General features: G+C 67.4%; 369 protein-coding genes, 5 tRNA genes, 2 rRNA genes and 1 riboswitch (1 of these 377 cut by a window edge). Of the genes, 221 read left to right on the top strand and 155 right to left on the bottom strand.

Annotation, left to right across the window (positions count from 1 at the left end; translation table 11 throughout):
* From FZ938_RS05935 to FZ938_RS05920, 4 genes are all read left to right on the top strand, one after another.
* A 23S ribosomal RNA gene (locus tag FZ938_RS05935) occupies positions 1–130 on the top strand; the annotation flags it as partial.
* Positions 131–263: 133 nt separating this feature from the next.
* Positions 264–379, top strand: a 5S ribosomal RNA gene (gene rrf, locus FZ938_RS05930).
* Positions 380–456: 77 nt separating this feature from the next.
* Positions 457–533, top strand: a tRNA-Met gene (locus tag FZ938_RS05925).
* Between the two features lie 194 nt (positions 534–727).
* On the top strand, positions 728–1,678 hold the full coding sequence (locus tag FZ938_RS05920) for an MBL fold metallo-hydrolase (protein WP_149197628.1): 951 nt from the start codon (positions 728–730) through the stop codon (positions 1,676–1,678).
* A 15-nt stretch (positions 1,679–1,693) separates the two neighbouring features.
* Here the strand turns inward: FZ938_RS05920 and tyrS are convergent, their stop codons facing one another.
* From tyrS to FZ938_RS05880, 8 genes are all read right to left on the bottom strand, one after another.
* Positions 1,694–2,941: a tyrosine--tRNA ligase gene (gene tyrS / locus FZ938_RS05915; protein WP_149197627.1), complete on the bottom strand. Its 1,248-nt coding sequence runs from the start codon at positions 2,939–2,941 to the stop codon at positions 1,694–1,696.
* A 207-nt stretch (positions 2,942–3,148) separates the two neighbouring features.
* Complete coding sequence (locus FZ938_RS05910) at positions 3,149–3,808, bottom strand: YcbK family protein (protein WP_149197626.1); 660 nt, start codon at positions 3,806–3,808, stop codon at positions 3,149–3,151.
* A 132-nt stretch (positions 3,809–3,940) separates the two neighbouring features.
* On the bottom strand, positions 3,941–4,786 hold the full coding sequence (gene radC, locus FZ938_RS05905) for a RadC family protein (RefSeq protein ID WP_343075089.1): 846 nt from the start codon (positions 4,784–4,786) through the stop codon (positions 3,941–3,943).
* 237 nt (positions 4,787–5,023) lie between these two features.
* Positions 5,024–5,584, bottom strand: a complete 561-nt coding sequence (locus tag FZ938_RS05900; protein WP_149197624.1) for a cytochrome b — start codon at positions 5,582–5,584, stop codon at positions 5,024–5,026.
* Between the two features lie 43 nt (positions 5,585–5,627).
* Positions 5,628–5,846: a hypothetical protein gene (locus FZ938_RS05895; protein ID WP_149197623.1), complete on the bottom strand. Its 219-nt coding sequence runs from the start codon at positions 5,844–5,846 to the stop codon at positions 5,628–5,630.
* Positions 5,847–5,965: 119 nt separating this feature from the next.
* On the bottom strand, positions 5,966–7,405 hold the full coding sequence (locus FZ938_RS05890; protein WP_149197622.1) for a sensor histidine kinase: 1,440 nt from the start codon (positions 7,403–7,405) through the stop codon (positions 5,966–5,968).
* Entirely contained in the window at positions 7,402–8,118 is a 717-nt protein-coding gene (locus tag FZ938_RS05885; RefSeq protein WP_149197621.1) for a response regulator transcription factor, read from the bottom strand. The genes FZ938_RS05890 and FZ938_RS05885 overlap by 4 nt, the downstream gene beginning before the upstream one ends.
* A 103-nt stretch (positions 8,119–8,221) precedes the next feature.
* Entirely contained in the window at positions 8,222–9,190 is a 969-nt protein-coding gene (locus FZ938_RS05880; RefSeq protein WP_149197620.1) for a tripartite tricarboxylate transporter substrate binding protein, read from the bottom strand.
* Positions 9,191–9,864: 674 nt separating this feature from the next.
* Between FZ938_RS05880 and ykgO the strand changes: the two genes are divergently transcribed.
* The 9 genes from ykgO (at position 9,865) to FZ938_RS05835 (ending at position 21,302) form a co-directional block, all read left to right on the top strand.
* Positions 9,865–9,990, top strand: a complete 126-nt coding sequence (gene ykgO / locus FZ938_RS05875) for a type B 50S ribosomal protein L36 (RefSeq protein WP_012973122.1) — start codon at positions 9,865–9,867, stop codon at positions 9,988–9,990.
* A 222-nt stretch (positions 9,991–10,212) separates the two neighbouring features.
* Complete coding sequence (locus tag FZ938_RS05870; protein ID WP_149197619.1) at positions 10,213–11,700, top strand: FAD-linked oxidase C-terminal domain-containing protein; 1,488 nt, start codon at positions 10,213–10,215, stop codon at positions 11,698–11,700.
* A 16-nt stretch (positions 11,701–11,716) separates the two neighbouring features.
* Complete coding sequence (gene glcE / locus FZ938_RS05865) at positions 11,717–12,898, top strand: glycolate oxidase subunit GlcE (protein WP_149197618.1); 1,182 nt, start codon at positions 11,717–11,719, stop codon at positions 12,896–12,898.
* 17 nt (positions 12,899–12,915) lie between these two features.
* Positions 12,916–14,241: a glycolate oxidase subunit GlcF gene (gene glcF / locus FZ938_RS05860; protein WP_149197617.1), complete on the top strand. Its 1,326-nt coding sequence runs from the start codon at positions 12,916–12,918 to the stop codon at positions 14,239–14,241.
* Between the two features lie 218 nt (positions 14,242–14,459).
* Positions 14,460–15,167, top strand: a complete 708-nt coding sequence (gene pcsA, locus FZ938_RS05855) for a phosphatidylcholine synthase (protein WP_149197616.1) — start codon at positions 14,460–14,462, stop codon at positions 15,165–15,167.
* A gap of 93 nt (positions 15,168–15,260) precedes the next feature.
* Entirely contained in the window at positions 15,261–16,238 is a 978-nt protein-coding gene (locus FZ938_RS05850) for a cation diffusion facilitator family transporter (protein ID WP_149197615.1), read from the top strand.
* Entirely contained in the window at positions 16,238–16,993 is a 756-nt protein-coding gene (locus tag FZ938_RS05845) for a DUF72 domain-containing protein (protein WP_149197614.1), read from the top strand. Before FZ938_RS05850 ends, FZ938_RS05845 begins: the two co-directional genes overlap by 1 nt.
* 132 nt (positions 16,994–17,125) lie before the next feature.
* Positions 17,126–19,903: a DUF2339 domain-containing protein gene (locus FZ938_RS05840; RefSeq protein WP_149197613.1), complete on the top strand. Its 2,778-nt coding sequence runs from the start codon at positions 17,126–17,128 to the stop codon at positions 19,901–19,903.
* Positions 19,904–19,985: 82 nt separating this feature from the next.
* On the top strand, positions 19,986–21,302 hold the full coding sequence (locus tag FZ938_RS05835; protein ID WP_149197612.1) for a hydroxyacid-oxoacid transhydrogenase: 1,317 nt from the start codon (positions 19,986–19,988) through the stop codon (positions 21,300–21,302).
* A 9-nt stretch (positions 21,303–21,311) separates the two neighbouring features.
* Here the strand turns inward: FZ938_RS05835 and FZ938_RS05830 are convergent, their stop codons facing one another.
* Together FZ938_RS05830 and FZ938_RS05825 are read right to left on the bottom strand one after the other, a co-directional pair.
* Complete coding sequence (locus tag FZ938_RS05830; protein ID WP_149197611.1) at positions 21,312–21,746, bottom strand: GFA family protein; 435 nt, start codon at positions 21,744–21,746, stop codon at positions 21,312–21,314.
* A 214-nt stretch (positions 21,747–21,960) separates the two neighbouring features.
* Positions 21,961–23,757, bottom strand: coding sequence for an acyl-CoA dehydrogenase (locus tag FZ938_RS05825; protein WP_149197610.1), 1,797 nt, complete (start codon positions 23,755–23,757; stop codon positions 21,961–21,963).
* Positions 23,758–23,962: 205 nt separating this feature from the next.
* Between FZ938_RS05825 and FZ938_RS05820 the strand changes: the two genes are divergently transcribed.
* Together FZ938_RS05820 and cobT are read left to right on the top strand one after the other, a co-directional pair.
* Positions 23,963–25,009, top strand: a complete 1,047-nt coding sequence (locus FZ938_RS05820; RefSeq protein ID WP_149197609.1) for a lysozyme family protein — start codon at positions 23,963–23,965, stop codon at positions 25,007–25,009.
* A gap of 125 nt (positions 25,010–25,134) precedes the next feature.
* Entirely contained in the window at positions 25,135–26,160 is a 1,026-nt protein-coding gene (gene cobT / locus FZ938_RS05815; protein ID WP_149197608.1) for a nicotinate-nucleotide--dimethylbenzimidazole phosphoribosyltransferase, read from the top strand.
* Between the two features lie 51 nt (positions 26,161–26,211).
* On the opposite strand, the gene FZ938_RS05810 is transcribed toward cobT, so the two are convergent.
* The 4 genes from FZ938_RS05810 to FZ938_RS05795 all read right to left on the bottom strand — a co-directional run bounded on the left by FZ938_RS05810 (position 26,212) and on the right by FZ938_RS05795 (position 29,830).
* Entirely contained in the window at positions 26,212–26,781 is a 570-nt protein-coding gene (locus FZ938_RS05810; protein ID WP_149197607.1) for a hypothetical protein, read from the bottom strand.
* Between the two features lie 22 nt (positions 26,782–26,803).
* Positions 26,804–27,952, bottom strand: a complete 1,149-nt coding sequence (dapE, locus tag FZ938_RS05805) for a succinyl-diaminopimelate desuccinylase (RefSeq protein ID WP_149197606.1) — start codon at positions 27,950–27,952, stop codon at positions 26,804–26,806.
* Between the two features lie 183 nt (positions 27,953–28,135).
* Positions 28,136–28,978, bottom strand: coding sequence for a 2,3,4,5-tetrahydropyridine-2,6-dicarboxylate N-succinyltransferase (dapD, locus tag FZ938_RS05800; protein ID WP_149197711.1), 843 nt, complete (start codon positions 28,976–28,978; stop codon positions 28,136–28,138).
* 108 nt (positions 28,979–29,086) lie between these two features.
* Entirely contained in the window at positions 29,087–29,830 is a 744-nt protein-coding gene (locus FZ938_RS05795; protein ID WP_149197605.1) for a pyrimidine 5'-nucleotidase, read from the bottom strand.
* Between the two features lie 237 nt (positions 29,831–30,067).
* On the opposite strand from FZ938_RS05795, the gene FZ938_RS05790 reads away from it, so the two are divergent.
* The 4 genes from FZ938_RS05790 (at position 30,068) to FZ938_RS05775 (ending at position 34,542) form a co-directional block, all read left to right on the top strand.
* Positions 30,068–31,789 carry a sensor domain-containing diguanylate cyclase gene (locus tag FZ938_RS05790; RefSeq protein ID WP_149197604.1) on the top strand — a complete coding sequence of 574 codons (1,722 nt, stop codon included), beginning with the start codon at positions 30,068–30,070 and terminating at the stop codon, positions 31,787–31,789.
* Positions 31,786–33,114 carry a DUF2336 domain-containing protein gene (locus FZ938_RS05785; RefSeq protein ID WP_149197603.1) on the top strand — a complete coding sequence of 443 codons (1,329 nt, stop codon included), beginning with the start codon at positions 31,786–31,788 and terminating at the stop codon, positions 33,112–33,114. Before FZ938_RS05790 ends, FZ938_RS05785 begins: the two co-directional genes overlap by 4 nt.
* Before the next feature lie 31 nt (positions 33,115–33,145).
* Positions 33,146–33,778 carry a hypothetical protein gene (locus tag FZ938_RS05780; protein ID WP_149197602.1) on the top strand — a complete coding sequence of 211 codons (633 nt, stop codon included), beginning with the start codon at positions 33,146–33,148 and terminating at the stop codon, positions 33,776–33,778.
* Between the two features lie 242 nt (positions 33,779–34,020).
* A complete protein-coding gene (locus FZ938_RS05775) occupies positions 34,021–34,542 on the top strand; it encodes a hypothetical protein (RefSeq protein WP_246457540.1) in 522 nt (173 codons plus the stop codon).
* A 33-nt stretch (positions 34,543–34,575) separates the two neighbouring features.
* On the opposite strand, the gene FZ938_RS05770 is transcribed toward FZ938_RS05775, so the two are convergent.
* Positions 34,576–35,928 (bottom strand): pentapeptide repeat-containing protein, encoded by a 1,353-nt coding sequence (locus FZ938_RS05770; protein WP_149197601.1) that lies wholly within the window; start codon positions 35,926–35,928, stop codon positions 34,576–34,578.
* A gap of 333 nt (positions 35,929–36,261) precedes the next feature.
* Here FZ938_RS05770 and ffh point away from each other — a divergent pair, with 333 nt between their 5' ends.
* The 15 genes from ffh to thiC all read left to right on the top strand — a co-directional run bounded on the left by ffh (position 36,262) and on the right by thiC (position 49,160).
* The gene (gene ffh / locus FZ938_RS05765; protein WP_149197600.1) at positions 36,262–37,647 is read left to right on the top strand and encodes a signal recognition particle protein; all 1,386 of its coding nucleotides are present in this window, start codon (positions 36,262–36,264) and stop codon (positions 37,645–37,647) included.
* 61 nt (positions 37,648–37,708) lie between these two features.
* Entirely contained in the window at positions 37,709–38,065 is a 357-nt protein-coding gene (rpsP, locus tag FZ938_RS05760; RefSeq protein WP_149197599.1) for a 30S ribosomal protein S16, read from the top strand.
* A 42-nt stretch (positions 38,066–38,107) separates the two neighbouring features.
* Positions 38,108–38,689 carry a ribosome maturation factor RimM gene (rimM, locus tag FZ938_RS05755; protein WP_149197598.1) on the top strand — a complete coding sequence of 194 codons (582 nt, stop codon included), beginning with the start codon at positions 38,108–38,110 and terminating at the stop codon, positions 38,687–38,689.
* Positions 38,690–38,748: 59 nt separating this feature from the next.
* Positions 38,749–39,495 (top strand): tRNA (guanosine(37)-N1)-methyltransferase TrmD, encoded by a 747-nt coding sequence (gene trmD, locus FZ938_RS05750; RefSeq protein WP_246457893.1) that lies wholly within the window; start codon positions 38,749–38,751, stop codon positions 39,493–39,495.
* A 41-nt stretch (positions 39,496–39,536) separates the two neighbouring features.
* A complete protein-coding gene (gene rplS / locus FZ938_RS05745) occupies positions 39,537–39,932 on the top strand; it encodes a 50S ribosomal protein L19 (RefSeq protein ID WP_012973145.1) in 396 nt (131 codons plus the stop codon).
* A gap of 101 nt (positions 39,933–40,033) precedes the next feature.
* Positions 40,034–40,168, top strand: a complete 135-nt coding sequence (rpmH, locus tag FZ938_RS05740; RefSeq protein WP_012973146.1) for a 50S ribosomal protein L34 — start codon at positions 40,034–40,036, stop codon at positions 40,166–40,168.
* Positions 40,169–40,176: 8 nt separating this feature from the next.
* Complete coding sequence (rnpA, locus tag FZ938_RS05735) at positions 40,177–40,563, top strand: ribonuclease P protein component (RefSeq protein WP_149197596.1); 387 nt, start codon at positions 40,177–40,179, stop codon at positions 40,561–40,563.
* 15 nt (positions 40,564–40,578) lie between these two features.
* On the top strand, positions 40,579–40,908 hold the full coding sequence (yidD, locus tag FZ938_RS05730) for a membrane protein insertion efficiency factor YidD (protein ID WP_149197595.1): 330 nt from the start codon (positions 40,579–40,581) through the stop codon (positions 40,906–40,908).
* Positions 40,909–40,963: 55 nt separating this feature from the next.
* Positions 40,964–42,691 carry a membrane protein insertase YidC gene (gene yidC, locus FZ938_RS05725; RefSeq protein ID WP_149197594.1) on the top strand — a complete coding sequence of 576 codons (1,728 nt, stop codon included), beginning with the start codon at positions 40,964–40,966 and terminating at the stop codon, positions 42,689–42,691.
* A 111-nt stretch (positions 42,692–42,802) separates the two neighbouring features.
* Positions 42,803–43,486: a ribosome biogenesis GTP-binding protein YihA/YsxC gene (gene yihA, locus FZ938_RS05720; RefSeq protein ID WP_149197593.1), complete on the top strand. Its 684-nt coding sequence runs from the start codon at positions 42,803–42,805 to the stop codon at positions 43,484–43,486.
* Positions 43,487–43,499: 13 nt separating this feature from the next.
* Positions 43,500–44,786: a cation:proton antiporter domain-containing protein gene (locus FZ938_RS05715; RefSeq protein ID WP_149197592.1), complete on the top strand. Its 1,287-nt coding sequence runs from the start codon at positions 43,500–43,502 to the stop codon at positions 44,784–44,786.
* A gap of 82 nt (positions 44,787–44,868) precedes the next feature.
* Positions 44,869–45,768, top strand: coding sequence for an acetylglutamate kinase (gene argB / locus FZ938_RS05710; protein ID WP_149197591.1), 900 nt, complete (start codon positions 44,869–44,871; stop codon positions 45,766–45,768).
* Between the two features lie 19 nt (positions 45,769–45,787).
* Complete coding sequence (locus FZ938_RS05705; RefSeq protein ID WP_149197590.1) at positions 45,788–46,084, top strand: hypothetical protein; 297 nt, start codon at positions 45,788–45,790, stop codon at positions 46,082–46,084.
* A 31-nt stretch (positions 46,085–46,115) separates the two neighbouring features.
* The gene (locus FZ938_RS05700; protein WP_149197589.1) at positions 46,116–47,102 is read left to right on the top strand and encodes a CorA family divalent cation transporter; all 987 of its coding nucleotides are present in this window, start codon (positions 46,116–46,118) and stop codon (positions 47,100–47,102) included.
* Positions 47,103–47,178: 76 nt separating this feature from the next.
* Positions 47,179–47,312: riboswitch (TPP riboswitch) on the top strand.
* A 120-nt stretch (positions 47,313–47,432) separates the two neighbouring features.
* Positions 47,433–49,160: a phosphomethylpyrimidine synthase ThiC gene (gene thiC, locus FZ938_RS05695; RefSeq protein WP_149197588.1), complete on the top strand. Its 1,728-nt coding sequence runs from the start codon at positions 47,433–47,435 to the stop codon at positions 49,158–49,160.
* A 33-nt stretch (positions 49,161–49,193) separates the two neighbouring features.
* Here thiC and greB read toward each other — a convergent pair whose 3' ends face one another.
* Entirely contained in the window at positions 49,194–49,745 is a 552-nt protein-coding gene (greB, locus tag FZ938_RS05690; protein WP_149197587.1) for a transcription elongation factor GreB, read from the bottom strand.
* Between the two features lie 102 nt (positions 49,746–49,847).
* A complete protein-coding gene (locus tag FZ938_RS05685; protein WP_149197586.1) occupies positions 49,848–52,901 on the bottom strand; it encodes an Rne/Rng family ribonuclease in 3,054 nt (1,017 codons plus the stop codon).
* A 678-nt stretch (positions 52,902–53,579) separates the two neighbouring features.
* On the opposite strand from FZ938_RS05685, the gene FZ938_RS05680 reads away from it, so the two are divergent.
* Together FZ938_RS05680 and FZ938_RS05675 are read left to right on the top strand one after the other, a co-directional pair.
* Positions 53,580–55,064: an N-acetylmuramoyl-L-alanine amidase gene (locus tag FZ938_RS05680; protein WP_149197585.1), complete on the top strand. Its 1,485-nt coding sequence runs from the start codon at positions 53,580–53,582 to the stop codon at positions 55,062–55,064.
* A gap of 212 nt (positions 55,065–55,276) precedes the next feature.
* Positions 55,277–57,817, top strand: a complete 2,541-nt coding sequence (locus FZ938_RS05675) for a penicillin-binding protein 1A (protein ID WP_149197584.1) — start codon at positions 55,277–55,279, stop codon at positions 57,815–57,817.
* Positions 57,818–57,886: 69 nt separating this feature from the next.
* Here the strand turns inward: FZ938_RS05675 and FZ938_RS05670 are convergent, their stop codons facing one another.
* Positions 57,887–58,939, bottom strand: coding sequence for an SGNH/GDSL hydrolase family protein (locus FZ938_RS05670; protein ID WP_149197583.1), 1,053 nt, complete (start codon positions 58,937–58,939; stop codon positions 57,887–57,889).
* Between the two features lie 19 nt (positions 58,940–58,958).
* Positions 58,959–60,395, bottom strand: coding sequence for an MBOAT family O-acyltransferase (locus tag FZ938_RS05665; RefSeq protein ID WP_149197709.1), 1,437 nt, complete (start codon positions 60,393–60,395; stop codon positions 58,959–58,961).
* A 360-nt stretch (positions 60,396–60,755) separates the two neighbouring features.
* Between FZ938_RS05665 and prfB the strand changes: the two genes are divergently transcribed.
* Positions 60,756–61,887, top strand: a protein-coding gene (prfB, locus tag FZ938_RS05660; protein WP_108546617.1) for a peptide chain release factor 2 whose coding sequence is annotated in 2 segments (ribosomal slippage) — positions 60,756–60,824 and positions 60,826–61,887 — 1,131 coding nt in all. Because the reading frame shifts where the segments join, the coding sequence is not laid out codon by codon here.
* A 127-nt stretch (positions 61,888–62,014) separates the two neighbouring features.
* Positions 62,015–62,326 carry a peptidoglycan-binding domain-containing protein gene (locus FZ938_RS05655; protein WP_149197582.1) on the top strand — a complete coding sequence of 104 codons (312 nt, stop codon included), beginning with the start codon at positions 62,015–62,017 and terminating at the stop codon, positions 62,324–62,326.
* A gap of 15 nt (positions 62,327–62,341) precedes the next feature.
* Here FZ938_RS05655 and FZ938_RS05650 read toward each other — a convergent pair whose 3' ends face one another.
* The 4 genes from FZ938_RS05650 to FZ938_RS05635 form a co-directional block, all read right to left on the bottom strand.
* Complete coding sequence (locus FZ938_RS05650) at positions 62,342–62,602, bottom strand: hypothetical protein (protein WP_149197581.1); 261 nt, start codon at positions 62,600–62,602, stop codon at positions 62,342–62,344.
* Between the two features lie 89 nt (positions 62,603–62,691).
* Entirely contained in the window at positions 62,692–63,480 is a 789-nt protein-coding gene (gene otsB, locus FZ938_RS05645) for a trehalose-phosphatase (RefSeq protein WP_149197580.1), read from the bottom strand.
* Positions 63,481–64,351: 871 nt separating this feature from the next.
* The gene (locus FZ938_RS05640; protein WP_246457537.1) at positions 64,352–64,645 is read right to left on the bottom strand and encodes a hypothetical protein; all 294 of its coding nucleotides are present in this window, start codon (positions 64,643–64,645) and stop codon (positions 64,352–64,354) included.
* Positions 64,646–64,769: 124 nt separating this feature from the next.
* Positions 64,770–65,672, bottom strand: coding sequence for an ROK family protein (locus FZ938_RS05635; protein ID WP_149197578.1), 903 nt, complete (start codon positions 65,670–65,672; stop codon positions 64,770–64,772).
* A gap of 218 nt (positions 65,673–65,890) precedes the next feature.
* Here FZ938_RS05635 and FZ938_RS05630 point away from each other — a divergent pair, with 218 nt between their 5' ends.
* Entirely contained in the window at positions 65,891–68,365 is a 2,475-nt protein-coding gene (locus FZ938_RS05630; RefSeq protein WP_149197577.1) for an ankyrin repeat domain-containing protein, read from the top strand.
* Positions 68,366–68,400: 35 nt separating this feature from the next.
* Here FZ938_RS05630 and FZ938_RS05625 read toward each other — a convergent pair whose 3' ends face one another.
* Positions 68,401–70,101: a caspase family protein gene (locus FZ938_RS05625; protein ID WP_149197708.1), complete on the bottom strand. Its 1,701-nt coding sequence runs from the start codon at positions 70,099–70,101 to the stop codon at positions 68,401–68,403.
* Positions 70,102–70,394: 293 nt separating this feature from the next.
* On the opposite strand from FZ938_RS05625, the gene FZ938_RS05620 reads away from it, so the two are divergent.
* Positions 70,395–70,658: a DUF3126 family protein gene (locus FZ938_RS05620; protein WP_085088058.1), complete on the top strand. Its 264-nt coding sequence runs from the start codon at positions 70,395–70,397 to the stop codon at positions 70,656–70,658.
* A gap of 25 nt (positions 70,659–70,683) precedes the next feature.
* Here the strand turns inward: FZ938_RS05620 and FZ938_RS05615 are convergent, their stop codons facing one another.
* Entirely contained in the window at positions 70,684–71,313 is a 630-nt protein-coding gene (locus FZ938_RS05615; RefSeq protein ID WP_149197576.1) for a hypothetical protein, read from the bottom strand.
* 653 nt (positions 71,314–71,966) lie between these two features.
* Here FZ938_RS05615 and FZ938_RS05610 point away from each other — a divergent pair.
* The 7 genes from FZ938_RS05610 to FZ938_RS05580 all read left to right on the top strand — a co-directional run bounded on the left by FZ938_RS05610 (position 71,967) and on the right by FZ938_RS05580 (position 78,013).
* The gene (locus FZ938_RS05610) at positions 71,967–72,764 is read left to right on the top strand and encodes an ABC transporter ATP-binding protein (RefSeq protein WP_149197707.1); all 798 of its coding nucleotides are present in this window, start codon (positions 71,967–71,969) and stop codon (positions 72,762–72,764) included.
* Positions 72,757–73,620, top strand: coding sequence for an ABC transporter permease (locus FZ938_RS05605; protein WP_149197575.1), 864 nt, complete (start codon positions 72,757–72,759; stop codon positions 73,618–73,620). The genes FZ938_RS05610 and FZ938_RS05605 overlap by 8 nt, the downstream gene beginning before the upstream one ends.
* Positions 73,621–73,628: 8 nt before the next feature.
* Positions 73,629–74,765: an ABC transporter permease gene (locus FZ938_RS05600; protein ID WP_246457535.1), complete on the top strand. Its 1,137-nt coding sequence runs from the start codon at positions 73,629–73,631 to the stop codon at positions 74,763–74,765.
* Between the two features lie 60 nt (positions 74,766–74,825).
* Positions 74,826–75,158: a hypothetical protein gene (locus FZ938_RS05595; RefSeq protein ID WP_149197573.1), complete on the top strand. Its 333-nt coding sequence runs from the start codon at positions 74,826–74,828 to the stop codon at positions 75,156–75,158.
* Between the two features lie 175 nt (positions 75,159–75,333).
* Entirely contained in the window at positions 75,334–76,107 is a 774-nt protein-coding gene (locus FZ938_RS05590; protein WP_136705154.1) for an ABC transporter ATP-binding protein, read from the top strand.
* Positions 76,100–76,924, top strand: a complete 825-nt coding sequence (locus FZ938_RS05585; RefSeq protein WP_149197572.1) for an ABC transporter permease — start codon at positions 76,100–76,102, stop codon at positions 76,922–76,924. Before FZ938_RS05590 ends, FZ938_RS05585 begins: the two co-directional genes overlap by 8 nt.
* 51 nt (positions 76,925–76,975) lie before the next feature.
* On the top strand, positions 76,976–78,013 hold the full coding sequence (locus tag FZ938_RS05580) for an ABC transporter substrate-binding protein (protein ID WP_149197571.1): 1,038 nt from the start codon (positions 76,976–76,978) through the stop codon (positions 78,011–78,013).
* Positions 78,014–78,035: 22 nt separating this feature from the next.
* Here the strand turns inward: FZ938_RS05580 and FZ938_RS05575 are convergent, their stop codons facing one another.
* The 6 genes from FZ938_RS05575 to FZ938_RS30450 all read right to left on the bottom strand — a co-directional run bounded on the left by FZ938_RS05575 (position 78,036) and on the right by FZ938_RS30450 (position 83,913).
* The gene (locus FZ938_RS05575; protein WP_149197570.1) at positions 78,036–78,749 is read right to left on the bottom strand and encodes an ABC transporter ATP-binding protein; all 714 of its coding nucleotides are present in this window, start codon (positions 78,747–78,749) and stop codon (positions 78,036–78,038) included.
* Positions 78,746–79,489 (bottom strand): ABC transporter ATP-binding protein, encoded by a 744-nt coding sequence (locus tag FZ938_RS05570; RefSeq protein WP_149197569.1) that lies wholly within the window; start codon positions 79,487–79,489, stop codon positions 78,746–78,748. Before FZ938_RS05570 ends, FZ938_RS05575 begins: the two co-directional genes overlap by 4 nt.
* Complete coding sequence (locus tag FZ938_RS05565; RefSeq protein WP_149197568.1) at positions 79,486–81,333, bottom strand: ABC transporter permease; 1,848 nt, start codon at positions 81,331–81,333, stop codon at positions 79,486–79,488. Before FZ938_RS05565 ends, FZ938_RS05570 begins: the two co-directional genes overlap by 4 nt.
* A gap of 148 nt (positions 81,334–81,481) precedes the next feature.
* Positions 81,482–82,765 carry an ABC transporter substrate-binding protein gene (locus tag FZ938_RS05560; protein WP_149197567.1) on the bottom strand — a complete coding sequence of 428 codons (1,284 nt, stop codon included), beginning with the start codon at positions 82,763–82,765 and terminating at the stop codon, positions 81,482–81,484.
* A gap of 165 nt (positions 82,766–82,930) precedes the next feature.
* Complete coding sequence (locus FZ938_RS05555) at positions 82,931–83,371, bottom strand: MarR family winged helix-turn-helix transcriptional regulator (RefSeq protein ID WP_149197566.1); 441 nt, start codon at positions 83,369–83,371, stop codon at positions 82,931–82,933.
* A 368-nt stretch (positions 83,372–83,739) separates the two neighbouring features.
* Positions 83,740–83,913: a hypothetical protein gene (locus tag FZ938_RS30450; RefSeq protein WP_174757338.1), complete on the bottom strand. Its 174-nt coding sequence runs from the start codon at positions 83,911–83,913 to the stop codon at positions 83,740–83,742.
* Positions 83,914–84,330: 417 nt separating this feature from the next.
* Here FZ938_RS30450 and FZ938_RS05550 point away from each other — a divergent pair, with 417 nt between their 5' ends.
* Both FZ938_RS05550 and FZ938_RS05545 read left to right on the top strand, forming a co-directional pair.
* Positions 84,331–85,599 carry an outer membrane beta-barrel protein gene (locus tag FZ938_RS05550; RefSeq protein ID WP_149197565.1) on the top strand — a complete coding sequence of 423 codons (1,269 nt, stop codon included), beginning with the start codon at positions 84,331–84,333 and terminating at the stop codon, positions 85,597–85,599.
* Positions 85,600–85,973: 374 nt separating this feature from the next.
* Entirely contained in the window at positions 85,974–86,555 is a 582-nt protein-coding gene (locus FZ938_RS05545) for a polysaccharide biosynthesis/export family protein (protein WP_149197564.1), read from the top strand.
* Positions 86,556–86,660: 105 nt separating this feature from the next.
* On the opposite strand, the gene FZ938_RS05540 is transcribed toward FZ938_RS05545, so the two are convergent.
* The 3 genes from FZ938_RS05540 to rlmB all read right to left on the bottom strand — a co-directional run bounded on the left by FZ938_RS05540 (position 86,661) and on the right by rlmB (position 88,201).
* Complete coding sequence (locus FZ938_RS05540; RefSeq protein WP_211101034.1) at positions 86,661–86,924, bottom strand: hypothetical protein; 264 nt, start codon at positions 86,922–86,924, stop codon at positions 86,661–86,663.
* A 182-nt stretch (positions 86,925–87,106) separates the two neighbouring features.
* Positions 87,107–87,182 (bottom strand) — tRNA-Thr (locus FZ938_RS05535).
* Positions 87,183–87,265: 83 nt separating this feature from the next.
* The gene (rlmB, locus tag FZ938_RS05530) at positions 87,266–88,201 is read right to left on the bottom strand and encodes a 23S rRNA (guanosine(2251)-2'-O)-methyltransferase RlmB (RefSeq protein ID WP_425492011.1); all 936 of its coding nucleotides are present in this window, start codon (positions 88,199–88,201) and stop codon (positions 87,266–87,268) included.
* Positions 88,202–88,333: 132 nt separating this feature from the next.
* On the opposite strand from rlmB, the gene FZ938_RS05525 reads away from it, so the two are divergent.
* The 39 genes from FZ938_RS05525 (at position 88,334) to FZ938_RS05335 (ending at position 118,749) form a co-directional block, all read left to right on the top strand.
* Positions 88,334–88,419: transfer RNA gene (locus tag FZ938_RS05525), tRNA-Tyr, on the top strand.
* 65 nt (positions 88,420–88,484) lie between these two features.
* Positions 88,485–88,558 (top strand) — tRNA-Gly (locus FZ938_RS05520).
* An 80-nt stretch (positions 88,559–88,638) separates the two neighbouring features.
* Positions 88,639–89,829: an elongation factor Tu gene (gene tuf / locus FZ938_RS05515; protein WP_136705163.1), complete on the top strand. Its 1,191-nt coding sequence runs from the start codon at positions 88,639–88,641 to the stop codon at positions 89,827–89,829.
* 192 nt (positions 89,830–90,021) lie between these two features.
* A tRNA-Trp gene (locus tag FZ938_RS05510) sits at positions 90,022–90,097 on the top strand.
* Between the two features lie 71 nt (positions 90,098–90,168).
* Positions 90,169–90,366 (top strand): preprotein translocase subunit SecE, encoded by a 198-nt coding sequence (gene secE / locus FZ938_RS05505; RefSeq protein WP_014246876.1) that lies wholly within the window; start codon positions 90,169–90,171, stop codon positions 90,364–90,366.
* 3 nt (positions 90,367–90,369) lie between these two features.
* Entirely contained in the window at positions 90,370–90,900 is a 531-nt protein-coding gene (nusG, locus tag FZ938_RS05500) for a transcription termination/antitermination protein NusG (protein ID WP_014246877.1), read from the top strand.
* A 160-nt stretch (positions 90,901–91,060) separates the two neighbouring features.
* Positions 91,061–91,495: a 50S ribosomal protein L11 gene (rplK, locus tag FZ938_RS05495; RefSeq protein WP_149197561.1), complete on the top strand. Its 435-nt coding sequence runs from the start codon at positions 91,061–91,063 to the stop codon at positions 91,493–91,495.
* Positions 91,496–91,499: 4 nt separating this feature from the next.
* Positions 91,500–92,213, top strand: a complete 714-nt coding sequence (rplA, locus tag FZ938_RS05490) for a 50S ribosomal protein L1 (RefSeq protein ID WP_149197560.1) — start codon at positions 91,500–91,502, stop codon at positions 92,211–92,213.
* A 306-nt stretch (positions 92,214–92,519) separates the two neighbouring features.
* Positions 92,520–93,041, top strand: coding sequence for a 50S ribosomal protein L10 (gene rplJ, locus FZ938_RS05485; RefSeq protein ID WP_012973195.1), 522 nt, complete (start codon positions 92,520–92,522; stop codon positions 93,039–93,041).
* 73 nt (positions 93,042–93,114) lie between these two features.
* Positions 93,115–93,492, top strand: a complete 378-nt coding sequence (gene rplL, locus FZ938_RS05480; RefSeq protein ID WP_014246882.1) for a 50S ribosomal protein L7/L12 — start codon at positions 93,115–93,117, stop codon at positions 93,490–93,492.
* Between the two features lie 248 nt (positions 93,493–93,740).
* On the top strand, positions 93,741–97,934 hold the full coding sequence (rpoB, locus tag FZ938_RS05475) for a DNA-directed RNA polymerase subunit beta (protein WP_149197559.1): 4,194 nt from the start codon (positions 93,741–93,743) through the stop codon (positions 97,932–97,934).
* A gap of 100 nt (positions 97,935–98,034) precedes the next feature.
* On the top strand, positions 98,035–102,207 hold the full coding sequence (gene rpoC, locus FZ938_RS05470) for a DNA-directed RNA polymerase subunit beta' (protein WP_149197558.1): 4,173 nt from the start codon (positions 98,035–98,037) through the stop codon (positions 102,205–102,207).
* A 322-nt stretch (positions 102,208–102,529) separates the two neighbouring features.
* A complete protein-coding gene (gene rpsL / locus FZ938_RS05465; protein ID WP_012973201.1) occupies positions 102,530–102,901 on the top strand; it encodes a 30S ribosomal protein S12 in 372 nt (123 codons plus the stop codon).
* A gap of 12 nt (positions 102,902–102,913) precedes the next feature.
* Entirely contained in the window at positions 102,914–103,384 is a 471-nt protein-coding gene (gene rpsG, locus FZ938_RS05460) for a 30S ribosomal protein S7 (protein ID WP_012973202.1), read from the top strand.
* Positions 103,385–103,411: 27 nt separating this feature from the next.
* Entirely contained in the window at positions 103,412–105,484 is a 2,073-nt protein-coding gene (gene fusA / locus FZ938_RS05455) for an elongation factor G (protein WP_149197557.1), read from the top strand.
* Between the two features lie 38 nt (positions 105,485–105,522).
* Positions 105,523–106,713 (top strand): elongation factor Tu, encoded by a 1,191-nt coding sequence (gene tuf / locus FZ938_RS05450; protein WP_136705163.1) that lies wholly within the window; start codon positions 105,523–105,525, stop codon positions 106,711–106,713.
* 536 nt (positions 106,714–107,249) lie between these two features.
* Complete coding sequence (rpsJ, locus tag FZ938_RS05445) at positions 107,250–107,558, top strand: 30S ribosomal protein S10 (RefSeq protein ID WP_012973204.1); 309 nt, start codon at positions 107,250–107,252, stop codon at positions 107,556–107,558.
* A 60-nt stretch (positions 107,559–107,618) separates the two neighbouring features.
* Positions 107,619–108,329 (top strand): 50S ribosomal protein L3, encoded by a 711-nt coding sequence (rplC, locus tag FZ938_RS05440; protein ID WP_063633867.1) that lies wholly within the window; start codon positions 107,619–107,621, stop codon positions 108,327–108,329.
* Positions 108,330–108,334: 5 nt separating this feature from the next.
* Complete coding sequence (gene rplD, locus FZ938_RS05435) at positions 108,335–108,955, top strand: 50S ribosomal protein L4 (protein ID WP_044549482.1); 621 nt, start codon at positions 108,335–108,337, stop codon at positions 108,953–108,955.
* The gene (locus FZ938_RS05430; protein WP_012973207.1) at positions 108,952–109,269 is read left to right on the top strand and encodes a 50S ribosomal protein L23; all 318 of its coding nucleotides are present in this window, start codon (positions 108,952–108,954) and stop codon (positions 109,267–109,269) included. The genes rplD and FZ938_RS05430 overlap by 4 nt, the downstream gene beginning before the upstream one ends.
* A gap of 16 nt (positions 109,270–109,285) precedes the next feature.
* Positions 109,286–110,113, top strand: a complete 828-nt coding sequence (gene rplB, locus FZ938_RS05425; protein WP_012973208.1) for a 50S ribosomal protein L2 — start codon at positions 109,286–109,288, stop codon at positions 110,111–110,113.
* Between the two features lie 12 nt (positions 110,114–110,125).
* Entirely contained in the window at positions 110,126–110,404 is a 279-nt protein-coding gene (gene rpsS, locus FZ938_RS05420) for a 30S ribosomal protein S19 (protein WP_012973209.1), read from the top strand.
* Between the two features lie 3 nt (positions 110,405–110,407).
* The gene (gene rplV / locus FZ938_RS05415) at positions 110,408–110,803 is read left to right on the top strand and encodes a 50S ribosomal protein L22 (protein ID WP_014246892.1); all 396 of its coding nucleotides are present in this window, start codon (positions 110,408–110,410) and stop codon (positions 110,801–110,803) included.
* Positions 110,803–111,552, top strand: a complete 750-nt coding sequence (rpsC, locus tag FZ938_RS05410) for a 30S ribosomal protein S3 (RefSeq protein WP_085088119.1) — start codon at positions 110,803–110,805, stop codon at positions 111,550–111,552. Before rplV ends, rpsC begins: the two co-directional genes overlap by 1 nt.
* Before the next feature lie 12 nt (positions 111,553–111,564).
* On the top strand, positions 111,565–111,996 hold the full coding sequence (gene rplP, locus FZ938_RS05405) for a 50S ribosomal protein L16 (protein WP_014246894.1): 432 nt from the start codon (positions 111,565–111,567) through the stop codon (positions 111,994–111,996).
* Complete coding sequence (gene rpmC / locus FZ938_RS05400; RefSeq protein WP_012973213.1) at positions 111,993–112,199, top strand: 50S ribosomal protein L29; 207 nt, start codon at positions 111,993–111,995, stop codon at positions 112,197–112,199. The genes rplP and rpmC overlap by 4 nt, the downstream gene beginning before the upstream one ends.
* A gap of 12 nt (positions 112,200–112,211) precedes the next feature.
* Positions 112,212–112,466 carry a 30S ribosomal protein S17 gene (gene rpsQ, locus FZ938_RS05395; RefSeq protein WP_014246895.1) on the top strand — a complete coding sequence of 85 codons (255 nt, stop codon included), beginning with the start codon at positions 112,212–112,214 and terminating at the stop codon, positions 112,464–112,466.
* Positions 112,467–112,485: 19 nt separating this feature from the next.
* A complete protein-coding gene (gene rplN / locus FZ938_RS05390) occupies positions 112,486–112,854 on the top strand; it encodes a 50S ribosomal protein L14 (RefSeq protein WP_012973215.1) in 369 nt (122 codons plus the stop codon).
* On the top strand, positions 112,854–113,171 hold the full coding sequence (gene rplX, locus FZ938_RS05385; RefSeq protein ID WP_014246896.1) for a 50S ribosomal protein L24: 318 nt from the start codon (positions 112,854–112,856) through the stop codon (positions 113,169–113,171). The genes rplN and rplX overlap by 1 nt, the downstream gene beginning before the upstream one ends.
* A 10-nt stretch (positions 113,172–113,181) precedes the next feature.
* Positions 113,182–113,724 carry a 50S ribosomal protein L5 gene (rplE, locus tag FZ938_RS05380; protein WP_012973217.1) on the top strand — a complete coding sequence of 181 codons (543 nt, stop codon included), beginning with the start codon at positions 113,182–113,184 and terminating at the stop codon, positions 113,722–113,724.
* A gap of 15 nt (positions 113,725–113,739) precedes the next feature.
* The gene (gene rpsN, locus FZ938_RS05375; RefSeq protein WP_149197556.1) at positions 113,740–114,045 is read left to right on the top strand and encodes a 30S ribosomal protein S14; all 306 of its coding nucleotides are present in this window, start codon (positions 113,740–113,742) and stop codon (positions 114,043–114,045) included.
* Between the two features lie 13 nt (positions 114,046–114,058).
* Positions 114,059–114,457: a 30S ribosomal protein S8 gene (rpsH, locus tag FZ938_RS05370; protein WP_085088120.1), complete on the top strand. Its 399-nt coding sequence runs from the start codon at positions 114,059–114,061 to the stop codon at positions 114,455–114,457.
* A gap of 13 nt (positions 114,458–114,470) precedes the next feature.
* Positions 114,471–115,004 (top strand): 50S ribosomal protein L6, encoded by a 534-nt coding sequence (gene rplF / locus FZ938_RS05365; protein WP_149197555.1) that lies wholly within the window; start codon positions 114,471–114,473, stop codon positions 115,002–115,004.
* A 5-nt stretch (positions 115,005–115,009) separates the two neighbouring features.
* Complete coding sequence (gene rplR / locus FZ938_RS05360) at positions 115,010–115,372, top strand: 50S ribosomal protein L18 (RefSeq protein ID WP_014246901.1); 363 nt, start codon at positions 115,010–115,012, stop codon at positions 115,370–115,372.
* A 12-nt stretch (positions 115,373–115,384) separates the two neighbouring features.
* The gene (rpsE, locus tag FZ938_RS05355) at positions 115,385–115,954 is read left to right on the top strand and encodes a 30S ribosomal protein S5 (protein WP_014246902.1); all 570 of its coding nucleotides are present in this window, start codon (positions 115,385–115,387) and stop codon (positions 115,952–115,954) included.
* A gap of 2 nt (positions 115,955–115,956) precedes the next feature.
* Positions 115,957–116,148 carry a 50S ribosomal protein L30 gene (rpmD, locus tag FZ938_RS05350; RefSeq protein ID WP_014246903.1) on the top strand — a complete coding sequence of 64 codons (192 nt, stop codon included), beginning with the start codon at positions 115,957–115,959 and terminating at the stop codon, positions 116,146–116,148.
* 4 nt (positions 116,149–116,152) lie between these two features.
* Complete coding sequence (rplO, locus tag FZ938_RS05345) at positions 116,153–116,638, top strand: 50S ribosomal protein L15 (RefSeq protein ID WP_149197554.1); 486 nt, start codon at positions 116,153–116,155, stop codon at positions 116,636–116,638.
* 123 nt (positions 116,639–116,761) lie between these two features.
* A complete protein-coding gene (gene secY, locus FZ938_RS05340) occupies positions 116,762–118,102 on the top strand; it encodes a preprotein translocase subunit SecY (RefSeq protein WP_136705169.1) in 1,341 nt (446 codons plus the stop codon).
* Positions 118,102–118,749 (top strand): adenylate kinase, encoded by a 648-nt coding sequence (locus FZ938_RS05335; protein ID WP_149197553.1) that lies wholly within the window; start codon positions 118,102–118,104, stop codon positions 118,747–118,749. Before secY ends, FZ938_RS05335 begins: the two co-directional genes overlap by 1 nt.
* An 86-nt stretch (positions 118,750–118,835) precedes the next feature.
* On the opposite strand, the gene FZ938_RS05330 is transcribed toward FZ938_RS05335, so the two are convergent.
* The 3 genes from FZ938_RS05330 to FZ938_RS05320 form a co-directional block, all read right to left on the bottom strand.
* Positions 118,836–119,603 carry a FadR/GntR family transcriptional regulator gene (locus FZ938_RS05330; protein ID WP_149197552.1) on the bottom strand — a complete coding sequence of 256 codons (768 nt, stop codon included), beginning with the start codon at positions 119,601–119,603 and terminating at the stop codon, positions 118,836–118,838.
* 151 nt (positions 119,604–119,754) lie between these two features.
* Entirely contained in the window at positions 119,755–120,672 is a 918-nt protein-coding gene (locus FZ938_RS05325) for a DMT family transporter (protein ID WP_149197551.1), read from the bottom strand.
* Between the two features lie 129 nt (positions 120,673–120,801).
* Positions 120,802–121,491 (bottom strand): MBT domain-containing protein, encoded by a 690-nt coding sequence (locus FZ938_RS05320; protein ID WP_149197550.1) that lies wholly within the window; start codon positions 121,489–121,491, stop codon positions 120,802–120,804.
* A gap of 194 nt (positions 121,492–121,685) precedes the next feature.
* Between FZ938_RS05320 and FZ938_RS05315 the strand changes: the two genes are divergently transcribed.
* The 7 genes from FZ938_RS05315 (at position 121,686) to FZ938_RS05285 (ending at position 129,226) form a co-directional block, all read left to right on the top strand.
* Entirely contained in the window at positions 121,686–122,468 is a 783-nt protein-coding gene (locus FZ938_RS05315) for an N-formylglutamate amidohydrolase (protein ID WP_246457533.1), read from the top strand.
* A gap of 25 nt (positions 122,469–122,493) precedes the next feature.
* On the top strand, positions 122,494–123,642 hold the full coding sequence (locus FZ938_RS05310; protein ID WP_149197548.1) for a carboxylate-amine ligase: 1,149 nt from the start codon (positions 122,494–122,496) through the stop codon (positions 123,640–123,642).
* A 197-nt stretch (positions 123,643–123,839) separates the two neighbouring features.
* A complete protein-coding gene (locus tag FZ938_RS05305; protein ID WP_149197547.1) occupies positions 123,840–125,162 on the top strand; it encodes an O-acetylhomoserine aminocarboxypropyltransferase in 1,323 nt (440 codons plus the stop codon).
* Positions 125,163–125,172: 10 nt separating this feature from the next.
* Positions 125,173–126,000, top strand: a complete 828-nt coding sequence (locus FZ938_RS05300; RefSeq protein ID WP_149197546.1) for an alpha/beta fold hydrolase — start codon at positions 125,173–125,175, stop codon at positions 125,998–126,000.
* A gap of 145 nt (positions 126,001–126,145) precedes the next feature.
* Positions 126,146–128,068: a sensor histidine kinase gene (locus FZ938_RS05295; RefSeq protein WP_246457532.1), complete on the top strand. Its 1,923-nt coding sequence runs from the start codon at positions 126,146–126,148 to the stop codon at positions 128,066–128,068.
* Between the two features lie 85 nt (positions 128,069–128,153).
* Complete coding sequence (gene queC, locus FZ938_RS05290; RefSeq protein ID WP_149197545.1) at positions 128,154–128,882, top strand: 7-cyano-7-deazaguanine synthase QueC; 729 nt, start codon at positions 128,154–128,156, stop codon at positions 128,880–128,882.
* 110 nt (positions 128,883–128,992) lie between these two features.
* On the top strand, positions 128,993–129,226 hold the full coding sequence (locus tag FZ938_RS05285) for a hypothetical protein (protein ID WP_149197544.1): 234 nt from the start codon (positions 128,993–128,995) through the stop codon (positions 129,224–129,226).
* Positions 129,227–129,249: 23 nt separating this feature from the next.
* On the opposite strand, the gene FZ938_RS05280 is transcribed toward FZ938_RS05285, so the two are convergent.
* Positions 129,250–129,600: a cupin domain-containing protein gene (locus FZ938_RS05280; RefSeq protein WP_149197543.1), complete on the bottom strand. Its 351-nt coding sequence runs from the start codon at positions 129,598–129,600 to the stop codon at positions 129,250–129,252.
* A 12-nt stretch (positions 129,601–129,612) separates the two neighbouring features.
* Positions 129,613–130,326 carry an HAD family hydrolase gene (locus FZ938_RS05275; RefSeq protein WP_149197542.1) on the bottom strand — a complete coding sequence of 238 codons (714 nt, stop codon included), beginning with the start codon at positions 130,324–130,326 and terminating at the stop codon, positions 129,613–129,615.
* Positions 130,327–130,639: 313 nt separating this feature from the next.
* Between FZ938_RS05275 and FZ938_RS05270 the strand changes: the two genes are divergently transcribed.
* On the top strand, positions 130,640–130,852 hold the full coding sequence (locus FZ938_RS05270; protein WP_136705180.1) for a DUF1127 domain-containing protein: 213 nt from the start codon (positions 130,640–130,642) through the stop codon (positions 130,850–130,852).
* A gap of 215 nt (positions 130,853–131,067) precedes the next feature.
* Here the strand turns inward: FZ938_RS05270 and FZ938_RS05265 are convergent, their stop codons facing one another.
* Positions 131,068–132,204 carry a type III PLP-dependent enzyme gene (locus FZ938_RS05265; protein WP_109076327.1) on the bottom strand — a complete coding sequence of 379 codons (1,137 nt, stop codon included), beginning with the start codon at positions 132,202–132,204 and terminating at the stop codon, positions 131,068–131,070.
* Between the two features lie 438 nt (positions 132,205–132,642).
* Here FZ938_RS05265 and FZ938_RS05260 point away from each other — a divergent pair, with 438 nt between their 5' ends.
* On the top strand, positions 132,643–133,215 hold the full coding sequence (locus tag FZ938_RS05260; protein ID WP_149197541.1) for an MgtC/SapB family protein: 573 nt from the start codon (positions 132,643–132,645) through the stop codon (positions 133,213–133,215).
* On the opposite strand, the gene FZ938_RS05255 is transcribed toward FZ938_RS05260, so the two are convergent.
* From FZ938_RS05255 to FZ938_RS05240, 5 genes are all read right to left on the bottom strand, one after another.
* Positions 133,181–134,383, bottom strand: a complete 1,203-nt coding sequence (locus FZ938_RS05255) for a multidrug effflux MFS transporter (protein ID WP_149197540.1) — start codon at positions 134,381–134,383, stop codon at positions 133,181–133,183. The genes FZ938_RS05260 and FZ938_RS05255 overlap by 35 nt on opposite strands.
* Positions 134,384–134,468: 85 nt before the next feature.
* A complete protein-coding gene (locus FZ938_RS30445) occupies positions 134,469–134,645 on the bottom strand; it encodes a hypothetical protein (RefSeq protein WP_174757336.1) in 177 nt (58 codons plus the stop codon).
* Between the two features lie 14 nt (positions 134,646–134,659).
* A complete protein-coding gene (locus tag FZ938_RS05250; protein WP_149197539.1) occupies positions 134,660–135,601 on the bottom strand; it encodes a bifunctional riboflavin kinase/FAD synthetase in 942 nt (313 codons plus the stop codon).
* 158 nt (positions 135,602–135,759) lie between these two features.
* Entirely contained in the window at positions 135,760–136,209 is a 450-nt protein-coding gene (locus FZ938_RS05245) for a MaoC family dehydratase (protein WP_109076331.1), read from the bottom strand.
* A 465-nt stretch (positions 136,210–136,674) separates the two neighbouring features.
* Positions 136,675–137,250 carry a septal ring lytic transglycosylase RlpA family protein gene (locus tag FZ938_RS05240; protein WP_149197538.1) on the bottom strand — a complete coding sequence of 192 codons (576 nt, stop codon included), beginning with the start codon at positions 137,248–137,250 and terminating at the stop codon, positions 136,675–136,677.
* Between the two features lie 169 nt (positions 137,251–137,419).
* Here FZ938_RS05240 and FZ938_RS05235 point away from each other — a divergent pair, with 169 nt between their 5' ends.
* Both FZ938_RS05235 and FZ938_RS05230 read left to right on the top strand, forming a co-directional pair.
* The gene (locus FZ938_RS05235; protein WP_246457530.1) at positions 137,420–138,454 is read left to right on the top strand and encodes an alpha/beta hydrolase; all 1,035 of its coding nucleotides are present in this window, start codon (positions 137,420–137,422) and stop codon (positions 138,452–138,454) included.
* Between the two features lie 30 nt (positions 138,455–138,484).
* The gene (locus tag FZ938_RS05230; RefSeq protein WP_149197537.1) at positions 138,485–139,498 is read left to right on the top strand and encodes a DUF6352 family protein; all 1,014 of its coding nucleotides are present in this window, start codon (positions 138,485–138,487) and stop codon (positions 139,496–139,498) included.
* Positions 139,499–139,515: 17 nt separating this feature from the next.
* Here the strand turns inward: FZ938_RS05230 and FZ938_RS05225 are convergent, their stop codons facing one another.
* The gene (locus tag FZ938_RS05225; RefSeq protein WP_149197536.1) at positions 139,516–140,661 is read right to left on the bottom strand and encodes an AI-2E family transporter; all 1,146 of its coding nucleotides are present in this window, start codon (positions 140,659–140,661) and stop codon (positions 139,516–139,518) included.
* A 124-nt stretch (positions 140,662–140,785) separates the two neighbouring features.
* On the opposite strand from FZ938_RS05225, the gene FZ938_RS05220 reads away from it, so the two are divergent.
* On the top strand, positions 140,786–141,310 hold the full coding sequence (locus tag FZ938_RS05220) for a CreA family protein (protein ID WP_149197535.1): 525 nt from the start codon (positions 140,786–140,788) through the stop codon (positions 141,308–141,310).
* A 49-nt stretch (positions 141,311–141,359) separates the two neighbouring features.
* On the opposite strand, the gene FZ938_RS05215 is transcribed toward FZ938_RS05220, so the two are convergent.
* Complete coding sequence (locus FZ938_RS05215) at positions 141,360–142,313, bottom strand: M14 family metallopeptidase (protein WP_149197534.1); 954 nt, start codon at positions 142,311–142,313, stop codon at positions 141,360–141,362.
* A 283-nt stretch (positions 142,314–142,596) separates the two neighbouring features.
* On the opposite strand from FZ938_RS05215, the gene FZ938_RS05210 reads away from it, so the two are divergent.
* Entirely contained in the window at positions 142,597–143,463 is an 867-nt protein-coding gene (locus FZ938_RS05210) for an N-formylglutamate amidohydrolase (protein ID WP_149197533.1), read from the top strand.
* A 65-nt stretch (positions 143,464–143,528) separates the two neighbouring features.
* Here the strand turns inward: FZ938_RS05210 and FZ938_RS05205 are convergent, their stop codons facing one another.
* Entirely contained in the window at positions 143,529–143,849 is a 321-nt protein-coding gene (locus FZ938_RS05205) for a DUF1476 domain-containing protein (RefSeq protein WP_149197532.1), read from the bottom strand.
* Positions 143,850–144,009: 160 nt separating this feature from the next.
* Here FZ938_RS05205 and FZ938_RS05200 point away from each other — a divergent pair, with 160 nt between their 5' ends.
* The 4 genes from FZ938_RS05200 to FZ938_RS05185 all read left to right on the top strand — a co-directional run bounded on the left by FZ938_RS05200 (position 144,010) and on the right by FZ938_RS05185 (position 146,660).
* Entirely contained in the window at positions 144,010–144,783 is a 774-nt protein-coding gene (locus tag FZ938_RS05200) for an NRDE family protein (RefSeq protein WP_149197531.1), read from the top strand.
* A gap of 133 nt (positions 144,784–144,916) precedes the next feature.
* Complete coding sequence (gene purC, locus FZ938_RS05195) at positions 144,917–145,681, top strand: phosphoribosylaminoimidazolesuccinocarboxamide synthase (protein ID WP_042697247.1); 765 nt, start codon at positions 144,917–144,919, stop codon at positions 145,679–145,681.
* A gap of 55 nt (positions 145,682–145,736) precedes the next feature.
* Positions 145,737–145,979 (top strand): phosphoribosylformylglycinamidine synthase subunit PurS, encoded by a 243-nt coding sequence (purS, locus tag FZ938_RS05190; protein ID WP_014246942.1) that lies wholly within the window; start codon positions 145,737–145,739, stop codon positions 145,977–145,979.
* 48 nt (positions 145,980–146,027) lie between these two features.
* Positions 146,028–146,660 carry a DNA-3-methyladenine glycosylase family protein gene (locus tag FZ938_RS05185; RefSeq protein WP_149197530.1) on the top strand — a complete coding sequence of 211 codons (633 nt, stop codon included), beginning with the start codon at positions 146,028–146,030 and terminating at the stop codon, positions 146,658–146,660.
* Positions 146,661–146,667: 7 nt separating this feature from the next.
* Here FZ938_RS05185 and FZ938_RS05180 read toward each other — a convergent pair whose 3' ends face one another.
* Positions 146,668–147,651: a diacylglycerol/lipid kinase family protein gene (locus tag FZ938_RS05180; RefSeq protein WP_149197529.1), complete on the bottom strand. Its 984-nt coding sequence runs from the start codon at positions 147,649–147,651 to the stop codon at positions 146,668–146,670.
* A gap of 220 nt (positions 147,652–147,871) precedes the next feature.
* Between FZ938_RS05180 and FZ938_RS05175 the strand changes: the two genes are divergently transcribed.
* The 7 genes from FZ938_RS05175 (at position 147,872) to FZ938_RS05145 (ending at position 154,413) form a co-directional block, all read left to right on the top strand.
* Positions 147,872–148,693 (top strand): UDP-2,3-diacylglucosamine diphosphatase, encoded by an 822-nt coding sequence (locus FZ938_RS05175; RefSeq protein ID WP_149197528.1) that lies wholly within the window; start codon positions 147,872–147,874, stop codon positions 148,691–148,693.
* Positions 148,690–149,688, top strand: a complete 999-nt coding sequence (locus FZ938_RS05170) for a glycosyltransferase family 4 protein (protein WP_149197527.1) — start codon at positions 148,690–148,692, stop codon at positions 149,686–149,688. Before FZ938_RS05175 ends, FZ938_RS05170 begins: the two co-directional genes overlap by 4 nt.
* Positions 149,689–149,773: 85 nt before the next feature.
* The gene (locus tag FZ938_RS05165; RefSeq protein ID WP_149197526.1) at positions 149,774–150,397 is read left to right on the top strand and encodes a LysE family translocator; all 624 of its coding nucleotides are present in this window, start codon (positions 149,774–149,776) and stop codon (positions 150,395–150,397) included.
* Positions 150,398–150,535: 138 nt separating this feature from the next.
* Complete coding sequence (locus FZ938_RS05160) at positions 150,536–151,822, top strand: 3-deoxy-D-manno-octulosonic acid transferase (RefSeq protein WP_149197525.1); 1,287 nt, start codon at positions 150,536–150,538, stop codon at positions 151,820–151,822.
* A 14-nt stretch (positions 151,823–151,836) separates the two neighbouring features.
* A complete protein-coding gene (gene lpxK, locus FZ938_RS05155; protein ID WP_149197524.1) occupies positions 151,837–152,835 on the top strand; it encodes a tetraacyldisaccharide 4'-kinase in 999 nt (332 codons plus the stop codon).
* Positions 152,819–153,715 (top strand): LpxL/LpxP family acyltransferase, encoded by an 897-nt coding sequence (locus FZ938_RS05150; RefSeq protein ID WP_149197523.1) that lies wholly within the window; start codon positions 152,819–152,821, stop codon positions 153,713–153,715. The genes lpxK and FZ938_RS05150 overlap by 17 nt, the downstream gene beginning before the upstream one ends.
* Positions 153,682–154,413: a LysE family translocator gene (locus FZ938_RS05145; protein ID WP_246457526.1), complete on the top strand. Its 732-nt coding sequence runs from the start codon at positions 153,682–153,684 to the stop codon at positions 154,411–154,413. Before FZ938_RS05150 ends, FZ938_RS05145 begins: the two co-directional genes overlap by 34 nt.
* Before the next feature lie 24 nt (positions 154,414–154,437).
* On the opposite strand, the gene FZ938_RS05140 is transcribed toward FZ938_RS05145, so the two are convergent.
* A complete protein-coding gene (locus FZ938_RS05140; protein WP_149197522.1) occupies positions 154,438–155,283 on the bottom strand; it encodes a BglII/BstYI family type II restriction endonuclease in 846 nt (281 codons plus the stop codon).
* Positions 155,284–155,472: 189 nt separating this feature from the next.
* Between FZ938_RS05140 and FZ938_RS05135 the strand changes: the two genes are divergently transcribed.
* The 5 genes from FZ938_RS05135 to FZ938_RS05115 all read left to right on the top strand — a co-directional run bounded on the left by FZ938_RS05135 (position 155,473) and on the right by FZ938_RS05115 (position 162,380).
* Complete coding sequence (locus tag FZ938_RS05135) at positions 155,473–158,553, top strand: hybrid sensor histidine kinase/response regulator (RefSeq protein WP_149197521.1); 3,081 nt, start codon at positions 155,473–155,475, stop codon at positions 158,551–158,553.
* A 250-nt stretch (positions 158,554–158,803) separates the two neighbouring features.
* Positions 158,804–159,655 carry an electron transfer flavoprotein subunit beta/FixA family protein gene (locus FZ938_RS05130; protein WP_149197520.1) on the top strand — a complete coding sequence of 284 codons (852 nt, stop codon included), beginning with the start codon at positions 158,804–158,806 and terminating at the stop codon, positions 159,653–159,655.
* A 25-nt stretch (positions 159,656–159,680) separates the two neighbouring features.
* On the top strand, positions 159,681–160,760 hold the full coding sequence (locus FZ938_RS05125) for an electron transfer flavoprotein subunit alpha/FixB family protein (protein WP_149197519.1): 1,080 nt from the start codon (positions 159,681–159,683) through the stop codon (positions 160,758–160,760).
* A 28-nt stretch (positions 160,761–160,788) separates the two neighbouring features.
* A complete protein-coding gene (locus FZ938_RS05120; RefSeq protein ID WP_149197518.1) occupies positions 160,789–162,090 on the top strand; it encodes an FAD-dependent monooxygenase in 1,302 nt (433 codons plus the stop codon).
* Positions 162,087–162,380 carry a ferredoxin family protein gene (locus FZ938_RS05115; protein WP_149197517.1) on the top strand — a complete coding sequence of 98 codons (294 nt, stop codon included), beginning with the start codon at positions 162,087–162,089 and terminating at the stop codon, positions 162,378–162,380. Before FZ938_RS05120 ends, FZ938_RS05115 begins: the two co-directional genes overlap by 4 nt.
* An 84-nt stretch (positions 162,381–162,464) precedes the next feature.
* Here the strand turns inward: FZ938_RS05115 and FZ938_RS05110 are convergent, their stop codons facing one another.
* Positions 162,465–162,869, bottom strand: coding sequence for a response regulator (locus FZ938_RS05110; protein ID WP_149197516.1), 405 nt, complete (start codon positions 162,867–162,869; stop codon positions 162,465–162,467).
* Positions 162,870–163,141: 272 nt separating this feature from the next.
* Here FZ938_RS05110 and FZ938_RS05105 point away from each other — a divergent pair, with 272 nt between their 5' ends.
* Positions 163,142–163,444 carry a hypothetical protein gene (locus FZ938_RS05105; protein WP_149197515.1) on the top strand — a complete coding sequence of 101 codons (303 nt, stop codon included), beginning with the start codon at positions 163,142–163,144 and terminating at the stop codon, positions 163,442–163,444.
* A gap of 54 nt (positions 163,445–163,498) precedes the next feature.
* Here the strand turns inward: FZ938_RS05105 and nifW are convergent, their stop codons facing one another.
* The 6 genes from nifW to FZ938_RS05075 all read right to left on the bottom strand — a co-directional run bounded on the left by nifW (position 163,499) and on the right by FZ938_RS05075 (position 168,561).
* Complete coding sequence (nifW, locus tag FZ938_RS05100) at positions 163,499–163,834, bottom strand: nitrogenase-stabilizing/protective protein NifW (RefSeq protein ID WP_085088230.1); 336 nt, start codon at positions 163,832–163,834, stop codon at positions 163,499–163,501.
* 13 nt (positions 163,835–163,847) lie between these two features.
* Positions 163,848–164,699: a serine O-acetyltransferase gene (gene cysE / locus FZ938_RS05095; protein ID WP_149197514.1), complete on the bottom strand. Its 852-nt coding sequence runs from the start codon at positions 164,697–164,699 to the stop codon at positions 163,848–163,850.
* The gene (nifV, locus tag FZ938_RS05090; RefSeq protein WP_149197513.1) at positions 164,696–165,817 is read right to left on the bottom strand and encodes a homocitrate synthase; all 1,122 of its coding nucleotides are present in this window, start codon (positions 165,815–165,817) and stop codon (positions 164,696–164,698) included. The genes cysE and nifV overlap by 4 nt, the downstream gene beginning before the upstream one ends.
* A 133-nt stretch (positions 165,818–165,950) precedes the next feature.
* A complete protein-coding gene (nifS, locus tag FZ938_RS05085; RefSeq protein ID WP_149197512.1) occupies positions 165,951–167,156 on the bottom strand; it encodes a cysteine desulfurase NifS in 1,206 nt (401 codons plus the stop codon).
* Between the two features lie 15 nt (positions 167,157–167,171).
* The gene (gene nifU, locus FZ938_RS05080) at positions 167,172–168,095 is read right to left on the bottom strand and encodes a Fe-S cluster assembly protein NifU (RefSeq protein ID WP_149197511.1); all 924 of its coding nucleotides are present in this window, start codon (positions 168,093–168,095) and stop codon (positions 167,172–167,174) included.
* 70 nt (positions 168,096–168,165) lie between these two features.
* Positions 168,166–168,561, bottom strand: a complete 396-nt coding sequence (locus FZ938_RS05075) for a HesB/IscA family protein (RefSeq protein ID WP_149197510.1) — start codon at positions 168,559–168,561, stop codon at positions 168,166–168,168.
* Between the two features lie 311 nt (positions 168,562–168,872).
* Between FZ938_RS05075 and FZ938_RS05070 the strand changes: the two genes are divergently transcribed.
* Positions 168,873–169,397: a hypothetical protein gene (locus tag FZ938_RS05070; protein ID WP_149197509.1), complete on the top strand. Its 525-nt coding sequence runs from the start codon at positions 168,873–168,875 to the stop codon at positions 169,395–169,397.
* Between the two features lie 160 nt (positions 169,398–169,557).
* Here FZ938_RS05070 and FZ938_RS05065 read toward each other — a convergent pair whose 3' ends face one another.
* Positions 169,558–170,673 (bottom strand): alkene reductase, encoded by a 1,116-nt coding sequence (locus tag FZ938_RS05065; protein WP_149197508.1) that lies wholly within the window; start codon positions 170,671–170,673, stop codon positions 169,558–169,560.
* 146 nt (positions 170,674–170,819) lie between these two features.
* Between FZ938_RS05065 and FZ938_RS05060 the strand changes: the two genes are divergently transcribed.
* Positions 170,820–171,482 (top strand): TetR/AcrR family transcriptional regulator, encoded by a 663-nt coding sequence (locus tag FZ938_RS05060; RefSeq protein ID WP_149197507.1) that lies wholly within the window; start codon positions 170,820–170,822, stop codon positions 171,480–171,482.
* Positions 171,483–171,489: 7 nt separating this feature from the next.
* Here FZ938_RS05060 and rarD read toward each other — a convergent pair whose 3' ends face one another.
* The 4 genes from rarD to purB all read right to left on the bottom strand — a co-directional run bounded on the left by rarD (position 171,490) and on the right by purB (position 174,656).
* Entirely contained in the window at positions 171,490–172,416 is a 927-nt protein-coding gene (rarD, locus tag FZ938_RS05055) for an EamA family transporter RarD (RefSeq protein WP_149197506.1), read from the bottom strand.
* 160 nt (positions 172,417–172,576) lie between these two features.
* The gene (gene grxD, locus FZ938_RS05050; RefSeq protein ID WP_085088255.1) at positions 172,577–172,912 is read right to left on the bottom strand and encodes a Grx4 family monothiol glutaredoxin; all 336 of its coding nucleotides are present in this window, start codon (positions 172,910–172,912) and stop codon (positions 172,577–172,579) included.
* Between the two features lie 62 nt (positions 172,913–172,974).
* Entirely contained in the window at positions 172,975–173,214 is a 240-nt protein-coding gene (locus FZ938_RS05045; RefSeq protein WP_012973287.1) for a BolA family protein, read from the bottom strand.
* Between the two features lie 146 nt (positions 173,215–173,360).
* A complete protein-coding gene (gene purB / locus FZ938_RS05040; protein WP_149197505.1) occupies positions 173,361–174,656 on the bottom strand; it encodes an adenylosuccinate lyase in 1,296 nt (431 codons plus the stop codon).
* Between the two features lie 450 nt (positions 174,657–175,106).
* On the opposite strand from purB, the gene FZ938_RS05035 reads away from it, so the two are divergent.
* Complete coding sequence (locus FZ938_RS05035) at positions 175,107–178,379, top strand: bifunctional diguanylate cyclase/phosphodiesterase (protein WP_149197504.1); 3,273 nt, start codon at positions 175,107–175,109, stop codon at positions 178,377–178,379.
* A gap of 25 nt (positions 178,380–178,404) precedes the next feature.
* Here the strand turns inward: FZ938_RS05035 and FZ938_RS05030 are convergent, their stop codons facing one another.
* A complete protein-coding gene (locus tag FZ938_RS05030; RefSeq protein ID WP_149197503.1) occupies positions 178,405–179,163 on the bottom strand; it encodes a M48 family metallopeptidase in 759 nt (252 codons plus the stop codon).
* A gap of 291 nt (positions 179,164–179,454) precedes the next feature.
* Here FZ938_RS05030 and FZ938_RS05025 point away from each other — a divergent pair, with 291 nt between their 5' ends.
* The 5 genes from FZ938_RS05025 (at position 179,455) to FZ938_RS05005 (ending at position 185,629) form a co-directional block, all read left to right on the top strand.
* The gene (locus FZ938_RS05025) at positions 179,455–181,077 is read left to right on the top strand and encodes a hybrid sensor histidine kinase/response regulator (protein ID WP_246798995.1); all 1,623 of its coding nucleotides are present in this window, start codon (positions 179,455–179,457) and stop codon (positions 181,075–181,077) included.
* 297 nt (positions 181,078–181,374) lie between these two features.
* A complete protein-coding gene (gene ugpB / locus FZ938_RS05020) occupies positions 181,375–182,730 on the top strand; it encodes a sn-glycerol-3-phosphate ABC transporter substrate-binding protein UgpB (protein ID WP_149197501.1) in 1,356 nt (451 codons plus the stop codon).
* Positions 182,731–182,809: 79 nt separating this feature from the next.
* Entirely contained in the window at positions 182,810–183,694 is an 885-nt protein-coding gene (gene ugpA / locus FZ938_RS05015) for a sn-glycerol-3-phosphate ABC transporter permease UgpA (protein WP_149197500.1), read from the top strand.
* Positions 183,691–184,539 carry a sn-glycerol-3-phosphate ABC transporter permease UgpE gene (ugpE, locus tag FZ938_RS05010; protein WP_149197499.1) on the top strand — a complete coding sequence of 283 codons (849 nt, stop codon included), beginning with the start codon at positions 183,691–183,693 and terminating at the stop codon, positions 184,537–184,539. The genes ugpA and ugpE overlap by 4 nt, the downstream gene beginning before the upstream one ends.
* A gap of 25 nt (positions 184,540–184,564) precedes the next feature.
* Positions 184,565–185,629: a sn-glycerol-3-phosphate import ATP-binding protein UgpC gene (locus FZ938_RS05005; RefSeq protein WP_149197498.1), complete on the top strand. Its 1,065-nt coding sequence runs from the start codon at positions 184,565–184,567 to the stop codon at positions 185,627–185,629.
* A 21-nt stretch (positions 185,630–185,650) separates the two neighbouring features.
* Here FZ938_RS05005 and FZ938_RS05000 read toward each other — a convergent pair whose 3' ends face one another.
* Positions 185,651–185,830: a DUF1674 domain-containing protein gene (locus tag FZ938_RS05000; protein ID WP_425529362.1), complete on the bottom strand. Its 180-nt coding sequence runs from the start codon at positions 185,828–185,830 to the stop codon at positions 185,651–185,653.
* Positions 185,831–185,932: 102 nt separating this feature from the next.
* On the opposite strand from FZ938_RS05000, the gene htpX reads away from it, so the two are divergent.
* From htpX to FZ938_RS04985, 3 genes are all read left to right on the top strand, one after another.
* Positions 185,933–186,964: a zinc metalloprotease HtpX gene (gene htpX / locus FZ938_RS04995; RefSeq protein WP_149197496.1), complete on the top strand. Its 1,032-nt coding sequence runs from the start codon at positions 185,933–185,935 to the stop codon at positions 186,962–186,964.
* 111 nt (positions 186,965–187,075) lie between these two features.
* Positions 187,076–188,008: a DHH family phosphoesterase gene (locus FZ938_RS04990; protein WP_149197495.1), complete on the top strand. Its 933-nt coding sequence runs from the start codon at positions 187,076–187,078 to the stop codon at positions 188,006–188,008.
* A 26-nt stretch (positions 188,009–188,034) separates the two neighbouring features.
* Complete coding sequence (locus FZ938_RS04985) at positions 188,035–188,757, top strand: hypothetical protein (RefSeq protein WP_149197494.1); 723 nt, start codon at positions 188,035–188,037, stop codon at positions 188,755–188,757.
* An 8-nt stretch (positions 188,758–188,765) separates the two neighbouring features.
* On the opposite strand, the gene FZ938_RS04980 is transcribed toward FZ938_RS04985, so the two are convergent.
* Both FZ938_RS04980 and FZ938_RS04975 read right to left on the bottom strand, forming a co-directional pair.
* The gene (locus tag FZ938_RS04980; protein ID WP_149197493.1) at positions 188,766–189,749 is read right to left on the bottom strand and encodes a CobD/CbiB family cobalamin biosynthesis protein; all 984 of its coding nucleotides are present in this window, start codon (positions 189,747–189,749) and stop codon (positions 188,766–188,768) included.
* 42 nt (positions 189,750–189,791) lie between these two features.
* The gene (locus FZ938_RS04975; RefSeq protein WP_149197492.1) at positions 189,792–190,355 is read right to left on the bottom strand and encodes an ankyrin repeat domain-containing protein; all 564 of its coding nucleotides are present in this window, start codon (positions 190,353–190,355) and stop codon (positions 189,792–189,794) included.
* Between the two features lie 110 nt (positions 190,356–190,465).
* On the opposite strand from FZ938_RS04975, the gene FZ938_RS30440 reads away from it, so the two are divergent.
* A complete protein-coding gene (locus tag FZ938_RS30440) occupies positions 190,466–190,624 on the top strand; it encodes a hypothetical protein (protein ID WP_174757334.1) in 159 nt (52 codons plus the stop codon).
* A 72-nt stretch (positions 190,625–190,696) separates the two neighbouring features.
* Complete coding sequence (locus FZ938_RS04970; RefSeq protein WP_149197491.1) at positions 190,697–191,323, top strand: general stress protein; 627 nt, start codon at positions 190,697–190,699, stop codon at positions 191,321–191,323.
* 30 nt (positions 191,324–191,353) lie between these two features.
* On the opposite strand, the gene FZ938_RS04965 is transcribed toward FZ938_RS04970, so the two are convergent.
* From FZ938_RS04965 to FZ938_RS04955, 3 genes are read right to left on the bottom strand one after another with little or no spacing between them, the layout of a single operon-like run.
* On the bottom strand, positions 191,354–192,751 hold the full coding sequence (locus FZ938_RS04965; RefSeq protein ID WP_149197490.1) for a DUF1329 domain-containing protein: 1,398 nt from the start codon (positions 192,749–192,751) through the stop codon (positions 191,354–191,356).
* A complete protein-coding gene (locus FZ938_RS31315) occupies positions 192,748–195,498 on the bottom strand; it encodes an ATP-binding protein (protein ID WP_149197489.1) in 2,751 nt (916 codons plus the stop codon). Before FZ938_RS31315 ends, FZ938_RS04965 begins: the two co-directional genes overlap by 4 nt.
* The gene (locus tag FZ938_RS04955) at positions 195,495–197,909 is read right to left on the bottom strand and encodes an ATP-binding protein (RefSeq protein ID WP_149197488.1); all 2,415 of its coding nucleotides are present in this window, start codon (positions 197,907–197,909) and stop codon (positions 195,495–195,497) included. The genes FZ938_RS31315 and FZ938_RS04955 overlap by 4 nt, the downstream gene beginning before the upstream one ends.
* Before the next feature lie 355 nt (positions 197,910–198,264).
* On the opposite strand from FZ938_RS04955, the gene FZ938_RS04950 reads away from it, so the two are divergent.
* From FZ938_RS04950 to FZ938_RS04940, 3 genes are all read left to right on the top strand, one after another.
* Positions 198,265–198,579 carry an STAS domain-containing protein gene (locus tag FZ938_RS04950; protein ID WP_149197487.1) on the top strand — a complete coding sequence of 105 codons (315 nt, stop codon included), beginning with the start codon at positions 198,265–198,267 and terminating at the stop codon, positions 198,577–198,579.
* A gap of 78 nt (positions 198,580–198,657) precedes the next feature.
* Positions 198,658–199,485, top strand: a complete 828-nt coding sequence (locus FZ938_RS04945) for an ATP-binding protein (RefSeq protein WP_149197486.1) — start codon at positions 198,658–198,660, stop codon at positions 199,483–199,485.
* 10 nt (positions 199,486–199,495) lie between these two features.
* On the top strand, positions 199,496–200,683 hold the full coding sequence (locus tag FZ938_RS04940; protein ID WP_149197485.1) for a PP2C family protein-serine/threonine phosphatase: 1,188 nt from the start codon (positions 199,496–199,498) through the stop codon (positions 200,681–200,683).
* Positions 200,684–200,715: 32 nt separating this feature from the next.
* Here the strand turns inward: FZ938_RS04940 and FZ938_RS04935 are convergent, their stop codons facing one another.
* The 5 genes from FZ938_RS04935 to FZ938_RS04915 form a co-directional block, all read right to left on the bottom strand.
* Positions 200,716–201,579 (bottom strand): NAD kinase, encoded by an 864-nt coding sequence (locus FZ938_RS04935; RefSeq protein ID WP_425492009.1) that lies wholly within the window; start codon positions 201,577–201,579, stop codon positions 200,716–200,718.
* A 146-nt stretch (positions 201,580–201,725) separates the two neighbouring features.
* On the bottom strand, positions 201,726–204,041 hold the full coding sequence (gene clpA / locus FZ938_RS04930; protein WP_109075459.1) for an ATP-dependent Clp protease ATP-binding subunit ClpA: 2,316 nt from the start codon (positions 204,039–204,041) through the stop codon (positions 201,726–201,728).
* A gap of 8 nt (positions 204,042–204,049) precedes the next feature.
* A complete protein-coding gene (gene clpS, locus FZ938_RS04925; RefSeq protein WP_063633957.1) occupies positions 204,050–204,376 on the bottom strand; it encodes an ATP-dependent Clp protease adapter ClpS in 327 nt (108 codons plus the stop codon).
* A gap of 371 nt (positions 204,377–204,747) precedes the next feature.
* On the bottom strand, positions 204,748–205,227 hold the full coding sequence (locus FZ938_RS04920; protein ID WP_149197484.1) for a phasin family protein: 480 nt from the start codon (positions 205,225–205,227) through the stop codon (positions 204,748–204,750).
* Between the two features lie 315 nt (positions 205,228–205,542).
* Positions 205,543–206,055 carry a phasin family protein gene (locus tag FZ938_RS04915; protein WP_149197483.1) on the bottom strand — a complete coding sequence of 171 codons (513 nt, stop codon included), beginning with the start codon at positions 206,053–206,055 and terminating at the stop codon, positions 205,543–205,545.
* A gap of 497 nt (positions 206,056–206,552) precedes the next feature.
* Between FZ938_RS04915 and FZ938_RS04910 the strand changes: the two genes are divergently transcribed.
* Positions 206,553–207,314, top strand: coding sequence for a proteasome-type protease (locus tag FZ938_RS04910; protein ID WP_149197482.1), 762 nt, complete (start codon positions 206,553–206,555; stop codon positions 207,312–207,314).
* A gap of 22 nt (positions 207,315–207,336) precedes the next feature.
* Here FZ938_RS04910 and FZ938_RS04905 read toward each other — a convergent pair whose 3' ends face one another.
* Positions 207,337–208,044, bottom strand: a complete 708-nt coding sequence (locus FZ938_RS04905) for a hypothetical protein (RefSeq protein WP_149197481.1) — start codon at positions 208,042–208,044, stop codon at positions 207,337–207,339.
* Positions 208,045–208,511: 467 nt separating this feature from the next.
* On the opposite strand from FZ938_RS04905, the gene FZ938_RS04900 reads away from it, so the two are divergent.
* Positions 208,512–209,762, top strand: coding sequence for a D-alanyl-D-alanine carboxypeptidase family protein (locus tag FZ938_RS04900; protein WP_149197480.1), 1,251 nt, complete (start codon positions 208,512–208,514; stop codon positions 209,760–209,762).
* Between the two features lie 25 nt (positions 209,763–209,787).
* Here the strand turns inward: FZ938_RS04900 and FZ938_RS04895 are convergent, their stop codons facing one another.
* The 3 genes from FZ938_RS04895 to FZ938_RS04885 all read right to left on the bottom strand — a co-directional run bounded on the left by FZ938_RS04895 (position 209,788) and on the right by FZ938_RS04885 (position 212,992).
* Positions 209,788–210,606, bottom strand: coding sequence for a response regulator (locus tag FZ938_RS04895; protein ID WP_246798993.1), 819 nt, complete (start codon positions 210,604–210,606; stop codon positions 209,788–209,790).
* Positions 210,607–210,732: 126 nt separating this feature from the next.
* Positions 210,733–211,224 (bottom strand): MmcB family DNA repair protein, encoded by a 492-nt coding sequence (locus tag FZ938_RS04890; RefSeq protein WP_149197479.1) that lies wholly within the window; start codon positions 211,222–211,224, stop codon positions 210,733–210,735.
* A 157-nt stretch (positions 211,225–211,381) separates the two neighbouring features.
* On the bottom strand, positions 211,382–212,992 hold the full coding sequence (locus tag FZ938_RS04885; protein WP_246457523.1) for a PAS domain-containing sensor histidine kinase: 1,611 nt from the start codon (positions 212,990–212,992) through the stop codon (positions 211,382–211,384).
* Positions 212,993–213,252: 260 nt separating this feature from the next.
* Here FZ938_RS04885 and FZ938_RS04880 point away from each other — a divergent pair, with 260 nt between their 5' ends.
* The 5 genes from FZ938_RS04880 to FZ938_RS04860 all read left to right on the top strand — a co-directional run bounded on the left by FZ938_RS04880 (position 213,253) and on the right by FZ938_RS04860 (position 221,538).
* Positions 213,253–214,695 carry a hybrid sensor histidine kinase/response regulator gene (locus FZ938_RS04880; protein ID WP_149197478.1) on the top strand — a complete coding sequence of 481 codons (1,443 nt, stop codon included), beginning with the start codon at positions 213,253–213,255 and terminating at the stop codon, positions 214,693–214,695.
* Between the two features lie 304 nt (positions 214,696–214,999).
* Positions 215,000–217,258, top strand: a complete 2,259-nt coding sequence (locus FZ938_RS04875) for an ATP-binding protein (protein WP_149197477.1) — start codon at positions 215,000–215,002, stop codon at positions 217,256–217,258.
* A gap of 574 nt (positions 217,259–217,832) precedes the next feature.
* A complete protein-coding gene (locus tag FZ938_RS04870; RefSeq protein WP_149197700.1) occupies positions 217,833–219,221 on the top strand; it encodes a bifunctional enoyl-CoA hydratase/phosphate acetyltransferase in 1,389 nt (462 codons plus the stop codon).
* Between the two features lie 14 nt (positions 219,222–219,235).
* Complete coding sequence (locus tag FZ938_RS04865) at positions 219,236–220,420, top strand: acetate/propionate family kinase (RefSeq protein ID WP_149197476.1); 1,185 nt, start codon at positions 219,236–219,238, stop codon at positions 220,418–220,420.
* 227 nt (positions 220,421–220,647) lie between these two features.
* Positions 220,648–221,538, top strand: a complete 891-nt coding sequence (locus FZ938_RS04860; protein ID WP_149197475.1) for a LysR family transcriptional regulator — start codon at positions 220,648–220,650, stop codon at positions 221,536–221,538.
* Positions 221,539–221,598: 60 nt separating this feature from the next.
* Here FZ938_RS04860 and FZ938_RS04855 read toward each other — a convergent pair whose 3' ends face one another.
* The 3 genes from FZ938_RS04855 to pgi all read right to left on the bottom strand — a co-directional run bounded on the left by FZ938_RS04855 (position 221,599) and on the right by pgi (position 224,728).
* Complete coding sequence (locus FZ938_RS04855; RefSeq protein WP_149197474.1) at positions 221,599–222,417, bottom strand: hypothetical protein; 819 nt, start codon at positions 222,415–222,417, stop codon at positions 221,599–221,601.
* Positions 222,418–222,669: 252 nt separating this feature from the next.
* Positions 222,670–222,924: a hypothetical protein gene (locus tag FZ938_RS04850; protein WP_149197473.1), complete on the bottom strand. Its 255-nt coding sequence runs from the start codon at positions 222,922–222,924 to the stop codon at positions 222,670–222,672.
* A gap of 151 nt (positions 222,925–223,075) precedes the next feature.
* Complete coding sequence (gene pgi / locus FZ938_RS04845; RefSeq protein ID WP_149197472.1) at positions 223,076–224,728, bottom strand: glucose-6-phosphate isomerase; 1,653 nt, start codon at positions 224,726–224,728, stop codon at positions 223,076–223,078.
* A gap of 204 nt (positions 224,729–224,932) precedes the next feature.
* On the opposite strand from pgi, the gene FZ938_RS30435 reads away from it, so the two are divergent.
* A complete protein-coding gene (locus FZ938_RS30435; protein ID WP_174757332.1) occupies positions 224,933–225,100 on the top strand; it encodes a hypothetical protein in 168 nt (55 codons plus the stop codon).
* Between the two features lie 79 nt (positions 225,101–225,179).
* Here FZ938_RS30435 and FZ938_RS04840 read toward each other — a convergent pair whose 3' ends face one another.
* From FZ938_RS04840 to ileS, 5 genes are all read right to left on the bottom strand, one after another.
* Positions 225,180–226,547, bottom strand: a complete 1,368-nt coding sequence (locus tag FZ938_RS04840) for a M16 family metallopeptidase (protein WP_149197471.1) — start codon at positions 226,545–226,547, stop codon at positions 225,180–225,182.
* A 2-nt stretch (positions 226,548–226,549) separates the two neighbouring features.
* Entirely contained in the window at positions 226,550–227,947 is a 1,398-nt protein-coding gene (locus tag FZ938_RS04835; RefSeq protein ID WP_149197470.1) for a M16 family metallopeptidase, read from the bottom strand.
* Between the two features lie 123 nt (positions 227,948–228,070).
* Complete coding sequence (locus tag FZ938_RS04830) at positions 228,071–228,676, bottom strand: DUF3035 domain-containing protein (RefSeq protein WP_149197469.1); 606 nt, start codon at positions 228,674–228,676, stop codon at positions 228,071–228,073.
* A 106-nt stretch (positions 228,677–228,782) separates the two neighbouring features.
* Positions 228,783–229,286, bottom strand: a complete 504-nt coding sequence (lspA, locus tag FZ938_RS04825) for a signal peptidase II (RefSeq protein ID WP_149197468.1) — start codon at positions 229,284–229,286, stop codon at positions 228,783–228,785.
* 208 nt (positions 229,287–229,494) lie between these two features.
* Positions 229,495–232,326: an isoleucine--tRNA ligase gene (gene ileS, locus FZ938_RS04815; RefSeq protein ID WP_149197467.1), complete on the bottom strand. Its 2,832-nt coding sequence runs from the start codon at positions 232,324–232,326 to the stop codon at positions 229,495–229,497.
* Positions 232,327–232,700: 374 nt separating this feature from the next.
* On the opposite strand from ileS, the gene FZ938_RS04810 reads away from it, so the two are divergent.
* The 5 genes from FZ938_RS04810 to FZ938_RS04790 all read left to right on the top strand — a co-directional run bounded on the left by FZ938_RS04810 (position 232,701) and on the right by FZ938_RS04790 (position 239,104).
* Positions 232,701–233,678 carry a glycosyltransferase family 10 domain-containing protein gene (locus tag FZ938_RS04810; protein WP_149197466.1) on the top strand — a complete coding sequence of 326 codons (978 nt, stop codon included), beginning with the start codon at positions 232,701–232,703 and terminating at the stop codon, positions 233,676–233,678.
* Between the two features lie 18 nt (positions 233,679–233,696).
* Positions 233,697–234,419, top strand: a complete 723-nt coding sequence (locus tag FZ938_RS04805) for a hypothetical protein (protein ID WP_149197465.1) — start codon at positions 233,697–233,699, stop codon at positions 234,417–234,419.
* 8 nt (positions 234,420–234,427) lie between these two features.
* The gene (locus FZ938_RS04800; RefSeq protein WP_149197464.1) at positions 234,428–237,070 is read left to right on the top strand and encodes a tetratricopeptide repeat protein; all 2,643 of its coding nucleotides are present in this window, start codon (positions 234,428–234,430) and stop codon (positions 237,068–237,070) included.
* On the top strand, positions 237,063–237,866 hold the full coding sequence (locus FZ938_RS04795; RefSeq protein WP_246457522.1) for a galactosyltransferase-related protein: 804 nt from the start codon (positions 237,063–237,065) through the stop codon (positions 237,864–237,866). Before FZ938_RS04800 ends, FZ938_RS04795 begins: the two co-directional genes overlap by 8 nt.
* A gap of 134 nt (positions 237,867–238,000) precedes the next feature.
* Positions 238,001–239,104 (top strand): FkbM family methyltransferase, encoded by a 1,104-nt coding sequence (locus FZ938_RS04790; RefSeq protein WP_149197463.1) that lies wholly within the window; start codon positions 238,001–238,003, stop codon positions 239,102–239,104.
* Positions 239,105–239,147: 43 nt separating this feature from the next.
* Here the strand turns inward: FZ938_RS04790 and FZ938_RS04785 are convergent, their stop codons facing one another.
* From FZ938_RS04785 to FZ938_RS04775, 3 genes are all read right to left on the bottom strand, one after another.
* On the bottom strand, positions 239,148–239,831 hold the full coding sequence (locus tag FZ938_RS04785) for an orotate phosphoribosyltransferase (RefSeq protein WP_014247028.1): 684 nt from the start codon (positions 239,829–239,831) through the stop codon (positions 239,148–239,150).
* Positions 239,832–239,942: 111 nt separating this feature from the next.
* Entirely contained in the window at positions 239,943–240,476 is a 534-nt protein-coding gene (locus FZ938_RS04780) for a bacteriohemerythrin (protein ID WP_149197462.1), read from the bottom strand.
* Positions 240,477–240,650: 174 nt separating this feature from the next.
* Entirely contained in the window at positions 240,651–242,357 is a 1,707-nt protein-coding gene (locus tag FZ938_RS04775; RefSeq protein WP_149197461.1) for a methyl-accepting chemotaxis protein, read from the bottom strand.
* Positions 242,358–242,603: 246 nt separating this feature from the next.
* On the opposite strand from FZ938_RS04775, the gene FZ938_RS04770 reads away from it, so the two are divergent.
* The gene (locus tag FZ938_RS04770) at positions 242,604–244,241 is read left to right on the top strand and encodes a S10 family peptidase (protein WP_149197460.1); all 1,638 of its coding nucleotides are present in this window, start codon (positions 242,604–242,606) and stop codon (positions 244,239–244,241) included.
* Positions 244,242–244,331: 90 nt separating this feature from the next.
* Here FZ938_RS04770 and FZ938_RS04765 read toward each other — a convergent pair whose 3' ends face one another.
* Positions 244,332–246,194 (bottom strand): flagellin N-terminal helical domain-containing protein, encoded by a 1,863-nt coding sequence (locus FZ938_RS04765; protein ID WP_149197459.1) that lies wholly within the window; start codon positions 246,192–246,194, stop codon positions 244,332–244,334.
* A 366-nt stretch (positions 246,195–246,560) separates the two neighbouring features.
* On the opposite strand from FZ938_RS04765, the gene FZ938_RS04760 reads away from it, so the two are divergent.
* Positions 246,561–247,028: a RidA family protein gene (locus FZ938_RS04760; RefSeq protein WP_085088381.1), complete on the top strand. Its 468-nt coding sequence runs from the start codon at positions 246,561–246,563 to the stop codon at positions 247,026–247,028.
* 94 nt (positions 247,029–247,122) lie between these two features.
* On the top strand, positions 247,123–248,286 hold the full coding sequence (locus FZ938_RS04755; RefSeq protein WP_149197458.1) for a GNAT family N-acetyltransferase: 1,164 nt from the start codon (positions 247,123–247,125) through the stop codon (positions 248,284–248,286).
* Positions 248,287–248,289: 3 nt separating this feature from the next.
* On the opposite strand, the gene FZ938_RS04750 is transcribed toward FZ938_RS04755, so the two are convergent.
* The 5 genes from FZ938_RS04750 to FZ938_RS04730 all read right to left on the bottom strand — a co-directional run bounded on the left by FZ938_RS04750 (position 248,290) and on the right by FZ938_RS04730 (position 254,529).
* On the bottom strand, positions 248,290–249,402 hold the full coding sequence (locus tag FZ938_RS04750) for a CaiB/BaiF CoA transferase family protein (protein ID WP_149197457.1): 1,113 nt from the start codon (positions 249,400–249,402) through the stop codon (positions 248,290–248,292).
* A 54-nt stretch (positions 249,403–249,456) separates the two neighbouring features.
* Positions 249,457–250,497, bottom strand: a complete 1,041-nt coding sequence (gene moaA / locus FZ938_RS04745; RefSeq protein ID WP_149197456.1) for a GTP 3',8-cyclase MoaA — start codon at positions 250,495–250,497, stop codon at positions 249,457–249,459.
* Between the two features lie 133 nt (positions 250,498–250,630).
* Positions 250,631–252,685: a 4Fe-4S dicluster domain-containing protein gene (locus FZ938_RS04740; protein ID WP_149197455.1), complete on the bottom strand. Its 2,055-nt coding sequence runs from the start codon at positions 252,683–252,685 to the stop codon at positions 250,631–250,633.
* 172 nt (positions 252,686–252,857) lie between these two features.
* Entirely contained in the window at positions 252,858–253,706 is an 849-nt protein-coding gene (locus FZ938_RS04735) for an ABC transporter substrate-binding protein (RefSeq protein ID WP_149197454.1), read from the bottom strand.
* Between the two features lie 121 nt (positions 253,707–253,827).
* Positions 253,828–254,529: an ABC transporter permease gene (locus tag FZ938_RS04730; protein WP_149197453.1), complete on the bottom strand. Its 702-nt coding sequence runs from the start codon at positions 254,527–254,529 to the stop codon at positions 253,828–253,830.
* A gap of 86 nt (positions 254,530–254,615) precedes the next feature.
* Here FZ938_RS04730 and fdhD point away from each other — a divergent pair, with 86 nt between their 5' ends.
* From fdhD to FZ938_RS04675, 11 genes are all read left to right on the top strand, one after another.
* A complete protein-coding gene (fdhD, locus tag FZ938_RS04725) occupies positions 254,616–255,497 on the top strand; it encodes a formate dehydrogenase accessory sulfurtransferase FdhD (RefSeq protein ID WP_149197452.1) in 882 nt (293 codons plus the stop codon).
* Positions 255,487–256,125, top strand: coding sequence for a molybdenum cofactor guanylyltransferase MobA (gene mobA, locus FZ938_RS04720; RefSeq protein ID WP_149197451.1), 639 nt, complete (start codon positions 255,487–255,489; stop codon positions 256,123–256,125). Before fdhD ends, mobA begins: the two co-directional genes overlap by 11 nt.
* Positions 256,122–256,643 (top strand): DUF3305 domain-containing protein, encoded by a 522-nt coding sequence (locus tag FZ938_RS04715; RefSeq protein WP_149197450.1) that lies wholly within the window; start codon positions 256,122–256,124, stop codon positions 256,641–256,643. The genes mobA and FZ938_RS04715 overlap by 4 nt, the downstream gene beginning before the upstream one ends.
* A complete protein-coding gene (locus tag FZ938_RS04710; protein ID WP_149197449.1) occupies positions 256,640–257,158 on the top strand; it encodes a DUF3306 domain-containing protein in 519 nt (172 codons plus the stop codon). The genes FZ938_RS04715 and FZ938_RS04710 overlap by 4 nt, the downstream gene beginning before the upstream one ends.
* Before the next feature lie 371 nt (positions 257,159–257,529).
* Positions 257,530–258,156: a TorD/DmsD family molecular chaperone gene (locus FZ938_RS04705; RefSeq protein ID WP_149197448.1), complete on the top strand. Its 627-nt coding sequence runs from the start codon at positions 257,530–257,532 to the stop codon at positions 258,154–258,156.
* Between the two features lie 17 nt (positions 258,157–258,173).
* Positions 258,174–258,440, top strand: a complete 267-nt coding sequence (locus tag FZ938_RS04700) for a hypothetical protein (protein WP_246457521.1) — start codon at positions 258,174–258,176, stop codon at positions 258,438–258,440.
* 13 nt (positions 258,441–258,453) lie between these two features.
* Entirely contained in the window at positions 258,454–261,354 is a 2,901-nt protein-coding gene (locus FZ938_RS04695; RefSeq protein ID WP_149197447.1) for a formate dehydrogenase subunit alpha, read from the top strand.
* A gap of 18 nt (positions 261,355–261,372) precedes the next feature.
* Positions 261,373–262,050 carry a formate dehydrogenase FDH3 subunit beta gene (gene fdh3B / locus FZ938_RS04690; RefSeq protein WP_149197446.1) on the top strand — a complete coding sequence of 226 codons (678 nt, stop codon included), beginning with the start codon at positions 261,373–261,375 and terminating at the stop codon, positions 262,048–262,050.
* A 2-nt stretch (positions 262,051–262,052) separates the two neighbouring features.
* On the top strand, positions 262,053–262,235 hold the full coding sequence (locus FZ938_RS04685; RefSeq protein WP_143266735.1) for a hypothetical protein: 183 nt from the start codon (positions 262,053–262,055) through the stop codon (positions 262,233–262,235).
* Between the two features lie 25 nt (positions 262,236–262,260).
* Positions 262,261–263,304 (top strand): formate dehydrogenase subunit gamma, encoded by a 1,044-nt coding sequence (locus FZ938_RS04680; RefSeq protein ID WP_149197445.1) that lies wholly within the window; start codon positions 262,261–262,263, stop codon positions 263,302–263,304.
* Positions 263,305–263,396: 92 nt separating this feature from the next.
* Positions 263,397–264,086 carry a class II aldolase/adducin family protein gene (locus FZ938_RS04675; RefSeq protein WP_149197444.1) on the top strand — a complete coding sequence of 230 codons (690 nt, stop codon included), beginning with the start codon at positions 263,397–263,399 and terminating at the stop codon, positions 264,084–264,086.
* Positions 264,087–264,099: 13 nt separating this feature from the next.
* Here FZ938_RS04675 and FZ938_RS04670 read toward each other — a convergent pair whose 3' ends face one another.
* The 10 genes from FZ938_RS04670 to FZ938_RS04625 form a co-directional block, all read right to left on the bottom strand.
* Positions 264,100–266,103, bottom strand: coding sequence for a sensor histidine kinase (locus tag FZ938_RS04670; protein WP_246457519.1), 2,004 nt, complete (start codon positions 266,101–266,103; stop codon positions 264,100–264,102).
* Between the two features lie 199 nt (positions 266,104–266,302).
* Positions 266,303–267,112, bottom strand: a complete 810-nt coding sequence (locus FZ938_RS04665; RefSeq protein WP_149197442.1) for a DODA-type extradiol aromatic ring-opening family dioxygenase — start codon at positions 267,110–267,112, stop codon at positions 266,303–266,305.
* Between the two features lie 169 nt (positions 267,113–267,281).
* Positions 267,282–267,761, bottom strand: a complete 480-nt coding sequence (locus FZ938_RS04660; protein WP_149197441.1) for a F0F1 ATP synthase subunit B family protein — start codon at positions 267,759–267,761, stop codon at positions 267,282–267,284.
* Positions 267,758–268,408 (bottom strand): F0F1 ATP synthase subunit B family protein, encoded by a 651-nt coding sequence (locus FZ938_RS04655; RefSeq protein WP_109156034.1) that lies wholly within the window; start codon positions 268,406–268,408, stop codon positions 267,758–267,760. The genes FZ938_RS04660 and FZ938_RS04655 overlap by 4 nt, the downstream gene beginning before the upstream one ends.
* 94 nt (positions 268,409–268,502) lie before the next feature.
* Positions 268,503–268,727, bottom strand: a complete 225-nt coding sequence (locus tag FZ938_RS04650; RefSeq protein ID WP_012973363.1) for an ATP synthase subunit C family protein — start codon at positions 268,725–268,727, stop codon at positions 268,503–268,505.
* A 78-nt stretch (positions 268,728–268,805) separates the two neighbouring features.
* On the bottom strand, positions 268,806–269,549 hold the full coding sequence (locus FZ938_RS04645; RefSeq protein ID WP_109154072.1) for a F0F1 ATP synthase subunit A: 744 nt from the start codon (positions 269,547–269,549) through the stop codon (positions 268,806–268,808).
* A 12-nt stretch (positions 269,550–269,561) separates the two neighbouring features.
* A complete protein-coding gene (locus FZ938_RS04640) occupies positions 269,562–269,930 on the bottom strand; it encodes an AtpZ/AtpI family protein (RefSeq protein ID WP_109154071.1) in 369 nt (122 codons plus the stop codon).
* Between the two features lie 252 nt (positions 269,931–270,182).
* A complete protein-coding gene (locus FZ938_RS04635; RefSeq protein ID WP_149197440.1) occupies positions 270,183–270,797 on the bottom strand; it encodes an SCO family protein in 615 nt (204 codons plus the stop codon).
* An 86-nt stretch (positions 270,798–270,883) separates the two neighbouring features.
* Positions 270,884–273,097, bottom strand: a complete 2,214-nt coding sequence (locus FZ938_RS04630; protein WP_149197439.1) for a bacteriohemerythrin — start codon at positions 273,095–273,097, stop codon at positions 270,884–270,886.
* Between the two features lie 228 nt (positions 273,098–273,325).
* Entirely contained in the window at positions 273,326–274,081 is a 756-nt protein-coding gene (locus FZ938_RS04625) for a PhoH family protein (RefSeq protein WP_149197438.1), read from the bottom strand.
* A gap of 765 nt (positions 274,082–274,846) precedes the next feature.
* On the opposite strand from FZ938_RS04625, the gene minC reads away from it, so the two are divergent.
* From minC to dgcA, 8 genes are all read left to right on the top strand, one after another.
* Positions 274,847–275,626, top strand: a complete 780-nt coding sequence (gene minC / locus FZ938_RS04620) for a septum site-determining protein MinC (RefSeq protein ID WP_149197437.1) — start codon at positions 274,847–274,849, stop codon at positions 275,624–275,626.
* Between the two features lie 94 nt (positions 275,627–275,720).
* Positions 275,721–276,536, top strand: coding sequence for a septum site-determining protein MinD (gene minD, locus FZ938_RS04615; RefSeq protein ID WP_085088446.1), 816 nt, complete (start codon positions 275,721–275,723; stop codon positions 276,534–276,536).
* Positions 276,533–276,892 (top strand): cell division topological specificity factor MinE, encoded by a 360-nt coding sequence (minE, locus tag FZ938_RS04610; protein WP_149197436.1) that lies wholly within the window; start codon positions 276,533–276,535, stop codon positions 276,890–276,892. The genes minD and minE overlap by 4 nt, the downstream gene beginning before the upstream one ends.
* A gap of 268 nt (positions 276,893–277,160) precedes the next feature.
* The gene (locus FZ938_RS04605; RefSeq protein WP_149197435.1) at positions 277,161–278,546 is read left to right on the top strand and encodes a CRTAC1 family protein; all 1,386 of its coding nucleotides are present in this window, start codon (positions 277,161–277,163) and stop codon (positions 278,544–278,546) included.
* 232 nt (positions 278,547–278,778) lie between these two features.
* Positions 278,779–279,303 carry a PAS domain-containing protein gene (locus FZ938_RS04600; protein WP_149197434.1) on the top strand — a complete coding sequence of 175 codons (525 nt, stop codon included), beginning with the start codon at positions 278,779–278,781 and terminating at the stop codon, positions 279,301–279,303.
* On the top strand, positions 279,278–280,621 hold the full coding sequence (locus tag FZ938_RS31310; protein ID WP_149197433.1) for a methyl-accepting chemotaxis protein: 1,344 nt from the start codon (positions 279,278–279,280) through the stop codon (positions 280,619–280,621). The genes FZ938_RS04600 and FZ938_RS31310 overlap by 26 nt, the downstream gene beginning before the upstream one ends.
* Positions 280,622–281,012: 391 nt before the next feature.
* Positions 281,013–282,059 (top strand): methyl-accepting chemotaxis protein, encoded by a 1,047-nt coding sequence (locus tag FZ938_RS04590; RefSeq protein WP_149197432.1) that lies wholly within the window; start codon positions 281,013–281,015, stop codon positions 282,057–282,059.
* 79 nt (positions 282,060–282,138) lie between these two features.
* The gene (gene dgcA / locus FZ938_RS04585) at positions 282,139–283,131 is read left to right on the top strand and encodes an N-acetyl-D-Glu racemase DgcA (protein ID WP_149197431.1); all 993 of its coding nucleotides are present in this window, start codon (positions 282,139–282,141) and stop codon (positions 283,129–283,131) included.
* Positions 283,132–283,151: 20 nt separating this feature from the next.
* Here dgcA and FZ938_RS04580 read toward each other — a convergent pair whose 3' ends face one another.
* On the bottom strand, positions 283,152–283,562 hold the full coding sequence (locus tag FZ938_RS04580; protein WP_149197430.1) for a 4a-hydroxytetrahydrobiopterin dehydratase: 411 nt from the start codon (positions 283,560–283,562) through the stop codon (positions 283,152–283,154).
* A gap of 150 nt (positions 283,563–283,712) precedes the next feature.
* On the opposite strand from FZ938_RS04580, the gene FZ938_RS04575 reads away from it, so the two are divergent.
* Entirely contained in the window at positions 283,713–284,318 is a 606-nt protein-coding gene (locus FZ938_RS04575) for a uracil-DNA glycosylase (RefSeq protein WP_149197429.1), read from the top strand.
* On the opposite strand, the gene FZ938_RS04570 is transcribed toward FZ938_RS04575, so the two are convergent.
* Positions 284,308–284,967 (bottom strand): class I SAM-dependent methyltransferase, encoded by a 660-nt coding sequence (locus FZ938_RS04570; protein ID WP_149197428.1) that lies wholly within the window; start codon positions 284,965–284,967, stop codon positions 284,308–284,310. The genes FZ938_RS04575 and FZ938_RS04570 overlap by 11 nt on opposite strands.
* A 241-nt stretch (positions 284,968–285,208) precedes the next feature.
* Between FZ938_RS04570 and FZ938_RS04565 the strand changes: the two genes are divergently transcribed.
* Positions 285,209–285,958, top strand: a complete 750-nt coding sequence (locus tag FZ938_RS04565; protein WP_246457517.1) for a CHAP domain-containing protein — start codon at positions 285,209–285,211, stop codon at positions 285,956–285,958.
* A gap of 116 nt (positions 285,959–286,074) precedes the next feature.
* Here FZ938_RS04565 and ubiA read toward each other — a convergent pair whose 3' ends face one another.
* A complete protein-coding gene (gene ubiA, locus FZ938_RS04560) occupies positions 286,075–287,022 on the bottom strand; it encodes a 4-hydroxybenzoate octaprenyltransferase (protein ID WP_149197426.1) in 948 nt (315 codons plus the stop codon).
* A 243-nt stretch (positions 287,023–287,265) separates the two neighbouring features.
* Between ubiA and FZ938_RS04555 the strand changes: the two genes are divergently transcribed.
* The 3 genes from FZ938_RS04555 (at position 287,266) to FZ938_RS04545 (ending at position 289,950) form a co-directional block, all read left to right on the top strand.
* Entirely contained in the window at positions 287,266–287,649 is a 384-nt protein-coding gene (locus FZ938_RS04555) for a response regulator (protein WP_246457516.1), read from the top strand.
* A gap of 108 nt (positions 287,650–287,757) precedes the next feature.
* On the top strand, positions 287,758–288,537 hold the full coding sequence (locus FZ938_RS04550; protein ID WP_149197424.1) for a 16S rRNA (uracil(1498)-N(3))-methyltransferase: 780 nt from the start codon (positions 287,758–287,760) through the stop codon (positions 288,535–288,537).
* A 48-nt stretch (positions 288,538–288,585) separates the two neighbouring features.
* The gene (locus tag FZ938_RS04545; protein WP_149197423.1) at positions 288,586–289,950 is read left to right on the top strand and encodes a glutamate--cysteine ligase; all 1,365 of its coding nucleotides are present in this window, start codon (positions 288,586–288,588) and stop codon (positions 289,948–289,950) included.
* A gap of 152 nt (positions 289,951–290,102) precedes the next feature.
* Here the strand turns inward: FZ938_RS04545 and fdxB are convergent, their stop codons facing one another.
* The 6 genes from fdxB to nifE are packed head-to-tail and all read right to left on the bottom strand — an operon-like array spanning position 290,103 to position 294,402.
* On the bottom strand, positions 290,103–290,396 hold the full coding sequence (gene fdxB / locus FZ938_RS04540; RefSeq protein ID WP_109050545.1) for a ferredoxin III, nif-specific: 294 nt from the start codon (positions 290,394–290,396) through the stop codon (positions 290,103–290,105).
* A 57-nt stretch (positions 290,397–290,453) separates the two neighbouring features.
* On the bottom strand, positions 290,454–290,654 hold the full coding sequence (locus FZ938_RS04535; protein ID WP_149197422.1) for a CCE_0567 family metalloprotein: 201 nt from the start codon (positions 290,652–290,654) through the stop codon (positions 290,454–290,456).
* A gap of 43 nt (positions 290,655–290,697) precedes the next feature.
* The gene (locus tag FZ938_RS04530) at positions 290,698–291,165 is read right to left on the bottom strand and encodes a NifX-associated nitrogen fixation protein (RefSeq protein ID WP_149197421.1); all 468 of its coding nucleotides are present in this window, start codon (positions 291,163–291,165) and stop codon (positions 290,698–290,700) included.
* A gap of 2 nt (positions 291,166–291,167) precedes the next feature.
* The gene (nifX, locus tag FZ938_RS04525; protein ID WP_149197420.1) at positions 291,168–291,566 is read right to left on the bottom strand and encodes a nitrogen fixation protein NifX; all 399 of its coding nucleotides are present in this window, start codon (positions 291,564–291,566) and stop codon (positions 291,168–291,170) included.
* Positions 291,567–291,616: 50 nt separating this feature from the next.
* Entirely contained in the window at positions 291,617–292,990 is a 1,374-nt protein-coding gene (nifN, locus tag FZ938_RS04520) for a nitrogenase iron-molybdenum cofactor biosynthesis protein NifN (RefSeq protein ID WP_149197419.1), read from the bottom strand.
* Positions 292,991–292,995: 5 nt separating this feature from the next.
* The gene (nifE, locus tag FZ938_RS04515; protein WP_149197418.1) at positions 292,996–294,402 is read right to left on the bottom strand and encodes a nitrogenase iron-molybdenum cofactor biosynthesis protein NifE; all 1,407 of its coding nucleotides are present in this window, start codon (positions 294,400–294,402) and stop codon (positions 292,996–292,998) included.
* Between the two features lie 237 nt (positions 294,403–294,639).
* On the opposite strand from nifE, the gene FZ938_RS04510 reads away from it, so the two are divergent.
* Positions 294,640–295,179, top strand: a complete 540-nt coding sequence (locus FZ938_RS04510; protein ID WP_149197417.1) for a hypothetical protein — start codon at positions 294,640–294,642, stop codon at positions 295,177–295,179.
* Positions 295,180–295,209: 30 nt separating this feature from the next.
* Here FZ938_RS04510 and FZ938_RS04505 read toward each other — a convergent pair whose 3' ends face one another.
* From FZ938_RS04505 to FZ938_RS04485, 5 genes are all read right to left on the bottom strand, one after another.
* Positions 295,210–296,700 carry a methyl-accepting chemotaxis protein gene (locus FZ938_RS04505; RefSeq protein ID WP_149197416.1) on the bottom strand — a complete coding sequence of 497 codons (1,491 nt, stop codon included), beginning with the start codon at positions 296,698–296,700 and terminating at the stop codon, positions 295,210–295,212.
* Between the two features lie 481 nt (positions 296,701–297,181).
* Positions 297,182–298,741 (bottom strand): nitrogenase molybdenum-iron protein subunit beta, encoded by a 1,560-nt coding sequence (gene nifK / locus FZ938_RS04500; protein ID WP_149197415.1) that lies wholly within the window; start codon positions 298,739–298,741, stop codon positions 297,182–297,184.
* 31 nt (positions 298,742–298,772) lie between these two features.
* Positions 298,773–300,212, bottom strand: a complete 1,440-nt coding sequence (gene nifD, locus FZ938_RS04495) for a nitrogenase molybdenum-iron protein alpha chain (protein ID WP_149197414.1) — start codon at positions 300,210–300,212, stop codon at positions 298,773–298,775.
* A 201-nt stretch (positions 300,213–300,413) separates the two neighbouring features.
* Positions 300,414–301,310 carry a nitrogenase iron protein gene (gene nifH, locus FZ938_RS04490; RefSeq protein WP_098740339.1) on the bottom strand — a complete coding sequence of 299 codons (897 nt, stop codon included), beginning with the start codon at positions 301,308–301,310 and terminating at the stop codon, positions 300,414–300,416.
* A 260-nt stretch (positions 301,311–301,570) separates the two neighbouring features.
* Positions 301,571–302,881: a hypothetical protein gene (locus tag FZ938_RS04485; protein WP_149197413.1), complete on the bottom strand. Its 1,311-nt coding sequence runs from the start codon at positions 302,879–302,881 to the stop codon at positions 301,571–301,573.
* Positions 302,882–303,084: 203 nt separating this feature from the next.
* Between FZ938_RS04485 and FZ938_RS04480 the strand changes: the two genes are divergently transcribed.
* The 5 genes from FZ938_RS04480 (at position 303,085) to FZ938_RS04460 (ending at position 307,029) form a co-directional block, all read left to right on the top strand.
* Positions 303,085–303,957 (top strand): NAD(+)--dinitrogen-reductase ADP-D-ribosyltransferase, encoded by an 873-nt coding sequence (locus tag FZ938_RS04480; RefSeq protein WP_246457515.1) that lies wholly within the window; start codon positions 303,085–303,087, stop codon positions 303,955–303,957.
* Positions 303,958–304,062: 105 nt separating this feature from the next.
* Positions 304,063–304,956 carry an ADP-ribosyl-[dinitrogen reductase] hydrolase gene (gene draG, locus FZ938_RS04475; RefSeq protein WP_425492021.1) on the top strand — a complete coding sequence of 298 codons (894 nt, stop codon included), beginning with the start codon at positions 304,063–304,065 and terminating at the stop codon, positions 304,954–304,956.
* Between the two features lie 2 nt (positions 304,957–304,958).
* A complete protein-coding gene (locus FZ938_RS04470; protein ID WP_149197410.1) occupies positions 304,959–305,378 on the top strand; it encodes an ArsC/Spx/MgsR family protein in 420 nt (139 codons plus the stop codon).
* Between the two features lie 110 nt (positions 305,379–305,488).
* Positions 305,489–306,259 (top strand): class II glutamine amidotransferase, encoded by a 771-nt coding sequence (locus tag FZ938_RS04465; protein WP_149197409.1) that lies wholly within the window; start codon positions 305,489–305,491, stop codon positions 306,257–306,259.
* A gap of 146 nt (positions 306,260–306,405) precedes the next feature.
* The gene (locus FZ938_RS04460) at positions 306,406–307,029 is read left to right on the top strand and encodes an FMN-dependent NADH-azoreductase (RefSeq protein WP_149197408.1); all 624 of its coding nucleotides are present in this window, start codon (positions 306,406–306,408) and stop codon (positions 307,027–307,029) included.
* A gap of 37 nt (positions 307,030–307,066) precedes the next feature.
* Here the strand turns inward: FZ938_RS04460 and FZ938_RS04455 are convergent, their stop codons facing one another.
* The 4 genes from FZ938_RS04455 to dapF all read right to left on the bottom strand — a co-directional run bounded on the left by FZ938_RS04455 (position 307,067) and on the right by dapF (position 312,133).
* Positions 307,067–308,575 carry an AMP nucleosidase gene (locus tag FZ938_RS04455; protein WP_149197407.1) on the bottom strand — a complete coding sequence of 503 codons (1,509 nt, stop codon included), beginning with the start codon at positions 308,573–308,575 and terminating at the stop codon, positions 307,067–307,069.
* Positions 308,576–308,674: 99 nt separating this feature from the next.
* Entirely contained in the window at positions 308,675–309,991 is a 1,317-nt protein-coding gene (gene ftsY, locus FZ938_RS04450) for a signal recognition particle-docking protein FtsY (protein WP_149197406.1), read from the bottom strand.
* Between the two features lie 22 nt (positions 309,992–310,013).
* A complete protein-coding gene (gene mtaB, locus FZ938_RS04445; RefSeq protein WP_149197405.1) occupies positions 310,014–311,285 on the bottom strand; it encodes a tRNA (N(6)-L-threonylcarbamoyladenosine(37)-C(2))-methylthiotransferase MtaB in 1,272 nt (423 codons plus the stop codon).
* Positions 311,282–312,133 (bottom strand): diaminopimelate epimerase, encoded by an 852-nt coding sequence (gene dapF / locus FZ938_RS04440; RefSeq protein ID WP_149197404.1) that lies wholly within the window; start codon positions 312,131–312,133, stop codon positions 311,282–311,284. The genes mtaB and dapF overlap by 4 nt, the downstream gene beginning before the upstream one ends.
* Before the next feature lie 117 nt (positions 312,134–312,250).
* Here dapF and FZ938_RS04435 point away from each other — a divergent pair, with 117 nt between their 5' ends.
* Entirely contained in the window at positions 312,251–312,853 is a 603-nt protein-coding gene (locus tag FZ938_RS04435) for a hypothetical protein (protein ID WP_149197403.1), read from the top strand.
* 15 nt (positions 312,854–312,868) lie between these two features.
* Positions 312,869–313,072 carry a hypothetical protein gene (locus tag FZ938_RS04430; RefSeq protein ID WP_149197402.1) on the top strand — a complete coding sequence of 68 codons (204 nt, stop codon included), beginning with the start codon at positions 312,869–312,871 and terminating at the stop codon, positions 313,070–313,072.
* A gap of 52 nt (positions 313,073–313,124) precedes the next feature.
* Here the strand turns inward: FZ938_RS04430 and FZ938_RS04425 are convergent, their stop codons facing one another.
* The 3 genes from FZ938_RS04425 to FZ938_RS04415 form a co-directional block, all read right to left on the bottom strand.
* The gene (locus tag FZ938_RS04425; protein ID WP_149197401.1) at positions 313,125–313,553 is read right to left on the bottom strand and encodes a GtrA family protein; all 429 of its coding nucleotides are present in this window, start codon (positions 313,551–313,553) and stop codon (positions 313,125–313,127) included.
* A complete protein-coding gene (locus FZ938_RS04420; RefSeq protein WP_246457513.1) occupies positions 313,553–314,611 on the bottom strand; it encodes a glycosyltransferase family 2 protein in 1,059 nt (352 codons plus the stop codon). The genes FZ938_RS04425 and FZ938_RS04420 overlap by 1 nt, the downstream gene beginning before the upstream one ends.
* A 70-nt stretch (positions 314,612–314,681) precedes the next feature.
* The gene (locus FZ938_RS04415) at positions 314,682–316,352 is read right to left on the bottom strand and encodes a hypothetical protein (protein WP_246457512.1); all 1,671 of its coding nucleotides are present in this window, start codon (positions 316,350–316,352) and stop codon (positions 314,682–314,684) included.
* A gap of 295 nt (positions 316,353–316,647) precedes the next feature.
* Between FZ938_RS04415 and leuD the strand changes: the two genes are divergently transcribed.
* Positions 316,648–317,259, top strand: coding sequence for a 3-isopropylmalate dehydratase small subunit (gene leuD / locus FZ938_RS04410; protein WP_109075248.1), 612 nt, complete (start codon positions 316,648–316,650; stop codon positions 317,257–317,259).
* Between the two features lie 71 nt (positions 317,260–317,330).
* Entirely contained in the window at positions 317,331–318,446 is a 1,116-nt protein-coding gene (gene leuB / locus FZ938_RS04405) for a 3-isopropylmalate dehydrogenase (RefSeq protein ID WP_149197400.1), read from the top strand.
* Between the two features lie 105 nt (positions 318,447–318,551).
* Here leuB and FZ938_RS04400 read toward each other — a convergent pair whose 3' ends face one another.
* Complete coding sequence (locus FZ938_RS04400) at positions 318,552–318,842, bottom strand: con-10 family general stress protein (protein ID WP_085088553.1); 291 nt, start codon at positions 318,840–318,842, stop codon at positions 318,552–318,554.
* Between the two features lie 152 nt (positions 318,843–318,994).
* Positions 318,995–319,876, bottom strand: coding sequence for an HpcH/HpaI aldolase/citrate lyase family protein (locus FZ938_RS04395; protein WP_149197399.1), 882 nt, complete (start codon positions 319,874–319,876; stop codon positions 318,995–318,997).
* A gap of 203 nt (positions 319,877–320,079) precedes the next feature.
* Here FZ938_RS04395 and pdxY point away from each other — a divergent pair, with 203 nt between their 5' ends.
* Positions 320,080–320,940, top strand: coding sequence for a pyridoxal kinase PdxY (pdxY, locus tag FZ938_RS04390; RefSeq protein WP_149197398.1), 861 nt, complete (start codon positions 320,080–320,082; stop codon positions 320,938–320,940).
* A 56-nt stretch (positions 320,941–320,996) separates the two neighbouring features.
* On the opposite strand, the gene FZ938_RS04385 is transcribed toward pdxY, so the two are convergent.
* Positions 320,997–323,204: an ATP-binding protein gene (locus FZ938_RS04385; RefSeq protein ID WP_149197397.1), complete on the bottom strand. Its 2,208-nt coding sequence runs from the start codon at positions 323,202–323,204 to the stop codon at positions 320,997–320,999.
* A gap of 279 nt (positions 323,205–323,483) precedes the next feature.
* Here FZ938_RS04385 and zapE point away from each other — a divergent pair, with 279 nt between their 5' ends.
* The 10 genes from zapE (at position 323,484) to FZ938_RS04335 (ending at position 337,107) form a co-directional block, all read left to right on the top strand.
* Entirely contained in the window at positions 323,484–324,656 is a 1,173-nt protein-coding gene (gene zapE, locus FZ938_RS04380) for a cell division protein ZapE (RefSeq protein WP_149197396.1), read from the top strand.
* Between the two features lie 194 nt (positions 324,657–324,850).
* Positions 324,851–328,396, top strand: a complete 3,546-nt coding sequence (gene hsdR, locus FZ938_RS04375; RefSeq protein ID WP_149197695.1) for a type I restriction-modification system endonuclease — start codon at positions 324,851–324,853, stop codon at positions 328,394–328,396.
* A gap of 17 nt (positions 328,397–328,413) precedes the next feature.
* On the top strand, positions 328,414–329,415 hold the full coding sequence (locus FZ938_RS04370) for a hypothetical protein (protein WP_149197395.1): 1,002 nt from the start codon (positions 328,414–328,416) through the stop codon (positions 329,413–329,415).
* A complete protein-coding gene (locus tag FZ938_RS04365; protein ID WP_149197394.1) occupies positions 329,412–330,863 on the top strand; it encodes a class I SAM-dependent DNA methyltransferase in 1,452 nt (483 codons plus the stop codon). Before FZ938_RS04370 ends, FZ938_RS04365 begins: the two co-directional genes overlap by 4 nt.
* Positions 330,860–332,359, top strand: a complete 1,500-nt coding sequence (locus tag FZ938_RS04360; RefSeq protein WP_149197393.1) for a restriction endonuclease subunit S — start codon at positions 330,860–330,862, stop codon at positions 332,357–332,359. The genes FZ938_RS04365 and FZ938_RS04360 overlap by 4 nt, the downstream gene beginning before the upstream one ends.
* 57 nt (positions 332,360–332,416) lie before the next feature.
* Positions 332,417–333,466 carry a restriction endonuclease gene (locus FZ938_RS04355; protein WP_211101033.1) on the top strand — a complete coding sequence of 350 codons (1,050 nt, stop codon included), beginning with the start codon at positions 332,417–332,419 and terminating at the stop codon, positions 333,464–333,466.
* 114 nt (positions 333,467–333,580) lie between these two features.
* On the top strand, positions 333,581–334,288 hold the full coding sequence (locus tag FZ938_RS04350) for a hypothetical protein (RefSeq protein ID WP_149197392.1): 708 nt from the start codon (positions 333,581–333,583) through the stop codon (positions 334,286–334,288).
* Positions 334,289–334,397: 109 nt separating this feature from the next.
* On the top strand, positions 334,398–334,610 hold the full coding sequence (locus tag FZ938_RS04345; protein WP_149197391.1) for a helix-turn-helix transcriptional regulator: 213 nt from the start codon (positions 334,398–334,400) through the stop codon (positions 334,608–334,610).
* Positions 334,610–334,879 carry a hypothetical protein gene (locus FZ938_RS04340; RefSeq protein ID WP_149197390.1) on the top strand — a complete coding sequence of 90 codons (270 nt, stop codon included), beginning with the start codon at positions 334,610–334,612 and terminating at the stop codon, positions 334,877–334,879. Before FZ938_RS04345 ends, FZ938_RS04340 begins: the two co-directional genes overlap by 1 nt.
* Positions 334,876–337,107 (top strand): AAA family ATPase, encoded by a 2,232-nt coding sequence (locus FZ938_RS04335; RefSeq protein WP_149197389.1) that lies wholly within the window; start codon positions 334,876–334,878, stop codon positions 337,105–337,107. The genes FZ938_RS04340 and FZ938_RS04335 overlap by 4 nt, the downstream gene beginning before the upstream one ends.
* A 357-nt stretch (positions 337,108–337,464) precedes the next feature.
* Here FZ938_RS04335 and FZ938_RS04330 read toward each other — a convergent pair whose 3' ends face one another.
* Positions 337,465–338,802, bottom strand: a complete 1,338-nt coding sequence (locus tag FZ938_RS04330) for a tyrosine-type recombinase/integrase (RefSeq protein WP_174757324.1) — start codon at positions 338,800–338,802, stop codon at positions 337,465–337,467.
* Positions 338,803–339,293: 491 nt separating this feature from the next.
* Between FZ938_RS04330 and FZ938_RS04325 the strand changes: the two genes are divergently transcribed.
* Positions 339,294–339,752 carry a hypothetical protein gene (locus FZ938_RS04325; RefSeq protein WP_149197387.1) on the top strand — a complete coding sequence of 153 codons (459 nt, stop codon included), beginning with the start codon at positions 339,294–339,296 and terminating at the stop codon, positions 339,750–339,752.
* 42 nt (positions 339,753–339,794) lie between these two features.
* Here the strand turns inward: FZ938_RS04325 and lipA are convergent, their stop codons facing one another.
* The 7 genes from lipA to FZ938_RS04285 form a co-directional block, all read right to left on the bottom strand.
* Positions 339,795–340,715, bottom strand: a complete 921-nt coding sequence (gene lipA, locus FZ938_RS04320; RefSeq protein ID WP_149197386.1) for a lipoyl synthase — start codon at positions 340,713–340,715, stop codon at positions 339,795–339,797.
* Entirely contained in the window at positions 340,715–341,827 is a 1,113-nt protein-coding gene (locus FZ938_RS04315) for a 2,3-butanediol dehydrogenase (protein ID WP_246457509.1), read from the bottom strand. Before FZ938_RS04315 ends, lipA begins: the two co-directional genes overlap by 1 nt.
* Positions 341,828–341,874: 47 nt before the next feature.
* Positions 341,875–342,660 (bottom strand): glucose 1-dehydrogenase, encoded by a 786-nt coding sequence (locus tag FZ938_RS04310; RefSeq protein WP_149197385.1) that lies wholly within the window; start codon positions 342,658–342,660, stop codon positions 341,875–341,877.
* Between the two features lie 98 nt (positions 342,661–342,758).
* A complete protein-coding gene (locus FZ938_RS04305) occupies positions 342,759–343,883 on the bottom strand; it encodes an acetoin dehydrogenase dihydrolipoyllysine-residue acetyltransferase subunit (RefSeq protein ID WP_174757322.1) in 1,125 nt (374 codons plus the stop codon).
* Between the two features lie 162 nt (positions 343,884–344,045).
* The gene (locus tag FZ938_RS04295) at positions 344,046–345,077 is read right to left on the bottom strand and encodes an alpha-ketoacid dehydrogenase subunit beta (RefSeq protein ID WP_149197384.1); all 1,032 of its coding nucleotides are present in this window, start codon (positions 345,075–345,077) and stop codon (positions 344,046–344,048) included.
* Between the two features lie 35 nt (positions 345,078–345,112).
* Positions 345,113–346,096, bottom strand: coding sequence for a thiamine pyrophosphate-dependent dehydrogenase E1 component subunit alpha (locus FZ938_RS04290; protein ID WP_149197383.1), 984 nt, complete (start codon positions 346,094–346,096; stop codon positions 345,113–345,115).
* Between the two features lie 37 nt (positions 346,097–346,133).
* Positions 346,134–347,198: an ATP-NAD kinase family protein gene (locus FZ938_RS04285; protein ID WP_149197382.1), complete on the bottom strand. Its 1,065-nt coding sequence runs from the start codon at positions 347,196–347,198 to the stop codon at positions 346,134–346,136.
* 345 nt (positions 347,199–347,543) lie between these two features.
* On the opposite strand from FZ938_RS04285, the gene FZ938_RS04280 reads away from it, so the two are divergent.
* Positions 347,544–348,947 carry an FAD-binding oxidoreductase gene (locus tag FZ938_RS04280; protein ID WP_149197381.1) on the top strand — a complete coding sequence of 468 codons (1,404 nt, stop codon included), beginning with the start codon at positions 347,544–347,546 and terminating at the stop codon, positions 348,945–348,947.
* 155 nt (positions 348,948–349,102) lie between these two features.
* Complete coding sequence (locus FZ938_RS04275) at positions 349,103–349,375, top strand: hypothetical protein (protein ID WP_149197380.1); 273 nt, start codon at positions 349,103–349,105, stop codon at positions 349,373–349,375.
* A gap of 145 nt (positions 349,376–349,520) precedes the next feature.
* Here FZ938_RS04275 and FZ938_RS04270 read toward each other — a convergent pair whose 3' ends face one another.
* On the bottom strand, positions 349,521–349,811 hold the full coding sequence (locus FZ938_RS04270) for a hypothetical protein (protein WP_149197379.1): 291 nt from the start codon (positions 349,809–349,811) through the stop codon (positions 349,521–349,523).
* Between the two features lie 90 nt (positions 349,812–349,901).
* On the bottom strand, positions 349,902–350,381 hold the full coding sequence (locus tag FZ938_RS04265) for a YaiI/YqxD family protein (protein ID WP_149197378.1): 480 nt from the start codon (positions 350,379–350,381) through the stop codon (positions 349,902–349,904).
* A gap of 176 nt (positions 350,382–350,557) precedes the next feature.
* On the opposite strand from FZ938_RS04265, the gene ettA reads away from it, so the two are divergent.
* On the top strand, positions 350,558–352,234 hold the full coding sequence (gene ettA, locus FZ938_RS04260) for an energy-dependent translational throttle protein EttA (RefSeq protein WP_149197377.1): 1,677 nt from the start codon (positions 350,558–350,560) through the stop codon (positions 352,232–352,234).
* 92 nt (positions 352,235–352,326) lie between these two features.
* Here the strand turns inward: ettA and FZ938_RS04255 are convergent, their stop codons facing one another.
* The 6 genes from FZ938_RS04255 to FZ938_RS04235 all read right to left on the bottom strand — a co-directional run bounded on the left by FZ938_RS04255 (position 352,327) and on the right by FZ938_RS04235 (position 357,518).
* Positions 352,327–353,457, bottom strand: coding sequence for a YsnF/AvaK domain-containing protein (locus FZ938_RS04255; RefSeq protein ID WP_149197376.1), 1,131 nt, complete (start codon positions 353,455–353,457; stop codon positions 352,327–352,329).
* A gap of 5 nt (positions 353,458–353,462) precedes the next feature.
* Positions 353,463–353,915: a YsnF/AvaK domain-containing protein gene (locus FZ938_RS04250; RefSeq protein ID WP_149197375.1), complete on the bottom strand. Its 453-nt coding sequence runs from the start codon at positions 353,913–353,915 to the stop codon at positions 353,463–353,465.
* A 19-nt stretch (positions 353,916–353,934) separates the two neighbouring features.
* Positions 353,935–354,072: a hypothetical protein gene (locus FZ938_RS30430; RefSeq protein WP_174757320.1), complete on the bottom strand. Its 138-nt coding sequence runs from the start codon at positions 354,070–354,072 to the stop codon at positions 353,935–353,937.
* 159 nt (positions 354,073–354,231) lie between these two features.
* The gene (locus FZ938_RS04245; RefSeq protein WP_149197374.1) at positions 354,232–355,734 is read right to left on the bottom strand and encodes a pentapeptide repeat-containing protein; all 1,503 of its coding nucleotides are present in this window, start codon (positions 355,732–355,734) and stop codon (positions 354,232–354,234) included.
* 194 nt (positions 355,735–355,928) lie between these two features.
* Entirely contained in the window at positions 355,929–356,513 is a 585-nt protein-coding gene (locus tag FZ938_RS04240) for an MlaC/ttg2D family ABC transporter substrate-binding protein (RefSeq protein ID WP_246457508.1), read from the bottom strand.
* Between the two features lie 216 nt (positions 356,514–356,729).
* On the bottom strand, positions 356,730–357,518 hold the full coding sequence (locus tag FZ938_RS04235; protein ID WP_149197372.1) for an MlaA family lipoprotein: 789 nt from the start codon (positions 357,516–357,518) through the stop codon (positions 356,730–356,732).
* A 468-nt stretch (positions 357,519–357,986) separates the two neighbouring features.
* Here FZ938_RS04235 and FZ938_RS04230 point away from each other — a divergent pair, with 468 nt between their 5' ends.
* From FZ938_RS04230 to FZ938_RS04185, 10 genes are all read left to right on the top strand, one after another.
* Entirely contained in the window at positions 357,987–358,982 is a 996-nt protein-coding gene (locus FZ938_RS04230; protein WP_149197371.1) for an ArsR/SmtB family transcription factor, read from the top strand.
* Entirely contained in the window at positions 358,979–359,884 is a 906-nt protein-coding gene (gene metF, locus FZ938_RS04225) for a methylenetetrahydrofolate reductase [NAD(P)H] (protein WP_149197370.1), read from the top strand. Before FZ938_RS04230 ends, metF begins: the two co-directional genes overlap by 4 nt.
* A 60-nt stretch (positions 359,885–359,944) precedes the next feature.
* Positions 359,945–360,418: a DUF29 domain-containing protein gene (locus tag FZ938_RS04220; RefSeq protein ID WP_149197369.1), complete on the top strand. Its 474-nt coding sequence runs from the start codon at positions 359,945–359,947 to the stop codon at positions 360,416–360,418.
* A gap of 4 nt (positions 360,419–360,422) precedes the next feature.
* Positions 360,423–360,896, top strand: a complete 474-nt coding sequence (locus FZ938_RS04215; protein ID WP_246457506.1) for a DUF29 domain-containing protein — start codon at positions 360,423–360,425, stop codon at positions 360,894–360,896.
* Positions 360,897–360,947: 51 nt separating this feature from the next.
* Positions 360,948–364,439, top strand: coding sequence for a methionine synthase (gene metH, locus FZ938_RS04210; protein WP_149197367.1), 3,492 nt, complete (start codon positions 360,948–360,950; stop codon positions 364,437–364,439).
* 67 nt (positions 364,440–364,506) lie between these two features.
* Positions 364,507–364,839: a nucleotidyltransferase domain-containing protein gene (locus FZ938_RS04205; protein WP_149197366.1), complete on the top strand. Its 333-nt coding sequence runs from the start codon at positions 364,507–364,509 to the stop codon at positions 364,837–364,839.
* Entirely contained in the window at positions 364,811–365,245 is a 435-nt protein-coding gene (locus tag FZ938_RS31495; protein ID WP_149197365.1) for a HEPN domain-containing protein, read from the top strand. Before FZ938_RS04205 ends, FZ938_RS31495 begins: the two co-directional genes overlap by 29 nt.
* Positions 365,242–365,727: a thioesterase family protein gene (locus FZ938_RS04195; RefSeq protein ID WP_149197364.1), complete on the top strand. Its 486-nt coding sequence runs from the start codon at positions 365,242–365,244 to the stop codon at positions 365,725–365,727. Before FZ938_RS31495 ends, FZ938_RS04195 begins: the two co-directional genes overlap by 4 nt.
* A 58-nt stretch (positions 365,728–365,785) precedes the next feature.
* Complete coding sequence (locus tag FZ938_RS04190) at positions 365,786–366,322, top strand: pentapeptide repeat-containing protein (protein ID WP_174757317.1); 537 nt, start codon at positions 365,786–365,788, stop codon at positions 366,320–366,322.
* A gap of 120 nt (positions 366,323–366,442) precedes the next feature.
* Entirely contained in the window at positions 366,443–367,471 is a 1,029-nt protein-coding gene (locus FZ938_RS04185) for a GGDEF domain-containing protein (RefSeq protein ID WP_149197363.1), read from the top strand.
* A gap of 21 nt (positions 367,472–367,492) precedes the next feature.
* On the opposite strand, the gene FZ938_RS04180 is transcribed toward FZ938_RS04185, so the two are convergent.
* The 3 genes from FZ938_RS04180 to FZ938_RS04170 all read right to left on the bottom strand — a co-directional run bounded on the left by FZ938_RS04180 (position 367,493) and on the right by FZ938_RS04170 (position 371,313).
* A complete protein-coding gene (locus FZ938_RS04180) occupies positions 367,493–368,584 on the bottom strand; it encodes an NAD(P)H-dependent flavin oxidoreductase (RefSeq protein ID WP_149197362.1) in 1,092 nt (363 codons plus the stop codon).
* 112 nt (positions 368,585–368,696) lie between these two features.
* Positions 368,697–370,319 (bottom strand): ABC-F family ATP-binding cassette domain-containing protein, encoded by a 1,623-nt coding sequence (locus FZ938_RS04175; protein WP_149197361.1) that lies wholly within the window; start codon positions 370,317–370,319, stop codon positions 368,697–368,699.
* Between the two features lie 106 nt (positions 370,320–370,425).
* Positions 370,426–371,313, bottom strand: a complete 888-nt coding sequence (locus FZ938_RS04170; protein ID WP_149197360.1) for a LysR family transcriptional regulator — start codon at positions 371,311–371,313, stop codon at positions 370,426–370,428.
* 119 nt (positions 371,314–371,432) lie between these two features.
* On the opposite strand from FZ938_RS04170, the gene FZ938_RS04165 reads away from it, so the two are divergent.
* Positions 371,433–372,662 carry an MFS transporter gene (locus tag FZ938_RS04165; protein WP_149197359.1) on the top strand — a complete coding sequence of 410 codons (1,230 nt, stop codon included), beginning with the start codon at positions 371,433–371,435 and terminating at the stop codon, positions 372,660–372,662.
* 58 nt (positions 372,663–372,720) lie between these two features.
* Here the strand turns inward: FZ938_RS04165 and cysC are convergent, their stop codons facing one another.
* The 3 genes from cysC to FZ938_RS04150 are packed head-to-tail and all read right to left on the bottom strand — an operon-like array spanning position 372,721 to position 376,092.
* Entirely contained in the window at positions 372,721–374,589 is a 1,869-nt protein-coding gene (gene cysC, locus FZ938_RS04160) for an adenylyl-sulfate kinase (protein ID WP_149197358.1), read from the bottom strand.
* A gap of 1 nt (position 374,590) precedes the next feature.
* Positions 374,591–375,388, bottom strand: a complete 798-nt coding sequence (cysD, locus tag FZ938_RS04155; protein ID WP_098740286.1) for a sulfate adenylyltransferase subunit CysD — start codon at positions 375,386–375,388, stop codon at positions 374,591–374,593.
* Positions 375,385–376,092, bottom strand: coding sequence for a phosphoadenylyl-sulfate reductase (locus tag FZ938_RS04150; protein WP_149197690.1), 708 nt, complete (start codon positions 376,090–376,092; stop codon positions 375,385–375,387). Before FZ938_RS04150 ends, cysD begins: the two co-directional genes overlap by 4 nt.
* A 263-nt stretch (positions 376,093–376,355) precedes the next feature.
* On the opposite strand from FZ938_RS04150, the gene FZ938_RS04145 reads away from it, so the two are divergent.
* The 5 genes from FZ938_RS04145 to FZ938_RS04125 all read left to right on the top strand — a co-directional run bounded on the left by FZ938_RS04145 (position 376,356) and on the right by FZ938_RS04125 (position 380,513).
* Positions 376,356–376,913, top strand: a complete 558-nt coding sequence (locus FZ938_RS04145; RefSeq protein WP_149197357.1) for a precorrin-2 dehydrogenase/sirohydrochlorin ferrochelatase family protein — start codon at positions 376,356–376,358, stop codon at positions 376,911–376,913.
* A gap of 123 nt (positions 376,914–377,036) precedes the next feature.
* Complete coding sequence (locus FZ938_RS04140; protein WP_174757315.1) at positions 377,037–377,339, top strand: DUF2849 domain-containing protein; 303 nt, start codon at positions 377,037–377,039, stop codon at positions 377,337–377,339.
* 57 nt (positions 377,340–377,396) lie between these two features.
* Positions 377,397–379,088, top strand: a complete 1,692-nt coding sequence (locus tag FZ938_RS04135) for a nitrite/sulfite reductase (RefSeq protein WP_149197355.1) — start codon at positions 377,397–377,399, stop codon at positions 379,086–379,088.
* On the top strand, positions 379,075–379,575 hold the full coding sequence (locus FZ938_RS04130) for a DUF934 domain-containing protein (RefSeq protein ID WP_149197354.1): 501 nt from the start codon (positions 379,075–379,077) through the stop codon (positions 379,573–379,575). The genes FZ938_RS04135 and FZ938_RS04130 overlap by 14 nt, the downstream gene beginning before the upstream one ends.
* A 236-nt stretch (positions 379,576–379,811) precedes the next feature.
* Positions 379,812–380,513, top strand: coding sequence for an endonuclease/exonuclease/phosphatase family protein (locus FZ938_RS04125; protein ID WP_149197353.1), 702 nt, complete (start codon positions 379,812–379,814; stop codon positions 380,511–380,513).
* An 82-nt stretch (positions 380,514–380,595) separates the two neighbouring features.
* Here the strand turns inward: FZ938_RS04125 and mepK are convergent, their stop codons facing one another.
* Positions 380,596–381,228 carry a peptidoglycan L,D-endopeptidase MepK gene (gene mepK, locus FZ938_RS04120; protein WP_149197689.1) on the bottom strand — a complete coding sequence of 211 codons (633 nt, stop codon included), beginning with the start codon at positions 381,226–381,228 and terminating at the stop codon, positions 380,596–380,598.
* Between the two features lie 594 nt (positions 381,229–381,822).
* Here mepK and FZ938_RS04115 point away from each other — a divergent pair.
* Entirely contained in the window at positions 381,823–383,097 is a 1,275-nt protein-coding gene (locus tag FZ938_RS04115) for a pentapeptide repeat-containing protein (RefSeq protein ID WP_246798992.1), read from the top strand.
* Between the two features lie 41 nt (positions 383,098–383,138).
* Here the strand turns inward: FZ938_RS04115 and FZ938_RS04110 are convergent, their stop codons facing one another.
* From FZ938_RS04110 to FZ938_RS04100, 3 genes are all read right to left on the bottom strand, one after another.
* The gene (locus tag FZ938_RS04110; protein WP_246798991.1) at positions 383,139–384,845 is read right to left on the bottom strand and encodes a sensor histidine kinase; all 1,707 of its coding nucleotides are present in this window, start codon (positions 384,843–384,845) and stop codon (positions 383,139–383,141) included.
* A gap of 163 nt (positions 384,846–385,008) precedes the next feature.
* Entirely contained in the window at positions 385,009–385,605 is a 597-nt protein-coding gene (locus FZ938_RS04105; RefSeq protein WP_149197350.1) for a response regulator transcription factor, read from the bottom strand.
* Positions 385,602–387,782 (bottom strand): PAS domain S-box protein, encoded by a 2,181-nt coding sequence (locus FZ938_RS04100; protein WP_149197349.1) that lies wholly within the window; start codon positions 387,780–387,782, stop codon positions 385,602–385,604. The genes FZ938_RS04105 and FZ938_RS04100 overlap by 4 nt, the downstream gene beginning before the upstream one ends.
* A 177-nt stretch (positions 387,783–387,959) precedes the next feature.
* On the opposite strand from FZ938_RS04100, the gene FZ938_RS04095 reads away from it, so the two are divergent.
* The 5 genes from FZ938_RS04095 to recJ form a co-directional block, all read left to right on the top strand.
* The gene (locus FZ938_RS04095; protein ID WP_149197348.1) at positions 387,960–388,982 is read left to right on the top strand and encodes a TRAP transporter substrate-binding protein; all 1,023 of its coding nucleotides are present in this window, start codon (positions 387,960–387,962) and stop codon (positions 388,980–388,982) included.
* A 247-nt stretch (positions 388,983–389,229) separates the two neighbouring features.
* A complete protein-coding gene (locus tag FZ938_RS04085; RefSeq protein WP_211101032.1) occupies positions 389,230–389,799 on the top strand; it encodes a TRAP transporter small permease in 570 nt (189 codons plus the stop codon).
* Positions 389,796–391,094, top strand: a complete 1,299-nt coding sequence (locus FZ938_RS04080) for a TRAP transporter large permease (protein ID WP_012973571.1) — start codon at positions 389,796–389,798, stop codon at positions 391,092–391,094. The genes FZ938_RS04085 and FZ938_RS04080 overlap by 4 nt, the downstream gene beginning before the upstream one ends.
* A 190-nt stretch (positions 391,095–391,284) precedes the next feature.
* A complete protein-coding gene (locus FZ938_RS04075) occupies positions 391,285–393,336 on the top strand; it encodes a molybdopterin oxidoreductase family protein (protein ID WP_149197346.1) in 2,052 nt (683 codons plus the stop codon).
* 299 nt (positions 393,337–393,635) lie between these two features.
* Positions 393,636–394,796, top strand: the 5' portion of a protein-coding gene (gene recJ, locus FZ938_RS04065) for a single-stranded-DNA-specific exonuclease RecJ (protein ID WP_149197345.1). Its footprint extends 636 nt past the window's final position; the window shows 1,161 of its 1,797 coding nt (coding positions 1–1,161); the start codon lies at positions 393,636–393,638; its stop codon lies beyond the right edge, outside the window.

The following is a 394,796-nucleotide window of genomic DNA, read 5'->3' as shown; positions in this document are numbered from 1 at the left end:
AGCGGGAAACCCACCTCTAAACCAGAGCTCCCTTGAGAGCCGTGACAGACCATCACGTCGATAGGAGGCATGTGGACCGGCAGCAATGCCTGAAGCTAAGCCTTACTAATCGCTCGATCGGCTTGATCTCACCCCCACAAACCGCGCCATGCGCAGCAGCAAGCCTGCTTGACGCATAAGCCGCAGTTCGATACATCCTCATCCTCACTTGCACTGAACAAGCTTAGCGCTTCGGAAAAAGCGTCGGTCTTGAGCCTGGGTGACCTGGTGGTCATGGCGAGGTGTCAAACACCCGATCCCATCCCGAACTCGGCCGTGAAAAGCCTCCGCGCCAATGGTACTGCGTCTTAAGACGTGGGAGAGTAGGTCGCCGCCAGGTCACTCAGACTCAAGAGACCCTCAATCCAAAGCACAAGCTTGCATCTTCACCCTCCATCACCCCATATCAAGGACATCCGCGGGGTGGAGCAGCCCGGTAGCTCGTCAGGCTCATAACCTGAAGGCCGCAGGTTCAAATCCTGCCCCCGCAACCAAATCAGAAAAAGTCCGCCTCCATCCGGAGTGCGGGCTTTTTGCTGTTCCGAGATCCTTGTCTACCCGACCGCGACGTCCGGCCGCAAACGCATTGCATGGTTTCAAGTGAAACGATATGGTTGGCCCAACCGATCAATGACGGCCGCGCCACCTTGAGGGTTGGGGGCGCCGGCCGCGCCTGTGGAGAAACCGGATGTCCAAGAACTTCGCTTCGCACGCCGACCTGGACGAGAAGACCGTCAGCTTCGACAAGCTGTCGGACAACGCCTACGCCTACACCGCGGAGGGCGATCCCAACACCGGCATCGTCATCGGCGACGATGCGGTGATGGTGATCGACACCCAGGCGACGCCGGTGATGGCGCAGGATGTCATCCGCCGCATCCGCGAGGTCACCGACAAGCCGATCCGCCATGTCGTGCTGTCGCATTACCATGCGGTGCGCGTTCTGGGCGCGTCGGGCTACGCGCCGGAGCAGATCATCGCCAGCGAGGACACCCGCGACCTGATCGTCGAGCGCGGCGAGGCCGACATGGCGAGCGAGATCGGCCGCTTCCCGCGCCTGTTCCGCGCCGTCGAATCGGTCCCCGGCCTCACCTGGCCGACCATCACCTTCAGCGGCAAGATGACGATGTGGCTGGGGTCGCTGGAGGTGCAGTTGCTGCAACTCGGCCGTGGCCACAGCAAGGGTGACACCGTGGTGTGGCTGCCGCAGCAGAAGATCCTGTTCTCCGGCGACCTCGTCGAATATGGCGCCACCCCCTATTGCGGCGACGCCTATTTCACCAACTGGCCGGCGACGCTCGACGCCATCGCCGCGCTGAAGCCGGAGAAGCTGGTGCCCGGCCGCGGCGCCGCCCTGACCACGGCTGAGCAGGTGCAGGAGGGGCTGCGCGGCACCCGCGCCTTCACCAGCGAATTGTTCGAGCTGGTCAAGCAGGGTGTCGCGGCGGGGAAGGACCTGCGGGCGATCTACAAGGACACCTACGCCGCGCTGAAGCCGAAGTTCAGCCATTGGGTGATCTTCGACCATTGCATGCCGTTCAACGTCACCCGCGCCTATGACGAGGCGACCGGCCACGTCGATCCCCGCATCTGGACCGCCGAGCGCGACATGGAGATGTGGCGCCAGCTGGAGGGCTGACGCCACCGCTCCCGATCAGGCGGTAACGATTAGGCGGACATGGCGCTTGCGGCCGGCCGACAGCGTGGCCGGTGCGGTGAGCGTCGCCGCCTCGTCCGTCACCGGCTGGCCGTCCAGGCGGGCGCCGCCTTCGCGGATCAGGCGTCGCGCCGCCCCCTTGGAGGGCGACAGGCCGGCCGCCACCAGCGCATCGACCAGCGGCACGCCATCGGTCCCCTCTGCAAGCCGCAGCGTGACCTCCGGCAGACCGTCGCCGTCGGAGGCGAAGGGGCTGCCAGCGGCGGATGCCGCCCGTTCGGCCTCGGCAGATCCATGGCACAGGCGGGTGGCCTCCGTCGCCAGGATGATTTTCGCCTCGTTGATCTCGGCGCCTTCCAGCCGCTCCAGCCGGGCGATCTCCTCCAGCGGCAGTTCGGTGAACAAGCGCAGGAAGCGGCCGACATCGGCATCCTCGGTGTTGCGCCAGAACTGCCAGAAATCGAAGGGGCGCAGCGCATCCGCGTTCAACCACACCGCACCGCCGGCGGTTTTGCCCATCTTGGTGCCCGACGCGGTGGTCAGCAGCGGCGTGGTCAGGCCGAACAGCTCGCGCCGGTCGACCCGGCGGGCCAGCTCGATGCCGTTGACGATGTTGCCCCACTGGTCCGATCCGCCCATCTGCAACAGGCAACCGTGACGGCGCGACAGCTCCAGGAAATCATAGGCCTGGAGGATCATGTAGTTGAATTCCAGGAAGGTCAGCGGCTGTTCGCGCTCCATCCGCTGGCGCACCGACTCGAAGCTCAGCATGCGGTTGATGGTGAAATGGCGGCCGACGTCGCGCAGGAAGGGCACGTAATCCAGCCCGTCCAGCCAGTCGGCGTTGTCCACCATGACGGCGTCATTGGGGCCGTCCCCGAAAGTCAGGTACTGGCCGAAGACGCCGCGCAGGCCGGCGGCATTGGCGGCGATCTGCGCGTCGTCCAGCATCGGGCGCGTGGTGTCGCGGAAGCTGGGATCGCCGATCCTGGTGGTGCCGCCGCCGATCAGGACGATGGGGCGGTTGCCGGTGCGCTGAAGCCAGCGCAGTGCCATGATCGACAGCAGGTGCCCGACATGCAGGCTGGCCGCCGTGGCGTCGAAGCCGACATAGGCGGTCAACACCCCGCCCGGCACCGCGGCGGCGAGGCCCGACAGGTCGTCGGCCGGGTCGCTGCATTGATGGAGGAAACCGCGCTCGCGCAGGATGCGCAGGAAGTCGGCGCCACTGGAGTTGGTCGGCATCAGGACGTCTCTACGGTTGGCCGGGCCGTCCGGAGACTGTCTCTATATGGGGAGAGAACCATGGCCGCCGGACTTGCGACGGCATGGTTTCGGGTATGACCGATCGACGCCGCGCTATGTGAGCGGCAGATAATACATCGGGGAGGTGAGGGCGATGCGGTCGGTCATGGCGCTTTCCCTACACCGGTATGCCGGTAAGGTCCAGTCTCACTTCCGTCCCAGCAGTTGGCGGCGGGCGAGCGCGCGGTGCAGTTGCATGCGCTGGGACACGGTGCGCAGGCGGGTGCTGCGGGCACCGGGGGCGAACAGCCCGTCCAAATTCTGGCCGAACATTTCCCAGCTGCGCAGCGGGCCGGTGTCGATGTGCAGGAAATGCGAGCGCGGATACCAGCCGACGCCGCCGCGCTTGAGGTCCAGGGCGCTGCGGTGCGCGTCGGGCAGTCGCGACGACAGGGTGACGTCCAGGGCGCGGCCCAGCAGATGCTGGCTGTGCTCCGCCACGCCCAGGCTGCGGGCGGCCAGCATCGCGTTGGTTTCCGGCGTGCGGAAGGCGGACAGAACGGTGGCCTTGGACTGGCCCACCGCCTCCAGGATGTCGGCCAGGAAGTCGAGCGTCCCGACGTCGACCGGTCCTTCCTTGTTGGCGCGGTGGTCGCGCAGGAACTTGGCGAGGTCGGCCATCGCGTCCGGCAGCGGACCGTCGGCGTCGCGATAGGGGCCGTCGAAGGTCTCGCCGGTGTTCTGGTTCCTCAGGCTGAGACGGCGCGGCGCGGCGGGGGCGGCCAGCGCGCGGTCGGACATCAGAACCAGCGCTCCGCACCCGATCAACAGGCTGCGGCGCTTCAGGGATAAGGGCGAGGAGGACATGCGGTCGGTCGATTCCTTCGGCGGGGCACCGTCAGGTCAACAAAATGGCGACCGATTCGCAAATGCAAAGTGGCGGCGCATGGCGCGGCTGCATGGGAAGCGGGAGAAGGGGGAAGCGGGAGAGCCGGGCTTTCACAGCAGGCGTTGCGCCTTGAAGCTGGTATGACGGCCGCCCTTGCCGATCACCAGATGGTCGTGGACGACGAGGCCGATGGCGTTGCCGGCGCGGACGATCTCCTTGGTCATCTCGATATCGGCGCGGCTGGGGGTGGGATCGCCGGAGGGGTGGTTGTGCACCAGGATCACGGCGGCGGCCGACAGCTCCAGCGCCCGCTTCACCACCTCGCGCGGGTAGACGGGAGTGTGGTCGATGGTGCCGCGCTGCTGCACCTCGTCGGCGATCAGCTTGTTCTTGCGGTCGAGGAACAGCAGGCGGAACTGCTCCGTCGGTTCATGCGCCATGGCGGCGGCGCAATAGTCGATCAGAGCCTGCCAGGAGGCGAGCACAGGCCGATCGATCACCCGCTGCTGCAGGGCGCGCAGGGCCGCCGCCCCGACGATGCGCACGGTGGCGACGGCGTTGTCGGTGCCGAGCGACACGCCCTCCGCCTTCAGGCCGCGCAGTCGTTCGGGCGGGGCGTTGACCACCCCCCACAGGTCGCCGAAGGTCTGGATCAGCAGCTTGGCCAGCGGTTTGACGTCGCGCCGCGGGCTGGCGGCGAACAGCACCATCTCCAGCAGTTCGTAATCCTCCAACGCGTCGGCGCCGCGGTCGAGGAAGCGTCGGCGCAGGCGGTTGCGGTGGTCGAGATAATGGGGATCGCCATCCTCCGCCCCGTCCTCCGTCCCGCCGTCCGGAGCGGGGGGCAGGGAGCCGGCAGTGGCGGTATCGGTGGCGGTATCGGCGGCGGCATCGATCTGGGACGACAGCAGGTCCGGAAGGGGCAGGAGGCCGGCGGTCAGGCCGCCATCGTCCATCTGCGCGCCGCCGTCCCTGCCCGCCGTTCCGCGGGTACTCCGGCCGCGTCCCCCCGAAGCTTGTCCTGCCGTCCTGCGTCCTGCCATCGGTCATCGCCATGCATATGTATGGGGACGACTATAGCGTCTGATCGCGCGAGCGCACAGGGGTCGTGCTCGCGCGGGTGGAGAAAGCCGTCGAGCGCCCCAGGTTCAGTCGGCCCTGGCTCAGTCGGCCCCGGTTCAGTCGGCCCCGATTCAGTCGGCGAGGCCCGGCTGTTCGTTGCCCCGACCGGGCAGCATGCGGGCCAGGACGCCGTCGCGGCGGACGAAGTGGTGCCACAACGCCGCCGCCGCATGGACCGCGGCGAGCGCCAGGATCAGGTTGGCGCCAAGCTCGTGGATCTCCTTCACAGAGCGGCCCAGCGTGCGGTCGGCCTCGACCGGGGAAGGGATGGTGAACAGGCCGAAGAAGGACAGCGTGTCGCCGCGCAGCCAAGTCAACACCACCCCGACCAGCGGGATGCCCAGCATCAGGAGATAGAGCCCGAGATGGACGGCCTGGGAGGCGCCGCGTTCGACCGGCGTCATCTCCGGCGGCAAGGCGGGCGTGCCGCGGGTGAAGCGCAGCCCGATCCGCGCCAGCACCAGCCCCAGCAGCAACAGGCCGAAGGAGATGTGCAGCCACCAGATCGTGGCGCGCATCGGATGCCCGCGTTCATAGAAATCCTCGCCGAAGGTCAGCAGATAGACGCCGACGATCAGAAGGGCGATCAGCCAGTGCAGGGTTTTCTGGGTTGCGCTGTAGGTGTTGGGCATCGGACGGACTCCGGTGGAAAGGCGGCGGCGGTCGCGCCTCCGTTCAAGCGGTGATGTTCAGGGTGCGGCCACGGTTGGGGTCGGCCGGCAGGCTGGGGGCGGAACCGCGCGACTCGGCAGCCTTGGCGGCGGCGCTCTCGGTCGTGTCGTTGTCCCGGTCGCCGTCGCTGTCGATCCCGGCGGGAGCCGGCATAGACGCCGGGCGGCTCTGCAGCGGCGACGGCATCGACGGCAGGGAGGCGGAGGACGTGGCGGACAGCATCGGCGGTCATCCTGGCAAGAGTGGTGGGGTAAGTGCGGTGAGTGCCGGCGCCGGTCGCGCCGGCGCGGCTCAGGGAGAGACATTCCCCACCGGTCTATCCTGCCAAGCTTACATGTGGCTTACGGGGCGCCGGAGACAGCGGGGATCGGGCGTCCTGCGTCGGTTCGCCGCTGCATAGGCGGAAAGTGCAGGGTGAAGCTGGCGCCGCCGCCGGGAGTGTCCTTGACCGAGACGCTGCCGCCATGCGCCGCCATCGTGCGGGCGACGATGGACAGGCCCAATCCGGCACCTTTGGAGCCGTCGGCGCGGTCGCGGCCGCCCTGCCAGAAGCGTTCGAAAACATGGGTGCGCATGTCAGGCGGAATGCCGGGGCCGCGGTCGATCACCCGCAGCACCGGCGCACCCGTGGCCGATACCGCCAGCTCCACGCTGACCGTGCTGCCGGCGGGAGCGTGGCAGACGGCGTTCTCCACCAGATTGCGCAGGGCGCGGAACAGCGGATCATGGGCGCCGCGCACCGGCAGCGGCCGGTCGTCGCCGACCACCTCGATCAGGCGCCCCTGCCCGAGCGCCAGCGGGGCAAGATGGGCCGAGACCTCCACCGCCAGCCGGGCCAGATCGACCGTCTCGTCGGGGGCGATGCGCAGGGCGTCCAGCCGGGCCAGGTCGAGCAGCTGGTCCACCAGCCGGGCCATGCCGGCGACATCCTCGCGAATCGGGGCGCCGGGTGTGCCGATCAGCGCCAGATGGGCGTCCAGCACCGCCAGCGGCGTGCGCAGCTCGTGCGCGGCGTCGGCGATGAAGCCGCGCTGCGCCTCGTATCCGGCCTCCAGCCGGTCCAGCGCCTGATTGACGGCGCGGACCAGCGGCAGGACCTCGCGCGGCATGTCCTGTTCCGGCAGCCGTTCCGACACGCTGTCCGGTCCGATCTCGGCGGCGCGGGCCGAGGCGCGGCGCAGGGGGCGCAGGCCGCGATGGATGATGACGAGGTTGACCAGGATCAGCACCAGGGCGAAGGGCAGCCAGATCCAGCCGAAATGCTCGACGAACTCCTCCAGCAGCCATTCGATGTGCAGCTCCTCCTCGCCGGAGGCCACCTGGATCCAATAGGGCTGGCCGCCGACGGTGATGCGGTGGCTGAGCCCGTAGAGCGGCGGTTCTCCATTTTGCGCCGGCATGCGGAAGACGTTGTGCGGCCGGTCGGTGGCGTTGGGGTCGAGCGGGCCGTCCACCCCGTCGGAGCCGAGCAGCAGCCGGCCGTCCCCGTCGACCACGGCGAAGGAGGCGGCATTCACCCGCAGCATCGCGCGGACCGACTCGGGCAGGTCGGTGTTCAGCCGGCCATCCTTCTTCTGGTCGTCGGGGCCGCGGACCGCCTTCTCGATCACGCGGGCGACGCCGGACAGGGTCCGCTGGCGCATGCGGTCGTGGGTGCCCTTGAACTCGACATAGAGCAGCAGCGCCGTGGTGGCGACCGCCAGCAGCGTGACCAGCACCAGCCAGCGGGCGATGGCCGCCAGCAGGGACGGCGGGCGGCCTGCCTTCGCGCTGGCGCTCATTTCCCGGTCTCCCCGCCCCCGTTCTGCCCATCAGCCTCCGCCGGGGTTTCGGTCAGGATATAGCCGATGCCGCGCAGGGTCTGGACGCCGGCCGTCGCACCGGCGGCCTGCAGCCGCTTGCGCAGCCGGTGGATCAGCACCTCGACCGCGTTCGACCCGACCTCGTCGCCGAAGCCGTAGAGGCCGTTTTCCAGCGCCGCCTTCGACACCACCCGGCCGGCGCGGCGCAGGAGCAGTTCCAGCGCGTCCAGCTCGCGCCGGCTGAGGTCCAGCGGCCGGCCGGCGACGGTCGCCAGCCGGGCGGCCGAATCGAAGGCGACATTGCCCTGCTGCAGCACCATGCCCAGCGCCGCCCCCGGCCGGCGCAGCAGGGCGCGGATGCGGGCCACCAGCTCCTCCAGCGCGAAGGGCTTCAGCAGATAGTCGTCGGCACCCAGGTTCAGGCCCCTGACCCGGTCGTCCACCCCATCGCGGGCGGTCAGGATCAGCACCGGGGTGTTGTCGGCCCGCGCCCGCAGCGCCGACAGCAGGGTCAACCCGTCGGCATCGGGCAGGCCGAGGTCGAGCAGGACCGCATCGAAACCGGCGACCGCCAGGGCGGCCGACGCATCCTCCGCGCTATGGACGAGGTCGACGGCGAATCCGGCCTTGCGCAGCCCCTCGGCGGTCAGGGACGCCAGCCGGCGGTTGTCTTCGATCAGCAGCAGCCGCAAGGGGAGGTTCCGGAGCCGTGGGCGGGATGCGGTGGCCGCGACTCTCCGCCTTTTGCCCGGCGACTGCAAGCGAGGCAGGGCGAGGGCTGGTCCGGGGCGGCGCTCACCTCAGCCAGGGTGCGGTGGCCCACAGTTCGCGCAGGGCCTTGGTCGATTTGGTCAGTTCGGCGGCGTACTGGTCGGGAGGCAGCAGCCGAAGCTGCTGATACAGCTCCTTCATCCTGGCCTGGAAGTCCGGATCCTTGGCGGCGCCGGCCAGCGCATCGATCAGCTTTGTCCGCACGTCGGGCGGCAGGCCCCGCGGGGCGGCGATGCCGCGCATCGACGACATCAGCGTGGGGAAGCCCTGCTCCGCGAAGGTGGGAATGTCCGGCACCTGCTCCTGCCGCCGCTCGGTCATCACGCCCAGGATGCGGATCCGATCCTTCTTCTTGTACTCCATCGCCTCGCCGACATTCACGGCGCTCAGTATGATCTTCTTGTTGGCCAGCGCCACCTCGTTGGCGGCGGAGCCCTGGAAGGGCACATGGGTGAAGGTCACGCCGGCCTGACGCTGGAACATCAGCATCGCGAGATGGTCGTCTGACCCGATGCCGGTGGTGCCGACCGTCACGCTGTCGGGGTTGTGCCTGGCGAAGGCGGCGACGTCGGCCAGCGAGCGGAACGGGCTGTCCTGATGGACGGCGAAGGCGCCGGGATCGTCCACCAGATTGTAGAGCGGGTCGAGCCGGTCCAGCGAATAGCGGGCCTGGCGTTCGATCGGGATGGCGTTGACGTTGGGCGAGTTGATGGCGCCGATGGTGTAGCCGTCGGGAGCAGCGTCGGCGATGGCGGCGAAGCCGATCTCGCCGCCGGCGCCGGGCTTGTTCACCACCTCGATCCGGGCGCCGTTGCCCAGATGCCGTTCGAGAAAGGGCACCAGCGCACGGACCAGCAGGTCGGTGCCGCCGCCCGTGCCGAATGCGACGATCATCGTGACCGGCCTCTCCGGATAGGCCGCCCGGGCATGCGTCGCCGACAGGAACAGAGCGCCGGCCACGGATGCCAGGGTCAGAGCTTTCCAGAACGTCATGGTCCCCCCTTCGACGATGCGCTGCGCTGGCGGGCCGGAGGCGGCTTACCGGGCGGCAAGGAGCGGCATCCGGGCCGATTCGGCACAAAACGGCAGCCATTCCGGCGGGTTCGCTGTAATCGCGCATGGCGACCGTCCGGCTGCCGCGGAATATCTGGGATTGTTCCTAATTCAGCAAGAACAATCCTTCAATGCTGAAGCATATGGTTTCGCATCATCGCGTCAATACACCGCAGAAATTCGGGTATGATTGATGACAGGGACGGGATTGCCCAAATATGTACTGTAGATATCCCGCGCAAGTCAGAAGACTTTGCTTTGCCGTTCCTGGCGGCGGGAAGTCCAGAATCATCGGCGGACAGTCGTCTTCCACCGCCCGGCCGCCGACGACCCTTAACGCAGAGTTGCAGGCACCCGATATGCTTTGGCGCCTTGCGGCCGGAGTTTTCCCTTTATTCGGGAGGGCGATGAAATCTTTATCGGCCTGTGATGTGCGGCGCATTCATCGGTACTCGCGGTCGTCGCGCTGGATGGGCGGGCGGCGGCGGAACGGGCGGCGGCAGGCCGATGGAAAAGGACGGCATTTCGGGCCGTTCCCGGGCGTTGACAGTTGGTGGGCACCGCACTATGGTGCGCGCCTTCAATCGAGCCGCCGAGCGTTCAGGAACAGCATCATGAAAATCGTCAACTCCCTGAAGTCGATGAAGACGCGCCATAAGGCCTGCCGCGTGATCCGCCGCAAGGGCCGCGTCTACGTCATTAACAAGCAGAACCCCCGCTTCAAGGCCCGCCAGGGCTGATCGATCCGCAAGGGTCGATCGACTGCGAGGCCGGGCATCGCGCCCAGCCTCTCCGTCATCGGGTGTTTACGCAAGAGCCGCGCCTTCGGGTGCGGCTCTTGCGTTTTGGGGCTTCGGAATCGGGGCCTCCGGAATCGGGAACGGCATCGTCTTGTATTAGGATCGCGGCGGATGGTACGTGTGGCGGACGAGTTCGCCGCAACGGGATAAGGACCGCCCGCCATGAAGATGCCGGTGCCGGACAGCGGGATCATCGCCCGCCGCCGGGAGATCGTGGAGGCGCTGCGCGCCATCGTTCCCGGCGAAGGCGTGATCGTCGACGAGAACGAGCTGCGCGCCTATGAATGCGACGGCCTGACCGCCTTTCGCCAGTTGCCGATGGTCGCCGTTCTGCCCAGCACGGTGGAGCAGGTGTCGCAGGTCCTGAAGGCCTGCAAGGCGATGGGGGTGAAGGTGGTGCCGCGCGGCGCCGGCACCTCGCTGTCCGGCGGCGCCCTGCCGCTGGCCGACGGCGTGCTGCTGGGGATGGGCAAGTTCAAGCGCATCCTCGACATCGACTATGCCAACCGCTGCGTCACCGTGCAGCCGGGGGTGACCAATCTCGGCATATCCAACGCGGTCGCGCATGAGGGCTTCTATTATGCCCCCGATCCGTCCAGCCAGATCGCCTGCACCATCGGCGGCAACATCGCCGAGAATTCCGGCGGCGTTCACTGCCTGAAATACGGGCTGACCACCAACAATGTGCTGGGACTGGAGATGGTGCTGATCGATGGCACGATCATCCGGCTGGGCGGCAAGCATCTGGACGCCGGCGGCTATGACCTGATGGGAATCATCACCGGGTCGGAAGGGCTGCTGGGCGTGGTGACCGAGGTCACGGTGCGCATCCTGAAGAAGCCGGCGACCGCCCGCGCGGTTCTGCTGGGCTTCCCCAGCAGCGAGCAGGGCGGCGACTGCGTGGCCGCCATCATCGCCGCCGGCATCATCCCCGGCGGCATGGAGATGATGGACCGCCCCGCCATCCACGCGGCGGAGGCCTTCGTCCATGCCGGCTATCCGCTGGATGTCGAGGCGCTGCTGATCGTCGAGCTGGACGGCCCGGCGGCGGAGGTCGACCACCTGATCGACCGGGTGGAGGCCATCGCCCGTGACAAGGGCGCCTGCTACGCCCGCGTGTCCAAGAGCGAGGAGGAGCGGCTGGCCTTCTGGGCCGGGCGCAAGGCGGCCTTCCCGGCGGTGGGGCGGATCAGCCCCGACTATTACTGCATGGACGGCACCATCCCGCGCAAGGCGCTGCCGCTGGTGCTGCAACGGATGCAGGAGATGTCGGACCGCTGCGGCCTGCGCGTCGCCAACGTCTTCCATGCCGGCGACGGCAACCTGCACCCGCTGATCCTCTACGATGCCAACAAGCCGGGCGAGTTGGAGGCGGCGGAGGAGTTCGGCAACGACATCCTGCGCCTGTGCGTCGAGGTCGGCGGCGTGCTGACAGGCGAACATGGCGTGGGCGTCGAGAAGCGCGACCTGATGACCGACCAGTTCGACGAGGCCGATCTGCAGCAGCAACAGCGGCTGAAATGCGCCTTCGACCCCGACGGTCTGCTGAACCCCGGCAAGGTCTTCCCCACGCTGCACCGCTGTGCCGAGCTTGGCCGGCTGCATGTCCACCAGGGGGAGCTGCGCTTCCCCGAAATTCCGCGCTTCTGAGGGGCCGCTGTTCGCCATGACCATCACCACCTTGAAGCCGGAAACCACCGCGCAGGTGACCGACGCGGTGCGCTGGGCTCTGTCGGCCGGCGAACCGCTGGAGATCCTCGGCATCGGCAGCCGCCGCGGACTGGGCCGCCCGGTGCGGGCCGGCCACGCGCTCGACCTGTCCGGCCTGTCGGGCGTCATCGCCTATGAGCCGGAGGAACTGGTGCTGACCGCGCTGGCCGGCACGCCGATGGACAGCATCCGCGTCCTGCTGGCCGACCGTGGGCAGCATCTGGCCTTCGAGCCACCCGAAGGGGGAACCTTGGGCGGTCTGGTCGCCAGCGGGCTGGCCGGGCCACGCCGCATCTCTGCCGGATCGGCCCGCGACCACACGCTGGGCATCGCCGGGGTCAGCGGCCGGGCCGAGGCCTACAAGGGTGGCGGCAAGGTGGTGAAGAACGTCACCGGATACGATGTGCCCAAGCTGATGGCCGGCTCCTTCGGCACGCTGACCGCGCTGACCGAGATCACGGTGAAGGTTCTGCCGGCGCCGGAGGACACCGCGACTCTGCTGCTGTTCGGGCTGGACGACGCGGCGGCGGTGGCGATGCTCGACCGCGCGCTGCGCAGCCCCTACGAGGTGTCGGGCGCCGCCCATCTGCCGGCGGGGACCGCCGCGCGGTCGGGGGTGGCCGACGTGGCGGGAGCGGGCGGGGCGGTGACACTGGTGCGTCTGGAAGGCTTCGGCCCGTCGGTCGCCGCACGCGTCACCATGCTGCGCGAGGAGTTGCGGGCCGACGCCGTGCTGGGCCGCGACGAGTCGCTGGCGCTTTGGCGCGAGGTGAGGGACGGGGCGGGGTTGGGGGAGGGCGCCGGTGGCGACACCCACCTCTGGAAACTCTCCGTCCCCCCCTCCACCGGCCCCGCCACCGTCGAGACCATCCGCCGGACTCTCGACGTCGAGGTCTTCTATGATTGGGGCGGCGGGCTGGTCTGGCTGACCGCACCGCCCGACTCGGCAGCAACCATCCGCGCCGCTCTCTCCGCCGGCGGCCATGCCACGCTGGTGCAGGCGCCGGAAGCGGTGCGCGCGGCGACCGATGTGTTCCAGCCCTTGCCCGACCCGCTGATGGCGCTCAGCCGCCGGGTCAAGGAGAGCTTCGACCCCAAGGGCATCCTCAACCCCGGCCGCATGTATGCGGGGCTGTAACGGGAAGACCGATCTCGATGCAAACGAACTTCTCGCTGGCCCAGCTGGCCGATGCCGCGATCCGCGAATCGGACCAGATCCTGCGCAAATGCGTGCATTGCGGCTTCTGCACGGCGACCTGTCCGACCTACACCATCCTGGGTGACGAGCTGGACAGCCCGCGCGGCCGCATCTACCAGATCAAGGACATGCTGGAGAAGGGCGGTCCGCCGCCCGACACCACGGTCAAGCACATCGACCGCTGCCTGTCCTGCCTGTCCTGCATGACGACCTGCCCGTCGGGCGTCCATTACATGCATCTGGTCGATCACGCCCGCGCCCATATCGAGGCGACGCACAGCCGCCCGCCGGCCGACCGTGCGGTGCGCGACCTGCTGGCGCGGGTGCTGCCGAATCCGCGGCTGTTCCGGATGGCCCTGTTGGGCGCCTCGCTCGGCAGGCCGTTCCGCGTCATGCTGCCGAAACGGCTGTCCGCCATGCTGTCGCTGACCCCGGCCAGCGTCCCGGCGCCGAGCTACAGCGACCGGCCGGGCGTCCATCCGGCGGAAGGGCCGCGCAAGAAGCGCGTGGCGCTGCTGATCGGCTGTGCCCAGCAGGTGCTGGCGCCGCAGATCAACGAGGCGACCATCCGCCTGCTGACCCGCCATGGGGTCGAGGTGGTGGTGTCCAAGGGCGCCGACTGCTGCGGCGCCTTGACGCACCACATGGGCAAGGAGGACCTCGCCCACGCCGCCGCGAAGAAGACCATCGACGCCTGGACGAAGGAGATCGAGGGCGAAGGGCTCGATGCCATCGTCATCAACGCGTCCGGCTGCGGCACCAGCGTCAAGGACTACGGCCACATGTTCCGCGAGGACTCCGCCTATGCCGCCAAGGCGGCGCGGGTGGCGTCGCTGGCCCGGGATGTCACCGAACTGATGGACGAGATCGGGCTGGTGCGCCCGGTGGTGGAGACGGGGCAGGCGGTCGCCTACCATTCCGCCTGTTCGATGCAGCACGGCCAGCGCATCAAGGAACCGCCGCGCGCCCTGCTGCGTGCCGCCGGATTCCTGGTGAAGGAGATTCCCGACGCCCATCTCTGCTGCGGGTCGGCCGGCACCTACAACATGCTGCAGCCCGAACTGGCGGGGGAGCTGCGCGACCGCAAGGTCGCCGCCATCGAAAGCACGCAGGCCCAGGCGGTGGCGGCCGGCAATCTCGGCTGCATCACCCAGATCGCCGGCGGCACCGGCCTGCCGGTGGTCCATACGGTGGAGTTGCTGGACTGGGCGACCGGCGGCCCGCTGCCCGACGCGCTGGCCGGCCGCGCCGCCTTCCGGCAGGGCGCGGCGCGGGCGGCCTGAGAGGCGGAGCAAGGGGAGGCGGACGGAAGGCGGCGGGAACGGGCGGCAAGGCGGCCCGGGCGGTGGCATAGGCGGTGCCGGGGGTTCCGTACCCCCACAATTCTGTGTTTATCTGCGTTCATCTGTGTCAGAAAATCCGCCCGCTTCTCCGCCCATCCTCCCAGCCCCGCCCCGTTCAGGTCATCACCTTGTCCTTGCCACCCACGGAAAACGTCCCGATGAGCGCCGCCTACGGAATCACCCAACGCCTGTCGGCCTGGGGTGTTCACATCTTCACGGCCAGCGGCGCCGTGCTGGGATTGCTCGGTCTGCTGGCGGCGGCGGCGGGCGACGCCAAGCTGTGCCTGATGTGGCTGGGCATCGCGCTGGTCGTCGATGGGGTCGACGGCACGCTGGCCCGCCGGGTCTCGGTCAAGCAGGTGCTGCCGGGCATCGACGGGTCGGCGCTGGACCTCGTCATCGACTACCTGACCTATGTCGTGGTGCCGGCGGTGTTCATGCACCGCTTCGGGCTGCTGCCGGAGGGGCTGATCAGCATCGCGCTGGCCGCCTGGATCCTGCTGACCGCGCTCTATTGCTTCGCCAATGTCGGGATGAAGAGCGGCGACAATTATTTCGTCGGCTTCCCGGCGATCTGGAACGTGGTGGCGCTCTATTTCTGGCTGCTCGACCTCAGCCCCTGGTTCAACGCGGCGGTGGTGGTGGTGCTGGGGCTGCTGACCTTCACCACGGTCAAGTTCCTGCATCCCTTCCGCGTCAAGGCGCTGATGCCGCTGAACATCGCGGTCACCACGGTCTGGCTGCTCTGCTGCATCGCGCTGGTGGTGATATGGCCGGCGCGGCCGGGCTGGCTGTTCGGCCTGTGGCTGGCGACCTCGGTCTATTACGCCGCGGTCTGCGCCTGGCGGACTCTGCGCGGTCCCTGACGAAGGCCTAAAGGGAGTCGCGGGGGAACCGGGACGGCCGGCGGACGTTGCTTTTGCGCAGTCCGGCATCCGATCCAGCGAAGGGTTCCCGTTTTGGCCGAAGGCTCCACCAAGGTCGTGCTCGCAGCGCTCGGCGGCAACCTGATGATCGCGCTGACCAAGTTCGTCGCCAGCGCGATGACCGGCAGCGCCGCCATGTTCAGCGAGGCGATCCATTCCGTCGTCGACAGCGGCAACCAGCTTCTGCTGCTCTACGGCATCCGCCGCGCCCGCCGTCCGCCGACGCCGCAGCATCCTTTCGGCCATGGGCGCGAGGTGTATTTCTGGTCCTTCGTGGTCGCCGTGCTGCTGTTCGGCATCGGCGCCGGCCTGTCCGTCTATGACGGCTGGCACGCCCTGTCCAGCCCGGAGCCGGTGGAAAGCCCCTGGGTGAATTTCACTGTTCTGGGATTCGCCGTGCTGTTCGAAGGCATTTCCTGGTTCGTCGCGCTGCGCGAATTCCGCCGCACCCAGAACGGCGTCGGCATCCTGTCGGCGCTCCACCGGTCGAAGAACCCGTCGGTCTTCGTCGTGCTGCTGGAGGACACCGCGGCGCTGGTTGGCCTGTTGATAGCCGGCATCGGCCTGTATCTGGGCGAAGTGACTGGCGATCCCATCTACGACGCCTATGCCTCCATCGCCATCGGCGTCGTGCTGGCCATCGTCGCCGCGCTGCTGGCCTACGAGTCGAAAGGGCTGCTGATCGGCGAGTCGGCCGACCGCCGCATCGTCGACGGCATCCGCCGCATTGTCGGCGAGGAGGCGCGGGTGAAGCGCCCGCTCGACGTGCTGACCATGCATATGGGGCCGGACGACGTGCTGCTGAACCTGTCGGTGGAGTTCCAGGACAGCCTGAACGCCCGCGAGGTCGAGGACGCCGTCTGCACCCTGGAAAGCCGCATCCGCAAGCAATACCCGATCATCCGCCGCATCTTCGTGGAGGCCGAGTCGCTGCGCGCCCGCCGCGGCCGCCAGGGGAATGACGGAACCGCCCCGGTGGTCCAGGGGGGGCAGGGGCTTCCCGCCGAGTGATGGCGACGGCGCACCCGATCCGCATTGGCACCGCCGGCTGGAGCATCCCCAAGCTCTCGGCCCCAGCCTTCCCGGTCGAGGGCACCCATCTGGAACGCACCGCCCGCGTCATGCCGATGACGGAGGTGAACAGCAGCTTCTACCGCCCGCACAAGCCGGAGACCTGGGCGCGCTGGGCGGCCTCCACCCCGCTCGGCTTCCGTTTCGCGGTGAAGCTGCCCAAGGCGATCAGCCACGAAGCCCGTCTCGTCGGCGCGGAGGCGGCGCTGGACCGCTTCCTGGCGGAGGCGGGAATGCTGGGCGACCGTTTCGGTCCGCTGCTGGTGCAACTGCCGCCCAGCCTGCGGTTCGACCGTGGGATAGCGGAGGATTTCTTCGCGTTGCTGCGCGCCCGCTTCGACGGCGACGTGGTGTGCGAACCGCGCCACGCCTCCTGGTTCACCGACGCGGCCGAAGCTTTGCTGGTCGCCCACCGGGTCGCCCGCGTCGCCGCCGATCCCGCCCCGGTGGCGGGCGCCGGCGAGCCGGGCGGCTGGGAGGGCTTGCGCTATTGGCGGCTGCACGGGTCGCCGGTGATCTACCGCTCCGCCTACGAACCGGCGATGCTGGACGCGCTGGCCGGGAGGTTGTCGGCGGAGGCGGCGCTGCGGCCGGTCTGGTGCGTCTTCGACAACACCGCCGACTTCCACGCCGTCGACGACGCGCTGGCGACGATGGCGCGGCTGGGAATGGAACCGCCCCGCGCCCGGCGCTGAGAAACGCTCGATCATCGGCGGACTCTCCATTGGGATGAGCCTCCAGCACGACCGAGACAGTGCATTGTTGCAAGGCTATGCTGCGGCAAAACGCCCCCGATAGAGGGGCAACGTCGCGCAGGCGGTGCGGTCATGGAGTTCGTCGTTCTACTGCTGATCTTCGGCTTCATCACCCACCGGCTGGACCGGCGGTTGAAGGTCCAGGCGGCTGAAATCGCGTTGCTGCGCGGCAGGCTGGACAAGGCGCTGGCAGGCGCCCTGCCGATCGCCGCTACCGAGGCCGCAGCCGCCGAGGCGCCGGTCCCGGAGGTCGAAGCGCTTCCCGAAGAGGAAATCGGCGAGCCGGTCTTCGCGTCCGAAGCGGAAGAACCGGCGGCCCCTCCGCCACCTCAGCCCGCCGCACCGGCCCCTATACGGACGGGCTGGCGAGAGTTGGAGGAATCGCTTGCCTCGCGCTGGCTGATCTGGCTCGGCGGCGGCACCATGGCGCTGGCGGCGGCCTTCTTCATCAAGCTGTCGGTCGACCATGGCTGGCTCGGGCCGAGCGTCCGCGTCGCGCTCGGGCTGCTTGCCGGCTTCGGGCTGATGGTGGGGGGCGAGTGGCTGCGCCGCCGGCCGATGCAGCGCGCCGTCGCCGCCCTGCAGCCGGATTACGTGCCGCCGGCCCTGACCGCCGCCGGCCTGTTCACCGCCTTCATCAGCGTCTATGGCGGCTTCGCCCTGTTCGGCCTGTTCGCGCCGCTGGTCGCCTTCGCGCTGCTGGCCGCCCTGTCGCTGATCGGCATCGGGCTGTCGCTGCTGCAGGGGCCGCTCATCGCGGCGCTGGGGCTGCTGGCCGGCTATGTCTCTCCCCTGCTGGTGTCGACGGGCGATCCCGACGCCTGGGGCCTGTTCGCCTATCTGCTGGCGCTGAACGGGGCCGGGATGGCAGTCGTGCTGTATCGCGGCTGGCGCTGGCTCGGCTGGGGGGCGCTGACCGGTGCGTCGCTGTGGCCGCTGCTCTGGCTGATCGACCCCTGGCGCAGCGGCGACGCGCTGCCGACCGGCCTCTATCTGCTGCTGACCTCGGCGCTGTTCCTGGTGCCGGCGGTGCTGGGCGTGCCGGACCAGACGCCGCCCGAGCCGGCTCCCGCCACCGGCTGGCGCCGCGCGCTGCCCGACTGGATCCGGCGCAAGCAGCGCCACCCCGCCGACCGGCTGGCGATGATGGCGATGCGGGTGTTCGGCCTGCTGGTCGCCGCCGTCACCTGGATCGACGACCACGGCTCCGTGTCGCTGATCGCGCTCGGCCTGTTCGCCCTGCTGGCGATGGTCGCCGGCCGGCGGACGGAGCGGATCGCCGGCGTCGCCTGGATCGCCGCGCTGAGCGTGCTGGCGTCCCTGGCGCCCTGGAGCCTGCCCTATGTCCCCGCCGGCCCGCCGCCGCTGAACGCGGAGGGCCAGCCGCTGATCGTCATCGATCCCGCCGGCTATCCGGCGGCGGTCGCGCATTTCCTGTGGGTGGCGGGTGGATTTGCCGCCCTGTTCGGCATCGGCGGCTTCATCGCCCTGTGGGACGCGCGGCGGGCGGCCCTGTGGGCGTCGCTGTCGGCGTTGGTGCCGCTGGCCCTGCTGACGCTGGCCTATGCCGTGGTGGCGCCGCCGGAGACCGCCATCGGCTGGCCGGTCGCCGCCCTTGCGCTTGCCGCCCTGCTGGTCGGCGCCACCACGCCGCTGGCCCGCCACCGCCACCGGCCGGGCGCCTCGCTGGGGCTTGCCGCCTTCGCCGCCGGAGCCACCGGCGCCATCGCGCTGGGCGCCACCATGGTCTTGCAGGAGGCGTGGCTGACGGTCGCGTTGGCGATGCAGGTGCCGGTGCTGGCATGGCTGGAGCGGCAGCTGAATCTGCGCGAGCTGCGCGGCGTCACTTTGCTGGTCGCGGTCGCGGTGCTGGTGCGGCTGGCGGTCAATCCGTATGTGCTGGATTACGAAGGCTATGGCTGGATCGCCTACGGCTATGGCCTGCCGGCGCTGGGCTTCCTGGCGGCGGCGCGCTGGATGCGGTCTGCGCCGGATGGAAAGGGCGACGATCTGGTGGTGATGGTGCTGGAGGCCGGCGCCCTGATCTTCACCACCCTGATGCTGTCGCTGGGCATCCACCGCTGGATGTCCGGCAGCCTGGAGGAGGCGCCGTCGTCCCTGGCAGAGGTGGCGCTGCACACGCTGTCCTGGCTGGGCCTCGCCCTGCTGCTGGCGGCCGACCGGCGGTGGAGCGCACGGCCCGTCGCGGTGTGGGGCCGGCGCCTGCTGATGCTGCTGGCCGCCCTGAGCGCGGTCTTCCTGCATCTGATGGCGCTGAACCCGCTGTGGAACGACGAATGGGTCGGTACCTGGCCGGTGGCGAACCGGCTGCTGCTGGCCTATGGCGCGCCGGCCGTGCTGGGGCTGGTCTATCTGTGGTACGACCCGCCGCCGTCGCGGTCCTTGCGCAGCGCGGCGCCGGTTCTGCCGCTGCTGATGATCGCCACCAATCTGGCGTTGGAGATCCGCCGCGCCTTCCAGGGGCCGATCCTGTCCGGCTACGAGATGTCGGACGCCGAATGGTACAGCTATTCCGCCGGCTTCCTGCTGTTCGCGGTGGCGATGCTGGTGGTGGGCATCCGCTTCGGTTGGGGCTGGATGCGCCATGCCGGGCTTGCCCTCGTGCTGGCGGTGGTCGCCAAGGTGTTCCTCAGCGACATGTCGGACCTGGAGGGCATGTACCGCGTCGCCTCCTTCCTCGGCCTTGGCCTCAGTCTGGTCGGCACCGGCTGGCTCTATCAGCGGCTGTTGCGTCCACCCTCCACCGGCACGCCGTCGGAGCCGGAGCCGCCGCTCCCGCCCACCCAGGTGCTGCCCACGGAAGATCTGTTGGACCAACGGACTCATTGACAGGCCGGGCGCGGGACGCTCCCATACGGGCAAGGATGGGCCGGGGACAAACCCGGCCCGTGCAACCGGAGGAGCAGCACTCATGGCAAGCGACACGCACGGCAACGCCTATCCCATCCTGCCCGACGGCGAGGAGGGCTTCACCGTCGAGGCGGCGCGGATGAAGTTCGGCCCCGGCATGCTGGCCGAATTGGGTGGCGACGCGCTATCGCTGGGCATGACGCGGGTGGCGCTGTTCACCGACCCGAGGGTTGCCGCAACCGCGCCCTTCGCCATGGCGCTCGATGGGCTGAAGCGGGCCGGCGTCGATCCGGTGGTCTTCGACCGCTGCCGGGTGGAGCCGACCAGCGCGTCCTTCCTCGACGCCGCCGATTTCGCAAGGGAGGGTGGGTTCGACGGCTATGTCTCCATCGGCGGCGGATCGGTGATCGACACCGCCAAGGCGGCGAACCTCTACGCGACATATCCGGCCGACTTCCTCGCCTACGTCAACAAGCCGCTGGGGGAGGGCATCCCGGTCCCCGGCCCGGTCAAGCCGCACATCGCCTGCCCGACCACCTGCGGCACCGGCAGCGAGACCACCGGCGTCGCCATCTTCGACCATGTGGAAAAACAGGTGAAGACCGGCATCTCCTCGCGCTTCCTGCGACCGAGCCTTGCCGTCGTCGATCCGCGCACCATCGACAGCCTGCCGCCCGGCGCCATCGCCGCCACCGGCTTCGACGTGCTGACCCACGCCATCGAGAGCCACACCGCGCGCCCCTTCCGCTCCCGCCCGAAACCGGAGTCGCCGACGGCCCGCCCGCCCTACCAGGGCGCCAACCCGTGGTCGGACATCGGCAGCCTGCAGGCGATCCGCCTTGGGGGGCAATGGCTGGAACGGGCGGTCAACGATCCCGACTGTGCGGAAGCGCGCGACGCCCTGATGTTCGCGGCGACTCTGGCCGGTCTGGCCTTCGGCAATGCCGGCGTCCACATCCCGCACGCCATGTCCTATTCGGTGGCCGGGATGAACCACAGCTTCACCGCGACCGGCTACGAGACGGTCGACCCGATGGTGCCGCACGGCATCTCGGTGGTGCTGAACGCCCCCGCCGCCTTCCGCTTCACCGGCCCGGCGGCTCCCGAGGCCCATCTGCGCGCCGCCGAGGCACTGGGCGCCGACACGCGCGGCGCCTCGCCGGAGGACGGCGGCGAGTTGCTGGCGACGCGGCTGATTTCGATGATGCGCGCCACCGGCTTGCCGAACGGGTTGTCGGCGCTCGGCTATGGCGAGGCCGACATTCCGGGGCTGGTCAAGGGCGCCGCCGCCCAGCAACGCCTGCTGACCATCGCCCCGCGCCCGGTGTCGGAGGACGACCTGCGCGGGCTGTATGCGGACGCGATGCGTTATTGGTGAGCGGGGCCGCTATTCCGCCATCGTTTCGCCGGAGCCGCCGAACTCGGCTGGGAAGTCTTTCAACTTCGGCAGACCGTCCCGCATCGGCAGCACGGTCTCGGCATAGTTGACGTGAACGGCGGGGGTGAAGGTCAGGGTCGGCAGGGTCGCGGAGTAAACGTCCACGAGGCCGAGCGGCGGGTGATTGGTCATCAGATGCCCGCCGCACTTCGCGCAATACTGACGCTGGCTGAGCGGAGTCTTCTGGAAGGTCGCGAGATGTTCGGCGCCCGCAGTCACGCGCACCGCATCGGGCTTCCACAAGGTGAAGGCATTGACCGGCCCGCCGGACCAGGAGCGGCAGGACCGGCAATGGCAGTAACCCATGGCCTCCGGCAAGCCGGTGACCTCCAGCTCTACCGCGCCGCAGAAGCAGCTTCCCGTATGAGTCTCCGTGTTTGTCATGGCTTTCGACTTCATCTTTGTTGGCGGTGCGAACAATGAGACGCTACCACCGATAACAAGGATGTTCAGCCGGCCATTCGGGCCATGCTCATTCGATAGGAGATAATAAAGCTCTCCGAAAAATCGGGGGCTGTTGAGAGCCGATGGAAGGATAAGGGCGGGCGACGCTGAAAATGCCCCTCTCCCACTTGGAGAGAGGGGCTGAACACTTTGGTCAGAACTGCTCCTCGCTCAGCGCCATCACCGTGTTGCGGGCGCTTGCGATGGTCGGCAGCAGGGCGGGGGCGGTCGCCAGAACCTGCTCGGCGTAGAAGCGCGCGACGATCAGTTTGGTTTCCAGGAAGGAGGCGTTGGCGCCGGGCTGGCGCATGCCCTCCATCGCCTTCATCGCCGAGCGGGCGAGCATCCAGCCGCCGGCTACCATGCCCCACAGCTTCAGGTACGCCACCGCACCGGCGGCGGCCCCTTGCAGGTCGCCCTCGGCCTGGGTCGCGACCATCCAGTCGATGGCCTTGTCCAGCGCGTCCAGGCCGGCCGACAACTCGGTACGGATCACCGCCAGATCATCGCCGGGGGCGGACCCCAGCTCCTCCACCGTCGCCCGCATGTCGGCGACGAAGGCTCTCGCCGCCGCGCCCTTGTCGCGGCCGGTCTTGCGGAAGGTCAGGTCGTTGCCGTGGATGCCGTTGGTGCCCTCGTAGATCGGGGTGATGCGGGCGTCGCGGTAATGCTGGGCGGCGCCGGTCTCCTCGATGAAGCCCATGCCGCCATGGATCTGCACGCCGGTGGAGGCCACCTCACAGCCGATGTCGGTCGACCACGCCTTGACGATCGGGGTCAGCACATCGACCCGCGCGGTCGCGGCGGCGCGCACCGCCGGGTCCTCGTGGTGGCGGGAGATGTCCAGCTGCGTGCCGGCATAGAGCGCCAGCGCCCGCGCGGCCTCGGTCTTGGCGCGCATGTCCAGCAGCATGCGGCGCACGTCCGGATGCTTGATGATGGCGACGCCGGCCCCCTTGGGATCGGCCAGATCCTTGCTCTGCACGCGGGTCTTGGCGTAGTCGCGGGCCTGCTGATAGGCGCGCTCGGCGATCGCCACGCCCTGGATGCCGACGCCGAGACGGGCGTTGTTCATCATCGTGAACATGTATTCGATGCCGCGGTTCTCCTCGCCGACGAGGTAGCCGATGGCGCCCTCGTCGTCGCCATAGGCCATCACCGCGGTCGGGCTGGCCATGATGCCCAGCTTGTGCTCCAGGCTGGCGCAGCGCAGGTCGTTGCGCTCGCCCGGCGTGCCGTCGGGCTTGGGCAGGAATTTCGGCACGATGAACAGGCTGATGCCCTTGATGCCGGCCGGGGCGTCGGGCAGGCGGGCCAGCACCAGATGGACGATGTTCTCCGTCAGGTCATGCTCGCCATAGGTGATGAAGATCTTCTGGCCGGTGATGCGATAGCTGCCGTCGTCGGCCCGCACCGCCCTGGTCCGCACCGCGGCGAGGTCGCTGCCCGCCTGCGGTTCGGTCAGGTTCATCGTCCCGGTCCATTCGCCGGAGATCATCTTCGACAGATAGACCGCCTTCTGCTCGGCGCTCGCATGCTCGGTCAGCAGGTCCACCGCGCCCTGGGTCAGCAGCGGGCACAGGCCGAAGGACAGGTTGGCGGCCTGCCACATCTCGTTCACCGCGAAGGCGACGGTCCAGGGCAGGCCCTGGCCGCCATACTCGGGCTCGAAGGGCAGGCTGTTCCAGCCGGCTTCGGTGAACTGGCCATAGGCCTCCTTCCAGCCGGTGGCGGTGCGGACGACGCCGTTCTCCAGCTTCGCCCCTTCCTTGTCGCCCACCCGGTTCAGCGGGGCGAGCACGCCGGAGGCGAATTTGCCGGCCTCCTCCAGGATGGCGTCGACCAGATCGGGGGCGGCGCTGTCGCAGTGGGGCAGGGCGGCGATGGCGTCGAGGCCCACCACCTCGTTCAGGACGAAGCGCAGATCGTCGACCGGAGCGGTGTAGGTCATGGCGGGGCGAGTCTCCCAGGGAAAGATTGTTTGGTTTACCTATAGGTCAACATACAGCATCGGATGGCGCTTGGCGAGAGGGCGGGATGCCGCGTCGAGCAAGGCTAGGCCCGTCATGGGGTCTCATCAAGGCTCCACCCGACTGGCACGGCGTCTGCATAGGTAGGGCTGCCTCCCATCGGGGCCATCACACGGGGATCGACCCATGACCTATGCTTCCGCCCTCGGCAACCTCAGCAACGCAGCCACCCAGGCCGCAGGCGCCTCGCGCGGGCCGGCAAATGTGGAGGCCGCCGTGCGCAATGCCAGCGCGAAGACGGGGGTCGATTTTTCCTACCTCATGGAAAAAGCTGCCGTGGAGAGCGGGTACCGCACGGACATAAAGTCCTCCTCCTCCTCGGCGACCGGGCTCTACCAGTTCATCGACAGCACCTGGCTGCAGACGATGAAGGAGCATGGCGCCGACCATGGCTATGGCAAATACGCCAGCGCCATCCAGACCCGCGGCGACGGCCGGCCCTATGTCGCCGATCCGGAGATGAAGAAGGAAATTCTGGAACTGCGCAAGGACCCGACCGCGTCGGCCCTGATGGCCGCGGAATACACCCGCGACAACAAGGAGTATCTGGAGGAGACGGTGGACGGCAAGATCGGCTCGACCGAGCTGTATCTGGCGCATTTCCTAGGGGCCGGCGGCGCGTCGAAGTTCCTGAACGCGATGCAGGAGAACCCCGGCCGCACCGCCCGCGACGTCTTCCCCGATGCGGCGGCGGCCAACAAGAACGTCTTCTACGACAAGGCCACCGGCAAGGCGAAGTCGCTGAAGGAGATCTACGACCGCTTCGCCACCAAATTCTCCGAGAACCCGCTGGCCAACTTCGCCCCGGCCCAGGTGGTGAACGACGCGGTGCGCAAGCAGGACATGCCGGACGGCTTCACCACCCAGGTGCCGATGGCGCCTGCCAAGTCGCTGAACGGCACGCCGCTGTCGATCTATCAGGTGCTGGCGCTGAACGCGCTGGAGACGCCGGACGAGGTCGACAGCGTCAGCGGCCGGCCGGCCCGCCTGCGCGACAAGGAGCATCGCCGCATGCGTGACGAGCCGGTACGGACCGACCAGACCGCCGGAAACGGCGTCGCCGTGGGCTTCGGGCTGGGGCTTGGCCGGATCGTCGGGTCCGAATCGGCGACGCCGGTCGCCTCGGCCACCGCGGGCGCCGCCGGGACCGACGGGGTCGCCAAGGCGGCGTGACCGGGGCGACAAGTCCGCGGGCCGGGCGGGGTGGGGTCAAAATGCCCTACGCTGGCGCTTTGACTTGACGGCCGGATGGGTGCAAGGTCGCGCCGTTTTTTGGCGCTCACCCCTCAGGACCGATCATGAGCAACCAGCAGCCCGCCGTCACCTTCGAGGAAATCCGCGCGCTCGTGCGCAACCTGCCCGGCCCCGACCTGGAGGCCGGCACCGCGGCCCTCCAGCGCGAACGGCAGCTGACCAAGCCGGCAGGCTCGCTCGGCAGGCTGGAGGAGATCGCGCAGTGGATGGCGACCTGGCAGGGCCAGCACCCGGCCGAGGCCCGCCGTCCGCGTGTCGCCGTCTTCGCCGGCAACCACGGCGTCGCCGCCCGCGGCGTCTCGGCCTATCCGGCCGAGGTGACGGTGCAGATGGTCGCCAACTTCCAGAATGGCGGGGCCGCGGTCAACCAGCTCTGCGAGGTGGCCGACGCCGACCTCCGCGTCTACGAACTGGACCTGGACAACCCCACCGCCGACTTCACCCAGGGCCCGGCCATGGGTGAGGAGGAATGCTGCCGCACCATGGCCTACGGCATGATGGCGGTGGAGATGGGCGTCCAGCTGCTGTCGCTGGGCGAGATGGGCATCGCCAACTCGACCTCGGCGGCGGCGCTCTGCCTCGCCCTGTTCGGCGGCGAGGCGGCCGACTGGACCGGCCGCGGCACCGGCATCGACGACGAGGGCCTCGCCCGCAAGATCGCCGCGGTGGAGGCCGGCGTCGCCGCCAACCCGCAGGCCAAGGACGACCCGTTCGAGGCGTTGCGCTGTCTGGGCGGTTACGAGTTCGCCGCCATCGCCGGCGCCATCCTGGCCGCCCGCGTCGCCCGCGTTCCGGTGCTGCTCGACGGCTTCGCCTGCACCGCCGCCGCCGCCGTGCTCTACAAGGCCGACCGCCGCGCGCTCGACCACTGCATGGTCGCCCACCGCTCGGTCGAGCCGGGGCACACCCGCCTGATGCAGGCCATCGGCAAGGAGCCGCTGCTCGATCTCGGCATGCGCCTGGGCGAGGGCTCCGGTGCTGCGCTGGCGATCAACATCGTGAAGTCGGCCGTCGCCTGCCACGCCGGCATGGCGACCTTCGCCGAGGCGGGCGTCAGCACGCAGGGCTGACGATGACTGAGGGATGCCGTGAGGGCGGACCGCGCCCTCACAGCATCCCGATCACAACATCCCGTCCGCCAGATCGCTGATCGCCGCCGACAGGAACAGGTCCAGCATCACCAGCGCCGCCGCCGCCAGCCCCGGCAGAGACAGGGCCGTGCGCAGGACGAACCACTGGTAGGTCAGCAACGCCATCATCACGCCGAAGACCAGCGCTTCGGACACGCCCGACGGCAGCAGGCCGGTGGCAGACAGCACGATGGTCGGCAGGTAGATCGCCATCTGCACAACCGCCGACCAGTTGTAGGCGGTCAGCGCGCCGGGATAGAGCTGCTCCTTGCCCATCAGCGAGGCGATGCGGAACAGGGCCAGCGGGAAGGCGGTCCAGCTGACGACGTAGGCGATGCCCTCCACCGTCACCAGTTGCAGGATCGGCGTGCCGTCCAGTTGGTCCCACAGTCGGATCGCCAGCAGCAAGGCATAGGCCGGCAGAACCACCAGCGCGGCGTAGAAGGAGTTCACCGCGCCGTCCGGCGTGCGGTCGAAGAACTCCATCCCCGTCCGGTCGAAGCGGGCCAGCCGCCAGGCGCCGGTCAGGGCGGACAGGATGGCGGGGGTGGTCAGCGGCATCGTGGCGTCCCGGTTGGAGTCCTCACCCGGCGAGGCGCGTGAACACGCCCTTCAGGATGGACTCGTAGATGGCGGTCAGCTGGCGCAGATCCTCCACCGAACAATATTCGTCGACCTTGTGCATGGTCTGGCCGACCAGCCCGAATTCCACCACCGGGCAGACATTCTTGATGAAGCGGGCGTCCGACGTGCCGCCGGTGGTCGAATATTCCGGCCGGCGCCCGGTCACCCCCTCCACCGCCTCCGCCACCAACTCGGTCAGCGGGCCGGGCGGAGTGACGAAGCTGTCGCCCGAGCAGTAGACCTCAAGCTCATAGGCGCCGCCGACGGCGTCGAAGGTGCGGCGCAGCCACGCCTCGATGCCGGCCGGGGTGTGGGCGTCGTTGAAGCGGATGTTGAAGGTCGCCTTTCCCTGCGCCGGGATGACGTTGGTCGCCTTGTTGCCGACGTCGATGGTGGTCAGCGCCAGGGTGGAGGGCTGGAAATGCGCCGTGCCCTCGTCCATCGGATGCTCGGTGATGGCGGCCAGCATACGGACCAGCCGCGGCAGCGGGTTGTCGGCCAGATGCGGATAGGCGACGTGGCCCTGCGCGCCGAACACGGTCAGGAAGCCGCTCAGGCTGCCGCGCCGGCCGATCTTGATCATGTCGCCCAGCGCCTTGGGGTTGGTCGGCTCCCCCACCACGCAGGCGTCGATGCGCTCGCCGCGCTCGGCCAGCCAGTCCAGAACCTTGCGGGTGCCGTTGATCGCCACCCCTTCCTCGTCGCCGGTGATCAGCAGGCTGATCGAGCCGGCGGGCGGCCCGTCCTGCAGCCGGCGCGACACGGCGGCGACGAAGGCGGCGATGGCGCCCTTCATGTCCACCGCACCGCGGCCGAACAGGCGCCCGCCCATCACCTCGCCGGCGAAGGGATCGACCGTCCAGCCCTTGTCGCCCGGCGGCACCACGTCGGTGTGGCCGGCGAAGCAGAAGTTGGGTCCCTCGGTGCCGAGCCGGGCATAGAGGTTCTCCACCGGCTCCGTCCCCTCCTGCTGGAAGCGCAGGCGGTGGCAGGTGAAGCCCATCGGCGTCAGCGCCGCCTCCAGCACGCCCAATGCGCCGTCGTCGCGCGGCGTGACGCTGGGGCAGCGGATCAGGTCCTGGGCAAGGGCGACGGGGTCGAGGGTCATGCGGTATCCGGTTCGCAAGTCATGGTCCCTCTCCCGTCCCGGGAGAGGGAAGGGGCCCAAGCGCCGCTTGGGAAGGGTGAGGGGTAATCCAAGGATCAGAAATACATGTCCGCAATGCCCCTCACCCTCCCGCCTCCGGCGGGTCCCTCCCTCTCCCGGGGCGGGAGAGGGCTTAGTGGAGGATCAATCCCGCAGCAGGTCGTTGATCGCCGTCTTCGACCGGGTCTTCTCGTCGACGCGCTTGATGATGACGCAGCAGTACAGGCTCGGACCCGGGGTACCGTCGGGCAGCGGCTTGCCGGGCAGCGAGCCGGGGACGACGACCGAATAGGCCGGGACGCGGCCCATGAAGACCTCGCCGGTGTGGCGGTCGATGATCTTGGTCGAGGCGCCGATGTAGCAGCCCATGGAGATGACGGCGCCTTCCTCGACGATCACACCCTCGACGATTTCCGAACGGGCGCCGATGAAGCAGTTGTCCTCGATGATGACCGGGTCGGCCTGCAGCGGTTCCAGCACGCCGCCGATGCCGACGCCGCCCGACAGGTGGACGTTCTTGCCGATCTGGGCGCAGGAGCCGACGGTGACCCAGGTGTCGACCATGGTGCCGCTGTCGACATAGGCGCCGACATTGACGAAGCTGGGCATCAGGATGACGCCGGGGGCGACATAGGACGACTTGCGGGCGATGGCGCCGGGCAGGGCGCGGAAGCCGGCGTTCTGGAACTGGCCTTCGGTCCAGCCTTCGAACTTCGGCGGCACCTTGTCGTACCAGGACGAGCCGCCGGGGCCGCCGGGGATCATCTCGTTGGCGTTCAGGCGGAAGGACAGCAGAACCGCCTTCTTCAGCCACTGGTTGACTTTCCAGCCGTCCGGGGTCTTCTCCGCGACGCGCAGGTCGCCGGCATCGAGCGCATCCAGCGCCGCGTTCACGGCGTCGCGGACGGGGCCGGTGGTGGCGGTGGTGAGATCGGCGCGGTTTTCCCAGGCGTCGTCGATGGTGGCTTGCAGGCTGGCGTGGCTCATGGCGCGGTCGTTCTGCTGTCGATTGTCCAAGGGACGGCACCATGGAGCCGCATTGCGCCCGCTGTCAACCATACCCGCGGCCGGGATTGGCCGGTTTGCGACAAAGCTCTAGAGGCCAGCCACCGCGGCCAGCCAGGAGGGAAGATCGTCCACGGTGTGGTCGATGTGGATCCCGGCGCCGACACCGGCCTTCTCGTATTCCTTCTCGCCGCGGACCCAGGCGGTGGTCATGCCCAGCGCGTGGGCGGGGGCGAGGTTGCGGGCGATGTCCTCCACCATGCAGGCGTCGGCCGGGTCGACGCCGTGGCGCTCCACCAGCGTGGCGTAGGGGCGGGGATCGGGCTTCGGCACGAAACCGCCGGCGGCGATGTCGAACACCGCCTCGAACCGGTCGAGGATGCCGAGCCGGCCGGCGACATTCTCGGCATGGCGGACCGAGCCGTTGGTGTAGATGATCTTGCGGCCGGGCAGGCGGCCGAGCGCATCGGCCAGCAGGGCGGAAGGTTGCACGCCGGTCACGTCGATGTCGTGGACATAGTCCATGTAGGCGACCGGATCGACGTCATGCTCCATCATCAGCCCGCGCAGCGTGGTGCCGTATTCGCGGAAGAACTGCTTCTGCCGCACCCGCGCCTCGTCCATGCCGATGTTGAAATGGGTGGCGATGAACTCGTTGATCCGGCGGTCGACCTGGGAGAACAGGTCGCAGGACGCCGGGTAGAGCGTGTTGTCGAGGTCGAAGATCCACACGGCGCGGTCGCGCAGGGCGGCGAGTGGATCGGTCGCGGAGCCGGAAGCGGAGCCGGGCGCCGGTGCGGCGGCCTTGTCCTGGGGGGAGGTCTGGACGGTCATCCCCCAAGAATGGGGCCGTCGGCGTGCCGCTGCAAGGCGCTTCACATGGTCGCAGCGCCGGCCGTTCCCTTGGGTCGAGCCGCCGCCATGAGGAGTCCCCCGCTTCGTTGGTTGATTGAAGATTAACCCCTAAAGAGGTAGCATGGGCCGGACCTTATAACGGTTTGCAGCCTAAGGTTTTTCGCCCCGCCCGCCTCGTGGCTCGTCCGCCTCGTGGCCCGCCCATCTGGGATCGCCGTGGACCTTCTCCTGACCACCGGTACTTCCGCCCCGACCGCCGGTTCGACCGGCCCCGTGACGCTGGTCGCGCTGTATCCCGGCCCGGCTCTGCGGCTGGATTCGGCCCTCGCCGTCGCCGAAGCCAATGCCGAGGCGGAAGACATGATGGACAGCGACCCGCGCTGGCTGCCGGAGCTGCGCAACTGGCTGTCGGGGTCCAGCGTGGCGCCGGGGCTGCGTTCGGTGCCGGTGGAATCCCTGCGCGGGATCATGATCGTCGAATGGGCCGGCGTGCCGCTGCCCGACGGTGGTTTCCTGCTGCTGGGCCGCGATGACACGCTGGAACGGCAACTGCGCCACACGCTGACCGAATCGCGGCGGCGCTACAAGGATCTGGTGGAGGTCTCCTCCGACTTCGCCTGGGAAACGGGACCGGACGGCACCTTCGTCTTCGTCAGCCATAAGGGCGCGCTGGGCTATCCGGCCGACGCCCTGATCGGCCGCGACCCGCGCAGCCTGGCGCTGGAGGATGCGGAAGACCTGCCGATGCCGTTCGACTGCCGCCGCGCCGTCGATCAGTCCGAGCTTTGGCTGAAGAGCGCCGACGGCACGCCGGCCTGCATCGTCGCCTCCGCCCTGCCGCTGTTCGGGCCGCAGGGCGACTGGATCGGCGCCCGCGGCGTCTGCCGCGACGTGACCGAACAGGTGCTGCGCTCCAACGAACTGGCGCGCATCCGCTATCGCGAACGGCTGCTTGGTCACATCGTCCACACCCTGCGCGACCGGCTCGACGCCGCGGAAGCGCTGGTGGTCGCCGCCACGGAGACGGCGCGGGCGCTCAGCGCCGACGGCTGCCGCATCTACCGGGCGGAGGAGGGGGGCGGCAGCTCCGGCGCCCCGGGCGGCGGTCGTGTCGCCCTGTCGCTGGTGGCGGAGTTCGGCGCGGAGTTGCCGGAGGTCGGGACCGCGCTGCTCGACCGCATCGCCAACGGCGAAGGGCAGCTGGCCGACCGGCTGGGCGACGTGCAGCTGATCGGCGAGCGGACCGAATACCGGCAGGCGGTGAACGGCGCGCTTCTGGTCTGGCGCACCGGCGATTCGGAGCCCTGGGACGACGACGACCGCCAGCTGATGTCCGGCGTGGCCGACCATATCGGCATCGCGCATGCCCATCTCGCCTATCAGGAGCGGCTGCGACGCCTGTCGGAGCGCGACGGGCTGACCGGCCTGTTCAACCGCCGCACCTTCTTCGAACGGCTGGAGGAATCGATCTCGCGGCCGGACAGCGGGCCATCGGCCCTGCTCTATGTCGACCTGGACAATTTCAAGGCGGTCAACGACCTGCATGGACACCAGCAGGGCGACACGGTGCTGAAGGCCATCGGCACGCTGCTGACCACCGGGGTGCGGCCGGGCGACCTGCCGGGACGGTTGGGCGGCGACGAGTTCGTGCTGTGGCTGGGCCGCACCGACGAGGAGAAGGCGCGGATCGTCGCCGATCGGTTGCTGAACGGCATGCGTGACCTTGCCCACCTGTCGGCAAGCCCGGAGAAGCCGCTGGGTCTGTCGATCGGCATCGCCGTCCATACCCCCGGCCGCGGCGAGACGGTGCGCGAGTTGACCGACCGCGCCGATGCCGCCATGTACGACGCCAAGAAGAGCGGCAAGGGTCATTACGCCCTGGCGCCGGTCTTTCAGACCTCTTCGTCCAACATTTCCGCCGCGGAGCCCGCCCCGTGACCCCGCCTGCCTCCCCGCGACCCGAGATGCTGGACCCCGCCGATTACGAATCCGCCAAGCGGATGGTGCAGAGCGAGGACCCGGCGGTCCGCCGGAAGGTCGCCGAACATCCGAAGACCCGGCCGGAGCTGCTGTATTTCCTCGCCGCCGATGCCGCGGCCGAGGTGCGGCGCGCCATCGCCACCAATGCCGGCACGCCGCGGCAGGCCGACCTGCTGCTGGCCAAGGACCGCGAGGTCATGGTGCGGCAGGCGGTGGCGCGGAAGATCGCCCGCCTGCTGCCGGAGCTGTCGGCCGATCAGGCGATCCAGATCGAGCGGCTGACGGTGGAATGTCTGGAAACGCTGGCCCGCGATCAGGCGACGGAGGTGCGCGGCATCCTCGCCGAGGCGCTGAAGGACCTGCCCAACGCCCCGCACGGCGTCATCAACCGGCTGGCCCGCGACGTGGAGCTGTCGGTCTGCGCGCCGGTCCTGCAGCATTCGCCGATCCTCACCGAAGAGGATCTGACCGACATCATCATGAAGGGGCCGGTGCGGGGCGCGATGACCGCCATCGCCAGCCGGCAGAACGTCTCGGCCTCCGTCGCCGACGCAATCGCGCGTTCGGACGACGAGGCTGCGGTGACGGCGCTGCTCGGCAATCCGTCTGCCCAGATCCGCGAAGAGACGCTCGACCGGATCCTCGATCAGGCGCCGCAACACGAGCCCTGGCATTCGCCGCTGGTCCGCCGTCCGCGGCTGCCGGCCCGCGCGGTCGCGCGGCTGGCCAGTTTCGTCGCCGACAATCTGCTGAAGGTTCTGCAGGACCGCGACGATCTCGACCCCGCAGCGGCGCGCGGGCTGGTGGAGGCGGTGCGCCAGCGGGTGGGGCAGGCGGCGGCCGGCACGGCGCCCGGTCAGCCGCTTGGCCCGGTCGATTTCGGCGAGGAGGCGGTCGGCGGTGCCGCCGGGCCGGAAAAGCCGGTGGAACGTCCCAGCGACAAGGCGGCGCGCCTGAACAAGGAAGGCAAGCTGACCGAGAAGCTGATCGAGGGATCCATGGTGGAGGGCGACCGCGGCTTCGTCATGGCGGCGTTGGCGGAGCTGTCGCAGATCCCGCTGCCGGTGGTCGACCGCATCGTCGCCACCCATGCGCCGCGCGCCGTCACCGCGCTGGTTTGGCGTGCCGGGCTGACCATGCGCTTCGCTCGGCAGGTCCAGTTGCGGCTTGCCCAGATTCCGCCAAAAACGGCGCTTAATGCTCGTGACGGTACGCACTATCCGATGACCGATGAAGAGATGCGCTGGCAGCTCGAATTCTTCGGCGTCGAGGAGAAGGCGTGACGTTTCCAACCGTTTTCGGGTTTTCCCTGGCATGCGTGTCGCTTTCCTCGCCTTCTTCGTCGTCCTGATCGCAGCATCCGCCAGCTTCGCCGCCCCGCCGCGCGAAACGCCGGAGGAGCGCGAGGTCGCCGCGACCTTCGACGCCGCCCGCAATGCGCTAGCCGAAAAGCGGGGGTCGGCGGTGATCGGGCTGCTCACCCGCAACTCGGTCAAAGCGCTGGAGTCGGTGCGCGACGCCGCCCGCCAGCCCGGCGACGCGCCGCTGCAGCGGCTGGAGCCCGCGGAGCGCTTCGCCGCCATGGGCCTGCGCCGCTATCTCGGCCCGTCCGAACTGCGCCGCATGTCGGTTGGCGACATCGCCAACCATGCGCTGAAGGCCGGCTGGCTCGGCCCCAACGTCATCTCCCGCAGCTCCCTGGGACCGGTTCGGGTCAAAGGCGACCGGGCATCGGGCCTGCTGATGGTCGACAGCCGGCCGGCACTGGTTCCGGCCGACTTCGTGCGCGAAGGCGGGGCGTGGCGCATCGATCTTTCCAGCGTCTTCTCCTTCGGCAGTCAGATGCTGAAGGGCTTCGCCGCCATGTCCGGCAAGGACGAGACCGCCTATATCGACGAACTGCTCGACCGGCTGCCGGCCAAGCCGGGGGCGATGAGGACGCACTGAGCCGGCGTGCCGTACTCCGTCCGGCATTAATCCCCTTGGCCGCGTCCATCCGCGCGATTGCGGCGATTCAAGAGATTGCGTAGACTCGCGTCCGCTTCCACCAAGTGTTGGCGCCGATGATGACCGCACCGGAAGAGTCCAGTTTCCTGCCAGCCCCCGGCCGATCCGTGCCCTGCGGCGCGCATTTTTGTGCCGCGGTGCTGGAGCTTGCCGCCCGGCGCGGGGTCGGAGTGTCGGCGCTCGTGACGGCCGCTTTGCTGCTGGCGCCGGAGGGAGCCGCCGACCCCGGAATGCGCGACTCGGGCGGGGAAGCGGTGCTGGAGGTGGAGGGCGTGGAGTCCTGCGACGCGGCGATCCGCAGGGCGCTGGCCGCCGCCCTGGCGCTCGCCGATCCGGGCGCCCGTATCCTGCCGGCCGAAGACGTGCGCCGGCTGGAGGCGGCGGTGGAGACGCTCGGCTACCGCAACAAGACGCTGGCCCATGCGCTGCAGCGCCTGTCCTTCCAGCCGCTCGACGGTCAGATCACCGAAGTGCGTGACGCGGCGCAGCTGTTCGGTTTCGTCAATGAATGGTGTTTCGACGAGGATCAGGTGCGGCGGCGTTTCCGCGAACTGGCGCCGGTTTATCACCCCGACACCGGCATCGTTGCCTGCCGCGAGCGGATGGGCCAGCTGATCGACGCCCGCAACCTGCTGGTCCACCATGTCCGCAGCGTTTACAGCTCCGGCGACTGGCTGGCGAAGCGGGGCGGAACCCCGATCTGAGCCGAACCTGACCCTGATCCTGCCCGGACCGCGTCAGCCGGCCAGCCCGATCGCCTCCTCGACGATCGCCTGATCCAGCGTGGCGCCGTCCAGCACGGCCCCGGTCAGGTCGGCGCCGGTCAGATCGGCCTCGCTGAGATTGGCGCCGGTCAGGTCGGCCCCGGCCAGATTGGCGCCGGCGAGGTTGGCCTTGCGCAAATCGGCCTTGCACAGCAGTGCCATGCCCAGACGGGCACGTTGCAGGTTGGCGCGCCAGACATGTCCGCTCATCGTCTGGATATGGACCGGGCCGAGTTGGGCGCCGGTCAGGTCGGCGCCGGTCAGGGTGGCGCGTTCGAAATTCACCCCGCGCAGGTCGGCCTTCGACAGGTTGGCCTTGCGCAGGTCGGCCAGCGACAGGTCGGCTATCGCCATCGACGCACCCGACAGGTTGGCGCCGCGCAGCGCGATGCATTGCAGGATCGCCGCCGACAGGTTGATGCCGTCCAGCTTGCGGCCCGAGAGGTCCAGCGCCGACAGGTCGGCGCGCTTGCCGGCCTTGCCGCCGCTGTCGATCCAGGTCAGATGCTCCATCAGCATCTCGCGCAGGTCGTCTTCCGGGTTCTCCAGCGTCTTGGCCAGCACCGCCGCCTGCAGGTTGGGCGAGCGCATCTGGGCGGCGTCGAGGATCGCGCCGATCAGGGTGGCGCCGCTGAAATTGGTGCGGTTGATGGCGCAGCCGGTCATCACCGCCCCCGACAAACGGGCGCCCGACAGGTTGGCCTCCGTCAGGTCGGCGTCGGTCAGGTCGCAACCGGTCAGGTTGGAGCCGGTCAGGTTGGCCCGCATGAACTTCGTGCCGCGCAGGATGGCATCGGTCAGGTCGGTCTGCATGACGAAGGCGTTGGCGATCTTCGCCCGCGACAGGTCGGCGCCGCGGATGGTCGCCGCCGTCAGTTCCGACGTGAGGACCGAATCCTCATACTCTTGCGCGTACATCTCGCCGCTGGCGTCGTAATGCAGCAGCGTGCCGTCGCGCAGATCGACCTCCACCAGCGTCGCCTCGCTCAGCACCGCGCCGCGCAGGCAGGCGCCACGCAGGTCGGCCCGCCGCAGGTCCGCCTTTTCCAGATTGGCGAGCCGCAGGTCGGCGGCATAGAGGTTGGCGTTGGCGAGGTTGGCGCCGGTCAGCCGCGCGCTGAACAGCTTGGCGCCCGACAGGTCGGCGTCGGACAGGTCGATGCCGGACAGGTCGAGATGCGACAGGTCGCGCATCTTCAGGTTGGCGCGCACGCCGCCGGGCTGGCTTTTACGGAATGCCTGGTGCCGCAACAGGATCGCGTTGAGCTGGCTCTGTGTCAGCTTGGTTCGCGGACTGTTGGACCCAAAGCCTTGGGCGGACGACATCGCCGGCATACCTTCTGTATTTGGTAACCCATAATCCGAAAGAGTCGCCAAAAATTGGTTAAGGTCCGATCCTTTGTGACAAGATTGAGGCCGATAACCGCCTCCCCGCAAGGGAGACCTTCGGCGGGAGGCGAAAGGTCGCTTGCAACGGTTGACTCGGCCTGCCCGCTTCTCTATGGTCCGCCGACCTGTCTTCCGCCAAGTCGATAGACCGGGTACCCCGGCCCCATGCCGGGTATCTCCGCCAGTCCGCGAAATTCGCGCACTGGCGCTTTCGTGCTTGTGCGGGTGGCGGCTCTGACGCTGGACCCGGAACTGGGGAACGAGTAACGCATGTTCGAAGGCCTGACCGGACGCCTGGGCGACATCTTCGACAAGCTGCGCCGCCGTGGCGCGCTGACCGAGGAGGACGTCTCCGCAGCACTGCGCGAAGTTCGCGTGGCGATGCTGGAGGCCGACGTCGCGCTGCCCGTCGTCAAGCAGTTCGTCGCCCAGGTGAAGGAACGCGCCGTCGGGCAGGAGGTGCTGAAGTCCGTCACCCCCGGCCAGCAGGTCATCAAGATCGTCCACGACAACCTCGTGGAGATGCTGGGCGAAGGCGCCGAGATCAACCTGAACGCCGCCGCCCCGGTGCCGATCCTGATGGTCGGCCTGCAGGGCTCGGGCAAGACCACCAGCACCGCCAAGATCGCGCTCCGTCTGAAGACGAAGGAGCGCAAGAAGGTCCTGATGGCCTCGCTGGACGTCCGCCGTCCGGCCGCCCAGGAACAGCTGAAGGTTCTGGGCGAGCAGACCGGCGTCGCCACGCTGCCGATCGTGCCGGGCCAGGACCCGGTCGCCATTGCCAAACGCGCCATCGAGACCGGCCGTCTCGAAGGCTATGACGTCGTCATGCTCGACACCGCCGGCCGCCTCGCCATCGACGAGGAGCTGATGGCGGAGGTCGCGGCGGTCCGCGACGCGACCAAGCCGGTGGAAACCCTGCTGGTCGCCGACGCGATGACCGGCCAGGACGCCGTCACCGTCGCCACCAATTTCAACGACAAGGTCGGCATCACCGGCATCGTGCTGACCCGTATCGACGGCGACGCGCGCGGCGGTGCGGCCCTGTCGATGCGCCAGATCACCGGCAAGCCGATCAAGCTGCTGGGCGTCGGCGAAAAGATCGACGCGCTGGAGCCCTTCCACCCCGACCGCATCGCCGGCCGTATCCTCGGCATGGGCGACGTGGTGTCGCTGGTGGAGAAGGCCGTCGAGACCATCGACAAGGACGAGGCCGAAAAGCTCGCCCGCAAGATGGAGAAGGGCCAGGGCTTCGACCTCGACGACATGGCGATGCAGCTGAAGCAGCTCCGCAAGATGGGCGGCATGTCCGGCCTGATGGGGATGCTGCCGGGCATCGGCAAGATCAAGGACCAGCTGAAGGACGCCAACGTCGACGACGGGATGATCAAGCGCCAGGAGGCGATCATCTCCTCGATGACCAAGGCGGAACGCAAGAACCCCGACATCATCAAGGCTTCGCGCCGCAAGCGCATCGCCGCCGGTTCCGGCACCTCGGTGCAGGAGGTCAACAAGCTGCTGAAGCAGTTCGAGACCATGCGCGGAATGATGAAGCAGGTGCAGAAGCTTGGGAAGAAGGGGATGCTGCGCGGCGGCCTCGGAAATCTGCTGCCGAAGGGACTCGGCGGCTTCGGCGGGAAGGGGCCTTTCGGCTGACCTGACCGCCAATCGAAATCACCTGATACCTGTTTGACTTGAGAAGAGAAAGTTTCGACCAATGGCTCTGAAGATTCGTCTGGCTCGCGGTGGTGCGAAGAAGCGTCCGTTCTACTCGATCGTCATCGCGGACGCCCGCAGCCCGCGTGACGGCCGCTTCATCGAGAAGATCGGCACCTACAACCCGATGCTGCCGCGCGAGCACGAGCAGCGCATCATCCTGAACGCCGAGCGCGCCAAGCATTGGCTGTCGGTTGGCGCCCAGCCGACGGACCGCGTGGTCCTCTTCCTGGCCAATGCCGGCCTGGTCGAGAAGCCCGCCGTCCGCGAGACCCCGAAGAAGTCGGCTCCGAAGGCCAAGGCGCAGGAGCGTCTGAAGGCCGAGGCCGCCGCTGCCGCCGCCGCGGCTGAAGGCTGAGTTCAGGGTTGAGGTCGTGACGACGTGCCGGGTGCTCCTTCGATGACCGCCAAAATCTGTGTCGGCCAGTTCGCGGGATCGCACGGCGTGCGGGGGCTGGTGAAGCTGCGCAGCTTCACCGCCGAACCCGCCGACGTCGTGACCTATGGCCCGCTGTCGGACGAAGCCGGCGCCCGCCGCTTCACGGTGACGCTCCAGGGCATGGTCAAGGACAATTTCCTGGCCAAGGTCGACGGGGTGACCAGCCGCGAACAGGCCCAGGCGCTGGCAGGTGTGCGGCTTTATGTGGACCGCGACGCCCTGCCGGCGACGGAGGACGGGGACGAGTTCTACCACGCCGACCTGATCGGCCTGCGTGCGGAACTCGCCGACGGAAGCCTCTACGGCACGGTGAAGGCGATCTACGACTTCGGCGCGGGCGACGTGCTGGAGGTCAGGACCGCCGCCGGGCCGCTGGAGATGCTTCCCTTCTCCAAGGCCTGCGTGCCGGTGGTGGATGTCCGGGGCGGTCGCATCGTCGTCGATCTTCCGGCCGTGATCGAAGCCCGCGAGGGTTCCGATGACGAGGCGGACGAGGGCGAGGGGGAAGAGGGCGGAGACCAGAGCGGGGGAGCGGGGCCGTGAATCACGGCGCCGACGGTCCGCGGGTCTGGACGGCCAAGGTTCTGACGCTGTTCCCGGAAATGTTTCCGGGGCCGCTCGGCCACTCGCTGGCCGGCAAAGCGCTGGAAAATGGAGTCTGGGCACTGGAATCGGTGGACATTCGCTCGTTCGCGCGCGATAAACACCGCTCCGTCGACGACACCCCCTTCGGCGGAGGGGCCGGCATGGTCATGCGGCCCGACGTGCTGGACGCGGCTTTGACCGCGACGGCGGGACCTGTGGGGGCACCGGGACGCGGCCGGGCGATTTATCTGTCGCCTCGCGGACGGGTGCTGAACCAGGAACTGGTCAAGGAGCTGGCCGCCACCCCGGTGGTGACGCTGCTCTGCGGCCGGTACGAAGGGGTGGACCAGCGGGTCCTCGATGCGCACGGCCTCGAAGAGGTCAGCCTCGGGGATTTCGTGCTGTCCGGCGGGGAACTCGCCGCGCTCAGCCTGATGGATGCCGTGGTGCGCTTGCTCCCCGGCGTCATGGGCAACGCGGAGACGGCGGGCGAAGAGAGTTTCGAACGGGGGTTGCTCGAATACCCCCACTACACCCGGCCGGCGGTCTGGACCGACGGGCAGGGTGTGGAACGCGCGGTGCCGGAGGTTCTGCTCTCCGGTCACCACGGAAAGGTCAAGGCCTGGCGGCTGGCCGAGGCGGAGAGGATCACGGAGGCCCGACGGCCGGACCTGTGGTCGCTCTACCAGGCGAGCCGTCCGGCAGAAACTGTTACGAACAAGGGTCGGCGGCAGGCTCGCCGGCGCGACCCGAAACCGGAGTGACGGTCCGCCGCGAGGCGCGCCGATAGAAAAGGGGTAGTGCTATGAACCTGTTGCAGCAGCTCGAGCAGGAGCAGATCGAGAAGGCCCTCGGTGGCAAGACGATCCCGGAGTTCTCCTCGGGCGATACCGTCCGCGTGAACGTGAAGGTCGTCGAAGGCACGCGCGAGCGTGTCCAGGCCTATGAGGGCGTCGTGATCGCCCGCAAGAACGCCGGCCTGAACAGCTCCTTCACCGTTCGCAAGATCAGCTACGGCGAGGGCGTGGAGCGCGTGTTCCCGCTGTACTCCCCGCGCATCGACTCGATCGAGCTGGTCCGCAAGGGCGCCGTCCGTCGCGCCAAGCTGTACTATCTGCGCGATCTGCGCGGCAAGGCCGCCCGCATCGCCGAGCGCACCACCGGCCGCGGCATGGTCAACGGCCGCCGGGCTGCCGAGTAAGGCGCCTTTCGGTTCGTTTCAGGTTCATAGGTTCGGCGCCCGGCCTTCCGGCTGGGCGTCTTCTTCCCGTCACCATCAGCAAAGCTTAAGGAGTAGGCGCCATGAAGCGCACGTTCCAGCCCTCCAAAATCGTGCGTAAGCGTCGTCATGGCTTCCGCGCCCGTATGGCCACCGTCGGCGGCCGCAAGGTGATCGCCCGCCGCCGCGCCCGCGGCCGCAAGGTTCTGAGCGCCTGATCCCCGCGATGGCGGCGCCGGACCACGAGGTCGGGCGCCTGATGCGGCGGCCGGAATTTCTGGCCGTGGCCGGGACACGGCGAAAGCATGTGGCTCCCGGCCTGATCCTCCAGGTGCGCCGGCACGATGACAAGCAGCGGCCCGCCGTCGGCGGTCCGCCGATCCGTTTCGGTTTGACGGCGAGCCGCAAGGTCGGCAACGCGGTGGTGCGCAATCGCGCCCGCCGCCGTTTGCGTGAGGCCGCGCGGCAGCTTCTGTCCACCCATGCCGCTCCAGGCCATGATTTCGTCCTGGTCGCGCGTGGCGGTACCGCCGAACGACCCTGGACCGACCTGCTCGGCGACCTGACCGCCGGGCTGAAGCGCCTTGGCCTCTGGCGCGAGGCGGAAGGGTAGGAGGCCCGCGACGTCATGTTTCGCATCGCCGGCCTCAGCCCGCTCGCGCACCTGCTCCGCGCGCTCGTTTATCTCTATCGCTGGACCTTGTCGCCCTTCGTGGGCTGGCATTGCCGTTTCCAGCCGACCTGCTCCTGCTACGCCATCGAATCGCTGGAAAAGCACGGCGCCATCCGGGGGGGATGGTTGACGGTGCGCCGGCTCGGGCGTTGCCATCCCTGGGGCGGGTCGGGCTGGGATCCCGTGCCCGATCCCGTCCCGCAGGGGGCGCCGCAGGCGTCCCATCGCTGCGGCCTGCGGGAAAAGGGGCATGCGGCGGTTGCCCAGCCCGGCGAAAACCCGTAACAAGGCCGCGCACACGCCGCCCTTCTTCCAAAGGCCCCACGGCAACCGGGACGCCATGACCGACCAACGCAACCTCATCATCGCGATTGCCCTGTCGATCGCCATCCTTCTGGGCTTCCAGTATTTCTACGAGAAGCCGCGGGTGGAGCAGCAGAAGCAACTCGCCGCCCAGCAGGCCGCCCAGACGGAGCAGTCGGTGCCGGTGCCGGCCCCCGGCGTGCCCGCCCAGCAGCCCCCCGCCACGGCAGAGGTCGCGAAGGAGCGCCCCGCGCTGCTCGCCGAGCAGATGGCGGCCGGCACCCGCGTGAAGATCGACACGCCGGCCCTGCACGGGTCCGTCAATCTCGTCGGCGGCCGCATCGACGACCTGACGCTGGCCCAGTACCACGAGACCCCGGACCCCAAGAGCCCGGAGATCGTGCTGCTGGCCCCGGCCGGCACGCCCGCCGCCTATTATGCCGAGTTCGGCTGGGTGCCGCAGGGCGCCGGCATCGCCACCCCGACCGCGACCACCCGCTGGACCGCCGACGGCACCGCTCTCACCCCGGAAAAGCCGCTGACCCTGACCTGGGACAACGGCCAGGGGCTGGTGTTCGAGCGCAAGATCGCCGTCGACCCGGACTTCATGTTCACGGTGACGCAGACCGTGCGCAATACCGGCTCCAACCCGGTCACCCTGCTGCCCTACAGCCTGGTGTCGCGCAGCGGCACGCCGCAGACCTCGGGCTACTACATCCTGCATGAGGGCCCGCTCGGCGTCTTCAACGGCTCGCTGACCGAAGAGAAGTACGACGACGTCCGCAAGGCCGGGTCGATCGCCAAGGAGACCACCGGCGGCTGGGTCGGCATCACCGACAAGTACTGGCTGGTGTCGCTGGTGCCCGACCCGAACGAGAAGGTCACCGCGCGCTTCCTCTACAACCAGGTCGCCAACACCGACCGCTACCAGACCGACACCATGGGTGCCCCGGTCACCGTCGCGCCGGGTGCGTCGGTGGAGAACACCGGCCGCCTGTTCGCCGGCGCCAAGCAGGTGAAGCTGCTCGACAGCTACTCCGAAAAGCTGAACATCAAGAATTTCGACCTCGCGATCGACTTCGGCTGGTTCTACTTCCTGACCAAGCCGTTCTTCTACGCGCTGGATTTCCTGGGCCGCGTCATCGGCAACTTCGGCATCGCCATCCTGGTGCTGACCGTCTGCGTCAAGGCCGTCTTCTTCCCGCTCGCCAACAAGTCCTATCAGGCGATGAGCAAGATGAAGGCGCTGCAGCCGAAGATGCAGGAGCTGCGCGAGAAGTTCAGCGACGATCAGGCGCGCATGAACCAGGAGCTGATGGCGCTGTACAAGCGCGAGAAGGTCTCCCCGGTGTCGGGCTGCCTGCCGATCCTGATCCAGATCCCTGTCTTCTTCTCGCTCTACAAGGTGCTGTTCGTGACCATCGAAATGCGGCATGCGCCGTTCTTCGGCTGGATCCACGATCTGTCCGCGCCCGATCCGACCAACCTGTTCACGCTGTTCGGTGTCATTCCCTGGGACCCGCCGCACCTGCTGCATCTCGGCCTGTGGCCGCTGATCATGGGCGTGACCATGTGGTTCCAGCAGAAGATGAACCCGGCCCCGCCGGACCCGGTCCAGCAGAAGGTGTTCCAGTTCCTGCCCATCGTCTTCACCTTCATGCTCGCCGGCTTCCCGGCCGGTCTGGTGATCTACTGGGCCTGGAACAACACCCTGTCGGTCCTGCAGCAGTGGACCATCATGAAGCGCATGGGTGTGAAGGCCTGATCGGCCCGATCCCTCCTCTGCCCAGTTTCTGAGACCTGCCGCCGGCAAAGATCCTTGACGGGCCTTTGCCGGCGGTATGTTTTTCAGATCACCCCAACGAGAGCACCCGTCATGACCACTCCCGACACGCCGACCCCCAACACCCCCAGCATCGTTTCGGGCTTCGACGAGGCCGCGCTGGAGGCCGGGCGGCTGCTGTTCGCCAAGGAGTGCGACTTCGTCTGGGGCGCCAACGCGCTGAACCAGTTGCCGGAAGCTGACCTGCCCGAGGTCGCCTTCGCCGGACGGTCGAATGTCGGCAAGTCCAGCCTTGTCAACGCGCTGACCGGGCGCAAGACGCTGGCCCGCACCTCCAACACGCCGGGGCGCACGCAGCAGCTCAACTTCTTCAACCTCGGCAACCGGCTGAAGCTGGTGGACATGCCCGGCTATGGCTATGCCAAGGAGTCGAAGGAGAAGGTGGAGGCGTGGAACGACATGGTCCGCCGCTTCCTGCGCGGCCGCGTCACCTTGCGCCGGGCGCTCGTGCTGATCGATTCGCGTCATGGGCTGAAGCCCAACGATCATGAGATCATGGAAATGCTGGACCGCACGGCGGTGCCCTATGTCGTCGTGCTGACCAAGGCGGACAAGGTGAAGGCCGCGGATCTGGACAAGGTGCGCCGCGACACCCAGGCAGGGCTGAAGAAGCATCCCGCCGCCTTCCCGGACATCCATGTCACCAGTTCGGAGAAGGGCGACGGCATCGCCGAATTGCGCGCCAGCTTGGCCGCACTTGCACTGGCCGCCGACTGAAGCGGTCACGGCGATGGGCGGTGTCTCTCCCGCGCTCCTGTTCCTGATCCAGGCCCTGCTGCTGATCGCCGGGCCCTTTCTGCTTTGGCGGCTTGGCGGCGGGCGCCATGTCGCGCCGATGGTGGTGATCCAGATCCTGTTCGGGGTGGCGCTGGGTCCGTCGCTGCTGGGGCGGCTGGTGCCGGAGCTGTGGGGCGTGCTGTTCGCGCCGGCGGCACTGGCGCCGCTGTCCGGTCTGGCCCTGATGGCCGTCGTCTTCTTCGCCTTCCTGACCGGCCTGCATCTCGACCCCGCCGAGTTCCGTGGCCGGGGTGGAGCCTTCGCCACCGTCGCACTGTCCAGCATGCTGGTGCCGACCCTGCTGGGCGGAGCCTTGGGTTGGTGGCTCGCCGGCGCTTTTCCCGCCATGACCGGGCCGAACGCCACCCCCGGCCTGTTCGCCGCCGGCTTCGGCATCTGTGTCGGCGTTACCGCCCTGCCGGTGCTGGGCGCCATCCTGCGCGAGATGGATCTGCTGGGCGACCGGGTCGGGCGTCTGGCGCTGGGCTATGCCGCGGTCAACGACGCGCTGCTGTGGCTGCTGATCACCGCGGTTCTGGCATGGTCGACGGCCGATGGCGGGGACTCCTGGGCGGTTGCGAAAGTCGGGCTGCTCGGCTTCACCTATGTCGGGGTTACGGTCCTGGTCGTGCGCCCGCTGCTCGACCGCCTGCTGGAACGGGTGGCGCCGGACGGGCGGATGGGCGACACCGCGGTGGTGGTGACCTGTGCCGCGCTGCTGGCGTCGGCGGCGGTCACCGAACTGATCGGTCTGCATTATATCCTGGGCGCCTTCATCGCCGGCAGCGCCATGCCGCGCCGCTACGCCGCAGCGATACTCGACCGGCTGGAGCATTTCTCCACCCTGATCCTGCTGCCATTCTTCTTCACCCTGACCGGGCTGAAGGTGACTCTGACGCTCGACGACCCGGCGCAATGGACGGTCTTCGCGCTCGCCAGCCTTGCGACCCTGGCTGGCAAGATGGCCGGCACAGCGCTGCCGGCCCGGCTGACCGGAGAGACTTGGCCGGACGCGCTGAGGCTCGGCACGCTCATGCCCTGCAAGGGGCTGATGGAGGTTATCGTTCTGACCGTCCTGCTTGAAGCGGGCGTGCTGTCCGGCCCCTGTTTTTCGGCGATGGTGTTGATGGCGGTGGCCGTCACTGCGCTGACGCAGCCGATAACGCGGCTGGTCGGATTGTGGCATCCGGCCGGCAGCACGGCGGCGGCGAGCGCGGGTGGTCGGCGCGGGGGTATGTGACCGTTAAATTGCCCCCTAGGCAACTGGCCGGCCTTTCCGTTAAAGAAGCCCAACCGTCCACCCCGACAAAGGGCATCCTCCCGTGCAGACTCCCACCCGTGACGAGTGGCTCGCCAAGGCCCGTACCCTGTCCGAAGCGTTGCCCTACATGCGCCGTTATGCCGGGAGCACCTTCGTCATCAAGTACGGCGGCCATGCGATGGGCGACGCCGGCCTGGCGGAGCTGTTCGCGCGCGACATCGTCCTGCTGAAGCAGGTCGGCATCAACCCGGTGGTCGTCCACGGCGGCGGGCCGCAGATCGGCCAGATGCTGGAGCGGCTGAAGATCAAGTCCAGCTTCATCGACGGCCTGCGCGTCACTGACAAGGAGACGGTCGAGGTGGTCGAGATGGTGCTGGCCGGCTCCATCAACAAGCAGATCGTCGCCGCCATCAACAGCGCCGGCGGCCGGGCCGTCGGCCTGTCGGGCAAGGACAGCAACCTGATCACCGCCCGCCGGCTGGAGCGCGTGCAGCGCGACCCCGACAGCAACATCGAGCGGGTGCTGGACCTGGGCTTCGTCGGCGAACCCTACAAGGTGAACCCGGAGATCCTGCAGGCGCTTGCCAAGTCGGACATCATCCCGGTGATCGCTCCGGTCGGCTTCGACGTGAACGGCGACACCTATAACATCAACGCCGACACGGCGGCCGGTGCGGTCGCGGCAGCGGTGAAGGCGGCGCGCTTCTTCCTGCTGACCGACGTCGCCGGCGTGCTCGACAAGGAAAAGAAGCTGATCGAGAAGATGTCGCTGGAGGATGCCCACAAGGCCATCGCCGACGGCACCGCATCGGGCGGCATGATCCCGAAGATCGAGACCTGCATCGGCGCGGTGGAGCAGGGCGTCGATGCGGCTGTTATCCTGGATGGCCGCGTGCCGCATGCGCTGCTGCTGGAGATCTTCACCGAAGGCGGCGCCGGCACCCTGATCGGCAAGGCCTGACTCCATAAGCGGGGGACTGATGAGCGACCTGCGCAAGGACCTGCTCCGCCAGATGAAGGCCATCCGTGAGAAGATGGACCCGAAGTTGGTGGAGCGTGCCCGGCTGGCGGCGTTGGGCAAGGTCCCCTATGACAGCGACGCGGCGAAGGAGGCGGTCGGCCATTTCCTTGATGCCAAGCGGGATGGCGGCGCCTTCCGCCGCAAGCTGGAACAGGCGCTGAAGGCCGAGGGCGCGGCGCTGGACCTCGATGACGGGGAGAGGGCGCCGCCTGCGCAACCGCCCGCGAAGCCGAGACGCGGCGGCCGGGTGACGTAACGCCGTCTCGATTTACGCAAGGAGCACCGCCTTGCTGCATGTCTTCGTCAATGACGGCGGTCTGCTCCGCTGGGCCAGGGAGGCTGCCGCGGACGAGGCGGCGCCGCTGCCCGACTCCGCCGTGTGGCTCGACCTCATCAATCCGACGTCCGAAGAGTTGGCGCGTGCGGAGGTGCTGATCGGCACCGGCCTGCCCACCCGCGAGCAGATGGCGGAGATCGAGGAATCGAGCCGTCTGCGCATGGCCGGCGGCGCCTTGACCATGACCGTCACCGCGCTGGTCTGGGCCGACACCGACGAACCGCGCATCGCCACCGTCAGCTTCGTGCTGGCCGGGCGGCGGCTGGTGACCATCCACGACATCGATCCGCAGGCGCTGCTGGCCTTCCGCCGCCGCGCCACCCATGGGGAGATCTCGGCCGCCCGTGGCGAGGTGGTTCTGGCGGCGCTGGTGGATGGGATGATCGACCGGACCTCCGTCGTGCTGCGGCGGACGGGGGTGGAGTTGGATGCGCTGAACCGCCGCCATTTCCGCGGGCGCAAGCTGCGCTCGCGCGGCGAAACGCTGGACGATGCCCAGACGCTGAAGCGCATCGGCCATGCCGGGCATCTGATCGGCAAGGCGCGGGTCAGTCTGGCCAGCCTTACCCGCATGACCGATTTCCTGGCGCGCGGCGATGGCTGGAATTCGGGCAAGGCGACGCGGCGCTGGGCCAAGACCACGCTGCAGGACCTGCGCGGGCTCGACCAGTATGCCCGTTTCCTGGCCGGCAAGGTCGCTTTGGCGCTGGATACGGCGTTGGGGCAGATCAACGTCGAGCAGAACGAGATCGTCAAGATCGTGTCGGTGCTGACCGTCCTGCTCTATCCGCCGACCCTGGTCGCCAGCATCGGCGGCATGAACTTCACCGACATGCCCGGCAGCGATTCGCCCTTCGGCTATGCCAGCGCCCTGGGGCTGATGCTGCTGTCGGCGTTGCTGCCGATGGTCTATGTGCGGTCGAAACGCTGGATGTAACGCGTTTCCACAATATGGCAGGCGGATGGTCCGCGGCGCTTTCCTTTTGACAGGCGGGTCCGCCGGCGGCAGGATGGGCGCATTCCAGGGGGGTCCCGACAGGGGGCTGAGATACCAACGGCCGGACGGCGCCAAGCGTCGCTGGCAGCGTGGTGACCCTTCGAACCTGATCCGGGTCATACCGGCGAAGGGAGGGACCTCGTGACGGGCCGACCACGCCCCGTCCGGCCGTATCGGCCCCACATCTCTGGGGCGCATGGCCCGCACGAAGATACCGCACCTCCGTCCGCAGTCCCGGGTTTGTCCGCCCAACTCCGACGGAGAAACCCAATGCCCAAGGACTTCAACGAAAACGCCATCCGCATTTCGACCGGCCCGCTGCCGTCGTCGCGGAAAATCCATGTGCCCGGCACGCGTTTTCCCGATCTGCGTGTCGCCATGCGCGAGATCGCGCTGTCGGGCGGCGAGCCGCCGCTGACCGTCTATGACGCTTCCGGTCCCTACACCGACGGGTCGGTCGCCATCGACGTGCGGGCCGGCCTGGCCAAGCACCGCCGCGACTGGATCCTGGCCCGTGGCGACGTCGAGACCACCGGCAGCGGCGTGCTGCGCGCCAAGGACGGCGGCGCGGTGACCCAGATGGCCTACGCTCGTGCCGGCATCGTCACCGCGGAGATGGAATACATCGCGGTCCGCGAGAATCTCGGCCGTGCCGCCGCGTTGGAGGCAACGCGCGACGGCGAAGATTTCGGTGCCGAGATCCCCGACTTCATCACCCCGGAATTTGTTCGTGACGAGGTGGCGCGCGGGCGGGCGATCATCCCGTCCAACGTCAACCATCCCGAGTCGGAGCCGATGATCATCGGCCGCAACTTCCTGACCAAGATCAACGCCAACATCGGCAACTCCGCCGTGACCTCCTCGATCGAGGAGGAGGTGGAGAAGATGGTCTGGTCGATCCGCTGGGGTGCGGATACCGTGATGGACCTGTCCACCGGCGCCGACATCCACCAGACCCGCGAGTGGATCCTGCGCAATTCCCCGGTTCCCATCGGCACCGTGCCGATCTATCAGGCGCTGGAGAAGGTGAATGGCAGGGCGGAGGACCTGACCTGGGAACTGTTCCGCGACACGCTGATCGAACAGGCGGAGCAGGGCGTCGATTACTTCACCATCCACGCCGGCCTGCGATTGGCCCACATACCGCTGACGGCCAAGCGGGTGACCGGCATCGTCTCGCGCGGCGGCTCGATCATCGCCAAATGGTGCCTGGCGCATCACCGCGAGAATTTCCTCTACGACCATTTCGCCGACATCGTCGAGATCTGCCGCGCCTATGACGTGGCGCTGTCGATGGGCGACGGGCTGCGGCCGGGCAGCCAGGCCGATGCCAACGACGCCGCGCAGTTCGCCGAACTGGAGACGCTGGGCGAGTTGACCAAGATCGCCTGGGCGCGCGACGTTCAGGTAATGATCGAGGGGCCGGGCCATGTGCCGATGCACAAGATCAAGCACAATGTGGAGAAGCAGATCGCGCTGTGCGGCGAGGCGCCCTTCTACACGTTGGGGCCGTTGGTGACCGACATCGCGCCGGGGTACGACCACATCACCAGCGCCATCGGCGCGGCGATGATCGGCTGGTTCGGCACGGCGATGCTCTGCTACGTCACGCCGAAGGAGCATCTTGGGCTGCCGGACCGCGACGACGTGAAGGCCGGCGTCATCGCCTACAAGATCGCCGCCCACGCCGCCGACCTCGCCAAGGGCCATCCGGCGGCGCGGCTGCGCGACGACGCCATGTCGCGCGCCCGCTTTTCCTTCCGCTGGCGCGACCAGTTCGCCCTGTCGCTCGACCCCGACACGGCGATGGCCTACCACGACGAGACCCTGCCGGCGGAAGGGGCCAAGACCGCGCATTTCTGTTCGATGTGCGGGCCGAAATTCTGTTCGATGAAGATCACGCAGGAAATCCGCGACGCCGCGGAGTCCGGCATGGCCGAGATGTCGCAGAAGTTCCGCGAGTCGGGCGGGGAGATCTACCAGCCGGCGGCGGAGTGAGGGAGGGGAGGGGGCGGGCCGCCGCCCTCTCCGTCACCCTGCGTACCTGATTTCCAGCACTTCCACCTGTTCCGTCCCCGCCGGCGTGCGCACGTCGACCAGATCGCCTTCCCGCGCCTTCAGCAGGGCGCGGGCCATGGGGGAGATCCAACTGACATGGCCGCGGTCGGGGTCGACCTCGTCGGCGCCGACGATGGTGATGGTATTCTCGGACCCATCCTCGCGGGCATAGGTGACGGTGGCGCCGAAGAAAACCTGTTCGCGGTTCTTCTGGTCCTGCGGATTGACCACCACGGCCGACTCCAGCCGCTTGTTCAGGAAGCGGATGCGGCGGTCGATCTCGCGCAGGCGCTTCTTGCCGTAAAGATAGTCGCCATTTTCAGACCGGTCGCCGTTGCCGGCGGCCCAGGAAACCACTTCCACCACCTTCGGCCGTTCCACCCGCAGCAGGTGGCGCAGTTCCTCCTGCATGCGCTGGAAGCCGGGCGGGGTCATGTAGTTCTTGAAGCCCTGCGGCAGCGGTGCCGGTTCGTCGAGGTCGTCGTCGTCCGGCGTGTCGTTCTCGCGGGTGAAGGCCTTGCTCATGGTCCGACCTGTCCTGTGGCAGGGGTGATAACGTCCGGGAAAAGGAAAAGGCGCCTTGCGGCGCCTTTTCCCGTTCCAGAGGTCCCGGTTGGGCCGTTGGGCTTACCGCTTCCACCAACCGCGGCGCGGCTTGGCATTCGCCTCGTCCTCGTCACCGGCGGGGGCCGGCTCGTTGGCGGGCTCGGCGGCCGGAGCGGGCTGGGGCACCGGAGCCGGCGCGGCGGCAACCGGTGCGGCTTCGGCCGGAGCCTCCGCAGCGGCCTTGCGCTTGCGCGACGCCTTCTTGGCCGGCGCCTTGTCAGTCGCGACCTCTGCCGGGGCTTCGGCGGCGGCAGCGGCCTTGCGCTTGCGGCCCTTGGCCGGCGCTTCGGCAGCAGCCGGAGCGGCCACGGGAGCGGCCTCCACCGGGGCTTCGGCGGCAGCCTTGCGCTTGCGCGAGGCCTTCTTGGCCGGCGCGGTTTCGGCAGCAGCTTCCGCCGGCGCTTCGACCGCAGCGGCGGCCTTGCGCTTGCGGCCCTTGGCCGGGGCTTCCGCAACTGCCGGAGCGGCCACGGGGGCAGCCTCGGCCGGAGCCTCGGCAGCGGCCTTGCGCTTGCGCGAGGCCTTCTTGGCCGGGGCCTTGGCGGCTTCGGGCGGAACCGGAGCGGTGGTCACCGGCGGCTTGGTGGCGGGCACGGGAACCGGAGCTTCGTCGGCCGCCGGGGCCGTATCGCCGGCCAGGATCCAGTCGAGATCGCTTGCCTCGGCCGGAGTTGCCGGAGCCGGAGTGGCCTGAACCGGAGCGGCGGGCTGCTCGGAAACGGCGTCCTCGCCGCCCTCCAGGCCTTCCGCACCCTCGCGGCGCGACCGACGACGGCCACCGCGCTTGCCGCGGCGGCGCTTCTTGCGGCCTTCGCCGTTGCGCTCGCCGGCGTCGGCGCCGGTCTCGTCCTCGTCCTCGTCCTCGTCGTCGCCGTCGGCGTCAGCCGAGTCGGCGTCGGTGGCGGGTTCGGAGATGGCGGCACCGGGGATCGCCTCGGCGGCAACCGGCAGAGCGGTCTCCTCGGTCTCCTGACCGGCTTCGTCCGTCTCGCCCTCGCCCTCGGCGGTATCGCCCTCGGCCCGGCCTTCCTCGCGGTCACGGCCACGGCCGCGACGGCGGCGGCGGCGGCGGCGGCGGTCCTCGCCATTGCCGTCGCCGTTGGTCTCGGCACGCTCGGCGGCCTCCTCGACCTGGGCGGCTTCGACCTCGGCTTCCGGCTCCTCCACCGGCTCGACCGGTTCGGCGGCGAGCGCGCGGTCGGTCTCGGCCATCACGCGGTCGGCACTGACCAGCGGGCCTTCCTCGTCGGGCAGGCGGGCCTTGTTGCGCTCCAGACGGTGATCCGGGGCGATCAGCGTATCGTCGGCCTGGACCATGACGCTGAAGGCGTGACGCTCTTCGATCTTGGCCAGTTCACCGCGCTTCTGGTTGAGGATGTAGAGCGCGATCGAGGTCGGGACATAGATGGTGATCTCCGCCGACCGCTTGCGGATGCCCTCTTCCTCGATGGCGCGCAGCACGTGCAGCGAGGCGGATTCGACCGAACGGACAACGCCGGTGCCCGAGCAGTGCGGGCAACGTTCGAAGTTGGTCTCCAGCAGCGACGGACGCAGACGCTGGCGCGAAAGCTCCAGCAGGCCGAAGGCGGAGATGCGGCCGAGCTGGATGCGCGCCCGGTCGTTCTTCATCGCCTCCTTCATGCGGCGCTCGACGGCGGCGTTGTTCCGCGGCTCCTCCATGTCGATGAAGTCGATGACGATCAGGCCGGCCAGATCGCGCAGACGCAGTTGGCGCGCCACCTCGTCGGCGGCCTCCAGGTTGGTCTTGTAGGCGGTTTCCTCGATGTTGCGCTCGCGGGTCGATTTGCCGGAGTTGACGTCGATGGAGACCAGCGCCTCGGTCGGGTTGATGACGATGTAGCCGCCGGAGCGCAGCTGCACCACCGGGCTGTGGATGGCGTCGATCTGCGTTTCCACCTGATAGCGGTGGAACAGCGGGATCTGGCTGTCGCGGTACAGCTGGACGCGCTGGGAATGGCCCGGCATCAGCATGTCCATGAACTCGCGCGCCGTGCGGAAACCGGCCTCGCCCTCGACCCAGATCTCGTCGATGTCGTTGGAATAGAGATCGCGGATCGACCGCTTGATCAGGTTCGCCTCTTCATAGATGAGGCAGGGCGCCGACGACTTCAGCGTCTGTTCGCGGATGTCGTCCCACAGGCGCAGGAGATATTCCAGGTCGCGCTTGATCTCGGGCTTGGAACGCTCCAGCCCGGCGGTGCGCAGGATGACCGCCATGCCGTCGGGAATGTCGAGATCCGACAGGATTTCCTTCAGGCGCTTGCGGTCGGCAGGGTTGGTGATCTTGCGGGAAATCCCGCCGCCACGGCCGGTGTTGGGCATCAGGACGCAGTAGCGGCCCGGCAGCGACAGGTAGGTGGTCAGCGCCGCACCCTTGTTGCCGCGCTCTTCCTTCGTCACCTGCACCAGCATGACCTGCCGGCGCTTCACCACTTCCTGGATCTTGTAGGAGCGCAGCGGGCGCGAGCGGCGGCGCTGGGTCTCCGCCTCCTCGTCCTCGTCGCCGCCCAGCGTGTCGGGGGCGTCGGCGTCCTGGGCGGCATTCTTGGCATCGGCCTGGGCGGCGCCCTCCGACGGGGCGGCCTGCTCATCACCGGACTCGGCGTCTTCGGCGCCGTTGTCGTCGCCGTATTCCTCATCCGACGCCTCGGGCGCGATGGGGGAGGGCATCGGCGACCATTCCTCGACCACCTGCTCGGGGCGGATCGGCTCGCCCATCACGGCGCCGTCGGCGGCGGCCTCGGCCCGGGCTTCCGCCTGCTCTTCCAGGCGGCGTTCCTCGGCCAGCAGCGCCTCACGGTCGGCGATGGGAATGCGGTAATAGTCGGGATGGATTTCGGAGAAGGCGAGGAAGCCGTGGCGGTTTCCGCCATATTCCACGAAGGCCGCCTGAAGCGAAGGCTCGACCCGCGTCACCTTCGCCAGGTAGATGTTGCCCTTCAGCTGCTTGCGGCTGGCGATCTCGAAGTCGAGTTCTTCCAGCCGGTTCCCATTGACCACGGCGACCCGGGTTTCTTCCGGGTGCGTGGCGTCCACCAGCATGCGCTTGGCCATATACGGTCCTCAACGGCGCGACCCAGGGAACCCGCGCGACCGGTCGGGCCGCCTGGACGCAGCGTCTGTTGTGGGCGAAGCATACGGCACGACGGACCGGAACCGCCGAACGGCGCTGACGAGAGCAGCCAGGACGGCCCGGTCGACACGCGCCGGGCTGCCGCCTTGCGGCCACAGCCAGCTTCGAGGTTTCGTCCTCTCACCGCCAACCCGAACGCGCCACCCCGCGACGTCCCTCCGGCGCGGATGGCCGGACAGGCGGTGTCGGGGGCGACGCCGCAGCCCCTTGGGTAAGCCCCGTGACCGGCGATCGGCTGATCCTGGGAGGTTGGTCCCGGCATCAGCGAATCGGCGCTCACCTTGGGAGTCCGACCCTGGTCTGGCGAATTGCGGTCTGTCGCAAAGATACCATAGACAAGCGATCCCTCTTGCACAACGCGGAAATGCGCCGATTCGGCGAACAAGTTCGTTGCGGGGAAGCGGCGGCGCGCGCTTCCACCGTGGCAGCCCGTCCGGACCTTCCGGCTGCCACGCTCATGCTCACTGTTGCAGGAACGGCACCCCCGTCCGGAATTGACTCGGGATCTGACGATCCGCGTTGAGAGCGTTGAATTGGCTAGGCTATAGCTGAGCGTCCACTGCCTTGTTTCGCGCCCCTTCAGCCGCCGAGGAGTCTCGATGCCACGGCCGCCCCGCCCGACCACAGCCGCCGCGTCCGCCACCGCTTCGGCGCGTTGCCTGGCGATGCGCGTTCTCGGATTGGTTCTGCCGGTGCTGCTGGTGTTGGGGCTGGTCGGTTTCGCTGCGACCGGGGCGGCGAGGGCGCAGACCACCGCGGCCCTGCCGTCGGCGCCGCCGCGCACGGCGGTGGTCGATGCCCGGCTTGGTATCCATCCGGACAAGACCCGCTTCGTGCTGGAGCTGAGCGACACGGTGTCCTTCACGGTGTCGATGGCCGCCGATCCCTACCGCGTCATCGTCGATCTGCCCGACCTGATCTGGCCCGGCGGCGCGCTGCCGGTGGAGGGCAAGGGGGTGGTCGCGCGCTACCACCATGCGGCGGGCGGCCCGCGCGGCACGCGCCTGACCTTCGAGACGGTCGGCCCGGCCCGGCTGCGCGACGGCTACATGATCCCGGCGCGCGACGGCCACCAGCCCCGCCTCGTGCTCGACCTGGAGAAGATCTCGGCGGCGGAGTTCCGGCAGCTCGCCGCGGCCGGGAAGGACGCCAAAGAGGTTACCGGCAAGAGCCCGTTGACGATGTCGTCCATCGTCTCGTCGGCGATGGCGGTTCCGGCGCCGGTTCCGGCTCCGCAGCCTTCGCCGCCGGCTGCCGAAACCAATGCCACCGTCTCGGCCCCGCCGCCCTTCGCGCCGCTGCCGCCGATCCCGCCGGCCCAATTGATCCCGGCCGCGCTGCCCGTGGCGCCGCCGCTGCCGGACAACAAGCCGCCGACGGTGGCGGAAAAGCCGCTGATCGTGCTCGACCCCGGCCATGGCGGCCAGGACCCCGGCGCCATCGGCGTCGGCGGCATCTATGAGAAGGACATCACGCTCGCCACCGCCAAGGAGGTGAAGCGCCAGCTGGAGGCGACCGGCCGCTACCGGGTGAAGCTGACCCGCGACAGCGACGTGTTCATCCGCCTGCGCGACCGCGTCGCCATCGGGCGGGAGGCCGGCGCCGACCTGTTCATCTCGCTGCATGCCGACAGCATCAGCAGCGGCGACGTGCGCGGCATGTCGATCTATACCCTGTCCGACAAGGCGTCCGACCGCGAGGCGGAGATGCTGGCCGCCAAGGAGAACCGGGCCGACGCCCTGGTCGGGCTCGACCTGTCGGGCGAGAACAAGCTGGTCGCCAACATCCTGATCGACCTCGCCCAGCGCGACGCCATGAACCATTCGAAGCGGTTCGCCACGCTGGCGCTGCAGAATCTTGGACGCGACGTGCCGCTGATCCCCAACCGGCCGCACCGGCAGGCCGGCTTCGCCGTGCTGACCGCGCCCGACGTGCCGTCGGCGCTGATCGAGATGGGATACCTGTCGAACCAGCGTGACATCAAGCTGCTGACCTCCTCCGGCCACCGGGAGCGTCTGGGCAAGGGGCTGGCCCGCACCATCGACGCCTATTTCCGCTGGCTGCACGGCACCCAACGGAGCTGAAACGGCGCCGGACCGCCGGAATACCCCCTTTGCGCCGACGCCTTCTTGCGGGCGCCCTCAGCGTGTCACATTTTCCTGACATGACGGGAACGGGGGCGGCACTTCGCACCGCGGCGGTGTAGGATGCGCCGCCCTGTCAGGCGCATCTGCGATCCGGATCCTTCGGGACCGGACCGCGGGCGCGCCGTTCGTCGTTTCTTGCGGGATCGGTCATGCGCCTTCTTCTGTCCTTGCTGATGGCCTTCGTGATGCTGGCTCTTGCCGGCGCCGGGGGGCTGGTCTTCCTGTTCGAGCATTACGACCACGACCTGCCCGACTACACCAAGCTGGCCAATTACGAGCCGCCGGTGACCACGCGCATCTATGCCGGCGACGGGCGCCTGATGGCGGAATTCGCGTCGGAACGGCGCATCTTCGTGCCGATCGACTCCATGCCGCGTCAGGTGATGAACGCCTTCATGGCGGCCGAGGACAAGAATTTCTACGCCCACCAGGGCGTCGATCCGATCGGCATCCTGCGTGCGGTCCTGACCAACATCGAGAATTTCGGCCGCGAGCGCCGGCCGGTCGGCGCCAGCACGATCACGCAGCAGGTCGCCAAGAACATGCTGCTGACCAACGAGGTCTCCTTCGCCCGCAAGATCAAGGAAGCGATCCTGGCGATCCGCATCGAGCGGACCTTCACCAAGGACCGCATCCTGGAGCTGTACCTGAACGAAATCTTCCTGGGGAACCGTTCCTACGGCGTGGCGGCGGCGGCGCTGAACTATTTCAACAAGGCGCTGGACGAGCTGAGCATCGAGGAGGTCGCCTTTCTGGCGGCCTTGCCCAAGGCTCCCTCCAACTACAACCCGGACCGTCAGCACGACGCCGCCGTCGCCCGCCGCAACTGGGTGATCGGCCGCATGGCGGAAGACGGCTACATCACGCCGGAGGAGGCGAAGGCCGCGCAGGGACGGCCGCTGGTCACCCGCAAGCGCGACGAGCAGGAGGTGGTGACCGCCGAGTATTTCTCCGAGGAGGTCCGGCGCGAGCTGGTGAAGCTCTACGGTGAGCAGGCGCTGTACGAGGGCGGGCTGTCGGTCCGCGCCTCGATGGACCCGGTGCTGCAGGTGACCGCGACCAAGGCGCTGCGCGACGGGCTGATCGCCTACGACCGCCGCCATGGCTGGCGTGGTCCCGTCGCCAAGATGGAGAATTTCGACAACTGGCCGAAGAAGCTGGCCGCCATGCCGCCGCCCGCCGGGTCGGAGGGTTGGAAGCTGGCGGTCGTGCTGAAGGACGATCAGGCGGACGGTCTGGACATCGGAGTGGCCGACGGCACCCGCGGCCGCATCCCGCTGTCCGAACTGCGCTGGGCCCGCGCCTCCAAGGACGGCGACGTCGCCGGTCCGGCGATCCGCAAGCCGTCCGACGTCGCCAAGCTGGGCGACATCCTGCTGGTCGAGCCGGTGAGCGGCCCGCCCGCCAAGGACGAGGACGAGAAGCCGGCGAAGAAGAACGACAAGTCGGCCGCCAAGGAACTGCCGCCGGGCAGCTACGGCCTGCGCCAGATCCCGCAGGTGCAGGGCGGTCTCGTGGCGCTCGACCCGCACACCGGCCGCGTGCTGGCGATGGTCGGCGGCTTCTCCCCCGCCATGAGCGTCTTCAACCGCGCCACCCAGGCGCTGCGCCAGCCCGGTTCGTCCTTCAAGCCCTTCGTCTACCTGACGGCCCTGAACCAGGGCTTCACCCCGTCGTCGCTGGTGATGGACGCGCCCTTCTCCTTTGACCCCGGCGGCGGACAGCCGGTCTGGCGGCCGGAGAACTACAGCCATGAGTTCTACGGCCCGACCCCGCTGCGCGTCGGCATCGAGAAGTCGCGCAACGTCATGACCGTCCGCCTTGCCCAGCAGATCGGCATGGACAAGGTCAAGGCGCTGGTCGAGAAGTTCGGCATCGTCGACAACCTGCAGCCCTACCTGCCGATGGCGCTGGGCGCCGGGGAGACGACGGTGCTGCGGCTCGCCACCGCCTACGCCATGCTGGACAACGGCGGCAAGCGGGTGGTGCCGACCTTCATCGACCGTGTGCAGGACCGCAACGGCAAGACCGTCTTCCGCCACGACAACCGCGCGTGCGAGGGCTGCAACAACGTCGCCTGGAAGGATGGGATGGCGGTGCCGGCGGTGCCCGACACCCGCGAGCAGGTGAACGACCCGCGCACCACCTACCAGATCGTCTCGATCCTGGAAGGCGTGGTCCAGCGCGGCACGGCCGCCGCGCTGCGCTCGCTGGGCAAGCCGCTGGCCGGCAAGACCGGCACCACCAACGACAGCCACGATGCCTGGTTCATGGGCTTCTCGCCCGATCTGGTGGTCGGCACCTACATCGGCTTCGACCAGCCGCGCTCGCTGGGCGGCCATGAGACCGGGGGGTCCGCCGCGGTGCCGGTGTTCAAGGAGGTCATGCAGGTGGCGTTGAAGGACAAGCCGGCGACGCCGTTCCGCGTGCCGCCCGGCCTGCGCCTTGTCCGCGTCAACCCGGCCAACGGCCAACTCGCACAGCCGGGCGACAACCGCGCCATCTGGGAGGCCTTCCTGCCGGGTACCGAGCCCAACCCCGACCAACCGCAGGTGGTGCTGGACGGCTCCTCGCAGGCGTCCGGCGCCATGTTGGGCGATCCGAACGCCACAGGCGGCTTCGGCTCGCAACAGCCGGGTGTGCCGGCTCCGCCGGCCGCGGCGACGCTGGGAACCGGTGGGCTCTACTGAGCCAAAAGAAGAGGGGCGCCCACTGTGGGTGCCCCTTTTTGTATTCGCTACGGAACGATGCTGTCGCGGTCAGTGCGTCGTGCCTGCGGCCGACAGCGAGGCCAGCGCGTCCACCGGGCAGGTTCCGAGCGGGCGCAGCGCCGGTTCCAGTGCGGCGAACATCGCGTGCACGCCATCCTCGTTGACGTGCAGGGCGTCCATGAACAGCTCGTCCTTGTCCACCGCGCGGCGGGCGTCGACCACGGTGACGCCGGCTGGCAGGCGGCTCTTCAGTTCGGCGAAGAAGGCGTCGAAATTTTTCAGCTTGCCGGCATAGGTCGGGAAATAGGGGGTGATGACCACCGCCACCCGGGTGCCGTGCGCCTGGGCGCTGCGGATGATGTGGTCCAGCGCCTGCCAGTTGGCGTCACTGGCGGTCATCACCTCTTCCGGCGCGGCGGCGAGCTGCGCCTTCATCGGTTCGGGGATGGCGCCCACCAGGGTGCGGTCGGCGGCGGGCTTCACCAGGCCGGCGATCAGCCGCATGGTCTGGTTGTTGTTGAAGGTCATCAGGTGGAAGGCGTGGTTGGCCATCCACAGCTCCTCGTTCTCCTGCCGGACGAAGGCGTCGATGCGCGGCGAGTAGTAGGCCAGCAGCGGCAGGTCGGCGAGGTCGTGCGGGTTGTCGACCACGCCGGTCGGCTCCAAAACCAGCAGGCGCGGCGCGCCGTGGCGTTCGACGTAGTCCTCCCACAGCAGGGCCGACAGCACGGTCGGCGCCCCGCCCATCCCCAAATTCAGTGCCCGGCCGCAGGTCATGTCCTGCAGGGCGGAGACGGGGAAATGATTGTCCGCCCGCGAGTTGCCGAGCACCAGCACGTCGGCGGGACCGGGGATCGGGCGCGGCTCCGCTTTCAGGGCGGCCTTCACCAGCAGGGGGCTCGGCTGCTGCCCCCCGTCGGCGGGCGGCTTGGCGGGCGGCTTGATGCCCGGCAATTCGGCTTCCGGTTCGAACGGGCGGTAAATCGCCATGAAGCGGTCGCTGGAGCGCAGCAGCAGGCCGCCCAGCGCCGATGCCAGGACCCGGTCCATCGCCGTGACGGTGGCGAGGATCAGCACGATGCAAGCCAGAAGGCGATACATGGGAAGGGGCTCCGTCCGGTCAGAACTGGAAGTAGATGAAGGCGTGGTTGGCGAAGCTGCCGAACAGCAGCATCACCAGGATCAGGGCGGAGCAGGCCATCGACCGCGCCACCACATTCATCCCGGCGTAGCGACGACCGGCTCCGCGCTCGATCATCGCGTCGACAATCAGCACGATCAGCCCGGTGACGGCGACGCGCAGAAGCGAACTGGCCTGCTGGTTGCCCTGCTGAAGCCCGAAATCGCCGTCGGCGATGATGCCCAGGATGGTCCAGACGGTGTGCAGGCTGTCGGCGCGGAAGGGAAGCCAGGTCAGCGTCACCACGGCGAAGACCAGCCCGACCATCACCAGCCGCCCGGCAGCCAGCACCGGACCGCTGAGCCGCACCGGGCTGAGGGCGGCCAGCCGGCGGGCGCCGTCCTCCACCAGCATCAGCCCGCCATGCAGCGCGCCCCACAGGACGAAGGTCCAGTTGGCGCCGTGCCACAGGCCGGAGATCAGCATGGTGATGACGACGTTGCGGATGCGCAGCCAGCGGGTGCGGCTGCCGCCCATCGGCACATACACGTAGTCGCGGAACCAGGTGGACAGCGAGATGTGCCAGCGCCGCCAGAAATCGCGCATGCCGGTGGCGAAATAGGGCCGGGCGAAGTTCGGGCACATGGTGTAGCCGAAGATCTGCGCCAGCCCGATGGCGATCAGCGAATAGCCGGCGAAGTCGCCGTAGATCTGCAGCGAGAAGCAGATCAGCCCGATCACATGCTGGAGCGCGTTGAAGAACTCCGGCTGGTGGAAGCGGGCGTCGACCACCACGGCGGCGTTGTCGGCCAGCCCGATCTTCAGGAAATAGCCCCAGATCACCTTCTCCAGCCCGGCGAAGCGCTCCTCGAACGGGATGTCGCGCGGGCGCTGCTGGATCTGCGGCAGCAGGTCGCGCGCCCGAACGATGGGGCCGGCCACCAGCTGCGGGAAGAAGGCGACGAAGCTGGCATAGCGCACCAGCGAGCGTTCCGGCTGCTTCAACTCACCGGTGTAGAGGTCGATGCCGTAGCTGAGATTCTGGAAGGTGTAGAAGGAGATGCCGACCGGCAGCAGGATGTCGAGCGTCCGCCGCCCGATCTCGATCCCCAGCGAGGCGAGCGCCACCTCGGCGCTGTCGGCGAAGAAATTGTAGTATTTGAAGAAGAACAGCATGCCCAGGTTGGTGCCCAGGCTGAGGAACAGATAGAATTTCCTGGTCTGGCGGTCGGTGGAATCGGCGATCTTCAACCCGCAATAGAAGTCGATGAAGGTGCTGAGCGCCAGCAGGCCGCAGAACCGGTAGTCCCAATAGCCGTAGAAGATGTAGCTCGCCACCAGCAGGAAGGGCGTGAAGGCGCGGGTGCGGGCCAGCGCCATGAAACCGGCGCTGAACACGGTGATGAACAGCAGGAAATTCAGGCTGGTGAAGCTCATCATGCCCCCGGCAGAGGTGGTCGCGCGTCCATGCATCCGCGCAAGAGAGGGCTCGCGCGGAAACGCGCAAAAAAGGCGCGGAACGACGGCGACCATAACCTTGATTTCGGGAATTCCCGGCCGCCGCGGTAGGGTTGTGCGGCCGGATTTGGGACGTACTCTGAAATGAACCGGGCCGATGATCCCAAACGGTTAGGACCTCCAAGCAGGGGCTGGGCCATACACGAAAGTGGCAAGCCTTCCCATTAGGGGCGTCCGGTCGTCCTGCCCGCGGTCATTAAGGGGGTGCAAGGCGGGTAACGAGCGGCTACATATGCAGCCGACAAACCCTTCAACTCTGGCTGACGAGGAGGCACCGCCATGCGGGCCGAGATCGAAGCGGCCGCCGGCGAGATCAGAGAATCGCTGGCGCTGCTGAGGAGGCATCTTTGACTGGGACAATGCACTGCGGCGTCTCGACGAACTGAACAACCTCGCGGAGGATCCCAAGCTTTGGGACGACCCGACGCGGGCCCAGACCATCATGCGCGAGCGCACCCAGCTCGACACCTCCGTCGCCGGTTATCGGGCGCTGGAGCGCGACCTGTCCGACAGCCTCGAGCTGATCGAGATGGGCGAGGCGGAAGGGGACGCCACCGTCGTCGCCGATGCCGAGGCCCAGCTCTACGGCCTGCGCGACCGCGCCAACAAGCTGCAGATCGAAAGCCTGCTGTCTGGCGAGGCCGATGCCAACGACTGCTTCGTCGAGGTGAATGCCGGCGCCGGCGGCACGGAGGCCCAGGACTGGGCGCTGATGCTGATGCGCATGTACACCCGCTGGGCGGAGCAGCACGGCTACAAGACGGAGTGGCTGGACGAGACGCCGGGTGAAGAGGCCGGCATCAAGTCGGCCACCGTTCAGATCAAGGGCCACAACGCCTATGGCTGGCTGAAGACCGAGGCCGGCGTGCACCGTCTGGTGCGCATCAGCCCGTTCGACAGCCAGGCGCGGCGCCAGACCAGCTTCGCCGCCGTCTCGATATCCCCGGTGATCGACGACAAGATCGACATCGAGATCAACGAGAAGGACTGCCGCATCGACACCTACCGTGCGTCGGGCGCCGGCGGCCAGCACATCAACAAGACCGACTCGGCGGTGCGCATCACGCACATTCCGACGAACATCGTGGTGAGCTGTCAGCAGGAACGGTCGCAGCACAAGAACCGCGCCAAGGCGTGGGACATGCTGCGTGCCCGCCTGTACGAGCGCGAGCTGAAGATCCGCGAGGATGCCGCCGCCGCGCTGGAAGCCACCAAGACCGACATCGGCTGGGGCCACCAGATCCGCTCCTATGTCCTGCACCCCTACCAGATGGTGAAGGATCTGCGGACGGAGGTGGAAACCTCGCAGAGTCAGGCGGTGCTGGACGGTGCGCTCGACCCCTTCCTGGAGGCGGCCCTCGCCTCGCGGATCAAGGGGCAGAGCGACGATGCGCACGCCGCCGGCGGCTGACGGATCGGAACGAAAAAAAGGGCGGCCGCTTGCGGCCGCCCTTTTTGATTCCCAGCATTCTGGAATGCAAGGCTGGGCTCGGCTGTTTCAACAGGCTGCGGCCCCAACGATCTGGAGCAACCGATCCATGAACCGACTTCTTCTTCCGGCCCTGTGCGGCGCCATGCTGCTGGCGACCCCGGCCTTCGCGGCCTGCGAGACCGACAATCTGCCGGACGAGATGCGCCGGGCCTTTATCTCCGGCGCGCAGGAGGCGTTGAACGAGCACGGCTTCAACGCCGGAACGGTCGACGGCAAGATGGGATCACGCACCCGCACGGCCATCCGCTCCTACCAGCGCGCGGCGAAACTGCCGGTCGACGGCTGCGCCACCCAGGGGCTTCTCGACCACCTGAACTTCAGCCAACCCAAGATTTACGGCCCGAACAAGCCGCGCTGATCCGGGTTCAGGGTCTCAGGCCAGCATGTCGAGCAGGCGGCGGCTGTTCTCCTGCGTCGCCTGCAGCACCTTGGCGTTCGCGGCGAAATCCACCTGGGCGGAGGTCAGGTCAAGCACCACCGCCGGATCCAGGTTGCCCGCCGCGATCTGCTCCGACGCCGCGTCGGTCCGCGCCTGCGCGTCCTGCAATCCGTCGAGCGCGCCGTCGAGCGCGCTGGCCTGCGGCCGGTAGGGCGTGGCGGTGGTGCCCGGTCCAATGGCTGATCCGATGTCCATGACGCGCTGCCCGGCTGGTTGAGCGGTCAGGATAGCGGGCTGACGGTTTAGGCTTGGTGAATGGGGGCGAATTCAGCCCCCACCGGCCATTACCCCTCCGCCAGCCAGTCCGCAAGCCGCCCCAGGAACGCCGTGGCCTCCGCCGGATCCTGCAGGCTCCAGATCGCCGCGGTCTCCGCCGGGCTTTCCATCACCCGGATGCCGATACCCCGGCCGGCCAGCGCGCGGAAGGCGTCCTCGTCCGTCTCGTCGTCGCCGAGATAGATCGGCAGGGTGCCGTTGCCCTCCAGCCCCAGCGTCTCCAGCAGGGTGACCACGGCGCGGCCCTTGTCCCAGGGCAGGTTGGGGCGCAGCTCGAACAGTTCCTTGCCGCCGGTCATGCGCAGGCGCGGCTGGGCCTCGGCCACCACGCGGACGGCTTCGCCGACCTGCGGCTTGTCGGGCGGGGCGACCTGACGGGTGTGGATGGCGATGGCGAAGCGCTTGCGTTCCACCAGAGCGCCGGCGATACCGCCGAGCCGGTCGCGCAGAAGCCGTTCGGCCGCGTCGAGGTCGGGAACATACTCCACCCCCACCTGCCGACGCAGGTCCGGCCCGCGCAGGTCGAAGCCGTGGCTGCCGGCATAGACCAGCCCGTCCACCGCGACCATCGACATCAGGTCATCCAGATCGCGTCCGCTGACGAAGGCGACCGGGCAAAGTGCCGCCAGCCGCTGCACCACCGCGCGCGCCTCGTCCGGCATGACGGCCAATTCGGGGCGCGGCGCGATGGCGGCCAGCGTTCCGTCATAATCGAGGAACAGGGCGGGGATACGTCCGTCCAGCGCCGCGGTGAACGCGTCGAATTCCGTGAAAGCGGATGGTGGGATGAGGGTCAATGCTGGCTCCTCGCGCCGCTGCCTGTCGGGATGCGGCGGCTGACGGGAACCGGCACGCCGCAGGTGAGTAACGGGCGGGAGGGGAAAACGGCCAGCGTCCCGATGAAAGGAGCGGGCTTGATGTGGCCGATCGGCAACAGATCCCGCCAAAAGCTGCGGCCCCACGCAGGGGCCGGCTTTGGGGGTTGCAGGACCCCCGGGTTCTGATACTGTTGCAGTGCAGCAAGCGATTGCTGCTTCGCCCTTCTTGGGCGTTTCCTCCCTAAACTCAAGGCCGCTGACTTCAGCGGCCTTTTTCTTGCCAGAAAGCCCCCTGGGAAGGCAACCCCTGAAAAAAGTCATAGCGCTGCGGTTTTTCCGTCTGGAATCCGCAGTTTAAGGGGGGCGGGCCACCGCTCGGGCGTGGCCGGCCATTGGTGCGGGCGGTTCGGCTGCGTAGAAAACTCTTTTGCTTACAAAGAGTTGCGCTGATGGGCGACGGCCGTCCGAGGCCGGCCATCGGGTTTGGCGACCGTGGAGCCGCTCCGGATTCGGGCGTTGTCCGGACCATGGGCACCGTCCGTCCAGTGGAATTTTTTGTGCGGATCGCTTGTCAGACCGGTCCAGGGGGTGAAAAACCGCCGCAGGGGAACGGAAGCACTGCCACCGGCCGGCGAACTGTCGTATAGATCGACGTGAAACGCCCATCCGCCGTCATCCACAGGAGTCGTTCCCATGGACATCGCCATCATGGTCCTCGCCGTCGCTTTCTTCTTCTGGCAGACCATCACCGACTGAGCAGGCCACTGCCGTCGGACGAATGAAAAGGGCGGCCCTCGTGGCCGCCCTTTTTCATGTCGTCCTTCAATTCGCCGGCCGGCCTGTCGTCGGGTCAGTCGGCAGCGATCGGCGGTTCCAGCCGGGCATGGGTCGATGCGATCAGCTGCAGCGTCTCCATGATCGACCCGATCGCCTCGTGCAGGTCGGCCTGCTCGTCGCCGGGCAGTCTTGCCAGCACCGTCTCCAGTTCGACAGCCGCATTCTGCAGGCTTGCGCAGGCATGCTCCAGATGGCGTCCGGTGCCTTGAATAGCACCAGCGTCATTTGCAGAATGCAAACGCGCTGCCGGTTTTCCGGCCCGCGTCGCGTTCCGGTTTGCAAAATGCAAATGGACGCTGTTGCCCACAGCCCGCGTCCCCACTTTTTTCCGCATCATGGGCGTACCCCCGTTCGGTCCGGCAAAAGAATGCGCAAGTCCCGTGCCACTCCGTGACCGTTGGTTGCGGCTGCCGTCGCGAAGGTGGTGACGCTCAGTCCGGCCACAGGCGGGCGGCGCCGCGCATCCCGCTTTCGGCGCCATGACGGGCGACGGCCATCCGGGTGCGCGGAGCGGCCGCCAGCGTCCAGGTGCCCCAGCGCCGGGTCACCGCTTCGCACAGGCCGGGCAGGGCGGACAGGCCGCCGCCGACCACCACCATGTCCGGATCCAGCAGGTTCAGCACCGGGGCCAGCGCCCGGGCCAGCGCATCGGCATGCCGGGCCAGCGTGCCGGCCGCGGCGGCATCGCCGGCCAGGGCGCGGGCGGCGATCTCCGGCGGCTCCATCGTCTCGCCGGTCAGATGGCGGTGCAGGCGCGTCAGACCGGCCCCGCACAGCACGGTCTCAAGGCAACCGGTCTTGCCGCAGCCGCAGGGGACCGGCGGGCCGTCGGCCTCCTCGCGCCAGGGAAGCGGCGCATGGCCCCATTCGCCGGCCAGCCCGTTGGCGCCGGGCAGGATGCGGCCATCGATGACGATGCCGCCGCCGACCCCGGTGCCCAGGATGACGCCGAACACCACCGACGTGTCTCCGGCCGCCACTCCGTCCGTCGCCTCGGACAGGGTGAAGCAGTTGGCGTCGTTGGCGATCCGCACCGGCCGACCGATCCGCCGGGCCGCATCGTCGGCGAAGGGGCGGCCCTCCAGCCAGGGCAAATTCACCGCGCGCACCCGTCCGGCCGCGGCATCGACCACACCGGGAAGGCTGATGCCGACGCCGTGCGTTCCGGCCGGGTCGGCAGCGGGAATGAGGGCGGCCACCGTTTCGGCCAGCGCATCCAGCGTGGCGTCGTAGCCGCGCGGGGTGGGGCGGCGGTGGCGGGCGAATTCCGTCCCGTCCCGATCCAGCGCCACGGCGGCGATCTTGGTGCCGCCCAAATCGATTCCGAGTCGCATGTCTGCCGCCGTCCGGATGGGGGAAGATGACCAATTTTCGGGGGCAACCCTATACCGCTCCCCCGATCGGCGGGCCAGGGATGCTTTCGTTCCGGAAGGGTCAATCCACCCACCCCGGAAGAGAGGGGGTAACCGCCCTTTGCCCCGTCGGGGCTTGCGGGGGGCATCACTAGAGTCTCATGAGCGCATCCTTCACTGATCGGCGTCTTGAGATGTCCATGGACCGTTCTGCCCCGAAACATACTTCGCGCGCCCGGCGCGCCGCTCCGGGCCACCACGATCCCGTTTCCGAATCCGCCGGCGCCACGGCGGCCGAGATCCGTGATGGACTGGTTCTCGCCTTTTTGGCCCGCAAGAGGCTGCTGGTGCTGGTGGGCGATGCCGGGTCGGGCCGTCCCGCGCTGTTCCGTCAACTGGTCGAGCATGTCGAGGCCGACGGCGCCATGGCGCTGCCGGTCGCCGCGTCGCTCGGCGCGGAGCTGGAGGATCTGGTCTCCGCTGCCGGCACCGGTGCGCTGCCCGATCTTGCCGCCGGGGAGGACGGTGGCGAGGTCGATTTCGACGCCCTGATCGCCGCGTTGGAGGAAAGGCTGGAGCTTGCCGGTTCCGGGCTGCTGGCGGTGGAGAACGCCGCCGTGCTCGCGCCGCCGGTGCTGACCGATCTGGTCGATCTGACGCGGGCGGAAACGCCGTCGGGCCGCTTCATGCAGGTGCTTCTCTGCGGCACGCCCGAACTGGAAGGAACCTTGGCGCGGGCCGGGCTGACGGAAGTGCTGCGCGACATGGGCGTAATCTACCGGATGTCGTCCGCCGGAGGCTCCGCCGACGAGCCGCAGGATGCCGCCGTATCGCCGGCCGCGCGTCCGGTGCCGATCCTGACGCCGCCGCCCCAGTCAGCGGCAATTCCGCCCGCGAACGACTGGTCGGTGGGTGAGCGGCAGGAAGACCGGTCGCAGGATCACCGCTGGTCGGACGATCAGGCGTGGAGCGGCCGCGATCCCGGACCGATGGGCGGTGCGGAGGGGCCGGTCGCCGACTACCGTGGCCGGGGGTATCCGGGGTTCGGCCAGGGCCAGACGATGCGGGCGCCGCGCCGGACCGGGCTCTATGCCGGAGCGGCGCTGACCACGCTGGTCCTGCTGGGCGCCGCCGGCGCCGCCATCGCCACGGCCATGCCGGGGGCCTTCCCCGACCGGGCGCTGGCGATGGTGGAGGAGGGTTGGGTCCGCGCGCGTGATGCGGTCGAGCGGACGGTGCTGGGGCTGACCGGCAGCGAGGCTCCGGCCGTCAGCCAGCATGCCGCCGCCGATACCGGCACGGCCTCGCCCGGCGCCGCCCCGTCGGTTCCGGCAGCCTCCGTTCCTGTGGCGCCCGCCGCGTCGTCCCCGGCGTTGACACCACCCGCCGCGACCGCATCCGCTCCGCGTCCGGCCGCCACGGCCGATGCCCAGAAGACGCCGGCCCAGAGCGTGCAGCCGCCTGCGGGCGGCACCCAGACGGTGGCGAAGGCGGCGGTGCCCGCCTCGACCGCCACTCCGCCTGCGGCCGCACCGGTCGAGACCGCCGCGCTGCCGCCGGCCGGGTCGCAACCTCAGTCGCAGCCGTCAGCCGCCGCCAAGCCCTCCGCGTCGGGGGGCAATGCGGAGGCGGCGCCGGGCGTCGCCTCGCTGCCGCCGCTGGAGGACCCGTCTGCCACGCCTGCCGTTCCCGCCGTGCCCCAGGTCGCCGTTCCGGACGCCGACACGGCCCAGCGCGTGCGCAGCATGGTCGATCAGGCGCGCCGCCAGATCGCCGGCAAACGCCTGACCACCCCGCCCGGCGACAACGCCTTCGAGACGGTGCAGCGCATCCGCCAGATCGCGCCGACGGCGCCCGAGGTGGCGGAACTGCTGACCACCATGGAGGACACCTATCGCCGCTGGGCGATGCTGGCGGAGCGCGACGGCGACTGGTCGGAGACGAAGCGCTTCTACGAACGGGCGCAGATGATCTCGCCCGCCAGCCCCGATCTGGCTGAACGCATCCGCGCGGCGAGCGAGCAGCGTGCCTATAGCGGTCCGTCCACCGGCACCGCGTCCGGCACCAGCGGCGGAAGTTCGGCGGCGCCGGTGAAGGCGACTCCGGGTCTGGGCGACCGCGAATCGGTGTTGGCCCTGCTGCGCAACCCGGCGGAGCTGTCGCGCACGCTGCAGGCCGGGGCCAGTCCGGATACGCGGCTGGAGAATGGCAAGACCCTGCTGATGATCTCCGCCGAACAGGGGCTGGCCGACGCGGTGCGGGTGCTGCTGGACCGTCACGCCCGCACCGATCTGCGCACTTCCGACGGTGCCACGGCTGTGATGTACGCCGCCTGGGGCGGGCATGATGCGGTGGTCCGCGCGCTGGCCGACGGCGGCGCCGATCTCGACACCACCAACAGCGACGGCAAGACCGCGCTGATGGCCGCCGCCGCCCGCGGCCATCAGGACGTGGCGCGCACGCTGATCCAGCACGGGGTGATGGTCGACCGCACCACCGCCTATGGCTGGTCGGCGTTGATGTACGCCGCCAACAACGGGCACGAGGCGGTGGCCAAGCTGCTGCTCGACAGCGGCGCCAACCCTTACCGCATGGACGCCAACGGCAACTCCGCCCTGACATTGGGGGCGCTGCAGGGCCATCTGCAGGTGGTGGAGGCGCTGAAGCCGCGCTGATCCCCGCCCGGCCGCGGTCTTACCCGGCCGTGGTCTTACTGGTCCAGGCGGACGGAGCCGCGCCACAGGCCGGCGCTCTGTCCGCCATTGGCGTAGTGGAATACGCCCGGCCCGTCCGGCTGGCCGTCGCGGAAGCGCCCGGCGAACCGGCTGCCGTCGGTGAAGGTCATCACTCCATAGCCCGACATCAGGTCGCCCGACCATTCCCCTTCATAGGTCTGGCCGTTGGCGAAGTGGTAGACACCCGCCCCCTGGCGGATCGGCCGGCCTAGCCCCGAACCGGAGGACGGCTGCGCCCAGGTCCCTTCGTAACGGTCGCCGCCGGAGAAGCCGTAGCTCCAGTATCGGCTGTCGGGACGGCTGCGCGCCCGTTCCGCGGCGGTGCGGGCGTCGCCCAGCGCGCGCATCGCCTGCTGTTCCGCCTCGACCGCCGGGCCGTCCGGAACGGTGACGCCGGTGCCGGGCGGCGTGGACGGGAAGCTGCGCGGCTGCTCCGTCCGGATCGGATCGGAATTGCCGGTGGCTGGTGGCTCCACCCCTTGCTCCATGCCTGGATCGCCGAAGGAGGGGCCGGACTCCACCGGGCCACGGGCACGGGCGGCGAGCGGCGACGGGTCGGCCCAGCGGGTGGCCAGCACGCCGGCGGTGAGGTAGCCGGTCCGGCCGGCCGGGTCGCGCACGCGCAGCCAGCTTCCTTCCGGCACAGCCTCCAACACCGTCACCATGCTGCCGGCCGACAGCTGTGCGACGCCGCGCGCACCGACGGCCGGCCGGTCGAACAGGACGCTCGACTTCGCCATCTCGTACTCACCGGGCGGAAGGCTGGGGGTGGTCACCGCGGGCGGTTCCTTCGTCGGCGGCTCCTTTGCCGGAGATGTGGTGGACGCGGCCGGCGGGGTGGCCGGAGGTTTGGCGGGCGCCGATGCCACGGCCGGCACCAGCACCAGATTGCTGCCGAGCCGGTCCTGCAGCCAGGGCAGTTGCCGGCCGTCGCTGCGTTCGGCGACGGCACGCGCCACCTCGGCCAGCGAATCGCGGAAGGCGACGCCGGGCTTGACCATCTCGCGCGCCAGCGCGGCAGTGAAGGGATCGGGACCCTTGCCCGATTTGGGCGGCACCGGCGGCACGCCCGGACGGTGGGCGTAGACGACGAACAGGCCGTCCGCGTCCATCGGCGTGCCCAGCGCGCCGCCGCCGACCCGCTGGGCGAGGGCCTCGGCGATGCCGGGGTCGATCACCACCACCGCCTTGCGTCCGCTGTCCCGCAGGTCGCTCAACAGGGTATCGAGGTCCAGGGCGGCGCGCGGCAGGTCCTCCGCACCCGTTGGCGCGGCGTCGACCGGCAACAGGAACTCCCGCTCCCCCAGCCCGACGGCGAGGCCGGTGTAATAGACGAAGCCGAGGTCGGCACCGGACAGCGCCTCGCGGAAGCGTTCCAGCGCCGATTCCATGGCGATCCGCCCGACATTGTCGGCCCGCGTCACCGAAAAACCGGCGTTGCGCAAGGCCGACGCCATGGCCGAGGCATTGGCTGCGGCCTGGTCCGACCGGCTGTCGAGCGCCGTGTAGCGGCCGTTGTCGATGACCAGCGCCACGCGCTTTCCGTTATCCGCCAGCGCGCCGCCGAAGGGCAGGGCGGCCAGCAGCGCCGCCGTGAGGACGGTCGCTTCAAGGCGGCGCCTCCACCCTCCTGTCTTGCAGCGGGTGGCATGGCTTGCGGTCGGGGTCGCGGTCATCGTCACGGCGTTCCATCCTTCGTCTGCGCGGCAGCCTCCGGCACGGGCATGATCCTATGCGCCGCCCGTCGCCGGGCTGCGTACCGCCGCCGGGAGCATAGCCTTTTCCACCATTCGGGAACCCCGCTCTTTCGGGGCGGCGGACTGTGCCGGCGTTACCCCGCGTGGACGATGGGCGGAGCCGGAGCCGGTTCCGCATCTCCGGCGGGAAGGGGCCGATCCGGCGAGGTATCGCTTTCCCTTCGCGGCGAAGCCGCCTATATGACGCTCCTTCGCAGACAACGAGGTTCGCCATGCCGCCCGCCAAGCCGTCCGTCGTCCGGATGTCCGACACCGAAATCGCCCGTGTGCAGATGTACCTGCGCAAGACGCTGGGCAATCCGAAGATCGTGATCGAGCCGCCGGCCAAGGCCGGCCAGTCGGCCGAAGTGACGGTGGATGGCGAGTTCTTCGGCACGTTGAACCGTGACGAGGACGAGGGCGAGGTGTCCTATGCCCTGAACGTCGTTATCCTGGAGGAGGACCTGCCGGAGCCGCCGGCCATCCCGCGCCGCTGATCCCCGGTTTTTGTATTGCGACGCCCTAGCGGCTGTGAGCGCGAAGCTCCGCCGCCAGGGCGGCCAGCAGGGTCTGCCCGCCCGACAGGGTCAGGCCGCGCACCAGCACGATCGCCTTGCGCCCGCCGCGCCGGTGCATGACCAGCCGCACGTTGCGGCTGCCCGCCGCCTTCAACTCCGCCTTCACCGCATCGTTGGGCGCGACGTTGCCGGCGACGAGAGTCATCTCCGCTTTGTGGCCGTAATCGTGTGCCGGGTCGATCCAGGCGACGAACAGCGGTTTTCCGCCCACCATCGGGTAGAGCGCCAGATCGCGTATCGTCTCGTGCGGATGGATGCGTGAACCGTCCACCGTCAGCCCGCGTGCCGTTACGCCCAGCCGCACGGCCCGGCACTGGACCGTCTCGGTCAGCATCACCACCCACAGCAGCAGCACCGGAACCGCGCAGAACACCGCCAGCCATTGCAGCATGCCGGCCAGTTCGTCGGGCGCCAGACCGGCCCCGGCGATGAAGCCGGTCGCCAGCAGTCCCGCGATCAGCAGATAGCGCGTGCGGATCACCGGAGTCAGCACCGGCGTCGCCACGAACACGGCACCGGCCGCGCCGTCCTCGCGCGTGATCTCAAGGCTGGGGGGCGGCTTGGCGGCGGGCATGTCTTGAGGGTGTTGCAGGGAAGGGGCGTGATCCTGTTCCGGCATGGTGCCGTCCGTCCAGTTCTTTCGCCCATTTCCCTTCGATGGACGGCCGGCACCCGCGGAGCGTGCCGTGCTGGAACCGCCCATCGCCCGTGCCTTGAAAATGGCCGGAGGCGTGGTAATCTCGGGGGCAGGAGGTGACGCGAGCCGCTTCCTGAATGGCGGGACCGGTTTCCCGGCCCCACCACGTCTGGCTTTACCTGTCCTGGTCCGTGTTGAAGCCCGCTTCGAACTCGAACTTCAGCTTGAACCAGAAGCGGCCAAGCCACTTCAGGAATTTTCTCACTCGCGTCACCTCCTTTCGGTTGCCCTTCACGCATGGTGCGCGTCCGGCGGCGCGAGAATACCGTGCACGCATGTGCATGCCAATTGCACATCCTTTGAAATTTGCAGTTTGGCTGTGTCTTGACGCATCCGTCCAGGACGGTCGGACTTCTGCAACCCTGGTGCCGCAACCGGGGCGGTGATAGTTTGCCGACAGGATGATTTCCGGCCGATACGATAGGATCGGTCCCCAAAATCCGTGTTGTGAAGGACCGCCGCCCGTGACCTTCCCAAATCCGCCCGATATCCGGGAGGCGACAGCTGCCCGGCAAGGCTCCGACCCGGCCATATCGCCGGCAGCATCGTCGGTGGTCGTCGAGGCGCGCAAGCTTTCGCTGGTCTATCCCACGGCGGACAAGCCGGTCACGGCGCTGAGCGAGGTCGATTTGACCATCGCCCGGGGCGATTTCGTCTCTCTGATCGGTCCCAGCGGGTGCGGCAAGACCACCTTGTTGCGGGTGATCGCCGATCTTGAGCGGCCCACTTCCGGCCATGTCGCCATCGAAGGCATGACGCCGGAACAGGCACGGCTGAAACGGCTCTACGGCTATGTCTTCCAGGCTCCCGCGCTCTATCCCTGGCGGACGGTGGAGCGCAACGTCATGCTGCCGCTGGAGATCATGGGGCTTCCCAAGGCCGAACGTCAGAAGCGCGCCCGCGAACAGCTGGAGCGCGTCGGTCTGTCGGGGTTCGAGCGCAAGTTCCCCTGGCAGCTCTCCGGCGGCATGCAGCAGCGCGTCTCAATCGCCCGCGCGCTGGCCCTGCAGCCCGACCTGCTGCTGATGGACGAGCCGTTCGGCGCGCTGGACGAGATCACGCGCGACCATCTGAACCTGCATCTGACCCAGCTGTGGCGGGCGACCGGCAAGACCTGCGTCTTCGTCACCCATTCCATCGCCGAGGCGGTGTTCCTCTCCACCCGCATCGTGGTGATGAGCCCGAGGCCCGGCCGCATCCTCGACGTCATCGACTGCGATTCGCTGCCGCGCGAGCGCACGCTGGACATCCGCGAGTCGCCGGAATTCGCCGCAATCGCTCACCGCGTGCGCGAGGGGCTGAAGGAAGGGCACAGCTACGATGACTAAGCGCGTGCTTCCCGTGACGGTGATGACGCTGCTTCTGCTGGTCTCGTGGTATGTCGGGGCGGCGTGGCTGAACTGGCCGCAGGCGGTGGAGACGCTGGCCCGCGCCGGCAACCCTGCCGGTTTCGGTGACGTGCTGGCCCAGGCCTATGCGATGAAGCGGCCGATCCTGCCCACCCCCGATCAGGTGGTGGTGGAGCTGTGGAATTCCCTGACCGGCTATGCGCCGACCAGCCCGCGCAACCTGCTGTTCCACACCTGGGTGACGACGGAGGCGGCGCTGACCGGGCTGGCGATGGGGCTGGTTCTGGGCATCCTGCTGGCCGCCGGGATCGTCTACACCCGTACGCTGGAAGCCAGCCTGCTGCCCTGGGTGATCGCGTCGCAGACCATCCCGATCCTGGCCATCGCGCCGATGATCGTCGTCATTCTCGGCAACATCGGGCTGACCGGGCTGCTGCCGAAGGCGGTGATCTGCATGTATCTGTGCTTTTTCCCGATCACGGTGGGCATGGTGAAGGGGCTGCGCTCCGCCGATCCGCTGTGGCTCGATCTCATGCGGACCTATTCGGCAAGCGGAATGCGCGCCTTCTGGTCGTTGCGGCTTCCGGCGTCCATGCCCTTCCTGTTCGCCAGCCTCAAGGTCTCGGTCGCCATCAGCGTGGTCGGCGCCATCGTCGGCGAGCTGCCGACCGGTGGGCAGGCCGGGCTGGGGGCGCGGCTGCTGTCGGGGTCCTATTATGGGCAAACGGTGCAAATCTGGGCGGCGCTGATCATGGCCTCGCTGCTGTCGGTGGCGTTGATCGGGGTGGTGCGCGGGCTGGAGCTGGTCCTGCTGGGCCGGGCGGACGGGCGATGAGCGAGGCTATGACGAACCCCTACCGCACCAGCCTGCGCAGCGCCGCCGATTGGGGGCTGGTCGCCGTGGCCCTGCCGGCGCTGGCGGCGTTGGCCCTGCCGCTTGGCAGCCAGGACGGTGCGCCGGTCGGCTGGTTTGGCGGAACCATGGCGCCGCTGTTCCTGATCGGCGTGGTTCTGGCGGTGATTGCCGGCCGGTCGGCGCCGAAGCGGGTCTGGGGAGCCTGGGCGGAATTGGCCGGCGTCACGCTGGCCTGGCTCCTGCCGTTTCACTTGCTGGAAGAGGGAATGGACCTGTCGGCCGGCTGGGGGCTGTGGCTGTTCCTGGTGGCGGCGACCTTGCTTCTGTGGCGGGTGATGGGGGTGCTGGCCGGGGTGCCGGGCTGGACCCGCTCCGTCATCGTGCCCGGTCTGTTCGGGCTCGGCCTGCTGGTGGGGTGGGAAGTGCTGGTGCGCGGTTTCCAGGTGCCGGCGATCCTGTTGCCGCCGCCCAGTCGCATCGCCGCGGCGCTGGGGGCCAACGCGCCGGTTTTGTGGGACGATTTCCGCCAGACGGTGCTGACCTCCGTCCTGCGCGGCTATGTGATGGGTTGCGGCGCCGGCTTCCTCGTGGCAATCCTTGCCGACCGGGTGCCGTTTCTTGCCCGCGGATTGCTGCCGCTCGGCAATCTCGCCAGCGCCATTCCTGTCGTCGGCATCGCACCGATCATGGTGATGTGGTTCGGATTCGACTGGCAGTCGAAGGCGGCGGTCATCGTCGTGATGACCTTCTTCCCGATGCTGATCAACACGCTGGCCGGACTCGGCAATTCGGAGCGCATCCAGTTGGACCTGATGCGGTCCTACGGTGCCGGTTATGGCCGGACGCTGGTGAAGCTTCGGTTGCCCAGCGCGCTGCCTTTTCTGTTCAACGGGTTGAAGATCAATTCCACCCTGGCGCTGATCGGCGCCATCGTCGCCGAATTCTTCGGCACACCGGTGGTCGGCATGGGATTCCGCATCTCCACCGAAGTGGCGCGGATGAACCTGGACATCGTGTGGGCGACCATCGCGGTGGCGGCGCTGACCGGCTCCGGCCTCTATGGCGCGTTGGCGCTGCTGGAGCGGCTGACCACGGCTTGGCACCCGTCGATGCGGCGGCGCTGAGTACCTCTGGCACGGCCGTTGCTTTCATCTTCGCCGTTCCAGCCGGCAGGGGAGGTGGACATGGCCGTCGTCGTCGTTCTGAAGCATGTCCGCCTGACGCGGGCGCTCCTGGCCATCGAAATGGCCGCGGCGTCGCTGGACGGCGAGCTTGCCGCCCTGAATGCTGCCGGTCAGGCGGGATTGCTGGGCAACCATGCCGAGGAAGCCACGCTTCTGCGCACCTATGTCCGCACCTTGCGCGTCCTGTTGCAGGCGATGACCCCCGACGAACTGGACGAAGCCGGCCTGAGCGAGCGTCATGGTCTGGCGGAGGCCGCCGTCGGCCGTTGTGCCACCGCCTTGCGGACATTGGAACTGCCGGCCGGTTCCGGCCCCGTCAGCGGCATCGCCTGACGAACCCTGTCGCGAAGCCGACAGCGCCTTGACGCCTTCCGGCCACTACCATACTGCCGTATGGCTGGAATGCGGAAAGCCTTTCCCCTCTCCAGAGGAGGAACGCCGCGCTATAGTGGCGGGCCCAACGAACAGTCGGACCCCGCCGACAAGGCCGCGGGCATAAAAGGGCGCGATGAGGCTTCTCGTTTCCGATCTGACCCACCGATATGACGATCTGACCGTCCTGGACGGCATCGACCTGACGCTGGCGGAGGGCGAAATCCTGGCCGTGATCGGTCCCAGCGGCTGCGGAAAGTCGACGCTTCTTGGCATCGCCGGCGGCATCGTCGCCCCGACCTCCGGCAGCATCCGGGTGGAGGGGGAGGTGCCGGACGGCTGCCTGAACCCGATCACCTTCATCTTCCAGGATTTCGCCCTGCTGCCCTGGCGCACGGTGGAGGACAACATCGCCCTGGTGCTGGAGCATCACAGGCTCTCCACCGCGGAGCGGCGCGAGCGCGTCGACAGCGGCCTGCGCCGTATGGGGCTGTCGGAGTTCCGCAACGCCCTGCCCAAACAGCTGTCCGGCGGCATGCGCCAGCGGGTCGGCATCGCCCGCGCGCTGGCGGTCCGCCCGGCGATGCTGCTGCTGGACGAGCCGCTGTCGGCGCTGGACGCCCAGACGCGCGAACTGCTGATGGACGATTTCCTGGAGCTGTGGCGGCGGGAGAAGACCACCGCGCTCTACGTCACCCACAATCTGGACGAGGCGCTGCGGCTGGCCGACCGTGTCTGCGTGCTGAGCCGCCGTCCCGGCCGCATCCGCGAACTGGTCACCATCGAGGAGCCGCGCGAACGCCGGCAGGAGCCGTCGGCGCAGGCCCATCTGGCCGAAGTGCGCGACCGCCTGTGGCACCTGATGAAGGCCGAAGCCCAGATGGCCGACCGGGAGATCGCCCGTGCCTGACAGCCTGAACCCTAAAGTCGCTCCCGCCGCCGCCATCGGCGAGCCTGTTCGCTTCCGCGGCGGTGGTTTTACCGTAAAGCGCCACTCCTGGGCGGCGCTGGCCGCCTTCGCGCTGCTGATAGCGGTGTGGGAGGGGGCGAGCCGCCTCGGTCTCGCCAGCCCGCTGTTCCTGCCGCCGCCGAGCGCCGTCGGCCACGCGCTGGCCGGCATGGTGACGGACGGCTCGCTCTGGCTGAACCTGAAGGCGTCGCTGGCGCGAATCGCCGTCGGCTGGGTGATGGGCACGGCGGGCGGCATGCTGGTCGGTTTCGCCATGGGCATCTTCTCCACCGCCCGCGCGGTGGGGGTGCCGCTGGTGTCGGCCTTCTTCCCGATTCCGAAGATCGCGCTGCTGCCGCTGTTCATCCTGTGGTTCGGCATCGGCGAGCCGTCGAAATTCGCCACCATCGGCTTCGGCGTCTTCTTCCCCACCGTCATCGCCACCTACAGCGCCATCGATTCTGTGCCGCGCAACCTGATCCGCATGGCGCAGAGCTTCGGACTGCCCTGGCGGTCGATCCTGCGCTCCATCGTGTTGCCGGGGGCCTTGCCCGGCATCCTGGCCGGCTTCCGCATCACCGCGTCGATCGCGCTGATCCTGGTGGTGGCGGCCGAGATGATCGGGGCGGAGTACGGCATCGGCGCCTTCGTGCTGATGGCCGGCAACCTGATGCAGACCGATACGCTGCTGGCCGGCGTGCTGGTGCTGTCGCTGCTCGGGCTGGCCATCGGCACCGTGCTGTCGCAGCTCGAGCGACGCCTGCTGAACTGGCGCTGACCGGCATTCTTCACAAGAAACCTGAACCATCCATCGGGAGAATTTCCGTCCATGACCGCCGCCACGACCGTTGCCCGCCTCACCCGGCGCGCCGTGATCGCCACAGCCGGTGCCGCCTTCGCCGCCGGCACCCTGATGTCCGCCGCGCTGGCGCAGCCGCTGGAGAAGGCGACGGTCGGTGCGCTGGCGCTGTCCTCCTCCGGCCCGATCTTCATCGCCAAGGCGAAGGGCTATTTCGAGAAGGAAGGGTTGGACGTCGAGCTGAAGATGTTCACCTCGGCCCAGCAGGTTCCGGTCGCGGTAACCTCGGGCGACGTCGATTTCGGCGTCACCGGACTGACCGCCGGCTTCTACAACCTCGCCTCCAAGGGGGCGGTCACCATCATCGCCGCGCAGAGCCGCGACGAACCGGGTTTCCCCTTGAGCGCCTATATGGCGACCAACGCCGCCTTTGAGGCCGGGCTGAAGACGCCGGCCGACCTGAAGGGCAAGCGGATCGCCATCACCACCGTCGGCTCGACCTTCCATTACATGATCGGCCTGCTGGCGCAGAAGCACGGCTTCACGGTCAAGGACGTGACCATGGTGCCGCTGCAGGACGTGCCGAAGATGGTCGCCGCCTTCAAGGGCGGGCAGGTCGACGCCATCATCGCGCCGTCCACCGTGTCGCGGCAGCTGGCGACCGACGGCGCCGGCAAGATCCTGGGCTGGGTCGGCGACGAGACGCCGTGGCAGCTCGGCGCCCTGTTCACCGCACCGAAGACGATGAAGGACCGCCGCCCGCTGGTGGAGAAGTTCGTCCGCGCCTACAAGACCGCGCTGGCCGAATACCACGCCGCCTTCAACGGCAAGGACGCCTCGGGCGCTCTGGTGAAGGGCCCCGGCTATGACGAGCTGCTGGGCATCATCGCCGACGCCACCAAGCAGAAGCCGGAGATCGTCGCCGCCGGCCTGCCCTATGTCGACCCGCAGGCCCGCCTGCTGGTGGACGACATCGTCAATCAGGTGAAGTTCTGGCAGTCCGAAGGGCAGGTCGACAAGGCGCTGGACCCGAAGTCGGTGATGGACCTCAGCGTCGCGGGGGAGTGACCATCCCTTTCCCGGGGCGTGATCAAACTGCCAGATAGGCCGCCCTCACCCCGTCATCGGCCATAAGCTCCGTCATCGTGCCGGTCCAGCGCAGGCGGCCGGTCTCGATGACGCAGGCGCGGTCGGCGACGGCGGAGGCGAAGGACAGGCTCTGTTCGGACAGCAGGACCGACAACCCCTCCGCCTTCAGGCGCCGCACCGCGTCGGCCATCTGCCTGACGATCAGCGGCGCCAACCCTTCCGACGGTTCGTCCAGCAGAAGCAGCGACGGGTTGCCCATCAGCGTGCGGGCCAGCGTCAGCATCTGCTGCTCGCCGCCGCTCATCCGGGTGCCGCGGCGGCCGCGCATCTCCGCAAGGTTGGGGAACAGCGCGAACAGCTTCTCCGGTGTCCAGACGGGCGCGCCGGGGCGGGGCGGCTGGCGGCCGACCTCCAGATTCTCCTCCACCGTCAGGTCGGCGAAGATGCGGCGGTCCTCCGGCACATAGCCGACGCCGAGCCGGGCGATGCGGTGGGTGGGCAGGGCCGACAGGTCGCATCCGTCGAGGCGCAGGGTCGCGGCGCGGCGCTCCACCAGCCCCATGATCGCCTTCAGCGTGGTGGTCTTGCCGGCGCCGTTGCGCCCCATCAGCGCCACCACCTCGCCTCGCCCCACAGTCAGGGCGATGCCGTCGAGGATGTGGGCGCGGCCGTACCACGCCTGGAGACCGTCCACCGTCAGCAGAGCTTCGCTCATGCCTCGCCTCCCAGATAGACGGACTGCACACGCGGGTCGGCGCGCACCTGATCCGGCGAACCTTCCGCGATCAGCCGGCCGCGGTCGAGCACCAGCACGCGGGTGGCGTGGCCGAAGACGGCGTCCATGTCATGCTCGGTGAACAGCACGGCGAGGCCGCGCTCGCGCACCAGCTCCGCCGTCAGCGCCATCAGGGCGAGGCGTTCGGCCGGGGCCATGCCGGCGGTCGGTTCGTCCATCAGCAGCACCGTCGGTTCGCTCGCCAGCGCCATCGCCAGTTCGACCCGCTTGACGTCGCCATAGGCCAGCACGCCGCAGGGGCGGTCGGCCTGGGCGGCCATGCCGACGCGGTCCAGCAGGGCCAGCGCCGGTTCGCGGAACTGCGTGGCGGCCGGGCGCCACAGCCCGAACAGCCGGCGGGCACGCGACAGCAGCACCATCTGCACATTCTCCGCCACCGTCATCGAGGCGAAGGTCGCGGTGATCTGGAAGGTGCGGCCGACGCCCAGCGCCCAGATGCGCCGCGGCGGCAGACCGACCAGTTCCGTCCCGTCCAGTCTGACCGAGCCCGAGTCGGGCCGCAGCTGGCCGTTCAGCAGGTTGAAGCAGGTGCTCTTGCCCGCGCCATTGGGGCCGATCAGCGCCAGCAGGTCGCCGGAGCGCAGGGTGAAGGACACGCCGCCCACCGCCTGCACCCCGCCGAAGGAGCGTTGCAGGTCGTGCACCACCAGCTCGGTCATGCCCGCCTCCGCCCAAAGGAAGAACGCAGGCCGGACAGGAAGCCGACGATGCCCTTGGGGAAGACCAGCACCAGCGCGACGATGATGAGACCCAGCACCAGCCGCCACCAGTCGGTCATGCTCATCACTTCCGACTCCAGCAGGTGGAAGACCGCGGCGCCGGCAAGCGGCCCGGCGACGGTCTGTATGCCGCCCATCAGCACCATCACCAGCGCATCGACCGACTGCGGTACCGCCAGCAGGGTGGGGAAGACGCTGCCCTTGGCGAAGGCGTAGAGGCCGCCGGCCAGACCCGCCGCTGCGCCGGCCAGCACGAAAGCCATCCACTGGAAGCGGCGCACGTCGATGCCCACCGATTCGGCGCGCAGCCCCGAGTCGCGCCCGGCCCGCAGCGCATAGCCGAAGGGGGCGAACGCCGCCCGGCGCAGCAGCCACAACGCTCCGCCGCACAGCGCCAGCGTCAGCCAGTAATAGGCCGCCTTGCCCGCCGCCCAGGCCGATGGCCAGACGCCGAGGATGCCGTTGTCGCCGCCGGTCACCGCATACCATTGGAAGGCGATCGACCAGACGATCTGCGCGAAGGCCAGCGTCAGCATGGCGAAATATAGCCCCGACCGCCGCACGCAGAACCAGCCCGCCACCAGCGCCCCCAGCCCGGCCAGCACCGGTGCGCCGGCCAGCGCCAGCGGCATCGGCGCGTCCATGTGCTTGACCAGCAGGGCCGAGCCGTAGGCGCCCAGCCCGAACCACGCCGCATGGCCGAAGGACACCAGTCCGCCCAACCCGATCAGCAGATGCAGGCTGGCGGCGAACAGGGCGAGGATGACGACCTCGGTCAATAGGATCAGCGCGTAATCGCCGGCGACCAGTGGTGCCGCCGCCATCACCGCCAGCAGCGCCAGCGCCCAAACCCCGGCGTGGCGTCCGCGCGACAGCGGCACGGTCACCGTGGCGGGTGCGGTCGGCGGCATCTCCTCCGCCCGGCCGAGCAGGCCATGCGGGCGCAGCACCAGCACCACCGCCATGAACAGGAAGACGATCACCAGCGTGATCTGCGGGAAGACCAGGATGCCGAAGGCCTGCAACTGCCCGATCAGCAGCGAGGCCAGGAATGCGCCGGTCAGGCTGCCCATGCCGCCGACCACGACGACGACGAAGGCCTCCACAACGATGGCAACGTCCATCTGCAGGGTCACCGCCTCGCGCGGGACCTGCAGCGCGCCGCCGAGCCCGGCCAGCGCGCAGCCCAGGAACAGCACGCCGGTGAACAGCCGCGCCGGATCGACGCCCAGCGCGCTGGTCATCTCGCGGTCCTGCGTCGCCGCGCGCACCAGCGTGCCCCAGCGGGTGCGGTTGAACAGCAGCCACAGCAATCCCAGCACCAGCGGCCCGAGGCCGATCAGCACGAGGTCGTAGAGCGGGAAGGGCTGGTCGAGGATGTCGATGGAACCCTTCAACCCCGACGCCCGGCGGCCCAGCAGATCCTCCGGTCCCCAGGCCCAGGCGGTCAGGTCCTGCACCACCAGCACGACGCCGAAGGTGCCCAGCAGCTGGAACAGCTCCGGCGAACGGTAGAGCCGACGCAGCAGGCCGATCTCCATGGCGGCGCCGAGGACGCCCATCGCCAGCGCCGCGGCGGCGACCGATCCCCAGAAGCCGGCCGGCGTGCCGCCGAACCGCTCGATCAGCGACCAGCCGGCATAGGCGCCGACCATGTAGAAGGAGCCGTGCGCGAAATTCACGATCCGCGTCACGCCGAACACGATGGTCAGCCCCGACGACACCAGGAACAGCGTCGCCGCGGTCGCGAGCCCGCTGAGGGCCTGGACGAGGAGGAAGGACATGGATTCGTCGTTTCGGTGCGGACTCTTGCCCCCTCCCCAACCCTCCCCCTCTTCGAGGGAGAGGGAGTCAGTCGCAGAGCGGCGGCAGTCCCCCTCTCCCACCGAAGGTGGGGGAGGGTTGGGGAGGGGGCAATCGAAGCCTACAACTTTACTCCGCCGGCCGCATCTTGCGCGCCACGTCGTCGGGCGGCAGGTAGTTGGCGCCGTCGGCGTAGTGCCAGTCCTTCATGGTGCCGCGACCGTCCTTGACGGTGGTGGTGCCGACATAGGTGCCCATCGTCGCCTGATGGTCGGAGGCACGGAAGGTCACCGGGCCGACCGGGCTGTCGAAGGTCAGGCCGGCCAGCGCATCGACGATCGGCTCGGCGTTGCTGGATTTGGCCTTGGTGATCGCGGCGGCGACCGCCTTCATGGTGGTGTAGCCGACGATGGAACCCGCCTTGGGCGATTCCTTGAAGCGCGCGGTGTAGGCGGCGACGAAGGCCTTGTGGGCGGGCGTGTCGATCTGCTCCCAGGGATAGCCGGTGACGATCCAGCCTTCCGGCGCCTCGTCCTTCATCGGCTCCAGATATTCCGGCTCGCCGGTCAGCAGGCTGACGACCTTGCGGTTGCGGAACAGGCCGCGGCCCTCGCCCTCTCGCACGAACTTGGCGAGATCGGCGCCGAAGGTGACGTTGAAGATCGCGTCGGGCTTGGCGGCGGCCAGCGCCTGGACGGTCGGGCCGGCCTCCAGCTTGCCCTGGGCCGGCCATTGCTCGGCCACGAACTCCACGTCCGGGCGCTTTTCCTTCAGCAGTTGCTTGAACCACGCCACCGCCGACTGGCCGTATTCGTAGTTGGGGGCGACGGTGGCCCAGCGCTTGGCCGGCAGCTTCGCCGCCTCTTCCACCAGCATGGCCGCCTGCATGTAGGTGCTGGGACGCAGGCGGAAGGTGTAGCGGTTGCCCTTGGCCCAGGTGATGGCGTCGGTCAGCGGCTCGGCCGCGACGAAGGGTACCTTGTTGCGCGCGGCGAAATCGGCGACGGCCAGACCGATGTGGGAGAAATAGGTGCCGGCCAGCACGTCCACCGCCTCGTTCGTCACCAGCTCCTGCGCGACGCGCACCGCGTCGTCGGGCTTGCCGGCGTCGTCGCGCGAGACGACCTGCAACTCGCAGCAGCCGATCACGCCGCCCTGGGCGTTGATCTCCTCCAGCGCCAGCTGCCAGCCCTGGCGGTAGGGGATGGTGAAGGCGGGCAGCCCGGTGTAGCTGTTGATCTCGCCCACCCGCACCGGCGCGCCGCTGAACTTCACCGGCTCCTTTGCGGATTCGGCGGCGGCGGGGCCCGTGGTCAGCACGGCGGCGGCAAGGGCGGCGGCAAGGGCGGCGAACAGAGCGGCCGAAAGAAGGGACTTCGCCGTCGGCGAGGCGGTCGGGTGGCGGTGCTTCATCCTGCGGGGACCCCGGTTCGTGAGAGACCAGCGGCGTGTCCGGGTCGCGGTGCGACGCAACACACCGCGTTCATAGCAAACCCCGCGCAAAAGTCACCGCCTGATCGGGATTTTCCCCGTTCGGCCTTTCCCGACGGCCTTTCTCAAACCATCAGGCGATGCCGCCTACATCAGGCGGGCCAGCAGGGCCATGAACTGCACCCGCTCTTCCTCCGACAGCGGTTCCAGCGTGCGTTCGTGGGCGGCGGCAGCGTTGGCCGTCAGGTCGACGACCAGCGCCTGGCCGATCCGCGTCAGGCGGACGCTGGTGCGGCGGCGGTCCTGCGGGTCGGGCTGGCGTTCGACCAGATTGCGCTCCACCAGCCGCAGGATCACGCCTTGCGTGGTCGCCGGATCCATGTAGGTCAGCCGGCCGAGCTGGTTCTGCGACAGCGGACCCTCGGCATACAGGGTGGCCAGGGCCGCCCATTGGGTGGGGGTCAGAAGCGAATCGCCGATCAGGTCGATGAAGATCGCCGACGCGCGCTGATGGGCGCGGCGCAGGCGGTGGTGAACCTGGCCGGCCAACTGGTAGTCGTCGGGAGGCAGTCGTCCGAAGTCGTCCATGGCAACGGGCCCGTGGTTCGCGCCCGCCTTCGGTCCGGGGCGAAGGCTGGGGCGGGCACGGACCGCCGCTCCCGGCTGCGTGGGCAGCGGTGGCCCGGCGTTTACCGCCTGTCGCCACCCGATGCATCCATTATGCGTTCCTCATGGAAAGGGTAGAAAACACAATGGCAGCAGTGCAACCTTCGCAGATGCGTCATAGAGCCACAGGAATGTAAACGTCACCGGCAGCGCAACAAAAGAAGCGGCGCAAGTTCGAAAACAAGGCAAGCGCCGCTTCTGCCGCAATTCGGGTGAAACCGATCGCTGATTCATGATGCCGTCGCCAAGAGTCGCTTCGGCGGACGCCGCTTCTCACCGCCTGTTCTTCGTCAGGGTTTCCGCTTGGGCGGATAGCTGTCGGGCGGGGCGGTCTTCTCGGCAGGACTGGCTGGACCCTCGCCATCGGGGGGCGTCACCCCGCCCGGCGTGTAGGGCGGGGTGGTGGAGTCGGGCGGGCGGTTGGTCGAGGGCGGAGGCGGCGGCATGTCGAGTCGGCGTGTCATACGGCACCTTTCCTGGTCAGGAATCGTTATGAACAACCCGGTGCGGGGCGGACGGTTCCAAGTAGGGGTGGGGCAGGGGCGGGGGAGCATCGCCAGTTCTGCCGACCGGTGGCTATGACCTTCATCTTACGACCATTTGAAAAAGAGACTGGAATCAAGCGAATCATTGCCACCGCCGGGCTTGTCTCATTGCCGACCTTTTGTTGCGGCCACACCACAGGACCCGGCAAAAGCGGCGGCGGCCGGGCTTCACTGTTGCGGAAGGAGCACGGTTTGTTGTGTCTTTGCCGAGGATGCGTCCGCATCGGTTTCCGCCGGAAGGCGGCGCCTGGACGAATCCCACCAAGGGGCCGGCCCCCGGCCCGATGAGCCGACCGAACCCAGAGCCGACCGAACCCAGCCAAGCGCGGTGACTCCATGAAGACCAGCACCCTTTCCCTCCTCGCCCTCGCTCTCGCCTCGACCGGGCTGACGTCGCTTCCCGCCGCCGCCCAGGACGACCTGCAGCGTGGCGAAACCGTGCTGGAGCGCCGCCGGCCGGAGCTGGAGCAGCTTGGCGTCCGCGCCGGCTCCTTCCTGTTCCTGCCGCGGGTGGAAGCCGGCGCCACCTATGAGACCAACGTCTACGCCACCCGCGACAACCACGAGGACGACGTCATCTGGACCGTCCGTCCGCGGCTCGACATCAAGTCCGACTTCGCGGCCCATGCGCTGAACTTCTCCGCCTCCGCCGATACCGGCCGCTACAGCGACCATGCCGGCGAGAACTACACGGACTATGCCGCGCAGGCCGACGGGCGCTTCGACGTGAACAAGGGCGGTGCGCTGGACGGCCGGCTGTTCCACCGCCGCAACCACGAGGGCCGTGGCGACATCAACAGCCTGCAGGGCTATGCCGAGCCGGTGAAGTATTTCACCAGCGGCGGCGAGGCCGGCTATTCCCAGCGCTTCAACCGCCTGCGCGCCCGCGTGTCGGGGTCGGCCCAGTACATCTCCTATGACGACGTCGACCTGATCGGCGGCGGCGTCGCCCGCCAGGGCGACCGCGACCGCTGGGAATATGCGACGGTCGGCCGCGTCGGCTACGAATTCATCGAGGGCTATGAGGCCTTCGTCCAGGGCACCTATTCCTGGACCCGCCACAAGAACGACCGCGACGCCTTCGGCCTCGACCGCGATTCGGACGGGTATGAAGTGGTGGGCGGCGTTGCCAGCGAACTGACCGGCCTGGTCACCGGCGAGCTGTTCGCCGGCTATCTCGTCCGCAACTACAAGGACTCGCGGCTTGAAGATTTCAGCGGCCTGTCCTTCGGCGGGCGCCTGAACTGGGCGGTCACCCAGCTGACCGGCATCAGCGCCACCGCCAGCCGCCAGGTGCGCGAGACCTCGTCAAGCCCGGGCTTCGGCACCGCCTCCAGCTACACCCGCACCCTGTTCGCCTTGGGCGTCGATCACGAGCTGCTGCGCTCGCTGGTGCTGAACGCCCGGCTGCAGTACCGCCAGGACGACTTCAACGGAAACGACCGCAACGACAAGGTCTATACGGCCAGCATCGGCGGCACCTATCAGATGAACCGCTACCTGTATCTGACCAGCGGCTACACCTATGAAAAGCGCAACTCCAACCTGAGTGCGGCCGAGTACAGCGACAACCTGATCTACCTGCGACTCGGCGCCCAGATGTAATCCAGGCTGTAATCCGCCGAATCCGGATCGTCCGTCCGGGAAGGTTTCGGCCAAAGGTCCTAAAGGTTTTTCTGAACAGGGCAGGGCGTCCGTCCTATGACGGGCGCCCTTTTCTTATGCCTGCTTTTATGGCCGGTGGCGATGTATTGGGGGGATCCGAAGGCGGTAATTCCTCTCCACTTTTTCCCAAGCGCTTGCGAGTTGCTAGTCTCCACCCGAATTCAGGTGCGTGACCAAAGGGCGCCGCTGCAAGGCGGTCGGCGGATGGGCGGTTCCAAGGAGCCGTTCCATCCATCCGGGCCAACCGGGGACCGGCGATCAGGACCGGACCGGCGCTGCGGCAGGCATCCACCAGCCAGGGAAAGGGTTTAGGGATGAATCGACGTCATGTGTTCCGTGCGCTGGGCCAGGGGATCGGGTTGGCCGCGCTCGCCGTTGCCATGGTCGGCTGTGCCGGCAACGACGCGCCGATGGAGACCGCCGGCGCCGGTCAGATCGGCGAATACCATCTCGGCCCGGGCGACGCCTTGCGCGTCATCGTGTTCGGTGAGGAACAGCTGTCCGGCGAGTTCCGCGTGGACGGCACCGGCAAGGTCGCCATGCCGCTGATCGGCGAGGTCTCGGCCAAGGACCGCAGCACCCGCGACCTTGAAAAGGAAATCACCACCCGTCTATCCGCCGGCTATGTGAAGGACCCGAAGGTCAGCGTCGAGGTGCTGAACCACCGGCCCTTCTTCATCCTGGGCGAGGTGCGCAACCCCGGCCAGTACCAGTATGTCAACGGCATGACCGCCCTGTCGGCCGTGGCGATGGCCGGCGGCTACACCTACCGCGCCAAGGAGGATTACGTTCTCATCACCCGCGGCGCCGATCCCAAGAAGGAAATCCGCAAGGCTCCGATCACCACCTCGGTGATGCCGGACGATGTTGTCCGCGTGCCGGAGCGCTATTTCTGAGCCTGGGCTTCCGACGGTCGATGGCGGGATGCCTGACAGCAAAAAAGCCCGACCGGGATTCCCGGCCGGGCTTTTTGCCCTTCTGAACCTCCCGCAATCAGGCGGTCAGGTGTCGAGCGTATCGCCGCCCTTCTTCTGGCCAGGCGGGATGCGCTGGTCTTTGGGAACGATGGGATCGCGCGACGGGCCGTGCGGCGGCGTGGTGCCGGCCGCCTCGTCGTCGGTGCCGAGCGGAGCCGCAGCGGGATCGGTGGCCGGAACCTTGTCGCCGGTCAGCCCGCGGTCGATGTCCGCGCGCATCCGATGGGCCTCCGCGCTGGGAGTGGTGGGCATATCACCGCCCGACTCGGGGCGCTGGGGCTTGGTCATGGCCGGTCTTTCGCACAAGCTGGTGTCAGGGGGCATCCCAATGCCTCCTCCAACCGTGCTGCCGTCCAAGGGTTCCGAAGTGACAATACCGTCATCAGTGCGGCATCGGAGCGGCCATGGCCTTGAGCGAATGCCGCTCTGCCGGAACCGCGGCGCCGAGCCGGAACATCCCCAGTGCGCGGTGGTGCCGGATACAGGAATCGAACCCGTGACCTTCTGATTACAAATCAGCTGCTCTACCAGCTGAGCTAATCCGGCGCGCCCGTCGCTTGGCGGAGGCACACCTTAGCGTCCCTTTTCCGTGCAAACAAGCACTTGGCCGCGCCGGATCCACATCGCGGTCACTCGCGCAGACGGGCGACCTCGTACAGAGCCACCGCGGCGGCATTGGAAACGTTGAGACTGCCCACCGGACCGCCGGTCGGAAGGCGGGCGATGGCGTCGCAGCGCTCCATGGTCAGCCGCCGCAGCCCGCTGCCCTCCGCCCCCATCACAAGGACCGTCTTGCCCGTCAGATCCAGCTTCGCGAGAGTCGATTGCCCCGATTCGGCCAGCCCGACCGACCAGAAGCCGTTCTGCTGCAGGTCGGTCAGCGCGCGGGCGAGGTTGGTGACGCGAATCAGCGGCACCGCCTCCAGCGCGCCCGAAGCACTCTTCGCCAGCACACCCGTGGTTTCCGGCGCATGGCGTTCGGTCACCACCACGGCACGGGCGCCGAAGGCGGCGGCCGACCGCAGGATGGCGCCGACATTATGCGGATCCGTCACCTGGTCGAGGGCGACGATGACCACCGATTTCTCGGACTCCAACTCGTTGCACAAATCCTCGATGCCCAGCTCGGGCAGGGGAGAGGCGTCGACGACAACGCCCTGGTGGACGGCGCCCGGCGGCAGCATCCGCTCAAGCTCCATGCGGTCCACCGGCGAGGCCTCCGGCCGCTGCAGCCCCAACGCGCGCGCCGCCGCGAAGGCCGGCTCCAGCGCCGCCCGGCCCGAGTCGGTCGCCAACAGCCGATGGATGCGCCGCTCCGGGTTCGTCCAGGCAGCGGCGACCGGATGCAGGCCATAGAGAAGGACGCCCCGCGCGGCAGGAGGACGCCCACCCTTCGCCGGCCGCCGGCCGGCCCGACCGGAGTCGTCCGCCTGGTCCTGCCGCGGCGATGACCCGTGCTGCGCCTTGGCGCCCGAACGCTCGGCGTTTCGGTCGGAATTGCGGTCGGAAGAGCGGCTGGAAGCGGGGCCGGAGCCGGGATGTCTGGAGCGCGTCATGATACCCACGAAGAAGGGGAGGGGGCCGCAGCGGGCTGCGGCCGAATTTTTTCTGGTGTGAACCGCTTAACCCGTGTTGACAAGGTCTGAAAAATTCGCATATTGCCGAACTCCGCGGCGGGCACTGCCAGGCCGCGGACTGGAAGGGTGGCCGAGTGGTTAAAGGCAGCAGACTGTAAATCTGCCCGCGTTAGCGTACGCTGGTTCGAATCCAGCCCCTTCCACCACTACTTTCCACGGCTTGTCCGTGATCGCGTTTGCCCCGGACGGTCGCGCCGGCGGGATGGCTCAGGCGGGTGTAGCTCAATGGTAGAGCAGAAGCCTTCCAAGCTTACGACGGGGGTTCGATTCCCCTCACCCGCTCCAATCCCGCGTGCGCCACGGAAAACGGATCTCGGCCGGGCCATTGTGTGCGTCCGGAACGTCGGGAACGAAAGACCAAAGCGATGGCGAAGGCAAAGTTTGAGCGGAACAAGCCGCACTGCAACGTTGGCACGATCGGCCACGTCGACCACGGCAAGACGTCGCTGACGGCGGCGATCACGAAGGTGCTGGCGGAGTCCGGCGGCGCCACCTTCACCGCTTACGACCAGATCGACAAGGCGCCGGAAGAGAAGGCGCGCGGCATCACGATCTCGACGGCCCACGTCGAGTACGAGACGCAGAACCGCCACTACGCGCACGTCGACTGCCCGGGCCACGCCGACTACGTGAAGAACATGATCACGGGCGCCGCCCAGATGGACGGCGCGATCCTGGTCGTGTCGGCCGCCGACGGCCCGATGCCGCAGACCCGCGAGCACATCCTGCTGGCCCGCCAGGTTGGCGTTCCGGCCCTGGTGGTGTTCCTGAACAAGGTCGACATGGTCGACGATCCGGAACTGCTGGAGCTGGTCGAGCTGGAAGTTCGCGAGCTGCTGTCCTCCTACCAGTTCCCGGGCGACGACATTCCGATCACCAAGGGCTCGGCTCTGTGCGCCCTGGAAGACCGTCAGCCGGAGATCGGCCGGGACGCCGTTCTGGCTCTGATGAAGACGGTGGACGAGTACATCCCGCAGCCGGAGCGTCCGAAGGATCGTCCGTTCCTGATGCCGATCGAAGACGTGTTCTCGATCTCGGGCCGCGGCACCGTTGTGACCGGCCGTGTCGAGCGCGGCATCGTGAAGGTTGGTGACGAAGTCGAGATCGTCGGCCTGAAGGCGACGGTGAAGACGACGGTGACCGGCGTCGAGATGTTCCGCAAGCTGCTCGATTCGGGTGAGGCCGGCGACAACATCGGCGCGCTGCTGCGCGGCACCAAGCGCGAGGACGTCGAGCGCGGCCAGGTTCTGGCCAAGCCGGGTTCGATCACCCCGCACACCAAGTTCAAGGCCGAGGCCTACATCCTGACGAAGGAAGAGGGCGGCCGTCACACCCCGTTCTTCACCAACTACCGTCCGCAGTTCTACTTCCGTACGACGGACGTGACGGGCATGGTCTCGCTGCCGGAAGGCGTCGAGATGGTGATGCCGGGCGACAACGTCGCCATGGACGTGGCTCTGATCGCCCCGATCGCCATGGACGAAGGCCTGCGCTTCGCCATCCGCGAAGGCGGCCGCACCGTCGGCGCCGGCGTCGTTGCCAAGATCGTCGAGTGATGCTATAAGCCTGCCTCCCCCGCCGGGCTCCGGCCCGGCGGGGGAATCTTGTCTGGCTTCAGAGTACGGTTGGGCTTCCGGAAAGCCGTTCTAAAAAGTTATTCCGAAAGTCGGGTCGAAAGGCCTTGACACCGCCGCCGAAAGAATGCTTTAAGCGGCGTCCCACGCCGAAAGGTGTGGCCGGACGGAGATAGGAGTGTAGCTCAATTGGTAGAGCACCGGTCTCCAAAACCGGGGGTTGGGGGTTCGAGCCCCTCCACTCCTGCCATCCCGTCCCAATAACGGTTAGGGTAAAAGCGGCGCCCTCACAGTCGCTCCGGAGCTCGCACGGTTCGCACGATGGCTAAAGTCAATCCCGCAGAATTCGCGCGCGAGGTCCGCCGCGAGGTAGCCAGGGTCACCTGGCCGACCCGCAAGGAAACCGGCATCACGACCGCCATGGTGTTCGTCATGGTCGTGCTCGCCGCCCTGTTCTTCCTCGTCGTCGATCAGGTGCTGGCGGTTGCCGTTCGCTTGATCCTTGGGCTGGGAGGCTAAGACATGGCTGCGCGCTGGTACGTTGTTCACGTCTATTCGGGTTTCGAAAAGAAGGTCGCCCAGGCCATCCGCGAAAAGGCGGCTCAGAAGGGTCTGGAAGACAAGTTCGAGGAAATCCTGGTCCCGACCGAAGAAGTGGTCGAAGTGCGCCGGGGTTCCAAGATCAACACGGAACGCAAGTTCTTCCCCGGCTATGTCCTCGTCAAGATGGACCTGACCGACGAATCCTGGTCGCTGGTGAAGAACACGCCGAAGGTCACGGATTTCCTGGGCGGTGGCGGCAAGCCGCAGCCGATTTCCCAGCGCGAGGCCGAGCGGATCATCCATCAGGTGCAGGAAGGCTTTGAGCGCCCCAAGCCCTCGATCACCTTCGAGGTGGGCGAGCAGGTGCGAGTGAGCGACGGTCCCTTCACCTCGTTCAATGGTGTCGTCGAGGAAGTCGACGAAGAGAAATCCCGCCTCAAGGTGGCGGTGTCGATCTTCGGCCGCTCCACGCCGGTCGAGCTGGAATACACGCAGGTCGAAAAGATCTAAGCGCAAGGTTCCACAGTTTTTCGTGTCGGAGCTGCCGGTGCTTGCATCGGTGGCTCCATTCTGTTGCGGGAGGCTCGCCATGGCCGAACCGCAAAACCCCGCGACGCCGCGCCGGACCATCCGGTCGTAGGCGTGAGGTGTCGTCCCAGGAGGTTGTGAGATGGCGAAGAAAATCGTCGGTTACATCAAGCTGCAGGTTCCGGCCGGCAAGGCCAACCCGTCGCCGCCCATCGGCCCGGCGCTCGGTCAGCGCGGCCTGAACATCATGGAGTTCTGCAAGGCGTTCAACGCCAAGACGGCGGACCTGGAAGTCGGCATGCCGATTCCCGTGGTCATCACCGCCTATGGCGACCGCACCTTCACCTTCGTGACCAAGACCCCGCCGGTCAGCTACTTCCTCAAGAAGGCTTCGGGCAAGGACAAGGGTTCGACGACCCCCGGCAAGGGCGGTTTCGTCGGCCAGGTCACGACCTCGCAGATCCGCGAGATCGCCCAGAAGAAGATGGTCGACCTGAACGCGCACGACGTCGAAGCCGCAGCGACCATGGTCGCCGGCTCCGCCCGCTCGATGGGCCTCGAAGTGGTGGAGGGCTGATCCTATGGCGAAGCTGGGCAAGCGTCTGACCGACGCCTACAAGACCGTCAACCGCGACAACTTCTACTCGCTGGAAGAGGCCGTCACCCTGGTGAAGGGTGCTGCCAAGGCCAAGTTCGACGAGACCATCGAAATCGCGATGAACCTCGGCATCGATCCGCGCCACGCCGACCAGATGGTCCGCGGCGTCGTGAACCTGCCGAACGGCACCGGCAAGACCGTCCGCGTGGCGGTGTTCGCCCGTGGCGCCAAGGTCGATGAGGCCCTGGCCGCCGGCGCCGACGTGGTCGGCGGCGACGATCTCGCCGAACAGATCCTGGCCGGCAACATCAACTTCGACCGCTGCATCGCCTCGCCCGACATGATGGGCGTGGTCGGCAAGCTCGGTAAGGTCCTCGGCCCGCGCGGCCTGATGCCGAACCCGAAGCTGGGCACCGTGACCCCCGACGTCGCCGGCGCCGTGAAGGCCGCCAAGGCCGGCGCTGTGGAGTTCCGTGCGGAGAAGACCGGTATCGTCCACGCCGGCGTCGGCAAGGTCAGCTTCTCGGAAGAGGCGCTGGTCCAGAACATCCGCGCCTTCGTCGATGCCATCACCCGTGCCAAGCCGACCGGCGCCAAGGGCCAGTACCTGCTGAAGGTCTCGCTCTCGTCGACGATGGGCCCGGGCCTGAAGCTCGACCTCACCAGCGTGTCGGCTGCGGCCGGCGCCGCGGCGTAATCACCCGTCTTTCGCCGCCGGCACCTTCGGGTGCCAGCGGCGACCGGGTGGATGATCCAAGGGGGCCTGCCCCGGCGGACCGCCCACCCACCCCTGTCCGAGACCGCAGGTGTCCGCCCCTTCTCCGGAAGGTGAGGGCTTAAAATTCACCGGCGCAGACAGGAGTTGAACCCGTTGACCATTCCGGACCCCGTCAAGGCGGGACCACCGGATCAGGAACGGCTTGAACTTCTGGGACAGGTTCGCCGGACCTCCGGCCCGCAAGGGCAGGGGGTCCATGTAAACCTCTGTGCAAGGAGGCGATCCGTGGATCGTACACAAAAAGAAGCGACGATCGCGGCTCTGCAATCGAAGCTCCAGGACACGGGCCTGGTGGTGGTCACCCACCATCTGGGCCTGACGGTGAAGGAAGTCACCGACCTGCGTGCGAAGGTTCGGGCTGCTGGCGCCAGCTTCAAAGTGACGAAGAACCGGCTCGCCCGTCGTTCCCTTCAGGGGACGCAGTTCGAAGGTCTGGACGGTCTCTTCAAGGGACCGACGGCGATCGCCTTCTCGAAGGATCCCGTTGCGGCTGCCAAGGTGGTGGCCGACTACGCGAAGACCAACGAGAAGCTCAAGATCGTCGGCGCCAGCCTCGGCACCCAGATTCTGGACGCGGAGGGGGTCAAGGCCCTCGCCTCGCTCCCGTCGCTGGACGAACTGCGTGGCCGCCTCGTGGGCATGATCCAGACCCCGGCGACCCGTATCGCCGGTGTCCTCCAGGCTCCGGGTGGCCAGGTCGCCCGCGTGCTTGCCGCCTACGCGAAGAAGGACGACGAGGCAGCCTGAGCTGGCCCGCAAGGCCAACTCGACTCACTCGTTTTTTTCCATCCCCAGAACTCAAGTCGTTTGGAGTAGTAACATGGCTGATCTGCAGAAGCTCGTCGACGATCTGTCGGCCCTGACCGTCCTGGAAGCCGCCGAGCTGTCGAAGCTCCTCGAAGAGAAGTGGGGCGTCTCCGCCGCCGCTCCGGTGGCCGTTGCCGCCGCTGGCCCGGCCGCTGCCGCTGCCGCTCCGGCCGAAGAGCAGACCGAGTTCACGGTGATCCTCGCCGATGCCGGCGACAAGAAGATCAACGTGATTAAGGAAGTCCGTGCGATCACCGGCCTGGGCCTGAAGGAAGCCAAGGACCTGGTCGAGGGCGCTCCGAAGCCGGTCAAGGAAGGCGCCACGAAGGACGAGGCCGCCAAGATCAAGAAGCAGCTTGAAGAGGCCGGCGCCAAGGTCGATATTAAGTAAGACCTTGTTGCGTTACGGATCATACAGTTCCACGCCGGACGGCGGTCGGTTCCCCAGGGAACCTGCCGCCGCACGGCGTTTTCTGCCTTCCGCCGGACCGGGCTTGCCCGGCCCGGCTCTTTCCGTCCCCATCATGGGGATGGCCCGCGCGGGCGCCCTCGGGAGCGGTCGACACCAGTCGGCTTGATCCTGCGGTCGGTTGAACGGTCGGTATAACGCGCATCACGTACAGACGTTTGGGGACATCCATGGCCAAATCCTTTACGGGTCGTAAACGTGTTCGGAAGAGCTTCGGGCGCATCCCGGAAGTCACCCAGATGCCCAACCTCATCGAGGTGCAGCGCAGCTCCTACGACCACTTCCTGCAAATGGACATCGCCCCGGAAAAGCGGGCGAACCTGGGCCTGCAGGAAGTCTTCAAGTCGGTCTTCCCGATCAAGGACTTCTCCGACCGCGCGGTGCTGGATTTCGTCAAGTACGAGCTTGAGCAGCCGAAGTACGACGTCGAGGAATGCCAGCAGCGCGGCATGACCTTCGCGGCTCCGCTGAAGGTTACCCTGCGCCTGTCCGTGTTCGACGTCGAGGAGGACACCGGCCTCCGTTCGATCCGCGACATCAAGGAGCAGGACGTCTACATGGGCGACATGCCCCTGATGACGGCCAACGGCACCTTCATCATCAACGGCACCGAGCGCGTCATCGTCTCCCAGATGCACCGCAGCCCGGGTGTCTTCTTCGACCACGACAAGGGCAAGACCCACGCGTCGGGCAAGTATCTGTTCGCCGCCCGCGTCATCCCCTATCGCGGTTCCTGGCTGGACTTCGAGTTCGACGCCAAGGATCTCGTCTACGTCCGCATCGACCGCCGCCGCAAGCTGCCGGCCACCACGCTGCTGTTCGCTCTGGACGGCGCGGAGACCGAGGCGCTGCGCGCCGAGCGCAAGGCGAACCGCAAGGACCTGCTGCCCTACGAAGCGCAGGGCATGTCGAAGGAAGAGATTCTCAACTACTTCTACGACACCATCACCTACACCCGCTCCGCCGGCGGCTGGAAGACCCCGTTCAGCGCCGAGCGCATGAAGGGCGTCAAGCTGGTGTCCGACCTGGTCGATGCCGCCACCGGCGCCGTTGTCGCCGAGGCCGGCACCAAGATGACTCCGCGCGTCATCAAGAAGCTGGTCGAGGCCGGCCTGACCGAGCAGCAGGTCTCCACCGAGGAGCTGACCGGCCGCTACCTCGCCGTCGACATCATCAACGAGCGCACGGGCGAAGTCCTGTTCGAAGCCGGTGACGAGCTGTCGGCGAGCGACCTCGACAAGCTGGAGAAGACCGGCGTCGACGAGCTGCCGGTGCTGGCGATCGACCACCTGAACGTCGGCGCCTACATCCGCAACACCATGAATGCGGATCGGAACGCCAGCCGCGAAGACGCGCTGATCGACATCTACCGCGTCATGCGTCCGGGCGAGCCGCCGACCCTGGAGTCGGCCGAGGCGCTGTTCTCGGGCCTGTTCTTCGACAGCGAGCGCTACGACCTGTCGGCCGTCGGCCGCGTGAAGATGAACGCGCGCCTGAACTTCCAGACCGACGACCAGATGCGCGTTCTCCGCAAGGAGGACATCCTGGAGATCCTGAAGGTTCTGGTGAACCTGAAGGACGGCCGCGGCGAGATCGACGACATCGACCATCTCGGCAACCGCCGTGTCCGCTCGGTCGGCGAGCTGATGGAGAACCAGTACCGCGTCGGCCTGCTGCGCATGGAACGTGCGATCCGCGAGCGCATGAGCTCGGTCGAGATCGACACGGTGATGCCGCATGACCTGATCAACGCCAAGCCGGCCGCCGCCGCGGTGCGCGAGTTCTTCGGTTCGTCGCAGCTGTCGCAGTTCATGGACCAGACCAACCCGCTGTCCGAGATCACGCACAAGCGTCGTCTCTCGGCACTCGGCCCGGGCGGTCTGACCCGCGAGCGCGCCGGCTTCGAGGTGCGCGACGTGCACCCGACGCACTATGGCCGCATCTGCCCGATTGAGACGCCGGAAGGTCCGAACATCGGTCTGATCAACTCGCTGGCGACCTACGCCCGCGTGAACCAGTACGGCTTCATCGAGAGCCCCTACCGCAAGGTCATCGACGGCAAGGTCACCAACGAGGTGGTCTATCTGTCGGCGATGGAGGAGGGCCGCTACGTCGTCGCCCAGGCGAATGCCGAGCTGAACCCGGACAACAGCTTTGCCGCCGATCTGGTGTCCTGCCGCCAGGGCGGTGAATACCTGATGTTCCGTCCGGAGGCGATCGACCTGATCGACGTGTCGCCGAAGCAGCTGGTGTCCGTGGCGGCGGCGCTGATCCCGTTCCTGGAGAACGACGACGCCAACCGCGCGCTGATGGGCTCGAACATGCAGCGCCAGGCGGTGCCGCTGGTCAAGGCCGACGCGCCGCTGGTCGGCACCGGCATGGAGGCGACCGTCGCCCGCGACAGCGGCGTGACCATCGTCGCCAAGCGCTCGGGCATCGTCGACCAGGTCGACGCCACCCGCATCGTCGTCCGCGCCACCGACAGCTCGGACAGCACGGCGCCGGGCGTCGACATCTACAACCTGCTGAAGTTCCAGCGTTCCAACCAGAACACCTGCATCACCCAGCGTCCGCTGGTGAAGGTCGGTGACCGGGTGAACGCCGGCGACATCGTTGCCGACGGTCCGTCGACCGATCTGGGCGAACTGGCGCTCGGCCGGAACGTGCTCGTCGCGTTCATGCCGTGGAACGGCTACAACTTCGAGGACTCGATCCTCATCAACGAGCGCATTGTCAAGGACGACGTCTTCACCTCGATCCACATCGAGGAGTTCGAGGTCATGGCCCGCGACACCAAGCTGGGCCAGGAGGAAATCACCCGCGACATTCCGAACGTGGGTGAGGAAGCTCTGAAGAATCTCGACGAGGCCGGCATCGTCTACATCGGCGCCGAAGTCCGTCCGGGCGACATCCTGGTCGGCAAGGTGACGCCAAAGGGCGAAAGCCCGATGACGCCGGAAGAGAAGCTTCTGCGCGCCATCTTCGGCGAAAAGGCTTCGGACGTCCGCGACACCTCGCTGCGCCTGCCGCCGGGCGTCGTCGGCACCATCGTCGAGGTCCGTGTGTTCAGCCGCCGCGGCGTCGACAAGGACGAGCGCGCGCTCGCCATCGAACGCGCGGAGATCGAGAAGCTGGCCAAGGACCGCGACGACGAGCGCGGCATCCTGGAGCGCAGCTTCTACACCCGACTGAAGGAAGTGCTGCTCGGCCAGACCGCGCAGTCCGGCCCGAAGGGCATGAAGGGCGGCACGGTCCTGACCGAGGAGGTTCTGGCCGGCCTGTCGAAGGGTCTGTGGCGCCAGATCGCCATCGCCGACGAGCAGGTGATGGAGACGGTCGAGAACCTGGCCAAGGTGTTCGACGACTCGATCAAGGCCCTGCAGGACCGCTTCGAGAACAAGGTCGACAAGCTGCAGCGCGGTGACGAGCTGCCGCCGGGCGTCATGAAGATGGTCAAGGTCTTCGTCGCGGTGAAGCGCAAGCTGCAGCCGGGCGACAAGATGGCCGGCCGTCACGGCAACAAGGGTGTCGTCTCGCGCATCATCCCGCAGGAGGACATGCCGTACCTCGAGGACGGCACCCCGGTCGATCTGGTGCTGAACCCGCTGGGCGTGCCTTCGCGCATGAACGTCGGTCAGATCCTGGAAACCCACCTCGGTTGGGCGGCCTCGGGTCTTGGCCGGCAGATCGGTCGCGCGGTCGATCAATACCGTCTGGCGATCCGTCAGAAGGCCGAAGGCGCTCCCCAACTGGAGGCCCTGCGCAGCACGCTGAAGTCGGCGTACGGCGAGGTGACCTACAACGAGGACATCGCCGACATGACCGACGGCGAACTGCTGGAGCTGGGCGGCAACCTGCGCAAGGGCGTGCCCTTCGCGACGCCGGTCTTCGACGGCGCCCGCGAGGAGGACATCTGCGTCCATCTGGAGCGTGCCGGTTTCGACCGGTCGGGCCAGTCGACGCTGGTGGACGGCCGCACCGGCGAGACCTTCGACCGCAAGGTGACCGTCGGCTACATCTACATGCTGAAGCTGCACCACCTGGTGGACGACAAGATCCACGCCCGGTCGATCGGCCCCTACTCGCTGGTCACGCAGCAGCCGCTGGGCGGCAAGGCCCAGTTCGGCGGTCAGCGCTTCGGTGAGATGGAGGTCTGGGCGCTCGAAGCCTACGGCGCCGCCTACACGCTGCAGGAAATGCTGACGGTGAAGTCGGACGACGTGTCCGGCCGCACCAAGGTCTACGAGGCCATCGTCCGCGGCGACGACAACTTCGAGGCCGGCATTCCGGAGTCGTTCAACGTGCTGGTTAAGGAGCTGCGCTCGCTCGGCCTGAACGTCGAACTGAACCAGCGGTCCTACTGAGCCGATTTGACGTGACCAAACCCCGGAACGGTGCGAGCACCGCTCCGGGGTCATGCACTGCCCTTAACCGACAACGCGGCGATGCCAGCGGGAGACGGTCATGAATGAGTTGATGAACATTTTCGGCCAGGTCCAGGGGCCGCAGAGCTTCGATCAGATCCGCATCCAGATCGCGAGCCCCGAGCGGATCCGGTCCTGGTCCTACGGCGAGATCAAGAAGCCGGAAACCATCAACTATCGCACCTTCAAGCCGGAGCGCGACGGCCTGTTCTGCGCCCGCATCTTCGGCCCGATCAAGGACTACGAGTGCTTGTGCGGCAAGTACAAGCGCATGAAGTATCGCGGCATCATCTGCGAGAAGTGCGGCGTCGAGGTTACGCTGTCGAAGGTCCGGCGCGAGCGCATGGGCCATATCGAACTGGCGTCCCCGGTTGCGCACATCTGGTTCCTGAAGTCGCTGCCGAGCCGCATCGGTCTGCTGCTCGACATGACGCTCAAGGATCTGGAGCGCATCCTCTATTTCGAAAACTACGTCGTCATCGAGCCGGGCCTCACCCCGCTGAAGCTGCATTCGCTGCTGAACGAGGAAGAGTACCTCAACGCCCAGGACGAGTACGGCGAGGACGCCTTCACCGCGTCGATCGGTGCCGAAGCGCTGCGCATCATGCTGTCCGCGCTCGACCTCGACGAGGAGAAGAAGCGCTGCCGCGAGGATCTGCGCGACACCAACTCCGAAGCCAAGCGCAAGAAGCTGGTGAAGCGCCTTAAGCTGATCGACGCGTTCCTGGCCTCGCAGTCGCGTCCGGAGTGGATGATCCTGGAAGTCATTCCGGTGATCCCGCCCGAACTGCGTCCGCTGGTCCCGCTGGACGGCGGCCGTTTCGCCACGTCGGATCTGAACGACCTGTACCGCCGCGTCATCAACCGCAACAACCGCCTGAAGCGGCTGATCGAGCTGAAGGCGCCGGACATCATCGTCCGCAACGAGAAGCGCATGCTGCAGGAGGCCGTCGACGCTCTGTTCGACAACGGCCGCCGTGGCCGCGTCATCACCGGCGCCAACAAGCGTCCGCTGAAGTCGCTGTCCGACATGCTGAAGGGCAAGCAGGGCCGCTTCCGTCAGAACCTGCTCGGCAAGCGCGTCGACTATTCGGGGCGTTCGGTCATCGTCGTCGGTCCGGAGCTGAAGCTGCACCAGTGCGGCCTGCCGAAGAAGATGGCGCTCGAGCTGTTCAAGCCCTTCATCTACGCCAAGCTTGAGCTGTATGGCCTCGCCTCCACCATCAAGGCCGCCAAGCGGATGGTGGAGAAGGAGCGTCCCGAGGTGTGGGACATCCTGGAAGAGGTCATCCGCGAGCATCCGGTGATGCTGAACCGGGCGCCGACGCTGCACCGTCTCGGCATCCAGGCGTTCGAGCCGACGCTGATCGAAGGCAAGGCGATCCAGCTGCACCCGCTGGTCTGCACCGCCTTCAACGCCGACTTCGACGGCGACCAGATGGCCGTGCACGTGCCGCTGAGCCTCGAGGCCCAGCTGGAAGCGCGCGTCCTGATGATGTCGACCAACAACATCCTGTCGCCCGCCAACGGCAAGCCGATCATTGTGCCGTCGCAGGACATCGTCCTCGGCATCTACTACATCTCCATGGACCGCCCGAGTGAGAAGGGCGAGGGCATGGTGTTCGCCAACGTCTCGGAAATCGAGCAGGCGCTGAACGCCAAGGTCCTGTCGATCCATGCGAAGATCAAGGCGCGCTACGTCGGCGTCGACGACGAGGGCAACGAGCAGATCACCATCGTCGAGACGACTCCCGGCCGCATGCTCCTGTCGGAGCTGCTGCCGCGTCACCCGAAGGTGCCCTTCTCGCTGATCAACCGCGTCCTTACCAAGAAGGACGTCGGCAACGTCATCGACGCCGTCTACCGGCATTGCGGTCAGAAGGAGACGGTGATCTTCGCCGATCGCCTGATGAAGCTGGGCTTTGGCCACGCCTGCCGCGCCGGCATCTCCTTCGGCAAGGACGACATGGTCATCCCCGCCGCCAAGGAGAAGCTGGTCAACGAATCGAAGGAGCGGGTGAAGGAGTTCGAGCAGCAGTATCTCGACGGCCTGATCACGCAGGGCGAGAAGTACAACAAGGTCGTCGACGTCTGGTCGGAATGCACCGAAAAGGTCGCCTCCGAGATGATGAAGGCGATCTCGACCACCGAAGCCGGCAAGCCGGTCAACTCGGTGTACATGATGGCCCACTCCGGCGCCCGCGGTTCCGCCGCGCAGATCCGTCAGCTGGCCGGCATGCGCGGCCTGATGGCCAAGCCGTCGGGCGAGATTATCGAAACGCCGATCATCTCGAACTTCAAGGAAGGCCTGACCGTGCTGGAGTACTTCAACTCCACCCACGGCGCCCGCAAGGGTCTGGCCGACACCGCCTTGAAGACGGCGAACTCCGGTTACCTGACCCGTCGTCTGGTCGACGTGGCGCAGGACGCCATCATCGTCGAGCATGATTGCGGCACCGAGCGCGGCATCACCGTCAAGGCGGTGATCGACGGCGGCGAAGTCATCTCCCCGCTGGGCGATCGCATCCTCGGCCGCACCGTGGTCGGCGCGGTGATCGACCCGCTGAACGGCGAACTGATCGTCGAGGACGGCGGCCTGATCGACGAGCCGACGGTCGACCGCATCGAACGGTCGGGCATCGACTCGGTCAAGATCCGCTCGGTCCTGACCTGCGAGACCCGCGACGGCGTCTGCGCCAAGTGCTACGGCCGTGATCTGGCCCGCGGCACGCTGGTCAACACCGGCGAGGCGGTCGGCGTCATCGCGGCGCAGTCGATCGGCGAGCCGGGCACCCAGCTGACGATGCGTACCTTCCACATCGGTGGTGCGGCGCAGCGCGGTGCGGAGCAGAGCCAGATCGAGGCGGCGTTCGAAGCGACGGTGCGGATCAACAACCGCAACGTCGTCATGAACTCGTCCGGCATCCCGGTGGTCATGGGCCGCAGCACCGAAGTCATCCTCCTCGACGACCAGGGCCGTGAGCGAGCGCGTCACCGCGTGCCGTACGGTGCCAAGCTGCTGGCGGACGAGGGTGTGAAGGTCGAGCGCGGCGCCAAGCTGGCCGAGTGGGACCCCTATACCCTGCCGATCATCACCGAGCGTGCCGGTACCGCCCGTTACATCGACCTCGTGGAGGGCATCTCCATGCGCGAGGTGATGGACGAGGCGACGGGCATCAGCTCCAAGGTGGTGGTCGACTGGCGTCAGCAGCCGCGCGGCGCAGACCTGAAGCCGCGCATCGCGCTGGTGGACGAGCGAGGCGACCTGATTACCCTGCCGAACGGCCTGGAAGCCCGCTACTTCATGTCGGTGGACGCCATTCTGTCGGTGGAGAACGGTGCCGAAGTCCGGGCCGGTGACGTGCTGGCGCGTATCCCGCGCGAGTCGTCCAAGACCCGCGACATCACCGGTGGTCTGCCGCGCGTGGCCGAGCTGTTCGAGGCGCGTCGTCCGAAGGACTTCGCCATCATCTCGGAGATGAGCGGTCGCGTCGAATTCGGTAAGGACTACAAGACCAAGCGCCGCATCGTCGTCCGCAACGAGGAAACCGGCGACGAGAAGGAGTATCTGATCCCGAAGGGCAAGCACATCTCCGTGCAGGAGGGTGACTATGTCGAACGCGGCGATCTGCTGATGGACGGCAACCCGGTGCCGCACGACATCCTGGCGGTGATGGGTGTGGAGGCCTTGGCCGACTACCTGATCAACGAAATCCAGGACGTCTATCGACTGCAGGGCGTGAAGATCAACGACAAGCACATCGAGGTGATCGTTCGCCAGATGCTGCAGAAGGTCGAGATCACCGACGCCGGCGAGACCACCTTCCTGGTGGGCGAGCAGGTCGATCGTCAGGAGTTCGACGAGGAGAACGAGAAGACGGTCGCCGAGGGGCTGCAGCCGGCCCACGGTCACCCGGTTCTCCAGGGCATCACCAAGGCCAGCCTGCAGACGCGGTCCTTCATCTCGGCCGCGTCGTTCCAGGAAACCACCCGCGTCCTCACGGAAGCGGCCGTCGGCGGCAAGGTCGACAACCTGGAAGGCCTGAAGGAGAACGTCATCGTCGGCCGCCTGATCCCGGCCGGCACGGGCTCCGTGGTGAACCGCCTGAAGCTGATCGCCGCCGAGCGTGACCGCGAAGCGGCCCTGGAAGCCGGCGCTCCGGAGGAAACTCCGGCCCTGCCGACCCCGGGCGAGGAAAGCTCCGCGGCCTGATCCTTCGGGTCAAGTGAGTGGGGGAGGGGGCGCGTTCCGCAAGGGATGCGCCCTTTTCTTTTTGGCCTCGCGCACATGCAACGGGACCTTCCATGGGCAGAAAGCTCGCTTGACTCTCCCGCGACCTTTCCCTAAAGTCCGCGAACTTCAAAGGACGCCGGGGCTCTCCGTGCGTCCGGTTGAATCCACCGATCCCGCCGATCGGAGTCCTCCGGTCGGCTTTCGCTCATTCAGCCCGCTCGGAACGGCAACGTTTCGCAGGCGGGCTTTTGCTTCGTCCGGCTCGTCCGGCCGAGTGATCTTGAAGGGATGAAGGGCAGATATGCCGACGATCAACCAGTTGATCCGTAAGCCGCGCGAGCCGTTGGCCGCGCGCAACAAGGTTCCCGCGATGGAGGCCTGCCCGCAGAAGCGTGGCGTCTGCACTCGCGTTTACACCACCACCCCGAAGAAGCCGAACTCGGCGCTCCGTAAGGTCGCCCGCGTTCGTCTGACGAACGGCTTCGAGGTGACGAGCTACATCCCTGGTGAGGGCCACAACCTCCAGGAACACTCGGTGGTCATGATCCGCGGCGGTCGTGTGAAGGATCTTCCCGGCGTTCGCTACCACATCATTCGCGGCACGCTGGATACCCAGGGCGTCAAGGATCGTAAGCAGCGCCGTTCGAAGTACGGCGCGAAGCGTCCGAAGTAAGGAGAACTCACGATGTCCCGTCGTCATCGCGCCGAGAAGCGTGAAGTCCTGCCGGACGCCAAGTACGGCGACCGCGTCCTGACGAAGTTCATGAATTGCCTGATGCTGGACGGCAAGAAGTCGGCCGCCGAAGGCATCGTCTATGGTGCGCTCGGCCGTATCGAGGTCAAGACCAAGAACGACCCCGTTCAGGTCTTCCACGATGCGCTCGCCAACGTGAAGCCGCACCTGGAAGTCCGCAGCCGCCGCGTCGGTGGTGCGACCTACCAGGTTCCGGTCGAGGTCCGTTCGGACCGCGCCCAGGCTCTCGCCATCCGTTGGCTGATCAGCGCCGCCCGCGCCCGCTCGGAAAACACCATGACCGAGCGTCTGTCGGGTGAGCTGCTCGACGCTGCCAGCCAGCGCGGCACCGCCGTGAAGAAGCGCGAAGACACGCACCGCATGGCGGAAGCCAACAAGGCGTTCTCGCACTACCGCTGGTAAGGTTCACGCCTGTCCTGGTGATTTTGCATGCCCCGTTCGCACGCCCTCGACCGTTACCGCAACATCGGCATCATGGCTCACATCGATGCCGGCAAGACGACGACGACCGAGCGCATCCTGTTCTATACCGGCAAATCCTATCGCATGGGCGAGGTCAATGACGGCACCGCCGTCATGGATTGGATGGAGCAGGAGCAGGAACGGGGCATCACCATCACCTCGGCGGCAACGACCTGTTTCTGGCGCGACCACCGCATCAACATCATCGATACGCCCGGCCACGTGGATTTCACCATCGAGGTCGAGCGGTCGTTGCGTGTCCTGGATGGCGCCGTTGCCATCTTCGACGCTGTTGCAGGGGTCGAGCCCCAGACGGAAACCGTGTGGCGGCAGGCCGACAAGTACGGCGTGCCGCGCATGGCCTTCGTCAACAAGATGGACCGCGTTGGCGCCGACTTCAACGGCTGTGTCGCCATGATGGCCGACCGGCTGGGTGTCAAGCCGCTGGTTCTTCAGCTTCCGATTGGCAGCGAAGCCGGCTTTTCCGGCGTCGTCGATCTCGTCGCCATGCGCGCCACGATCTGGAAGGCCGAGACTCTCGGCGCCGACTTCGAAGATACCGACATTCCCGAGGATCTGGCAGAGACCGCCGCAAGCGCCCGTCAGGCGCTGCTGGAGGCTGTGCTCGATCTCGACGAGGCGGCAATGGCCGCCTATCTGGAGCGCGGCGAGGAGCCTGCGCCCAACGTCCTGCGCGCGCTGATCCGCAAGGGCACGATTTCCAATGCCGTGGTCCCCGTGCTTTGCGGATCGGCGTTCCGCAACAAGGGCATTCAGCCGATGCTCGACGCGGTGGTCCACTATCTGCCGGCGCCGAACGATATCGGCGCGGTGACGGGCCATGCCGTCGGCGGCGACCGTTCGGAGGAGCGCGCGGCAAACGACAGCGCCCCCTTCTCGGGCCTCGCCTTCAAGGTGATGAACGACCCCTATGTCGGGACGCTCACCTTCTGCCGCATCTATTCCGGCACCGCGAGCGTCGGCGATTCGCTGCTCAATCCGGTGAAGGGCGAGCGCGAGAAGATCGGCCGCATGCTGCTGATGCATGCCAACAGCCGTGAAGACATCGAGCACGCCCATACCGGCGACATCGTGGCGTTCGCCGGGCTGGAGCACACCGCCACCGGCGATACGCTGTGCGACCCCGCCAAGCCCATCGTGCTGGAACGTCTGGACGTTCCCGAGCCGGTGATCGAGATCGTGGTCGAGCCGCGCACCGACGCCGACCACGAGAAGATGGCGGCGGCGTTGAACCGGTTGGGTCATGAGGATCCCTCGCTGCAGGTCTCGGTCGACCGTGAAAGCGGCCAGACCGTCATTCGCGGCATGGGCGAGTTGCATCTCGACATCATTGTCGACCGCATGAAGCGCGAATTCCGCGTCGATGCCGCCGTCGGCGCGCCCAAGGTCGCCTACCGCGAGACGGTGCTGCGCTCGGCCGAGATCGACCATGTCCATGCCCGCCAGACCGGCGACCGCGCCCAGTTCGCACGTGTGACGCTGAAGCTGGAGGCGCTCGACCGCGGCGCCGGCTTCGTGTTCGAGAACCGCGCCGCCGGACTGGCACGTGAGTTCGTCGCCGGTGTGCAGAAGGGGCTGGAGGCTGCGAAGGACAGCGGCGTCGTCGCTGGCTACCCTGTGGTGGACGTCAAGGCGAGCCTGACCGGTGGTGAGGCGCATGACGTCGACTCCTCGCCGCTCGCCTTCGAGCTGGCGGCGCGGACCGCCTTCCGCGAGGCCATGACAAAAGCCGCTCCGGCGCTGTTGGAACCGCTGATGCGGGTCGAAATCATCACGCCGGACGACTATATGGGCGACGTCATCGGCGATCTGAACGGTCGCCGCGGACAGATCACCGGCATGGACCAGCGCGGCAACGCGCGAATCGTCACGGGACTGGTTCCCTTGGCGGCCATGTTCGGCTATGTGAACTCCCTGCGCTCCATGAGTCAGGGCCGCGCGCAGTACAGCATGCAGTTCGACCATTATGAGCCGGTGCCACAGGCCATCGCGGACGGCGTCCGCGCCAAGGTGGCCTGAAGACCGCTGGAACGATTGAGAAACGGAGAGACCACCCCATGGCGAAGGCAAAGTTCGAGCGGAACAAGCCGCACTGCAACGTTGGCACGATCGGCCACGTCGACCACGGCAAGACGTCGCTGACGGCGGCGATCACGAAGGTGCTGGCGGAGTCCGGCGGCGCCACCTTCACCGCTTACGACCAGATCGACAAGGCGCCGGAAGAGAAGGCGCGCGGCATCACGATCTCGACGGCCCACGTCGAGTACGAGACGCAGAACCGCCACTACGCGCACGTCGACTGCCCGGGCCACGCCGACTACGTGAAGAACATGATCACGGGCGCCGCCCAGATGGACGGCGCGATCCTGGTCGTGTCGGCCGCCGACGGCCCGATGCCGCAGACCCGCGAGCACATCCTGCTGGCCCGCCAGGTTGGCGTTCCGGCCCTGGTGGTGTTCCTGAACAAGGTCGACATGGTCGACGATCCGGAACTGCTGGAGCTGGTCGAGCTGGAAGTTCGCGAGCTGCTGTCCTCCTACCAGTTCCCGGGCGACGACATTCCGATCACCAAGGGCTCGGCTCTGTGCGCCCTGGAAGACCGTCAGCCGGAGATCGGCCGGGACGCCGTTCTGGCTCTGATGAAGACGGTGGACGAGTACATCCCGCAGCCGGAGCGTCCGAAGGATCGTCCGTTCCTGATGCCGATCGAAGACGTGTTCTCGATCTCGGGCCGCGGCACCGTTGTGACCGGCCGTGTCGAGCGCGGCATCGTGAAGGTTGGTGACGAAGTCGAGATCGTCGGCCTGAAGGCGACGGTGAAGACGACGGTGACCGGCGTCGAGATGTTCCGCAAGCTGCTCGATTCGGGTGAGGCCGGCGACAACATCGGCGCGCTGCTGCGCGGCACCAAGCGCGAGGACGTCGAGCGCGGCCAGGTTCTGGCCAAGCCGGGTTCGATCACCCCGCACACCAAGTTCAAGGCCGAGGCCTACATCCTGACGAAGGAAGAGGGCGGCCGTCACACCCCGTTCTTCACCAACTACCGTCCGCAGTTCTACTTCCGTACGACGGACGTGACGGGCATGGTCTCGCTGCCGGAAGGCGTCGAGATGGTGATGCCGGGCGACAACGTCGCCATGGACGTGGCTCTGATCGCCCCGATCGCCATGGACGAAGGCCTGCGCTTCGCCATCCGCGAAGGCGGCCGCACCGTCGGCGCCGGCGTCGTTGCCAAGATCGTCGAGTGATGACCGTCCGACGGCCACCGCAAGGTGGTCGCCGGAGGGAAGGGTAGGGCGACGGGAGAGCACCCCGCCGCCGGTTGTAAGAGACGGGCCGTCTTCTCCGCGCAAGCAGGGTGGGCGGTCCGCCCGGTTCTAGCCATCGGGCGTCGGCATTCGGGTCCGTCCGCCTGTCGATCCAGCTTCCTTCGATTGGGGGGAGATTCAGGATTGACACGCGGGCGCTGAACGCCTAGAGATTACGCCCTCTGGATTTTGGGTTGGTGGTAGGCAGCTTCGGCCTAGACGCAGCCCGAGACGAACGGCACGGCGCGCCTCCACGGAGGCGCGCCGTCTGCTGAACGGAACATCCCCTTCGCGCATCCGCCGCGGGGGATGTTCTTTTTCGTATCGGCCCGTCGCATCGGTCACAGTGTCGCCCGTCGACCCCGCTTCGGTGGTTCGGCGCGCGGCCTTGCGCTGTCGGCGAAGCCCCAAAGCAGCTCGTGGAGTTCCGGTGACGCGTCCGCGTCATCGCTAGAAGGTGCAAGGGACGTTTGGACATGGACAGCCAGAACATCCGCATCCGTCTGAAGGCGTTCGATCATCGCGTGCTCGACCAGTCGACCAGCGAGATCGTCAACACCGCCAAGCGGACCGGCGCGCGCGTGCGGGGCCCGATCCCCCTGCCGACGCACATCGAAAAGTTCACCGTGAACCGCTCGCCGCACATCGACAAGAAGTCGCGCGAGCAGTTCGAGATCCGCACCCACAAGCGCCTGCTCGACATCGTCGATCCGACGCCGCAGACCGTGGATGCTCTGATGAAGCTCGACCTCGCCGCCGGCGTCGACGTCGAGATCAAGCTCTGATTTTGGTTGGTAAGGGACCTCTCCGGTAAGCGGATGTCCCTGGTCAGGAGATAAAGAACAATGCGATCCGGTTTGATCGCGCAGAAGGTCGGCATGACCCGCGTCTTCACGGACGACGGCCAGCATGTTCCGGTCACTGTGCTGAAAGTCGACAGCTGCCAGGTCGTCGCCGTTCGCACCGAGGACAAGGATGGCTACACCGCCGTCCAGCTCGGCGCGGGCGCCATCAAGGTCAAGAACGTCAACAAGCCTGAGCGTGGGCATTTCGCCAAGGCGCGCGTGGAACCGAAGCGCAAGCTGGTCGAGTTCCGCGTCGATGCCGATGCCCTGATCGAGGTTGGTGCCGAGCTGTCGGCCGCCCACTTCGTCGCCGGCCAGTACGTCGACGTCACCGGCACCTCCATCGGCAAGGGCTTTGCCGGTGCGATGAAGCGCTGGAACTTCGGTGGTCTGCGCGCCACGCACGGCGTGTCGGTGTCGCACCGTTCGCACGGTTCGACGGGTAACCGTCAGGACCCCGGTAAGGTCTTCAAGAACAAGAAGATGGCCGGTCATCTCGGTGACGAGCGGGTCACGGTTCTGAACCTGCAGGTCGTCGCCGTCGACGAAGCCCGTGGTCTGATCATGCTCAAGGGTGCCGTCCCCGGCGCCGAGGGCGGCTGGCTGCGCATCCGTGACGCCGTCAAGAAGAAGGCTCCGGAAGGCCTGCCCTTCCCGGCCGGCATCAAGTCTGCTCCGGCGGCGGAAGCCCCGGCCGAGACGCAGGAGTGAGCGCCATGAAGGCCACGATCAAGAACCTGAACAACGAAGCCGTCGGCGAGATCGAGCTGTCGGACGCCGTGTTCGGCCTGCCGACCCGCACCGACCTGCTGGCCCGCATGGTGAACTGGCAGCTGGCCAAGCGCCGCTCCGGTAACCACAAGACCAAGGGCATCAGCGAGATCAGCGGCACGACCAAGAAGCCCTACTCGCAGAAGGGCACTGGTCGCGCTCGTCAGGGCTCCATCCGTTCGCCGCAGTTCCGCGGCGGTGCGACCATCTTCGGGCCGGTGGTGCGTTCGCACGCCCACGACCTGACGAAGAAGGTCCGCAAGCTGGCGCTCAAGACCGCCCTGTCGGCCAAGGCCGCCGAGGGCAAGCTGATCGTCCTGGAGGCTGCGGCCGCCGAGACGCACAAGACCAAGGAACTGGCGGCCCGTCTCGCCACCCTCGGCCTGACTTCGGCGCTGATCATCGATGGCTCGAACCTGGACGAGAACTTCGCCAAGGCTTCGCGCAACATCCCGCTGATCGACGTGCTGCCGGAGCAGGGTGCGAACGTCTACGACATTCTCCGCCGCGATACGCTGGTCCTGACCCGCAACGCGGTCGAGCAACTGGAGGCTCGCCTGAAATGAGCAAGCAGTCGAAACCTGCGGTGAGCCAGGAGCGGATGTACGACCTGATCCTCGCTCCCGTCATCACCGAGAAGTCGACGTTGGTGTCGGAGCATAACCAGGTCACGTTCCGCGTGCCGCTCACGGCCTCCAAGCCGGAGATCAAGGCCGCCGTTGAAGGTCTCTTCAACGTCAAGGTGACCGCGGTCAACACCCTGGTTTCCAAGGGCAAGACCAAGCGGTTCCGCGGCACCATCGGCCGTCGCTCGGACTTCAAGAAGGCCGTCGTCACCCTCGCCGAGGGTAACAAGATCGACGTGACCACGGGCATCTGAGCGGGAGTGTGATCCGATGGCTCTGAAGCAATACCGCCCGATTACGCCGTCGCTCCGCCAGCTGGTCATCGTTGACCGCTCGGAGCTGTGGAAGGGCAAGCCGGTCAAGACCCTCACCGAGGGCCTGACCAAGTCTGGTGGGCGCAACAACACCGGCCGCATCACTGCGCGCCGGATGGGTGGCGGTCACAAGCGCACCTACCGTCTGGTGGACTTCAAGCGTCGCAAGTTCGACGTTCCGGCCACCGTCGAGCGGCTGGAATATGATCCGAACCGCACGGCGTTCATCGCGCTGATCAAGTACCAGGATGGGACCCTGTCCTACATCCTGGCGCCGCAGCGCCTGAAGGTCGGCGACACGGTCATCTCGGGCGAACGCGTCGACGTGAAGCCCGGCAACGCCATGCCGCTGAAGAACATCCCCGTCGGTTCGATCGTGCATAACGTCGAGCTGAAGGCCGGCAAGGGTGGTCAGGTGGCTCGTTCCGCCGGCACCTACCTGCAGCTGGTCGGCCGCGACGGCGGCTACGCCCAGCTGAAGCTGCCGTCCGGCGAGCTGCGCATGGTTCGTGGCGAGTGCATGGCCACCCTGGGTGCCGTGTCCAACCCGGACCAGATGAACACCAACCTGGGCAAGGCCGGTCGCAACCGCTGGCTGGGCAAGCGTCCGTCGGTCCGTGGCGTCGCCATGAACCCGATCGACCACCCGCACGGTGGTGGTGAAGGTCGCACCTCGGGCGGCCGTCATCCGGTCACGCCGTGGGGCAAGCCGACCAAGGGCAAGAAGACTCGTCACAACAAGAAGACGGATGGCCTGATCCTGCGCCGCCGTCATTCGAAGTAAGGAGGTCGAACGATGGCACGCTCCGTTTGGAAGGGCCCGTTCGTCGACGGCTATCTGCTGAAGAAGGCGGACAAGAGCCGGGCTTCGGGCCGCAACGAGATCATCAAGATCTGGTCGCGTCGTTCGACCATCCTGCCGCAGTTCGTCGGTCTGACGTTCGGCGTCTACAACGGCCACAAGTTCCTGCCGGTTCTGGTTACCGAGCACATGATCGGTCACAAGTTCGGCGAGTTCGCTCCGACGCGGACCTTCTATGGCCACGCGGCGGACAAGAAGGCGAAGAGGAAGTAAGCCATGGGCAAGTCTGCCAATCCCAGCCGGATCGCGGAGAACGAGGCTCTGGCCCGCAATCCGATGATCCGCACCAGCCCGCGGAAGCTCAACCTCGTCGCCCAGCTGATCCGGAACATGGATGCCAGCCGCGCCGTGGCCGAGCTGACCTTCTCCAAGCGCCGCATCGCCGGCGAGGTGAAGAAGGTCCTGCAGGCCGCGATCGCGAACGCCGAGAACAACCACCAGCTCGACGTCGACCGTCTGTACGTGTCGTCGGCGACGGTCGGTCGCGCTCTGGTGATGAAGCGCTTCCACGCCCGTGCCCGCGGTCGCGGCGCCCGGGTCGAGAAGCTGTTCAGCAACCTGACGATCATCGTTCGCGAGCGTGACGCCGCCGTTGCCGAGGGGGCCGAGTAATGGGTCAGAAAATCAATCCGATCGGGCTGCGCCTCGGCATCAACCGGACCTGGGACAGCCGTTGGTTCGCCAAGCGCGACTACGCCAATCTGCTGCACCAGGACCTGAAGCTGCGCGGCTATCTGCAGGGTCGCCTGCAGCAGGCCGGTTGCTCCCGCGTCGTCATCGAACGTCCGGCCAAGAAGGCCCGCATCACCATCCACTCGGCCCGTCCGGGCGTGGTGATCGGCAAGAAGGGCGCGGACATCGAGAAGCTGCGTCTCGAGCTGTCGAAGATGACCGGCAGCGAGGTGAGCCTGAACATCGTCGAAATCCGCAAGCCGGAAATCGACGCTCGTCTCATCGCCGAGAACATCGCCAGCCAGCTCGAGCGCCGCGTGGCATTTCGTCGCGCCATGAAGCGCGCCGTGCAGTCCGCCATGCGTCTGGGCGCCCAGGGCATCCGGATCAACTGCTCCGGCCGTCTCGGCGGTGCGGAAATCGCCCGCATGGAGTGGTACCGCGAGGGCCGCGTTCCGCTGCACACCCTGCGCGCCGACATCGACTACGGTGTTGGCACCGCCAAGACCACCTACGGCACCTGCGGTGTCAAGGTGTGGGTGTTCAAGGGCGAGGTCATGGCTCACGACCCGATGGCGCAGGACAAGCGCATGGGTTCCGAGCCGGTGTCGACCGACGGCGAACCGCGCCGCGATCGGCATGATCGTCGCGACCGTCGCGAGCGCTCCGAGCGCTCCGAACGCGAGTAAAGGGGCCGAGCGATGCTTTCTCCCAAGCGCACGAAATTCCGTAAGGCCCATAAGGGCCGCATCCACGGCAACGCCAAGGGCGGCACCGCCCTGAACTTCGGCTCCTTCGGCCTCAAGGCCCTGGAGCCGGAGCGCATCACCGCCCGGCAGATCGAAGCGGCCCGCCGCGCGATCACCCGCGCGATGAAGCGTCAGGGCCGCGTCTGGATCCGCATTTTCCCGGATCTCCCCGTCTCCACCAAGCCCGCCGAAGTCCGCATGGGTTCCGGTAAGGGTTCGCCGGAGTACTGGGCGGCCCGCGTGAAGCCCGGCCGCATCCTGTTTGAACTGGACGGCGTGCCGGCAGATGTGGCAAAAACCGCCTTCGCTCTGGCGGCCGCGAAGCTGCCGATCAAGGTGAAGCTGGTGACCCGCCTTGGCGGTGTCGAGGAGACCGCGGCATGAAGGCCGTAGACATTCGTACGAAGAGCGCGGATGAGCTGAACGATCAGCTCCTCCAGCTCAAGAAGGAACAGTTCAACCTGCGTTTCCAGAAGGCCTCCGGCCAGCTGGAGAACACCGCGCGGGTGAACACGGTGCGCCGCGACATCGCCCGCATCAAGACCATCCTCGGCGAGCGTGCCCGCTCCGCCGACGCCGGCAAGTAAGGGGGATCATCCATGCCTCGCCGCGTTCTGCAGGGCACGGTGGTCAGCGACAAGTGCGACAAGACCGTTACGGTTCTTGTCGAGCGCCGTGTCATGCACCCCGTGTACAAGAAGTTCATTCGTCAGTCGAAGAAGTACGCCGCCCACGACGAGGGCAACCTGTTCAAGGTCGGCGATACCGTTTCGATCATCGAATGCCGCCCGATCTCGAAGTCCAAGCGTTGGACGGTCGTGACGGAGTCCGCCGCCGACAGCGGCGCCGCGTGATAACGAAAGGTCGTAAACAATGATCCAGATGCAAACCAACCTGGAAGTCGCCGATAACAGCGGGGCGCGCCGGGTGCAGTGCATCAAGGTGCTTGGCGGGTCCAAGCGGAAGGTCGCGACCGTGGGCGACGTCATCGTCGTCTCGGTCAAGGAGGCCATTCCGAAGGGCCGCGTCAAGAAGGGCGACGTGCATCGCGCCGTCATCGTCCGCACCGCGAAGGAACTGCGTCGGGAGGACGGGTCGGCGATCCGTTTCGACCGGAACGCCGCCGTGCTCATCAACAAGCAGGGCGAGCCGATCGGCACCCGTATCTTCGGGCCGGTCACTCGTGAGCTGCGCGGCAAGAAGTTCATGAAGATCATCTCGCTGGCGCCGGAGGTGCTGTAATGGCCGCCAAGATCAAGACCAAGGACAAGGTCGTTGTCCTGACCGGCCGTGACAAGGGCAAGACCGGCGAGGTGTTGAAGGTTTTCCCCAAGGAGAACCGTGCCGTTGTGCAGGGCGTGAACGTGGTGAAGAAGCACCAGCGTGCCAGCGCCCGCTCGCAGGGTGGCATCATCGAGATGGAGGCGCCGATCAACGTCTCCAACCTCGCTCACGTCGATCCCAAGGATGGCAAGCCGACCCGCGTCGGTTTCAAGATCCTTGAGGATGGCCGCAAGGTGCGTGTCGCCAAGCGGTCCGGCGAAGTCATTGACCTGTGAGGACCCGGGCATGACCGCACGTCTGAAAGAAGTTTACGATTCCAAGATCCGCGCCGCTCTGAAGTCGGAATTCGGCTACAAGAACGACCTGGAAGTTCCGCGGATCGAGAAGATCGTGGTCAACATGGGTGTCGGCGAGGCTGTCGCCGACTCCAAGAAGATCCAGCTCGCCGTGGCCGAGATGGCCGCCATCACCGGTCAGAAGCCGGTGGTGACCAAGTCGCGCAAGTCGATCGCCCAGTTCAAGCTGCGCGAAGGCATGGCGATCGGCTGCAAGGTCACGCTCCGTCGCGACCGCATGTACGAGTTCCTGGATCGCCTGGTGACGATTGCGTTGCCGCGCGTCCGTGACTTTCGCGGTATCCCGGGTGACAGCTTTGACGGTCGTGGCAACTACGCCATGGGCGTCAAGGAGCAGATCATTTTCCCGGAGATCGATTACGACAAGATCGATCAGATCCGCGGCATGGACATCATCATCGTCACTTCGGCGAAGACCGACCAGGAAGCCAAGGCTCTCCTGAAGGGCTTCGACATGCCGTTCGTGAGCTGAGGCTGGAGCACGACCATGGCTAAGACCAGTGCCATCGAAAAGAACAAGCGTCGCGCCAAGCTGGCCAAGCAGTACGCGAACAAGCGTGCGCGCCTGAAGGCAATCGCGAACGACAAGACCCTCCCGCCGGAAGAGCAATTCGCTGCCCGCCTCAAGCTGGCCGAACTGCCGCGCAACTCCTCGAAGGTGCGCGTCCGGAACCGCTGCGAAATGACCGGGCGTCCGCGCGCGTTCTATCGCAAGTTCAAGCTGTCCCGCGTCACGCTCCGCGAACTGGCCTCGACCGGCCAGATTCCGGGCATGACGAAGTCGAGCTGGTAAGGAGGGTCCGAGAATGTCTTTGAGCGATCCGCTCGGCGATATGCTGACCCGCATCCGCAACGGTCAGCACGCCCGCATGTCCGTTGTGGTTTCCCCGGCGTCTAAGCTGCGCGTCAACGTCCTGGAAGTTCTGAAGCGTGAAGGCTTCATCCGCGGCTGGTCCGAGGAAGAACTGCGTCCGGGCGTCAAGAACCTGAAGATCGAGCTGAAGTACCACGAAGGCGAGCCTGTCATTAAGCAGATCGCCCGTGTGTCGAAGCCCGGCCGTCGCGTCTACTCGAAGATCGCCGACCTGCCCCGTGTTTACAACGGGCTGGGTCTGTCGATCCTGTCGACCCCGCGCGGCGTGATGTCGGACAATGAGGCCCGCTCCGCCAACGTCGGCGGCGAAGTCCTCTGCCGCGTGTTCTAAGGGGGATTGGCAGATGTCGCGCATTGGCAAGCATCCCGTGCCGGTCCCGGCTGGCGTCGACGTGAAGGTCGACGGTCAGCAGGTCACGGCCAAGGGCAAGCTGGGGCAACTCAGCATGACCCTGATCGACGACATCACCGCCTCGCTGGAAGACGGCAAGGTGGTGGTGAAGCCGGCAAACGACAGCAAGCGCGCCCGCGTCATGTGGGCGACCTCGCGCACCCTGATCAACAACATGGTCACCGGTGTCAGCCAGGGCTTCACGATCAACCTGGAAATCAACGGCGTCGGTTACCGCGCGGCCGTGCAGGGCAAGGAGCTGGTCATGCAGCTCGGCTTCTCGCACGACGTGAAGTACCCGATCCCGGAAGGCATCACGATCAAGTGCGACAAGCCGACGGCCATCTCGGTCAGCGGCTACGACAAGCACAAGGTCGGCCAGGTTGCCGCCGAGATCCGCGGTTGGAAGAAGCCGGAGCCCTATAAGGGCAAGGGCATCAAGTACGAGACCGAAACCGTCCTGCGCAAGGAAGGTAAGAAGAAGTAACCGCCATGCTGAAGCCAAAGCAACTCCACGAGCGCCGCAAGCAGCGCGTGCGCGCGCAGATTGCCAAGAAGGCCGGCGGGCGTGTTCGCCTCTCGGTCTTCCGGTCCAATCTGCACATCTACGCCCAGATCATCGACGACGAAAACGGCAAGACGCTCGCGTCCGCCTCGTCGCTCGAGAAGGAGCTGCGCGAGCAGCTCAAGCACGGCGGCAACGTCGATGCTGCCAAGCGCATCGGCGAGCTGATCGCCGAGCGCGCCAAGGCCGCTGGGATTACCGAGGTCGTGTTTGACCGCGGTGGTTACATTTACCATGGCCGGGTCAAGGCCCTGGCCGACGCCGCCCGTGAGGGCGGGCTGTCGTTCTAAGGAGGCCCGGATATGGCACGTGAACGTGGGGAGCGGGACAACCGCGACCGGCAGCCGCGCGAGCGGGAAGAAAGCGAGCTGATCGAAAAGCTCGTCGGCATCAACCGCGTCGCCAAGGTCGTCAAGGGTGGTCGTCGCTTCGGCTTCGCCGCTCTGGTCGTCGTTGGTGACGGCAAGGGCCGCGTCGGCGTCGGCTCGGGCAAGGCCCGTGAGGTCCCGGAAGCCATTCGCAAGGCGACCGATCAGGCCAAGCGCGGCATGATCCGTGTTCCGCTGCGCGAAGGCCGTACGCTGCATCATGACACCAACGGCCACTTCGGTGCCGGCAAGGTCGTGCTGCGGGCCGCTCCGGCCGGTACCGGCATCATCGCCGGTGGTCCGATGCGCGCGATCTTCGAGGCTCTCGGCGTCGCTGACGTCGTGACCAAGTCGATCGGCACGTCGAACCCGCACAACATGATCAAGGCGACCTTCGACGCCCTGACCCAGGTCACCAGCCCGCGGTCCGTCGCGGCGCGTCGCGGTCGTCGCGTGAGCGACATCCTCGGCCGTCGTGAGGCCGGCGCCGGACAGGAGGCCTGATCATGGCGGAGAAGAAGACCGTCGTCGTGACCCAGATCGGCAGCCCGATCGGCCGCAAGCACGACCAGCGCGAGACGCTGGTCGGTCTGGGTCTCAACAAGCTGCACCGGACCCGCGAGCTGGAGGACACTCCGGCCGTGCGGGGCATGATCGCCAAGGTCGCGCACCTGGTCCGCGTCGAGAACGAGGGCTGAGATCATGACCAAGCTTAATGACCTGCGTGACAACGCCGGTGCCCGCAAGGCGCGCATGCGCGTCGGTCGCGGTATCGGTTCGGGCAAGGGCAAGACCGCTGGCCGCGGCGTGAAGGGTCAGACCTCGCGCACCGGCGTGGCGATCAACGGCTTCGAAGGCGGGCAGATGCCTCTGCACCGCCGCCTGCCGAAGCGCGGTTTCCGGAACATCTTCGCCAAGGAATACTCGGTGGTTAACCTGGGCATGATCCAGAAGGCCATCGACCTGGGCAAGCTGAACGCCGCCGAGACCATCGATGCCGCGGCGCTCAACGCCGCCGGTGTCACCGGCAAGCTGAAGAAGGACGGCGTCCGTCTCCTGGCCAAGGGCGAGCTGACTGCGAAGGTTTCCTTCACGGTCGCCGGTGCGTCCAAGTCGGCCATCGAGGCGGTCGAGAAGGCTGGCGGCAGCGTCACGCTGACCGCTCCCGCCGCCGAAGCCGCCGAGTAAAGTTCCGCGACAAGCCCGTGCTTGCGTGCGGGCTTTCGTGGCACTACAAAAAGCGAAGTCGCGAGGGGCGGCCTGCGTCATGCAGTGCCGCCCCGTTCGCGCTTACGGGACAGGGATTGGACCATGGCATCAGCGGCCGAGCAGCTTGCCGCCAACATCAATTTCGGGGCTTTCTCCAAGGCGACCGAGCTGAAAAAGCGGATTTGGTTCACCTTGGCGGCCCTGATCGTCTACCGGTTGGGCACATACATCCCGATTCCGGGCATTGATCCGCACATTCTGCAGGACGTGTTCAAGCAGCAGGGCAGCGGCATCCTGGGCATGTTCGACATGCTGGCCGGCGGCGCGCTGCACCGCATGACCATCTTCGCGCTCAACATCATGCCGTACATCTCGGCGTCCATCATCGTGCAGCTGCTGACCGCCGTGTCGCCGCAGATGGAGGCGATGAAGAAGGAAGGCGAGGCCGGGCGCAAGAAGCTGAACCAGTATACCCGATTCGGCACGGTGGCACTCGCCACGGTGCAGGCCTACGGCCTTGCGGTCGGTCTCGAGTCGATGCGCGGCTCCACGGGAGCGGCGGTGCTCGATCCGGGCCTGTTCTTCCGCGTCGCCACGGTCATCACGCTGGTCGGCGGCACCATGTTCCTGATGTGGCTGGGTGAGCAGATCACCGCCCGCGGCATCGGCAACGGCACCTCGCTGATCATCTTCGCCGGTATCGTCGCGGAACTGCCGCGCGCGCTGGTCAACACGCTGGAACTCGGCCGTCAGGGCGCTCTGTCCACCGTCTTCATCATCCTGATGCTGCTGATGGCCGTGGGCGTGGTGTTCTTCATCGTCTTCATGGAGCGCGCCCAGCGTCGTCTGCTGGTGCAGTACCCGAAGCGACAGGTCGGCAACCGGGTGTTCGGCGGCGAAGCGTCGCACCTGCCGCTGAAGATGAACACGGCCGGCGTCATTCCGCCGATCTTCGCGTCGTCGCTGCTGCTGCTTCCGCTGACCGCGGTGGGCTTTGCCGGCGGCGAGGGTCCGGAGTGGCTGCAGGCGGTATCGCGCTACGTCGCGCACGGTACGCCGCTCTATATGCTGCTGTACGCCTCTTTGATCGTGTTCTTCTGCTTCTTCTACACCGCCATCGTCTTCAATCCGACGGAGACGGCCGACAACCTGCGCAAGTATGGCGGCTTCATCCCGGGCATCCGTCCGGGCAAGAACACCGCCGACCACATCGACTATGTGCTGACTCGGCTGACGGTCATCGGCTCCGCCTACCTTGTGGCGGTTTGTCTCCTCCCCGAAATCCTGATATCCCAGCACTCGGTTCCGTTTTATTTTGGCGGCACCAGCCTGCTGATCGTGGTCACCGTCACGATGGACACGGTCGCGCAGATTCATTCCCACCTGCTGGCTCACCAGTATGAGGGATTGATCAAGAAATCTAAGCTTCGGGGGAGAAAGTAATGAACCTTATACTGCTCGGTCCGCCGGGCGCCGGGAAGGGGACCCAGGCGCGCCGTCTGGAAGACACTCGTGGTCTGGTGCAGTTGTCGACCGGCGACATGCTCCGCGCCATGGTGGCGGAAGGCGGGCCGCTCGGGCAGCAGGCGAAGGAGATCATGGCCGCCGGCAAGCTGATGCCGGACGAGCTGATGGTCAGCATGATCGCCGAGCGCATTTCGAAGCCGGACGTGAAGAACGGTTTCATCCTCGACGGCTTCCCGCGCACCGTGGCCCAGGCCGAGGCGCTCGACAAGATGCTCGACGAGAAGGGCCTTAAGCTCGACCATGTGATCGAGATGCGGGTGGTCGACGACGTGCTGGTGGAACGCATCACCGGCCGTTACACCTGCGCCAAGTGCGGCAAGGGCTATCACGACAGCTTCGAGAAGCCGAAGGTCGAAGGCGTCTGCGACGTCTGCGGCAGCACCGAGTTCAAGCGGCGCGCCGACGACAATGCGGAGACGGTGACCACCCGTCTGGCCCAGTACCATCAGCAGACGGCGCCGATCCTGCCCTATTACCAGGGCCGCGGCGTGCTGAAGGTGGTGGACGGCATGGCCGACATTGATGAGGTGACCAAGGAGATCGGGACGATCCTCGTCAGTTGAGGATCGTCGCCGGTCGGTTATCAAAAGGCCGCAGTCTCCTTCGGGAGGCTGCGGCCTTTTTCGTTATCAGGGGCGGATTTCGGAGATCAGGCGCCGGTGGCGTCGGGGGAGGGCGTGGCGTTCGACCGGACGGTCGGTTCATCGGTCATGGTGCGGTAGCGCGCCAGAATCCAGCCGAGATGGGCGGTGACTGCGTTGGCAGCACCATCGGGATCGCGCCGGGCGATGGCCTGATGGATGGCACGATGGTGGTCGATCATCAGCGCTTCATGATTCTCCATGAAGGGCTCGGTGTGCTTCATTTCGACCATGTTGCCGAGGATGTCGCGGATGGTCGACAGCAGGTGGAGATAGACCGGACTGCCGGACGCCTGGGCGACGGCGACGTGGAAATCCATGTCGTCGGCGGCGCGTCCGCCGTCGCGGTTCGTCTCGCTCATCGCCGCCAGGATGCGGCCGATGGTGTCGATCTGCTCCTGCGTCGCGCGTTCGGCTGCGCGGCGGGCCGCCCAGCTTTCCAGCGCCATGCGGATCTCGACAAGATCGCAAAGATTCTGATGGGTGCTGCGCACCATGGTGGTCAGGGCGCCGTCCATCACGCCGGCCGAGGACACCACGCGGGTGCCGCCGCCCTGGACCGCGGTGAGGAATCCCTGGGTCTTCAACTTCTGCAGGGCGGCGCGGACGGATACCCGGCTGACGTGCAGCTGTTCGGCCAACTGGCGTTCGCCCGGCAGGCGCTCCCCCGGCACCAGCTCGCCACGCGCGATGCGGTCGAGAAGCTGTTGGGCCACCCACTCCGATATGCGTTGCGAGGAGGAGGGGACGTGAGCGCTGTCGTCGGTGCCGGGCACGGTTTGTTCCCCTTTGATCGGAAGGCGGTTCATCGATGGTTGGTCATACCGGTAACGGTCCCCGCGGGCGCGGTCAATGGGGCACAGCCACGCTGCGGCGCCTTGCCCGCGGGATGGAAAAACAGAGCGGCGGTGACACGAAGACGGTGTCTCAGCGGCTGCCGCGGCGAGCCATCAGGATGCCCAACAGGATCACTGCGGCGCCGACCGCCTGCAAAGGTCCCAATGGTTCGTTCAGCAGGATCCAGGCGAGGATCGCGGCCGCCGCCGGCTGCAGCAGCAGGCTCACCGACGAGAAGGACGCCGGCAGGTGTGCGAGGGCATAGGCGATCAGGCTCTGTCCGCCGGCATGGCTGAACAGGGCGAGGCCGGCCAAAACGGCCCAACCGGCAGCGCTCTCCGGCAGCATCGCCTCGCCGTCGGACAGTCCCAGCGGCAGCAGCACGACAGCGGTGATGGCCCCGCTCCAGGTCATGATGGTCGCGGTGGAGAATTCGGCGCGCAGGCGCCCGACCGACAGGATATAGCCGGCATAGAAGGCGGCGGTCAGCAGGCCCAGCGCGTCGCCGAACAGGTGATCGGCGCCGAGTTGGAAACTCTGGCCCATCAGCACGACGGCGCCGGCCAGCGCCAGCAGCATGCCCAGGACGAACCGGCCGGTTATCCGCTCCTTGAACAGGAACCATGCGGCCGGCGCCACGAACAGCGGGGCGAAGTTCGCGAGCAATGTGGAGTTTGCGACCGAGGTGTAGCGGATCGACGTGTGCCAGATCGCAAGATCGCCGGCGAAGAACAGCCCTGCCAGCGACAGCCTGCCATAGTCGGAGAGTGAGGACGGGCGGCGGCTGGCTCGTCCGCCCCGCTGCCACGATTCGCTGCCCATCCACAGCGCCAGGACCGGGGTCGCCAACGCCGTGCGCCAGAAGCCGGTGGCGACCGGACCGACTTCCGACAGGCGGACGAAGATGGGCGCGAAGGCGATGCCCAAGGCGCCGATCAGCAGCGCGATCAGGGCGATGCGCTGCGTCCGGTACAGATGGTCGGCGGTGAGGGCACTGGCGTCTGGCATGGACCGCTTATATCCGCGGTCCCGCCACCGGGCCAGCGGGATGCAAGTCATGGCTGCCGTGCGCCTCGGCGGTTCCCCCGGAGGATGCCGGATGGGCGGCCAGGCCGGCCTTTTCGGCCGGGATGCGGATCAGCGCGGCCGGATGCGGCGAAGCGACACCGCCTCGTCGTCTTCGGTGCTGTACTCATCGTAATGGACCGGGCAGCGGCCGTCCTTGCGCGGCTTGTCCTTCACCGTCGCCGGATACCAGTCGCCTTTCCACTGGACTTCCACCCGCATGCCGGGCTGGCACAGCGACGCACCGGCCTGATAGCCGGCAGCGGGGGCGGTCGCCATCGGGCTTGGGGAAGCGCCCGGCGGGATAGGGCTCAGCATCGGCGCCGCCGCGGGTGCGGGGGCCGGCTTCTCCTGGTCGCAGAAGGCGGTGCAGACGCGCTTGGCGATCACCTGCCCGCCGCAGCTTCCGCCGAAGCAGTCGCGATAATCGGCCTCGCACCGCGCTTCGCAGCTGCTGTTGCCGCAGGAATAGGAGCGGTCGAAATCGCTTACCGACTTCTTGATCGGCTTCTTCTCCGCCTGCTGGCGGTTGACATAGGACTGATACTCGTAGAGTGCCCGCGACCGCGCCTCGTTCACGCAGGCCTGCTGTGACATGCCGCAATTCTGGCGGCAGTAATTGCGGTTCTGCTGGCACTGGTTGACGCAGAGCCGGCCTTCGGCCGAGCTCGGCGGGACGAGGCTGTATTGCGTCTCGTAAACGGGTCCGCAAGCGCTGAGCAGCGCCATCACGGCAAGGCAGAGGGTGAGCAGGCGGAGCATGCGGGGTGTCTTCCGGGTGGGTTCGCGCGGAGAGGGAGTCGGAGCCTATCAGCTTGCCGTTCGGGCTACCACCATCGGCCGCGCTTCCGCCCGGCGCTGCGGTTGCGCTAGTGTGGCATATGGCCTCATCACCTTCCGAACATCGCCAGCCCGTCACCGCTCCCGCACCGGCGCCCCGTGCGACAGCGCCGCTGTTGGGCCCGAACGATCCGCCGCCGGCCACCACGCTGAACCCGGATGCCGGCGGGCCGCTGCTGCTGGTGTGCGACCATGCGTCGCGCGCGATTCCCGCCCTTCTCGGCGACCTGGGTTTGCCGGAGGAGCAGCTCTGCCGTCACATCGCCTATGACATCGGGGCGGCGGAGGTGACGCGGCGGCTGGCAGACCGCTTTGGCGCCACCGCGGTTCTGTCCGGTTTCTCCCGTCTGGTGATCGACCCGAATCGCGCGATCGAGGATCCCACGGCGATTCCGGTGGTCAGCGATGACGTGGTGATCCCCGGCAATCGCGCGCTGGATGCCGAGGCACAGGCCCAGCGGGTGGAGGCGCTGTTCAAGCCCTATCACGCCGCGGTGGCGGCGGCCGTCTCGACGATCAGCGCCCGCGGACAGGTGCCGGTGATGGTGTCGGTCCACAGTTTCACCCCGGCGATGCGCGGTGTGGCGCGGCCCTGGCACATCGGCGTGCTGTGGGACAACGATCCGCGCTTGCCGGTGCCGCTGATCGAGGCGCTGAAGTCCGATGGCCGCTGGTGCGTCGGCGACAACCAGCCCTATTCCGGCCGCGGCACGCTGGGCGGCACGGTGGAGACCCACGCGACGCCCGCCGGATATCCCAACGTCCTGCTGGAGATCCGGCAGGACCTGATCGCCACGCCGGAGGGCGCCGAGTTGTGGGCGCAGGTGGTCGGCGATGCGCTGGAGCCGTTGCTGGCCCTGCCGTCGCTGGCGACCATCCACCATTATCCGCGGGCCTGAACACCGAATGGAAAGTACCGTGTCAATGGAAAGCGCCGTAAGCGAACCGACCTTCACCCTCGGCCTGGAAGAGGAATATCTGCTGGTCGACCGCGGCACGCGCGACATCGTGCCCAGCCCGCCCGACGAGATGCTGGAAGCCTGCCAGGAACAGGCGCCGGGCCGCATCCACCCGGAATTCCTGCGCTGCCAGATCGAGGTGGGGACGCCGGTCTGCAGAACGCTGGACGAGGCGCGGACCGAGTTGGCGGCGTTGCGCGCCACGGTGGCCGGGGTGGCCGACCGCTATGGGCTGGCGCCGATCGCCGCCTCCACCCATCCCTTTGCCGCATGGGAGCCTCAGAAGCACACCAACCGCGACCGCTACAACATGCTGGCCCGCGACCTGGGGGCGCCGGCCCGCCGGCTGATGATCTGCGGCATGCATGTCCATGTCGGGATCGAGGACGACGACCTGCGCATCGACCTGATGAACCAGGTCCGCTATTTCCTTCCGCATCTGCTGGCGCTGTCGACCTCCTCGCCCTTCTGGCGCGGGCGTGACATGGAGCGCCGGTCCTACCGGCTCAGCGTCTGGCACGAACTGCCGCGCACCGGCATGCCCGCCGGCTTCCAGAGCTTCGGCGAGTATCAGAGCCACGTCGCGGTGCTGGTGAATGCCGGGGTGATCGAGGACGCCAGCAAGCTGTGGTGGGACATCCGCCCATCCTCGCGCTTTCCGACGCTGGAGATGCGCATCACCGACATCTGCACCCGGCTGGACGACGCGGTGACGGTGGCGGCGCTCTATCGCTGCCTGCTGCGCATGTTGTGGCGCTTGAAGGCGCGCAACGTCACTTGGCGGCCCTACAAGAACCTGCTGATCGAGGAAAACCGTTGGCGCGCCCAGCGCTATGGGCTGGACAGCGGGCTGGTCGATTTCGGGCAGGGGCGCATCGTGCCCTATGCCGACCTGTTGGACGAGATCATCGACCTGACCCGCGAGGATGCCGAGCATTTCGGCTGCACCGCCGAGGTCGAGCGGGCGCGCGAGATCGTCAAGCGCGGCACCAGCGCCCATCGGCAGATCGCGATCTTCCAGGCGGCGCTCGCCGACGGTGCCGACGAGGACGAGGCGCTGCGCCGGGTGGTGGACTGGCTGGCGGAGGAGACGATGGTGGGGGTCGCGACCTGAAGGATTCGCTTCGGCGCAGCGCCTCCCAACCGCCCCCTCCCAACTGCCTTGACGCGCGCGTCATGTCTCCATACGCTTCCGCACCGTCGATGCCGCTGGAATGCGGGTTGAACAGGGCTGGCAAATAAAAAGCTGAAAAGCATAGAGGGCCGCTCGTCGTTGGCGGCCCTCTTCCAACATCAAGGGGAGGGAGGAGCATGGCCGGCGCCAAGTTCCTGAAGTTCGATACGCAGAGCCTGCATGCGGGGCAAAGGCCCGATCCGGCGACCGGGGCGCGGGCGGTTCCGATCCATCTGACCTCCTCCTACGTCTTCAGCGACGTCGATCAGGCGGCGGCCCTGTTCAATCTGGAACGGCCGGGCCACATCTATTCGCGCATCTCCAACCCCACCGTCGCGGTGCTGGAAGAGCGGTTGGCGACGCTGGAGGGCGGGGTGGGCGCGGTCTGCACCGCCAGCGGACAGGCGGCGCTGACGCTCGCCATCATGACGCTGATGGGGGCGGGCGGGCACATCGTCGCCTCCTCCTCCATCTATGGCGGCAGCCGCAACCTGCTGGCCTATACGCTGCCGCGGTTCGGCATCACCACGACCTTCGTCCATCCGCGCGACCTCGACGGCATCCGCGCGGCGATCCGTCCGGAGACCGGGCTGGTCTTCGGCGAGGTGCTGGGCAATCCGGGGCTGGAGGTGCTGGACGTGCCGAAGGTCGCGGCCATCGCCCATGAGGCCGGCATCCCGCTGCTGATCGACTCGACCTTCACCACCCCTTATCTTTGCCGCCCGTTCGAGCATGGCGCCGATCTGGTCATGCATTCCTGCACCAAGTGGCTGGGCGGGCACGGTACCGCCATCGGTGGCGTGGTGATCGACGGCGGCCGCTTCGACTGGGAGGCGTCGGGCAAGTTCCCGACACTGACCGAGCCCTATGCCGGCTATCACGGCATCGATTTCGCCGAGGAATACGGCCCGGCCGCCTTCATCGCCCGCGCCCGTGCCGAAGGCTTGCGCGATTTCGGCGCCTGCATGAGCCCGATGAACGCCTTCCAGATCCTGCAGGGGGTGGAAACGCTGCCGCTGCGGATGAAGGCGCACATCCACAACACCCGCAAGATCGTCTGCTTCCTGGAAGGGGAACTGAATGCGGAGAAGGGCGCCGTCGCCTGGGTCTCCTATCCGGAGCTGGTTGACCACCCAGACCATGCCCTGGCCGCCCGGCTGCTGCCGCATGGCGCCGGCTCCATCATCTCCTTCGGCATCCGGGCCGGCGCGCATGGCGGCCGCGAGGCCGGGCGCCGTTTCATCGAGTCGCTGACGCTGTTCTCGCACCTCGCCAATGTCGGCGACGCCAAGTCGCTGGTCATCCATCCCGCCAGCACCACCCACGCCCAGCTCGATGCCGAAGCGCTCGCCGCCGCCGGGGTGGGGGAGGACATGATCCGCCTGTCCATCGGGCTGGAGGATTGCGAAGATCTGATCGACGACCTGAAGCAGGCGCTGCGCGCCGCCACCAAGGGCTGAGGGCCGCGCCATGCAACTGACCGTCAACGGAACCCCCGTCTTCGTCCACACCGGCGGCCGGGAGATCGACCCCGCGCGGCCTGCCGTCGTGCTGATCCACGGCGCCGGCATGGACCACAGCGTGTGGAGCCTGCAAAGCCGCTATCTCGCCCACCATGGCCGCTCGGTGCTGGCGGTCGACCTGCCGGGGCATGGCCGCTCCGGCGGGGAGCCGCTGGGCAGCATCGCCGCCATCGCCGATTGGGTGATCGCCCTGCTGGATGCCGCCGGGCTGGAACGGGCGGCGCTGATCGGCCATTCCATGGGGGCGCTGGTGGCGCTGGACGCCGCCGCCCGCCATGGCGCCCATCATGGTGGGCGGGTGGAGGCAATCGCGCTGCTGGGCATCGCGGAGCGGATGCCGGTCCACCCCGACCTGCTGGCCGCCGCCCATGCCGGCGAGCAGTCGGCCATCGACATGGTGGTCGGCTGGGGCCACGGTCCGCGCGGCCATGGCGGCGCCCAGGGCGGCGGTTGCCCGACGCCGGGGCTGGCGCTGATCCCCGGCGGGCGCCGGTTGATGGCGTCGGTTCGTCCGGGCGTGCTGGGTGTCGATCTGGCCGCCTGCAACGACTATGGACAAGGGGCCGATGCCGCGGCGGCGGTCGACTGTCCGGCGCTGTTCCTGCTGGGCACGCTCGACAAGATGACACCGGCGAAGGCCGGGCGATCGCTGGCGGCCCGCGTTAAGACTTCGCAGGTCGTCGTCCTGCCGCAGACCGGACATATGGTGATGACCGAAGCCCCCGACGCAGTGCTGGAGGCGCTGACTTCCTTCCTGTCCTTGCGCCGGGGATAAGGACGACGGGATAAGTGTTTCAGTGCCGAAATCAATGGCCCGGAGTCGGGTTAGTCCTGACATGAACCATTGATGACCCCTCATTACTCTGCATGACGGGATCGAAGCCATCCCGCCGTTCGCAGCAGGTTCGGGGGGTATCATCTTGCAGGATGGCGAGCATCGCGCGACCGCACTGGCTGTCGGCGCCCTGTTCCGTGATTGCCGGGAGGTCGTCGCGCTGTTGTCGGCCGATGGGCGCGTGCTCCGCATCAGCGACGCCGTCGCAGATCTGCTGGGCCACCCATCGGATAGGCTGACCGGCGCGTCGTTCGACGGCCACATCCATCCCGAGGATGTGGAGGAGGCGAGGCGCCGGTTCCAACGGCGCGCGGCGGCCCCGGCCGGCAGCAGCGGCCGTGCCGTTTTCCGCTTCCGCCATGCCGATGGCGGCTGGCGTTGGCTGGAGGTCACAACCCGCAACGAGCTGGCCGATCCGGCCATCGGCGGACTGGTGCTGACCTTCCGCGACATCAGCGACCACATCGCCTTGTCGGAACGCCTGCGGGCCAGCGAAGCGCGTTACCGCACATTGGCGGAGGCGGTGCCGGTCGGCATCCTGCAGGCGGATGCCGACGGCCAAGTGCTGTTCGCCAATGCCCGGCTTGCCGGCATCACCGGGTTGGAGCCCGACCGGCTGCTCGGCGGCGGCTGGCTCGATGCCGTCCATCCCGACGACCGGGCGCGGGTCGCGGCGGACTGGCGGCTGGACGCGGCCGGCGATCCGCCGCCGACCGATTTCCGCTTCCACGACCCCGACGGGGCCGGCGCCGACCGGCGGGTGCTGTGCCAACGCATGCCCCTGGAGGATGGCGGCACCATCGCCACCATCACCGACGTCAGCGAATATGTGTACACCGCCAACGCCCTGCGCCTGTCGGAGGCGCGCAACAAGGCGATCCTCGACACCGCGGCCGACGCGATCCTGACCATCGACGAGGCCGGTGTGATGCACAGCTTCAACCGGGCGGCGGAGGCGATGTTCGGCGTTTCCGCCGGGGACCTGCTGTGGCGCCCGCTCGACCGCCTGATCCCGCTGGCGGACCTGCGGGAGGAGGGCGGCGTCCGGCTGGAGTTCGCGCCCGGCCAGACCACGGCGCTGATCGCCCGCGACCGGGGGGCCGAGGCTGAGCGCGCCGACGGCACCCGCTTCCCCGTGGAACTGTCGGTCAGCGCCAGCGAGGTGGAGGGGCGCAGGCTCTACACCGCCATTCTCCGCGACGTCACCGAACGCCGCCGGGCGGAGGCCGAGTTGCTGGCGGCCAAGGCCGCGGCGGAGGCGGCCGACCGCGCCAAATCCATTTTCATCGCGGCGATGAGCCACGAACTTCGCACCCCGCTGAACGCGGTGATCGGTTTCTCCCAGCTTTTGGAGGCGCAGGCCGGGCGAACGGTTGGCGACGCGCAGCGGACCTATCAGATGCGCGATTGCGTCGGCGCGATCCGTCAGGCCGGCGAGCAGCTGTTGGCGATCATCGACGACATCATCGACATGGCGCGCGTCGATGCCGGCGGGCTGTCCTTGACCGAAGGACCCGTCGATTTGCCGGCGGTCGCCGAACGGGCCGTGGCGAACCTGCACTTTCACGCCACCCGCCGGAGTGTGACGGTCGAAGTGATGGCCGATGGCGAATTGCCGCCGATGCGGGGCGACGAACGGCGCCTGGTCCAGGCGCTGGGCAACCTGCTGTCCAACGCTATCAAATTCAGCCATCCGGGGGATGTCGTCACCCTGACGGCGGCATTGGCTGCCGACGGCTGGGTCGCGCTTTCGGTGCGGGATCGTGGCGTCGGCATGCGGACGGAGGACATCGCCAAGGCGATGGCCCCCTTCGCCCAGATCGACCAGAGCGCCACCCGCCATCACGAGGGCGTCGGGCTTGGCCTGCCGCTGGCGCTGCGTCTGGTGCAGGCCCATGGCGGCATGCTGACGCTGGACAGCGCACCGGGGCAGGGCTGTACCGCCACGATCCGTCTGCCGCCGTCGCGGATCATGACCATCGAAGAGATGTTGGTGACCATGTCCTGATCTGGCCTGCGCCGGCCGGATGTGTCAGAAGCTGTCGCAGAGGGTCCGCCCGGCGGACGGTCGGCTTTTGAAAGGCAGGTGTGCGATGGCGGCTTTGGGCGAATCCAGGCAGGCGGTGGTTCTGGTCAGCGGCGGTCTCGACTCGACGACGGTGCTCGCCATCGCCAAGGCCGAAGGCTACCGGGTCAACGCCCTGAGCTTCCGCTATGGCCAGCGCCATTCGGTGGAATTGGAGGCGGCACAGCGGGTGGTCGCGGCGATGGGGGTGGAGCGGCATGTGATCGCCGATATCGACCTGCGCGCCTTCGGCGGCTCCGCCCTGACCGATTCCATCGACGTGCCGAAGCACGACAGCGCCGCCGATCTGGCGGCCGGGCTGGGGGAGGGCATCCCCGTCACCTATGTGCCGGCGCGCAACACCGTCTTCCTGTCCTTCGCGCTGGCCTGGGCGGAGACGTTGGGGGCGTCCGACCTGTTCATCGGCGTCAACGCGCTGGATTATTCCGGTTATCCCGACTGCCGCCCCGAATACATCGCCGCCTTCGAGACGCTGGCGAACCTCGCCACCAAGGCGGGGGTGGAGGGCACCAGCCGGTTCAGGATCCATGCGCCGCTGATGCGGATGGACAAGGCCGCCATCGTCCGCCGCGGGCTGGAACTGGGGGTCGACTACAGCCTCACCCACTCCTGCTACGATCCGACGCCGGAGGGGCTGTCCTGCGGCGCCTGCGACAGCTGCCTGTTGCGCCTGAAGGGCTTTTCCGAAGCCGGAACGACCGATCCGATCCGTTACGCCAACGGAACGAACAAGTAATCCCTTACGGCCGCTTCCGGTACGCCGCAGTGGAAATCTCGACTTGCCGAACAAGATAAAATTTTATATAAAAGCATATAGATTTGTTCGGGAAGCTGAGGGAGCGCATCATGGCTGCCACCTCCTGGATGGGACCGCGCCTGAGCGGCCGGGCAGCGCGGGCGGTGCTGAGCGAGCATCGCCGCGCCAACGCCCGCAAGCGCGGCTGGTCGCGTGACATCGCCCGCTTGATTCTGGTCGCCTCCGTCCTGGTGCTGGGCGTGCTGGCGGTGGAGATCGGCCGCAAGGCGGTCACCATCCTCGGCCACAGCGCCGCCCAGCATTCGGTCGAGATCGTCGGCTGAAGGCTTGGGCTGAAGGCTTGGACTCAGGGCAGGACCACCACATAGCGTTTGGTGGTGGCCGCAACCACCGTCCAGCTTCCCGTGAAGCCCGGTTCGATCACGAAACGATCCCCAGCCTTCAATGCCCAGGAGCGCCCGTCGTCATGGGTGACGACGCTCTCGCCCTCCAGAATCTCGCAATATTCCCACTCGTCATAGACGATGCGCCAGGATCCGGGCGTCGACCGCCAAGTGCCGGCGAACCGCTTGCCGTCATGCGATTCGTAGCCGTTCCAGGTGGTGAAGACCGGTGACCCGGCCAGGATGCGGTCGGCGGCCGGCGCGCCGGTTTCCGGCGTGATGCCGTCGGGAATGGGCAGCATGGACAGGGTCATCGATGGTCCTTCTCACCAGTCGGCCAGCAGCGCCGGCAGGTCGTGGATCGAGTCCAGCCGGCGATAGTGATGGTCGGGCACCTCCGCCTCCTCATGCGCCCAGGTGATGGCATAGGGGATGTGGACGGCATGGGCACCGGTGGCCAGCACCGGCAGGATGTCCGAGCGTACCGAATTGCCGACCATCAGGAAACGGGCCGGATCGATGCCGTGGCGGTCCATCACCCGCCGGTAGGTGGCGGGGTCCTTCTCGCTGACGATCTCCACCGCATGGAACAGCTCCGACAGGCCGGAGCGCGCGATCTTGCTCTCCTGGTCGAACAGGTCGCCCTTGGTGATCAGAACCAGCCGGTGGTGGTCGGCCAGCGTCTCCACCACCTTTGCCACGCCGGGCAGCAGTTCCACCGGATGCTCCAGCATCGCCTTGCCGAAGTCGATCAGGCTCTGCAGGTCGCGGGCCGGGACATGGCCGTCGGTGACGGCGATCGCCGTCTCGATCATCGACAGCACGAAGCCCTTGATGCCGTAGCCATAGACGCGGAGGTTCGCCCGTTCCGCCTCCAGCAGGCGGCGGTCGAGGTCGGTGGGATCGGCGGCATGGGCCAGCAGGGCGCGGAAGCGGTCCTGCGTCATCGAAAACAGCGATTCATTGTGCCAGAGCGTATCGTCGCCATCGAAGCCGATGCTGTCGAAGGTCTGGCCGGCGGGGGTGAGGGGGCTGTTCATGAACCTGTCCACTGGTCCGCTGAATTGATCCGTAAGTAAAACAATACATCGCCCAAGTGGGGCGGCCTTGTCCAGGGGGCGTCGTTGCAGGGGTCCATTATTGTCAGCATGGCGAACCGTAAGTATCCGCAATGACGCTTTTGCCACAGATCGGTGACATTCCATGGCGAGTTCTTCGCTGCCTGCAAAGCGGGCATGTTGCCGTCGGGGGTGGCAACATGGCTCGAAGAAGCATAATTATATTTCCACACAAGGAGAACGTGATCGCCGACCGGCGGACCCTCCATAACAAGACATCTCAGGAATCTCCATCATGGCAACCCTTCTTCATTCGGCCGAGACCGGCCACAGCACTTCCACCTTCGCCCATGTCGTCGAAGTCGCATCGAACCTGCTGGGCCTGTGGCGCCAGCGCATCGTGACCCGCCGTGAACTGGGCTATCTGGACGACCGTATGCTCCAGGACATCGGCTTCAGCCGCCTGGACGCCGAGCGCGAGATGTCGAAGCCGTTCTGGCGCGAATGAGCGCCTGCACGCCGGCCGGCGAACGCACAGGAAAAGGCCGCTTCCGTTGATCGGAGGCGGCCTTTTTCTTTGTTCGATACTTGGTGTGCCCAAAAGTTAGGCTGCACAGAAAAGCGGCTGCCGAAAAAAGAAAAGCCCGCCGCCGGAGAAACCGGCAGGCGGGCTTTTTCTTGGGCGAACCGAGATGACGGGCAGGGCGTCGCCCCGCCGCCTCCTCAGATGCAGTAGTGGTGCAGCGGCGCGAAGCCGTTGAAGCAGACGGCCGAGTAGGTCGTGGTGTAGGCGCCGGTGGCATGGATGCGCACGCGGTCGCCGGCCTTCAGACCCATCGGCATCTTGTAGTCGGCACGCTCGTACAGCACGTCGGCGCTGTCGCAGGTCGGGCCTGCCAGGATCACCGCCTCGCGGTCGTCTTCCTGCTCATCGCCCAGCACCTCGATCGGGTACTGGATCGCCTCGTCCATCGTCTCGGCCAGACCGCCGAACTTGCCGATGTCCAGATAGACCCAGCGCTTGGGATCCTCGGCCGACTTGCGCGACACCAGGACCACTTCGCTCTCGATGATGCCGGCGCTGCCGACCATGCCGCGACCCGGCTCCACGATGGTCTCCGGCAGGTGGTTGCCGAAGTGGGTGCGCAGCGAGTCGAAGATCGCCTGGCCGTAGGCGGTGCATTCCGGCACGTCGGTGCGGTAGCGGGTGGGGAAGCCGCCGCCCAGATTGATCATGCCCAGATCGACGCCCAGCACCTCAAGCTCGCGGAACAACTGCGCCACCTGGAAGATGGCGTGGTCCCACTGCATCAGGTCCTTCTGCTGCGAGCCGACATGGAAGGACACGCCATAGGGCTGCACGTCCATGTCGCGGGCCTTCAGCAGCAGGTCGCGGGCCATCGGCAGGTCGCAGCCGAACTTGCGCGACAGCGGCCATTCGGCGCCCTCGCCCGAGGTCAGGATACGGCAGAACACGCGGGCGCCGGGGGCGGCGCGCTCGATCTTCTCCAGTTCCGGCTCGCTGTCGAAGGCGAACAGGCGCACGCCCAGCTCATAGGCGCGGCGGATGTCGCTTTCCTTCTTGATGGTGTTGCCGAAGGAGATGCGCTCCGGGGTGGCGCCGGCGGCCAGCGCCATCTGGATTTCCGGGACGGAGGCGCAGTCGAAGGCGGAGCCGAGACGGGCCAGCAGGCTGAGGATTTCCGCGGCCGGGTTCGCCTTCACCGCATAGAAGATGCGGGCGTCGGGCAGGGCGTCGTGCAGATCGTTGTAGTTCTGCTCGACCACGTCCAGATCGATGACGAGGCAAGGGGTCTGCGGGCGCTGCTCTTCGAAAAAGCGCGCAATCTTCTGGGTCATCTCAGTCTCCTGGGACGCAAGATGATGGAACGGAAAGGGCGAAGTCGGGGGAACGGAGCGGCCGGGCGGGCCGATCAGCAACTGAAAAAGCTGATCAGGCGCTCAGGCCGCCAATACTGGATTGCCCCGTACAGAACCCTGTTCTGTCCGTATGGTCCAGGAGCGGCAAATTTCGGAGACGGGTGAGCACGCGCCCACCCACAACAACATCAACCATCGTAACCTCCAAGTCGCCGCCTTGTTTAAGGGACGGTCGGGGATCACGCGTTACGTCGTTGCATAACCACATCTCGGAGACGCCGAGGGGCGGGCCAGCGGCACGTGCGCTTGCGAGTTCGCGTTACATAGATCCAACGCGATCGAATGCAAAGTGAAAAATGCGGTGCGTCCCAAAAAAGTGGCAGGCCGTTTGGCAGGCTGAAAAACCGGAGTGATTTCATGGGCTTGACCGAGGCTCTGACAACGCAGGAGATGGGATTGCGGCTGCTGGCGGCAGCCTTTTGCGGTGCGTTGCTTGGACTCGACCGTGAAATGCGGGGCAAGGCGGCGGGGCTGCGCACGCATACGCTGATCTCCATCAGCTGCGCCCTGACCACCTTGGTCGCGCTGGAGCTGTTCACCGGCCTGCGGACCAGCGGCGACGAGCGGCCGAGCGACCCGGTGCGCGTCATCCAGGGCGTGGCGCAGGCGGTCGGCTTCATCAGCGCCGGCGTTATGTTCCGGTCGGGCGACAGCGTGCGGGGGGCGACGACCGCCGCGATCATCTGGGTGGCGGGCGGGCTGGGCATCGCCTGCGGCGCCGGCTATTACGCGCTTGCCGGCATGACGCTGGCCCTGTGCCTGATGGTGACCATTCTGTTCACCGTCCTGATGGACCGCTTCCCGCAGTTGGGAGCGGCGGAGACCGGGGCGGACGCGGAGGATGGCGACGGCAAGGCGCGGGAGCGGCGTCGCTCCTCCTCCCGGCAGGGCCGGATCAGGCGGATCGCCCGCCACGCGCCGCGGGGATGACCAGCAGCCGGTGCGCCAGCAGGGCGCCCAGCCCGACCAGTCCGATGGCCCCCATCATCGGCAGGGCGGTGCCGTCGTTCAGATGGCCGACGACGATGCCGACGACCGCGGCGATGGCCATCTGCGCGAAGCCCAGCAGCGAGGACGCCAGCCCGGCCATGGTGGGGTAGGGCCCCACCGCGTTGGCGGAGGCGTTGGGCAGGGTCAGCCCGGCGCCCAGGATGAACAGGAAGACCGGCACCACGATGGCCAGCAGGTGCAGCACCCCGGCCAGCGCCAGCACCCCGCCCACCAGCCCGCCGCCCAGCGACAGCAGCGTGCCGATGCGGATCATCCGCGCGCCGCCCAGCCGCGGCGTCAGCCGCCCGGCCAGGAAGGTGCCCAACATATATCCCAGAACCACGGCGCCGAAGCTGGCGCCATACTCCGCCGGGGTCAGGTGCAATTGCCCGATCAGCACGAAGGACGAGCCGGAGATGAAGGAGAAGATGCCGCTGTAGGAAAAGGCCACCACTAGCACATAGCCGACGAAGCCGCGGTTGCGCATCAGCATCAGGTAATTGGCGGCGAGCCGGCCCGGCCGCAACGCCTCCTCGTCGCGGTGGGCGTTGGTCTCGCCCAGCATCGACCACACCGCGGCCAGGATGCCGCAGGCGAACAGGGTCAGCAGCATGAAGTTGGCGCGCCAGCCGAACCACTCCGTCAGGACGCCGCCCAGCATCGGCCCCACCGCCGGGGCCAGCGCCATCGCCATCGACATATAGGCCAGCACCGTCGCCGCCCGGTCGCGCCCGAACACGTCGCGCACCACCGCGCGCGCCACCACCGGACCGCAGCAGGCGCCCAGGGCCTGGAAGAAGCGGGCGGCGATCAGCGCGTCGATGCTGCTGGTCATGGCGCAGACGGCGCTGGCCGCCAGATAGATCGTCACCCCCACCAGCAGGGTCGGGCGCCGGCCGAAGCGGTCGGACATCGGGCCATAGACCAGCTGCGACACCGCGAAGCCGACCAGGAAGATCGACAGCGTCAGCTGCACCGTGGCGACATCGGTGTCGAACACCCGCACCAGCGTCGGCAGCGACGGCAGGTACAGGTCGGTGGACAGCGGGCCGAAGGCGACCAATGCCGTCAGCAGGACGCGGATGGACAGGGAATCGGGACGGGGCATGGAACGGCTATGGAGCGAAGCGGAGACGGGGCGGCACTGTATCAGATGAAACCACCGCCGCCAGCGCGGATCGCTTGCAACCCTGTCACTTGGCCGGCAGCACCATGCGGATGCAGCGGGCCAGCACGGTGTTGCCGGTCATCTCGCGGTAATTCTGGATGATGATCGGCTCGGCCGCCTTGCATTGCTCCAGGCTGGCGAACTCCAGCGTGGTCGGGCCGCCCTGGTTCAGCATGAACAGCAGCATCAACACCCGTTCCATTCCCGCCCCTCCGGTCAGCCGGCCGCCAGCACGGCGCGGGCGGCGGCGGCGTCCTTCACGATCTGGTCCTTCAGCACGTCGAAGCTGGGGAACTTCATCTCCGGCCGCAGGAAGTCGATCATCTGGACCCGCAGATGCAGATCGTACAGATCAAGGTCGACGTCGAACAGGTGGGCCTCCAGCCGGGCGACCGTGCCGTCGACGGTGGGGCGGGCGCCCAGATTGGCCACACCGGGCAGCCAGACGGTCTCGCCGGCGCGGTCGATGCCGGCGCGCACCGCATAGACGCCGAAGGCCGGGCGCAGATACTCGCCCAGCTCGATGTTGGCGGTGGGGAAACCGATGGTGCGGCCGCGCTGGTCGCCATGGACGACGCGCCCCTCGATCTCCCACGGATGACCCAGAACGAAGGCGGCCTCACGCGGCCGGCCGGCGGTCAGCGCATCGCGCACGCGGGTGGAGGAGTAGACGCCGCCCTGTTCGTCGGACACCGGCCCGACCTCCGTCACGCCGAAGCCCTGGGCCCGGCCGGCCTTCAGCAGAAAGGCGGGATCGCCCGACCGTTTGTGTCCGAACAGGAAGTCATAGCCGCAGACGACGTGCCGCACACCCAGCCCGGCGACCAGAATCTCGTCTACGAAGGCTTGCGCCGTCTTGTGGCGGAAGCTGTCGTCGAAATGGCAGACGATCAACTGGTCGACGCCCAGCGCCTCGATATGGCGGGTCTTGACGCGAAAGGGCGTCAGGCGGAAGGGCGGGTCGTCGGGGCGGAAGACGCTGCGCGGATGCGGCTCGAAGGTGACGACGGCCGACGGCACGCCCATTTCCGCCGCAAGGCGCTGGGCGGTGCCGATGACAGTCTGATGTCCGCGGTGCACGCCGTCGAAATTGCCGAGCGCAACGACGGCGCCCCGCTCTTCGGCCGGCAGGTCGGCGGTGTGTCTGTACAGTCGCATGCGCGCCCCGGTGCTGTGGGCGGACCCTGGCGGGTCCGCTTGCTCGGGCGTCTATATAGACCGACGCCGGCGCGGGGTAAACGCGCCGGCGTGTTTTACGATCGCAAGCAGGCCGATCAACCGCGGCCATTCAACCGCGGCCATTCAACCGCGGCCATTCAACCGCGAGAGGGGACCATCAGCAGCGCCTCGCCCTCGACCACCACGGTCTCGCCGACGGTGCACACCGTCTTGATGACGCAGCGGCGCTTTTCCGGGATCAGTTCGGTGATGGTGGCGCGGGCGGTGACGGTGTCGCCGGCGCGGACCGGCGCCTTGAACTTCAGCGTCTGGCTCATGTAGATGCAGCCCGGCCCCGGCAGCTTGGTGCCCAGCACGGCCGAAATGAAGCCGACCGTCAGCATGCCGTGGGCGATGCGGCCCTGGAACATGGTGGTGGCGGCGTATTCCTGGTTGATGTGGACCGGGTTGGTGTCGCCGGAAATGCCCGCGAACAGGACGATGTCGGCTTCCGTCACCGTCTTGGCGAAGCTGGCCGTCATGCCGACGGACAGGTCTTCGATGCAGTAGCCTTCGATATCCTTGCGGACCTGACGCACGTCGTCCATCGCAGCAATTCCTCTTTCTCTCGGTGCCTGTTCCGGCGTCTGACGCCTGGGCGCCGCGCCGTTCGCTGCAATGCGTCGTGTGCGCCGCAGCGATGGGAATGGCACCACGTCTCCTCCAAAAATGCAAAAAAATCTCTAACGTTCCGCACAAGTCCGCAGGAAAGACGGCTGTCCCCTTCGGCAGGCTACGGCGCAATGGAAGCCGTTGTGGTGCCGGTGGATTACTTTGGTCCGAAGGTATAGCGATGGGAATGGTGCCGGATCAGTGGCTTAACGGTAAAAGTCACGGCTCTGGGCCGGCTGCGGCGGCGTTGGTGCGACTTTGGCGTCGCCCTGTCGTGTCCTGGCGGCAAAGTCCGTTTCTTTTCAGAGGCCTGACCATCCGGTGACTGTTGGTTCGGCGATTGAACGGAAAGCCGGCGGCGGATGCGGCGAATCGGAAGCCCTCTTCGCCGCATCGCAGCATTACTTGCCGGACCCGGAGTGCGACATTGTGTCGCTCTTGCCTCCCCCGCTGCTGCCGTTTCGCCGGGTGTCCCCCTGGGCGAACTGGCTGTCGGGGGTAAGCTGGTCCACCTTGTCCTCCACCTTTTCGCGGGCGGTCTCGGACGGCTGCTCCGACGGCTTGACCTCAACCTTCACCGGCGCGGTGCCGTCGTCGATCATGTCCAGCTTCTTGGCGGCAGACCGCGACAGGTCGATCACGCGACCATCGACATAAGGGCCGCGGTCATTGACGATGACGTCGACGCTCTTGCCGTTCTCCTCATTTGTTACGGTCGCCTTGGCGCCCAGCGGCAGGGTGCGCGAGGCGGCGGTGGCCTTGTTCTGGTTCATCGTTTCGCCGCTCGCGGTGGTGCGGCCATGGAATTTCTGGCTGTAGAAGGACGCTTCCCCCTTGTGGACGAGGATCTCCTCGCCATCCTCATGCTCGACATGCACGGGCGGAACCTTGGCCTTTCCATTCGCCAGCGCGGGGACTGCAGTCCCACTCAGGGTCGCGGCGGCAAGCGCCAGGACGATCATGCGTGTTGTCTTCATCGGTTCACCTCCAACGGCGGACCAACGGTATTCAAGGAAAAGAGTTCCCTCTCACGGCCGATGCAAGACGTCGTTACTATTTCTGGTTTTCAATATCTTGACGATTTCGAAGTGGGTGGCCCCTCCGGTCGCTCTTCCAGTCTGCAACACAACGGTCAGGGGAGAAAGCATGGCCGACGATGCCGCTTGGACTGCATCCGAATACACGGTGAAGCCTGCCGGTGAAACCGCTGCCGGCCCGGCCTCCGGTTCCGTGGAGATGCGCTTCGTCGCGATGCCAGATGGGGCCAAGCTGCGCGTCGCCGTCTGGCCGGTGCCGGAGCAGGTTCGCGGCACGGCGCTGGTGCTGACCGGCCGGGCGGAGTTCATCGAGAAATATGCCGAATCCGCGGAGGCGCTGGCCGCCCGCGGCTTCCGCGTGGTGGCGCTCGACTGGCGCAACCAGGGGATGTCCGACCGGCCCTTGCCCAACCGGCAGATCCACCATCTGACCGACTTCGCGACGCTGGTGGACGATCTCGACGAGATTCATCGGCAGGTGGTCGCGCCGGTCGCCGCGGAGACCGGCGGGCCGGTGATCCTGCTGGCCCACTCCATGGGCGGGCTGGTGGCGACGCTGGCGCTGGCCCGCCATGCCGACGACGATCCCGACCGCTATGCCGCCGTCCTGCTGTCGGCGCCAATGTACGCCATCCACAGCGGGCCCCTGCCGCGCTGGCTGGTGCGGGGGCTGGCCGGTCTGGGGCATGCCTGCGGATTGGGTGCCCGCTATGCGCTGGGGCAGGGCGATTACGACCCGGCGGAGGGGCGCTTCAGCCTGGACAACAAGATCACCGCCGATCCCAAACGCTACGCCGCTTTCCACACCCCCTATGCCGAGCGGCCGGAATTGCGCGTCGGCGGCGTCAGCTTCGCCTGGGTCGCCGCCGCCCTGGATGCGGAGGATGCGCTGCGCCATACCCTGCCGCTGGAGCGGGTGCGGACGCCGGTGCTGCTCTTGAGCGCGCCGGACGACCGGGTGGTGCGTGCGGCGGCGCACCGCGCGGTGGTTGCCCGCCTCGGCAACGCCCGGCTTGCCGACTATCCCGGGGCACGGCACGAGTTGCTGATGGAATGCGACGCCATCCGCGACCGGGTGTGGGCGGACATCGACGCCTTTCTCGACAAGACTCTTGCGCCGGGCGACGGCTCTGTCGTCGGATAGGCGCCTTCAGGACCAAAGGTGCCCAGCAGCATGACCGATTTCTGGACGGCGTCCGGTTTCCACCTGTTGACCCGCGATGCCGACAACCATCTGGCGGTGACGCCCGATTTCCTGCGCGCCTACCTTCTCCGGCCCGAAATACGCCCGCCGGAGGAGGCCTGCGATGCCGAACGCATGCTGCACGCGGCGTTGCTGGACGATCCGGCGCGGACGGTGCCCGCACCGCTGCTCGACGCCATCGCCGACCCGGATGCGCGGGAGAATTTCCAGGTCTGGCTGGCCTTCCGCGACCGGCTGCTCACGGCCGGAACGCTGGAAGGCTGCTACATCCGCCTGTTCCGCGAGGGTGCCCGCGGGGTGCCCGCCCTGTTCATCGACCAGCTGGTCCATGCCATCCTGCGCGGCATCCTGGATGAAACGCCGTCGGGCCTGCGCGCGCGGGCCGGGGAACTGTTCTTCCGCGAACAGACGGTGTCGGTGGAGGATGGTCGCGTCCGCGTCGCCGATTCCGAGACGGTGGAGACGATGGCGGCCTCCGGCGGCTTCGGTTCGCTCGGCCGTCTGGTGGTGGAGGCCGGCACGGCGCCCCGCAGCGTCGAACTGGACATCCTGGACGAGACCAACCACCCGCTCTATTGGGGCCGCGACGCCCGGCACGACACCGTGCTGGACATCACCTTCGCCGCCGCCGGGCTGGACGCGCTGGCCCGCGTGCTGGAGGCGTGGGTCGGGCATTTCCTGGGCGTGACGGTCGGCATCCAGCCGGTGCAGAACATCCGCGACGACCGCTGGGTCTGGCATGTCGGGCTCGACAGCGCAGCATCCGCGATCCTCAACGACCTGTATAACGGCGTGGAGGTGGGGGAGGACCGGCTGGCCCGCGTCCTCGCCCTGTTCCGCCTGGACTTCGCCGACCCCGCCGCCATGCGTCCCGACCTCGCCGGCCGGCCGGTCTATCTGGGGCTGGCGATGACGGAAGGGCGGCGGCTGAAGCTGAAGCCGCAGAACCTGCTGGTCAACCTGCCGCTGGCGTCAATGGCGTGAGGACGCGAAGGCGTCCCTCAATCCCCCAGCAGCGCGCCCACCGGCTTCAGCGGCTCGTGCGCGTCGAACAGGATCTTCAGGATCGCCAGGATCGGCACGGCCAGCAGCGCGCCGGGAATGCCCCACAGCCAGCCCCAGAACAGGATCGACACGAACACCGCGATGGGGTTCAGCGACAGCCGGCGGCCGACGATCATGGGGGTGAGGAAATTGCCCTCGATCGTCGTCAGCGCCACGAAGGACAGGGGCGGCAGGATGATGGTGCCGAGGCTGTCGAAGGTCAGGACCGACACCAGGAAGAACACGCCGGTCATCACCGCCGGGCCGATGAAGGGGATGTAGTTGGCCAGCGCCACCATCACTCCCCACAACGCCGGGTTCGGCAGCCCCCACATCCACATCACCAGCCCGGTCGCCAGCCCCAGCACCGCGTTGATGACGGTGATGGTCAGCAGATAGGCGGCGATGTTCTGCTGAAGCGTCGCCGCGACCATGGCGTAATGCACGCGGTCATCGACGTTGCGCATGGTGCCGATCAGCGCCTCCAGCGAATGGCGGCCACGGGCGAGGAAGAAATAAAGCAGCACCAGCAGGATCACGACATTGGCGAGAACCGATTCGACCTGGCTGACCGCCTGTTCCATCAGGGTCGGACCGCGCACCACCACTTCGCGCACCGGCCCGTCGCTGCCGGTTTCCTTGGTGATCTGCTCGATCTGCCGGGAGGCTTCGCGGGCGCGGTCGATGCCGGCGCGGATGTCGCCCAGCTTGAACTCCAGCTCATGCAGGACCCGCGGCATGCGGTTCACCCACTCCGCCGCCGGGGCGGACAGGGTATAGACCGCCAGCAGCACGCCGCCGAACAGCATGACGACCATGACGGCGGCGCCGATCCCCTCGGGCATACCGACGCGATAGAGCGCGCGGACCAGCGGGCGCAGCAGGAAGCTCAGGATCAGCGCCAGCATGATCGGCAGCAGGACGTCGCGCCCGAAATAGAGCGTGAACAGCACGGCGATGACGAACAGGCCGACGGCGGCGATGGTCAGCGGATCGCGGCGGTGGCCGGGTCCGGGCAACGGTTCGGTCGCCGGTTCCGGCGTGCCGGCAAGCGGGGCCTCGGGGGCGGGGGGAAGCGAGGCGAGCGGGCTGCGGTCTGTCATCGCGGTGGCCGGACCTCCGGAGGGAGGCGCTTGACGGCGGCGCCCGACCCTCCGATCTAGGGGAGTGTTTTTCGGGCCGCGCATCCTGCGGTCCCCGCCCGTCCTTGCCGGAGACCCGATCGAGATGCGCAGCCCGTTTCCCCTGATGAACGCTTCCGCCGGCCTTTTGGTTCTGGGCCTGCTGACCGCCGCGCTCCCGCTGCGCACAGCGGCGGCCGACGAGGTGGTCGGCCGCTTCTCCAACGACTGGACCGGCAACGGGTTGGAGATCCAGGCGATCGAGGATCCCAAGGTGAAGGGAATCACCTGCCATCTGGTCGATTTCGACCGCAGCCTGATCGACCGGCTGAGCAAGGGCAACTGGTTCGAGGACCCGTCCAACGCCTCCATCGCCTGCCGTCAGACCGGCCCGGTGACCGTCGGCGACATCGAGTTGTCGCAGAAGGGGGAGGAGGTCTTCTCCGAACGGAAGAGCCTGATTTTCAAGTCGATCGCCATTCGCCGCATCTACGACCGGCCGAACGACACGCTGGTTTATGTGGTGTACAGCCGACAGGTGAAGGACGCCTCGGCCAAGACCTCGATCTCCACCGTGCCGCTGTTCGCCGCGAATGCGACCTGGACGAAGGGCAAGCCGGCGGCGAAGTGAGGGGGCGGGCGCTCACCCCGTCCGCACTCCCATTCGTTAGCCCCACCGCTTAGCCGACGATCCGCCCCAGCCGCACCGCCGTCTGGCCGGCTTTCACCCGGCGGGCGGGCATGATGAGGACGCAGTCGTCATAGGGCGTCAGGATCGCGCGCCCGTCGTCCCAGCCGATGACGGTGCCGGCGCGGCCGATCACCTCCATGCCGACGAAGGGGGCGGTGAAGCGGAACCGCTCGCTGGACGCGGTGACGGCGTCGGTGACCTCGACCACCCGCTGCGGATCGGCGCGCGGGCGCAGGCGGGGGCCGTTCAGTGGCGGATCGATCATCTCCAGTCCGAGAAGCAGGCGCAGGCAGCTTTCCAGCGCGACCGTCGCGGTCTCGGTCCGCCAATGCTGGCCGCATTCGACCAGGATGGCGGTGTGTGACCCCTCCGGCTCGGCGAAGCTGCCGTAATCGATCAGCCGCTTGCCCCCGGCATGGCCGCCGTCCGCCACCACCCAGGCCGGATAGCCGAGGCCGAGCGCAAGGTCGCGCCCGCGCGTGGTCCGGCCGCACAGGGTCAGCGGCGCGGTGTCCGCCGTCATCGAATGCAGGTCGAGCAGCAGGTCCGCCGACTCGTAGACCGGTCGCAGGACACGGGCGCGCCGCAGTTCCACGCTGTCGCGCCGGCCGTCCAGATGCTCCGGCGACCACAGCCGGTTGAAATCCTCGTCCAGATAGCGCGAGGCATAGGGGTTCTGGCGGTCGAAGGTGGCGTAGGCGGCGGTGTTGGCGAAGACGAAGGTCAGCCGTCCGCGCGTCGGCCGCAGACCCATCCGCAGCAGCGCATCCAGGGCGATGGCGCCGCACAGCTCGTTGCCGTGGACGAGCGCGTTCAGCACCACATGCGGCCCCGGCTCTGCCGCCGACAGGCTGGTGACGTGGTCGATGCCGGTGTTGCCGCGCCGGTGGGGCGCGATGTCCGGCGGGGAGAGTTCGACGGGGGCGAAGAGCGGGTCGGTCAAGCGGCAAGCTCGCCAGCGGTGGGCGCTCCAATCAGTATGACGAACCAAGCGAGTCCGCGCCAGTGCGGGCCAGTTGGGTAGGGCGGTTTTTTTGGCTGATGCGTGTGGTGCGATGTTGCGGCGGCATGGCAGGATCATGACGAATTGCCGTCGACTGAGGCTTGACGCATGGGTTATAGGATTGTCTGGCTTGATAAGGTCGGCGGTTGAACTTGCGGCAATTTAACTGGCGGGAATCGAACTTGCCGATGTCTCCATCGGGGCGTCTGGCCGGGGCCGGTCGATGAGCTTCGTGATCGATGACGTTCTTGTCCGCAACGACCCGGTCGGCCGGCGCCTTCCGGTGCTGTTCGATTCGCCGCACAGCGGCAGCCTCTATCCCGCCGATTTCCGGGTGATCTGTCCGCATCCCCTGCTGCGCCAGGGTGAGGACACCCATGTGGAGGAGCTGTTCGCCACGGCGCCCGACCATGGCGCCACCCTGCTGTGCGCGCTGTTTCCCCGCACCTGCATCGACGTGAACCGCGCCGTCGACGACATCGACCCGGCGCTGATCGACGGCGACTGGCCGGCGCCGCTGCGGCCGACGCCGCGCAGCACGCTGGGCATGGGGCTGATCCGCAGCATGCTGCGGCCGGGCGTGCCGCTCTATGACGGGAAGCTGCCGGCGTCGGTGGTTGCCGACCGCATCGACCGCTATTACCGGCCCTACCACGCCCAGATGCGGCTCGCGCTGGATGGTCTGGCGGAGCGGTTCGGCGCGGTGTGGCACGTCAACTGCCATTCCATGCCGTCCTCGTTGCGGCCGGACGGGCGCGACCCGCTGGCGGTGGATTTCGTCATCGGCGACCGCGACGGCACCACCAGCGAGCCGGGATTCGTCCGGCTGGTGGCGGAGACCCTGCGCGGCTTCGGGCATCCGGTGGCGATCAACGATCCCTATAAGGGGGTGGAACTGCTGGCGCGCTACGGCGATCCGGCGCGCGGCCGTCATTCGATCCAGCTGGAGATCAACCGCCGCCTCTACATGAACGAGGAGACGCTGGAACGCCACGACGGCTTCGCCCGGCTGAAGGGCGAGATCGACACGCTGATCCGCCGCATCGCCGATTATGCGGGCCAGCGTGTCCTGCACCGCGCGGCGGAGTAGGCGGCCCGCCGCAACGGCGTGTGGCGGCGGGTCCGCGAGGACCGCGACAAAGGCGGCCTTGCTATTCAGGCCCGATGGATCTGCTCGCGCGCGACGTCCAGGAAATGCGCCATCTGCTTTTCCACCCGGTGATCGGAGATGTCGACTCCGCGGGCGTGCAGGTCGGAGCACAGCTTGTCCCGGATGTCGTGCGGTCCGAGGGTGGCTATGTCGGTGTCCACGATCTGGCGGGCATAGGCCTCGGCCTCCGCTCCGGACAGCCCCATCAGGTCGGCGGCCCACTCGCCGGCCAGCCGATCGCGCCGGGCGCGGATGCGGAAGAGCAGGTCCTCGTCGTGCTGAAACTTGTTCTCGAAGGCCTTTTCGCGGTCGTCGAAGGTCGTCATGGGGACCCAGGCTCCTTATTGGTTTCGCTCCCGTTTACAATGATTATATAGCCCGGAAGCGGTTGTCGTCACTGCCCCGCCGCATCGCAGCCGCGGATATTCTGCAGAGTTTCCTCGGGCGGCGGGATACCCTTGGGCACCACAAAAGACAAGGCATCGCATGTGCAGCGTGATCCTCCTGCGGCGACCCGACGCAACCTGGCCGCTGGTCGTCGCCGGAAACCGTGACGAGATGACGGGACGCCCCTGGCTTCCGCCCGCCCGCCATTGGCCCGACCGGCCGAATGTGGTCGCCGGACTGGACGAGCTGGCCGGCGGCTCCTGGATGGGTCTGAACGACGAGGGTGTGGTGGCGGTCATCCTCAACCGCTTCGGCACGCTGGGGCCGGAGGCCGGCAAGCGGTCGCGCGGCGAACTGGTGCTGGACGCGCTGGACCATGCCGACGCCGCCGATGCCGCGCGCAGCTTCGCCGATCTCGACATCCGTGCCTATCGCCCATTCAATCTGGTGATCGCCGACAACCGCGACGCCTATCTGGTCGTCCACCGCGGCGCCAACCCGCGCCACCGGCCGGAGGTGTCGTCGATCCCCGCCGGCGTCCACATGCTGACCGCCTTCGAACTGGACGACCCGCAGGACCCGCGCACCGCCTTCTACCGCCCGCTGTTCGAGCATGCGGTGCCTCCGACAACCGACACCCCCGACGCGGAGTCCTTCGCCTGGGGCGGCTGGCCGGAGTTGATGGGCAGCCGCATCTGGGAGGGCACGCCGGACGAGCGCGGCGCCATGGACTTCCTGCTGCCGAGCGGCTTCGGCACCTCGTCCAGTTCCCTGCTGGCGGTGCCGCGGGTGGAAAGGCCCGACCTGAACCCGATCTGGCACTTCGCCCCCGGCCGCCCGCATGCGGTGGACTATGCGCCGGTGGAGCTGTGAGGAGGCGACCGCACAATCCTGCCCTCCCGCCCCCGTCGTTGTGTTCGTGCACCCGGCTTGCTATATCACTCTGGCACATTCCTGGGCCGGCAAGCTCGCTTGACCGGTCCTTACGTATTTGGACGATCATGCGATGACACGACGCCGGCGCATCTACGAAGGCAAGGCCAAGGTACTCTTCGAAGGGCCGGAGCCGGGCACCCTGGTGCAGTACTTCAAGGACGACGCCACCGCCTTCAACAACCAGAAGAAGGGCGTCATCACCGGCAAGGGGGTGCTGAACAACCGCATCTCCGAGTATCTGATGAGCCGGCTGTCCGAGATCGGCGTGCCCACGCACTTCATGCGCCGCCTGAACATGCGCGAGCAGCTTGTGCGCGAGGTCGAGATCATCCCGATCGAGGTCGTCGTCCGCAATGTCGCCGCCGGCAGCCTGTCGCGCCGCTTCGGCATTCCCGAAGGCACGCCGCTGCCGCGGTCGATCATCGAGTATTACTACAAGTCGGACGAGCTGAACGACCCGATGGTCTCGGAGGAGCACATCACCGCCTTCGGCTGGGCGGCTCCGCAGGATCTCGACGACATGGTCGCGCTGTCGCTCCGCGTGAATGACTATCTGTCCGGCCTCTTCCTCGGCATCGGGCTCAAGCTGGTGGATTTCAAGCTGGAATTCGGCCGGCTGTGGGAGAACGAGGAGATGCGGATCGTCCTGGCGGACGAGATCAGCCCCGACAATTGCCGCCTGTGGGACGTCAAGACCAACGAGAAGCTCGACAAGGACCGGTTCCGTCAGGATCTGGGCCGTGTCGAGGAGGCCTATCAGGAGGTCGCGCGGCGCCTCGGCATCCTGCCGGAAGGCGGGCCGAGCGACGTCAAGGGTCCCAAGACCATCCAGTGACCCCCCTACAGCAACCACCCCCTCCACCCAACACCGTAAAGCGAGCGGACATCCGATGAAGGCCAAGGTTCACGTCACCCTCAAGCGCGGCGTTCTCGACCCCCAGGGCAAGGCCATCGCGCACGCGCTGCACACGCTGGGCTTCGACGGCGTCGAGGACGTCCGCGCCGGCAAGGTGATCGAGCTGCAGCTCAAGAGCACCGACGAGGCGACCGCCCGCAAGGAGGTCGAGGCGATGTGCAGCAAGCTGCTCGCCAACACCGTGATCGAGGACTACGCCATCGAGCTGGTGGCCTGATCCACCGGCAGCCTTGATTGAGCGTTTTTTTGGAGTGGAGCGCGGCCGATGAGCGTTGAACATCTGGCTGCGCTCGACCCCATCTTTGCCGAATGCCTGCGCGTCGGCGGCCCGGTGATCCGCGATTTCACCCGTCCGACCGGCTTCGTCGGCCTGCTGCGCATGGTGATGGAGCAGCAGCTCTCCACCAAGGTGGCGCTGGCCTTGTGGGCCAAGCTGCAGGACCGGCTGGGCGGCGTGGTTACGCCCGACACCATCCTGGCGCTGGACGACGAAAGCTTGCGCGCTTGCGGCTTCTCCCGCCAGAAGATCGGCTATGCCCGCGGCCTCGCCGAGGCGGTGGCGAGCGGCCGGCTCGATTTCGACATCATCCATGACCTGTCCGACGAGGAGGCGATTGCCCAGCTCGTCGCGCTGAAGGGCATCGGCCGCTGGAGTGCCGAGGTCTATCTGATGACCACGCTCGACCGGCCGGACATCTGGCCGATCGGCGATCTGGCGATCCAGCTTGGCGTTCAGCGGCTGAAGGGCTGGGCCGACAAGCCGACGGCGAAGCAGCTGATCGAGGTGGCGGAGCCGTGGCGGCCCCACCGCTCGCTGGCGGCGCGGCTGGTCTGGCACCATTACGTCGCGTTGCAGGAGCAGGCGAGGGCGGCGAGGGGCCTGCCACCCTCACGGTGATTGGCTCTCATCCCGCCAGCACCGGCAACCGCCACCCCGCCAGCGTGATCTCGACAGGCAGCCGCGCCAGCACGTCGCCGTCGCCCTGCACCGCGTCGGCGAACAGCCCGTCGCCCGCCGGTCCTTCGATCCGCACCCGCTTCGCCGTCACCACGCGATACTCCGGAAAGCGGGCCAGCCGTCCGGCGGTGACGCCCCAGACATAGCGCAGCGCGTTCAGCCGCCCGCCGCGCGGGAACAGGCAGACATGCAGCTCCGGTTCCGTCAGCCGCGCATCCGGCGCGCAGATGAACCGGCCGCCGTAGAAATGCCCCTTGGCGACGATCACAGAGGCCACCTCCTGCGGATCGTCCCAGCCGTCGCCCTCGTCCAGCGTCACGCGATAGCGGTGGTCCGGCCGCGTCGCCAGCTGCACCAGCGTTTCCGCCACATAGGCGCCTTTGCCGATCAGCCGCTTCACCCGTGGGTCGACCCGCTCCACCACCCGCGCGTCCAGCCCGACCCCGGCCATCAACGAGAACACCCTCCCGTTCGCGAGCGCCGGCCAGATCATCGTCCGCCGCCCGCCGGCGATCGCCGCGGCGATGCGCTCCGGGGCCATCGTCAGGCCCAGCTCGGCGGCCAGCACGTTGGCGGTGCCCATCGGCACGATGCCGAGCGGGAGCGACCGGCCCGCGTCGGCATGGACCGCCAGCCCGTTGATGACCTCGTTGATGGTGCCGTCGCCGCCGGCCGCCACCACCGCATCGATGTCGGCGGGATCGGCCTCGCGGGCGAAGGCCTCGGCATCGCCGCGCTTGCCCGTCGGCCTGACGGCGACGCTCACCCCGCGCGCCTCCAGCCGGGAGACCACCGCGCACAGCCGCCGCGCCCGCCGCCCGCCGGCCGTCGGGTTGTGGATCACCAGCAGCCGTCGCACCTCGATCGCCGCGCCCTCGCCATCGCCGGCGCCAGCCGCCGGGCTCTCGTCCATCAGCACCGTGTCGCGCACCGATTCGCTCTCCCTGACCGGCGCGTGAGGCGCCTTCTGTTGCAGAACCGTGAAGAATTAACGGCGGTTCCGTTTCAATAAAAATGAAGAATGATGACGGTAGGCAAAATATCCGTGACGAATAGGTGCGGGTGTTCCAAATCATTGTCAAGGTATGCCGCTTTCCTTTATACGGCAGTTGTCTTGATGGCCACCGGCCATGGCGACGACGGAGCGGAAGATGGACGCCGTCCCAGCGGTCAAGCGCTACCGCAGCATTTGGATATCCGACGTTCATCTTGGAACGCGCGGCTGTCAGGCGGAGCTGCTTCTCGATTTCCTGAAACACACCGAATCGGATCACCTGTTCCTGGTCGGCGACATCGTCGACGGCTGGCGGCTGAAGAAAAGCTGGTACTGGCCGCAGGCGCACAATGACGTGGTGCAGAAGATCATGCGCCGCGCCCGCAAGGGTGTGGAGGTCTATTACATCCCCGGCAACCATGACGAGGCGGCGCGCGATTATGTCGGGCTGCAGTTCGGCGGGGTGCATGTGGTGGACGAATGGGTCCACACCACCGCCGACGGCCGGCGCCTGCTGATCACCCACGGCGACAAGTTCGACGCGGTGGTGCGCTACGCCAAGTGGCTGGCCCTGCTGGGCGACCACGCCTATGTCACGCTGCTGCACGTCAACACGCTGTTCAACTGGGTCCGGCGCAAGCTGGGCTTCAGCTACTGGTCGCTGTCGGCCTATCTGAAGCACAAGGCCAAGACCGCGGTCGAGTTCATCGGCAAATACGAAGAGGCCCTGGGCGAGGAAGCCCGCCGCCGCAAGGTCGACGGGGTCGTCTGCGGCCACATCCACACCGCCGAGATGCGCGATATCGAAGGAATCCTCTATTGCAACGACGGCGATTGGGTCGAGTCCTGTACCGCCTTGGTCGAGCACGACAGCGGCGCGCTGGAGATCATCCACTGGACGGAGGTCATGGCGCAGCGGCTGCCGGCCCCTGGTCCCAGTGCGGGCAAGGTCACGGCGAAGGAACGGGAAGCGGCGTGAACATCCTGATCGTCAGCGACGCCTGGCACCCGCAGGTGAACGGCGTCGTGCGCACCATCGGCACCGTGCGCGATGAGCTGGAGGCGATGGGGCACAGCGTCGAGGTGATCGGCCCCGACCGCTTCCGCACCCTGCCGATGCCGACATACCCGGAAATCCGGCTGGCGCTAGGGGCGAAGCGGCGGCTGTGGGCGATGATCGAGGGCATGCGGCCCGACTGCATCCACATCGCCACCGAAGGGCCGCTGGGATTCGCCGCGCGATCCTATTGCCTGAAGCATGGCAAGCCCTTCACCACCGCCTACCACACGCGCTTTCCCGAATATGTGCGCGACCGCGCGCCGATCCCGCTGGCCTTGTCCTATGCGGTGGTCCGCCGGTTCCACAAGCCGTCCTCGGCGGTGATGGTGGCAACCCAGACCATCGAGGACGCGTTGACGCACCGCGGCTTCGCCAACATCCGCCGCTGGACCCGCGGCGTCGATACCGAGCTGTTCCGGCCCCGCGACAAGGGCTTCCTCGATCTGCCGCGCCCGGTGTCGATGTATGTCGGCCGCGTCGCGGTGGAAAAGAACCTGGAGGATTTCCTGCGCCTCGACCTGCCCGGCACCAAGGTGGTGGTCGGCGACGGCCCGGCGCGGGAGGAGTTGCAGCGCAAATACCCCGGCGTCCACTGGGTCGGCGCCAAGCATGGCGAGGATCTGGCGAAGCATTACGCGGCGGCCGACGTCTTCGTATTCCCGTCGCGCACAGACACCTTCGGGTTGGTCCTGCTGGAGGCGCTGGCGTCCGGCGTGCCGGTGGCGGCCTATCCGGTGCCGGGACCGCTGGACGTGGTCGACGGCTCCGGTGCCGGCTGCCTGGACGAGGATCTGAAGCGGGCGGTGGAAGGCGCGCTGGCGATCCCGGCGCAGACCTGCCGGGACTATGCGCTGGGCTATTCCTGGCGCCGGTCGGCCGAACAGTTTTTGTCGAACCTACGGCCGTTTACGTGAAGGGGTGACAGCAATCCGCTTGGCGAAGGACGGGTGCCATGGTTCCATTTCGCCGGATCGCCACTCCGACGCGAGGTTCCCGACCATGACCCCCGAATTCCTCATCACCTCCCTGATCGTCGTCGCCTCGCCCGGAACCGGGGTGCTGCTCACGCTGGCGGCGGGGTTGTCGCATGGCGCGCGGGCCAGCGCGGTGACGGCCTTCGGCTGCACGCTGGGGATCGTGCCGCACATGGCGGCGGCGGTGCTGGGGTTGGCCGCCCTGCTGCACACCAGCGCGGTGGCGTTCCAGGGGCTGAAGATCCTGGGCGTGCTCTATCTGCTCTACATGGCCTGGGCGACGCTGAAGGAGCAGGGGGCGCTGAGCGTCGAGACGGACGAGACGGCGGACAGGACGAAGCGTTCAGCCGGGCGGATGATCCTGCGGGCGGTGCTGGTCAACGTGCTGAACCCGAAGCTGTCGATCTTCTTCCTGGCCTTCCTGCCTCAGTTCGTCAACGACGCCGACCCGCAGCCGCTCGCCCGCATGCTGGAACTCAGCGGCGTGTTCATGGCGCTGACCTTCGCGGTCTTCGTCGTCTACGGCCTGTTCGCCGCCGCGGTGCGCGATCAGGTGGTCTCCCGCCCGCGGGTGATGGCCTGGATGCGCCGCAGCTTCGCCGCCGCCTTCGCGGCGCTGGGCGCCAAGCTGGCGCTGGCGGAGCGGTAAGGAGGGACGCGGGTTCCACCGGCCCCTGTTACGGAATGGTTGCCGCGTGCTAAGGTGCCGCCGGGCGCGTCGCCGGTGTTCCGTATCAGGGGGACCGGCAACGCGCCCGTTGTCGTACGTCTCCTGTTTTGGGCCTCGATGCTGCAATCCCTCTACCGTGGCCTGACGACCGTCGCCGGGCCGGCGGTGCGCCTCTATCTCGACCGCCGCCGCGCTGCCGGCAAGGAGGACCCCGCCCGTCAGGCGGAGCGGTTCGGCATGGCCTCGCGCGCCCGGCCGGCCGGTCCTCTGGCCTGGATTCACGCGGCCAGCGTGGGGGAGGCGAATTCGGTCCTGGTGCTGGTCGGCCGGCTGCTGGACAGCGCGCCCGACCTGACCGTGCTGATGACCACGGGCACCGTCACCTCGGCCGAGCTGATGGGGCGGCGGCTGCCGGAGCGCGCCATCCATCAATATGTGCCGGTCGATCTGCCGGGTGCGGTCGACAGCTTCCTCGACCATTGGCGGCCCGACGCGGTGCTGTGGACCGAATCGGAGATCTGGCCGAACCTGCTGGCCGGCATCCGTGCCCGCTCGATCCCGGCCGCGCTGGTCAACGCCCGCATGTCCGAACGCAGCTTCTCGCGGTGGCGCAACGCGCCCGGCCTGATCGGCGGCCTGCTGTCCACCTTCCAGGTCACGCTGGCACAGACGGAGGGCGATGCGGAGCGACTGCGCCGGCTGGGGGCCTCCGGCGTCGCCAGCGTCGGCAACCTGAAATTCTCCGCCGAGCCGCCTCCCGCCGCGTCCGACGTGATGGAGCCGCTGCGGGCATCCCTGGCCGGCCGCCCCGTCTGGCTGCTCGCCAGCTCCCACCCGGGGGAGGACGAGATCGCCGCGGCGGTCCATGCCGCGCTGGCGCCGGCTCTGCCCGGCCTGCTGACCGTCATCGTGCCGCGCCATGCCCATCGCGGTGACGCCATCGCCGAGCTGATGCGGGCGCGCGGATTGACGGTTCTGCAGCGCACGGCCGGGCATCGGCTGCCGGGACCGGAGCATGCCGTCTACATCGCCGACACCATGGGCGAGCTGGGGTTGTTCTACCGTGCCGCGCCGGTGGTGTGCATGGGCGGCTCCTTCATTCCCCATGGCGGGCAGAACCCGGTGGAGCCGGCGCAGTTGGGCTGCGCGGTGCTCTACGGCCCGCACATGTTCAATTTCGGCGAGATCACCCACATGCTGGAGGCCGCCGGCGGCGCCCTGCCGGTCGCGGACGGCGATGCGCTGACCCGCGAGGCCCGGCGGCTGCTGACCGACGACCGGGCGCGCGAACGCATCGTCGCGGGGGCAGCGCGGGTGACGGCGGACAACCGGCGGATCATCGACCGGGCGTTGGGGGCGCTGTCCCCGGTGTTGGGCGCCGCCGGCATCCGAACCGCCGCCTGAGGGGACGCGGAGCCGTGAAGACCCCTGCCTTCTGGTATCGGCCGCCCGGCCTTGCCTCCACCCTGCTGGCGCCGCTGGGGGCGCTCTATGGGCTGGCTGGGCGGCGGCGCATCGCCGGAACGGTTCCGCGCCGGGTCGGCGTTCCGGTGGCCTGTGTCGGCAATCTGGTGGCGGGCGGCGCGGGCAAGACGCCGGTCGGGCTGGCGCTGATCGCGGCGCTGCAGGCCCGCGGGATCGCCGTCCATGCGCTGACCCGCGGCCATGGCGGTCGGGAGGCCGGTCCGCTGGCGGTCGACCCCGGCCGCCACGGTGCCGCCGATGTCGGCGACGAGGCTCTGCTGCTGGCGGGGGCGGCTCCCTGCTGGGTGGCGCACGACCGGCTGGCGGGCGCCGAGCGCGCGGTGGCCGCCGGGGCCGGGGCCATCGTCATGGATGACGGGTTCCAGAACCCGGCCCTGCATAAGGATCTGGCTCTGATCGTCGCCGACGGCGCGGTCGGTTTCGGCAACGGCCGCCTGGTGCCGGCCGGTCCGCTGCGCGAGCGGGTGGCCGACGGCCTCGCCCGCGCCGACGCGCTGGTGATCCTGGGCGAGGACCGCCACGGTCTGGCGGCGCTGGCCGGCGGGCGGCCGGTGCTGGCGGCGCGGCTGGAGCCCGAACCCGCAGCCGCCGCCCGGCTGGCCGGACGCGACGTCCTGGCCTTCGCCGGCATCGGCCGGCCGGAGAAGTTCTTCGCCACGCTGGAGGCGCTCGGCGCCCGCGTGGTCGGGCGGGTGTCCTTCGCCGATCACCACCCCTACCGTCCGGCCGAGGTGGCGGCCCTGATCGACCGCGCCGCGGCGCTGGGCGCCTTGCCCGTCACCACCGCCAAGGATGCCGTGCGCCTGCCGCAGAACCTGCGGGCGATGGTCGCCGTCCTGCCGGTGTCGGTGCGCTGGGCCGACGAGCGGGCGCTCTCCACGCTGCTGACGCATCTGTTGCAGAAAGGAAGCCCAGATGGCCAAGCCGCGTAGCCCGTTGCAGCGATGGCTGACGCGCCGCATCGGCTATCCGCTGGAGGCGGTGCTGGTCTACGGCGTCTGCGGGCTGTTCCGCGCGCTGTCGCTGGACCGCGCGTCGGCGCTCGGCGGCTGGATCGGACGGACGGCGGGCCCGTGGCTGCCCAACAGCGCCCGCGCGCGGCGCAACCTGACGCGGGCCTTCCCGGAGAAGGGCAGGGCGGAGATCGACGCGATCCTGCGCGGCATGTGGGACAATCTGGGCCGCACCATCGCCGAATACCCGCATCTGGAACAGATCGGCCGCGAGCGGGTGGAACTGGTCGGGATCGAGCATGTCGACGCACTGCGCGAGGACGGCAAGGCCGGCATCCTGGTCTCCGGCCATCTGGCGAACTGGGAGGTGCAGTCGGTCGTTGCCCGGTTGCTCGGGCTGGAGGTGGGCGTGGTCTATCGTGCGCCCAACAACCCGATCGTCGGCGACCTGCTGGTGAAGTTGCGCGGGGCGGCGACCGGCATGCAGATCCCCAAGGGGCCGGACGGTGCCAGGATCCTGCTGCGTCACCTGACCAAGGGCGGCCATGTCGGCATGCTGATCGACCAGAAGATGAACGACGGCATTCCCGTCCCCTTCTTCGGCCGCGACGCCATGACCGCGCCGGCCGCCGCCGTCCTCGGCATGAAGATGCAGTTGCCGCTGTGCCCGGCACGGACGGAACGGCTGGAGGGCGCGCATTTCCGCGTCACCGTCCTGCCGCCGGAGGAATACCCGACCAGCGGCGATCGCAATGCGGATGCGCGAATTGTGATGGAACGGCTGAACCGTCTGTTGGAGGATTGGATCCGCGACAAGCCGGCGCAATGGCTGTGGATCCACCGCCGCTGGCCGGATTGAACGCCCGCTCCACCGTCCTTCAAGGTTCGCCCGCGATGGCCCTGCCGCTCGACCTCCATCTGCTGCAACTCTATGTGGTCGCCGTCTGCGTCCTGGTTCTGGCGCCGGGACCGGACTCGCTTCTGGTGCTGACCCGCAGCATCGCCGACGGCCGGCAGGCCGGGGTGGTGGCGACGGTGGGCATCTGCGTCGGCAACACCGTCCATTCGCTGCTGGCCGCCGCCGGGATCTCCGCCCTCATCGCGGCGTCGGCATCGCTGTTCGATCTGCTGCGCTATGCCGGCGGTGCCTATCTGGCCTGGATCGGTTTGCGGTCGCTGTGGAGCGTCTGGACCAGCCGCGCCGCCGAGCCCGCGGTCGTGGTCGAGGCTCCGGCCCCGGCGCCTGCGGCCCGCGTCTTCGTCCAGGCGTTGCTGACCAACCTGCTGAACCCGAAGATCATCCTGTTCCAACTGGCCTTCGTGCCGCAGTTCATCGCCCCGCACTTGGGCCATGTGGCGCTGCAGACCTTCATCCTCGGCAACATCATCTCGGTGCTGGGCGGCGCCTATCTGGTCGGCATCGCCGCACTCAGCGCCGGGGCCGCGCGGCGGGTGCTGTCCAGCCCGCGGGTGCGGACGGTGATGGACGGCATCGCCGGCGTGCTGTTCCTCGGCTTCGCGGTGCGCCTGCTGTTGACCGACCGGAAGTTCGCCTGAAGGGTGGGGGCAGCCGCAGCGCCCTCACCACAAATCGTCCTCATCCTCCGCCCCGGTGTCGACGTCGAAGGTGGCCGTCTGGCGGACGACCGGGTGACTGTCCTTCCAGTCCTCGAAATCGGACACCACCGCCGGGCGGATGCCGAGCGCCAGCACCGGGCAGCCGCCGCCGCGGCCGGCGTCCAGGCGGTAGAGCAGTTTCTTCATCCAGGTGGTGCTGGCGCCGTATTTGTTCTGGAAGTTCTTCATCTCCACCCGCCGCGCCACCTCGGTGAACAGCGGGATCAGTTCGGCGCTGCGGGTCAGCAGCACGCCGGCATTGATGATGCCGCATTCATAGAAGGTTCGGGCGGCGTAGAGGTCGCGGTCGAAGGTCTGGTCCTTGCTGTTCCATTCCAGGTCGAAGGACACGCGCTCCTTCACGAAGTCGATCTTGTGCCCGTCGATGAAGCCGTTGACCTTGTACAGCTCCTCGCGCTGGCGCTGTTCGGTCACCGTCTGGCCGCGGTTCTTGCCGGCGACGCGGCGTTTCTCCTCGTGCGTCACGATCATCTTGGTGATGAACAGGTCGCCGCGGATGCGCGTCTCGTTCCAGCCCAACGGGTTCAGCATCCGCTCCATCGTCTTGGCGATCTGCGACTTGTTGCCGCCCGACGCCACGATGTCCTCGGTGCGGATGCGGAACTCCATCAGCCGTTCGGTGATCTCGCGGAACTCTGCCGTGCAGGCATGGGCCAGGATGCGCGCCGCATTGCGGTAGCTGTGCACCTCGTACAGGTCGAGGAAGCCCGGCGGGAACAGGTCGCCCAGGTCGGGATCCCGCGCCTCGATCAGCGGGGCCTTGTCGTGGATGCAGGCAAGCAGGTTCATGACGGCACATGCGCGATGGAAAACGGCGCCACCATGGCGGCTGCCGCCCGGCAAATCCACCCTTTCCACCTGTAGGCATCACCTGATGGTGCCTGCCGGGGGCCGAACTGGCGGCCATTCCCCGACATATGGTAAGGTCGCCCGCGCGCCGGGGTGGAAAATGCGTGGTTGTTTCGCCGGGGGACCGTGATGAGCGACGAATTCCTGTTCGCGGAGGAGGAACCCGCCGTCGAGATGGCGGCCGAGGCTGCCGAACCGGTCGAACCCTGGCTGATCCTGATCGTCGACGACGACCCCGCCATCCACGCCACCACCAAGATGGTGCTGCGCGGCTTCGCCTTCGAAGGTCGTCCTGCGCAGTTCCTGTCGGCCGCCACCGCGGCGGAGGCGCGCGGGGTTCTGCGCGACAACCCCGCCATCGCGGTGATCCTGCTGGACGTCGTGATGGAATCCGACGATGCCGGCCTGCGCCTGGTCCGCTACATCCGCAATGAACTGAGCAACCGCCGTGTGCGCATCATCCTGCGCACCGGCCAGCCGGGGCAGGCGCCGGAACGCGACGTCATCCTCAGCTACGACATCAACGACTACAAATCGAAGACGGAGCTGACGGCGCAGAAGCTGTTCACCTCCGTCGTCGCCGCGCTCCGCGGCTACCAGGACATCACCGCCATCGAGGACCACCGCGAGGGGTTGGAGCGCATCCTCGATTCCTCGTCCACCCTGCTGGGCAAGCGGACGATGGCGGAGTTCGTGCGCCATGCCGTGGCGCAAATCGTCGGCGTCTGCCCGCCCGGCGATGGTGTGGCTCTGGTCAGCCGCCTGACCGACGGGCCGCGGCCGGCGGAGCCGCTGGTGCTCGGCGGCGCCGGCTGCCATGTCGGGATGGAGGGGACGCCGCTGTTCCTCGCCCTGCCGCCCGACGCGGTCCAGGCGGTGACGGCGGCGCTGGCCGACGGACGCAACCGGTACGAACGCGGCCACAGCGTTCTGGTCTTCCGCTCCGCCACCCGGCACCACGACACCGCGGTCTATCTCGGCCATGGGCGGGCGCTGACGGCGGACGAGCGTCGGCTGCTGGAGGTGTTCTGCGCCAAGGTCGCCATCGGCTTCGACAACGTCCACCTGTACGAGGAACTGACCGAACTGAACCGCAGCCTGGAACGGCAGGTGGCGGAGCGCACGCGCGACCTCGTGGCGGCGCGCGAGGCGGCGGAGACGGCGCGGTCGGAGGCGGAGGCGGCAAACCAGGCGAAGTCGCTGTTCCTGGCAACGATGAGCCACGAGATCCGCACGCCGATGAACGGCATCCAGGGCATGCTCGAACTGCTGGAACACACCAGCCTGACCGGCGACCAGCGCGAACTGGTCAGCGTGGTGCGGGAATCGGCCGGCGCGCTGCTGACCATCATCAACGACATCCTCGATTTCTCGAAGATCGAGGCCGGGCGGCTCGACCTGGAGCGGGTGCCGGTCTCCCTCGCCAATGTGGTGGAGGGGGTGGCGGAAACGCTGGCGCCGGGCGCGCGTGGCAAGGGGCTGTCGCTGGTCACCTACATCGACCCCGATCTGCCGGGGGAGGTCGTCGGCGATCCGGTCCGCATCCGGCAGGTGCTGTTCAACATCGCCGGCAACGCGGTGAAGTTCACCCAGTCGGGTTCGGTGACCATGCGGGTGGAACTGGCGCAATTCGACGGCGACCGCGTCACCATCCGTGTCGCGGTGACCGATACCGGCATCGGCATCTCCAAGGAAAATCAGGTTCGCCTGTTCCGCCCCTTCACCCAGGCGGAGGCATCGACCACCCGGCGTTTCGGCGGCACCGGGCTGGGGCTTTCGATCTGCCGGCGTCTGGCCGAACTGATGGGCGGTGACATCGGCGTCACCAGCGAGGTCAATGTCGGCTCCACCTTCTGGTTCACCTTCGCCGCCGATCTGGTCCCGGCGGCCGTCGAGCCCACCGCGACGCAGCGGGCGCCGCTGCAGGGGGTGACCGTGCTGCTTCTGGCGGCGGATGCGCAGGAGCGCGGCTTCCTCGCCCGTTATCTGAACGCCGACGGGGCCCAGCTGGTGGAGGCGGCCGACGCCGGCGCGGCCTTGCGCACCCTGCTGCCGACCGCCGCCTGCGACGTGCTGGTCTCCACGCTGGGCACCGACATTGCTGCGCTGGACAATGACCCACGCGGCCGGGTGCGCGGGCGCGTGCTGATCGGCGGGGACGCGCTGACCGCGGGCGACGCGGCGGAACTGGGCGCGTCCGGCGCCGGGACCGTGGTTCTCGGCCGGCCGGTGCGGCGGGTCGGGCTGGTCCGTGCCATCCTGGCCGCCGCCGGGCGGATGGCGGCGGGGGAGGGCGGCCGTACCGATCGCGATCGCGAACCGGAACCCGCCACCCTGGCAGCCGACCGCCGCCGCCTGCCCACGGTGGAGGAGGCGCGGGCGCAGGGCCGGCTGATCCTGGTGGCGGAGGATCATCCGACCAACCGTCAGGTCATCCAGCGGCAACTGACCCTTCTCGGCCATGTGATGGAAACCGCGGAGGATGGTGTCCAGGCGCTGGCCATGTGGCGGGCCGGTGGCCATGGCCTGCTGCTGACCGACTGCCAGATGCCGGAGATGGACGGCATGGAACTGGCCCGCAGCATCCGCGCCGCCGAGGCGGCGGCCGGCACCCGCCTGCCCATCGTCGCCATCACCGCCAACGCGACGGAGAACGAGGCGCAGTTGTGTTTGGCGTCGGGCATGGACGACACGCTGGCCAAACCGGTCAGCCTCGCCGACCTGCGCCGGGTGGTCGACCATTTCCTGCCCCCGGCGGATGGCGAAGTCCGGGTGGGGGAGGAGCCGTGCAAACCTTCGGAAAGCACGGAAGCGGTGACCGCCGGGTTGCAGCAACCCGACCCTCGGCCGGCATCTCCGCCAACCCCCGCGGTCGCCGACCTGCCGCCGCTCGACCTGGAGGCGCTGACGGCACTGTTCGACGGCGACGGCGAGTTCGTCCGGCATCTGCTGGGCGAGTTCGTCACCTCCAACACCGCCTCGCACCGCTGGCTGATGGACGCGCTGGCCGGCGAGATCTGGGACGAGGTGCGGCAGGCCGCCCACAAGCTGGCGGGGTCCTCGCGCACGGTCGGTGCCCGCGACCTCGCCGCCGCCGCCGATGCGGTGGAACTGGCGGTGATCGACCACCGGCTGGAGGGCATCGCCTCCCTGGTCGCCCGCGTCGGCATCGAGCTGGACCGCGTCATCGCCCACATCGAGGCGGTCTGATCCTGCATCCGCAGGGGCTGTGGTCGAGGCTGTAGCAGAAGCTGTAGCGAAACCGACATGAGCGTCTCCTTGTCGCCTTTGCGACAAGGAGACGACGCATCCCACTCTTCAGAAAAGTCCAGTATTTCCCGTGACTTGGCCGACATCCGCCGGCTGGCACGCCGCTTGCTGTTCTGGGTGTATCCCGGCCCGGTGCCGGCCCCAAACCCACATGCGCGTCACAGCGAGAGCGGAAGCCAAGGAGAACGGGATGCACATCGTCGTCTGTATCAAACAGGTGCCCGACAGCGCCCAGATCCGCATCCATCCCGTCACCAACACCATCATGCGGCAGGGCGTGCCCGCCATCATCAACCCTTTCGACCTGTTCTCGCTGGAAGAGGCGCTGCGGCTGAAGGACAAGGTGGGCGCCCGCGTCACCGTGCTGACCATGGGGCCGCCGATGGCGGAGACCTCGCTGCGCAAGGCGCTGTCGCTGGGGGCCGACGACGCGGTGCTGCTGACCGACCGCAAGTTTGCCGGCTCCGACACGCTGGCGACCTCCTACGCCCTGACCTCGGCCATCCAGAAGCTGGCGGAGGAGGATCCGGTCGACATCGTCTTCTGCGGCAAGCAGACGGTCGACGGCGACACCGCCCAGGTCGGCCCCGGCATCGCCACCCGCCTGGGCTTCGAGCAGCTGACCTATATCACCAAGATCGAGGACCTGAACACCGCGTCCAAGGAGATCGTGGTGCAGCGCCGTTCCGAAGGCGGCGTGCAGGTGCTGAAGACCAAGCTGCCCTGCATGATCACCATGCTGGAAGGCACCAACACCATCCGCTTCGGCAAGATGGACGACCTGTTCCGCGCCGCCCGCTACGAGCTGAAGACCTGGAGCCGCGACTTCACCGGTGCCGAGGAAGGCCGCGTTGGGCTGAAGGGCTCGCCGACGGTGGTGTCGAAGGTGTTCGTGCCGAAGCCGCGGGCGGAGAAGGCCAAGATGATCGAGGCCGCATCCGACACCCCCGACGCGATGGCCGCCGCCGCCATCGACGCCATCTTCGCCGCCCAGCCCAAGCTGGCCGACGATCTGCTCGCCCGCGCCGCGGCCGGGCTTTGACGATCCATCCGCGGGAGACCCGACGATGAGCGAACCGAGCAAGCCCCAGGGCCGCAAGTTCCAGCTTCCCGAACACCTGAAGGTTTACAAGAACGTCTGGGTGATCGTGGAGCAGGAGCGCGGCATCGTCCACTCCGTGTCGCTGGAACTGCTGGGCGAAGCCCGCAAGCTGGCCGACAAGCTGGGGGTGGAGGTGGGTGCCGTGGTCCTGGGTGCCGAAAGCCCCGACCTGAACCGCATCTGCGGCGACGCCATCAGCTATGGCGCCGACATCGTCTACAAGGTCACGGACCCGGCGCTGGCCGACTACCGCACCGACCCCTATTGCCGCGTCATGACCGAGGTGGTGAACACCCATAAGCCGGAGATCGTGCTGCTGGGCGCCACCACGCTGGGCCGCGATCTGGCCGGCGCCATCGCCACCACGCTGGCGACCGGGCTGACCGCCGACTGCACCGAATTGGACATCTACGCCGACAACCGCTCGCTGGCCGCCACCCGGCCGACCTTCGGCGGCACGCTGCTCTGCACCATCCAGACGCTGGCCTACCGGCCGCAGATGGCGACGGTGCGCCCGCGCGTTATGGCGATGCCGGAGCGCGACGACGCTCGCACCGGCCGCGTTGTCGAAATCCAGCCGGATCTGCGGGAAGAGGACATCGTCACCAAGGTCCTGAACTTCATCGCCGACCGCGAGCAGAACGAGGCGCAGCTGGCCTTCGCCGACATCATCGTGTCGGCCGGCAAGGGGCTGGGCAAGGTCGAGAACATGAAGCTGGTCTTCGACCTCGCCCGGGTCCTGGGCGCCGAGGTAGGGGTGACCCGCCCGCTGGTCCAGGCCGGCTGGGCCACCAACGACCGTCAGGTCGGTCAGACCGGCAAGACGGTGCGGCCGAAGCTCTACATCGCCGCCGGAATCTCCGGCGCCATCCAGCATCGGGTCGGCATGGAGAAGTCCGACCTGATCCTGGCGATCAACACCGATCCGAACGCGACGATCTTCGACTTCGCCCATCTCGGGCTGGTCGGCGACGCGCTGAAGATCCTGCCGGCGCTGACCGACGCCTTCGGCCGCCGCCTGTCCGTCAACCGCATGGCCGGCTGACCGCCGGACGAGAAAGGAGCCTGTCGACATGGTCGAAAAGTTCGACGCCATCGTCATCGGTGCCGGCCCGTCCGGCAACGCCGCGACCTACACGCTGGCCAAGCAGGGACTGAAGGTCCTGCAGCTGGAGCGCGGCGAATATCCCGGCGCCAAGAATGTCCAGGGCGGCATCATGTATTCGCATGAGCTGGAAAAGATCATCCCGGATTTCCGGGACGATTGCCCGACCGAGCGCCACATCATCGAACAGCGCGTCTGGCTGCTGGGCGACGACAGCTATGTCGGCACCAACTACCGCTCGGAAGCCTTCAACAGCGATAAGCCGAACCGCTACACCATTATCCGCGCCAACATCGACAAATGGTGGGGCGAGCAGATCCGCAAGGTCGGCGGCCTGCAGATCTGCGAGACCACGGTGACGGAGCTGATCCGCGACCCGTCGGGCAAGGTGATTGGCGTGCGCACCGACCGCGAGGGCGGGGAAATCCACGCCGACGTCGTCATCATGGCCGACGGCGTCAACGCCCTGCTGGCCAAGCGCTCCGGTCTTCAGGTGGAGGCGGCGCCGGAGAACGTGGCGCTGGCGGTGAAGGAAATCCTCTTCATCGATCCGGAGCTGATCCAGCAGCGCTTCGGCATCAAGGAGGACGAAGGCGTCGTCATCGAGATCATGGGCAAGGTGACCAAGGGGATGGTCGGCACCGCCTTCCTCTACACAAACAAGGAATCGCTGACGATCGGCATCGGCTGCCTGATCTCCGACTTCAAGAACGGCGACTGCCCGCCCTACAAGATGCTGGAGGATTTGAAGAACCATCCCGTCATCAAGCCGCTGATCGAAGGGGCGGAGATGAAGGAATATGCCGCCCACATGATCCCGGAAGGCGGCTACAAGGCGGTTCCGCAGCTCTATGGCGATGGCTGGATGGTGGTCGGCGATGCCGCCCACTTCAACAACGCCGCCCACCGCGAGGGCTCCAACCTCGCCATGGCGTCCGGCCGGATGGCGGCGGAGACGGTGATCGAGCTGAAGGCCGCCGGCAAGGGCTATAGCGCGTCGAACCTGGCCGCCTACAAGAAGAAGCTGGATGACAGCTTCATCATGAAGGACCTGAAGAAATATCGTGAGCTGCCCGGCATCATGCACGGCAACAAGCAGTTCTTCGGCGCCTATCCCGACGAAATCACCGCGGCGGCACACAATTGGTTCACCGTGGACAGCATCGACAAGAAGTCGAAGGAAAAGCAGATCATGAAGTCCTTCATCAAGCGCCGCTCGGTGATGGGACTGGTCGGTGACGCAATCAAGCTGGTGAGGGCCGTGCGATGAGCATCATGGTCAAGGTCGAAGAGAAGCTTTATCAGAACCGCTACATCGTCGATGAAAGCCGGCCGCACATCCAGATCAAGAGCGCGGAGGCCTGCCAGAGCTGCGAACGCCAAGCCTGCACCTTCTGCTGTCCGGCCGCCTGCTACAGCAAGAACGAGACGGGCGGCGTGACGCTGGTGACCGACGGCTGCCTGGAATGCGGCACCTGCCGCGTCGTCTGCCAGGACAAGGGCAACATCGCCTGGGACTATCCGCGCGGCGGCTACGGCATCAGCTACAAGTTCGGCTGATCTGGTCTGTTCGGTGTCTTCCCCCGGAACTCGATGGCCTCCGCGCAATCTTGCGCGGGGGCCGACTTGTTTGGTGGGGGCAGGTCAGCGTCCCCTCAACACTTCCGCCGCCTGTCCCAGCGCCCGCTGCAGTTCTGCCGGGAAGTAAGGCTTGCGGACGAAGCCGAAGGGCTGGCACTCCGCGGCGCGGTGGCGGGTCTCGGGGTCGCCGAAGGCGGAGGTGAAGATGCAGCGGATGCCGGTCCGCGCGCGGATCGCCGCCGCCGCCTCGATCCCGTCGCGGGGCCCCAGCAGGCGGATGTCCATCATCACGACGTCCGGCCGCAGCCGTTCGGCCGCCTCGACCGCGTCATCGGCATTGTCCTCGATCCCGACGACGGCGAATCCCAGCATCCCGAGAATCTCCTCCAATGCCATCGCGGCGAGGCTCTCGTCTTCAATGATGAGGATGCGCAGGGGAGCGTCGGAGGCAGGCGTGAGATCTGTCATCGTGATCGCTTAGAGGCTGTCACAGCGATTTTACAGGAGCCGAGTGATCGGCAAACCAAAAAGCGCAGGATTATGACCAATGGCGCAGCCTGCGCCGGATGCATGGGTGACGGTGCGGAAGCGTCGCAGGATGTCGCCGCACCCTTGTTTTTTACCTGTGGGACGCACCATCTCTGTCCAAGGGCTGTTTTCACCAGCGAGCATTGCGGACCCGTGCCTGTCCATTTCGGATGGTCGGCGGGGCCGCTCCCTTTTCCATGAGGAGACCGGCGATGGACCTGCGAGTCTGTTTCGAAAACATGGAAAGCGTCAACGTCAACGACGCGGCGATGATGAAGCATTACACCAAGAGCTATCTCGCGGATTTCGACCCGGAATGGGCCGGCTTCATCATGCTGCCGCATGACGAGACGCAGCGCGCGACGATGGAGCCCGCCTGGCAGGTGCTGATCCGCGACGCCACGCCGCGGACGGAGCAGGAGCTGCTGCGCTACATCGACGAGAACCCGATGGCGGCCTATCACGTCCATGTCTATCGGCGCGACGGCGGCCGGAACGAGAGCAAGATCCACTGACGGCAAAGGGGGCGCCGCAAGACGCCCCCTCCGTCAAAGTCATGTGCCGGCGGTTCAGCCGACCGGCGATCCCAGCAGGCTGTCCAGCGGGACGAAGCGGTCGGCCATCTTGCGCGCCTCCTCCTTGTGGACCTTGAAGGTCTTCTCCGCGATGGCGTTGGACACCACGAAATCCTGATAGGCGCGTTCCAGATGGAAGCGGTAACGCGACGACATGCCGTCGTCGTCCAGCCCCTCCATCCCATTGTCCGCCGACAGGTAATCGTGGAAGCGCTGCAGGATGTGCAGGCGGTTCACGTTGACCACGCGCTGGTCGTAGGTGACGTGGAAGAAGCGCAGGAAGTCTTCCGCGGTTTCCAGATCGTCGAGGTCGTCGGTGAAATCGCTCATCGTCGAAGGCTCCTCACGCATGCTGCTGGGTGGAAGGGGAGGGGCCGCAGCCCTCCTGGTCGCAGATGTTGCCACAGGCGCTGCAGGCGACGCCGTCCAGACGGACATCGCTATGCAGATCGCCCAGCCGAATTTCCGACAGGCGGATGTTCTTATCAGGAATCTGTGACGGTACGGTTGCGGTGTGAGCATCCAGCCGCGCTTCGATGCGGTTGATGTGCTCGATCAGGCAGGCGATGGCCTTGCCGACCGGGTCCGGCATCAGATGATGTTCCAGGTCGATGCCATGCCCGGAAAGATTGCGGGCGGAAAGCTGCCGCTGCGTTTCCGGCCGTACCACCCGGCCGGGGATGCCGACCACGGTCATGCCATCCGGCACCGGCTTGGTCACCACGGAATTGGCGCCGACCCGCGCGTTGGCGCCGACGGTGATCGGCCCCAGGATCTTGGCGCCGGCGCCGACCAGCACGCCGTCCATCAGCGTCGGGTGCCGCTTGCCCTTGGTCCAGGAGGTGCCGCCCAGCGTCACCCCATGGTAGAGCGTCACGTCGTCGCCGATCTCCGCCGTCTCGCCGATCACCACGCCGGCGCCGTGGTCGATGAAGAATCGGCGGCCGATGCTGGCACCGGGATGGATGTCGATGTTTGTTACCGCGCGGGCGACATAGGACAGGAAGCGCGCCGGCCAGCGCAGTTTCCGCCGCCAGGCTGCATTGGCGAAGCGGTGCATCACCAGCGCGTGGATGCCGGGATAGCAGGTCAGCACGTCGAAGACGTTGCGCGCCGCCGGGTCGCGGTCGAACACGCAGGCGACGTCCTCGCGCAGCAGGGCCAGAATGCCCGGAGAGCTTTTGGGTCGGGTCATGTCGCCGCCTCCAGGAAGGCGTGCAGCTCCTCGGGCGTCGGCGGCCGCTTGGCGCGGGTCGCCAGCGCGCGGACACGCGGCAGCACCGCTTGGGCCGTGGCGTCGTCGCAGGCGATGCCCAGCCGCTCATAGGCCAGCTTCACCGCCGCGGTGCCGGAATGCTTGCCCAGCACGATCCGGTGTTCGCGCCCGACCTCGGCGGGGTCGAAGTTCTGGTAGGTGGCGCGGTCGCGCAGCAGCCCGTCGACATGGATGCCGGCCTCGTGGGTGAAGACTGCGGAACCGACGATCGACTTGTTGACCGCCACCGGCCGGTTGGAGGCCCGCTCCACCAGATCGCTGATGGCACCGAGCGACCGCGTCTCCACGCCGCTGTCGATGTGGTAGAGGTGTTTCAGCGAAACCACCACCTCCTCCAGCGGGGCGTTGCCGGCGCGCTCGCCCAGTCCGTTCACCGTGGTGTTGACGTGGGTGGCGCCGCCCAGCACCGCCGCCAGTGAATTGGCATTGGCGAGGCCCAGATCGTCATGGGCGTGGATCTCGATCTCCAGGTCGGTGGCCCGGCGCAGCCGTTCGATGCAGGCGCGCGTCTGGAAGGGATCGAGCACGCCCAGCGTGTCTGCGAAGCGGAAGCGTCGGGCGCCCGCCTGTTGCGCCACCGTGGCGGCAGCGATCAGGAAATCCATGTCGGCGCGCGACGAATCCTCGCCGCCGACGCTGACCTCCAGCCCATGGTCGCGCGCCTGTTTCACCCGGCGCTCGATCTCTGCCAGCGCCCAGGCGCGGCTGCGCTTCAGCTTCTTCGTGATGTGGATGTCGGACACCGGCATCGACAGGTTGACGAAACCGACATTGCAGGACAGCGCCGCCTTCAAGTCGGTGTCGTGCATGCGGCACCACACCATCAGCCGTCCGTTCAACCCCAGCGACGCCACGGCGCGGATGCCCTCGCGCTCCTCCTCGCCCATGGCGGGGATGCCGACCTCCTGTTCCGGCACGCCGGCGGCATCGAGCGCGCGGGCGATGGCGATCTTCTCGTCGAGCGTGAAGGCGACGCCGGCGGTCTGCTCGCCGTCGCGCAACGTGGTGTCGTTGATGGTGGCGAAGGTGGTGGGCATGGGGGCACCTCGCGCGCGGGGACCACCTGTCCCCTTTGAAAAGTGTCGCAGGCCGGGCCGGGGACCCGCCCCGACGGGGTGTCGTCGGGCGGGGTGCCGGGACGGGCCATCGACCCGGCCTGCGATTCCGGTGTTACGAATAAACGGGTGCGAATTCCTTGGGCTTGCCGGCTTCCTGCTGCCAGTAGGGCGACAGGCTGCGCAGCTTGGCGATGATGCCCGGCACCACGGCGATGACCCGGTCGATCTCCTCCTCCGTCGTGTCGCGCGACAGGGAGAAGCGGGTGGCGCCATGGGCCGCGGTGTAGGGCACGCCCATGGCGCGCATGACGTGGCTCGGCTCCAGCGAGCCCGACGTGCAGGCGGAGCCGGAGGACGCGGCGATGCCGGCCTCGTTCAGCAGCAGCAGGATCGCCTCGCCCTCGATATATTCGAAGGCGATGTTGCAGGTGTTGGGCAGGCGGTTGTCCGGGTTGCCGGTGACGAAGCAGCTCGGCACCGCCGCCAGGATCGCCTGTTCCAGCTTGTCGCGCAGCGCCTTCACCCGTGTGTTCTCGTCACCCATATGGACCAGCGCCAGTTGGGCGGCGGCGCCCAGCCCGACGATGCCTGGCGCATTCTCCGTCCCGGCGCGGCGCGAGCGTTCCTGATGGCCGCCGCGCAGCATCGGGCGGTAGCGCAGGCCGCGCTTTACGTAGAGCGCGCCGATGCCCTTGGGGGCGTGCAGCTTGTGGCCGGACAGCGACAGCATGTCGATGGCGCTGTCCGCCAGCTTCATCGGGATCTTGCCGACCGACTGCACCGCGTCGGTGTGGAAGAGGGCGCCGGCCTCCTTGGCCATGCGCGCCAGCTCCTCCACCGGGAAGATCGTCCCGGTCTCGTTGTTGGCCCACATGATGGAGACGATGGCGACCTGATCGGACAGCGCGGCGCGGTAGGCCTCCATGTCGAGGTTGCCGCGCTTGTCCACCGGGATGCGGTGGACCTTGCAGCCGCGCTTCTTCTCCAGATACTCGCAGAGCGCCAGCACGCCGGGATGTTCGACCACGCTGGTGACGATCTCGCGCTTCTTCGGATAGGCCTCCAGCGCCGACAGGATAGCGGTGTTGTCGCTTTCCGTCCCGCCGGAGGTGAAGACGATCTCGCTGTCATGGGCGGCGCCCAGCAGGGCCTGGACCTGCTTGCGCGCCCATTCGATCTTGCCGCCCACCGCGGCGCCGAAGCCGTGCATGGAGGACGGGTTGCCGAAATGCTCGGTGAAGAGCGGCAGCATCTCCTGCAGCACTTCCGGATCGACGCGGGTGGTGGCGTTGTTGTCGAGATAGATTCCCTGGCTCATGGCTTGGTGCTCCCCTTAGCCCGCGTGGGCCGGCATGAGGGACGCGGGCTTGACCCGCACGAACTCGCCGAGCTTCTCGACCAGCTTCATCTGCACGCCCATCATCGTGCCGGCCGACTGCGAACAGCCGGAGCAGGCGCCGGAGAGCCGCACATAGATGTCCTTGCCGTCGATGTCGACCAGTTCCACATCGCCGCCGTCGCGCTGGATCTGCGGGCGCATCTCCTCGATGGCGCTCATGATCGCCTGCATGCGCTGGACGTTGGTCAGCTTGGGCGCTGCCGCCGGTTCGGCCTTCGGTTCCAGTGGCTTGATGGCGTCCAGCCCGACGGTGCCGGGGGTATGCTTCTTGGCGGGCTTCAGGGCGCCGGTCTTGGCCAGCACCTCTTCCAGCACCTCCTCGATCTTCTCGTGGCAGGTCTGGCAGGAGCCGCCGGCCTTGGTGTAGTGGGTGACCTCCTCCAGCGTGGTCAGGCCGTTCACGGTCACCGCGCGCTCGATCATGGCGGCGTCGATGCCGAAGCACTTGCAGACCAGCTCGCCTTCCTCATGGTCGTCTTCCCACGCCTCGCCCTTGTAGTTGGCGATGGCGGCGCGCAGAGCCTCCGCACCCATGACGGAGCAGTGCATCTTCTCCGGCGGCAGGCCGCCCAGATACTCGGCGATGTCGCGGTTGGTCAGGGTCAGCGCCTCGTCAACCGTCTTGCCGATGATCATCTCCGTCAGCGCGGAGGAGGAGGCGATGGCCGAGCCGCAGCCGAAGGTCTGGAACTTCGCGTCCTGAATGATCTGGGTGTCGGGATCGACCTTCAGCATCAGACGCAGCGCGTCGCCGCAGGTGATGGAGCCGACCTCGCCGACCGCGTTGGCGCTGTCCAGGACACCGGAGTTCTTCGGGTTGAAGAAGTGTTCCTTGACCTTGTCGGTGTAGTTCCACATGTCGCTGCTGCCTTTCCGTGGGGTGCGCGCCTAGGGGAAGAGTGTCCGGGGGCGGTGTCAGTGGCCCCGATCAGTGAGTCGAATAGGGGGCCGACGATCCGCAGCTGGACGAGGAGGTCGAGCAGGAGCCGCCACCCCCTTCACCGGCTGAGAAGGACTTGCCGCAGCCGCAGCTGCTGGTCGCGTTCGGGTTGTCGAACTTGAAGCCGGAGCCTTCGATGCCCTCGACGAAATCGACCACCACGCCGCTCAGGAAGGGTTGGCTGTTGGCGTCGACGAAGATGGTGACCGGGCCGAAGCTGAGCACCGCATCGTCGTCGCCGGCCGCCGCCTCCAGGCCCATCTGGTATTTCAGGCCGGCGCAGCCGCCGTCGGTCACGGCGATCCGCAAGCCGGCGGCCGCACCGCCCGACTTCGCCAGGACCTGTTCCAGGGTGGAAACCGCCGCATCCGTCAGAGTCACCATGTCCCGCCTCCTCAAGCCGCGTTGCCGGGGATGCCGGCCGATCTGACGGGAAGTGAAGCAAGGACCGTGCCAAGACGGCAAATGGTTGATTTTAAAGGATTGTAAGGCCGAAATGGCGTGGCGAGAGTCCGACAATGTTTCGTCTTCCAACGTTTTTGTCGGGTTTGGTGCGTGTCGCCTTTGCGACAGCCGCGACACTTCGCCGCACAAAAATAATATGGTCTTTCCCCGCGCCTGCGCGCGTACCATGGGACGTCGTCGGTGCGTCGGATGATTGATTGCGTCAGCAGGAAATACAGGCGAGGGAAGCGATGAGCGACGAACCGATCGAACTCAGGATGTCGAACGGCCGCATGGCCTTCGGCGACGTGCCGGAACAGATCGACGAACTGCTGCGGGAAGCGGTGAAGGCCCGCGACGTGCCCGACGCCTGCGAGGCGTTGTTGTGGGAGGCTCACCGCAAGGGGCCGCGGGTGCTGCCGGTCTTCTACGCGCTCTACAAATTCTACTTCAACCGCAAGAAGCTGGGGGAGGCGGAGCGGGTGGCCCGCATCGGGCTGGATGCCGCCGCGCTCCACGGCGGCTTTCCCGCCGACTGGTCGCAGCTGACCGCCGGCTCCACCGACTGGACGGCGGCCGGGCCGGCGCGCTTCTTCCTGTTCACCATGAAGGCGCTGGCCTTTATCGAACTGCGCCGCCACAACCGCGACAGGGCGCTGGCGATCCTCGCCAAGATGGCGGAGATCGACCCGGCCGACCAGGTCGGCTACGGCACCATCGCGGCACTGGCACGCGGACTGGACAATGGGATGGATGGAGAGGGCGGGGCGGCATAGCCACCCGGTCCGATAAGGCTGCTCCCAAAAAAAAGCCCCCCGGCCCAGGGGGGAACCGGGCCGGGGGCAGCGGGGATTTGCGTCTCACGACGCTCTCACGACGCGCTCTCACGTCGAGAGGAATTGCGGCCCCAATTGGGGATTCGGGGCCGCAAACTCGTCAGGCGGCGACGGATTCCAGCGCCGGGTAATCGGTGTAGCCCTTGGCGTCGCCGCCGTAATAGGTGGTGCGGTCCGGCTCGGCCAGCGACGCGCCGGCACGGAAGCGCACGGGCAGGTCCGGGTTGGAGATGAAGGCCTCGCCGAAGCTGACCGCATCGGCCTCGCCGTTGGCGAGTGCGGCATCGGCGTCACCGCGGCTGTAGCCGCCGTTCAGGATGAACGGACCCTTGAAGGCGGCGCGCAGGGCGGATGCCACATGCGGCGCGCCCTCCGGCGGGGCCATATGGTGGCCGGGCCGGCCCTCGATCACATGCAGATAGGCGAGATTGAAGGGGTTCAGCGCCTTGGTGATCGCCAGGAAATGCGGCAGCGGTTCGCTGTCCGTCATGTCGTTGAACACGCCGGTCGGCGACAGGCGGACACCGATGCGGTCGGCGCCGACGGCATGGGCCGTGGCCTCCAGGATTTCCAGCAGGAAGCGGCAGCGGTTCTCCACCGTCCCACCATACTGGTCGGTGCGGGTGTTGGTGCTGTCGCGCAGGAACTGGTCGATCAGATAGCCGTTGGCCGCGTGAATCTCGACGCCGTCCAGGCCGGCATCGAACACCGCGCGCTTCGCCGCATCGGCGAAGTGGCGGACCAGCGCTGGGATCTCGGCGGTTTCCAGGGCACGCGGCACCGGGAAGGGCTCCATGCCGGCGCCGGTGTAGAGCTGGCCCTTCGCCGCGATGGCCGACGGGGCGACCGGGGCGGCGCCGTTCGGCTGGAAGCGCGGGTGGGAGATGCGGCCGACATGCCAGAGCTGGGTGACGATCCGCCCGCCGGCGTCATGCACGGCGTCCGCGACCGCGCGCCAGGCCAGCGTCTGGGCGTCGGTGTGGATGCCCGGCGTGTTGGGATAGCCCTGGGCGGTGTCGCAGACCTGCGTCGCTTCGGTGATGATCAGGCCGGCCGAGGCGCGCTGCGCATAATATTCGGCGGTCAGCGCGGTCGGGCAGTTGCCTTCGCCGGCGCGGCTGCGGGTCATCGGCGCCATGACGACGCGGTTCGGCAGCTCGATGGCGCCAAGGCGCAGCGGGGTGAACAGGTCAGGCTTTGCAGTGCTTTGCGGCATGGCGGGACTACTCCCTATTGGCCCCTGTTGGGCAAATCGGCTTGTATGTATGTGAGTACATACTTGAACCGGCGCCCGCCGCTTGTCAAGTATGTATCTGCATACTTATTATGAAGCTGACGGGACGCACGGGAGAGGGACGGGCTTTGGACGCAAGCAAGGACGATGGCGGCTGTTGCCCCGGCAACGGCACCGAGGGAGCCTGCGAAGGCGGGGGGCGCAAGCGCGACCGCGCCGCGACCGAGGGCGCGCTGCTCGATGCCGCCAAGCTGGTGTTCGCAGAGCGTGGATTCGATGCGGCGACGACGCGCGAGATCGCCGGGCGGGCCGGTGTCAACGAGCAACTGATCCAGCGCTATTTCTCAGGCAAGAGCGGTCTGCTGCTGGCGGTGGTGGAGCGCTATTGGCGCGAGGAATCGGGCGGCTGCGATCTGCCGCCGCCGCACGAGGATCTGGAGACCGACCTCGCCCGCTTCCTGCATGCCCAGTTGAAGCACAGCTGGGCATGCCGCGACTTCACCCGCGTGGTGCTGGCCCGCGCCCTGGTCGATCAGGCGGTGGCGGACGAGATGGCACGCACCCTGTCGCAGAGCCGCATCCCCTGCCTGCTGAGACGGCTGGAAGGCTTCCGTGCGCGGGGCGCCATCGCCGCCGACGCCGACCTCGCCAATGTGGCGGCCGGCATCGCGACGCTCAGCTTCGGGCTGGGCTTCCTCGATCAGGTGGTGTTCGGCCGCGACGACGCCGGCATCTGCGCGATGGTCGGCACGCTGGCCCACACCATCGCCCATGGCCTGACGCCGCGGTAAGCCGTGGTCACTCCGCGGCGGCGGCGGCCCGGTTGCTGCTGCGGTGGCTGTGGACCGCGTCGGCGGTGAAGACGGCCAGCGCGACCCAGATGCAGGCGAAGGTGATGGCATGGCTGCGGGTGAAAGCCTCGCCATAGACCAGCACGCCCAGCAGAAGCTGCCCGGTCGGCCCGACATATTGCAGCAGCCCGAGCGTGGTCATGGTCAGCCTCGTCGCGCCGATCATGAAGAGAACCAGCGGCACCGCCGTCATCGGCCCGGCCAGCACCAGCAGCGTGCTCTCGCCCCAGCCATGCCCGAAGGCGCCGTCGCCGCCCAGCCACAGCAGATAGCCGAGCGCCGCCGGGAGCAGCAGGGCGGTTTCCACCAGCAGCCCGATCACCGGGTCGATCGCCGCCTTCTTGCGCACCAGGGCGTAGAAGCCAAAGGACAGGGCCAGCGACAGGGCCACCCAGGGTACGGTGCCGTAGCTGACGACGAGGCTGCCGACGCCGGCCGCGGCGATGGCGACCGCCAGCATCCGGCCGCGGCTGAGCCGTTCGTTCAGGAACAGCACGCCCAGCAGCACATTGACCAGCGGGTTGATGAAATAGCCCAGGCTGGCCTCGACCAGGCGGCTGTTCACCACCGCCCAGATGAAGACGGTCCAGTTGACGGTGACCAGCAGGGTGGTGACCACCAGGATGCCAAGCCGGCGCCAGTTGCCCACCGCGGCGACGACGGCCGCCGGCCCGCGGGTCGCCAGCACGCCGATGCCGACCAGCACCACCGTCCACACGACGCGGTGCGCAACGATCTCCACCGCCCCGACATCGCCCAGCGATTTGAAGAAGACCGGGTTGACCAGCCCCCAGATCAGGTATGAGGCCAGCGCCGCGACGAACGCCGCGGTTGTGGAGGTCGGGGCCTTGGCGGGCGACGGGGTCTGAACCATACCGTCCGTTTAGCACATTGTTTGTGCAATCCGGCAGCGGGTGGACGAACATGGCCGGGCTGCGCAACCGGCATCACTCCCGCCTCGCGTCCCATTTACGCAACAAAAAACCCCGCTGGAGCGGGGTTTCTCGTTTCGGTCCCTAAAGGCCGCAGCCATATCAGGCGGCGGTGGCGACGCCCTTGTCGGCCATCAGGGTCTGCAGCTCGCCCGACTCGTACATCTCGCGGACGATGTCGCAGCCGCCGACCAGCTCGCCCTTGACATAGAGCTGCGGGAAGGTCGGCCAGTTCGAGTATTCCTTCAGACCCTGGCGCAGACCCGGATCCTCCAGGATGTTGACGCCCTTGAACTTGACGCCGGTGTGGCTCAGCACCTGGACGACGGCGGCGGAGAAGCCGCACTGCGGGAACACCGGGGTCCCCTTCATGTACAGCACGACATCGTTGTTCTTGATGTCCTGCTCGATGCGCTCGACGACGTTCTGATCGACCATGACTCGATGACCCTTCCGATTCGGCCCGGCTGTGCCGGGACCTAGTCCAATGTGAGATAAAGTCAGGCGCCTTCCGGCACCGCGGTGGTCAGCGCCAGGGCGTGCAGTTCGCCGCCCATCTTGCCCTGAAGGGACGCGTAGACCATCTGGTGCTGCTGCACCCGGCTCTTGCCCTTGAAGGCGGCGGAGGTGACGAGCGCGGCATAGTGGTCGCCATCGCCCCGCAGGTCGGCGATCTCCACGACCGCGTCGGGGATGCCCTCCTTGATGAGCTTTTCGATCGTGGCGGCTTCCATCGCCATGGGTCCAGTCCTCGCTCTGTTCAGGATTGCCCCGCCCGGGCACGTGCTTCTCGAGATAGATTAGGTGCGGCCGGGCCGTTTGTCATCCACCGGCAAGTATTTGCCGCCCTGCGGAAGACGCGATAACGGCCCGGATCCTCAGCAGGTCATTCGCCGAAGACGCGCTTGAACACGGTGTCGACATGCTTGGTGTGGTAGGTCATGTCGAACATCGGCTCCAGCTTGTCGCGGCCGATGTGCTTGGCGATGTCGGGGTCGTTCGACAGCAGGTCCAGATAGTTGCCGCCCTTCTCCCACACCTGCATGGCGTTGCGCTGCACCGCCTTGTAGCTGTCCTCGCGGCTCATGCCGGCCTGGGTCAGCGCCAGCAGGACGCGCTGCGAGAAGACCAGACCGCCCAGGTCGTCCAGGTTCTTCTGCATGCGCTCCGGATAGACCACCAGCTTTTCCATCATGCTGGTCAGGCGCACCAGGGCGAAGTCCAGCGTGACGGTGGCGTCGGGGCCGATCATCCGCTCGACCGAGCTGTGGGAGATGTCGCGTTCGTGCCACAGCGCGACGTTCTCCAGCGCCGGGACCACGGCGGAGCGCACGATGCGGGCCAGACCGGTCAGGTTTTCCGACAGGACCGGGTTGCGCTTGTGCGGCATCGCCGACGAGCCCTTCTGGCCGGGGTGGAAATACTCCTCCGCCTCGCGGACCTCGGTGCGCTGCAGGTGGCGGATTTCCGTCGCCAGATTCTCGATGCTCGACGCGATCACGCCCAGCACGGAGAAGTAGAAGGCGTGGCGGTCGCGCGGGATGACCTGGGTCGACACCGGCTCCACCGACAGGCCCAGCTTGGCGGCGACATGCTCCTCCACCCGCGGGTCGATGTTGGCGAAGGTGCCGACCGCGCCGGAGATGGCGCAGGTGGCGATGTCCTTGCGCGCCTGGACCAGACGCTCGCGCCCGCGGACGAAGGCGGCGTAATGGCCGGCCAGCTTCAGGCCGAAGGTCGTCGGCTCGGCATGGATGCCGTGGCTGCGGCCGATGGTGACGGTGTTCTTGTGCTCGTACGCCCGGCGCTTCAGCGCGGCCAGCAGGGCGTCCATGTCGGCCAGCAGCAGGTCGGCGGCCTGGGTCATCTGCACGGCGAGGCAGGTGTCCAGCACGTCCGACGAGGTCATACCCTGGTGGACGAAGCGGGCCTCGGGGCCGACATATTCGGCGAGGTTGGTCAGGAAGGCGATGACGTCGTGCCGGGTCTCGCGCTCGATCTCGTCGATGCGGTCGATCTCCCACTTGCCGCGCTCCCACACCGCCTTGGCCGCGTCTTTCGGGATCACGCCCAGCTCGGCCTGCGCATCGCAGGCGTGCGCCTCGATCTCGAACCAGATGCGGAAGCGGTTTTCCGGCTCCCAGATGCGGGCCATTTCGGGGCGGGTATAGCGGGGGATCATCGGCACTCTCCGGAAGATGCGGGCGCTGGGTCTCGGGCGCTGGTTCGGGGGTGGCTTGCGGGTCTCAAAGCCACGCGCGCGCGACCATAGCCGTGCCGGGGGGCGTTTTAAAGCCTCACGATGCGCCGTGCCCGACCCGGCCCCGACCCAACCCCCGACTTGGCCCCGGCGGCGGCCGGCGGCGTCATTAATCTTCGCGGTCGAATCGTTGCCGGCCGAAGGGAATCCGCGCCTAAGGTTCAGTGGACCGACTTTCCGCCAATTCCCTGTCGGTTCGCCGAAGCGCCACCCCGTGGCGATCCAGGGGAGAGGAAAACAGTCAAAGAGTCGCGCCGCAGTGGATTTGATTCGCTTGCAGTTGAATCGTTGCGAGCATTAAGCAACACTTGCACAGCGCATCGGGGCCGGCCCAAGCCCGCATCCGGAAAGCCCATCCGAAGGGAGCCCTTCTTGTCCGACCCCGTCGTCGAACTGGTCCGTGCGCCGTCGCGCTCGTCCGACGAGGCCCGGCTCTACCGCCTGCAGTTCCTCGCGTCGATGGCGCTGGTGTCGGCGCTCGTCCTCGGGCTTGGCTTCTATTTCGTCTGGCAGCATTGGGCGGACCTGGAGCACGACCTGCGCCAGAGCGAGGCGCGCTATCTCCAGGAGCAGCGTCAGACCCTGGTGCAGGAGGTGGAGAACGCACAGTCCTATCTGGCCTACATGCGCTCGCGCGTCGAGCCGCTGCTGAAGGACCATCTGCGCACCCAGGTGAACGAGGCCTATGCCATCGCCCGCAGCGTCCATGACCGCGAACGGAACATCCTGCCCGAAGCGGCGGTGAAGGAATCGATCAAGCAGACCCTGCGGCCGCTGCGCTTTTCCGGTGGACGCGGCTACTACTTCATCCACGACATGAACGGCAGCTCGGTGCTGATGCCGGTTGACCCGTCGAGGGAGGGGGCGCCAAAGGACGGGACGTCGCCCACCGCCGCGCCCGACACGACGGAGGATTCGGTCGTGGGCGAGCTGATGCGGGCGGCCCATGATCCCAACCGGCGCGGCTTCGCCCGCTATCGCGTGAGCCAGTCCGACGATCAGACGCAGACCGTCGACAAGTTGGCCTTCGTCCGCCTGTTCGAACCCTATGACTGGCTGATCGGAGCCAGCGATTCGCTGAGCGCCGTGGAGACGCGGCTGCAGCATGAATCGCTGGATCGCCTGCGCTCCTTCCGGTTCGGCGAGACCGGCTTCATCGGCGTGTTGCGCCAGGACGGGCAAGTGCTGCTGTCGCCCACCGCCCCGGCATCGGAGGGAATGAGCGCCCGCGACCTGCCGTGGAAGACGGAGCGCGACATCGTCACCCGCATGCTGGACCTCGGGCGTCAGGGCGGCGGCGAGCTGCGCTACGACTGGATCCATCCGGTCTCGGCGCGGCCGACGCCGAAGATGGCCTATGTCTCCGCCCCCAACGTCTGGGGGTGGATCCTGGTCGCAGGCTCCTACATCGACGATGTCGGCCGGGAGATGGAGGCCCGCCGGGCGGAGATCAGCCGCGGCGTCAACCAGCGGGTCTGGACCACGGTCGCCGTTCTGGGCGTGGCGCTGGCGGCCTCGGTGGGCGTGTCGTGGCTGGTCACCGGCTGGATCCGGCGCATCGTCGGCAGCTACCAGCTGCGGGTCCGGCACAGCGACAGCATGCTTCGCGAACGGGCGCGCCAGCTCTATCTCGCCAACTTCTTCATCGACCATGTGTCGGAGATCGTCGTGCTGGCCGACGCCGGCCTGCGCATCGCCTATGTCAATCCCTTCGGCTGCAAGGCGCTGGGCGGCAGGCTGGACGATCTGGTGATGGGGCAGGCCGACCTGCTGAAGCGCTTCGCCGCGGAGGGGGAGGACGCGGCCAGCCATTACGAGACCGCCTATCTTACCGCGGACGGCCGCATGCTGGAGCTTGAGGTCACCGCCAGCCGCATCACCTACGAGGGCGACGTCTATTACTCCGCCATCGCCCGCGACATCAGCGAGCGCAAGCGGGCGGAATGGCAGCTGCGGCTGTCGGCCAAGGTGTTCGACAACGCGGCGGAGGGCATGTTCGTCGCCAACGAACACCGGCAGATCGTCGCCGCCAACGACGCCTTCTCCCGCATCACCGGCTTTGGGCGGGACGAGGTGCTGGGCCGTGGCCCGGAATTCCTGCGCTCCGACCGCAACCCGCCGGAATTCTATGACGAGCTTTGGGCGCAACTGCGCACCGAAGGCCATTGGGCCGGCGAGATCTGGAGCACCCGCAAGAACGGCGAGGTGTTTCCGGAATGGCTGAGCGTCAAGCTGGTGAGGAACGAGGACGGTGCCGTCGCCAACTACATCGCCGCCTTCACCGACATCACCGAGACCCGGGCGCAGGAAGAGCGCATCCGCCATCTGGCCCAGTTCGATTTCCTGACCGACCTGCCCAATCGTTTCCTGCTGCGCGACCGGCTGCAGCGCGCGATCCTCGCCGCCGGGCGCCACGACACGAAGGTGGGGCTGCTGTTCGTCGATCTCGACCGCTTCAAGACCATCAACGACAGCCTGGGCCATCAGGTCGGCGACGGCCTTCTGCGCGAGGTGGCGGTGCGGCTGACCGGCACCGTGCGGGCCAGCGACACGGTCAGCCGGCAGGGCGGCGACGAGTTCATCATCCTCATCAGCGACATGGACAGCCCCGACGCCGCCGACATCGTCGCGCGCAAGGTGCTGCACGCCATGTCGGAACCCTATCTGATCGACGGACACGAGCTGCAGGTCACGCCGTCCATCGGCATCGCGGTCTATCCCGACGACGGCACCGGCATCGACGCGCTGCTGAAGAGCGCCGACATGGCGATGTACGCCGCCAAGGAAGCCGGGCGCGCGACCTACCGGTTCTTCACGCCGGAGCTGAACCGCCGCGCGTCGGATCGCATGTGGACTGAAAACAACCTGCGCCGCGCCATGGCCAACAACGAGCTGGAGCTGCATTTCCAGCCGCAGTTCTCGCTGGACGACCGCCGGCTGGTCGGGGCGGAGGCGCTGGTGCGCTGGCGCCAGCCCGACGGCACGCTGATCATGCCCGGCCAGTTCATTCCGGTGGCCGAGGATACCGGCCTGATCCTGCCGCTCGGCGACTGGGTGCTGGGCGAGGCCTGCCGCCGGGTGTCGGAACTGCTGCGCCACCGCGACCTGCTGATCGCCATCAACCTGTCGGCGGTGCAGGTGCGCCGCCCCGGACTGGCGGAGCGGGTGGCGGGCTGGCTGTCGGCCTACGGCATCCCGCCATCGGCGCTGGAGCTGGAGGTGACGGAAAGCGTCCTGATGGACGAGTCCGACGTGGTGTCGGAAACCTTCTCGCAACTGCGCGAAATGGGCGTGCCGCTCGCCATCGACGATTTCGGCACCGGCTATTCCTCGCTGGCCTATCTGAAGCGCTTCCGGGTGGACAAGCTGAAGATCGACCGCAGCTTCGTCAGCGGCCTGCGCGCCGACGACCCGGACAGCGGCGCCATCGCCGAGGCGATCATCGGCATGGCCCGGTCCTTGCGCATGCAGACGCTGGCCGAAGGGGTGGAGACGGAGGAGCAGTACAACTGCCTCGCCGCAATGGGCTGCGACCAGTGCCAGGGCTATCTGCTGGGCCGCCCGATGCCCTACGAGGATTTCCTGGAGTTCGTCCGCCGCGATGTCGCCACGGCCGAACTGCGGGTGGCGGAGGTGGTGGACTAGAGGGCGCCCTCCACCTGTATTGCCATCACCCGTACCGCAGCAGCCTTGTCCCGTTCGCCTTCAGCCATGCCCGCGGCCACTCCACGCCGCTGCCGTCGGTCAGGCTGGCGCACAGCGCCCAGAAGCGCGGGGAATGGTTCATCTCGCGCAGATGCGCCACCTCATGCCCGACGACATAGTCCAGCACCGGTTCCGGCGTCAGGATCAGGCGCCAGGAGAAGGACAGCCGGCCGGTGGACGAGCAGCTGCCCCAGCGGCTCTTGGTGTCGCGGATGGTGACGGCGGCGACGCGGGCGCCGATGGTCGCGGCCTTCAGCCGGGCGCGGGTCGCCAGTTCGCGCTTGGCCTCGGCGGTCAGGAAATCGCGGATGCGGCGGGCGATATGCTCCGGCTGGCCACCGACCAGCAAGGCGCCGTCCTCGATCCTGGTCGCACCGCGCAGGGCCGGGTCGTGCCGGATGACATGCTCGACGCCGAGATAGGGGACGCTGGCGCCGTCGGCGAAGGGAAGGGAGGGCGGCATCGCCGCCAGCCGCGCCCGCAGCCAGCCGTCATGCCGGCCGACGAACTGGCGGGCGTCGGTTTCCGACACGCCGACCGGCACCACCACCTGGACCAGCCCGCGGCCGGGATCGACGCGCAGGGTCATGCGGGTCGCGCGTGCGCTCTCCCGCAGCTCCAGCGGCATCGGCAGGCCGGAAATCTCCAGCGCCCGCGGCGGCTGGGGCGGTCGGGCGGCGGATCGCTTGCGGCGACGGGACGGGGCGGGGCGGCGTTGCACCATGGGCGTCTTATAGCGCGGCGGACGCCGGATGCGGAAGCGTCCTCCTCCCTTTGTCGGAATGGCGCGGCGGCCCGGCTTCTGATCTAAGTCTTAAGGCTTTCGAACGAACTTAGGCCATGGGGTGGACTGAGGTCACATTTGACACGATCGATTGGAGCACAAGATAAAGCAGAGGTAACGCGGTGGTCTGTGGACCTCCCTTTTATCGCCGGTCCTGCCGCCCGTTTTCCTGTTGTTGATCTTTCCCGTAGCCTTGCCGAGTACATGCCGATGCCTCTCATCCCAGAACAAATGCCGACACGCGAGGATTGGTTGGACGCCCTGCTGTCGGCCGGCGGATCACCCCAGGCCCTGCTTGGCGAGGATGGGCGCGTGCTGGTGGCGAATCGTGCCTTCGCCGACGCTCTCGGCTGCCCGCCGGACGCGGCGGAGGGGAGGACCCTGGCGGAGGCCGGTCTGCCCGCCGGTACCGCCGACGGGATCGAGCGGTTGCGGCGGCAGGTGATGACCACAGGTATGCCGGCCGGCATGGCGGCCGGCGCAGACGGACCGCTTCCCGGCCTGCCGTCCGCGCTGGCGCTGACCCCGGTGGCGGATGCCGGCGGGCGGATTCGCGCGGTGGCGCTGAGCGCCGATGCCACCACTTCCGATGCCCTTGCCGCCGCCTTGGCCGAAGCGCGGGCGGAGACCGCGCAGGCGCGTGCCGATGCCGAACGCGCCCGCACCGCCAAGGGCAAGTTCCTGTCCGCGGCCAGCCACGACCTGCGCCAGCCCTTCCAGGCGATGCACCTGTTCCACCATCTGCTGAGCGGCCGGCTGACCGATCCGGCTTCCATCGAGCTGGCGAACAAGCTGGAGCAGGCGATCATCGGCGGCGAGACCCTGCTGCGCGCCCTGCTGGAGGTGTCGGCGCTGGAAGCCGGGCTGGTCACCGCCAATCCGCAGACCTTCCCGGTCGACGAACTGCTCGCCAAGATGCTGGAGGAGTTCGGGCCGGAGGCGGAGGCCAAGGGGCTGCGCTTCAATGTCCACCCGCTCGACGCCCAGGTGACCAGCGATCCGGTGCTGATGGAGCGGCTGCTGCGGCCGATCATGGCCAACGCGCTGCGCTACACCCTGAAGGGCGGCATCCTGCTGGCGGCGCGGCGGCGCGGTGCGAACCTGCGCATCGAGGTGTGGGACACCGGCGTCGGCATCGACCCCTCCAACCAAACCGTGATCTTCGAGGACTTCCACCAGCTCGGCAATCCCGGACGCGACCGCAAGCAGGGGCTGGGCCTCGGTCTCGCCATCGTGCGGCGGCTGGCGCAGGTGCTGGGGCATCCGGTGACGGTGCGCTCCAAGCCCGGCAAAGGCTCCGTCTTCGCGGTGGAGGTCCCGCTGGCTGGCAATGACGGCGACCGGTCGGACGACGGGTCCGCCGACAGCGACCCTGACCCGGCGGTCGGCCAGTCCGCTTCCGCCGCCGCTTCCTCGACCGCCGGCACGGTGCTGGTGATCGAGGACGACGCGATGCAGCTGGAGGGGATCGGGCTGCTGTTGCAGGGCTGGGGCTATGCCGTCATTCCCGCCCGCGGCATCGACGAGGCCTGCGCCGGGCTGGATGGGGGTGTCGCGACCCCCGATCTCGTGCTGTCGGACCTGCGGCTGTCGGGGCCGGAGACCGGCATCGACGCCATCCAGGCCGTGCGCGCCCGCTGCGGCCGGCGGGTGCCGGGCGTCATCGTCACCGGCGACACCGATCCCGACCGGCTGCGCAGCGTCGACCGCAGCGGCTTTCCCCTGGTCCACAAGCCCTGCGACCCCGCCGCCCTGCGCCGCCTGCTCAGCAGCAGCCTGAAGGCCGGAAGGGGAGCCCTCCTGGCCGGTGGCCGGCGGCCCGATACCGCCTGCAACAGCGCCCGCCCGCGTTAGGCATTCCGCGCCCGCGCATTTTCGCTCCGCAACATTTCACCGCTGGGGTTTTCACGTCATAAAACTGTAATGCGGCGTCTTGACAGACCCTGGTATGCGTGCGCAGTGTGACGCTTAGAGCAACCAAACAGTTTCGATAGCGATCATCCAGCAGCCGGTCTTTTTCGCAAGCGCATATATCGCCCCCAAACATTGCCTTAAGCGTCTGCCACCAAAACTTCACGAAAGCGTCGCGGGACGGCAACCCGATGCCCTCATGACAACCGCGCACCATACCGGGATAGGGAGACCCACCGCATGTTGACCCGCCGCAAGCTTGCCCTCCTGACGGGCGCCGCCACCGCCACCGCGCTGCTGTTCGCCGCCGCCCTGCCGGGCACCGCGCTGGCGCAATCCAAGACGGTGATCGATTTCTGGCACGGCCTGCCGCAGCCGCTGGGCGGCCAGCTGGAGCAGATCGTCAAGGACTTCAACGACAGCCAGCAGACGGTCCAGGTCAACGCCTCCTACAAGGGCAGCTATCCGGAGACGATGCAGGCGGCCATCGCCGCCTTCCGCGCCGGCAACGCGCCGCACATCGTGCAGATGTTCGAGGTCGGGACCGCGACAATGATGGCCGCCGGCCCGGCGGTGAAGCCGGTCTATCAGCTGATGCAGGAAACGGGCGCGTCCTTCGACCCCGATGCCTATATCCCGGCGGTCAAGGGCTACTACTCGTCCAAGGACGGGAAGATGATGGCGCTGCCGTTCAACAGCTCCACCGCCATCATGTTCTACAACAAGGACGCCTTCCAGAAGGCCGGCCTCGACCCTGCCAAACCGCCGGCGACCTGGCCGGAACTGATCGATGCGGCGAAGAAGCTGAAGGCGTCGGGATCCAGCTGCCCCTTCACCACCTCCTGGCCGACCTGGGTGCAGCTTGAACAGCTGGGCGCCATCCACAACACGCCCTTCGCCACCCAGGCCAACGGCTATGGCGGGCTGAACGCCGAACTGAAGATCGATGCCCCGCTCTACGTCAAGCATGTGCAGACGCTGATCGACATGCAGAAGGACGGGCTGTTCAAGTACGGTGGCCGCGACAATAAGCCGGACGCGCTGTTCCCGTCGGGCGAGTGCGCGATGATCCAGGGGTCGTCCTCGCTGCGCAGCCGCATCCTGAAGGAGGCGACCTTCGCCTGGGGCGCCGCGCCGCTGCCCTACTGGCCGGAATTCGCCAACAACGACCCGAAGAACGGCATCATCGGCGGCGCCGCCTTCTGGGTGATGACCTCGCCCAAGCGTACGCCAGCCGAATACAAGGCGGTGTCGCAGTTCTTCACCTATCTCGCCAAGCCCGAGGTCGACGCCAAGTGGCACATGGACACCGGCTATGTCCCGGTGACGCTGAAGGGCATCGAGATCGCCAAGGCGCAGGGCTATTACGAAAAGAACCCCGGTGCCGACGTGCCGGCCGCGCAGCTGACCCGCACGCCCACCACCGAGAACAGCATGGGCCTGCGCCTGGGCAACCTGCCGGAAATCCGCAACATCATCCAGGAAGAGCTGGAGAAGGCCTTCCAGGGCCAGCAGGACGCCCGCCAAGCATTGGACGCCTCGATCAAGCGCGGCAACACCGTGCTCCGCAACTTCGAGCGGGCCAACAAGGGCTGAGATCGCCCGTAACATCCCTCCCCCCGCCCAGTGGCGGGGGGAGGGGCTGCGCCGATTACCATTCACGAAAGACCATCCTTTGCAGCGTCGCGTCACCTTCGACAGCCGGCTGTTGCCCTATCTGCTGCTTGCGCCGCAGGTGGCGGTGACGCTGGTGTTCTTCATCTGGCCGGCAGCCAATGCGATCTGGCAGTCGGTGCATCTGCAGGACGCCTTCGGCATCCGCAGCGAGTTCGTCTGGTTCGAGAATTTCACCCATGTGCTGGGCGATCCGAACTATCTCGACACGCTGAAGACCACGGTGATCTTCAGCGTCGCGGTGACGGTGCTGGCGATGGGCGTGGCGCTGCTGCTGGCGGTGCTGGCCGATTCGAAGATCAAGGGCGCCAGCGCCTACAAGACGCTGCTGATCTGGCCCTATGCGCTGGCCCCGGCCGTCGCGGCGGTGCTGTGGATGTTCATCTTCAATCCCGACATCGGGTCCTTCGGCCGGGCGCTGCGGGCGCTCGGCTTTGATTGGGACTACCGGCTGAACGGCGGGCAGGCGCTGCTGATGGTGATCCTGGCGGCCAGCTGGAAGCAGGTGTCCTACAACTTCATCTTCTTCCTGGCCGGGCTGCAGGCGATCCCGCGCTCGGTGATGGAGGCGGCCAGCATCGACGGTGCCGGGCCGGTTCGGCGCTTCTGGACCATCACCTTCCCGCTCTTGTCGCCGACCACCTTCTTCCTGCTGGTGGTGGACATGGTCTACGCCTTCTTCGAGACCTTCGGCACCATCCACGCCCTGACCCAGGGCGGGCCGGGCAAGGCGACGGAGACGCTGATCTTCCGTGTCTACCAGGACGGCGTGGTCAACAACGACCTTGGCGGGTCGTCGGCACAGTCGGTGATCCTGATGGTGATCGTCATCGCGCTGACCGCGGTGCAGTTCCGCTTCGTCGAGCGCAAGGTCCACTACTCATGAAGCAGACCCGTTTCATCGATCTGGTGCCGCACATCGTCCTGATCGCCGGCGTGCTGATCTTCGCCTATCCGATCTACGTGACGCTGATCGGTTCCACCTGGGACGCCGGCACCATCGGGCGCGGCGGCCTGCCGCTGTGGCCGGGCGGGGAGGGGGCGGCCAACTACGCCCAGGCCTGGGTTGGCGAGGCGGGCGAGCGCGCCATGTACACGCCCGTCCGCACGATGATGCTGAACAGCCTGGTGATGGCGCTGTCCATCGCGCTGGGCAAGATCGCCATTTCCATCCTGTCGGCCTATGCGGTGGCCTTCTTCCGCTTTCCGCTGCGCATGGCCTTCTTCTGGCTGATCTTCATCACGCTGATGCTGCCGGTGGAGGTGCGGATCATCCCGACCTACAAGGTCGTCGCCGATCTGGGCCTGATCAACACCTATGCCGGGCTGGCCATCCCGCTGATCGCCTCGGCCACCGCGACGCTGCTGTTCCGCCAGTTCTTCCTGACCATCCCGGACGAGTTGCTGGAAGCGGCGAAGATCGACGGCGCCGGGCCGGTGCGCTTCTTCATCGACGTTGTGCTGCCGCTGTCGCGCACCAACATCGCGGCACTGTTCGTCATCCTCTTCATCTATGGCTGGAACCAGTATCTCTGGCCGCTTCTGGTCACCAGCAGCGGCGACATGGAGACCATCGTGACCGGCATCACCAAGATGATCGGCACCGGCGAATCGGCCAACGACTGGCACATCATCATGGCGACCACGGTTCTGGCGATGCTGCCGCCGGTGGCGGTGGTGGTGTTCATGCAGCGCTGGTTCGTCAAAGGCCTCGTGGACAGCGAAAAGTAAGCGCGGGCGAAGGGAAAGAAAAACAATGGCAACCGTTGAAATCCGCAACGTCCGCAAGTCCTACGGCCCGGTCGAAGCGATCAAGGGCATCGACATCGCAATCCAGGACGGCGAGTTCCTCGTCCTGCTCGGCCCATCCGGCTGCGGCAAGTCTACCCTGCTGCGCATGGTCGCCGGGCTGGAGGGCATCACCGGCGGCGAGATCGCCATCGGCGGGCGCGTGGTCAATCACCTGGACCCCAAGGATCGCGACATCGCGATGGTGTTCCAGAACTACGCGCTCTATCCGCACATGACGGTCTTCGACAACATGGCCTACGGCCTGAAGATCCGCGGAATCCCGAAGGCGGAGATCCGCGCCCGCGTCGACAAGGCGGCGAACATCCTCGAACTCGGCCGCTTCCTCGACCGCCGGCCGAGCCAGCTGTCGGGCGGCCAGCGCCAGCGCGTCGCCATGGGCCGCGCCATCGTGCGCGAACCGGCCGCCTTCCTGTTCGACGAGCCGTTGTCGAACCTGGACGCCAAGCTGCGCACCCAGATGCGGGTGGAGATCAAGCGGCTGCAGGACCGGCTCGGCATCACCAGCCTCTACGTCACCCACGATCAGGTGGAGGCGATGACGCTGGCCGACCGCATCCTGGTGATGAACCATGGCGTGGCCGAGCAGATCGGCACGCCGCTGGAGGTCTACCAGCGCCCGGCCAGCCTGTTCGTCGCCGGCTTCATCGGTTCCCCGCCGATGAATGTGCTGGACGGCCGCATCGACGACCGCGGCGAGGCGGTGCTGCTGCCCGGCGGTCAGCGTCTGCCCCTGCCGCGTCCGCGTGCGACCGACGCGGGCCGGCCGGTGAAGCTGGGCATCCGGCCGGAGCATATGGCCGTCGCCGCGGACGGCTTTTCCATCGAGATCGAACTGGTGGAGGCGCTGGGGGCCGACACGGTGGTCTATGGCCGCCTGCCGGACGGCGAGACCCTGCTGGTCCGCATGGCCGGAATCCCCACCGTGCGCGAGCGTGACCGTCTGACGGTCGCCCCGCAGGACGGCGCCCTGCACCTGTTCGACGCGGTGACCGGGCGCCGGATGGAGTGACCGGGTGGAGTTGATCTCCGATCAGAAATCCGAACAGCGCCCCTTGAACTCCCAGTCGCCGTAGCGGGTCGGTTCCGGCCCCTTCGGGCCGCCGATCTCGCCGGGCTTCTGCTCGGGGCCCTTGGCTTCCGTCCCCTCGGTGGCGGTGTTTTCAACTACCGCCTCGGCGGCGTCCTGCTGCGGTTTGGTCGGCTCGGTCATCATATCCATCGCACTGCTGCGGGCATCTTGAACGGGGGCGCGGATCGGGCCCATATCTCGGATCAGGGCGGGTTACCCCGCCTCGGCCCATCCTGAACCGATATGGCGATCATGACCAGCTATCTGAAGACCACCATTCTCCTTGCCGGCCTGACGGCGATCTTCATGGCGGTCGGCTTCCTGCTGGGCGGCAAGACCGGCCTGATCATCGCCTTCGTCTTCGCGCTGGGCATGAACCTGTTCAGCTATTGGAATTCCGGCGACATGGTGCTGTCGATGTACGGCGCCCGCGAGGTCGATGGTTACTCGGCCCCCGAATTCCACGGCATCGTAGCCCGGCTGGCGGAGCGCGCCGGCCTGCCGATGCCGCGCGTCTACATCATCGAAAACGACCAGCCCAACGCCTTCGCCACCGGCCGCGATCCGGAGCATGCGGCGGTCGCCGCCACCACCGGCCTGCTGCAGCGCCTGACGCCGGAGGAGATCGCCGGCGTGATGGCGCATGAGCTGGCCCATGTGAAGAACCGCGACACCCTGATCATGACGATCACCGCGACCATCGCCGGTGCGGTGTCGATGCTCGCCAATTTCGGCCTGTTCTTCGGCGGCTCTAGCAATGACGAACGCGGCGGCAACCCGCTGGGCATGGTCGGGGCGATCCTGGCCGCCATCCTCGCCCCCATCGCCGCGACGCTGGTGCAGATGGCGATCAGCCGCACCCGCGAGTTCGAGGCCGACCGCATCGGCGCCGAGATCTGCGGCCGTCCCAACTGGCTGGCCGATGCGCTGACCAACATCCACAACAGCGCCAACCACATCCCCAATTATCAGGCGGAGGCGCACCCGGCGACCGCCCACCTGTTCATCGCCAACCCCCTCAGCGGCGCCAGCATGGCCAGCCTGTTCTCCACCCACCCCGACATGGGCGAGCGGGTGGCGCGGCTGCGCGCGATGGCGCCCCAGACCGGCAGCTTTACCGGCGGGTTTGGCGGCGGCGGCTTCGGTGGCGGCCAGACCACCCCGCCGCGCGACGGCCGTTCGCCCTGGGGGGCGCCGCCACAGGGTGGCAATGGTGGCAATCAGGTTGGGCAGGGCGGCTTCATGCCGCAGAACCGTCGCGGCCCGTGGGGCTGATCCGGGGCTGATCTCCGCGACGGACCTCTGGTAAAGCATTGCGCGCCGAAGGGGTAGGCGACTACCCTTCCGGCACGCGCTCAACCATGACGGTCGCCAGGGGAAGCTTGCATGTCCGACGCCGCGAAATACCGCCTCGTTACCCGTTCCGATTTCGACGGGCTCGTCTGCGCCGTCCTGCTGAAGGAGTTGGGCATCCTCGACGAGATCAAGTTCGTCCATCCCAAGGACATGCAGGACGGCAAGATCGAGATCACCGGCCGCGACATCACCACCAACCTGCCTTATGTCGAAGGCGCCCATCTGGTGTTCGACCATCACCTGTCGGAGACCATGCGCGTCGGCGAGAAGCCGAACCACATCATCGACCCCAAGGCTCCGTCGGCCGCCCGCGTCGTCTATGATTACTATGGCGGGAAGGAGCGCTTCTCCACCATCTCCGACGAGATGATGCAGGCGGTCGATCAGGCCGACTCGGCACAGTACCAGCGCGACGACATCCTGAACCCCACCGGCTGGACCCTGCTGAACTTCATCATGGACGCGCGCACCGGCCTGGGCCGCTTCCGCGAGTTCCGGGTGTCGAACTACCAGCTGATGATGGACCTGATCGACTACTGCCGTAGCCACACCATCGCGCAGATCCTGGAGCTGCCCGACGTGAAGGAGCGGGTGGAGCTTTACACCCAGCATGCCGAGCTGTTCGTCGATCAGCTGAAGCGCTGCGCCACCGTGCGCGGCAACGTCGTCGTGCTCGACCTCCGCAAGGAGGAGACGATCTATGCCGGCAACCGCTTCATGATCTATGCGCTGTTCCCCGACACCAACGTGTCGATCCATGTGCTGTGGGGCCTGAAGCAGCAGAACACCGTGCTGGCCTGCGGCAAGTCGATCCTGAACCGCAGTTCGAAGACGGACATCGGCCCGCTGATGCTGCAATATGGCGGCGGCGGCCATCAGGCGGCCGGCACCTGTCAGGTCGACAACGACCGGGCCGAAGAGGTATTGGAGGCCATCGTCGCCCGCATGCGCGCGGACGGCTGACACGCCACCGACCGGATCCTGAGCGATTGAGCGCCTTTCCTCCCTTCCCCGACGGCACCCTGTTCGACGCCGGCTGGCTGTCCGCCCTGTCCGACGAGGTGCCGAGGGATGAGGCGCTCGACCGCGCCCGCCCGGTGGTGGCCGACGCCATCGCCCGCACCGATGCGGCGGGGGCGACGGCGCTGGCGCGCATCGACGCGCTGGTGAGGGGGGCGGCGCTCGACGCCATCCCGGCCCTGCTGGCGGCGGAGACGGTGGAACTGCCCGACGCCGCCGCGACGGCCGAACGTTCGATCCACGACCTGATGAGCCGCGTCGCCTACAAGCGGCGCGAACTGATGCCGCTGTTTCCCGACCTGATCGAGTGTGTCGCCGCCGTCCATGCCGCCGCGGTGCAGGCCTGCGGTATCGCGCGCTGGCGCCTGATGGCGGCGCGGGCGCGACTGAAGCCCGGCCGGCCGTCCAGCCCGATCCAGGGTGCCGGCACCCGCTATGTGAAGAGCGACCGTTTCGACGCCCGTGCTGCCGAGAGCCTGCCCGCCATCGACCGCACCCGCGCCGACCGCATCCTGAAGCGGCTGAGCGAGGCTCCGGTGCCGGACGAACTGGAGCTTCGTCCGCTGGATGACGGCGACGATCTCTGGACCATCAAGGCCGGCGGGATCAGCCGCTTCATCCTGCGGGTCGAGCGCGACCGGCGGGGGCCGTTCTTCATGGTTGAGGATGTCGGGCCGCAGGCGGCCGGCTGACTCCGTCCCTAAATCCCCGCCACGCCCCACAGCAGCAGCGCCACCAGCCCGACCAGCAGCAATGCCGCGACGGCGGACAGGGCGAGTGCTCGCCCGATGTCGGCGGGGGTGGCGCGGGCGCGCCCGTCGCCGATCCAGTTCTCGGTGATGACCACGCCGCCATCGCGGTGCGGTCCACCCAGGGCCAGACCCAGGGCGCCGGCCATCGCGGCAATGGGCCAGCCCATGTTCAGCGACGGATGCTTGCGCGCGTCGCGGCCCAGCGCACGCAGGGCGGCGCCGGCCTTGGCGGTGCCGATGAAGGGCGCGGCCAGCGCCAGCAGCAGCCCGGCCAGCCGGGCGGGCAGGGCGTTCAGCGCGTCGTCCAGCGTCGCCGCGGTCGATCCGAAGCGGCCATGGCGGACGCCGGGACTGCCCAGCGCGGCGTCGGCGCCGTCCATCGCGGTCCAGACGAACAGGCCGGGCACGCCGAGCAGGGCATAGCCGAAGACCGGCGCCACCAGCTTGCGGTCGAAGGCGCGGGCGGCGGCCTCCACCGCAGCACGGGCGATGCCGTGTTCGTCAAGGCCATAGACATGGCGGCGGGTCAGCGACTGGATCGCCTCCTGGCCGGGCACCACGCCGCCGCTTTCCAGGGCGCGGCGCACCGCGCGGATGCGAGTCCAGGCGGCCCGGCCGCGCAGGCCGCAGAGCAGGGCCAGCAGTTCCACCATCCAGCCGCGGCCGATGGAGCCGATCCACTCGACCAGCAGCCCGGCCGCCACCGCGATCAGCACCAGCGCCAGCACCACCAGCGCCCCGCGGATCACCTGGGCCGACTTGCCCCGCTCCGCCCGGTTCAGCCGGGCGTCGGCGGCGTTGCAGAATCGCCGCGCCAGCCCCGCCGGATCGGGCAGGATGCGGTCCAGCCAGTCGCCGAACAGCGCGTCGATCCCCAGCGCCAGCAGCAGGAGCAGCAGCGGGCCGGGACCGCCGAAGGCCGAACCGAACATGAGGTCTCCGCGAAGTAGGGTCCGACCGCCAGCGGACGGGAATCAGCGCGCGCCGGCTTGGCGCAGCAGGGTGCCGACGCGGGCGTTGCGGCTGTCCTGCGCCCAGTTCAGCGCGGTCCGGCCGGTGAAATCGGAACGGTCGACCTGCGCCCCGGCCTTCAGCAGCCGGTCCACCACGTCGGCCCGGCCGTTGCGGGCGGCGACCATCAGCGGGGTCATGCCCTCGCGGTTCTCCATGTCGACCTTGGCGCCCTTCTTCAGCAGCAGGTCGATCAGCTCCGGATTGCCGTTCTCCGCCGCGGCCAGCAGCGGGGTGTTGCCGGCCTTGTCGGCGCGGTTGACGTTGGCGCCGCTCTCCAGCAGCAGCTTGGCGATGGCCGGGCTGGAGCGGTCGACGGCGGCCAGCAGGGCGGTCTTGCCGTGGATGTCGGCCTGATTGGGGTTCTCGCCCCGCAACAGGGCGCCCTTCGTCTTGGCGACGTCGCCGTCATTGACCGCCTGCATCAGCCCGGTGTCCTGGAACAGGCTGATCTGGGCGAGGGCCGGGGCGGCGGAACCGGCGGACAGGCCGGCGGCGAACAGGGTGGCGAGCAGGAGCCGCTTCATGGCGGGTATCCTTCCTTGACAGCAGGGGTGCCGGATACTAGCCAAAAGACGGGTGCTTTTGCCAGATCGGCATTCATCTCCAAGCCTGCTGCATCGACAGGTTGAAGCCCATGCTCCGCAATCCGCTGGCCCGCCACATCGCGCTGTTCCTGCTGGTGAAGGCCGTGCTGATCGGGTTGGGCCTCTGGTGGTTCCTGGGCGCCATGCCGGAGCCGCGCGGCATGGTGCCCTCGCCGGCCGCATCGCCGACCACATCATCGCGACCCTGAGCGGAACCTTGCGCCCGATTTCCGGTTGGATCCGGATTGTTCGGACTTCCTGCGAAGCGAAGGGGTGGAGGCATGATCGAGAGCCGCGACCAGAACCCGACCACGATCGATTCCAGTGCCTGGACGGGAGACACCGGAAGCACCGATGCCGCGGTGCGCGAGGCCGTGGCGGTCTTCGACAGCCGCGAGGCCCTGCAGAGCGCCATCGACGACCTGAGCCTGGCCGGATTCCAGCGCCACGAGCTGAGCGTGCTGGCCAATGACGAGACGATCCGCGACCGTCTGGGCGGCGTGCCCGGCGATGTCGGCAGCCTCGCCCACGATCCCAACGCGCCGCGCCAAGCCTATATTTCGCCGGAGGATGTCGGCAGCGGCAAGGGTGCCGCGGTCGGCTTCCCCGCCTATGTCGGGGCGATCATCGCCACCGGCGCGGTGCTGGCCACCGGCGGCACGGCGCTCGCCGCCGCCGCGGCTGCCGCGGCCGCCGGGGTGGGCAGCGGCGCGGCCGGGTCCTTCCTGTCGCAATGGATCACCGACAAGCGCAACGAGCCGATGCTGCAGCAGCTCGACAAGGGCGGCATCCTGCTCTGGGTCAATGTCGGCGACGCCGCGCGCGAACGCATCGCGCTGGAGGTCCTGAACCGCCACGCCGCCCATCCGGCCGAGGTCCACCAGGTTCGCCAGACCGGATCCGAGTGATCGTTTCGGAGTGAACGCGCCGGGGATCGGTCAGCCCCGCCGGCCGCGGCGGACCAGGGCGTCGGGGGTGAAATCCTGCGGCGTCAGCGGCGCGCCGAACATCGGCGGGGGCAGGCCGTTGTCCAGGCCACGGGCGGTGTAGCGGTCGGCGGTCAGATCGAAGGCGAACTCCACCGCCGGCACCAGGGCGGGGACCTGCCAATGCTGCACCGGGTGCGCCTCGGCGTAACGCAGCAGGTTGCCCTTGCCGTCGTAATGTTCCGACGCCAGGATCTGCCAGCTGTCCTCGTCCAGGTAATAGGTGCGGTCGGGCAGGGTGTGCTGGAAATTCGACTTCAGCCGCGCATCGACCACCCAGACCCGGTGCATCTCATAGCGCAGGAACTGCGGGTTGGGATGCCGCGGCCACAGGATGTCCCGCAACGTCAGGCCGGGGTTGGACAGCCGGTAGGCGTTGTAGGGCATGTACATCTCGCGCCGCGTCACCAGCGTGTAGTCGAAGCGGTCGAGTGCGCCGCTGAACATGTCCAGCATGTCGGCGGTGCAGATGCCGCCCGTCACCGGGTCCGGCGTGTCATAGGCGAAGTCCGGCGCCCTCACCACGCGGCCACGCTCCCCCTCCCGCGCCCAGGCATGGGTGCGCGCGGCGATGGGGTCGAGGGTCCCCTGCAGGATCAGGCTGCTGCCGGACTGCTCCTTCGGTTCCAGGATGGTGCGGCGATAGAGCAGCGGCGGCGCCGCCATGTCGCCGTCGGCATAGGGGGAGGCGAACTCCTCCCGCAGCTTCGTCATCGAACGGCTGCCGTCGCCGGACTGGACCACGGTCAGGCTGGTGCGCGACACGCTGCCGCCGCGCCAGCGCAGCTTGTGGTTCCACATCGCCTGCACGCCGTTGGCGGGGATGGGGAAGGGCACGCCGACCGACGCATCGCGCAACGCCAACCCGTTTCCCTCCAATCCGGCGCGGTCGGCGTTCGCAAGCGTGGCGTCATAGATCCGCTGCGGTGCGGCGGCACTGCGGTGGCAGGGGAACAGCGCCAGTTCGAAGCTTTCCGGATATTTCGTCAGCAGCGCCTGCTGGCCGGCGGTCAGCCGGACCTTGTAGCGCTCAACGTCGGCGGCGCCGACGGTGAACCAGCGGACATCCTCGATGTAGGGATCGGGCGGCGGGCGGCCGGGCACATAGCCGCGCGGCGCCCCGGTCAGGCCGCCGGTCCAGGGCGGGATCGCCCGCGTGCGGTTGCCGGCCCGCACCGCGCCGAAGGGCGTCAGCTCCTCGCCGAGCCGCGGCACGCCGACATCGGGCGGAGCGACATCGGGCGGAGCGCCCTGGGCGAAGGCGCGTGGCGCGGCGGCCGTGGCGGCAGTCCCCAGCAGCAGGCCGAGAGCCTCCCGCCGACCGGGCCGGAAATCCCTCGGATCGCTCATGCCGTCGACTGCTCCGTTCCGGCAAGTTCCTGTTCGATGGCGTCGCAGGTCGCGGCGAAGCTGTCGCGAAGCCGGTCGGCCGCCTCCGTCAGCCGGTCGGGCGGGGCGCCTTCGGTGGCGGCCTGTTCCAGAAGCCTGGCCGCCTCCGCCAGCGGCTTGGCGCCGGCGTTGCGGGAGGAGCCCTTCAGATTGTGGGCGCAGGCCCGCACCCAGTCACGGTCGCCGTTGCCGAGCGCCGTCCCCAGGTCGGCAAGCACGCCCCGGCCGATGGTGACGAAATCGTTCAGCAACTCCGCCAGCATCGCCGCATCGCCGCCGCACAGCGCGCGCAGATTGCCGAGATCGACCAAAGCGCCGCTGCCGGCCGCGGTGGCGGTGGCGGCGGTGGCGGCGGTTGCGGCGGTGGCGACAGGCGGCGTCATGGCGGCGTCGGGCATGGGAGCATCGGGCATGGCGGCATCGGCGGGGGCCGGCGGCATCCAGCGGGCGAGCGTCACCGCCAGTTGCGACAGTTCGAGCGGCTTGCTCAGCACATCGTCCATGCCGGCTGCGCGGTAGCTCTCGATGTCGGCCGGTGCGGCGTTGGCCGTGATGGCGACGATGGGCAGGCGGTTGCCCGCGCCGGCCGACGCCTCGCCGCTGCGGACCTGACGGGTCAGTTCGAACCCGTCGATCTCCGGCATCTGGACGTCGGTCAGCAGCATGGCGTAGCGGCGCCGGCCCTGCCGCATGGCGTCCAGCGCCGCCAGCGCCTCCGCCCCGCCCGGCGCCATCTCCGCGGCATAGCCCAGCGCCTGCAGCTGCATCTGCAGGACCTTGCGGTTCACCGGATTGTCTTCCGCCACCAGGATCAGCCGCCCCTGGGCCATCGCCTCCTCGACGCCGGGCGCAGCCGGGCCGTTGGCAGAGCCGGCTTGGCCGCGCCCGGCTCTGTTCGAGGACTGTGCCGTCGCGGGACGGTGGGAACTGGTTTGGGCCGCCGGCTGGGAAGGGCACAGACGCCCCGCGGCGACGGCCACCGCGCGCAGCAGCACCAGCCGGCGCAGCGGCCGGCTCAGCACCATCGTGCCCGGCTCCGCCCCCCGCGTGCCGGGGAGGGAGTCGGGACCGGGCTTTCCGCCGGTTTCGTGGCAGAGCAGGACCACCGGCGGCCGGGCCTCGCCGATGCGGCGGCCCAACTCCTCCGGTGCGCAGGCGGCGGCGGGGATGTGCAGAGCCTCGTCGATGGTGACCACGCCGACGGCACAGCCGGCCTCGCGCGCGATGCGGGCCTGGGCCGCCAGTTCGGGCGGCGAGGCGGCGGGCAGGACGCGGGCACCGGCCTGCTCCAGATAGCGGGCGAGGAAGCCGCGCTCCATCTCGTCGGGCACGCCCAGCAGGACCGTCAGCCCGTCCAGCCCGATGGCGTCCTGGCCGTCCTCCGCCGACGCCGGACCGGCGGCGCGGTCCAACGGCAGGCGCAGCCAGAAGGTGGAGCCTTCGCCGGGCTTGCTTTCCACCCCGATCTCGCCGCCCATCAGCGCCGCCAGCCGCCGGCTGATCGACAGCCCCAGTCCGGTGCCGCCGAAACGTCGGGTGGTGGAGCTTTCGGCCTGGGTGAAGGGCTGGAACAGGCGCTGGCACGAGGCCTCGGCGATGCCGATGCCGGTGTCGGACACGGCGATGCGCAGCAGCGGCCCGGCGTCGCCCCCGTCGTGCTGGGCGCCGGCCGGCTCCAGCTCGGCACGCAGCACGACGCGGCCCGCCTCGGTGAACTTGATGGCGTTGCCGGCCAGATTGAACAGGATCTGGCGCAGCCGCACCGGATCGCCCAGCACCGACTGCGGAATTGCCGCGTCCACATAGGTCAGCAGCGTCAGTCCCTTGGCCCCGGCGGCCGGCGCCAGCGTTTCCGCCACCCCTTCGACCAGGGCCGGCACCGACAGCGCCACCCGCTCCAGATCCATCTTCCCGGCTTCGATCTTCGAGAAGTCCAGGATGTCGTCGATGATGCGCAGTAGGGCGTTGGCCGATTCGCGCATGGTGCCGACGGTATCGCGCTGCTGCTCGTCCAGGTCGGTCCGTTCCAGCAGGCCCAGCATCCCCAGCACCCCGTTCATCGGCGTGCGGATCTCGTGGCTCATGGTGGCGAGAAAGGCGGATTTGGCCCTGGTCGCCTCTTCCGCCTGCTCACGGCTCTCGCGCAGCTCGCGCGTGCGCTCCGCCACCCGGGTTTCGATCGACTGGATCTGGTCGAAGGCGCGCAAGGCCGCGATCACCGCGGTGAACAGGCTTTCGGCCGACAGATCGGCCTTCGGCTTGTAGTCGTTGATGTCGTAATCGACGATCACGTCGCGCTGCGGCGCCTGTCCGGGCTGGCCGGTGCGCAGAATGATGCGGATGTCGCGGTTGCCCAGCTCGTCACGGATCCAGCGCACCAGCTTCAGGCCGGAATCGTCCTCCTCCATCACCACGTCCAGCAGGATCACGGCGATGTCGCGCCGGTGTTCCAGCACGTTGCGGGCGTCCGCCGCGGTGAAGCTGCTGATCAGGTCCAGCCGCCGCCGCTGGAAGGAAACGTCGGCCAGCAGCAGTCCGGTCATGGAGTGCACGTCCGACTCGTCGTCGACCACCAGGATCGGCCAGGGCGGTGCCGCCGGGTCGACGATGGCCGCGCGCGCCGCCACCGCGTCATGCCCGGCCGCGGCGCCGTCCGCCTCTTCGTCGGCGAACAGAATCTCGTCGTCGTCGTAGGCGCCGCTGCTCATGCGGGTTCCTTCTCCAGCGATACGGGCGTCGTCGTGGGCGAGGCGGTGGGGGGGGCGGCCGCGGTCGAGGCGGTTGCCGCGGTCTTCGGGATGCGCAGGGTGAAGGTAGTTCCATCGCCGGGAACGCTGTCAACCGAGATCCGCCCGCCCAGCGACTGCGTCACCAGATTGAAGACGATGTGCAGCCCCAGCCCGCTGCCGCCCGACCCGCGCCGCGTGGTGAAGAAGGGCTCGAACACCTTCGGCAGGTTCTCCGCAGGGATGCCGACGCCGTCGTCGGCGAAACGGATCTCCACCTCGCCGTCCGCCGTCTCGTCCACGTCGATGACCATGTGTCCCTTGCTGTCGGCCGGGAAGGCGTGGGTCAGCGCGTTCATCACGAGATTGGTCACCACCTGGCTCAGCGCACCGGGAAAGCTGTCCATGACGATGCCGGGCGAACAGGCGATGGCGACCCGATGGCGGCTCTTGCGCAGGGTGGGGCCGAGCGAGGTCACCACCTCCTCCAGATAGGCCAGCAGGTCGAAGCGGCGCCGCTCCTCGCTGGTCTGATCGACGGCGACGCGCTTGAAGCTCTGGATCAGCTCGGCCGCGCGGGTCAGGTTCTGTTCGATCAGGCGGGAGGATTCGCCGGCGGTGGCGACATAGGCGGCGAGTTCGGACTTCCTCATCGTGCCGCTTTCGAACGCCTCGGCCAGCGTCGAGGTCCGCCCCGACAGGTGGGTGGCGCAGCCGAAGGCGATGCCGATGGGGGTGTTGATCTCGTGCGCGACGCCGGCGACCAGCAGGGCGAGCGAGGCCATCTTCTCCGCCTGGACCAGACTGGCCTGGGTTTCCTTCAGGTCGGCATAGGCGCGTTCCAGCTCCTGCATCGCATTGAAGATCTCCTCGGCCGAGCGCGCCTCCACCGTCACGTCGGTCAGGGTGCGGACGAAGCCGCCCTCAGGCAGCGGGTTGGTGCGCACCTCGACGATGCGGCCGTCGGGGCGGCGGCGCTTGAAGGTGAAGGGCTGGTCGATCATCCCCGCCGGCTCGCCCAGCGGGATCCCGAACTCATCGTCGGGAGCCGCTCCGGCGGCGGCCATGCCGGCGCCCCCCGGGCCGGTTCCGAAACTCAGATACAGGTCGGGATCGTCGCCCATCTCGCCGAATTCGCCCTGGCGGCGCTGGATCGCCACGATGTCGGCGAAGCGCGGATTGCCGGACAGCACCTCCGGCAAGATGTTCAGCAGTTCCGCGGCCCGGCGGTTCGCCGTGACCACCCGCCCGTCGCCGTCGACCTTGATGATTCCCTGGTCGGTGTTGTCCAGCGTCACCTGCAGCACGTTGCGTTCATGCGCCAGATCCAGCTCCGCCCGCACCCGTTCGGTGACGTCGGACATCGTTCCGGTCAGGCGCAGCGCGCGGCCGTCGGCGTCGCGCTGGGCGGTGGCGCGGTCCTCGATCCAGGCCCATTGCCCGCCGCGCCGCCGCATGCGGTAGACGGCGGTGTAGGCCATGGCGTGATCGCGCAGGCGCCGCCGCGATTCGGCCATCACCCGTTCCGCCTCGTCCGGGTGCAGCAGCGAAGACCAGGTCTCCGCCGTCATCGGCAATTCGTTGGAGCCATAGCCGAGCAGGGCGGGAAACTCCTTCGACCACCAATAATGCCCGGTGTGCAGGTCATAATCCCAGACGGAGGACCGGGTCGCGGTGATCGCCAGCGCCAGTCGCTGCTCGCTCTTGCGCAGGGCGGCCTCCTCCTGTCCCAGCCGGGTGAGCATCGCGTTGTAGGCCTGGATCACCCGGCCCAGTTCGTCGGCGGCACCCCAGTTCACCTGTTTGTGGCCGCCGCCGCGTTCCGCTTCCAGGATGGAGGCGATCAGCCGCCCCAGCGGCCGCCCGACCGTCAGCCGCAACGCCGCCAGCGCCGCCGCGATGGTGCCGGCCAGCATCAGCAGAAGCAGCGCCGCTGTGTTCACCACCTCCTGCCGCAGCTGTTCGCGCACGACGTCCTGGCTGTAATGCAGCGTGAGGGTGCCGACCTGGAGGTTCTGCACCCGGATCACACGGCGCTCGACATGGGAGTCGTCGACGGAGGGGCAGCTCGATCCCGGCCAGACGAACCACCCCTCCGCCAGATCGTCGCTGACCTCGACGCAGACCAGTTCGCGGTTGGCGCCGATGGCCTGGATGACGTTGCGGATCGCCGGGACGTCGAAGGTCCACAGGCTGTTGGTCAGCGCCGCCGCGTTGACGTCGGCGATGGCCGCCACCTTTTCCCGCAGCCCTGCCTGAAGATCCTTGTAGCGGTCGTAATAGAACAGCGCGGAGCACAGCGAGACGGCGACCACCAGACTCGGCACGAGGATCAGAAGGAACTTGGCCGATACCGTCGGGACACGACGCCACGCCTCAGCGATCCTGGTCATGCGTTGCCGTTCCGGAGGTTCTGGGTAAGGGCGGTTGGACGGGACGTGCGGAATGGGCGGGGCCCGGCGGTGGACGTCCGCGACCGGTGCCCATCGAGCCGGCGCTGCCGGTTCGACACGCGGCGCGCGTGCCTTCCCGGATATGTTCTACTCCGTTGCGCGCAACCCGTCCATGGGGGTGAATCCCGAGGTCGATCATGGAAGCAGCGTCGCAGTTCCGGGAAATACTGCGTAGCTGCAGCATCGGCACTTGAGACAAGGCGACGGAATGCACTACTGTGCATAAGCAATATGCCTAGGTTTCGCGCGCATTCGTATGGATGCGACCAAGGCTGCGGACCGGTTGAGAGGATTTATGGATTTCAAGACGACCAATACAGGCGATGCGACCGAGGTCAGGCTGGCCGGCCGCCTGGAGTTCACCGACCACGACAAGATACCCGGCATCATCGAGATGCTGGACCCGATGGCGCAGACCGGCAGGCGTCGCTTGGTCCTCGACATGTCGGCGCTGGAGTTCATCGACTCCGCCGGTCTCGGCATGCTGCTGATCCTCCAGGAAGAGGCCGAGAACCACGAGATCAAGATGGTGGTTCGCGGCCCGGCGGGAGATGTCAGGCGGTCGATCGAACTCGCGCGGCTGAGCGAGATCATCACCATCGAGCCCTGAACGGCCGAATTCGAACCGCGGGACCGGCCGAGCCGATCCCGCCCGCCTGCCGGTTTCCGTCCGATGGGAGTTTGCCGCATGGACGCCGTCCACCACGACCGCAGGGCCGAGCCTCCGGCCGAAGCGGCTTTGCGTGGCTTCAGCCTGCTGCGCGACCGGGTGCCCGCCGATATGGCCGCCCGCGTCCTTGCGCGCTTCTGTGGAACGGACCAGCAGCCGGGCGACGGTCCCGCGTCACAGGACGCGCGGCCAAGCGGGCGGCCGGGGGAACGTGTGGTGGAAACGCTGCTGATGGAGCGGGCGGACCGCGACCGGCTGCGCGCCGCCTTCGACCGCGGTCCGTTCCTGACGGTGGAGTTGGGTGAGGGCGCCGACGAGGCAGCGGCCCTGCTGGACGACTGGTCGGGCGCACCGGCGGCGGACAATCCGGACCTGCCCGGATTCTATCTGTCGCTGACCACGGGCACCGCTTATGGCCTGCAATGCCCGGTGCTGGTCTGCGACGAACTGGCGCGGCGCGGCGTGCTCGACCCGCAACGCCGCTCCAATGTTGAACTCTGCCTGCACGAGGCGGTCGCCAACGCCATCGTCCATGGCAACCTCGGCCTTTCCAGCGCGGTGAAGGGGGAGCCCGGCGGCCACCGCCGCTTCAGCGAGATGATGCGCGACCGGCTGGGCGATCCTGCCGTGGTCCGGCGGCGGCTGGACATCTTCTGCCGCTGGAGCGAGCGTAGCATCGCCATCGCGGTGGTGGATCAGGGCGGCGGCTTCGACACCGAACTGGCTCCGCCGATCAGCGGCAACAAGGCGCGTTCGGGCCGCGGCTTCGTCTTCATGCGCACGCTGGCCTCGCGGGTGACGGTGACCGATGGCGGGCGCTGCACCGTCCTGCAGTTCGACCGCTGACGGAGCGTCCATGGCCGGGCCCGCCCTGTCGCTGTCGGACTGCCGTGTCCTGATCGTCGACGACAACGAATTCAACCGCAAATCCCTTGCCCTGGTGATCCGCCGCGCTGGCATCACCGACATCGCCTTTGCCGAGAATGGCCGGGAAGGGCTGGCGGCCGTCGACCGCTTCCGTCCCGACCTCGTCCTGCTCGACGTCGACATGCCGGTGATGAACGGCTGGGAAATGTGCGAGGCGCTGCGCCGCAACGCCACCCATCTGGAGCTTCCGGTGCTGTTCCAGACGGCGCTCGACAGCGACGAGGAGCAGGTGCGCTGTTTCGAGGCGGGCGGCAGCGACTTCATCTCCAAGCCGATCAAGCCGGGCGAATGCGTGGCCCGCGTCCGCCACCAGTTGGAGAAGCGCAAGCTGTACGGCGACCTTGCCGCCTTCCGCGAGCGGGTCCAGCGCGAGCTGTCGCATGCCCGCGCCATGCAGACCTCGCTTCTGCCGGAGAACCGCCGGCTGGCCGAGGTGGCCGACCGCTACGGCCTGACGCTGGATGCGCATTTCGAGACGTCGTCGGAACTGGGCGGCGATTTCTGGGGCCTCTATCCGCTGGGCGACCGCCGGCTGGGACTGCTGATGGTCGATTTCGCCGGGCACGGCATCACCGCGGCGATCAACACCTTCCGCCTGCACACGCTGATCGACCGCTTTCCGATGCAGCACATGGCGCCGTCGCAATGGCTGGCGCAGTTGAACGCCGCCTTGAAGGACGTGTTGCCGACGGGGCAGTTCGCCACCGCCTTCTTCGGCATCCTCGACCTCGCCATCGACACGCTGACCTTTGCCGCGGCGGGTTCGCCCAACCCGGTTCTGGGAACGCCGTCCGCCACAAGGGGGAATGCACCGGATATCCGCCTGCTCGATTCGGCGGGGCTGGTGCTGGGCGCCTCGCGCCGGGCGCAGTATGTCGACCAGAGCCATCGCCTGCCGCGCGGCGGCTTCCTGTTCCTGTACAGCGACGCCCTGATCGAATGCGGTGGAGAGGAGTGCGGCCCGCTGGGGCAGGACGCGGTGCCCGACTTCGTCCGCGACGGGCTGGCCCGTGACCGTCAGCATCCGCTGCGCCCGATGATGGACAGCTTCTATGCCCGCACCAACCTGCCGCTGCGCGACGACCTGACCGCCGTCTGGGTCGCCAGACGGGCATAGGGGCCGCGCGTAAGGAGCGGGCGTCGGCCGCGTCAGGGCGCGAACTGCTCCTTCAGGATGCGTTCCTCGAAATTCAACTCGGGGTCGAACAGCAGGGTCAGGCCGACATCGCGGCATTCCTGCACCTCGACCCGCAGGACCTCGCGTACTTCGGTGAAGTCGGCGACGGCGCTGACCGGGCGCTTGGTCTCCTCCAGCACGTCGAAGCAGATGCGGGCGGCATGGGGAAGCAGGGCGCCGCGCCAGCGCCGCGGGCGGAAGGCGCTGATGGGGGTCAGGGCCAGCACGCCGGCGTTCAGCGGCACGATCGGGCCATGGGCCGACAGATTATAGGCGGTGCTGCCGGCCGGCGTCGCCACCAGCGCGCCGTCGCAGATCAGCTCCGGCAGCCGGACCACCCCGTCGATGGTGATGCGCAGCTTCGCCGCCTGCCGCGTTTCACGCAGAAGCGACACCTCGTTGATGCCCAGCGCCTCCACCCGTTCGCCGTTGACCCGTGTGGCCACCATGCGCAGCGGGTGCAGGCGGACATGCTGGGACGCGACGATGCGCTCCGCCAGATCCTCCTCGCGGTAGACATTCAACAGGAAGCCGACCGACCCGCGGTTCATGCCGTAGACCGGCGTCGGCCGTTGGCGGTCGCGGGTCAGCGCCCGGTGCAGCGTTTCCAGCAGGAAGCCGTCGCCGCCCAGCGCGACGATCACGTCGGCCTCGTCCGCGGTGGCGTTGCCGTAGCGATGGACCAGCCGGGTGCGGGCTGCCCGCGCCTCCTCCGTGTCTGCGCAGGCGAAGGCGATGCGCAGCGCGTCTGGCGCGGGCATCAGGGGCGCCTGCGCGTCGGCGGAGTGGGGAAGGGCGGGCGCAGCGGCGGGCTGCATGGCGACGGGATCGGTCATGCCGCGACCATAGCGCAGTCCGGCAGTCGCGCAAAAGTTTCGCGCGGTGACGAAGCGATGCAAAAGAGCGCATCCGCCTGCCGCACAACGAAAAAGGAGGCCGCGGACGGCCTCCTTTTTTACGATACGGAACGCATCGGCCGAGGTTACTCGACCATCTCCGACACCATCTCCTCGTCATCGTCACCGGAGGTACGCTTCGGCCGGTTGCCTTCGGCATAGTCGAAGGCCGGCTTGTCGTCCTTGACGGTGACCTTGACCAGACCGCCCTTGCTGAGCTTGCCGAACAGCAGCTCTTCCGCCAGCGGCTTCTTGATGTACTCCTGGATCACGCGGCCAAGCGGGCGGGCGCCATAGAGCGGGTCGTAGCCCTTCTTGCCCAGCCACTCGCGCGCCTCTTCGTTCAGCTCGATGGACACGCCGCGGTCTTCCAACTGCGCTTCCATCTGCATGATGAACTTGTCGACGACGCGGTTGATCACCTCCTGGGTCAGCGGCGCGAAGGGGATGATCGCGTCGAGACGGTTGCGGAACTCCGGCGTGAACATCTTCTCGACCGCTTCGATGTCCTCGCCGACCCGGCGGTCACGCTCGAAACCGATGGCGGGCTTGGCCATGTCGGCGGCCCCGGCGTTCGAGGTCATGATCAGGATGACGTTGCGGAAATCGACGATCTTGCCGTTGTGATCGGTCAGCTTGCCGTGGTCCATGATCTGCAACAGGATGTTGAACAGATCCGGGTGGGCCTTCTCGATCTCGTCCAGCAGCAGGACGCAGTGCGGGTGCTGGTCGATGGCGTCGGTCAGCATGCCGCCCTGGTCGAAGCCGACATAACCCGGCGGGGCGCCGATCAGCCGCGACACCGTGTGCCGCTCCATGTACTCGGACATGTCGAAGCGGGTCAGCTCGATGCCCAACGTCATGGCGAGCTGGCGGGCCACCTCGGTCTTGCCGACACCGGTCGGGCCGGTGAACAGGTAGTTGCCGATGGGCTTCTCCGGCTCGCGCAGGCCGGCGCGGGCCAGCTTGATCGCGGAGACCAGCGCGTCGATCGCCTTGTTCTGGCCGAAGACCATGGTCTTCAGGTCGCGCTCGAGGTTCAGCAGCGTTTCCTTGTCGTCGCGGCTGACCGACTTCGGCGGGATGCGGGCGATCTTGGCGACCACCGCCTCCACGTCCTTCACGCCGATCTTCTTGCGGCGCTTGTTCTCCGGCAGCAGCATCTGCGCCGCACCGACCTCGTCGATGATGTCGATGGCTTTGTCGGGCAGCTTGCGGTCGCCGATATACTTGGCCGACAGCTCCACCGCGACGCGGATGGCGTCGTTGGTGTAGGTGACCTTGTGATGCTTCTCGTAATAGGGCTTCAGGCCCTGCAGGATCTTGATCGCATCCTCGACCGACGGCTCGTTGACGTCGATCTTCTGGAAGCGGCGGACCAGCGCCCGGTCCTTCTCGAAGTAGCTGCGGTATTCCTTGTAGGTGGTCGACCCGATGCAGCGCAGCGAACCGGAGGCCAGTGCCGGCTTCAGCAGGTTCGAGGCGTCCATCGCTCCGCCCGAGGTGGCGCCGGCGCCGATCACCGTGTGGATCTCGTCGATGAAGAGGATGGCCCCCTCCGTCGCCTCGAGCTCCGACACGACGGCCTTCAGCCGCTCCTCGAAATCGCCGCGGTAGCGGGTGCCGGCCAGCAGCGAGCCCATGTCGAGCGCGAAGATGGTGGCGTTGCGCAGCACCTCCGGCACTTCCTGCTGGACGATGCGGCGGGCGAGCCCCTCGGCGATGGCGGTCTTGCCGACACCGGGGTCGCCGACGTACAGCGGATTGTTCTTCGACCGCCGGCACAGGATCTGGATGGTCCGTTCGACCTCCTGCTCCCGGCCGATCAGCGGATCGATCTTCCCGCCGGACGCCTTCTTGTTCAGGTTGACACAATACGCCTCTAGCGCTTCGCTGCCTTTTTTCACGACCTTCTCCGCCGCCGCCTCGTCGTCAGCGCCCGAGACCCGCTTGGTTTCCGAGCGGCCCGGAGCCTTCGCGATTCCGTGAGAGATGTAGTTGACCGCATCGAACCGGGTCATCTCCTGCTCCTGCAGGAAATAGACCGCGTGGCTCTCGCGTTCAGAGAACAAGGCAACGAGCACATTTGCTCCCGTCACCTCCTCACGTCCCGACGACTGGACGTGGATGGCCGCACGCTGCAGAACCCGTTGGAAACCAGCCGTCGGCTTGGCATCATCAGGCCTGTTCGTGATAAGGTTCGCCAGTTCGTTGTCGAGGTAATCCGACAGTTCAGCGCGCAGACGGTCGAGGTCGATCCCGCAAGCGCGCAAGACGGCAGTAGCATCGGAGTCTTCGGTCAACGCGAGCAGAAGATGTTCGAGCGTCGCGTATTCATGCCTGCGCTCGTTCGCGTGGGCCAGGGCTCGGTGCAGCGTCTGTTCCAGGTTACGCGACAGCATGTGTGGGTCTAATCCTTTTCTAACGTGCATTGCAGCGGATGCTGGTGCTGGCGCGCAAAGTCCATCACCTGCGTGACTTTCGTCTCCGCCACCTCGTAGGTGAACACGCCGCACAACCCCACACCCCGCCGGTGCACATGCAGCATGATCTGGGTCGCTTCCTCCCGCGATTTGCTGAAGAAGCGTTCGAGAACGAGAACGACGAACTCCATCGGAGTATAATCGTCGTTCAACATCAAGACCTTATACATCGACGGCTTTTTTGTCTTTGGCTTGGCCTTTACGACCACGCCGCTGTTCGTGCCGTCGTTGCCCTGCTTGTCAGAGTCGGCCATGGTCCCAGTCGAATGTCATCGCGATGCACTGTCACTGTGAATGATATGGTCATTTCGGGCGCGGTGGGAAGGGGCCGTTTTCGGTCTCCCTCCATTTGGCAGACCCTCCTTTGGTCCGGTCGGCCTTCCGATACCCCTAAATAGGAGACACCTCTTGCCTTTGGGCCGCAATCGGCGGGAAACCCTAAGCCGTTGTGCGGCATCGCCAGGCAGGGAGCCAGGGCAGGGGCCATGCCAGGATGGCTTCCGGACGCAAAACGGCCCGGCATCCCTCTGCGGGTTGCCGGGCCGCTGCGATGCGGTCGGTCGGGTGGGCATAGGATGCCCGCCGATCAAGCCGTGAGGCTCAAGTCCCGGCGCGCGGGCGCCGATCAGGCGGCGATCGGCTTCTTCGACAGGACCTCGACCGTGGCGTTGACACGGGCGCTCAGCGGAGCCAGCGCCTCGTTGGCGACCTTGACGGTCAGCTCCTGCAGCTTGGTGCTCTCGGACACGAAGGCGTCGAGGCTGGCCTTGGTGTAGGCCTTCTGCAGCTCGACCAGCTCCTGGATCGTCTTCACCGCCAGCATGGACTTGGCGTTCGACACGCCCTTCTCCAGCGAGGACTGGGTGAAGGCGGCGACCTGCTTGCCGGCCTCTTCCGCGCCCTTGGCGACGACGGTGCCGGACTGCACGAACGCGTCGACATTCCCCTTGGTGAGGGCGGTCAGTTCCTCATAGCCCTTCATCACCTGGGCGGAGGCCTTTTCCATCTGCTCCTGCTGGGCCTTCACGAGGCCTTCCAGGTTCTGCTTGGCGGTGGCGATGGCGTCTTCGACGGACTTGGTGACGGCGGCGATCTGGTCGGACATGGCTATGCTCCTCGCGCTCTCAGGGGTCAACCGCGCGGCCCCGACGATGCGGCGACCGGGCGCGGAGTGGGTTGAAACCCTCGGACCCCGAAGAACCGGGCGCCCGAGATATGCTGCACTGCAACATGAGCAGAATGTAGGGAAATCCGGGCGCGGAGTCAATGGATATTGTGCGCTGCACAAAAGCCGGCGGCGGGCAGGTGCGGAGCCCGGAACGCAAAACGGCCCGGCAACCGCGTGGAGGTTGCCGGGCCGTCTGCGGGGCCGGGGTCCATGTCCGAACCCCGGCCGTCAGGTCTCGTCCAATCGGGCCGATCAGGCGGCGATCGGCTTGGAGAAGGTCTCCACCGTCGCGGTGACGCGGGCGTTCAGCGGGGCCAGCGCCTCGTTGGTGACCTTGCTGGTCAGCTCCTGCAGGCGGCTGGTTTCGGCCAGCATCGCGTCGAAGCTTGACTTCAGGAAATCGTTCTGCAGCTCCACCACTTCCTGCAGGGTCTTGGCGGCCAGCAGGGCCTTGCCGGTGGTGATGGACTTGTCCAGCGCCGACTGGCCATAGGCGACGACCTCGCGGCCCAGATCCTCGGCGCCCTTGGCGGCGATGGTGCTGCTGGCGATTAGCGCCTCGACATTGGCCTTGCCGGTGGCCTGCAGGTCCTCATAGCTCTTCAGCAGCTGGGCGGCAGTCTTCTCGAACTGCTCCTTGGCGGCGGTCGCGGTCTGCTCGAACTGCTTGACCGTCTGCTCCTGGCCGGCCTTCACCAGACCCTCGTACTGCTCCTTGGCCTGGGCGGCGACGGTCTCGAGCGACTTCGGCGTAAACTGGTTCATGACGCGCGTTCCTTCCTGGCTGATGCCGGCGTATGGAGAGTGGACCCAGCCGCCGCAAAGCGTGGCGCGGGGCCGGCCGGCAGCGGTGTATGTTGCGTTTTTACGTTGTGCAGCCGTTGTCACGGTTTTCCCGGCGGCCGTTGATCGGCACCGGAAAATGCTGCACTGCAATATAAGGGTTTTATGGGCTAAGCACTGCGCGGTGTCAACAGTCCGTTCGGCGGGTATGCGGCTTACTCCCTTGTGCCGAGCCTTACCCCGAAAGCGTGAATTTCCTGTGACGCCATAGCCGCCTTCGTTGCGGTCGGAGCGGCGGTCGCGGAAGCGGCGGCAAGTCTCCGATGGAGACTGTCCTTAACGAAGACTTTACCGGCGCTGGGACAAGTGTAGCGTGGCCGTGGAGGGGATTCGCCTCGGCCATTGGTCAGGTGCGGCGCTTGGACGCGGCGCGCCGGGCCATCCCTTCATCAGGCCGCATCTTCGGGACCATTTCGACCATGACCTATTGCCTTGGCATCAAGACCCGCGACGGCCTGATCGGTCTGTCGGACGGCCGAATCACCAGCGGATCGCAACTGTCGTCGGCCCGCAAGGTGACGATGATGGGCAGCGGCGGCGACCGCTTCTTCATCATGAACTCCGGCCTGCGCAGCGTCCGCGACAAGACGCTGGCCTATCTGCGCCGCGACATGCAGAAGCGCCGGGGCGAGGCCTATGCCACCATGCTGGACGCGGTGTCGGCCTTCACCACCTGCCTGCGGCAAGTCGCCGCGGAGGACCGGGAGTCGCTGGAGGCGTCCAAGCTGCACTTCAACCTGCACGCCATCATCGGCGGCCAACTGGCCGAGGACCGCGAACCCTACATGTTCCTGGTCTATCCGGAGGGCAACTGGATCGAGGTGGACGAACGCACGCCCTACCTGTCGATCGGTGCCACCGCCTACGGCAAGCCGATCCTGGACCGCGCGCTGACCTACGGCACCGACATGCAGACGGCGCTGAAGCTGGCCTATCTGTCCTTCGACAGCACCCGCTTCTCCACCAACGACGTCGGCTTCCCCATCGACATGGTGTCCTACCATGCGGAGTCGCGCAGCTGGCGCCAGTCGAACTACGACTATGACGATCTCAGCGAACAGCGCCAGTGGTGGAACCGCAACCTGACGGAGCTGGCCCGCCGCATGCCGGACGGTCCCTGGGTCGAGACGCTGGTCCCGGAAGAGATGCGTCCGCGCCAGCCCGCCGAAGAGGCGGTCTGAAAGGACGCGGCCCGACCGGCGATCAGTTTCCCGGAAGGGCGCTCAGCAGCAGCGCCCCGAAGGGGGCGGTCGGGCCTACCAACCCATCCCGGCCGACCTGAATCTCGAAGAACACCCCGCCGTCGGCCAGCTGGCCGGAAGAGGGCAGGCTGCGCGGCGCGTCGTCGGGTTCCGGCAGGCCGGGGAAGGCGACGCCGGTCGGGTCGAGGCCGCGCAGAAGCTCCGGGAAACGGGCGTCGGTGAAGCGGCTGGACGGGTAGGGAAAGGCGGTGAAGAACCACTGCCCGGCGCGGCAGCCGTTGATCAGCCAATAGAAACCGTTGGACGGCAGCCGCAGCCCCTGGGGCGGCGGGTCGAACGCCCCGTCGTCGCGCAGGCGGCCGATGAATCGTTCATACTGCGCCGCGGTCAACTGCAGGGTCGCCGTGCGGCCGCGCGCCGCGGAGAAGGGGTCGGTCAGCGTCATGCGGGCGAGGTCCGTCGCCTCGATCACATGCGCCTCCACCGCCGCGCCGCCGCGGTCGGCGTCGCCGACGACGTCATAGGTGCGCACGTGCCGGTTGTAGTCGGCGTTGAAGATCAGGCGGAAGCGGTCGGCGCCGTCCTTGCCGCAGCGCGACCGCAGATCGTCGCCGTTGAGATAGCTGAACCAGGTCAGCTTGCGCGCCAGCGGATTGTCGGTCGGCCCCACCGAGCCGCAGCCGGCGAGCGCCAGCAGGGAAACGGCCATGGCCGCCGCCTTAGCGCCGCGGGCCAGGCCATGGCGGAAAAGGGTGGCCGGAACGGTTCTTTGATGACCACGACTCATTGTCGCTTGCCTCGCGTCTGCGGCCCCTGGTAGGTGGAGAAGAAAGGGCGCTGCGGCAAGCCCCGGATGGCGGGCTTCGGCCTGTCGGATGGCGCCGGTAACCCGTCTGCCCCCTGCCGTAACCCTTCCGCCGTGCCCTTGTCCGCCGTTCCTTTCCCTCGTCATGCAGGACCCGCAATTTTGGCCACAGAAACTGCGAAAAGCCAAAGCAGTAAATTAACGAATTCATGCTAGACACTGATTTCGCACGAATTTACCATTGAACCAAGCACCAGTATCTAGCGGTTGGCGGGGCCATCATGAGTGTAACGCGCAACACCGTTCGTAACGGATTGTTTCCGTTCGCCTTTCGCGCGGCGGATACGAACGGGGGGCGGAGTTCGGCGGGTGTGGGTCGCAATTTGTTCGCGGCTGCGGCGCTGCTGGGAATGGTGGCGGTCGGGTCCGGCCTGTCCGCGGCCGAGGCGCTGGCGGCAAAGGCCGCGGCCATCGTCGTCGATGCCCGGACCGGGCAGGTGCTGATCGACCAGGACGCTGACGCGATCACCCATCCGGCGTCCCTGACCAAGATGATGACCCTCTACCTGACCTTCGACGCGCTGGACGACGGTCGCCTGACCCTCGACCAGCAGTTGCCGGTCTCGTCCTGGGCGGAGAGCATGTCGCCGACCAAGCTGGGCCTTCGCGCCGGCCAGACCCTGAAGGTGGAGACGGCGATCCTCGGCCTCGTCACCAAGTCGGCCAACGACGCCGCGGTGGTGCTGGCGGAGGCGCTGGGCGGCACCGAGTCGCGCTTTGCCGAGATGATGACGCGCAAGGCCCGCGAAATCGGCATGCGCCACACCGTCTACCGCAACGCCTCCGGCCTGCCGAACATGGAACAGGTGACGACCGCCCGCGATTACGCGATGCTGTCCCGCGCGCTGATGCGCGACCATGCCAAATATTACCCCTATTTCAGCCGCCGCAACTTCGTCTATGGCGGCCGTACCCTGGCCAACCACAATCACCTGATGTCCCGCTACGAGGGCATGGACGGCATCAAGACCGGCTATACCGTCGCGTCCGGCTTCAATCTCGCCGCCTCGGCGGTTCGGGATGGCCGTCGTCTGGTCGGCGTGGTGATGGGCGGAAAGTCGGCCGTGTCGCGCGACAACAAGATGGCGGCCCTGCTCGATCAGGCCTTCGGCCGGCCCGGCCGGGGGCACGAGGACGGGCCGGTTATGGCGAGCCTCGACACCACGCGCTCCGACGCAGTCGACGGCGAGGGGGACGACGATGAGGAACCGGTGGTGAAGGCGAAGCCGGTCCGTGCGTCGCTGCAGACGGCGGCGATCCCGGTCGCGCCCGCGAAGGAGGAGAAGGCGAGTCGAGGCAGTGCCTCTTCGCATTGGGGCGTCCAGGTCGGCGCCTTCTCCAGCAAGGCGGCCGGCAACAAGGCGGTGAGCCAGGCGGTCAAGCAGGCGCCTTTCCTGCTGCGGACGGCCAAGCCCAGCGTCGTGCAGGCGAAGACCGGCAAAGAAACCGTCTATCGTGCCCGCCTGATCGGGTTGGACGAAAAGGACGCCCGCAAGGCCTGCGCCGTTCTGAGCAAGCACGGCCACCATTGCGTCGCCGTCTCGCCGGGCGAGCGGGGCTGACGACGGCAGCCGCCGGCGGCCGGGCTCATTCCCGCGCCGCGGCAGCGCTCCGCTTCAGGAAATCCAGGGCCGGCGCCAGAGTGCCGGCCAATTCGACGGCCAACTGCCCCTGATCGGCGCCCGGCTGCTCCAGGCCCGCCTCCAAAGCGCGCGCCGCCCGGCGCACGGCCAGACAGCCATATTGGCCCGACACGCCGGCGATCTTGTGGGCCAGCGCCCCGGCCGTCGCCCGGTCCCCAGCCTTCAGCGCCGCGGCCAGCGCCTGCCCATGCTGGTCCAGCACCGCGGCCGTCCGGTCGAGAAGTTCGGCGGCGCGGGCGGCGGGCAGCATTTCCCGCATCGTCCGGAGGGCCCCCTCGTCGAAGGCGGGCCCGGCTGACGACCGTGCGGCTGGCGGTCCGCCACCGGGTGTGGAGGACAGGGCGTCCAGCCGCAACGGCTTGGTCAGCATGCCGTCGGCGCCGCAGTCGGTGCAGCGGGCGCGCCCTTGCGCGGTGGCGCTGGCGGTCAGCATGAGAATGCGCGGGGCGGCGCCGTTCGGCTGCCGGCGGATGTCGCGCACCGCCTCGTCTCCGGGCAGGCCGGGCAGGTCCAGATCCATCAGGATCAGGTCGAAGCCGCCCTGCGCAGCCGCCGCGACGGCGGCCGGTCCATCCTCCACCGCCACCACCCGATGGCCGGCACGTTCCAGCAGGGCGCGGGCGGCAAGGCGGGTGACCGTCTCGTCCTCCGCCAGCAGGATGTGCAAGGGGGGTGCTCCGCCCGTCCGGTCCGCCGTCATGCCGGTCCGCTCTCCCTGGTTGATATGGTCGCCCAGTCTACCCGGTTCCGCATCGTCGCGCACCGGCTACAGCGTCGTGCGTTTAATATGAAACGCACGACGCTGTAGCATTATGGTTGGCGATCGGATTCACGCTCCAAATCGATTCCGATTTTACGCGATCCGATCTAGGTCAGGTGGGCAGCGGGATCAGACCGTTGGCGACGCCTGGGTGAACATCGGATCCTCGATCCGGTGCAGGCGTCCGGCGCCGGTCATCGCGGCGCGCAGCAGCAAAGTCTTGCGGCGGGCGGCGGCCAGCTTGGCGACCGGCGCCTCGCGCAGGACCTCCGCGCCATAGGCGTCGGCGACCATCAGCCCGCAATCCTCCGGGATCAGTTCGGTCGGGAACCCGTCGTCGACCGCAAAATAGAAGGCGTCGCACCAGTCGCGATACTCCTGCCATTTCTGGTCGGAGCGGAAGTCGGGAACGCCGCTCTTCACCTCGACGATCAGGATGCTGCCGGCCTCGTCGATGGCCAGCACGTCGGCCCGCCGGCCGCTCGCCAGCCGGAATTCGGTCAGGGTCGCATAGCCGCGCAGAGCAAGCGCCCGCCGCACGCCACGGAAGATCGGCGGCGCACCCCCGGCCGGGAGACCGGAATCGCAGTCGGAAACCGGAACGGCAATATCGTCGCTCATGGCGCGGTGCCACCATCGAAACGGGAACGGGTAGGGAACATAACCCCACAATGACCGGTCGGCGCGTTGCCGCCAAGGGACAAAAGCCCGCCAATCGGCAAAAATTCGGTCGCGATCAGGCCGTCCGGGCCAGTCCGCCCCAATCAGTCCGCCCCAATCAGCTTGGCAGGATGACCGGGGGCAGGGGAGCCGGACGGCAGCGGTCGCGCGGAAGGCTGCGCTCGGCGGGGAAGATCAGCACCACGGCGGTGCCGACCCCCGGTTGGCTGGTCAGCTCCAGCCGCCCGCCATGCATCTCCACCAGCCGCTTGACGATCGGCAGACCCAGCCCGGTCCCGCGGGAGTTGCGGGCGATGGTGGAGTCCGATGGATCGAAGGGGTGGAGGATGCGGGGAAGGTCGGCGGTCGGGATGCCGACGCCGGTGTCGGCCACCATCAGCCCAAGCCCGCCGTCGGGCATCAGATGCACGGTCAGCACCACCTCGCCGCCGGGACGGGTGTGGGTGACGGCGTTCGACAGCAGGTTGGTCAGCATCTGGGTCAGCGCCTGGGCGTCGCCCTGCAGCAGCGGCAGGTCGGCCGGCACCTCCCGGCGCATGCGCACGTCGCCTTCGGCCGCCACCTCATTCAGGGCGGTGACGACCCGCAGCGACAGCGTGTCCAGATCCACCCCTTCCTCCGCCATCGCCATGCCGCCGCTGTCCAGGCGCGACAGCTCCAGAATGTCGTCGATCAGCGCCAGCAGATGGGTGCCGGCATCACGGATGTCGGTGGCATAGCTGCGGTAGCGCGGATTGCCCAGCGGCCCGAACGGCTCCGTCAGCAGCATTTCCGAGAAGCCCAGAACCGCGTTCAGTGGTGTGCGCAGTTCGTGGCTCATCTGGGCCAGGAAGGCACTCTTGGCGCGGCTGGCGTTTTCCGCTTCCGCGCGGGCGGCGCGTGCCTCCGTCTCGCGGATACGCAGCCGCTCCTCGTTCAGCTTCAGCGTGGTGACGTCGGTGTAATGGACCAGCACGCCGCCCGGCACCGCATGCTCGCGGCTGAGCAGCCAGCGCCCGTCGGGCAGCGGCACCACCACCGGCGGCTCCAGGCGGCGATGGCGCTCCAGCCGCGCCGTCATCCAGGCCGCACGCTCCTCGTCGGTGGTCAGGCGCGGATCGGACGAGGCGAAACCACGGGCCAGCTCCTCGAACGGCACGCCGGGAACCAGCCGGTCGGCCAGCGCGGGCAGGTCCCTCTTCAGCCGGCTGTTGGCGTGGACCAGCCGGTCCGCGTGATCGAACAGGGCGAAGCTTTCGGCGCTGTGTTCCAGCGCCGCGGTCAGGCTTTCGGCCAGCGCCTCGGCCACGGACGGGTTCTCGGGGCCGAGATCGGTCAGGATGGCGCACAGCCCGCCGGGGACCGGTCCGGCCGCAACCCGCCAGCGCACCGGCGTCGTCCCGCGCCGGGCGGCGACGGTGCGCTCCACCGGACCATGCAGGGCGTCCGCCAACGCGGCGAACAGTCCGGGGCAGGCGGCATCGGTGCCACCCCCGCGCAGCCGCCTGCCGGTCAGCGGGGCGACGCCCAGCAGCCGCTCCGCCACCGGGTTCGCCAACAGCCATTCCAGGTCCGTCAGCGCGCCGGTGCAATCAATGTGCGGTTTGAAGAGCGCAACGGCGTCCGGTAGTTGCAGCATGGCGAACAGCAGCGGATCGACTGACGGGAAATTCCCGGCCTCGGCCCTGTCGTGCCCACCGTCGGCACAAGTCTGCGCATCGCAATCCATTCCCCCATCATTGCGGGCCATTCCTAAAAAACACTGAAGGCCAGGCTTGGAGGGCCATCGAATATTTGTCGAATTGTAACAGGGCGGGTTGACTGCTCGAGCAATGCTGTGGATTTGCCGAAAAAGCAACGAAAGGTTTGATTGAGGATATCGTTATGATCTTCGCGTGGAGTCTGCCGAATGGCGGGCTTTGCAACGGGCCGCGCCTTCCATAGTGTTGAGTCCTATCGGAACATGAGGCATGAGATGCAGGTGTGACCGTGAACGGCAGCCAAGACGACGCCGACGGTACTGTGCCGGCCATTCTGGTGTTCGGTGCCAACGGACTGCTGGCCGACTGGACGCCCGCGGCAGCGGACCTGCCGGCGTTCGCCGGCCGCCTGATCGCCGGTCTGTCGGCCGACGATCTGTGCGCCCACCTCTCCGCCGGCGCAGATACCGGCGTGATGCAAGCCGACATGATGCCGGAGCACACGGTCCTGCCGCTTGCTGGCGGCGGCATGGTGTGGCGGTTCGACGGATCGCCTCCGTCATCGAATTCCCGCAAGACTGCGGCCACGCCGATGGGCGATCCCGCAGGGCGCCTGTTCGCCGCCGCGAGCCATGACCTGCGCCAGCCATTGGCGGCGCTGTCCCTGCTGATCGGCACGCTCGAGGGCCGGCTGGGCGGCAGGCTTGATGACCGGCCGGATCACGATTTGCTGCGCTCGATGGCCCAGGCGGTGGAATCGATGCGCAGCATGGTCGACGGCCATTTCGACCTTGTCCGTCTGGAGAGCGGACTGACCGAACCGGACATCCGCACCCACGCGGTCAACGGCGTGCTGATGCGTCTTGCGATGGAGGTGGCGCCTCGCTTCGCCGACCGTGGGCTGCGCTTCACCGTGATGCCCTGTTCCGCCATCGTGCGGACCGATTCAGCGCTGCTCGAACGTCTGCTGCATGGCCTGATTGCCAACGCCCTGCGCGGGATGATCCGGGGCCGTGTCCTGCTGGGCTGCCGCACGCGCGGCGATCATCTGCGCATCGAACTGTGGGACAGCGGCCGCGGCCTGTCGCCGCAACGTCTGGCTTCCCTGCGGGCGGAACTGGCGAAGCCGGCCGGGGAAGGGGCGGGGTCCCTGGGGCTGGACCTGACCCTGGTGCGCGGCCTCGCGCGGAAGCTCGGCCTTGGGCTGGAAGTCTGCGCGGAGGAGGGGCGGGGCACCGTCATCGCGGTCTTGGTTCCCCTCTCCGTCGAAACGGGCGCCGACCTGACCGATGCCTCCGGCCGGGAGGAGGCCGTCACGGCCCCGGCGCCGGACAGCAGCACCGCCGACATCAGCCGCACCCGCATCCTGGTGATCGAGGACGATCCCATGGTGCTGGCCGCCTTGGAGGCGCTGTTGGGGCAATGGGGGTGCAGCGTCGTCGGGGCGGAGTCCTACGACATGGCCGCCGAACGGCTCGGTCCTGCCCCGGAGCCTTGCGACCTCATCATTTCCGATCTGCGGCTGAAGGGAGCAGCCAACGGCATCGTCGCGATCCGGCAGATCGCCAAGCTGTTCGAGCGTCCCGTGCCCGGCATGATCCTGACCGGCGATACCGACCCCAAGCGCCTGCGCGAGGCACGATTGTCCGGGTACCCTCTGCTGCACAAGCCGGTCGCGCCGCTCGCCCTGCGTGCCGCCGTCGTCCGCCTGCTGGGACATGATCCCCTTTGATAACAAAGATTAAGTTCGGGCATCGGGTCTTAGGGGAAATGCGTGCCTAATATATAGAGTCGCATCTTTCGGCCCCTGCCGCAGTGCAGTGACAACTCTGAAACAGAGGCGGGATGGATGCGGCAAAATGCAACAAGGTTGCGACGATTATTCGCAAGGCAAGCTCATTTCTCTCCTCCTATTGGTGGAGTGAACTCTTCCTTTGGTTTGATGGTAAACTTAAACATACCCATTTATGCTTTTCCTTCGTTATGATCCGGTTTGAACATCGACTGTTCGAACGGGTTGGGTGGAGGGCGTTCGGATGAATCGGCAATATCGGGCGGGGGGAAGGACGGCGGCGCTGCCGGTGATCGTCATCGCCGGGCTGTTTCTATCGCTTTCGGCCTTTCTGCTGATCCGCAGCGCGACTAGCCAAGCCGAACACGCCCTGGCCGACCGTCAGGCGATCCAGCTCCACGACGAACTGAAGTCGGGACTGGAGCGCCAGAGCGTGCTGCTGCGTGCGCTCAGCGGTCCGCTGGCCGGTCCTGCCCCGGTGACGGAGGCAAGCTTCGCATCGGCGGCCGAACCGCTGCTGCCGCTTTATCCCAATCTGCGGGTGGTCGCCTGGGCGCGGCGGATTTCCGAACGGAACGCGCCGCTGCTGGAGCGGGCGATGCACTCGGCGGGCTACACCTCGTTCGCGGTTCGCGATGCCGGTGGGGGAGGCGTCAGGGAACACGGCGCCGCCGGAATGGCAGCCGACCGGTTCGTAAACGTGCTGGCCGAACCACAATCCGCCGCGGGGCTGATCGGCCTCGACATGGGCAGTCTTGCCGGCCAGCGCGACCTGCTGGTGCGGTCCTGCGCCGCCAATCGTTTGGTCGCGGCCGAAGGCGAGCCGTTGCGGGCGGAACTGGGCGAGAATTCCGTGCTGCTCTACCTGCCGGTCTATAGCCGCGAAGTCGAAGATGATCCGGGCCGGCTGGTCGAGCCCATCGTCTGCGATCTGCTCACCGGTTTCCTGTGGACCAGTTTCGATATAGGGCAGTTGCTGCGGGATGCGGTGCGGCGGGTCAGCCTTTCCATCGGCGACGTCTATCTTCTGGAGCCGCCGGTCCGGCCGGATATGGGCGCGCCACGGATGCTGGCCGCCGAAGGGATGATCGGCCGTCCCGGGGAACTGCCCCATCCGCCGGTCAACCCCCTCACCGTCGAGCAATTGACGGGCGCCATGGCGCCGCACGCCATCGTCCGCGACATCGCCTTCGCCGGCCGGGTGTGGCGGCTCTATGTGCTGCCGGACGCGGCGCATCTGTTCAGCGCGGACGACCGGTTGGCCTGGACCATGATGATCGGCGGGATTCTGCTGACCGCGGGCGTCGCGGCCTATGTCCTGCGGGAAGCGCGCACCAAGCGCCTGCTGCGGACCGAGGCGCGGGCCCGTGCCGCCATGGCCCGCGCCCTGCGCGAGAGCGAGGAACGCTTCCGGCTGGCGTTGCGCTATTCCAAGGTCTCGCTGTTCAGCCAGGACCGCAACCTGCGGCATCTTTGGATTTATTGCCCACGCACCGACCTGCATCCGGAGCGGATGATCGGCCGGACCGATGCCGAGCTGTTTCCGGCGGACGAGGCGGCGCGGATGTCGGCCATCAAGCGGTCCGTGATTGAAAGCGGCACCGGCACCCGGTGCGAGTTGGAGGTGACCTTAGGCGGCGACCGGCGGGTGCTCGACCTGTCGGTGGAGCCGATGCGCGACGAAACCGGGGCGGTGGCCGGCGTCGTCTGCGCCGCCATCGACATGACGGAATCGGTCGAGATCCGGGAGGCGCTGTCCCGCGCCCATGCCGAGGCGGAGCGGGCGAACCAGGCGAAGAGCCGATTCCTGGCCGCCGCCAGCCACGACCTCCGCCAGCCCTTCCAGGCGATGAGCCTGTTCCACCACATCCTGATGAGCAAGCTGGACGATCCCCATCAGGTGGAGGTGGCGAACAAGCTGGGGGAGGCGCTGACCGCCGGCAACACGCTGCTGTCCACCCTCCTCGACACCTCCGCGCTGGAGGTCGGCAACGTCAAGCCGCGGGTCGCGGAGTTCGACGTCCAGGACATCCTCGCCCGGCTGTCGCTGGAGATCGGCGATCAGGCGATCGACCGCGGGCTGCAACTGCGGACTGTTTACTGTTCCGCCCGGGTGCAGAGCGATCCGATCCTGCTGGAACGGATGGTGCGCAACCTGCTGGTCAACGCCCTGCGCTACACCACGGAGGGACGGATCCTGCTGGGCTGCCGGCGCCGGTCCGACGCCGATGGCGGACTGCGCCTGTCCATCGAGGTGTGGGACACCGGCCCCGGCATCGCCGAGGCCGAAATGACCGCGATCTTCGAGGATTTCTACCGTTGCGGCACCGACCAGCGCGACAGCGGCCGGGGGCTCGGCCTTGGTCTGTCCATTGTGCGCCGCATGTCCCAGATGCTCGACCATCCCGTCACCGTGCGGTCGCAGGTGGGGCGCGGCACCGTCTTCGCCGTCAGCGTGCCGCTGGTCGAGCAGCATTGCCCCTGCTGTGCCGCAGCGGAGTGAGCGGCCGCCCCTCGTCGCCCATCCCGGTTCCCCCTTGCCGCAGCGCGCAATGGTGGCAGTCCTGCCGGCGGGTCCGCTTTTCCCGTCCGCGTCCGCGCAAGTTTCGGTTATGCTGCGGCTGCTCACTGCACCGAAACGATCCCAGTAACCCAGCTGCAACAATAGCTTGGCGACTTTATTGATGTAGGTCATTGGGGCCCCTCGCCATAGGGGCTATTGCTTTCGCACAAGCACACTCCTTGGATAATCCTTGGAGAGCGAAGGTTCCGCTTCGAAGGAACCCAACAAGACGGAGTCCGGCCCGTCGCCATGGCTTGCCCCTGAAGGGCGCCGACGGCAACGGGAACCGGGCTTGGGAGGATACGGCCTGCCGCCGCGACGGATGCTCCGGCCCAACGGGGCATCCGTTCCGGTCACCGGCATTCGGGCTTCCGCCGCCTCGGGGCGGGGCCCGTTGGTCGGGCGCCGCGATCCTTTTCAGGAGCATTCTAGTATGGACACCGCCATCGCCGCTCTCTCCGCCGCCCCGGCGGGTCGCAGCGGCCTCGTTCCGACCGGCAAGAACGGCAGCCCCATGATCGAAAACGTCACGTTCGAGGAAATCCACATCGGCCAGCAGGCGAGCCTGTCGCGCCGCCTGACCATGTCCGACATCGAGCTGTTCGCGACGGTGTCCGGCGATCTCAACCCGTCCCATGTCGACGAGGATTACGCCGTCGACCACAAGGTGGTCGGGCATGGCATGTGGTCGGGCTCGCTGATCTCCGCCGTTCTCGGCACCCTGCTGCCCGGCCCCGGCACCGTCTATGTCGGCCAGGATCTGCGGTTCGAGCGTCCGGTCCTGCTGGGCGACATCGTCACCGTGACGGTCACCGCCAAGTCCAAGGATGCGGCGCGCAAGACGGTCGTCTTCGACTGCCTCGCCGCCAACCAGGACGGCAAGACTGTGGCGACCGGCATCGCCGAGGTGATCGCCCCGACCGAGAAGGTCCGCCGCGCTGCCGCGGAACTGCCGCAGGTGCAGGTGATCCGCCATGACGGCCACGAGTTGATGCTGAAGAAGTGCGAGTCGCTGCCGCCGGTGCCGACCGCCGTCGTTCATCCCTGCGACGAAAGCTCGCTGCGCGGCGCCGTCGAGGCGGCGGAAGCCAACCTGATCGACCCGGTTCTGGTCGGTCCGGAAGCCAAGATCCGCTCCGTCGCCGAGACCTTCGGCCTGGACATCTCCCGTTACCGCATCGTCGACGTCGCCCACAGCCATGCCTCCGCCGAGACCGGCGTGCGGCTCGCCCGCATCGGCGAGTGCGAGGCGGTGATGAAGGGCAGCCTGCACACCGACGAACTGATGGGCGAGGTCGTGCGGAAGGAGACGGGCCTGCGCACCGGCCGTCGCCTCAGCCACGTCTTCGTCATGAACGTCCCGACCTACCCGCGTCCGCTGCTGATCACCGATGCGGCGATCAACATCTACCCGACGCTGGAGGACAAGGTCAGCATCGTGCAGAACGCCATCGACCTCGCCAAGGTGCTGGGGGTCGAGGTGCCGCGCGTCGCCATCCTGTCGGCGGTCGAGACCATCAACACCAAGATCCCCTCGACGCTGGAAGCCGCCGCGCTGTGCAAGATGGCCGATCGCGGCCAGATCACCGGCGGCATCCTCGACGGCCCGCTGGCCTTCGACAACGCCATCAGCCGCGAGGCCGCCATCACCAAGGGCATCAAGTCCGAGGTGGCCGGTCAGGCCGACATCCTGCTGGTCCCCGACCTCGAAGCCGGCAACATGCTGGCCAAGCAGCTGTCCTTCCTGGCCCATGCGGACGCCGCCGGCATCGTGCTGGGCGCCCGCGTGCCGATCATCCTGACCAGCCGCGCCGACAATGTGCGCACCCGTCTGGCGTCCTGTGCCGTGGCCGTCCTGTCGGCCGCCGCCCGCCGCCGTGGCGCCGCCGCCGCGGCCGAGTGAGAAAGCCCGACGCCATGTCCAACGCGATCCTCGTCATCAATGCCGGCTCCTCCAGCCTGAAATTCTCGGTGTTCCGGGATCATGGCGGCGGGGATCCGGTGGTCACCGTCAACGGCCAGATCTCGGGCATCGGCACCCAGCCGGAGTTCGAGGCCAAGGATGCCCAGCGCCGCCCGCTCGCCGAGAAGAGCTGGGGCGCTGGTGAACCCAGCGACCGCACGGCGTTGCTGTCCTACCTGCTCGACTGGATCGAGGAGAGGCTGGAGGGGGCGACGCTGATCGCCGCCGGCCACCGGGTGGTGCATGGCGGCGTCCGCCACGCCGCCCCGGTGCTGCTGACTTCCGCCGTGCTGGACGAGCTGGACGGTCTGGTGCCGCTGGCTCCGCTGCACCAGCCGCACAACCTCGCAGCCATCCGCGCGCTGGCGGAGGCGCATCCGGAGCTGCCGCAGGTCGCCTGCTTCGACACCGCCTTCCACCGCAACCAGCCCTGGCAGGCACAGACCTTCGCCATCCCGCGCGAACTGACGGAGGAGGGCGTGCGCCGCTACGGCTTCCACGGCCTGTCCTACGAGTACATCTCCCGCCGTCTGCCGGAAATCGCGCCGGAACTGAGCGACTCGCGGGTGGTCGTCGCCCATCTCGGCAGCGGCGCCAGCATGTGCGCCATCCATGGCGGGCGCAGCGTCGACAGCACCATGGGCTTCACCGCCCTGGATGGCCTGCCGATGGGCACCCGCTGCGGCACCATCGACCCCGGCGTGCTGATCTACCTGATGCGCAAGGGCATGGATGCCGGCGCCATCGAAAAGCTGCTCTACAACAAGTCCGGCCTGCTCGGCGTGTCCGGCATCTCCAACGACATGCGCGCCCTGCTGGAGAGCAGCGACCCGCATGCCCAGGAGGCGGTGGAGCTGTTCTGCTTCCGCATCGCCAAGGAGACAGGCGCGCTGGCCGCCTCGATGGGTGGGGTGGACGCCGTGGTGTTCACGGCGGGCATCGGCGAACGCTCCGCCCCGGTGCGGGCGCGGGTCGGCGACAAGCTGGCCTGGATGGGTGTCGAGATCGATGCGGCGGCGAATGAGGCCAACGCTGCGAAGATTTCGGCCCCCGGCAGCCGCCTGCCGGTCTACGTCGTCCCGACCGACGAGGAACGGATGATCGCCCTGCACACCCGCAAGGTGCTGACGGGGCGGTGAGTGTTTTTGGGTGGGGGTATCGGCTGACGATGCCCCCACCCTGACCCTCCCCCGCTGGGCAGGGGAGGGGATTGGATTTTTTGTCGGCGTTCGGCGGCAGTCCCTCCCCCGCCCAGCGGGGGAGGATGGGTGGGGGTCTAACTCATCCGCCCTCACATCCCCCTGGAGCCCACCCCCCATTCAGTGCTAGCACGCCCCCAGACACCCAGCATTCGTCCGGGGAGCCCGTGGTCCGCCCCTATCTGCCTTTGAACGCCCTGCGCGCCTTCGAGGCGTCGGCGCGGCACCTCAGTTTCACCCGCGCCGCCATCGAGCTGTGCGTGACCCAGGCCGCCGTCAGTCATCAGGTCAAGCTGCTGGAGGAGCGGCTGGGCGCCAGCCTGTTCCACCGCCTGCCGCGCGGCCTCGCCCTGACCGACGAGGGGCGGGCGCTGCTGCCGACGCTGGAGGAGGCGTTCGACCGCATCGGCGGCTTGCTCGACCAGTTCGAGGGCGGGCGGTTCCGCGAGGTGCTGACGGTCGGCGCGGTCGGCACTTTCGCCGTCGGCTGGCTGCTGCCGAGGCTGTCTCGCTTCCGTGAGGCGCATCCCTTCGTCGACCTGCGCCTGTCCACCAACAACAACCGCGTCGACATCGCGGCGGAGGGGCTGGACTACGCCATCCGCTTCGGCGACGGCGCCTGGCACGGCACCGACGCAGTCCGGCTGTTCGACGCGCCTCTGTCGGTTCTGTGCGCGCCGGAGATCGCCCGCCGCCTGCGCGAACCGGCCGATGTCGGGCGCGAGACCCTGCTGCGTTCCTACCGGTCGGACGAATGGCCGGGCTGGTTCGCCGCCGCCGGGGTCGAGCCGTCGGCGATGCCGCCGGTCAAGGGGCCGGTCTTCGACTCCTCCTCGCTGATGGTGGAGGTGGCGATCCAGGGGGCGGGGGTGGCGCTGGCCCCTGTGTCGATGTTCCGCCGGCCGCTGGCGCTGGGCCTGATCGAGCAGCCCTTCGCCGTCACCGTCTGCAAGGGCGCCTATTGGCTGACCTCACTGAAGTCGCGGCCGGAGACGCCGACCATGCGCGCCTTCCGCGACTGGCTGTTCGCCATGGTCGCGGAAGATGCGGCAGCTTGAGAGGGCAGGGTGAAAGCACGACGTCGGACTACAGCCGACGTCGCTCCCGGCCGCCCTGTTTTATTGGCTACCGGTGCCGCTCTCGGCCAAGCCGGGCAAGTAGCGGCCGACCGCCTTGACGATTGCCAGCGCTGAAGTCGCGAAATCGTCCATACCGACGGAACGGATCGCGGCGGCGACTCTCGCGTTCTGCCCTGCGCCGCCATCGGTGACCGCGAACATGCTGGCATCATCTCCGCCGTTGGGCGACAGCAGCTTGGCCAGCGCGCCGCCATTCCGCGGGTCATCAAACCGTACCAGCGTCATGGACTCCGGTGCGATTCTGGTGGAACGGTTGAACGCGACATCCAGCTTTTGGCCAAACCGTGGATCCTGCCGGTCGGTGATGCTCAACCCGATGAAGCCTGTATCAGCCTTGCGGTCCTCTGCAGTTGCTCCCGCCTCGCTCTCGCCGGCCTCTGCCAGCACGGACGGCAGTTTGGGCTTGGCGATTCCCCGGCTGGTGGCGACGGCGTCCATCATGGCCGTCCCTGCCCCGACGGAGGTGATCGAGATGCTGTCGGATAAGCCGAAGGCGGCGCGAAATGCGTCGGCGGCCTTTCCCATATAGTCGCTTGTCTCACTGGCCCAATCCGACATTGCCGGAATTGCGCTGCCGACGCGTCGGATCTCCTGATCACGTTCCGCCGATAGGGCTGTCGGTTGTTCACGCCCCATTGTTCGGCGCGCAGCATCGGACAGATCCACGATATCCATAAGGGGCGGGCGCGGGGGAGCCTGAGAAGCGACGGTGGACGAAGCGCGCGCAGGTAACTCGGTGGGCTTGACCATGCCGGTGGTTGCGTCGAGCAGAATCTGCGACCCAATGATCTTCGTCATCTCACAGCCTCTCGGTGCGTCATTCTAATGGTATGCACGAGAAGCTGGTGCAGCAAGAACTTTGCGCATCTTTATGACAATATTGCTTTGATAAGTTAGTCTTCTAAGCTTGCTTCTTAACCCAATATACTTTCAAAGGTTCGGATATTTGCCTATTCATCAATTGTTTGGGAGCCGATGCATCGGCCACCACACCGTTCTTCCGCGACCGGCTGTTCGCCATGGTCGCGGAAGACGGCACCGACCGAGGGGTCAGGACAGCGTGACCCGGCGCGGCGCCTGCTGCCGCTCTTCCCGCCGCTGCCAGAAGCGCAGGCGCAGGCGTGGGGCCATGAACCAGGCGATGGGGGCCGCCAGCAGGATGCTGAGGATCACCACGGTCGGCATCAGCGTCATCGCCCGCTCGGAAAAGCTGGGTATGCCGAGGACCAAAACGGTGCCGATGCCGAAGACCACACCCTGGATCATGCCGTAGATCAGGATGGAGAGGCGCAAGCGTGTGGACATTGGGTCGCTCCGGTTGTGAGGGTTGGTGCAAAGACCGTTTCCCTCTTCAACCGTGGCGTGGCGGCGATGTTGCGAACGCTATCGGGGGAAGGCTATCCCGCCCGATTGCGTTCGCACACATACAATTATTCGGCGTAAGCTGCGCCGTTCCTCAGCGGTGCGCCCGCCACCACGCCATCAGCCCGGTGGTGGAGCTGTCATGCGCGCCCTCGGCCGGGCCGCTCTCCATCTCCGGCAGGATGGTGTTGGCCAACTGCTTGCCCAGCTCGACGCCCCATTGGTCGAAGCTGTTGATGTCCCAGACGATGCCCTGGACGAAGACCTTGTGCTCGTACAGCGCGATCAGGGCGCCCAGCGTCGCCGGGGTCAGGCTCTCGATCAGGATGGTGTTGGACGGGCGGTTGCCGGGGAAGACGCGATGGGGGACCAGCGCCTCCACCTCGTCCGCCGGCTTGCCGGCTTTGGTCATTTCCGCCCGCACCTCGTCGGCGGTCTTGCCGCGCATCAGCGCTTCGGCCTGGGCGAAGACGTTGGACAGCAGGATGCGGTGATGGGCGCCGGCCTCCGCCCCGATCGGGTTGTGGGTGGTCGCCGCCGCGATGAAGTCGCAGGGGATCAGCGAGGTGCCCTGGTGGATCAGCTGGTAGAAGGCGTGCTGGCCGTTGGTGCCGGGCTCGCCGAACAGCACCGGGCCGGTCTGGTAATCCACCGGCTCGCCGCCGCGGGTCACCGACTTGCCGTTGCTCTCCATGTCCAGCTGCTGGAGATAGGCGGGGAAACGATGCAGATACTGGTCGTAGGGCAGCACCGCGTAGGAGGAGGCGTCCCAGAAATTGCGGTACCAGACGCCGAGCAGCCCCATCAACACCGGCATGTTGCGCTCCAGAGGCGCGGTGCGGAAATGCTCGTCCATCGCATGGGCGCCGGCCAGCAGCTCGGCGAAGCGCTCCGGCCCGATGGCGATCATGATCGGCAGGCCGATGGCCGACCACAGCGAATAGCGTCCGCCGACCCAATCCCAGAAGCCGAACATGTTGGCCGGGTCGATGCCGAACTTGCGCACCTCGGCCTCGTTGGTGGAGACGGCGACGAAATGCTTGGCGACATGCGCCTCGTCCTTCGCCGATTCCAGGAACCAGCGGCGGGCGGAATGGGCGTTGGTCAGCGTCTCCTGCGTCGTGAAGGTCTTTGAGGCGATGACGAACAGCGTCGTCTCCGGATCCAGCCACTTCAGCTGTTCGGCCAGATGGGTGCCGTCGACGTTGGAGACGAAATGCAGCGCCACATGGGCATGGGCGAAGGGCTTCAGCGCCTCCGTCGCCATCACAGGCCCGAGGTCGGAACCGCCGATGCCGATGTTCACCACGTCGGTGATCGGCTGGCCGGTGTAGCCGCGCCACTCGCCGTCGCGCACCGAAGTGGCGAAGGCGTCCATCCGCTCCAGCACGGCGCGGACGGCCGGCATCACGTCGCGGCCATCGACCGTCACGGCGCGGTCGGAGCGGTTGCGCAGCGCGGTGTGCAGGACCGCGCGCTTTTCCGTCAGGTTGATCGGCTCGCCGCCGAACATGCGGGCGCGGGCGCCCTCCACATCCTGCTGGCGGGCAAGGTCGAGCAGCAGGCCGACCGTGTCCTGGGTGATGCGGTTCTTCGAATAGTCGAGGAACAGGCCCGCGGCCTCCATCGAGAAGGCTTTGAACCGGCCGGGATCGGCGGCGAACAGGTCGCGCATGTGCGTGCCGGCCATATCCTGGCGGTGGCGGGCGAGAGCGGCCCAGGCGGGGGAGCGGGTCAGCGCGGTCATGATGCTTTGGACTCCTTGACGTCAGCGGTCCTTTGACGCGGCCCATCTGCGGGGCGTGGGGAGCCTAACACCGACCGTCGGTGACGGCCACGGGCCAAAATGCGGCGGTTGGTGCAGCTTATCGGCCTATGCGGGGCAGCCAGAGGTGCAACCGGACGGCGGACGGATTGTTGTGACTGTCAGGAAACGCCACAGGAGGAAGCCATGTCGGACAAGCCGATTACTCCGCCCTTGGAAGAGCGGGAGGAGCAACGCGACCGCGACGACGCCGCGCGGCCGGATCAGGTCGGGATCATTCCGGGCAAGGTGCCGGGGCATCCCGTCGATCCTAGTGATCCGCGCTTTCCGGGGAGCCAGCCGGATTTGGCGTGAGGTGGGAAAGTTAGACCCCCACCCTGACCCTCCCCCGCCCAGCGGGGGGAGGTTAGGTGGGGGCACTCGAAGCCTACACTCAACTCCCGCCGTCGATCGTCCGCGTCGGCGAGACGCCGTCCGGCTTGCCGACCAGCACGGTCAGCAGCTTGGCCGGGTCGAGCAGGCGCTGGGCGACGCGCTTGATGTCGGCCTGGGTCACCGCGTTGATGTAGCGGTCGCGCTGGTTCAGGTAATCGATGCCCAGATTGTCGCGCTTCACCTGCAGCAGGATGCGGGCGATGGCCTGGGTCGAGCCGAGTTGCAGCGGGAAGGAGCCGGTCAGGTAGGTCTTGGCGTCGGCCATCTCCTGGTCGGTCAGCCCGTCCTTCGCCATGCGCGCCCATTCCTGCCGCATGATGTCGAGCGCCTGACCCGCCTTGGCGTTCACGGTGGAGCCGCTGGCCATCACCAGCGCCGCATGGTCCATCGGGATCAGATAGCTGTAGACGCCATAGCTGAGGCCGCGCTTCTCCCGTACCTCTTCCATCAGGCGTGACCCGAAACCGCCGCCGCCCAGCACGTAATTCATCACCGTGGCGGCATACCAGTCGGGATCGTCGCGCTTCACCCCCGGCTGACCCATCAGCATCACCGTCTGGGCGGTCGGTCGCGGCAGCAGGATGGTCTGGCCCAGACCGGACATCGTCACGTCGGGAATGGGCGGCACCTCGGCCTTCGCCGGCAGGCCCCCGAACACCTTGTCGAGCGCCTTGCCGAGATCCTCCGGCGAGATGTCGCCGGTGGCTGCCACCACCAGCCGATCGCGGCCGAACTGCCCCTTCACGAAGCGGCGGAGGTCGTCAGGCGTGATGGTCGGCAAGCTGTCCAGCGTGCCGCGGATCTCGTCGCCATAGGGATGGTTGGGGAAGGCGGTGGCGTAGAACTGGCGCCGTGCGACGTAGTTGGGGTCGGCGAGATCGCGCCTCAGGCTGGCGGTGATCGAGGCGCGCATGCGGTCCAGGGACTCGGGCGCGAAATGCGGGTCGGTCAGGGACAGGCGGGTCAGTTCCAGCGCCTCGTCGCGGTGCTCGGTCAGGGTGCGCATCGACCCGCTGAAGCCGTCGCGCCCGGCATCGAAGCCAAGCGCGATGGCTTTGTCCTGCAGCCGCGCCTGGAACGCCTGCGAATCATACGGCCCGGCCCCCTCGTCCAGCATCGTGGAGGTCAGGTTCGCCAGCCCCTCCTTACCCTTGGGGTCGATGCCGCCGGCGCCTTCGAAGGCCCATTCCAGCGCCAGAACCGGAACCTTGTGGTCCTCGACCAGCCACGCCTCGATCCCGCCGGGGCTGACCACACGCTTGATGTCCATCGCGTGGGCAGGCAGGGCGCCAGGGAGGGCGACGGCGACAATGGCGAGGAAGAACGCGGCGATGCCCGACCGCATGGAAATGTGACGCACGCTCATCCTCAACTGTCCTTTCCGGTCGGGGGCAGCAGCAGGCCGGTGACGTGGTTGGTCTGGCTCAGCACGGCGCGGGCGGCGGCGTTGACCTGATCGGCGGTGACGGCGTCGATGCGCACCGGCCAGCTTTCCACGTCGTCGATGCTCTGGCCGGTGGCGAGCGCCGCGCCCAGCGTCTGGGCCGGCCCGGTCAGGCTGTCGCGGGCATAGGCCGCGGCGGCCAGCATGCGCTTGCGGGCGGTGGCGACCTCCTCCTCCGTCACGCCGGACTTCATCAGCTTGTCGATTTCCGTCCACAGCGCCGATTCGAGCTTCTCCATCGGCACCCCGGCGGCCGGGCTGGCGCCGACGCTGAGCGTCGCCATGTCCCAGGCGGTCGGGCCGTAGCCGAGCCAGGCCGAGGTGGCGAGCTTCTGGTCCACCACCAGACTGCGGTAGAGGCGCGACGTGGTGCCGCCGCTCATGATCTCGGACAGCACCTGCAGTGCGTAAGCCTGATGGTCGGGATCGAGGCGGTAGGACGGCGCTGTCCAGATGCGACGGACCGACGGTTGCCGCACCTCCTCGTCACGCAGAACCACCTGCCGGGAGGAGGTGAGCGGCGGCTCGGTCACGCGCTTGCGCTCCGGCACCGGGCGGGCCGGAATGGCGCCGTAATAGCGTTCCGCCAGCGGCTTCAGCTCCGCCGCCGTGACGTCGCCGGACACCACCAGGATGGCGTTGTTGGGCGTGTACCACGTCTTGTAGAAATGCTCCGCCATCTCCCGCGTCAGGGTCGACATCTCCTGCGGCCAGCCGATCACCGGGGTGCCGTAGGGGTGATGGACGAACATGGTGGCGTTGATCTGCTCGCCGATCCGGTCGGCCGGTTCGTTCTCGATGCGCTGGCGCCGCTCTTCGATGATGACGTCGCGTTCGGGATAGACCACCGCGTCGGTCAGCTTCAGGTTGGCCATGCGGTCGGCCTCCATCCGCATCACCATCTCCAGCCGGTCGCGGGCGACGTTCTGGTAATAGGCGGTGTAGTCGTAGCTGGTGAAGGCGTTGTCGCGCCCGCCATTCTTGGCGACGATCCGGCTGAACTCGCCGGGCGGGATGACGTCCGTTCCCTTGAACATCAGGTGTTCCAGGAAGTGCGCGATGCCGGATTGGCCGCGTTCCTCGTCGGCGGCGCCCACCTTGTACCAGACCATGTGGGTCACGACCGGCACACGATGGTTGGGGATCACCACCACCTGCATGCCGTTGGACAGGCTGAAGCTCTCGGGGAAGAACACCCCCTTTTCCGCCGCATGGGCGGACAGTGCGGCGAGTGGCGTCGGCGCCAGAGGGGCCGCGACGGTCATCGTCAGGGCCAGGAGACCAGCCGCGGCAAGGCGGCGGGCGGATAGGACGGCAGGCATGAGGGCTCCCGGATCAGGAGGTCCGAATCGAAAGGGCGCCCTTCGTTGGGAAGGGCGCCCCCGGAAACTGGTGTGATGTCGTGCCTTGGACAAGGCTGAAACAGCGGTCCGAATGGCCGTCGCTTAGAACAGGCCTTCCAGCGGCGCCTTGCGCTTGCGCTCGATCGTCGGGGTGGCGGCACCGTCCAGCGACTTGCCCTGGGCCTGGGCCTCGCGCAGGCGCTGCTGCTCCTTGGCCGGGTCGACCAGCGAGTAGGGCTGTTCCTGCTTCTGCCAGAACAGCAGCGAATCGATCCAGCTCTTGTCGGCGATGATCAGCTGGGTGGTTTCCTGATCGACCTTGGCGCGGATGTTCGGGTCGATGCCGTCGCGGGACGAGGCCTGGGCGACCAGCGAGCGTTCGCCGGTCGATTCGCCGGCCGCCTTGCCGGTGCGGCGCGCGGCGCCACCGAACACGGCACCGGCCGCCGTCTGGGTCGGCGTGCTGTCCTGCGGGCGGGCGGCGCCGGGGCGCGGCTTCGGCAGGTCCTGCATGCTGGGCGGCAGGGTCAGCGGAGCGCGGGAAACGACGGCGAATTCGTCGGGGCTCTGGCGGTCGAGACCGATGGACCGGCGCACATCCGAGCAGCCGGAGAGGGCCATCGCCGCAAGCGCCAGCCCGATGAGCGGAAGCCGCACCACGGGAAGCCGATTCCGGGTGGAGGAGAGGGCGGAGGAGATGCTGGTCACGTTCGGAAGATCCCGTCGTCTGTCACGTCGTAGCGACCCGGCCCGAAGGTCGGGACCGCATGGTCAGCGCTCGCCGGCGGTTATAACGCCACCGGCGACGGAACTCTTACGACTTTTCGCGGCCCGCGAACAGTCCGTCGATCAACAGCAGCACCACGCCGACGCTGATTCCGCTGTCGGCCACGTTGAAGGCCCAGAAATGCCAGCCGGCGAGATGGAAATCGAGGAAGTCGACCACCGCGCCGTGCATCAGCCGGTCGACGACATTGCCCACCGCCCCGCCGATGATGAAGCCGAGCGCCAGCGCGATCAGCCGCCGTTCGGCCTGCCGCAGCCAGAAGACCAGGCAGACGGCGATCACCGCGGCGATGGCGCTGAGGATATAGGGCATCAGCGCCCCGCCGCCGGCGAAGGTGCCGAAGCTGACGCCGTAGTTCCACACCAGCACGAGGTTGAAGAAGGACGTCACCTCGATGACATGCGGCACCGGCTGCATGACCTGTTCGAGGATCCACCATTTGCTGCCCTGGTCGAGCACGACCACCACCACGGCGACGATCAGCCCGAACAGCCAGTAGGAGCGGGATTGGTTGGCGACGAAGGCGTTCATGCGGCCACAGATCTTTCCTCTCCCCTCTGGGGAGAGAGCCGGGGTGAGGGGGATGCGCGGCGAGGGGCGTCCGGCAGGCGGAACCCCCTCATCCTAACCCTCTCCCCGCTTTCGGCAGACCGGAGGTCTGCCTGTCGCGTCAGCGCAAACGAAGTTTGCGCGAAAGCGGGGGGGAGAGGGGATAGGACCGCAATTGTGACGGCTGGCCTCATGCCACCGCGTCGGAGCAGCGGATGCACAGCGTCGGGTGGTCGGCGACCGTGCCGACTTCCTCCAGGACCTTCCAGCAGCGCTCGCACTTTTCGCCTTCGGCCAGCGCCGGGGCGACGGCGATGCCGGGGATGTCGGGCAGGGTGAAGGCACCCTCCGGGGCCGCGGCGTCCGTCACTTCGATGGCGGAGGTGATACAGACGTCCTGGAAATCCACGTCGGCCAACAGGGCCTTGGTCGCCGAGTCGACGTAGACCGTCGGGTCGGCCTGCAGCGACGAGCCGATGGTCTTGTTGGCGCGCTCAAGCTCCAGCGCGCCGGTGACGACGCGGCGGACGTTGCGCACCGACTCCCACTTCGCGGCGAGAGCGTCGTTGCGCCATTCCGCCGGGACCTCCGGGAAGCCGCGCAGATGCACGCTTTCCTCGGTCCAGCTGAGACCGTCGGGACGGGCCAGCCAAGCTTCCTCGGCGGTGAAGCAGAGAATCGGGGCGAGCCAGGCGGTCAGGGTGGAGAAAAGATGCTCCATCACCGTCCGCACCGACCGGCGGCGCACCGAATCGACCGGGTCGCAATAGAGGCTGTCCTTGCGGACATCGAAGTAGAAGGCCGACAGTTCCACCGCACAGAAGTTGTGCAGCGCCACGAACAGGGCGTGGAAGTCGTAGGCCTCGACCTTCTCGCGGACCAGCGCATCCAGTTCCGACAGGCGGTGCAGGACCCAGCGCTCCAGCTCCGGCATCTGGGCGGCGTCGATCCGCTCGGCCGGGGTGTAATCGGCCAGCGCGCCCAGCAGGTAACGCAGCGTGTTGCGCAGGCGGCGGTACAGGTCGGCCTGGGTCTTGATGATCTCCTTGCCGATGCGGAGATCCTCCGAATAGTCGGAGTTGATGATCCACAGGCGCAGGATGTCGGCGCCATACTGGTCGCAGACCTCCTGCGGGGCCACCACGTTGCCCAGCGACTTGGACATCTTGCGGCCCTGCTCGTCGAGCACGAAGCCGTGGGTCAGCACCGCGTTGTAGGGCGCCCGGCCGCGCGTGCCGCAGCTTTCCAGCAGCGAGGAGTGGAACCAGCCGCGATGCTGGTCGGAGCCTTCCAGATAGAGGTCGGCCGGCCAGGCCAGCTCCTCCAGCCGCTGCTCCAGCACGAAGGCGTGCGAGGAGCCCGACTCGAACCAGACGTCGACGATGTCCCGGACCTGCTCGAACTCGTCGGCGGAGTAGGCGTTGCCGAGGAAGTCCTGCGGGTCGCGGGCGAACCAGGCGTCGGCACCCTCCTGCTGGAAGATGTCGGCGATGCGGGCGAACACCGCCTCGTCGCGCAGGATCTCGCCGGTCGACTTGCGGACGAACAGCGCGATCGGCACGCCCCAGGCGCGCTGGCGGCTGATGCACCAGTCGGGGCGGCTCTCGATCATCGAGCGGATGCGGTTCTCGCCCTGCGTCGGGACCCAGCGGGTGTCGGAGATCGCCTGCAGCGCCACCTTGCGCAGATCGTTCGTCTCCATCGAGATGAACCACTGCGGCGTGGTGCGGAAGATCAGCGGCGCCTTGGAGCGCCAGCTGTGCGGATAGCTGTGCTTGATCCGGTTGCTGGCGAGCAGCGACCCGGCTTCCTCGAACGCTTCCAGCACCGCCTTGTTCGCCGGACCGGGCTTGCCCTGGTCGGTGTAGACGGCCAGCCCGGCGAACAGCGGCACATGGGCGTAATAGCGCCCGTCCTCGCCCACCGTCTGCGGCACCTCGATGCCGTTGGCCTGACCCAGACGGAAGTCGTCCTCGCCATGGCCGGGGGCAATGTGGACGAAGCCCGAACCGGCGTCGGTGGTGACGAAGTCGCCGGCCAGCAGCGGCACCTTGAAGTCGTAGCCCTTGCCGTTCAGCGGATGGCGGCAGTAGGTGCCGGCGAGGCGGGAGCCGGGGAAGCGGTGCAACTGCTTCCACTCGGTGACGCCGGCCTCCTTCAGCACGCCCTCGGCCACGCCGGTGGCGAGCACCAGACGCTCGCCGACCACGGCCTTGCTGCCTTCGGCGACGGCGGTCACCTTGAAGGTCGCGTATTCGATCTCGTCGCCATAGGCGATGGCGCGGTTGGCCGGCAGGGTCCAGGGGGTGGTCGTCCAGATGACGATGCTGGCCTCGTCCACCTCCGGCGCCGACGACCCCCAGACGGGGAAGCGGGCGAAGACGGTGGTGGAGGTGTGGTCGTGGTATTCCACCTCGGCGTCGGCGAGCGCGGTCTTCTCGACCACCGACCACATCACCGGCTTGAAGCCCTTGTAGAGGCCGCCGTTCACTGCAAACTTGTGGATCTCGCGGACGATCTGCGCCTCGGCCGGGAAGGTCATGGTGGCGTAGGGGTGCTTCCAGTCGCCTTCCACGCCCAGACGGCGGAACTCGGCGGCCTGGATGCCGACCCACTCCTCGGCGAACTGGCGGCATTCAGCGCGGAACTGGATGAGCGGCACGTCATCCTTGTTCTTGCCGGCCTTGCGGTACTTCTCCTCGATCTTCCACTCGATGGGCAGGCCGTGGCAGTCCCAGCCGGGGACATAGTCGGCGTCGAAGCCCTGCATCTGGCGGAAGCGGACGATGACGTCCTTCAGGATCTTGTTGACGGCGTGGCCGATGTGGATGTTGCCGTTGGCATAGGGCGGGCCGTCGTGCAGCACGAACTTCTTCCGGCCCTTGGCGGCGGTGCGGAGCTTGCCGAACAGGTCCATCTCGGCCCAGCGCTTCAGCAGCTCGGGCTCCTTGGTCGGCAGGCCGCCGCGCATGGGGAAGTCGGTGCGCGGCAGGAAGACGGTCGATTTGTAATCGCGGGTCATATCGGATCCCTGGGGGAAGGCGTCACCATCGGGCGGCTGGTTCCTGCCACCCGACGCACATAAGGTCTCGATCCCGGCCCTCCTCAGAGAGCCGGGCCGGTAATTCGCGCGCGATGCGCCGGTGCGCGCATCATCATCGGGATCCGTACAGAGACGTCCATGGCGCGGGATATTAGCGGCGCGGGCCGTACGGTCAAGGACCGCTCACATGCGCCCTGTGCAACTGCGAAACCGCTTCGCCGGTCAAATGCCGCAAGACGGTTCCGAAAATAGCGCTGGCAAGCGGGCTGCGGCAAACTTACGGTGTGGCCGCCGAGCTTGTCCGAGGCAAGGGGCCGCTCGCGGAAAGCAGTGCGTGCGGGAGCGTCCTGGGCATGATCGATCAGCGGACCAGCGATTTCCTTTCGGAATTTCTGGCGTCTTCCCATCAGGATCCGGCGCGTCTCGACCGTTTTCTTCTGCATGGGCCGGACCGCGGCGGGCGCGGATTTAGGCCGCGGCTGAAGATCGCCTTCTTCGATTTCTGGCCGGAGTTCGATCCGGCTGCGAACTTCTTCGTGGATATCCTGTCCGCCCGCTTCGACGTATCGGTGGTCGACAACGACTGCGATCTCGCCATCGTGTCGGTGTTCGGCACCCGGCACCGCGAGGCGCGGACGGCCCGGTCGATGTTTTTCACCGGCGAGAATGTGCGACCGCCGCTCGACGGCGTCGACATGTCGGTGTCGTTCGACCGCACTGACGATCCCCGGCATTACCGCCTGCCGCTCTACGTCATGCATGCCTGGGACCACAGGCGCGAGGGGGCGACTCCGCATTTCTGCCATCCCGTCCTGCCGCCGGTGCCGCCGACGCGGGAGGAGGCGGCCAAGCGGAAATTCTGCGCCTTCCTCTACAAGAACCCCAACTGCGCCCGGCGCAACGACTTCTTCCAGATGCTCTGCGCCCGGCGGCATGTGGAGTCGGTCGGCTGGCTGCTGAACAACACCGGCAGCGTGGTGAAGATGGGCTGGCTGCCGAAGATCCGGGTCTTCTCCCGCTACCGCTTCGCCTTTGCTTTCGAGAATGCGAGCCATCCCGGCTATCTGACGGAAAAGATCCTGGACGCCTTCCAGGCCGGCGCCGTGCCGCTTTACTGGGGCGATCCGGGGGTCTTGCGCGATGTCGCCGCCGGCAGCTTCATCGACGTGTCGCGCTACGCGTCCGACGAGGAGGCCGTCGACGCCATCCTGGCCGCCGACGACGACTACGACACTTACCGCCGCTATCGCAGCACGCCGCCCTTCCTCGGCGCGGAGGATTTCTATTTCGACGCCTTCCGTCTGACCGAATGGATCGAAAGCCGACTTTGAGCGGCGGGAGGACGGACGATGAAGCGGGTGCTGCTGAACTATGCCGACGGGGCCTTCACCACGGCGCAGAAACACAATGCGCAGACCGGCCTTGCCGTCGGCGGCTTCGACGGCGTGGCCATGATGGGGCGGCAGCACATCGACGCCACCTTCGCCGCACGGAACCGGCATATCCTGGAGCAGCCGCGCGGGGCCGGTTATTGGCTGTGGAAGCCCTATTTCATCGATCTCATGCTGCGGGAGCATCTGCAGGACGGCGACATGCTGTTCTACTGCGACAGCGGCGCTCATTTCGTCCACAGCGTCGATCCGGTCATCGAACTCTGCCGCCGGCGGCGCGACCTGCCGGTGCTGCTGTTCACGCTGGAGGATCAGCACAGCAACCGCGTCTGGACGAAGCGCGACTGTTTCCACTTCATGGGGCTGGACCGGCCGCCCTTCATCGACGCGCCGCAGATCCTCGCCAGCTTCATCGTCTGCGAGCGCGGGCCGGAAAGCAGGGACTTCATGTCCCGATGGCTGCGCTATGCCCAGGACGCCCGGCTGATCACCGACGCCCCCAACGAATGCGGCCTGCCGAATTATCCGGAGTTCCGCGACCATCGCCACGATCAGAGCATCCTCAGCCTGCTCGGCCGCCGCTATGGCGTGACCACGATGCCCGACATTTCCAACTGGGGTGATGCCAGACGTCCGGCCGGGATCCCCCGCATCCTGGAACACACGCGCTGGCGCGGCTGAGGGTGGCTATGGCAGACAAAAGTCCATCGGCCAGCTTCATCCGCGCCATGGCGGCGGAAAAGGCCGGCAAACCGGAGGAGGCGAGGGCCCGTTACCTCGAAGCCCTGCAGGCCGAGCCGCAGAACCCGAAGACCCTGCACCGGCTTGGCGTCGTCGAGTTGCGGCTGGGCCGGGCGCGCGAGGCGGTCGTTCTGTTCCAGAAGTCGTTGGCCATCGCCAAGGATCCGGAGGTCTATCTCGATTTCGGTGCGGCGATGGCCGGCATGGCCCGTTGGGACGCGGCGGCGACGGTCTATGCGGCGGCGCTGCGGGTCGCGCCCGATTCGGTCGACGCCCATTATGGTCTGGCGCTGGCCCTGCACAGCCAGGGTCGGCCGCAGGACGCGGAACCCCATTACCGCAAGGTTCTGGCGACCCATTCCCATCTGGGAGAGGTCCACAACAATCTCGGCGTCGCCCTGCAGGATCTCGGACGCTTCGCGGAGGCGGTGGCCGCGCACCGGGAGGCGGCGCGGCTTTCCCCCGCCGACGCCTCGGCGCTGTCCAGGCTGGGCGTGGCGCTCCATCACCTTGGCCATGATGCGGAGGCGGAAGCGGCTTTTCGCAAGGCCATCGGGCTGGCGCCCCTCGACGCGAACATCAGGCACGACCTGACCTGCCTGCTCCATGCCGTCGGCCGGCCCGCCGACGCGGTCGCTGCCGGCCGTCCCGCGGTCGCGCTCGATCCGTCGAGTGCGCGGAACTGGCTGGCTTTGGGCAATGCCGCACATGCGATGCGCCTCCGTGAGGACGCCTGGCGCGCCGCCGCCGCCGCGGTCCGGTTGGAGCCGTCCGATCCGGCCGCGCACAACAATCTCGCCAACGCCCTGCGGGAACTCGGCCGCCTGCGCGAGGCCGTCGCCGGGTATCGCGCGGCCTTGGACCTGCAGCCCGATTTCCCGACGGCGGAGATCAATCTGGCGCAGATCCTGTCGATCCTGCGCGAGTCCAACGGCGCGCTGGCGATCCTGAGAAACCTGCTCGCCCGGCAGCCGCTGAACGTCGAGGCATGGCGGCGGCTGGCCGGTATTCTGGCGGAGGCATTCCGCCCCGATCTTGCGGTCGCCGCCCTGCGCAAGGCCGTCGCCGTGGCTCCCGACGATGCGGATGCCTGTGCCGATCTGGCGATGGCCGCCGCGATGAGCGGCTGGAGCGCGGTGTCGGTGGTGGCCTGCCGGAGGGTGCTGCGGCTGGTTCCCGGCCATGGCGCCGCCCTGGGCCAGCTGGTTCACCAGCAGAGGCTGCTTTGCGACTGGCGTGACCTGGACGGTCTGGAGGCGCTGCTTCTCCGACGGGTGCGGGAGGGGGGGGAGGGCGTATCCCCGTTCGACGTCCTGTCCTGCGCCTCGACCCTTGCCGACCAGCAATCGGCCGCGACCCGCTGGGCGGCGGCGAAGGCCCGCGGCACCATTCCCGTCCACCGTCCCGCTGCTCTTCCGCGGGATGGCCGTCTGCGGATCGGCTATCTGTCGTCGGATTTCCGGGAACATGCGATGGGCCACCTGATGGTGGATGCCCTGGAAACGCATGACCGGTCCCGTTTCGCCGTCACCGCCTATTCGACCGGCGCCGACGACGGCAGCCCGCTGCGCCGTCGGTTCGAGCAGGGACTCGAACGGTTCGTCGACCTGTACCGCCATGGCGACACCGATGCGGCGCAGGTCATCGCGTCGGACGGTATCGACATTCTGGTCGATCTGACAGGCTTCACCACCTTCTCGCGGACATCCATCCTGGCTGCCCGTCCGGCTCCGCTGCAGGTCAACTGGTTGGGTTATCCGGGCACGCTGGGGGCCGGCTATGTCGATTACATCCTCGCCGACCCCGATGTGATCGCGGAGGGCGAGGAGGCATTCTTCACCGAGCGGGTGGTGCGGCTGCCGGATTGCTACCAGCCCAACGACCGCCGCCGTGCCATCGCCACCACCACCCCGGCGCGCGCGGACTGCGGGCTGCCGGCCGATGGATTCGTCTTCTGCTGCTTCAACAGCGCCTACAAACTGACTCCCGCCTTGTTCGACGGCTGGGCGCGCATCCTCGCGGCGGTGCCGGGCAGCGTTCTGTGGCTCTATGCCGGGAATCCACAGGTGGCGGCCAACCTTCGCCGCGAGGGCGAGGCCCGCGGTCTCGATCCCGGCCGTCTCGTCTTCGCCGGCCCGATACCCCATGCCGAGCATCTGGCGCGCCACCGGCTGGCGGACCTGTTTCTCGATACGCTTCCCTACAACGCGCACACCACGGCCAGCGACGCGCTTTGGGCGGGGCTGCCGGTGCTGACGCGGCGCGGCACGACCTTTGCCGGGCGCGTGGCGGCCAGCCTGCTGCGGGCCGCCGGGCTACCGGAACTGATCGTCGACGGGCAGGAGGCGTATGAGGCGGCGGCGGTCGATCTCGCCCGCTCGCCCCAACGGCTCCGGGGCCTGCGGGAACGGCTGGTGCGCAATCGGCAGAGCTGCCCGCTGTTCGATACGCCACGATTCACCCGTCATCTGGAGGCGGCCTATCGGGCGATGTGGGACATTCATCTTGCGGGCGGACAGCCGCGCGCGATCGCAATCGCGGCCGAGGGAGGCAGCGGTCTGCCATCCGCCGCACAGGAAGGGAATGACTGACATGACGACCGGCGACAGCGCGGACGCGCGGCTCCACATCGTCGTCCCCTACCGGGATCGGGAGGACCATCTGCGGCAATTCGTTCCGTGGGTGAGCGCCTATTTCGACCGGCTCGTGCCGGGGATCGACTATCGCGTCACCATCGTGGAGCAGGAGGCCGGCCTTCCCTTCAACCGGGGGGCGTTGAAGAATGCGGGCTTCCTGCTGGGCGAAGGGCAAAGCGACTACACCTGTCTGCATGACGTCGATTACCTGCCGGTCGATGCCGACTATTCCTGGGCCGACTGCCCCACCCCCATCCTCTGGTTCGGGGCGGAGCAGCGGCCGGTGGCGCCGGGACGCTCGGATCGCACGGTGACCACCAACCTGGAAAGCACGATGGGCGGCGCGCTGCTGATGCCGAACGGCGTCATGCGGCAGGTCGACGGTTATTCCAATCTGTTCTGGGGCTGGGGCTACGAGGACTTCGACTTCTCGCTGCGCATCCGGGCGCGCCGCATCCCCACCGGCCGGCGCAAGGGCCGTTTCCAGCCGCTCGACCATGACAATGACGGTTTCACGCCGGATGCGGCGCCGTCGCCGATCTCGCTCGTCAACCGCCGCGTCTTTCAGGAGCTTTGGTCCACCGGGAAAATCCCGGCCGGCGACGGGCTGTCGACGCTTTCCTTCGACGTGCTGGACCGCCGCCCCTGCGACGGCGGTGTCCCAGGGGCGCATGGGCGGTGGGAAATCGTCCGCGTGCGGCTCAACCACCGACCCCGGCCGGACCAGGAAGCCGCCACCGCTGCGCACTGAAGCTTCGGTGGGAGGCGGCGGGCAGCATGCGAGGCCGCTTGTCATTTTCGCCGACAGCGGACCTTATGATCGTTCCCGTGTCCGGCCGACCATGACTTCGGCAAGAAGACCGATGATTTGGAGATGAGACGAGCATGAGCGCTGCGCCGGTGAACACCCTGCTGGAGAATTTCCTGACGGGGCGCGTCACGCTGCTCGCCGCCGGGCAGGGAGCGGAGGAGTGGTCCGACGGACTGAAGTCGGAAGACCGGATCGTCATCGCCGGGGATGCACCCGGTCCGGTGGACGACTGGTGCGCCACGCTTGGCCTGCGGCATGTCGATTGGCTGATGCTGCATCGCGTTGGCGGTGCACTGCCGGTGTTGGAAAGCGCCGGAGAGATGCTGCGGCTTCGCCGCATCGATTTCGTGCAGTTCGACGGGGACGGTGATGGGGCGGCCGGCGACCTGTCGGCGCTCTATGCCCTGTTGCAGCGCCATCGCTATACGATGTTCCGTTTCGACGGCCGGACCTTGCAGCATTGCACGCAACCTTCGGCGGAAGACGACGCCTGCACCCATCTGGCGGTCGCGCCGCGCCATGTGCAGCGGCTTTTCACCCTCGACCGCAAGATGTTCCGCTATTCCGACCTGTTTCCGCGGTATGGCGTCGTCCCGCGCGGGATCGTCCATATCGGCGCGCACGAGGGCGAGGAGTATCCCCAGTATGTCGAAGCCGGCTGCCGCCGGGTCCTTTTTGTCGAGGCTGATCCGGACACCTATGGCCGCTTGGTCCCCCGCTTCGTCGGCAATCCGGATGTCGTCTGCATCAATCGCGCGGTGTCGGACCGGGTCGGACGGCTCCCCTTTTCCCGGATGAGCGGCAGCCAGTCCAGTTCTCTGCTGCCGCCGAAGGAGCATCTGGACGTCTATCCCGGCATCACCCTGACCGGAACCATCGAGGTCGACGCGGCCCCGCTCCCCCACATACTGGCGGAGTTCGGTATCGATGCCGACGGCTACAATGTGCTTGCCATCGACACCCAGGGCGCGGAGCGCATGATCCTGGCCGGCTGCGGGCCGCTGCTGGGGCGTTTCGACGCCGTGGCGGTGGAGGTGAATTATGCCGAGCTTTACCAGGGCTGCGGCCGGATCGCCGACATCGACGATCTGCTGTTCCCCCACGGCTTCGAGCGGGTCGAGGAAATCAGCCCCTTCCATCACAGCTGGGGCGACGCCTTCTACGTCCGCCGCGGCTGAGGGAACGGCGTCAAGGGGGCGGTACGCACCGCCCCCATTGGCATTACATGCTCGACTTGCCGCCGTGGGCCGACGACCAGCCGACCGGGTCGTTCAGGAACTTCTCGACCTCCGACAGGGTGTTCTCGTCGAAGTAGCGGTTGTCACGGGCGACCTTCAGCACGTCCCACCAGGTGCACAGCGCGTGCAGACGGACGCCGATGGCGTCCATGTTGACCTTCGACTGCGGGAAGATGCCGTAGTGGAAGATCACGAAGGTGTCGGTCACCTGCGCGCCGCCGTTGCGCAGCGCGGTGACGAAGTTCTCCTTGCTCTTGCCGTCGGTCGCCAGATCCTCGACCAGCAGGACGCGCTGACCCTCGGTCAGCAGGCCTTCGATCTGGGCATTGCGGCCGAAGCCCTTCGGCTTCTTGCGCACATACTGCATCGGCAGTTCCAGCCGGTCGGCGATCCAGGCGGCGAAGGGGATGCCGGCGGTCTCGCCGCCTGCAACCGCGTCGATGGCCTCATAGCCGATCTCGCGCTCGATGGTGGCGACGGCGAAATCCATCAGCGCCTTGCGGGCGCGCGGGAAGGAGACGATGCGGCGGCAGTCGGTGTAGACCGGGCTCGCCCAGCCCGAGGTGAAGATGAAGGGCGTCTCGGCGTTGAAGTGCAGCGCCTTGATCTCCAGCAGGATCTTGGCCGCGGTGGCGGCGATGGTGGCCTGATCGGGCAGGGTCGACATGGAAGAACGCTCCGGAAAACGGGATGGCTCGCGCGGATGCCCACTGTGTAGCGGCGGTTCCGGCGAATCGCAACGGCAGGCGGTCCGGATCCCGCCCATGCGGGGTGGGAATCAGACGGGAATGTCGCCGAACACCCGGCCGTCGGGTCCGGTCGGGCCCCCATGGGCAGTGCCGGGCGCGATGCCGTGGGCGGTGCCGGGCGCCATGGTGCCCTTCAGCCAGCGGGCGAATTGGCGGTCGGCGGTGTTGATGTGCAGCATCAGCCACTGCGGCAGGAATTCGGCCAGGCTCCGCCGCATCTCCTCTTCGGCCAATTCGCCGGCCCCCTCACCGGAGGCGAAGGCATGCACCCGGTCCCAGGCGAGTTGGTGCTGGCCGATATGGTCGTCGAGGAAGGGATAGCCCGCCTCCTCCATCACCTGCTGCTCGTCGGCGAAATGCGACTCGGTGTAGGCGACGGCGGCGGCCAGGGTGCTGCGCATCTCCTCGGCCGGCCGTCCTTCGGTGACGGCGCTTTCGAAGGCCTGGACCAGCGCGATCCATTCGCGATGCTGCTCGTCGATGGAGTTGACGCCCAGGACCAGATCGTCGCTCCAGACGAGGCGGCCGTAATCGACGGTGTCGTTGCTCTCGCTGTCGATCATGACGGGCCCAGTAGCGGTCAAGGGGGGCGGCGGTCGAAGGGTGCATCCGGCCGATGGCACACGCAGAACCTGCGGCGACCGAAGATTTCCTAGTATCCCCGGCCGCAACCGGCAAGCGCAGGCTTTGCTACCTTTTGCCCCACCCCATCCTGGACGCTTCAGACCGCGCCGGCCTCAGACCTTGCCGCGCACGCTGCCGAGGAAGCGGTCGACCTGCGCGTGCAGCAGTTCGGCCTGCTTCGACAGCTCCCCGGACGAAGAGAGCAGGCGGCTGGCGCCGCTTCCGGTCTCCGACGCCGCCTGCAGGACGCCGCCGATCGAGGAGGAGACCTCGTTGGTGCCGGCCGCCGCCTGCTGGACGTTGCGGGCGATCTCCATCGTGGCGGCGTTTTGGCCGTCGACCGCCTGGGCGATGGTGCCGACGATGACGTTCACCTCGCCGATGGTGGCGGCGATGCTCTGGATCGCCTGGACCGCGTCGGCGGTCGCCGTCTGGATCTCGGCGATCTGCTGCGAGATGTCGCCGGTCGCCTTGGCGGTCTGGTTGGCCAGGCTCTTCACCTCGCTGGCGACCACCGCGAAGCCCTTGCCCGCCTCGCCGGCTCGCGCCGCCTCGATGGTGGCGTTCAGTGCCAGCAGGTTGGTCTGCCCGGCGATGGAGCTGATGAGGTTCACCACGTCGCCGATCTGGTTCGCCTTGGACGACAGGCCGTCGACGATGCGGTTGGTGCCATCGGCCTGATCGGAGGCCTGCTTTGCCTTGCGGCTGCTCTCGCCGATCTGTCGGCCGATCTCGGCGATGGAGGCGGCCAGTTCCTCGGCGGCGGCGGCCACGGTCTGGACATTGACCGACGCCTGTTCCGATGCGGCGGCGACGGTGGTCGCCTGCGTTTCGGTATGGTCGGCGGTCGTCGCCAGCGACTGCGCCAGCGACCGCACCTCGGTGGAGGAGGAGGCGACGCTGTCGACCACGCCCTTCACCTCGCTTTCGAACCGGTCCGCCAGCGCCGCCATCTCGGCATGCTTGCGCTCCTCGGCGACGCGCTCGACCTCGGCCTGACGGCGACGGAAGGCGTCGGCCTCCACGGCGTTGGCCTTGAACACCTCGACGGCGCCGGTGATCTGCCCGATCTCGTCCTTGGCCTCGGATGGCGGCACGGCGACGCTCAGGTCGCCCTTGGCCAGCATCAGCATCGCGTCGGTCAGCCGGCGCAGCGGGCGCAGGGCCGCCACCGTCCACAGGCCGAAGGCGCCGGACAGCAGCAGGGCGGCGGCGCACAGCGACAGCATCAGCGTCTGGAAACCGCTGGCGACGGTGCGGGTGCGGGCGGCGATCTGCTGGTTCTTGTGTTCCTGCAGGTCGATGAATGCATTGATGCGCTTCAGCCATTCGGTGAAGGCGGGACGGGCGTCCTGCATCAGGGCCTTTTGCGCCGCCGCCATGTCACCAGCCTTGCGCGCGGCGATGACCGACTTGAGCGCCGGCAGGGTCTTCGCCTCGATCTCCTTGATGCCGGCGAGCATGGCCCGCTCTTCCGGCTCGATGTCGGTCATGGTCGCGAACATGGCGTCGAGCGGCTTGGCGGCCTGGTCATAGAAGGCGGCCAACCGGTCGATGTCGGCCAGGACGGCGGACAGGGTCGTCGCATCGCTCGTCAGCACCACGTCGCGGAGCGCGATCGCGCGGTCGTGCACGCTGCCGCGGAAATTGATGGCATAGCGCTGCTTGACGCTGTTCACGTCATTGATCCGGGTGAGATCGGCATCGATCTTCCTCACCTCGCGGACCCCGATGACGGTCAGGCTGATCAGAAGCACAAGCACCGCGCCGAAGCCGAGGAACAGCCGTGCGCGTATGGTGGCATGCCGTGGTAAGAGCATGTCGGCGGGATCCCGTCAAAGTTGGCCCGGATGGGCAATGAAAGAACTCTAACCCGGAAGATGTTACCTTTTCGGGTTAATCAGTTTGTATCACGCAGCGCAACCGGCAAGTCCGGCGCCGCGCCGGCGCCGGAAAAAATATGTCCTGAAAATGGCACGGGAATCGGGGCCGGTTGCGGATCGCGGGCGGGGCCGCAATATGCGGTGGCTGGAGACCGCTCCGCAGAAACTGTCTTGGATTCCCAGATGCCGCTCCTGTCCGCGCCTTCCCGCTCCCGCAGCCTGTCACGTCTGTTGGCGATGGCCCTGCTCCCGGCCCTGCTGATGCCGCCGTTGCTCCCTGGTGCCGCCGCTGCGGCGGACCGGCCGGAAGGCGGCGCGGCCGAAGCGGAAAAGGCGGATGCGGCGAAGCCGGCCGACCAGAATTCGGAGGGCCATAAATCCGAAGGCCGCAAAGCCGACAGCCCCCAGGGTTTCGACCCCCAGCGCAGCGTTACCCGGCACAGCCTGCCGCTGCCGGGCGGGGCGCTGGCCTATAGCGCGACGGCCGAGTTCCTGCCGCTTCGCGACGGCGCTAAGGAGGAATTGGCGGCCCGCATCTTCACGGTGTCCTACACCGCCGAACCGGCCGAATCGAAGAATCCGTCCGAGGACCCGCGTCCGGTCACCTTCGTCTTCAACGGCGGACCGGGGGCGGCATCGGCCTATATGCATCTGGGCGCCGCCGGTCCGAAGGTCGTCGCCTTCGGGCCGGACGGAACCCTGCCGCGTCCGCCGGCATCGCTGGTCGACAATCCCGACAGCTGGCTGGCCTTCACCGATCTGGTCTTCATCGATCCGGTCGGCACCGGTTACAGCCGTGCGCTGAAGCCCGACGAGGCGGAAAAGCGCTTCTGGTCGGTGGAGGGCGATGCGCGGTCGATGGCGGAGATCGTCCGTCTGTGGCTGACCCGCAATGGCCGCTGGTCGTCGCCGACCTTCCTGGCGGGAGAAAGCTATGGCGGCTTCCGCATCGCCACGATGGCGGACGAGCTGATCGAGCGGGTCGGGCTTGCGGTCAACGGCCTGATCCTGGTTTCGCCGGTCGTCGATTTCGCCGCCATCGACGAGGACGGCATCCTCGGCCCGGCCCTGAAGCTGCCGTCGATGGCCGCCTCCGCCGCGGCGCTGGGGCGCACGGCCGGCACGCCGGAACAAGCGGCCGAGACGGCGGAACGCTTCGCGCTCGGCCCTTACCTGAGCGGACTGGCCCGGCTCGACTACGGCCGGCTCGACGCGGAAAAGGACGTCTTCACCGAGGTGGCGCGCATCACCGGCCTGCCGGTGGAAACCGTGCGGCGCCAGCGCGGACGCGTTCCGATGGGCGTCTTCACGCGCGAACTTCTGCGCGACCGGGAACGGATCCTCAGCATCTATGACGGCACCTTCACCGCGCCCGACCCCGATCCGGGAGCGCCGCGCGTGCCGTTCGACCCCTTCCTGAAGGGCACGATCCCGACCTATACCACGGCCTTCGCCGCCTATGTCCACGACGCGCTCGGGGTGCGGACGGACGAGCCTTACCGGCTGCTCAGCGACCGGGTGAACCGGAACTGGGAATGGCCGCGCATGACGGTGCCGAGCGCCGTCGACGCGCTGCAGACGGCATTGACCCTGCAGCCGGCGCTGCGCGTGCTGATCGTTCATGGCCGCACCGACCTGATCACGCCCTACATGGCGTCGCGCTGGGTCGCGTCCAGGCTGGAACTGCCGGAGGGGGAACGCGGCCGGGTTTCGGTGACGGTGCATCCCGGCGGCCACATGATGTACACGCGGGGCGACGGCCGGGCCGCGCTGGCCGACGACGCCCGGGCGTTGATCGCGGAGGCCCTGCGGCGGCGCTGACCGGCGCCAAGCCGATTGGGGAAGTCCACAAATGGAAAGGGGCGCCCCAGCGGGGGCGCCCCTTTTCGTGTGCGTGGCTGCCGTTCCGGATCAGAACAGGCGCAGGATCGACTGCTGCGACTGGTTGGCCAGCGAGAGGGCGATGGTGCCCAGCTGCTGCCGGGTCTGCAGCATCAGCAGGCTCGCGCCTTCCTCGTTCTGGTCGGCCAGCGTCAGCTTGCTGGCACCTTCCGTCAGCACGTCGCTGAACTCCTTGGTGAAGCTCTCGCGGGTCGTGATGATGTTCAGGTTGGTCGACAGGTTCTGCGAAGCGGAGCGGATCGTCGCCTTGGCATGATCCAGGCCGGCGACCGCCTTGTCGATGTCGGCGCGGTCCATCCAGCCGTTCTGCGCCGCATCCATCTGCAGGCCCTGGCCGCTGGTCGACAGGTTGACCGCGTTGACCGTGATCGAGTTGGTGTTGCGTTCGTTCAACTGGACGGTGATGTCGTTCGACGTGTTGGCGTCGGAGATCTGCTTGGTGACGATGTTGGCCGAGCAGTTCGCCGAGGCGGCCTGCTTGATGGTCTTGGCATCGACGTTCAGGCGCACCGTGCCGCTGTCGAAGGTGAAGGACTGCTCGCCGTTGTCCAGCTTGCCGTCGCCGCGGCCGTTCATGCCATCGCGGGTGACCTGGGCGCCGTTGGAGTTGGTGACCTGGATTTGCAGGTCGACCTTCTTCTCGATGGTCGAGATGCCGTTGCCCTGGTTGTTCGCCGCTTCCAGCAGGCGGCGGTCGACCGTGAAGGACACGATCGTGCCCGACGCGAAGCTTTCGGAGATCTTCTTGGTCAGCGCGTTGGTGGCGCTGGTCGTCACCGTCATCTCGCGCACCACGCCGGCCGTGGTGTTGCCGGTCAGGGTGATGGTGCCGCTGGAGCCGACGGAGGCGGTGGCGACATCCTTGCCGGCCAGACGGCCGCCGGTGGCGATGGCGCTGGTGATCGAGGCCTGCAGCCGGGTCGCCACGTTGGCGGCGGCGTTCTGGCCGACGGAGACGTCGCCGCTGGTGGCGGTGTAGCTGAAGGATTGGCCTTCCACCGTGATGGTGAAGATGTCGCCTTCCTCGATGGTGCCGCTGACGTTCACCGTCGACACCTGTGCCACGCCCGAGGTCGCCGCCGTCTGCAGTTTGGCTTCGATCGTCTGGGTGTTGTCGAAGTAGGAGATCGTGCGGCTCTCGTCGCCGTCCTTGACGATGAAGTCACGGGTGCGGCCGTTGGCGCCGCGCACTTCGATCTGGACGTCGGAGAAGCTGCCCAGCGTGCTGGACATCGTGCCCGACAGCTTCAGACCGACGAGGCCGTGCGCGTTCTCCGCGGTGGAGATGTCGGCGGTCTTGCCTTCGACCGAGCCGTCGCCCTTGATGCGGATCGCATAGGTGTCGGCGGAGATGACGTTGGTGACGCGGGCGTTGTCGACGCCGACGATGGTGTTGACGGCGGCACGGGACGCGCTGGTGCTGTCCATGCTCATGCCGTTGCCGTTGATCAGGTTCTTGCCCTGATAGCCGCTGTCGGCGGCCAGCTTGTCGATCTGGTCCTTCAGGGTGTTGAACTGCGAGGCCAGCGACTTGCGGGTGGCGATGGAGGCGGCGTCGTTGCCGAGCGCCGCATAGGCGGCGGTGGTCAGGCCCTTGGCCTGGTCGACCAGCGAGTCGATCGAGGTCAGGCCCTTGTCGGCCGCCTGGATGGTGCTGATCGACTGACCCATCGCGTCCTTCAGCGACGTCAGGTCGCCGGCGCGCTGGTTCAGACCCTTGGCGGCGAAGAAGGAGGTGGGACCATCGAGAGCCGAATTGATCTTGTTACCCGTCGACAGGATGTTCTGCTTCTTGTCGATCTGCGACTGCGTGCTCTGCAGCTGCAGCAGGTTGGTGCGCATCGAGGCGGTCAGGGTCACATTTCCGGCCATGGTCCTAGTCTCCTTCTGAGGCTGTCCCCGCCCCTGGTCATTTGACCGGCGAGGCAACGTGCGTTTTCCTGACACCACTATTTCAAGCGCCGTGCCAACTGCGCAGGAATGCCATAAGTGACTGATTTTGCTGTGAAATAAAAATAGGTCGGCAAAAAGGGCAGGGTTGGGCCGAAGCATTCGGGCCCGCCGGCCGCAATAGTTTCCCGGAATCTTTTGCCGGTGATGGACGGTTCTGCCGATGCCGGGGGCGGCAAGAATCTTCCCACCGGCCGACATGGGCGGCTATGGTCGGGCTCCAAACCACGTCCCAAACATCGAACGCATGGCCCCGACGCGGGCCAAAGCAGGGAAGGGAGAAGCATCATGACCGGTCGGATCGACGCACGCCTGGCGGAGCTGGGCATCGAGTTGCCGCAGGCTGCCGCCCCGGTGGCCGCCTATGTGCCCTACACCCGTTCGGGCAACACCCTCTACATCTCGGGCCAGGTGACGGTCTGGAACGGCGAGCGCAAGTTCGTCGGCAAGGTCGGCCAGGACTTCACGGTCGAGCAGGGCAAGGAAGCCGCACGCCTGTGCGCGCTGAACATCCTGGCCCAGGCCAAGGCCGCGCTGGGCGGCGACCTGGACCGCGTCACCCGCGTGCTGCGGCTGGGCGGCTTCGTCAACTCCGGTGCCGACTTCCACGACCATCCGCTGGTCATCAACGGTGCGTCGGAGCTGATGCGCGACGTCTTCGGCGAGGCCGGCCAGCACGCCCGCGCCGCCGTCGGCGCCCCGTCGCTGCCCGGCAACGTCGCGGTCGAGGTCGACGCGATTCTGGAAGTGGCCTGAGGGAAGCGCCCTGATGGATTTACGGCGGTGACGGCGTCTTGCTGTAGTGCGGCATGAGGCCTACCTCCTTGCCAGTGTTCAAGGAGACGCATGCATGCCCGACGGCAACGATGCCATCACCGTCAAGGTTCTGACCGGGATCGGCGAGGCGGACCAGCAGGGCTGGGACGCCTGTGCCGGTCCCGGCAACCCCTTCCTCTCCCACGCCTTCCTCCTGGCGCTGGAGGAGTCGGGATCGGCGGGCCGCAAGTCCGGCTGGCAGCCCAGCCATCTCGCCGCCTATGACGGCTCCGGCCGCATGGTGGGCGCGGTGCCGGCCTATCTGAAAAGCCATTCCTACGGCGAGTATGTCTTCGACCATGCCTGGGCCAACGCCTATGAGCGGGCGGGCGGCAGCTATTACCCCAAGCTTCAGGTGGCGGTGCCCTTCACGCCGGTGCCGGGGCCGCGGCTGCTGGTGGCGCCCGGTCCACGGGCCGATGCCGTTGTCGACGCACTGATCTCGGCGCTGGAGCAGGTGGCGGAGCGTTACGGCGTCTCCTCCGCCCACGTCACCTTTCCGGAGCGCGGGGAGTGGGACCGGTTGGGCAAGGCCGGCTGGCTGAAGCGGCTGGGCGTGCAATACCATTGGCACAACCGCGGTTACGGCAGCTTCGACGAGTTCCTGGAGGCGCTGAACTCCCGCAAGCGCAAGGCGATCCGCAAGGAACGGCGCGAGGTCGCGGAGAGCAGCGTGCGCCTGCACACCCTGACCGGCGACGAGCTGAAGCCGGAACATTGGGACGCCTTCCACCGCTTCTACCTCGACACCGCCGACCGCAAATGGGGCGGCGGCTATCTCAACCGCCGCTTCTTCGACCTGCTGGGCCGGACCATGGCCGACCGGGTGGTTCTGGTGATGTGCGAGGATGGCGGGGAATGGGTGGCCGGCGCGCTGAACCTGCTGGGCGACGATGCGCTGTACGGCCGCAACTGGGGTTCCGACGGGCGTTACCGCTTCCTGCATTTCGAGGCGTGCTATTACCGCGCGCTGGACTTCGCCATCGAACGTGGGCTGGCGCGCGTCGAGGCCGGCGCCCAGGGAGAGCACAAGATCCAGCGCGGCTATCTGCCGGTGCCGACCTACAGCGCCCATTGGATCGTCGACCCCGGCTTCCGCCGCGCGGTGGAGCGTTACCTTCAGCAGGAGCGTCCCGCCGTGGAAGCCGAGATCGAGGCGCTGGACGAGGAACTGTCGCCCTACCGTCGGGAGGGCTGAGGCTTACTCCCAGCCGGCCAGCACTGCCGCGGCGTCGCTTTCCCGCAGGGGTGCGCGTGCCGGCGGCGGGGCGCCGTCGACGCGCAGGCCCATCAGCGTCTCCACCAGCGGCTCCGGGCCGGCTGAGACGCGGACCTGCCCGCGGGCGGCGATGTGCGGGTGGTCCGACACCTCCGTCAGTTCGGGCAACGCCTCGAAACAGCAATCGACCGGATCGAGCAGGGCTTTCCACTCCGCCAGCGTCCGGGTGGCGAACAGGGCGTCCAGTTCCGCCGTCAGTTCGGTCTGGGGCAGGGGATCCTCCTGCCGGGCGATCCAGTCGGGACGGCCGACGGCCTCGCAGAAGCCGGCCCAGAACTTGGCCTCCAGCGCCGACAGGGTGACGAAGCGGCCGTCCGCGGTGCGATAGATGCGGTAGCAGGCGGCCCCGCCCGACAGAAGCGCCTCGCCGCGATTGGGCATGGTGCCGCGCGCCGCCGCGGTCAGGGTCAAGCCCTGCCAGCCCAGCACCGATTCCATGATCGACAGGTCGAGGAAGCAGCCCTCTCCCGTCCGTTCGCGCCCCAGCAGCGCGCCCGCCACCGCCAGCGCCGTCTGTTGGGCCGAGGCGAAATCGGCCACCGGCAGATAGCTGATGACCGGCCGGTCCGGCAGCCCGGAGGCATCCAGCCCGCCGCCGACCGCCATGTAATTCAGGTCGTGCCCGGCCCGCGTCGCATAGGGGCCGTCATAGCCCCAGCCGGACAGGCTGGCATGGACCAGCCGGGGGTTGATCTCCCGCAGCCGCTCGCGCCCCAGCCCCAGCTTGTCCATCACGCCGGGGCGGTAGCTTTCGATCAGCGCGTCGGCCTTCGCCAGCAACCCTTCCAGCGCCGCGCGCCCGTCGGCCGATTTCAGGTCGATGCGGATGACGGTCTTGCCGGCATTCAGCAGCTTGTAGGCGGCGGTGGTGCCGTCGCTGTCGACGGGACCCAGCCGGCGCAGCGGATCGCCGCCCGGCGGCTCCACCTTCACCACCGTGGCGCCGAGGTCGCCCAGCAATTGTGCCGCATAGGGGCCGGGCAGATACTGCCCAAGGTCGACGACGCGCAATCCGGACAGGAAGGGCAGGGGCATGGCGGTGCTCGCTCTTGGTTGGTTGCCGGGGAGGGGGTCTGATGCCCCCCGATCTCACCCCCCCGTCACACTCATATGCCGACCGACGGCCGGACCCTGGTGGCGGCGGTCGATGATGAAGTCGTGGCCCTTGGGCTTGCGGGTGATCGCCTCGCGCACCGCGTCGACCAGCGGGCCGTCCTCGTCGCTGACGCGCAGCGGCGTGCGCAGGTCGGCGGCGTCCTCCTGGCCCAGGCACATGTAGAGCGTACCGGTGCAGGTCAGCCGCACGCGGTTGCAGCTTTCGCAGAAATTGTGGGTCAGCGGCGTGATGAAGCCGACGCGCTGGCCGGTCTCCTCCACCCGGACATAGCGGGCCGGGCCGCCGGTGCGGTGGTCGCTCTCGGTCAGGGTCCAGCGCTTCTGCAACTCGGCCTTCAGCATGGTCAGCGGCCAATACTGGTCGAGCCGGGCGCCCTCGCCGATGTCGCCCATCGGCATCACCTCGATGAAGGTCAGGTCGAAGCCTTCCTCGCCGCACCACGCCACCATGCGGTGGATTTCGTCGTCGTTGACGCCCTTCAGCGCCACCGTGTTGATCTTGATCTTCAGCCCGGCGTCCTTGGCCGCCTGGATGCCGCCCAGGATCTTGTCCAGCTTGCCCCAGCGGGTGATCGCCTGGAACTTGTGCGGGTCGAGCGTGTCCAGCGACACGTTGATCCGCCGCACTCCCGCCTCGTACAGCCCGGCGGCGTGCTTGAACAGCATGGTGCCGTTGGTGGTCAGCGTCAGCTCGTCCAGGTCGCCCGATTCGATGTGGCGGCCCAGCGAGCGGATCAGCCGCATCACGTCACGCCGCACCAGCGGTTCGCCGCCGGTCAGCCGCAGCTTGCGCGTGCCCAGCTTGACGAAGGCGGTGCACAGCCGGTCCAGCTCCTCCAGCGTCAGCACCTCCGCCTTCGGCAGGAAACTCATGTCCTCCGCCATGCAGTAGACGCAGCGAAGGTCGCAGCGGTCGGTCACCGAGACGCGCAGGTACTCCACCTTGCGGCCGAACGGGTCGACGAGCGGGGCGAGGCTGGCCGGCGACTGGGCTTGGGACACGGGATCGATCATCGCTGTACTCCACGGGCGGCCCTTGCCGGGCGATCACAGTATATGTTCGCCACACGCACGATGTGCAACGGTAACGGGACCCTATTCCACATCACGGTATGCCGACTTTGACTGCGATCAAGAGGGACCGGCATCAGATCAGCTTTTGTCGCACGGCCGCCAGTTGTGCTTCCCGTTCGGCTTCCTCGCGTTCGCGCAGGTCGTCGTCGGTGGTGCGCGGCACCGGCGGGCGGCCCAGGGAGAAGGGCTCGTTCCCGCGTTCGAACTGGTCGCGCACGCGGCAGTCCTCGCACATGCGGATGCGGTTGGCGGCCTCCGGCGTCGCGAACATCCAGTGCTTGCCCGCCAGCGTGGTCACGATCTTCTCGATCGAGGACTTCGTGGCGAAGGGCTTGCCGCAGGACACGCAGCAGAAGGGTTCCTCCTCCTTCACCACCGTCGCACCGCGCGCCTGATCGCGGAAATCGATCTCCGGCACCAGCGAGATGACCTTCTCCGGGCAGGTGGTCTTGCACAGGCCGCACTGCACGCAGGCGTCCTGGGCGAAGGACAGCATCGGCTTGTCGGCATTGTCGAGCAGCGCCCCGGTCGGGCAGGCGCCGACGCAGGAGAGGCAAAGCGTGCAGCCCGCCACATCCACCGACACACGGCCGAAGGGAGCGCCCGGCGGCAGCGGCAGAACCTCCACCGGTGCGGGAGCGACCTTGTGCAGGTGGCGCAGCGCCAGCATGGTCACCGTGCGCTTCGGCCCCATCGGCAGGAACATCCCGGCCTCGACGGTGTCCGCCGGCAGGCTCCAAAGCTCGTCGGCCACCGCGTCGGGATCGGCGGCGTCGATCACCGCCACCCGGCCGGAGCCGTAGCCCAGCCCGCTGAAGGCGGCCTCCGCCAGCCCGATCTGGTTGGCGAGGCCGGCGGTCTCCCCCTCGTTCTCCGGTCCGGTCAGGATGCGGACATGGGTGCAGCCATAGGCCAGCGCCAACGCGAACAGGTCGAAGCCGACCTGCGTCACCTCGTTCAGCGCGAAGGGCAGCACGCGGGCCGGCAGGCCGCGGCCATGCCGAGCCATCATGCCGACCAGCGCATCGCCGTGGCGCGGGTCGTGGATCAGCAGGGCGGGGGCGCCGCCGCCGGCCTTCCGGTAGGTGCCCAGCAGCGTGCGCAGCCGCTCATAGACAGTGGCGGCCGGCGGCAGGGCATAGGTCGCAGCCCCGGTCGGGCAGACCGCGGCGCAGGACCCGCAGCCGGCGCAGACATGCGGATCGATGGCGACATGGTCGCCGTTCGGCGTGATCGCCCCGGTCGGGCAGACGTCCAGGCAGCGGGTGCAGCCGGTCTTGCGGCTGCGCGAATGGGCGCAGAGATCGGCCTTGAAGTCGACGAAGCGCGGCTTCTCGAACTCGCCGACCAGATCGGTGATCTCCAGCAGCGCCTTGGCCACCTGGGTCGGGCTGTTGGGGTCGGGGCGCAGGTAGCCGTCGCGGCGCTTGTGATCGGGAAACAGCGGCGTGCCGCCGGTCAGGTCGAGGATCAGGTCGCAGCGGGCCGACGCCCCCTGCCGCACCGGCTCGAACCCCAGCGCCCCGCGCGAGGAGGGGAGGGCGGGAGCGTAATCGTCGACCACGATCTCGAAGGCGCCGACCCAGCCGCGGGCGGCGCGGATGCGGCCGCGGAAGATCGCTACGTCCATCACCGGCGGCGGCGCGATGTCCTTGGGGCTGGTCAGCAGGACCGTGACGTCGAGCCGCTTGGCCAGTTCCCGCCCGGCCTCGATGGCGCGTTCGTCATTGCCATAGACCAGGCAGGTGCCCTGCGAGGTCAGGGTCAGGGCACCGGTCGGTGGGATCGGCAGGGCGGCCTCGGCCAGCAATGCCGCGATCTTCGGCAGCGCCAGTTCGCCCTCGTCCGACCAGCCGGCGCGCTCGCGGATGTTGGTGAAGGTCAGGGACGTATCGGGCGCCACCTCCGCCGCGACTTCGCTGAAAAGTGGCGCTTCCTGGGTGCAGGCGACCAGCAGCGGCTGCCCGGTGGCGACCGCCGCCTCGAATCGGTCGAGCTGCGCCCGGCACAGCTGGGTATGCACGGTGGGAACGCTGCCGTCGCCGCATGCCTTGCCGAGCGCCGCCCCGTCCAGCGCGATGCTGTGCGCACAATCGCAGGCGAGCACCGTCCGATCGCCGATCTTCATCGTCCCCAAAACTCCCGTCGCTTGGGGCTGACGCCCCTGGCCTGAGGACACTCATATGGGGGAATGCGGCGCGATGGGAACGGGAATCTTATTGGGGCCGGTCCGGATAAACGCTGACTGGACAGTTCCTGCGACCCTACCGGACAGCGGGATCGCAGGAACCCGCCGCTCCTTACGCCCCCGGCTCGTTGGCGTTGGGGAAGAACAGCTGTTCGCCATTGATGGTGTAGTCGGCGATGGCCTTCTGGCCTTCCGCCGAGACCAGCCAGTCGACGAAGGCCTGACCGTCGGCCGCCTTGACGTGGGGGAACTTGGCCGGGTTGACCAGCATCACGCCATATTGATTGAACAGGCGCTTGTCGCCCTCCACCAACACCGTCAGCGGGCCGCGGTTCCTGAAGTTCAGCCAGGTGCCGCGGTCGGTCAGGGTATAGCCGTTCATCGCCGCGGCGGTGTTCAGCGTCGGACCCATGCCCTGGCCGATGGAGCGGTACCAGCCGCCATCCGCCTTGGCAGGATCGAGATTGGCCGTCTTCCACAGGGCGAGTTCGGCCTTGTTCGTGCCGCTGTCGTCGCCGCGCGACACGAAGGGGGCCCTGGCCTCGGCGATCTTCGACAGCGCCGCGGCGACGTCCTTGCCGCCCTTGACGCCGGCCGGGTCGCTGGCCGGGCCGACGATGACGAAATCGTTGTACATCACCGGCTTGCGCAGGGTGGAGAAGCCCTCGGCGACGAACTTGTCCTCCGACGGCTTGTGATGGACGAACAGCACGTCGGCGTCGCCGCGCTTGGCGAGGTCGATGGCCTGACCGGTGCCCTTGGCGACGACCCGCACCTCGATGCCGGTCTTGGCGGTGAATTTCGGCAGGATCGAGCCGAACAGTCCCGAATCCTCGGTCGAGGTGGTGGAGGCCACCGTGATGAAGCGGTCGGCGGCCGACGCCGACGGCGGGACGGCTGCCTGGATCAGGCCGGTCAGGGCCGCGGCGGCAACCCCCAGCACGAATGAACGGCGCAGCATCGCGTCACTCCTCCCTAAAGGCGTTGTTGCCCACGAGGCATATCGTATGCCGGCAATCCCTGCAAAGCCTTGCCGGGTTCCCGTCGATTTTGCCGCATGGCGGAAAAACCGGCCCCCCGGATCAGGCCGGCCTGTCTCCCGCCTCCTTCAGCAGCGATGCGGCGAGGTTGACCGCCAGCGACAGGGTCATCAGCACCATGCCCAACCCCAGCGCCATCGGCAGGTCGCCCTTGCTGGTCTCCAGCGCGATGGCGGTTGTCATGACGCGGGTGACATGCTCGATGTTGCCGCCGACGATCATCACCGCCCCGACCTCGGCCGAGGCGCGCCCGAATCCGGCCAGCACGGTGGTGACGAGGCTCCAGCGCGCTTCCGACAGCAGGGTAACCAGCCGGCGGATCGGCCCGGCGCCGGCGACGCGCAGCAGGTCGTCATACTCGACCAGCAGATCCTCCACCGTCTGGCGGGCGAGCGAGGCGACGATCGGCACGATCATCACCGTCTGGGCGACGATCATCGCCGCCGGCGTGAACAGCAGACCCAGCACCCCGAACGGGCCGGAGCGCGACAGCAGCAGATAGACCACCAGCCCGACCACCACCGGCGGCAGCCCCATCATGGTGTTCAAGGTGATGGCGACGGCGCGCCGGCCGGGAAAGCGCAACGCCGCGACGGCGGCGCCCAGCGGCAGGCCGATCAGCGTGGCGATGGCGACGGCGGTCAGGCTGACCCGCAGCGACAGGCCGATGATCCGCATCAGCCCGTCGTCCATCGATACGATCATGGAAAAAGCGACGGCGAGGGCTTGGGAAAAATCCTGCATTCAGTCCAAATCACTTTTCAAATCGTTCCGGCGGGGGCTTGTCCGATGGACGCCGCTCGCCCACACTCGCGCGCATGAGCCCGACCATGAGCCTGAAGACCTTCACCATAGCGCCGGATCCGGCGAACCCCAAGCTGACCGAGCGCGTCCGCGGCCTCGACCAGGACGGCCGCGAGATCGAGACCTCGGTCACGGTCGAACGGCCGCTGACCCTGTACCTGAACGGGCAGGAGATCGTCACCATGATGACGATCGGCGATTATCCGGACTGTCTGGCCGTCGGTTATCTGCTGAACCAGAACATGCTGCGGCGCGACGACCGCATCACCGGCATCGACGTGGACGAGGAAACGGACACCGTCGTCGTCCGTACCGAGCGCGCAACCGACTATGAATCCAAGCTGAAGAAGAAGACGCTGACCTCCGGCTGCGCCCAGGGCACCGCCTTCGGCGACGTGATGGAGACCTTCGAGTCCGTCAAGCTACCGGCCGACGTCCGGCTCCACACCTCGTGGATCTACGCGCTGTCCAAGCAGATCAACCTGCAGCCCAGCCTGTATCTGGAGGCCGGGGCCATCCACGGCAGCGTGCTGTGCCAGGGCGACCGGCCGCTGGTCTATATGGAGGATGTCGGCCGTCACAACGCGGTGGACAAGGTCGCCGGCTACATGCACCTAAACGGCATTTCCGCGTCGGACAAGATTTTCTACACCACCGGCCGCCTGACATCCGAGATGGTGATCAAGACGGTGCAGATGGGCATTCCGATCCTGGTCTCGCGCTCCGGCTTCACTGCCTGGGGCGTGCATCTGGCGCGGCAGGCCAACCTGACGCTGGTCGGCCGGGCCAAGGGCAAGCGCTTCATCGCGCTGGCCGGCACCGACCGGCTGGTCTTCGATGCCGATGCCGCCGGAACAACCGACGAGGATGCCCGGCATGGACGCAAGGGAAGCCGCGATGACGACTAACTCCGTTCACCCCGACATCGGCGGCGTGCTGCTGGCCGGCGGGCTGTCGCGCCGGATGGGCGGCGGCGACAAGTGCCTGCGCCCGCTGGGCGACCGCAGCATCCTGGAACGCATCGTCGCCACCGTCCGGCCGCAGGTTGGGCCGCTGGTGCTGAACGCCAACGGCGATCCGGCCCGCTTCGCCCATCTCCACCTGCCGGTGGCGGCGGATGTGGTGGAGGGCTATGCCGGCCCGCTCGCCGGCGTGCTGACCGGCATGGAGTGGATGCGCGGCACGGCGCCCGGCATCGCCTGGGTCGCCAGCTTCGCCACCGACGCGCCTTTCATCCCGCGGGATCTCGTCACCCGCATGGTGGCGGCGCTGGAGCATGAGGGCGCCGACCTCGCCTGCGCCCGCTCGGGCGGGCAGGACCATCCGGTCTTCGGCCTGTGGCCGATCCGTCTGGCCGGCGACCTGCGCCGCGCCATGGTGGAGGAGGGCGTCCGCAAGGTCGATGCCTGGACCGCCCGTTACCGGCTGGCCGTCGCCGACTTCGCCGTCGATCCGGTCGATCCCTTCTTCAACACCAACCGGCCGGAGGATCTGGCCGAGGCGGAACGCCTGCTGGCTGCGGGACATGCGTCATGACGGACAAGCCCGTTACCCAATCCCTTGAGCGCATCGAGACCATGCCGCTGGGCATCGTGGTGGAACGCCGCCGCGGCGTCACCGCCTGGGCCGACTGGAGCTGGCGCCCGGTGTCGGTCATCCCCGGCGCCGGCCCGGTCGATCCGCCCGGCCGGGTGCTGATGGAGGGGGAGGGCTGGACCCACAGCCACGCCGCCACCCTGACGCTGGAACTGTTCCGCACCGATACCGAAGGTTACCGCCTGAACCTGTCGCAGGATCCGCCGCGCCTGTGGGTGGTGATGCGCCCCGGTGTCGGCCCCGGCACGGATGGCGAGGAACTGGTGCCCTTCACCGTCACCGCATCCGCCCATGAGGGGGAGGGCTATCAGGTCGGTGCCGATGTGGTGGAGACGGTGCCGATGCCGGCGGAGGTGATCGCGCTGGTCCGTGATTTCGTCGAGCAGCATCATGTCGATGTCCCCTTCCACAAGCGCGAGCGCAAGCGCCATTTCGAGAAGGAGGACCGGCAGCGGTGAGCGACGAAGCCTTCCTGTCGCGCTGGTCGCGTCTGAAACGGACGGCGGTCAAGCCGGAGCCGACTCCCGTCGAGGTCCCGCCGGTCGACGAGACGGCGGAGCTTCCCGTCGTCGTCGCCGATGAAATCCCGGTCGATTCCGCCCAGCCGGATGCGGAACCCGAAGACCCGTTGAAGGACCTCCCGCCGATCGAGGAACTGACCGGCGAGTCCGACTTCACCCCCTTCCTGCGCGCCGAGGTGCCGGAGGACCTGCACCGCCAGGCGCTGCGCAAGCTGTGGACCTCCGACCCGATCTACGCCAACGACGACGGGCTGAAGGACTACGCCGACGACTACGCCAGCCTGTTCACCGGCGGGGTGCCGGTGAAGACGCTCTACCGTGTCGGCAAGGGCTTCCTCGACACGCTGGACGAGGTGGCGGAGCAAGGCGGGCCCTCTCCCGTCCCGGGAGAGGGAGGGGACCCGCAAAGCGGGGAGGGTGAGGGGCAGTCCAAGAGTCCCGAACCTGCCTGATCCTTGCGCCACCCCTCATCCTTCCCTCTCCCGGGGAGGGAGAGGGAGCTTCCCCCTCGCAAAACGACTTTCAAATTGCGACGGATCGTCGCGCCAGTGCGGACCCCTTCAAAGCACAGGGGCGCTCTGACAGCGCGAACATAGCGCCGCGATAAAGTTTCATTTGTCCCCACTTTCGGGCGCGTCCTTGGTTGACAAAAGAACAGGTTCAGTCCTTCTATTATTCATCTGCCGAACGCTAAGCCACTGTAAGGCAACGGCTTTTCGCAGGTGCATCAAAAGGGGTGCAGGACCTTGGGTCCAAGGACGGCGCGCGGCGGGACCGTGAACGCCGATGCACCCGTCTTGTGTCCGGGAGGAGTTTGCGGCGCGTGTCCAAGGCCGTCGATCACACCGTTTCTCCCGCGGTCGCGGAGGAGGAACTGCTTCGCGCGCAGGTCTATGCCCTGCTGGCGCGCCTGCTGGCGCGCGCGCCCGATGCGGCGTTTCTGACGGTGCTGAGTGAACTGGTCGGGGAGGGCGGCGACTTCGGCGCCGCGCTCGACCAATTGGCCGATGCGGCGCGCGGCAGCGACCCGGCGGCGGTGGAGGAGGAGTTCACCACCCTCTTCATCGGTGTCGGCGGCAGCGAGCGCACGCCCTACGGCTCCTTCTACCTGACCGGATTCCTGAACGAGAAGCCGCTGGCGGAACTGCGCGCCGATATGGCGCGGCTGGGCATCGCCCGTGCCGATGGCGTGACGGAGCCGGAGGACCACATCGCCGCCCTGTGCGAGATGATGGCCGGCCTGATCGCCGGCGAGTTCGCGCCGGAGGAGGGCGGGACCGCCGGCCTCGATGCGCAGCGGGCTTTCTTCGACCGCCACATCGGCTCCTGGGCCGGGCGGTTCTTCGCGGATTTGGAGACCTCGCCGTCGGCCCGCTTCTATCGGGCGGTCGGTGCGGTCGGACGGAGTTTTCTGGCGGTCGAGGCGCGCGCCTTCGACCTTGCGGCGTAAAGGTGAGGAGCGAAGCCATGACGCGGAACGCGGTCAAAGCCACGGACGAAGCAGCAAAGCAGAACACGGACATTCAGGGCACGGACGCTCAGAGCACGGAAAAGGGGCTCGCCCGGCGCGACCTGTTCCGCGTCGCCGGTCTCGGCGTCGGCGCTCTGGGTGCCGTCGCGGCCGGCGTGACCGCCACGAGCGGAACGGCCGAGGCCGCCCCGGCAGAGACGACCTCCACGGGCTACCGCGAGACCGACCATGTCCGGAAGGTCTACGAAGTCAGCCGCTTCTAAGAGGAACGCCCCGATGCTCATCAAGAAAAGCTCGGCCACCTCCGGCGGCCGCCATCTCGCCCGTACCCTCACCCAGACGCTGGCCTCCGCCACCGGCGTTACGGTCGACCGCCGCGCCTTCCTGCGCACCTCCGGCATCGCCGCCGGCGGTGCCGCGCTGGCCTCGGCCATGCCCTTCGGGATGGTGAAGAAGGCCGACGCCGCCACGGCCGCCGCCGTCGCCGGGGCACCGGTGAAGCAGATCAAGACGGTCTGCACCCATTGCTCGGTCGGCTGCACCGTGGTCGCCGAAGTGCAGAACGGCGTCTGGATCGGCCAGGAGCCCGGCTTCGACAGCCCGATCAACCTCGGTTCGCACTGCGCCAAGGGCGCGTCGGTGCGCGAGCACGCCCATGGCGAGCGCCGCCTGCGCTATCCGATGAAGATGGTCGACGGCAAGTGGACCCGCATCAGCTGGGACCAGGCGATTGAGGAGGTCGGCTCCAAGCTGCTGTCGATCCGCGAGCAGTCCGGCCCGGATTCGGTGTTCTGGCTCGGCTCGGCCAAGCACAGCAACGAGCAGGCCTATCTGTTCCGCAAGTTCGCGGCGCTGTGGGGCACCAACAACGTCGACCATCAGGCGCGAATCTGCCACTCCACCACGGTGGCCGGCGTGGCGAACGTCTGGGGTTACGGCGCCATGACGAACAGCTACAACGACATCCAGAAGTCGCGCGCGCTGTTCTTCATCGGCTCCAACGCCGCCGAGGCGCATCCCGTCGCCATGATGCATGTGCTGAAGGCGAAGGAGCAGAACGCGGCCCCGCTGATCGTCGCCGATCCGCGCTTCACCCGCACCGCCGCCCACGCCAACGAATACATCCGCTTCCGTCCCGGCACCGACGTGGCGCTGATCTGGGGCATCCTCTGGCACGTTCTGCAGAACGGCTGGGAAGACAAGGACTACATCGCCAAGCGCGTCTACGGCTTCGACGACATCCGCGCCGAGGTCGCCAAGTGGACGCCGGAAGAGGTGGAGCGCGTCACCGGCGTTCCGGGCTCGCAGCTGCACCGCGTCGCCCGCACCCTGGCCTCCAACCGTCCGGGCACCCTGGTCTGGTGCATGGGCGGGACCCAGCACCACATCGGCAACAACAACACCCGCGCCTATTGCGTGCTGCAGCTGGCGCTGGGCAATGTCGGTGTGTCGGGCGGCGGCACCAACATCTTCCGCGGCCACGACAACGTCCAGGGTGCGACCGATTTCGGCGTCACCTCGGACAGCCTGCCTGGCTATTACGGCCTTGCCGAGGGCGCGTGGCGCCACTGGGCGCGCGTCTGGGATCTCCCGTATGACGACATCCAGAAGCGCTTCGGCTCCAAGGCGCTGATGGAGAGCACCGGCATCCCGGTGTCGCGCTGGTTCGACGGCGTGCTTGAAGCCAAGGAGAACCTGGACCAGCCGAACCCGGTCAAGGGCATGGTCTTCTGGGGCCACGCGCCGAACAGCCAGGTCCGTCTGCCCGACATGAAGAAGGCGATGGAGAAGCTGGAGCTGCTGGTCGTCGTCGATCCCTATCCGACGATGACGGCGGTGCTGCCCGACCGCAAGAACGACTTCTACCTGCTGCCGGCCGCGACCCAGTTCGAGACCTCCGGCTCCGCCACCGCGTCCAACCGTTCGGTGCAGTGGCGCGACAAGATCGTCGAGCCGCTGTTCGAGGCCAAGACCGACCACGAGATCATGTATCTCTTCGCCAAGAAGTTCGGCTTCGCGGCGGATCTGGTCAAGAACATCAAGGTCAACGGCAACGAGCCGCTGGTCGAGGACATCACCCGCGAGTGGAACCGCGGCATGTGGTCGGTCGGCTACACCGGCCAGTCGCCGGAGCGGCTGAAGCTGCACATGCAGCATCAGGGCACCTTCGACAAGACGACCCTGCGCGCCGTCGGCGGTCCGTGCGACGGCGATTACTTCGGCCTGCCCTGGCCCTGCTGGGGCACGCCGGAGATGAAGCATCCCGGTTCCGCCAACCTCTACGACACCTCGCTGCCGGTGGCCGAGGGCGGCGGCGCCTTCCGCGCCCGCTTCGGCGTCGAGCGCAACGGCGTGACGCTGCTGGCCGAGGGCTCCTATCCGGAAGGGTCGGAGATCAAGGACGGCTATCCGGAAGTCACCATGGCGATGCTCCAGAAGCTGGGCTTCGACAAGGACCTGACGGCGGAGGAACTGGCGGTCATCCAGAAGATCGGCGGCGAAAAGATCGGTGCGGTGTCCTGGACCACCGACCTGTCCGGCGGCATCCAGCGCGTGGCGATCAAGCATGGCCTGAACCCGCCCGGCAACGCCAAGGCGCGCTGCGTCGCCTGGAACTTCCCGGACCCGGTTCCGATCCACCGCGAGCCGCTCTACACCCCGCGCCGCGATCTGGTCGCCAGCTATCCGACCTACAAGGACACCAAGTCCTGGCGCGTGCCGACGCTCTACAAGTCCATCCAGGACCGCGACGTGTCGAAGGAATACCCGATCATCCTCACCTCCGGCCGTCTGGTCGAGTATGAGGGCGGCGGCGACGAGACGCGCTCCAACCCCTGGCTGGCCGAGCTGCAGCAGGACATGTTCGTCGAGATCAACCCGTTCGACGCCAACAATGCCGGCGTCAAGGACGGCCAGCTGGTCTGGGTCGAAGGCCCGGAGAAGGGCAAGGTGAAGGTCAAGGCCATGGTGACCGAACGGGTCGGCCGCGGCGTCGCCTTCATGCCCTTCCATTTCGGCGGCGTGTATCAGGGGCAGGATCTGCGCTCCAAATACCCGGCCGGGGCCGACCCGATCGTGCTGGGCGAGGCCGCCAACACGGCGACCACCTACGGCTATGATTCGGTGACCCAGATGCAGGAAACCAAGACCACCCTTTGCCGCATCCAGGCGGCCTGACGCGCGGGAGTTTGAACCATGGCCCGGATGAAATTCCTGTGCGACGCCGAGCGCTGCATCGAGTGCAACGCATGCGTCACCGCCTGTAAGAACGAGAACGAGGTGCCCTGGGGCATCAACCGCCGCCGCGTCGTGACCATCAACGACGGCCGGCCGGGGGAGCGGACGATCTCGGTCGCCTGCATGCATTGCTCCGACGCGCCCTGCAAGGCGGTCTGTCCGGTCGACTGCTTCTACCAGACCGACGAAGGCGTGGTCCTGCACAACAAGGACCTGTGCATCGGCTGCGGCTACTGCTTCTACGCCTGCCCGTTCGGCGCGCCGCAATACCCGCAGGCCGGCAATTTCGGCACCCGCGGCAAGATGGACAAGTGCACCTTCTGCTCCGGCGGTCCGGAGGCCGACAATTCGGAGGCGGAGTTCAAGAAGTACGGCCGCAACCGTCTGGCCGAAGGCAAGCTGCCGCTCTGCGCCGAGATGTGCTCGACCAAGGCGCTGCTGGCCGGCGATGCCGACAAGGTGTCGGACATCTACCGCGAGCGCGTGGCCGCCCGCGGCTTCGGTTCCGGTGCCTGGGGCTGGGGCACCGCCTACCAGACCAAGTCGGGTCAGGAGCGCGGCCAGCCCGGCGGCTCCCTGTTCCAGGGCACCGGCGGTCCGGCCGGCGGCCTGCCTGTGCAGAAGCAGGGGCTGTGACGGTGACGCGCCTCGTCCTGCTGGCGTTCGGCGCCGCTGTCCTGCTGGCCGGTTGCCAGGAGGACGGGGCGCCGCGCCCGGTCCATCTCGACAAGGGCGTCTACCAGGGTGCGGCCGACACGCCGTTGACCGCCGAGCAGGTGCGGGCGCTGCAACAGCGCACCGCCTATCAGGCTGTGCGATAGGGAGCGTCCGATGGAAGGTCATCGCATGAAGTCGGCTCTTGCCGCTCTGCTGCTCGGGATCGGCTTTGCTGGCGGCCTCACGCTGCCGGCAGCCGCCCAGTCCAGCGTCCGCGTCGGTGGGCCGGTGGCGGAGCAGCAGATCGACCGCGACGCTCCGCCGGTGCCGACCCAGATCCCGGGGCAGAGCCGTGCCGACACCTGGCACGGCATCCGCCTGGGGGAGCAAGGCACCGTCTCGATCCCCAACAAGCAGGCCGGTGTCCTGATCCAGTCGGAAGGCGAGGCGTGGCGCGCCGTGCGCAACGGCCCGCTCAGCCAGTATGGTTCCTGGGTGCTCGGTGGCATCCTGGCCCTGCTGGCGCTGTTCCTCCTGGTCCGCGGGCGTATCCGCATCGACGGTCAGAAGACCGGCCGCACCATCCAGCGCTTCAACGCCTTCGAGCGTGGTGTGCATTGGATGACCGCCGGCAGCTTCGTCGTGCTCGCCATTTCCGGCCTGAATGTGCTGTACGGCCGGCACACGCTGCTGCCGCTGATCGGGCCGGAGCCGTTCGCCGCCCTGACCCATTACGGCAAGCTGGCGCACAATTTCCTCGGCTTCGCCTTCATCCTGGGCGTGGCGCTGATCTTCGTGATGTGGGTCGGGCACAACATCCCGTCGCGCCATGACCTGACCTGGTTCCTGAAGGCGGGCGGCCTGTTCTCCAAGGGCGTCCACCCGCCGGCGCACAAGTTCAACGGCGGTCAGAAGGTCATCTTCTGGGCCACCGTGGTCGGCGGTGCCGCGCTCGGCTTCACCGGCGTGCAACTGGTCTTCCCCTTCAGCTTCGCCACGCTGGAGGAACTGCAGCTCTACCAACTGGCCCACGCCGCGATCGCCGTGGTGATGATCGCCATCATTCTGGCGCACATCTACATCGGCTCCGTCGGCATGGAAGGCGCCTTCGCCGCCATGGGCGACGGTCAGGTCGAACTGCAATGGGCGCGCGAGCACCACTCGCTGTGGGTCGAGGAAGTCACCGGCGAGAAGGTGCGGCACGGACACCATCGCGGAACGCCGGCGGAGTAGGGAAGGCGTTCCTTCATCAGCATTTCTCCCCTCCCCCGCCCAGCGAGGGAGGGTTAGGGTAGGGGTTACCCACCACCCCGGACGCTGCCGCCATGACCAGCCACCTTGCCGAACGCCAAGCCTTGATCGACGGCTGCCTCGCCATGAACCGGCTGGGCGTCAATCAGGGCATGTCGGGGAACCTGTCGCACCGGATCGACCGCGGCTTTCTCGTCACGCCGACCAGCATGGCCTATGACGCCATGGCTCCGGACGACATCGTCGAAATGGGCTTCGACGGCACCTATCTCGGCAACCGCCGTCCCTCGTCGGAATGGCGCATCCACCGCGACATCCTGCGGGCACGGCCGGACGTGACGGTCGTCCTCCACGCCCACCCGACCTTCGCCACCGCGCTGGCGGTGCATGGCCGCGGCATCCCGTCCTTCCATTACATGGTGGCGCTGGCCGGCGGGGATGCGATCCGCTGCGCTCCCTACGCCACCTTCGGCACGCAGGAGCTGTCAGATCACGCCCTGACGGCGCTGGAGGGGCGGCTGGCCTGCCTGCTGGCCAATCACGGTATGATCGTGCTGGGCACCACTGTGCAGTCCGCCCTGTCGCTGGCGGTCGAGGTGGAGACTCTGGCCCGCCAGTATCTCTACGCCCAGCAGTTCGGTGAACCGGTGGTCCTTCCGGCCGACGAGATCGCGCGGGTGGCGGAAAAGATGCGTCGGATGAAATACGGCCAGCCGATCGACGACGGCGACGCGCCGGAAGACACCGCACGCCCCCGCTACTGACCCGCGCTCCCGATTACGGCCCGATCTGCGTCATCGACGTGCTGCTGGCGAGATGCCCGGCCGGCTTCAGGGAAGCGACGCGCAGCAGCGGCTTGGCGTTGCCGACCGCCTCCACCTGCAGGGGGCGCTCTTCCGCCGGCGGTTCATAGACGGCGGGCAGGGCGATGGTGATGCGGGTGCCCTGGCCGGGCTCGCTCGCCACTTCGATGTCGCCGCCCAGCATGGCGGTGTAGTGCCCGACCAGCGTCAGCCCAAGCCCGGCGCCGCGTGGCTTGCCCTGGCCGCGGGTCGCCACCGCACCGTTGCCGGCGCCCTGGACGAAGGGCTGGAACAACCGTCCGGTCTGGGCGGTGGGGAAGCCGCGTCCGGTATCGGCGACCGTGAAGCGGTACCAGCGGGCGCCGTCGCGCTCCACCTTCTCCGCCGCCAGGGTCACCGTCCCGTCCTGGGTGAATTTGCAGGCATTGTCCAGCAGGTTCAGCAGGGTCTGCCGCACCTTGGTGAAGTCGGAATGCATCTGGCCCAGCCCGGCCGGCGCCGACAGGTCCAGCGCGTTGCCGTAAAGGTCGGCGGCGGGCATCGAGCGCTCGCGCGCCTCGGTCAGCAGCCGGTTGATGTCGAAATCCTGCAGGCAGACGTCCATCGCCCCGGCCTCGACCTTGGCGTAATCCAGGATGGCGTCGACCAGGGTGGTCAGCTGCTCGCCGGTCCACTGGATATGCTCGACGTCGGTCGCCAATTCGTCCACGCCCAGCCGGTGCAGGTCGGTCATCAGCGTCTGGCTGGCATTGACGATCTCGGTCAGCGGCCCGTGCAGTTCGTGGCCCATATTGACAAGGAAGTCGCTCTTGGCCCGGCTGGAGGCCTCGGCCATCGCCTTTTCGCGCAGCAGGCGGGTGTGTTCGACCTCCGCCTCGCGACGCTCGCGATCGGTGTCCTCGGCGTTGCCGCGCAGCACTTCCACCGCGCGGGCCATGGCGGCGATCTCGTCCTGGCCGGTCAGCGCCGGCAGGGTGATGTCGGTGCGGCCGGCGGCCAGCGCCGTCACCGCGTTCGCCATCGTCCTCACCGGAACCGCGACGCTGCGCTGGACCAGCCACAGCGCGACGAGCCCGGCCAGCAGGATCAGGCCGCCGATCCACAGCGCGACGTTGGTGTAGCCGGACAGGCCGTTGCCCAGCGTGCCGCGCAAGGCCTGGGTCCCCGCCTCCGCCCGCCGCCGGATCTCGCCCAGATTTGCGGCGATGCCGGCCGCGTTGGCGGCCATCGCCTCGGCGCGCAGATTGTCCTCCTCGACCACCGACGATTCGATCGCCGTCAGCACGCCGCCCGCCTTCGCCAGCAGGGCAGTCACCTCGTCGATGGCCTGCTTGGTGCCGGGCACCCACAAATAGCGGTTCATTTCGGCCAGACGGTCGCGGGCGACGGCCAGCTGGGCGCGCATCGCCTCGGCGTCCTGCGGATCGCGACGGTCGATATAGCGGGTCAGATGCTCCTGCATCAGCAGGGTGGCGATGGCGGCGTCGCTGGCGAGCGCGGTCGAATCGACGCCGCCGGCATTCTTGAGCTGGTTCAGCTTCTGGCGGGTCTGAGCGACCAGAGGTTCCAGCACGCCGGTCATCTGGCCGTTGCGGTCGCCGCGCAGGGCGATCAGCTTCTGCACCGCCGCCCAATAATCCTCCAGCGATGCATGGGCCTTGTCCACCGCCTGCCGGTCAGCCGTCTCCACCACGCCCTTGGCCAGCGCATCGAGCCGCTCGCGCAGCGTGTCGTGCCGCCAGGAGGCGTCGAGAAGGCTCTGGTCGTCGCCATAGGTCAGATGGTCGCGCACCGCGACCTCCAGGTCGCGCAGGCTGACGTCGGCGTCGGCCGCCACCTGGGACAGGTCGGCGCGGCCGGAGAAGGCGCCGATGTCGCGCGACACCGCGTAGAACCAGCCAAGCCCGACCAGGGCCAGCAGGACCACCAGCCCAAGGGCGATGCCGAAGCCGGCGCCCACCCGCGCCGACACGGTCATGTCGCGGAATCGGGTCCGGCGGCCGCTCCGGGACAGAATGCCGTTCCGCTTCACACCGACTCCCGCTCGCGCTGTGCCTGACGATTCCCGCGTCCGACCGGCCACAACCAATGAGCGGCCGGTCGCCGCGCGGCGCGGATTGTAGCTTGGCTATCCCCTCAGGCAAACAGACAAGTGTGCGACGGAGTACCGCCAAAGATCAGGTGGAATCGGCGTCCCTGGCGGGATCCGTGTCGGCGGCGGTGAACGCATAGGCGTGCATGCCCAGGCTGCCATGTTCGAAGCCGGCATGCAGCCGCTCGGTCCTCGGCCGAGGACCGGCGGCACCGAGCGCTACCGGCAGCGGCAGGAAATGCTCGTCCGTCGGGTGGGCACGGCGGGCGTCAGGACTGGCGTCGAGCCAGTTGCCGAGCGCATCGGCATCGCCGGCCTCCAGCGTCCGGTCCAGCCAGCCGGCGAAGCCGGTCGCCCAGGGGGCGGCGCTGGTGCCGCCGAAGCGGAACTCCCGCAGGTTGTGCACGGCGCCGCCGCTGGCGAGGATCAGCACGCCGTCCCGCCGCAGGGGTTCGAGCGCCCGGCCGAGCGCGATGTGATCGGCGGCGCTGCGGCGGGGCATCACCGACAGCTGCGCCACCGGGATGTCGGCCTCCGGATACATCAGCATCAGCGGGACCCAGGCGCCGTGATCCAGCCCCTGCGACGGATCGACGACGGCTCCGGCCAGGTCCGCCACTCGCCCCGCCAGTGCCGGCGCGCCCGGTGCCGGGTAGCGCATGCGGTAGAGCGCATCGGGAAAGCCGTAGAAGTCATGGATGGTTTCCGGCGCCTCCGCTCCGCTGACTGCAGGCACGCCAGTGGTCCAATGGGCCGAAACCGCGAGGATCGCGCTCGGCCGTCCAAGCCTGCGGCCCAGCCCGGCAAGGAAGTCGCGTCCGGCGCTGGGTTCCAGGATCAGCGTGGGGGCGCCGTGGGAGACGAATACGGATGGGAGCGGGGTGATATCGGACATCGGTGAACGGAACTCCGGCCGGGCGGTAGGGGAGGGCAGATGAGGACTGGCGACCGTTCCATTCCAGCAAAGAAAAACCCCGGCGCATAGGCCGGGGTTTTTCCAAAGTCCGTTGTTCACGCCGCAACAATCATTGCCGCGGAACCCGGCTGATCGATCGGGGGAACGATCAGTGCAGATGCTTCGGCAGTTCGCTGATCGACTGCTCGATCAGCTTGTCGGCCTGGGCGGCGGGCAGGCCGCCGGACAGGACGCGCTTGCTGGCGCCGATGGCGATGTCGACCGTCAGGTTGCGGACCTCGGCCAGCGCCGCGGCTTCCGCCTGGGCGATGCGGTCCATGGCCTGCGCCTCGCGGCGCTTCAGCGACGCTTCGAGGTCGCTGCCGGCCTGGCTGCGCAGGCGGGCGGCTTCCTCGCGGGCATGGGCCAGAACGGCCTCCGCTTCCTTCTGGGCGTCGGCCAGACGGCTCTGGTAGCCGTTCAGCAGGGCCTGTGCGTCCTTGTGGAGACGCTCGGCTTCGTCCAGTTCGGAGCGGATGCGCTCGGCGCGGCCATCCAGCATGGTGCCGATGGCGGCCGACGCCTTCTTCCAGACCAGGGCCACGAAGATGACGAAGGCGACGAAGACCCAAAATTCAGGTGCGTTCATCCCCGGCGCTCCTCAAGCACGGCCGCGACGGCGGCATCCGCCTGGGCCTGATCGACCTCGACGCCGGCCAGACGGCCGGTGATGTCCTGGACGATGCCGGTCGACTCGGCGCGGATGTTGGCCAGAGCCTGTTCCTTCGCCGCGGCGATGGAGGCTTCGGCATTGCGCAGGCGTTCGGAGATATCGGCGTTCAGCTGGGCCTGACGGGCCTGGTTGTTCGCCTCGATCTCGGCGCTGGCCTCGGCGATGACGCCTTGGGCCTGGCTGCGGGCGCCGGCGAGGGACTTCTCGACCTGGGCCAGGATGGCCTCGGCCTCTTCCTTCAGCTGGGCGGCCTTGGCGAGGTCGCGCGAGATGCGCTCCTGCCGCGCTTCCAGAACCTCGGCCACGCGCGGAAGCGCCTTCTTGGACATGAGGTAGTAGAGAACGCCGAAGGTCAGAGCCAGCCAGAAGATCTGGGTCGGGAAATTGGCGGGATTGAGCTGCGGCAGGCCGCCGGAAGCGTGCTCGCCGCCGTGCGCCGCGTCCGGAGCGTGCTCCGCCGCGGCCGCCAGGACGGTGCCGGCCATCGTGGTGAGGGTAGCGAGCGAAGCGCCCGCCACTCCCGACCAGCGGGCCAGCCGGCCTTTGGCCAACAGGTTCGGCATGATCGGTCCCCCTAGGCAAAGGAGCGGCGCCGAAACTCCGATCAGGAAGCCCGGCGCCGCGTCAGAGCTGTTTTTTTGAAAAGCCGCTCTGGCCTTAGGCGAACAGGATCAGGAAGGCGATCAGCAGGGCGAACAGCGCGACGGCTTCCGTCAGCGCGAAGCCCAGAATGCCGATCGGGAAGACCTTCGGCTGGACGGCCGGGTTGCGGGCGATCGAGCCGATCAGCGTCGAGAAGATGTTGCCGATACCCAGGCCGACACCGGCGAGGGCGATAACGGCAAGACCGGCACCGATGAACTTGGCGGCTTGAGGATCCATAGTACTCTCTTCCTCTAGGTAAGGGTGAACTTGTTGGAACTGTTGGTGAACTAGGGTCCGGCGATCGTCAGGCGCTGCTTAGTGCAGTTCCAGGGCGTCGCGGATGTACAGGCAGGTCAGGATCGAGAAGACGTAGGCTTGCAGGAAAGCCACCAGGAACTCGAAGCCGGTCAGGGCGACGTTGATCGCCAGCGGGACGAGGCCGGTGACGAAGCCCAGCGCGCCCATGCCGCTGATCATCATGACCGTGAAGCCGGCAAAGACCTTCAGCATCGTGTGACCCGCCATCATGTTGGCGAAAAGTCGGATCGAGAGGCTGACGGGGCGCATCACGTAGGAGATCACTTCGATCGGGATGAGGATCGGAGCGAGCGCGATCGGAGCGCCATGCGGCATGAAGAAGGAGAAGAAGTGCAGGCCGTGCTTCATCAGGGCCAGGATGGTCACGAACACGAACACCGTCGCCGCCAGCGCAAACGTCACGATGATGTGGCTGGTGAAGGTGAAGGTGTACGGGATCATGCCGATCATGTTGCCGATCAGCACGAACATGAAGATCGAGAACACGAACGGGAAATAGGGGCGGGCGTCGTGGCCGGCGTTGTCGCGCACCAGGTTCGCGACGAACTCGTAGAACATCTCGGCCAGCGACTGCAGGCGGCCCGGAACCATCGACTTGTTCGCCACGCCCATGACCAGCAGGGCGTAGATCGCCGCCACGGCCACGACCATGAAGAAGGCCGAGTTCGTGAAGGACACGTCGTAGCCGCCGAGCACGATCTGGAACAACGGGTTGATTTGGAACTGGTGCAGCGGATCCAAGGTCGTCCTCGCTCAGTGTGCGTCGCCGTCTTGGCGCTCGTTGTCGTCCCCAGTGGGCCGGCGGTAGCCGGCGGCGATGCCGAAGCCTGTGACGGCCCGGTAGACGTTCAGGACTCCCGCCGCAGCCCCCAGGAAGAACATGACGATCAGTCCCCAGGGCGCGGTGCCGAGCCAGCGATCGAGCAGAAGCCCGCCGCCGACGCCGACGATCATGGCCGCGACCAGTTCGGTCCCGATGCGCCAGGCGGTGGCGAGAGCGCCCTGCGGCGGACGGTGGTATTTGCTACCGGGTCCGCCCGACCAGCCGCGTTGTCCCTCACGCGCCTTGCGCAACCGGGCTTCGAGATCATCCAAGGGATCGGGGGGCGATTTGTTGTTCATTCCGCCTCTCAATCACTCTTGGCTCGCAGCCATGCGAAAGCGGCGAGACCATACGGGCGGGGCGTTACCCTGTCAAGTCGCAAAACCTGTAGTGTAAGTCGTTGAAAAATAAAGAAAAGAGCCGAAAACTCGCGGATTTTGCCGCGCTGCGGCGCGTTGTCCCGCTCCAGCATGCGAAAAAACCCGGTGGTATGACCGCTTTTCAGGGTTTTTTCGCCGCTTTTCACCCGGTCCGGGGCCGGTCCGCCCCACTCAGCCCGCAATACGGGGCGACAGATCCTGCGCGATCTTGTCGGCGGTGGTGCCGCCGGGATACACCCCGACGAACTTCCCGTCCGGCCCCATCAGGTAAATAAAGCTGGAGTGATCCATCAGGTAGTCGTCGGCTTTTCCATCCTTTTGCGGTGCTTTGGCATAATAGACGCGATAGGCGCGCGCCGCCTCCCGCACCTGCTCCGGCGTGCCGGTCAGGCCGACGAGCCGGGGGTGGAACAGGCTCACATAGTCCTTCATGTGCGCCACAGTGTCGCGGTCCGGGTCGATCGTGATGAAAATCGGCTGGACCTGCTCCGATTTCGGCCCCAGCTGGTCGAGCGCCTGGGTCATCACCCCAAGTTCGGTCGGGCAGACGTCCGGGCAATAGGTATAGCCGAAATAGATCAGCATATACTTGCCGCGGAAATCGGCGTCGGTGATCGACTTGCCGGTTTGATCGGTCAGCGTGAAGGGACCGCCGATCGGCACTGCGGACTTCGTTCCGCTTTCCACCGTGGTGGCGGCGTTGCGCACCTGCCACCAGGCGATACCGGCGGACACGGCGATGGCGAGGACGGAGGCGGCGGCGATGCGCAGGAGACGTGTCTTCATGGTCCGTCAGGAATGGGGCCGTCCGCGACCCAGGTCAAGGGGCGAGGTCAAGGGGGCGCGGCGCCATTGCGCAGCCGATGCCCCGGTCAGGCCGCCTTCGCCGCCACCGCCGTCGTCGCCTTTGCCTCCATGCTGCGGCCCGTTGCCGCCAGATGCTCGCCGATCCGCTTGTCGGCGCGCTGGATATGTTCGAACAGCCATTCGCGCAGCAGCGCCAGCAGTTCGTCCGCCACGGAGTCGCCGGCATCCAGACGGCGGCGCAATTCGCCGGCACGGGTGCGCAGCGCCTCATGCTGGGCCTTGTGGGCCGTGGTGCCGGGATAGCCGCACTGGTCCATCAGCCGTTCCTCCTGCTCGAAATGCAGGACGGTGTAGGCCAGCAGCCGGCCGACGGCCTCGCCCAATGCCCGGCGATTGCCGCCCTCCCGCCCCGCCGGTGCGGCCTTGGCCTGCTGGGCGAGAGCGGCCGCCTCGTTCATCAGCGCGATCAGGATCATGTGGTCGGTGTCGATCGCCTCCTCACCCACCGCAAGGCCTTCCGTCCAGGGCATGAACAGCTCCGACCCTTCCGAAGGCGCGTCATGCAGGGCGGTGAGCGGCGCGGAGTTGATCGCCCCGACATTGACCAGGAAGGCATCGACCATGCCGCGCAGCCCCTGTGCCTGCCGCGACAGACCTCCAGCGGCCTCCAGCAGGGCGTCGGCCGACCGTTCGGTCTCCAGGGCCGCGTCGGAAACCGCGTCGATGCTGCTGGAAACTTGCCGGGTGCCCTCCGCCGCCTCGCCGGCGCTGCGGGCGATCTCGCCGGTGGCGGCGCCCTGCTGCTGGACCGCGGTGGCGATGGAGGTGCCGATCTCGTCGCTGCGGGCGACGATGGCGCCGATCTCGTGGATCGCGGCGACGGCGGCACGCGTCGCCTCCTGCACGTCGCCGATATGGCGGGCGATCTCCTCGGTGGCCTTGGCGGTCTGGTTGGCCAGCGTCTTCACCTCGCCGGCGACCACGGCGAAGCCCTTGCCCATCTCGCCCGCTCGCGCCGCCTCGATGGTGGCGTTCAGGGCCAGCAGGTTGGTCTGCCCGGCGATGCCGGCGATCAGGTCGGCGACCTCGCCGATCTTACGGGCGGCCTGACCCAGCCCGTCGATCCGCTCGCCCGCCTTCTGCGACGCCTCCACCGCCTGGGTGGAGATGGCCGAAGAGGTCACCACCTGCTCGCCGATCACGGCGATGGAGCCGGTCAGCTGCTCCGCCGCCGACGCGACGGTCTGCACGCTGCTGGAGGCCTGCTGCGAGGCGCCGGCGACGGAGGTCGCCTCGCGCCGGTTGCGGTCGGCGGTGGCCGACAGGGCGCGGGCGGTGGTCTCCAGCGTGCCGACGGCGCTGCCGACGGTGCGGATCGTCTCGGCGATGGTGGCGTCGAAGCGGTCGGTCAGCCGTTTCAGCGCCTGGGCGCGCTGATCGGTCACGCGATGCTCGATCTTCTGCCGGTCCCAATGGCGGGCGAGGTCGATCTGCTGGACCCGGAAGACCTCGACCGTGCGGGCCATCGCGCCGATCTCGTCGCCGCGGTCCAGGCCGGGCACGGCGACCGCGCTGTTGCCGCCGGCCAGATCCTGCATGACGCGGCCCAGCCCGTCCAGCGGCCGGACGATGGCGCGGCTGACCAGCAGGGCGAGCAGCACGGCGGCAAGCGCGATCAGCAGCCCGGTCCCGGCCAGCCGCAGCGCGGCCTGGCGGAAGGCGACGTCGACGTCGTCGATGTAGATGCCCGACCCGATCAGCCAGCCCCAGGGGGTGAAACCCTTGACATAGGACAGCTTCGCCACCGGCTGTGCCGATCCCGGCTTGGGCCAGAGATAGTCGACGAAGCCGGCGCCGTCGGCCTTCACCACCCGGACGAACTCCTGGAACAGCAGCTTGCCGTTGGGATCGGCGTTGCGCGACACGTCGGTACCGTCCAACTCGGGCTTGATCGGATGCATGATCATGCGCGGGGCGAGGTCGGTGATGAAGAAATACTCGTCGCCATCGTGGCGCAGAGCCTTGAGGGCGATTTTCGCCTGTGCCTGAGCCGCGGCACGGGGAAGGGTGCCAGCGCGTTCCTGCGTCTCGAAATGGGCGATCAGGCTGTGGGCGACCTCGACGACGTTGCGGGTCTTGTCCTGGCGGTCGGCCATCATCTCGGCGCGCAGGCCCATCAGGCTGACCGCGGCGACCAGAACCAGCCCGAGGCCGGCCGCGGCCAGGATCAGTGCTATCTTGCCCTTGATGCTGATGCGTTCGAACAAGGCAACGGTCACGGCGGCAACCCCTTCGGCAACGAAACGGCGATGTCCATAAAATTTTCGGGACTTTTTGCCGGGCCGGGGCTGCTCGTCAAGTGCTAATGTTCGTATATCTTACGTTTCGCTCAACGGAATGTCATTATTGCAACCATAGTGGGGTGTGACCGGCGAAGGCCGGCTTGCAGGCTGCCGGGAGATGCGGTGACCGCAACTCCCGCGCAACCACAGGACGATCCCGGAGGATCAGAGGACCGTCAGCATGCTGGCGACCAGCGGGTGGCGGACGATGTCCTTTTCCGTCAGGCGGGCGACGGCGATTCCCTCCACCGCCTCCAGCCGGCGGGCGATGTCGGCCAGCCCGGACAGGTTGTCCAGCAGGTCGGTCTGGTCGGGATCGCCGGTCAGCACCATGGTGGAATGCCAGCCCAGCCGGGTCAGCAGCATCTTGATCTGGGCATAGGTGCAGTTCTGCGCCTCGTCGATCACCACGAAGGCGTTGTTCAGGGTGCGGCCGCGCATGAAGCCGACCGGGGCGATCTCGATGGTGCCGTCGGCCATCATGGTGCGCAGCCGCTTGGACCCCAGCCGGTCGGTCAACGCGTCGTAGAGCGGGCGCAGGAAGGGCGCCATCTTTTCATGCATATCGCCGGGCAGATAGCCGATGCTCTCTCCCGCCTCGATGGCCGGGCGGGACAGGACGATGCGGTCGACGCTGCCGGATTCCAGGGCCTCCACCGCCGACGAGATGGCGATGTAGGTCTTGCCGGTGCCCGCAGGGCCCAGCGCCACCACCAGATTGTGCGTCTTGATGGCGTCCATCAGAAGCTTCTGGTTGGGGTTCTGCGGCTTCACCTTGCGGAGATAGCTCTGGTCGCGGCGATCCTCGTTCCCACCGAGCGGGTCCCAGCCGAAAGCGGCGGGGGCGTTCATACCGGGGAAAAGCGGGTGGACGGTGGAGTCGTCCGCCGCAGCGATGCCTTTGCTCGAACGCTTGGCCATGTCGCATCTCCTCGAATGGTGGGGGTGGAGCCAAACCCCGGAATGGGGTTTCCGGGCACAAAAAAGCCTCCCGCAGGGGGGAGGCTCGATCGGTCGCATGGATGCGCGGTGATGGGTGCTTCGCCGGGCACTGCGGCCGGATGGCGTGCCGGGTCCGGACATGCCGGTGCGGGCCGACGGGGGAGGTGCTCTATGGGCGAAACAAGGTGCAAGAGAACCTCGTCGTCGGTGAAAGCCACGCAACCTGACTGTACCGGTCATAACGCGCGGCGTCAGGCAAAATTGCGGCCGACGCAAAATATTCATACCAGATGTGGTGTGGGTGCCGCAGGAAAGCCGCCAGAGCGGGCTTGGTAACCCTTTCCGCCGAGCCGGACCGGCCGCGGGATAGCCTTCCGGCGGAGGCGGCCGAAAGGCTTTGCCGCTGTCGCGGGCTTTCATTACTATGGTCGGTCACGGGGGAAATCGAAAGTCATGTTGCAACCCTGGCCTGTCCACCGCGGTGGCGGGCTGCGCTTCCGGATCGTCGCTTCGGGCGACAGTCGGGGAGGGTGGGCGTTTGTCCCGCGGCAGGCGGCAGCGCGGCTTTCGATTGTCATCCCGGTGGACGGGGAAACTCTTGAATCCGACCGGTGTGGACGGCTAGAAGGCGCTGATTGGCTGGCTCGATGCCGGTGCTGCGCGACGGCGGCTCTGGGGCGGTTGCGGGCTACGGGTGAACCGGAAGCACGGCACGAGGCGGCAGGAACGAACGGGAAGGCTACGGTGAGCAGCGCCAGTCAGGTCGCCGAACGGGATGCGCCGTTCCAGTTGCGTGGCAACTCCTTCACCATGATGGTGCTGAAGGTTTTCGCCCCGACATCGCCGGATTTCTTCACCCAGCTGAACGTCAAGGTGCGGCAGGCACCCAACTTCTTCCGCAATGCGCCGGTCGTGCTGGATTTCGACGACCTGCCGGAGAGCATCGTCTTCGATCTGGGCGCCTTCGTGTCGCAGGTGCAGGCGCTGCATCTGCTGCCGGTCGGCTTCCAGGGCGGGCCGCAGCCGGTGCGCGAGGCGGCGATGACCGTCGGGCTGACGCCGATGCCGTCGGGCCGCGCCGCCAAGCTGGAAGAGGTCGTGAAGGCCCCCGATCCGCGGCAGCAGGATCCGCACCAGCAGGGGCAGACGCCGATCCCGGCGCCGCAGGTGCTGATCGAGGTCGTCCACCGCCCGACCGTGGTGGTGACCGAGCCGGTGCGCTCCGGCATGCGGGTCTATGCCGAGAAGACCGACCTGATCGTCACCAGCTCCGTCTCTCCGGGGGCGGAACTGCTGGCCGACGGAAACATCCATGTCTACGGCGCGTTGCGCGGCCGGGCGCTGGCCGGTTTCTCCGGCGACGGCAACGCCCGCATCTTCTGCCACAGTCTGGAGGCGGAGGTGCTATCGGTCGCAGGCAATTATCGTGTCAGCGAAGACATCGGCAGTGACTTTTACAAGAAAGCCGTGCAGGTTTTCCTGCGCGACGGCGTCCTCAGCATGGACCTGCTGAAGACCGCCTGAAAGCTGAAGCGACGGAATCTTGTCCGGAGACGACAATCTTCGGACGGTGTTTGGTATCGGTGACGGCAACTTTGGGATTATGGGAGAGGCTCCGTTGAGCAAGATCATCGTCATGACCTCCGGCAAGGGCGGTGTCGGCAAGACGACCTCGTCCGCGGCCTTTGCGACCGGGCTGGCGCTTCGCGGCTTCAAGACGGTCGTCATCGACTTCGACGTTGGCCTGCGCAACCTTGACCTGGTGATGGGTTGCGAGCGCCGGGTGGTCTTCGACTTCATCAACGTCATCAACGGCGAAGCGAAGCTGAACCAGGCGCTGATCAAGGACAAGCGGATCGAGAACCTGTACATCCTCCCGACCTCGCAGACGCGCGACAAGGACGCGCTGACCCGCGAGGGGGTGGAGAAGGTGCTGAACGAGCTGTCGAAGGAATTCGACTACATCCTGTGCGACAGCCCGGCCGGCATCGAGCGCGGCGCCCTGATGTCGCTCTATTTCGCCGACCACGCGATCATCGTCACCAACCCGGAAGTCTCGTCGGTGCGCGACAGCGACCGCATCCTGGGCGTGCTGAACTCGCGGTCCCGCCGGGCGGAACAGGGGCTGGAGCCGGTGACGCAGCAGCTGCTGCTGACCCGCTACGACCCGGAGCGCGTCGAGCGGGGCGAGATGCTGAAGGTCGACGACGTGCTGGAGATCCTGGCGATCCCGCTGCTCGGCGTCATTCCGGAAAGCCAGGCGGTGCTGCGCGCCTCCAACGTCGGCATGCCGGTGATCCTGGACGAGGTCTCCAACGCCGGGCTCGCTTATTCGGATGCGGTCGGCCGCTTCCTGGGCGAGGACATCGAGCATCGCTTCGTCACCCCCCAGAAGAAGGGCCTGTTCAGCCGGCTCCTGCGGAGGAGCGCATGAGCATCTTCAACTTCTTCCGCGCGGCCCCGCGCGCGTCGGCCGTCCAGGCCAAGGAGCGTCTGCAGATCGTCATGGCGCACGAGCGCGCCGGGCGCAGCGGACCCGACTATCTGCCGATGCTCCAGCAGGAACTGCTGGCGGTCATCGCCAAATACGTCAACATCGACGAGAACAAGGTCGAGGTGAAGCTCGACCGCGGCGGCGACTGCTCGACCCTGGAGGTCAACATCGAACTGCCGGCCCGCGAGCAGGCCAAGGCCGCGGCGGCCGCCAAGTCGGCGGAAAAGCCGGCCGGCAACGACGATGCGGCGGGCAAGCGTGCGGCCGGCAATGCCGGCGCGAAGAAGCGCATTTGAGCGGACCCGGCGTTCGTCTCCCTGAAATTTCCTTGGCCAAATCCCTCCGGCGTCACCGCGCCGGGGGGATTTTGCTTTCCGGGGAGACGTTGGTGCGGCGTGGAGCCGCGATGCGGCATCGGGCATAGGCCGTCCCTGATCCTCCGTCCGGGTTTACGGACGGGCGGGGACGGGGTATCAACAGGGATACACCGCTCGAAAGCCCAATGGCTCCAAAGGCCTGTTGCGGGCGGCGAGGGTGGACCGACCACGGGACAAGAGGGTGCATATGTTCCTCGATTGCTCGTCGCTGCTCGCCGAGAACCCGCCGCGGCCGTCGAACGGGATTGCGGTCACGGACATCGACGGCGACGGCGCCTTCGAGTTGGTCGTGGCCGGCTACCGCACCGCCAACCTCGTCCTGAAATGGGTCGACGGCCGTCTGGTCGACATCGCCACCCCGCTGATCGCCGATCCCTCCAGTCCCGCCATGGGGCTGGCCGCCGCCGACATCGACGGCGACGGGCGGGAGGAGCTTTACGTCGTCAACTGCGACCGCGTCACCGGTGCCAAGGACATGGCCGATCGGCTGTTCGCCTGTTTCGGCAAGCATTGGCTCGACCTGTTCGCCCAGGCGGAGAATGCCGGTGCGGCCAACCACACGGCCGCCGGCGCGGTGGCGGCGCTCGACCGCTGGGGGCATGGCCGCTACGGCTTTCTGGTGGCGACCGACGGCGGGCCGTTGCGCCTCTATGAGCTGACCCGGCGCGGCCGGCTGGAGGATGGGGCGGAGGAGGCCGGTCTGGACTCCATCGGGGCGGCCCGCGGCGTCACCACCCTGCCCATCGTCTCAGACCATATGGACGTGGTGACGGTCAACGACTGCGGGCCCAACCAGCTGTTCCGCAACCTGGGCGACGGCAATTTCGAGGAGATCGCCGAGGAGCGCGGCATCGTCGATTCGCGCCCCTCCGGACGCGCGGTCGTGGCGCTGGATGTCGACGGCGACGGGCTGTTCGATCTGGCGGTCGGCACCTGGGATGGGGCGCAACGCCTGTTCCATCAGCGCATGGGCGGCGCCTTCGTCGAGGCGGCCGGCGCCGATCTGTCGATGCCCGGCCGCATGTTCACCGTCGTTGCCGCCGATTTCGACAATGACGGCTATGAGGAGCTGTTCTTCCACGCCCATGGCGAGCCCAACCGCCTGTTCGGCTGGCGCAACGACCAGTGGCAGGAGCTGGAGTTGGGCGACGCGGCGGAGCCGAAGGGGCTGGGCACCGGCGCGGTCGCGGCCGACATCGACGGCGACGGCCGGCTGGAGCTGGTGCTGGCGCACGGTAGCGCCCATGGCGGGCCCGATGCCGTGGCGCAACCGCTGTCCATCTACCGCCCGGCAGCCTCGCACAATGGCTGGTTGCGCGTGCAGCCGCTGACCCCCTACGGCGCACCGGCCCGTGGCGCCGTGGTCAGCTTGACCGCGGGCGGACGCCGGCAGCGCCGGGTCGTCAGCGCCGGGTCCGGCTATCTCTGCCAGGGCGAGCCGGTCGCGCATTTCGGGCTGGGCGCGCTGCATGAGGTGGAGCAGGTCGAGGTGCGCTGGCCCGACGGCACGGTGGTCACGGTGGACAACCCGCCCGCCGGCCGGCTGCTGACCATCCCCTATCCGCCGGAGTAGGTGGATTTCATCCGACCGGATGATGGTCACCCAAATATTTCGGCACCGCAATGGGTAGGGTCTTTCCTGATAGCTTCCGTCACATTAAAGTGCAATTCGTTGCGGTACTCGCAGTGCGGGAGATCGCGCGGCATGTCGATCCGGAAATAATCCGGTTCTGCCGCCCGGTCCGCGCCGCAAGCGGACGCATGCAGGACCGCGCGGGTCCGGGAAGCGGGAGACCGGAAGGCACATGGCACGACGCGACGTCCCCCTGACGGGGGTGGAACGCTTCTTCGACCCGGATGAAGTCATCGTTTCCAAGACCGATCTGAAGGGTCGGATCACCTACGCGAATCGGGTTTTCCAGCGGGTTGCCGGCTATGAGGAGGCCGACCTGATGGGCGCCCCCCATTCCATCGTCCGCCATCCCGACATGCCGCGCTGCGTGTTCAAGCTGCTGTGGGACACGCTGGCGGCGGGGAAGGAGATCTTCGCCTATGTGGTCAACCGCGCCCGCAACGGCGACCATTACTGGGTCTTCGCCCATGTCACGCCCAGCTTCGACGCCGAAGGTCGGGTGATCGGCTATCACTCCTCCCGCCGGGTGCCGGAACGGTCGGCGCTGGACAAGGTGATCCCGCTCTACCGCCAGCTTCTGGACATCGAGAACAGCCATGCCGACCGCAAGAAGGGGATGGAGGCGGGCTTCGCCGCCGTCCTCGCCCTGCTGGCGGAGAAGGGGATCGGGTATGACGAATTCGTCTTCTCCCTCTAAGTCGTCCTCTCCCAAGGCGTCTTCGCTGACGCGGGCCGGCTGCCTGGCGGTGCTGGGCGGGGTGGCGCTGGCGGCGTTGCTGACGGTCGACCTGCTGGGCATCGGCGGGATCGCCCTGCGCGCCGGGCTTGCCTTGGCCGGGCTGGCGGCGCTGGGCGGGGCATTGCTGTTCCTGCGCCGCGCCTGTGCGGTGGTGGAGCAACTGACCCGGGTGAACCGCGCGATCTCCGCCGGCGATTTCGAGGCGCGGGTGATCGGCATCCGCGAGGGCGGGGCGCTGGGCGAGCTGATGCACGTCACCAACGACGCCATCGACCGCACCGACGCCTTCGTGCGCGAGGCGACCGCCTCCATGCACGCGGTGTCGGAACACAAATATTTCCGCCGGATCGTTTTCCGCGGCATGCAGGGCGGCTTCCTGCACGCCAGCCGCACGATCAACGCGGCGACGGAGAGCATCTCGCAGAAGGTGGCGGGCTTCGCCGGCGTGACCCAGCGATTCGAAGGCCAGATCCAGAGCGTGTGCAGCGAGGTGGCCGACACCGCCCACCAGCTGGAGGTCTCCGCCCGCACCATGGAGACGGACGCGACCCAGGCCACCGGCAAGGCGTCGTCGGTCGCGGCGTCCGCCGCCCAGACCGGCAGCAATGTCGGCAGCGTCGCCGCCGCGACGGAGGAATTGTCCGCCTCCATCGCCGAGATTGCGCGCCAGATCGGCGAGGTCGCCCAGGTCGCGGAAAACGCGGCGGGCGAGGCCGAGCGCTCCAACGCGCTGGTCGGCAACCTGTCCGGCGCCGCGCGGACGGTGGGCGACGTCATCACCCTCATCAACGACATCGCCAGCCAGACCAATCTTCTGGCGTTGAACGCCACCATCGAGGCGGCCCGCGCCGGCGAGGCGGGGAAGGGATTCGCCGTCGTGGCGCAGGAGGTGAAGCGGCTGGCCGACCAGACCGCCAAGGCCACCGGCGACATCGCCGCCCAGATCGCCGGCATCCAGTCCTCCACCGACGAGGCGGTGGGCGCCATCGTCGGCATCGGCCGCACCATCCAGTCGATCAACCAGATCGCCGCCGGCATCAGCGCCGGGATCGAGCAACAGGGCTCCGCCGTGCGCGAGATCGTCGTCAACATGGAACAGGCCGCCGCCGGCACCCGTGCGGTGTCCGACGACATCCGTGAGGTCACCGATGCCGCCGGCCGCACCAGCGGCACCGCGCACGAGGTGTTCGCCGCGTCCGAACGCATGGCCGCCGAGGCCGACCGCCTGACCCGCGAGGTCCAGCGTTTCCTGGACGAAATGCACCGCGTGGCCTGACGGCTTTTCCGTGGTGCATTTCCCGTGGTGCAGTGATGCGCTCCGCATCAACTGCCCGGCGAATGTGCACAGCATGTGCATGGGATTTTGCAATGCGGAATTGATCTGGCGTGTTGCTGCTCAGATAAGAATTTTTATTGCGAATTTGCGGAGAATTCGTGTTACGTGTCCGCAACATGGATGCCGCGCCCATGGCAAGTTCGCAACCTGTTGAGCAACCCGTCGCCAGCATGCCTGCTGTTTCAGCAGCTTAACCGTACAACTCCCCCGAAATGCCGGATGGCGTCATGCCCTCTGCGGCCAAGCGCCGCGGAAACCGGGAGGGTGGGCCGTTCACGGGGCGTCGGCGACCGTTGGCACGGCTTTTGATTTGGAGGATGCAGGGACGGTCATGACGGGGGACAAGACGATGAGCATGGCGGGCACCGATCTTTTCGAGCTGTCGCGGGGCGTGCTGGATGTTGCGTCGAAGAAGGTGTCCTTGATCGAGGACATCACCCGGCGCACCAAGATGCTGGCCATGAACGCCCTGATCGAGGCGGCTCGGGCCGGCGACGCCGGACGCGGCTTCGCCGTCGTCGCCAACGAGGTGTCGGAGATCTCAACCCAGGTCAACAGCATCACCAAGGAGTTGCGGTCGGAGATCGTCGCCCGCGTCGACCATCTGACCACCACCGGCAGCGCCATGGTGCAGGAGATGCACGGCAAGCGGCTGGCCGACCTGTCGCTCAACATGATCGAGATCATCGACCGCAACCTGTATGAGCGGTCCTGCGACGTGCGCTGGTGGGCGACCGACAGCGCGGTGGTCGATTGCGCCGCCGACCCGACGGAGGAGGCGCGCCGCCATGCCTCGCGCCGGCTGGGCGTGATCCTGGAATCCTACACCGTCTATCTCGACCTCTGGATCGCCGACCGCAACGGCAACGTCATCGCCAACGGCCGGCCGGACCGCTATCCCGGTGCGCGCGGCGCCAACGTGTCGGACGAGCCGTGGTTCCGGCAGGCGCTGGCCACCCGCAACGGCGGCGAGTTCACCGTCGGCGACGTCGCCCGCAACCGCAGCCTGGACGACCGCGTCGTCGCCACCTATGCGACCGCGATCCGCCGCGACGGCGAGGCGGACGGCGACGCCATCGGCGTGCTCGGCATCTTCTTCGACTGGGAGCCGCAGGCCGCCGCGGTGGTCGAGGGCGTGCGGCTGGAAGCCGGGGAGCGCGAGAAGTCGCGGTGCCTGCTGCTCGACGCCCGCCATCGGGTGATCGCCTCGTCCGACGGCCGCGGCCTGCTGACCGAGACCGTGCCGCTGCGCCGCAGTGCCTCCACCATGGGCCACTACATCGACGACAAGAACCGGCTGGTCGGCTATGCCCTGACCCCCGGCTACGAAACCTACAAGGGGCTCGGCTGGTACGGCGTCATCATTCAGGACCGGTGATCCTGCCGACTTGACTGTCGCCTTCGGGAACGGGGCCGGGATACACTCCTGGCCCTGTTCCGTTTCGGGGTTCGCGATCATGTCCGCCCAGCAACTCACCGTCCGTCGGGAGACCTTTCCCATCCGCGGCGCCTTCCGCATCTCGCGCGGGGCCAAGACCGAAGCCGCGGTGGTGGTGGCGGAAGTGACCGACGGCCCCCACCGCGGCCGCGGCGAATGCGTGCCCTATGCCCGCTATGGCGAGAGCGTCGACGGGGTCATCGCCGCGCTGGAGGCGATGGCCGACACGGTGGCCGGCGGACTGGACCGCGACTCGCTGGCCCGGCAGATGCCGGCGGGCGCCGCCCGCAATGCGCTGGACTGCGCCCTGTGGGACCTGGAGGCCAAACGCAGCGGCGTGCCGGCCTGGAAACTGGCCGGGCTGACCGAACCGCCGGGACCGCTGGTCACCTGCTACACGCTGAGCGTGGACGAACCCGAGGCGATGGCCGCCGCGGCCCGCGAGCGGGCGCCGCGCCATCCGCTGCTGAAGATGAAGCTGACGGGGGAGGGCGATCTCGACCGCGTCCGCGCCGTCCGCGCCGCCGCCCCCGCCGCCCGGCTGGTTGTCGACGCCAACGAGGGCTGGACGCTGGACCAACTGCACCAGTTCGCCCCGGTGCTCGCCGGGCTGGGCGTCGAGATGATCGAGCAGCCGCTGCCGGCCGGCCAGGACGAGGCGTTGCGCGGTGTCGACTGTCCGGTGCCGCTGGGCGCCGACGAATCCTGCCATGGGCTGGAGTCGCTGGAGCGTCTGCGCGGGCTCTACCGGGTGGTGAACGTCAAGCTCGACAAGACCGGCGGCCTGACCGAGGGGCTGGCGATGACCCGCGCCGCTCACGCCATGGGCTTCGAGGTGATGGTCGGCTGCATGGTGGCGACCTCGCTCGCCATGGCGCCGGCGATGCTGGTGGGGCAGGGCGCGCGCTACGTCGACCTGGACGGCCCGCTGCTGCTGGCCCGCGACCGCGAACCGGGGCTGGTCTATGACGGTGCGGTGGTCCAGCCGCCGGTCGCGGAACTATGGGGGTAGGGGGCCCGAAGCCTGTTCCCTCACGCCCCCTGCACATAAGGCGGCGGCGGGGTGCCGACCGACGCCGGCACATAGGGCGCATCGGCCATCCCATTCACCTTCGCGGCCATGACGAAGTCGTTCTCGTGCAGGCCCCTGATCTTGTGGGTCCAGAAGGCGACCGAGCAGTGGCCCCAGCCGTAGCGGATCTCCGCGTGATGGCCTTCCGCTTCGCAGAGGTTGCCGACCTGAACGGCGAAGGCCTGGGCCTGGGCGAAGTCCGGAAACTTGAAGTCGCGTTCGATGCGGTCGGGATCCTCCTTCAGGACCCAGCCCGGCACCTGCACCAGATAGGAGGCGGCCATCGCCCGGTCCATCGGCGGTATCCCGCCGCGGCAGGGCTCGCAGGTCTTGCCCGCCAGTTCCTGCGTCGTCGGTGCTTGCGGTGTCATCCCGATCTCTCCCTTGTTGTTAGGCTGGTGTTGGTGGGCTGGACGGACTGGGCTAGAACCTCACCGCCTACAAGCTTGGGGTCGGGCCGATGCTACGGCAAGCCCGGCTCCCCGACTGCACCCATCGCCGGGAATTTGGGAAGCGATCCGATGACTGAGCTGCGCACCGACATGCCCTTCGCCGACTATCAGTATCCGACCAAGCCGGTGGACGGACCACGGCTCGCCATCGTCGGCGAGTCGCCGGGGGCGGAGGAGGCGCGGCAGGGCACCCCCTTCGTCGGCCGCAGCGGCAAGCTGCTGGACGAATCGCTGGCCGCCGTCGGCATCGAGCGGGCGGAATGCCTCGTCGCCAACGTCTTCCGTTACCAGCCGCCGGGCAACAAGGTCGGGCATTTCTTTTCCTCGCGCGCCCGCGCCCGCAAGGAGGGTCGGAAGATCGACGAGAGCTGGGGCGCCTTCGGCACATCCGACCGGCTGCTCGCCGAATTCGCCGGCGAGATCGAACATCTGCGCGCCACCCTGGCCGACTACCGCCCGTCGGTGATCGTGGCGCTCGGCCGCACCCCAACCTGGGCGCTGACCGGCGAGAACGGCATCCTGCAGCTGCGCGGCAAGGTGCTGCCCTGCCGCCTGCTGGAGGGGGTGGAGGTGGTGCCGACCTTCCACCCCAGCTATCTGCTGCGCGGCCAGCTGGTGGAGCAGCCGACCTTCCTGGCCGATCTGCGGCTGGCCGTCTCGCGGCTCACTCGTTAGGAAGCAGCCGCCAGATCGCCGTTTCGCGCGCCTCCCGGTCCTCCAGCTCCAGCGAGGTCGGGACGGTGTAGGTCGCCACCTTCTCGATCCCGCCGGCGGGGGCATAGGCGCGGCCGGGATCGCCCAGCAGCACCAGCGTGCCGGTCGCGGCGACCTCGCGCAGCCATGCCGTGACCCGCTCCGCCATCGGCTTCTCGTAGCAGACGTCGCCGGCCAGAACCACGTCGATGCCCGGCAGGGGGCGGCCGACCAGATCGGCGCTGACCGGCTTGACCTCCACCCCGTTGGCCTCGGCGTTCAGCGCGATGGCGGCGAGCGAGAAGCGGTCGATGTCGCAGGACTGCACCCGCCCCGCCCCAGCCTTCATGGCGGCGATGCCGACCAGCCCGGTGCCTGCGGCAAAATCGAGCACGGACTTGCCGGCCACCAGCTCCGGCCGGTCGAGCAACAGCCGCGCCACGGCTTGTCCCCCCGGCCAAGCGAAAGCCCAGTACGGCGGTGGCAAATTCGTGGCGGCCAAGGTCTCCTCGGTCGCCTCCCAGAGTGGCGTGACCTCGGTGGCAAGATGAAGCTTGATTTCCGGCAACAGCGGAGTGGTCGTCAGCGTCGTGTTGTCGCGGACGAAATCTGGCGGGGATGCATTGTTCATACGAGGATTCCCAAGGGACTCCGCTGTTGGGGGGAGGGCGGTCGATGGCTTTTGAATGTTACATAATTCAAACGGTGTAGACACAGCTGCGAACCCGTGTTACCCGTTCTGCCAAGGGGAAAACAGAGGGATTGGGGGAGTCATGCGGCAGAGGGGAACCGCCATCGGCCTTTCGTTTGCGGCTTTGATCGCGCTCAGCCCCCTTACCGTGTCGACGGCTGCCGCACAAGACGGCGATTGCGTGCGTACGGTCCGCTCCATTTCCGATTTCACGATTCGCGGCGATGCCTGGACCTGGTGGGATCATGCCGCCGGCCAGTATGACCGCGAACACCGTCCCGCCGTCGGCTCCGTTCTCGTCTTCAAGCGCACCGGTCACATGCGCCGCGGCCACGTCTCGCTGGTCAGCGCGGTGATCGACCGCCGCACCATCGAGGTCGACCACAGCTGGCTGGATGGCGATGGACTTCGCCGCGGCATGCGGGTGGTCGATGTGTCCCGCAACAACGACTGGTCCGCCGTCCGCGTCTGGCACGAGCCGACCGACCAGCTCGGCCTGCGCGTCTATGCCGCCTACGGCTTCATCATGCCGGAAGGCGAGGAAGCACCGCGCGGCGGCCGGATGCTGGATGCCGGCGACCGCGGCATGGACCAGGGCTTCGCCAGCAGCCCGCGCGGCCGCGGCAAGGCCACCGGCCCGCGCATGCTGGAAGCGTCGCTGCACCCGCAGAAGGGCCAAGCGGTCTCGGTCCCCGGCCGCAAGCCGCAGAGCCTCCCGGCCACCGCCGTCGCTTCCCTCACCCCGCAGAAGCCGCAACGCATGGATGTCGCCGTCCTGCCGTCCCGCAAGCCGGCCGGCGCGCATGCCGCTCCGGCCCCGGTGACGGTCGCCGAGGTCTCTTCCCCCGGCAGCCGCCGCATCGTCGCCCCCGGCCGCAAGCCCGGTTCCGGCAACTCCGTCGCCCAGCTGGCCGAGACCAGCGGACGCTGATCGGCGCGGATTTCAGGTTTGCAGGGAGGGCGGGGCTTGGCTCCGCCTTTTTTGTTTGTGCGGGAGGAGCGGCTTTCATTCCGCCGCTCCCGATCCGAGTCCCTAAATCTTCCGCCTCAAATCTTCCCGGCCAGGATCGCCGCCAGCACCAGCCAGCCGAACCAGCGGTTGGACTTGAACTTGTCCAGGCAATCGCCCTGGTCGTCCGGCCGCCACGTCGCGACCTGCCAGGCCAGTTGCAGGGCGGCCAGCGACAGCACCGGCAGGAACAGCCCGCCCAGCCCGGCCAGACGGCCGGCGACGCCGATGCCGACATAGGTCAGGGTGTAGAAGCCGTAGATCCAGATCTTGCTCTGGTCGCCCAGGCGCAGCGCGGTGGACTTCACGCCGATACGGGCGTCGTCCTCCTTGTCCTGATGGGCGTAGATGGTGTCATAGCCCAGCGTCCAGGCGATGCCCGTTACATAGAGCGCCACCGCCGGCCAGCCGACATCGTTCTGCACCGCCGCCCAGCCCATCAGCGCCCCCCAGTTGAAGGTCAGCCCGAGAAAGGCCTGCGGCCACCATGTGATCCGCTTCATCAGCGGGTAGGTGAAGACCAGCAGCAGCGACAGCACGCCCAGCCCGATGGCCGTCGTCCCCAACTGCACCAGAATCAGCAGCGACACCAGAAGCTGGGCCACCAGGAAGGCCAGCGCCTGACGCACCGACACCTGTCCCGACGGGATCGGGCGGGAGCGGGTGCGCTCCACCATCGCGTCGAACTTGCGGTCCAGGATGTCGTTGACGGTGCAGCCCGCGCCGCGCATCAGTACCGCGCCGATCCCGAACAGCGCCATCAGCCAGAGCTGCGAGGGCCAGTCCCGGAAGGGCTGCGGCATGGCCAGCGCCACGCTCCACCAGCAGGGGAACAGCAGCAGCCATGTCCCGATCGGGCGGTCGAGTCGCGCCAGCGTGACATAAGGGCGCAGCCGGGCGGGAATCCGGCGGGTGACCCAGCCGTCCCGACGGATGTCGGTGAAACCGGAGTCGGGAAGAGTCGGGCCGGTGGAAGCAGTGGGCATGACGGCGGTGTTTCCGCTGTGCTATGGAGATGTCTGAACAGCAATCATGGCGAAGGTATCGGGCTGCCGCCCGTGCGGCAAGTGCGGCGCACCGCGTGGGACCGGAGTGAAGTCCGGCAACGATGCGGCCAAACACCCGGGCTCAAGCTATGAAAAATTGCAGTTCCAGGACTTGCGCGCGCCAAAATCGCACCAATACTGTTTCTTTATCAAAACTTCAGCGGCCTGCAATCGCAAATGGACATGAGCACAAAACCGGACCGTTTCGCCGTCGTCATCGATGACGAGTCGATCATCTTGGCCGGGATGGAGATCATGCTGGACACCTGGGGCTATCAGGTGCTTGCCGCAGAGGATGTGGAAACCGTCCTGGCGAAGCTGCCCGGCTGTCCGGCGCCGGACGTGATCCTATCCGATTACCGGCTGCGCGACGGCTGGTCCGGCATCACCGCGGTGAGGGCGGTGCGCGAGGCCTGCGGAGCCGCCGTGCCCGCCATCATCCTGACCGGCGACACCGGGGCCGAACTGATGGCCGCCGCCAAGGCGGATCAGATCCGCATCCTGCACAAGCCTGTCCAGCCCAACGATCTGCGCCGCCAAATCGACGCCCTGATCTCGACGCCCTGATCTCGACGCCCTTATCTCTGCCGCCGGTCGGCGTGACCGGCTTCTGGCCTGCTGACTTGCATCCCCGCGGCCGGCTATAGTCGGCGCCGCCCCGCGGAGACGAAAATCATGGCCGACCCGATCAAGACCCGCCTGTTTGTGGACAGCCCGCTGGCCGAAGGCCAGTCGGTCGGGCTGGATCATGAGCGCGCCCATTTCCTGCGCCATGTCCTGCGGCTGGACCGCGGCGACCCGGTTGCCGTCTTCAACGGCCGCGATGGCGAATGGCGGGCGGTGATCGACGGTTTCGGCAAGGGCTGGTGTTCGCTGACCGTGGCCGAGCAGCGGCGGGAGCAGGACACGACTCCCGACCTCTGGCTTCTCTTCGCCCCGCTGAAGAAGGGCCGCATCGATTTCGTCGCCGAGAAGGCGACCGAGATGGGCGTTTCGCGGCTGTGGCCGGTCTTCACCCGCCGCACCGACCCCAACCGCGTCAACCTCGACCGGTTGCGCGCCAACGCGGTCGAGGCGGCCGAGCAGTGCGAGCGCCTGAGCGTGCCGGAGATGGGCGAGGCGTTGCCGTTGGACCGCGCGCTGGCCGGCTGGCCGGCCGACCGCCGGCTTTACCTGTGTGCCGAGGCCGGTTCCGCCCGCCCAATCGCCGAGGTGCTGCGCGATGCCCCTGCGGGCCCTGCAGCCCTGCTCATCGGGCCGGAGGGCGGCTTCGACCAGTCGGAACTTGACGAACTCGCCAAACTTCCCTTTGTTGTTCCGGTGGGATTGGGTCCGCGCATTCTGCGGGCCGACACGGCGGTGGTGGCGGCGCTGGCTTGCTGGCAGTCCTTGACCGGGGATTGGACTGCCGGGGGAAGCGACCGGCGTCCGCCTTTCCGCGCGCCGATCCCGTAACCGGCCGTCACCCGGCCGATCCTCCGTCCACTTCCCGCGAGAGACTTCATGTCCGCACCCCCGACCACGCGCGGCGAACCCATCACCGACCGCCGCCAGCTTGCGGCCTATCTCGAATCCGGCTGCAAGCCGGCGCCGGACTGGCGCATCGGAACCGAGCACGAGAAATTCGCCTACCGCACCTCCGACCTGCGGCCGCTGCCCTATGACGGGCCGGACGGCATCCGCGAGCTGCTGACCCGCATGACCCGCTTCGGCTGGCAGCCGGTGGAGGAGAAGGGCAACATCATCGCGTTGGTCCAGGACATGGCCAACATCACGCTGGAGCCCGGCGGGCAGGTCGAACTGTCCGGCGCCCCGCTGGAGACCCTGCACCAGACCTGTGCCGAGGTGCACCGCCACCTGCGCCAGGTGAAGGAGGTCGGGGCCGAACTGGGCATCGCCATGATGGGGCTGGGCTTCCAGCCGAAATGGAAGCGCGACGACATCCCCTGGATGCCGAAGGGCCGCTACAAGATCATGCGCGACTACATGCCGAAGGTCGGCTCGCTCGGCCTCGACATGATGACGCGGACCTGCACCGTTCAGGTGAACCTGGATTTCGCGTCCGAAGCCGACATGGTGAAGAAGTTCCGGGTGTCGCTGGCCCTCCAGCCGATCGCGACGGCCCTGTTCGCCATGTCTCCCTTCACGGAAGGCAAGCCGAACGGCTTCCAGAGCTTCCGCAGCCATATCTGGACCGACACCGATCCGGACCGCACCGGCGACATCCCCTTCGTGTTCGAGGACGGCTTCGGCTTTGAACGCTATGTCGACTATCTGCTCGACACGCCGATGTACTTCGTCTACCGCGACGGCGCTTACATCGACGCGGCCGGCCAGTCCTTCCGTGACTTCCTGGAGGGCAGGCTGCCGGCGCTGCCGGGCGAGCTGCCGCTGATCACCGACTGGGCCGATCACACCACCACGGCCTTCCCGGAAGCGCGTCTGAAGAAGTATCTGGAGATGCGCGGCGCCGATGGCGGCCCGTGGCGCAGTCTGTGCGCCCTGCCGGCCCTGTGGGTCGGGCTGCTCTACGATCAGGTGGCGCTGGATGCGGCGTGGGATCTGGTGAAGGACTGGACGACGGCCGAACGCGGGCATCTGCGTTCCGATGTGCCGCGCTCGGGCCTGCGCACCAGCTTCCGCAGCGGCAACGTCCGCGATGTGGCGCTGGAGATGCTGGCGATCGCCCGCGACGGTCTGGCCCGCCGCGCCCGCAACGACAATTGGGGCGACGACGAGACCCACTTCCTCGACACGCTGCAGGTCATCGCGGAGACCGGCCGCAGCCCCGCCGATGAACTTCTGGAGAAGTTCAACGGCCCCTGGGGCGGTAGCGTCGATCCGGTGTTCAAGGAGTATGCGTACTGAGGGGGGTGGTCTCTCGTAGGTCGGCGTTAAACCCCCACCTTAATCCTCCCCCGCTGGGCGGGGGAGGAAACTGCCGCCGAACACCGACAAAGGTCCAATTCCCTCCCCCGCCCAGCGGGGAAGGGTCAGGGTGGGGGTCTAACTCCTACAACTCAAGCCGCAACCGGCGCATGGGTGATGCAGCTCTTCGAGCACACCTTGGAGCAGCTTTCGCAGCCGATGCAGTTGGCCGCTTCCTTGACCGTCATGATCTTCTTCTCGGCCTCGTCGTCGAAGGCGTCGACGATGTCGCCGTCCTCGGTCAGGCCGATCATGTCGAGCACGCCGCGCCCGCACACCTTGAAGCAGCGGCCGCAGCCGATGCACTGCTTCCGGTCGATGGATTGGACGAATTTCGGGGTCCAGCTCTGACCACCGCGGGTGGTGCCGGTCAGGAACTCAGCCATGGGAATGCTCCTCTCGGGAAAGGGTGCGCCTAAGCCATTCTTGAAAAAATGGAGGGGTTATGCCGTCTCCAGCGCCTTCAGCGCCGCCCGCTTCTCGGTCAGGATCTTGAAGGCGTCATAGGTTTCCTGCGCCACCGTCAGGATGGTCTGCCAATTCTGCGGAAGCTCTTCCGACAAATCGTGCAGATCCATCTTCTTCTGGGTGGCGCGGGCGTTCAGCTTCTTGATTTCGTCCTTCAGGGCGTCGATGTCGCTCATGGTCGTGCTCCAAGGGCTCAAGGATCCGGCTCGAAGATCCGGCTCAGAGGTTCGCGACCTCGGGGTATTCCCGGATCAGCGCCACCGCATCCTCGACCAGCTTGGCGCCGTCGGCGGCCAGCTTCTCCAGGCTGGGGAAGCCGAAGCGGTGGACGTCGCGCAGAGTCTTCGACACCACCACCAGCCGGCCGGTGGTCAGGATCATGCGGCCGAAGCCCTCGTGGCTCATCTTCATCATCGGCGAGGCCATCATGCCGGTCTGCTTTTCGACCGTGACGCCGACCGCCTTGTAGAACAGCTCCAGCCGCCACAGCGTGTCGGGGTCGGGATCGCCGATGATCGGGATGGCGGCGCGGGCCTCCTTGTCCAGGATGAAGGGGGCGAGCAGAGCCTCGTCCGGCTTGCCTTCCCAGGCGCCATAGCTGTCCTCGGCACGGAACAGCAGGACCAGCGTCTTCACGAACTGGTCGGCGACGGACACTTCAGCCACATCAGCGCTCTCTGCAGCCATACTCAGACCTCCTCCTCGTCGAAATGGAATTGCGGCGTCTCGCCCATGGCCTTGCGCAGCCAGGGCGGCGGATTGCCGTTCAGCGTCTGGACCAGCTTGTCGAGCAGGGCCGGGATGGTTTCGGTTACCTCGACCTTCACCGGATGGATCTTCTTCGCCACCACGCGGGCGGCGGCCGAGGCGCCGATGGCCGACAGATAGACGATGGCGACGTCGGCCAGCGCCTCCAGCTTGGGCACCAGCTTGTCCTCGTTGCCGTCCTCGAACATCGAGCCGCCGAACTGGAAGGTCTCCAGAAAGGCATGGCCCTGGCGGTCGACCTGATAGACGGCGATGTTCTTGGCCCAACCGAAATGCGCATCGACGTGCTGCATGTCCTGGGTGCAGAAAGCGACCTTCATCGATCCTCCTCGTGTCGCATCGTGTGTCGGGCGTGGGTCCTGCACCACGCTCAGACGGCGTTGCATCCGCATGATCCGCCTCCGCAGCCGTGCGATTCTCCCGCTTCGTCGTGATCCTCGTGGTCCATCTCGCGGGCGAGGAACAGGTTGCCGATGTCGCACAGCAGTTCGCGCGTGCCGCGGTAGCCGACCTGGACGCGCAGTCCCGCCCCCAGACGGTCGAACATCGGCAGGCCCATGCGGTGCAGCGGCACACCGATCCGTGCCGCCCCCTGCCTCCCATGCGAGTTGGAGACGATCAGGTCGGCGTCGCGGGCCAGCGTCTCCACGTCGGAATGGTCGCCGACCATGATGGTGGCGGCCTTCAGCCGCTCCAGAACCGGGCTTTGCGTCGGCGACACCGCGGCGACCACCTCGGCCCCCATGTCGGTCAGGAAGCCGGTGACGGCGTAGAGCAGGTCGGGTTCCAGCGCCACGGCGATGCGCTTGCGGCTGTAGAAGAAATGCCCGTCCAGCATGGCGTCGACCAGGGCTTCGCGCTGGCGCCGCAGCCGGGCCGGCGCCGGCTTGCCCGACAGCTCCATCAGAAGGCGGACCAGTTTGTCCGTCGCCTCCAGCCCGGTCAGGCGGCTGAAGAAATGGCTGGGAACGTCGGTCTTCAATTCCAGCGCGTTGCCGGCGACCCGCATATGCTCGCCGACCACGATGGTCGCGGCCGAGGCGCCCATGGCGCGGATCTGCTCCACCGTCACGCCGCCCAGCGAGGTGGCGGTGAAGTCGGTCGGCTGGCGGCCGGACATCGACAGCGACAGGTCGGGCAGCATGATCGGCGACAGGCCGAAGCCCTCGATGATGTCGCGCAGTTCCTCGACATCGCCGGGTGACAGGTGACTGCCGGCCAGCACATTGACCTGGGTCGGGATGCGCACCGGTGACGGTTCGACCAGCCGTTCCACCATTGCGGTCACTGCGGCGGCGAAGCCGTCCTCGAAACCGCCGGCGAAGTCGGGGGTATTGGCGAAGACCAGGGCGGTGCCGGCCATGTCGGGGTTGCGCTGGCGGAACAGCGTGTACTGGCCACCCATGTCCTCGCCCTTGGTCTCGGTGACGCCGGTGGTGGCGACGCCGATCATGGCGGGCTTGTTGCGCTCCACGATGGTGCGGATCGCCTGTTCCAGATTGTCGTAGCCGCCCAGGATGGTGGAGACCTGATCCATCGCCGTGGTCTGCAGCGGGATCGCCTCGCGGAAATGGCGCACCAGCAGGACCAGCCCGAAGGCGGTGCAGCCCTGCGACCCATGGAACAGCGGCAGGCAGCGGTCGACGCCGAGATAGGCGAGCGCCGCGCCCAGCGGCTGGCTCATCTTCAGCGGGTTGGTCAAGGCGGCCTTGGCGGCGGAGGGGAAACGCTGGATGTGGGACATCGGCCTCACTCCGCAGCCATCAGGGTGGAGGACGGGCCGCTTTCCCACGGCGCCGGCTGGCGGACTTGGCCCCAGATCGGATTCGACAGCGTCTTGTCGATCTCCTCGCACAGATTGACGATGCCGTCATAGCCGGCATAGGCGTGGTGGCGCTCCTGGTTGATGTCGAGCCAGGGAACCTTGGCCTTCAGGGAGATGAACTGCGACCGGCCGCCGGACATCATGATGTCGGCTTGGTTGTCGGCCAGCATCTTGTAGATGTCGCGCGGCTTCAGGTCGTCCCACTGGTGGAACTCCTCGCCCTTCATCTTCTTGATGCGCTCCTTGTCCTCCTTGGTCGATTTCTTGGTGGAGGTGCCGAGGATGGTCAGCCCGGCGCCTTCCAGCGCGCTGACCATCGACCAGCTCTTGACCCCGCCGGTGAAGAGAAGGACGCGCTTGCCGTCGAAGCGCGGCTTGTAGGGTTCCAGACGGCGCCAGACCCTGCTTTCCTCCCGCGCGATGACGCCTTCCGCCCGGTCGATCAGCGCCTTGTCGGCGCCGCGCTCCACCAGCATGCGGGCCATGGTGCGCAGTGTGTCCGACATGTCGGAGACGCCGTAGAAGGAGCCCTCGAAATAGGGGATGCCGTAGCGTTCCTGCATCTTGCGGCCGACATTCACCAGCGCCTGGCTGCACACCATCATGGTGACGCGGGCGCGGTGGGCCTGGGCGACCTCATTGTAGCGGCCGTCGCCGGAGATGCAGGACAGGAGGCGGATGCCGATCTCGTCCAGCAGCGGCTTGACCAGCCACAACTCGCCGGCGAGGTTGTATTCACCGATGATGCAGATGTCGGTCGGGGTGGTGTACTCGGGTTCGACCGTGCCGATGACATGCTCCAGCAGGGCTTCGCCGGCCAGCTTGTTGCCGAGATTCTTCGATCCGACGAAGCCCGGCGCCTCCACCGGGATCACCGGCTTGCCCAACTTCTGCGTCGCGAACTTGCAGACGGCGGCGATGTCGTCGCCGGTCATGGCGGGCACGCAGGTCTGATAGACGAAGACGGCCGGCGGGTCGTATTGCTGAACGATCTCCTTGATGGCGCGGTACAGCTTCTTCTCGCCGCCGCCGATGACGTCCAGTTCCGACAGATCGGTGGTGAAGCCGGTGCGGTAGAGCTGCGGACCGGAGGATTGCGAGCCGCGATTGTCCCACGAGTTGCCGAGGCAGGCGATGGGACCATGGACCAGATGGGCGGCGTCGGCGATCGGCTGCAGCACGATCATCGCACCGTCATAGGCGCAGCCGCCGGCCGCGGCCCCCGGCTTCAGCGACTTGGTGCAGCCCTTCTTCTTCTCCTTGGCCGACTTGGCCTGGTTGGTCGCGCAGCCCGGTTCGTTGAAGACGTCCTGGATCTTGTCCTGGAGCATGCCCGCTCTCCCATCCTGGCGCCGGAAATGGCTCTGCATCGGTGTGATGCAGGGGGCGTGCCAGTGGATAAGCTATTGATAAATATGCATTGTCATCTTTCCCATCGCTGTCCGATAGCTGACAATCGCCCATTGCCGGCCACGGCTTGTCGGGTGTCGCACAGCACTCGGCGGGCGGTACGCGCAGGGACGCGATGGGGACGGCCGTATCAGGACGGTTCGCGGGAATGGAATGTCATGATGGTACGGTTCGAGCGGCGCGGCGGCCGAGGGATGATGAGCGGAATGCTGCTGGCGCTCACGGCATTGCCGACCCTGGCCGCGCAGAATGCATCGGTGATCCAATTGGCGACGGAGCCGGGGCATGAGATCGGCATCGCCTGCCGTTTCCTCGACCCCGACCAGCGCCCGATCCCGCCGGAGGCCGAGACATTGTGCGCAGCCGCCGCCGATCTCGTCGCAGGCAAGGCCGCCGGCCATGGCAAGGCGGTGGTGCGTCTCGGCCTGCGTGCCGTGGCGCCTGACGACGGGGAGGCGGAGGAGACGCCGCCCGTAGTCGATGGCCCGATCCTGCTGCTGGTCCTGGAAGGTCGTCAGGATTGGAGCGGCACCGCCCATCCCCGCTTGCTTCTGCGCGCTCGTCCAGTCCGCGACGGCATGGCCGCCCCGTCGGTCGGTCTGCCGCCGGTCTCGGTCGAGCTGGGGGGAGAGAACTGGCGGGCGGCTGCCGGCCTTGCGCTGGAGCGGGTGGTCGGCTTTGCCATTCGGGGCAGTTGAGGCGGGTTGGCCGAACTCCGCCGGACCCGGTCAGCGGGCGAGCACTTGCGCCGCTTCCTTGGTCGAGGCGATGGCGGTTCCGACCTGCGCGAAGGCGGTGGAGATCGCGGTGATGTTCCGGTCCACCACGGCCACCGAGGTCGATGCTCCCTGCATGTTGGCGGAGATGCTGGCGGTGACGGTGGTCTGTTCCTCGACCGCGCCGGCGGACATGACGACGAATTCGCGCAGATTGGTCATGGCCGTGCGAATCGCCGACAGGGAGGATACGACATCGCTGGAAACGGATCGCATTCCCTCGATTTCGTGGGAAATCTGGGCGGTCGCGTTCGCCGACTGGTTCGCCAGATTCTTGACCTCGTTGGCAACCACGGCGAATCCCCTGCCGGCTTCACCCGCCCGCGCCGCCTCGATGGTCGCGTTCAGCGCCAGCATGTTGATCTGTCCGGCGATGGAGCGGATCAGTTCGACGATGCCACCCATCGCCTTCGCCACCTCCGACAAACGGGTCGCCGCGCGGTCGGCGTTGTCGGCCTCGCTCACGGCGGCATCCGCCGCCTGCTGCGAGCGCGACATGCTGTCGGCGATCTCACGGGCGGCGGCGGCCAGTTCCTCCGCCCCGGCCGCGATGGTCTGCACCGTTCCTCTGGTCTCCGACGATGCGGCGGCGGCGGTGTCGGCCTGCTGGTGGGCCCCGCTCATCGCCTGTTCGATCTCGGTGAAGTTGGTGTCGATCAGGGACTTCAGGCGGTCCAGCAAGTTGATCTGCTCTGTGATGTCGGTCGCGAACTTCACGACCTTGCACAGGCGGCCGGCACCATCGAAAACCGGGTTGTAGGAGGCCTGGATCCAGACGACGCGACCGCCCTTGCCGATGCGCCGGTATTGGGCGGCTTCGAACTGGCCCTTGTTCAGCCGGTGCCAGAAATCGCGATAGGCCGACCCCTTGCGCTCCTGCGGATCGACGAACATGCTGTGATGGCGTCCGCGAATCTCGTCCAGACTGTAGCCGAGCACCTTGAGGAAATTCTCGTTGGCGGTGATGACGGTGCCGTCCGGATTGAATTCGATCACGGCCTGCGAGCGCGAAATCGCATCGACCTTGCCCCGCATGTCGGCGTTGATGGCCTGTCTTTCCGTGACGTCGGTGGCGATCTTGACGACTTTGCACGGACGGCCGGCGGCGTCGAGGATGGGATTGTATGTGGCCTCGATCCAGACCTCGCGACCGTTCCTGGCGATGCGCCGGTACAGTGCCCGCTGGAATTCGCCGCGCTTCAGGCCATCCCAGAATTCCCGATAGGCCGGACTGGCATGTTCGGACGGGTCGATGAACATCCTGTGATGCTGTCCAACGATTTCCGGCAACGAATAGCCCATCACCGCCAGAAAATTCGCGTTGGCGGTCAGGATCGTCCCGTCCAGAGAAAATTCGATCATCGCCAGGGAGCGGTCCAGCGCGGACAGCACGGATTGGCCTTCAGCGCCCTTCCCATAGATCGACTGAATGAACCCGAACATCTCCGTCCTCCCGCCTTGCGATATGCCTGAATATTTGCTGATTATGCATTATCAGAGCGCAAGAGATGACGTTAGTCAATAAGTGGCAATCCTAAGGCGATGGGTGTGTAGTTCAGAATAAAACAACGGGTCGATGCATTTTCGGAAAAAATTCGCATTTTGCAATTCGCGTCTAAACATTCTATCAACGATATTACCATAGCCATTTTTAATCTATGGGATTGAGGCCCGAGCGCTTTCCAATAGTTCTCTGACTTAAGCAAAAGAACCGACACCGGTCCGCCCTGTCTTTATCGATCCGATGTGATCCCCGGCATTCGCGCAAACGAAAATACCCGGAGCGTGCCGTCGCCGGCGCTCTCCGGGGTGGGGAGGTTGCCGCCGGGCCGGGGGGATGGAAACCCCGGCCCGTCGGGTAGGCTGGAACCGATGCCTTGAACCGATGCCTGGATCGCCGCCGGCCTGCCGGCCGGCGCACCGATCAGCGGATCAGGTCGAACGAGTAATCGGTCTGCCCGACAATGTTGGTGTTGGCGTCGATGTCTTCGAAGATCCGGTCCAGGATCCGCACCAGCACGTTCAGCGCGCCCTGGTAGCCCCAGGTCGGATAGCGGTGGTGGTGGTGGCGGTCGAAGATCGGGTAGGTCAGGCGGATCAGCGGAACCTTGGTGTCGCGCTCCAGATACTTGCCGTAGCTGTTGCCGATGATGTAGTCCACCTTGTCGGTGAAGATCAGCGAGCGCAGGTGCCACAGGTCCTTGCCGCCGTAGGCCACACCGGACTTGCCGAAGGGCGAGCCGTCCAGCACCTTCTGGACCTGCTTCTCCCACTTCTTGGAGCCGGAGGTCGACAGGATGTGGACAGGCTCCGCACCCAGTTCCAGCAGGAACTTGGTCATGCCCAAGCAGAAGTCCGGGTCGCCGTAGACGGCGAAGCGCTTGCCGTGCATGTGGGTGTGGCTGTCGGCGATGGCGTCGACCAGACGGCCGCGCTCCAGCTTCAGGCTGGCCGGCACCGGCTTGCCCGACAGTTCCGCCAGCTTCAGCAGCAGTTCGTCGGTGGCGGTGACGCCCATCGGGTAGTTGAACTTGGCGACTTCCTGGCCCTTCTCCTTGCAGAACTGCAGGGTCTGGGTCGTGTTGTACTCCTGCATGGAGATGGTGGCCTTGGCGTGCAGGGCCTCCTTGGTCTCCTCGATGGTGGTGCCGCCGTCATACATGCGGTACTCGCCATCCATCGGCGTGTCGAAATTGTCGGACACGTCGGACAGGATCTGCAGCTTCAGGCCGAATTCGCCGGCGATGCGCTTCAGTTCGCGGTTGTTGCCGACGGCGAAGCCATCGAAGCCCGGGATCAGGTTGATCTGCTCGGTCTTGGGCGTGTCGAAATTCTCCGACGTGCCCCAGAAGTTGCTCAGGATCCCCTTGATCATGTTGTCGTAGCCGACGATGTGGCTGCCGACGAAGGCCGGGGTGTGGGCGTAGGGGACCGGGAAATCCGCCGGAACGCTTTCCTTGTTCTTGGCATTGGCGATGAAGCCCTGGAGGTCGTCGCCGATGACTTCGGCCATGCAGGTGGTCATCACCGCGATCATCTTCGGCTTGTAGAGCGAATAGGCGTTCGCCAGGCCGTCGATCATGTTGTTCAGGCCGCCGAACACCGCCGCGTCTTCCGTCATCGACGAGGAGACCGCGCTGTTCGGCTCCTTGAAGTGGCGGGTCAGATGGGTGCGGTAATAGGCGACGCAGCCCTGGGAGCCGTGGACGAAGGGCAGGGTGCCTTCGAAGCCCTGGGCGGCGAACATCGCACCGATCGGCTGGCAGGCCTTGGTCGGGTTGATGACGACCGCTTCACGGGCGAAGTTCTTCGCCTTGTATTCCTCGGACTTGGTCCATTCGGAGACGCGGGCGACTTCCTCGTCCGAATGGCCGTACTCGAACTCTGTCTTCTTCTTCTCGAACATCGCCGCGTATTCGGGCTGCCGGAAGAGGGTGTAGTGGTCGAGGACCTTGTCGGCGCTCTGCGAAAGCTTGTCGGTCATTCTCAAATTCTCCTGTTCCAGAGGCCGATGGTCAGAACGGGGCCTTCATCACGCCCCAGACGGGGTTGTTGATGGCCAGGTCCATGTCGCGGGCGAAGATCGCGAACCCGTCATAGCCGTGGTACGGGCCGGAATAATCCCAGCTGTGCATCTGGCGGAACGGCAGGCCCATCTTCTGGAACACGTACTTTTCCTTGATGCCCGACGCGACGAGGTCGGGACGCATCGCCTCGACGAACTTCTCCAGTTCGAACGCGGTGACGTCGTCGTAGATCAGCGTGCCTTCCTTCACGTAGTGGGGCGTGCGCTGATAGTCGTCGTTGTGGGCGAACTCGTAACCGGTGCCGATGATCTCCATGCCCAGGTCGTGATAGGCATCGACGACGTGGCGGGGACGCAGGCCGCCGACATAGATCATGACCTTCTTGCCGTCCAGCCGCGGCTTGTACTTGGCGATGACCGCATCGACCATCGGCTGGTAGCGGGCGATGACCTTCTCGGCGTTCTCCTTGATCTTGTCGTCGAACAGAGCGGCGATCTTGCGCAGGGATTCGGCGATCTGGCTCGGACCGAAGAAGTTGTATTCCATCCACGGAATATTGAACTTCTCTTCCATGTGGCGCGCGATGTAGTTCATCGAGCGGTAGCAGTGGATCAGATTGACCTTGGCCTTCGGCGTGTTCTCCAGCTCGGCCATGGTGCCGTCGCCCGACCACTGGGCGATCACGCGCAGGCCGATCTCCTCCAGCAGGATGCGGGACGACCAGGCGTCGCCGCCGATGTTGTAGTCGCCGATGATGGTGACGTCATAGGGGGTGGAGACGAAGCCGGCCTTGGGTTCCGTCTTCTCGAACACCCAGTCGCGGATGGCGTCGTTGGCGATGTGGTGGCCCAGCGACTGGGACACGCCGCGGAAGCCTTCGCAGCGCACGGGGATGACCGGCTTGCCGATTTCCGCCGACTTGGCGCGGGCGACCGCCTCGATGTCGTCGCCGATCAGGCCGATCGGGCATTCCGACTGGATCGAGATGCCGTTCACCAGCGGGAACAGCTCGTTGATTTCCTCGATGACCTTGTGCAGCTTCTTGTCGCCGCCGAAGACGATGTCCTTCTCCTGGAAGTCGGAGGTGAAGTGCATCGTGCCCCAGCTGTCCACGCCGGTGTCGCCGATGTAGTAGTTGCGGCGGCCGGACCAGGAGTAATAGCCGCAGCCCACGGGCCCGTGGGAGATGTGGATCATGTCCTTGATCGGACCCCACACCACGCCCTTGGAACCGGCATAGGCGCAGCCGCGGATCGTCATGACGCCGGGGATGGACTTGACGTTCGACTTGACGCCGCAGTCCTTGGCCTCGGCCTCCAGCACGTTCAGGTGCTTGGCGCGGCGCTTGCGGGACTTTTCGGGATAGGCTTCGAGGACTTCGTTGACGAGGTTCTTGACGTCGACCGTGGTGTTCTCGGACAGGCTCATAGCCGGCCTCCTGCTTGAATATTCCGCGCCACTGCAGCGCGTGACCGAGCCCCTCCCTCCCACGCCGACGTCGCCCGGCCGGAACCGGTGGGCAGTCGTTGGGTCGACGTCGTGCGGGGCTGGGGAAAAGGGCCAGTGTTCAGGCGGTCCCCCCTGCGCGGGGGCAGGGGGGCCGGTAGGCAACCGTCGCTACGCCCGGGATCAGGCGCCGGCCTTCGCCGCTTCCTTGGCAGCCAGCTCGGCGAGCTGCTGCTCCTCGGTCTTCATGATGCCGAAGTCCATCAGCATCTCTTCCAGTTCTTCCATCGTGATCGGGGTCGGGATGCAACCCTGGCCCGAATTCGCGTGGATCTTGTTGGCGAGCGCGCGGTATTCGCCGGCCTGCTTGCTGTCCGGAGCGTATTCGATGACCGTCATGCGGCGCAGCTCGGCGTGCTGCACGATGTTGTCGCGCGGCACGAAGTGGATCAGCTTGGAACCCAGACGCTTGGCCAGCGCGTCGGCCAGATCCCATTCCTTGTCCGTCTGACGCTCGTTGCAGATCAGGCCGCCGAGACGGACGCCGCCGCTGTGGGCGTACTTCAGGATGCCCTTGGCGATGTTGTTGGCGGCGTACAGCGCCATCATCTCGCCGGACATGACGATGTAGATTTCCTGGGCCTTGTTCTCGCGGATCGGCATGGCGAAGCCGCCGCAGACCACGTCGCCCAGCACGTCGTAGGACACATAGTCCACGTCGTCGTAGGCGCCATTCTCTTCCAGGAAGTTGATCGAGGTGATGACGCCGCGGCCGGCGCAGCCGACGCCCGGCTCCGGACCGCCGGACTCGACGCACTTGATGTTCTTGTAGCCGATCTTGAGGACGTCCTCGAGTTCCAGATCCTCGACCGAACCGGCCTCGGCGGCCAGATGCAGGACGGTGTCCTGGGCCTTTGCATGCAGGATCAGGCGGGTCGAGTCGGCCTTCGGGTCGCAGCCGACGATCAGGATCTTCTGATCCAGCTCGACCAGAGCGGCCAGCGTGTTCTGAGAGGTGGTGGACTTACCGATACCGCCCTTGCCGTAAAAGGCGATCTGACGCAGAGGCGCTTTGGCCATGTGGGTCGCTCCTGTGCTTGGGTCGTTGGACTGTGCTTCGATCCGGTGCGGCCGGTTCGTGGCCGCTTCGGATTTCATGGATTGCACGACCCGTGCCAGAGCGGAAAAAATCATTAGATCGTTGTTTTAAAACGTAAAATTCTTGAAGCGGCGCTGCGTGCCCCTTTGTCGGGGTCCCGACACACACGACAAAGCCCGACATTTTGTCGGGTCTTTATGGCGGGGAGGATTTATGGGGAGGGAGCGCCCTCAGGATAACCTTACCGCCCTTCGCCCAACGCTTCCGCCGCGACGACGATGCGCAGCGCCAGCTCCTCCACCGCCTCGTCGCGGTCCATGTCGTAGAGAAGCTGCGCCAGCAGACGGCCGCGCGCCATCAGGCGGCGGGCGAGCGCCGGATCGGCGGGCTTGGCCAGCAGCGCCTCGACCAACCGTTCCCCGGTCAGGCGGGCCAGCGCGTCGCAACGGTCGACCAGCCGCTGCTTCAGCGTGTCCACGGCGGCGGGGCGGCCGGCATGGCTGAGGTCGGCGCAGAAGTGGTGCAGGCTGCGCAGCTGCCGCAGCAGGGCGGCGAACAGCAGGTCGTCCAACTCGCCGCCGGCCGCCGCCTTGCCGATCAGATCGAACAAAGTGTCGGAAAGCCGCCATGCCGCCGACAGCCAGTCGTTCATCGCCTTGCGGTCGGCCGGCTCGACGAAGGGGCCGGATTCCTCCTTCGTCTCTTCCTGGTCGTCCAGATTGCGCAGCGCGATGACGATCAGCCCGTCGGCCTGGGCCAGGGTGGCGAGGCTGGCGTGCAGCGTCTTCAGTCCGCGGTCGGCGACGAAGCCCTCTATCGCCTCCGTCGCCCGGCGCAACGAATAGCGGGCGAGCCGACGCGCTTGATAGACGACGTCCTGCAACGCGCTGCCGCCGCCCAATGCCTCCAGCACCATTCGCCGCACCTCGAAGCGCAGCAGGGCGCGGGCCAGCCGGTCGATGCCGCCGACGTCGATGGGGCGGGTGTCCTTGGTCAGCCTGTCGGCGGTGGTGCGGGCATCGGCCTCGATGGCGGCGATCACCGCCTGGAGATGGCCCTTGCCGCCGCCGCGCATCCTGCTGACCAGCGTCCGCATCGCCTCGGCAAGGTCGACGGCGCCCGGCAGGCTTTTCTCATGGTCGGTGCGGCCGGTCACCAGCCGGTCGATCAGATGGTCGCGCACTCCCGGCAGCAGCACGTCCGTGATGATCTGCCCGATCGGCCGCAGCAGCGCTTCCATCAGGCGGCCGGGCGGCTGCCCGACCAGTCCCGGCAGCGGGTTGATCGGCTTGGGCACCAGCCGCGGCCGGTGCGGCTCCAGCAACTCCAGCACGGCATCGCCGCGCAGGGGCGTGATCGACCCGCGCAGGAGCTGGGCGAGCCGCAGGGTGGTGCGCGCCTCCGCCATGCCGCGCGGCGGGCGGCCGTCGGGGGCGCCGGTCGCGGGTGCCGCGGGGTCGGCGGAAGGCGAAGGCCGGACAGGCGTCTGCGCGGGCACGGGCGGAGTGCGCCGGCGCCGGCTGTCGTCGTACTTGGTCGGCCAGAAGGCCATGCGGGTGCCGCCGGATCGTAAGCGTCGCTGTACTGAGTATGGGTACGGACCGTTCGGCTTCAAATGGACAATATTGCGACATGCGGCGACACGCCTCCGCCGGTTGCAGCGGGGAAGGCTTGGCACGCGCCGGCTTATGCAATATCCATATGAGAAGTAATGACATTCGGACGGAGCGGCTTGGCGTGACGGATGGGGCTCTGATGCGCGATGCGAATGGACGGACGGTGGAGGCCGACCCGCCGCCCGATTCTCCGCTGGCGTTGCGCGCCCACCGCACCAATCTCGTCAATGTCCCGGCCGCCGTGCTGTGCAGTGAAGCCTACAATGACGAGCCGCGGCGCCTGCGCATCGGCGCCACCCGCAGCGAACACGCCGCATTGTTCGAGGCGCTGGACGAAAGTTCCGACGCGCTGACCGCCTCCGATGTCTTCCAGCGCCATATGGCCGAGGTGTTCGGGGTCAATCCCGACTTCTCCGGGGCGGAGGGGCCGGACGGCAAGCGCCGTTTCCGCGCCAGCTACCTGCGCCTGCTGAAGGGCTGGATGTTCGACAGCAACCGCGCGGAAGGGGCGGTGCTGAAGGGCTGGGTGGAGAGCCGTTTCGGCCTGCTGCCGACCTTCCATGGCGAGCCGATCCACCGCTTCGCCTCCGACGCCTGGGCGGCCTATGGCGAGCAGAAGCAGTCGACCCGCTTCCACAACAACAACATCCACCTGCAGCTCGACCTTCTGTACGAGTTCTGCCAGTGGACGATCCGCCGCGGCTGGCCCGACGCGCCGATGCCCAACTGGGCCTCGCACATCCGGCTGTACCGCGGCGTCAACGATTTCGAGGAACACCACATCGTCGCCCGGCCGGACAAGCGCACGGCGGTGCTGCGGCTGAACAACCTGTGTTCCTTTTCCATCAACCGCGACATCGCCGGCCAGTTCGGCGACTACATCCTCGATGCCTGGGTGCCGCTGTCCAAGGTGGTCTTCTTCCGCGACATTCTGCCGCGCTACCCGTTCCAGGGCGAAGGAGAATATCTGGTGATCGGCGGGGACTATCGGGTGGGTGTGTCGCTTCTCTGACAACCTCACGCCGGGCGTCGGCTTGTGGCCGTTTGCCGGGCGCACCAGGAAGGGGCGGGCGCTTTGCCCGATGGCATGACCGATCCGACGATTCTGACACCCGAGATCCGATCCCCTGAAATCCGATCCAGGGCGCTCGGCGCCTATCTCGGCCTCGCCTGCGGCGATGCGCTGGGGGCGACGGTGGAGTTCCTGACCAAGGGCGAGATCGCCCACCAATATGGCGTCCACAAGCACATCAAGGGCGGCGGCTGGCTGAAGCTGCCGGCGGGGCAGGTGACCGACGACACCGAGATGTCGCTGCATCTCGGCCGCGCCATCCTGTCGGGTCCGGAGTGGGAGGCCCGCCGCGCCGCCGAGGAGTTCGCGATCTGGCTGAAGTCGGTGCCGGTCGATGTCGGCGACACGACACGGCGCGGCATCCGCCGCTTCATCATGCACGGCACGCTGGAGGAGCCGGAGTCGGAATACCACGCCGGCAACGGCGCGGCGATGCGCAACCTGCCGGTGGCGCTGGCGACGCTGGGCGACGACGCGGCGTTCGAGCGCTGGTCGGTGGAACAGTCGCACATCACCCACTGCAACCAGCTGTCCGATTCCGCGGTGATCGCGCTGGGCCGGATGGTGCGGCGGCTGGTTCTGGGCGGCGGCATCGTCGCCGCACGGGAGGAGGCGAACGCCCTGATCGCCAAACACCGCCAGTTCAAGTTCGAACCCTACCGCGGCCTGTCGACCGCCTTCATCGTCGACACGGTGCAGACCGTCTTCCACTATTACTTCCAGACCGATTCGGTCGAATCCTGCGTGGTGGAGACGGTGAACCAGGGCGGCGACGCCGACACCACCGGCGCCATCGCCGGCATGCTGGCCGGCGCCACCTATGGCGTCGAGTCGATCCCGCCGCGCTGGCTGCGCAAGTTGGACCGCGAAGTTTACGACGAGATTTGTCTGCAAACCGACGCGCTGCTGGCCCGCGCGCCCCTGTTCCGGGAGAAATGACGATGGCCGACGTGATTTTCTTCGAAAAGCCCGGCTGCGGCGGCAATGCCCGGCAGAAAGCCCTGCTGGAGCAGGCCGGTCACCGGGTGATCGCCCGCGACCTGCTGAACGAGCCATGGACGGCGGAGACGCTCCGTCCCTTCTTCGGCGACCGGCCGGTGGCGGACTGGTTCAACCGCGCGGCCCCGGCGGTGAAGGGCGGCGAGGTGGTGCCAGAGGCGATGGACGAGGCCACGGCGCTGGCCGCGATGGTCCAACGCCCGCTGCTGATCCGCCGCCCGCTGATGCAGGTCGGCGACCGCCGCGACTGCGGGTTCGAGACCGACCGGGTGGACGCCTGGATCGGGCTGGGGGGCGTAGCGGCAGCGGGCAAGATGGAGGGGTGCCTGCGGCCGGACATGCCGCCCTGTCCCAAACCATGAGGGCCGAAACCATGAAGCCCTAAACCATGAACGTCAGCGCGTGACCTTGCGCACCACCTGTCGTAGCTTGTCGCTCCCAAGGGCGACGACCAGCGGCAGACGAGGACACCATGTGCGAACTCCTGGGCATGAGCGCCAACGTGCCCACGGACATCTGTTTCAGCTTCGCCGGCCTGATGCGCCGCGGCGGGCAGACCGGTCCGCACCGCGACGGCTGGGGCATCGCCTTTTACGAAGGCAAGGGCTGCCGCACCTTCCACGACCCGTCGCCCAGTGCCGAGTCGGAGATCGCCCGGCTGGTCAGCCAATATTCGATCAAGTCCTGCACGGTGATCTCGCACATCCGCCGCGCCAACCGCGGCCGGGTGTCGCTGGAGAACACACACCCCTTCACCCGCGAACTGTGGGGCCGGGTGTGGACCTTCGCCCATAACGGCCAGTTGAAGGGCATCAAGGACCGCATCCTGACCTTCTACGAGCCGGTCGGCAGCACCGACAGCGAGCATGCCTTCTGCTGGCTGCTCGACCAGATCCGCATGCAGTATCCGGAGCCGCCGAAGACCACCTCCGGCCTGATGAAGCTGATCCGCCATCTTGCCGCCGATCTGGGGACGCTGGGCGTCTTCAACATGCTGCTCAGCGACGGGCGGTATCTGTGGTGCCATTGCGCCACCAACCTCGCCTGGCTGACCCGCAAGGCTCCCTTCGGCGCCGCGACCCTGCTCGATGCCGACATGAGCGTCGATTTCTCCAAGGAGACGACGCCCAACGACGTGGTCACCGTCATCGCCACCCGGCCGCTGACCAGGGACGAGGCCTGGACGGTGATGCAGCCGGGCCAGATGGCGGTCTTCCGCAATGGGGCGCTGGTGACGCGCTGACCGGCTCCGTCCGGGCTGATTGTTGCTTCTCCAGAGACGATCTTTCGCGCACAACCCGGCTTAACCGCTGGAAAACAAAGGGGCATCTTGGCTGTCAGAAACCGGCCGCACATGACGGCCGCAACAACCAAGAGGCTCCTTCCGCCATGACCACGATCCTGCATGTCGACTCCAGCCCGCTCGGCACCGCCTCCGTCACCCGCCAGCTGACCGCCTCCATCGTCGAGGCCCTGGTGAAGGCCGAACCGTCGGCGACCGTCGTCGCCCGCGACGTTGCCGCCAACCCGCCGGACCACCTGAACGGCGAGCTGCTGCAGGTCGTGAAGTTCCGCAACCTGGAAGGCCTCAGCGCGCGTCAGCGCGAAGAGCTGGCCCTGACCGATGCCCTGGTCGACGAGTTCCTGGCCGCCGACGTCGTCGTGATCGGCGCGCCGATGTACAACTTCTCCATTCCGACCCAGCTGAAGGCCTGGATCGACCGCCTCGCCCAGGCCGGCCGCACCTTCCGCTACACCGAGAAGGGCCCCGAGGGTCTGGCCGGCGGCAAGCGTGTGATCGTGGCGTCCGGCCGCGGCGGCGTCTATTCGACCAACCCGGCGCTGGCCGGCCTGGATCACCAGGAAGCCTATCTGCGCACGGTCCTGGGCTTCTTCGGCATCACCGACGTGACCTTCATCCGCGCCGAGGGCATCGGCATGGGTCCGGAGGCCAAGGAAAAGGCGCTGGCCGGCGCCGCGAAGGAGATCGAAGGGCTGCTGGTGGCCGCCTGAGGCTGACGGGGCGGGTTCCGTACCCGCCCCCTATACTCTACTGGAACGCCACTTCCGCCAGACTGCGCAGCTTGCGGGAGTGCAGCGTCTCCATCCCGTGCCCGCGCAGCAGTTCCATCGCCAGCACGCCGATCTTCAGATGCTGGTCGACCCGCTCGCGATAGAAGCGGTCGGCCATGCCCGGCAGCTTCAACTGCCCGTGCATCGGCTTGTCCGACACGCACAGCAACGTCCCGTACGGCACGCGGAAGCGGAAGCCGTTGGCGGCGATCGTCGCGCTTTCCATGTCCAGCGCGATGGCGCGGCTCTGGCTGAAGCGCATCAGCGGCTCGCGGTGATCGCGCAGCTCCCAGTTCCGGTTGTCGATGGTCGCCACCGTGCCGGTGCGCATGATGCCCTTCAGGTCGAAACCCGACAGCCCGGTCACCCGCTCCACCGCCGTCTCCAGCGCCCGCTGAACCTCGGCCAGCGCCGGCACCGGCACCCACAGCGGGAGGTCGGCGTCCAGCACATGGTCCTCGCGGACATAGCCGTGGGCCAGCACATAATCGCCCAGCCGCTGGGTCTGGCGCAGCCCCGCGCAATGGCCCAGCATCAGCCACGCATGCGGACGCAGCACCGCGATATGGTCGGTGATCGTCTTGGCGTTGGACGGACCGACGCCGATGTTCACCAGCGTGATGCCGTTGCCGTCCGGCCGTTTCAGGTGATAGGCCGGCATCTGCGGCATGCGCATCAGCTTGGCCGAAGCGCCATCCAATGTGCCGCCGAGATTCTGGTTGGTGGTGACGATGTCGCCCGGCTCGACGAAGCTGTCATATTGGCAGCGGTAGGCGGCCAGTTCGGCATCACCGGTCGGCTCCATGATCTCGCGCGACAGGCGGATGAACTCGTCGACATAGAACTGGTAGTTGGTGAACAGGACGAAGTTCTGGAAATGCTCCGGCGCAGTGGCCGTGTAGTGGCGCAGCCGATGCAGCGAGAAATCCACCCGGGGGGCGGTGAACAGGGCCAGCGGCTTCACCGCGTCCGGCCCGGTGTCGCAGGTGCCGTTGACGATGGTGTCGTCCATCCGCGCCAGATCGGGCAGATCGAACAGATCCGGCAGCTTGGTCAGACGGTCCGGCGGCAGATCGCCTTCCACATACATGCCGTTGGGAAAGGCGAAATGGATCGGGATCGCTTCTTCGCTGACACCGACCTCCAGCGGGACGCCGTGGTTGCGCAGCAGAAGCGTGAACTGTTCCAGCAGATAGCGTTCGAACAGGTCGGGCCGCGTCACCGTGGTGGCATGGACGCCAACCCCCTCGACGAAGCCGTAGGACAGCCGGGTGTCGACCGCGGCCCCCGACACGGCGGTCAGCCGCACATAGGGATAGTAGGCCCGGTTCCGTCCGCCTTCCTCCTCGCCCTGGGTGTAGGCGGCGAAGCGGTCGCGCAGATATGCGGTGTTGCGGTCATAAATATCCCGCACGCAGGCCAGTGCGGCTTTGGCATCGGTGAAACGCCCGGCCGACCCGGGCTGGAGCGGGGCTTTGTCGTTCATGTCGTCAAAGATGGGGTACGAACGACCGGCTGGGAAGGCCGAATTTCGGCCATCCTCCGGTGCGTACCCATCCGGCGATGACGATCCGGCCCCTGCCGCTCAGTCGGCGCTCAGCCCCATCAGCGACTTGGCGAAGGCATCCGCATCGAACGGGCGCAGGTCATAGACGCCCTCACCGACGCCGATGGCGTGGACCGGGATCTTGAACTTCTCCGCCAGCGAGACCAGCACGCCGCCGCGGGCGGAGCCGTCCAGCTTGGTCAGGATCAGGCCGTTGACGTTGACCATGTCGCGGAAGATCTCCACCTGGCTGTGCGCGTTCTGGCCGGTGGTGGCGTCCAGCGTCAGCAGGGTGGTGTGCGGCGCCGTCTCGTCCAGTTTCTTGATGACGCGAACGATCTTGCGCAGCTCCTCCATCAGGCCGGTCTTGTTCTGCAGACGGCCGGCGGTGTCGATCAGCAGCACGTCGACCTTCTCGGCCCGTGCCCGCTCCAGCGCGTCATAGGCCAGCCCGGCGGCGTCCGCCCCGGTGTCGCGGGCGACGACCGGGCAGCCGGTGCGCTCGCCCCAGATCTTCAGCTGGCTGACCGCGGCGGCGCGGAAGGTGTCGCCGGCGGCCAGCATCACGCTCTTGCCCTCCGCCTTGAACTGGCGGGCCAGCTTGCCGATGGTGGTGGTCTTGCCGGTGCCGTTGACGCCGACCACCAGGATGACGTGCGGCTTCAGCGCCGGGTCCAGCACCAGCGGCTTGGCGACCGGCGTGACGATCTTCGACACCTCTGCCGCCAGCGTCGACTTGACCTCCTCCGGCGAGACCTCTTTGCCGAACCGGGTGCGTGCCAGTTCCGCCGTGACCTTCGCCGCGGTGGCTGGGCCGAGGTCGGCGGTGATCAGCAGCTCCTCCAGTTCCTCCAGTGCCTCGTCGTCCAGCTTGCGCTTGGTGAAGATGCTGGTGATGCCGTCGGTCAGCTTGGACGAGGACTTGGACAGCCCTTCCTTCAGCTTGGCGAACCAGCCCTTCTTGGTCGGCGGCGCCTCTTCGGCAGCGGCAGCGACAGGAGCCGGAGCCGGTGCCGGCGGCAGTTCCGGAACGGGCTCCGGCTCCGGCATCGGGGCAGGAGCGGGCGGCGGCTCGACAGGTGCGGCAGCGGGAGGAGGGGTGATCGGAGTCTGCGCGACGGGAGCCGGCGGCACGGGGCGCTGCGGTTCGGCGCTCGGCGGAGCGGGCGCCAACTCCGGCACCGGCTCGGTTTCCTGCTTGGGCGCAGGCTGAGCGGCCGACGGCTCCGGTGTCTTTTCCGGCTCCGGTTCCGGCGCGGGGGTGGCGGACTCCAGGGTGATTGATTGGTCCTTCGCCGCCTCGTCCTTGGGCGCGGTCTCTTCGGGCTTCTTGCGGCCGAACCAGCGGAAAATCATGGAGTGTCCACTATGAAAGGGGTCAGAGCGGGGTGCCGGTCAGCACGCCGTCCTTGATGCCGGTGATGGCGGCGGGCACCAGCGAGCCGGGCGAAAAAATCTGGCCCAGGCGGATCGCGGCGAAATGCTCGGTGCGGCCCAGGTCGTCCTTCTCCACCAGCACGGTCGCGGTGCGGCCGACGAGGCTTGCCAGCGTGCGGGCCTCCGCCGCTTCGCCGACGGCGCGCAGACGGGCGGCGCGTTCCTTGCGGACGGCGCCGTCGACCTGGGGCATGCGCGCGGCCGGCGTGCCGGGGCGCGGGCTGTAGGGGAAGACATGCAGCCAGGTCAGGCCGCACTCCTCCACCAGCCGCATGGTGTTCTGGAACATCTCTTCGGTCTCGGTCGGGAAACCGGCGATGAAGTCGGCGCCGAACACCACGTCGGGACGGATCGAGCGCACCCGTTCGCAGAAGGCGATGGAATCGGCGCGGCCATGGCGGCGCTTCATCCGCTTCAGCACCATGTCGTCGCCGGCCTGGAGCGACAGGTGCAGGTGCGGCATCAGGCGCGGCTCGTTCTCGATCAGGCGCCAGAGATCGTCGTCCATCTCGATGCAGTCGATGGAGGACAGGCGCAGCCGCGGCAGTTCCGGCACCAGCGCCAGCAGGCGGCGCACCATCTGCCCCAGCGACGGCGAGCCCGGCAGGTCGGGGCCGTAGCTGGTGATGTCGACGCCGGACAGCACCACCTCGTTGTAGCCGGCCTTCACCAGCGCCTGCACCTGCTCGACGATGCCGCCAATGGGGACGGAGCGCGATGGCCCGCGGCCATAGGGGATGATGCAGAAGGTGCAGCGGTGGTCGCAGCCCTGCTGGACCTGGACGAAAGCGCGGGCGCGGTCCTCGAATCCGCCGATCAGGTGACCGGCGGTCTCCTTCACCGACATGATGTCGTTGACCAGCACCTTCTCGGCCGGCGGCAGGCCCCAGCTTTCCGGCTGCAGCTTTTCCTGGTTGCCCAGGACCTGATCGACCTCAGGCATCGCCGCGAAGCGCTGCGGGTCGATCTGCGCGGCGCAGCCGGTGACGACGATGCGGGCGTCCGGCCGCTCGCGCCTCAGCTTGCGGATGGTCTGCCGCGCCTGGCGTTCGGCTTCCGACGTCACGGCGCAGGTGTTGACGATCACCACGTCGTCCAGTCCGGCGCTGCGCGCATGGTTGCGCATCACCTCGGACTCGTAGGTGTTCAGGCGGCAGCCGAAGGTGACGATCTCGGGGCCGGTCTGCGTCGTGCTGTCGGTGCTGTCGCTCATTCCGAAACCAACTGGGCTGAAACCAGTTCAGCCGACAGCCGGCCGCTGAAGCTCAGCGCCACCGGGCCGGTCATCAGGACGCGGTCGTCCTCGGTCCATTCGATGGTCAGGGTGCCGCCGTCCAGGATGATGTCGGCCTTGCGGTCGGTCAGGCCGCGGCGGACCGCGGCGACCAGCGTGGCACAGGACCCCGACCCGCAGGCCTGGGTGATGCCGGCGCCGCGTTCCCACACCCGCATGCGGATGGCGGTGGGCGACAGCACCTGGGCGAATTCGATGTTGGCACGCTCGGGGAAGGACGGGTGGTTCTCGAAAACCGGGCCGACCTCGTCCAATGGCACCGCCTCGGCATCGTCGACGAAGAAGACGGCGTGCGGGTTGCCCATGTTCACCGCGACCGGCGCGGCGAAACCGCCATGCTCGACCGTTTCGACCCGCAGCGTGTCGCCGGGCGCGGCCAGCGGAATCGCCGCCCAATCGAGGCGGGGCGCGCCCATGTCGACGGTGATGCGGCCATTGTCGGCGCGATAGGCATGCAACAGACCCGCGGCGGTCTGGAAGCTGGCACGGTCGCGCCCGCTTTCCTCCATCAGCAACCAGCCGACGCAGCGCGACGCGTTGCCGCAGGCCGCGGCCTCGCTGCCGTCGGCGTTGCGGATGCGCATGAAGGCGTCGGCGCCCGGCGCGTCGGTCTGCTCCAGCACGATGAACTGGTCGCATCCGACACCCATCCGGCGGTCGGCGATGGCGCGCACCTCCGCGCCCGAGGGGCGGTAGGGTTCGGAACGGGCGTCGATCACGACGAAGTCGTTGCCGAGGCCGTGCATCTTCAGGAATTCGCGGGTCATGGCCGCCGTTATATGGCGAGCGGTGGGGATAAGTCCATAAGGCGCCGCGTTGACCGGTCAGGCATGCGCGCGTAGAAGGGTCGAACCGCTCTATCGAAAGGGGTAGGCGACTCCGCCATGCTTCATATCGCGCTCCTCAACAAAATGGACCGTGCCATGTGCGCGCAGGTCCTCTCCTACGGTGGTAGGGATGGCTGCGAGCATCTCAGGGCGTATGATCTGCGAAGCAATTGGGATTGCTACAGCGGCGGTCAATCGCCTGTCACCGTTGCAATCCCGGCCGATCTGCAGAACCGGCTCCGCGACCCGCTGGCCGAACTCTATATTCATCATAACCATCCTGCGAGCGTGAGCTTCAGTCCGGTCGATCTTGCGGTGGCTCTGGACGTCAACAACCGCGCCCGCGGCAAGCTTTATGCCCATGGGCACGACGGCTCCACCTATGGGGTTACGTTGGCGAATCGCGAGACGATAGCATCCCTGTACAAAAAGGCGGAGGCAGGCGCAGCGCAGCATCTCCGCTTTCTGATATCGATGAGCCATGTACCGTTCCAGGTGGCCAAGGCCCATTTCTCACACATCGTCTGCCAGGCTTTGGACATGGCGGGCGTCATGCACTACGAGTTTGCCATGTCTCAAACACGGATTGACGATTGGCAGCGTTGCGCCAACTATCTGAATGATGTCGTCGCCGCCGCCACCGACGCAGTTGGAAGGTGACCCATGCCTCGGTATTTGATCGAAGAGCCGAATCCCTTCGCCGACGCGCAGGAATGGCTGTATTTTCGCGAAGCGCTCGTCCGCCTTCCTGCGGATGATCCGGACGTGGCGGCTGCGCTGAGGCATGCCGACGAGGCGCTCGCCGCGCTGGGATTTGACCGGACGGCGGATCCGAACCGGCATAGGGACCTGTCGGCGTTTGTCCAAATGGCCGGTTAGGTCCGGCGCCTGACGGCATCCGGTTCGCGCCCCCGTCAGGCCCGCCGCACCGTCACGCTCCCTTGAACACCAGATGCTTCGACGCCGCGAAGTTGAAGAACATGCCGGCGATCGACCCGGCGGCCACCGCCAGGAAGGGATGCTCGGCGACCATCTGCACGGTCGATTCCAGCCCCACCGAAACGCCGTAATTCACCACGCCGCCGATGGCGTTGGCGGCGATGAACTTCGCCCATTGGCGATGCAGAGGCTCGCTCGCCGCGCCACGGAAGGTGAAGGCGCGGTTCAGCGCCCAGGTGGCGGTCGCCGCCGCGAAGAAGGACGGCACGCGGGCGGCGAAGAACTGCAGCCCCAGCGCCAGGCCGGCGTAGAGCACGATGGTATCCACCACCAGCCCGATGACGCCGACGACGCCGAACTTGGCGAATTGCACCCCCAGCCGGCCGAACCGGCTGTCCAGCAGGCTTGCGACCGATGCCATCACCGGCGCTCGTCACCGCGCACGCCGGCCAGCGGCGGGTGGTTGCCCGGCGCGCGCAACGACAGGTAGCTCATGCGCTTGGCCTCGCGGCGGCCATGGGTGACGGTGTCCAGGATCAGGCCGCAGGTCAGGCTGAGGAAGGCCAGCAGCATCAGTCCGGTGGCGAGCAGGGCGGTGGGGAAACGCGGGACCAGCCCGGTTTCGAAATAGGTCGCGATCACCGGCACGCCCAGGATCATCGACAGCAGGGCCAGCAGCCCGAAGGCGGCGGAGAAGAAGGGCAGCGGCCGCTCCTCCTTCACCAGGATGATGATGGTGCGCAGGATGCGGATGCCGTCGCGGATGGTGTTCAGCTTGCTGTGCGATCCGGGCGGACGGTCCTTGTAGGGGGTTTTGACCTCGGCGATCGGCATGCGCAGCTCCAGCGCATGGACGGTCAGTTCGGTTTCGGTTTCGAAACCGCTGGCCAGCGCCGGGAAGGACTTCACGAAGCGGCGGGAGAACACCCGATAGCCCGACAGCATGTCGCCGATGCGGCTGCCGAAGATCTTGGCGACCATGCCGGTCAGCACGAGGTTGCCGAAGCGGTGGCCGGGGCGATAGGCGGCGACGATCTCCGTCACCCGCGCGCCGTTGACCATGTCCAGCTGCTCGTCCCACAGGCGCCTGACCAGTTCCGGGGCGCTCGGGGCATGATAGGTGTCGTCGCCGTCGACCAGCACATAGACGTCCGCCTCGATGTCGGCGAACATGCGGCGCATGACGTTGCCCTTGCCCTGCAGCGGCTCGCGCCGGACGACGGCGCCAGCGGCGCGCGCGACCTCCACCGTCCGGTCCTTCGAGTTGTTGTCGTAGACATAGACGATGGCGTCGGGCAGGGCCGCGCGGAAGTCCTGCACCACCTTGCCGATCGCCGCCTCCTCGTTGTAGCAGGGGATCAGCACCGCGACGGTGGGGGCCGGGCCGGCCTGCACGGCCGCCGCCGGCGTTCCGGAAGCATCGGCGGCCGGGGTGGAGGCGGGGCGGTCGGCAGGGCGGTCGAGGGTCGATACGGTCATGGCGCTGGCTTCTGGCTGGGGACGGGACAGGCACGGCTGTCAGCGGCGATAAACAGCACAAACCCGCCGATTATTCCACTGTCTCCCGATTGCCGTCCGCCCGGTCAACAGCGCAGAGGTTCAGCGTCTCGCCCAGATTGTTGGGAATCGGCCGGCAGCGTTGCGGGTCGAGCCGCAGGCCGAGCAGCTCTGCCGCCTTCGCCGCGCCGGCCGTGTCGGGGATGGTGCTCAGCATCAGGAAGGGGCCGCGGTGGGACGCCACCTTATCCTTCAAGATGGCGAGATAGCCGTTGCCGACCGAATCCGGCTGCAGGAAGTTTGACTGGATGCGCACGAAGGTGACGCGCGGCGGGAAGGACGGGATGACGTGCGAGATGGCCCAATAGCCGGCCATCAGCACCATGGTGTCGTCCGCATCCTCGATGGGCGGCACCTCCGCCTTGACCCACTGATCCGCCCAGGCGACCCGCCCCCAATCGGCCGGCTGCACGGTCAACTGGACAACCGCCAGCAGCGCCACCGTAAGCCCGATGCGCAGCCGGCGCGCCAGCGGCAGCAGCCCGACCGCCATCACCAACCCCAGCGGCGCCAGCATCTCCAGCGGCACCAGATAGCGGTAGATGCAGAACATCACCACCCACAGCGCGTAGGTGACGCTCAGTGCCGTCAGCAGGAACCGCGTCGCCGGGGCCTCGGTCAGCCAATCGTTCCGCTTCCCCATCGACCGGCCGGCAACCGCGCAGACGAATCCGACCGGGACCAGAACGAACAGCGCCAGCACCCGCAGGTCGAACCACGGCACCTCGCCCACCGTCAGGGGGTGGACGGTGAAGACGAAGGGGAAGAACAGCCGCTGCCACAGGCCGGGCGGGAAGAAGCTGACATTGACGTAGTCGGAGATGGCGGCGAAGGGTGACTTGAAGATGTGGTTCATGTGCGGGAAGACCGGGTTCCCGTAATCGTGCCACAGATGCGCCATCCACAGGCCGCCGCCCAGCGCCAGTCCCACCAGCACGCCGATGCCGAAGAAGAAGGCCAGCCACAGCCGCCGCCACGGCCGGGCGGGCAGGACCAGGAAGCCCAGGCACAGTCCGACCGCATAGATCACCGTCGGATTCTTCAGCCCCATCGCCGCGCCGGCCAGCAGACCGGCCGCCGCGACCCGCGCGAAGCTGGGCAGCGGTCGTCCGTCCAGGATGCCGGGCAGGCTGCCGGCGACCACCGCCGCCGCCCCCAGAACGCCCAGGCTGACCACATTGTCCTGAAAGGTGGTGCCGATCAGCCCCAGCGTCCCGCCGCCAAGACCGCCCATCACCGCCAGCGCAACGGCAACCAACGTCCGTTTCATTGCCGGAACGTTCCGCAGGCAAAATGATGCCAGCAGATAAAGCAGCGACAGGTTGATCCCCTGCAGCGTCCCCCACAGGAAGCCGGCCGCCCGCGCCGGCATGTGGGTGGCCAGCCAATAGAAAGGCACGTCGAGAAAGGGGCTGTAGAAGCTCGGCATCTGCGCCACGAGCAGATCGCGTCCGATCCGCCCGGTCAGCATCGCATAGCCGTTGTACCAATGGTAATTCCGCAGGTCCCAGTTCGCGTCCATACCGAAGGCCAGCGTCAGCAGACCATAGGCCGGCGGGGCCAGCAGAAGGAAGGCGATGCCGATCAGGCGGGAACGGCGATCCGGTGGGCCATCCGACGGGCGGTCTGACGGGCGGACTTCGCGGGAGGCGGCTATCGGCATCGGAACGGGACAACCTTGCTGTTGCGCGGTATTGTCCTTAGGTGGCGGTCGCGCTCTCCGCAAGGGGAATGCCGGTTCCGGCGCTGCGTTTCGGGGCCGGCAATCGGGCCGGACCGGGACGATCCCCGGCCATTCGCGCAACAAAGATGCGCAACAGTGCATTCGCGCATGCCTGTTCGCTCATTGCGTGCCGGGAAAAGGGCAAGCTTCCTCTGGCAATGGCTTGTTCGGTCTGCTATTCACCACGCTCTGCATGCGCACGCTTGCGCCTTCTTGCGCGACAGGATTTCTGGCGATGGAAAAGTTCACGGTTCTCACCGGCGTTGCGGCGCCGCTGCCGATGATCAATGTCGATACCGATATGATCATCCCGAAGCAGTTCCTGAAGACCATCAAGCGGACGGGGCTTGGCAAGCATCTGTTCGACGAGATGCGTTACACCCCCGACGGGCAGGAGATCCCGGACTTCGTCCTGAACAAGCCGGCCTACCGCAAGGCCAGCATCCTGGTTTCCGGCGACAATTTCGGCTGCGGCTCCTCGCGTGAGCATGCGCCGTGGGCGCTGGCCGACTTCGGCATCCGCTGCATCATCGCCCCCAGCTTCGCCGACATCTTCTACAACAACTGTTTCAAGAACGGCATCCTGCCGATCAAGTTGCCGAAGGAGCAGGTCGACCTGCTGCTCGACGACGCGTCGCGCGGGTCGAACGCCGTCATCTCGGTCGACCTTGAGAAGCAGACCATCACCGGCCCGGACGGCGGCACCATCTCCTTCGAGCTGGACCCGTTCCGCAAGCATTGCCTGCTGAACGGCCTGGACGATATCGGCCTGACGCTGCAGCAGGCGGCCCATATCGACGGGTACGAGGGCAAGCAGCGCGCCGGCCAGCCGTGGATGTGGGGCTGACCGCCCCCATCCTCACCCGATCTCCTCAACTTCTGTCTTCTTGACGTCTGATATTTGGGAGTGCGCCCGCCATGGCCGCCAATAAGAAGCTTCTGTTCCTCCCCGGTGACGGTATCGGCCCGGAGGTGATGCGCCAGGTTCGCCGGGTCATCGACTGGATGGATCGCAAGCGCAAGATCACCTTCGACGTGTCCGAAGGTCTGGTCGGCGGCGCGGCCATCGAGGCCCACGGCGTTCCGCTGTCCGACGCCACGCTGGCCGAGGCGCTGGCGGTGGACGCGGTGATGCTGGGCGCCGTCGGCGGCCCGAAGTGGGACAACCCCAGCGACTACACCAAGCGTCCGGAAGCCGGCCTGCTGACCCTGCGCAAGGAACTGGGCCTGTTCGCCAACCTGCGCCCGGCGGTGGTGTTCGACGCGCTGGTCGACGCCTCGACCCTGAAGGCCGACGTCATCCGCGGGCTGGACATCCTGATCGTCCGCGAGCTGACCGGCGGCGTCTATTTCGGTGAGCCGCGCGGCATCACCGACATCGGCAACGGCGAGCGTCGCGGCGTCAACACCCAGGTCTACACCACGTCGGAAATCCGCCGCGTCGCCCGCGTCGCGTTCGAGCTGGCCCGCAAGCGCGGCAACAAGCTCTGCTCGATGGAAAAGGCGAACGTCATGGAATCCGGCCTGCTGTGGCGGCAGGAAGTGACCAAGTTGCACGGGGAAGAGTTCCAGGACGTCGAGCTGAGCCATATGTACGCCGACAACGGCGCCATGCAGCTGCTGAAGAACCCCAAGCAGTTCGACGTCATCGTCACCGACAACCTATTCGGCGACATCCTGTCGGACGAGGCGGCGATGATGACCGGCTCGCTCGGCATGCTGCCGTCGGCCTCGCTGGGTGCTCCGGATGCCAACGGCCACCGCAAGGCCCTGTACGAGCCGGTGCACGGCTCCGCCCCGGACATCGCCGGCCGCGATCTCGCCAACCCCTGTGCGACGCTGCTGTCCTTCGCGATGTGCCTGCGCTACTCGTTCAACCTGGACGAGGACGCCAAGCTGATCGAACGGTCCATCCAGAACGTGCTGGGCGGCGGCATGCGCACGGCCGACATCATGGCCCCGGGCATGGCGCGCTGCTCCACCACCGTCATGGGCGATTCGATCCTGCGCGAGTTGGACAAGCTCGCGTCCTGATCGCCCAATCGGCAGTGCCTTGGTAAAAAGCCCCCGTCCGCAAGGACGGGGGCTTTTTCGTCTGCACGATCCATAGCGTTTCAATCGCCCCGGTCGGTCGCCGCGTCAGTCGCCGCCTGCCGGCCGGTCGGCAGACCGCCCGCCATGGCTCGCCTGTCCACCCTTGCGGCCGGCTTCCGCCGCCAGCGAGGGGTTCTTGGAGAAGCTGCGCGAGGAGGCGGGCACGCTACGCCCGCCCTTGCGCCCGGCTTCCGCCGCGAGTTCCGGGTTCTTTGAAAAGCTGCGTTTGTCGGCCGGTACGCTTTCGCCGCCCTTGCTGGCAATTTGGCGTTGCCGATCAGGGTCCATCGACGCGAAGCCGCGGCCCGACGTACGATTGCTCTCTTTCGAGGCCATAACCAACCTCCGACTGTGCCTTGTTGATTCGACAACCGGACAGCCGGGGGGTTGGTTCCAAATCACCGATAATTTCTGCAACCGGAATTGTCGGTGCGGCGATCATTTCGTTTTGGGAACGGTCTTGGCGCGGCTGTTGCCCACCCCGCTGGTCACCCCGGAGCTTGCAGCTTGGCGATGGCTTCGGCCAGAGTCACCAGCCGGCGGGCGTTCTCGACATGCAGGTTCTCCACCAGTTTGCCGTCGACCAGCACCACGCCCTTGCCGGCGGCGGCTGCCTCCGCATGGGCGGCGATGATGCGGTGGGCCTGGGCGATCTCCTCGGCATCCGGGGCGAAGGCGGCATTGCAGGCGGCGATCGTCTTCGGATGGATCAGCGTCTTGCCGTCGAAGCCCAATTCGCGACCCTGCCGGCAGGAGGCGGCGAAGCCCTCGTCGTCGTTCAGGTCCAGATGCACGCCGTCCAGCACCGCCAGCCCATAGGCCCGTGCCGCCAGCAGGCAGAGCCCCAGGCTGGTGATCATCGGCAGCCGCTGCGCCGTGTGGGCGGCGTGCAGGTCCTTGGCGAGGTCGGAGGTCCCGAGCACCAGCGCGCCGACGGCGGGGGAGGCCCCGGCGATCTCCTTGGCGTTCAGGATGCCCAGCGGCGTCTCCATCATGCACCAGATCGTCTGGCCGGCCGGCGCGCCGGCGGCGCGCAGCACCGCTTCGGCCTGCCGCACCGCGTCGGCACTCTCCACCTTCGGCAGCAGCACGGCATCGGCGCCGCTGGCCGCTGCCATGCACAGATCGTCATAGCCCCAGGGGGTGTTCAGCCCGTTGACGCGGACGATCAATTCCCGCCCGCCATAGCCGCCGGCCGACAGCGCGGTCGCGATGGTGTCGCGCGCCATCGCCTTGGCGTCGGGGGCGACCGCATCCTCCAGGTCGAGGATCAACCCATCGGCGGGCAGGCTGCGCCCCTTCTCCAGGGCACGGGCGTTCGAACCCGGCATGTAGAGCACGCTGCGGCGGGGGCGGACGGTCGTGGCCATGGCGGTTTCCCGGAAATGCGGATGGTTGGAGACGGCAGCTTTAGCCGCGGGGCGCCGCCCTGTCCATGGGCCAGGCCGTCACAGTGGCGCGTCCGAGCGGACCGGCGCATGGGCAGGCGCATGGCAGCCATGCCGCAAGCCCCGGCCATCGTCCCGGAGTCGGCGGCTTTACGCCCGGCGGACCGTCGCTTAGGCTTCTCCCCATGAAAAGCGTCCTCACCATCCAATCGCACGTCGCCTATGGCTATGTCGGCAACCGGGCCGCGGTGTTTCCGCTGCAGCGGCTGGGGATCGACGCCACGGCGGTGAACACCGTCCAGTTCTCCAACCACACCGGCTATGGCGCCTGGACCGGGCAGGTCTTCACGGCGGAGCATATCGCCGACATCGTCGACGGCATCGCCGCCCGCGGCGTGCTGCCGGCTCAGGACGCGGTGCTGTCCGGCTATATGGGCGCCGTCGAACTGGGGCAGGTGATCGTGGAGACCGCGGCGCGGGTGAAGGGCGCCAATCCGAATGCGATCTATTGCTGCGACCCGGTGATGGGCGATGTCGGGCGCGGCTTCTTCGTGCGGCCCGGCCTGCCGGAATTCATCCGCGACCATGCGGTGCCCGCCGCCGACCTGATGACGCCGAACCAGTTCGAATTGGAATATCTGACCGACCGCAAGGTGGAGACGCTGGACGACGCGCTAGGCGCCACCGCTGCGCTGCGCGCGCGCGGGCCGCGGCTGGTCCTGGTCACCAGCCTGACCCGCAGCGATGCCGATCCCGACAGCATCGAGATGCTGGCGGACGGCGCCGACGGCTCCTGGCTGGTATCCACGCCGCGCCTGACCTTCGATCCGCCGCCCAACGGGTCGGGCGACGCGGTGGCGGCGCTGTTCCTCGCCCATTACCTGACCGCCTTCGACCCAGCCGACGCGCTGGAAAAGGCGGCGGCGGCGATCTTCGCCATCTTCGAGACGACCAAGCGCATGGGCACGCGGGAGCTTCAACTGATCGCCGCCCAGGACGATTTCGTCAACCCGCCCCGCCGTTTCACCGCGACGCGCATTCGCTGATCTGCCTCTGTCGTACTTGCTGAGAGCGGCCTCCGGCCGCGTGCGTCCAGGCGGTCTCAGGCCGCAGGCGCGGCGTGGCTGTCCATCTTGATCGCGCGATCGATCACCCGTTCCGCCGGCAGCCAAACCGTCATCGCGGTCCCGGCCCCCGGCGCGCTACGGCAGGTCAGCGTTCCGCCATGCAGGTCGATGAAGTTCTTCGAGATCGACAGGCCCAGCCCGGTGCCCTCGTACCTGCGGTTCGCGGCATTCTCCGCCTGACGGAAGGGCTGGAACAGGTCGGCCATGAAGTCGTGCGGGATGCCGATCCCGGTGTCGGCCACCGTCAACGCGAAGCCGCCGTCCCCGTCCAGACCGGCGGTGATGGTGATGCTTCCGCCGCCGGGCGTGAACTTCACGGCGTTGGACAGCAGGTTCAGGATCACCTGCTTGAAGGCCCGGCGGTCGACCCACAGGGTTGCGACGGCGGCCGTCACCTCGTTGTGGATGGCGACCCCGCCGGCGGCGGCGCGGTCACGCACCATCATCAGGCATTGCCCGACCGCCTCATGCGCCTCGACCGCCTCCTCGCACAGCTCGAACTGGCCGGATTCCAGCTTCGACATGTCAAGCACGGCGTTGACGATGTCGAGCAGATGCCGGCCGCTGTCGTGGATGTCGGCGATGCAGGACTTCTGCCGCTCGTTGACCGCGCCGAAGAACTCGCTGTCCAACACCTCGGCGAAGCCGATGATGGCGTTCAGCGGGGTGCGCAGCTCGTGGCTCATGTTGGCGAGGAACTCGCTCTTCGCCCGGTTTCCCAGTTCCGCCTGCGTCTTGGAGGCGATCAGTTCCGCCTCCTGCTGTTTGCGGCGGGTCATGTCGCGGATGACGCCGACGTAGATGCGCGGTTCGTCCGGACGCAGCGCGCCGACGGAGGCCGGGTAGGAGGCCGCGGCGCAGGGGCTGCCGCCCAACCGCAAATCGCTGACGGTGAAGCCGACCGGAAAGGCATGGCCGTCGCGGCGCAGCGCGGTCAGGTCGCGGTCGTTGGCGCCGCCGCGGGCGTCGGGGATCAGCGCCTCGATCGGCTGGCCGATCATCTCGCGCTCCGGAACGCCGAACATCATCTCGGCCGCCCGGTTGAAGGTGACGATGCGCCCGGCGCTGTCGAAGGTCACCACCGCATCCAGCATGGAATCGAGGATGCCGCGGATCCGGCGCGAGGCGCGGGCCAGCCGGGCCTGATCCTCCTCCCGCCGGGCATGCTGGCGGACGACGAAGGCGGTCAGCAGGGCGATGGCGATGGTCATGACCGTGCCGATGGCGGTCCAGGCCGCCGTGTCGCGCCGCCATTCGGCCAGCGCCGCCCCCACCGGCAACGTCGCCACGATGACGAAGGGATAGCCCTGCACCCGCCGCACGCTGACCAGGCTGTCGACCCCGGGCTGCGGACCGGCGGCGTCTGAACCCGGCATGACGTCGCGGATGGTGGCCTCGTCATGCGCCGCCAACGCCTGCCAGACGGCCGGCCAGTCGGTCACCCGGGCCGGCGCATCGTGGCCCGGCGGCCGGTCCAGCAGGACCGTACCGTCCGCCAGCGCCAGGATCACGCTGCCCTTGCGGTCGATGTCCCGCGATTCCAGCGTCGCCGCCAGCCGGTTCGGGTCGACCATGGCGACCAGTGCGCCGCGGAAGCCGCCGTTGCGATCCGTCCAGCGCCGGCTGAAGGGGATGATCCGCGTCCCGGTCCTCACCCGGCTGGCGATGGGGGCGCCGACATGCAGCCCCTGTCCGGCGCCGTCGCGCGGCCCGGCGAAATAGGCGCGGTCCGACAGTGTGACCGTCGGCAAAGGCGCCTCGGCCGAATGGTGCAGGGCGAGGCCGTCGGCGCCGACCACCACCAGATCGGCCAGTTCCGCGAAGGAATCGCGCCGCTCGCGCAGATGGTCGTGGATGGCCGGGCTGCCGCGCCGGGTGCCGTCCGGAAGCGTATCGAGCGCGAAGGCGAGATCGCGCAGCAGTTGGTCGACCGAAAAGGCGGTGCGCAGTGTCTGCGATTCCAGCATGCGGGCAAGATCGCGGGTGGCGCGTTCCCCCGCATCCAGCGCCTCGCGCCGGCCCAGCAGCATGCCATAGCCGATCAGCGCGTTGACCACGAGGATGAAGGCGAGGCCGGAGGCGGTCATCAGGAAGCGCACCGACCCCAAACGGCCACGCAGCGCCTGCGCCAGACCGGCGGTGGAGCGGGGCAGCGGCGGAGAGGCGGACCCGGGGACGGGCATCGGCGTTGCGGCTTCCAGTGGGGGCTTGCGGCCGGACGGCCCGTGTTGACTAAATGAACCGTTACCCTAAAGAAAGTGTAATTGGACTGAAACATGGGGATTGCCGATGCGCGCAGATGCCGCGCCGCCGCGTTCCCGTCCCGGGGGCCGTCTCAGTGGCTTTCATGGCGCCCTGCGCCACCCTGCCATTCCCTTCCCGCCTTCCTGTCGGCGGTTGCCGGGAACGGCTCCATCCGCTAGGTAAGGGACCATCTTGGCAGCCGGATCGCCCATATTCCCATGACCGACGGACCGCTTTCGCTCTACCGCGCCCGCCGCGGCAGCGGCACGCTTCGCCCCGATCCCGACCAGGAACTGGCGGCGGAGAAGTTCCAAAGCCTGTATCAGGCGCTGAAGGGCTATCAGCCGCAATCCGCCGGCGACGACAAGCCGGCCGGCGGGGGATGGCTGGAACGGTTCGGTCTGGGCCGCCGCCGCGCCACGCCGCCGCCGCCGGACATCGCCTCCACCGCGCCGCAGGGGCTGTACATCTACGGCAGCGTCGGGCGCGGCAAGTCGATGCTGATGGACCTGTTCTATGAGACCGCCCCGGTCGACAAGAAACGGCGCGTCCATTTCCACGAGTTCATGCTGGAGATCCACCAGCGCATCCACGACCATCGCCAATCCGGCAAGGGAAAAGGCGACGGCCCGGACGAGGCGCTGCCCGAACTGGCCCGCGCGCTGGCCGACGAGGCGTGGCTGCTCTGCTTCGACGAGTTCCACGTCACCAACATCGTCGACGCGATGATTCTCGGCCGGCTGTTCACCAACCTGTTCGACCTGGGCGTCGTGGTGGTGGCGACCTCCAACTGGCCGCCGGACATGCTGTACAAAGACGGGCTCCAGCGCGAGCTGTTCCTGCCCTTCATCGCGCTCCTGAAGGAGAAGCTGGACATCCTGTCGCTGGACGGCCCGACCGACTACCGTCTGGACCGTCTGAAGGGCGTGCCGATCTACCACCACCCGCTGGGCGCGGCGTCGGACGCCGCCCTTGCCAAGGCCTTCTCAGACCTGACCGGCGGCGCGGCGGGCGAACCCTGCCACCTGACGGTGCAGGGCCGTCGAGTGGAAATTGCGCGCGCCGCGAAATGCGTGGCCTGGGTCGATTTCTGGGACCTGTGCGGCAAGCCGCTGGGGGCGGCCGACTATCTGGCTATCGCGACCCATTTCCACACGGTCCTGATCGGCCATGTCCCGACAATGAAGGACGAACTGCGCAACGAAGCCAAGCGCTTCATGACGCTGATCGACGCGCTGTACGAACACAAGGTCAACGTCGTCATCGCCGCCGAAGGCCCGCCCGAACGCCTCTACCCCGAGGGTACCCACGCCTTCGAGTTCGAGCGCACGGTGAGCCGGCTGATGGAGATGCAGAGCGAGGACTACCTGCAAAGGCAGCATTTGACATAGGTCTGGAGCGCTCGCACGCGCGCGGTGTCACAGCCGTGTCACGGCGGAGGAAGGGTGCCCCTCGCCGACGCCGGCGCACCCGCCTCTGATGCGCCGACCGTTCCGGCGCCGATACGACCCAACCACAGGTCGACGCCGCAAGGTGACAGGGTCCGCCATGACGTGTAAGCTTGAGCGCTTGCATGAGGTGAATGGTGAGCCGGTCAGCCAACTTCAGCTTCCTCGCGAAACACAGCGTCCAGCTTGAACGGCTTGGTGCGCTCGGTGAGCGCTTCTTCGCGGATGACGCCAACACCGCGATCCTCAAGATGCGGCAGTTCGCCGAGCTGCTGGCCCAGCTGACGGCCGCCAAGCTCGGCATGTGGACCTCGCCGGAGGAGACGCAGGACCAGCTGCTCCGCCGCCTGCGCGACCGTGGCGCGCTGCCGCGCGAGGTCGGCGACCTGTTCCACTACATCCGCAAGACCGGCAACGCCGCCAACCATGACCTTGGCGGCGATCAGGCGACAGCGCTGTCCTGCCTGAAGCATGGTCGGACGCTTGGCGTCTGGTTCCATCGCACCGTCACCGGTGACCGCGCCTTCAACCCCGGCCCCTTCGTGCCGCCGCGCGATCCGCGTGCCGAGAGCGCCGCCATGAAGGCGGAGCTGGACCGGCTGCGCGGCGAACTCCAGGCGCAGCAGTCGGCCCACGAGCGCATGGCGGCCGAAGCGCAGGCCGAGGCCGAGCGCCGCCTGACCGCGGAGGAACGCGCCGCCAAGGCCGAGGCGGACCGGTTGGAGTGGGAGCGGCTGGCCCAGCAGGTCGAGGCTGACCGTGCCCGCCTGGAAGCCGAGTTGCTGACCAGCGTCCAGGCGTTGGCCGCCGCCATGCCGGCGCACGCCATCCAGCAGACCGTCGAGCTGGCGCAGGAGGTCGGGCAGGGCATCGACCTGGACGAGCGCGAAACCCGCCGCCTGATCGACGCCCAGCTTCGCGAAGCCGGGTGGGAAGCCGACAGCGAAACGCTGAGCTACGCCGCCGGCACCCGCCCCCAGAAGGGCCGCAACCTCGCCATCGCCGAATGGCCCACGGCGGACGGGCGGGCCGATTACGCCCTGTTCGTCGGCCTGACCATCGTCGGCATGGTCGAGGCGAAGCGCCGCAACACCAACGCCTCCGAGTACATCGAGCGGGCGGCCCGCTACAGCCGCGGCTATGTCCGCCGCGCCGACGAGGTGCCGCCGGCCGAAGGGCCGTGGGGGGAGGGCGACGCGCTTTTCCCGGTGCCCTTCCTGTTCTCGACCAACGGCCGCCCCTTTCTGCGCCAATTCGAGGAGCTGTCGGGCGTCTGGTTCCGCGACGCCCGCCATCCGCACAACCATGCCAAGGCGCTCGACGGCTGGTACACCCCCGCCGGCCTGTTGGAGGCGCTACGCAACGATCCGCGGGCCGCGCAGGACCGGCTAGCCCGCGACCCCTTCGGCTATAACTTCCCGCTGCGCGACTATCAGGAGCGGGCCATCCGGGCCGTCGAGGCCGCCATCGGCGCCGGACGGCGCGACATCCTGGTTGCCATGGCCACCGGCACCGGCAAGACCAAGACCTGTATCGCGCTGGTCTATCGCCTGCTGAAGGCCCAGCGCTTCCGCCGCATCTTGTTCCTGGTCGACCGCACCGCTCTGGGCGAGCAGGCCGGCAACGCGTTCAAGGAAACGCGTATGGAGCAGCAGCAGGTCTTCGCCGACATCTTCCAGGTCAAGGAGCTGGGCGACATCGTCCCGGATGCCGAAACCAAACTGCACATCGCGACGGTCCAATCGCTGGTCAAGCGCATCCTGGGCAGCGACGCCCCGCCGCCGATCGACGAGTATGACTGCATCGTCGTCGACGAATGCCATCGCGGCTATCTGCTCGACCGCGAGATGGGCGACGAGGAGCTGAGCTTCCGCGACCAGGGCGACTACATCTCCAAGTACCGGCGCGTGCTCGACCGCTTCGACGCCGTGAGGATCGGCCTGACCGCGACCCCGGCCCTGCACACCGTCGACATCTTCGGCGAGCCGGTTATCCACTACACCTACCAGGAGGCCGTCATCGACGGCTGGCTGGTCGATCATGAGCCGCCCATCCGCGCCCACACCGCCCTGAGCCAGGAGGGCATCCATTGGGATGCCGGGGCCGCGGTGGACGTGCTGGACACTCGCACCGGCCAACTCGACCTGATCCACCTGCCGGACGAGGTCCGCTATGACGTTCAGGACTTCAATCGCCGCGTCCTGACCCGCGACTTCAACCGGGTCATCGCCGAGTGGCTGGCCGGCCACATCGACCCCAGCCTGCCGGGCAAGACGCTGGTCTTCTGCGCGACCGACCTGCATGCCGAAACCGTGGTCGGCGCCCTGCGGGCCGCTTTCGCCGACCGCTATGGCGGGATCGACAACGACGCCGTCGCCAAAATCACCGGCCGGTCGGACGACCCAATGCGGCAAATCCGCCGCTTCAAGAACGAGGAGCTGCCGAAGGTCGCCGTCACCGTCGACCTGCTGACCACCGGCATCGACGTGCCGGAAATCGTCAATCTCGTCTTCATCCGCCGGGTCAACAGCCGCATCCTGTACGAGCAGATGATCGGCCGCGGCACCCGCCTGTGCGAGGATCTGTTCGGTCCCGGCCGCCACAAGACCGCCTTCCGCATCTTCGACGCCGTCGGCATCTATGCGGCGATGGAAGTCATGTCGCAGATGCGGCCGGTGGTGACCAACCCGAACATCACCTTCGCCACGCTGATGGAGGAACTGGCCGAGGCGACCCGCACGCCCCTGCCGACGCAGGAGCCGCCGCCCCCGGCGCTTCCGCTGACCGGCTTCGCGGAGGAGGGGCAGGCCCCGTTCCTCGGCCCGGATGACGTGCCGGCACCCGCACCGGAGGACCCCCAGGCCGCCGAGCGGCGTCGGCAGCAGGCGCGCTGGCTGGTCGGCCAGATCGTCGCCAAGTTGCACCGCAAGCGCCGCCGGCTGACCGAGGCGGGCAAGCGCCGTTTCCGCGACCTTGCCGGCACCGACTCCGAAACTTTCGTCCGTCGCCTGCGTGATGCGGCGCCGGAGGAGGCCGCCCGCATCCTGATCGACCACCGGGCGCTGATGGATCTGCTGGACACCCGCATCGGCGACGACCCGATCCATGTCCCGCTCTATGACGGCACCGACGAGTTCCGGCACGAGGAAACCGGCTACGGCGCTAACATCACCCGGCCGGAGGACTACATCGCCAGCTTCCGCCGCTATCTGGATGAGAACATGAACCGGGTGCCGGCGCTGAATGCCGTCGCCAACGCCCCGCGCGAGCTGACCCGCGCCCAACTGCGCGAGGTCCGCCTGCTGCTGGAACGCGATGGCTTCGGCGAGGCGGAGCTGCGGGCGGCCTTCCGCGACATGGACAATGCCGACATCGCCGCGTCGGTGATCGGCTACATCCGCCGCGCCGCGCTGGGCGACGCACTGGTGCCCTATGACGAGCGGGTGGACCGGGCGATGCGCCGAGTGCTATCCAGCCGGCCTTGGACGAAGGCGCAGCGCGATTGGCTGGAACGGATCGCTCGGCACCTGAAGAAGGAAATCGTGATCGATCGCGATACGCTCGATCAGGGCGAATTTCGCCAGCAGGGCGGAGGGTTCTCGCGATTGGACCGGGTGTTCGAAGGAAATCTTGGTGAGTTGATACAGGTAATTCGAAGTGAAATTTGGGACAGCGCGGCTTAATCAATAGGAACATAATGATGAGCAGTGAAAGCAATGCCCTCTTGGGTATTTTGACATCAAAGCCAAGCAAGCAAATCATATTTATGATTCTTGTTCTTCTTGGGTTTTACGGTGTTGTAAACGGCGGAGCATTTTCTCGATCGGATAATCATTTTATAGTTATAAGTGTGCTGAGTCTGGTTTCGGCTGGCTTCGGCTTGGCCGGAATATTTTCGTCGTTAATCAAAGAAAGCACACTATCGCGCTCAAACAACAGTAGCATCTATATTGAAAACAACTATGCCGAGTTGTCGCGCGATCTTGAAGAAATCAAGGTGGCGATCAAGGAGATTGAGGCAAATAATGTAACCATACAAGCGGGTGACGGCGAAAATCTTTTGGAAATTATTAAAAAATCATTCGAAAGTACATTTTCGGCCGAAAGCAGAGATAATGTTGAGAATGCCAAAAAAAAAGAAATGGTTGATGTCTGTGTATTGCCCTTGCAAAATGCATCACGAAGACTTGCATTTGAAGTGAATAGGAGTGCTGGCCGTACGAGCACAAATCTGATATTTGGGTCTTTGGTGGCCATCATTGGAATATTTATTATTGGCTCTGCTGTTTTCGGTGGGCCTGACATGACTGATTTGGTCAGTCGAGATTCGACAAAAATTACTCCAGAAATAACAATCATTATTGCTTTTCTTCCCAAAACGGTCCTTGGGATTTTTGTCGAGGTGGTGGCGTTCTTTTTTCTTAAGCTGTACCGTCGAGGTTTCGACGAAATTAGGTACTTCCAGAATGAAATATCAAATTTGGACGCGCTTGCCTCAGCTCTTTCTGCATCGCTCATGTCAGGTAATTCTGATCTGGTAAAATCAGTTGCAGAAAAAATAGCTTCGATTGAAAGGAATTTCGTTATCGAAAAAGGGCAATCAACAATCGATTTAAGGCGTGAAGAAATGCATGTGGAAGGCGATCGACAAATGGTGGAGTCAATAAAAGGAATAATCAACTCCATTAGGAATGGAAAATGAACGCCACCAACGACATCGTCTCCAAGCTCTGGGGGCTGTGCCATATCCTGCGGGATGATGGCATCACCTATCACCAGTATGTGACCGAGCTGACCTACCTGATCTTCCTGAAGATGGCGGAGGAGACGGGGGCGGAGGAGCAGTTGCCGCCCGGCTACCGCTGGGGCGATGTCCGTGGCCGGCAGGGCGTCGAGCAACTGACCTTCTACAAGGAGATGCTGATCCATCTCGGCACCTACGGTTCGGCGCAGGTCCAGTCGATCTTTCAGAACGCCCAGACCAGCCTGCGCCAGCCGCGCATCCTCAAGGCGCTGGTTGAGGCGATCGAGGGGATGGACTGGTATTCCGCCCGCCAGGAAGGGCTGGGCGACATGTATGAGAGCCTGCTGGAGCGCAATGCGACGGAGAAGAAGTCGGGCGCCGGCCAGTATTTCACCCCGCGTCCGCTGATCGACAGCATGGTGGCGCTGGTCAAGCCGCAGCCGGGCGAGTATGTGCAGGATCCGGCGGCCGGCACCGGCGGCTTCCTGATCGCCGCCGACCGCTGGGTCAAGGCGCACACCAACGACCTGTGGGACCTGAGCGAGTCGGAGCAGTATTTCCAGCGCCATCACGCCTTCGTCGGCATGGAGCTGGTGCCGGACGCCCACCGGCTCGGCCTGATGAACCTGATGCTGCACGACGTCACCGGCGACCTTCAGCTTGGCGACGCGCTGTCGGAGCAGGGCGCGCGGCTGCCGAAGGTCAACGTCATGCTGACCAACCCGCCCTTCGGCACCAAGAAGGGCGGCGGCCTGCCGAGCCGCGACGACTTCACCTATCCGACCTCGAACAAGCAGTTGGCCTTCCTCCAGCACATCTACCGGGGGCTGAAGCCCGGCGGGCGGGCCGTCGTGGTGCTGCCGGACAATGTGCTGTTCGAGGACAATGCCGGCCGCGACATCCGCCGCGATCTGATGGACAAGTGCGACCTGCACACCATCCTGCGCCTGCCGACCGGCATTTTCTACAGTCAGGGCGTCAAGACCAACGTTCTGTTCTTCACCCGCGGCCGCAGCGACAAGGGCAACACCGGCGAGGTCTGGGTCTATGACATGCGGTCCAACATGCCGCAGTTCGGCAAGACCCGCCCCCTGACCCGCGAGCATTTCGCCGCCTTTGAGACAGCCTACGGCGCCGACCCGCTGGGCAAGGCGCCCCGCGTGGACGAAGGCGAACAGGGCCGCTTCCGCCGCTTCACCCGCGACCAGATCGCCGCGCGCGGCGACAACCTGGACCTCACTTGGCTGCGCGACGAGAGCGCCGAAGCCGAACTGCCCGAACCGGACGTGATCGCTGCCGACATCATCGACACCCTGCGCGTGGCGCTGGAGGAGATGGAGGCGCTGGCCGACTTGCTGGGTGGTGACGAGGAGGCGGATGGCGCCGTAGCGGAGGCGGCGGAATGAGCGGGCGGAATTTGCCAACGGGGTGGGAGACCGCCCCGATGAGCACTATTTGCGATAAGATTACCGATGGGACGCATCAATCGCCGAAGTTTGAGGCGGATGGTATCCCATTCTTAGTAATCAGCAACATAATTCGCGGAAAAATTGAATGGCAGGCGGTCAAGAAATGGATTTCGCATGATACCTATGCGGCATTAACCGCGCGTGTACGGCCAGAACGTGGCGACGTATTATATTCTGCAGTTGGGTCATACGGCACCGCTGTAGCGGTTGACGATGATCGACCATTCGCATTTCAGCGTCATATTGCTCACATAAAGCCGAATTCTAAGATTGTCGATGCGGAATTCTTGGCGCGATGGCTGAATAGCCCGGAGGCGCGTAAGAGGGCCGACGCTGTTGCCCGAGGTGTAGCGCAGAAAACGGTTACACTTGGTAACCTAGCGGAGTTTGAGGTGCCGTTGGCTCCTCTCCCCGAACAACGCCGCATCGTCGAGAAGATCGAAGCACTGGTGACCCGGTCGCGCCGGGCGCGTGAGGCGCTGGACACGCTGCCGACCCTGATTGACCGCTACCGCCAATCCATCCTCGCCGCCGCCTTCCGCGGCGATTTGACTGCGGATTGGCGGGCTGAGACGATCGGTACGGATGTGGAGGGGGAACTACGGCATCTTGCCGAGAAGCGCTCCGCTCGATGGCCGGAGTTCGGACGCGGTCCCTGCCGTGCTCCGCTTGCCGTTGAAGATCCGTTGCCGGTTCCTTCCGGGTGGGCAGTGACGACCCTGGACGCCCTGCTGGTCGGCATCCAGTCTGGAAAGAATTTCCGCTGCGAGGAACGGCCCCCTGCCGATGATGAAGCTGGTGTCATCAAGATCAGCGCGGTGACCTGGGGAAAGTTCGATCAGGATGAGAGCAAGACCGTTACCGACCGCGCCTTGCTGGACCCCGACGCGCGGATCGCCGAAGGCGATTTCCTATTCAGCCGCGCGAATACCATCGAGCTTGTCGGGGCATGCGTGATCGTCGATGAATTCAACAAAGAGCTGTATCTGACAGATAAGGTTCTCCGATTCATCTTTGCATCGGACGATGTAAAGCGGTGGGTTCTGTGGTTCCTGCGTTCGCCGGAAGGACGACGGCAAATCGAAGCGCGAAGCAGCGGCAATCAGATGTCGATGCGCAACATCGGGCAGGACAGCATCCGTCGTCTCTCCATTCCCCTTCCTTCCAAAGCCGAAATCGCTGCAATTCTTGCGGTGCTGGAGCGACGCCTTGCCGCCATAGAGAGCTTGAAGCGCATGGCCGGCGAACAGCGTGGCCGCCTTGCCACCCTCGACCAATCCATCCTCGCCAAGGCGTTCCGCGGCGAACTGGTGCCGCAGGACCCGAACGACGAGCCAGCCTCCGTCCTGCTGGAGCGCATCCGCGCCGAACGGGCGGCGGCCGGACCAGCCCCCCGCCGTGGGCGGCGGCCGAAAGTGGGCGGCGGCGGCTGACCGTATCCCGCCCGTCCTGCGCATCCCGTCATGTCTCCCGTCTGCAAGAGCCCCCGCATGCCTCCCAAGACCTGGATGGTCCGCGCCGGAAAGCGCGGTGCGCTGATCGACCGCTTCCGCACCGCCGGGCGGGTTGCCATCGGCTGGGCCGAACTCGGTTCGCTGGCGGCAGTTGCCGACCGGCCGGCAATGGTGGCGCTGGTGCGGACCCGCTGGCCGGACTGGAACGTCTATGAGGTCGGCAACAATGCCGGCCAGCTCCACCGCTTCCGCAGCGACATCCAGGTCGGCGACCGCGTCATCTCCTATGACCCCGACGGTCGCGTCTATCATGTCGGCACCGTGACCGGACCCTACGCCCATGAGCCGACCTTCGACCCCGATTACCCCAATGTCCGGCCGGTGACCTGGGGCGGGTCGGTTCCGCGGGATGTGCTGGGCGTCTCCGCCAAGAACTCGCTGGGATCGGTGACCACTGTCTTCCAGGTGCCGGCGGAGACGGCCGCCGAAATCGACACCGCGCTGGCCGGCCCGGACGCTCCGGCGGCCAAGCAGGCGGGTGGTGCCGTGCAGGACGGTGCCGACCTCGATGTCGTCACTATCGCCGACCCGACGGCGGAGGCCGCGGCCGAGCAGGACCTGTTCGAGGATCTGGAAGCGAAGGCGCTGGAGTTCATCAAGGACCGGCTGGTGAAGCTCAGCCCGCGCGACATGGAGTTGTTCGTTGCCGGCCTGCTGCGGGCGATGGGCTACAAGACGCGCGTGTCGCCGGTTGGCCCCGACCGTGGCCGCGACATCTTCGCCTCGCCCGACGGGCTGGGGCTGGAGGACCCCCGCATCTTCGTCGAGGTCAAGCACCGCTCCGGCCCCATCGGTGCACCGTCCGTGCGCTCCTTCCTCGGCGGCCGGCGCCCCGGCGACCGCGGCCTTTACGTCTCCACCGGCGGCTTCGCCCGCGACGCCAAGTACGAGGCCGACCGGGCGCCCATCCCCTTGTCGCTGCTGGACCTCGACGACCTCGTCGCCCTGGCGCTGGAGCATTACGACGGACTGGATGTCGACTCCAAGCGCTTGCTGCCCTTGAAGCGCCTGTACTGGCCGGCATAGGCGTCTGCCCGACGCCGCCTCCCGCTTGTCCCGCCGTCGCATACGCCGATATGTTTGCCCCTCGCCGGTCAGCCTTCGTGGAGCCGGCGGCGTGCAACATGCGAGGTATGGGGAATGGCGACACGACCAGACGACCAAGCTGCGGGCGGGGGCAGCCATGACCAGCAGGGTCGCGCGTGGGACAAGGTCATCGCCGGATGCGAAGCCGTTGTCGCCGCGGCGAAGGGCGAGTCGCTGACGGCTGTGGAGAAGGACATGATGGCCAAGGGCGTCGGCGAGGCGATCAACGCCTACAGAACCTCGCAGGAAGATCGCAGCGCCCACGACCGCAAGCGCCTTACGGAAGTGGCCGAACTGATTAAAAAGCTGCTCCCGCTGCTGTGCGAAATGCAAAACTCGATGGCCCTGCATCGGGTCGAGTTGGCGGAACGGTCGCAGGCGGAGGATGATGACAGCGCCGCGGATGACGTGAGCGCACCAAGCCGGTCTGCCTCATATCTGCGTACCGCGATCGAGGCGCTAAGTGACCTCCAAGCCCCTATGGCCGGTGCCATCGACGTGTTGGCCCAAGAAGCAGCGCAGAAGGGCCGCAAGCCGGATCACAGGTTCCTCATGCTCGTCCATTGCATGGCGGAGACCTGGGCGCAGTTGTTGCCGGGGCAGAAGGCGGGGACCAGTTCCATACCCGATTCCAACGACCGTGATGGCCCGTTTGTACGCTTCATCGCGGAGACGGTGCCACTGTTGGCCGGCTACGATGGGGTTCAGTTGGGCGGCAAAGTCAAGAATGCGCTGGAAGATCTGGCGAAATCAGCCCGGTAGGGGAGTTAATGGCTTCAAAATCGGGGAATTAACTCCCCGTCCGGCCGCCAGGAGGCGCCGGTAAATCATTCCTGTCGCAATTGGCGACCTCAATGAGACAGGAAGTTCCATGAACACCAAGATCTACATGAACGAGGAGGAGGCGGCCAAGCTGCTCGGCCTGTCGCGCCGCACCCTCCAGCGCTTCCGCACCGAGGGCAACGGCCCGGCCTTCCTCCGCGTCGCCTCCCGCCGGATCATCTATGCCACCTCGGACATCAAGTCCTGGACCAAGCGCTGCCGCCAGGGCGGCGTGGCGGCCTTCCGTGGGGAGGGCGCGTGATGACCTCTCAGGCTTTCGTCGCCGTGTGGGAATTCAAGACCACCGATAACGACGACGTGATCATCAACGGCAAGATGAGCCACCCGTCGTCGCGCCCGGCCGGCCAGGGCTGGGCCGAGAGCGAGGTCCGTATGCATACGACCGTCTGGGTCCGTAAGCGCTACCAGCTGCTGGAAGATGTGGGGAAGCCCTTCCCGGAAGAGTTGACCCATTTCGAACTGGCGCTCCTGAAATCCGATGCCGCCTACGCTCGGGATTTCGCCAAATGAGCCACGAGGCTTCCCACAACTTCATCGAGACGGCCGCCATCAAGGCGGCCGTTTTGCATCACGAGCACGCCGTCCTGGCCGCTCTCCGCATCAACTGGCAAGCCGGGCGTGGCTCGCACATCGACTGCCCCTACCCGGACCACGGCGGCAAGAATGATTTCCGCTGGGATGACCAGCAGGCGAAGGCGTTCTGCTCCTGCCGCACCGCCCACGACATCTTCGACGTGGTGCAGGGCATGAACGGTGTCGACTTCGAAGCCGCCAAGCACTTCGTCGCCGAAGCCATCGGCCGCTCCGACCTCATCCGGGGGAAGTCCGACCGTCAGGGCACCCATCGCCGCCGCGTTGAGGACCTCCTCGCCCCGCCGGACGGCAACCGTGACGACAGCTTGCCGTTGACCTATCTGGCGCACCGCCTCCATGTGCCGGCCGGCGACGTCCTGATGCCCTCCACGCGGTTCGCCGGCCACAAGGCGCTGGGCTACTACGACCCGCCGCCCGTCGGCAGCGCTAAGCCCGTCCTCGTGGCCCAGCCGCCCTGCGCGATCTACGAAACCGTCGCCGCTGATGGCCGCGTCCACGCGATGCGCATCTACCTCGCCGACGGCGGGCGCGGAAAGGCCGACTTGGACGGGCGCGATTCGAAGAAGTCGGTCCGCGTGCCGGAAGGCTCGGCCAGCACCTCCGGCTGTGGCGTCGTCTGGGGCGATGCGAAGGGCGCCGAGCACGTCTACGTGTGCGAGGGGATCGAAACCGGCGCCGCGATCGCCTACGCCATGACGCCGGCTGTCGGTATCGGCCATGTCGCTGTTGTGGCGGCCATCTCGGCCGGCGGCATGGAAGCGTTCCGGCCGTGGCCGGCGACCAAGCTGGTCACGGTGGCCGCCGACCGCGACGACGGGGCTGCGCCGGGCAAGCGGCCCAGCCACCGCGGAGAGATGGCTGCCCGCAAGCTCGGCCTGTCCTTGCGCGATCGTGTGCCGGTCAGCATCGCCCTGCCGGGCGGCGCTGGCGAGAAGGTCGACTGGCTGGACATCCATGTGCGGGATGGTGCGGATGGCGTGCGGCGCGGTCTGGCGGCGGCGGTGCCGTTCGTGCCGACCGCCGAAGAAGCGGGCATGGCGCCTCCTTCCAATCTGGAAGGGGCGCGGAACACGAAGCTGACGCGGTTCCGGTTTTCGGAGCTGCATGCCCGCATCGACACCGATGACTTTGTGCAGGGGCTGCTGACGACGACCGCCTTGTCGGTCTTCTACGGCGACTCCAATGTGGGCAAGACCTTCGTCGTCCTCGATATGGCCCTTCATGTCGCGCTAGGCTGGCCCTGGCATGGGCGACGGGTCGAGAAAGGAGGGGTGATCTACGTCGCGGCCGAAGGCGGCAGCGGCGCCCTCAACCGCATCGAGGCGTTCAAGCGCTATCACAACCTCGCGCCGGAACTTGAGGTGCCTTTCAGCTTGGTGCCCAGCTCGGTGAACCTGCTGGACCCTGAGGCCGATGTCGATGATCTGATCGCCCTCATTCAGGACGAAGCGGCCGTCTTGGGCGAGCCGGTTAAGCTGGTCGTGATCGATACCCTCTCCCGTGCGCTGGCCGGCGGGAACGAGAACGCCAGCGACGACATGGGGGCGCTGGTCAATAATGTGGGGCGCATCCGCGATGAGACGGGCACGCACCTGTTGCTCATCCACCATTGCGGTAAGGATCCGGCCAAGGGCGCCCGAGGCCACTCTCTTCTCCGGGCCGCCACGGATACGATGATCGAGATTGCCCGCTCCGAAAGCGCGAAGGGTGGGGCGATCACGGTGACCAAGCAGCGCGACCTCCCGATCCCCGTGCCGTTCGGCTACGGTTTGAAGACGATCGAGCTGGGAATTAACCGCCACGGGGAGGCGGTCACGAGCTGTGTCGTCGAGCCGTGCGACCATCAGGGCGCAGCCAGCAGTCGGAAGAAGAAGACCGACCTCGCGCTGAAATTGCAGGCACTCCGGAATGTCTTGTTCGATAAGGGAATCATTGTGACGAGCCGGGGAGTTGCGCCGGTGCCCAGCGTCCGGATCGCTGACTTCTACGAGATGTTGAAGTCTCAGGGGGTGATCGGTGCGGAGCGTAAGGACACGGAACTTAAGCAGGGGCAGCGCGTAGTTGCGGAGTTGCGTAAGGCAGCTTTGGCTGCTACCGGCAGCGATCGTATCTGGCTCTGCAATCCGGAAGAGCTGTCGGTTTAGGTCATCTTCAGTCGTAGTAACGGACATCAGGACAAGACGCGAAGAATGTCCAGTTGTCGTGATGTCGTCCCGCCGTCTTCCAGCGGAGGGATAGACGACACGACGACAGCACCCTAAGGGGTGTCGTCTTGTCGTTACCCAGATGGGACCTGCATCGGACTGGCATCCAACAGCAGGAACCACCTAAAAGCTGCTCTGGAATTTCACCAAAACAACACTGAATTAACGTTATTTTTGGCCGGATGCGCAACTGCACCGGTCGGTTGGCCGACAAAGCCGGCGGCAGGTCCCTGACGGGACAGCCATAGCTTCGCGGCCCTGTAAGTCCGCTGCCGTTTATGGCCCCGCAATTCCCCCTTACCGCCCGGTCAGCGCGACCACCTTGTCCGTCGCCTTCGCCGCTACCCGTGCCCTTTCCAGGATCCATGTCTCGGCGGTCGTAAGCGCTTCAAGCATCTGCTTTTGCCGGCGGCTGCGGTCATAGACGCGGCTGGTCACATCGGCGCCTGCATGGCCGAGGATGCGCTTCTGAACCGCCTCAACGACATCGCGCTCACCCAGGATGCTGGCCAACGTTCGGCGCAGATCATGCGTCGTCCACTTGCGCCCTTCCGCATCGCGATGGCCCAGCTTGTCGGCCAGCTGCGACGCGGCGTAGCCCAACCCGCTTACCGTCAGGCGGTCGACGGACTTCCCGCTCGGTGTTGGGAAAAGCTGACCGTGCTTCGCCTGTTTCTGACGGCGGCGGACGATGCTCAGGGCCAAGGGCGGAAGAGGGATGTCCCGGCGCGCTGCTGCAGTCTTGCCGCCGCGGGAGGCAATCCGCAGAATCGTCATCCCGGTCTCCGGATCGTCTACGACGTCCTCGCTCATAAGGGCCGTCGCCTCGCCACCGCGGAGCCCCAGCAGCAGCGCCAGCGCCATTGCGTCGAGGGTGCCCCTGTCGGACGGGCGATGGCCGTTGTCCTGCCGGTCGTAGAAGGTCTTCCCGTCCAGCAGGCCGAGGGCGAAGGCGACACTACCGAGTTCCTGGTCTGACAGCACGCGGTCGCGGGGCTGTTCCGCGCCCACCGATACCAGCAGGCGATCGGCCTCGCCGCGGCGGACCAGCCAGCCCTTATCCTCCAGGAACCGCCACATCGCCGTGATGACGCTGGCCAGCCTGCGAGCTTGGACCCCCTTCTGCTTGGCCTTCAACTGGCGCTTTGCCTCCTGCTCGACGACGGCCGAGAGCATGGCACGATCGACGTCCTGCGGGGACAGCTTGCCCAGCTTCGGCAGCAGGTAGAGGGTCAGGAGGCGGGAGCGTTCCGATACATAGCTCTTGGCCCGACCGCCGGCTTCAAGATGGTCGCTGTAGAGCTTCGCGGCAGCCGCGACCGTCTTGGGCTTCCCAGTCCCCAGGGAGGAGCGTGCCGCCGCAGCCTTCGGATCACGGCCGGTCCGCGCCTCCGAGCGGATGCGTGCCGCTTCAATGCGGGCATCGGACAGCGACACGGCAGGATAGGCTCCAAGCGGGATACGCCGCTGAAGGCCGGTCCCACCATCCTCGCTCTTGACCCGCACACGGAGATACCAGGACTTCACGCCCTTCGCCGTGACCTGCAGTTCCAGACCACCGCCATCGGACAGCACGAGGCGATCGCCCGTTTTGGCGCGCGCGTTGCGGATCATCGTGTCGGTAAGCAAGCCCATCGTCACCCCCCTACGCCCCCGTCTGTGACACGGGTCGTTCCGTGTCACAGGCGGTGTCACACCAGATATTGGCTGCACGCTTCCGCTTGTGGCGAGAGGTGTCATCTTGGGGCGCAGTATGGCGAGACGGTCAGGCGACTGTCAAGTGTCACAAAATCGAGTATCAGCTAGCAAAAGCAGCTATTTAGTGTCGAAGGTGTCGAAAAAATTTCAGGCTTGGTGCGGGATTGGGCATGCCGCGGAGCAGATCAAGAAATAGGTGGCATTACTGCTGGAGATGCAGAGCGAGGACTACCTGCAAAGGCAGCATTTGACCTGAGCGCGGATTTGCGCACTGCCTGGAAGCTGTAATCCGCTTCTGTCTGTCGCTTTTTGGGTGGCTTATTTCCGGGTAAGGTGCTGCTCTCGCGAAATCGGCCTATGACGTGGATTATTTTGTATCGGCGCCCTGTTCGTGTCGATTGAAAGTAATCCACGGCGGGGCATCCACGATGACGACGCGTTTTATTGTGCTCGGCTGCCTGCTGGCGGTCGGGATGGCTGGTTGCGGCCCACGTTTCGAGACGACGACGACCTATTTCTCGCCGGTCAGCGAGGCGGGAAAGCTCTGTGTCGCCCAATGCAAGCAGGCGCAATCCATCTGCGATTCGGCGAGGGAGCTGGCTCTTCAGACCTGCCGGGCCGAGGGGCTGACCCGCGCCCATGCCGATTATCGAGCCTATCTCAAATTACTGCCGAAGGATTTCAACAAGAAGAAGATGAAGACGCTCAGTGATTTCGAGCGGGAAATCAGCTGTTCCAGCAGTCTTTCCTGTGGAAGCGACTACGACGGCTGCTTCAAATCCTGCGGTGGCCGGATCGAGCAGCAGACCTATTGCGTCAGCGACTGCAAGCTGATGAAGCCGCCGCAGCCGGACGGGGTCGCGGTCGGGCCGAAGCGCGCGCTCTGATACCGGCGGTCCCGTCGAAAACCGCCGGGATCAGAGCGATGCTCAGCCCTTTGTCGCCGCCCGCCGCCGCAACTCCTCGAAGTCGCGCCCGGCATGGTGGGAGGAGCGGGTCAGCGGGGTCGCCGATACCATCAGGAAACCCTTCGCCCGCGCCACCGTACCGTAGCGCTCGAACTCCTCGGGCGTGACGTGGCGGGCGACCGGGTGGTGGTTGGGGGTGGGGCGGAGATACTGGCCGATGGTCAGGAAATCGACGCCCGCCGCCCGCAGGTCGTCCATCACCTGCAAGACCTCCGCCGGCTCCTCGCCCAGCCCGACCATGATGCCGGACTTGGTGAAGATGGTCGGGTCGCGGTCCTTAACGCGTTCCAGCAGGCGCAACGACCCGTAATAGCGCGCTCCCGGCCGCACATCGGCATAGAGCCGCGGCACGGTTTCCAGATTGTGGTTGTAGACGTCGGGCCGGGCGTCTGCCACCGTCTCCACCGCGCCGGCCTTGTTGCGGAAATCGGGGGTCAGCACCTCCACCGTCGTACTGGGGGCGGTGTCGCGCAGGCGGCGGATGCAGCGGGCGAAATGAGCCGCACCGCCGTCCGGCAGATCGTCGCGGTCGACCGAGGTGATGACGACATGGGCTAGGCCCAGTTCGCCCACCGCCTCGGCCAGCCGGTCCGGCTCGTGGGGATCGAGCGCGTCCGGCCGGCCGGTGGCGACGTTGCAGAAGGCGCAGGCCCGCGTGCACACGCTGCCCAGGATCATCACCGTGGCGTGCCGCTTGCTCCAGCACTCGCCGATGTTGGGGCAGGCGGCCTCCTCGCAGACCGTGTTCAGGCCGTGGCGGCGGACGAGCGACTGCGTGTCCTCGAACGCCGCACCGCCGGGCGCGCGGGCGCGGAGCCAGGCCGGCTTCTCGGCCCGATGCTCCGGGCGGGCGGGCTTCAGGTGCATCGCGGGCAGGGCCATCAGTGAACAAGCTCCGGCTGTTCGGCCGCAGCAAGCGCCGCCTGCGGCTGCACGATGATCTTCACGTTGCGGTCCTTGTGGGCGACCAGTTCCTCGAAGCCGCCGCTGACGATGTCGTCCAGCGTGATGCGGCCGGTGATCAGCGGCTGCACGTCGATGCGGCCGTCGGCGATGAAGCGGATGACGTCAGCGAACTCGCCATTGTAGGCGAGAGAGCCGATGACCTGCTTCTCGGTGGCGACGATCTCGAAGAAGTTGAAGGAACTCGGCTCCTCGAAGATGCCGACCAGAACGGTCTTGCCGGCCTTGCGGATCACGTCGATGGCGAGCTTCGCCGTGTCGCGGTGGCCGATGCATTCGAACGACACGTCGGCGCCGTAACCGCCGGTCAGCGCCTTCACCTCCGCCACCGCGTCGCACTCCTTGGGGTCGAGCACGATGCTGGCGCCGACCTCCAGCGCCTTGGCCTTGCGGGCGGCGGACATCTCAAGGACGATGATCCGCCCGGCTCCCGCCGCCTTCGCGCACATGATGGTGCACAGCCCGATGGTGCCGGCGCCGACCACCACCACCGTTTCGCCGACGATGCTGCCGGCCTTCTTCACCGCATGCATGCCGACCGCCAGCGGCTCGATCAGGGCGCCGGCCTCGGTCGGGAAGCCGTCGGGCAGCTTGTAGAGCAGCTCGGCCGGCACATTGACCAGGCTGGCGAAAGCGCCGTTGTTCATCAGGCCGGTGAATGCCAGCTTTTCGCAGATGTTGTACATGCCGTGCTTGCAGTAATAGCACTCGCCGCAATGCTGGCAGGCGTCGGCCGCCACCCGATCGCCGACCGCGAAGCCGGTGACGCCCTCGCCCAGCGTCGCGATCTCGCCGCTGAACTCGTGGCCCAGGATGCATTGGCCCTTCAGCCCGGTCAGCGGGTGGGGCGTATCGACGGGGATGAAGACCGGGCCGGCGACATATTCATGCAGGTCGGACCCGCAGATGCCGCACCAATGCACTTTGATCTGCACCCAGCCGGCGGGCGGCGCGCCCGGCAGCGGCACGTCCTCGACCCGGATGTCCTTGCGGCCGTGCCAGACGGCGGCCTTCATCGACGTGGCACTCATGGTGTTGTCCTCCGGTTTTATCGTTGTGAGGCGAGCGGTCGGGACGATCAGGCGAACACCATCCCGCCGTCGACCAGCAGGGACTGTCCGGTCATGAAGTCGCTGTCCGACGAGGCGAGGAAGCGGGCGACGCCGACCAGATCGTCGGGCCGCGACGGCCGGCCCAGCACGGCGCCGGCGGCGAACATGTCGAAGGCCTCGTTCTCGGACTTGGTGATGCCGGTGTCGCGGAAACCCTGGTCGATGATCTTCCACATCTCGGTCGCCACCACGCCGGGGCAGATGGCGTTGGCGGTGATGCCGTCCTTGCCGAAGCCGCGGGCGGCGGCCTGGGTCAATGCCACGACGGCGAACTTGCTGGCGGAGTAATGGGCCAGCGGCTCGTAGCCCTGCTTGCCGGCGATGGAGGCGGTGTTGACGATCTTGCCGCCGCCACCCTGCTTCTTGAACGTCTTGATCGCTTCCTGCATGCCGATCAGCACGCCCAGCGCGTTGACGTCGTTGACCGTGTGCCAGTCGTCCTCGGTGATGTCGAGGAAGGGCTTGGTCTGGGCGATGCCGGCATTGTTGAAGATGACGTCGAGCCGGCCATGGGCCTTCACCGTCTCGTCGATCATACGGCGGACGGCGGCGCGGTCGCGGACATCGACGGTGACGGCGATTGCCGCGCCGCCGGCGGCGCGGATTGCCTCGGCCACCTGTTGCGCGTCGGCCTCGGTGCGGTCGGCGATGGTCAGCCTGGCACCGTCGGCGGCCAGCGCCTTGGCGATGGTGGCGCCGATGCCGCGGCCGGCGCCGGTGACGATGATGCTCTTGTCCTTGAAATCAGGCATGAGCGGTCTCCTGCCGGCGCGCTGGCGGATAGCCTGCGCGCCGGTTGCGGGTGGATCGGGAACCGAAGGGCGGTTGGATTGGTGAGGCCGGTCGGGCCTCAGTCCGCTTTCGCGATGTGGTCCTTCAGCAGCGCGTTCACTTTGCCGGCCGCCTCCATCTGCACCATGTGGCCGGCGCCGGGGATGACGGCGACCTGTGCCGTGTTGGCCAGCGCCTGGGCGTGGTCGGCGGGGATGACGCGATCCTCCTCGCCCCACACGACCAGCGTGGGCGTCCTGGCATCCGCGATTCCGGAGGCGAGCACGCTGGCCTGCCGACCCTCGGCGAACAGCGACGCCGACAGCGCCCGCAGGGCCTCGTCCACGCCGTCCAGACGCTTGTACTTCAAGAGGTCGTCAACCATCTGGCGGCTGACAAGGCCGCGGTCGGCGAACAGCGTCTCCAGGACCGGTTTAAGGTCGCGGCGCGATGTCGCACCGATGAAGCCCTGGATATAGCCGTGGTCGATCTGCTCGCCGAGGCCGGCCGACGCGATCAGCGACAGCGACGCCACCCGGCCCGGCGCGTCGAGCGCCGTGCGCATCGACACCGCTCCGCCCATGGAATGGCCGACGAAATGGGCGCGCTCCACCCCGACCGTGTCGAGGAAGCCCAGCACCGCCTTCGACAGGCCGGACAGGCTGGCATCGGCGATCTGCTTCGTGGATTGCCCATGGCCGGGCAGGTCGAGCGCGTAGACGGTAGCCTTCTCCGCCAGAGCGTCGATGGTGAACAGCCAGTTGTCGAGATCGCCGCCGAAGCCGTGGACCAGCAGGATGGTGGGTCCAGTCTCGCCCCGCTTGGCGTAGCGGATGGTGCCGGCCGGCGTTTCGGCGGTGTGGTATTGCGGGCCGGCATCCGCCTCGCCGTCGCCTTCGGTGACCGGGACGGCATAGGCGTTGATGAAGGCGTCGATGTCGTCGTCCGGCACGTCGGGTTCGGCCAGCACGGCGATCAGCGCCTTGACCGGATAGACGGTGCCGGGCTCGCCCAGCACGCGGCGCAGGACGCCGGTCTCTCCCGCCTCGACCACGTTGGTGATCTTGTCGGTTTCGACCTCCAGCAACTCATCGCCGATGGAGATGGTGGACCCCGGCCGCTTCAGCCAGCCGGTGACCTTGCCCTCCGACATGGACAGGCCCCATTTCGGCATGACGATGGGCTTGATGCGCTCGTTCAACATGGAACTCGGTCTCCTGGGGGATTTTTTGTTTTGCTAGGGATGCCCCCTCCCCAGCCCTCCCCCGCTTCGCGGGAGAGGGTGCCTTACGCAAAGCGGCGGCAGTTCCCTCTCCCGCGCCAGCGGGGGAGGGTTAGGGAGGGGGCATTCAGGCCGGCGCCTACCTCACGCCGCGATGCTGCGCGCCCCCTTGGGCGACAGGGTGCGCTTCACGGCGCTGGCGATGCTGTCGGCGCTGGGGACGTACAGATCCTCCAGCGAGGGCGCGAAGGGCACCGGCGTGTGGGGCGCGGTCACCATCTGTATGCCGGCCTTCAACGCCCCGAAGGCGTTCTGGCCGACGAAGGCCGCGATGTCGGTGGCGAGGTTGCAGCGCGGGTGCGCCTCGTCCACGACCACCAGACGGCCGGTGCGCTCGACGCTCTCGACGATGGTGTCCCAATCGATGGGCGACAGGGTGCGCAGGTCGATCACCTCCGCCTCGGTGCCGTCCTTGGCCAGCGCCGTCGCCGCCTCCATCGCGCGGTGGACGGTCAGGCCATAGCTGACGATGGTCACGTCGTCGCCGTCGCGCAACACGTTCGCCTCGCCGAAGGGGATGGCGTAGCTCTCCGCCGGGACCTCGCACTCCAGGCCGTAGAGGTTCTTGTGCTCGCAGAAGATGACCGGGTCGTTGTCGCGGATCGACTGGATCAGCAGGCCCTTGGCGTCATAGGCGTTGCTGGGGCAGACCACCTTCAGCCCCGGAATGTGGGTGAACAGCGGGGTCAGCATCTGCGAATGCTGGGCGGCGGCGCGGAAGCCGGCGCCGACCATGCCGCGGATCACCACCGGCGTCTCCGCCTTGCCGCCGAACATGTAGCGGAACTTGGCGGCCTGGTTGAAGATCTGGTCGAAGCAGACGCCCATGAAGTCCAGGAACATCAGCTCCGCCACCGGCCGCAGCCCGCAGGCGGCGGCACCGACGGCGGCACCGATATAGGCGGATTCCGACAGCGGCGTGTCCATCAGCCGGTTGCCGTGCTTGGCGTACAGCCCCTTGGTGACGCCCAGCACGCCGCCCCAGGCGTCGTCCTCGCCCTGGGCGCCGGTACCGCCGACGATGTCCTCGCCCATGACGATGACGGTGGGGTCGCGGCGCATCTCCAGGTCCAGGGCCTCGTTGATCGCCTGCTTCATGCTGATCTTGCGGGACATGTGTTTCCTCCGCGTTTGGCGTTTCTTGAATGGGCTCAGTAGGAGACGTAGACGTCGCGCAGCAGGTCTTCGGCCACCGGCAGCGGGGCGGCCTTGGCGGCGCGCACGGCGTCTTCGATCAGCGCGTTCACCTCGCGGTCGATGGTCTGCAATTCGTCGCGGCCGATCACCCCGGCCTCGATCACCCGTTCCGACAGGATGGTCAGGCAGTCGCGCGTCGCGCGGATCGCCTCCAGCTCGCCCTTGGCGCGGTAGGTCTGGGCGTCGCCTTCGAAATGGCCGTAGAAGCGGACCATGTTGCATTCCAACAGCGCCGGACCGCCGCCGTCGCGGGCACGGCGGATGATCTCGCCCGCCGCCTCGTACACAGCGAAGAAGTCGGTGCCGTCCACCGTCACGCCCGGCATGCCGAAGCCGGTGGCGCGGTCGACGTAGCTGTCGCAGGACACCGCCCATTCCATCGCCGTGGATTCGGCATAGCCGTTGTTTTCCACCACGAAGACCACCGGCAGGTTCCACACCGCGGCGAGGTTCAGGCTTTCCAGGAAGGTGCCCTGGTTGGACGCGCCGTCGCCGACGAAGGTGATGCCGACGCCGCGGTCGCCGCGCACCTTGGCCGCCAGCGCCGCCCCGCAGATCAGCGGCGCACCGGCGCCCAGGATGCCGTTGGCGCCCATCATGCCCTTGGACAGGTCGGCGATGTGCATCGACCCGCCCTTGCCCCGGCAGGCGCCGGTGGAACGGCCATAGATCTCCGCCATCATCGCGTGGACGTCGACGCCCTTGGCGATGCAGTGGCCATGGCCGCGGTGGGTGGAGGCGATGCGGTCGTTGTCGTTCAGGTGCATCATGATGCCGGTGGCGCAGGCCTCCTCGCCGGCATAGAGGTGGACGAAGCCGGGGATGTCGCCCTTGGCGAAATCGACGTGCAGCCGCTCCTCGAACTCGCGGATCGTCCGCATGGTGCGGTAGGCCTTCAGCAGCTCATCCTTGCCGAGGGGGAAGGGATTCTGGGCCATGAGGTGTTTTCTCCCTGGTTGATTTGGGTTGTGGTTGTCAGAAGGCGGCGACGGGCACCGGGGTGCCGGTCAGCAGCCGGTTCTGGCCGGCGTGCCGCATCACTGCGGCGACGTTGACGGTGCGGAAGGCGTCGTCCCGGAGCGTCAGGGACAGACGGTCGCGTTCGGAGAAGGACAGTTCGCGCTCCCCATCCAGCGCGATGGAGCCGGCGGTGACCTCCGGCACGAAGGCCACGTCGGCCGGCATGCGGCGCCAGTCGGTGATGCCGACCCGGGCCATCATCCCCGGCGCGATGGGGGCGTGGAGCGTGGTGGCAGCCTTGCGGCAGTCGCCGTCCGGTGACAGCCGCACCATCAGGCCGCCGCTCTCGTCGCGGCCGACGGGTTCCAGCAAGCCGGCGATGGCCGACATGCCGATCACCTCCGGGTCGGCGAAGGTGACGTAGAGTTCGCGGAAATTCTCGGTCCGCCACAGGGCGCGGGCGCCGATGTAGCGCTCCGTCACCAATGCCACATCGACCAGCGCCATTTCGGTGACGGCGCCGCCGTTCGCCCCGTTGATGAGGGAGACGTCAATGCGCTTGTTGGCGGTGAAAGCGATGTGCGGCGGCACCCGGCCGGTGACCGCCAGCCCGGTGGCGAGCCCGGTGATCGTCGGCTCGCGGTGTTCGGGGAAGGCGTTGTTGGTGCCGGTGGAGATGCCGGCGATCGGCACCGTCCCGCATTCCGCCGCCACCGCCCGATGGGTGCCGTCGCCGCCCAGCACCACCAGGGCCGAGACGCCCGCCCGCCGCATCTCCGCGGTGGCGCGGTGGGTGTCGGCGACGGTGCCGGTGATCGGCATGGCGACCGGGTGGAGGGCAGGGTAGATGTCCTCGCCGCGTGAGCGGGCCCGCATCATGCCGCGTTCGACATGGGCGCGGATGCCGCCATTCTCCGGCATCATCAGAACGTCGCGGACGCCGCAGGCCTGCAATGCCGCCAGCACCCGCAGCAGGATGTTCGCCCGGTCGGCGATCTGCAGGCTGGTGGCGTTGGCGACGACCCGGCGGATGTCGCGGGCGGAAACCGGATTGGCGACGATGCCGACGACCGGAGCCAAGATTGCGCCTCCCCCTCGTTGATGCGCGCCGTTGATCGACGTGCGGTTCGAGGGAGTAAGAGCAACTGCCGTGCCAGATGGTCAGTTCAGCGGATTTTCTTGATTTTCAGCGGTTCGGGGTGGTGCGGCGGGGTGGGGCGTTGCAACAGGTGTTGCACGGACTGTTGCGCCGCCGGTGCAACAGGTGTGGCGGTTCGCTCATGGACTTGGAGCCAACCTGTGGCACTCCGGCATTCCACCCCTGCGCAGCGCCCGTCTTGCCAAGCACTCATCCGCCGCTTTAGCCTCGCTTGGTCATACCAATGAACCATCCCAATGAATCTTGGAGCGGGGAGGACAACACCCATGACCGTCATCGCCACCACCCAGCCGCGCGCGGCCCTGACCGAGGAGGCTCGGGCCGAGCTGACGGCTCTGCTGGGCGACCGGTTCACCACCTCCCTGCCGGTGCGCGAGCATCACGGCAAGGATGAGTCCTACCACACCCCCTGTCCGCCGGATGGCGTCGCCTTCGCCAACTCGACCGAAGAAGTCAGCGCGATCGTGAAGATCTGCGCGAAGCACAAGCTGCCGGTCATTCCTTTCGGCACCGGCACTTCTCTGGAGGGCGGCATCGCCGCTCTGGCCGGCGGCATCACCATCGACCTGTCGGGCATGCAGCAGATCCTGCGCGTCAGCCCGGAGGATCTCGACGTCACCGTTCAGGCCGGCGTGACCCGCAAGCAGTTGAACGAGCATCTGCGCGACACCGGCCTGTTCTTCCCCATCGATCCCGGCGCCAACGCCTCGTTGGGCGGCATGACGGCGACGCGGGCCAGCGGCACCAACGCCGTGCGTTACGGCACGATGCGCGAGAATGTCCTGGGCCTGACCGTGGTTCTGGCCGACGGCCGCGTCATCAAGACCGGCGGGCGGGCGCGCAAATCGGCGGCCGGCTATGACCTGACCCGCCTGTTCGTCGGCTCCGAGGGCACGCTCGGCATCATCACCGAGGTGACGCTGAAGCTCTATGGCATTCCGGAGGCCATCTCGTCGGCCGTCTGCGCCTTTCAGTCGATCAAGGGCGCCGTCGACACGGTGATCCAGACCATCCAGGTCGGCGTTCCGGTCGCCCGCATCGAACTGCTGGACGAGGTGCAGATCGACGCCGTCAACAAATACTCCAAGCTCGACTACGCCGTCGCCCCGACCCTGTTCTTCGAATTCCACGGCACCGAGGCCGGCGTGAAGGAGCAGGCGGAGATGGTCGCGGCCATCGCGCAGGAACATGGCGGCATGGAGTTCGCCTGGGCCACCCGGCCGGAGGACAGGTCGAAGCTGTGGCAGGCCAGGCACGACGCCTATTACGCCGCGCTGGCCCTGCGTCCGGGATCGAAGGGCTGGCCGACCGACGTCTGCGTGCCGATCTCGCGGCTTGCCGACTGCATTCTGGAGACCAAGCAGGATCTGGCGGAGTCCAACATGCTGGCCCCGATGGTCGGCCATGTCGGTGACGGCAACTTCCACCTCGTCTATGTCCTCGACCCGGAGAACCCGGCCGAGTTGGCCGAGGCCCAGCGCCTTGCCGACAAGATGGTGACCCGCGCGCTGGAGATGGGCGGCACCTGCACCGGCGAACACGGCATCGGCTATGGCAAGATGGCGTTCCTGGAGCAGGAGACCGGCGAAGCGTTCAACGTCATGGGCGACCTGAAGCGCGCCTTCGATCCAAACAACCTGCTGAATCCGGGCAAGGTGGTGCGGGTCTAATCACAAGCAAGTCTTCGAGTGCCTATGAATTACGCCTTATTTCTTAAGGCGTAGTCTTTCCTTGTGGGACTCTGATTATCGCTCTTACCATTGGCGATGCCGACTGTCGGCGCGGCGCGACCATTCCGTCGCGCCGCCCAATGTGGAGCCTGCTCATGAAGTTCGCTGTTTCTGCTCTCTCCCTCGCAGTCCTGTCCCTCGGTATTCTGGCGGTGGGTTCGCCGGCCATGGCGGACGACAACGCCAAGTGGGTGGCCCAGTGCATGAAGGACAACGCCGACGCCAAGGTGCCGGAGGCGGTGGTTAACAAATACTGCGTCTGCATGAATGAAAAGATGGACGACAACGAAACCCGGACCATCACTCAGTGGGAAAAAGCCAATCCCCAGGCCCGCAAGGCCTGCGAGAAGGCCGCCGGCTGGGAGTAATAATTTCCCCACAGTCTATCGAGGTCGTTCGGACAGAAAAATGGCCCGCATCAGAGCTGAGGCGGGCCATTTCTTTACCAATGGGGAATTAAACCGTCGCGAATGACCGATCCTTTGAGATGAACGCTATGGTTTATGCGCTCAATCAAAGGCATTCCGCGACAGCGGCATAGGTGTATCCGTTGTTGATCGGTCCCGTGTATTTTTCCATTTTCAGCGAGTGAATTTTGATTGCCGAACTGCAGGCCTGGACGAATATTCCTTCAATTTCTTGGCGGGCCTTCGCTTCGTCCGGCGTGAACTGAATGATGCCTCTCATCCCAAACCCGGGCTTGTTGTTGGGAAGCAGTGTTGGTATGGGCTTGTTCGACACTTGGTCCACCGCACAAGCCGAGAGGAAAATCGCGGTGAGAATCATCAAGCTGATTGTGCGCATGAGCAAGGTCCTGACTATTTAAAATAGTCACTAAAACTCCACAGGGTATCGTGGGCTGTCAAGTGCTGTAGAGCCCCATTCCACTGCCCCTTACCGGAACTTCGGACGGCGCCCCGCCTTCAGCGCCTGCACCGCCTGGTCCAGCGTCTGCAGGAACTGCGACTTGTCGCGCTGGCTCATCGGCGCGTTGCCGCCGCCGACCACGCCCATGTCGCGCAAATCCTGCATCAGTGCGCGGGTGGCGAGCGCCGAGCCGACGCTGTCCGGCGTGAAGGGACGTCCGGTCGGGCCGATCACCACCGCATTGCGCTTCACGCAGCGATCGGCAAGCTGGATGTCGGCGGTCACCACGATGTCGGTCGAATCCGCATGTTCGGCGATCCAGTTGTCGGCGGCGTCGAAGCCGTCGCTGACCACCACCAGTTCCGCGATGCACTCCGTCGGCAGGCGCAAGGGCGCGTTGGCGACGATCCACACCTTGCAGCCGGTGCGGCCGGCGACCTTGTAAATCTCGGCCTTGACCGGGCAGGCGTCGGCATCGACGTAGATTTCGACTTTGGGGCTGACCAATCCTTTTCCTCCTGCCTTTTTCCCGCCGATACCGCCCGATCCCGGCGGGTCGGCTCAACAAGGTTTCATGCACGGCCCTTATGCGCTAAAACCGGACCCTAGCGACAGGGTGCCGTGGAACCGCAAGGAATGGGCGGCGCCAATTCTCACATCTTTTCGGAAGGTCGGAGCGGCGCATGGCGTCCTACCAGTATGTCTATGTCATGAAGGGCCTGAGCAAGGTCTATCCTGGCGGCAAGAAGGTTCTCGACAACATCTGGCTGTCGTTCCTGCCGGGTGTGAAGATCGGCGTGCTCGGCGTCAACGGCGCCGGTAAGTCGACCCTGATGAAGATCATGGCCGGTCTGGACAAGGACTACTCCGGCGAAGCCTGGGCGGCCGAGGGCGCCAAGGTCGGCTACCTCTCGCAGGAGCCACAGCTGGACCCGACCAAGAACGTCCAGGAAAACGTCATGGAGGCGCTGAAGGAGACGAAGGCGCTGCTCGACCGCTTCAACGAAGTGTCGAACATGATGGCCGATCCGGACGCCGATTTCGACGCGCTGCTGGCCGAACAGGGCGAGCTGCAGGAGAAGATCGACGCGGCCGACGCCTGGGACATCGACCGCACGGTCGAGATCGCCATGGACGCCCTGCGCTGCCCGCCGGGCGACGCCGACGTGACCAAGCTGTCGGGCGGTGAGCGCCGCCGCGTCGCGCTCTGCAAGCTGCTGCTGGAAAAGCCCGACCTGCTGCTGCTCGACGAGCCGACCAACCATCTCGACGCCGAATCGGTCGCCTGGCTGCAGAAGCACCTGGAGGACTACAAGGGCACCGTCGTGCTAGTCACCCACGACCGCTACTTCCTGGACAGCGTCACCGGCTGGATCCTCGAACTCGACCGTGGGTCGGGCATTCCGTGGGAAGGCAACTACTCGTCCTGGCTGGAGCAGAAGCAGAAGCGCCTGGAGCAGGAAGGCCGCCAGGAGGAAGCCCGGCAGAAGCAGCTGGCGACCGAACTGGAGTGGATTCGGCAGTCCCCGCGCGCCCGTCAGGCCAAGAGCAAGGCGCGTATCACCGCCTACGAGACGTTGCTGGCCGAAAGCGCCAAGGAGCAGGGCGGCGAGACGCGGATCGTCATTCCGGTGCCGCCGCGCCTGGGCAACGTCGTCATCGAGGCGGAGAACATCGCCAAGGGCTTCGGCGACCGCCTGCTGATCGACGGCCTGTCCTTCCGTCTGCCGCCGGGCGGCATCGTCGGCGTCATCGGCCCGAACGGCGCCGGCAAGACCACGCTGTTCCGCATGATCACCGGGCAGGATGGGCCGGACGCCGGCACCTTCCGCGTCGGCGACACGGTGAAGCTGGGCTATGTCGACCAGAGCCGCGACAGCCTGGACGCCAAGAAGACGGTGTGGGAGGAAATCTCCGACGGGCTGGATCTGGTCGAGCTTGGCAAGAAGACCATGCCCAGCCGCGCCTATGTCTCCAGCTTCAACTTCCGCGGTCCCGACCAGCAGAAGAAGGTCGGCCAGCTGTCGGGCGGTGAGCGCAACCGCGTCCACCTCGCCAAGATGCTGAAGTCCGGCGCCAACGTCCTGCTGCTCGACGAACCGACCAACGACCTGGACGTCGATACGCTGCGGGCGCTGGAAGACGCGCTGCAGGCCTTCGCCGGCTGCGCCGTGGTCATCAGCCACGATCGCTGGTTCCTCGACCGCATCGCCACCCACATCCTGGCCTTCGAGGGCGAAAGCCACGTCGAATGGTTCGAAGGCAACTTCCAGGATTACGAGGCCGACAAGAAGCGCCGCCTGGGCGCCGACGCCGACCAGCCGCACCGCATCAAGTACAAGCCGCTGGTGCGCAGCTGATTGCAGGGATGATCCTGTAGGCTGAACGAGAAAGGCCGCCCCCTCCGGCTGGAAGGGGCGGCCTTTTTCTTGCCCGTGAACGGTCGGGACGGTCAGCGGGTCACGTCGTCCGACCGGTCGGTGCGGCGGTCGGGCTGGTTCTTGTCCCGCGTGTCCTCGATTTCCACCTCGGTGCGGCGGACGGTGTCGCGAACGCTCTGGGCGCGTTCCTCGACGTCCTTGCGGACCACGACCGTCTCGCGGACATGGGCGGTCTTGCTGACCACCGCTTCCTCGTCGGTCTCCGTCACCTCGATGGTGCGCTCGCGGAAGGCGTCGGCCGGAACGTCGGCGCTGCCCCCCAATCCGCTTGAGGCCATGCCGCCGGGGCGGCGCTCGACGGTGACCGTCTCGTCGCGCAGGCGCACCTGCTCCTCCACCGGCGTCTCGACGACATAGCTGCGGACGCGGACGCCACCGCGCTCGACGGTGCGCTTGCCGATGTTCACCTGCTCCTCGACGATCGGGATCTGTTCCTCGCGTTCGGAGGTGCCGCTGCGGGTGGTTTCGGTGTTCACGTCGCGCATGGCCGCCGCGGCGCCGGTCAGGCCGGCCGTCGTGTCAGTGGTGCGGCCCGGCGAATAGCGCAGCCGCTCCTCTTCGGCCGAGCGGTCGTCATAATAGTCGGCGGTCTCGTCGTAGCCGGTCCAGCCGGACTCGCGATAGGCGCTGCCGCGCTCCTCGACATCCACCACGTTGCCGCGCTCCAGCACCTCCATGGCGCGGTCGACATCGTCCTCGTCCAACCGGACTTTCAGCAGCGAGCCGCCGCGGCGAACGCCTTCGGCATAGACCTGCGCATCCTGGTTCGGCACGCCCCAGCCGGCAAGGCGGGTCAGCATGCCGCCCGAACCGGTGCCGGTCGTGGAGCCTGTGTAGCCCGTGCTCCCCGTCGCGGTCGTGCCGGTCCCAATGCCGCTGCTCCCAATGCCGCTGCCCGGCACCGTGTTGGGCGAGGCGACGTAGCCGGTGGACAGGTCGGTGCGGGCCATGCCGCCCGCCGCGCCCAGGGAGGCGTCGCCGGTGGTGGTATCGGTCATGCCGCTGCCCCAGTTGCCGCCGATCAGGTCGCCGTGCGACAGGATTTCGATGGCGCTGGATTCGAAGCCGGCGGCCTGCAGATCGCGCGAAGCGGTTTCGGCGTCGGATCGGTGGTCATAGAGTGCGATGATGGTCTTGGTCATCGGCGTTACTCCTCGGACATGTTCTGATTGGGGGACCGGACGGGTGCGGTCGGGGCTGTGACCCGCTCCACCACCGCCTCTTCGGAACGCAGGGTGACGGGCTGCTCGACCTCGACGATCTGCCGGGATTTGCGGATGTGCAGTTCTTCACGCAGAATCAGGCGGCGCTCCACCACCAGCACCTCCTCGACCAGTGGGATCACCGTCACGTCCCCCTCCTGGCGGATGCCGGGATGGGCGTCGATCTCTCGGTCGATCGGAACGCGGGTGACCGTGGCCTCTTCGTGCTCCAGCGCTTCGCGGACCATCTCTTCGCGTTCGGACACGCGCGTGGTGACGCGGACGCGGCTTCGTTCCACCCGCTGCTTGCCGACGGTCACCGATTCGTCGTGCAGGGGAATGACCGCATCGCCCTCTTCGATGGTCCGGGCGGGAGGCGGTCCGTTTTCGGCCGTCATGGCGGCGGGTGCCGCCGGGTCAGCGGAACAGGAGATAGAGGACGATCGCGACCACGATCAGGCCGATGATGATCCACATCCAGTTCATGCCCGAACTGCCGGCTCCGGTCACGGAGTCATACACACCAACTTTCCTGGGTTTCTGTTCGTCTGCCATGGGAGCCTCCTTCGGGTGTCGACCGGCGCGGGTCGTGCCCCCATCCGGCGTGCTCCCATCAAACAGGAGGCCCTTCGGATCGTTCCCCCTATTCGTTTCGGAGAATCAACGATCCTGTGTTTTCGAATGGTTCGGCGGAAGTCGGAGTGACTGCCGGCCTCAGCCCACCATCTTCTGGTGCTCCAGGAAGGCGGTCTTCAGCAGCATCTTCAGGTCGTCGCCATACTGATGGAAGCGGACGGACAGCTGCCCGCGCTCCTCATCACGATGCAGGACGACCAGGTTGGCGACGGCGGCCACCTCCTGCCGGTCGGCAAGAACGACGCGGGCCTGGAAGGTCTGGCCGCGCTGGTAGGGCTGGTTGACCGCCAGCAGGCACAAGCCCCCCACCGACCAGTTGCGGGCGGGGAAGCTGCCATGGTCGGTGTGGACGACCATGCCGGGCCGGACGAAACGCTTCTGCCGCCGCCGCTCCTCCGGTGGGGGAGGGGGGAAGGGGCTGGATGCGCCGGCGATGTCGATGCCGGAGCGGTCGGTCAGGGCATTCTTGAACACGGCACCGCGCACGATCGCCGGACCCATGGTGGAGTCGCGCAGGTCGGAGTCGGAGAAGTCGGCGCCTTCGAAATTGGCCGGCCAGTCGCGGCCGCCGGCCAGCGGCACCGGGCGGGCGTCCACCCCGGTCATCAACGTGTGTGCCAGATAGGCGCGGCGCAAGGTGGCTCCGCGCAGCACGGCGTCGCGCAGGTCGGCCTCGTCCAGGTCGATGTAGGACAGCTCCGCCATTTCCAGGCTGGCCTTGGTCAGGCGGGCGCCCGGCAGGCGGCAGCGGCGCAGCCGGGCCGCCGCCAGCGTCCGCCCATGCAGGTCCGCCCCGGCCACCGACACGAGGTCGAGGTCGAGCCGCGCCCCCTCCGCGCCGCCGCTGTCGACCCAGCGTTCGTGCCGCTCCACCAGTTCCAGGAACTCGGCGACCGGCATCGCGGTGTAGCTGGGCCGGACGATGGCGTCGGGGGGCAGGGCGAAGGGGATGAAGGTGCGGGTCAGGGTGGCATGGTCCATCACCGTGTTGCCGAACACGGCCCCGTCCAGGTTGGCGCCGCAGAAATCGGTGCCCATCAGCACGGCCGAGGTCAGCTCCGCCCCGGTCAGGTCGGCATCGTTCAGGTCGGCGCCGGTTAGGTCACAGCCGGAGAAATTGGCGCCGGCCAGGATCGACCGCTCCATCTTCGCCTCGGTCAGCCGGGTGGTGCCGGTGCCGCGGGCGGCCTTCGGCCCGCCATCCTGAACACCGCCGCTGTCCACCAGCTCGCCCGCGCGGAAATCGGCGCCGCGCAGGTTGGCGTCGGTCAGCAGCGCGCGGTGCAGGTTGGCTCCGCGCAGATCGGCGCCGGTCAGGATGGCGCCGGTCAGGTTCACCGCCTCCATATCGGCGCCGAACAGATCGGCCTGCGACAGGTCGGCCTTCACCATCCGGGTATTGCCGAGGTTGGCGCCGGCCAGCTTGGCGCCGGCCAGTGACACGCGCTCCAGGTTCAGCCGCGACAGATCGCGGAAACTGAGATCGGCGCGCCGGCCGCTGGACGGACGCTTTAGCCACGCCTGATGCGCCTGGATGATCGTCCGGAGTTCGTCGATCTCTTTCGGATCGCGTTCGGCCATGGCGTCGGGTTCCCGGATCCACCGTATGACGAAAGACAGCAGCGTCGGTGCAACGATAGCCCGTTCGGGCAGGCGCGTCACGGATTCTGAACGTCCGGCCAATGTCGGCACCGGCAATCCGGACAAGAAAAAGGCCGCGTCCCCTCGGGGAAAGCGGCCTTTCACGGATTGTTGTCTGCCTTGCCGCCCGGCTGTCAGCCGGCGCGGCCAACCTTCTGGCGCAACGCCTGGATCAAGCCATCGACGCGGCCGCCATTCTGTTCGATGACGGAGGCGAATTCCTGCCGCTGGGTCACGCCCATGCTGACATTCTCCACCACCACGTCGATGATCTTGTAGTCGGCGCCGACCTTGCGGACGCGCCAGCTGACATTCACCGGCGGGCCGTTGGGGCGGACGATCTGCGTCGTCACCATGCTGTCCGATTCACCGGCCGGGGCGACGCCGGTGATCTTGAAGGTCTCGCCCGAATATTCGACGAAACGCTCGGCATAGGTGTTGACGATCAGCTGTTCGAACAGCTTCTGGTACTCGGTCCGCTGCGCCTCGTTGGCGTTGTTCCAGTAGCGGCCCAGCACCCAGCGCCCGATGTACGGCACGTCGAAGCCGGCGTACAGCAGCTTGCGGAAGCGCTGGATCGCCTGATCGCGCGACAGGCTCTTGTCCGAGAAGGTTGCGATGGCGTCGTTCCCCAATTTCTGGATGAACGAGGCTGCCCCCTGGTCCGCGCTCTGCGCTGCGGCGGGGGAGATGAGAGTGTGGCCGGCCCAACCGCTCACCGCGAGCAGGGCAGCGCACGCGACAAACTGGCGGCGTGTCAGCATGATAGGGCGAAAAGTGGCTGTTGCGGCGACTTTGTCAACGGTCATCTGGCCTTTGGCGGCATCTGAACGCTTTTGGGGCGGCCTCTGCCGGTCGGCTGCCCGCGTCCGCGGGACCGGCCGCCGCTCCCGACCTGACGGACAGGGCACGGCGGTTCCGGCGCGACCGAAGCCTCAGGGCTTCGGCTGCTGAGTGGAGAAGTCCGGGAATTCCGGCGTGGCCGGCGCCTTGTTGTTGTTGATCGCCGCGCGGCGCTGCTGCTGGTACAGGCTGCGCACGGTGGCGTAGAAGTCCAGCGAGTTGCGGCGCAGGTCGTCGACCTCCTTCAGCACCTCCGACCGGCGGTCGATGGCGCTGACGATGCCGCGGGTCATGTAGGCGCCCTTGTGATCGGTGCCGTAGGCCCAGATGCGGACCGGGTCGCCGACGGTGTCGACGGCATAGCCAGCGGTGTCGCGCAGGTTCGACGGGCCGAGCAGCGGCAGGACCAGATACGGGCCGTCGCCCACGCCCCATACCGCCAGGGTCTGGCCGAAATCCTCCGGCGCATGCGGGATGCCGGCCTGGGTGGCGACGTCGGCGAGACCGCCCACGCCCAGGATGGTGTTGGTCATGAAGCGGCCGGTGGCGTTCGTCGCCCCTTCGACATTGCCCTGCAGCAGGTTGTTGGCGATGTAGAGCGGCGCCATCAGGTTGTCGATGAAGTTGTGGATCGCGTCGCGAACCGGATCGGGCACGATGCCCACATAGACCTCCGCCGCCGGGCGGATCACCAGGACGTCGGCCGCCTCGTTGGCGGCGAAGACGAAGCGGTTGGGGATTTCCAGCGGATCGCTGACCTGGTAGGCCGCATCCGAAGCACCCGAGTCGCCCGGATTGGTCGCGCAGGCGGTGGCCGTCAGGGCGAAGGCCAGGACGGTGGCCGAACGGAGGAGGGAGCGGGAAAGGCTGGCCAGCTTCATGTGCGACGGCTCTTTATCTGTGGGCTCGACTCAGGTGCGGGGCGTCGCATGTCCTGTCCACAACCGAAGACTCCGGTGGCCGAAGTCCTCAACCCTGGCAAGGTGGCTACGCGGTCGGGGGGAAGATTGGGCGAGATATCGCAGAATTTCCACCGTTTCCTGACCTAACACAGGCTTGGCCCTTTGACCAGCATGCGCGGGCCTGATCTCCGGAACGGCGCGACGATTGTGGCGGCTTTGCCGCAGAACCGCGGGAAAGTTTGCGCAGGCTCGGTTCGGACCGCGGAACTGCGCAGTGGAAGCGGCCCGGCGAGGCCGTTTCGCGGCCATTGCCGCTGCCGTTCGCGAAAAGCGGTTTACGACGCATAAAGATATCTTTATATCTGTATCAGGAGCGGCCGGGCATGGTGCATCGGCTGGCCACCACCCTCTCTGGCCCTTCCCCTGGCCCGAATCGGACGTGAGGCGATGGACGATCTGCTTGCGACGCTGAAGGCGGCGGCCGAAACGACCAGGCTCAGGCTGCTCGCGCTCTGCGCGCATGGCGAACTGACGGTGACGGAGCTGACCCAGATCCTGGGGCAGAGCCAGCCGCGCGTCTCGCGCCATCTGAAGCTTCTGTGCGACGCCGGCCTGCTCGACCGTTTCCGCGAGGGCACCTTCGCCTTCTACCGCCTCGCCGAGAAGGGGCAGTCGGCCGAGCTGGCGCGGGTGCTGGTCGCCGCCATCCCCGCGGACGATCCCACCCTGATCCTGGATCTGGAGCGGCTGGACGCCATCAAGCGCGCCCGGTCGGAGACCGCCGCCGCCTATTTCCGTGAGAATGCCGCGCGCTGGCACGAAATCCGCTCCCTTCACGTTGCGGAAGGCGAGGTCGAGGCCGCTCTGCTGCGCCTGTTCCCGAAGGAGGGGGTGGAGGAGCTGCTTGATATCGGCACCGGCACCGGAAGGATGCTGGAGGTGCTGGCCAGGCGCGTCCATCGCGCGATCGGGGTAGACCAGTCGCGCGAAATGCTGGCCGTCGCCCGCAACCGGCTGGAGGAGGCGGGCTTGCGCCACTGCCACGTCCGTCAGGCCGACATGTACCAGCTGCCGTTCCCCTCCGGCTCCTTCGACGCCGCGGTGATCCATCAGGTGCTGCATTACACCGAATCGCCGGCCGGCGTCCTGGCCGAGGCGGCGCGGGTCCTGCGCCCCGGCGGCCTGCTGCTGGTCGTCGATTTCGCCCCCCATCATCTGGAAGCCCTGCGCGAGGAGCATGCGCACCGCCGCCTGGGCTTCTCGGACGCCGAGGTCGCCGGCTGGTGCCACCAGTCCGGCCTGGACTGCGGTCCGGTGGTGCATCTGTCGGGCGACCCCCTCACCGTTTCGATCTGGCCGGCCACCCGTCTTGCGGCCGGTGTCCAGATTTCGTCCCCGCAAATCCAAAAGCCCGCCCACTCGCTCAGCGGAGTCCCGTCATGACCGCGCCCATTTCTTCGCTGCCCTCCATCAGCTTCGAGTTCTTCCCGCCCAAGTCGGAGAAGATGGAGCAGAGCCTGTGGCAGTCGATCCGGCGGCTGGCCCCGCTGTCGCCCAGCTTCGTGTCGGTGACCTACGGCGCCGGCGGCTCGACCCGCGAGCGCACCCACGCCACCGTCTGCCGCATCCAGGCGGAGACCGGCATCCCGGCCGCCGCCCACTTCACCTGCGTCGGCGCCACCCGCGACGAGATCGACGCCATCGCCCGCACCTATTGGGACGCCGGCATCCGCCATCTGGTGGCCCTGCGCGGCGACCCGCCGGAGACCGCCGGCGGTGTCGGCGGCCGGTACGAGCCGTTTCCCGGCGGCTATGCCTATGCCGCCGATCTGGTCGCGGGGATGAAGCGCATCGCCGACTTCGAGATTTCGGTCGCCGCCTATCCGGAATCCCATCCCGAGGCGCCGAGCGCCCAGTTCGACCTCGACAACCTGAAGCGCAAGGTCGATGCCGGCGCCACCCGCGCCATCACCCAGTTCTTCTTCGACAACGACGCCTATTTCCGTTTCCTCGACCGCTGTGCGGCCGCCGGCATCCATGTGCCGATCGTCCCCGGCATCCTGCCGATCACCAACTTCGCCCGCGCGGTGGAGTTCGCCGGCAAGTGCGGCGCTTCGATGCCGGCGAAGCTGGCCGAGACCTTCGAGGGCCTGGACGACGACCCGGAGACCCGCCAGCTCGTCGCCGCGACGGTGGCGGCGGAGCAGTGCCAGGCGTTGCAGGCGCAGGGCGTGAACGACTTCCACTTCTACACGCTGAACCGGTCGGACCTGACCATCGCCATCTGCCGCATGCTGGGCGTGAAGGCCAAGGCCGCGCCCGCCGCCGCAGCGGTGGCGGGGTAGGGCACCGGACGCCGCCCTGTGCTATGCTGGGGCGGCGAATTATCGCGGAAGGTCGATGCCATGGACAGCCGGATCGGACACGACACGGACTTCTACGCCTGGACCCAGGAACAGGCGCGGCTGCTGCGCGAAGCGGCGACCGAGCGCTCCAACTCGCCCATCGACTGGGAGCACATCGCCGAGGAACTCGATATCATGGGCGGTCAGGTCAAGGACGCGATCCGCAGCCATTTGGCGACGGTGATCGAGCATCTTCTGAAGATGGAGCATTCGCGCGATCCCTATCCGCGCCGGAAGTGGCGGTTCTCCGCGACCAAGGCCCGCCGCCATCTGCAGGACAAGCTGGAGGAGTATCCGAGCCTGCAGCGCTGGCCCGCCGAAATCCTGGAGAAGGCGTGGTTGGACGGCCGCGACGACGCCTGCCAGGACGACGGCATCGCCATTGACGTGCTGCCGAAGGAATGCCCCTACGCCTTGGAGGACCTGCGAAATCCCGACTGGTGGCCGATGAACCGCCATGGGCTGGAGGGCTGACGCCATGGACAGCCGGATCGGATACGACACCGACTTCCTCGCCTGGACCGAGGAACAGGCGCGCCTGCTCCGTGAAGCCTCGCGGGAGCGCATCAACACGCCCATCGATTGGGAGAATGTCGCTGAGGAGATCGAGAGCATGGGCCGGTCGGAGTTGCGCGCGGTTGAAAGCGCGCTGGTCCGTGTGATCGAGCATCTGCTGAAGCTGGAGCACTCTCCCGCAGCCGATCCGCGCGACGGATGGAAAGCGTCGGTGATCGAGCATCGCGGCCGGATCAGGCGCGACCTCAAGGCCAGCCCGAGCTTGCGTGGCAAGATCGACCTGCCGGACATCTTCGAAACCGCTCAGCCGGTAGCGGCTCACGGATTGGGGCGCGATGGTGAGGCCGCCGGAGCGCTCCCCATCGAATGCCCGTACTCTCTCGACCAGCTTCTCGACACCGGCTGGTGGCCCACCAACCGCCACGGCCTCACCTGACCACACTGCTTCTGCCCCGACCCCGCCAAATAACGGACAAGACGCATTCCCATGCCCCACATCCTCGACACCCTGCGTGACCGCGTTCTGCTTTGCGACGGCGGGTTCGGCAGCCGCATCCAGGCGCTCGACCTCGACGTCGAGAAGGATTACTGGGGGCACGAGAACTGCACCGACATCCTGCCCCTGTCGCGACCGGACATCGTCCGCGATATCCATCGCGGCTATTTCGAAGCCGGCGCCGACATGGTGGAGACCGACACCTTCGGCGCCTCGCCGGTGACGCTGGGCGAGTTCGGCATCTCCGAGAAGGCCTTCGAGATCAACCAGCGCGCCGTCGAACTGGCGCGCGAGGCGGCGGAAAGCTTCAAGGACGGCCAGCCGCGCTTCGTCATCGGCTCGATCGGGCCGGGCACCAAGCTGCCCAGCCTGGGCCACATCGCCTATCAGCCGGCTGAAGACAGCTTCTATGTCCAGGCCGCCGGTCTGATCGCCGGCGGGGCCGACGCCATCCTGGTCGAGACCTGCCAGGATCCCTTGCAGATCAAGGCCGCCGTCAACGGCATCAAGCGCGCGCGGGCAGAGGCCAAGTCCGACACTCCGGTCTTCGTCCAGGTGACGGTGGAGACCACCGGCACGCTGCTGGTCGGCACCGACATCGCCGCCGCCGCCACCGTCATCCAGGCGCTGGACGTGCCGCTGATGGGCCTGAACTGCGCAACCGGCCCGCTGGAGATGAGCGAGCATGTGCGCTGGCTGTCGCAGAACTGGCCGGGCCTGATCTCGGTCCAGCCGAACGCCGGCCTGCCCGAACTGGTGGACGGCAAGACGCATTACCCGCTGCGCGCCGACGACTTCGCCCATTGGCTGGAGCGTTTTGTGTCGGAGGACGGGGTGAACCTCGTCGGCGGCTGCTGCGGCACCAACGTGCCCCACATCGCCGCGGCGAACCAGATGCTGCGCAAGCTGGCCCCGGCCGGCTCGCACCGCCCGGCGCCGAAGGGCCGCACCGTCCATTGGGTGCCGGCGGTGGCCTCGCTCTACTCCCAGGTCACGCTGCGCCAGGAGAACGCCTTCTTCGCCATCGGCGAGCGCTGCAACGCCAACGGCTCCAAGAAGTGGCGCGAGCTGCAGGAGAAGAACGACTGGGACGGCTGCGTCGAGATGGCGCGCGAGCAGGTGAAGGAGGGCAGCCATTCGCTGGACGTCTGCACCGCCTTCGTCGGTCGCGACGAGGTGGCGGAGATGAACGCGGTGATCTCCCGATTCTCCGGATCGGTGACGGCGCCGCTGGTGATCGATTCGACCGAGTACAAGGTTCTGGAACAGGCGCTGGCGCTCTATGGCGGCAAGGCGATCCTCAACTCCATCAACTTCGAGGATGGCGAGGAGCCGGCAAGGCTGCGTCTGGCGCTCGCCAAGAAGTTCGGCGCCGCCGTCATCGCCCTGACCATCGATGAAGAGGGCATGGCGAAGACGCCGGACCGCAAGCTGGAAATCGCCAAGCGGCTCTATGATCTGGCGGTGAACGAGTACGGCCTCGCCCCGTCCGACCTGCTGTTCGACCCGCTGACCTTCACCATCGCCACCGGCAACGAGGACGACCGCAAGCTCGCCATCTGGACGTTGGAGGGCATCGAGGCCATCGCCCGCGAGATGCCCGGCTGCCAGATCATCCTGGGCCTGTCCAACGTCTCCTTCGGCCTGAACGCCGCGGCGCGCCATGTGCTGAACTCGGTCTTCCTCGACCATGCGGTGAAGAAGGGGATGACGGGCGCCATCGTCCATGTCTCCAAGATCCTGCCGCTGCACCAGATCCCCGAGAAGGAGGTCAAGACCGCCGAGGATCTGATCTTCGACCGCCGCGCCGAGGGTTACGACCCGCTCCAGGCCTTCATCGCCCTGTTCGAGGGCCGCAAGGCCGCCGACGCCAAGAAGAAGGCCCGCGCCGAGACGGTCGAAGAGCGGCTGAAGGAGCGCATCGTCGACGGCGACCGCACCGGTCTTGAGGACGACCTGGCCGAGGCGATGAAGACCCATCCGCCGCTGGAGATCATCAACACCTACCTGCTCGACGGCATGAAGGTGGTGGGCGAGCTGTTCGGCGCCGGCAAGATGCAGCTTCCCTTCGTGCTGCAGTCCGCCGAGACGATGAAGGCCGCCGTGGCGTGGCTGGAGCCGCACATGGAGAAGGTGGAGGGCCAGCAGAAGGGCACGCTGGTGCTCGCCACCGTGAAGGGCGACGTCCACGACATCGGCAAGAACCTCGTCGACATCATCCTGACCAACAACGGCTACAAGGTCGTCAACCTCGGCATCAAGCAACCGGTCACCGCCATCATCCAGGCAGCCAAGGAGCACAAGGCGACCGCCATCGGCATGTCCGGCCTGCTGGTGAAGTCCACCGTGGTGATGCGCGAGAACCTGGAGGAGATGACCCGCGAGGGGCTGGAGGTGCCGGTCCTGCTCGGCGGCGCCGCCCTGACCCGCGCCTATGTCGAGGGCGACTGCGTGGCCTCCTACGGCTCCGGTCGGGTCGCCTATGCCGGCGATGCCTTCGACGGGCTGACCCTGATGGACAAGGTGGTGGAGGGCAGCTTCGACCAGCAGCTCGCCATCCAGCAGGCCAAGCGCGCCGGCAAGGCGACCAACCGCCGCCGGGTCCTGGGGCAGGCGACCAGCGCCGCCACCGGCCCGGTGGACAAGGACGCCGTCCGCGCCCGCCGTCACCGGCTGGCCGAGGGCGTGCCGGTGCCGACCCCGCCCTTCTGGGGGCCGAAGCTGATCGACCATGTGCCGCTGAAGACGCTGGTCACCTATCTGAACGAGCGGATGCTCTACCAGCTGCAATGGGGCTACCGGAAGGACGGCAAGTCCTTCGAGGAATTCAAGGAGTGGTCGAAGAAGGAGCTGCGGCCGGTGCTCGACCGCATCCTCCAGATCGCGGCGAAAGAGGAAATCCTGCGCCCGACCGCCGTCTACGGCTATTGGAAGGCGGCGGCCGACGGCAACGACGTCATCCTGTTCGAGGAGGACGGGACCACCGAGGCCGCCCGCTTCTCGCTGCCGCGTCAGGCCAAGGAGGATGGCGAGTGCATCGCCGACTTCCTGCGCGACGTGACCGATCCTGAGCGCGACGTGATCGGCCTGCAGGTCGTCACCATGGGCCAGCATTGCGCCGAGGTGGCGCGCGAATGGTTCGCGGAGAACCGCTATCAGGATTATCTCTACCTGCACGGCCTGTCGGTGGAGATGACCGAGGCGATGGCGGAATATGTCCACGCCCGCATCCGTGCGGAACTGGGCTACGGCGCCGAGGACAGCCGCGACAAGGAGAAGCTGCTGCAGCAGTCCTACCGCGGCAGCCGCTACAGCTTCGGCTATCCCGCCTGCCCGAACCTGAAGGACCAGGAACAGCTGCTGAAGCTGCTCGATGCCGGCCGCATCGGCATCGAGATGTCGGACGAGGACCAACTGCATCCGGAGCAGAGCACGTCCGCCATCGTCCTGCACCACCCGCGGGCCAAGTACTTCTCGGTGTGACGCCCACTGTTTGAGCAATGATCCTCCGCCGCCCGTTCCGTGTTAGGATGGGCGACGGAGGATTTCCATGGGCACTGTCGACGCACGGAACGACGAAAAGCTGCAACTCCTGCTGGACCGCATCGTGCCGGCCCTGGAGCCGGAAGCCGTCTACCTGTTCGGCAGCCGGGCCCGCGGCGACTTCGACGAGGACAGCGATTACGACCTGCTGGTGATCGTCCCGGACGATGCGCCGAAGGAGCGGCGGTCGGCCGTGTTCGCCCATGCGGCCAAGTCCGGGACCGGTATTCCAGCAGATATCGTGCCATGCCGGCGTTCTTTTTTCGAAGCGAACAAGGATCAGGTCGGCACGCTGAGTTACAAGGCCACGCATGAAGGGGTGCGGGTCTATGGGGCTTAGGGTTGGGCCCGACGCATGGCTGGAATCGGCATCTGTCGACCTGCGTGCCGGCCGTGCTTGCCTGTCCGTCCCCAACCCCATCGTCACGGCTGCCACGTACCATTGTCAGCAGGCTGCGGAGAAGTTGGTCAAGGCGGTGTTGGTCTGGTTGAACCTGGACGTGCCCCGTTCCCACGATATCGATGCACTCGTCATGCGTATTCCGCGTGATCTGCCAATGCGACCAATCCTATCGACTCTCGGGCGCTTCACCGCCTTCGCCACTTTGTACCGATATCCAGGCGAAGCGGGCGACGTGTCCGATGAGCCGACTACCGCGGAGGTACTCGGGTGGTTGGATGAGATAGAATCGACGCTGCATAGCGTTTCTCTTTTCCTTTCAGCCGGTACCGGATCTCCTCCATGACCCCCACCACCCCCCTGACCCTGCACCGCGAGACCGTTCGCCCGGAGTGGATCGACTACAACGGGCACATGAACGTCGCCTATTACCTGCTGGCCTTCGACCACGCGACCGACGCCGTGCTCGACCGGTTCGGGATCGGCAAGGCCTATGTGGCGGCGGAGAACCGGTCGGTCTTCGTCGTCGATGCCCACCTGACCTACGCCCGCGAGGTGGCGGAGGGAACGCCGCTGCGCTTCGAGTCGCTGCTGCTCGGCGCCGATGCCAAGCGTCTGCACCTGTTCCACGAGATGCGGCATGCGGAGGAAGGCTGGCTGGCGGCGACGGCGGAGTTCATGCTGCTGCATGTCGACCTCGGCACCCGCAAGACCGGCCCGTTCCCGCCCGCCGTCGCCGCGGCGCTGGCCGAACAGGCGGCGGCCCATGCCGCCCGTCCCCGGCCGCCGCAGGCCGGACGGGCGGTGGCCCGGCTGGAGGGGCCATAGACCGGCCGATGGCGTCCGGGTGGTTGAGTTGACGGTTGCTGGCCCCATCTATCGAAGAATGAAGACCGCATCCGTCCAGCCGATCCGCCCCCGTCTCCGTTCCGGCATCCTCTTCGCCGCAGCCGCCGTCCTGGCCGTCCTTTCCGCCGGGCCGGCGCTGGCCGATTGCACGGAGGCGGCGAAGCCGAAGGTCAATTGGCGCCGCTGCTCGCTGGAGGGGCAGACGCTGAGCGGTGTCGACCTCAGCGGCGCCATGCTGCGCGATGCGACCTTTCAGCGTGCCACGCTGGGCGAGGCGAAGCTGACCGACGCCGACGGCTATCGCGCCAAGTTCATCAGCGCCACGGCCCCAGGCGCGGTGTTCGACAGGGCACGGCTGATCGAGGCGGACTTCACCCGCGCCGACCTGACCGGCGCCAGCTTCCGCGAGGCCGACCTGCGCAACGCCAAGATGGTGGGCGCATCGCTGGCGCGGGCCGACCTGACCGGTGCCAGATTGTCCGGCACCGACCTGCGCCATGCCGACCTGTCGGGCGCCCGCTGGACCGACGGCACGCACATCTGTGCGGAAAGCTCGGTCGGCCAGTGCAACTAATCGGATGATGTGCAATCAAACCGTTTGTATCATCTCATCGTGCCGCCAAAAACCTTCTTGCCGTAAGGGCTTGCGCCGCGTACCGTTCGAAACCGAATGATTTTTGAACGGACGGCAGTCGTGGCAACCGCGGAGGATTTCGAGCGTTCCAGCGGCCTCGCCGCAAAAGCCATGGAGCGGATGCTGTCCGACGGGCTGGCGCCCACCCCGGAAAATTTCACGCTGTGGTACGTCTATTTCAGCGGGAACAACCCCGATCTGACCCGCGCCGTCGATGTGGCGCGACGGGACGGGCTGGCCGTTTCGCAAACCCTGTGCGACGAGCTGTATAAGCGCTTCTTCGCCACCGATGCGGAAGCGCAGGCGATCCGCGAGACCTCCGACAAGGCGCGTTTCGCGCTGGGCCGCATCCTGGAACAGCTGGGCAATGTCGGGTCGGAGACGGAGCGCTACGGCAACGCCCTGTCCGGTTTCCGTGAAGAACTGGACCAGCCGCTCAGCTTGCCGGAACTGCGCGCCATGATCGCCGCCATCGCCGCGGAAACAAGGGAGATCGTCGACCGCCAGGCCGCCCTGCAGTCCCAGCTTCAGGAATCGAGCCAGCAGCTGGCGGAGATGCGGGTCAGCCTGGACAGCGCCAGGCGCGAGGCGCTGACCGACGGGCTGACCGGCATCGGCAACCGCAAGGCCTTCGACCAGATGCTGCAGGAGGCGATGGAGGCCTCCGTGCGCGACGAGCAGCCGCTGTCGCTGCTGATGGTCGACATCGACCATTTCAAGGCCTTCAACGACACCCACGGCCATCTGGTCGGCGACCATGTGCTGAAGCTGGTCGCCCGCATGCTGACCGAATGCATCAAGGGCCGCGACACGGCCACCCGCTATGGCGGCGAGGAGTTCGCGATCATCCTGCCGCGCACCAGCCTGGAAAACGCCATCAAGCTGGCGGAGCAGGTGCGGACCTTCGTCGGTGGCCGTCAGATCGTGAACAAGGCGCGCAACGCCAATTACGGCACCGTCGCCCTGTCGGTCGGCGTCGCCCAGTTCCGCCCCGGCGAACCGGCGATGACGCTGGTCCGCCGCGCCGATCAGGCGCTCTATGCCGCCAAGCGCGGCGGCCGCAACCGGGTGTCGGTCGAGGCCGGCTGAGCAGCCCCGCTCGACAGGCGGTCAGCCGGCCAGCCGCCGCCGTACCGCCTCGGTCCCGCGCAGCAGGTCGGCGACCAGTTCACCGGCCGGGCGCCGCCGTGCCAGCCCCAGCCCCTGGCCGGCCCACAGCGACAGGAACTCCGCCCGGCCGGCCTTGCCTGCGACGGTGCGCAGCGGCCGGGTCAGCGTGTTCTGCAAGGGAAAGGGCAATACCGCGTCGGGCGCGTCCGGGTCCTCCACCGCCTCCATGAAGCGGTTGACGATGCCGCGCGCCGGCCGGCCGGAGAAGGCGCGGGTGATGCGGGTCTGGTCCTCCCGCGCCGCCAGGATGGCGGCCTTGTGCGCCTCCGGAATGCCGGCCTCCTCGGTGGTCAGGAAGACGGTGCCCATCTGCACCGCCGTCGCACCCAACGCCAGCGCCGCCGCTATGCCGCGCCCGTCCATGATGCCGCCCGACGCGATCACCGGCACGCCCACCGCATCCGCCACCTGCGGCACCAGCGCCATCGTGCCGACCAGATTGGCCCCCCGATCCTCCCAGGCATCGCCCATGAAGCTGCCGCGATGCCCGCCCGCTTCTCCGCCCTGGGCGATCACCGCATCGACGCCGACCCGTTCGAGCGCCACCGCCTCCGCCACCGTGGTCGCGGTGCCCAGCACCCGTATGCCGCGCGCCTTGGCCGCGGCGACGCTGTCGGCCGGCGGCAGCCCGAAGGTGACGCTGTAGAAGGCCGCTCCGCTGTCCAGCAGGGCCGCCATCTGCCGGTCGAACGCATCGCCGGAGTAAGCGGGCTCCTCCGCCTCCGGCAACCCAAGCTCGGCGTGGAAGTCTGCCACGCGGGCCATCGCCTCGGCCATCATCGGCGCCGGTCCGGGTGCCGGCGTCGGCGCGAACAGGTTGATGCCGAAGGGCAGGGCGGTGCGGTCGCGGATGTCGCGCGCCCGCTCGGCGATCTGCGCCGGTGTGAGGTAGGCGGCGCCGACGAAGCCCAGCCCGCCGGCCTCGTTGACCGCCGCCACCAGCGCCGCCGTGTCGCCGCCCCCGGCCATCGGCGCCTGGATCACCGGCGACCGCAGCCCCAGCCGTTCTAGGGATTCCGTGTGAGAGGGCATGTCCGCCTCCGCTGTCTTGACAACGGAGGTGATGCTACGCCTCGTCGTCCTTCACGACCAATGACTTGTTCTGAAGGGGACGTTCACTTGGAGTGAAGGGAGAGCGCTGAACTTAACTCCGCAGCCCCGGCGCCTCCTGCCCGGTGCGCTCAACATATTCGGTGTAGCCGCCGCCATACTGGTGGATCCCCTCCGGCGTCAGTTCCAGCACGCGGTTGGACAATGCCGCCAGGAAATGGCGGTCGTGCGACACGAACAGCATCGTGCCCTCATAGGCCGCCAGCGCCTGGATCAGCATCTGCTTGGTGTCGAGGTCCAGGTGGTTGGTCGGCTCGTCCAGCACCAGGAAGTTGGGCGGGTTGAACAGCATGATCGCCATCACCAGACGGGCCTTCTCGCCACCCGACAGCACCCGGCACTTCTTCTCCACATCGTCGCCGGAGAAACCGAAGCAGCCGGCCAGCGCCCGCAGCGAGCCCTGGCTGGCCTGCGGGAAATGCGCCTCCAGCGATTCAAAGATGGTCTGGTCGCCGTCCAGCAGCTCCATCGCATGCTGCGAGAAATAGCCCATCTTGACGCTGCCGCCGACGGTGACGGTGCCGCTGTCCGGTTCGGTCGCGCCGGCGATCAGCTTCAGCAGGGTCGATTTGCCGGCGCCGTTGACGCCCATCACGCACCAGCGTTCCTTGCGGCGGATGGTCAGGTCCAGCCCCTCATAGATGGCGCGGCTGCCATAGCCCTTGTGGACATTCTTCAGAACCGCCACGTCGTCGCCGGAGCGCGGGGCCGGCGGGAAGTCGAAGGTCACCACCTGGCGGCGCTTGGGCGGCTCGAAGCGTTCGATCTTGTCCAGCTTCTTCACCCGGCTCTGCACCTGCGAGGCGTGCGAGGCGCGAGCCTTGAAGCGCTCGATGAACTTCAGCTCCTTCGCCAGCATCGCCTGCTGGCGTTCGAACTGCGCCTCCTGCTGCTTCTCCTTCAGCGCCCGCTGCTTCTCGTAGAAGCCGTAGTCGCCGGAATAGCTGGTCAGGGTTCCGCCGTCGATCTCGATGATCTTGGTGACGATGCGGTTCATGAACTCGCGGTCATGCGAGGTCATCAGCAGGGCGCCTTCGTAGCCCTTCAGGAAGCCTTCCAGCCAGATCAGGCTTTCGATGTCCAGATGGTTGCTGGGCTCGTCGAGCAGCATGGCGTCGGGGCGCATCAGCAGGATGCGGGCCAGCGCCACGCGCATCTTCCAGCCGCCCGAAAGCCCGCCGACGTCACCGTCCATCATCTCCTGGCTGAAGCTGAGGCCGGCCAGCACCTCGCGCGCCTTGCCCTCCAGCTCATAGCCGCCCAGCTCGTCAAAGCGGGCCTGCACCTCGCCGTAGCGTTCGATGATGGCGTCCATCTCGTCTGCGCGATCCGGATCGGCCATGGCGGCTTCCAACTCCGCCAGTTCGGCGGCGACGACACTGACCGGGCCGGCGCCGTCCATCACCTCCGCCACGGCGGAACGGCCGGACATCTCGCCGACATCCTGGTTGAAATAGCCGATGCTGACCTGCTTCTCGATGGCGACCTGACCGCCGTCCGGCTGCTCCTCGCCGGTGATCATGCGGAAAAGGGTCGTCTTGCCGGCACCATTCGGACCGACCAGCCCGATCTTCTCGCCGCGATTGAGCGCCGCGGAGGCCTCCAGGAACAGGATGCGGTGGCCGTTCTGCTTGCTGACGTTATCGAAGCGGATCATGGGGCGACAAGGGTCCTTGGAGGCATGGTGCTTGGGGGCGTGTAGGCGGCCCCTTATGCCACAGGATGTGCGCCGCGACAGAGTCCTGATCGCCACGACGGTCCCGCTACCGTCCGCTCTCCCGCGCCAAGTCGAGGAAGCCGGCGAGATAGTCCACCTCCTCCTCGCCGCGACGGATGCCCAGATGGATGCTCTTGCCGATGCCGTCGGCGCCCAGCCGCAGGGTACGCACGGGCAGGCCTTCGCCTTCCTCCCGTGCCAGCCAGTCCGGCAGGACGGTGACGCCGCGCCCGGCGGCGACCAGTTGCAGCATCAGCTCGGTTGTTTCCGCCGTCCGGTGACGGCGCGGCCGGCAATGGGCGGGCACCAGGAAGCGGGTGTAGATGTCCAGCCGTTCCAGGCTGACCGGCACGGTGATCAGTTCCTCATCCAGCAGGTCCCGCGGCTGCACCGCGCCACGCTCGGCCAGCGGATGCGCCTCATGTACGACCAGCACGAGTTCGTAATCGAAGACCGGGGCGAAGGTGACATCCGGCTGCTTCACCGGATCCGGGGTGATCAGCAGGTCGATCTCATTGTCCAGCAGCGCAGCGACTCCGTCATAGCGGAACGCAGTGCGCAGGTCGAAATCCACATCCGGCCAGCGAGCCAGATAGATGCCGGTCATCCGCATCAGCCAGCGTTCGCAGGGGTGGCATTCCATCCCCACGCGCAGGGTGCCGCGCCGGCCCGATGCGAAGTCGGCCAACACCCGTTCCGCATGGTCGAACTGCGGAAGCACCCGCTGTGCCAGCGCCAGAAGATGGCTCCCGGCCTGGGTGAAGCGCAGGCCTCGGCCCTTCTTCATCCAGATTTCGACACCATGGCGTTCTTCGAACTTGCGGATGGTATGGCTCAGCGCAGACTGGCTCAGGTTCAACCGGCCTGCAGCGGCGGTGACGCTGCCCGTCCTATCGACCTCGCGCAGGATCGCGAGGATCTGGCGATCGAGCATCCATGACTCCTGGTCATCAATCCATGAGGAGAAACCATTTCCGTTCATACTGCCGGGTCGCTACTCCTGCATCAATCCTTCCATGGCCGCCATCCGCCGCCCTATCGCCAAAGGATCCCATGTCGCAAGCCGAAGCCACCACCCGGACCGAAGCGGCCTCCGCGGTCCCCCAGGCGCATGAGTTTGGCAACATTGCCCGGCTGGTGATCGCCCAGGCGCTTGCCGGTGCCAACGCGATCGTCGTCTATGCGACCGGCGCCATCGTCGGCAACACGCTGGCCCCCAGCCCGGCGCTGGCGACCTTGCCGATCTCCATCTTCGTGGTCGGTATGGCGGTCTGCACCCTGCCGGCCGGGGCCATCGCCCGCCGCTTCGGCCGGCGAGCCGCCTTCCTGGCGGGGACCGGATGCGGCGTGCTGGTCGGGCTGCTGTCCTCGCTCGCCATCCTGTTCGGGTCGTTCTGGCTGTTCTGCGCGGCGATGATCCCCGGCGGGGCCTATGCCGCCGTGGTGCTCTCCTTCCGCTTCGCCGCCGCCGACTGCACCTCGGTGGAGCGCCGGCCGCGCGCCATGTCGGCGGTGATGGCGGGGGGCGTGGTCGCCGGGGTGGTCGGGCCGCAGTTGGTCACCCACACCATGAACCTGTGGCCGCCCCACCTGTTCGCCGCGACCTACATCGCACAGGCCGCCGTCGCGGCGCTGTCGGCGCTCGTCCTGATGGGCGTCCGTCTGCCCAAGCCGACCACGGCGGAGGTCGCCGGCGGCCGGCCGCTGGGCGCCATCCTGCGCCAGCCCCGTTTCATCACCGCGGTGATTTGCGGCGTGGTGTCCTACCTGCTGATGAACTTCCTGATGACCGCCGCCCCGCTGGCGATGCGGCTGTGCGGCCTGCCGCAGGAGTCGGCCAATCTGGGCCTGCAATGGCACGTCATCGCCATGTATGCCCCCAGCTTCTTCACCGGACGGCTGATCGGCCGTTTCGGCTCCCGGCGGATGGTCGCCGCCGGACTGGCGCTGATCGCCGCGGCCTCCGCCGTCGGGTTGGCGGGGCAGGACGTCGCCCATTTCTGGATCAGCCTGATCCTGCTGGGGGTGGGGTGGAACTTCGGCTTCCTCGGTGCCTCCGCCCTGGTGCTGGACTGCCACCGGCCGGAGGAGAAGACGCGGGTGCAGTCGCTGAACGACTTCCTCGTCTTCGGCACCATGGCCTTCGGCTCCTTCGCCTCGGGCAGCCTGCTGACGAGCTACGGTTGGGACGCCGTCCTGCGCATCTCCTTCGTGCCGCTCGCGCTGGCGACCGTGGCGCTGGTGGTGACGGCGCTGTATCGGTCGGAGCGGAAGGCGGCGTGAAAACACTTCGGGCGCGGTCTTTCCCCGCGCCCGAAGCCTCACGCCGTTACAGCCGACCTCAGATCACATAGGTCAGCTCTTTCTCCGACTTCAGGCTGTTCTTGCCCAAGGTCTCATCCACATAGTCCAGCAGCTGGGCCAGCGCCTCGCTGCGGCTCAGCGCGTCGGTGTCGATCACCAGTTCGGGCTGGTCCGGCGCCTCGTAGGGAGCCGAGATGCCGGTGAACTCGGCGATCTCGCCGGCCCGCGCCTTCTTGTAGAGGCCCTTGGGGTCGCGCTCCTCGCAGGTGGCGAGGTCGGCGGCGACATACACCTCGTGGAAGCGCTCGCCGCCGATCACCCGCGCCCGCGCCCGGTCGGACTTCAGCGGCGAGATCAGCGAGGCGATGACCACCATGCCGGCGTCGGCAAACAGCTTCGCCGTCTCGGCCACCCGGCGGATGTTCTCCGCCCGGTCGTCGGCGGAGAAGCCCAGCCCGGCGTTCAGGCCGTTGCGGACATTGTCGCCGTCCAGAACGAAGGTCTGCCAGCCGCGGTCGAACAGCGCGCGTTCCAGCGCCATCGCCAGCGTCGACTTGCCGGCACCCGACAGGCCGGTCAGCCAGACGATGCCGCCCTTGTGGCCGTTGGCCTGGGACCGCTCCTCCAGCGAGACGGTGTGCGACACCTCGGTGATGTTGGCCGCCGCGGCGTCCTCGATCTCCACCACCAGGCAGCCGCCGACCACGTCGTTGCCGTCGATCAGCGCGCCGCGCCCCGTGCGCGGCAGGTCCGACGCCAGATCCAGCGCGATCGGCGAGCGGGAGCGCAGGACGACCTCCGCCACCTCGTTGCGGCGGACCGCCTTGCCGGGAGTGCTGGACAGATCCTCCACATTGATGACCGCCGTCACCTGCTCCACCGTCACCCGGTGCTCAGCCGTCGCGATCTTCAGCGTGTAGGTCTTCCCAACCACCAGCGGGTCCGACACCAGCCAGAACAGCCGCACGCTCAGCCGGTGGGCCAGCGTCGGGGCATCGGCCTGATGGTGGGCGATGTGGCCGCGTTCGGCGAAGATGCGCTTGTCCAGCGTGATGCCGATGCTCTGCCCGGCCTGGGCCGACAGCACCGCCTCGGGATGGTTCCACGCCTCGATGCTGACCACCTTGGCGCTGGCACCCGTCGGCGAGAAGTGCAGGGTATCGCCGACGCGCAGCCGTCCGCTCTCGATGCGGCCGGCCAGGATGCGGCGGTCGTCCGGCTTGTAGACGTCCTGCAGCGGGAAGCGCAGCGGCTGGTCCGGCGAGGTCTGCTGCGGACGGAAGGCGTCCAACTGCTCGATCACCGTCGGCCCCAGATACCAGTCCGACTGCTCGCTGCGCGTGACGATGTTGTCGCCGTTGCGGGCGGAAACCGGGATCACCGCCTTGGGCTGCAGCCCCAGTTCGGCCAGATAGTCCTTGATCTCCTGCGCGACCACCTCGTAGCGGCGGCTGGAGAATTCGACCTTGTCCATCTTGTTGACGACGACCGCGACCTGACGCACGCCCAGCAGGTGCAGCAGGAAGGCGTGGCGGCGCGACTGTTCCAGCGCGCCCTCGTCGGCGTCGATCACCAGCAGCGCGGCGTCGGCCTGGGAGGCGCCGGTCACCATGTTCTTCAGGAACTCGGTGTGGCCCGGCGCGTCGATGATGACGTAGGGGCGCTGCTTGGTCTTGAAGTGGATCTGCGTGGTGTCGATGGTGATGCCCTGGTCACGCTCGGCCTGGAGCGCGTCCATGACGAAGGCCCATTCGAACGGCATGCCGCGCTTGCGGCTCATCTCGCGGACCTGCTCCACCTTGCCGTCGGGCAGGCTGCCGGTGTCGTTCAGCAGGCGGCCGATCAGCGTGGACTTGCCATGGTCGACATGGCCGACGATGACGATGCGAAGTTGAGAATGCGGCATCTTACATGTACCCCACGCTGCGCAGGCGCTCGAAGCTGTCTTCGGATTCGTTGTCCATCGCGCGGCCGGCGCGTTCCGGCACGCGGGTCACCTGAAGCTCGGCGATGATCTCGTCGATGGTCGACGCGGTGCTGTCGACCGGGAAGGTGATGTTCTTCTCGCCCAGCGAGCGATAGCGCTTGCCGTCACGGGCGAAGTACAGCGGGACGATGGGAATCCCCTCGCGCTGCGAATAGCGCCAGATGTCCAGCTCGGTCCAGGCCAGCAGCGGATGGATGCGGACATGGACGCCTTCGGGGAAGCGCGTCTTGTAATGGTCCCAGAACTCCGCCGGCTGGTCCTTCACGTCCCAGTCGCCTTCCAGCGAGCGCGGCGAGAACACGCGCTCCTTGGCGCGGGTCGCCTGCTCGTCGCGGCGGATGCCGACCATCACGCCCTGATAGGCATGGTCGCGCAGCAGGTTCTTCAGACCTTCCGTCTTGCGCGCGGCGGCGCGGGTCAGCGGCGGCAGGGTCTGGTCCATCTCCTCCTCGGGCGGGCACTGCTCCACCTTCAGGTCGAGGTCCCATTCCTTGGTGATGCGGTCGCGGAACTCGTAGACCTCCGGCAGCTCCATGGCGGTGTCGAGCTGCACGACGGGGAAGGGGATGCGGCCGAAGAACGCCTTGCGGCAGAGCCAGAGCAGAGCGTTGCTGTCCTTGCCGATCGACCAGAGCATCGCCAGCTTGTCGATGCGGTTGTAGGCCTCGCGCAGAATATAGATGCTCTGGTTTTCGAGCTGGTCGAGATCGGCGCTCATCGGGCGATTCCAATCATGGTGGTGTGTATGCCGCATTCGGTCTTGGCGCTGCCGGCCCAACGGCCGGAGCGCGGGTCGGCACCGGGCGCCACTCGCTCGGTGCAGGTGTAACAGCCGATCGACAGGAACCCGTCGGCCTCCAGCGGGTGGCGCGGCAGGTCGCGCCGGGTGAACTCTTCCTCCAGCCGGTCCTTGTCCCAGTTGGCCAGCGGGTTGACCTTCACGCGGCCCCCCTCCGCCTCGAACAGGGGCAGGGCGGCGCGGGTCGCCGACTGGAAGCGCTTACGCCCCGTGACCCAGGCCTCCAGCCCGGCGGTCGCCAGCGCGCGGTCCAGCGGCACCGTCTTGCGCAGATGGCAGCAGGCGTCATAGTCGCGGTTGAACAGCAGGCCGTCCTTGTCGCCGGCGGCGAGGTCGTCGGCGGTCGGCCCGATCTCCCGCACGTCACGCAGACCAAGCTGCTTCACCAGCTGGTCGCGGTAGCGCAGGGTCTCGCCGAACAGCTTGCCGGTATTCACAAACAGAACCGGGAAATCCGGCGTCGCCTCGGCGGCCAGCGCCAGAAGCACCGCGGATTCGGCGCCGAAGGACGACAGCAGCGCGATCCGCCCGCCGAACACCTCATGCATGGCGGCCAGCAGGGACGCGCCTTCCAGCGTGCCGTAGCGGTCGGTCAGATGCTTCACCCGTGTTTCCGCGTCCATCATCGGCTGCCTTTCGCGGTGGCTCGTTAAATCTACTATTGAGGTAGGTAATGCGTTTGTGTTTGCACATTATCACCGGCGGAAAACCCGTGCAACGTAAATACATTCTCTACTTGTTTAATAGGCTTGTGCTTTGCTGCAATCGCTTGTGTGAAATATGTTGATTGTCGTGTGGCGGCTGGGCTAAATACCGCCATGCACAGCATCACCCTGATAGGCGGCGCGATCCGCCGCTCCATTCCGTCCAATCCGGCGGGGCTGCGATGATTCCGCTGGCGCTCGACCCGGCGCGGGTGGTGATCGCGCTGGCCGGCAACGGCCCGCTCGCGGTGCGCCGCCTGACCCAGCTGCGTGAGGGAGGGGCGGACCCGCAGGTCTTTTCACCGGAGCCGGATGGGGAATTCGCCGCACTTGCCGGCGACCGTTTGGTGCGCGCCTTGCCCGATGCCGCCGATTTGGACAAGGTCGGCGTGCTGTATGTCATGGGGCTGGGGACGGAGGCCGAGACTGCACTGGCGGAGCTGGCGCGTCAGCGTCGCGTGCTGGTGAATGTCGAGGACGTCATCCCCTTGTGTGATTTTCACTCGCCCTCCGTGGTGCGGCGTGGCGATCTGGTGATGACGGTCTCCACCGGCGGCCGCAGCCCGACTCTCGCCAGCCTGCTGCGCCAGCGGCTGGAGGCGCTGTTCCCGGAGGAGTGGGCGGAGCGTCTGCGCACCATCGCAGACCTTCGCAACCGTCGCCGGGCGGAGGGGGCGTCGATGTCGGATGTCGCCCGCGAGACCCGCGAACTGATCGACCGGGAGGGATGGCTGCCATGATGGCCGCTATCCCGCCGAATTCACTGCCGGACCTTCACCGGTTCGGGTAAGACACCACCGCTTTAGAGAACGACCAGCCAGGAGAGCCAGATGTCGGCCAAGGATCGATCGAAGGAAGGGTCGATGAAAGCCATCACCGCCAACCGCCTGCGCGACGGGGAAGTCGTGTTTCTGGGCGAGGGCGGCCGGTGGGTCGAATCCTTCGCCGAGGCCGCGCTGTTCCCGCGCGCCGAGGCCGACGACGTGCTGGCCCCCGCCAAGGAGAAGGCGGAGCGCGAGCAGTTCGCCGTCGACATCTACACCTTCGAGGTGGTGGAGCAGGATGGCGTCCCGGTCCCGGCGACGATGCGCGAGCGCATCCGCACCGCCGGCCCGACCGTCCGCCTGGATCTGGGCAAGCAATCTCTTGGCAAGCAGGCCGCCTGAGTTAACGCCAGATTTAATAAACGCTGGCCGTTCCGGCGGCCCTGAGGGCTTATCGACATGAACCACATCGCGCCCGGCGCCCGTGCCGGCATCTATCATTACGACGAGATCGACCGGCAGTTCGTCGCCGAGCGCGTCGAGCAGTTCCGCAAACAGGTCGACCGCCGCCTGTCGGGCGAGCTGACGGAGGAGGAGTTCAAGCCGATCCGGCTGATGAACGGCCTCTATCTCCAACTCCACGCCTACATGCTGCGCATCGCCGTGCCCTATGGCGTGATGTCCGCCACCCAGCTGCGCAAGCTGTCGGCCATTGGGCGCAAGTACGACCGCGGCTATGGCCATTTCACCACCCGCCAGAACCTGCAATACAACTGGATCAAGCTGGAGGACACCCCGGCGATCCTGCATGAGCTGGCCGAGGTGGACATGCACGCGCTGCAGACCAGCGGCAACTGCGTGCGCAACGTCACCACCGACCCGTTCGTCGGCGCCGCCAGGGATGAAGTCGTGGACGGCCGCGTCTATGCCGAGATCCTGCGGCAGTGGACGACGATGCACCCCGAGTTCACCTATCTGCCGCGCAAGTTCAAGATCGCCATCTCCGGCGCCGAGAGCGACCGCGCGGCGGTCCGCATCCACGACGTCGGCCTGCTGGCGCGCCGCAACGACAAAGGCGAGCCGGGCTTCTCCTTCTATGTCGGCGGCGGTCTCGGCCGCTCGCCCTTCGTCGGCAAGCTGGTGCGCGAATGGGTGGCCCAGGAGGATTTCGTCGCCTACCTGGAAGCCATCCTGCGCGTCTACAACCAGTATGGCCGCCGCGACAACATCTATAAGGCGCGCATCAAGATCCTGGTCCACGAGCTGGGGCTGGAGAAGTTCACCCAGGAGGTCGAGGAGGAGTTCGCGCGGCTGCGCGGCCCCAAATACCGCCTGGACCCGGAGATCGTCGACGGGATCCGCCAGCACTTCGCCCCGCCGCCCTTCGAGGAACTGCCCGACCATTCGGAAGCGCTGGAGCGCGCCCGTGCGTCCAACCCGGCCTTCGCCAACTGGCTGGCGGTCAATGTCGCGGAACACAAGGCGCCGGGTTATGCCATCGCCACCATCTCGTTGAAGCCGGCCGGTGGCATCCCCGGCGACGCCACCTGCGACCAGATGGACCTCGTCGCCGATCTGGCCGAGCGCTACAGCTTCGGCGAACTGCGCGTCACCCATGTCCAGAACCTCGTCCTCGCCCATGTGAAGAAGGATGAGCTGTACGATCTGTGGAAGCAGCTGGACGCCGCCGGTCTCGGCAGCGCCAATGCCGGGCTGATCGGCGACATCATCGCCTGCCCGGGGCTGGATTACTGCGCGCTGGCCAATGCCCGCTCGATCCCGCTGGCGCAGGCGATCTCGGCCCGCTTCGCCGATCCGGTTCGCCAGCGCACCATCGGCGAGCTGGGCATCAAGATCAGCGGCTGCATCAACGCCTGCGGCCATCACCATGTCGGCGCCATCGGCATCCTCGGCGTCGACAAGAAGGGCACCGAGTATTACCAGATCACCGTGGGCGGCGACCCGACGCTGACCACTGCCATCGGCGACATCCTCGGCCCGGCGGTGACGGAGACTGAAGCGGTGGACGCCATCGAGGCGATCGTCGACGTCTATCTCGCCAACCGGTCGGACGAGAGCGAGCGCTTCATCGACACCCTCGCCCGCGTCGGCCATGCCCCGTTCAAGGAGAGAATCTATGCCGCTGATTGAGAATGGGCGCATCGGCGAGGACGCCTGGAGCTTCATTCCCGACGGGGAGCCGGTCCCCAACGACCGCCCGGTCATCATCAGCTTCGAGCGCTGGCAGGCGGAGCGTGACAGCTTCGAGGGCCGCAACGCCCGGCTGGGCGTGCGGCTGAAGAGCGGCACGCTGGCGGGCGCCATCGCCGCCGACCTCGACCGCTTCTCGCTGGTGGCGGTGGAGTTCCCGAAGTTCCGCGATGGCCGCGGCTTCTCCACCGCGCGCGAGCTGCGGGAGCGCTACGGCTACACCGGCGAGATCCGCGCGGTCGGCCATGTCATCCCCGACCAGTATCTCTATCTGGTCCGCACCGGTTTCAGCTCGGTCGAGGCGCCGGAAGGCACAAATCCGGAGAGCTGGGCCAATGCGCTGACCGAAGTCACCATCGCCTTCCAGCCCAGCCTGGACGACACCGCGCCGCTGTCCCTGCTGCGCCGCAAGCTGAAGGTGGGGTAGGGCGGTCCTGCATAGGGACGCCTGCAAGGCGCCGTCTCCCGGGACGGCGCCTTTTTCATGTCCGGCCGACAGCGAACGGATTTCCGCAATGCGTGAGGTCTGGTGAGGCTTGTCGCGTTTGCGTTGCTCCGATTGTGCCGATACCCTCAAAACCGTGCATGGCTCGATGGTCCGCGCCGGTCCCGCAAGCGGCCGACGGCGAACGGAGCCGGGAACAGGGAAGACAGAGGGGCTTCATGGATATCGCGTTCTGGAACATTCAGCGCGCCTCGTCCTGGGGTACGTCGGACGCCGCCGCCCGTTACGGCCTGATGGCCGCCTGGGTCGACGAGATGGCGACGCGTTTCGACCTCATCGTTCTGGCGGAGGTGACGCAGAACGGTCCGGCGCTGGTGAAGGAGATGAAATCGACCAACATGTGGTGCCAGTTCGTGCCGGTGGCCAACAAGAAGGGCGGCGTCAGCCCCTGTTCCTTCATGGTCCTGTCAAAGGGCGTGAAGGTGGAGGCCATGGCGGTCGGCGACGGCAAGCGCCCGCTGATCTTCATCGATACCGGCGACATCCTTGTCGGCGCCTGCCACACCATCGCCACGCAGGGAGAGCCGTCCAAGGAGGAGATCCTGGACATGCTGGCCCATCTCGGCGGCACCGCCTCCACCCACAAGCGCAAGGGGGCCATCCTGCTGGGCGACATGAACTATGCCATCGATAAATGGAGTGTGTTCGATTCGGCCTACACCAAAGGCTGGACCCTCCGCGCACCCTGCAAGGCTTCGAACGCGGCGCAGGCGCTGTCGAAAACCCATCGGCTGGGGCGTGTGATCGATTATGCCTGGCTCGCCGGCATCGACGGCTCTGCCCGCGCGGCATCGGCGACCCATGACTGGACGGACTGGGACGTCATCGACCACACGCCGATCGGATTCCGCGTCGCCTGATCCAAGACGGGGAGCCTGAAACGTCGAAGGCCCCGGATGGGTGTCCGGGGCCTTCGACGTGGATCGCCATGTCGATACGCGCTCACCAATGGCGCAGCGGCCCGACGTCGACATGGACGAAGTTGCTGTCGGGGTAATAGCCGACACCGCCGCCGCGCAGGCTCAGCGCGGCCCGCTGCAGCTGGCGCGTCGGCATGTTCGGCACCCGCAGGTCGATGGCCATGCCGCGCATGTGGAAGCTGTTCTGGGCGACGCCGCTGTGGTCGGCCTCGCGCAGCAACGCGTTGGTCTCCGGTGAGCGGTAGCCGGACACGATCTCGATGGGGCCGCGGCGGCCGATCTTGCGGCTCAGCGCATGGACCAGATCCAGCAGCTTCGGGTCGATGGCGTGCACCGAGTTGTTGCGGTGGTCGCGCAGCAGATGGTTGACCGCCCGCATGGCGTCGCGCACATAACGGCCCTTCGACCAGTATTCGGCGTGGAGCTTCTCGCCGGTGTGCAGGTTCACCAGGGTCAGCACCCGCGGCGGGGCGCGCAGGGAGGCGGCCTCCGCCTCTTCGCCGGTGAACAGGGTTCCCCCGGCCGTGGCTGCCGCCGCCAGTCCCAGGCCGGCGCGCAGAAGATGGCGGCGATCGAGATGACGGCGTTCGGTGGCGTGGCTCTCGCCAGCGCTCGGGCGTGCGGTCGTGATCGACCGGGCGTCCGCATCCTTCATCATTCTTCCTTCATATCCCGTTTTTCCGCTCCGGCACCCCGGGATCCGTCCTCTGGAGCCCATCGTTCCGGTTACGGCCAAAGTCACACCCCGGCTAAGGTCAAGGCGCGCTGCGGTGCGTTATTCCGAAAGGTGGGACACTTTTAGGATGCCCGTGGCCTTTTCTGTCAAGAAACCATTGCTTAACCGATGCGGGTTTTTCGGTGACTCCAGGGTTTCCGCCTGCTCGGCCGTCGGTGGCCCCAGCAGCCGAGTCGAAGCTGTTCGCGACTCGTTCGCAGGTGGTTCGATTACAGAACCGTAACGTGCGCGACTCGGGGCAATTGCCGTATCATCACCGGCAGAAACAGGGACGGGCCTATGGCCGCACCTATGGCCAAGCGTCTGTTTTCCATATTCATCCCGCCGGACCCTGCCGCCGCATCGGCGGGGAGCCATAGCGGCGGGCAGCCGAAACGCATCCCCCGAAAGGGGGTGCGCAAAAGGGGGATTCATTCAGCCTTCGGTAAGGAATGAATCGCATGATTGTCGCGATGTAACCAATTTCACGGCGACAACTTGTCCGTGCCAACCACCACACCGACCGCCTCAACCGTGTCGTTCTTCCGGCCCGACCAACTGGCCGAGGTGCTGGACAGGCACGCCCGCTGGATCAAGGGCCAGCCGGGCGGTGCCCGTGCCAACCTCGCCATGGCCGACCTGGAGGGTGCGGACCTGTCGCAGCGTGACCTGCGCGGCGCACGTCTGGTCGGTGCCCGGCTGGCGCGCGGGCGGTTGAACGGCACCAATCTGGCCGGGGCCGACCTGTTCGGCGTCGATCTGCGCGATGCGGACATCAGCCGCGCCAACCTGATGCAGACCGATCTGCGCGGCGCGCGGCTGCGCGCGGCCGATTTCTCCAACGCTAACCTGAAGGGCGCCGACCTGCGCGCCGGCACGCTGGAGCCGGGCGGAACCGCGCGGCGCGGTGCCGGGCCCGATGCGCAGGACGCCGAAAGCGCCCGCCAGATCCACAAGGCGGCCCTGGCCCGCCTGCAGAACGGCCTGACGGTGGAAGGCGGCATTCCCACCGACCTGACCGGCGCGGTGCTGCGCGGCGCCAACCTGGCGGACGCCGACCTCAGCGGCGCGATGCTGCAGAACGCCGACCTGTCGGGGGCGGTGCTGAACGGGGCGGACCTGACGGGGGCGCGGCTGAACGGCGCCAACCTGTCGGGCGCGGCGCTGGACGGCACCCGCTTCGACAAGGCCGACATGGTCGGCACGCGGATGGCCGACTGCGACCTGTCCTCCACCCGGATCGCCACCGCGCAGATGACCCGCCCCATCGACAGCATGGGGTCGGAGATCCAGCGCGCCATCTTCGACCATGAACGCTGGATCGACAGCTTCGGCCAGCGCGGCCAGAGGGCCGATCTCGACGGCACCGACCTCAGCCGCGCCGATCTGCGCAACGTCAACCTCAGCGCCGCAAGCTTGCGCGGGGCGAACCTGTCGGCGGCGGCGCTGACCGGCGCGCGGCTGATGATGACCGACCTGTCCGGTGCCAACCTGGAGGGCGCCAACCTGATGGGCGCCGACCTGTCGGGCGCCAACCTCAGCTATGCCGTGCTGACCGGCGCCGACCTGACGCGGGTGCGGCTGGGTCCGGCGGCGATCAAGGATCCTTCGGGCCGCCCCACCGGCCGCTCCTGGGCCGCCAACCTGATGGGGGCGGACCTGCGCGGCGCCCTGATGGTCGGCACCTGTCTGGTGCAGGCCAACCTGTCCGACGCGAACCTCGACAGCGCCGAGATGGACGGCGCCGACCTTGCCGGCGCCAAGCTGCAGCGCGCGATGCTTCCCGGACGCCCGCCCCGCCGGGGGTGAGGCAAAGCCCTAAGGCAACCTGCCCTTACGGCAGCCTGCCCCTACGGCAGCTTGATGGTCACCGCGGTGCCGACGCCGGGGCTGCTGTCCAGGGTCAGGGTGCCGCCATGGGCCTCGATGAAACGGCGGGCCAGCGGCAGCCCCAGGCCGGTGCCGGCCTCCGCCTTGGTCAGGTAATTGTGGACCTGACGGAACGGCTCCATCGCGATCAGCAATTCGTCCGCGGTCATGCCAACGCCGGTGTCGGCGATCACGATGACCGCGCCCGTGCCGCCGGGACCGGGGGCCGCCTCAACCCGCACGGCGCCGCCCGGCGGGGTGAACTTGATGGCGTTGGAGAGGACATTCAGCACCGCCTGACGCATGCGCACACCGTCCACCGTGACCCGCAGGTTCTTCGCGATGGCGCCGCCGGTCAAGGTCACGCCCTTGCGCAGGGCCAGCGCCTCCACCAGCCCCAGGCAGTCGTCCAGCAGCTCGTCCAGCGCGACGTTGGCCGGGTACAGCTCCAGCCGGCCGGCTTCGATCTTGGCCATGTCCAGCAATTCGTTGACGAGATCCAGCAGGTGGCGACCGGACTGGTGGATCGCCGACAGATATTCGACATGCTTGGGCGGGGCTGGGCCGAAGATGCCGGACATCAGTGCCTCGGCGAAGCCGATGATGGCGTTCAGCGGGGTTCGCAACTCGTGGCTCATGTTGGCCAGGAAATCGCTTTTGGCCCGGTTGGCAGCCTCGGCATGCTCCTTCTCCGATTCCAGCCGGCGGCGCTGTTCGATCAGCACCGCCTCGCGGGCGCGGCGAACCTCCTCCTCGGCGCTGCGGCGGCGGCGGTAGGCGCGCGACACCAGCAGGGCCAGCATCAGCGTCGCCGCGCAGGCCAGGGCGCCGCCGCCGACCACCGTCATCCGGGTGGCGTTCAGCTTTCGCTGCACGATGTCGGAGGGCACGCCCAGCACCACCGACCAGCCGGTTTCCGGGGAGCGGTGGATGACGGAATTGACCTCCACCCCGTCCCTGGTCCGCCCGAGGAACATGTCGTTGCTGCCGGTCCGGATCCGTGCTTCCAGGTCCGCAAAGACCTTTTGGCCCAGATAGGCGGCGGCATCGCGCGAGCGGGCGGCGATCAGCATGGTCGGGTCGACCACCGCGACCGTCCAGTCCGGCGGAGTGTCGCGGGTCCGCAGCGCGCCGCTCAGCCCCTCCAGCCCGAGGGCCAGCGACAGGACATAGCGCACCCGGTCGCCTTGGCGCACCGGGTCGAATTGCATGATCGGCGCGCGCAGGATCAGAGACGGACGGCCCGGCGGCCCTCCGGGCGGCAGCACGCCGCCGATCACCGCCCGGTGGCTTTCGATCACATGGCGGGTGACCTCGTCCAGCCGCGGCGGCGGCAGGGGCTGGACCCCCAGCGGATACTGGGTGTGGAAGACGAAGCGGCCGGTGTCGGCGTCGATCAGCCCCATCGCCAGCCAGCCCGGCTGGCTGTGGCTGGCGGTGGTGGTCTCCTGATACAGGATGCGCAGGTCGTCGACATTGGGCTGAAGCAGTGACGTCAGCAGTTCCAGCGGCCGCAACTGGCTCGCCAGTTCGCGGTCGACCGCCAGGGACAGCGACTGCGCCACCGATTGCAGCGCGTCCTCCGTCTCCGCCCGCTCGCGCATGTCCAGCTGCCAGATCATAACGGCGCCGAACAGCAGCAGCGGCGCGATCACGGCAAGGCCGATGGCTAGGAAGGAACTGGGCAACCGAATGCGCAACCGCCGATGCTCCGAACCACTGGGAAGAACCACCGGGGTGGCAGGGCAGAATAGTACGTGATCCGTACCGGCTCCAGTGACGACCGCGCTCCTACCGGGTTTCCCCCAATCGCCGGGCGGCGATCGGCAGGTGGCGATCGGCAGGCGGCGATCAGGAGGCGCCGGACAGCAGCCGGGTCAATTCAACCGCCGTCTTCACCCGCATCTTCTCGAACACATGGCTGCGGTGGACCTCCACCGTCCGCATGCTGATGCCCAGTTCGTCGGCGATGACCTTGTTCAGCCGTCCGGCGACGACCAGTTCCATCACCTGCCGCTCGCGCTGGGTCAGGGTGGAAAGCCGGGCCGCCAGCCCCGCCTGTCCCGCCTCGCGCTCGCGCTGTTCGGCGTCGACGGCCAGCGCGTCGATCACCCGGTCGACCAGTTCGTTGTCGTTGAAGGGCTTTTCCACGAAATCACGGGCTCCCTTCTTCAGGGCGCCGACGGCGATCGGCACGTCGCCGTGGCCGGTCAGGAAGATCACCGGCATGCGGCAACCCTTGGCGAGCAGCCGGTCGAACAGCTCCAGCCCGCTCATGCCCTCCATGCGGATATCCAGCAGCAGACAGCCGGCGGTGTCCGGCCGCCACGACTCCAGAAAGGCTTCGGCGGACGGCCAGCCGACCACCGGGACGTTGCGTGACTGGAACAGCCAGCCCAGCGCGTCGCGGATGGCCTCGTCGTCGTCGACGATGTGCAGCGTGGTCATTCGGCGGCCTCGGCAGTGTGATCGGGGGCGGTGTTAGGAGAAGCGTGGCCGGCAAGACGGTTCGGGACCGGGGCATGAACGGGCAGGGTGAACAGGAAGCGCGCCCCGGCGGGAGTCGTCTCCGCGCCGTCCCCGTCCGCCACCGCCTCGAACCACAGCCGGCCGCGGTGGTGCTCGACGATGGAGCGGCAGATGTTCAGGCCCATGCCCATACCTTCGCGTTTGGTGGTGAAGAAAGGGGAAAACAGCCGGTCGGCGACATCCGGTGCTATTCCGCAGCCATGGTCGCGGATCTCCGTCAGCAGCACGCGGCCGTCCCCGTCTCCGGCCTGCCCGCCGTCATCGCCGCCGGCCAGACGGACGGTGACGGTCAGGCGGCGGTCGGCGCGCGGGGTGCGGGCCATCGCCTCGATCCCATTGCGCATTAGGTTCAGCACCACCTGCTGCAGCAGGATGCGGTCGCCGGTGACCGGCGGCAGGTCGGGCGGGGCGTCCAGCTCCACCCGCACGCCCAGCCGTGCCGCATCGCTGCCGGCCAGCCCGACGCAATCCTCCAGCACGCGGGCGAGCGAGCAGGGGGCGACTTTCGGATCGCGCTTGCGCACGAAATCATGGATGCGGCGCACCACCAGCCCGGCGCGCTTGGCCTGGGCGGCCAGCTTCTCCAGCGCCGCCGCCACCTCTTCGGTGTCGCAGCGGTCGGAGCGCAGGCGGTTGAGGCAGCCGGTGCAATAGCTGGCGATGGCCGACAGCGGCTGGTTCAGCTCATGCGCCAGGGTGGAGGCCATCTCGCCCATGGTGATCAGGCGCGAGGTCTGCTGCAGCCGCTCCTGCTGCTGACGGGCCAGTTCCTCGGCGCGCTTGCGCTCGGTGATGTCGAGGACGGAGCCCATCCAGCCGGTCTGGCGCCCGTTGGCGTCGATCAGCGGCGCCTCGTAGATCAGGGCGTCGAAGCGCTCGCCGTTGGGGCGCTGGAACCGCATTTCCAGCCCGTTCTCAGGCGCGCGGCCGGCCAGCACGTCCTGAAAGGCGGCCTCGGCCTGGTCGATCTCCTCCGGCAGCCAGTAGGGGGCCGGCGGGCCGCGTCCGATCAGGTCCTCGGCCTCCAGCCCGACCATCTTGCAGAAGGCCGGATTGACGTAGGTGATGCGCCCCTCCAGGTCGCGGGCACGCATGCCCACGGTCAGGCTGTCCTCCATCGCCTTGCGGAAGGCGTGCTCCTCGCGCAGCGCCTCCTCGGCGCGCAGGCGGCCGGCGATGTGGCGGCGCAGCGACCACAGGCTCCACATCGCCGATCCGGTCAGCGCGAAGATCGCCGCCACCAGCACGGTGCGCATGACGTTCGAATCGCTGGGATAGGCGGTGGCGACCAGCGCCAGCCCATGGCCGGGCGGGTCGAACGGGATGACGTGGCTGCGCGTCGGGTCCGGTGCCGGGCCGGCCATCGACCCCGGCACCGACATGCGGGACTTCGACCCCAGCACCGTCCCCCTCGCGTCGATCACCTCCAGCTGGTAGCGCTGGGCGAACCACCAGGGGACATGGTGGGTCAGCATCGCCTCGAACGAGAAGGCGCCGACCAGCGCGCCGGCGAACTTGCCGTCGCGGAACAGCGGGAAGGCGACGTCGAAGCCGTGATTGCCGGCGTCGACCCGATAGGGCGCGCTGTGGGCGCGCAGGCCGGAGGAGCGGGCGATGCGCACGGCGTCGGTCCGGTTCAGCCCGCCCAGTCGGCTGTCGTCCCCGTCCGCATTGTCCCCGGCCGTCGCGCCATTCCCCGGCAGCGGCGGTTCCGCCAGCTGCGTGCGCCCCTGGGCGTCCAGCCACAGCACCCTTTCGATCGCCGGGTTGGTATTCACCACCAGCCGGGCCATTGCGGCGAACTGCCGCATATCGACCTCGGTCCGGCCCAGCGTCTCCGCCAGCCGCTCCAGCTTGTCCTCGTCGGAGGCGAGCTGGAAGTGCAGGTTCTGCTCCGCCCACAGCGCGTCCTTGATCAGCGCCAGCGCCTGCTCGTCGCGTTCGTTGCGCTGAAGCAGCCACAGGAAGGCGCCCAGCAGCACCACGACCAGCACCATCGCCACCACCGGCATGGCGTGCGGCACCGCCCGCCCGAAATTGGTCGAGGGGGGACGGGCGGGGGAGGGGGAGGTGCCGGTGCGGAGCGGGTTCGACATTGGAATGGACACGAAAGTGTGGCGGCGGGGGATGGCGGGACCGGACGAAAGTGGGATAGGCCGACTCTGCGGATATCCACAATAGCCGCAATTCGTCCGATCATGAACAATGCGCAACAAGTACGGGGCGGAACATTCAGCTCTGTCGACAATCAACACCGGAAGGGGGACGCACCCATGAAATTCGTGAAGCTCCTGTGCGCGGCTGCGGTCGGCTGCATGATGGCGGCGCCGATGGCCATTTCGACGGCCTGGGCCCAGGACCAGATCGTCATCAAGTTCAGCCACGTCGTCGCGCCGGAGACGCCGAAGGGCAAGGGTGCCGAGAAGTTCAAGGAACTGGCCGAGAAGCTGACGGCCGGCAAGGTGAAGGTCGAGGTCTATCCGAACAGCCAGCTCTACAAGGACAAGGAAGAGCTTGAGGCTCTGCAGTTGGGCGCGGTGCAGATGCTGGCCCCGTCGCTGGCGAAGTTCGGCCCGCTGGGCGCCAAGGAATTCGAGGTCTTCGATCTTCCCTACATCTTCCCCAGCAAGGAAGTCCTGCAGCGCGTCACCAAGGGCGAGATCGGCAAGAAGCTGTTCCAGAAGCTGGAGTCCAAGGGCATCATCGGGCTGGCCTATTGGGACAACGGCTTCAAGATCATGAGCGCCAACAAGCCGCTCATCAAGCCGGAGGACGTGAAGGGCCTGAAGATGCGCATCCAGTCGTCCAAGGTTCTGGACGCCCAGATGCGCGCGCTCGGCGCCCTGCCGCAGGTGATGGCCTTCTCCGAAGTGTACCAGGCGCTGCAGACCGGCGTCGTCGACGGCACCGAGAACCCGCCGTCGAACATGTACACCCAGAAGATGCACGAGGTGCAGAAATACGCCACGCTGACCGACCACGGCTATCTCGGCTATGCGGTCATCGTGAACAAGAAGTTCTGGGAAGGCCTGCCCGCCGACCTCCGCGGCAAGCTGGAAGAGGCGATGAAGGAGGCGACCGACTACGCCAACGACATCGCCCAGAACGAGAACGACGTCGCGCTGGCCCAGATGAAGGCGTCGGGCAAGACCGAGTTCCACACCCAGACCAAGGAAGAGCGCGAGGCCTGGATCAAGGCTCTGAAGCCGGTCCACAAGGACGCCGAATCCCGCGTCGGCAAGGACCTGATCGAAGCGATCTACAAGGAAGCCGCCGCGGCCGGCTTCAAGATGTAAGGACTTGCGAGCGGGCGGCGTCTTCCCGTCGGACGGCGTCGCCCACCCTGACCTGACATGCGCCTTCCGGCCGTCATTCCCGCGAAGGCGGGAATCCAGCTTTCACGATCCATTCGCTGCGGCGCCTGCCTGGATCCCCGCCTTCGCGGGGATGACGGCCGGTTGAAGCGCTGGAATCGTGCTGCGGCTATCCAGCGTCCAAGCCCGTCTCCGAAGTCCATCTCCGCCGACCGGGAGATCCCCCGACATGTTCATGAAAATTCTTGACCGGCTTGAGGAGACGCTGATCGCGTCGCTCATGGCCGGGGCGACGCTCGTCATCTTCGCGTCCGTCGTCCACCGCTATTTCTCCGGCGTTCCCTACATTCAGGACTATGTGCTGCACTGGAACTTTGCCTGGGCGCAGGAGCTGTGCATCTACATGTTCGTGTGGATGGCCAAGTTCGGCGCCGCCTATGGCGTGCGCACCGGCATCCATGTGGGCGTCGACGTCATCATCAACCGGATGGAGCCGCACCTGCGCAGCAAGTTCGTGCTGTTCGGGCTGGGCGCCGGCGCGCTGTTCACCTTCATCGTCGGGTCGCTCGGCGCGCGCTTCGTCTACCACATCTCCGAGACCGAGCAGGTGTCGGCCGATCTGGAATGGCCGATGTGGATCATCTATCTGGCGGTGCCGCTCGGCTCCTACCTGATGTGCTTCCGCTTCCTCCAGGTCGCCTGGACCTTCGTCCGCACCGGTGAACTGCCCCACCACGACCATGCCCAGGTCGACGGCATCGACCCGGTCGAAGCCGCCAATGAAGGAGGTCCGGCATGAACGCCGCCATCATCTTCGGGCTTCTGCTGGCCCTCATGCTCACCGGCATGCCGATCTCGATCTCGCTCGGCCTGACGGTTCTGTCCTTCCTGTTCTTCATGACCGACGTGCCGATCGACGCCGTCGCCCTGAAGCTGTTCACCGGCATCGAGAAGTTCGAGATCATGGCGATCCCGTTCTTCATCCTGGCCGGCAACTTCCTGACCCACGGCGGCGTGGCGCGCCGCATGATCAACTTCGCGACGTCCATGGTCGGCCACTGGTACGGCGGCCTCGGCCTTGCCGGCGTGATGGCCTGCGCGCTGTTCGCGGCGGTGTCGGGCTCCAGCCCGGCCACGGTGGTCGCCATCGGCTCGATCATCCTGCCGGCCATGGTGGCGCAGGGCTTCCCGAAGAATTTCGGCGCCGGCATCATCACCACCTCGGGTGCGCTCGGCATCCTGATCCCGCCGTCCATCGTGATGGTGATGTACTGCGTCGCCACCACCGGCCACCCGCAGGCCGCCTCCATCGGCCAGATGTTCATCGCCGGCGTGGTGCCGGGCATCCTGCTGGCCTGCTTCCTCGGCTTCACCACCTGGTTCCGCGCCCGCAAGTTCGGCTATCCGCGCCTGCCCAAGGCCAGCTTTGCCCAGCGCATGCATGCCCTGCGCGAGAGCTTCTGGGGCCTGCTGCTGATCATCGTCGTGATGGGCGGCATCTACAGCGGCATCTTCACCCCGACCGAGGCGGCGGCGATGGCCGCGGTCTATGCCTTCGTCGTCGCGGTCTTCATCTACAAGGACATGCCGCTCAGCCGCGTGCCGAAGGTGCTGCTGGACAGCGCCAGCATGTCGGCGATGCTGCTCTACATCATCACCAACGCAGTGCTCTTCTCCTTCCTGATGACGTCGGAGCAGATCCCGCAGAACATGGCGGCCTGGATCCTCGACCAGAACATGGGCGTCTGGGTCTTCCTGCTGGTGGTGAACATCATCCTGCTTGCCGCCGGCAATTTCATGGAGCCGTCGTCCATCGTCCTGATCATGGCCCCGATCCTGTTCCCGGTCGCCATGAAGCTGGGCATCGACCCGGTGCATTTCGGCATCCTGATCATCGTGAACATGGAAGTCGGCATGTGCCACCCGCCGGTCGGCCTGAACCTCTACGTCGCGTCGGGCATCACCAAGATGGGCATCACCGAACTGACGGTGGCGGTGTGGCCGTGGCTGCTGACGATGCTGATCTTCCTCGGCCTCATCACCTATGTCCCGGCGATCACGCTGTGGTTCCCGCGCATGCTCGGTTTCATGTAAAGCCACAAGTCGTCAGGGGATTTTCTCGTCGAAACGGCAGGGGCCGCGAAGTCCGGAACGGGACTTCGCGGCCCCTTCGCGTGTCCGGCCCTTCATTATTGTACCCATACATTGTTGTGCATTGAAGCGGGCGCGCGGCCGGGCCTAAACTTCCACCTTCTCCCGCCGCCAGCCAGACCAGAGGTTAGCCTTGCCGGCCCAGTTCCTCCCCACCGCCTGTCCGCACGACTGCCCCAGCACCTGCGCGCTGGAGGTGGAGCGTCTCGCCCCCGACCGCATCGGCAAGGTGCGCGGCGCGGCGGAGAACAGCTACACCGCCGGCGTCATCTGCGCGAAGGTCAGCCGCTATGCCGAGCGGGTGCATTCCCCCGACCGGCTGAAGACGCCCCTGCTGCGCAGCGGCCCCAAGGGCTCCGGCCAGTGGACGGAGATCGGCTGGGACGAGGCGCTGGACCGCATCGCCGATGCCTTCCTGGCCGCCGAGCGCACGTACGGCGCCGAGGCCGTCTGGCCCTATTTCTACGCCGGCACCATGGGTCTGGTGCAGCGCGGCGCCATCCAGCGCCTGCGCCATGCCAAGGGCTATTCGCGCCAGACCAGCACGGTGTGCGACACGCCGGCCAACATGGGCTGGCTCGCCGGCTATGGCGACATCCGTGGCGCCGACCCGCGCGAGATGGCGGAGAGCGACCTGATCGTCAACTGGGGCGGCAACCCGGTGGCGACCCAGGTCAACGTCATGACCCATGTCAGCCGCGCCCGGAAGGGACGCGGCGCCAAGCTGGTCACCATCGACCCCTACCGCACCGGCACCGCCGAGGTCTCCGACCTGCACCTGATGCTGCGGCCGGGCACCGACGGGGCGCTGGCCTGCGCGGTGATGCATGTGCTGTTCCGCGACGGCTACGCCGACCGCGCCTATCTGGCCCGCCTCGCCGCCGGCACCGACCGGCTGGAGGCGCACCTCGCCACCCGCACCCCCGAATGGGCGGCCGGGATCACTGGCCTGACGGTGGCGGAGATCGAGGAGTTCGCCCGCCTCTACGGCACCACCAAGCGCAGCTACCTGCGCATCGGCTACGGCCTGTCGCGCGCCCACAACGGCGCGGCCCAGGTCCATGCCGTGTCCTGCCTGCCGGTGGTCACCGGGGCGTGGCAGCACAAGGGCGGCGGCGCGCTCTACTGCTCGTCCGGCATCTACAAGCTCGACAAGACCCTGTCGGAGGGGCTGGACCGCCTCGACACCGGGGTCCGCAGTTTCGACCAGTCGCGCATCGGCGCGGTGCTGACCGGCGACCCGCGCGACCTGACCAGCGGCCCGCCGGTGACGGCGATGCTGATCCAGAACACCAACCCGGTGACGATCTGCCCCGATTCCAACCGCGTCCGCCAGGGCTTCCTGCGCGAGGATCTGTTCGTCGCGGTGCATGAGCAGTTCATGACCGACACGGCCAAGCTGGCTGATCTGGTGATCCCCGCCACCACCTTCCTGGAGCATGACGACATCTACCGCGGCGGCGGCCAGATGCACATCCTGATCGGCCGCAAGGTGATCGAGCCGCAGTTCGAGGCGCGCGAGAACCACTGGGTCATCTCCGAAGTCGCCCGCCGCGTCGGCGCCGAGCATCCCGGCTTCGGCATGACCGCGCTGGAGATCATCGACGCCATGCTGAAGGCCTCCAACCTGGGCGACGCGGCGACGCTGACCGAGAACCGCTGGATCGACGCCCAGCCGGATTTCGAGACCTCGCACTTCCTCAACGGCTTCGCCCATCCCGACGACAAGTTCCGCTTCGCCCCCGACTGGGCGGCGCTCGGCCCTTATGGCGGCATGCCGGAACTGCCCGACCACATGCCCCCCGGCCGCGATGCCGACGCCGAGCACCCCTTCCGCCTGGTCACCGCCCCGGCCCGCCAGTTCCTCAACACCTCCTTCACCGAGACGCTGACCGCCCAGAAGCGCGAAGGCCGTCCGACCGCGCTGATCCACCCCGACGACGCGACGGGGCTTGGCTTCGCCGACGGCGACGCGGTGCGGCTGGGCAACCCGCAGGGCAGCGTGGTCGTCCATGCCAAGCCCTTTGCCGGCGTGCCGCGCGGCGTGGTGATCGTCGAAGGCATCTGGCCCAACAGCGCCTTCGTCGAGGGCATCGGCATCAACAGCCTGACCTCGCCGGAACCGGTCCCGCCGGCCGGAGGTGCTGCGTTCCACGACACGGCGGTGTGGATGCGGGCGGCGTAGGTTTGGGTACGTTAGACCCCCACCCCAACCCTCCCCCGCTGGGCGGGGGAGTGAGCAAGTGCTTGATCGGTAAGGCAGCGGCAGTCCCTCCCCCGCCCAGCTCTCGCACAAAGCTACGCTTTGTGCTGACGCGGCAGGCGGACCGATGGTCTGCTGAGAGCGGGGGAGGTTAGGTGGGGGCATTCGCCAGCCGACACCTCCCCACCCCCATATCCCACCCCTGCCCATACCCACCCGTGCGCCGCGCGCCCATCTCTGCTATGGCTGTGCCCCCATCCCAGCGACCGTGCAGCACCGCCATGACCGAGTCCGCCGCCTTCCTCAACGTCGCCAACTCCCTGTCCGGCAAGCGCTGGCAGGCGCGGCCCTGCGACGAGCGGCAGGCCCAGGCGCTTACCCAGGGGCGTGGGCTGCCGGAGATCGTCGGCCGGGTGCTGGCCGCCCGCGGTGTCACCGACGACACCTGCGACACCTTCCTCAACCCGACGCTGAAGGCGCTGCTGCCCGATCCCTCGCGTTTCCGCGACATGGACCCGGCGGCCGAACGCATCGCCCGCGCCATCCGCGACGGCGAGCCGGTGGCGGTGTTCGGCGATTACGACGTCGACGGCGCCACCTCCGCCGCGCTGCTGCGCCGGTTCTTCCGCTCGCTCGGCGCCGACATCCGCGTCTATGTCCCCGACCGCATCACCGAAGGCTACGGCCCGAACGCCGCGGCGCTGCTGCGTCTGAAAGGGGAGGGGGTGCGGCTGGTGGTGACGGTCGATTGCGGCATCTCCGCCTTCGCCGCATTGGAGGCCGCCGCCGACGCCGGGCTGGAGGTCGTCGTGCTCGACCACCACGCCGCCGAACCGCGCCTGCCGCCCGCCGTCGCCCTGGTCAACCCCAACCGGCTGGACGAGGACGGCGCGTACCGCACGCTCTGCGCCGCCGGCGTCACCTTCATCACCATCGTCGCCGTCAACCGCGCGCTCCGCCAGTCCGGCTTCTACCGCGACCGGGCCGAGCCCAACTTGATGGAATGGCTCGACCTCGTCGCGCTCGGCACGGTGTGCGACGTGGTTCCGCTGACCGGTCTCAACCGCGCGCTGGTGGCGCAGGGGCTGAAGGTGATGGCGCGCCGCGCCAACCCCGGCCTCGCCGCGCTGTCCGACGTGGCCGGCGTGAAGGAGAAGCCGGACGCCTACCATGCCGGCTATGTCCTCGGCCCCCGCGTGAATGCCGGCGGCCGGGTGGGCGCATCCGACCTCGGCGCCCGCCTGCTCTCCACCGACGACCCCATCGAGGCGATGGAACTCGCCCAGCGTCTGGAAGGTCACAACGCCGAACGCCGCACCATCGAGCAATCGGTGCTGGACGAGGCACTGGAGCGTGTCGCCGCCGAGGCCGGACGCGAGACCGATCTGGTCTTCGTCACCGGCGTCGGCTGGCATCCCGGCGTCATCGGCATCGTCGCCGCC

The organism is Azospirillum oryzae (assembly GCF_008364795.1).
GTDB lineage: Bacteria > Pseudomonadota > Alphaproteobacteria > Azospirillales > Azospirillaceae > Azospirillum > Azospirillum oryzae.
Note: the sequence above shows the minus strand (reverse complement) of the source record. Positions and strands in the feature narration are given on the sequence as shown.

Excerpts from the sequence above, each read along its gene's own strand:
- FZ938_RS31495 (WP_149197365.1), top strand. The coding sequence starts at position 364,811 with ATGAAGGGGTGCGGGTCTATGGGGCTTAGGGTTGGGCCCGACGCATGG.
- FZ938_RS05830 (WP_149197611.1), bottom strand. The coding sequence starts at position 21,746 with ATGACAAACACGGAGACTCATACGGGAAGCTGCTTCTGCGGCGCGGTA.
- FZ938_RS04660 (WP_149197441.1), bottom strand. The coding sequence starts at position 267,761 with ATGAACGCACCTGAATTTTGGGTCTTCGTCGCCTTCGTCATCTTCGTG.
- FZ938_RS04670 (WP_246457519.1), bottom strand. The coding sequence starts at position 266,103 with ATGACCGTGTCGGCGCGGGTGGGCGCCGGCTTCGGCATCGCCCTTGGG.
- rpsH (WP_085088120.1), top strand. The coding sequence starts at position 114,059 with ATGTCTTTGAGCGATCCGCTCGGCGATATGCTGACCCGCATCCGCAAC.
- FZ938_RS05145 (WP_246457526.1), top strand. The coding sequence starts at position 153,682 with ATGGCTGTGGATCCACCGCCGCTGGCCGGATTGAACGCCCGCTCCACC.
- FZ938_RS04795 (WP_246457522.1), top strand. The coding sequence starts at position 237,063 with ATGACTGACATGACGACCGGCGACAGCGCGGACGCGCGGCTCCACATC.
- FZ938_RS04790 (WP_149197463.1), top strand. The coding sequence starts at position 238,001 with ATGAGCGCTGCGCCGGTGAACACCCTGCTGGAGAATTTCCTGACGGGG.
- nifX (WP_149197420.1), bottom strand. The coding sequence starts at position 291,566 with ATGAAGGTCGCTTTCTGCACCCAGGACATGCAGCACGTCGATGCGCAT.
- FZ938_RS04760 (WP_085088381.1), top strand. The coding sequence starts at position 246,561 with ATGACCGGTCGGATCGACGCACGCCTGGCGGAGCTGGGCATCGAGTTG.
- FZ938_RS05205 (WP_149197532.1), bottom strand. The coding sequence starts at position 143,849 with ATGACGACCTTCGACGACCGCGAAAAGGCCTTCGAGAACAAGTTTCAG.
- FZ938_RS05630 (WP_149197577.1), top strand. The coding sequence starts at position 65,891 with ATGGACCGTTCTGCCCCGAAACATACTTCGCGCGCCCGGCGCGCCGCT.
- FZ938_RS05715 (WP_149197592.1), top strand. The coding sequence starts at position 43,500 with ATGGGCGGTGTCTCTCCCGCGCTCCTGTTCCTGATCCAGGCCCTGCTG.
- FZ938_RS05135 (WP_149197521.1), top strand. The coding sequence starts at position 155,473 with ATGAGCGACGAATTCCTGTTCGCGGAGGAGGAACCCGCCGTCGAGATG.
- FZ938_RS05560 (WP_149197567.1), bottom strand. The coding sequence starts at position 82,765 with ATGAAGCACCGCCACCCGACCGCCTCGCCGACGGCGAAGTCCCTTCTT.
- FZ938_RS04350 (WP_149197392.1), top strand. The coding sequence starts at position 333,581 with ATGGCGACACGACCAGACGACCAAGCTGCGGGCGGGGGCAGCCATGAC.
- FZ938_RS04680 (WP_149197445.1), top strand. The coding sequence starts at position 262,261 with ATGAAGTCGGCTCTTGCCGCTCTGCTGCTCGGGATCGGCTTTGCTGGC.
- moaA (WP_149197456.1), bottom strand. The coding sequence starts at position 250,497 with ATGATCGATCCCGTGTCCCAAGCCCAGTCGCCGGCCAGCCTCGCCCCG.
- FZ938_RS04750 (WP_149197457.1), bottom strand. The coding sequence starts at position 249,402 with ATGCCCCTGCCCTTCCTGTCCGGATTGCGCGTCGTCGACCTTGGGCAG.
- FZ938_RS04305 (WP_174757322.1), bottom strand. The coding sequence starts at position 343,883 with ATGTTGAACGAGCGCATCAAGCCCATCGTCATGCCGAAATGGGGCCTG.
- FZ938_RS04875 (WP_149197477.1), top strand. The coding sequence starts at position 215,000 with ATGAATCGGCAATATCGGGCGGGGGGAAGGACGGCGGCGCTGCCGGTG.
- FZ938_RS04840 (WP_149197471.1), bottom strand. The coding sequence starts at position 226,547 with ATGAGCGTGCGTCACATTTCCATGCGGTCGGGCATCGCCGCGTTCTTC.
- FZ938_RS04455 (WP_149197407.1), bottom strand. The coding sequence starts at position 308,575 with ATGAACGACAAAGCCCCGCTCCAGCCCGGGTCGGCCGGGCGTTTCACC.
- FZ938_RS05890 (WP_149197622.1), bottom strand. The coding sequence starts at position 7,405 with ATGAGCGCCAGCGCGAAGGCAGGCCGCCCGCCGTCCCTGCTGGCGGCC.
- lipA (WP_149197386.1), bottom strand. The coding sequence starts at position 340,715 with ATGGCCCTGCCCGCGATGCACCTGAAGCCCGCCCGCCCGGAGCATCGG.
- FZ938_RS04775 (WP_149197461.1), bottom strand. The coding sequence starts at position 242,357 with ATGCTCTTACCACGGCATGCCACCATACGCGCACGGCTGTTCCTCGGC.
- FZ938_RS04175 (WP_149197361.1), bottom strand. The coding sequence starts at position 370,319 with ATGATCCGCTTCGATAACGTCAGCAAGCAGAACGGCCACCGCATCCTG.
- FZ938_RS05910 (WP_149197626.1), bottom strand. The coding sequence starts at position 3,808 with ATGTCCTCCTCGCCCTTATCCCTGAAGCGCCGCAGCCTGTTGATCGGG.
- FZ938_RS05225 (WP_149197536.1), bottom strand. The coding sequence starts at position 140,661 with ATGACAGACCGCAGCCCGCTCGCCTCGCTTCCCCCCGCCCCCGAGGCC.
- FZ938_RS04145 (WP_149197357.1), top strand. The coding sequence starts at position 376,356 with ATGATTCCGCTGGCGCTCGACCCGGCGCGGGTGGTGATCGCGCTGGCC.
- rnpA (WP_149197596.1), top strand. The coding sequence starts at position 40,177 with ATGGCGGCGCCGGACCACGAGGTCGGGCGCCTGATGCGGCGGCCGGAA.
- nifS (WP_149197512.1), bottom strand. The coding sequence starts at position 167,156 with ATGAGCCAGGGAATCTATCTCGACAACAACGCCACCACCCGCGTCGAT.
- FZ938_RS04125 (WP_149197353.1), top strand. The coding sequence starts at position 379,812 with ATGGATATCGCGTTCTGGAACATTCAGCGCGCCTCGTCCTGGGGTACG.
- FZ938_RS05625 (WP_149197708.1), bottom strand. The coding sequence starts at position 70,101 with ATGACCGCGACCCCGACCGCAAGCCATGCCACCCGCTGCAAGACAGGA.
- rpsP (WP_149197599.1), top strand. The coding sequence starts at position 37,709 with ATGGCTCTGAAGATTCGTCTGGCTCGCGGTGGTGCGAAGAAGCGTCCG.
- FZ938_RS05900 (WP_149197624.1), bottom strand. The coding sequence starts at position 5,584 with ATGCCCAACACCTACAGCGCAACCCAGAAAACCCTGCACTGGCTGATC.
- FZ938_RS04950 (WP_149197487.1), top strand. The coding sequence starts at position 198,265 with ATGGATTTCAAGACGACCAATACAGGCGATGCGACCGAGGTCAGGCTG.
- fdh3B (WP_149197446.1), top strand. The coding sequence starts at position 261,373 with ATGGCCCGGATGAAATTCCTGTGCGACGCCGAGCGCTGCATCGAGTGC.
- cobT (WP_149197608.1), top strand. The coding sequence starts at position 25,135 with ATGAGCAACCAGCAGCCCGCCGTCACCTTCGAGGAAATCCGCGCGCTC.
- rpsN (WP_149197556.1), top strand. The coding sequence starts at position 113,740 with ATGGCTAAGACCAGTGCCATCGAAAAGAACAAGCGTCGCGCCAAGCTG.
- FZ938_RS30450 (WP_174757338.1), bottom strand. The coding sequence starts at position 83,913 with ATGACACGCCGACTCGACATGCCGCCGCCTCCGCCCTCGACCAACCGC.
- rplV (WP_014246892.1), top strand. The coding sequence starts at position 110,408 with ATGGGCAAGTCTGCCAATCCCAGCCGGATCGCGGAGAACGAGGCTCTG.
- FZ938_RS04700 (WP_246457521.1), top strand. The coding sequence starts at position 258,174 with ATGACGCGGAACGCGGTCAAAGCCACGGACGAAGCAGCAAAGCAGAAC.
- FZ938_RS05595 (WP_149197573.1), top strand. The coding sequence starts at position 74,826 with ATGGCCGTCGTCGTCGTTCTGAAGCATGTCCGCCTGACGCGGGCGCTC.
- secE (WP_014246876.1), top strand. The coding sequence starts at position 90,169 with ATGGCTAAAGTCAATCCCGCAGAATTCGCGCGCGAGGTCCGCCGCGAG.
- FZ938_RS05795 (WP_149197605.1), bottom strand. The coding sequence starts at position 29,830 with ATGACCGTCCAGACCTCCCCCCAGGACAAGGCCGCCGCACCGGCGCCC.
- FZ938_RS05770 (WP_149197601.1), bottom strand. The coding sequence starts at position 35,928 with ATGTCGTCCGCCCAAGGCTTTGGGTCCAACAGTCCGCGAACCAAGCTG.
- FZ938_RS04580 (WP_149197430.1), bottom strand. The coding sequence starts at position 283,562 with ATGACACCGCAAGCACCGACGACGCAGGAACTGGCGGGCAAGACCTGC.
- FZ938_RS31310 (WP_149197433.1), top strand. The coding sequence starts at position 279,278 with ATGACGAATTCGTCTTCTCCCTCTAAGTCGTCCTCTCCCAAGGCGTCT.
- FZ938_RS05820 (WP_149197609.1), top strand. The coding sequence starts at position 23,963 with ATGACCTATGCTTCCGCCCTCGGCAACCTCAGCAACGCAGCCACCCAG.
- FZ938_RS04635 (WP_149197440.1), bottom strand. The coding sequence starts at position 270,797 with ATGAAGACACGTCTCCTGCGCATCGCCGCCGCCTCCGTCCTCGCCATC.
- FZ938_RS05300 (WP_149197546.1), top strand. The coding sequence starts at position 125,173 with ATGCAACTGACCGTCAACGGAACCCCCGTCTTCGTCCACACCGGCGGC.
- FZ938_RS04170 (WP_149197360.1), bottom strand. The coding sequence starts at position 371,313 with ATGCTCGATCGCCAGATCCTCGCGATCCTGCGCGAGGTCGATAGGACG.
- FZ938_RS04220 (WP_149197369.1), top strand. The coding sequence starts at position 359,945 with ATGGACAGCCGGATCGGACACGACACGGACTTCTACGCCTGGACCCAG.
- FZ938_RS04910 (WP_149197482.1), top strand. The coding sequence starts at position 206,553 with ATGACCTATTGCCTTGGCATCAAGACCCGCGACGGCCTGATCGGTCTG.
- tuf (WP_136705163.1), top strand. The coding sequence starts at position 105,523 with ATGGCGAAGGCAAAGTTCGAGCGGAACAAGCCGCACTGCAACGTTGGC.
- FZ938_RS30430 (WP_174757320.1), bottom strand. The coding sequence starts at position 354,072 with ATGGCAGACGAACAGAAACCCAGGAAAGTTGGTGTGTATGACTCCGTG.
- FZ938_RS04340 (WP_149197390.1), top strand. The coding sequence starts at position 334,610 with ATGACCTCTCAGGCTTTCGTCGCCGTGTGGGAATTCAAGACCACCGAT.
- rplD (WP_044549482.1), top strand. The coding sequence starts at position 108,335 with ATGAAGGCCACGATCAAGAACCTGAACAACGAAGCCGTCGGCGAGATC.
- FZ938_RS04190 (WP_174757317.1), top strand. The coding sequence starts at position 365,786 with ATGAAGACCGCATCCGTCCAGCCGATCCGCCCCCGTCTCCGTTCCGGC.
- FZ938_RS05025 (WP_246798995.1), top strand. The coding sequence starts at position 179,455 with ATGCCGACACGCGAGGATTGGTTGGACGCCCTGCTGTCGGCCGGCGGA.
- ettA (WP_149197377.1), top strand. The coding sequence starts at position 350,558 with ATGGCGTCCTACCAGTATGTCTATGTCATGAAGGGCCTGAGCAAGGTC.
- rplS (WP_012973145.1), top strand. The coding sequence starts at position 39,537 with ATGAACCTGTTGCAGCAGCTCGAGCAGGAGCAGATCGAGAAGGCCCTC.
- greB (WP_149197587.1), bottom strand. The coding sequence starts at position 49,745 with ATGAGCAAGGCCTTCACCCGCGAGAACGACACGCCGGACGACGACGAC.
- leuD (WP_109075248.1), top strand. The coding sequence starts at position 316,648 with ATGGAAAAGTTCACGGTTCTCACCGGCGTTGCGGCGCCGCTGCCGATG.
- rpsS (WP_012973209.1), top strand. The coding sequence starts at position 110,126 with ATGGCACGCTCCGTTTGGAAGGGCCCGTTCGTCGACGGCTATCTGCTG.
- mtaB (WP_149197405.1), bottom strand. The coding sequence starts at position 311,285 with ATGAGCGACAGCACCGACAGCACGACGCAGACCGGCCCCGAGATCGTC.
- rplR (WP_014246901.1), top strand. The coding sequence starts at position 115,010 with ATGCTGAAGCCAAAGCAACTCCACGAGCGCCGCAAGCAGCGCGTGCGC.
- FZ938_RS05045 (WP_012973287.1), bottom strand. The coding sequence starts at position 173,214 with ATGGCGATGGAAGCCGCCACGATCGAAAAGCTCATCAAGGAGGGCATC.
- FZ938_RS04675 (WP_149197444.1), top strand. The coding sequence starts at position 263,397 with ATGACCAGCCACCTTGCCGAACGCCAAGCCTTGATCGACGGCTGCCTC.
- FZ938_RS04770 (WP_149197460.1), top strand. The coding sequence starts at position 242,604 with ATGCCGCTCCTGTCCGCGCCTTCCCGCTCCCGCAGCCTGTCACGTCTG.
- lspA (WP_149197468.1), bottom strand. The coding sequence starts at position 229,286 with ATGAACGCCTTCGTCGCCAACCAATCCCGCTCCTACTGGCTGTTCGGG.
- FZ938_RS05030 (WP_149197503.1), bottom strand. The coding sequence starts at position 179,163 with ATGGTGCAACGCCGCCCCGCCCCGTCCCGTCGCCGCAAGCGATCCGCC.
- FZ938_RS05130 (WP_149197520.1), top strand. The coding sequence starts at position 158,804 with ATGCACATCGTCGTCTGTATCAAACAGGTGCCCGACAGCGCCCAGATC.
- FZ938_RS04330 (WP_174757324.1), bottom strand. The coding sequence starts at position 338,802 with ATGGGCTTGCTTACCGACACGATGATCCGCAACGCGCGCGCCAAAACG.
- FZ938_RS05220 (WP_149197535.1), top strand. The coding sequence starts at position 140,786 with ATGCGCAGCCCGTTTCCCCTGATGAACGCTTCCGCCGGCCTTTTGGTT.
- rplX (WP_014246896.1), top strand. The coding sequence starts at position 112,854 with ATGGCCGCCAAGATCAAGACCAAGGACAAGGTCGTTGTCCTGACCGGC.
- rarD (WP_149197506.1), bottom strand. The coding sequence starts at position 172,416 with ATGGTTCAGACCCCGTCGCCCGCCAAGGCCCCGACCTCCACAACCGCG.
- zapE (WP_149197396.1), top strand. The coding sequence starts at position 323,484 with ATGACCGACGGACCGCTTTCGCTCTACCGCGCCCGCCGCGGCAGCGGC.
- FZ938_RS04465 (WP_149197409.1), top strand. The coding sequence starts at position 305,489 with ATGTGCGAACTCCTGGGCATGAGCGCCAACGTGCCCACGGACATCTGT.
- FZ938_RS04605 (WP_149197435.1), top strand. The coding sequence starts at position 277,161 with ATGTTCCTCGATTGCTCGTCGCTGCTCGCCGAGAACCCGCCGCGGCCG.
- rplE (WP_012973217.1), top strand. The coding sequence starts at position 113,182 with ATGACCGCACGTCTGAAAGAAGTTTACGATTCCAAGATCCGCGCCGCT.
- FZ938_RS05670 (WP_149197583.1), bottom strand. The coding sequence starts at position 58,939 with ATGTATCGCCTTCTGGCTTGCATCGTGCTGATCCTCGCCACCGTCACG.
- FZ938_RS05070 (WP_149197509.1), top strand. The coding sequence starts at position 168,873 with ATGAGCGACGAACCGATCGAACTCAGGATGTCGAACGGCCGCATGGCC.
- FZ938_RS04905 (WP_149197481.1), bottom strand. The coding sequence starts at position 208,044 with ATGGCCGTTTCCCTGCTGGCGCTCGCCGGCTGCGGCTCGGTGGGGCCG.
- FZ938_RS04385 (WP_149197397.1), bottom strand. The coding sequence starts at position 323,204 with ATGCCCGTCCCCGGGTCCGCCTCTCCGCCGCTGCCCCGCTCCACCGCC.
- FZ938_RS31315 (WP_149197489.1), bottom strand. The coding sequence starts at position 195,498 with ATGAGCAGCGGCGCCTACGACGACGACGAGATTCTGTTCGCCGACGAA.
- FZ938_RS05335 (WP_149197553.1), top strand. The coding sequence starts at position 118,102 with ATGAACCTTATACTGCTCGGTCCGCCGGGCGCCGGGAAGGGGACCCAG.
- FZ938_RS05165 (WP_149197526.1), top strand. The coding sequence starts at position 149,774 with ATGACCCCCGAATTCCTCATCACCTCCCTGATCGTCGTCGCCTCGCCC.
- rplA (WP_149197560.1), top strand. The coding sequence starts at position 91,500 with ATGGCGAAGCTGGGCAAGCGTCTGACCGACGCCTACAAGACCGTCAAC.
- yidC (WP_149197594.1), top strand. The coding sequence starts at position 40,964 with ATGACCGACCAACGCAACCTCATCATCGCGATTGCCCTGTCGATCGCC.
- FZ938_RS05305 (WP_149197547.1), top strand. The coding sequence starts at position 123,840 with ATGGCCGGCGCCAAGTTCCTGAAGTTCGATACGCAGAGCCTGCATGCG.
- FZ938_RS05675 (WP_149197584.1), top strand. The coding sequence starts at position 55,277 with ATGCGCCTTCTTCTGTCCTTGCTGATGGCCTTCGTGATGCTGGCTCTT.
- rplP (WP_014246894.1), top strand. The coding sequence starts at position 111,565 with ATGCTTTCTCCCAAGCGCACGAAATTCCGTAAGGCCCATAAGGGCCGC.
- FZ938_RS04315 (WP_246457509.1), bottom strand. The coding sequence starts at position 341,827 with ATGAGTGCCACGTCGATGAAGGCCGCCGTCTGGCACGGCCGCAAGGAC.
- FZ938_RS05590 (WP_136705154.1), top strand. The coding sequence starts at position 75,334 with ATGAGGCTTCTCGTTTCCGATCTGACCCACCGATATGACGATCTGACC.
- FZ938_RS05840 (WP_149197613.1), top strand. The coding sequence starts at position 17,126 with ATGGAGTTCGTCGTTCTACTGCTGATCTTCGGCTTCATCACCCACCGG.
- FZ938_RS04105 (WP_149197350.1), bottom strand. The coding sequence starts at position 385,605 with ATGACCACGCTGCACATCGTCGACGACGACGAGGCCATCCGCGACGCG.
- FZ938_RS04785 (WP_014247028.1), bottom strand. The coding sequence starts at position 239,831 with ATGTCGACCCTGCCCGATCAGGCCACCATCGCCGCCACCGCGGCCAAG.
- FZ938_RS05160 (WP_149197525.1), top strand. The coding sequence starts at position 150,536 with ATGCTGCAATCCCTCTACCGTGGCCTGACGACCGTCGCCGGGCCGGCG.
- FZ938_RS04130 (WP_149197354.1), top strand. The coding sequence starts at position 379,075 with ATGCCGCTGATTGAGAATGGGCGCATCGGCGAGGACGCCTGGAGCTTC.
- dapE (WP_149197606.1), bottom strand. The coding sequence starts at position 27,952 with ATGACCCTCGACCCCGTCGCCCTTGCCCAGGACCTGATCCGCTGCCCC.
- FZ938_RS05005 (WP_149197498.1), top strand. The coding sequence starts at position 184,565 with ATGGCAACCGTTGAAATCCGCAACGTCCGCAAGTCCTACGGCCCGGTC.
- FZ938_RS04100 (WP_149197349.1), bottom strand. The coding sequence starts at position 387,782 with ATGTCGAACCCGCTCCGCACCGGCACCTCCCCCTCCCCCGCCCGTCCC.
- FZ938_RS05685 (WP_149197586.1), bottom strand. The coding sequence starts at position 52,901 with ATGGCCAAGCGCATGCTGGTGGACGCCACGCACCCGGAAGAAACCCGG.
- FZ938_RS04735 (WP_149197454.1), bottom strand. The coding sequence starts at position 253,706 with ATGCTGCGCCGTTCATTCGTGCTGGGGGTTGCCGCCGCGGCCCTGACC.
- rpsL (WP_012973201.1), top strand. The coding sequence starts at position 102,530 with ATGCCGACGATCAACCAGTTGATCCGTAAGCCGCGCGAGCCGTTGGCC.
- rpsJ (WP_012973204.1), top strand. The coding sequence starts at position 107,250 with ATGGACAGCCAGAACATCCGCATCCGTCTGAAGGCGTTCGATCATCGC.
- ileS (WP_149197467.1), bottom strand. The coding sequence starts at position 232,326 with ATGACCCGCGATTACAAATCGACCGTCTTCCTGCCGCGCACCGACTTC.
- ykgO (WP_012973122.1), top strand. The coding sequence starts at position 9,865 with ATGAAAATCGTCAACTCCCTGAAGTCGATGAAGACGCGCCATAAGGCC.
- FZ938_RS05105 (WP_149197515.1), top strand. The coding sequence starts at position 163,142 with ATGGACCTGCGAGTCTGTTTCGAAAACATGGAAAGCGTCAACGTCAAC.
- rimM (WP_149197598.1), top strand. The coding sequence starts at position 38,108 with ATGACCGCCAAAATCTGTGTCGGCCAGTTCGCGGGATCGCACGGCGTG.
- FZ938_RS05250 (WP_149197539.1), bottom strand. The coding sequence starts at position 135,601 with ATGCGACTGTACAGACACACCGCCGACCTGCCGGCCGAAGAGCGGGGC.
- FZ938_RS30435 (WP_174757332.1), top strand. The coding sequence starts at position 224,933 with ATGTCGGACAAGCCGATTACTCCGCCCTTGGAAGAGCGGGAGGAGCAA.
- FZ938_RS05230 (WP_149197537.1), top strand. The coding sequence starts at position 138,485 with ATGACCGATTTCTGGACGGCGTCCGGTTTCCACCTGTTGACCCGCGAT.
- FZ938_RS04805 (WP_149197465.1), top strand. The coding sequence starts at position 233,697 with ATGAAGCGGGTGCTGCTGAACTATGCCGACGGGGCCTTCACCACGGCG.
- FZ938_RS05545 (WP_149197564.1), top strand. The coding sequence starts at position 85,974 with ATGAATCGACGTCATGTGTTCCGTGCGCTGGGCCAGGGGATCGGGTTG.
- pcsA (WP_149197616.1), top strand. The coding sequence starts at position 14,460 with ATGAGCGCCGCCTACGGAATCACCCAACGCCTGTCGGCCTGGGGTGTT.
- FZ938_RS05150 (WP_149197523.1), top strand. The coding sequence starts at position 152,819 with ATGGCCAAGCCGCGTAGCCCGTTGCAGCGATGGCTGACGCGCCGCATC.
- FZ938_RS04230 (WP_149197371.1), top strand. The coding sequence starts at position 357,987 with ATGGACGATCTGCTTGCGACGCTGAAGGCGGCGGCCGAAACGACCAGG.
- FZ938_RS04150 (WP_149197690.1), bottom strand. The coding sequence starts at position 376,092 with ATGGACGCGGAAACACGGGTGAAGCATCTGACCGACCGCTACGGCACG.
- FZ938_RS04485 (WP_149197413.1), bottom strand. The coding sequence starts at position 302,881 with ATGGCCTTCTGGCCGACCAAGTACGACGACAGCCGGCGCCGGCGCACT.
- FZ938_RS05540 (WP_211101034.1), bottom strand. The coding sequence starts at position 86,924 with ATGACCAAGCCCCAGCGCCCCGAGTCGGGCGGTGATATGCCCACCACT.
- FZ938_RS05635 (WP_149197578.1), bottom strand. The coding sequence starts at position 65,672 with ATGCGACTCGGAATCGATTTGGGCGGCACCAAGATCGCCGCCGTGGCG.
- FZ938_RS05175 (WP_149197528.1), top strand. The coding sequence starts at position 147,872 with ATGGACGCCGTCCCAGCGGTCAAGCGCTACCGCAGCATTTGGATATCC.
- FZ938_RS04420 (WP_246457513.1), bottom strand. The coding sequence starts at position 314,611 with ATGACCGTATCGACCCTCGACCGCCCTGCCGACCGCCCCGCCTCCACC.
- FZ938_RS04310 (WP_149197385.1), bottom strand. The coding sequence starts at position 342,660 with ATGCCTGATTTCAAGGACAAGAGCATCATCGTCACCGGCGCCGGCCGC.
- FZ938_RS04370 (WP_149197395.1), top strand. The coding sequence starts at position 328,414 with ATGAGCAGTGAAAGCAATGCCCTCTTGGGTATTTTGACATCAAAGCCA.
- ffh (WP_149197600.1), top strand. The coding sequence starts at position 36,262 with ATGTTCGAAGGCCTGACCGGACGCCTGGGCGACATCTTCGACAAGCTG.
- clpS (WP_063633957.1), bottom strand. The coding sequence starts at position 204,376 with ATGGCCGACTCTGACAAGCAGGGCAACGACGGCACGAACAGCGGCGTG.
- FZ938_RS05605 (WP_149197575.1), top strand. The coding sequence starts at position 72,757 with ATGACTAAGCGCGTGCTTCCCGTGACGGTGATGACGCTGCTTCTGCTG.
- FZ938_RS05265 (WP_109076327.1), bottom strand. The coding sequence starts at position 132,204 with ATGACCCAGAAGATTGCGCGCTTTTTCGAAGAGCAGCGCCCGCAGACC.
- rpmC (WP_012973213.1), top strand. The coding sequence starts at position 111,993 with ATGAAGGCCGTAGACATTCGTACGAAGAGCGCGGATGAGCTGAACGAT.
- FZ938_RS05235 (WP_246457530.1), top strand. The coding sequence starts at position 137,420 with ATGGCCGACGATGCCGCTTGGACTGCATCCGAATACACGGTGAAGCCT.
- rpsQ (WP_014246895.1), top strand. The coding sequence starts at position 112,212 with ATGCCTCGCCGCGTTCTGCAGGGCACGGTGGTCAGCGACAAGTGCGAC.
- FZ938_RS04650 (WP_012973363.1), bottom strand. The coding sequence starts at position 268,727 with ATGGATCCTCAAGCCGCCAAGTTCATCGGTGCCGGTCTTGCCGTTATC.
- FZ938_RS04555 (WP_246457516.1), top strand. The coding sequence starts at position 287,266 with ATGAGCACAAAACCGGACCGTTTCGCCGTCGTCATCGATGACGAGTCG.
- FZ938_RS05810 (WP_149197607.1), bottom strand. The coding sequence starts at position 26,781 with ATGCCGCTGACCACCCCCGCCATCCTGTCCGCCCTGACCGGCGCCTGG.
- FZ938_RS04740 (WP_149197455.1), bottom strand. The coding sequence starts at position 252,685 with ATGAAGATCGGCGATCGGACGGTGCTCGCCTGCGATTGTGCGCACAGC.
- ugpE (WP_149197499.1), top strand. The coding sequence starts at position 183,691 with ATGAAGCAGACCCGTTTCATCGATCTGGTGCCGCACATCGTCCTGATC.
- rplF (WP_149197555.1), top strand. The coding sequence starts at position 114,471 with ATGTCGCGCATTGGCAAGCATCCCGTGCCGGTCCCGGCTGGCGTCGAC.
- FZ938_RS05185 (WP_149197530.1), top strand. The coding sequence starts at position 146,028 with ATGAGCGTTGAACATCTGGCTGCGCTCGACCCCATCTTTGCCGAATGC.
- FZ938_RS04215 (WP_246457506.1), top strand. The coding sequence starts at position 360,423 with ATGGACAGCCGGATCGGATACGACACCGACTTCCTCGCCTGGACCGAG.
- FZ938_RS05320 (WP_149197550.1), bottom strand. The coding sequence starts at position 121,491 with ATGCTCCGCCTGCTCACCCTCTGCCTTGCCGTGATGGCGCTGCTCAGC.
- FZ938_RS05825 (WP_149197610.1), bottom strand. The coding sequence starts at position 23,757 with ATGACCTACACCGCTCCGGTCGACGATCTGCGCTTCGTCCTGAACGAG.
- nifU (WP_149197511.1), bottom strand. The coding sequence starts at position 168,095 with ATGTGGAACTACACCGACAAGGTCAAGGAACACTTCTTCAACCCGAAG.
- FZ938_RS05920 (WP_149197628.1), top strand. The coding sequence starts at position 728 with ATGTCCAAGAACTTCGCTTCGCACGCCGACCTGGACGAGAAGACCGTC.
- FZ938_RS04980 (WP_149197493.1), bottom strand. The coding sequence starts at position 189,749 with ATGTTCGGTTCGGCCTTCGGCGGTCCCGGCCCGCTGCTGCTCCTGCTG.
- leuB (WP_149197400.1), top strand. The coding sequence starts at position 317,331 with ATGGCCGCCAATAAGAAGCTTCTGTTCCTCCCCGGTGACGGTATCGGC.
- FZ938_RS05270 (WP_136705180.1), top strand. The coding sequence starts at position 130,640 with ATGGCAACCCTTCTTCATTCGGCCGAGACCGGCCACAGCACTTCCACC.
- FZ938_RS05575 (WP_149197570.1), bottom strand. The coding sequence starts at position 78,749 with ATGAGCGAAGCTCTGCTGACGGTGGACGGTCTCCAGGCGTGGTACGGC.
- FZ938_RS04480 (WP_246457515.1), top strand. The coding sequence starts at position 303,085 with ATGCGCGATGCGAATGGACGGACGGTGGAGGCCGACCCGCCGCCCGAT.
- FZ938_RS04955 (WP_149197488.1), bottom strand. The coding sequence starts at position 197,909 with ATGACCAGGATCGCTGAGGCGTGGCGTCGTGTCCCGACGGTATCGGCC.
- FZ938_RS04290 (WP_149197383.1), bottom strand. The coding sequence starts at position 346,096 with ATGGCCCAGAATCCCTTCCCCCTCGGCAAGGATGAGCTGCTGAAGGCC.
- FZ938_RS05895 (WP_149197623.1), bottom strand. The coding sequence starts at position 5,846 with ATGCTGTCCGCCACGTCCTCCGCCTCCCTGCCGTCGATGCCGTCGCCG.
- FZ938_RS04870 (WP_149197700.1), top strand. The coding sequence starts at position 217,833 with ATGATCGAAAACGTCACGTTCGAGGAAATCCACATCGGCCAGCAGGCG.
- FZ938_RS04730 (WP_149197453.1), bottom strand. The coding sequence starts at position 254,529 with ATGCAGGATTTTTCCCAAGCCCTCGCCGTCGCTTTTTCCATGATCGTA.
- rpsG (WP_012973202.1), top strand. The coding sequence starts at position 102,914 with ATGTCCCGTCGTCATCGCGCCGAGAAGCGTGAAGTCCTGCCGGACGCC.
- FZ938_RS04625 (WP_149197438.1), bottom strand. The coding sequence starts at position 274,081 with ATGGCCAAGCGTTCGAGCAAAGGCATCGCTGCGGCGGACGACTCCACC.
- FZ938_RS05200 (WP_149197531.1), top strand. The coding sequence starts at position 144,010 with ATGTGCAGCGTGATCCTCCTGCGGCGACCCGACGCAACCTGGCCGCTG.
- FZ938_RS04250 (WP_149197375.1), bottom strand. The coding sequence starts at position 353,915 with ATGACGGCCGAAAACGGACCGCCTCCCGCCCGGACCATCGAAGAGGGC.
- FZ938_RS04890 (WP_149197479.1), bottom strand. The coding sequence starts at position 211,224 with ATGAGCGACGATATTGCCGTTCCGGTTTCCGACTGCGATTCCGGTCTC.
- FZ938_RS04550 (WP_149197424.1), top strand. The coding sequence starts at position 287,758 with ATGGCCGACCCGATCAAGACCCGCCTGTTTGTGGACAGCCCGCTGGCC.
- nifH (WP_098740339.1), bottom strand. The coding sequence starts at position 301,310 with ATGGCCAAAGCGCCTCTGCGTCAGATCGCCTTTTACGGCAAGGGCGGT.
- FZ938_RS05705 (WP_149197590.1), top strand. The coding sequence starts at position 45,788 with ATGAGCGACCTGCGCAAGGACCTGCTCCGCCAGATGAAGGCCATCCGT.
- FZ938_RS05430 (WP_012973207.1), top strand. The coding sequence starts at position 108,952 with ATGAGCAAGCAGTCGAAACCTGCGGTGAGCCAGGAGCGGATGTACGAC.
- rplK (WP_149197561.1), top strand. The coding sequence starts at position 91,061 with ATGGCGAAGAAAATCGTCGGTTACATCAAGCTGCAGGTTCCGGCCGGC.
- FZ938_RS04915 (WP_149197483.1), bottom strand. The coding sequence starts at position 206,055 with ATGAACCAGTTTACGCCGAAGTCGCTCGAGACCGTCGCCGCCCAGGCC.
- FZ938_RS04460 (WP_149197408.1), top strand. The coding sequence starts at position 306,406 with ATGACCACGATCCTGCATGTCGACTCCAGCCCGCTCGGCACCGCCTCC.
- FZ938_RS04965 (WP_149197490.1), bottom strand. The coding sequence starts at position 192,751 with ATGAGCGATCCGAGGGATTTCCGGCCCGGTCGGCGGGAGGCTCTCGGC.
- rplO (WP_149197554.1), top strand. The coding sequence starts at position 116,153 with ATGACCAAGCTTAATGACCTGCGTGACAACGCCGGTGCCCGCAAGGCG.
- FZ938_RS04590 (WP_149197432.1), top strand. The coding sequence starts at position 281,013 with ATGACGGGGGACAAGACGATGAGCATGGCGGGCACCGATCTTTTCGAG.
- FZ938_RS04935 (WP_425492009.1), bottom strand. The coding sequence starts at position 201,579 with ATGACCGATCCCGTCGCCATGCAGCCCGCCGCTGCGCCCGCCCTTCCC.
- FZ938_RS04715 (WP_149197450.1), top strand. The coding sequence starts at position 256,122 with ATGACGGACAAGCCCGTTACCCAATCCCTTGAGCGCATCGAGACCATG.
- ftsY (WP_149197406.1), bottom strand. The coding sequence starts at position 309,991 with ATGATTTTCCGCTGGTTCGGCCGCAAGAAGCCCGAAGAGACCGCGCCC.
- FZ938_RS04280 (WP_149197381.1), top strand. The coding sequence starts at position 347,544 with ATGACCGTCATCGCCACCACCCAGCCGCGCGCGGCCCTGACCGAGGAG.
- FZ938_RS05680 (WP_149197585.1), top strand. The coding sequence starts at position 53,580 with ATGCCACGGCCGCCCCGCCCGACCACAGCCGCCGCGTCCGCCACCGCT.
- FZ938_RS05550 (WP_149197565.1), top strand. The coding sequence starts at position 84,331 with ATGAAGACCAGCACCCTTTCCCTCCTCGCCCTCGCTCTCGCCTCGACC.
- FZ938_RS05580 (WP_149197571.1), top strand. The coding sequence starts at position 76,976 with ATGACCGCCGCCACGACCGTTGCCCGCCTCACCCGGCGCGCCGTGATC.
- FZ938_RS04295 (WP_149197384.1), bottom strand. The coding sequence starts at position 345,077 with ATGTCCCGCAAGATCAGCATGAAGCAGGCGATCAACGAGGCCCTGGAC.
- FZ938_RS05835 (WP_149197612.1), top strand. The coding sequence starts at position 19,986 with ATGGCAAGCGACACGCACGGCAACGCCTATCCCATCCTGCCCGACGGC.
- FZ938_RS04940 (WP_149197485.1), top strand. The coding sequence starts at position 199,496 with ATGGCCGGGCCCGCCCTGTCGCTGTCGGACTGCCGTGTCCTGATCGTC.
- FZ938_RS04970 (WP_149197491.1), top strand. The coding sequence starts at position 190,697 with ATGATCGAGAGCCGCGACCAGAACCCGACCACGATCGATTCCAGTGCC.
- rpmH (WP_012973146.1), top strand. The coding sequence starts at position 40,034 with ATGAAGCGCACGTTCCAGCCCTCCAAAATCGTGCGTAAGCGTCGTCAT.
- queC (WP_149197545.1), top strand. The coding sequence starts at position 128,154 with ATGGCGGCTTTGGGCGAATCCAGGCAGGCGGTGGTTCTGGTCAGCGGC.
- FZ938_RS05650 (WP_149197581.1), bottom strand. The coding sequence starts at position 62,602 with ATGGACATCGGATCAGCCATTGGACCGGGCACCACCGCCACGCCCTAC.
- FZ938_RS05880 (WP_149197620.1), bottom strand. The coding sequence starts at position 9,190 with ATGACGTTCTGGAAAGCTCTGACCCTGGCATCCGTGGCCGGCGCTCTG.
- FZ938_RS04885 (WP_246457523.1), bottom strand. The coding sequence starts at position 212,992 with ATGGATTGCGATGCGCAGACTTGTGCCGACGGTGGGCACGACAGGGCC.
- FZ938_RS04415 (WP_246457512.1), bottom strand. The coding sequence starts at position 316,352 with ATGCCGATAGCCGCCTCCCGCGAAGTCCGCCCGTCAGACCGCCCGTCG.
- nifN (WP_149197419.1), bottom strand. The coding sequence starts at position 292,990 with ATGTCCCACATCCAGCGTTTCCCCTCCGCCGCCAAGGCCGCCTTGACC.
- FZ938_RS04470 (WP_149197410.1), top strand. The coding sequence starts at position 304,959 with ATGGCCGACGTGATTTTCTTCGAAAAGCCCGGCTGCGGCGGCAATGCC.
- FZ938_RS30440 (WP_174757334.1), top strand. The coding sequence starts at position 190,466 with ATGCTCCGCAATCCGCTGGCCCGCCACATCGCGCTGTTCCTGCTGGTG.
- FZ938_RS04335 (WP_149197389.1), top strand. The coding sequence starts at position 334,876 with ATGAGCCACGAGGCTTCCCACAACTTCATCGAGACGGCCGCCATCAAG.
- dgcA (WP_149197431.1), top strand. The coding sequence starts at position 282,139 with ATGTCCGCCCAGCAACTCACCGTCCGTCGGGAGACCTTTCCCATCCGC.
- FZ938_RS04850 (WP_149197473.1), bottom strand. The coding sequence starts at position 222,924 with ATGTCCACACGCTTGCGCCTCTCCATCCTGATCTACGGCATGATCCAG.
- FZ938_RS05310 (WP_149197548.1), top strand. The coding sequence starts at position 122,494 with ATGGAAAGCGCCGTAAGCGAACCGACCTTCACCCTCGGCCTGGAAGAG.
- FZ938_RS04085 (WP_211101032.1), top strand. The coding sequence starts at position 389,230 with ATGTTCATGAAAATTCTTGACCGGCTTGAGGAGACGCTGATCGCGTCG.
- FZ938_RS05140 (WP_149197522.1), bottom strand. The coding sequence starts at position 155,283 with ATGAACCTGCTTGCCTGCATCCACGACAAGGCCCCGCTGATCGAGGCG.
- nusG (WP_014246877.1), top strand. The coding sequence starts at position 90,370 with ATGGCTGCGCGCTGGTACGTTGTTCACGTCTATTCGGGTTTCGAAAAG.
- rpsC (WP_085088119.1), top strand. The coding sequence starts at position 110,803 with ATGGGTCAGAAAATCAATCCGATCGGGCTGCGCCTCGGCATCAACCGG.
- radC (WP_343075089.1), bottom strand. The coding sequence starts at position 4,786 with ATGGACGATGGCGGCCTGACCGCCGGCCTCCTGCCCCTTCCGGACCTG.
- FZ938_RS04575 (WP_149197429.1), top strand. The coding sequence starts at position 283,713 with ATGACTGAGCTGCGCACCGACATGCCCTTCGCCGACTATCAGTATCCG.
- dapF (WP_149197404.1), bottom strand. The coding sequence starts at position 312,133 with ATGACCCGCGAATTCCTGAAGATGCACGGCCTCGGCAACGACTTCGTC.
- ubiA (WP_149197426.1), bottom strand. The coding sequence starts at position 287,022 with ATGCCCACTGCTTCCACCGGCCCGACTCTTCCCGACTCCGGTTTCACC.
- pgi (WP_149197472.1), bottom strand. The coding sequence starts at position 224,728 with ATGACCGCGCTGACCCGCTCCCCCGCCTGGGCCGCTCTCGCCCGCCAC.
- FZ938_RS04835 (WP_149197470.1), bottom strand. The coding sequence starts at position 227,947 with ATGCCTGCCGTCCTATCCGCCCGCCGCCTTGCCGCGGCTGGTCTCCTG.
- FZ938_RS04180 (WP_149197362.1), bottom strand. The coding sequence starts at position 368,584 with ATGCCCTCTCACACGGAATCCCTAGAACGGCTGGGGCTGCGGTCGCCG.
- FZ938_RS04395 (WP_149197399.1), bottom strand. The coding sequence starts at position 319,876 with ATGGCCACGACCGTCCGCCCCCGCCGCAGCGTGCTCTACATGCCGGGT.
- tyrS (WP_149197627.1), bottom strand. The coding sequence starts at position 2,941 with ATGCCGACCAACTCCAGTGGCGCCGACTTCCTGCGCATCCTGCGCGAG.
- yidD (WP_149197595.1), top strand. The coding sequence starts at position 40,579 with ATGTTTCGCATCGCCGGCCTCAGCCCGCTCGCGCACCTGCTCCGCGCG.
- FZ938_RS04545 (WP_149197423.1), top strand. The coding sequence starts at position 288,586 with ATGTCCGCACCCCCGACCACGCGCGGCGAACCCATCACCGACCGCCGC.
- FZ938_RS04275 (WP_149197380.1), top strand. The coding sequence starts at position 349,103 with ATGAAGTTCGCTGTTTCTGCTCTCTCCCTCGCAGTCCTGTCCCTCGGT.
- nifD (WP_149197414.1), bottom strand. The coding sequence starts at position 300,212 with ATGAGCCTGTCCGAGAACACCACGGTCGACGTCAAGAACCTCGTCAAC.
- FZ938_RS05120 (WP_149197518.1), top strand. The coding sequence starts at position 160,789 with ATGGTCGAAAAGTTCGACGCCATCGTCATCGGTGCCGGCCCGTCCGGC.
- rplL (WP_014246882.1), top strand. The coding sequence starts at position 93,115 with ATGGCTGATCTGCAGAAGCTCGTCGACGATCTGTCGGCCCTGACCGTC.
- rplC (WP_063633867.1), top strand. The coding sequence starts at position 107,619 with ATGCGATCCGGTTTGATCGCGCAGAAGGTCGGCATGACCCGCGTCTTC.
- purS (WP_014246942.1), top strand. The coding sequence starts at position 145,737 with ATGAAGGCCAAGGTTCACGTCACCCTCAAGCGCGGCGTTCTCGACCCC.
- FZ938_RS05565 (WP_149197568.1), bottom strand. The coding sequence starts at position 81,333 with ATGTCCTTCCTCCTCGTCCAGGCCCTCAGCGGGCTCGCGACCGCGGCG.
- FZ938_RS05110 (WP_149197516.1), bottom strand. The coding sequence starts at position 162,869 with ATGACAGATCTCACGCCTGCCTCCGACGCTCCCCTGCGCATCCTCATC.
- FZ938_RS04270 (WP_149197379.1), bottom strand. The coding sequence starts at position 349,811 with ATGCGCACAATCAGCTTGATGATTCTCACCGCGATTTTCCTCTCGGCT.
- cysD (WP_098740286.1), bottom strand. The coding sequence starts at position 375,388 with ATGAGCGCCGATCTCGACCAGCTCGAAAACCAGAGCATCTATATTCTG.
- FZ938_RS05280 (WP_149197543.1), bottom strand. The coding sequence starts at position 129,600 with ATGACCCTGTCCATGCTGCCCATTCCCGACGGCATCACGCCGGAAACC.
- FZ938_RS05665 (WP_149197709.1), bottom strand. The coding sequence starts at position 60,395 with ATGAGCTTCACCAGCCTGAATTTCCTGCTGTTCATCACCGTGTTCAGC.
- metH (WP_149197367.1), top strand. The coding sequence starts at position 360,948 with ATGCCCCACATCCTCGACACCCTGCGTGACCGCGTTCTGCTTTGCGAC.
- FZ938_RS30445 (WP_174757336.1), bottom strand. The coding sequence starts at position 134,645 with ATGGAACGGGTGTTGATGCTGCTGTTCATGCTGAACCAGGGCGGCCCG.
- FZ938_RS04530 (WP_149197421.1), bottom strand. The coding sequence starts at position 291,165 with ATGGCTGCAGAGAGCGCTGATGTGGCTGAAGTGTCCGTCGCCGACCAG.
- grxD (WP_085088255.1), bottom strand. The coding sequence starts at position 172,912 with ATGGTCGATCAGAACGTCGTCGAGCGCATCGAGCAGGACATCAAGAAC.
- FZ938_RS05780 (WP_149197602.1), top strand. The coding sequence starts at position 33,146 with ATGCGTGTCGCTTTCCTCGCCTTCTTCGTCGTCCTGATCGCAGCATCC.
- FZ938_RS04990 (WP_149197495.1), top strand. The coding sequence starts at position 187,076 with ATGTCCGACGCCGCGAAATACCGCCTCGTTACCCGTTCCGATTTCGAC.
- FZ938_RS05325 (WP_149197551.1), bottom strand. The coding sequence starts at position 120,672 with ATGCCAGACGCCAGTGCCCTCACCGCCGACCATCTGTACCGGACGCAG.
- FZ938_RS05620 (WP_085088058.1), top strand. The coding sequence starts at position 70,395 with ATGCCGCCCGCCAAGCCGTCCGTCGTCCGGATGTCCGACACCGAAATC.
- FZ938_RS04435 (WP_149197403.1), top strand. The coding sequence starts at position 312,251 with ATGCTTCATATCGCGCTCCTCAACAAAATGGACCGTGCCATGTGCGCG.
- rpoC (WP_149197558.1), top strand. The coding sequence starts at position 98,035 with ATGAATGAGTTGATGAACATTTTCGGCCAGGTCCAGGGGCCGCAGAGC.
- FZ938_RS05275 (WP_149197542.1), bottom strand. The coding sequence starts at position 130,326 with ATGAACAGCCCCCTCACCCCCGCCGGCCAGACCTTCGACAGCATCGGC.
- FZ938_RS05240 (WP_149197538.1), bottom strand. The coding sequence starts at position 137,250 with ATGAAGACAACACGCATGATCGTCCTGGCGCTTGCCGCCGCGACCCTG.
- FZ938_RS04865 (WP_149197476.1), top strand. The coding sequence starts at position 219,236 with ATGTCCAACGCGATCCTCGTCATCAATGCCGGCTCCTCCAGCCTGAAA.
- FZ938_RS04975 (WP_149197492.1), bottom strand. The coding sequence starts at position 190,355 with ATGAAGCGGCTCCTGCTCGCCACCCTGTTCGCCGCCGGCCTGTCCGCC.
- FZ938_RS05210 (WP_149197533.1), top strand. The coding sequence starts at position 142,597 with ATGAGCTTCGTGATCGATGACGTTCTTGTCCGCAACGACCCGGTCGGC.
- FZ938_RS04510 (WP_149197417.1), top strand. The coding sequence starts at position 294,640 with ATGATGGTACGGTTCGAGCGGCGCGGCGGCCGAGGGATGATGAGCGGA.
- minE (WP_149197436.1), top strand. The coding sequence starts at position 276,533 with ATGAGCATCTTCAACTTCTTCCGCGCGGCCCCGCGCGCGTCGGCCGTC.
- FZ938_RS04920 (WP_149197484.1), bottom strand. The coding sequence starts at position 205,227 with ATGTCCGACCAGATCGCCGCCGTCACCAAGTCCGTCGAAGACGCCATC.
- FZ938_RS04425 (WP_149197401.1), bottom strand. The coding sequence starts at position 313,553 with ATGGCATCGGTCGCAAGCCTGCTGGACAGCCGGTTCGGCCGGCTGGGG.
- mobA (WP_149197451.1), top strand. The coding sequence starts at position 255,487 with ATGACGACTAACTCCGTTCACCCCGACATCGGCGGCGTGCTGCTGGCC.
- FZ938_RS04505 (WP_149197416.1), bottom strand. The coding sequence starts at position 296,700 with ATGTTCGGGTTCATTCAGTCGATCTATGGGAAGGGCGCTGAAGGCCAA.
- FZ938_RS04355 (WP_211101033.1), top strand. The coding sequence starts at position 332,417 with ATGCCTCCCAAGACCTGGATGGTCCGCGCCGGAAAGCGCGGTGCGCTG.
- FZ938_RS05000 (WP_425529362.1), bottom strand. The coding sequence starts at position 185,830 with ATGACCGAGCCGACCAAACCGCAGCAGGACGCCGCCGAGGCGGTAGTT.
- FZ938_RS05570 (WP_149197569.1), bottom strand. The coding sequence starts at position 79,489 with ATGACCGAGCTGGTGGTGCACGACCTGCAACGCTCCTTCGGCGGGGTG.
- pdxY (WP_149197398.1), top strand. The coding sequence starts at position 320,080 with ATGAAAAGCGTCCTCACCATCCAATCGCACGTCGCCTATGGCTATGTC.
- FZ938_RS05285 (WP_149197544.1), top strand. The coding sequence starts at position 128,993 with ATGGCTGCCACCTCCTGGATGGGACCGCGCCTGAGCGGCCGGGCAGCG.
- tuf (WP_136705163.1), top strand. The coding sequence starts at position 88,639 with ATGGCGAAGGCAAAGTTTGAGCGGAACAAGCCGCACTGCAACGTTGGC.
- FZ938_RS04235 (WP_149197372.1), bottom strand. The coding sequence starts at position 357,518 with ATGAAGCTGGCCAGCCTTTCCCGCTCCCTCCTCCGTTCGGCCACCGTC.
- FZ938_RS05655 (WP_149197582.1), top strand. The coding sequence starts at position 62,015 with ATGAACCGACTTCTTCTTCCGGCCCTGTGCGGCGCCATGCTGCTGGCG.
- rpoB (WP_149197559.1), top strand. The coding sequence starts at position 93,741 with ATGGCCAAATCCTTTACGGGTCGTAAACGTGTTCGGAAGAGCTTCGGG.
- FZ938_RS04360 (WP_149197393.1), top strand. The coding sequence starts at position 330,860 with ATGAGCGGGCGGAATTTGCCAACGGGGTGGGAGACCGCCCCGATGAGC.
- FZ938_RS04655 (WP_109156034.1), bottom strand. The coding sequence starts at position 268,408 with ATGCCGAACCTGTTGGCCAAAGGCCGGCTGGCCCGCTGGTCGGGAGTG.
- htpX (WP_149197496.1), top strand. The coding sequence starts at position 185,933 with ATGGCGATCATGACCAGCTATCTGAAGACCACCATTCTCCTTGCCGGC.
- cysC (WP_149197358.1), bottom strand. The coding sequence starts at position 374,589 with ATGCCGCATTCTCAACTTCGCATCGTCATCGTCGGCCATGTCGACCAT.
- FZ938_RS04255 (WP_149197376.1), bottom strand. The coding sequence starts at position 353,457 with ATGACCAAGACCATCATCGCACTCTATGACCACCGATCCGACGCCGAA.
- FZ938_RS05260 (WP_149197541.1), top strand. The coding sequence starts at position 132,643 with ATGGGCTTGACCGAGGCTCTGACAACGCAGGAGATGGGATTGCGGCTG.
- FZ938_RS04400 (WP_085088553.1), bottom strand. The coding sequence starts at position 318,842 with ATGGCCTCGAAAGAGAGCAATCGTACGTCGGGCCGCGGCTTCGCGTCG.
- FZ938_RS04205 (WP_149197366.1), top strand. The coding sequence starts at position 364,507 with ATGGGCACTGTCGACGCACGGAACGACGAAAAGCTGCAACTCCTGCTG.
- FZ938_RS05245 (WP_109076331.1), bottom strand. The coding sequence starts at position 136,209 with ATGGACGACGTGCGTCAGGTCCGCAAGGATATCGAAGGCTACTGCATC.
- FZ938_RS04570 (WP_149197428.1), bottom strand. The coding sequence starts at position 284,967 with ATGAACAATGCATCCCCGCCAGATTTCGTCCGCGACAACACGACGCTG.
- FZ938_RS05845 (WP_149197614.1), top strand. The coding sequence starts at position 16,238 with ATGGCGACGGCGCACCCGATCCGCATTGGCACCGCCGGCTGGAGCATC.
- FZ938_RS04245 (WP_149197374.1), bottom strand. The coding sequence starts at position 355,734 with ATGGCCGAACGCGATCCGAAAGAGATCGACGAACTCCGGACGATCATC.
- purB (WP_149197505.1), bottom strand. The coding sequence starts at position 174,656 with ATGATCCCCCGCTATACCCGCCCCGAAATGGCCCGCATCTGGGAGCCG.
- clpA (WP_109075459.1), bottom strand. The coding sequence starts at position 204,041 with ATGCTGTCGCGTAACCTGGAACAGACGCTGCACCGAGCCCTGGCCCAC.
- nifW (WP_085088230.1), bottom strand. The coding sequence starts at position 163,834 with ATGAGCGATTTCACCGACGACCTCGACGATCTGGAAACCGCGGAAGAC.
- FZ938_RS04640 (WP_109154071.1), bottom strand. The coding sequence starts at position 269,930 with ATGAACAACAAATCGCCCCCCGATCCCTTGGATGATCTCGAAGCCCGG.
- FZ938_RS04095 (WP_149197348.1), top strand. The coding sequence starts at position 387,960 with ATGAAATTCGTGAAGCTCCTGTGCGCGGCTGCGGTCGGCTGCATGATG.
- FZ938_RS04665 (WP_149197442.1), bottom strand. The coding sequence starts at position 267,112 with ATGTCCGATATCACCCCGCTCCCATCCGTATTCGTCTCCCACGGCGCC.
- FZ938_RS04765 (WP_149197459.1), bottom strand. The coding sequence starts at position 246,194 with ATGGCCGGAAATGTGACCCTGACCGCCTCGATGCGCACCAACCTGCTG.
- fdhD (WP_149197452.1), top strand. The coding sequence starts at position 254,616 with ATGAGCCTGAAGACCTTCACCATAGCGCCGGATCCGGCGAACCCCAAG.
- glcE (WP_149197618.1), top strand. The coding sequence starts at position 11,717 with ATGACCATCACCACCTTGAAGCCGGAAACCACCGCGCAGGTGACCGAC.
- FZ938_RS04165 (WP_149197359.1), top strand. The coding sequence starts at position 371,433 with ATGTCGCAAGCCGAAGCCACCACCCGGACCGAAGCGGCCTCCGCGGTC.
- rpsE (WP_014246902.1), top strand. The coding sequence starts at position 115,385 with ATGGCACGTGAACGTGGGGAGCGGGACAACCGCGACCGGCAGCCGCGC.
- FZ938_RS04780 (WP_149197462.1), bottom strand. The coding sequence starts at position 240,476 with ATGATCGACAGCGAGAGCAACGACACCGTCGATTACGGCCGCCTCGTC.
- FZ938_RS05555 (WP_149197566.1), bottom strand. The coding sequence starts at position 83,371 with ATGGACGACTTCGGACGACTGCCTCCCGACGACTACCAGTTGGCCGGC.
- FZ938_RS04325 (WP_149197387.1), top strand. The coding sequence starts at position 339,294 with ATGACGACGCGTTTTATTGTGCTCGGCTGCCTGCTGGCGGTCGGGATG.
- FZ938_RS04600 (WP_149197434.1), top strand. The coding sequence starts at position 278,779 with ATGGCACGACGCGACGTCCCCCTGACGGGGGTGGAACGCTTCTTCGAC.
- FZ938_RS05615 (WP_149197576.1), bottom strand. The coding sequence starts at position 71,313 with ATGCCCGCCGCCAAGCCGCCCCCCAGCCTTGAGATCACGCGCGAGGAC.
- glcF (WP_149197617.1), top strand. The coding sequence starts at position 12,916 with ATGCAAACGAACTTCTCGCTGGCCCAGCTGGCCGATGCCGCGATCCGC.
- FZ938_RS04080 (WP_012973571.1), top strand. The coding sequence starts at position 389,796 with ATGAACGCCGCCATCATCTTCGGGCTTCTGCTGGCCCTCATGCTCACC.
- yihA (WP_149197593.1), top strand. The coding sequence starts at position 42,803 with ATGACCACTCCCGACACGCCGACCCCCAACACCCCCAGCATCGTTTCG.
- cysE (WP_149197514.1), bottom strand. The coding sequence starts at position 164,699 with ATGACCCGACCCAAAAGCTCTCCGGGCATTCTGGCCCTGCTGCGCGAG.
- FZ938_RS04345 (WP_149197391.1), top strand. The coding sequence starts at position 334,398 with ATGAACACCAAGATCTACATGAACGAGGAGGAGGCGGCCAAGCTGCTC.
- FZ938_RS04365 (WP_149197394.1), top strand. The coding sequence starts at position 329,412 with ATGAACGCCACCAACGACATCGTCTCCAAGCTCTGGGGGCTGTGCCAT.
- thiC (WP_149197588.1), top strand. The coding sequence starts at position 47,433 with ATGCCCAAGGACTTCAACGAAAACGCCATCCGCATTTCGACCGGCCCG.
- FZ938_RS04945 (WP_149197486.1), top strand. The coding sequence starts at position 198,658 with ATGGACGCCGTCCACCACGACCGCAGGGCCGAGCCTCCGGCCGAAGCG.
- rplB (WP_012973208.1), top strand. The coding sequence starts at position 109,286 with ATGGCTCTGAAGCAATACCGCCCGATTACGCCGTCGCTCCGCCAGCTG.
- FZ938_RS04695 (WP_149197447.1), top strand. The coding sequence starts at position 258,454 with ATGCTCATCAAGAAAAGCTCGGCCACCTCCGGCGGCCGCCATCTCGCC.
- rpmD (WP_014246903.1), top strand. The coding sequence starts at position 115,957 with ATGGCGGAGAAGAAGACCGTCGTCGTGACCCAGATCGGCAGCCCGATC.
- FZ938_RS05125 (WP_149197519.1), top strand. The coding sequence starts at position 159,681 with ATGAGCGAACCGAGCAAGCCCCAGGGCCGCAAGTTCCAGCTTCCCGAA.
- FZ938_RS05115 (WP_149197517.1), top strand. The coding sequence starts at position 162,087 with ATGAGCATCATGGTCAAGGTCGAAGAGAAGCTTTATCAGAACCGCTAC.
- nifE (WP_149197418.1), bottom strand. The coding sequence starts at position 294,402 with ATGCTCCAGGACAAGATCCAGGACGTCTTCAACGAACCGGGCTGCGCG.
- FZ938_RS04140 (WP_174757315.1), top strand. The coding sequence starts at position 377,037 with ATGAAAGCCATCACCGCCAACCGCCTGCGCGACGGGGAAGTCGTGTTT.
- FZ938_RS04135 (WP_149197355.1), top strand. The coding sequence starts at position 377,397 with ATGAACCACATCGCGCCCGGCGCCCGTGCCGGCATCTATCATTACGAC.
- metF (WP_149197370.1), top strand. The coding sequence starts at position 358,979 with ATGACCGCGCCCATTTCTTCGCTGCCCTCCATCAGCTTCGAGTTCTTC.
- FZ938_RS05065 (WP_149197508.1), bottom strand. The coding sequence starts at position 170,673 with ATGCCGCAAAGCACTGCAAAGCCTGACCTGTTCACCCCGCTGCGCCTT.
- mepK (WP_149197689.1), bottom strand. The coding sequence starts at position 381,228 with ATGAAGGATGCGGACGCCCGGTCGATCACGACCGCACGCCCGAGCGCT.
- FZ938_RS04755 (WP_149197458.1), top strand. The coding sequence starts at position 247,123 with ATGCCCGACGGCAACGATGCCATCACCGTCAAGGTTCTGACCGGGATC.
- dapD (WP_149197711.1), bottom strand. The coding sequence starts at position 28,978 with ATGAGCCACGCCAGCCTGCAAGCCACCATCGACGACGCCTGGGAAAAC.
- FZ938_RS04195 (WP_149197364.1), top strand. The coding sequence starts at position 365,242 with ATGACCCCCACCACCCCCCTGACCCTGCACCGCGAGACCGTTCGCCCG.
- fusA (WP_149197557.1), top strand. The coding sequence starts at position 103,412 with ATGCCCCGTTCGCACGCCCTCGACCGTTACCGCAACATCGGCATCATG.
- secY (WP_136705169.1), top strand. The coding sequence starts at position 116,762 with ATGGCATCAGCGGCCGAGCAGCTTGCCGCCAACATCAATTTCGGGGCT.
- FZ938_RS04855 (WP_149197474.1), bottom strand. The coding sequence starts at position 222,417 with ATGACGAAGATCATTGGGTCGCAGATTCTGCTCGACGCAACCACCGGC.
- nifV (WP_149197513.1), bottom strand. The coding sequence starts at position 165,817 with ATGCCCACCACCTTCGCCACCATCAACGACACCACGTTGCGCGACGGC.
- FZ938_RS04800 (WP_149197464.1), top strand. The coding sequence starts at position 234,428 with ATGGCAGACAAAAGTCCATCGGCCAGCTTCATCCGCGCCATGGCGGCG.
- nifK (WP_149197415.1), bottom strand. The coding sequence starts at position 298,741 with ATGACCGACAAGCTTTCGCAGAGCGCCGACAAGGTCCTCGACCACTAC.
- FZ938_RS05870 (WP_149197619.1), top strand. The coding sequence starts at position 10,213 with ATGAAGATGCCGGTGCCGGACAGCGGGATCATCGCCCGCCGCCGGGAG.
- FZ938_RS05255 (WP_149197540.1), bottom strand. The coding sequence starts at position 134,383 with ATGCCCCGTCCCGATTCCCTGTCCATCCGCGTCCTGCTGACGGCATTG.
- trmD (WP_246457893.1), top strand. The coding sequence starts at position 38,749 with ATGTTTCCGGGGCCGCTCGGCCACTCGCTGGCCGGCAAAGCGCTGGAA.
- ugpB (WP_149197501.1), top strand. The coding sequence starts at position 181,375 with ATGTTGACCCGCCGCAAGCTTGCCCTCCTGACGGGCGCCGCCACCGCC.
- purC (WP_042697247.1), top strand. The coding sequence starts at position 144,917 with ATGACACGACGCCGGCGCATCTACGAAGGCAAGGCCAAGGTACTCTTC.
- FZ938_RS05075 (WP_149197510.1), bottom strand. The coding sequence starts at position 168,561 with ATGGTGACTCTGACGGATGCGGCGGTTTCCACCCTGGAACAGGTCCTG.
- FZ938_RS05600 (WP_246457535.1), top strand. The coding sequence starts at position 73,629 with ATGACGAACCCCTACCGCACCAGCCTGCGCAGCGCCGCCGATTGGGGG.
- rplN (WP_012973215.1), top strand. The coding sequence starts at position 112,486 with ATGATCCAGATGCAAACCAACCTGGAAGTCGCCGATAACAGCGGGGCG.
- FZ938_RS04810 (WP_149197466.1), top strand. The coding sequence starts at position 232,701 with ATGATCGATCAGCGGACCAGCGATTTCCTTTCGGAATTTCTGGCGTCT.
- fdxB (WP_109050545.1), bottom strand. The coding sequence starts at position 290,396 with ATGGCTGAGTTCCTGACCGGCACCACCCGCGGTGGTCAGAGCTGGACC.
- FZ938_RS04535 (WP_149197422.1), bottom strand. The coding sequence starts at position 290,654 with ATGAGCGACATCGACGCCCTGAAGGACGAAATCAAGAAGCTGAACGCC.